Source organism: Agaribacterium sp. ZY112, assembly GCF_041346925.1.
In the GTDB taxonomy this organism is placed as follows: domain Bacteria; phylum Pseudomonadota; class Gammaproteobacteria; order Pseudomonadales; family Cellvibrionaceae; genus Agaribacterium.
The window spans coordinates 3,652,672-4,114,044 of the sequence record NZ_CP166840.1 but is presented as its reverse complement, the minus strand read 5'-3'; the positions used below and the strand labels follow the sequence as shown (position 1 = coordinate 4,114,044).

The following is a 461,373-nucleotide window of genomic DNA, read 5'->3' as shown; positions in this document are numbered from 1 at the left end:
TTTTTATGTACGTTGCCTATCGTGCGCCTCATTTACCCCTGCAGGCGCCGGAAGAGCTTGTGCAGAAGTATTTAAAACGTTATAGCGATTTGCAAAAAGTAGCAGATGCTCGACATGCCGGTTTGGTTGAACAAGGGCTTTATCCTAAAGATGCGCCCGCGCGTAATGTTAATTGGATGTGGACAAAACAGAGCAAAGAAAAGGTTGAGCAGTATCGCCTTAAAGCAGCCTTACATGGCGCGATGATGGAAAAGCTGGATGATAACGTTGGCAAGTTAGTTAAAGAATTAAAAGACTCAGGTGAATACGACAATACCATCATTGTTTATGTTTCTGACAATGGTGGTGCGGCTCATATTGGCGATCTAATGAATGTGCCTTATGCAGGCGTTAAAGCCTTGCTGTGGGAAGGCGGTGCGAGAACTCATGGTATTGTCAGTTGGCCCAAGCGTATTAAGGCGGGCAGTATTAGTGATGATATTATTTGGGTCGGGGACTTAATGCCTACATTCTTAGAGGTATCTAACACAGAGTTTCCAAAAGAATTTCGTGGCAGTAAACCGCGGCCGATGGATGGACGCAGTGTATTGCCTGCCTTAGAAGGGGAAAAACAAGCGCCACCGGAAGCCTTATACTGGAATGACAAAGGGCAGCAAAGCCTTATTTATGAGGGGCGTTGGAAGTTGCTGATAGAGCCAGGCTGGTATCTACAGACACTCGCAAAAGAGGGTATTGCTTATGAACTTTATGACCTGAGTGTGGACCCTGGTGAGGTGAATAACTTGGCAGAGAAAAAGCCTAAGCTATTGAAAAAGCTCTTAGCGATCACTGAAGAGATGCGAATAGAGAGTAAGGTTGTTGATTACTCTGAAATTATTAAGTTAAAACCGCGCGACCCATACTAGTGGGCTAATGCAGCCTTTGTGGCCGCATGGCGGTCACAGAGGTTTAGCATGAATCAAGACAATACCAGTAGCTCCAGCTCTCATTCCACGCCCCATCTTAAATTAGGCGAGCTAAGCCTCTTTTGTGGAAAAATGGGCGCGGGCAAGTCAACAAAAGCGAAACAGCTCAGCGCAGATACCGGTGCGGTACTATTCGTTGAAGATGAGTGGCTGGCCAGTCTCTTTCCTGAACAAGTTCGTACTCTGCAAGACTATATAAAGTACTCCCGCAGAATCAAACCTATCGTTAAACAACACGTGCAATCCATATTACTTGCGGGCACAAGCGTGGTAATGGATTTTCCTGCTAACACTGTTGCTCAGCGTACGTGGCTCTTTAGTATATTCTCAGAGATAGGCGCCTTGCATCGTCTTTATTATCTAGATGTCGACGATAGTACCTGCCTTCGTCATATCGAAAAACGCCGTATAGAGCAACCACAGAGAGCCGCAACCGATACTGCTGAAATGTTTGAGGCGATGGCGAAGTATTTTGTAGCGCCTAAACCCGAAGAGGGCTTTAAGCTTGTTTACCTTGCCAACAAGCAGCAGGTCTGCCTTTAAGATCTACTAGGTACTGGGCGGGTTAGCTTTTGCTCTGCTCAATATGTTTGATCCTCTGGATGATGTCTTCGGCTTCGGCTGTGATTAATGAATACGATTTAATATCTCCATTTCTTTGGGCTCGCATAGCTAATTCTAATTTTCTTTCGTAAAGCTTGTGTAGCTTTTTAACCGGGTTGGTTTTAAAAAGTGAAAACATAACAAGGTCCAATTATAAGTGGCTAATGTCTTTACGTGGCCTTCGGGTTTTTAGTTTTTATTTTTTTAGCTCGTTTGGGATGATCTAAAATTTAGGAATTTACGTAGACATTCATACATGTAGCTATAAGGTGTGAGGTGTCTATTGGCTCGTTTAAATCATGACAGCATTGAAAGCATGCCCCAGCGTTATTTAACGAGGTTAATGAACAGTTTGCCTGGTTTTAAAAGCGCTAATCTTATTGGTTCTATCGACTCAGATGGTTTAACTAATGTGGCTATGTTCAGCTCTGTCGTACATTTGGGGGCATCACCGCCGCTTATTGGTTTTATTACCCGCCCTGGTAGTGTCGAGAGACATACCCTAGAGAATATTCGGCAAACTCAAAGCTTTACGATTAATCATGTCAGTGAGGTGTTTTGGCTACAAGCCCATCAAACATCAGCACGCTATTCAAAGACCGAAAGTGAGTTCAGCTTGTGTGGTTTATCCCCTTCATTTATTGACGGTGTGCAGGCTCCCTTCGTGGAAGAGAGTCAGTTGAAATATGCCTTGACGCTAAAACAGATTATACCGATTCCGTTAAATGGCACTCAGCTAGTCATTGGTGAAGTTACTGATGTGCTTTGTTCTCCGTCTGCAATTAAAAAAGATGGTTATATTGATATTGAGTCGCTAGGTTCTGTGAGTGTTTCGGGGCTAGACAGTTACCACATTAGTAAGAGGCTCTCTCGCCTTAGTTATGCCAAACCAGATCGTAAACTGCGTAAAATACCACTCAATGGCTTGGAGCTAGATGCGTATGAATAAAGCTGTTGAGCAGCCTGTGTTGCGTATATTCTATGACGGTTTATGCCCTATCTGTAGTTTGGAAATGAACAAGCTCAAACAGTGTGATCAGCAGAAACGTATTCATGTTGTTGATTTACATACGCCCGATTTCGAACAACTATATCCCCACATCGACCTTACTGAGGCGCTATCGATATTGCACGGTGAGTATAAAGGCTCTGTGATTTTAGGCTTAGACGTCACTCATCGCGCATGGACTCTTGTTGGTAAGGCCTTTTATGTTGCGCCACTACAATGGCCGGTATTTAAGCCGTTTGCTGGGTTTATTTATAGGCGTTTTGCTCGATATCGAAAGCCTATTTCCAATTTCTTGTACCGGCGTTTAGGAGTTGGTCATGATGCTTCCTTAGCATGTCAACGTGGGCGCTGTTATGAAAAATGAAGTGGCCATTGTTATTGGGGCAGGTAGTGAGATTGCCAAGGCTTTAGTGCTTAAGCTGCATAAACAGATGTTGGTGGTCGCGCTAAGTCGTGACCTTAGTTATTATTGTCAAGCTCAGTTAGAGCATGTCCATAAGGTTGAGATTAGTACTTACTCGGAGTCTAATATTGCGCATGCGGCTGAGCTAATAAATATAAAGATACAGGGCTATTCACGTATCAATATCTTTGTGTGCAATGGCCTTTTACATAATGAACGTTGTTTCCCGGAAAAACGTATAGAAGATTTTAGTGCAGATTCCTTTTCTGAAATTATGTCGGCTAACGCATTAACAGCTATGTTGTGGCTTAAGTACTTAACACCTTTGATGGCATCTAAGATTAGTTGTAAAGTTGTTGTTTTTAGCGCTAGGGTTGGAAGTATTGGCGATAATCAATTAGGCGGGTGGTATAGCTATAGAGCTTCAAAAGCTGCACTTAACATGCTGCTGAAGTGTGTGTCGATTGAATTTAGCCGACGAGCTAAAAATATTAAGTTAATTTCTTTTCATCCCGGTACAACCGATAGCCCTTTGTCTAAGCCGTTTCAAAAAAATGTGGCTAAAGACAAGCTCTTTACTAGTGACTTTGTTGCAGGTCGATTAATCGACATTATTGAACAAGCAGAGTTAGATGGTGAACTTAGCTATCTCGACTGGCAAGGTAACAGCATTGTGTGGTGATTTTATTAGGCTAAGTAAGATTTTTTTCTTTCGTCGTATTTTCGTAATGCGAATACTTTATAAGAAGCTTTCAGCTAATCTAGTGCTGGAGGTTCAGTTTGAGGTTGTTCAAGTTTCGCTCCCTATCTAACATTGAGTTTGTTCTCGATATTATCTACAACCAGCGTTTGTATTGCGCGACCTACGATAAATTGAATGATCCTTTTGAGGGACTTTTCCTTTCCAATTTGTTGGACCTATCTAAGCAACCTTCGGGTTCTCGCCTATTACCCAGTGGTACAGGTGTTTACCGCTTATTAGCTAGTGCCAAACATTTAAACAATGGCATACTAGAAAAATCACGTATTTGCAGCCTGAGCCGCTCTATGGCGGATGTGCGGCTTTGGTCTTATTACGGTGACGGTCATACGGGTATTGCGATTGAGATTGAAGTCGATAGAGATGAGGCCTCTATCAATAAAGTTGAGTACGGTGAAAACCTACCTGAGTTTAATTTAGATTCGGACAGTGCTTACGATGTTTGCTCTTTGTTAAAGAGTAAAACCATGCACTGGAGCCATGAGCAAGAGTATCGTGTGATCACTTCTCAAAAGTATTTTTGTATTAAAGAAAAGGTTAAAGCAATCTATCTAGGTAGTCGCGTGAGTAATTTTCATGCCGATATTCTTAAAAAAGCCGTGGCAGGTCGTATTCCTATTTATCACACTGTGATCAACCCCAGTTCGGTAGAGGTAGAAGTCGAGAGAAATCGTGTGGACTGTGAAAGTTGAAAAGAGCGAGAGAAAATAGGCTACCAAAGTGAGTTTATCTAGTGCTTAACTTCTTAGGGGTAGCCTGAATCGGCCAAGGTTTAATAGGGCTTACCTTAAAGTAAGCCCTATTTATTATCACACTATGATCTGGAGTGACTATTTTCTAGGTTTGTGTGCTTGTCGTTATCTTGATCATCGTCAGCTAGGCCAAGTTTGTCGAGTAAGCGCAGCCAAAGGTTTTGGATTCGATAGCCTATACGGTAGCCCGCTAAATAGGCGCAGGGCACCATAAATAAAGTAACAAACGATGAGAATAAAACACCAAAGGCCAAAGACAGTACCATCGGGATTAAGAACTGTGATTGGGTACTGGTTTCAAACATAATGGGCACTAGGCCTACAAAGGTTGTTAGTGAGGTTAAGACAATAGGGCGAAAGCGATTAGTGCCTGCATGCAAGGCGGCATCAAAGGCATCCATACCTCGCTCACGTAATTGATTTATACGCTCCATTAAAACTAAATTGTCGTTAACCACAACTCCGGCACAGGCAAGAAAACCAAAAAAGGACATCATGCTGATGTTGTGGCCAATAAGTAGGTGGCCAAAGATCGAACCCATAAAGCCAAAGGGTACGGCAAGAACCACTAAAAAGGGCTCGAATATCGACTTATAAGCAATCGCAAATAACGCGTAAGCCACAATAAAGGCCAGTAGAAAATTGCTTTGAAAGGTTGCACCAAATTCGGCTTGGGCACGGGTATTACCATCAGCACCTAGGTCTAGCCCTGGGAATTGCTGTTGCCATTGCGCATCGTATTCAGCCTTCATTGTATCGACAATGTCAGTGGCGTCATAACCTTCTGCAACATCGGCTGTAATTGTGATATTGCGTACACGGTCAGTGCGGCGAATGGTACTGGCGCTGGGTACAAGGTGGATTTCTGCCACGGCTTCCAGTGGGATCTCAGTACCTCCATTCACTCGTATGCGCATATCATCTAGAGTATCTAAGCTTCGGCGTTGCTCTTTAGGTAGACGCAGCATGACTCGAACATCTTCTTTTGCCCGAGGGATGCGCTGTATTTCTTCACCAAAAAAAGCTTGGCGAATTTGTAGAGCAATATCTTGAGTGGTAATGCCCAATGTCTGAGCATAATCTTTTGTGCGTATTTCGATTTCCGTGCGGCCAGAGTCTAAGTTACTGCGTACATTCTCAACTCCCTCGTAGGCGCTTAGTGTTTTTACAACACCTTGCACAGCTTGCATCTGGTCACGTAAATAGGGTGAATCCATACTTAAATTGAGCTGGATATCCGGTGCGCCACCGCCAAAAGAAGAAATTAACGAAAAGCTTTGTGCTTCTGGAATGGGACCTATCAGCTCTTTAAGTTTATTTCGTACTTCGTCAGAAGGCACATTGCGCAGTTCTGAGGGGGTAAGACCGATAAAGAAGTGAATATTATGATCCCATAAATTGCTGCTAGAGATGCGTACAAAGGGCTTACCTTCATTCTTGGCGAGCAGGCCTTCATCATTTCTTAAGGTTTCTATTTGCTCACGAATATGTTCGGCGGTATCAAGGGTGTATTGATATGGCGAGCCTTCTGGGTATTTTACATTGAGTAATAGAAAAGGCTGTTCTGGTTGAGGAAAAAATGAGGTCTTTACCCAGCCTGCCAGTAACATCGAGACTGAGATCGCAAAGATCATTACAAAAGCCAAGACGGTACTGCCTTTGTTTTTTAGGCTTAGCTCTAATAGATTTTTGTAGGTGCCTGTAGAAAAAGATTCCATCGCTCCTGAAAACTTTTCTCTGGTTTTTTCCAGTAGCTTGAAGGCTTTAATTTTGCTTGGCTTTTCCGGTTTCATATGTGCCAAGTGAGCCGGAAGAATAAACAAAGATTCAACCAATGAGAATAACAAGCAAAAGGTCACAACATAGAAAATAGAAATGGTGAAGGGCAGGGCCTCTTTAGGAACATCGAGCATGGGTAAAAAGAAGATGATGGTGCTCGCTACCGCTAAAACAACGGGTGACAATACATTTTTAGTGCCTTGTATGGCAGAGTCAGTCCCTTTTAGGCCGTGATGCTGTTTAGTGTAAATGCTTTCCCCCACAATAATGGCATCATCAACAACGATACCTAGCACCATTAAAAAGGCGAACATCGACAACATATTGATGCTGACGTCGATATACGGCAACAGCCATAGGGCCCCAGAAAAAGCAGTGACGATACCAACAACAACCCACATGGCAAGTTTGGGTCTTAAGAACAGCATCAAAATAAGGAATACCAAGATCAGGCCGCTTATTGCGTTGTCTTTTAGCAATTTGGCGCGGCTGTCGAAGAGTTCTTTAAAGGCTAGGCTTTGTTCTATCTTTAGGCCTTCGGGTAATTCTTTGGCAAGGTCCTTAATAAACTGTTCAGCATTGGCATGGCCTTCAAACAGCTTGGGATCATCACTAATGCGTACAACAAAGTTCAGGCCAAAGTCTTCTTCAAAATAAAACTCGGCATCAATTTCGGCCAAGCCATCTTTAATGGTCGCAATATCACCTAAAAGTAATTGTGTGCCATCGCTATAACTGCGCACAACAATGTTATAGAAGTCGTCACCGTTGTATGCTTGTGCACGGGTTTGAATTTGTATGTCGCCATGTTCACTGCGAATGTTACCTGCAGGCACATTGAGCGATGATGATCGTACAGCTTGGGCTATTTCACTAAAGGTGAGCTTGTATTTTCTTAACGTGGCTTCGGAGACTTCGAGTGCTACTTCATCAGGAATAAGCCCCTGAACATCTACCTGCGAAATACCTTCGAGCATAGGTAGTTCATCACGAACCTTATAAGCGATCTTTTTGTACTCTTGAGCTGAAGCTTTACCGTGAATATTGAAAAAGAAAAATTCGTTACGTACAAACACCTCGCTGATAACCGGCCTTTCAGCGTTGGGCGGGAAGGTGTTAATCGCATCGACTCGGGTTTTGACATTGTTGAGTACTTCGCTCATGTCATAACCATCGATCACTTCAACCGTGACTCTACCGCTACTTTGACGTGATTCAGAAGTGATTTTGAAAATACCTGGAATACCGGCTATTGCTTCTTCAATACGAATAACAATTTGCTGTTCGACTTCACTTGGCGAGGCGCCTAGGTATGCCATATTCACATTAACGAACTGCGGTTCAGCAGTGGGAAAAACCTGTTTCTTGATATTCCCCCAGCCTATATACCCGCCAATTAAAAGGGTGAGCATGAGGATGTTGGCGGCAATGGGGTTTTTAGCAAACCAAGTGACTATCGCGTTCATGACTCACTACCTACGCCGTTCTCGACTTCGGTTTGGGCGTTAATAATGGTTTCTGAATCCGTTGCTGCGCCATCATCAGCAATACTGCTTTCTTGTAATATGGGTTCTATTTCAAGGCCTGGGCTAACCACTGCGTGTTTTTCTATTAATACACGTTCATCTGGGCTTAGATTTGAATGAAGCCAGACTTTACCGTCTTTTTTGTTGAGTACGGTAACGGGCGTTAATTCAATTTCATTATTCTCATTTAGGGTGTAAAGGTGCTTGCGATTAACTAAACTCTCTTTCGGTAGCACTAAGACATTATCGAGCTGCTTGCCGGCAATTCTCGCTTCTACAAATAATCCGGGTAATAGAGGCGCACTGTGCTTATCTGAAAACGGTTCTTCAACTTCTGCAATAGCAAAATACATACGCGTGCGTACATCTACAGAGGCCTCTGTGCGTTTAATGTGGCCTAGCCATTGATGTTCTTTGCCTGCAATAACGCCGCTAAGTACGACTTCGGGGGCGGAACTAAATTGGCTGCTGGAAATAGGAAGATCTAATAAGGCCATTTGTCGATCAGACAAGGGCAGGCGCACTTCAACCGTCGCTGTATCGTAAACGCTCGCGATTTTGGTGCCGATGCTAATAAACTGCCCTACGTTGACTAAGGTATCTTTAATTCGAGCGTTAAAAGGCAGGCGTATTTGTGTGCGCTCAATATTGAGCTCGGCAATACTTAACTCGGCCTTGGCTGAAGCAAGCTGGGCTTCAGCTTCAGCTAATTGAGGTTTACGTAAAAACAGGTTGTTGGCGTCTTCTTTACCTAAGTCTCGCCACTCATTTTTTGCCTGACGAGAGCGACCACGCTCTTCAGCCAAGGAGCGCTCACTTTGCTTCACGCGTGAGCGCGCACTGATCAACGCGGCTTGATGATCTCTGTCATCTATTTGAATCAGCAGTTCACCTTGTTCAACAAACATGCCATCAACAAAGTGCGGGGTGACAGCGACGATTTTCCCTGAGACTTGCGCAACAATGTCTATCTCTCGCTTAGCTGTCACCGAGCCTTGAGTTTCCACCGATAAAGTAGCTGTTTGTGTCTGGGCAAGTTGGACTTCTGCTTTAAGCTTGGGGGCTTCAGCAAGCTGGTCGGGGTCGGCTTTAGGCTCTTCTTTGGTCGCCATGATTAAAAAGGTTAAAGTCAGACCGCCTAATAGAATGCCTACAGGCAGCAATAGTTGCTTGTTCATCTCACAGCTTCCCTTCTGGTGCATCAGAATCGCCAGTTCATTCTGACAATTAGAGTATTTTTATCAGGTGGGATTCTAAGACGAATAGCCAGAGATACCCAGCCCCTTTTTGTAACAAAGTTTTTACAAAGCTTTGTTTGCGGTCAGATACTCAAGGATTGATTTATAAGCAAGGAGGGGCGTAAAGCCTGAGTCATGCTAAAACTAGTCACGGCCTTTCATTCCTTAAACGATGGACCTACCCGCTGACGAATGGTCGCGCTTGTACACGCTGCCTGTGGTTTGAGTGAGGGGCGGTTTAAAAGTTTTCCGGTACCATGCGGCAAGGGTAGTTCGTTTCTTTGTACTGGCCTACTTTACGTTTAGGCAAGCTTACCTCTTCCTGTGGCAGCTCTTCATAAGGGATGTGCTCAAGCAGGTGTTTGATGATGTTTAGGCGAGCCTGTTTTTTATTGTCGGAATTAGCCACAAACCAAGGCGCCCAAGAGGTGTCACTGGCTTTGAACATCGCATCGCGAGCGCGGCTGTAGTCATCCCAGCGGTCAAAAGACTGTAAGTCCATCGGTGATAGTTTCCAGGTCTTACGGCCATCATCAATCCGATCGCGTAAGCGACGTTCTTGTTCGTCGGGGCTGACTTCGAGCCAGTATTTAAGCAAAATAATGCCCGACTTAGTTACACTGCGCTCAAATTGGGGCACGGAATCTAAAAAGCTTTCACTCTCTTCTTCGCTACAGAAGCCCATTACCCGCTCAACCCCTGCACGGTTGTACCAGCTCCTATCAAAGATAACGACTTCTCCTGCTGCAGGGAAGTGTTTGATATAGCGCTGCATATACATTTGGCTTTTTTCACGCTCATTCGGCGCAGGTAGTGCAACGACGCGAAACACTCGCGGGCTGACTCGCTCGGTAAGTGCTTTAATGGTGCCGCCTTTACCTGCGCCATCTCTGCCCTCAAATACGATAATGACTTTGAGGCCTTTATGCTTCACCCACTGTTGAAGTTTAACGAGCTCAATATGCAGTCTGTGCAAGGCTTTGTTGTAGTCGCTAGTAGAGAGTGACTTAGCTTTACTTTTAGATGGCGCCCTTGTTTTTTTCTTACGCTCGCTCATAACAGCTTCCTTGGCCAAGGCTTAGGTGTTTGATATTTACATAGATGAGCGAGTGAGTAAATGCATGATGGCGGGTGTTAATTCCTTAATGGGTGCCCTTTAACTTTCTGTTGATGCTCTCATCTTTTTAACCGTGCAATATTGGCTTTTAAATGCGCTAGAGCTGCAAAAACGATCGACTTGCTCGTGTGTTACAAGGGCATTGTAGTTGTACTTGGGATCTTGCCAGCCGTATTGCATACAAACGGTATTGGCAGCGATATCTTGGCTGACTAAGGCTTGGGCTTGAACTGAGCCTAGAGCAGTTTCAATAAGTAGGCTATCGCCAGAGTTTATGCTTAAACTACGTGCTAAATCACAGTGCAGTTCGGCAATGGGTTTATTGGCGCTTTTATTTAAGCTGGCTATTTGTTTATGTTGGCTGTGGCAGTGGGCGCTATGCTTGGCTGAGCTTAGTGAAATGGGGTAGCGCGTTGTTTTCTCATGCGGTGTTAAGTCAAAGCGTGGGCAGGCAGTATTGGCGGCCTTAAACAAGGCTTCACTGTAAAGCTCGATTTTTCCGGTTGCAGTTGCAAAGCCCTGATCTTTGTAGCTTTGATAATGGCTGTGTAGTTGTCGGTTAATGCCTTGAGGTTTGGCTCTTAAGTCATACAAGCTCAAACCGGTTGTTTCAAGGTGAGCATCTATTGCCTGTTCAATATCGCCATTAAAAAAGTCGTGTTTAAGGCCGAGTGCTTTTGCCAAAGCAAAAACAATGGCTGTATCGGATTTGGACTCTCCTTGCGGCGGTACCAGCTGTGGTCGAAGCTGAATATGGGATTCCGATTGTTGGTCTGTTTGAAAACCAACACTTAAGCCCTCTCGCTCCCATGCGCTGCAGGCCGGCAAGATGAGGTCGGCGTGTTTTGCACTGTCATTGAGAAACAAATCAATATGTACGTAGTACTCCAGAGCTGAGAGCAAGGCCTTGGTGCGACCTAAATCTGCTTTGGTGGCAATCGGGTTACCACCAAAGGCGATGAGGGCGCGAGTACGGTAGGGTTTGGCTGTTAATACACTTTGGTATAAATCATTAGAATTAACCCAGCCTTTATCCGCAGGTGTTGCTAAGCCCTGGGCTTTCATCTTTGGCTGTTGGCCTAGAGCTTTGCTTAATTGCTCTTTACCTAATAAATTAAAACCCATTAGGTCTTTGGTTTTGGCCTTGCTGAAATAAACGTTGCCCCCTTTTTTATCTATACACCCCTTAAGGCTGTAGAGGCAGGCGAGTGCTCGCGTGGTTTGTGTGGCGTTCTGATGTTGGGCTGTGCCTGTCCAGCTAAAATAGCTGAGCTTTTGGCTGCGTCCTATTAATTGGGCGAGCTCTCTGATCTGCGATTCGCTTAAACCGCTTGCAAGGCTGACTTGCTCAAGAGTAAAGCGGCGGCACTCTTCGTAGTAGTGCGAAAATGCGGGGCGACAAAAGACTCTTTGGCCGTCCTTCATTGTCAGTGTGAACTCACCAAACAGAGCCAGAGACTTAGCGTTATTGTGGAGGTTTTTGTTATCGCTGCTGTTATTGCTGTGATGAACTAAGCAGTCTTTCTCTTCATCCCATGCGAGATAATCTTGTTGTTCAGATTGGCTATTACTGCTGGAGATTGGGGCTTGATCTGGGCTTAGTTGCTGGGCGCGAAGAAATTCACCGTTGTCCTCTCTCACTAAGAAACAGCCATTTGTCCAGCATTTTACAAAGTCGCTATCGAAGCTGTTTTGCTCAATCAGCTCTGCGGCTAAGGTATTGGCTAAAAGGCCGTCGCTGCCTGGTTTTAAGTCTAACCAAAGGTCGGCCGTTTTAGCGAGACCCGCTTTGCGGGGGTCGATAACCACCAAGTTTGCCCCGCGCTTTTGAGCCTGTTTAATCAGGCTGGCTTGCGCTATCCAATTCGACGCCGGGTTAAAGCCCCAAAGCAAAATGCAGTCGCTATTGCTGTAGTCAGGCATACCAAGACCTTTGCCGTGGGTATAGCTCAGCGAAAAGTCTTTATGCCAATTGCAGTTTTCTGTGGCAAAGAGTTTGTTGGGCGAACCAAAACTATGGGCAAGGCGGTGTATCCACATAAAGCTATCGGATATCGCTGTAGCACTGGGGGTTGTGATGCCCCAACAGACGGCCTCAGGGCCTGACTCTGTTTTGATGCTTTGCAGTTTTTCTTGGATCTCTGTCAGTGCTTGCTGCCACGAGATGGTTTGCCACTGTGGCTCAGCGGCATCTTTGCTATTGATACGCTTAAGTGGTTTGAGCAAACGCTCAGGATGATAAACCAGCTCCGGGGCGGCTTTACCTTTAAGGCAAAAAGCTTGGCCTGTAGGGTGAGTCGGGTCTTTATTTACTTTGATTAAGCGACCATCGTCGACGGTAGCAATACAGCCGCATTTTGAGATGCAAAGCGCGCAATAACTGTGGATCTGTTTGGGCATGGCTGTTTTTTAGAGCAAAGCTTGTTAGGCTAGAGCCTATGTGGGTTTCAGTGCTCTTATTGTCGCTCTTTGGGGCGTTAAGCGCTTGACCTTAAGCAAGCTGTATAGCTTTTAGGCCTTATTGTTGTTTTACATTAAGTCTATTGTCGTGGCTTTGAAAGCTTGAAAGTGCGTCTTGAAGTAAGATTGTTAGCGGGGGCTTAAATAGCACCCTGTCTTTAAGCCATTTAAAATGGCTGCCTAAGAAATACCTAAGCGACTTACATTCGCCAAATCCTAAGGAGTAATTATGTATAAGAAGCTGTTGTTGAGTTTAGTATTCAGCATCGCCAGTGTTAGCGCTCTTGCTGAAACTGTTTGGATTGATGTTCGCAGTGCAGGGGAGTTCAATAGTGGTCATATCGAAGGCGCTTTAAATATTGTGTATAGCGATATTGTCGCTGGTGTTCGAGAGCAGGGTATCGATAAAGATGACCAGATTATGCTCTATTGTCGCAGCGGCCGCCGCTCAGGCATTGCTACGGATGCTTTACTGCAAGCAGGCTGGACTGGCGCAGTCAATCGTGGAGGCTATGCAGCCCTGATTGAAGCAGGGTATAAGAGCGTACTCGTCGACCCTCAGTAAGTTTGGTTTTATATTCTATTGAAAAACGAGCCTTGTATTGCTCATTTCTTATGTTGTTTGTTTACAGGGAAGAATCATGCTGAGTCATACTCGCAGCCGAGGCACCTTTGTCGCCTTTACTTTTTTATTGTGTTTTTTATCTACCTCTTCTTGTTTTGCTGAGGGTGCGAAGGCTAGTGCAAAAGGCGGAAATAGCGATGTTGATAAGGCCGCGACTCTAGAGCAGCCTAAAGAGTTAAGTGACGCTGAGCTAGAAAAGCAAAAAGCAGAGCTCGAAAAACAAAAGGTAGAAGAAGCAAAACAGCAGTCTTATCGCGATTATTACAAGGCTATTCATGTCCAGTTAAAGAAGATTGATGCGCTTAATGCGCGGATGAAGAACGAAAGCGGCCTTGCCAAAGAGTTGAGTCGTGTGCGTTTATTGCGTGTTAATAAAAATCTCTCTACGCAAGTAACGGCTTGGTTAAACAAAGTGCCAAAGGAGCAGCGAGCGCAGTTTCGAGTTGAACTCGATGGCGATGAATTGGTGAGCTTTAGTGCCCGTGTTTTGGGGCAAGCGTTAAAAGAACGTAATCGCTTGATCTTCGAAGAAGTCCGTCAGCATAAAGATGGCTTAGATCCGGCTAAACAAGCTGTTGCGGATGCGACGGTGCAGCAGCTGTGGGTCGACTTAGATAATAATCAGCAACACTACCTTCAGGCTTTGAACCTAACCGAGCAATTTACTATTGATGTCGATGATCAGAGGGAAGGGTTTAAGCGGGATTTAAATGAGCAAGCTGAAACCTTATCTGCGGGCCTAAGTTTGTCGCTTGATAAAAGCCAAGCACTTGGCATGAGCTTAGCTGTTGTTGCAGATGATAAAGACATTGGCCGCGATCGAGCTATTATCGATAACCGAATTACCATGTTTTCAAAGCAGTTGACGGCCATTATCAATCTATTGAATGAAATGGGCATTGATACAAGCTACTACGATCAGCAAATTATTCTTGCTACGGGGCAAGTCAGCTCGGATATTCTTGATGCCAAAGTGGCTGTTGGTATCGTCGATAGAATGCTTGATAGTGCTTGGCAAAGCCTTGCCAGTAATGCTCCTGTTGTATTCTTTAAGTGTTTAATTGTATTGGTTATTATTTTTGTTGCTTACAAGCTCTCGCGTTTGGTTCGAAAGCTAATGACCAAAGCGATGAACTCTTCTCGTGTACCCCTGTCATCGTTACTGCAGCGTATGATTATTTCCAGCGCAGCTAACCTTATTGTCTTTATGGGCTTATTAATTGCTCTGTCTCAGGTTGGCGTATCACTGGGGCCTGTCTTAGCTGGTCTGGGGGTTGCCGGTTTTATTATTGGCTTTGCGCTTCAGGATTCTATGTCTAACTTCGCGTCGGGGATTTTGATCTTACTGTATAGACCCTTTGATAAAGGCGATGTGATTGAAGCGGGTGGTGTACTGGGTGTTGTGAAAAAAATGAGTTTGGTTAATACCACGATACATTCGCTGGATAATCAAACCTTTATCATTCCTAATAACACCATTTGGCAGGGAACCATAAAAAACCTGACGGAGCAGCGTATTCGTCGAGTTGATATGGTTTTTGGTATTTCCTACAGTGATGATATCGCTAAAACTGAAAAGATCTTAAATGAAATCTTAGAGGCAGATGAGCGTGTGCTGAGCGAACCGGAAGCCTTTGTTCGAGTACATGAACTTGGCGATTCGTCGGTTAATTTTGTGGTTAGGCCTTGGGTGAAAACAGAAGACTATTGGGAGGTGCACTGGGCGGTCACTCGAGCTGTTAAAATGCGCTTTGATGAGCAGGGTATTACGATTCCGTTTCCACAAATGGACGTGCATCACCACGGTGTTAATGCCTTGCCTGTGGCCGCTAAGCCTCCTGTAAATACTGGACCTGAATCATAAAGCCTTTAATAGCGGATGATTGAGCGCCTTGGCACCTTTTACTTCTTTTGGCTTGCTATGGTTAATAGGCTAAACGTGAACAGGTTCTGCTATGAGTGAAGTGCTACTAACAAAATGTGACTACTGGGTTAGGGTCGAATATGGCGGTGATAACACTTTTCCAGCCCTTGTTGGTCTTTTTGATAAGTTGAGCCATTTCTGTGAAGCGCACCGCTGTTATTCCGTACTTGGCCTTAGTCGCAGTACGGCCCCTCTGAGCTCTTCAATGGCTTTTAAAATTGATGGTATTTTTAGGCACTTTAAAATAGATGAGCGCTATCACTTTGCTTGGGTTGAATATAGGGAGTCTTCAATGGGCAGTATTCGTTATGCTGCTGAATATTTGAAAGGTAAGGGGGTGTGCTGTGAGGTGTTTACAGATGAACGCTGTGCTGGTGTGTGGCTAAAGCAGCAATTACAGTCTTAGCCGTTTCTGCTCGTCAATCCTAGGATTCTTTATGCTTTATCAAGGTGGTTGCCATTGTGGTGCTGTGCGTTTTGAAATTGAAGCGCCAGATTGTGTTGAAGTGGAAGACTGTAATTGCTCCATCTGCAAAAAGACGGGCTTTTTACATTTAATCTTACCCAAGACTAAATTTAAGCTTTTACAAGGTGAGCAAGATCTAAGTCTTTATGGCTTTAATTCCGGTGTGGCTAAACACTATTTCTGTAAGCACTGTGGGGTAAAATCTTTTTATATTCCACGCTCCAACCCCGATGGGGTGGATGTTAATCTTCGCTGTCTAGATCAGGCGCCAGAGATGGTAAGTATTCAGCGTTTTGATGGTGAAAATTGGGAGGCTAATGCGGCGTCACTGGCTCACAAATCAAAACTGAGTTAGTTTGTTATTTAAAAGTTAGCCTCAGAATAATGCCACGTCTTTTAGGGATTCTCGTGCTAACACAATGCTAAAAGATACATGATGAATGTGTTTTATCTTGATTGGCTGCGGTGCTGCTATGATTCATCTTATTACTTTAGCTTTCCTCTGTTTTTCTATCTCTCAATATCCTAATTCTTTGACGCTTTCGTTTTTTATTGATTTTTACCTGCGACACTTGTCACACAAAGTTCTTGATCTTGTGCGACGTTTGTCGCACTATGTCGTCCTTACTGTAAATGGAAGACACTTATGGCCCAGCCCACTTCGCCAGAATTGGCTTTGTTAAAAAGCTTGTGGAAGTCTCAACCTCAAACTGCTCGAGCCTTGCATGAGGCTGTTGGTGAGCCGCTTCAGTGGAGTTATTCCACTACACGTAAAGTGCTAGAGCGCATGGGTGATAAAGGCTTGGTAAGCATAGCCCGCGATGGCAATAAAAAAATCTACATTGCAAAAGTAGAGAAGCTCAAAACACTAGCCGCTTATGCTCGCGATTTTGCCTCTCGAGTACTAGAACTCGAGAGCCCAATGCCCGCCGCTTTATTTGGTGCTAGCCAATTGGTTGATGAAGACGAATTAGCTGAGCTGGAAAGTTTATTGCAGCAAAAGCCGGAGGCTGAAGATGAATGAAGTTGCTGCAGCTTTATTGGCAAGTTTGGGTTTAAGTTGCCTTTTTTATGCTTTATTACGTTACAGTTCTTTTCGATTTGATGAGTCCAGAGCGTTAATACTGTCACTTATCTGTTTAAGTTTACTGCCACTGTTACCTCTGGCTTTATTTTCTGAAGAGCTGCAGCATGCTCTTGATCTCAGTTGGTGGCAGGCCGCTTTGCACGAGAGTCATGCGGCCGAAACTGGGGCTTACGTCAGCTCTAACTCTGTACAAACAACAAGTACTTGGTATTTATATTTAGAAAAAGCTAAGGCGACAGTGGCCTTTTGGTTGAGCACATTTTTAGAAAAAAGTGCTATGCCTATGGTTATTACGGCTTTGATTCTGGCTCTTTGGGGGCTGGGGCGCTTTGTTTATAGTCACTTAAGCATGCAAGCTTGGTTGAGATCGTTACCTTTAGCAGATAAACAGTTGTTTTTAGAAAAACAAAAGCAGCTTCTAAGAAAGCATAAAGTGTGTGTATTGCAAAGTAATAAAGCCACTGCGCCTTTTGTCTATGGTCGAAGCCAAGCTAAGTTGGTGCTTCCAAATTTTATTTATAAGTTAAGTCGAGAGCAGCAGCTACTACTTATCGATCATGAGCTTGTGCATATTCAGCGTAAAGACCATCAGCAGCTTTGGTACTTACGACTGCTTGTTTCTCTGCTTAGTTACAACCCAATACTGCGTTTATTTGAGCGAGCCTTTATGGAGGCGATAGAACTTAGCTGTGATCGGGGCGTATTGAACCGACACCAACAGAAGCAACATACTTACTCTTTAGCACTATTAGAGTGTTTGAAATTGAGTTCTGAGCCTCTACACAGAGCGGTTTATGCCGGGTTTTCTGATCGTAAACGGGGGCGAGCGTTTAATAAGAAACGTTTTTTACATATTAATGATGCGCCTCGACATGGCCATAAACTTGGGCGGATAGTATTTGTTATTACGGCCTTGTCTATGTCTCTATTTGCCAATATCGGTTTAGCTTCCAATACAACGGCACTGCCTAACCTACAAGCTTGGCAGCCTCCGATTAAGAAGCAGCCCATACAAGCATATAGGGTTAGCTCTCAATTTGGTGTCAAACAAAAAATCAGAAATGCTAAACCACATCGAGGCATTGATCTAGCAGCTAAGACCGGTACTGCGATAGTGAGTGCTAATGCAGGCATTGTACGTATTGCTGATGATAGTAGCCTGCATAAGAGTCTAGGTTTAGCTGTGTTGGTCGAGCATGAGCAAGGTTTTAGTAGCTTGTATTCACATATGGACAGTATCGCAGTTGATGCTGGGCAGCTGGTTTTGGCGGGTGAGCAGCTTGGCACGGTCGGCAGTAGCGGAAAAAGTACAGGACCTCATTTACATTTTGAGCTTCGTCGTGGCGAACAGGCTCTTGATCCCAACACTTATATTGATTTTTAACACCCTGTCTTTGTGTTTTTTAATAGTTATTAACACTATAAAAGGAGTGTCCTGTCTTGAACTTTATTCGTTTAGTTTTAAGTAAAACTTACGTTGTTGGTCTATTACTGACTTCAAACATATATGCAAAAGACCACAATCTTGGTCAAAGCAGCATTATTCACACTCAGACCCTAGAGCTTGCATCTACTCAAGGTAAGCATGTCTATAGCCTGCATATTCACCTGCCAAAAGACTATAACTACAGTAAGAGCGATTATCCTATTGTTATCCTAAGTGATGCAGATTTCTCCTTTCCTTTAATCAGTGGTGTTTCTACATTAATGGGGGCTCGAGATACCCTGCCTTTTATTGCTGTTGCCATCTCTTATTCTAAGGGAGATTCAGCACAACTTAGCCGCACTCGTGATTACACACCTACTTATGCTCCTAATGAGCGAGGTGCTCACTCATTAGAGGCGCAAAAGTATTCGGGCCAAGCATCGGCCTATATGGATTATATTGAAAAAGATGTGCTGCCTTATTTACTTAAACACTATCGAATTGATTTGACGAATAAGATCTATGCAGGGCACTCTTTTGGCGGCCTACTAGGCTTGAGTATTCTATTTGAACGGCCTGAGTTGTTTGATCAATATATTATTGGCAGCCCTTCTTTGTGGTATGACAACGCTGCTATTTTTAATCTGGAAAAAAATTACGCAAAAAACAATAAAGATTTAGCTGCAAATGTCCTTATGTATATAGGCGCTAATGAGAATAAAAACCGGCATAAGAACATGGTTGATGATGTATATAAACTGCACAGTACATTGCTTGCTAGAGCATATCCAAGTTTAGAACTGCAGAGCTTTGAATTGCAGGGCGCCTCGCATTTTAGCGCTTTTCCGTTTTTGCTTGTTGATGCCTTACCTCGGGTTTTAAAGAAAGCCAGAAAGGCTTCTATTGAAACACTTGCAGTTAAAGAGATTCACTAGTGGCTAAGACGGTTATTTTATTATTTTACTTATTATTGACGCCGCTGTTTACTCACTTGTTACAAGCGGCCGAACAAAAAACTGGGCTACAGTTGGCTCAAGAGCCAGTGCAAGAGGCGAGAAAAACACCCAATGTGATTTTGATCATGGCCGATTATATGGGCTATGCCGATATTGAGCCCTATGGTGCTAAAGATATTCAAACGCCATCACTGAACCGTTTAGAGCGAGAAAGTTTGTTATTTGAGGGGCACCACACTTCTGCTCCTATGTGCATTCCCGCTCGGCTATCCTTTTCTGAACTTGGCCTATAACAGTGGTGTACCCCCCGTATCAATCGCCAGACTTAAGTAAAGGCAGTGGCATACAGATTGGGATATGCACGAAGCTAGTCGTAAAGGTTATGCGGCGATGGTGGAAGTGCCTAGTTGATGATCACAATCAGTTTTTATTTGATATCAATAAGGATTTAGGGGAGAGGCATAACCTCTTTGCTTTATATCCTCAACGAGCTAAAAAAATGAAACAACTGCTTGAAAAAAGGGATCTGTAAATGAACTCGCTGTTTAAAGCCTCGAGCCTGTTATTCGATCAGACTAGCAACCGCTCACTATGTTTGGGATTCTTAACGCTGTTCTTTCTGCATCTTAATAAGGTGGATGCGGGTGAAATTGCATTGACCTTTGATGATGCGCCAAAGCCCGATAGCACGTTAATGACGGGGCAAGAACGAACCGACTTATTGATTAACAACTTAGCTTCGGTAGGTGTTAATGAGGTTTGGTTTTTAGTGACAACTCAAAATATAAATGAACAAAGCAGGGGGCGGCTTAAGCGCTATAGTGATGCTGGGCATAAGCTTGCTAATCACAGCCATAGCCATCGTTCTGCTAATAAGACCGCGGTGTCTACATTTTTAGACGATGTACAACACGCTAAAAGCATCTTAAGTGACTTTGATTCTGTTCAGCCTTTTTTTCGGTTTCCTTTTTTACACTACGGTAACGATGCCGAGTCTATTACTGCTTTGCAGAGTGGTTTGCAAGCGATGGGCTACCAAAATGCTTATGTCACTGTAGATAACTATGACTGGTATATCGATTCGTTGTTAAATAAAGCCAAGGAACAGGGGCGGCAGATAGATTGGCAGGCAGCAGAGCGGTTATATGTTGACGTGCTTTGGCAGGCTATTCGGTTTTATGACAAGCTTGCTATCGATACACTCGGTCGCTCACCTAGGCATGTTTTGTTGTTGCACGAAAATGATAGTGCAGCTCTCTTTATTCCTGCTCTAGTTAAACGTATAGAGGCCGAAGGTTGGCAAATTATTTCGCCAACAAAAGCCTATCAAGACCCAATAGCAGACTCTGGCTTGGTGACCCACCTTCCCAGTGTGCTGTTTCATAAGCAGGGGCGTGTGGCAGCCTTAGCTCGTGAAGCAGGCCGTTCAATTGATGAGCTTAGAGCGGGCAATGAAAACATGGAAGCGCTGAATGCTTTGTTCGATAAATACAGGGTACTCAAGCCTTCGGTATCAATGATAACCTCGTCCGAAGCTATTAATGTTGTAGATAAACCTTAGGTTGGGAATGTAGAAAGTGATGAATAAATACGTATTGTTGTTTCGTGCTATTAATGTTGGCGGCAAGAATCTGATGCCAATGAAAGAGCTTAAGGACTTGTTAGAGTCTATGGATTATCAATCTGTGGCTAGTTATATTCAAAGTGGGAATGTTGTTTTTCAGGCACAAAAGAAACCTAAGCTGGATGAGTTAAAGCTCAAGCTAGAACAGCACTTTGGTTTTAGTCCGCAGCTGATCTTGTTGAGTGAGGCTGAATTCAATGCTGTTGCAGAGGCTAACCCTTATCAACAGTGTGAGCCCAAAACCGCACACATTTATTTTTGTAAAGATCGACCTAAGCTAGATGAAGAGAACTTAGAGTCTGTAAAAAAAGAGAGCGAGGCCTATACCGTGGGCGAGAAAGCCTTTTATTTGCATGCTCCTGAAGGCATTGGTCGCTCTAAACTGGTTGCCAATATCGACAAGCTACTTGCTGTTGCTGCAACGGGGCGCAATTTGAACACCGTGCTAAAGTTACAGGCTTTATGTACTAAGGGTTGAGTAGAATCCAGTCTTCTACAGCCGTTGGTGAGACTCCCAAGAAGTCTTCAATGTCTTGTTCTTCTCTTAATATCATTAAACCTTTGTTTAATGCCTTGGTTAAATTGTCGGCGTAGGGTTTTTGGGCGTTAACTAAAAAATGACGGCTGCCAGGTAGCGCCACTTTAATACCTTGAACAGGCAGTACGGGCACGCCCTCGACATTGGTTTCTAGGTTCTCTTGTTCTGCGAACTTATAAAGGGTGTAGTCAGCTCGCCCAGCTAAAAGCATTTCATGAGCTCGGTTGTGTTGCGCCGTATAAACGATGTTGTCGGTAATACTTTTTAGAGCCTGTTTGTCGTGATGCCAAAACTCAACCGTAATCGCCCGGTAGTTCTTGTAGTCTTGTTCTGGTGTTTCGCTTGCTAGTATCGGATGGCCTTTGAGTGCATAAAGCCCTTTTACAAAGCGCCCCTCACGAACAACAGCATCGCTGATATAGACAAGTTCGGGGTTGCTATCACTTAACCAAGCACTTTCGCTTAGTAGGTCGACCTTACCTTCTTCAACCATACGAATGGCGCGTGCATGGCTTGGCGGGGCAATAAACTTAAAACGGGTGTCTATACCAGCAGCTTTTAACGCTCGGCATGCGATCAGGCTCTCATAAAAGCCTCGAGTTAAATCATGTTGCTCGGGTAACTTATAGCGATCACAGCTTTGCTTGCCAACTTGTTCGGCCCAGATCTCAGGCATTCCTCGAGCAGCAACGACTAACTCTTTAGGAATGTCTGCATTATTGCTTTGAGCTTGGCTCGCAAGTGCAGCGAAGCTAAAAAACGCCTTAAATAGAAAAAGCGATAGAAAAAAAGATGGGACTCTTGTTGTCATTTTAATCAGTGTGACTATCGGTTTATTGGCATCCATTATAGTGCATGCCTTATTTATCAGTATATGCAATGGCCGCAAGCTTCTTGCTTTACGTAGCTTAAGATCACAAAAAACAATAAAACACAGCGCAGTTAATCACTGTGTTGCTGCGATCTGCTTAAGGAATTGTTTATGAAACGTCGATTTCTAATACTTACATCTATTATTGCAGCCGCTTTGTTTGTGAGCGCATGTGGAGGCACGGCGCAAAAGGAGGAAGCTCCTGCTGCCGACATGGGTTCCAGCCCAGAGTCACAATTCAGTCCAACTCCCGATCACTCGCCTTCTCTTGATCCCAGTCCTGCGCCTAGCTCTGAACTTAGGCGTGAGCCCAGATCTTCTGTATCAGAAGCTGTTAATGTGGTGTTTATTGGAGGCTCCATTACGGAAGGCGCCGCCGCAACGCCGCTTGACCAAGCGTGGTCTTACCTCGTTGCAGATTGGCTAGAACAGTATTATCAACAGGGCATCAATTCACGAAATATCGCTGTCAGTGGTACGAACTCGCAATACGCTACCTTTCGTGTTGAGCGTGACTTAGTTGGCTTTATTCCTGATCTGGTGTTTATTGAATTTGCAGTGAATGATCCTATGGATAGGGTCTTTGTGGTCAAGCATATGGATGCCTTAGTTTATAAATTACGGGCCATAAACCCCGACGTTGTGCTGGTTTCGGTTGCTACAACCGCTAGCTGGTTTGGCGCTTCTGTGCGCAATGGTCAAGAGCCCTATAATGTTGAGTTCTCTCGTGAGGCAGCCGAGCAAAACAACCTTATTTACATTGATGTAGGTTCCGCCCTTTGGCAGCAGGTACTTTCAGAGTCGCTAGCGATCACAAGCTATCTTCCAGATGGTGTGCACCCTAATAATCAAGGCCATAGGCTCTATGCTGACGCGGTCATTTCGGCTTTAGAGCCCCAGCTTATTGGTGCGAAGGGTTTGGGGCAGACAACGACGACGTTGATGGCATCGGGTCTAGAGCATGCAACTATTCAGGCCGCTTCAACGGTCAGTGACCATAGCTGTGTTCATCAAACTATCGGACTTGTGTGCGAGCTTGGTCAGAGCTTTCAGTTTGACTTTAGCGGTTCAGTTATTGGTTTGGAGTTGATGAAGATCAGCGATGGCGGGCAAATGACATGCTCGGTGGATGACGGAGGGCAGACGCGGGTTGCCTTTTGGGATCGCTTTGCTCAAAGCTATGATCGCCTTGCTGCGACCATGCTGTTTGATGAACTTGCCGAAGGTCAGCACCGTTTAAGTTGCCAAGTTAATTCGACCGTATTACGAGAAGGCTCAGCCGAATCTTCCGGTCATAAAGCGGTCATAGTCGGTTTGATGGTGGCTGAGTAAGTTGTTGGCTGTTTTACCACCCAATAGCACTGTACAAATACGCCTACAGGCTTATCATGGCGCCCTAATACTGCTTGCGCCTTAAGCTATGTGTACACATCTGCCCTGTTGTGTTTTTGGTCTAAGCTCATAGTCCTTATATGGCTATGGTCTTATTTATAGCGATGGTATAAATCGTTCTTGGTAGAGCAGCCCTCTTATTATTTATCGGATTATCCATGAAAAAGACTTATTCTTTAGTCCACCCTAAGATCAAAGCTGCGCGTATCGTTGATAGCATTAAGCACGATATTAAAAAATTTCAAAGTAATGCTCGTAAACAAGATTTGCCTTCAGGTGCTAGCTACTGGTCATTTGATTGTAAGTTTGGTTATAGCGAAGAGGCCGCTGCGGCCGTACACCCCGGTGAGCTAAAAAAATGCATTGATGAAGCAGCCTCTGCCAATTCTGAAGCTATTTATATTGAAGTCGTGAGTAAGCCGGTATTTGCCAATCAGGAGGACGAGCAGTACTAAGAAGGCTAGCTAGTCGTTCTCTCTGTCCAATATGTGTAGTTATAGCTTAAAGTCTGCAAGCTTCTGAGTTAGAGCTTTACGCTGATACCAGTCGTTAAAAACGAGCTCTAAGCCGTTTATGCGTATACGACCAAAATGGTGATCTCGATAAGAATCGAGTAGGCGTAAGAAGGACTTGGGCTTGCTGATAGGCCTGCGCATACGAATCACGGTGCTGTGATAGGTGTTAATGGTGTAGCGTGAATCAATACTATTTAGCAGCTTAGAGTGCTTGAAGTTTTGACGCAGTAAGCGTCTTACTCTTTCTATTTCATCTCCCAAGGGAAAGCCTTGCAGCATAATGCAAGAAGGCGAGGCTGTAATTCCTCTAAATTCGATATCAAAAGGGGCTACTTGAGTAAGGCAGTCTCGTACTTTTTCGATGTAGCACGCGCTGTTTATTTGCTTTATGTGGAAACCAGCTATACAGCTAATGATCGACATTACTGTGAGGTGTAAATCACTCTCTGGATAGTAATATTGTTCGGGTTCTAGCTGCTGAGCCTGTTTATGAAACTGTAATACTCGCTTGCTAACTTGACTGTTTTTAAGCTTTACGAGGCAGGTGATACCTCGGCGGGAATCGCTACTATCATCAATGTTTGTATCGAGTTCAAATTCATTGGCCTCAAAACCAGAGCGTGCTGTTTGCCAAAGCTCTGAGTATTTATTTTGCAATTGTGTATCGCTAGTACTCATCGTTTATCACTGTCTGTTGCTTTTTTAGTTGAAGCTACCGAACGGGTGGATTTGACCGCTGGTACTGATGCGAAACATTCTTTTGCCAATTTACACAGAGCAGGGTTAGACTTAGTCACGCTCTTACTAACTATCAGGATACAGGATTTGATATGAAAGATACCCACGCGAGATTTAGCCATATCACCATCAGTTTACATTGGTTATTGGCCTTGGGCATGATTGTGATGTTGCCTTTTGGTATCTATATTGAGTCATTGGAGGGAGGCCCTGAGAAGTGGGGCTATATTGCTCAGCATAAAAGCTTTGGTGTATTGATTCTGGCTTTTGCGTTATTGCGTTTTACTTGGCGTATGAAAAATGGCTTTCCTAAAGCCCTTACTGAAGCTAAAGCATGGGAGAAACCACTAGCGAGCTTAACGCATTGGGTTTTATTACTAGGCACCTTGTTTATGCCTATCTCCGGTATTTTGATGTCTATAGGCGGTGGCCATCCTGTTGCACTGTTTGGTTGGGAGCTGATTGCTAGTGGCGACAAGAACGAAACGTTAGGTCAGTTGGGGCATGCTGTCCATGGTTTGGGTAGTAAGGTACTTATTCTGTTTATCCTTTTGCATATCGCGGGCGCTTTTAAACATCAGTTTCTCGATAAAGATGGCACCATTATGCGTATGCTTGGTAAGAAAATAGATATGTAGTTTGGTTTATTGCTTGGGTTCTATTGCATTTATAAGTTTGCTTTATTAATTGTTTTTACAAGAGGTGCCCAACAGCGTGTTGTTGGGCACCTTTAGATTAGAGTTCAGCAAATGGTCCAAAAATCTCGTAGTGAATATTCTGCTCTTTTACCCCTAAATCACTCAGGCTATCTTTAGCAAATTTCATAAAGCCTAGGGGGCCGCATAGATAATATATGCTGTCGCTAAGCGGTCGTTGGATGTCATTAAAGTTCATTAAGCCCGTGTGTACATGTGAATTTTGTATGCTGCTTTCCCAGTACCAAGTATGGTGCTCCCATTTATGCTTAAGGCAAATTGTTTTCACTCTATCTTGAAAGCTGTGTTGTTTTTCATTGTCACATGCGTGTAAAAACGTGACTGACTCGGAATGATTTTGTTTGTGTAGGTGCTCTAGCATCGCCATCATGGGGGTGATGCCAACCCCTGCAGAGATTAATACAATAGGCTTATGTGTTTCTTGTAGAAAGAAATCTCCAGTGGGTGGTGTCAGCTTAACATGGCTTCCAACATGTATGCTGTCATGTAAATAATTTGAAACAATTCCTTCGTTGGGCTCGCTTTCACGCTTAACTGAAATCCGGTAGCTACTTTGATTGGCTGCATCTGATAGAGAGTATTGTCGAACCTCTGTGTAATCACTTGTTTGTGGTTTGAGTTCGATGCCTATGTATTGACCAGGGCGATAATCAGCAATAGGGCCCTTGTCTACAGGAGCCAAATAAAAACTGGTGACGAGCTTTGACTCGATCTCTTTTTCTAATACGACAAAGTCTCTAGTGCCTTTCCAGCCGCCTGTTTTATTTTCACTGCTAGAGTAGATCTGTTCTTCTCGGTTGATGAAAATATCCGCTAGTTGTAAATAAGCTTTTAGCCACGCTTTTTCTGTCTCTTTACTAAAGGCATCTCCTAAGAAATGCCTAAGGGTTTCTATAATGTGATAACCAACAACCTTGTAGTGTTCAGGAGCTACATTTAGGCTTGTATGTTTATGAGCGGTACGTTCAACGTCATTAGATAGTTTGTCTAAATTTTCTAGGTTTTTTGCGTAGGCCACAACTATGTTAAATAGAGCAAACTGCTGTCTACCCGAGGCCTGATTGCTTAAGTTAAAAATATTTTTTAGTTCAGCGTTTTTCTCAAACATTGATTTATAAAAATATTCGCTTACAGCTACGCCAGCTTCTTCAAGTAGGGGGACTGTATTTTTGACTCGTGTTATTTCGTCTTTACTTAATTCCATATTTCACCTATCTAAGTGTGATTATTGAACTTCAATGCCAAGCCCATATTGCGCTGTGCAGCGCATGGCATAGGCAATTTTGATGCTTGTTGCAAAAAGCAAAATGGATATATGTGCCGCTATTTGAACGCTTATTGGTAGTGCGCTGGCGTAGCCGTAGCTAAGTGAAATAGCTATGGCTATGAGAACGAGAGATCCATAGAGCAGCTTGTTGCCCCAAAAAAGAATGCGTCGATATGTTTGCTCGCTAAAGTCTCTGTATGTAGAAGCTTGGGGGCTTAAGCTTGTTGCTTTGGCTGTTTTCATAAGTGCTCCTTAGTTTCTTGTAATCACTGAAGTGTGTTGGGCTGAGTAGCCATCACCTCTATCTATTACTAGTGCTAGAGCAATCGTTAGACCAGCTTTTAAAAATTGATATATATCAATAAGTTATTATGCTTTGACAACGTTTGAAGTCATTATGACTCCATCTTTTTGTGTCATAATGACTTTTTGTGGTTTGAAGAACTCTTTTGGAGGGTTTGGTTTTGATTTCTGCCGATACACTTATAGATCTTTCTTTAGGTTTGGCTAAAAGTATCAACAGTGTTGATCGTTTTGATCAAATGTTGAGCCATGTTCGCAAGGTGATTCCTTGTGATGCTATTGCTCTACTTCAGTTTTATGGTGATTACTTGTCTCCTATTGCCATGCAGGGCTTATCCAAAGAAAGCCTTGGTCGGCGTTTTATACTTGAGCAGAACCCGCGCTTACAACAAATTGTGACTTCTAGAAAGGCAGTCCGCTTCCCTCCTGATTGTCCCTTACCGGATCCTTATGACGGGTTGTTAATTGCAAGGGAGGGCGCTTTACCAGTGCATTCATGCATGGGCTTACCTTTATATTTTGAGAATAAGCTTGTGGGTGCTTTGACTCTTGATAGCTTAGAGCCTGCCGAATTTGAAGCTATTTCTGAGAAAACCTTGGAGTTAATTGCGTCACTTGCCGCAACCAATCTTTATACCGCCCTTACTTTGGATGTTCTTGAGCACAGCGTTAATCACTCTAAGCAGGTTCTAGAAGCTGTTGTAGGGCAGGGAGGGCAGCAGAGGCATGAAATCATTGGTCTTAGTCCAGAAATTAAAACGCTGAAAAAAGAAATAGCCCTCGTCGCGCCTTCAGATTTTCCTGTATTAATAAGTGGTGAAAGTGGTTCTGGAAAAGAGCTCATTGCCCAAAATATCCACGGCTTATCGCACCGAAGTCAAGAGCCGATGGTGTATATCAACTGCGCAGCGTTACCCGAAAACTTAATTGAGAGTGAGCTCTTTGGTCATACTAAGGGGGCTTTTACTGGGGCCGATAAAGAAAGGGCTGGCAAGTTTCAAGTTGCTGATGGCGGAACCTTGTTTTTGGATGAGATTGGTGAGCTACCGCTAGCCGCCCAAAGTAAGCTGTTGCGTGTGCTGCAAAGTGGGGAAGTTCAAGCCTTGGGGCAAGATCAAATAGTGCACGTTGATGTAAGAGTTATTGCGGCTACAAATCGTGATTTACAAAACGAAATAAGAGCCAATAAGTTTCGTGCGGATTTATACCATCGCTTAAATGTATACCCTGTCCATGCACCTCCTTTGCGTAAGCGTTTACAGGATGCCCCGTTAATTGCTGGTTATTTTATTGAGTTGATCAAAAGGAAACTAGGCATAGGACAGGTTAAGCTTTCCGCTGGGGTTGAGAATTATATTCGCCACTATGAGTGGCCGGGTAATGTTCGTGAGTTAGAGCATTTTATTAGCCGCTCATCGTTAAAGGCAAAAGCTCGGGCTAAAAATAGTGCAATGGTTGTGGTTGATTTAATAGATTGTGACTTAGCTGCTGTCGATAGCTCATCATTACGTTTTGAAGAGGGCTCAAATAGCACATTCATCTCGGGTATGGGGGCTGCTACTAGTGCGATTGATTTAAGTACTGAATCACTTGGTCTACGTGGCGCCATAGATGAGTTTCAACGTGGTTTGATACTTCGAGCCTTGGAGCAGGAGCGGGGTAGCTGGAGCCGCGCAGCAAAACGCTTAAAAGTGGATAGAGCAAATCTGTCTAGGTTGGCAAAACGCCTAGGCATCTCAATAGAGAAGCGTTTAGCTTGTACTAGGCCTTCGAAGTGATTGCTACTGAGCAGGGCGGAATTAATGCATATCTGAAGGTTTAATATACTGCGACTTTATTTTGTAGATGATATTTCTACTCACTGCTCGATTCTCAACAGCTCTGTTTATGTGTCAATAGCAGAGCTATTTAATAGGCATAGCTAGTTCAAATTCTCTTAGCTTTCTTACGCGGGTGCTGGCTATAGCTTCCTGCCATTACTTGTTTTTTTTATTCGGCTTTATAGCGCTTTCTTGCTCTTAAGTTCTTACAAAATCGCCTAACTGAGTCGATAGAAACCCCACTTTCCTAGTATGTGTACGAAGTCTGTGTCCGCTTTTTTATGCTTACGACTTTAGTATTGTTTTGCCTTTTTTCTAATGGAATTGCTTCACATTTTACAAGCTTGCTTGGCTTTAAATACAGCCAGTGTGACTTGTGTGTTATTAAAAATTTTCACGATAGTTAAGGTAACGCCCGAATCGCTAGTCGTTTTACTTACCGGGTTTGTCGTTGAATTCACTTTAGCTGACATGGTTTGTTTAGTGCGATTAATTTAATTTAATCTGTCATTGGGAGAATGTCAGTATGACTTCGTTGCGTGCGATACCGCTTTTAATGCTGTTGCTTGTTTTATCTATAGGGACACAAGCAGCAACTGTAAAATTGGGAGCCTCTGTTTTAAGTGGAGACCAATGTAATTTAACCAGTCAGTGCCAAGCTCATTTTGGGCCTGCTGCGACCGACTGTAAAAATTCACAAAGTTCCGTCAGTGTGTGTATGTGTTCAAGCGACACATGTAACTCTTTAGTTCCTGTAATTCCTTCTGAAGTGGTTGTGCCTGGTCTTATTCAGGCTGAAAACGCTAATCGCTTTAACGATAGCGATACGAAAAATGCAGGCAATGTTTACCGCGATGATGCGCTTGACGTTGAGGCTAGCAAAGATAGCCGTGGTGCTTATAACGTTGGTTGGATCGAGCCTGGCGAATGGCTTGAATACGATATTAATGTTAAGCAAGCTGGTAAATACCGCGTCGATTTTCGTGTGTCTTCAAAATTAGGCGGCGGTCAATTTGATCTTGGTGTTAATAACTCAGTAGCTGCGAGTAACTTAAGTGTTGCAGCAACAGGTGGTTGGCAGTCTTGGCAAACCATTGGCACTGAACTTAAGAGCTTACAGCAAGGTAAACAGCGTTTACGCGTACTTGTAAAACAAGGTGGTTTTAATCTTAATTGGATTGAATTAGTTCGTACAGGTGATATTGAGCCGGCACCGGTATTTGATCAATGTGATACCACTAACCAATGTCGTACTACTTGGTTAGATGCAACCGATTGTAAAAACAGCCGTTCTGATAAGAGCGTGTGTATGTGTGGAGATGTGCCATGTGATAGCGTTATTGTTACTCCTCCTACTCCACTGCCAAGTATAAAGCCGAGTGTAGCGCCTAGCCCTTCACCTTTACCTAGCGTTGCACCGAGCCAAGCCCCAGTACTTGATCAATGTAATACCACTAACCAGTGTCGTACTACTTGGTTTAATGCGACCGACTGTAAAAATAGTCAATCAGCACAAAGTGTGTGTATGTGTGGCACAAGCCGTTGTGACAGCGAACCTACGCCAGAGCCAAGTGCTATACCTAGTGTGTTGCCAAGTGCTGCGCCTAGTATTCAGCCGAGCCCTGCACCTACAACGCCTCCTTCAGGTGAACTTAGTTGTGCACCAATTGAAGCGGTCAGCTTTGATAAATACAAAGGTATTGCAGGTTTTAGTGATGCAGCAACAGATAACAAAGCTGGTAAGTCTGCTTTGCAAATTGCCGCACGTAATGCCATTGCAGCTGCTCAAAAGACCTATAACGGCGCCGATGCTGAGGTGATCTTTAAAGTTAATGCCATGCAAGAAATTGATGGCGAGCCGACTTACACCGTAAAAGTAAATGGTAAAGCGATTGGTTCTGCTACAAATAGCCGTATTCACGGAACAGGTATTGCAGATTACACCATTCAAACTCACACCATTAATGACGCTCAGGTGAGCTTAACTAAAGGTGATTTAATTCAAGTTGAATTTAATAACCATACTAATGGTTTGGTACCTGAAGGCAGCTTAACGGCTACAGCGCGTGGTCGTTGGCACAGCCTTGAAATTTGTAGTTCAACAGACACAACGCCTCCGGTAAGCCAAGGTGATTGTGAGGTGAGTGGTACTCAGGCTCAGTGGCATCGTGTAGCAGTAACCTGTAAAGGTTTAGCTGCTTCAGAGCGCAATGACTCAACCTTCACCAATAATCGTTTTGATGTAAGCTTCAGCCAAGGAGCGACGACGATAACCGTTCCTGGCCACTTTGCCGCTGACGGCAATGCTGCCGATACCAGTGCTGTTGAAGGTGATCACTGGCGTGCGTATTTTGCGCCCCCAACAACTGGAACATGGAACTATAAAGTTTCTTTCCGTCAGGGTAATAACATTGCCGTTAATAGCGATAAAAATGCAGGTACTCCTGTGCAAGGTATCGATGGTAATGCTGGTAGCTTTAGCGTAGGTACTGCCTTGGTTGATGCGCGTGATATGCGTGAGCGAGGACTATTGCGTCATAATAAAGGCGAGCGTTATTTGCGTTTTGCAGGCGATAATAGCATCTTTATTGAAGCGGGTATGGATAGCCCTGAGAACATCTTTGGTTATTCTGAATTCGATAACACCACTAAGTACGATAACGTAGGTAGCTGTAAAGGTATTTTGCATGACTTTAGCGCTCACCAGAACGATTGGCAAAGTGGCGACCCGAGTTGGAAAAACGGTAAAGGTAAGAGCCTTATTGGTGTGCTTAACTACATTGCCAACCGTGGTGTAAATGCCTTTTATGTTATGGCGATGACGGTGAATGGCGATGGCTGTGATGCTCACCCTTGGGTAAATTACAGCGGTAACCGAAAAGCCTTTGATGTAAGTAAGTTGGATCAGTGGGAGCGTGTCTTTAGCCATGCAACACGCAAAGGTTTATTGATTCACTTTATGACTCAAGAAACTGAGAATGATCAGCTATTAAACGGCGGCGCCCTCGGTTTTGAGCGTAAATTGTATTATCGAGAAATGATTTCACGCTTTGCTCATCATCCAGCGTTACAGTGGAACCTTGGTGAAGAAAATACCAATACAGCGGCCCAGCAAAAATCCTTTGCCGACTTCATTCGCGCTAACGATGCCTATGGCCACCCGATTTTCTTGCATACCTTCCCTGGTCAGCATGCAAACTACGAAAAAGTGCTTGGGCATAACACCATCGATGGCCCTACTATCCAGTTTGGCGGTATCCCAGAAAGCGCAACAGGCAGTAATGGCGTATATGGTAAAACCGTAGATTGGTTAACTAAGTCAGCGAATGCGGGTAACCAGTGGGTGGTGACCATGACAGAAGCTTCTGGTGGCGACGCGCCTTTCCCTAATACCGATGTCAGCACTCGTCAGCGTGTTTATTGGATGTGGGCAAACGTTATGGCCGGCGGTGGCGGTTTTGAGTGGTATTTGAAGAACAACGGTACTCACGCTTACGACTTATCAGTGGAGAACCTACGTGAATTTGATAATCACTGGAAGCAGTCTGGTTACTTGGCTCGTTTCTTCAGCGACATCGTACAAGATGAGCTGGGTATTAACTTAGCTGCAATGGAGCGCGACAACGGTTTAACGTCTAACGGTAATGACTGGGTACTTTCTGCACCGGGCGAAGCCTATATTGTATTCTTGCGTAAAGGCGGCAATACCAAAATCAACCTAAGTGGTAGTGGTACTTATAAAACCACGTGGTTTAACCCGCGTACTGGTGAAAAGAGCTTGGGTAATACCCTAACGGCTCCGGGTAATGTCAACGTAGGTAATCCACCTAGTCAAACTGGCCAGGATTGGGTTGTGGTGATCTCTAACGAAGCGCAAGCCAGTTTGCACCCTGATATTGTTCGTACCATTAGCATCGATGAGGCTGATATTATTCAAGTGCCTAGTTCAGCTTGGGCAAGCAGTTACTCTGTTGGTGATGCTTGTTACTGTACTTCGAATGTAGATGGCTCGGTTGCCTCCATGATGGTTAATAGTGCTTTGGGTACAAAAACAGTTGAAGCGATATGTGATGAACTAGGTGCAGGTCCAGGTGCTTCAGGCCGCCCTATGTATAACGATGCTCAGTGTGGTAATGGCCCTGCTAATACCAACACCAACGAAGATTACTGTCCTGGTCGTGTTGATATTGGTAAGGCGGGTTGTGGTCACATTGGTCCTGAGTGGAAAAAGCCTGCATCGCAGCCTAGCCCAAATCCGGGTGGAACCTATGTTGAAAAAGACGGCCTGGTTATTATGGAAGCCGAGAACACAGCTTCGTCTTTAGATAAGTGGGTTAAAAAGACCAGTGTGAACGGTTATACCGGTTCTGGGTATTTGGAATTCACGGGTAATTCGGTTGTATCTGGCCCAGCAACCTCTCCGTTGACTTATAAGTTTAAAGTTAACCAAGGTGGCTTGTATCATTTACATATGTTTATCGCTAAAGAGAACGTGGTCGTTAATGGTGTTAACCGCACAGATGTAGCTAATGACGGTTATGTTCGCCTAGATGGTGATTATTCTGCAGGTCCAAATGCGGGTAATAGCCACGGTAATCACGCGCCACTATCTGCATTACAGAAGAACACCAAGTTCTACGGTGGTAAGCCTAATCAGTTCGAGTGGGCATCAGGTAATCGTTTAGATTTAGGTGGTCATGACAACAAGCGTGTTGCGATTTACAATTTGAAAGCTGGTGAAACCTATACCTTCACACTTTCGGGGCGTTCACAATTATTTAAAGTTGACCGCATTGTATTTCGCCATAGTTCAGTAGGTGTGGGCGCGGCGCAAACAACCAGTAAGCCTGAAACCTTGTAGGTTTTATTGCTGAGTATCTATACGGGCCCTTAGGGGCCCGTTTTTGTATGTGATGTATTATGATTGCTAACGCTAATACATCTAGGCGCCAAGACATCGCTTAAGTAGCCTTGGGCTATTTAAGATAGAGTAAGGTGAGAAGTTTTAAAGCGCTTTGATTTCTTTATAGCGAAAGCATGAAACGATATGGTCGTTAACCATGCCAACTGCTTGCATATAGGCATAACAGGTTGTTGGTCCGACAAACTTAAAGCCCTTCTTTTTTAAGGCTTTGCTCATGGCTTCGGACTCAGCTGTGGAGGCGGGTACTTCACTTTCATTTTGCCAGCTATTGATAATGGGCTTACCGCCTACAAATGACCAAATGTAGGTATCGAAACTGCCGTACTCTTTTTGAATGTCTAAAAAGCATTTAGCATTTGTAACTGTCGCATTGATCTTTAATTTATGTCGGACAATGCCAGTATCAGCTAATAAGCTTTCAATTTTCTTGGGCGTGTAAGCGGCTATTTTTTTGGCATTAAACTGATCAAAGGCTTTTAGGTAGCCCTGTCGCTTTTGCAATATAGTAGCCCAGCTTAAGCCCGATTGAGCCCCTTCAAGGATCAGCATCTCAAACAATAATCGGTCATCGTGAACGGGCACGCCCCATTCCTTATCATGGTGATGGGTTTCAAGTGGGTTCGATACAGCCCAAGCGCAGCGTTTCATAGGAGCTTCCTTAATGTGGCTAAATATATTAATAAGCTTGGATTACATAAGGCGCAGGCTTAGTCGCTTAATTTTTACAGAAAGCTGAAAACGCCTTGTCACTATTTTCAAAACCTTCTTTTTGAGCAAGCTCCCAAGGTCTTTCACATTGCTGGGTACTGATGCACCAAGCGTAACCAGCAGAGCCAATACAGCCGTGCTCATCTTTATCTGACCCGGCTAGTTGGCTTTGTTCATCTTTAGTCGAGCAGCCTATAAATAGGCTGCTTAAGGCTATTACAAAAAACATAGTTTTGATCACTATGAAGTCCTTTTTTATGTGGGCGCATTGGCATGTAAGCTTAGTGAGTTAAGCTTACAGTGCTATGAAAAACTCGTAGTTGTTAGCTTATGTTTCAAATTTACGCCCAAATCTTAACTCATCTGCGTCAGGGATCTCAAAGCGGGGTTCCATAAAATTAAACATATCATCGTTGACATCAAAAGAGTAAACAGAGGGGTCTTTTTCTGTATTGCGTTTATTAACACGTTCTCGGCGGCATTCGGTATTAGCGTTGAGGTAGTGTAGCTCGGCGTTTAAACCCAAGCCCTTTGCTTTGTCGCTAAAGAGAAGGCGCTGTTCTTTAGTGGTAAAACCAAGGTCTAAAATAACCTTGCCACCAAGAGCCAAGATTTGTTCGCTGACTTCCCAGATTTGGTTATAGCAACGGTTTACACGTTCTATCATCCATGTGTATTCGATTTCTTTGATATCTTTTGAAAATAAAGTTTGCATCCAAGGGTCGATAGAGAAACGCACGGCGCCGATTTCTTTTGCGAGAGCAACGGAGTGGGTGGTTTTACCTGCGCCAGTTGGGCCGCATACTAAAATTAGCCTTGCCATAAGATGTATTCCAACTTAAGTATTTCTGGTAAAAATATTCATTGAAAGGTGTGAGGTCTAATTTTCTTCTTATCATCCGAATCTTAGTTTTTTATCAAGAGATTAACTAACTTTTGAACTAGAGGATTGAGGGTGATAATGGTGGGTAAGGCAAAAGAAAAAGCAAACATCCAAGCTTTAAGCCAGATGGAAAGTATGCCCTCGACTAAACCTACATTAAATATACTGATAACTAAGGACATAAAGCAAGACATCAGCAGTGCCATAAAAAAAGAATAAGTAAAACCAGCATATTTGGTAGCAATAAACTTCATAATTATTCCTGTACGTATAGGTCTCTACGCTTAGCCTTATTTTTTAAGGAAGAGAGAGTCTGAATTAGAGCGCCCCTGATTTATACTTAACATTTAGGCTTGTTTACTTCCTGAGCTGCACTTTTTAAGTGCGCTCTTTAAGCTTGTATGTGAAGCTATGAGTCTAAATAGCGCTTTTGCTCTACGTCTAGCGAGGGGCAATATCTCTATAGTCGTAACAGGACGCTTATTTATTACCCCAAAGTTTGGCCACGGCGCGATCGCTGCCTAAACCACCAACAATAAGGCAGCAAAGTCCTGCGGCACTAAATACCAAACCCGGTAATAGGGCGCCAGGGCGGGCCGACATAAGGCCAACTACAAAGATAGAGGTGGCAAGAATGGAAAATAAAACGCCTACGGCTATTAAAATGCTTCGATGCGATGGTTTATAGCTGTATGAGCCTTGCCCGTTTTCGAATAGATTTAGTACAGGGGCGCAAAGTTTACGCAGAGCTTCTTTCACGTTAATTCCTACAATTTATTGCTATTTATTTCAAAGCTGGGTTACTGATTTTATAGAGTACGTGCTCTCTTAAGCTATGGCCTTTGGCTATGATGGGGTGCTCAAAATTGCAGTTTTCATTGTGCATGGCCAAACGCTCCATCACGGCTCGAGAGCGCTTGTTCGCTACTGATGTGAAAGAGTATACCTGTTCAAGCTTGAGCACATCAAAGGCATAGTTTAATGCCGCTTTAGCTCCTTCGGTGGCGTAACCTTGCCCCCAAGCCGTGCGGGCTAAGCGCCAGCCAATTTCTACGCACGGCGTTACTGGCAGCTTATACTGGGGGCTGTTTAGGCCAATAAAACCTATAAACTGAGCATCGCTTAGCCGCTCTACCGCCCAAAAGCCCCAGCCTTGTTGTGCTATTAAATCGCGAAAATAATGAGCCATTGCGGTGCTTTGCTCGGCATTTTGCACACTGGGGTAGTAGGCCATAACGTCAGGGTCGGCGTTGATCTTGGCTAGAGGTTCAAGGTCACTGTCTTGCCATTGGCGCAAGAGTAGGCGTTTTGTTTTTAGTTCGGTAGTCAATGCCGTCTCAATAGTTATCGATGGTTTTGCTGTGTCTTAAATGGGCTTAGCGTTTATGGCCCTTGTGTGATTTGATGCTTTTGGCCTTTTTAATGATTTTCGCTAGGTCTTTAGCTTGGCTGCGTTTTTGAGCAAGCGTTGCGGTTGCCTGTGCGTTTTCACGCAATAGTTTGTGGTAGCTGTTTAAGCGACGGCTTTCTAATTCGCCGTTTTCTAAGGCAGTCCTTACTGCACAGCCAGGTTCACTCATATGCTGGCAGTTTTTAAATTGGCAACGGCGAGCTAGTTGTTCAATATCAGCAAAAACATGTGTTATTGCCTGTTCAATATCGGCAACTTTTAATTCACGCATACCCGGCACATCGATCATCAGGCCACCAGATGGTAGTTTCACTAAGCTTCGATAAGTTGTGGTGTGGCGGCCTTTTTTATCTTGTTCACGAATGTCTCCTGTTGCTACTAACTGTTCATCTGCAAGTGCGTTTAGCAGTGTGGATTTACCTACACCCGATGAGCCAACCAAGGCAATGCTGCTGTTTTTAGATATCCAAGCACGGACATTATTCAGAGTACTGTGATCAAAGGCATTAACGGTTTCAACCGCTATATCGTGTTGTACGCTACGTGCTCGTTTGATATAGCTATCTAAGTTGTCAGTTAAATCAGTCTTAGTTAATACAATGACGGCTTCAGCCCCTGCCTCTGAGCACAAGCTTAAATAGCGTTCGAGTCGGCTTTCTTTAAACTCTTCGTTACAAGAGCTCACAATAAAAAGTGTGTCTATATTTGCTGCGATAGGCTGAATGTCAGTGTTACTGCCTGCACCCACGCGTTTAAATAAGCTCTTGCGCTCGAGTACTTTTTCGATTCGAGTTTGGGCTTCATCTATGAGCACCCAGTCGCCCACGGTGGGTCTATCAAGTGCTGCTGCATCTCTTAGTGTTGGCGCCAGTTCAAGTTGAAGCTCAGCGTTTTCGGTTATTACCGTAGTTATACTGCGTTGGACGGAGCTCACACGCGCTAGCCGGTCGAGTGAGAGGCCTTCTTCTACGACTTGTTGTACAAAAAAGGGCACAAGGCCTAATGTTTGTAGTGTCTTGCTCATAGGAACTGCTCGATACTCATTGGTAGAATCGCTGTGTGGATCTTAAGTGTTTTTATATAAATACGCTAACTTGATTAGTGGCAGAATCACTTAAAGTGGTGGCGTTTTTAAGGGCGTTTAAAGGGCATTACTGTCTCATGGTTTGGCGATTGGGATGGTGTTTGATTTTCAGCATGGTCGCGGATATTTAGGCAGATCTCTTCAGGGGCGCTATAAAATATGCCCCTATAGGCTTCGCTTCGGCATCTCGACAGTGTGCTCTTTGGCTCTAGCTTCCTGCTTCGCCCTATCTCCTGCCTCCATGCAGTCGTGCATCGTCTACTGAGTTACATCTGTGTAACGACCTAGCTCAGAAACCCTTCATTGTTCTACTTAAACCCCCACTTCTAATTTTCTAACTCGAACTTCAAATATGGCGTGGGTAGTGTTAAGCATGGCCGTCTGCCCAGGGAGCGGTAGCTGAGCTCCCATGTCGCTACAGGGATGTAGCTAATTAGGGGAATACAGGAGCTTGTCGAGATGGGGTTATGGCAGCCTGATTAACACTACCCATTCCATATCTCAAACACATTTAAATTGCTCGAGCCTAAGTCCTTAAAGCTGTTCAAGCACAGCGGCAATAATTTATGGGGCCGCAATGGATTAAAGGGGCCTTTTAATAAATGTTGTATCGATAAAACTTAGGCCGCTATAGTCACATATTGATTTGGCAAAGTGTTCAGCTTCTTTTTTACCTCTATGGTCATTGGTGAAACACTTGAGCTCAATGAATTCAACTGCGGCTTGGCCGAGTATGCTTGTCGAGCGTGTTAAGCCAACTTTGTAAGCGCCTGTTCTATTCGTGCTTTGCAACCGAAGCCTAAGCTCAATAGCAAGAATGTCTGCATAGGCATGGCGTACTTCTTTTTTTCCATAGAAATGCTTGCGCAGCTGAATGCATGCTTGTTGGTCATTATCAAAATACATACGCGTACTGGCAAATGCGGTGAGAACAGAAAAGAAAACGCAGATTGCCATCACTGTATACGCAGCCAGATCACTTTCCTTGTTGCTATAGTCGATGACATCGAGCTGAACCAGTAGGATTAGTAAAGCCGGTATGGCAAACAAAATACTTAAGACAAGGCTTTTTCGGTAATAAATATCCATCGCGCTATTTGGGCTATTGATGATTGGCTTGATGCGCTTGAACTTTGGGTTCTACATTCTAGGTTTTAGGTATGTGTATTTAGATGATTGAGCATATTTTTTTGCTGCTCTTTGACACTTATAAGCCCTAGATCATAAGGCTTGTTGGCCGTGATCTAGGGCTTGTATGACTGTATCAACTCGTACTTTGTTTAAGCTAAAAGTTTACTCTTCTGCGGCTAAGTCACAGCTCCAGCCCCAGCCTTTTTGTTTTTGCACAAACTCTTCTGTTTTGCTTTCACAGTAACCTGCTTCTGATTCAGAACGCCACAAGGTTTGAGCTTCACCTTCTTTTTTGTATCGAACTTCGCAGGGAACACTGTTGTCTTGGTCTGTATAGACAAGAGAAATAACGCGTTCTTGCTCTCCATATGTACATATGTAGGTTTGGTCTGCGTATGCGGTACTAGCGAAGGTTGCAAGGATGGCCAGTGATAGTAGCTTCATATAGTGTCCTTAACGTTTTATATCTATTATTTAGAAGAGGGTGATTGTGGTTGTATGATACCTTAATCGTGTATTGCTTTTTGAGATCTAGAGCTATTTGTCGTGTGTGTTTTTTGCCCTTTTAATTCCCAAATACTTATACCATCTATGCAGCTTTTGATGCACTGAGTGACTTCTAAGCCGCATTGTTGAGCATAGCCTGTGATTTGGCCGTGGCGCTTATATGCCTTAAAGCGAAAGTAGTGGCCAGAGCAGCACTCATCTAACTCAATACAGGCTTTGGCTAGCAGCGAGTGTGCTTGATGGTAGTCGGCTATTAAGATGCGTTGAGCGTGTAAAGCCATACGCTGTAAGAGCATGCAGGCTTGATTGGGTTTTAACTCATGTATGCATAAGGTGCAGGTGGCGATATCGTATGTGTCGATCTCTGTAAGCAGGGCGTCACCATTAATAAAGCTTAGATTGTTTACATGGTGTTTTTGTTGTTGCTCTTGGGCAAATAAGATCATGTCTTTATCTAGATCTATACCACAGCCTCTGTGGATTTTGTGGGCGGTTTTGAATAAGAGATCTCCTGTGCCACAGCCAATATCCAATACGCTGCAGCGCTCAGTAAAAAGGCAAGCTAGCTCCTCACGTAGAGGGGCTAGCGCTTTATCTGCAGCATGGGCTTTGAGCCAGGTTTTAAATGACATCGCGGTGCTGCTTAATAGGCTCCTTGCGAATAGGTGAGTTCGTAACTGTGTGAGTAAACCTCAAAAATAAGCCCAAAAGGGTCTTCGACATAACACATCTTATAAGGCTTCTCGCCTGGGTAGTATTCACGAATAGGCATACGCTGTTTACCACCATGAGCAACAATCTTTGCTACTAAGCCTTCAATATCAGGGTCTTGTACGCAAAAGTGAAAGGTACTTGTTTTCCAGTACTCAAAGTCTGTGGGGGTTTCGTTATTCTTAAACTCAAACATCTCAACCCCAATTTTATCCCCTGTCGACATGTGCGCAATTTTAAAAGAGCCCCAGCCAGAGCCAAATACATCGATACACATTTGGCCTATTGCTGTATCGGACTCTTCCGTAATCGTGGTGGGCTCCATAATGTGATACCAGCCCATTACATCGCTGTAGAACTTGGCGGCTTTTTCTACATCTGGAACAGAAATACCGATATGTGAAAAGGTTCTAGGGTAAGTGCTCATAATGATCCTTCATGCTTGTACTTTGGGTTTAAGTGGGGGGCTGCTTAGCAGCTGTAATAGCTTATTCCATCGTGCTTATTTTGTATTATTTTTTTGGGGCTTTGCCCAGAGAAATACTTAACCTCATTAATAAAGTGAGATTGATCGAAATAACCATGAGCTAAGGCAAGCTGGCTGTGTTCGGTTTGTTTTAATAGCTGCGTTGACCTATAGAGGGATCTTAGGCATGACTGAAAACGTGCGCTGCGTTGAAAGTACTTCGCGCTGACGCCGGTGTGGAGTTTAAAGTGTCTTTGGAGACTGCGTTCACTGAGGCTGCAGTCGGAAATAAGCGCTTTAAAACTTAGGTGGTTATGGTAGTAGATACGATCGATAAGTGTGGTGAGCCGATCATGACAAGGCCGTGATTTAAGCTTTTGTAATAGAAACTTATCAAGTACTGCACTTAAATCGGCTTGTGTTTTTGCGCAGCTTAAACTGTTAAATACACTGTTGGGGATGATATGGCTGGCATCAATAAGTTTGTCACTAAATTCGCTTAGTGGGATGCCAAATAAGCGATAAAAACCAGCAGAACGAAAGCGTATTGAGAGTAGTTTTACCTTACCTTTAGTTTTGACTGAGAAATGCCGCTTTCGAGGGCACAGAATAAGGCCTTGGCCAGAGCCTATTTGGTATGCATAAGGAAGAACGGTTTCAATGCTGTCACCCAAGTTGAACAGACACTCAAGCCCTGTACCTGTATATAGATCGGGTATTGCAGTACCGGCGGCTAAGTTCCAACTCCAGTATTGAGCAATATAAGGAGCTAGAAGCGGGTGTGGCTGTTGGATGATGCTAAGCATGGCTTACCTTCGGTCTAGCTTGCAAATAAGCTATCACCACTAGTATTTCCTAAACAGGGGTGCGGATCAAATCGTACAACACCAATATTGGCTTTGCCCTGAGCTGCTGTGGTGACAAGAGCCACACCTTGGTGGCCAAAACCTGCACACAGTTCAATAGCGCTTATGCCTTCCTCTATAAGTAGCTCTACTTGTTCGCAAGCTTCTTGGTAGTTTTTTACGGCCAGTGTTTTGACTTCAACTTCAGGTGTTTTTACCCAAGAGCAGTGCGTTACCGGGCTGGTCTTGGGGGCGATAAAGATAAAAGCGGCTCTAAACATGGGCTTAACTAGCTCCTAAGTGTGATTGTGAAGCGCTACTGTAGCCAGTGTTTAATGTTTAAAATTGTAAAAAAACGCCAATATCCTATGAATTGTTATTTAGTACGGGGTTGGAAAGCCTTACGCGGGCCTTTTATGCTTATTAAGACCTTCGCTGACTAAAGCTTCAATGGTTTCACTTAGCTCAATTGGCGACTTATAGTATTGAATAGACTGCTGTAAGGCCAAGGTTCTGAGCTCTTGTTGAGTCTGTGTTAAAGAGTTTTTAATCTCTTGGTAGGAAAATTGTTTGTCGCTGGCGAAGTAAATATGATCAGCCGATACTCTGTTTCTTTTTATCGAGCCTGCGAGCTTTTTCTCACAACGACACTTGGCACAGCTACTTACAAGGCCACAGCTACTTTGAGTAAACGCCACGACTTTGGTCCTAGCTCTTGAAAGCTGTTGGCGAAAGTTGCTTTTACTGATGTCTAGTATCGCGCTGGCTTCACTGTGCTCCATGTCATAAATGTCCCCTAGTATATAGGCCATTCTGTGCGCTGGTTTTAAACATAGGAGCATGGCCATGGTGCAGGATATACGTAGCTCATTGAGTAAAATGGGATAGCTGGGTTTGTTTTTAAGTTCGCTCTGTTCTTGTAAGTCACTTTCTAGATCTTGTTTATAAAGATCGAAGTTCAAACCAAGGTCTTTGTTAAGTACTTTCTTTTCGGTTAGCAGGTAGTTGGCGGCTAGGCGGTGTACCCACGTAGTAAACTGGCTTTCGAAGCGAAATGAAGAAAGTCGAGTAATAACCTTAATAAGAATTTCTTGTGTCGCGTCTTTGGCGTCTTCAGGGTTAACCAGCATTCGTAAGGCAAGGTAATAAACCTTATCTTGAATAGCGGCTGTGACTCCTTCCAATGCGGTTTTATTGCCTGTTATTGCTTGCTTAACTAGCTGTTCGATTTCCACATGCTTACCTACTGTTTGATATGTGTATCTAGATGCATGCACCTTAATATAAAGGTGCATGCAAATACGTATCTGAGAGCTTATATCGGTGTGCTCAGTTGTTTTCTAATAAGCTGCTGCCATAAGGGTTATCTAGCACGAGTCGCCAACTATTGTCCTCTTGTTGGCGAAGCACTGCTACAGACAAGCCACTTTGCTCAATATCCGTGCCATCGGGAGTTTGGCCTTTCATTATCCAAGGGGCGATATGTAAAGCAATGCCGTTGGCAATATGCACTTCGTGGCCTTTGGGGTAGGCAAACTGCGGCTTGATCTGAAATGCAGCTTCAAACTTGTGTTGAACTTCTGTTGTATCGGATGTTGCGGATCTTGGTTCAAACATAACGGCTGCACCTTCTTCATAGTTTGCCATTACTTGATCGATGTGTTGTTGGTGAAACGCCGATGTCATGTTATTGATGCAGTCGATTACTTTGTTTTGCTCGTTGTCCATTGTTTTTCCTTTACTGAAAGTAACAGAGCCTGAATAAGGCTCTTGCTAGCGTTAAAGTCGGTACGTCTTAAAAAGTGGACGTACTTATACTTAGACGGCAAAGCGAAAACATGTGTGACAACAAATCTTCTATTTTTTACTAAATTGAAATAGCTAGAGTTAGCTTAGTCTTGAGTGATGGCTTTAATCACTTTAGCGGGGTTGCCTGCGATCACAAAGTTATTGCTAAAACTCTTGGTGACCACTGAGCCGGAGGCCACCACAACATTGTCGCCAAGTGTGACGCCTGGGTTAATGACGGCATGACCACCTATCCAACAGTTATTGCCGATGCTAATAGGCTTGGCAAATTCTAAGCCGCTAAGTCGTGAAAGGGGCTCAGTAGGGTGAGTTGCAGTGTAAATACCCACTTGTGGTCCGAGCTTACAATGATTGCCAAAGGTGACCTTGGCAACATCCAGTATGACGCAGCCAAAATTGGCATAAAAGTGCTCACCAAGCTCAATATTAAAGCCATAGTCGCAGTTGAATGTCTGCTCTACATATAGGTTTTGGCCACATCTGCCCAATAGCTGATTGAGGAGTTCTATACGCTCTTCTTGTTTATTTGCGGAGCTAAGGTTAAAACGTTCACACAATAGTCGAGCGTTTAGCCTTAATGCGGAGAGCTCGGCATCACTTGGGTCGTATAACTGGCCGGCCAGCATTTTTTCTTTTTCCGACATAAAGCCTCTCTCCTTGTGCTGCTTACTCACTTTGGTTTGTGTATTGCCCATAGTTTACTGTTAACAGGGGCCACTGCTGCAACCACTGTTTTTGAGATATACGCTCATTAAAACAAGCGATGGACCTTACCGGATTATAAGTAACACTTAATTCAAATAAAGCATCTAGGGAAAAAGCGCTAATAAATTCGAAGCTTCCGTCTTCTAATAACCTTACAGCAACGGCAGTTTCTTGCTCTGGCCAAAATGACATGGCATCAATCACATCTCTGTAGGGGCGGTCACCATTGTTAATATGCATCAAAGCTTGATTTTTAACTTGCCAGCGTACGGATGTTAATTGTTTTGTTAGTCTCGTTTCGATGTCTTTATTGTGTTCATTGGTTGTGTCGGGGCAGAAATAAACAACATCAATGTCGTTAAGTTTAGAGGCCTGCGATTTTTTATGTGTCGCATCCCAGGCAAGATTCCTAAGAAAGCCCGCAGCTATATAGGCTTGTGGTAGCTGCAATGATCTTACTAGCTCCAGTGCAGACATGCGGATTTTATCTTGTTTTAGCAGAAATGACAGGCGATCTTGGCTTGTTATTGATGTTTTCATCAGTTTTTTCTTAAGTGTGTTTTTCCATGTGGGGAGCTCTTAATGTGTTTTTATAATGTAAGTGTGCTTTGCCTTTGAATGATGCTTTTAAACAAGGGGGAAGCCTAACACCTAGCTATGAACACTAAAAGATAGCAGCGACGTCGTTATTAATGCCTTGTGAGCAGGTCTTATTACAGCGACTTAAAAATAAAATAATTTCGTCATTAATCTTTTGCACGATTGTCACGTAAAGATGCTTAGCTAGGCGCGTTTGCTTACCTACTTGCAGGGTTAAACAGCTTAACCCTGTCTTCATTAAAAGTATTAAAGGACATATCATGAAGAAACTTCTGTTGGCCATGGCCGCAGCGGCGCTTCCTTGTATCGCGCATGCAGATTTTAAAATAATGGGGGTGATAGATGGCCCTCTTCCAGGTGGTGTTCCCAAAGCCGTAGAGCTACTTGCTGAAGTAGATATTACGGACTTAAGCATTTACGGTTTAGGGTCTGCAAATAACGGGGGCGGAAGTGATGGGCAAGAGTTTACTTTCCCCGCTGTTGCCGTGCCTGCAGGAGAGTATATCTATGTCGCTTCTGAAGACCTAGGTTTTGAAACGTTTTTTGATGGTCCTGCTGACTTCACCAGCGGTGCAGTGTCGATCAATGGTGATGACGCCATTGAGTTGTTTCGTGATGGCTCGGTTGTTGATGTATTTGGTGACATTCATGTTGATGGCACAGGGCAAGCTTGGGATCACCTCGATGGCTGGGCTAAGAGAGATATCAATGCGCCTGCAAGCACTGTTTTTGATGTTTCTGCTTGGACTTTTAGCGGCGTCAATGCCTTAGATAATGAAAGCTCAAACATGCTTGCTGCTCAGGCATTCCCCTTAGGCGAAGAGCCTCCAACACCCACAGTGGGCTCTGGTTCATCTCCTAGCCCCTCACCTTTATCATCTCCTTCCCCCTCAGCACAGCCGGTGCCTATAACGATCACCGAACTTCATTATGATAATGAAGGGGCTGATGAAGGTGAGGGTGTTGAGCTTTCTGGTCTAGCGGGTACAGACCTTACGGGCTGGTCTTTGGTTCTCTATAACGGAAACAATAATAGCGTTTACGACACGCTTACTCTTGCCGCCGAGCTTAAGTCTATTGAAGGCTGTGAAGAAGGGCTTTTATATGTGCCTATCAGCGGTATTCAAAATGGTGCGCCGGATGCTATTGCCCTTGTCGACAACAATGCAGAGGTAGTGGAGTTTATAAGTTACGAGGGTAGCTTGATTGCTGAAAATGGCCCTGCAGTGGGCATGCAGTCAGTTGATATTGGCCAAGTTGAAGATAATTCGACTGCCGTAGGTCACTCTTTGCAAAAAGTAGAGGGGCTATGGCAAGCCCCAGCTGCCAATACATTTGAGAGTTGTATCAGCGGTGAAGTAAACTTGGTGAAAATTCATGACATACAAGGCGATGGTGCTCAGGTTGCTATTAGCCAGCCTGTTAAGGTGTCGGCCATTGTAACGGCGGTATTTCAAGCAGAAAACCAAGCGGATGGTTTTTTTATTCAAGAAGAAGACAGTGATATTGACAATAACCCGGCAAGCTCGGAAGGTATTTTTGTTTATTGTGATCAGTGTCCCGTCGAGGTTGCGGTAGGTGATTTAGTTGACGTGCAAGGCATGCCTGTCGAATTTTATGGCATGAGTCAAATTCGGGCAACGGAACAAAGCGATATCAAGGTGCTTGCATCAGGCCAAACATTGCCTTCGTATGAACTAATTGATTTACCTATTGTTGGTGATATTGACGAGTTTTATGAAACGAAAGAGGGTATGTTAGTTCAGTTCAGTGATCAGCTTTCAGTTGCAGAATATTACCAGCTCGGTCAATTCGGTCAGCTTGTACTTTCAGAGGGTGGCCGTCCTCGCCAGTTTACCGACCAACATCTTCCTGATGCCCAAGCTTATAGTGCACACGTAGAGGCTTTAGCTGCACGTACCATTATTTTGGATGATATTTATGACGGCAACAATGTTGCCTTAAGTGCGGAAACTCCAGTTTATTACCCCCTACCAGGCTTATCTACTGAGAGCTATATTCGTGGCGGTGATACCGTAAATGAACTTACCGGTGTTTTACAGTACTCTTTTTCTGCATGGCGCATCAGGCCATCTAGTGCTTACGGCATTAATTTTATAGCAAGTAACCCTCGTAAATCACAGCCAGATGACGTGGGTGGTAGTTTAAAAGTTGCGAGTTTTAATGTGCTCAACTATTTCACAACGATCAATGATACGGGCACAGGGTGTGGTGCAAGTGGCACATTAGAATGTCGAGGTGCGCATTCAGCTAGTGAACTACTCCGTCAAACACAAAAAATTGTTTCGGCAGTGTGTGCGATCGATGCTGACATTGTGGGGCTGATGGAAATAGAAAACCCAGCGCCTAATACCGATATAAGCCCTGTCGCCGAACTTGCTAATGCCATTAGTGTTGAGTGTGGCCCTTATGTTGCAGTTGAAACAGCGACAGTTGGTACGGATGCAATTACGGTGGCGTTTATTTATAAGCCCTCTACCGTTAATACTGCTGGCGAAACTGCAATTTTAGATAGCTTGGCTTTTACCAACCCCAAAAATGCGAGTACGCCTAAAAATAGACCTGCAATAGCTCAAAGCTTTGAAGATTTAAGTTCGGGTACTGTATTTACCGTGGCTGTAAACCACTTAAAGTCGAAAGGTTCAAGTTGTGGTGAGGGGGATGATAGCCCTGAAACTGGGCAGGCTAATTGTAACCAAACCCGTACGATGGCTGCTGAGTTAGAAGCACAGTGGTTGGCCTCAAAACCAACGGGCGTCGACAGTGATATGACCCTTGTTATTGGGGATTTAAACGCTTATCGAAATGAGGGTCCTATACAGGCATTTAAAAATGCTGGTTATACAGACCTAGTTGATACCTTCGTGGGTGCAGATGCTTATGGTTATGTGTTTAGTGCCCAGCTAGGTTATCTCGACCATGGTTTAGCTAATGAGGCCTTATTGCCTTTTGTTACAGGTGTAACAGATTGGCATATAAATGCGGATGAAATAAACCTTCTTGATTACAATGATACCGTCCTTGATGAAGAAGAGCGCTGGTTTGAAGAAAAGCCTGCTGCTACAGAATTATTTTCTGCGGACCCATATCGATCTTCGGATCACGATCCTTTAATAATCGGTTTGGAATTTACAAACTCTAGTTCCATTGATTCTATTTTAGAGCTTTATCATGCTGGTATTAATAATAACTCTATACGCGGAGCCGGTCGTGTTGATTTTTGGCAGCAAGTAAATCAATACTTTTTTTCTTATACCCTGAATAAAGTGAAATATTCAATTGAGCATAAAAAAGACCTGCGTGCTTGTCGTTTGTTGAAACGAGCTTACAGAAAGTCGGATGGCAAGTATTACGATATGATTGAAGGGCCTGCTGTTGCGGATATAAATAAAGCCTTGGCTGACCTTATGCTGGCGCGATCGTGTTCTAATTGATTGGCTCTAATATAATACGAAAGAGGGCTCTTTGAGCCCTCATGTTTTCTCACGCTAGACTAGTTTTATTTATTTCCTTTCACACCGTCTTGTTTGGCCATCATCAAAACAGATTGAGTATTTCTTGTTTCCATTGCCAGTGTGATTGCCGATACCAATAATCACTATGTCGTTGTTCATTCTTGTATAGACAACAGTAAGATTGGTGTGTGGTTGTGTTCTATGGTGCGCATTACGCCCATTCCAGATTGTTTCTAGATTGCCATCGCTGCCATGTAATACCGTATCGAAAAAAGGTTCTTCGCTACTCCAGTCGTATATGTTTAGTGATCCAGAAAGTTGCCATTTGGCAGAAAGGCTGTTGTTCTTAATTGGAAGCTTGCCTGGCTTTAATCGAGGGCCTGTATTGTCTTTTCTTGCTCTACAGTATGCGCACATTTGCGCCATTTTTTCTGTTCGTTGGTTTTTATAATAACCAACGGATTGCTCGCTGCAATCTGGAGTTCCGCATATAGCCATTTTCTGCCTCTGAGTGATGCTTGTGGTTATGCTGCCCTTCTCTAGCCAGCTCTGAGCTAGAGTTCTCAGCCTTTCTATGTGTAAACAAATATGTCAGGGGCTGGTAAGTAAGCCCGTTATTTGTAACGACAGTCTAGTTCGAGGGGTGGGGAATTAGGTGCCAACATCCTGAGCCTATTTTTATGCTTTGTGATTTGTGGCTTCATATTCTTATTGCTGCCAGCCACTGCTCTACTTTATTTTTTATAGGTGATATGGAACTTATTGTCATCTTTGCTTACCAAATAGTCTCTTGATTTGTTGTACATACATTTTGATGCTTGCCTTTTAATACTTGGTGGCAGGCTTTAGAGATAGAGTAGGGATATTTATCATGATGAAGCAAGCTTGTACTTTAATCATTACGCTTTCCTTAGTCGCTTGTGGCGGTAGCAGTGAAGAGCCGTCAGCGGAGCTCGATGGTTTTGAAGGGGTTAGAAAGGCGGCGAAAGCTCAACTAAGGGGAAGTTCTGCGCCAGCAGTATCGATCGCTATTCACCATAACGGTGAGCTTGTTTTTGCTGAAGCATTCGGAGCTAAACAGAAGGGGGGGAAGGAGCCGGTTGATAAGGACACGCTGTTTCAATTAGGTTCAACGACTAAGATGTTTACCGCATTGGCCCTATTAAGGCAGGTTGATTCGGGCAAAATGGCACTGACAGATGCCGTTCCTTCTGTATTACCTGAGATGCTTATTGCTGATGATCAGCAAGAAAATTGGCAGAAAATGACAGTTCATGATTTGTTAAGTCATCAGGCAGGCTTGGCTGAGTTTGATGGTTCTCTTCATGAAAATAATCGTTTGCTTAGTTTTACAAAAGACAGTTATCCGATGCTTTATGGGCCGATGAATCCACCTGGCTTATTCTTTAATTACAGTAATAGCCACTGGAGCTACCTTGGCGCACTATTAGAGCAAGACTTAGGAGCTAGTTTTGAATCACTAATTAAAGAGCAAGCTTTCTTACCGTTAACAATGCCTCGCACGACAGTCAGTCGTTCTGAGCTACTTAATGATGGTAATTATGCCCTTGGTTCTGGGGTGATAATCGAGGGTGATGAGTTGGTTTACGGTAGTGCCAATAATCTAAATCATATACCTAGTTCGGAACTGGGTATACCTGCCGGTCAATTTACTTGGTCGACACCATCTGAAGTATTGAAGATGGCTGAATTTTTATTGTTTGGTAATCAAGATATATTAAGTGAATCATTGCGCCAAGAAATGATCAGTCCTCAAATCGGGCTCGATATTGGTCTACCCATCAGTTACGGATACGGGCTTTTTATTAGTGACGGTTTTAATGATAGTGAAGGAAATTGGTATGCCACACCTCGTTTGGATCATGGGGGGAATACACCAGCTTACAGTAGTATGTTTTGGCTTTTACCTGAAGAAAATGTTGCTGTAAGTATCTTATCAAGTGGCGCGCAAACAGATTTCACTGCAACAATGATGGCGGCGTTACGCTCTGTAATACAGCTACCACCGGCTCAGCAGGTTCCGGTTGATGCGGTAGATACTTCTTTATATGAAAATCACGTTGGTCGATACACAGGAATATTTGGCCCTGTTGAGGTGTCTTTAAGTGAGGGCGATTTATATGTCTCAATCCCAGATTACGATAAACAAGGAATAACATATCAAAGTCGGCTTGTGCCTTTAGCTGCGTCTTATTTTAGGATTGTATTCAATGAGGGGCGTGATAAAAATTACGATGTTACATTTATACCTGAAGTTGAAGGTGGCGAGTCAAGTTATATTAGGCATCGTGAATTTGTCTTGCTTCGTGAAGAGTAGATACTGTGTAACGCTTTTTGTAGTGACATATTACTATGTCCTTCTATAGTCAAATTTTCTGCTTAAACTTATGTAAGTGTTTTGGGTAAAGCCACGTGTCATTACATTAAACAATAAATGCGTCGATAAAATAACTATTTCTGGTTTTAAGTATTTTGAATGGCTTTACTTTGTACGCAGGATGATTTTGGCGCCTGTATTCGTTGTTTGGTGGGCGCATAATGGCTAAAAATACAACGCTATTTCATTGAATAATATATTGCTTACCCGCACGCTGTATGAAGGTATAATGCCTATATCAGAGCGAGGGGCTCGGATCGGTCAAGGCCATAATAGTTGTGTGATGGGCTGGCTGCTGAATGTGTTAATGCCAAGTGATTTCTGTGATCGCAAGGAAAGAGAGATTATGCTTAATATAGATTATGACGCTGTTATACCGTATTTAACTATGATTGTTGAAACGGGCGGTATTGTAATAATTAGTGATATACATGGTTCAACAAACGGACCAAATATCGCCAGTAAACTTGTTGAAGATATCAGTGGTAATAGTTCACGCTACCTTCTTCTTGAAGTGCCAGGTGAAAACACCAATCAATCAACAGACTCATGTCTTAATGCCTATTATAACTATTCAATGAATGCTGCAGACGTTTCATTTAATAGAGGTTCATTTGATGATTTGATTACTAAGGCTATTGATAATGGCTGGCAGATTAGAGCGTCAGATTGTGCTCGCTATATTAGTGGCTTTGGCAGTAATGCCGTTTATAGGCAGGATTTTATTGCACGGCAGATTAAGCTGGCTCATCAAGCATCAACAGGTGTCATTGCAATAAATGGCTCTTTACATGTTTCGGGGCAAAGAAAGTTACATTATTCCAATTTCGACAGAAGGCGGTTGCAGCGTTCTGGCTTGACGCATTTTTCTTCATTAAGCTATTTGCTTTCGGGGATCGATGGGCGTATTGACGGCCGTATTAGAAATTTTAATGTGCGTCTTCCTAGGAATCAGAGAAGTGTGAATAAGCGTATTGAAGTACACACAATTATGTCTGGTCTTGTACAGCCTAATGTTGCTTACGAAGGCGGCCGTAATGGTTTGTAAATATTAGTAACTAAATAAAAGCTGCTATAAGCGGGTGTCGTCTTAGCCCGCTTACACTTTGTGTTGAAACTAAGCTTCGCGTTAGTTCTGTAAAGTGTTTTTGTTTTCTCTATTTTTTATTAATACCATTGTTTTTCAATATATTCATTTTTCAATGGCTATGTTCGGTTTATCTACTTCCTCATTGTTCGTGTCAGAAAGAAAACGCTTATTTGAATCTTTAGTTCCTTAGTGGGCTTGTTTCTCTGTATGTGACATAAGCTGATTCTCAATTTGTTTCTATTGAAATAATTATCATTTCTATTTGCCTTCTTGCGAACCTCTGTATCCATCGTGGCAGCTTGTTGCGGCCGGCTCTAGGCCTAAGATTAAAGTATGGTTTGTATTAAGTGAGGTATTGGTCAGTCTTATTTTCACATCACTGTCAAAATTCTTATCTAGGCTGTCTGCTCCTTAGATAATTAGGCTGCACGAGCAATGGCACACGTTGTGACGATTTCCTTAAGCAGTATATTGATACTGGTATTGAATGCTGGCGTTTTGGCCGGGACGGAAAGTTCAGTTAAAGGCCCATTGTCACATAAGGATTATGAGCGTTATCTAGCGAATTTGCGTCAGTCTGATGAGGTATTGCCTCAAGCTCCCAATTCACACCCCGTTGCCGCTATGTATAACCGTGAGGCAGTGATTCCCCCCCAGTGTTATACAAAAACGGAAGGTAAAAATAACCCGTGTTATGTTTGTCATCAGAATGAAATAAAAGGCCGTGAGAACGTCATGAATGATGGCGCCTTGCAAATTGCCTATAGCTTTAGTGATGAGGGCTTGAGTAACCATTGGAAAAACTTATTTGAAGATAAACGCTCACAGGTGGAGCAAATATCGGATGAGGAAATTCACCAGTGGATTGATACTGATAATTACAGTGCTTTGGCTGCTCGTTTAAAAGAAGTGGGTTTTAAAGGTTGGATTCCAGACTTGCACAATTTGCATTTAGGGGCAGAGGCTTTTGATAAATTTGGTTTTGCAAAAGATGGCAGTCACTGGGTCGCATTTAATTACAAACCCATGCCGAGCACTTTTTGGCCGACTAATGGTTCTACAGATGATGTCATGATCCGTTTGCCGGAAGTCTATCGACAAACGGTAGATGGAGAGTACTCCTTAGATGTTTACCGGGCTAACTTATCCATTCTTGAGGCCAATATTAAGGGGCTTAAATCGATTAGCAGCTTGCCTATTAACGAGAAAAATATTGGCAAAGATTTAAATCAAGATGGAGAGATAGGTGAGATTACAAGCATTGACGATATCAGCCACTATGTGGGTGCTGCCGAACCTTATTTTATTGATACGCACCTTTATCCTGAAGGCACCGAGTTTCTTCATACCGTGCGTTATGTTGGTATCGATGAGAATCAACAAATTACAGTCTCTAAACGTATGAAAGAAGTGCGTTATATGAAAAAGTGGCGAGCTTACCAAAAAGGTGTTTATGCAAGACAGTATGAGTTAGAAAGCTATGAAAAGGCGGCGGGCCATTTACCAGGGTATCAAAACCTAGGTGACTATGGTTTAGATAACGGCAATGGCTGGTCTATTCAAGGTTTTATTGAGTCTCATAATGGAGAATTACGTGCAAATACCTATGAGGAAAACTTCTTTTGTATGGGCTGCCATACATCCATCGGTTCTACCATAGATAAAACCTTTAGCTTTGCTCGTAAGGTTGATGGTGGGATTGGTTGGTCTTATATCGATTTAAAGAAAATGCATGATGCACCCAATATGGGTGAAAAAGATGGAGAGATTCTTACTTACTTCCAGCGTGCAGGTGGCGGGGATGAGCTTCGTAGTAATAGTGAGATGTTAGAGCGTTGGTTTAACGCTGATGGTTCGGTAAATAAAGACAAAGTGCGTGCTGCCCCCAATCTTTATAGCTTAATTGTTCCATCTGTAGAAAGAGCTTTGGAGCTTAATAAGGCTTACAAGGTAATTGTTGAAAATCAAGACTTTATTTATGGGCGAGATGCAACAGTGACAAGCCCTAAAAATGTGTACCAAACTATTGATAACAAAAATTCACCTACATTACCCATAGAATCTTTTTACTCTTGGGATATTCGCTTGGATTGGCAAGCAGGGGCCAATAGAAAAGTCGTAAAAGAAAAAAATCCGTAGCAGCAGTAAAACTAATTATTACAGCAAAACGAAGCGGCATTTATGTGTTTAGTTGGCCATCACTATTTCTGAGAGGATCTCGCTTACACGACCTAATACTAAGTTAGGCAGAGTTGTGTTGCTCTCATTTTTATCCTTGTGATGCTCTAGGCAGATCGCAAGGACCTTGCATCATGCTTGTTATTTATATATTCAAACTTGGGGAAATCAACAATGAGAACATGTTTATTACGTATGTTTGTCGGTGCAGCTACTGTTGCTGTGTCTCAGTTATCATTTGCGGGTACCGATATTTATTTTAATCCACTTACTCAGTCGTCTTCGGTTGCCAGCCCTAATCATATTAATGAGCTTAATGGCCCCTGGCGCGCACCTGCCGGTATCAGCCAAGAAAACCTGACAAGCATGGCCGAAATTGAAGCCGATGCTAATCAGTCTGTGGTTCGTGCTCCAGGAGCATCAACCTCAGCTTCTATGTGGGATATGGTCGCTTTTGATCCAACAGGCGAATATATCTTTATTCCTCACGAGTCGCCTTTTGGTGCCGGTGTGAGTCGTTATAGTGTATTTGAGGATAGCAATGTTGTGCTTTTTTCTGGTGATGGCTCTGGTGTTCGTGGTGAGCCAGGTACGTGGGATAATGACTACGGTGCTTTTGATCCCGCGCGTTTTACCCCTATGGGTACAGTCATTACCGGTGAAGAGTGGTCCGGTGAAGGTCGTGTGATTGAAATTCTTAACCCTATGGCGGAGCCTAAGGATATTGAAGTTCGAGAGTTAGATAGTTTTGCCAACGTCAGTCACGAAGGCATTATGTTTTCTAAGGCATATGCCAATGTTGTTTATTATGTTGATGAATATAATTCGGGTTCTATTTATAAGCTTGTATTAAAGGATCAAAACGACCTTAGTAAAGGCGGCCAAACTTTTGTGCTTTCGGTTAATGACTTTAATGGTGAAGCGGATGCGATGTGGAACGACGATGTTAACCTTAACCAGCCGCGAACCGGTAGAGCAACGTGGGTAGCTATCACTGATAAAAATGGTAAGCCCAGCACTAAGGTTAGCCCCTTTAAAAACGGTATCTCTGCAGATCCTCGCTCAAATCCAGATACTTTTGGTGGTCGTATTGCTGCGGATGAAGTTAATGCTACCCCTTTTGGCCGACCTGAAGATGTAGAAGTAGGGCTATTAGCAAACGGGCGTGAAGTACTTTATGTTGCTGTTACCTCAGAAAAATCGGTATATACCATTGAAATGCGCGGTAAAAACAGAGCTAAAGTGCGCATTCTTGCTAGCGAAGATCATACCCCTAAAAATAAAGATTTTCCTGCAACCACCGGTGTATTAAATTCGCCGGACAACCTTGCTCAAGATGCATTGGGTAATATTTATATTATCGAAGATGCGCCAAACAGCTCCGATGTTGGTGGTGATATTTGGTTTGTTCGTGATGTAAATAGCGACGGTGTGGCTGAGTCTTTAGATCACTTTTTAAGTATTCAAGTGGATGGTGCAGAAGCGACGGGCATGATCTTTAACCCAGAGCTTCCAACAGAGTTTGTAGTAGCTGTACAGCACCCCGATTCAACTAACTTAGATAATGTTGAAAATGGTTTTGGTGATGCTCTATGGCGCTTTGATGTGAGTGGTGTTGTACCTCCAGTATGTCAGAAGTACAAAAAGAGATACTGGTGGAGTCGTGTTCGTACTTGCTCACATAACTACGATAGTAATTTTGTACGTCGTTTAGCTTATTCAGCTAAATAATGCCAAGGGCGAGGATACAGTATGCTATTCTCGCCCTTTATTTGAGGGTAAAGAGCTGTGGGCTATTAGGTTGTCTACATAGCTTTACGATTCTATCGCGATCTCTTCAAATATTTCTTTGGCCGCATTTAGGGCGTTAATCATAGATGGAAGGCCGCCATAAAGTGACATCTGTAAAATAACCTCAGAGATTTCTCTTTGTGTAACACCTTGTTTTAAAGCTGAGCGTATATTCACTTTAAGCTGAGGTAATGTTTGCGCGCCTTGGGCTGTCAATGCCGCAATAGTAGCTATGTAGCGAGTCTTGATATCTAAACCTTCACGAGAATAAATACGACCGTATGCCATTTCAATGACGGTCTCTGAAAAACCGGGTAGCAGCTTGTCATATCTTTCTGCAAGAACTGTTTCCATAGCCGGGTCTATATCTTGTAGCAGTTCTCGTGCTTTTGTTAGTGCATCGTCCATAATTTAGCCGTTTCTCTTAAGTGTGAAAAAGTGTGTGTTATAGGCTCATAAGTGCAACTGTCGTTTAACCGGCCAGTTTACGAAATAGCGATTTTAAGATTGGCTATGGCTATCCGAACACAGCTAAAGCTCTAGCAAAATTAAAACCTGGCCCATGTAATTCCCTTATATATGAGTCAATAGCTATTCAGTAATGATACAAAGGGCAGGCTAGTCCGAACTAGCACGCCACTTTGAACCATTTTATCCTAATTTTTCTAGGTCTATTTGGTAGGACTTATTGCTCAATCTTTGAAAGCAGATCAGGGTTGACCACTAGATTTCTTACTCCATGAGCGTGATCTTCTTCGAAGATGTTAGCCTCACACCATTTACCAACGGTGTCTATATTCACTTTGGCAACCTTTGGTCGAACGCTCCACGTAACTTGAAATGGAGAGCCTTTTTCGTTGTAACCTGGGCCTGTAGTCGAACCGGCATACTGTACAGGGCTGCCTGTATTGCTGGGAATATTTAAGGCTTGGTATAGGCCATTTTGTTGCCCGTATTTAGTTAGTTGGGTGAAATCTAAAGCGTTTTTGTCATTCACCAGAACATAAACTTGTGTTTCTACACGCAACTGGGGATTCTTGATGGCATCATTTAAACAAGAGCCTAGTGTCGGCCCTGGTTTAATTTGAGCGCTGGAGTGTACGTAGTGCACCTCTATCGTATCACCGGAGCTTAAACTTCCATGATCACTTGGGCAAATATCATTTTTACTGGGTGTTAATTCCGAAGCGCTTAGCGTGCCTGAATACACATAGCCACTTTGGAATCCGTGGCCATCACCATTACCTGCATAGGTGCTAAATTCACCACCTTGATGTTCGGCATTTTTATGGAAGTGGATATTACACAGATTCATCTCTGTATAAGTTGGCGCAGTACCAAAAAGGCGAGTGTTCTCACCTGAGATCGAATCAATATTGCGTGGTGCTTGAGGACCAAAGCCTTTACCTTTGGTGTTGGCTGCGAGTTTGGCCCTTTGTTCTGAGATAATTTTATCTGAAACTGCTTTATGATTATGTTCTTTAGCTGTTGAGCTAAGAGGCAATAGCATTGCCACGGTTAATGCAAGTAATGCTTGTTTTTTCATGTGGGTACTTCCTTGGTAGTGGTTGATAAATATTTGCAGTAGGTATTCCCCTTGTTATGATTTATAGGCGGGGAAATTAAAGTTAAAAGTGCTTAATATAAAGCCTACCTAGCGTATCGCTACCAATAATATCGGTCTGATCTTGCTATTTATTCTCTATTTGGTTTGTATGTGAACCTGGTACTTATGTTCTTTTTTACTACTTAACTCATGAGTTTTTCGCAATTATAACACTTCTATATTCTGTGGGGCGTAATGCCATTTCCTTTCAATAGAAAGCCTAAATCTTTGATCTCTGTTATTAGTTTGTCTTCACTGAAAATGCAGATCTCAGGTATGTCTGAGATTCGTTTTAATATAGGTTTTAACCATGTTAAACAAACGAAAGTAGGAATGTCTAAGACATACTAGTGTTACTTACAGAGGCCTCACGGGTTTAAGTACTCTTGCAATTTCAAGTATGTTTCCGAGGTATCTATAGCTCAATTTTTAACATAAGGTGAGTGATAAATAGCCTTGGTGCCGATTCCACAGCCGAACCCCAAGATAACATATGATCAGGTAGGAAGGCTTGCGCTTCGGCTAATTTTGCCCCAGATCGCATCTGATCTTTTTATGCCCATATTCTATGGTGTTGGTCTGTATTCTTTTATTTCACTCTTTTTTTGGCATAGCGACAAGCCAAGAGTTGATGATGTCTTCCGTTTGTTTTATCGATCTATAAGTCTTTTTTAATATCTGCCCCTTGGATATATCAAACATAATAAAGCTGTCATCTCTCCAACTCCAGTAACCTCTGCATGGGTACTCTACATCTAAGTTATGTATGTTGTGCAAGCGGTAGCCTTCTAGTTGCCTATGAGAGCAAGTAAGTGAGGCTAGGTAGCCTTTTTTATCTTTAAAGAAAAAGACAGGGAAGTGCGACATAAGGTAGGCAGGCTTGCTCGTGCTCATTTTCACCGAGGGGCATACCTCAAGATGGTATTCGGGGTAGTCAATGCTTAACTCTTTGTTTTCACACTGCCTAAAAGGCCTTTCTGTATGGGCAATTGGTCTTTTAAAGCTAAGCATCGCGGTAAATCTATCTGCAGTGCCAAATTGTCGCTTATAGTTCTGGTGGCCACTTTCGTGATGCGCTATTGGGTGAATATGGCCGTCGACTATAAAAAAGTTCAGGTGAATGCTCAGAAGTTCACATCGTTGATTAAACTGAGCTGTGTGACGCTGTAGATGGACCCAGCCAGGAATGTGTAAATCGAAGCCCGCTGCTGTTCTATATATGCTTAATTGGTCGTGAGTTTGTTGCTCCGCCTGATTGTGGCAATAGCTGTTAGCAAATTCTTTGTTGGCTCTATCGTTACCGCTTTTATTGGATGTTAAGCTTTTAAGCCCATATGTTTGCTGGAATAACAGTGCAAGCATGAGAATAGATAAAGTTAATAAGGCCGTTTTTAACATGCTAAGTGAGTATGCTCTTAAGTAGGTGCTAGGGCGCCATTAGGATGCCATTGGTGCAGGTGTATTCTAATGCCTTTCTAGGTGCTCTTTTAATAGCTGTCTTAATACGAGCGTCACAAGCAGAAAAATTGGCATGCTCTTTATGTGAAGCCGGTGATCATCATATTTATAGGGCAATTGCAGTGCCAGCGCTACAGCGAAAGATCTATTAAGCTTATTTTTACACCTGATTCACTTATTGTTTCTACTTGTTTTCAACTTGTACAGTTTGTTTGTTTTTTTCCTTCAAAGGGCTTGTTTTGTGTGTTTATTGTACATTTGGCGCTATTGACGTAGAAATGACATAGCGATGACGTTACTGTGATGCGAGCGTTTGCCTATGATTCACCCCGTGGATTGAGAGCGTAATAGCTACAAGCGGGTTATTTGTATGAATGAGTCTGGTGTAATGAGTAAAGAAGGTTTAAGCAAGCGCATTGTCGAGCAGCGGGTAAAGCAAGGGTTTTCTCAGGAAGCCTTAGCTGACTTGAGTGGTCTGAGTTTACGGACGATCCAGCGAGTAGAAAAGGGAGAGTCAATTCCTCGAGGACGAACACTGAAGAAGTTGGCGCATGTCTTAAATTTGAGTGCAGAAGAGCTTATCGACTTGGATTTGAGCGATGATCCAAATATGCTGGTACTACTCAACCTTTCTCAACTAAGTTGCCTACTTTTCCCTCTTCTTGGTCTTATTGCCCCTTTGCTTATCTGGATCGTTCAGCGAAATCGCACGCAGTATGTCAATGACTTAGGTGTTTGCGTTTTGAACTTTCAGTTACTCTGGAACTTGCTTGTATTTGCCGTTTATGGTGTTTGTCTAATGGCCATTCTTGTGAGTAATGCTGTTTCCACAGTTACTTTCCATTTCTTTGTTGCCTCAATGGCCGTCTTATACCTGTATGTACTGACTATAGCGGTTTACAACAGCGTATTAAGTCATCAGCGGAAACGGTGCTGGTATAAGCCAGTGATTCCTCTACTGCGCTAGTCATTTAATAGCGACGTCACACTCTGAAAAACAACGCACTCCCTGTAAAGCATCAGGGGCATTACTGCTGCGCCTAAATTTTGTCATTAGTTGGGATTTAGGGGCTAAAAGAGGTCTTATGGAACAGATTTTATTGGTTGTACATGTCTTAACAGGTGGCATAAGTATCTTTGCTGGCTTTTCTGCATTGATAGCAAATAAGGGGGCGTTTATTCATCGCTATGCTGGACGAGTTTTTAATATATCAATACTGATAACAGGAGTTTCAATCATAGCTTTGGGGGTAAATGGCAAGGACCTTGGCGATATGCTCGGAGGGCTCAGCCTGATTTATTTTACGGCTACGGCTTACAGGGCAATTCAACTTCAAACGCGTTCTTTGGGTGCAATAGATTTTGTGCTTTTTCTGTGTGTGTTGTGGGTTTGTTTAGCCAATGTCTATCTAAGCTTTCATGTCCATGAGTGGTCACTTGAATACCCCGCTCTTCAATACATTGTCGTGGCTTTCATCCATCTAATTGCGGCTGTAGGTGATGCTTTTTTGTTGCTTAAGCAGCGTGTTAGTAGGCAACAGCGCCTACTGAGACACAGTTGGAGAATGTGCCTAGTGTTGTTTATGGCTAGTGGCTCCTTCTTTCTTGGCCAAATGAAGCTATTTCCTCAGCAGCTAACTGAACAAGGCTTTTGGTTTTTCTTTATTCCTCCACTACTTACCCTTGTGTATATGGGCTATTGGCTAGTTCGTTTAAGCCTTGCCCTTATTAGAAAAGAGCCTGAGAAAAGACAGCGAGGGCAAGCTAATACTGAATAATACAGGAGCTCTTCTTGCGTACATTCGTTATTTAATCAAATTATCTCGTATCAACTTTGAACAGCTGAAAATAAGGACATTTATATGATGAACATTCATTACTTAAACAGGCAGTCTCTTCCTTCATGGAGATTGATTCAATGTGTTCGAGTTATTTTATATGTGTGCTTAGCTTTGAGTTTTCAGATAGAAGCAGCCGCTGATACTGGAGCTGGGGTTTCAAGGGCTGATACAAAGGTCGATGATACTGATGTGGCTAGTGTTAGCTTATATAAGGCGGTATCTTTTTATGAGAACAAGCAGCTTGAGTTAGCAAAACAGCAGTTTAAGGCGGCGCTTGGTACAACAACGCAAGAAGAAGCTTTGGTGTATCTAGGACGAATCGCTTACGATCAGGGCGACCCGAAAACGGCTAGTACATACTTGCTCAAGGCTATAGCGATAGGGCCTAGTTCATCTGATGAATACTATTGGCTGGCGAGAGCCTATGCTAGTCAGGCCAGAAACTCAGGTTCGCTGCGAGGATTGATCTTAGCTAAGAAAATTAAAAAATACGCCAAACTTGCAGTCGAGACCGACCCTAATAGCGTACATGCTCTTCGATTACTTATTGACTTTAAGCTTTATGCACCGAGCTTTATTGGTGGCTCTACCAAGGAGGCTCAAGAAGATATAGACCAGCTTCATAAGCTGTCTTCACTTGATGCGAGTATTAAGCAGTTAGAGCTATTTAGTAGGAAGAAACAGTCACAAAAGGCCTTAGCAAGCGCGCGTAGCTTAATACTAAAACACCCAGAATCTGCCGAAGCCCATCATGTTGCAGGGCTAAGTTTTCGGGGAAATGGCTTGCTGGATGAAGCCCTGCAATGTTTTGAACAGGGTCTTTCTATTCAAGAGACACCCGCTAACGCTTATTACATTGATAGGCTTAAGTTTCGTTATGCTGAAACGGCATTATTGAATAATACAGAGACGGATAAAGCGATATCTGTTTTAACGAGTTTACTTTCTGCCAGTACAAATCATGCTGGATTTGAGCAAGCGTGGCCAACTTGGACGCTAGCGAAGCTTTATCTTTATAAGGGGCAGGGGGATCGATACATCAAGCTTAGAGATAGTTTAAGTGAAGATACTTTAAAGAAGGATAAGGTTCTCAGTAAAGATATAGAAAGATACAACGACCTTTACAGGGACCTTAATAGTTAGGGCGTGCTTTAAAGTAAAAGCGAGCTCTAATAACACATTGTAGAGAAACTCAAGCGGTTAGAGCTTGGTTGCATTCTCAGTATGATTGCTTAAAGCTCAGTTTAAGCAAGCTTAGAGTAGGTAGGCCTAGGGACTGACGGCTATATAGTAAGTTGTAAAACTTCGACCTGCCAGCTCGGTTTTATCAACTTTAGTCGCTAGTTTATTCAACGCCTTATACTCCGGCCTAGTCTCGAGCAGATGAAATAACACTTCTTGATGGCCTAGCTCCTTAGCCCACAGCATAAGTGTTTTAAAAATACGAATACCAAAACCCCAAAATCGCTGCGAGATAACAATCGCTAATTCAAAACCTTTGGTATCAGGTTGGATACCACACCATCCCGCTAGTGAGCCACCTATATAAACGGCTCGAATACGACAGCCAGTACTCGCATCAGTATTGATCTTATCTGCCATCCACGCTAAAAGGCTGCGTTCATCAAAATAAGCATGATCTATCAGGTGTGTTCGCAAAGAATCCTCATTAACGACACTCAAGAGGTCTTTTGGTACGACTTGGGAAAAAGGTAAAAATTCTATATTGTTCATAGCTCGCCCTTAAGTGCTTCAGTTATGGTGAGGATTAAGGCGTGGGAGAGAATGCAGAGCATTGCCAAATATGAGTCATGTGTATATGGCTAATCACTGTTTCTGTTTTTTCCAGTCGTCAGTTAATAAACCAGAATAACCCCAGTTTTCCTCTTCTATCTCTTGAATTACCACATGAGTATGCTCAGGCTTTTTACCTAGCACTCTACTCAATGAGTCAGTGATATCCTTAACTACCTCGGCCTTTTGCTCTCTGCTGGCTCCTGCCGTGATTTGAACGTTTACGTATGGCATTTAAACCTCTAAGTTTTAGATTAATTATGGGGGTAGCGGTGCTTGCTAACACGTCATTTCAGATAAAGCATAAAATGCTATTGAATAAAGTCGATAGTGAGCAACTTTTGTTTCCTAATCAAGGTTTTTTTGTTTCACTTTTGGGATTCTGGCTATTGCTCACAATTAGATGGCTTGTTTTACTTCCGATGATTAACTTTGAATAATCTCCCCAAAGCCATGATAGGTTTTTGTTGTCTCAGACGCTGTAGTTGTTTTTGCTCTCCAGAGGGATCTTGTGGTGTTATTTGATAGCATCAGCAGCTACAGCACTCATGGAGGCGGGAAGGGTAACAATAATAATCCGCTTGATTGCTAACAGGTTGTCGATTCCCCATGGGCACTGCTGGATAACAGTCATTAAAAACCCCACTACGAATAATGATATTAAGTAAATGGAAATAATTCGTTTGATATACTCAAATACAAAACCTTTTAAATAAAAACGATAAAAGTTTGCATAGACAAAAATAGCTATAAAAATAACTGATAGAGAAGCTAAAATGGCGGTGTTTAGAAGGGGGAGCTTTTCTCCAAGTTGCCATGTTTCTTCGGTGTATGCCATTGGGATGGCAAGTAAAGATGCCCCGACAAAGATTTGAATTATATCCCTGAAATTTAGCTCTACCTTCAGTGGCTTAACTACTCGTTGAATAATCTTACCTGAGCTATCTACAATTGGAATTACAGAGTGTAGATAGCCGGCACGACCTATTCGAGTTATTTCAACATTTTCTGCGCTGATCTCTTCTGGTTTTTTCTTCATCATCTAGAATTATCTCGTAGGGGAAATAATGTTATTTGATTGGCGGTCTTAGCCGAACAAAGTGGTGCGTTGATAAAATGGAAACTTATCTGGTTTTGGTGTCATTTTATGCTGATTTACTAACAAAACAGGGGCGTTACTCAAGCAATGCGTTTCGTAGTTCTTCAACGTCCTTATCTTTAAGGCCTAGACCTTTGTGTAAATAGTTTTCCATTGATCCGTAAGTTTTGTGAATCTCATCAAGTGAAGCCTCAATGTATGAGGCTTCAAGTATGTAAAAAGCATTAATATTAGTCATATCTACTTTGCTTGGTGGAATGCCTTGCTTTTCTGCGGCCATATTTTGTAGTTCTGAGATGCGTTTTTCGACTTCTTCTTTTCTGTAAGTATTTGAAAGTAGGTAGTCATTGCGAATCGTCTCCCAGGGTACCCCTAATGCAGCGAGAAGAATCGCGGTAGCTGTTCCAGTCCTGTGAACCCCATGTGAACAGTGAAACACCAATGGGTGATTTTCGGGATCAGAAGCCACTCTTATTAAGTTTGCATACTGCTCTCTAGCGGCATCGCCTACGAGAAGGCGATGTACTTCAGTGTTTAGTTCAACAGGAACGTTTGAAAAATCAGCTGTTTGTCTAGCTTCCAAAACAACTTTTGCCAAGTTGTTTTCTGCCTCCCCAGAAATAGGGAAGAATAGTTCATTCACCCCTTCTGGAAGTCGATCTTGGCCTCTTGCGTTGATCTCGTCGTTGGTCAAAAAGTTAACAACGGTTGTTATCTCAAGCGAATCTAGTTTAGTTAAGTCTTTATCGCTCAGGCGAGGTAATTCCCCCGATCGATATAGTATATTCCACTTGACCGATTGATTATCTATGGTTTTATAACCACCTATATCACGAAAATTAGCCTGCCCCTCAAGCTCTATGTGTCTTAGCTTTTGCACTTCTTGTTGTGAGTAATCACTAGCGAGAAGGGGGGATGTAAAAATACCAAAAGCTAGCACGCTACATATCAAATGCCATTGACGACAATTCATTCTGTTCCTCCGCTTCATTTAGATTCCTTCTGTTTCATATCTTTGTATATAGATTATGTCCACATAAAAAGTGACGTCCAGGGGGCTTGAATGTCCGTTAGTTGCCAACTACAGCAATGCTCGATATGTAAATCAAGAAAACACCAAATATAAAAGAACCAAAACCCGCAGGCCTAAATGTGCTTTTAAATTTATGAGCGGACCAAACAGCAAATTTCCTATGCTTAACGGGACCTATGATCGTAAGGCCAAAGCCTACACAAATAAGTAAGTAACCAATACTTAGTATTAACTGAGGGTATAAGGTGGTTTGACTGTAAAGTATGAATGCAAGCCCTGCGATTAACCGGCTAACAACCTCAAACCAATGGAAATATGGTTTCCTACTGAAATCTACGATCCCATTTGACCAATAATTTGGATTTATAATCATGATGATACTTAGACCTATCATTAGTAAACCAAACGCGGTAATGAAATACATCTAAATCTCCTAGGCAGCCAATACTAAGTTTAGCCGCGCCGATAACGGGTGGGGTGTACCCCTAGAGCCAACTGGAAGCATTTGTTATGCGTACTATTTGTATAACTATTGAGCCAATTTTGAAACAAATGGAATGTTTCTGTACTTACCATTCCACGAAAGTCCATAACCCACCAGTAAATCATCATCCTCCATTTCATAAGCAAAATATTGATCCACAGCTATTGCAGCACGACCTGGCTTTACAAACAAGGTTGCAATTGAAACAGATTTGGCATCATGTTCTTGCTTTATAAACTCAACAATTCGCTTCATTGTACTACCTGATTCAATGGCATCATCAATTAAGATGACATGCTTTCCTTTTGTTGGAATAGTTTCATGGTAAACGATTGGAGAAAGATTGTTTCTGTCGCCCGGCGTGTGTGGGCATGATATGTAATCCATCCAAATATCAAATTTAAGCTCTCGAACTAAATCTGCTGTAAACAGTACACCACCGGGAACTACTGTGATTACTAAAACATCTTCATCTTGATATTTGTCGTTGAGTTTTTTTGCAACAATTTTAGTTCCTTTTTTGATTTTTTCAGTACTCAGAACTTCTTTACCAATAACGCTCATTTTAATACCTCTAACAAGTTACACTTCAATGTGATGTTAAGTTGTATGCAAGGAGGGGTGTATCAATTTTGACTACCTGAAGAGCAAGAGGTTCTGATTTTTGAATATAAATGTTCATCATAGTATTGATGGTTTTTATATGACGCCTTTTTCAGAATGCCCTCAAGGGTGAAATTGTTTTTCTCTAAGACCTTTATAGATGCGCTATTTTCGGAAACTACCGAAACAAATAATCGTATGATGTTCGTCGATTGGAATATAAGGTTAGTAAAATCCTCTACGGCCATCGTAGCAAGGCCTTTATTCCAATATCTCTTACCAACCCAGTAACCTAATTCCGCACTGCAACTATATTCGAATTCACCTCTCTTGGCTGAAATGCAACCAATAAACACACCATTATGCTCTATGGCCCTTATATACTCAGAGTTCTTACTATGATCTATCCACCGCTGCGCATCGCTTTTTGAATAAGGTTGTGGGATAGCATTCGTCACGAATTTAGTAACGTCATCATTATTTAAGTATGTAATTAATAATTCAGCATCCAAATCTTGAAATTTTCTAAGCCTAATCATGTCGATGATAATTCTCTCTTCGAGCTCTTGTTGGAAATAAGGGCGTGTGGCTCATCAGCATTATGTTTCCTATATTAGTATCCGGCTCCTGTTGCCAAATCTAGGTTAGTACTAAAGCTCAATGAGAGTCGGTTGTTAGATTCTCTTGGCTCGTTCTGTGATCGCTAAATACTTTTGATCATCGGTCAAAGATGGCGCTTGCAATATAGAACTTAACCAAGTGCACTGAATGCCATTAAGGAAATCTTCAAAATGACTCATTGCCATAAGTGACTGCATATTAAACTCGCTTTCACCGCCTCCTGCGCTAAGCCCTTGGCCAACTACCTCTCCTGCGACGAAGGAATAACCGTCACTAGTCTCTAAAACAAGTAATGCACCTATTTCGGTGTTCTGTCTGCGTGTTGTACCGATGAGATAACATGTTTCTTTGGTTTAGAGTCCATCATCGAGATGTCGGTTAGTCGCTTTTTTGGGGTTTTGCTAAAAAAATGAACGGTATTACCAGCGGCCCCAAAAAACAAAACGCTATATCCCATAGAACGCCAAGCTTTACATTTCTTTTCCTTGCAATATAAATACTTAAAAAGCCGCTGACCAACCAAAGTATTACTAATGCTATATACACCGAATTCATCTTATGACCTCCTGAATCTCATTTATGCTACGTTCTCTGTATTCTAGTCTTCTGCCAATGTAGTGAATGTCTAACTCGCCTTTGGCCGGTGTTAACTCTCTTATTGCTATGGTCCCATATGTAAACTGTAACTGCCATGGATGCCCCCTCGATTATTAATTTACGTAGAAGGGTATAAGTATTCGGGCTCTATTTAACGTTACAGATGCTTATGACCTCACTTTGAATTTTAGGTTTGTCAGGCGTTGATCTAGGCAGCTTTGTAGTTGATTATTTATGGCAGTCTTTTTCCCATCAACTCAAGTAATGGAAAAGTTACTCGCCGTTATGGGCTTGTTTGGTAATACCTGATTGCACAAGGTGTTTAATGATTTCGGCCTCCAGCTCCTTACCAAACAGACTTTTATGTTCGGTTTTATAGATCGTCTCTCCAGTAGAGGCGTCGATCTCTAAGATAACGGGTGATGGAAAACCTATCTTTTCTCTCATACCCTTTATTTCTCTCACAACAGTAAAAGCACTTGTAATACCAAGCTTATACTCCTCTATTATCGCCCAATTCTTAATCGACTCCGCTTCATGTATTGGATCCTTAGAAACGCCAATATCTAAACAAATACGAATGAATAAAGGTTTTACTTCTTGCCAATGCATATCTGGGCTTGCAAGAGCCTCAATAATTGCGTCACTTTCAACTCCCTTGAGAAGTAATTCTTCAGCCCATGATGATAAGCGTTTTCCATCAAGAAAACCCTTTTCGGCAGCCTTAAAAATTGAACTGAGCTTTAATCTTTGAGTGATAGGTGGAGACATAGGCCATGCCTAACGCCTTGCACCGAGGTGCGAGGAACGAGCGTCCGGCGCCACAGGTGCAAACTGCTGTAATTTGATAGATGCTTTCTTCATGTCAAATTTAACCCTCCATCTGAAAGTACGACTTCACCAGTTAGGTATGAACTGCTAATTAACATACCTGCGACATAGGCAATTTCCTCTGGCTCCGCACCCCGTTTCATTGGTGCTTTGGTCTTCCAAAGCTCACGGGCTGCAGTCCAGTCTTTGCTCATGGGCGTATGAACTAAACCTGGAGCAATAGCGTTGACCCTAATGTCAGGCCCCAGATTCAAAGCTAAGAGCTTTGTCATATGGTTGAGCGCGGCCTTAGTTACAGAATAAGGAATCGATGCTCCCTTAGGGCGTACACCAGCATGGGAGCTGATGTTAAGAATGCAGCTAGTAGCATCTTCGGAAGAGGACTTTTTCAACAAAGGCTCCGCTTCAGAGATCAGTGTCCAAGGAGAAATAACATTAACCTCATGGAGCATTCGCCATACTTCAGGGGTAGCAGCCTTCAGATTTGAATGGTCTATCACCTCCGTTAACGCTGCATTATTAACCAGCACATCCAGACGCCCGTATTTGGATGCAATTTTTTCAATTAGCGCCTTAGATTCAGTCTGATTTGATAGATCTGCTTGGAAATAAGAAGCGCCTTCATTCTGTGATGCTAGGCGCTGGCCAACTTCTACGGATGAGCGTGAATGGAAAGCGACGGAAAAACCTTCCGAAGCAAGCCTGTTGGCGATAGCTTTTCCAATTCCCGATGTCGAGCCTGTAACTAATGCAACTCTGTTTTTCATTTATCTAAGTCTTGTGTGTACTTTGGGTTGACGGCATCAAACGTAGTGTACTTGATAACCTTGTTGAGTTGTTACTCTGACTCGTAGGTCTTACTGAACCAAAAGTACATAATCATGCTACCTATCAGGTTAAACAGAACAAGGAATACTGTGCAAAGTAAAATGGTGGTGGTATTTAGCTTCCATCCCTTCTGAAAATAAGTCGACAACTGGAAAGATTAAGACTGTAACGCCAATACCAATGAAAGCTATCTCTAGTGCAAGGTGAGCAGCACCAAAAGATTGAAAAATGCTTTCGAGAGGAAGGAAAACCACTGCGAAGGCAAGGGCCCAGAAAGTAACAATGGAAGCGTTCCATAGTCTTATCGTATTTTCATATGACATTTTGAAATCGCACGATTGAAATTGCAAAACGTAGCCTAGCTGTTCCGGTCCATAGCTTTGTTACATATTTTTTCACGAATATAATTAGTGCACATAGCATTGAAAACCAGCATCAGATTGCTGTGTATATTTATTATCTGCAACCTCGTAAACAACTGTTCTGGATTGACACTTTGCGCCCATCCCTTCTGGGTCAGGCACATGATCAATAACAGTAAGGGCAAATAACTGTTTTCCTTCCCCTACTTCCCAATACACTCCAATTTTAGGTTTTTCAGTTTTCGAAATATAAGCCAATGGGATACTCTCTGTACCCGTTAAAAGATGGACTTGCTTATACACTTTACCATTGACTTCATTAACAACAAGTTCGGATGAAGGGTGATTTTCTGCTATGTCGATGTAACTAAGGAGCTTAGGTGAACCTGCATTAGAACCCTTTAATGCAAATCCCCCGTTCACTCTATATAGATCGTTACCTCTCAAGGTTAATTCTGCTTTCATCCAGACTTTTGAGCGGTCAGGTTGTAGGTCAAAATTTCCATTCTCTCTTACATTAGTACGTTTAAGCTGAGTATTAACCACCATCTCCCGAGCATATGTCGGAAAAACCAATTTCTCAGTGATTATGAAATAGCGGCTTTCAATACTACTGTCTATTTTTTGAGTAAATCGAATTTCCCATTGCTCGTCTTCATTCATGTATTTGAAAGACTCATTCATGGATATATTTAACACTTGGGCAGCATCAAGCGATTCCAAAAATATGGCGTTCCCATCAATTAATTCAGAAGCGTCGAACTCCACGGTAGAAACCCACTCTGAGGTCTGCCTAATTGGCAAAATTGAATCTGAATAGCCAGTTAACGGAAAAATTAATACAAAAATAAGAGCTAATCTATTCATCGAAATCTCTTTGATATGTAACGCTTTTGTAAACGGCGAGCGACGCAGGAGCGAGTCCAGCGGAACACCGAAGGTGTGTAGCGATGTTTGACAAACTTGTTACATGTTGGCGCCATTTACTAGCTCCCAAACTCCTTCCATAATAATTCCTGAAGCATTATCTGGATGTATATCTTTTTCTCCGATTTGTTCAGCGCAGGAGAGACGGATAGCTGAATTTTCAGACCACAAACCGTAGCTATTACGAATACCCATACCCCAGGAGAAGTGAAACATCACCAAGTCTTCTCTCTTTGTTTCCTTCAATGTTTTGACGCTGTCTTCATCTAGTTCATTGGCGATGGTCTGAATTGCTCCTTTACACGTAGTCGGGATAGATTCGCTACTATCATTGGCTTTTGTTTCTTCGCTACTCTCTTTAACTTGCGTTGCGCAAGAAAGAATAAAAATTGAAATGGAGGCTATCAGTAATACCTTCACGTTATCTCCCTAAAAAGTTAACGCCATTCTCAAAAAGCACATAAACCGATTTTATTAATTTCCAGATATCTGCAAATCACAAGGAATCACTCACCTGATCATGTGGCACCTAAGCATTATTGTGTTTTCGCTCACAAAAAAGCACTCAAAAACGGGCTTAGCTTGTTCTGCTTAACACAAAACCACACTGTAAATTGACCGTGTAGTTACTTTTAAATATGGTCAGCTCGTTGCGGTGAGTGTCAATGTTGGAAATCAAGTCATGTGTAATGACTTTATAAATCCCCTCTGGATACTGTTGTTATCGCTGTACGTCACTACGGCATGGAGTAGTCACAAGAAAAACACACAATCTTTTTTATTGAGCTAATTCTGAGTCAATAGGCTTAGAGAATCTATTGATCAGATTCATAAAAAAACAAGACATGCCACAGATAAAAAACAGTAAAAACAACAATAAAAACAAAGGGTTTATATAATGTACTCTAATATTTTTTCTTACATGACAAAGCGAGCGCGAGAAAATCGAACCACGGATGCTCTTAGCTCCTCCCTGTCAAACAAAAAGTGGCTGATGCTAAGCCCCTTACTTAGTGCATTTTTTCTTACGACACAGACTTATGCGCAAATCCCTGAAGGACCAGCTTTCGTACGTGACACTCATTTAATAGAAAATGGAGAATTCACTAGGCCATTCCAGCCAACAGTACACACTTCTCGTGATGGGCGGGTCGGCCTTAGAACGACGGGCAGCAGTCTTAGCTTTCTTTTGTTTGCACCGGAAAGGTTAGATACTCCGTTTACGGTGTCTGAGCCAGGCTTGGACAACGTTGTCTCAGACTTCCATAGTGAAAACACAAGACGGTTCCGTCCTCCAGGCATTGGCGGTTTTCGTCATATTGGCTTGTGTGAGGCCCCACCAAATGCGTCTACGCCCAGCAACCCGCGAGTCTGTAATGGTGTCGACGACTGCTATGATTTAACCATTATAGCGGCGGGACGAGAAGGTGCAGGGGAGGTTAGGTTTGTCGGTATAGATATTACCGTGCGAGTAGAAAACCCCAAAACACCTCAAGCCAAAATTGCTGAAATCACCAATGAGGCACCGATTAAAGGTACAAAATTCTTATTTAAAGATTTCTTTGAGACTACCACACCTGACGATGGCCGAATTATTATTGGGCGCACGGCTGGGACCCGAATTGATTGGGTCGATGATCAAGGTAATGCGCGTAACACGAATACCGACTCCGTTTATCTTGTCAACGACAACCCGGACAGATTCCAGGCCTGTGATGTTCGCCAGTTTAATAAAGTCTACCCACTCGCCAACGCACCCTATGACTCGACGATAAACAATCGCTATGGGTTTGCCATGCACCCATTTCGCGATGCCTCTGGTCGAGTCATCGCCGACGATACAAGTTTTGGCTCATACCCTTGGGTTGACCGTGATGCTGACAATATTTCAGTCACTACAGTGCGCGGTCAGTTATTCAATCCTAATAATGGCACTGCACCTTACCCAACACGGTGTCCTGAAGAGGTCGTTACTACCTATGGCAGCTGCTTAGCAGACAATAAGTCAGACATTAATTCGGCAAGATTACAAGGCCGTATCATGATGGGCTTATGGACCCAGGGCAAGATGGTCCAGATGGATAATGTGATCAATAACATGGATTTTGGTTTAGGCACCGAAGAGCGCAGACATCGAGATCTTAAGCTTTATGAGTCCTCATCTGAGCACGATGGCTGGGTTCGAGTCAGTGGTGGCCGCAATGGCAGCACAGAAGGCGGGCCAAGGCCGAGAGGATCAAGCAACATTAACTTTCTAGATACACTTGAGCATCGCTTCAATATGTTCCCAAATATGAAGCCGGTAACACCATCTGACGTACCTTGGATTATCAGCAAAGGGGCGGTTACGGACGAGTTTGTATTCGATGATTACAATAATCCGGATAGCTTCATCAACTCAAATATGGTGCCTGCGAGTCATTTCAATGGCAGCGGTAATAACGGTAATGGAGGCGGTTTTTTTGAAGTACGCAGCTCTAGACGACATGCTGTAGCCAATAATGCCACTGCGCTACCTAATCGATGGTCAATACCAAAATTGGGTGCAATCAAAAACGGACGCGTGGAGCGCGTAGCAAACGGTGGCATCATAGGACGAGGCCTATGGCTCAACACCGATACCACCGTTGAATACGACATACCCCGTAACACACGAAATGTGAATAACACGCCGTGGTACGTTGGACTATTTTTTGATCGTCGTTATGAAGGCGGCCGAGGTAACACAAGCAGGTTGATCACCTTTAGCGACGGCTCATCTTTACGGGTACGTGGCGACGGTGGCTTGCAGTTCCTTAATCCACAGGGGCGTGTCATTCAGCAAATGAACATTTCTGGGCCAGTCCAAAATCGCGCCCGAAATAATGGCAGAGGTTGGGCTCATGTGGGTTTAAATATTTCCCGTGGAAACCGCTCTATGACCGTTTATTACAATGGTTTCTACTTAGGTCGAGTCGATGCAAACGAGCCTATATTCCGCATGACTGAAGGCAAATTATATCTTGGCGCAACACCTGATGCACCGAATGATGGCTTTAAAGGCTGGATCGATAACTTTAAGGTTATTGCTCAAAACGTTAATCAGGAAGTCGCGTGTAACCAAGCTAACGGCACATTAATAGGCGTGCCCGATACTGGTGGATGGAACCGACTTGCAAAATCCTACAGTGCTGGCCATTTCACTATTCGCCGGCTTGTTCAAGCGGCCGGAGAGCCAACAAATGAATTCTACGCCTGTTATCACGATTACCGAGATGACTATAGAGCGCATATGGCCAACATTCCAAGGAATCACCGCAGCGTCCGCGATGCGATCAATTTCCCAGAAGGCCCGCTTGTTTATGGCGCACCACGCCCAGACTCGTCTAATAATGCGTTTTGCTTAAGTTGCCATTCACGTGAAGGGCGATTGGGTATGAACATTAGCGCGCTCACACGAAACCCCAACCTCAACACTGAAGATGATCCTCGTCGACAACCAACCCAGCCCGATGCAAAAGTGTATGGTTTTATTCCTGCCAACTGGTTAGGACAAGACAAACCGGCTCAAGACATGGATGCTGGACGCGACGGAGAGGACATCGACCAGTGGTTGTTTCCTCATGCATCAGCAAACCCTGGAACTGATGGCAGTAGTTCTTCGACCTACAAGATCGCAGACGACAGCACCATCTGGAAATGGAACGGCTCTGTCTTCGAACGCTTTGGCCCAAACAATGGCAGATTGGTGCGCATCGACGTGGGTGAAAATGACAAACCTTGGGGCATCAATGCAACCGGTAACATCTATGAATGGAACGGTAGCCGCTGGCTGCAGCGTGATTCCGGCGGCCAGGATATTGCTGTGGGCCGCGACAGTGTATTTTTGACCAAGACCGATGGCACGATCTGGGAGTGGAATGGTAGCCAATTTATTCGTTTTGGTCCGACCAACAGCCGTCTGGTTCGGATCGATGTTGGCGTAAGCCGACCTTGGGGTATTAACGCCAATGGCAATGTTTATAGATGGGACGGTACGCGCTGGCAGCCTCGCGGCTCAGATGGTCAGGACCTTGGTATTGGCGGAGGGAAAATATTCTTGACCAAGACCGACGGCACGATTTGGAGCTGGAATGGTAATCAATTTGTACGCTTTGGCCCGACTAACGGTCGCCTATCTGTCATCGATGTGGGTGAAGACGGGTCGCCTTGGGGCATCAATATCAACGGTACCGCCTATTCATGGAACGGTAGCCGTTGGGTAAATCAAGGAGGCAACGCCGAAGAGATTGGCAGATAAAGGACTAACTATCAGGGGCCGTGTAAAGTAAAAAGAAACAAACCTTACACGGCCCCTGCTACAGCCTACCATTTTTTTGTAGGCTTAATTAAATACTAATGCCATAGTAGGAAGAAGCACCGCTCCACTACCACAGAAGGTACCCACTAGCATTAGCATCAATAACTTTACTTGTTATGCACTTTCGAAGGCAAAATTATCAGGGGCCTGCGCAAGTGATCTGCTACCACTTTCGTGGACACAGATCAGTAGTTTAATTTGTGCTATTAAAGCATAAATTAAACTACGCAGTGGAGGTCGGGTTGACTACCTTGTTATGCAGGTAGCCCGTTGCGAAGATAGTCCCTAGTATTACAATCGAGGGAATTAGCACTTTAATACCATTCAGCTGAAGGTACTGAGGATATTCCAATAGGGTTAGCACGAAATTGGCGCAGAAATACGCGACATATATGGCTGCCATGCTTGAGCAGAAATAAAGCCATTTCACTTGGGTTGCAGAACAAATGCAAGATACAACGATCACGATTGGGATAGCTAACGAGGGATAAATTGTCATCAGATTCCAAAACTGCATCCCAAGCCAACTTTGATCGGTATCGTTAATCCAGAGGGCTAACCATTCCGGCAGGGCAATAGCGGATGCGAAACCAGCAGAGTGGCTAGTGATTGGGTATAGAAATGCGCAAGCAAGAATCGCCAACCCAATTTCTTTCTTATTCTTTATCATTACTTCTTTCCTTGAGGTGCATGGCTGCATAACGCCCCGCTCAGCTGCGGCTGGTACGGAGCGTGTTTTGTGTTATTGTTTGAGCGCCAGCGAGTAACACAAAAGGCGCGTAGTACCAGACGTCAGACTGGAGCGGGGCGTTATGTGCCTTGTAAATATTTTGTAAATTCAGACTTTAATGTTTGAGTATCTCGTCCGTATTCAGAATAAATTGCTTGCTCAAACTTCTTCCCCGCCAATAATTCTCGGACTAGCTCTTCAAATTTCTGTGGATTTAAATCATGCAGGTAATGCACAAACAATGCTCCAACTTTGTATAAAATCCAGTTTACCGTACCATTGCTAACGGCATCAGTTGGATCTTTGGTAGTGAACCAAAAGTCTAGACTCCCAGATAAATACGACTGCCTTTCTTTAACACTCATAAAATGTTGAATGCTTCGACCTTTCGTGAACTTAGAACCGCCATTAGCAACGAATTCGGCAATCCCTTCTCTGAACCAAAGAGGAATGCCTTCGATATGCGCTCTCTCACCTAGATGCGTATAAAATAGATAGTGAGTTAACTCATGTTTAGTTAATTTAGCAAGTGAGCCCCTGTTAAACGCTCCAGGAGAAAGAAATAGCTTGCCCCAATAAACTGCCCCTCTAACGTTTTTAGAAAGATAGACATACTCATTAAAAACATCTTGAGATGAGCATATATAGATACTTATTGGTGCGTTAAATTGCGCCCCAAGAGCTATTTCAACGGCTTTTTGACTTTCATCCAAGATGTTATTTAGAGTAATAGCGTTCTGTTCCGCTCCTTGTTCGTATTTTATACGCGCGTCACCCTTAAACGTTAAAAATTGATCTGTTGACTTATATTTAGCGTAAATGGCCTTTATCAATAAAGGCTGTGTAACTACTAACCCAACAAGGCACATAGTTAGAATTAGCCCTCCCCACATTAGATATTTTTTATACTTCACTTGCTAATTCCTATAAATTCCGCTCTGCACAAAACCAACCAGCGCAGTGGAGGTCCCAAGCAGCTTTAGCTGCTTAACCTTGAGCGGCTTGTTACCTGCTTACCACTCAATCTGAATTGTGGTGCCTACTTTTACCAAATCCATGAATTCGTCCATTTCGGAGTTGGTGAGTGCGATGCACCCATCAGTCCAGTTATAGCGCTGAGTTATGGGTGATAGCCAGCCTAACCAATTGCGCTGGCCATGAACCATGATAAAGCCACCTGGAGATACGCCACGTGCTCTAGCTTGGGTTTTATCATCTTCATTTGGGTAAGAGATATGTATTGACCGATAAAAAGAGGAGTCTTCTTTTTTGTAATCAAGCGTATAAGTACCCTCTGGAGTTTTTTCATCTCCCTCTTGGGTTTTGTGGCCTTTGGGGTTTTCACCAAATGCCACATCATACTCTTTGACGAGAGTGCCTCCTGAATAGAGATACATCTTTCGTTCAGATTTATCGACCTGTACGAGGTCGACCTCGCCCCATACGAAGCTTGATATTAATAGCGATAGTGTAAGAAGTACTTCATGACAGGTAACGCTGTTATAACCGGCCGGAACGGGTGTGCTATTAAAGCACACTTTAAACGACGCAATGGAGGTCCAGCCAGCTTGCTGGCGGTGGTTGATAACTTTGTTACGCAGCTGGCCACGAGCGCCAGCCCCTAGCTTGAAATATGAGTGATACCAAACCAAAGACAATGCCAATTGGTGAAGATACTAGACTGACAGAACCAACTACGATGGCCGGTATTTTGTACTGAGGATTTTTACTTTTTACGCCACTACCAACAATGAGAAGCGTTACACTCCATATGGCGAAAAAACAAATCACTAAAACTGCCTTGATACTGCTAGGGAAACCATTGTTAATTACGTACATGAAGAGTAGTGCAACTGATGAAACGCCTAGAAGAATTCCGTTAGCTTGAAGTGATATCCCTGCTATCTTGAGATTATTCAAAATTAGTCCTTGATGCATAACAGTTAATTAATAGGACGATGTCCTTGTAATTCTCCCTCTAATCTACCCTCTACATATAAAAAATTCCATTACTATCAATGCCTTAGCTTGATGCACCTCGTTGGTTCTAACTTTGCCCCAGTTGACTCTTTCCTCATAATTCGGAGTGTGCTTGTAAAAATATAATAAAATCAAATGCTTAGATGGCTGGTTTTTAGAAAAGTAAGACACTTTCCTAGTAACTCCGAATAAATTAGCAGGTATATACCTGCCAAAATCTGTTGACATAGATCAATAAGAAATCAATACTTTCAGAAATAACTGAAACTTGGTGTGTTTTATGAGCACAGAGGTAAAGCAGTTGAGCGCTCAGGCTCAGGTGTTTGTGATGCATTTTGGTGAGATGGGAAGTCGTTGGGGCTTTAACCGCACGGTAGGCCAGATGCTGGCCCTAATTGTGGTGCACCCCAAGCCGATTAGTGCCGATGAGCTGTCACAATTATTGGGTGTTAGCCGTGGTAATGTCAGCATGGGAATTAAAGAGTTACAAAGCTGGCGTTTAATTAAAACGGAAAAGCAGGCGGGTGATCGCAAAGACTATTATTCACCGGTTGGTGATATTTGGCAGATGGCGCGACACGTGGTTGATGAGCGCAGTCGCCGCGAGTTAGAACCCACTTTAAGCTTATTGCGCTCGCAATTATTAGAAAGTTGCACAGATGAGAGCGATCTGCATGCTCAAGCTAAGATGGCTGAAATCTATGAGTTGCTTGAACTTGCTAACGATTGGACGAAAGCGGTAAGCGGTTTAAGCCAAAAACAGCTGCAAAGTTTAATGAAGATGGGCTCCGGGCTTGGCAAGCTGGTGGAGTTCAAAGACAAAATGCTCGGTCAGAGCGATAGTAAATAAGGGATATTTATGGACGCCTTGGAATTATCCAGAATTCAGTTTGCCCTCAATATTAGTTTTCATATTCTTTTCCCCAGTATCACCATCGCTCTGTGTTGGATTTTATTTTATTTCAAACTGCGTTTTAACTTAAGTGGTGACGAAGTATGGATGCGTGCTTATCGCTTTTGGGTCAAGATATTTGCATTGAGTTTTGCCTTGGGCGTGGTCACCGGCATTACTATGTCCTTCCAGTTTGGTACCAACTGGCCGGGTTTTATGGAGAAGGTCGGTAACATCGCAGGCCCCTTGTTGGGGTATGAAGTATTAACCGCTTTTTTCTTAGAGGCTACTTTTCTTGGCATTATGTTATTTGGCTCTAAGCGTGTGCCTAATAGTGTCCATACGGTTGCGACTTTAATTGTGGCTCTGGGTACAACGGCTTCAGCTTTTTGGATTCTCGCGCTTAACTCTTGGATGCAAACACCAGCAGGGCATGAAATACGTGATGGTGTTGTTTATGCAGTAGATTGGTTTGAGGTGATTTTTAACCCGTCGTTTTCTCACCGCTTTACCCACATGTTGATTGCTTCAGGTCTAACGGCTTCATTTTTTGTTGCCGGTTTGTCGGCTTATCGTTTGTTAAAAGGTGATCTTAAGCGTGCGCCTAAGCTGGCCCTTACAACGGCTATTGTGCTTGCTTCAGTGCTTACGCCTTTGCAGATCTATGTCGGTGACTCTCATGGCTTGAATACTTTCGAGCATCAGCCCGCTAAAATCGCGGCGATTGAGGCTGTGTGGCATACGGAAGAGGGCGCACCACTGTTGTTGTTTGCTCTGCCAAATGAAGAAACCAAAACGAATGATTATGCGATTGAGATCCCCAAGCTTGCCAGTTTGATTTTAACTCATGACAGTGAGGGTACGATTCGTGGCCTAAATGAATTTGAAGGCGTACATCCACCTGTTGCCGCATCGTTTTGGGCTTTTCGTATTATGGTGGGTGTGGGTATGTTAATGCTCGCTCTGGCCTGGGTGGGTTTATATTTTGTCATTCGTAAACGAGAGCTGCCCAAGTGGTTATTGCGTTCTTATGTTGCTGCAACCTTTAGTGGTTGGTTGGGTGTTTTGGCCGGTTGGTATGTCAGTGAAATAGGTCGCCAGCCTTGGCTAGTTACAGGTATTTTGAAAACCAAAGACGCAGTCACCGATGTGCCCAGCGGGCATATCGGTATATCTCTAGCGGCTTATGCATGTGTATATGTTGTGCTGATGTTTGCGTATTTACACACACTTCGCCTGATGTCTTTAAAAGCGGTTAACGTCGAAGAATACGAACAAAAAGAACCCGGCAATAGCCTTGCCATAAACACTGAAGATAAGGAGTAAAAATGGACGCTTACAGTTTACCGATTATTTTTGTTGGGCTTATGGGCTTGGCGATTTTGGTTTATGCGATTCTTGATGGTTACGATTTGGGTACGGGAATATTGTTACCTTTGGGCGAGGGGCACGAGAAAGAGCGAGATCGTATGATCGCGTCTATTGGCCCGTTTTGGGATGCCAATGAAACGTGGTTGGTTTTGGCTGTGGGATTATTGTTAATTGCGTTTCCTGAAGCGCATAGCCAAGTATTACACCACTTTTATTTGCCGGTAACGGTGATGCTCATTGCGTTAATTATGCGTGGTGTGGCGTTTGATTTTCGCGCAAAGGCAGCAGTGGCTCATCAAGCTTTATGGGATAAGTGCTTTAAGTTTGGTTCTTTAGTTACCGCATTGAGTCAAGGTTACATGTTAGGTTTGTATATCGTAGGTTTTAATTACGATTTAAAGTCTATTCTGTTTGCTGTCTTAAGTGCTTTGGGTGTCTGCGCCGCATATTGTTATATCGGCGCCAGTTGGTTGGTGTATAAAACCGAAGGCGAGTTGCAAATTCGCGCTAAAGGCTGGGCTTTATTTGCAGGGCGCTTAAGCTTTTTAGGGGTTGTACTTGTTTCATTAACGAATCCTTTGGTGAATAGTGCGGTGTTCGATCGCTGGTTCGATCTGCCTCAGGTACTTTATATGGCACCAGTACCTTTGGTTTGCCTCGCCTTGTTTTACTTTAATGAAAGGCAATTATTTGGTCAGCAAGTATTGCAAGACCGCTACTGCTATCGGCCACTGTTAGTTTGTGCAGCTATCTTTTTATTGTGTTTTTCCGGTATTGGCTACAGTTTCTTTCCCTATATCGTGCCAGGTGAATTAACTATTTGGCAGGCTGCCAGTGCACCGGAGTCTTTGCGATTTATCCTTTATGGGGCCTTAGTCGTTGTTCCGTGTATCTTGGCCTATACCATTTATGCGTATTGGGTATTTAGGGGCAAAGCTAGCGACTTGCATTATTATTAAACGTATAAACGCGGCTCTATCGTGTTTTCTTTATAGGGCACGTCTTAAAAATATAATCTTTAGGGGAATAAATTGGCGGCGAAGAATAATACTTAGCTGGTAGGTTCCTAGATAGATATAGGCACTAGTGAGATGATTTCGAGGTGTCTTAGAGGATATTCAGCGCATATGTGAGTCCATCTTTTTTAAGCACCAATTTTAAAGATGTCTTCTAGGCCCTTAGAGACATCAATACGAATGTAAGAGCGCTATGGCGACCTAAAAAGCACATGTGGTATTTTCTTATTACTTGTTTTTGAGGGTGTCGCTGGGAGCTTCATTAAATTGTTTTTTATAGTGGGCTGCAAAATGGCCCATATGCGAAAACCCATAACTTAACGCGATATCAATGATGCTGGAGTTGTGCTGCGATTCTAATAGTGCCGCATGCACAGCATCCAGTTTAAGTGTTCTGACAAATTGCATAGGTGTGCATTGGCGATGTTTTCTAAATGCAGATCGAATGGCTCGTTCAGAGACCCCAGCAGAATTTGCTAGGTCACCAACGCTAATTGGTTTATCCAGATTGCTTCGAGTCCATTCCTCGGCCCTAAAAACCTGCCACTCTCCCGCTTGAGCACTGAGGCTTTTCAGTTCTGTGCTGTAATTATTGGGCTGGTGTTCTAATAATAAAGTAAAAAAACTCTTTTCAATGTGCTTGACCGCCAGAGAGGATTTTTTCCGAAGAGCTCCGTGATGGTTTATTTCCCCAATAAAAAGCCGCAACATGCTAAGTAGACTGTGCCCAAATGCGGAATTGAGCTCTATGCTGACGGAAAATACTAAAGGTAGGCTTAAGGGGCGATGCAGTAAGTGTTCTAGTTCCTTCTCCAGCGCATGACGGGGGATTCTAAGGTTACACAGCTCGGTGCGTTGGGGCAGGTAGATGCTGTGTTCCTGTTTTGCACTGTATAAACTGGCTTTCCCTTCTGCAATATCAAATGCTTTTCCGTTCATCGTGAACCTAAAGTGCCCGGCCAGTGGGATCGCAAGCGTAAAAAAGTCTTCTAAATAACCTCCATCCATTTCAAAGCCACCGGCCACATGCCCTTGACCGATCATCAAAGTAGGAAATTCTGCTACGGATAGGCTGTATTCAAAAGGGCCGCTGTGAGTGCGCTTTACGCCTTGATAGGGGCGCCACGTGTTGGCCATAGTCTCGGTTGCAAGTTCGAAATCGGTAGTGCTCATCACATGCCCGTATTTCAATTCAAAATCTTTTTTACGCAATCTATAGGCCTTGTTTGGCAGCTGTTTCGCTCTTATTCATGGTACTTGGCTATCGTGATGGCAAGCAAGTCCGAAAACGGAAGCGTGGTGTTTTGTTGTGCCGAAACCGGATTGCTGCCTGCTGGTTAAATAAATATGCTCCTTGGGTAATTAACACACCCATCCTGCTAACGGGTATTAGGGACATAATTCCTCTTAGCATTTTTCTCTCGATACATCATTAATCCTAAAAAGTAAGGAGACCGTATTGTGTTCAGCCAATATAGAGGTTTTATTCACAGGTTTGTAAGCTTGGGGGCGCTGCTCTTCGCCGCTACTAGCGTAAGTGCCAAGCCTATTGTTCAAGATGCGGAATTTTATATTTTGAAAGCTCAGCATGGCGATTCTTGGGCTAAGCAAGATGACGAGCTAAACCAAAAGCTTGCCGCTCTGAAAGAGAAATTTGGCACGCCACCCAATATCGTTCATATCATGTGGGACGATACTCCCATGGGCGAAGTGGGTATCCCCGAGCTTCAGAAGTTGCGAGGTTTCAGCACGCCGAATATCAATCAGCTGGCAGCTGAAGGTATGAACTTCTTACGTATGTATACGGAGCCTTCTTGTACACAAAGCCGTGCGGCCGTTCTTACAGGCAGGCATCCAATTCGCAACGGTATGACCCAAGTCGGTTTTCCCTATGAATATGGCGGCTTGCGCAAGGATGAAGTCACAATGGCAGAAGTGCTGGGTAAAGCCGGCTATGCGACGGCATTCTATGGCAAGGCGCATTTGGGGGATATAGAACAAAGTTACATGAATAAGCAGGGCTTTGATGAAGCGGTATGGGAACCTTACAACCAATTCCCCGTTATCTATGGTCCGCAGGCAGAAATCGCTGGTGGCGTTTTACCTACCTCTACTAATCCTGAAATATACCCTGAAGACCCTTACGACATGGATAAGGGCTGGCGGACCTTGGGCCATGTTGCTGTGATGGAAGGGAAAAAAGGTGGGCCCGTGCGTGAGCTGGTTCAACCGGGAGACTTACCGGGGTGGTATAAAAATATGGAAGACAATAAAACGCGTACATTGTCTTTTATTGATAAAAATATTGAAGAGAAAAAACCATTTTATATTGCTTACTGGCCCGAGCTAATTGCTTTTGTTCCGTTCCCAGAGCGAAAAACCTTATCGGGTGGTTTTTTGCAGGAGGGGTTGGCGCGATTTGATCCTTTTGTTGGCCAACTGATGACTCACTTAAAAGCGAACGGCATTGCTGAAAATACGCTGGTGATTTTGATGGCAGATAATGGCCCCATGACTCATAACGGCCCACCGGGCATGGTAGAAACCTTATACCGAGGAGGTAAGGGTGATTACTTAGAAGGTGGTATTCGAGTGCCGGCGATGGCGTGGTGGCCGGGTATGATTGAAGCGGGGCAGACGCCGGGGGATATTATTCATGAAACCGATTTGTTTACGACCTTTGCACATATTGCCGGAGCGCAAAAATACATTCCCCGAGACCGAATTATCGATGGCATCGATCAAACGTCACTTTTATTGAATGGTGATAGTTTTAGCCGCCGTGACTATGTGCACATTTATACTGGTGAAACTTACGCGGCTACCGTTAAAGGTCGCTTTAAGCGCCGTTGGGTGGGTGACCTTCCAGGCTTGAGTGGAGCGTCGTTCTATGATCTGTATAACGACACCCGTGAGGTTCAACCTAAAATGTTGCCAGGCTTCACTACCAAAGGCATGTTTAATTCTATGCGTGCACGTCATGAAATATGGATGGAAAAATATCCAAATAAAAAGATGGCTTATGGTTTACCGTTTACCAATATCGAGAACGCAAGACCAGAAACAATAAAAGCATCTCAGCCTAGATTCGACAAAAACGAAGTGCCGTTTGATATCGAAAAAGTGCTGAAGAAAACTGGAGACTACGGAATTATTGAGGCTGACTGGGGGATCTAGATAAAAGCACTGTTGACATGGCATCACTGATAAACCCTGACATTTATGTCGGGGTTTATTATTTTGGGAACATGAGAGCGGCGCTTTATACTGTTTGTTGACTTGCTTTCGCTTACTGAAGATACGACTGTATTTGCGAAATATGAGACGTGAGTCAGTTAGCGTTTGTGCGTATTGGGGCTTAGGCTTAAGGAAAGCGACTTGAATTATTAAAACTGCAGGCGCTTATCCTCTTGTATTTGTTTTATAAGGTGCTGCTTAAAAAGTTTAATTTTTAGGGAGTTCCTTAAGTCCGGGTGGGAAATAAGCCACCAGCGGCTGGCTTCTAGCTCCACATCGATATCTAAATGTATTAACTCAGCCCTCTTTTGGTCTGCCGGTAACAAGGCCACTGCTAAACCCGCCTCAGCAATATAAGACATAGTATTTAAGTTATTTGCCCGTGTTTGTATGTTTTCATTTGCCTGTTGTTCTAGCCAGCGAAAGGCCGGTAATAGATTTAAATCGCCTTGGGAGCCAATAAAGGGGTGCTTGAGTAAGTCGCTTAATGTAGTAGGCCGCCCATGCTTTTTGATAAACGCTTTGGAGACCATAAAGCGCCAGGGTACCTCACAGAGTTTATGGGCAATGCTGTAATCGGGAGCGTGTTTATTGGCTCTAATAGCAATGTCGGCTTCTCTTCTATCTAAATTAAAATGATGGTCGCCAACCAATATTTCGGTTTTTATCTCTGGGTAGAGTTTATAAAAGCCTGTTAGATACTCAGGCAGAAAACACTCGGCAATATTAGCCGGTGTGGTGATGCGGATAGTGCCGCTAGGGCGCATATCAGAACCATCAACGCTGCGCTCCAGCTTAGCCATAGCCAGTTCAACACCCTGAGCGTGTTGTAATATCTCTCGGCCAAAATCCGTCAGCTCATAGCTGTTGTTGTGTCGGCTAAAGACTTGCTTTCCGAGCTGCTCTTCGAACTGTTTTAAACGTCGGAATATCGTTGAGTGGTTGATGTCGAGCGCTCTTGCCGCAGGCGCAAGCTTGCCGTACTTGGCTACCGCTAAAAAACTACTTAGGTTGCTCCAGTCCATAACTTGGCTCTGTCCCCGATCGGTTTATTGCGTTTTCGCAATACGGTTTTGCATAAATTACTAATGTGTATTGCTAGCATGCGATGTGATACTGAGCTTAACCACTCATGCTTAGGAGAGCAATATGTATCAATTCCCCAATCAATTTAACAAACCTGATCTTGCCTGCTTGCTATTGCGCTTGGCTTTGGGCTTGGTGTTACTCGCCCATAGCGTCTATTTAAAGTTGTTTGTTTTTGGCCTTGCCGGCACAGCTCAATTTTTTACGAGCATAGGCCTGCCTTATTTACTGGCCTATTTTGTGTTTTTCTTAGAGCTTATCGCTGGGCTTATGTTGTTAGTGGGTTATCACAGCCGCCTTGTCGCACTTATGGTTTTGCCTGTTTTGCTCGGCGCGACATGGGCACACTGGGGCAGTGGTTGGCTTTTTACCAATACCGGCGGTGGTTGGGAGTATCCGCTGTTTTTGCTGTTTACTAGCCTTGCGGTGGTTTTTCTCGGTGGTGGTCGCTACGCTCTGAAGCCATCAACTTAAATCTTTGTAAGAGCCTGCGATACTGACGCTTATCAAGTACATCTGTTAGTCTTGGTTCTTTGCTGGTGTTGGTATTGCTGTTAGAGCTGGTGCTTAGGCCGCCAGCTCTTGCCGTCGAAGTGAAGACAGCTAAAGAAAGTCAAAGAAAGGCAAATAAAGATAATTAACGAAGATTAAAGGGTGCAGGGGCATGGAATCCAAGGTTCTATTAATAACGGGCGCTAGCCGTGGCATAGGTGCCGAAGTGGCAATATTGGCCGCGCAGCAAGGCTGGGATGTGGCGCTAACGTATCGTGTTGATCAAAGCGAAGCTGAAAAAGTACAAAGTAAAATCCAAGCTTTCGGGCAGCGCGCTTTTATATACCAAGCGGATGTTTCTGATGAGCTCGATATAACTCGTGTATTTAAACAACTCGATAAGGACCTTGGCCGTTTAGATGCACTAGTCAACAACGCCGGCATTATCACCAAGATTTCGCCTTTTATTAGCATGTCGGCCGAACGTATTAGAGATGTATTTAACATCAATGTTGTTGGCAGTTTTCTTTGCGCACAAGAGGCTGTAAAGCGTATGGCTCTTAGTGCCGATGGGTATGGTGGCAGCATCGTTAATATGTCTTCGGCCGCCGCGCGTATAGGTTCACCCAATGAGTTTATTGATTACGCGGCAACAAAAGGTGCGATAGATACAATGACCTTGGGGCTTGCTAAAGAAGTGGGCAGCGATGGTATTCGGGTCAATGCCGTAAGGCCGGGTTTAATTGCTACCGACATGCATGCTGATGCTGGTGATGCCGAGCGGGCTGAACGGCTTAAGCAATTTGTACCTATGCAAAGGGTAGGTGAACCCAGTGAAGTAGCCAAAGCCATTATGTGGTTAATTTCCGATGAAGCTTCTTATGTAAATGGGGCTTTGTTGGATGTGACTGGTGGGCGTTAAGTAGAGGAAGCTCGTTCTTGGGGCTCACGTTATTCTGTGTGGGGCATTACCGACTTAGTTTCCGAGCTTGGCTGATTGTTTTACTGCGCTTCAGGTGGGTGCTCGCACTTGAGAACTCTCGTGAAGGGAGATATTCTATGCGTATTGCTATGCGCATAGGTGGAATTGTATGCAAACTTTATATGACCCAAACGCCCCCAAAAAGGCGACAAACCTTAGTATAAACAGTGACTTACTGGCGAAAAGCCGAAAACTGAACGTTAATTTATCGGCGATGCTTGAGCAAGCATTAAAGCAAAAGTTAGCTGATGAACGTGCTGAAACCTGGAAGCGTGAAAACGTGGCCGCTATTAAGGCGTATAACAGTTTTGTTGAAGAAAACGGGCTTTTCAGTGATGAGTACAGATCGTTTTAATGACCCAGTTCGACGTATATAGAAATCCGAGTCGAACAAGCAAGAAGTACATGCCATACCTGCTCGATATTCAAAATCCTTTTCTAAGTGACCTCGCGACGAGGCTTGTTATTCCTCTGGGCCTAAAGTCGGCTTTTAAAAACGAAGCTATGGATAGACTCACTCCAGAGGTTACTTATGAGGGGGAGCAATTTCTAATTCTTACGCCTCAAATGGCTTCAGTTCCAACTTTAATCTTAAAAGATCCTATTGGATCTTTATCGCATTTTAGGGCTGAGATTATCAATTCTCTTGATTTTGCTGTGTCGGGTATTTAACGCCGAAATCCGCGACGGCTAGGCTGTTCAAGCCACGAAGTGGCTGTGCTGGATTACCTTGTTAGGTCATTTAAACTTTTGAATTGGTACTACCTCCAGCCCAGTGTGAACCATAAAACTGGAAGAGCCAGACGGATTTAATTTTCCCATTCTGTTCGGCACGGGCATATCGATAGATTACTTGACCATCTCCAAAGCTATATTGATTCCAGTTTTCAGACACTCTTACGAGCTCACCGAGCTTTTTGAAAAAATGTACTTTTACCTCGGATTCAAAGCCTAGAATTTCATTAAAATGATGAAAATATAAACCTCTAATAGTCCGTTCAATAATTTTATCATGTGCTTTGCTATCCCACTGGCCCCGATATGCCGGCCCTAGAGACATACCCTCGGAGTTAACTAGTTTAATCTTCTCCATACCCTCGAGAATTGTTTTCTTGAGTTTCTTATTGTGGCCTAAAGTACGGAGGACCCGATCGTCAAATAATTTTCCTCCTTGCTCGCCATAAAAGCTAACATGACAGCCTAAATATACTAGAAACTTCTCATCAAGCCCTGACGCATCGTTATTACACTCTTTGCATGCTGGAACAGTAATCAAATTACTTGGTCTAGGTTTCACAAAAATACCTTTGGGGGGCACATGATCTCGAGTACAACCTAGTCGCACGCCACAAATTGCACAGAGTTCATTCATAAGTTATTCCAGGGCCTAACAGCTTACTTATTCGCATGGCTAGATATGGAAACCTTACTATATTTAGCCGTTATTACCTAAAACCAAGCCTTAATCCCTACTCCTACATATAGGCATCGGCCTAAACCGATTTGATAGCGATTTATAGGATGAAATCAATTTGATGTGTTGAAAGAGGAGACAACGGAGCGCCGACAGCAGGTGACTGAATTAACATTCGCCTAGCAATAGGCTGTCTAGGTTGTAACTACAGCTTGTGCCTAGGTTTCGGAGAATACTTTGGCTTGCTATGGAATCTAGGTCTGAGCCGCCGAACTTAAGCTAAATACTAAGTCTTTCCTTTAACTCTTGAGCCTGGCGGCGGGACATTTCTAATTCGATCTTATTTTTACCTAGCTTTAGTTCTAGCTTAATCGCGCCACCTTCGATGGTTTCTATATTCTCAATTGCATCGATTTTACATATTACTTGCCTGTTGATGCGAATAAAATCTTGTTCCGGCAGGCGGCTTTCCAAGTGTTTAAGCGAGCGTTTAAGCATGGCTTTATGCTGTACACCCTTTTGGTAAAAATAAAGTCGTGAGTAATTGCCGATGGACTCAATAAATTGAATATCGCCCAGTCGAATTAAATAACAAGCATCCCCATCTTTTACAAAGATTTTGTCTTCTGGTTCTAGCCTTTTTTCTGCGTTGTTACTTTGGCTTTGCTGTTGTTCTGCCGCGAGTTGAGAGGCAATTCTATCTAGGGCTTCATTGAGCCGCTGTTGTTCTATTGGTTTGACGAGATAGTCGCAGGCGCCGACATCGAAGGCTTTTAATGCAAACTCTGTGTAAGCTGTGGTGAAAATAAGCTTGGGTGGGCTTAGCAGGCGCTCCAGCAGTTCAAAGCCGCCACCCTTGGGCATATTAATATCTAGCAGCAAACAGTCGGGTTCGAGCTCACGAATAAGCTTTTCTGCCGTATCTATATCGCCTGCCTCACCGACAATATCTATGTCGTGCCTATCTTTTAATAAGTAGCGAAGTTCGTCCCTGGCTAAGCTTTCATCGTCAATAATAAGTACTTTCATATATTCTTAGTGAGCAATTCGTTTTAAAGGGTGTTTTATGCTGGCGCAGATCCAGTTTGTTTGTGCTTGTTCTAACTTGAACTCAGTATGCTCAACAAAGGCCAGTTTAAGACGCTGTTGAATATTTGCTAAGCCTATGCCACCAAAATTGCTGTTGTCAGAGCCATTAGCGCATTGAGAGCCTTCAGCGCATAAAGAGCCATTAGCGTATCGAGAGCCATCGGAGTATTGAGTGTATTCAATTGCCGTAGTGGGTTTAAGAGGGGGGAGGCTCCCGCTATTCCACACTTCTAGTGCTAGCTGTTGCTCTTGTTTATATAATTTAATGCGCAGTTCCAAACACTCTTGCTCTGCTTCAAGCCCATGCTTAATCGCGTTTTCAATTAAACTCTGCAAGCTCAGGGGTAATACACATTTATTTAGCAGTGTTTCATTAACTTGCCACTCGCACTGAATTCTGTCTCCCCAGCGTATTGTCTGCAGAGCGAGGTAGGCTTTAGCGTTAGCGATTTCATCTTCAACACTTACAAAGTGATTGTCACTTTGATAAAGCGAAAAGCGCAATAGTTGAGCAAGGCTGCCAACCATGGCTCTAGCGGCATCTTGGTCTTTTATAATCATGCTGCGCAGGGAGTTTAAGCTGTTAAATAAAAAGTGGGGGTTGAGCTGCTGTTTTAATACAGTGAGCTTGCTCTGGTTGAGCTCACTCTCAAGTTGGTTTTGCCTTTTTAGGTAAACAATCTTGTTTAGTGCTAGGAGGTAGACGCTGTAGCACAAGGCCCAAACCAGCAGTACGCCGTATTTCATAAAGTTAATAAATAGTAGGGCTTGGCGGCTATGATTGTTCGCTTCAGGGCTGCTTAGTGCGCCCCATAGAAATTCAAAGTACAACAGGGCTGGCATAGCCAGCAGGGCAAGCATTGCGACTTTTGCGCCTATTGCTAAGCCCTTTTTCTGGCTCTCGAGCTTCTGGCTTTGGGCTGCTGAGTTTTTGGTATCCGAGTTTAGTACCGACTTATGTAAATAAGGCCTGAGTATAAAGTGGCTTACCAGAAAGCCCCCCACGCTTAAACTTAGGGCCCAGCTTATCAGTTTGGGTAAAGTGATAGCGACGGATGAGGATACCAGTATCAGTAAAGTCCACTGTAAGGCGACAAAGCTCCAGCCAAGCACTTGGGCGCCGTAGTAGCGCCAGGAGCTAGCAATGGAGTTTTGTTTGCTCTGCTTTTTTATTAGAAAAAACCACAGCAGCGCACCCCAGTAGAAGATAAATAAAAAGCCGTAGAGTTCAGGGGGCGCGCTAAGATCTAGCAGATAGCGGCTGCGTAGTAGAAGTTCCCCAGCAATAAGGCTGCTGCTTAATACCAGGGGGGCAATAAATAACGCTGCGAATTTATATAAGCGGCTGCCTAAGGCTTGTCGGCGGCCAATAGCCGCGCCAACTCTTGTACTAAAGGTTGCGAGTAGAAGCAGGCCGAGGGTTCGCAAACTGTTGCGAGCTAGTTCTATCTGGAATTGCCCGCTACTTTGTTCAAATGAGCTAAAAAACACTTGTAAATAGAGCAAACAAAAGGCGAATAGGCAAAGCTCGCTAAGGCGGGTGCTTATATGTGTTGCCCAAGCTTTTTTGCTTTGCCTGTCTTGCTTCTGCATTTCTACTTTTGCCCGCTCTTGCCTAGTATTGTCTCTTTATCCTGATTTAAGCTTATCACAGGCTTTGGCTTGCTTTGTTGCCTGCTTGACGCTGTAAGAGACTCTGGCGACCGCTGCCCACGGAAATATGCTGCTTATCTGCTGTATTTGCCGCTGCTGTACTTTTTCCTTTGTCTGCTCTGCGCGCTTATACAATAGCCGGTATAGGTACTGGTGTTTAAACGGGGAGCTAGGCAAAAGCAAATGACTCAGAATCAGATTGAGGGACAGGACGAGGTGCAAGGCTCTTTGGCGTTCCAGAGTGAGCGCTATCACTATATGGACAATATCCGCGCCTTAGCCATGCTCGGTGGGGTGCTGTTCCACTGCGCTTTGTCTTATGGCGTATTGGTGCAGGAGCTCTGGCCTGTGGTTGACCCAAAGCGCTCGTGGTGGGTTGATGCTTTCTTGTGGTTTAGTCACTGCTTCCGTATGCCTTTGTTTTTTATTGTTGCAGGTTTTTTTGCTCATCTGCTTATGCAGCGCTATGGCCCCAAACGTTTTCTAAGCAATCGATTAAAACGTCTGGCTTTGCCTTTTATTGTGTTTTGGCCGCTTGTGGCATTTATGACGATTGTCGCTATAGGCTGTATTGCTTATTTTACGAGTTTAAGTAGCCCTTTATTGGACATGATTCGTTTATCTATACAAGGGAAAGAGGCGGCCCCTGCTCAGCAGGGTATATCGACCATGCACTTTTGGTTTTTATATTATTTAGTGATTTTTAGTGTGCTCGCTTTCCTCTTTCACCTTGCTCTACTTAAGTTACAAGCCCTTACGGCAAGGAGCACACTAGCAAGTGCCTTTGTGGCAGGCAGTAAAAAGGCTTTAGCCAATGACCGTGTGCAGTTGCTTATTCTGCTTATTGTTTTCCCCCTGTTGTTGGCTTTATTTCGTATTAAGCAGGTAGTGCCCTTTCAGCCGCCTTATGGATTGACTATTGAGTTGTGGGCCATTGGTTATTTTGGCGCTTTTTATGCTTTGGGCTGGGTACTCTACGCTCAAAAGACGCTGCTTTATTTATTTGAAAGGCCGGCTTGCTTACTTGTAGTTGCGGCCTTGATTTTGTATTTTCCGTTTTTCTCTTTGTTGCCCGAGCCCTATTTATTTGAAACAAGCCTTAAGTCTGGTTTCTCAACAGTAACAATAACGTGGCAGCAGTTTATTCTGGTCTTGTGTAGTGCGCTTATCGCTTGTTATATGTCTTACGCTTGTTTGGTACTGGCTAAACGTTTTTTAGATACAAGTAACAGTTTAATGCGCTATTGGTCTGATGCCTCATATTGGATATACCTTGTGCATATTCCTTTGTTGTATCCAATTAATGCATATTTGGCGGGGTTTGATATACCGCTTATTCTAAAGCTAGTTGTGAGCGTGACAATGGTAATGGTGTTTAGCTTGGGCTTCTATGCACTTATGGTTCGGCGTAGTTTTATTGGGGCTTTGCTTAATGGCAAACGCTAAATGAGAAACGCTAAATAGAAAGCGGGTTTGGTTGGAAGAAGGAGTGCTGATGATCATATTAGTAACTGGGCTAGTCGTTTTGTTTATCGGGCTGTATCTGGCGATTAATCAAAATTATATGGCCTATCTAAAAGAGTATGAGTTTGAACAGTGGGCCCGTATACGAGGGTCTAAACAGGGTTTTATGGTGTTTATGGATCACATAGCTCTGTTGAACTGGCTATTACGTGGTGACTACGAGCAATGCAGTAATAAAGAAACGCATGTCTTGGGGGGGCTTGCTCATAAACGTGCTTACTGGGCTAAGCATTTGATTATGACCGGTGTGATCCTGATCTTTTTAGGCTTTTTATTAAGTTTGGTTTTTCTAGTTTAGGCCGTTGATAAGACGCTTTTGGCCCACTATTAATGCTGGATTTTAACAGTAGGTGTTCTTGGTACTGGCCTGACATGTGTGATCTAAGGTGTTAGCCTTACTTTAGCTATATAGTAAGCAACAATACCGCCTGTCAGGGCTCCTGCGAAGTGTGCAATCCAGCTAATGTGAGGGGATAGGCGTAATAGAGAAAGAAACAGACCTCCATAAAAAATAAGTGCGAATAGCCCGATTGTAATGGACATTTTTGATCGTTTATAAATACCATAAACAATCAAAAATGATAAGTATGAAAATACTAGTCCAGATGCACCAATAACAATGCCTTTATTGCTAAATAGCCAGATTAAAAAACCACCGCCAAGTGCAGAGAAAATTGTTGTAAACCAAAAGGTTCTTCGTCCATATAGGCGAACACAACTGCCGAGCACCAAGAAAGGCAGTGTGTTCGATGCTAGGTGAACTAAATTACTGTGTAGAAAAGGGGCAAATACAATTCCAATTAAGCCTGAACTTGTCCTTGCTTGAATGCCTAAGTGGTTAAGGTTTATAGGTAGTAAAAAATTACATATAAATATAGCCCACATTACAGCAAGTAATATCAGTGGTTCCCAGCGTTTAATCCTATGCAGTTTTATTGGCATGAACGCTAATGTGTAGAGTATGGATTTTCATCTAACAAATAGGCAATAAGTTTAGCTTTATTAGGGTTTGAATCTAACCAGGTTTTTGTTTGTTTGATTTTTTCATAATCATCGTTGCCAAACTGACCTTGATATATCGTACTTAATACGGTTTTTGCTTCTTGAGAACGTAGTTCTTTCTGCCAGTGGGAAGTAAAGACATCAGTCAAACTATGGCTTAAGCTCTTTTCTTTGAGTAGCTCCCATTCACCACTATCTAGCCAAACACCATTTGCCGAAGCGCTGAAATCGAGACGATGTGTTGAGTCATGAGAAATTTTATATTTTGTCATCAAGCTACCACTTACAGGGCAAAGCAGGGCTTTATTACTCTCTTCTATGTTGATCGTAGTTGAGGCATTGTTCTGTTTTGTTTTACCGCCTAATTCGAGCCAGCGTAAGTAATCACTAATATAGAGCCAATTACCTTTACAGTTAGTGCATTGATGCACTAATAAACTGCCATCTAAGTAATTTGGTTTTAGAGTTCCATTTTTACAGCTAGTGCAATTCATGTTTATTGTCCTTTTAACTTTTTTGCGTATTCGATAAGTTCTTTTGCCGCTTGTTCTTTGATCTTTACCTTATCATTACTATCTAAGCTGTACTTTTCTGCGAGTACTTCAAAGTCTTCACCGCTTAGTGAGATAGTTAGGCGAGGCCGTAAGGGCTTGCTTTTAACGTATAGGCCTAATATTTTTCGGATCTGATCTGACGGTGCAAGCGAGTTGTCAAGCGCATGTTTTTTTATCTGGGTTTGAGTTTCAAGGCCTATGTCAAACGCAATTTGTGTCGCTTTAACGGCTTGCTGTTCTTTTTCCCAGCGTTTTCTATCTGTCATTCTAGTTCTTTCCTATACAAGGAAACCCGCACAGTATAACTGAGCGGGTTATTGGGGCGCCTTGAATATGATTCGCTTACATGTAAGCTGTCATATTATGATTTCGCTTTTAAGCGAGCTAATACTGCAGCCCCGGTGTTCTCTTCAACAATACCGGCTTCTTGCAGCTTTTGTTTAAGGCCTGCATCGCTGTTTTCTTCAGCCAGTTCAGCGCCAGCAACTAATTTGTCACTGGTTTCTTGTTGGCGTTTACGTATGCGCTCAAGTGAGTCTTTGGCGGAGTTTAATTGGCTGTTATTCGCGGCAATGTTTTCAGATATAGCGATGGTGGCCTTCTGAACACTGTCGGTTGTTTTAACCATAGCGAGCTGGCGCTCGTGCTCAGCAATGGTTTTTTCACCGTTGCGAATTTGAGTTTTGAGTGAATCAATTTGCTTCACTAGCTCGTCTTTACGTTCGCTGAGCTGTTTTAATTCATTCTCAAGTTTGGCAATTTTCTCTGCTACTTCTAAGGCAAGAGCCTCGTTACCTTTATTAAGAGCCTCGGTCGCATAAACTTCGTGTTTAGCAATCTCAGACGTAAGGGCTTCAAGTTCACGCTTAACTTGCATGTCTTGCGCCATTACAGTTGTAAGGCTTTCCTTGGCTTGGCCTATGTGATTACGTGCGTCGACAATTTCTTGCTCGTAAATACGCATTGCATTTGCATCTATGACAGCCTCACCGGCTTCACGAGCACCGCCACGCAGGGCGGTTAACAATTTCTTTAATATGTTCATAGTTCGTCCTTTATCGTGGTTTGCTGTTATTTCAGTAAGTCTTCAACGGCTTCAAGGGCCGCAATTGAGTTGTCACTGAGGGTGACAATCTCAAGCATGACGTTGTCAAACAGTGAGTGGATGGAAAGTGAGCCAAACAGTGCATAATAGTCATCAATCTTGGCATAGGCCGATAGAGGCATGGGCACATTCAGTTGTAAACAGCGCTCATTAAGCTCAGTCATCGCTTCAGGTTTAACTTCATTCTCCTTAAACAGGTAGGCAATACATAAGATTTGAGTCTCTGTCACTGTGACATAGATAGGGATCTCTTCCTGCCCTGATACCGTAATCTGTAGTACTGCTTGTTCACCTGGTATAAGTAAACAGTTAAAGCTGTAACCCTGAAAGTTAGCGTCTGCTAGCTTCAGGGTTAGTTCTTGTAATTGCTTGTGCATCTAAAACTCCTTGTTGCGACATATTATGTCTTGGCTCGATATTAGAGTATAGACATAATATGTCAACACTTTCTGGAGGATTTCTGCGTATTTACTAGCGACCAATAAGCAGATTACTTCTCAAGTGAGTAAGTTTGAAAAAGTAATTGACATAATATGTCTTTGGCGACATATTATGTCCTGTGTGTCGAGTAGAGGCTGAATTACATGCCGCTTTTTAGGTCTTCTAGCGCTTGATGGAGACCAATGACAAGCAGAGCGTGTAAACTCTACGCTCACTAATAGTGCCAAGTAAAAAGCTTGGCATAAGAAGGAGCTGACTTTTGGTGGTGCTTTTAATGTTTGAGCAAACAATCGATATTGCTTTCTCTTTCCCGGTAGCTATTTATACCGTATTCCTTGGGGTCATGGTGGTGTTGTGGCTGGTGACCTTACTAGGTGTTCTTGATCTTGACTTCCTAGATTTTGATGTTGATTTAGACGGTGATGTTGATATCGATTTAAACATGGACAGCCCGACAGCAGAAGCCGTAGCTGGTTTTTTGATTAGCTGGGGCTTAGTTGGCGTGCCTATTACGATTATGCTCACTGTGCTCGCGTTAAGTGCTTGGATCGTCTGTTACTACATCGTCTATTTCTTATTTGGCTTTATTCCTTCTGGTGTCTTGCAGTATGTGGCGGGCCTTCCAGCTTTGGTCTTTTCGTTTTTTATTGCAGTAAAAGTCACGGCTGTTTTAATTAAACCTTTAAAGCCTTTGTTCAAAAAAGTAGGCCGTACCATTGAAAAAACGGTGTTGGGTCAAGTGGCAACGGTTCGTTCTTCAAAAGTGACAAGCAGCTTTGGTGAGGCTGTTATTAATGATCTTGGTGCTGATTTGTTATTGAAAATATGGACAGATCAACCCAATTCTCTAAGTAAAGGTGACAAAGTAGTGCCGATTGAATACGACAGTGTCAAAGGTACTTATTTGGTCGTTCCCGAATCCGAATTTAAAAACTAATTTAGTTAACACATGGAGTATTGCTATGCCTGATCTATCAGCATTTGCAGGAGTATTTGTCGCTATTGGTGGCATTGTCGGTTTGATTTTTGTACTGGCTATTTTCTTTAAAGCGTTTTATACCAAGATTCCTCAGGGTACAGCGCTTATAGTCAATGACTTAGGGCCAACCCCCAAGGTCAGTTTTACCGGTGCCTTTGTGATCCCCGTGATTCATAAAAAAGAAGAGATGCGTATCTCCTTAATTACGATGGAGGTAGATCGACGAGGCTCTGATGGGCTTATTTGTAAAGATAATATTCGCGCTGACATTAATGTCGCTTTCTATTTGCGAGTGAATGAAACTCGCGAAGATGTATTGCGCGTAGCTAAAGCCATTGGTGTTGATCGTGCTTCGGATAAAGTAGCGGTAAATGAGTTATTTAATGCCAAGTTCTCTGAGGCCTTAAAAACTGTGGGTAAACAGATGGACTTTACTGATCTATTTGAGAACCGTATTGTCTTTCGTGAAAAGATTATTGAAGTCATTGGTGATGATCTTAATGGTTACGCACTGGAAGATGTGGCCATCGATTACCTTGAGCAAACGCCTAAGGCGAGCTTGGACGAGTCTAACATTATGGATTCTGAAGGGATTCGTAAGATTACTGCATTGACGGCAGAGCAAAACGTGGTGACCAACGAGCTTGAACGTAACGAAGAGCTTGCGATTAAGAAAAAGAATGTCGAAACCAAAGAAGCCATGCTTTCGTTGGAGCTGCAAGAAAAAGACGCAGTAGCTAGACAGCAGCGTGAAGTATTAAGCGTGCAAGCACGAGAAGAAGCCGAGACTAAGCGTGTTCAAGAAGAGGAACGCCAAAAAGCTGAGCAAGCTCGCTTGATCGCTGAGCAAGAGATCTCTGTTCAGAATGAAAATGTGCAGCGTGAAATTGAAGTAGCCGAGCAGAACCGTCAGCGAGCTGTAGCTATTGAGGTTGAAAAAGTTCAGCGCGCCAAAGATCTGGAAGTAGTTGCTCGTGAGCGTGAGGTCGATATTCAAACGATCGAAAAAGACAAGGCCATTGAGAACGAAAAGCGCGAGATCGCCAATGTTATTCGTGAACGTGTAGCGGTAGAAAAAACTGTCGCTCAGGAAGAAGAAAAAATCAAAGAGGTACGTGTTGTCTCTGAGGCCGATCGTAACAAGCAGGCGACTATTATATCCGCTCAAGCTGCAGCTGAAGAGGAGTTGGTGAAAGAGGTTAAAGCATCAGAAGCCGATGCGACTAAAGCGACCTTTAAAGCGAAGGAAATCAATACCATTGCTCAAGCGGAGCTCGAAGCGGCTGCTAAACAAGCAGAAGCAGAGAAGAGAATTGCTGAGGGACAGCAGGCTTCAAATGCTGCCCCAGGTCTTGCCGATGCGCAAGTTCAAGAAGCCAAAGCGGATGCCCTGGAGAAAGAGGGTATAGCTGAAGCTAAAGTGATCGCAGAAAAAATGTTGGCTGAAGCTAAAGGTCAAGAAGCCAAAGCGGTTGCTGCTGAGAAAGAAGGGCTTGCCGAAGCTCGTGTGTTGGAAGAAAAACTGGGTGCTGAAGCTGCTGGTGAAGAGCAAATGGGCTTGGCCCTTGCGAAAGCTGAGAGAGAAAAAGGCATGGCATCAGCTGATGTCATTAAAGCCAAGTTTATTAATGAAGCCCAAGGTTTGGTTGAGAAATTTGGTGCCTTGAATGCAATGAATGAGCAAAGTCGTTCACATGAAGAATTCCGTATGGAGTTAGAGAAGAACTTCGAAGAGGCAATGGCGACTATTTCCGCAAATAAAGATATTGCCAATGATCAAGCACAGGTAATGGCTGAAGCGCTTAAGCAAGCCAATATCGATATTGTGGGTGGTGATGGAGACTTCTTAAAGTCCATCACTAAGTCTTTATCTGCTGGTAAATCTGTTGAAGCATTTATGCAAGAAACGCCGGCTATTCAAGACATGATTGGTAATCTGTTTGGTAAAAATGCCGGTAAAGTGATAGAAGCTGTGACTAATAAATCGTCTGACGCATAGTTCAGCCTCTAGCTTGTTGTAGGCCCTTGTTCGGGGGCTTGCAACAAGCCAGTTAATCTTTTCCCCTATAGACAACCCCATAAGGAAGCGTATCAGTGGTTGATCAGGCCCAGAGTGAACAAGAATTAAATGTCGTAGATCAAGCGGTAGCCGAAGGCGGTGCTTATGAACTCATTCGCTCACGTTTAGTCGAACAAGGTAAAACCTTACAAACTGAGACAAAGCGGCTTAACGAGGCTAGGCTGGAAGAGTTTGGCTCGACAGATATGTCCATTTTAGGGCGGGTACGTATTAGGACAGAGAACAATTGTATTGCTCGTGACATTGCTCGTGTAGGTCAATTTTTAGTCTTTGGTTATAACGTCTTTATTGGCTTGAAAAAAGAAACGAAGGTTGAAGATGTCTTTTCCTTATACCAATTGGTTGAAACCGATGGTAACTACGATGTAGAAGCTGTATCGCTATCGGGGTCGTTTTTAGCTCATGCTCAGTTTGTAAAAGAGTTTCGTGAGCTTTACTCCTATTATAAACATGCACGTTTGTTGCAGATTAGTGTGCAGAACCAGAAATTACTCGCGTCATTTCAGGTCGGTGAAAAAGTCAGTGATATCAAGGTGTTCAGATGGTCCATTTCGGCGGATCAAAGTCAAGTAGACTACATCGATAATCGAGGTGAGCGTGATATTGCACTGCCTGCAAGGCATGACTTTGAATGGCTAGAGGTTACCCGTGACTATAGTGTGCATGGTCGCTACCCTCATTTTAATATCCTCGATAAGGTTTTTGTTGAAACCGTTGGTGGTGATTTAACTATCAAGGTTGAAGATAATACTGAAGATGGTTTGGGAATTTATCGTGAGGACGTTGAGGATAAAACACAGTCCCTTGATGATGCTGACATTTATTATGCTGAACTCGGCGATCTAATTCTACTTAAGATCAAACCCTATCGCGAGACGTTGTATCGGCACTTTATATTTAACTGTGCTACTCAAGATGTAGTTCGTGTAGATGCTATTGGTGAATCCTGCGTGCAGCTACCCGAAAGTCACGGTCTTATTTTTCCCGGTGGTTATTACTTGGCTTCAGGTGAGCTGAAAATATTTGATGACTTAGTTCCTGGGTTACGATTTAAGCGTACGATAAAGTCTCCAAACGGCGAAGATGTTCTATTTATATTTTACGAGCCGGTTGCTGGGAGTACGGTTTTATCAAACTACAATTTGATTACCAAGGAGCTACAAAACCCTATTTCTTGTCATGGTCAAAGTGTTTTTGATGATGGCAGGGCGGTTATATTTAACGCCGAAGGTGATGAGCCTACTCGTATTCATCCAATGCAAATTTGGAATACCCCTTTTTTCTCGGAAGAGTTTGCGAGTAAACAGCCAGCCAGCCAGTCATTTTATGGACGTATTGGTAATTCTGAGTTAGTTCGCGGAATATCAGACTTATACAGCATATGTCGAGCTATTGTGGACCAGCAGCCTAGTTCTTATCTTTATACGGAGTTACAAAAAAATACTCGGCGTATTTTTGATGCCTACCATTGGATTGAAAGTGACAATACTCACGACATCGGGGCGGTTCTGAGAGAGGTTGTTGAAACGTCAGAATTGATTTTAGATGAATTTGAAAAGGTTGAGAGTATTCGTCAAGCTTCGATTGCTGCGCTTAAAGAAGCCGCTAGTGATCAGAGAAATTTATTATCGACTGTCCACCCTGATCGATGGACCAAACCCGCTGAATTTGTTGATGCTTTGGCTTCGTTACGCCGCCAATTTGGCCGCTTGCTTAGCTTGAAAGATCTACGTTATGTCGACTTGGATAAAATATCGGTCTTAGAAATCGAAGTGACCGAGGTGCAGGAGAAACTCGGTCAAGATGTGGTTCAATTTCTATCCCGAGATGAGGCGTTGTTACCTTATACAGAGCAAATAAAAGAGCTCGAAGAAAAGTTACAGAAGGTCGAGTCAATTGTTGAAATTGAACCATTGCTGGAATCAATTAAAGCAATTGCTGAGGGCTTGGATTTATTGTCGGAAATGATGGCTACCTTGTCGATTCGGGATGCAACATTAAGAACTCAAATTATTGATGCTATATCAGAGGTATACGCTTCATTAAATCAGTTGCGAGCAAAGGCAAATAACAAAGAGCAAGAGCTTGGTCAGGGCGAGGCTGTTGCCCAATTCTCTGCTCAGTTTCGTCTTTTCTCCCAGAGTATTACCAATGCCTTGGGTAGTGCGACAACACCAGAAAAATGTGATGAGCAGTTGTCTAGACTGCTGATGCAGTTAGAAGAGCTCGAAGCCGAGTTCAGTCGCTATGATGAGTTTTTAGAAAATATTGTTACTAAACGAGAAGAGGTGTATGAGAGCTTCGAAGGGCGAAAGCAACAGCTGTTAGATGAACAGCAGCGCCGAGCTCAATCTGTGGCTGATGCGGCTGATCGTATTATTGATAATATCCAGAAACGTTTGAATAAGTTTTCAAGCATTGATGACCTAAATACTTACTTTTCATCCGATGCCTTGGTGCTAAAAAGTCGGGATTTAGTACAGCAGCTACATGAGCTAGATAGCTCTGTTAAAGCTGATGATCTTGATGCTCGTTTAAAGGGAGCTAAAGATCAAGCTGTACGTGCTATACGTGATAAAAGTGATATCTATGAGGATGGCGGTAACGTTATCAAGCTTGGGCCTAAGCATAAATTTAACGTAAATACCCAAGAGTTAGATTTAACGATTATTCCACGTGACGGTGCTTTATGTTTTCATCTTATAGGTACTGACTTTTATGCAAATGTAACGGATAGCGCCTTGAGTGAGCTGGCGGGTTACTGGGGGCAAAACCTTGCTTCTGAAAATGAAGATACGTATCGAGCGGAGTATCTTGCTTATAGTTTGTATCAAGATGCTCAGCTAGCTAAGTCGGGTTTAAGTATAGATGTACTTAGTCAAGCCTTAGAAAACGAGGCTGAATTACTGAAATTAGTTCGCGATTATGCCGCTCCGCGCTACAAAGAAGGTTATGAGAAAGGTGTGCATGACCACGATGCGGCTCGCATCCTTCACCAATTACTACCTATTTTATCGAGTTGTGATCTACTTCGTTATACACCTACAGCGCGAGGTTTGGCCAGTGTATTTTGGGCAAATACACAGACTTATGATATTCAAAGTGGTTGGCCGAGCCGCGCTAAATCTGCCTTGCAAATGCAAGCGGTTTTTGGGAGTAGTAAGGCTTTACGGCTACTTAGTCATGAGTGTGCAGAGAATCTAACGCGTTTTTGTAGCGACCATGCTCTCGATCATAGTGATAGTTGTATAGCACAAGCATCAGAATATTTGGTTTATGAATTAGCACGCGATCATGTTGAATTTATTTGTAGTAAATATGCTCAATTACTTTCTAAAAAGCTCAAACAGAGTATGGAGCTCAGTAGTTCTTGGCGTGCATTTCAATCGGCATTAAAAGAGATAGAAGGGCAGGTCGGTCGTCGCTGGTTGCTGACTGAAAGCTGGTTATTAGCTCTGTGTGATGGTCTGAGTGACGAAGAGAGCAGTGCACTTAAGCATTATATCCCAGAAGCCATTAGCCTGATTAATGCCGAAGGTAGACTGAGCCGACGCAATACTGAAGTTGAGCTCGAGTTTAGCGTAGAGGGCTTATTAGGCCAGCATAAAAACGTAAGTAAACAAGCTTTAAAGGTTTCAGTTGATCGCTTTTTGAGTCGCTTATATGACCATCAGTATAGAGTTATCCCTGAATACAATCGCTTTCTCGATGTACGTCAGCAAGTTATTGATAAGCAGCGCGCACAGTTGCGTTTAGACGAGTTTAAACCTAAGCCCCTTAGTTCTTTCGTGCGTAACAAACTCATTAACGAGAGCTATTTGCCTATTATCGGTGACAACCTAGCTAAGCAAATGGGCACTGTTGGCGATAAAAAGCGCAGTGATTTGATGGGCTTGCTGATGATGATATCACCACCTGGTTACGGTAAAACAACTTTGATGGAGTACGTTGCCAGCCGCTTGGGCTTGATCTTTATGAAGATCAATTGTCCTTCGCTTGGTCATGAAGTTGATTCATTAGATCCATCACAAGCTCCTAATGCGACTGCGAAACAAGAGCTAAATAAACTTAATTTAGCCTTGGAAATGGGCAGTAATGTCATGCTCTATTTGGATGATATTCAGCATACTAACCCTGAATTTTTACAGAAGTTTATTTCTTTGTGTGATGGCACACGCCGAATTGAAGGTGTATGGCAAGGAGAAACTAAAACTTACGACATGCGTGGCCGCAAGTTTTGTGTGGTAATGGCGGGTAACCCTTACACCGAATCAGGTGAGTTATTTAAAATTCCCGACATGTTAGCTAATAGAGCAGATATTTATAATTTAGGTGATGTTCTTGGTGGTAAAGAGGATATATTTGCATTAAGTTATGTTGAAAATTGCTTAACTTCTAACCCTGTCTTGGCGCCAATGGCTACTCGTGAACTGAGTGACTTGTATAAACTTGCTGATAAGGCGAATGGGTTGCAGGTTGCTAATACTGACCTTAGTCACAGCTACTCTGGAGCGGAGGTGAATGAAATTGTCTCAGTTTTAAACAAGCTGTTTAAAGTACGAGATGTTATTTTAAAGGTGAATGCTCAATACATTAAATCAGCTGCGCAGGGCGATGACTATCGAACAGAGCCTCCATTCAAGTTACAGGGTAGTTATCGTAATATGAATAAAATGGCCGAAAAGATCTCCGCTGTAATGAATGATGATGAGTTGCAACAGGTGATCGCCGACCATTATTTAGGTGAAGCTCAACTACTAACAACCGGAGCGGAGGAGAACTTATTAAAACTTAAGGAATTACGTCAAGTTTTAACTGAGAGTGAATCGGAGCGTTGGTTAAGTATCAAGGCCGAATTTAATAAAACGCGGGCTATGGGCGGTCAGGGAGCGGACTCTGGTACTAAGGTCGCTAATCAGTTGGCACAGCTAACTGCGCATACGGCTGAGTTGAAGGATATTTTTATTACAGAGCCGAGTCAAATCTCTGATGCTGAAAAACAAATTGTTACGCAGTTAGCTAATATTAACTCAAGCTTAGAGCATAATAATCAGCCTGCGCAGCAGTTAGAAAAGCTGCAGAGTACGATTGAAAGATTAGTGGCGTCATTGGCTCAGGTTGAGTGTAATGTAGAGGTAGTGAATGAGCCTGTTCCAGGTATTGATCTATTATTGAAAACACTTGCGGATACTATTGAAGGTTCTATTTACCCCTTAGTTCGAGCAATGGAAGGTAAGCTTGATATCGATTTACGTACCCACTCTAAATTAGAGAATATCTTTGAGCGATTACGAGCAATGGATACAGAAGGCTCCACCCGTAAGGTGCAACATAACCCCTTATCTGGAGAGAAAGAATAATCTATGTTCAGAGTCGTTGATAGTTGACGTTTGCGTTAACTTAAGCTTTGAAAATCTGAGTAGTTGTTTTAGCTAGCCCTCGGCTTGCAATAGTAAAGTTTAACAGCAAGGCCTGTTTTGACACGCTTGGCCGAATTCATATACTAACCGCGACACTTTTTAAAATTAAGAAGGTGAGCTGTAAAATAAGCCTTATCCCATTCCGGCAAGAAGAAGGATAAGTAATGGCCTATATACAACTCACCTATGAAGAAAGAGTAACGCTTTCAGCCCTAAAGCTGTAAGGGCTCTCGATAAGAGATATTGCTGGGGTTCTTGGTCGGCACTACTCGACCCTCTATCGTGAATTCGCACGCAACACTGCTTTATTATCGACGGGGCATATCGGCCCTCTAAGGCGCAGCGACGAACAAGAGCAAGAAGGCGTCGCTCAAGGAGAAATCGACATTACTCCAGCGCCTATATGATGCTTGTTCGTAAGCTATTAAAGATGGATTACTCCCCAGAACAGGTCGTTGGTCATATCCGTCGATTCAAACTGAAAGATAGGGTGATTAGCCACGAAACAATTTACCGCTATATTTGGCAAGATAAAGCTCAGGGTGGTGACTTGTGGACTTACCTTAGGCAAGCGTCAAAACATAGAAGAAAGCGCTATAAAGCCTACGATAGTCGAGGCCGACTTGCCAATAAACGACACATCTCTGAGCGCTCAGCTAGTGTGGAAACGCGTAAATATAGGGGGCACTGGGAGATAGACACCGTTCACGGAAGAGGAAGTAATCACTGCATCGTTACATTATTGGAGCGAAAAACTGGCTATTTAATGATTGGTAAATTAACAGACAGGTCAACTAAGTTGCTAAATAAAAAGACCATCAAGCCATCAATAGAGATCCAGCATCGTTTTAAACCATTACAGCCGATAACGGAACTGAGTTTCATCAATATAAGAAGATGAAGAGCGCCACACTGTTAAATTTTACTTTGCTAATCCATACCACTCATGGGAACGAGGCAGTAACGAACATGTTAATGGACTGATTAGACAATATCTACCCAAGGGCGAGAGCATAGCCACACTTACTCAGCAGCAGTGTGACCGTATAGCGACAAAAATTAATCAGAGGCCCAGAAAGAGATTTAACTTCAAAACACCAGAGGAGATGTATTTTGATATGTAACTATTTTTGTCGCGGTTCAAAGTTGATACTAAGCATTTACCACGCACATGTTTCGCGAAGTGGTTTAATTGCATTTTGCAAACCTGAGATATCAAAGACCGCCGTAACAGGGCTTTCGTTATACGGAGTTACCTGAGCAACCAATTTATTTTCGCTTAGCATTTCTTTGAGAAATGGAATTGGCTTGTTATGGAAAGTAGCCTTACTATTTGTAGACATGCCCCAATAGGAAGTTACGGCTTTCTTTGAACCAACACGCGTTAAAACTTGTGCTTCTCGCCCAAGGTAGTCGTTCCAGCCGATATAGACCTCTGTCTTGTTGCTTTTGCAACGTGCTATAAGGTAAACCGGCTGGCGCCATTTACTTTGACCTGAATCAGCATCTAAAGAGAGTGTTACGGTCTTAGAGTCATCCACCGGATTTACATCTACACTAACGCTCCATTTTCCCTTACCTTGAACTTGAGTTGGAACAGTTTGCTTTCCAGCTAAACCACTAGCTTGGGCTAGTGCGTCGTAGCACTCTAGCCTTGCCAAGTCACTATCAATAGTAGCGCATTTAGCCACTTGTTTATTATCAACAGCAAACGTATTAGCTGAAATTAATAACGTTACCAATAGAGTAATTCTTGATTTCACTCGATTTCTCCTTGTAGTGCTTAACGCTCAAATTGATTTACTTGTTAGGCATTTTGTTTCGGTTCACCGACAAGATCACCTTTCATCTCCAATATTGCTTTGCGCTTTTCATCCCGCAAGGTTGGTATGACATACATCATTCCAAGTATTTCGTTGAGAGTAGAGAGAATTAACTTTAGATGCTTAGACTGCCAGCCATCATAAGACTCTTCATGTACCTTATCGCTTGTAAGCTGCTGAATGGTTAGCAATGTATCGAAATACTCCCCCTCAACATCTTGCCTCTTTTGTTTCAAAGACTTGATTCGCTCATCGTAATTTTCGCCCTCAGCACCCTCGATTATGGCAAGCTCATAAATTAGCTTTCTTGCGCACACTGATGCGCCGGTTAGATAATTACTTTTTAGGCAGCCTTCTGCTTCGCTAAAAAGCTCTCTCAACGTCTTGGGGATTCGCGTATCGAGGGTAAAAAACGATGTAGGAACAGTATAGAAAAACTTTGAATCAATATCATCGCCCACCTCTTCATTAAATCTATAGCTACTACTGAATTTATGGATGAGTTCAATTTCTTCAAAAGATAGGTTCATTGACTTCTTGTCACATGAAGTGCATCGGGCAAAGTAGACATAGCACTTTTTGGAGTTAGACCAGTCAAACTCTAGGCTTCTATCAAGGTAATATGAGACATTATTTCGATTACAAAAAGGACAATTAAATACATGCGTATCAATAAAGTATTTTGAATCGAGATGCGATTGATCGCTCATTATAAGCTTCCTACGATTGTTTATGACTAACGCCGCGTTCACCGGTTTATCCGGTGAAACGCTTTGTTAACCGAACTCACTACCTTGACATATTTTTTATGTTTTACTGTATTTATATCTGTATCGCTCTTCGACTAAAAATGGAGATGTTGACCCCCCCCAAAAGCTTTTTTTAATATCAGGCTTGCCCCCAAACCAAGATTTTACTTTGCTAAAAAGATGAACCGTGGGACCAAAAGGACTCAATACAGTAACATGAAAATAATCAACTCCATCATATCTTTCAAGCTGATGAAAACTAAGCTGCACAGTTACATTATAATCAGAACTTCTTATGGCCACCGCAAGCTCTCTAAGAATTTTAGCGTGATTCGTTCGCAACTCTCTATTTGCCCATGTGTTTAACATAGTATTCATTTGCTGCCAACCTACACTACTTAAGGTGTTATATTTATCCTTATATTTTTTTCCGTGCTTTGCTTTAAGCCCCTTTTCGGTATTCCAATTACTCCCATACAATATGCCCATACCCATTTTCCTCCTTATGTTAAAAACAGTTCCCATGAATATTTTTCAAATTGATTGTAAGTTAATACGTAATAAAAGGTTAACGCCAAAATCAGCGGCCGAGCCGCAGGCGAGGTCCGGTGCAGCTTTGCTGCACGAACTGGATTTTCTTGTTATGCAAAATCATACTTTTTCTTTTAGATAGTTTATAAATGATGAGCATGACACAAGAAAGAATTTCGCATCAGATACACTCACACTTGGCTCCTCAAGCATTGCATGACGAATGCCTCCTTCATCACTGGTATATCCGTAGATTGAAGAAAACCCAGCTTTTAAAGCTTGATGAATATTACTATTTCTCGATAGTTGATTAAGAGCATCACCTAATGTTGCTTTCGGATTTCCTGTGAGCTCTTTAGCCATACTCTCAACGGCAGAAATTGATTCTTTGATCGAGTTTCTATAATCGGGATTCTCTTTTCTAGAGAGATGCTCAATTGCACTTTGAAGATGAGACCGAACACCAGCATATGGCCCTTCAGCGATAGCACTCTCTATGGCTTCTATTTCTTGCTCTTCCGTAACGGGAACAAAAGCAGAATCGATAAATCGGTAACCAGCTAATTCTGACTCTAATATCCGGTTTACCTGCTGGATGAGCCTTCCATTTTTTTCGGATTTTAGTATATGCTCGAGAAAATCGTAAATCTCATACCATTCACAAGAAAAGTAGTATTTACGTATTTCACCTAAAATCTCCCCCCCATGATTTGGTCGAGTATCCATAGGCAATTTAAAATAAAAATGCCACAACTTACTACTAAAATCTTCTATTCCTGCTTTCCCGTACGACGCATACAAAAACTCATCCTCCGACCAAAAAAACACATCAAGTACGTTCCAAAGCGAATTACGTAACTCGACATTTATATCATTTAACTGAAGGCCGGTTTTTACCTTGTTTTTCCCTATCCTTTCACTAAATTTCATGCTTATCCTTATGCTGCATAACGCTTTGCTAAGCGGCAATAAAATAGTTGGCTAAAATTAGCGAGGAACGAGCAAAAGCCAACTGTTTTTTGTCCGTTTAAGCAACTTGTTATGCAAATTTTCTAGTTGTCATTTCGAACCTCCCATTTGAAAATTATATCATTTTCAAATATTTCAACTAATTGAATGAGAACATAAAATGTTGTATTAGCTGGCTTAACTATAGCCACCATACCTTTATTCATTCTGGCAAAGTGACTGGGGAACCTAAATATCATCGGATCACTAATATCACCAAAATTTCTTGCGCCCGAAGCGACTCTTACAGCCCCGTTGTTACTTGAAAGATCAACACATCCATGAGCAGGTTGAAGTGTTGCCCATTTTATGTTGATTATTCTCTCGTCTTTCTCACTGAATTGAACTTCAAGTTCAGTACCACTATGCACTACAGGTATTCTTCTTTTTCCACAGCCATGAACTTTATGGATGTCTCCAAATTCAAATGTTTCTTCTTCAACAGCGGCTCTTAATTTTCGATTGAAAAAACTAACATTTATATTGTTTTCCAATAGCTTACGATAACCTTGGGAATAGATCGTTCCATTTGGGTCTAAAACTCCGATTACCACTTCATTAACACCTGAATCTATCAATAATTGGGCGCAGGACTTAATCTCTTGACCTTCATGTAATTCGACACAAGGTTCTAACGTTGTAAAAACTGTTGCCCCTTGAATTTCGTCATCGGTTAGCTTTCTTAAGGCGACACGTTCTGCGTGAACACTTCTAGTTTCACCTCGATGTCCTGTAGCCAAGACTTCGCCACTTTTTGCAACAACAACACCGACTCGTGGATATTCATCGCACTTAAGATGTTCTTCAATGGCTAGTTTCATTAAGTCTGATTTGGAATACTTGCTCGACATGATTACCTATTTGTACCTTTCCAGTTTAAGTACTTACAAAGCCCTTCTAAATCGGGGAATAATGTTCGGCTGTTTATCCCGTATCGATCAAGAGATTTCAATATGTCCTCTTTTGATTTCTGAGAGATCGTAAGCTCAGTTATGCTTTTCTTTATTTTGGTGTTTTTTTCGAGAGCTACAAACCTACTATTGGAATTAGCGTAGCGATGAAGCGTAAACCAGCCATGCTGAGCAATAATGCGCTCATTATTCAATCTGGGTTGTAAAACACTGGTTTTTCCAAGCCTAAATGGATCTTTGCTGTAAATATCTTTATCTAAGAATGCATCAGAATTGAGTGCGTATACATAGGCGTCGCCTTCTTCGTTACCTGAGCAAGCAAACCACAGAGCTATTAAAGGGTTCGAACTCCAATCTAACAATCTTGTTTTGAGCCCAAAATGTTGTGCTAGAACTAGAAGGTCAACATTACTATCACTATTCCCTTCCAAGAAGGTGGAGCCAATAAGCTTCAGATGATTAAGCTGTTCTTTTTCTTGATTGGTTGTGTCATTTTTTGGGTCATTTCTGGCAATACTTGGGAGTAAATTCCCTTTCACATCCTGCCCACGAAACAAATATGTGGAGTTGGAATCTGAAAAGTCTAAAAATTCAATTCGCTCAATAAATTGAGTTAAACTAAGAATGTAATCATCCTGATTTATCGTTCTAACTTTTCTCATAGTTCATCCGATTTGCATAACAGCTTATTTATTGGCATGGCTAGATATAGGAAGGTAGCTATATCTAACTACTTATACCTAAAACCATACCTTAACTCCTATATCTAGGCACCCCTCTAAGCTCGTTTGTTAACGATTTAACGGCTGAAATCAATTGGAGTGTTGAACTAGGCGACACTAAGGGGCAGCGGTTGGGCTGAATGAGCTTTCGTTTGGCTGGTAATGGTTTCCAGACGACTCTCTAATTGTATATACGGTGTGCGCCCAGATTTCGGAGCTCTATTTAGCTAGGGTTTCAGGCTATGAATTTAGGTTAAAGGCTAAGCCTTTCTTTTAACTCTTGAGCTTGGCTGCGAGACATTTCTAATTCCAATTTATCCTTGCCTAGCTTTAGCTCTAGCTTAATCGCGCCACCTTCGATGGCTTCTTTGTTTTCAATTGCATCGAGTTTACATATTGCTTGCCTGTTGATACGAATAAAATCTTGTTCGGGAAGGCGGCTTTCAAGGTGCTTACGCGAGCGTTTAAGCATGGCTTTATGCTGTGAGCTCTTTTGCTCAAAATAAAGTCGTGAATAAGCTTCTCTGCTATATCTATGTCGCCAGCCTCACCGACAATATCTATGTGCGCTTCTTGCTTTTTGTACTTGAGATTTAAGGGTGGAATAGCTGAGGCCTTGTTCTTTTGCATAGTGCTTTTGTGATTGGCCATTTAGGTCGATAGCTCGCACAAGCTCGGCACTGCGTTGGGGGAGGGGGCTTAAAAATGGTTCAATGCATCGTGAAAGTTTGGTTTTGATTTGTTCAATCTGTTTATCCGCATCGTTCTCAGGGTGCTCGGCCAGCCAAGGTTCTGCCTTCTCTATGGTTTGTTGGTGGCCTTGTTTTCGGTAAAAGTCGATAAGGCTGTGTTTAGCAATTTGAAAAAGCCAGGCTTTGATATTGTCTTTGCTTTGCAACTGTGAGAGTTTTTGGTGGCTTTTGAGCATAATTTCTTGCAGTAAGTCATCGACATCGCTGGGGTTGTGTAGTCTAGAGTGCAAAAATGCTTTGAGGCTGCTGCGGTATGCTTGCCAAATGTCTTCAAGTTTCATCTTGTGTTTCCGTGAATTTGAGCCGCTTTAGTATTACTCATCATGCTTAAACTTGTTTATACATTTCCTAGTGTAAGCGTTGCTTTTCTTGATTTGACTAGCGCTTTGAACCTTTGGTCAAACTTTATGATGATGTACTATAAAGCACTCTTGTGTTGGTACCGATAAGGCGCCAATATGCTTAATGTTTTGTCAATGTGTCGGCGGTATACAAGCATGCGTTTTGTTTTTTCATTTTTGGTGTTAACTACGCTGGTTGCTTGTAGCTCAAGCACTTCTAAGCCGCTGCCAAGCGATGAGGGCTCTATTCTTAAGGGTAAGAGCTTTACCTATAGCCGTTATAAAGAGCTGCCTGACTTCCCTGTTTCAACTGCTGCAAACTTCCGCTCAGGTATCTTAGATATAGCTAGTGCAGTTACCAGTGGCAATAAAATGCTTAAGAACGCGGCTATAGAAGACCCTGCAGTAACGATTGCCAAGAGTTTAAGCGCGCGTATTGAAAAGCGCTTTGGCATGCACTTACAAGCTAATGACTCTTTATATATCCGCTCCAAAAAGACCAATAATGTCATCAAAAAATACAACGATGTTGATTACGTACTCGATGTTCGTACTTTAAATTGGTCTGCTTCTTATATTCCAAATGATTGGGACAATTACCGTGTTACCTATTCGGTTCAGGCTCGTTTAATAAATGTGGATACAGGTTTGGTCGTTTCTGAAGAGGTGTGTACTCATACGCCAGACTATGCAGACTCAAACCAAGCGCCCACTTATCAGGCCCTTGAACATGGCACAGCCTTAAGTGATGAAATCGACAAAAGTGTCGCCTTCTGTGTCGACCATATCAGTAAGCTAGCCTTGTTTCATGCTCAGCAAAATAAGTCTGAGCTGTTAAAAACCCTACAGTAGCGATTTGCCTGCTTTCTAAGTGTTTAGATAAAGGCTGCCTTTATGTTTTAAATTCTTCTCCTTTTACCTGTTAAGACGGTTTTGCTATTTATTAAAGCCCTTGTGCTCATTTTCTGGAGCAATAAGCATACTGTTCTACACTCAAGAGCATTGCCGCACGTGGTCTTCGTGCGGATCTTTATTAGTCTAATTAGGATGCTTGGCTATGAGTGCTTTTCAACAGGTTTTTCGCCCTCTTTTACTCTCTTCCGTGATTGCTCTGGCTGCTTGCAGTAGCAGTGATGGTGACGATGATACTACGACAACAGCAACAGGTGATGGCGGGGACGCAGCAGGTACCAGCACTACCTTTACAATTGCCGTAGAGGCTCCGGATTCTTTATTAGACCCGCAAACAGCCAGTATTTGGCAGAAAATAAGTAACTTTGTGCTACCAAGCGCTTACGCTTTAGATGGTAGTGACCTAGCCCCTGAAAACTTTGCTGTGACGATTGTCGATACCGCCGGTAATGTGGTCGAGGTGGTTGAGGTTCCTGCTGAGAATATCTTCCAAAATCCAGATGGCACGTGGTCTATTCAGCTACCTGGTGACCCTCGTCTTGATTGTGTTATCGCTGTGGATGTTAATGGCAGCCCACAAGTGGTGGTGGGCTCTCCTCTGCCATCTGAAACCTTGCAAGCTCCCACGTTGAGTGAAGATATTGATGTTGATATCGCATCTACCGTTGCCTTTCAGAGTTTCATTGAATCGCTAGAAGATGATGGTGCCGGCGCGGGTGTTTCCTTTGCTGATATCGATATCGACGTTGATGACACGGATGAACTGGCCGCGGTAGAGCAGTTGGTGCTTGCTGTTGAGGCTGCTGTTGAAGAGCTATTAGAAGAGGGGGCGGTTGATGCGAGTGATTTTACCTCGCTTGAGACTTTTTTCACTGAGGTTGAAAGCTTAGTCGAAGAAGTTATTGAGCAGGAAATCGCTAATTTGGAATCCTCCGTAACTGATACCTTGGCAGATAACTTAAACGGCGGTGGCGGCCTTTATTGGTGGTGGACAGACCTTGAAGACGATGAAATTGAAATCGAACGTGGTGTGGTTGATGCCAGCGGTGAGACGATTTTCTATTATGATCTTGAACAGCAAGATTGGGTGCAAGAGGGCAGCAGTGACGATTTGGATGATTTGATTTTAACCGCAGATGGTTGGCAAAACTCAGCCGATACCTTCGTGATTGCAAATATTGCAGATGACGGCAGCATTACCTTGCAGGACTCGTTACTTGCGAGTGTGCAAGAAACGGTTTCTAGCCGCCAGAGTATTAATTTAGCTGAACGCAGCATTATGGATTTTGCATCCACTAATGTGGATTTTAGTGAGCTGAGTTTTTTGTTTGATCAAACGGCGAGTTTTTCTGATGGTGCTCGAGCTTACCGCATTGAGGTGGTGCAAGCAGAGGAGCGTTATAGCTTGTGGTTTGAGCCGGGAGATGCCAATGGCGGTTGTCCTTGGTCAGATGAAACCGCGCAAGCACTGGGCGGTAACTGTGAGGCCGCACATGTGATTGATAGTGGTGAAGATGTTTTCCCTGTTGCAAGCTTAGATGCCTTATTAAGTGAGTCCGCTGCAGACAGGACAGCTGCAGTGCCACAGATCAAAGGTCTGTCAGTTGCATGGACAGATGAAGGAACCGTGCTTGCAGAGCTTGTAGATAATGCCAATAAAGATGTGAATTATTATCTACAAAGTTGGGACAACAGTGCTGGTGAGAGTTCGTACGAGCTACTTGCTTCTGCCAATTGGGAATCGCGAACTCCTACGGGCTTGCCATCGGGTGAAACCCTAGTTGTACTTGTTCTACCTGATTCAATTATGGATGCAGGTGATAAAGACGATGATGAACGTGTCCTTGTCTATGGTGTTCATGGCGGTTTTGTGCGCCCAGGCACTTATGACGAAGCTGGGGCTACAGAAGATGGCATCACCGTTTATAACCAGCAAGCGAATACAGATCTACTGGCCGCACTCGACTTCATGAATCTTTCTGTACTCGAAGTTACAGGGGAAAACGCCTGTAGCTTTACAGGAGAGTGGGATGATGAGGCTTATGATGGCTTAGGCGGACCGGTATCACGTTATACCATGGCGACATGGACGAGAGTAGTCGAGCTTTGTAGTGAGCGTTTACAGTATAGCGGCAGTGGTTTTACTGAAACCCTACTTGCTGATAAGAGTTTTACTGAAGGCGGAGAGACTTGGGCCTTTAATACCAATGGTTCAGGCAATACGGATGTCGATTTTTCATGGGCGGTAAGTGAGGGCATACTTACTATTACCTATAATAATGTGGCGGTTGAAGGTGATAGTGAAACCTCTTACAACATCAATGCAACGGAGAAGTTCGCCCTTGTTTCAGAAGCCGAAGGCGTATTGGAATTCAGAGCTTTTTTCCAGAATGAACTTTGGCAAGCAAGTTCGCCAGGTCCTGTACTTGATGCTGCTTATGGCGATATATGGGATGGCGGCTTTGAAGAGCTGACAGGGCAACAAGAGAGTGGGCAATAAGGCGCGGATATATGTTTTAACGCCGATTAAGGCTTAAATAGATCTTATTTAAAAGCCCTGTTAGGTCGATGCCTAACTGGGCTTTTTGTATATTTGAGGCCTTGGCTTGCGCAAAGAGATTTTAGTTACTGGTGGATATGCAAGTGAGTAAAGACTTACCACCACGCTTCAAACTGAGCTCCAATGGTTAGCGCGTTTGAATCCCCCATCGCAATATTTTCTATATCGTTGTTTTGTTGATACACCAGTGTTTCTACATTCATATCGGCGTAAGTGACAAAAAAGCGAATAACAGGTCTGTCCCAATATCCGCTGCCTGCATGTAGGCTTTGTGCAAGCGTGACTTTATAGCCACTGTTGGTTCCGTCTAGGTTAGATTCTGTGGCTTCAAAGCTGGCGTACTCATAACCGGTTTCTAATTCGGTTGAGGTGCGGTGATTCCAAGCGTAGCTATTGCGGATAATAAATGCGTTCCACTGGCTGTCGATCTCTTTAGTATTGTTGCGTTCTCTTGCGTCTTCATCAAAATGGGAGCCTTCAAAAGACCAAATATAACTTATGCGGTAATCTTCGGTGATATGCCTTAAACCTTGCAAGAACATACCTAGCTGAGAGCTGGGATTGGGTTCCCAAGTGCGAGTAATGGATCCGGCCGTATTGTGGCTATAGCGTACAAAAAACTCGTCGTAATTGATGTAGTCGCCCTTGCGTAGTTTGGCGGCAAGTTGATAGGCATTGGGGTTTGCTTTACGAACATCTACCGTATCGTCACTTACAGCAGGTCCCATAAAGGTGCCTAGGTTTAAATATAAACCTAGCTCCACTTCTTTGGGCAGGGCTATTTTTCTAAGTGAGCTACTTAATGCAACCATGTCACCGTTTTCTAAATCGGTCTCGTTATAGAGATTACGTGTTACACCTACACTAAGCAGGCCGGCTTTTACATCGATGTCGTCAATACCAAACCCCAAACCATCGCTGGACATGGTTTGCATGTCGTTAAGCAGTGTTTCTACACGGCCATAATAGCGTTTGCCAGCCCAAACACGGGCATCAGAGTTGCCTGAAAGAACACCTGTAGCTTGGGTATAGAGCTCATCTAAAGCCAGTTGGTCACCATAAATAATATTTGCGTTAATGCCCCAAGACATATCGTGATCATGTTTAAAGCCTTGATCAAAATGCAGTTCCATCCAGTTAGCTTCGTTACCCATGCGTCCGCCCGAACTATTTGAATAGCGGTTACCAGCAAGACGGAAAATATTCATGCCGTTGGCAGCCCAGTTATACGCCGCTGTATTCATCACCGGGTCGTTACTTATGCCGATACCACCTTTAGCGTAACCGTGAAACTGGAAACCTTCTTCGATGACTGGGCCTGCAAGGGCGCTAGAGCAGAAAGATACCGCGACACCTAGTGTGAATAACTTGAAAGGTAATAGGCTTTTACGGATTGGGAATTTCAACATCAATACTTGCCTTTAATAGGCCCTGTTAGAAACAGTGAACGTATATAAGCAATGGCGCTTATACAAACAGTCGAGCTTGGTTTGAATTCAGCTCTTTTATGTCGCCAAACATAGCATAAAGCCTAGCGCTATCCTATTGTTGGCGGCTCGCTCTAGAGTGTTTTTAAAGCTAGTTTTGATGCACTTTAAAAGTGGCGCTTGATAAGTGTGAGTTTGACTGTTTTTAGGCGAGAGTTAAAAAACAATCCAAGCGGGTGGATTGTTGTGTACGACGTTTAATGCGGCATCAACAACTGCAGCATCGTAAATATTAGCTTTACCTTGTTGAATCACATTCAAGGCACTTTCTACCGATTTTGCTGGCCGGTAGGGGCGGTGCCCACACATGGCTTGTATGGTATCCGCAACGGCAATAATACGGGCCTCCAAAACAATAGCCTCACCACTTAAGCCGTGAGGATAGCCCGAACCATCTAAACGTTCGTGATGCTGTAAAACCATTTCGGTAATAGGCCAAGGCATATCAATATGGCTAATAATTTCAGCGCCGACTTTAGAGTGGGTTTTTATTAAGGCAAATTCTTCTGGGTTGAGGCGGCCGGGGCGGCATAATAACTCAGAGGGAATATAGAGCTTACCTATATCGTGCAGTAACGAGCCTATGCGCAAGCCCTCAACGGTTTCTTCATCGAGCCCCATCTCTTTGGCGATAGCTACTGCCAGTTCTGAGACCTGTTCTTGGTGGCCCGCTGTATAAGGGTCTCTAAGTTCCATCGCTTGAGAGAGTGCGGCTACGGTTTCGACAAAGGTCCGTTTTACTTTTTGGGTTAAGCGTTTAGTTTCTTCAATAGCATGGCGCTTTTCGGTAATGTCTTCGATCACGCCAATAAAATAATCAGGGCTTTGGTCTGGACGTTTTACTAATGACACAGTTAAATTGGCCCACATAATCTCGCCATTTTTTCTAATATAGCGTTTTTCCATACTGAAATTATCAGCTTCTCCGGCAAGTAGACTATTTTTATGGTTAGCTGTTTCCTCTATGTCATCGGGGTGGCTGACATCTTTAAAACTCATGCCTTTGATTTCTTCTTTGCTATAACCCCATATCTCTTCCAGCTTTTTATTCGCCCGAATAAAGCAGCCATTTTTATCACCGTGGCAAATGCCAACGGCTGCATATTCAAAGGTGTGCTCGAATAACAGTTCGTGTTGCTCTAATTCTTTTTGTGCCTCATGTTTTTCTATATGCAAGGAAATGGTTCGAGCTAATTCTTTTATTAGGCAGCGCTCTTCATCTAAAAACGAAACATCTTTATCTAAGTACACGCTAATGTAGCCCCGTTCTTTACCTAAGGGGCTGATGCTTTGAATAAGGTGTTTGTATGATGCTTTGCCTTTAGTTAATTGGTCTTTATCGGATTGGTAATTACTCGATGTGTAGCTCTGCTGATCAAACTCTATCTTCACACCAGTAGCTTGAGCTTGAGTAAACGCTAAGGGGATACGCTGGGCAAGTTCGTGAAGTACAGCAAGGCCGTTGTCAGCAAGGCGCTCGAGTGTTGCTGAGGCGTCATAGAGGCATTCTAGCTCTTTTACTCGCTCATCTAGGTCGGTGATAATTTGTGGTGCGGCAAGGGGGTGGCCGTCGTCGACGGTGTTAACGATCATGCCTACAACTTTGAGTGCACCGTCACCACAGATATCTGCGGCTGTTTTATGAACAATAAAGTCACTGCTCTTTTCTGGACTAACGATGCGCATACCAAAATGCCCACTATCGCCATCCTTATTGAGGTTTTCTTCATGCTTGCTCAGAGTGGCAATTTTAGAGTGCGGCAATAGGCGCACAATGGTATTGACGTTCTCTAGCGTGCGGGGGACTTTAAATAAGTTTAAAAACGCACGATTGACAACCAAGAACTCACCTTGGCGTTCTTTGCAAAAAAAAGGCATGTTGATGGCATCGGCAAAGCCTTGTAGCTCTGCCAGCCTCCTAGATGCGTTTTTATTAAAGGCCTGCTCTACCTTGTACATTGAAATGGCTGGTGTCCTTGCGCTTGTGCAAATCGCTTTCTTCTCTTGGTTCGCTATCTAGCTTAGTGGCGAGGGGCAGCACTGCGCCTTGGTCGTTTTACATTCTTTGTTATAGCTAAGCTTAGTCCATTATTCTATGGCTGGACCTAGAGGTTTTAGGTATATAGATAGATGCAAGCGCTACCTGTTTTGACCTTGAATAGCCGAAAGCTGCATAGCTCGTGTTGTCGTTTAAATCGTTAAGTATGCACGTTTTTGGCCTAAGTCTAAGGCTCGGGATTGGCGTGTTTTACGGTATACTGTGTTTCAAAACAGGTGAGGCCCAGCATGAGCGATGACATTAACTATAAGAGTAACCCCTTAAATGGCGTAGGTCTTAAGCAGCTTGTGAATGATTTGGTTGATCACTATGGCTATGAGATCCTCTATGCCTATTTGAACCTTAACTGCTTTAAAACCAATGCCAGTGTTGAGTCGGCCGTTAAGTTTTTAAAGCGCACGGAATGGGCCCGAGAGAAGGTCGAGGCTTTTTATCTCTACCAATATAAAAGCATGCCCAAGGCCTCAGATGAACAGTTTCAGTTGCCACCGCGCAGCCGTATTATGCCCGAAGGCGATGTACCCGGTGAGCCTGCGGAATTGAGCTTGGAAGATGCTGAGCGCTTACGAGAAAAGCGTGAGCGTAAAGCGGCAGCTCACGATGCCAATCGCAGCCGAAGCTTGAGTAATCGCCGAGCTGATAGAGATAGTCATTACAGCCGCCCTCGTAAAGATAAAGGTGCCGCTAGTGCGGCCGATGATGACCCTTGGAAAAACTGGCGCTAATGTCGAGCTAAGGGACTCATAAGCTCTTTTTCATTACTTGTATCACTCGCCATATTGAAGACCTTAGGCCCTTTTTTCTGCTTTTTTTATCCGCTTTATTTGCATTACTGTTGCTACTAAAGTTTGACCTTTCTTGTTTTTATTTGAGTCTTTGTTGTTGTTCATAATTACGTCTTTTTAAGTTGAAAAATAAGTCCTTCATAGTTCTTTTCCACGAACTTAGGCCTTTATTTACCCCACAAAAGCGTCATTTTTCACAAAATAAATACAAAGTATTTGTCATTGTCCGCCGGTCGTCCTAGGCTGTGTTCGCCTGCTAATTCGTCCTAACTGTTGGCCTAGCTCATGCGTTGTTTATCTTGAGCTAATGGAGCTGTATTTAGCCCCTATTAAATTCAGCTGCCCTAAAACAAAAATAATGCAAATAAGCTCAGGAGAACGCCTGTGAGTCTATCAAAATCGTGTTTGGCGCGGTCTTTACTCGCCGCCTGCATATCGAGTTCGTTAATGCCCGTTGCACATGCGGCAAAATCCACTGCTTGGGAAGGTAACTTCCATAATTACCGAGTAGAAGCGGAATATTATTGGAACCAAGAGGATACCGATGCAAAGTCTGATGACTTTAACGCGGGTGATCCTTGGAGTTACAAATTTAAGTGTGATGGTTCCCCGTGGGATCTAAATACTTACTGGGATAAAGACGGTAATTCAGTTACCGAGCAATATGAATTTCCATTTATGCGCTTAAATTCTAAATGGGATGAGAGCGAAGCGATTGTTCGTGATAACACCCCAGCAGCACAAAGCTTTCCTTTATCAGACCTTGATAATAGTGCCGGCTGGACTTTTAAATCTGAGCTCAGTGATGAATTTAACTCAAACACTTTTGATGAATTTAAGTCGGACGGCTCTGCCAATGGTAAGTGGTTGGCAAATAACCACACTTGGGGCGGCCGTGAACCTGCGCCTTTTTTACCTAAAAATGTCCGCCAAGAAAGCGGTCGTTTAAAGCTTAGCCTTAAGCAAGAAGTTGAATCACAAGTCTTTGGTTTCTTAGGTGCTAACTATTTTGATGGTTGGAGTGCAGCAACCGCCATGAACGTAAATCCTATACGTTATGGTTATTTTGAGGTTCGCTCAAAAGTCGGTGTTGGATCTTCTGCATTTTGGCTTTATGCACAAACTTTAGAAGACACTCGTTACATTCCCGGTGAGCGCGGTTTTAGTCAAGGTTTGGTTGACCACGACTTAGAAATTGATGTCTACGAGCAAGGCGGTCGTCGTCCTGAGTGGGCCCAGTACTACAATATGAATACTTGGGTATTTGAATACCAAGGTGATGATCACCGTATCTTTAGCAAGAATGCTTCTGGCGATAGCTGTGGTAGTGCGGGCTGGCAAGGTGGTGATGATTTATTACCTCACGCCAATGGTCTGCAAAATGGTGGTCACTGGAATGCCGGTATCGATTTTGCTGCAGACTTCCATGTTTATGGTTTGTATTGGGGGCCGGACGAAATTCGCTGGTATGTTGATGGTAAGTTAGTGCGTTCAATGGCCAACCGTTATCACCACACGCCTTTATATGTTTTGCTTGATACTGAAACCATGCCGGACTGGTTTGGTTTACCAACACCTGCAGAGCTTGAGCATGATCACGAAGTTGATTACATTCGTGTATGGACAACCGATGAGCTAGAAAATTATGACGGCCAAGGTTGGAGAGCCATTCAGCCAGACGGTAATCCTCGTTATAGCATGCGTGTGGCAGCAAAAGATGGTGACGGCTTCCAAGGCGCTTCAGCAATGAACCAGCCTCTAGACTTCCTGTATCAGAACAGCCGTCCTTTAGATACGCCTGAAAGTTATGTTGGCGCTGCAAGCTCTGGCCCATCTGCTTATGTTCCAGCGACTAGCATCAGTTTTGATAGCAGCAAAGTTCAGGTGCTTTCTGAGCGTCGTCTAAGCCCTTATCGCGCGCCTGAAGATGATGTTCGTTATTTCTATGCTCACAATGGCCACGTTATTGATGCGAATTTTGAGCCTGCGAACGCGACTGATAAAAACATTGTGTGGACTTCCAGTGATAGCAGCATTGCTACAGTTACAAAGTCGGGCATGATTATGCCTACTCAAGTGATTGATCCTGAAACCGGCAGTTTGACTCAAATTGGCAGTGGTACAGTAATACTAACAGGTACCCACCCCGACTTGCCTGGGCAAGTGTTTGAGCTAGAAGTAGAGCTAATTGAAGTAGGCCAAGAAATTAGCTTGGCGATGACTTCTTTCTCATCAACCGGTCGTGATGAGGTTGTATCTGAAGGCTATGACGCTGCAGCATGGGGGTGGGGCACTAAAGGTTTCCCTGCCGCTGTAACTGATAATACTCGTGGTGAGTTTGGTGTTTATAGCAATATCGACTTTGGTGAAGGCGGAACCTTTGCGTTTATGCTTCGCGCAGGAACTACGGTTACTGAAGGCACGGGTGTAAAAGTCTTTATTGATGATGAAGAAGTGCTATCTGAAGGCCTTAACCGTATTTCAGGTGACTGGGATTCACACTATGAAAACTGGATGCAAACCACCTTTAGCATCCCTGCAGGTATTCACGATGTGAAAATCATGAGTGCCGGCGATGCTGCTTGGCAGTGGTTTGGTCACAGCGCACAGTTCTTGAAGTTGTTGGATGTTAGTGGTGGAACTCAGCCATTGCCTTCTCCATCAGCAACGCCTTCTACAGAGCCTTCTCCACTTGTATCTGAAGTCCCTGTGCCTTCCCCTTCACCATCACCTGCAGAGCCATCTCCGTCACCCTCAGTGACGCCATCTACAGAGCCATCGCCGTTGCCATCGGTGACTCCATCTGTAGAGCCGTCTGATACACCAACACCAGGCGTCTCGCCGCTGCCTTATTACAGTGTTGTTGAGCTTGAAGACTTTGTTAATACCGGTCGAGCTGGCGCAGCTGTTGGCGGCGATACCATTAACGGCTTTAATATCTACGGCCCTGGTATTAACTGGAATACATCAGGTGACTACGCTGAATACACGGTGACTTTTGCTGATAGCGGTGTTTTTAGTCTTACTCTTGATGTTGCTTCACCAATGACTGGTGACTTAGGTGTTGCTATTAGCCTTAATGGTGTTGAGGTCGCCTCATCTTCTATTGAGCCAACCGGTGATTGGGATCTATTTGATTCACAGGTCATCAGCTCTGGTATTAGCATTGCTGCAGGAACCTATACCTTGCGAGTGCAAAGTGAAGGTTCTTCGGTATGGCAGTGGAATGCAGATAAGCTGACGTTTAACTATGTCTCGCCTTCAGAGCCTAGCCCTGTATTGCCTTCCCCAATTGGAAGCAGTGTTCCAAGCCCTACGCCATCACCTATAGCAAGCTCTAACCCTGGCGAGCCTATTGTGATTGAAGGCGAAGACTTTGCTGAAACGGGTGGTACCCAAGATGGCTTTACAACACGTACTTTTTGGGGAACAACGACTTTTGCTGATCACATCTTAACGGGTGGTTGGGCAGACTACACGGTGACGTTCCCTGCTGATGGTATCTATGATCTAAGTTTTATTGCGTCTACCAAAGAAAGTGCTGATAGTGCCGCTAAGATATATATCGACGGTGTTGCTGTAGCCCAAACAGACATCACAGGTAATAACCTGAATGTATTTACTGAGCGCGATATAACCAGTGGTTTAGCGATTAGCGCTGGTGAGCACACTGTTCGTGTAGAAGCGGTAGGTTCTTCGCTTAAGTGGCACTGGTTCTTCGATAAGATGACCTTTACCGCGCAGTAAGTAGAAAATTCAATTCCGGCTAGCCGGATGAATGTCCTAGTGATGGCCCGCAAGCTTGCTTGCGGGCTTTTTTTGTTTTTGTAATCTATAAAGGCTCTTGTTGCTTCAACACAGTAGGCACTACGTTTTTAACGTGGTACTTTATTCAAAATAGTAGAGTGCGCATCGAACTATGTCAGCGAATAAGCCTACAAATACTAGCTATAAACACTCTAGTCATAAAAAGCTCAATCCTAAAAAGCTCCCCCCTAAAAAGTTACATAATAGTAAGTGGACAGCGCTAAAGCCTTTGAAAAAAGAAAAACATTTCTTAGTGACTGAAGTCGAGTTTGATGAGGAGGGGGCTGTTATTCACTGCCTTATCGAGGCTGTAATATCTAATCGTTCCTATGCCATTGATTGGACCGATCTAAAAAATGAAACTAAATGGCGCCAAGGCTGGAACTAAAAGTGGCTTGTTCTGATCACGGTTTTAAACTTAAATTGGCTGCGCTAAAAGGGCTTGCAAGGGGATTAATATACCGGCTTAAGTTTAGGTGGATGATGACATGCTTATTATTCGTTGCTGTCTAATTTTTTTATTCGCCTCAATATAAAGAGCGGCACTCGATGTTCGTGCGTAAAAAAAGAAATATCTCTTAGTATTAAGGGTAAGTGCTCTTTAGCCGCTTAATGCTTTGATCCAGTATTCATATATTGCCTTATCTCTCCTATCTTCTCGTCTTATAAAACCTTAAGTTCACTAACAGCATAATTTATGCCTGCATTTAGTGCGTTATTTTTGGTTTGTCACCAAAATCAACCACAAATGCCGTAAGAATGTGCGTCATCAAGCGAGTTGTCGGCATGTAAGGGCTGGCATAGTAATTGTATTAGTAATATCAGCACACAGAGGATCAAACGCTTGAGCGGTTGATATCTGTCTAAATAGCCCACTAGGGTTCCGGTTGTTTTCTTTTGAAGTAAACAATGACTGGTCCGAGAGTGGACGACCTAGAAAACCACATCGTTACTTTAGTAACTGTTGTGGACTGCTCTGCAGAAGGTTACACGGCGGGACAAAAGCCCGGGAGGAGTCAACGTTTTGATCTCTCCTGTGCGCCCTTAATTTAACGCCTAAGACCTTTGGAGTGTCTACAATGAAAAAGTTAAAAGCACTATTTTCTGCACTTACCTTGGCTGCTGCACTCGTTCCCGGCGTTGTGCAAGCCAAAGAAAAATCAAGTTTTGATATTTGTTGGTCCATTTATGTAGGTTGGATGCCGTGGGATTATGGCGCCAGTTCGGGCATTGTAAAAAAATGGGCAGATAAATACGATATCGACATCAATGTTGTGCAAATCAACGATTATGTTGAGTCCATCAATCAATACAGTGCTGGTCAGTTTGATGCTTGCACCATGACTAATATGGATGCCTTAACAATTCCCGCTGCCAGCGGTGTTGATTCAACCGCTTTAATCGTGGGTGATTTTTCTAATGGTAATGATGGTGTTGTTTTAAAAGGCGCATCCAAACTTAGCGATATCAAAGGTCAAAAAGTTAATCTTGTCGAACTTTCTGTATCGCACTATTTACTTGCCCGTGGGTTAGAGTCGGTTGGCTTGTCTGAAAAAGATATCAGCGTGGTTAATACCTCTGATGCAGACATGGTTGCAGCTTACGGCACTGCGGATGTCAGCGCTGTCACAACTTGGAATCCACTACTTTCAGAAATCGAAGCAATGCCAAATAGTAACAAGGTATTTGATTCAAGTAATATTCCTGGGGAAATTATTGATCTACTGGTTGTGAATACCGATGTCCTAGCTGACAACCCTAAACTGGGTAAAGCCCTTGTTGGCGCTTGGTATGAAATCATGGCGACTATGCAGGTTAAAGACAGTGCACGCGTACAAATGGCTGAGGCTTCAGGCACTAACTTAGCGGGATTTGATGCGCAATTGGCCACAACCAAGATGTTTTTTGATGCAGCAGATGCGGTTAAATTCACTAAAAGCCCTGAGCTTGTTAAAACCATGCAATATGTGGCTGAGTTCTCCTTTAAACACGGTATCTTAGGTGACGGTGCTGATGATGCGTCGTTTATTGGTATTGAAACCCCAGCTGGTGTGTATGGCGATAAAAACAATATTAAGCTTCGTTTTAATCCTAGCTATATGCAAATGAAGGCAGAAGGCAAACTTTAAGTGTTTTAAAGACTTAGAACCCAGTCGTTAAAGGCTCGGGTTCTTGCTTTGCTTGTTCTCGCAATCACTACATCTTAGGGTTCGTTATGAAGCGACTAATCAACTTAGCCCCCAGTAGGCCTTTTTCGGTTCTTTTGGCTATTTTGCCTTTTGCCGTATTGGTGGTTTTATACATTGCGGCGTCTGATGCGCGTTTAGCTGAAAATGCAAATGACAAGTTACTGCCTTCAATTGCCCAGTTTAGTGCCGCAATCGAGCGCATGGCGTTTGAGCCTAGTAAACGCACGGGCGAATATTTGTTGTGGGTCGATACCGCTGCAAGTTTGTGGCGTTTATTTCAGGGGGTGATGATCAGTGCATTGATGGGGCTTATCTTTGGTGCTTGTATGGGTTTATTCCCCTACGCACGTTCAGCTATGTCGCCTTTATTTGTGGCAATATCGTTAATCCCCCCGATGGCTATCCTGCCTATTCTATTTATTGTTTTTGGTTTAGGTGAAGTATCGAAAGTTGTACTGATTGTGATTGGTATTGCGCCTTTTATTATTCGTGATATGCAAGCCCGAGTGCTTGAACTTCCAAAAGAGCAGTTGATCAAAGCTCAAACACTAGGTGCCAATAGTTGGCAGATCTTAGTACGAGTGGTATTGCCGCAAATCATGCCGCGTTTAATTGCGTTAGTGAGTTTGTCTTTAGGTGCTGCTTGGCTTTTTTTGATTGCCGGTGAAGCCATTGCGGCTCAAGAGGGCTTGGGTTATCGCATCTTTTTGGTTCGTCGATATATGGCAATGGATGTCATTTTACCTTATGTCGCTTGGATCACGTTTCTTGCTTTTATTACGGACTATGCACTTAAACAGTTGTCACGTAAGAGCTTTCCTTGGTTTCACGCTTTGCAAGGAGCTAAGTCATGACAGGTACTAATCCAATACCGTTTATTCAAGCGAAAAATGTTTGGAAATCGTATGGCGATAATCAAGTTCTCGAGCAGCTTTGTGTTTCGGTAGAACAAGGTGATTTTATTACCATGGTTGGCGCCTCTGGCTGTGGCAAAAGCACCTTTTTAAATATGCTGCTAGGGATGGTAAAAGCAACTAAAGGGGAGCTATTAATTGATGGTAAACCTATTGACAGTGAACCTGGGCCAGATCGTGGCATTGTCTTTCAGAGGTATTCGGTATTTCCACATTTAACGGTTCTACAAAACGTAGAGATTGCAGCCGAGTTAGTATCAAAAAGAGTGAGTTCTAGGCTGCTCGGGCGGGTGTTTTCTAAAGAAAAAGCCGCCATCAAAAACGAGGCTCTTAAACTGATTGAATCAGTTGGTTTAACTCATGCGGTAAAAAAATACCCCCATGAATTATCGGGGGGCATGCAGCAGCGCTTGGCTATCGCGCAAGCTTTGATGAAAGCCCCCAAGGTGTTGTTATTAGATGAACCCTTTGGAGCGTTAGATCCTGGTATTCGAGCAGATATGCATAAGCTGATAAAGCGTATCTGGCAAGAAAAGAAACTCACTATTTTTATGGTGACCCACGATATTAAAGAGGGGTTTGAGCTAGGTAGTCGCTTATGGGTATTTGATAAACTGCGTTTTGATGAACAAGCGCCAACGGCCTACGGCGCTCAAATTACCTATGACCTACCACTTAAACACCCCGAGAGCCGAGAGGCTATTTCTGAAATTAATATCAAGCTTCAAACTGTTAAGGAAGAGTAATGACAGTGGATACTCAAATTTTATATTCCGATGTATTACCTGGTGGTAAACACTGGTCTATGCGCATGCGTCGCGGTACCCGTTTACGTTTAATTGATCAGCAGGGTGGGGCTAATGTTGGTATGCTATTTTACAACCCTGAAAATTTATTAGAACGCTACAACGCGCCAGATACTTTAAAATGTCAGCACACCTTTAAATTGACTCAAGGCCACTGTTTGTATTCTGACATGGGCAGAGTCTTTGCCTCTATTGTTGAAGATACAATGGGCTGGCATGAAACGGTGTGTGGTAATACTCATCCTGAAACAGTTGCCAAAAAGTGGGGTGGATTAACACCAGATGATTTTAATTACCAAGCTAAACGTAATAATTGGCATTTAAGTGGCTATAACAGTTTTTTAGTCGAGCTTGCTAAATATGGTCTTGGTAAAGCTGATATGGCGGCCAACTTAAACTTATTTAGCCAAGTCGAAAGTGATGACGCAGGTCAATTACGTTTTACAACTGAGGCGTCAAAGGCCGGTGACTTTATTGAATTGCGCTTTGAAATGGACACCTTGGTGGTTTTACATACATGCCCGCATCCATTAAACCCTGCAGAAGAATACCCTTTTAAATCAGTTGAATTTCAAATTCGACGCTCACCTTTGGTGGCTGCCGATGATGAGTGCATGAATTCATGCCCAGAGAATCAACGTGGTTTTAAGAACAATGAATTATACCATCTTGGTTTAGCACCACTGGCTAATAATGAACACTCTTGCTGTGGAGGCCTCCAATGACAGAATTAAGCTCTAGCCAACTTAAGCCTGAGGCTGCGTTATTACATGATGTGGTGGCAGCAGGCGATTACTGGATGAAGATTATTAAAAAAGGCCAAACCCTACGTATTTTGGATATGGAGGGCAACCAAGCTGCCGATACTTTATTCTACAGTGCCGAGGACCCTAGTGAGCGTTACAGTGCTATGGATACGATACGTGAACAAGGCAATGTGTTTTTAAGCACAGGTACTGTGCTACGGACAAATGAAAATAGAGCCATGCTAGAAATTGTGGCAGACACCTGCGGCCGACATGACACTCTTGGTGGTGCCTGTGCAACTGAATCGAACACCGTGCGCTATGCGCTAGAAAAAAAGTCTATGCATGCTTGTCGAGATAGTTGGATGTTAGCCGTGGCCGAGAATCCTGAGTTCGGTTTAACTAAACGTGATATCACCCACAATATTAATTTTTTTATGAATGTACCTGTGACCAAAGAGGGTGGCTTAAGTTTTGTCGATGGCATTAGTGATGCGGGTAAATACGTCGAGTTAAAAGCATTGATGGATGTTGTGGTGCTTATGTCTAACTGCCCTCAGTTAAATAACCCGTGCAATGCATATAATCCGAGCCCTGTTGCAATGATAGTGTGGGACGCATAAGCCTACTTTAAAACACATATAAATGGCAGCGTGGCTGTCCGAGTTAGACGACTAACTCCGAAAAAATTGACGCGGGACGACCCGCCTGAATGTGAAGGTTTATCATGTTCAACAAAGTATTGATCGCCAATCGTGGTGCTATTGCTTGTCGTATTATTCGCACCTTAAAGCAACTGGGTATAGAGTCGGTTGCTGTATATGCTGAAGCAGATCGTGACTCATTGCATGTCTCGCAAGCAGATCAGGCGTTTAGCTTGGGTGAAGGTGCCGCTAAAGATACCTATCTAAATCAAGAGAAATTACTCGCCATTATTCAGCAAGCCGAAGTTGATGCTGTTCATCCCGGTTATGGTTTTTTGAGTGAGAATCCAGATTTTTCTGCATTGTTAGCAGCCAATAACGTAACTTTTGTAGGGCCATCGGCAGAGCAGATGTTGGCCTTTGGTTTAAAACATCGAGCACGAGAACTGGCTGAACAAGCAGGTGTGCCGCTAGTGCCTGGCACAGACTTATTGCTCGACGTTGAGCAGGCTTTGGCCGCAGCGGATCTTATTGGTTATCCTGTTATGCTAAAAAGCACCGCAGGTGGCGGTGGTATTGGTATGCAAGTTTGCTTAAGTGCACAAGAGCTCAGTAGTGCTTTTGGCAAAGTAAAACACCTAGGTGAACAAAACTTTTCTAACGATGGTGTTTTTTTGGAAAAGTTTATTGCCCGAGCCCGTCATATCGAGGTTCAGGTTATAGGGAATGGTGCCGGTGAGGTTGTCGCTCTTGGTGAGCGGGATTGTTCTTGCCAGCGCCGAAATCAAAAAGTCGTAGAGGAAACGCCAGCGCCGAACTTGCCACAGCATGTACGTGAGCATATGCACACTACGGCAGAGCAATTGATGAGTTCAGTCAATTATCTAACTGCTGGAACAGTGGAATATATTTACGACTTTGAGCAAGAGCAGTTTTACTTTTTAGAGGTAAATACTCGTTTACAGGTAGAGCACGGTGTTACCGAAGAGGTCTTTAATGTAGATCTTGTTAAGTGGATGTTAGCAACTGCCAAGCAGCCTGGTTTGGATTTAAATGAGTTGCGAGTATTAAGGCCCCAAGGGCATGCTATTCAGGTTCGAGTCTACGCAGAAGACCCTGTAAAAAACTTCCAGCCTTCGGCGGGTTTATTAACTCAAGTTGAATTCCCTAAGACACCGCATGGTATTAAGGGCGAGCAGGCAGGGCCTCTTCGTGTTGATACATGGGTGCAGGCAGGTATTGAAGTATCGCCATTTTTTGATCCCATGCTCGCCAAAATCATTGTGCATCAGCAGACACGTGAACAAGCAATAAGCGCTATAAATAGCGCCTTAGATAACAGTATTGTTTATGGCATTCGCACGAATTTAAATTACCTTAAAAATATTTTAAATTGGTCCTTATTCAAAGCCGGGCAAGCCAGCACTAAAAGCTTAGAGACATTGGCACACAATGAGAACTTAATCGAGGTTCTATCTCCGGGCACGATGACCAGTGTGCAAGATCACCCTGCGCGTTCAGGTTATTGGCACGTGGGCATTCCCCCTTCGGGTGCCTTTGACAATTTCGCTTTTGATATTGGTAACCGCATGCTGGGTAACGACCCTTTGCATGCTGGTTTAGAATTCACCATTCAAGGTGCGGTGCTTAAATTCCATCAAATGTGCAAGGTGGTATTGGTTGGTGCTTCTATGAGCGCCAGCTTAGATAATAAGCCGGTATGCTTTTATCAGGTGTTAACCATTCAAGCGGGGCAAGTCTTAGCTGTAGCGAAGTTGACTGGAGCTGGAGCGCGAGCTTACCTATGTGTGCAAGGCGGCATTGATTGCCCTGAGTATTTGGACAGTCGCAGTACGTTTACCTTAGGCCAATTTGGTGGCCACTGTGGCCGCGCTTTACGTGCAGGTGACATGTTGCAGGTGGCCGATAGCCAAGATATGGCCATTAACTTAGCGGAACTTGCCCCAGAGCATCAACCGCGATTAAGTCATCACTGGCAGCTGCAAGTAATATATGGCCCTCATGGTGCGCCAGACTTTTTTACTACTAATGACATTCGGCAACTGTTTGATGTCGAGTGGGAGGTGCATTACAACTCTAGTCGCACCGGTATTCGTTTAAATGGCCCTAAACCCGAGTGGGCGCGCAGTGATGGTGGTGAAGCCGGCTTGCACCCGTCTAATATTCACGACAATGCCTATGCATTTGGTGCCGTTGATTTTACCGGTGATATGCCAGTGATATTGGGGCCGGATGGTCCGAGCTTAGGAGGCTTTGTTTGTCCAATAACCGTTATTGATGCGGATTTGTGGAAGCTGGGCCAGCTTAAAGCAGGGGATACCATAAGCTTTGTGCCACTTGAGCAATCTCAGGCTGTTGAGCAGGCGTATTATCGGCAAGATTTTTTATCTGCCCTTAACACCCGAAAAAATATAAACGACTTAGCGCCTGCGCCATCACCCTCGGCGCAGTCCGTGAGTGAGCTGTTAGCCAAGCCCTTAGTTTTGGCGACAACAAAGGCTGAGTTTGATGTGGTTTATCGCCCTCAAGGCGATCGCTTTTTATTGGTTGAATATGGTGAGCAAGAACTGGATTTAAAGCTTCGTTTTCGTTCTCAAGCTCTATTAGAAGCGCTTAAGCAGCATGTTGCTAGCCATCAATTAACAGGTATCGAAGAGTTAACCCCCGGTATTCGTTCCCTGCAAATTCACTACGATTCAAAACTGTTATCCCAACAAGATTTACTTAGCTTATTACAGCGCTTGGAAAACAACTTACTTGATGTAAACGATATGGAGTTTGATTCACGCATCGTTTATTTACCTTTAAGTTGGGATGACCCAGCCTGTCAGGAGGCCATTAACAAATACTCACAATCAGTACGACCCAATGCACCGTGGGCTCCTTCAAATATTGATTTTATCCGTCGCATTAATGGTTTGAGTAGCGTTGATGAAGTGCAAAAGATTGTTTTTGATGCAAGCTATTTAGTGATGGGTTTAGGCGATGTTTATCTCGGCGCACCTGTCGCAACGCCAATGGATCCAAGCCACCGCTTGGTCACCACTAAATACAACCCTGCAAGAACATGGACGGCCGAGAACTCGGTTGGCATTGGTGGGGCCTATATGTGTGTGTATGGCATGGAGGGCCCTGGCGGTTATCAGTTTGTTGGCCGAACGTTACAGATGTGGAATCGCTACCAAAAAACGCAAGAGTTTGAAAAACCTTGGTTATTGCGCTTCTTTGATCAGATTCGTTTTTATCCCGTTAGCAATGAGCACTTGCAACAAATACGTCGAGATTTTCCCAACGGACGTTATTCACTCAAGATCGAAAAAACAAAGTTGAATATGCAGGCCTACCAAGCTTTATTGGATAAAAAGGCAGAGCAAATCGAAACGTTTACCCAGACTCGGCAACAGGCGTTTCAGCAGGAACTTGAGCACTGGAAAAGCACTGGTCAATTTACCTATGAGCAAGAAGTTGATGCTGCAGATCAAAGTACGGACCTAGTTTTAGCGGATAAGGAGTTCTTACTTGAAAGCCCTGCAGCGGGAAGTGTATGGCAAATTCTAGTGAAAGAAGGCGACAGCTTTGATGCCAGTGGTGTCTTAATGGTTTTGGAATCGATGAAAATGGAACTTGAGATTCCCAGCTTAGAGGCCGGAACGGTTAGCCAATTATTGGTCAAACCAGGGCAGCAAATTAATGCTGGGCAGGCACTCATGGTTTTGACTGTTAAAGACTGAACACGGGTGAGAAAAATATAACGACATGGGCCCAAGCTTACTAGGGCCAATAATCGTAATCAAGATCGAGGTTAGCATGTACCAAAACTTAACTATTACCCATCTACGTCAGCAATATTTAAATAAAACGCTAAGCCCCAAACAGTTATTTTCTGAACTATTAGAGAAAGCCGCTTTATTACAACAGGATAATGTGTGGATTAGCTTGTTTACTGAGCAGCAAGTCGATACCTATCTAAACCAGCTAGAGACCTTAGATATTAATGCATGCCCCTTATGGGGTATTCCTTTTGCGGTTAAAGATAATATCGACGTGGCCGGTGTAGAAACCACCGCAGCTTGTGCCGAGTTTGCTTATATGCCAGAACAAAATGCCGCGGTTGTGCAAGTTTTGGTAGATGCAGGCGCAATACCTATTGGTAAAACCAATCTAGATCAGTTTGCCACCGGCTTGGTGGGCACCCGCTCACCCTATGGTGCTACAGCTAACGCCTTTAAATCTGAGTATCTTTCTGGTGGCTCTAGTTCGGGTTCCGCTGTTGCTGTTGCTAAAGGTGTGGTGAGCTTTTCACTTGGGACCGATACCGCAGGATCGGGGCGTGTGCCCGCAGCGTTTAATAATTTGGTCGGCCTTAAACCAAGCAAAGGCTTGTTATCGACCCAAGGAGTGGTTCCCGCTTGTCGCAGCCTTGATTGTGTAAGTATTTTTGCAACGACCATTGACGATGCCAATAGCGTTTTTGATGTGGCTGCCCGCTACGATGAGCGCGACTGTTATAGCCGTGCTAATCCTGCTGAAAATACAGGCTGGGAAACGCCTTTTGTAAATGCTGGAAAAAGTCATTTTAGTTTTGCTGTACCCAAGGCCGAACAATTACAGTTCTTTGGCTGTTCTGAATCTGAGCAAGCGTTTAGCCAAGCCTTAACAGCCTTAACAGATTTAGGTGGCGAAGCGGTTGAAATTGATTTTGAGCCCTTTCTGGATGCTGCGATATTGTTGTACGAGGGGCCTTGGGTGGCAGAGCGCTATGCAGCAACAAAAGCGCTTTTAGATAGTCAACCAGAGGCTTTTTTAGAGGTGACTCGCAACATTATCACAGGTGGTAAAGACAAATTAGCGGTAGATGCCTTTTCTGCTGCTTATAAGTTGCAAGCATTGAAAAAAATAGCCGATAAGATTATGGCTCAAGTCGATTTTATGGTGACCCCAACAGCGGGCCGTCATTTCACCATTGATGACGTTCAGAAAAATCCTATTGAGTTGAATAGTCAACTTGGTTATTACACCAATTATATGAATTTATTAGATTATGCTGCTCTTGCTGTTCCAACCGGGTTTAAGCCCAGTGGCTTGCCGTTTGGCATTAGTCTAGTTGGCTTTGCATTTAGCGATAAAAAGCTCCTGAGCATTGCGCATTTGCTTGAACAAACGCTTAAATTACCTTTGGGGGCCACAGGCTGGAAAGCAGCGGAAGCGACTTCTAAGAAAGCCCCTTCTGAAGGCTGGATGGATGTGGTTGTCTGTGGCGCGCACTTATCAGGCATGCCTTTAAATAAGCAATTAATCGAACGCGGAGCCTATTTAGTTAAGACCACCAAAAGTGCAGCACACTATCGAATGTACAGCGTAGCCGGTGAGGTAGAGCGGCCAGCTATGATACGCGAAGAGAATAACGGCGTAGCTATACCGGTAGAGCTATGGCGTTTACCCATTAGTCGCTTTGGCAGTTTTGTTTTAGGCATTGCAGCGCCTTTAGGTATCGGGCGTGTAGAGCTTGAGGACGGCCTTTGGTACCCAGGGTTTATTGCCGAAGGGCGTTCAAAAGACATAGGGCAAGACATTACGAGTTTTAAGGGCTGGCGTTCCTATGTGGCCAGTAAAAATTGAGTGCAGCGTTGTTGTTATTAACGCTGTTTATTTGCTTTGTTGAGTAACAAAAAAGTTAATTCGGGCTTGTAGATAAGTTATTTCGAAGCATCGATAGGGCCTGTATACAAGCTATGGAGGCAAGCCTAAAGGGACTTAGGTTAGGCTTTGTATTACTGTTATTTTGTTCGATTCATCAGCTTCTAGATGAGAAAAGTATTTATGAGTCGAACTTGGCGGTGATGGTCGACAAAGCTAAGTCTTGGTTAACGTCTGATCGAAAGGTAGACGATGTTATTGAACTGATGAACATCGTTAAAGAGAAGCATACCTATGTTAACCGTATCGAATCGATTCTTAACTGTTTAGCCGAGCATAAAACCCATTCGCAGGAAAAACGAGTTCATTACGACAAGTTTACGTTTCATGCTAAGTCACTAAGATACAGGTTCAAGCAATTTAAGCGTCGTTATTTGGGGCGTAAATAGCCCTTGTTGTTGCTAAGAGCATAGATAATTAAAGCAGACCGCACCCATCCATAGCTGCGGTTTACCTTGTTGTCATATTAATTGAGCGTTTAGTTTCCTTTATTCATCTAATAAGGTGATGTCTTTCTACTTAGACAGCGCTTTATCTACGTGGGTAATACTGTCGAACGCCACCCAATAATATCGTCAATAAGCAGAAGCCAAAGGCAGAGACCATTAGCCAGTTGTGCTCGTTTGTATTGTTTTCTTGCTTCTCTATTTTTTCAAGCTTTTGACCTTGAACTTGTTGGGTGTTATTGGTGTTTTCTTTGGCTTGGCTTTGTGCTTGATTAGCTGCTACTTGAAGCATATCTAAACCAAAACCTGCGGCACTGTTGTTTACGTAGTCTTTAAAACTTTTATTATCAGTAAAAACATCGTATTTATTGGCCAGCTCAATATAGCGCTCCGTCATTTTCTGTAAGGTTTCTGCATCTGCTTGCCAGTAGTCTTTACGAACGGCTTCTAACATACGCTCAAGCAGCTGTGCTTGCGCGGTGGGGTGTACCTGCTCAAACCATTCGTTGATCTCCATGTCGTAGCTGTCTTCGACATAGACTTCAAAAAACTGCTGCCATTGTTCATCGTGAACGTATTCGGGAGCCATGACCTCCCAGCCCCAAAAGTTATTCATGCGATCTAAAATGGCTGTTGCACCGGCATAACCTTCGTTTTGCATTTGTTCTATCCAGCGTGGGTGAAAGTAGCGTGCACGCAATTCTTTTGATAAAAATCGTTCCATAGTCTCACTTTTTTCACTGCCTGCTTTACGTAAGTTAGAAACAAACATCTCGGGTGTGGCGCCATCAAGCTCACGCACCGCCAAAGCAATACCTCCAAAATATTGGAAGGGGTCATCATTAGTCAATAAGGCGTAAAGATTACTTGAGCGAGAAAAAATGACAGCGTCGGTACCAGAGAGTACGTGCTGATATAAACCTGTTTCGGCAACATTTTCACTCCAGCGTTTTGCATCTTTACCAAAACCAAAACCCATGCGCCGCATATAAAGATCGGCCAACTTACTGTCTTCTTCCCAGCTATCAGAGGCTAAGCTCGCCCCGGCTAAACCGGTACCGTAGTTGCCGCTTTCATTAGAGAAAATACGAACACTTGAAAGGTAGTCGATATCTTCTTTTGGCAAGCCTTGCTCGGCCAGAGAGGCTTTTAGCGCTAAGGTATTTTTATACACCGAGTTGGCTTCTTCTTTTAATTGTGCAACTTGGTCAATCGCTTTAGCCATCCACAACATCACATTTGGAAACGCGTCGCGGTAAAGCCCTGTTACCGTAATGGCTACATCCACACGTGGGCGCTTTAATTCACTGTAAGGAATAATCTCAGTGCCGCGAACTTGGCCTGAAGCATCCCATTTAGGTCTTAAGCCCAATGTTCGTAATATTTGTGCCTCGAGGACACCGTGATGGCGCATGGTCTCTAAAGACCAAAGTGAGAAAGCTAATTTGTCTGGGTACTTACCGTGGCGTTTGTAATAGTCGGCGATATTCTCTTCAGCCAGTTTAGAGCCCACCTCATAAGCGGCTTTTGTTGGAACACGCGCAGGGTCAAAGCCAATAAGGTTTTTACCTGTGGGCACGGCTTTGGGGTTGCGGATAGGGTCGTTGCCGTGGCCAGGTTCAATAAATTCACCGTTTAATGCACGCAATAAATTAGGCATTTCCTGTGTGGCTTGAAAGTTATCATAATATTCGCGTGCGAGAGCGAGCTCTGCTTGTAAGCTTGTATCGGCAATATGAGCATCTTGTAGATAGTGTTTAAGGCTTTGATAACCGGGCAGGGCGGCAAGCTTAATAGCGCCGTTATCATCCATTTTTTCACTGTCTGCCAGTGCCCAGCCTTGTTTTTGTTCTGCTTCAGCGGCTTTGCTTTTAAAGTCATCGCCTAGCATTTGGCTAATAGTGGTGAATAGGTGAGCATCGCTGGGTACTTCACCAAAGCTGTGTAGGCCCAAAGGTTGGCTTTGTGAGGCCAAGCTTTGAAGGTAGTCTTGCAGTTGGGGAACTAAGTTGTCAAAGTCGTTTAGAACTTGCTCCTGAGTAAGGCCTAAATCAGAAAATATCTTATGCTCTTTGGCAAGTTTTAGTGCTTGGTCTCGGCTCGCCTCTTTAACTCCGCCTTCATCTAGCTGCATATAATCGGCTAATAATATTTGTAGCTCGGCCAGTTCACGGTAGACGCCAGCCTCGGCAAAGCCCGGTGTTAAATGGCTGATCATGGTAGCGCGACCGCGGCGTTTGGCCTGCATTGCTTCACCGACGTTGTCGATAATATAGGGGTAAATGACGGGGATATTGCCCACGGCTAAATTACTGGCATCGTAAGCCCATAAACCGCGTTCTTTACCGGGTAACCATTCTTGAGAACCGTGGGTGCCTAGGTGCAAAATTGCATCGGCGCCCCATGTTTCTTTAACGTAAAGGTAAGCTGCCAGATAGAAGTGATTTATTGCTGTGGTGGTACTGTGATAAAGCTCTGCTTGCTCTTCGGGGCCGTCACCACGACCGGGCTGCGGCAGCATAATTAAATTGCCACTTTGCATGCGTGGAATAACAAAGGCGAGTTGCCCCTCGTTTTTAACTAGCATGCCGCTGTCTTTGGCTTCGCCCCAACGTTCAACAATAGCGGTTTGTATCGAGCTGGGTAATTGTTTAAACCAAGCTTGGTAGGTGGATAGGGGGAGAAAATCAGCAAGACCCTCTTCAACAAGAGGTGAGGCATCTTCGGCTCGGTACATGGGGCGTAATAGCTTGCCTGCACTGTCTATATACCACTGCTGTTTTTGTGGTTCGACCTGATAGTTATTGTTAGCCAGAGCCTCTACGATGCGTTCTAAAGAAACCGGTACATTTAAGAATGCAGCGCCGATGTTTTTTTCACCCGGAGGGTAGTTCCACATCATTAACGCTAGCTTTTTATCGTTATTTTTAATGTGCTTTAAACGAGCATGATTCACGGCTCTTTCTGCCAGAGCGTGTAATTGTTCTTTAATTGCTTCTTTATGGCCATCTTTACCATTGGCCGCAAGAATCACAGGGTCGATCACACCGCTGGATTCAGGCATGACTAAAAAGAACGGGGTCATGGTCGCTGCAACGCCTGCATGGTCATCGAGGAACTGTTGTTTATCACCACCAAAATAGTTAATGGCTTGAATGACTGGCACGTTTAGTTGGCTAAACTCTTGTAAACGTTTATCAATATAGTGAATAACGCGATAGTTGATAACGAGGTCTACCCAAGTTTTATTTTCATTTTGCAGCAGTTCGGTATAGGTCTGACGCTCATCCACTCCTTCGTAATAAAAAGCAATGGCTGAAGCTCCTTGTTGTTCAATGCTGTTTAATAAGGTATCAACTACTTGGGTGTCTTCTAGTTCGATTGTGGAGCGGTGGATACCGACAGCGACAGTTGCTTGCGAATGTGTTGATGTTGTTTGCTGTTGCAGCCACTGTTGCACCGCTTGGCTATCTTCGCTGACTAGCTTGGGAAGGCGAGGATGGTAAAACCCAATTTTTGGTAGAATAAAAGGTGGTTCTACCTTTTGCTTGTGTAAGCTGAATAGGCTAGCCGCTGTATAAGCCATCAAATTGTCAAAGTTTGTTTGGCCTCCGTTAGTATAATAAGCACTTATGTTCTTGGCCTGTTCGCGTGTTACCCCCAGTTGCGAAGGTGCTTGAGGCAGCTCTCTTAAGGCAATCGTCTTAGCCTGAGTGTTTTTAAAAATGGCCAGGGCTGGTGCAAATACTTTTTGGCTGTTGCTGGCATCCATACCATCAAGCAGAATTAGGTCCCAGTCTGTTGCCAGTTGAGCCCAGTCTTGTTCAGTTAAGCCTCGGCTACCCTGAACAGCAAAACCTAGGTTGGCGGTTTGAGCTGCCTGACTTAGCATTTGGCTGCGTAATGAATTGCTGTGCCCCAGGCTCACGAGTAAAACATTAACACGGTACTGGTCACTCGGCTTTTTTAGCTCCGTGGCTGCCGCTGTGGTGATGCTGCTCCAGCTTTGCAAGCTAAGAAGCGTGAGTATAAATAATAATCTAGGTATCAATTTCATAGTTATCAATCTGAGGGTTAATAGCTTATATAGCCGGTGTTTGATCTTGGCTTGGTGTTTTTCGTTTTTGGCTTAACCTTGCTTATTTTTCCGTGTGTCGTGTTTCTTTTACTTTGTTAGAAAAAAGCATAGAGGCGATTAATGTGGGCTGATGTTTAAACTGAATAAACAGCACCGCAGTGATATGCACTGCGATAAAGGCAAATAGAGTTTCGGCAAGTAACTCGTGGCTTTTTTGTAGCCAGGCTTCTCCCCAGAAACGTTCTGTCTCTTGGGCCCAGCCACTTAAAGCGCATAGTAATAAAAGCAACCAAAGGTTTAACTTCATCAAGCTGGCAAGAGCTGAAGTGTCATGAGCTTGATTTGCCTGAGCAGGTCTTGTGTGAGCCAGCCTTGGAGCTAATGGCTTTGTGTAGAGTCGAGATAGCTGCGAACGTAGGTCTTTAAGTTTGAAAACTAACAAACTTAAGCGAGCGGATGGGGGGCCAAGCAGTCCCCATAGCAGGCGAAACAACACCAAGGCTGCTATGGCGTAGCCAACTAACTCGTGGCTTAGGTCGCCGCCATCAACAATAAAAAAAGCAGCAACAAACAATAAGGCAATAAACCAGTGGCACAGGCGTACAAACAAGTCATGTGTCGGTGTTGTTTTAGTGTCTAACATTGTTGGCTGTCACTGCGAGTATTGATGGGTGCTATTTACTCTTTTTCTTAACGATATCGCCGTTAACTGGGTTGAAATAAACTTCGATACGTTTTTCCTCTTTGCTTTCACTATCGGTTTCCCAGCCGTAAATCTCGTAGCAGTTCCCATCTATTAAGAATCGTTTAATGCTAAAGCCGTAGTCATTAACGATCTTTTTTTGCATATCCAATTTACTAAGCCATGTGTCTGGCTCTGCTTCTGGGCAATCTGCGCCAGCAAAGGCAAACGAGCTAGTCAGGCTTAAGGCAAGTAGGGTAGTTAGCTTTTTCATGTGATGTCTCTTTTAAGTCTTAATCAACAATGCTGTTGCTAATAGTAATGAGAACAGTTAGCATTTGCAAATGAAATTGACGCGTAAAGCAACATTATAGGTTGCGGCGTTTAGCTTATTTAGCTTGCGGGATAACGATTTTGTTTGGCTTGAAACTAAGGGATGGTGGGGCTTGGGCTCTGTCTACTTGTATATTGTTAAGTGCTTTAGAGGTAGCGGCTGAGTCTTCAGCAGGCACAGAAGAGCGTGTTAAAAAAGACCTGGATCAGCTTGAAGAGGTGGTGATTACCGGTACGCGTACCGAAAAACTGTTAAGTGAATCCCCTGTTTCTGTTGAAGTTATTTCTGGTTCAGATATTCAGGCTGTAAGTAGCACCGGTACTCTTGAACAGGCTTTGCAGTACATTCCAGGTGTTTATATGCAGCGTTCCGAAAAGGAAGGGTTCAATATTTTAATGCGCGGTTTTGATGGTGATCGTGTGTTGGTCTTGGTTGATGGGCAACGATTATTGGCGCCCACTGGGTCGTCAGTCGATTTTGCTCAAATTTCATCTTTAGATATCGAACGTATTGAAGTTGTACGTGGTGCTGCATCGGCTTTATATGGTAGTGAGGCTATTGGTGGTGTGATTAATATCATCACAAAGAAAAACAAACAAAATCAGTTTTTCCTAGCGCAAACCTTTGCTCGTTATACCGATAATGAAATTGATGATTTCGATTCTCAAACACGCGTTGGTGCCACCATAAATTATAAAGCGTGGGCCCTAGATGCGGTTTATCAGAGTATTGAGGCGCCGGCTTTTGACCCGGACTTAACTGACAATAGCCAACTTGGTGCTGATCAAGATAAGACCATTGCTAGTGCAAAATTAAGTTATAACAGTGACCTTCTCAGTGCAGCGTACAAATATCAAGATTTTCAAGAGTCAAAATACCGAGTGACGGGCGCTTTTCCAGGTGGGTCTGATAATTATTATACATCGGATGTAGAAAAAAACGCTCATAGCTTTATTGCTGACTTTGATCAAGTAGAGCTTAAAGCCCAAGCCATACAGCACGATGAAATAAGCGGTCAGCGTGGTTCTTTACGACAGGCTGACATCTCTCTAGTTGAGCTAGATGCACAATACGCATGGCAGCTAGATGCTGTTGAGTGGTTAAGTGGTTTGCACTATTACCAAGACGGTCTTTCACAAATAAAGCTGGGTGAAGCCACACCCGAGGTGGATGATGAAGAGCAAGGCGGTGTTGAAGCCTTTTTACAAGCCGATTGGCAAGCGAGTGAGAAGTGGGAGTGGGTCGTCGGTGGTCGTATACAAAATGACGAAGGCTATGGGGCTCACACCGCATTGCGCGGTAATGTAAAGTTTGATCAAGATCTAAGCGAAGACACCCGCTTTGTATGGCGAACAAGTTTGGGCGAAGGCTATCGTGTTCCGAACATTAAAGAGCAATATTATTTATTTGATCACAGTAATTTAGGTTACATCATTATCGGTAATGAAGATCTTGTTCCGGAAGAATCCGTATCATTTAATACCGAGATTGAACTTAATCAAGAGCTAGATAATAGCGCGACACTGACAACTACGCTCTCTACTCACTACTCAGATGCCCGTAACTTTATTGATACGGTTTATTCTCCGGAGCTGAGTGAAGAAATGAACTTAGATGTCTATCAATACCAGAATTTTGCTAAAACACGAATCTCTGGCGTGGATGCCGATGTAGCTTATAGCAAGGGCAGTAGTAGTTATCGGCTCAGTTATAACTACCTTGATGCACGTGATGCCATAACGGAGCAGCGTTTAGAAAGCCGCCCTTACCACCAAGTAAAAGCCAATTATAAAACCAAGCTGACTAAAACTGGTTTGGAGTTGCTTCTTTATGCTGTGTATCAAGCCGATGAAGCTCACGACCCTAGTTTGGTAGCTGTAAATAATGGTTATACGACCTTTAATTTAAGCCTTGCTCAAGATATTGCTGCAGGATTCCGTTGGCAGCTCGGCTTAGATAACCTCACCAACGAACATCGAGCCTATAAGTTTAAGCACGGTCAAGAGTTCGATCCTCGCCCTGAAGCAGGGCGATATGTGTCAGCAACAATTGAATACTTACTTAAATAACTCTTTTAAATAATTTAATGCTTATTAAAAAATATTATCAGGAGAATACTATGAATTTACTTAGCAAGATTTCTTCAGCTTTTGCCTTGGCGGCATTTATGTCAGCTTGTGGTGGCGACTCAGATGAACATAAACCGGTCGTTGAGACGAGCCCTAGCCCTGAAGCTAGCCCTAGCCCAAATGCTGAGTTATTTGAGGTCAGTGATATTGATACAGGCACTCGATCTTTACCTAAAACAGTGTATTACGACCTAGATAGTGCCAGTATCGTTGAGCTTAGCGAAGAAGAGGCAGAAACAAATGCCGATTGGGATATTGCTTTTAACCGTACCAAAGTTTACTTAAATCGCTTTGCTGATACGCCAGTTAGTATTTATTTTACGGCTAATACGGGAGATTTTTATGACGCAGAAGGCAAGCCTGTTGTGGAGCGTTTTAACAATGCCACAGCAGAAACAGAGTTGGATGCGTTCTTGGCTTTAGACCCTACTATCCCTGCTGACGATGAGTTTTCTACCGATAGTGCCGAAGCGGTTATTAGTTCTTGGTACAGCTATGATGTATCGACGCATACCGTCAGTGCCGATGCAGAAAGTTTCTTTTTAGTTCGTTCAGATGCTGGTCTTGCGCGATTTAGTGTAAGCGAGCTTGTGCAAAATAGCATGGGTATGGACTCCATTCGTTTCTCGGTTCAATTACAGGCTAGTGACGTAGAGATGTTTGACGATGCATTTGACATTGATGTTAATGCTAGTGCATGTGATAGCGCCGTATATGTTGATTTGCACCTGGGTATGACAGTTACAGCAGATGATGGCTGGGACATAAGTATTCCTTGTAGTGATAACTTGCTTAATTTTGACATTAATATTGCAGACGATCGTACTGCCACAAATGACCCAAGTTATGCCGATGTAGAAGGTATCCCTACAGCCAATATTGGCTTTATGACTTGGTTGCCCAATATTGAGATCACCAGTGCTTACGCAACTCAGGGCGATGCTAACGCACCTTATGGTTGGGGTAACTATGGCGTTAATGACGGCCATCTTCTTTGGTCTAACTTTGCAACCTATATCGTTAAAACTGATGCCGCGAACTACAAGTTTCAAATTACAGCGTATTACGATGCTGAAGGCAATTCCGGTACCTACAGCTTTCGTTATATCGAGCTACCTGCTTCTGAATAAGAGAGTCAATATCTTATAGGAGCTTGTTACAAGCAAAGCCAATGACCTTTTTTGATGTTGTCTTTGCTTTAACTTATTAGTTTTACGATTTCAATCACGCACATAAGAAGAGGGATTTTGTATGCGCACGATAAAGAAAAGACGGCTGCAAAAAGGCAGTCGACGCCGGCAGAATCAAAGTGTAATTAAAGATAAATAGCGTTATTGGTTTTAAGTATGCCCTTGTGTATTGCACTTTATTGCTGCTAGGTCTTGATCTTATGCAGCAAGTCAATGTTGGTCTTACTCCCTAGTGTCTAGTTAATAATTGGTAAGAAAATGATCCGTAATTTAGAAGAATTAATGTACCAGATGTCCGATTTTTTTATGGCGCCGGTACTTATACTGTTATGTTTGTTGTTTGTTTATAGCTTGTTTGCTATGGGTGGTTTTGCTGCTCAAGCTTATCAGCGCCGACAAAGCCGCTCCGCATTTAAAAACTGTATAGACACAAATAATCTGAACACCCTAAGGCCTATTCGCGGTTATCCATTGTTTACCTTTCTTAAAGCCCAGCCTAGCAGCACAAAAGACGAGCTAGACGTAGCAGCCTTTGAAGAGTTAGAGACCGTGCGTACTGTTAGCCGTATCGCTCCTATGTTAGGGCTAATTGCGACTATGGTGCCGATGGGGCCCGCACTTAAGTCGTTAGCCAACGGCAATGTTCAGGGTATTAGTGAAAATTTAATTGTAGCCTTCTCGGCGGTTATTTTTGGCTTAGTGATAGCCTCTATTACCTTTTGGATCGCCAGTGTAAAAAAGCGTTGGTTAGCTACAGAATTAATCGCATTGGCGCGTGTATCGGCTGCTGAATCACAAAGCAATGATCCCCAAAAAAATGACACGCAAGGAGCAAACTTAAGTGAAGCTGCTTGATGAAGATGAAGCAATTAACCCTGCACTGTCGGTAGTGAACCTTGTGGATGTATTTTTGGTATTGGTTGCAGCCTTGCTTATTGCTATTGCTCAAAACCCGATGAATCCATTCCTTGACGAAAATGTCACGGTGATTAAAAACCCTGGCCAAGAAGACATGGAGCTGATTATCAAAAACGGTGAGACCATAGAAAGTTATAAAAGTAGTGGCGAAATTGGTAATGGTGAGGGGGTTAAAGCTGGTGTTGCTTATCGTATGGGCGATGGCTCCATTGTTTATGTTCCTGAAGATAAACAATCACAATAATAGTGAATACCATGACGTGTGTAAAACAAACGCTAGTAGGCTTGCTGTGTCTATTAGCTAGTAGCCTTTTATTGGCTGAAACGAGTAATGTGCTATTTGTTAGCGGCTCTCATAGTAATAAAGCTAAAATGGCTTTGTTAAAAGAGCAAGCCCAAAAGCAAGGTGTGATGATTCGCTCACGCTCTGCTCATGAACTAGATAACAAGGAAGATGCCTTGGTTGCTTTTAAGGCCGCTGACCTGATTGTGTTTTCTGGGGTTAGCAAGCGGGACTCAAAAGCTAGCTTCGAAAAGTTTGAACCTGTTTTACAGAATACGAGTAAGGCACAAGGCTTAAGCGCAGCATCGGTTGCGATCTCGTGGTTAGACAACCCTAAGCTGAAAAGCAAGGTTAGCCTCGAGCAGGGCCTGCGCATGAACGCCTATTTTGATAATGGTGGCGCAGAGAATATGGCCAATCTTGCCAGATATATGCACGCCGATGTTATTCACGGTCTTAATACCACTATTGCCGAGCCTATTGTTCTTCCTGCAATGGGTATTTATCACCCTAAGGCTCAGCAAGTCTTTACGAACTTAGAGTCTTATTTAAGTTGGGAGCAGAAATATCGTAATAATCAGGCCAAGATCGACTCGCTTACAAAAGGTCGTGTGGCTTTATTGTTTCAGCGTGCGGCGATTGAATCAGAAGCGACGGAGTTAATAGATCAAGCTATTGCTCGCTTTGAAGATCAAGGCCTTAAGGTGCTGCCTTTTTACTTTGAATTAAGCCCTCGTGCAAAAGATTACCGTGACTTATTACGTAAAGATGGAGATGTCTATGCTGATCTTATCGTAAATTTTCGCTCTATACATTGGGCCAGTAAGCGTAAATCTGAATTTGAATCCATAGCAATACCTGTTATTCAAGCACTAACGTATTATGGCGGTAATCAGCAGCACTGGGAGAAAAGTTCTCAGGGTATTGCGCCAGGTTCAACTCCCTTCCAATTAGCTTTACCTGAATCGACTGGTGTGGTGAATCCGATTATTGTTGCAGCAACCGATAAAACCACAGGCCGAATTGAAGTAATTGACTACCAGCTAGAGCATTTGGTGAGATCAAGTAAAAACATCCTGAACTTAAAATACAAAAGCAATAAGAAGAAACAACTGGCAGTAATGGTTTGGGGGGATAGGGATGTAGGTGCTTCGTTCTTAAATGTGCCAGAAAGTTTACGTTCTATTTCGGAAAACCTTAATAACAACGGTTATGGTGTTAACAAAGTCGAGGCCGATTACTTTACAGACAAAATTGACCGTATATTAAGCCCTTTTTATCGCAGTTATGAGCTGGACTCTTTAATAGACGATGACCTTGCCGAATTAATGCCAGTGAGTGAATACTTAATCTGGTTTGATACTTTACCTGCGCATGTAAAAGAACCCATTAATAACTTCTGGGGTCAAGCTAAAGACAACTTTATGGTGGTGGAGCGCGATGGCACTTCTTATTTTGTGATACCGCGTATTCGCAATGGTAATATGTTGGTGATGCGCCAACCACCGCGTGCAGAAAATGAAGAAGACGATAAGCGTTATTACCACAAAGCTACGGTGCCGATGAACCACTATTATTTAGCGGCTTATTATTATACTCGTAAGTTCTGGGGCAGTGATGCAATTGTGCATTTAGGTACCCACGGATCGCATGAATATTTACCGGGTAAAGAGCGTGGTTTATCTCTGTACGACCAAAGTAACTTAGCCACTTGGGATACCCCAGTTATCTATCCCTTTATTGTTGATGACGTAGGCGAAGCCATGCAGACAAAGCGCCGTGGTAGCGCCACCGTTATTGCCCACATGACACCTCCTTTTGCTGCAGCAGGCTTGCACGGCGGTATCGCCGATATGCATGAATTAATGCATCAATATAAATCCTTAGATGAAGGTGGTGTTAAAATAAAAACCGCTAAGCTCATTGTAGAAAGCTGCCAAGAGCAGAATATTTGCAGCGATATGGGTTGGCAAGAGGAGGCTATTTATGCCGACTATCCTTTATTTTTAGAAGAGCTGCATAGCTACTTAGAAGAGCTTGCTGTACAGAACCAACCCTTAGGACTACATACTTTTGGTGAATTACCCGAACAAGAGCTATTAATCGCGACTTTAGTGCAAATGTTGGGTTCTGATTTTTACAGTTTGGCCGCGGAGTATGAGCACGAGCTGGGTAATGATCATGAGCACAGCCATGAGCGTGCCGATAGACATGAGCACAGCCATCATCACCAAGAAGAGCAAGTTACTAGCAACGTCCATCATGATATTGAAAAAGGTATAGAGCTAGAGCATAGCGTTGGTTACCAGCTGGTTAAACACTATGTGCTGGAAGCTCAACCGCTTGATGAATTAGAGCAGCCCCTGCGAGAATACTTGGAAAAAGGGCGTGAATTCTATGCAAACTTTCAAGCCATCCGTGAACAGCAGTATTTAATTAATACACTTGCAGGAAAATACATTCCTGTTAAAACTGGTGGAGACCCAATTCGTCATCCAGAGTCACTACCGACCGGTTACAATCTCTATGGTTTTGATCCATCACGTGTGCCGACCAAAGCCGCGTGGCAACAAGGTAAAGAATTAACCGAAGGTGTTATTAATGATTATTACCAAAAGCATGGTCGTTACCCGGCTAAGCTGGCCTTTTCTTTGTGGTCGATGGAAACCATGCGCCACTACGGTGTATTAGAGTCTCAAGCACTGTATGCCATGGGAGTACGCCCCAAGTGGCGTCAAGATGGGCGTGTGATCGGTACAGAAATTATACCTGCATCAGAATTAAAACGCCCACGGGTAGATGTGGTGTTATCGGCAACAGGCTTGTACCGCGACGCCTTTCCCAACGTAATGCAATGGATGGCCAAAGCAATAGAAGAGTTAAGCCAATTAAAAGAAGAGGGCAACTCGATTTGGCAGCACAGCCAAGCAACCCAAGCCGCATTAATAGCGCAGGGTTTAGAAGAAGATGAAGCCGTTTACCTTTCTTCTGTGCGCATTTTTTCTAATGAATCTGGTAATTATGGTTCGGGCTTAGGTGAGTCGACCATTGCATCTGACACATGGGGCGGTGATAGCAAACTGGCCGACTTATATTTGTCTCGTATGGGGTATGTCTATGGTGCCGATGTCAACCGTTGGGGGCAGAGTGCGCCAGAAAACGTAGACCTATATGCACAAAACTTATCGGGCACCGATATTGCTATGTTCTCTCGTTCATCCAATGTGTATGGCATGCTTTCATCTGATGACCCTTTCCAATATTTTGGTGGTTTAGCACTTGCTATTCGTAATATCGATGGCGTATCACCCGAGATGTTTATTGGCAACTTGCGTGATGCCCAGCGCCCTAAAATGGAAAACGCAGCAACCTTTTTAGCCAAAGAGTTACGCAGCCGTAATTTACATGAACGCTGGGTCGCGGAAATGAAAAAAGAAGGTTATAGCGGCGCCGTTACCATGGCCAGTAACATTAGTAACTTTTTTGGTTGGCAAGTCATGGACCCAAACCTAGTGCGTGAAGACCAGTGGCAAAGCTTGTTTGAAGTCTACGTAGAAGATAGTTTAGAGCAGGGATTAAATGAATGGTTTGAAGAAGTCGACCCTAAAGCTCAAGCCGCCATTATTGAGAGAATGTTAGAGGCCAGCCGCAAAGAATATTGGCAGGCAGATGCCCAAACTTTAGAAATCCTAATAAAGCGCTACGAGTATTTAGTTAATAACTACGACTTAGTGGTCGATAACAATAAACTGCGTGACTACATTGGCGAACAATCTAAAGGTTTTGGCTTAAACCTTAGCTTACCTGCGCCCGAACTTGCAGCGCAAGTGACGGACCAAATAAAAGCTACAGAAGCTGCTGAAAAAGTACAGGGCCAGAAGCTAGAGCAGCAGGAGCCAAGCACCAAAACCCCTATGCCGTGGTTATTAATAGGCGCAGGGCTAGGTTGCGTGCTTATCTTTATTTTGGGTTTTTTATATCAGTATCGTGAAGCCTTGTTAAAGCCGCGAGTGGGTAGTTAGGGGTGACGATCAAGGTTTTAAAAAGCGTTATCTAGTTGGTACATAAGAGTAGGCAACAATACGTGAACAGGAGGCCTGTTTGGGGCGAAACCGATTATGTTAAAGCCTATATAGCCGATACACCGTCCAATGACGATTTGAAATCACTAATTGGCCGAGGCGTGAATACATCATTTACAAGCTTAACGTGCTTAACTCTGTCGCAGCGAAAGGTTCGTGCTGCATTACGTAAATGATCCCAGGCAATGACATACCAAATGGGGTAGCTGAGTAGTAGGTAATGAGGCTCAATAATGCGCTTGGTTCTATCCCCGTTTAAGGTCTGGTAGTTAATCTCTATTGGAGTGTGCATTAAAAATGCTTGGTGGATATTTTCAACTATGTTTTTTTTCGGTGAAGTAAACTCTTCGAGCATAAACTGAGATGCAGAACCGCTAATCAGTATGCGTGCTTTTAAGCTGCTTACTTTATGTTTCATCGTAGGGGAAAATGATGCCATTAGCTTATGACGAACAGACGTAAGATGCGCCATAAAAATTGCCGAGTTCATTTGCTCTGCAACGGCTAAACTAATTAATAGGTCAACAGCCTCTGAATAGTTTAGGTTGATTCGACCCACTCCCCAGTGCCGATCTAGACGCACGCCACCACCACGCCCGGCATCCGTTTCGATCGGCAGACCTTGGTCTTTTAGTAGCTGAATATCTCGGTTAAGTGTTCGTACGCTAACTCCTACTTCTTTCGCTAAGCCCCCAATCGTGGTGGGGCCATCTGATTTTAATCTGGCAGTTAGAATGTCTAATCGTTCAATACGAGATGTGGTCGAGCTTCGTTTCATATTATTAATATGTCACTAAATGGCATAGTTATTCATATTATGCCGTTGTTGATGCTGTCTAGCCAAGATAGATCAACCTAGTTAATTCAATACTATTAGGATATACGATGAAACCAGTTACAGTACTAGCACCAATCAAATTAGCCAAAGGTAAAACAGAACCCGACTTATTAGCAGCGTCCGATGTATTTCAAAATGACTTTGTTGCCCATGAAGCGGGCGTGCTCAGACGCGAGCTTGTGCGTAAAGACGATGGGAGCTACCTTGATATCGTGCAGTTTCGTAGTGCTGAAGACGCAAAAGATGTAATGGCAAGGGAAATGGAATCTGAAGTTTGCCATAGGTTTTTTGCGGTAATGGATTTGGAAGGTGCGGAGGATACCGGGTTTGAATTAATGCCATCTCTTGCAACTTACTCTTAACTTACAGAACATAGGTTGCCAGCTTAATTTTACCTTTCTAAAAACCGGCCTAGTCTTTGGTTGCTATTTAACTGAAGCTTGGCCGTTTGTATAAGTAGTATATGAGCATTAAGAGGCTTACTTTATTGGCTATTTGCTTGCTGTGATCTCAGTGAATTCTCTTGTTAGGAACCTTTGGAAGTCGAGCTGCAACTTGTCCGCAGCTTGGTTGTATTGCTGAATCAATTTTTTAGCTTTAGGTGATTGCTTAGAGAAACCTACGTATATTTCTCGAGGTGCTTCGGGTAAATGCAGGGTTCGAATTTGATCCGCTACCCCCATTTGTGATGCGTAATAATGCAGATCAACATCGTTGAGGCCATAGTAGGCGTCGACTCTACCCATCAACAGCTTTTGTATGCTTCGCTCCATCCTCTTGGAGCCTGCCAGGCAATCACTCTTAAATAGGTGTTTGTTGTTTTGTATAAATTGGGTGGGTGGTGCGCCACAGTGGGAGCCTATTGTTAGGCCTTTTATGTCGTCTCCAGACTGGATTTTGGTCAGAGGGGAGTCTTTGTGAACAAAGAGCGAAGATTGTACTTGATAATATGGCTGCTCTGATAAGTGATAAATTTGCCTCCACTTTGGGGTATCAAATATCATAGCTGTACCATCAAGCGGCCTGCTTGTTGTATTTTCACCTTTACGTATATATTCAAGCAGCCTAGGCAATGGCAGTGGGCCAACCCACTCTACTTCGTAGCCCATCTCCTCAGCTATGCGCTCAAAATAAGCTATGCCGGCACCTTTGGCGCGTTTATCAACTGAGGATTGGTATTGAAACGGCTTAAGATGTATGTAACCCATGATGATTTTTTCTGCGCTTAAAGCGTTTGAGCACTTTAGAAGCACTAGGCTAAGAAATAGGTGGCTGATAACAGCAAATAAGCGGGTTCTAGCTTTATGATTTGCCATCGTAAAAGGCAACATTCTCAATACCTTGTGTTTATATGCGATAGAGTAAGTGCTACTTGTTTGAACGCTATTTCTGCCAAGTATAGACCTGTGTAGAAAAGAGTAGGGCGTGCACTTGGTTTGTGACAATGAGGGCGGGCTATTATCTATGGTTGTACCGCATATTTACATAGCCGGAGGGGAATTGGGGCAAGATAAAACTTGCCCCAATTGGTGCTAGCCTGAACGCTTGGAGTCTTGGCTAAGGTTGATAGGAGTATTACTGGTGTTTTCTTTACGCGCACTGCTTGAGATTGTTTTGGAATGGCCTTCACTCTACTTCTTTATTATGCAGTTCTAATGCATGGCGTACCGCTATCAATGGCTAGATGATTGTGGTTTTATCTTTTTATCTGTGCAGGGCTCGCTGCGTTTACCCGCTGAGACCTTTAGGGAAACAAGTTTGGATATCTGCTCTTTAACTGTGTTAAATAATATCCCTTCTACCTTGTCTCTCAAGTTATACTTATTTAATGCATAATCCTTTAGTTCCTTCTGTTCTTCAGGCCTTACGCGAGTTAGCGACACCGGTGAAAATAACGGGCATTGTTGAGTTGCTAAAAGAGCCTCTTTCGAACTTCTTTGTCGATGAGCCGGAGGAGACTCGCCTATTTAAAACTAACTTTTTGATCATGAATGCCTTGTTTCAATTGCAAGGCAGTTTTTATCAAAAAGATGCCTTGTATCTCGATCTTAATCCCTTAGATATTCGTTTATACCCCTTAATTAAGAGGGAAGGGCAGGCGGTGGCTCATAAAAACGACTTGCTTCTGAAGGAATATTACGGTGATTGGAGCCACTTTGAGCAAATTAGCAAAGAGGGTGTCGAAGAGCTGTTAGATCAATTCTGGTCATATTTTAATAACGTTGATCAGCGCACTGAGGCATTGGCTGTTTTAGGCTGCAAGCCAGAGAGTTCGTGGGGCGAGATACGGCAGGCCTATCGTCGCCTCGCTCAACTTAATCACCCTGACCTAGGTGGCAGCGAGCAACGGTTTCTGGAGATTAGAGAGGCCTATGAGGTGCTAAGGTCTTTGTATGCGGGGAAGCCGCAAGGTTGTTAACAGAGCCGTCTTAGCTCTTTATTCTTCGCTTATTAAGGCCTTAAGTAAGAAAAGTGAAAGTCTGTGATGCTCTTAGGATGCTTACATAATGAGTCATAAACCCAGTAAAACCAAAACCAGTTTCTTTCGTCGTATCTACGTGGCTTACTTAATCGATTCTGGCATTAGTACTGTGCCTGCGATTATTGATACGACGGGTATGCCTAAACGAACCGCGCAAGATACGATTACTGCTTTGCATGAGTTGGAAATACAGGTGGAATTTGTCGGTGCTACTAAGAATGGCTGTTATCAGCTGACTGATTGGGGCGCTGTCAATAAGCGTTGGGTTGAGGCTAAATTAAGTAAGATTATAGAGGTGCTTGAATACCCTGAGTTACCTGATCAGGACAAAATGCGCTAAAAAGAAAAAGTGTCACATGCGATTTGATAGTTAAGTTTTGGGGGGCGAGTAGAGTGCTGCTGTGCCTCAGAATATGAGCATAGATTTTCTGGTTGAAAGCGTGTTAAAAATTCTTCCCTGCTTCGTCCGATATGAGAAAAATAGCCTTTATTGTCATTAAACTTATTGGGTGCTCGGATGGTCGGCCTCTTTCAAGGGGGCTGCTCTTTTCAACCCCGTATATAAAAGCAGCTTAAGCTTAGGAGTCTCTTATTATGCCGGAACCAGATCCTGCCAAAGTGATGCCCTTTTGTTCAGCCAAAGAATTGGCTCAGTGGCTTAAAGTAAATCATGCTAGTGAGTCTGAACTTTGGATTAAGGTTTTTAAAAAAGGTTCGGGGCTTGCCAGTGTGACGTGGGACGATATTGTTGTTGAAGCGCTGCGCTGGGGTTGGATAGACGGCATTAAAAAATCCATTGATGGGCAAGCTTATCTACAGCGTATTAGCCCGCGAAAAGCGAGAAGTAATTGGTCAAAAAGGAATAGAGATCATGCTGAGCGCTTAATGACAGAGGGGCGCATGATGGAGGTGGGGCTTGTACACGTTCGCGCTGCTCAGGGAGATGGCCGTTGGCAGCGTGCTTATTCAGCCAGTGACATACTTGTGCCGGAAGATTTCTTAATGGCATTAGAAGGGCAGCCTAGGCTTAAACAATTTTTTGAAACTCTGACTAAAACCCAGCGCTATGTTATTGCTTTAGGTTTAACTAGCGCAAAGAAATCCGAAACGAGGCAGCGGCGATTTGATACGTTTATGGCGCAGCTAGCCCGTGAAGAAAAGCCGAAATAGTTGCGCTGGCTATAAACGTATTTGGGGTTTTTTAGTCTAAGCACACTTTTTATTAATAGTCATTACCATGAAATATATCTTTGCTCTTGCGTGTTTGTTTCCTTTCTTTGCTTGGGCCGAAGTGAGTACATGCTTTGGAACAACCTCTAGTGGCCGTTTATTAAATGGTGTAAAGCTGCCTGCAGAAGGAAATAACTATATTGCTTATAGTACTTTGGCAAGGTGGGCAGGGCGAACATATGTTCACTCTGCAGTTAGGGATGTAATCGTTTCAGCGTATCGGGACTTAGAAACAGAGCAGCCTACTAAAGTCTATAAATACGCTGAAACGGGCTTCGAAAGCGGTGGTCGATTTAGGCCTCATAAGACCCATAAAAATGGTCTTTCCGTCGATTTTATGACTCCGGTAACAGACAAGGGGGGCGCTCTGTGCATTTACCTACCAGTCCGCTTACCAAGTTGGGTTATAACATTGAGTTTGACTCGGATGATCAGTATAAGGGGATGTATATTGATTACGAGGCTTTAGCTGCGCATGTTGTTGCTTTGCACAAGCAAGCTAAGCTGCGAGGCTATGACCTGTGGCGTGTCATCTTTGATCCAAAGCTGCAAGTCAATTTATATAAGACCAAATACGGGAGCTATCTCAAAGAAAATGTAGAATTTTCTAAAAAACGTTCTTGGGTTCGGCACGATGAGCATTATCATGTCGACTTTTCTGTGCCGTGTGAATCACAGAATTAATATCCGAGCATCAAGATTGCAACATAACTTAAGGAAAAAGTATGTCTGTCATTGAGGGATTTGACAAAGTTGTTGAAAAGCTAAAACCCCACTCGCTGAAAACCATAAAAATAACAGCCTCGATAGAAGCGCCTAAACATAGCTGGAGTAGTAAGTTTGCGGGTCTGCCTTATTGGCCACTCGGCAAAGCATACCCCAGAACAAATGAAGGTGAAGAACTCTTGCTTTTGGCTCAAATTAATTTTGAAGAGTTGCCTACGCTTGAGGGGTATCCGACAACAGGCATAGTGCAGTTTTTCATAGCAGATGACGACATGTATGGTTTGAGTTTTGATCGTCCAATCGAGGATTTGCTTGCCAACCCTGATACTTATCAAGTGATTTATCACCCAGAAGTCATTAAGGATGAAAGCCTGCTCGATGATAATCTTCCCCTTGCTGATGGTGATTCCTACCTTCCTGTTGCTCGAGAGTATTCGTTGTTGTTTGCTGTGGCTGAGGAGCTTGCGTCGCCTACCGATTATAGGTTCGAGAAAATAGCGGGGGATGTTTTTGAGCTTGATGATGAGGTTGCAGAGTATGTGTTCGATAAGTTGTGTACTACAGGCTCTAAAGTTGGGGGCTATGCCTATTTTACGCAGAGTGACCCTCGTCAAGGTCAAGCGGAAGACTGGCTGCTGCTTTTCCAAATGGACAGTTCTAATGTCGAAGAGATCGACATCATGTGGGGGGATGCGGGTGTGTGTAACTTCTTTATAGAACCTGCAAAGCTTTTGTGCTGTGATTTTTCAAGGGTGTGGTACAACTGGGATTGTAGTTAGACTGCAGCGACTTTAAATCGAGTGGCATATATTGCGCTTAGGCGGCAGTAATGGCTGTTGTTGCTAGGTCTTTGTTACTGGGGCTTTGTTACTGGCATTCCATGCGGTGATTTTTAGCGCTAAGCTACTATCGTGACAATGAGTGGTGGGCCCTGTTTGCTCATGAAGTATCGGCTTCTGAGTCTAATCTCCTTGGGTATCTGGTGGCTGTTTAAAGTGTATTGGTGCTTGTTGGCTGTTTGAAACAAGGCTGCTTCCATGACCGAGCGTTAAGCTCAAGTGTTGTTTATAAGTAGAGTGTTTTGATGAGAGTATATCGTTGCTTAGCTTTCATGTTTGGCCTTGTTCTTAGCCTAGCGCTTTCGGCTAACACTTGTGGCGTAGAACTTAAAGACTTACTTGGTTCAAGTTCGGTTTCAGTTGAGCACAGTGGCGATGGCCCTAGTTTGCATGTTTATCCGGTTGATAAATATTTAGACAGCACCTATGTTGTTGGCGAGTCCATACATGTCACCGCAAGGTTTGATGCCGGTAATGGCAATGTTGTCAGCAAGTCTGCTAATGGAGTTAAATTTAGCTTGCTGCGCGTCAACGATCAGTGGGATGTCTTTTCTGAAATCGTTATTCACGATCGAGCTGCGATTGGTAAGCAGCGTGGTGTTGCTAAAGCTTCTATCCCTCTCTCGGGTGTGATTCCTTCGCCTGAATTGCCTTCTGAACAGTTTTACCTGTTGTATGCCGAATACACGGCTTCCAATGGTGAAGAAACCAAGATATCTGGCATTGCCCCCATATTTATTGTCAAGGAAACGGCCTTGGTCGATGGCTGGACTAAGACCATTACTTCCTCTATAAGACCTGATAAAACCAGCAGTGATGATGCTAATGTACCGTTCTTTAGAATTGATTCACCCGAAAAATACACTAATGAACTGTATGTTATTGATGAACCGATACGTATTACATCGCATTTTGATGTCGGCGAGGGTAATTTTGTAAGTAGCCACTACAGTGGAATTAAATACTATTTACGCCATGTGGATTCTAACTGGCATATTATTTCTGATACGGTCGTTTTTGATAAGCGTGTTATTGGCAAGCAAGCTGGTGTTTCTAGTGTGCTTATACCGTTGGATAAACTTTCGCCCTCGACTGAGTTGCCAGAAGGTGAGCTTTATTTTATCTATGCGCAACTTGTTTCGTCCGACGGTGTGAAATTTGATATTCCTGGCATTACTCCTATTACGGTGCTCAAGGAGAGGGCTTCTGAAGATGACCCGTTGGCGAGGGGCGAAAGCACAATGAGAAGCGGACTTAGTGCTCCCCCGTCTAAAGTCATCATAATTGCTTCTGGCAGCCTAACCACGGAAGCATTTTTTTATGAGACGCGCTCAAAGAGCCGCCGATGTGAAGATATAAGCAGTTACAGTTCGCCTAAGTTGTACTCTCGCACCAGTATCGAGTTGTTACTTATTTGTCAGGCATTTAGGGCTGTTGATACTAATGTCGCTTTTAAATTTATAAGCGCGCCAAATTATTCAAGAGCCTTAGAGCTTGTCAAAAATGGCAGTGCGCATTTGATGGCTGAAAGTACATGGGAAGAAGATATTGATGAGCAGTATTTTTATTCTACAGAGCCTATTATTCGTAAAGGTGAGTACTTTAAAGGAATCTATACCACAGAAGAAAATCTAGAGAAAATGGAAATAAATAGCGTTGAAGACCTTCGAGCTTATACGGCGCTGACACCAACAAACTGGTCGATAGATGTGGAGACCCTGATATCAATGGGGGTGACTAATCGGCATGCGATGCAGGTTCCCCAAGCAGTATTAAAAATGATTCACAGCGGGCGCGGCGATTATACGCTGAGCGATTTTACTAAGCAGCATCGCATGGCAATTACTGATGGGGAGGAGAATCTCTACCCTGTTGCGGGTGTTAAAGTTCGCCTGCCTTCTGAGCGCCGTTTTATTGTTTCGAAAAAGTCTGACCCAGAAGGAGAGATATTTTCTATGTTGGAGCAGGGAGTCAAAAAGCTTCGCAAAGACGGCTCAATCGAGCGGGCTCTACATGAAAGTGGCTTTATTAACTCGGATATTGAAGGCTGGAAAGTTATCAATGAGTAGCTTACTTTGGCTGGCGCTCTTAGAGCCAGTTGGCTAGTAGGGATTGATTGGGGCGACAGGCTATAAAGAGCAGTAAAGAAACTTAGTCACAGCCTAATACACAACGCAAGTACAGGTCACAAGGTACAGGCCGCTCATCACAGCTAAATAAGCTTTATTCAGTTGAGGGCTTTTCTTTCTTAGTTATTGATTTATATGAAACTCCGTTTTAGCTGTCTTGAGCGCTAAGTTGAAGGAATAATCGCCCTAGATCCCTCTAGCAGCAGGTGCTTGGCAAGCTCTTTAGTGTTGATGTGTCAAAATATATGAAATATCATATATATGGTTTTTCGTATGTATGGTGCTTCTATGGCAAGGTCTAAACAAAAAGTCTTGTTTATCTGTATAGGTAATTCGGCTCGATCACAGATGGCCGAGCTGCTATTGCGCCATGCCGCTGGTGATGTATTTGATGTGTATAGCGCTGGTATCAAGCCTGTTGCCGTGCACCCTAAAACGATAGAAGTGTTAACGGCCTTTACTGGTGATGAGGCGGAACTGCGCTCAAAAGACATCTCAGAGTTTGAAGGCTGGCAGTTTGACTATGTTATTTCACTGTGTGATCAAGCTCGCCAAGAGTGTCGTGCACTTCCATGCTTGGGCAAAAAACTAGAGTGGTCCTTTGAAGACCCTCAATATCGCAGCGGTCCGAAACCATTTGAAGTAACACTTAATGAGATCAGCAATCGTATCTCTATGTTTGTTTCGGTAGAGACCAAGCAGCAAGTGCCGTCACAGCCGTTAAACCCCGTTGTTTTTTTTAAAAACCTGACAGATGAAGTGCGTCTTCGCAGCCTTATGCTTATTCACTATGAGGGTGAACTTTGCGTTTGTGAAATGATGGTGGCTCTGGAAGAGATTCAACCTAAGATCTCTCGTCACTTAGCTCTGTTAAAAAAGAACGGTTTATTAGTTGATCGCAGGCAGGGGCAGTGGATGTTTTATAGCATCAACCCTCAACTTCCTGCTTGGGCTAGGGCTGTTATCTCAGAGGCGTCTGAAAACAACCTGGCTTTTATTGAACACAGCTTACGTAATTTAAACGCCATGGGCGACAGACCTCAAAGGCAGTGTGTCAGTTGTTTGTAAAGAAATAGAAGTAGATTAATCGTTTGGTAGCACTATAGGTCGTATTATGGGTATTTTTGAGCGGTATTTATCAGTCTGGGTTGGACTTTGTATTATAGCCGGAGTATTGCTTGGCAATCTCTTCCCACAGCAGTTCTCTCTAGTTGCCTCCTTGGAATGGGCGCATGTAAATTTGGTGGTGGCTGTGCTTATCTGGGTCATGATTTACCCAATGATGGTACAGATAGATTTTAGTGCGATTAAAGATGTAGGAAAAAAACCAAAAGGCCTGATACTGACCTTGGTGATCAATTGGTTAATTAAACCTTTTAGCATGGCGGCTTTAGGCTGGTTGTTTTTTAAGGTTTTCTTTGCCGATTTGGTTGACCCTCAAAGTGCCAATGAATATATCGCCGGTATGATCTTGCTTGGTGTGGCTCCGTGTACCGCTATGGTTTTTGTATGGAGCCAATTAACCAAGGGCGACCCTAACTACACTCTGGTTCAGGTGTCTGTTAATGACATCATTATGATTTTTGCTTTTGCACCTATTGCAGGATTTTTATTAGGTGTTAGCGATATTACCGTGCCTTGGCAAACTTTGTTGTTATCGGTTGTTCTCTACGTATTGCTGCCTCTTGTTGCCGGTGTGTTAACACGTAGAAAACTGGAAGCAAAGGCAGATGGTTTGCGTTTGGCCTCTTTTTTACAGCGTCTAAAGCCTTGGTCGGTGTTGGGGTTGTTAGGCACTGTCATCTTATTATTTGGCTTTCAAGCCCAGACCATTTTGCAGAAGCCTTTAGCCATCGTGTTGATTGCCATTCCTTTACTTATTCAAACCTACGGTATTTTTATCATTGCTTATGGCAGCGCTAAGCTTATGAAATTACCACACAACGTGGCTGGCCCTGCTTGTTTAATCGGTACATCTAATTTCTTTGAGTTAGCTGTTGCCGTGGCGATCTCTTTGTTTGGATTGCATTCAGGTGCAGCATTAGCAACGGTGGTTGGCGTACTTGTTGAAGTTCCGGTTATGTTGACTTTGGTATATATGGTTAACCGAACACGACACTGGTTTTAAATATCTTGATGTTAAACGCTTATATCAGATTATTTCTGCCCCTAATTAAAATCATTTTGCTTGGACCTTGAAGAATGACAACTCACCCCTTTGATGTTTTAAGCTTAGCGAATAAGGCTAAGTTTATATTTACTGCTTGCCCTGGTACAAAAGGTTGTAGCCTAACGGAGGCTTTTGACACTCTAGTTGAGGCTGGGGCCGATGCTGTGATTACTCTTTTAGCTGACAAAGAGCTGCAAGCATTATCGCTGACGTCATTTTCTAATGAGGCCTCTAAGTACAGCTTTAACTGGTATCAACTACCCATAGATGATGATGCCGAACCCGATGAACGTTTTGCGCTGGCTTGGCAGAAAAATAAAAGCGAACTGCTAAGGCTGGTTCAAGATAATAAAACCATTGTCATTCACTGTCGTGGTGGCACAGGGCGCACAGGTTTGGTGGCGGCCATGTTATTGCTTGAATCTGGCCAAACGTGGCCTGAAGTAAAGTCGCAAATCCAATCTATTCGAGCCAAGGCATTAACTTTGCCGGCCCACCTTCGTTATTTAAATAAGCACTATTCGATCTGAGGACATTATGAGTATTAAAGTTGGAATTAACGGTTTTGGCCGTATGGGGCGCTTAACGATGCGAGCGGCCTTTGATTGGGCCGATATTGAAATCGTTCAAATTAATGACCCAGCAGGTAGCGCAGCAACCTTGGCCCACCTTCTTACCTTTGATTCCGTGCATGGCAAGTGGCATCACGAAGCTGAGAGTGAAGGCGAAACCATGCTTATTGGTGAGCAGCGTATTCAATGCACACAAAATACACATATTACCGAAACAGATTGGTCGGCCTGTGATGTGGTTGTTGAAGCTAGCGGTAAAATGAAAACCAAAGCCCTATTGCAGGCCTACCTTGATCAAGGTGTTAAGCGTGTTGTGGTTACTGCACCTGTGAAAGAGCAGGGTGTATTAAATGTGGTTATGGGTGTGAATCATCAGCTGTATAAGCCAAGTGAGCATCAGATCGTTACAGCGGCATCATGCACAACTAACTGTTTGGCGCCTGTGGTAAAAGTTATTCACGAAAAACTGGGCATTGTGCATGGCAGCATGACCACCATTCACGATATTACCAATACCCAAACGATTATCGATGCGCCCCATAGTGACTTAAGGCGTGCACGAGCCTGTGGCACTAGCCTGATTCCTACGACGACAGGTTCAGCAACAGCGATCACTCATATTTTTCCTGAGCTTGTAGGTAAGTTAAATGGTCATGCTGTGCGTGTTCCTTTAACAAATGCGTCACTCACCGACTGTGTTTTTGAAGTGAGCCGAGCTACAACGGCTGAAGAAGTAAATGCCTTTTTACAGCATGCTGCCAATACAGAGCTGCAAGGTATTTTAGGTTTTGAACAGCGGCCTTTAGTTTCGGTGGACTATAGAACAGACCCTCGGTCGAGTATTATTGATGCATTATCGACCATGGTGGTTAATGGCACACAAGTAAAATTATATGCTTGGTACGATAACGAGTGGGGCTATTCTAATCGCACAGCAGAGTTACTGCGCTTAGTTGGAAAGATGGATCAAGAGTAAGAATTCATGGCATGGCTTGCGCAACTTCCACCCAATATTCGCCAATACATGGTGGTTACGGGAAATTATTGGGCCTTTACCTTAACCGATGGCGCTCTGCGAATGCTGGTGGTGCTGTATTTTTATGGTTTGGGTTATAGCCCTTTACATATTGCCATGCTGTTTGTTTTTTATGAGGTCTTTGGTGTAATAACTAACTTAGTTGGTGGTTGGTTGGGGGCTCGTTTGGGCCTTAATCGCACCATGAACATCGGTTTATTTTTACAGATAGTGGCCTTGGGCATGCTCCTTGTACCAACGAGCCTGCTTAGTGTCGCTTGGGTGATGGCCGCACAGGCTTTATCGGGCATTGCCAAAGATCTTAATAAAATGAGCGCTAAGAGTTCGATAAAACTGCTGGTGCCTGCAGATGCCCAAGGCCAACTCTATAAATGGGTGGCACTGTTAACCGGCTCTAAGAATGCACTTAAAGGCGCTGGCTTCTTTTTAGGGGGCGTATTATTGAGCCTTGCTGGTTTTAAAGGCGCCATACTGAGCATGCTTATCGCTTTGGTTTTTGTCTGGCTGTTTAGTCTTTGGGCGTTAAAGAAAGATTTGGGCAAGGCCAAAAACAAAGCGAAATTCACAGAACTGTTTTCTAAAAGCTCTGCCATTAATTACCTGTCTGCGGCACGACTCTTTTTATTTGGCGCTCGTGATATTTGGTTTGTTATTGCTTTACCGGTTTATCTTGCTAGTGAGTTCGCTTGGGATCATTGGACGGTCTCAGGTTTTCTAGCGACGTGGGTGATCGCTTATGGGCTTGTGCAAGGCTTTGCCCCCAAGCTTACAGGGAGTCGCTCTGCAAAGCTTCCCGATGGTCGACATGCTTTTGGCTGGGCTATTTTACTTAGTTGTATTCCCGCCTTAATTGCGCTTGCGCTTTATTTTCAATGGCACAGCCAAGAAGCCTTAATAGGCGGATTACTCATCTTTGGTGTTTTATTCGCTATTAACTCCTCACTTCACAGTTACCTCATTGTTAGTTATGCCAGCGAAGAAGGTGTTTCTTTAGATGTGGGTTTTTATTATATGGCCAATGCGATGGGGCGGCTAACGGGCACTGTGTTATCAGGCTGGTTGTATCAGGCTTATGGGCTTGGTATTTGTTTGTGGGCTTCATCGGCATTTATTTTAACCGCGGCGTTGTTGTCTCTGGGCCTGCCTAAGCATCAGCCGCAGGCAAGTTAGTTATTCTGTGGGGCTCTTAATCTTGAGTGCTAAAGCCTGAGAGCTTGCTTTAGTGATTGCGTTTTTATTCTGTGACAATGCAAGTTTTGTTATGGGGTGCCCCCTCTATCGATGGCGGGGTAATAGCACCTAACGGCCTGCCGGATTTCTTTTAATACCGTGATATAGATTAATTGTTCCTTATATAGAGATGGCAATAATAAGCGATATTTGGAGCGAGTTTAACCAATTTAGGTATGCCAGCCTTTCAGCCTAAACCTCTATTATTTAGAAGCCCGCTTTATGAAGCCTGTTGTCGTCTGAATAGGTCGATTTTATTTATGTACTATGCTGAAATCAGCAAGTTTATACCTGAATTTGGATTGCGGGAGCTGGTAGTTAGCGTCTTTTAAAGCATAGATGCCATGTGGTCGATGTGTTTGAACTACATGTTTTTCAACTTAAGTTGCCCAGAGGTCTCGATATAGAGATGGATGAGATATATGCGCTTATTATTAGGTGTTAGTCAATAAATGGAGTTTTTATGAGTAGAGCCATATTGTTCTTTTCTTTATTTTTTTCAAGTTTATCTTATAGCGTGAGTTTTGATTGTGAAAAAGCAAGGGCAGATATTGAAAGTGAAATTTGTGCTGTAGAAAAACTATCGAACTTAGATGATGAGCTTGCAGGTATATATAATAAGTTGCGCTCTAATAGCCCCGATGTGATGAAGGATGATGTGCTGGCTAAGCAGCGGAAATGGCTGGAAACACGTAATAATAATTGCAAAGAGGCGGATGAGTCGTGTCTGGAAAAAAGTTATAGGAGCCAAATTGATTATTTCAATCGATTGAATGACCTTGTTTCTGCAAGCAAGCGAATAGCTAGATCTTTTAAGCCGGGTACGATGACAATTGGCCGTGATGGTGATGTCGGTGTTAATAACTCTGGCCAAAGACTTACTCTAGAAGACTTTAAAGACAGTGACTTGTTCTCTTCTCTATCTATGGCGGATGGGGAAGAGCTTATTAACTGGTGGAATGAGTCTAATTATATTTCGGTGATAAATTCTGACTTAAACGAAGACTATTTAGTTGATTCCGTTGTTTATCAAACTGTAGGTTCAGAAGGTTGTTCAAAGCCATTTGTGTTAATTCGCCATCCTGATATGTCTGTAAAGTTAGCGAATACACCTCAGTCCTGGAAGGAAGACGGTGCTTTCTGTGGTTCCTCCCTGACTGTTTTTAAACTAGGAAATAATCGGTTGTTAGGTCATATTGATCGTTTTGGAACTGGTGGAGGGCGCCTGTACGTGTATGCCGATATAAATGATACATTTAGCATGTCTTGCAGTACGTTGTTTAGTGTTAAAACTAAATATAAAAAGAATAGATACATTTCCTATCATGATGCGTTTCAGTGGGTTCTCCGTAATCAGGCTGATATTGAAACGGCTATAAATAATGAAACCCAGTCAGAGTTATCTATCGAGGTGTTATCTATGTTAGCAAAGCAAGAGTTGAATGAGATTTTTCTTTTGGATGTAAATGGTGATGGCAGTAAAGAAGAGTTGAAGTTTGTAAAAGGCAAGTTGAGTATTAAAAACTCAAAAAATGACTTTATTCCTATTGATGATTTTTGGAAGCTTCGACTTGTAGATAAAAAGCATACAGGTACTTCTTACAATGTTTTAAATCGATATAACGCTAGCTATCTATTATTTCGTGGTGAGGATAATAAGCTATATATGATACATTGGAGCAATGCTGAGTTTGGTTGGCGGCAAAGCCAGTCTCAGCTTATGTTTTTATATCGCCTAGGTGGCAATAGCCCTGAGTACTTAGATTCTCTAAGGTTAGAGCCAGACAATACTTATTTTATGAAGCATATGTTTTGTGATTAGCTCAATTTCTACATCTTCGGTCTTCAGTGGCTTGCTGCTACGGCTATTCCTGTATTGGATTTGTCGCGCTTGTCGTTGCCGAGATGGACACCATCTCGGCGTTTAACGCGGTAACTTTGGTAAGCATCTACCGAAGCTCATTGAAATCACTTTTGGATATTGATGGACTTAGCTGCCTCGCGAGTAAGGGGGCCTTGTTCTTGCATATTCATCACTACCTACCCTTAGCTGTTATAGCTAAGGGTAGGTAGTTACACAATTTTATCTACAGGCTTAAGTGAAACTCCTTGAATATAACACTCGCATAGCGACTATAAAAATGGGTTAAAGATTAACTGCTCTCCCTAGCGATTTTGTGATACTCCATTTTTGTCGGCCAGAGCCATCATCCTTGGTCCATAAATCCACCTTCGTGCCCTCGGGATTAACGCTTAGGTACTTCCGGTTACCTGAGACTCCGCCTTTAATCTTTATATGCTCTCCTGAAATAATCCATCTTTGACGACCAGAGCCATCATCTTCAGTCCACAAATCAACAATCGTCCCATCTCCATTCGTACTTAAGTATTTTCGATTGCCATCAACTCCACCCACGACAATAATATTATATGAGACCCCATCGGAGGTTTTCTCTAGCCCCCACATCTGACGCCCCTGGCAATCATTAATAGTCCATAAATCAACAAATTTACCATGTCCTGGAACACTCAGATACTCTCTTCCGAATGTACCACCTTTAACTTTTATATTTTTCACAAACGGATGATAAAGAGTGGAACATCGGAATTTAGTGCCATAATGGCACCCATTTGAGCCCACTATGTCTAATGGGTTGCTGCTGCCACCCATGGGGCGAGAATGTAAATTTCCAATACACTCGCTCTTATTTCTGCCGTTACAGGCTTTAGTTTCTCCCGAGCATCGATAAGGGGGGGCCTTGCTTGCGTGAAAGCGGCACCCAGGTTGAGTTTCACAGTTTGAACGAGTGGTGAACATGTGGCACCATGTAGGCTGCGCTTTACAGATATAGTCACCTGCCGTAGAGGAGAAAGAAATCGTACTCAAAAATGAAAAAACTATTACCACTTGAAATAACTTATACATGCTCATTTCCTTGAATATAAAATTCGACAAACAACACAGTCCTATCTAGAGAACTCATCCCCACCGGTCAAAAATGGAAATCTCTCCGTAATTTCGCTTTTTTCCTTCCCTCTTAAAATAAACTCATTTTTAATGGATTCATAAAGTTCCAATCTGTGAGTGGGGTTTTTAATTTCATCCAGCCAAAATTGAACTTCACTAGGGCGAGAAAAGATGAAACGTTTTGCAGTACTCATAGCAATACGATCTTTATACTCACCTGGGGACCGGCTATATATTTCCGTTTTAAACTCATCTAGACTCAAGCTGTTAAATGCATTATCAATAACAAAAAAAACATCCGAGTCCTTCACAATTCCCTGCTGGTTAGTCGCGTAGCGAAAAGCCTCAATTGCATTATGGTCTGACCAGCGCTTTAAAGCCTCTCCCTTTAATCGACTAGAAACCTCAGCCTCACTCGCATAATAATCTGATAATTCTAATGCTTTTTCATAGTCTGATTCAGCAATCTTTTCAGCCGCGATCCTTAACAGCCCGCCTCTAACTTGATCGCTTCTCTCTAATGTAATCTGGTCGATAGTTTGTGCAAATCCTTGATCGCTATCCAATGCAGATTTCACCGCAATTAATTTCAAATCAAACAAATTAAGAGAAGAAAATTCAACTGAGTTCTCTATGTCGCTAGAGTTAATCCAATCGATTGCCTGTTGAAGATGATGACTTGCCAATCTTTTTGATACCTCCTCTCCCAACTCTATTTTTTTGTATCCAGAGGCTTTAAAAAACAAATTTATTATCTCCGAAATACTTTCAGTCTGGACTTCTTCAATACCTTGATTTTTACTCGTTGAACCTGATCTTAAACACTGCTCATGCCTGACGCTACGTAGTTCAGTTTTTCCCCTTTCTTTAACCGATGGGAAAGGAGAAGCGGCAGGTGCCGCTACTGGATTTTGATTGGCCTTCAGCCTCTCCCAGTACATACCAAAATAAAAGCCTAAAGCGCAAAGGAGGAGTGGAAAGCCAAGTGCAAGACAGTAAATATATCTAGGAGGCATACGGATACACATAGATACAAAAAAACAATTATCATGTATCCAAGAACTATAAACAAGAGATAAAAGACGACATGCTTTTAAGGTAAATAATTGGCCATGACAATCAAGATATTCAATCTCCATGAGAGCTGTTACAGAGTCCTAAAATAACGCGTGAAATGTGTAAACTTGGTGTTCGTATTGATCAGAATATGTGTTGTTATAATCATGAGGGGCAATAGTTTAAGGGTTGCTACGACTCGGGTGTATCGTGCAGTAACGTATAAAAATTGGACTATCCAAGGCAAGCCCTTCTTTGAGAGTGTCTCACACCTACAGTGAAAAATCAGATACGTAACCTATATCCGCATTCATGATGAAAGATGGAAGTACCTTGCTGTGATTATGGGCCGGTGCAGTAGCAGAGTTGTATCCTGAGTTCTTGGTGATGAAATAGACGCGGCTTTAACAGTTGCGACAGTCCTGTGGGCCATTCGAAACAGAGGGCAGTACCTAGGCTTGATTTTCAACTCTACTTGGCCATCAATGACATCGACAGCACGAAAACTAAAGCAAGGTCACCATAGATAAGCGACATCTACTAACGCTTTCACAAAGCGATTTTTAATGAGCTTTACCAAGTGAATTTTCGCAAAAAATTATATGGTTCTCTAGGTAAGATTCAAGAAAGTCTGGTTGAATGGATACTACAACAATGTTCGAACCGTCAGGGAAATATGCGCTACAGAAGAACGCCAATGGAAACTTTACTTGATGGTAAAACATCTGGTCGGAGAAGAATTTAGCTCAGATCTAAACTGACAAACACTTAATTAAGTCGAGTAACTGTCAGATTAAGTCTGAGCTACTATCTGTCATTACAATACCAATTATTCTGTTATGCTTTACTCCTAAATATAGCCATAGCGTGGGTTATTTGGTTTTAATTATTTCTTATATAGGCGCAAAACTACTTGAGGTCTTTGACCATCAAATTCATGCTTACTTGGGGCTTATAAGTGGGCATAGTATCAAGCATGTCTTGCCAGCAATTGGCCTTTACTACTTGATTTCAACATATAAAAAGAGAGTGGCTATCTAAGCCTGCATGTCTATCGTTGCGGATTATCACCTGTACTGCTTAGGCATCTTTGTTTTTTCTTGCGTGTGGCTCAAAGTGCTTATAACGCCAGCGTCGAAGCGCAAGTACTAAGGTATTTCCTTTTTTATGGCTCAGGGGTAACGATGCTTCTGCTTGCATGGTCGTGCTCATATCGACGGCAAGTTTGTCCATTTTTTCTTGTATGCTTTGCTGGGCTTTGTCCGAGAGTAGGGCGTTCATAACGATGAGCTTTTCGTCGCTGGCGGCAAAGCGTGTATTAAAGAATTCATCTACAACGACATCTAAAAAGTATTTCTGAATTGGCCCCATTGGGTTCCAGCGGAAGTTGGTTGCGATTTTCAGCTTAATACGGTTACCCGGCAGTAAGTCGATGAGCTTGAGTCTATCGAGCTTGGCGAGCTTTTGTATGCAGGTGGCTTGGCTTAATTCATAGTGCTCAATAAGGTCTTGAAAGCAAAAACCGTTAATCACACTGACGGCAACCAACAGTAGCTCAAGGTCTGCTGCTATTTCACGCTCTTGCTCTTCGGTCAGGTGGGCAAGTTTCTTTTCGCAGCTTTTACTGGCCTCTGCAAGGTCGATCCAGTCCCAATCTAACAAAGCGCAGATGGCGGCGATACGCTCAAGGGTGAATTGTTTGTTGGCAAACATGCGCTTGACCGAGGCTTCACTTAACTCGAGTTTTTCAGCAATGTGGCGGTAGGTGATATGTTTGCGCCTTAGTTCTTGCTTGAGTGTATCGATCAATTGCTGAGTTTGGGCCATTATCTTACTTAAATAGGTTGCTGAGCTTAGTAAAGAAGAGCTCATAATAGTAAAAAGGTATTATTTGGTAATACCTTTGTGCTCGTATAGAGGCACATTTTAGAGGAGGGTTGTGCTAAACACTACCTTTGTCGATACTTCAGCCTCTCGTACTCAACTGGAGTGAGCGCAATGAAAGCACTTACACGCACTGTCGGGGCGCTGCCCTTTTTGGCTGCTGTCTTCTTAAACGCCTTTGTCGATCTCGGTCACAAGATTACGGTTCAGAACACCATCTTTAAGCTCTACAGCGAGCAAGATCAAATTGTAGCGACGTCAGTGTTGAATGCGCTGATCTTGTTGCCCTTTATATTATTGTTGAGCCCTGCGGGTTTTTTGTCTGACCGCTTTGCGCGTGTGCGTATTATGAGAGGAGCCGCTTGGGTGGCTGTGGCTTTATGTACGTTGGTCTGGTTGAGTTATGTGAATGGTTGGTTTTGGTTATCTTTTATTGCCACTTTTTTACTGGCCGCTCAATCGGCTATTTATTCCCCTGCTAAGTTTTCGTTTATCAAAGAGTTGTTTGGTAAGCAGCGTTTGGCACAAGGCAACAGTATGGTTGCTTCGCTTTCTATTTTGGCGATTCTCACCGGCACCTTTGTATTTTCTATCTTTTTTGAACGTTATTACGACAACAGCTTAAGCAGCGAAGCCGATGTTATTCAGTCTGTTGCGCCTATTGGCCTCATACTAACCGTTACAGCGGTGCTTGAGCTAATTTTCATGTATCGCCTACCTCTAGAGCCTGAACACGTACTGCCAGCGAATACGACTAAGAAATTTGCTTGGAAAGCTTTTATTTGTGGCCGTTTATTTGCTCGTGATTTACAGCCTCTTGTGGATCAAAAAGCCGTGCGATTATGTGTTGTTGGTTTGGCGACATTCTGGGGTATTGGTCAGGTGATGCTGGCTGCGTTCCCCGCCTATTTTAAAAGTGTCACTGCGATTGATAACACCATTGTTATTCAAGGTATTTTAGCCTGCTCAGGCCTTGGCATTGCGCTGGGGGCTTTTTTAGCCGGTAAGCTGTCTAAAAATAAAATTGAGCTGGGCCTGCTACCTCTTGCGGCTCTAGGCATTGCTATTGGTTTATTAATATTGCCAACGATTAGCAGTGTTACTTTGGCCGCGATCGATTTTTTCCTTATTGGTGTCTGTGGTGGCTTGTTTATCGTGCCGCTTAATTCACTTATCCAGTTTCTCGCTAAAAAAGGGCAGTTAGGCCTTACCTTGGCCGCAAATAACTGGGTTCAAAACATCAGTATGTTTGGCTTTTTGGCGCTTACCGCAGTGTTTGCTTGGTTAGATATATCCAGTAGAAGTCTGTTGTTTGTGATTGCTGCGGTGGCTGTTATTGGTTTTGCGTATACCTTGTACCAGCTTCCACAGAGCTTTTTACGTTTGATGCTGATGTCGATATTACGTAACCGTTATCGTGTGGTTGTGCAGGGCTTTAAAAACTTACCGGCTGAAGGCGGCGCTTTACTATTAGGTAACCACGTTAGTTGGATTGATTGGGCCATCATTCAAATGGCTTCTCCGCGCCCTGTGCGTTTTGTAATGATTCGTCATATTTATCAAACGTGGTATTTAAAGTGGTTTTTTGATCTAGCTGGCTGCATTCCTATTGAACCAGGTGCGCGAAGCCGTAAAGCACTTGATACCGTGCGCGAATGTCTTGAAGCCGGTGATTTGGTTTGCCTTTTCCCGGAGGGAACAATTAGTCGTACCGGGCAACTCGCTGAATTTAAAAAGGGCTACGAGCGAGCTTGTTTAGGTTTGAGTGAGTCGGTTCCTATTATTCCTTTTTATATGCACGGTTTGTGGGGTAGCCAGTTCTCTCGCTCAACCTCATTGCTTAAGCAGCGTCCAACAGCGGGTGTGCGCCGTAAAATTGTTGTGGCGTTTGGTGAGCCTATCTCAAATCAAACTGATGCAACCGAGTTAAAGCAACGTGTATTCGATTTATCTATTTGCTCGTGGCAAGAAGACGTTAATGAATGTGAGAACTTAGGCCGTCGCTGGGTTCAAGCCGCTAAGCAACAAGGTCGCGCTTTTTGCATGGCTGACAGTACCGGGGTGGAACTCAGCGCGGCTAAAGCCCTAATAGCCAGTACGAGCTTAAAATACGCATTAGCTGACAAACTAGCCGGAAACAATATTGGCCTCTTATTACCTTCCAGTGCCGGTGGCGCACTTGCCAATATGGCTGTATTACAGGCAGGTAAAACCGTTGTTAATTTAAATTACAGTGTGGGTACTGATGCCTTGATGGCTGCAATGCAAAGTGCAGACATACAAACAGTGCTGAGCTCACGTAAATTTATTACTAAGTTAAAAGCCAAGGGTTTTGATCTTGAAGTGGCCTTGGCTGGTGTGCAAGTGATTGAGCTTGAGCAGCTTAAGGAAGATATGGCTTTTAGCCATAAACTTAAAGCCTTTCTTGCGTGCCAGTTATTACCCACGTCACTGCTTAAGCACCTTGTGGCTTCTAATGTGAGCAATGATTCAAGTGCCTGTATTTTATTCTCAAGTGGCAGTGAGGGGACACCAAAGGGCATTTGTTTGAGCCATCTAAATGTGCAAGCCAATGTGCAGCAAACCCTACAAGTGCTAAACCCAGAGCAGGGTGATGTGATGCTGGGTAATTTACCTTTATTTCATGCCTTTGGTTTAACGGTGACACAGTTCTTACCGCTACTTCATGGTGTCCCCGTTGTGTTCCACCCAGACCCTACCGATGCCGTTGGCTGTGCAAAATTAATTACGCGTTACCAAGCTAGCTTGATGTTTGGCACGTCCACATTCTTTAGGCTTTATACCAAAAATAGAAATGTACATCCTCTTATGTTGCAAAGCTTACGCTTGGTGGTTAGTGGTGCTGAGAAGCTGAATCCACAAATTCAGCAGGCTTTTGTTGAGAAGTTCGGCAAGCCTATTTATGAGGGTTATGGTGCAACAGAAGCAACACCAGTGGTAAGCGTAAACTTGCCTGATCAATTAGATATGCAAACTTACAGTGTGCAACTGGGGCAGAAGAAAGGCAGTGTAGGTATGCCGCTTCCTGGTACCAGTATTCGTATTGTCGACCCCGATACCTTTGAGCCTTTGCCAAATGGCGAAGCCGGTATGATTTTAATTGGCGGTGTTCAGATAATGCTGGGGTATCTTAATGATCCAGAGCGCACAGATAAGGTGATTTATAGCAAAGAGGGTGAGCGTTGGTATATCACAGGAGATAAAGGCAAGATCGATGCGGATGGCTTTTTGAGCATATTAGATCGCTACTCTCGCTTTGCAAAAATTGGTGGTGAGATGATTGGCCTCGGTCGAGTCGAGCAGGTGATTTATGAGTTATATACAGATGCTCTTAAACAAGAGAAGTCGCCTCTTGATGAGAAGGCCGGTGAGCAGGCAAGTGATCAAGTAAGTGATCAAGAGATACAAAGTTCTGAGCTTGAACTTGTTTTGGTGAGCCTGCCGGATGACAAGCGTGGTGAAAAGCTGGTTCTGCTAAGTAATTACGTGCCTGATGGCGTATTAAATAGTCAGAGTTTTGCCGATAAGGGTTTGAGTAACTTGTCTTTACCTAGTTGCGTGTATGAACTTGATACGATTCCTAAGCTGGCTAGCGGTAAAGTTGACTTTGCCAATGCGAAAAAACTGGCTCAGTCACTCGCTTCGTCATAAAGCGCAGCAGCATATACGAGATACATAGTTCATAAATATGAGCGCGACATAAATGCAATATATAGAGCGAAATAGTAAGTGCCTAAGTTAATTGTCCAATTACTTGGCCTTCTAATAATCATCTTTTGGAGCGCCTTAAGCCACGCGTCATGTGTGATTTTATTGCACGGTTTGGCGCGTAGTGATTCGTCTATGGATGTATTAGAAACCCGCTTAAGCGAGCCGGGTTATCAAACCGTTAATGTAGCTTATCCTTCTCGTGATTTTGATATTGCTACGCTAGCTAAGTTGGCTGTTAAACCTGCCTTAGCACAATGTGCCAGCGAAGGCAGTGTGAATTTTGTGACTCACTCCCTAGGTGGCATCCTTGTTCGTCAGTATTTATCTGAGCAGAATATAGAAAACTTAAAATATGTTGTCATGCTTGGCCCACCGAATCAGGGCAGTGAAGTTGTTGATAAGCTTCAGCATTTTCCTGGCTTTCATTTTATTAATGGTGATGCCGGCATGCAGCTTGGCACTGCGGAAGTGAGTGTGCCAAATCAGCTCGATGCAGCACGCTTTAATGTCGGAGTGATTGCCGGAAATAAAAGTATTAACCTCATTTTATCTAGCTTAATCCCAGGTGTGGATGACGGTAAGGTTTCGGTAGAGCACACCAAACTTGAGGGGATGAATGATCACTTAGTGATGCCTGTTACTCATACCTTTATGATGAAGAATAAAGCGGTAATAGAGCAGGTTTTGCACTATTTAAAGCATGGTCAGTTCGATACCACATCCCGTGATCGCTAAGGTCTTTAAGCGCTTGGTTTATCTAACTTTAAGATACAAAACCTAGTTCACGAGAGGGCAAGTTTTAAAAATACGATGCGTGCTATGATCGCACGCGCTTTGATCACTAACAGGATGCTATGTGAATCGACTTGTAAATGTACGTGCGAGTGCGGTGTATCTGCCTCAGCAATGTGTAAGTTCAGAAACTTTAGATCGTCAGCAAGGGCTTGCTATAGGCAGTTCACTGTCTAAATCGGGAGTTGCTGTTCGTTATTATGCCGGCCAAGAAACGCAGTCTCAGATGGCAAAAAAAGCGATAGATAAAGCGCTTAGCGATGCCGGTCTTGAGCTAGATGATATCGATTGCTTAATCGCTGCTTCTGGCACTATGGAGCAGTCCATCCCCTGTAATGCAGCAAAGATTCTTGCTCAATACGGCGCCAATGTCTCAACCTGCGCCTTTGATATTAATATGACTTGTTTGAGTGCTTTACAGGCCCTGGATTTAGCGGCGTCTATGATTGCTGCGAAACAGTATAAAACGATATTAATTGTTTCGAGTGAGGTCGCTTCTGTTGGTCTTGCCAGTGACGACGTCGCTGTTAAAGCGCTCTTTGGTGATGGTTCTGCGGCTTTTATTGTCGGCGCTTGCCCTACCTTAGACAGCCTCGAGTTAGAAGCTCCAAGCTTAGATCTTGCTAAAGTAGAGAGTCGCGAAGTTGATACTGCGTCTACAAAGAGTGCGCAGCATAGCTGTCGGGCAAAGAATAAAACGCCAAATATTCAGATAGTGAATTCACATTTTCGAACCTACCCTGCGGGGGTGGATTTGTGTGAAATTCGTGGGGGCGGAAGTTTATACCACCCCAGTAAAATTGAAGGCGATTATCGTGCTTATGGTGTCTTTAGCATGCAGGGCAAAGAGCTGTATCGCCAAACCGCGAGTGTGATTGACCAATTTCTATGTGAATTGTTAAGCCCTGTTGACTTACAGCTAAATCATATCGACTGGGTTGTGCCTCATCAGGCCAGTGGCAAGGGCCTTAAAAGGTTATTTAAGCGTTTAGGCATTGCTACAGACAAGGTGGTTAATTTATTGGCATCTAGAGGTAACCAAATCTCGGTGTCTATCCCAGCGGCCTTACATGAGTTATTAAGATCCTACCCTGTGAAACCTGGGCATCGTATTTTACTTATTGGCTCATCGGCAGGTTTGAGTCTAGGCGCCATGGTGCTTGTTTATGAGCCTTGAGTTATTAAAGGTTGGTCATTGCTTTCATCCTGAGGCCATTGTTACCCGTGGCGCTTCTTTACGTTCGCAGAAATTCCCCGCAATAGTGGCTTTACTTAAACACCCAACTAAGGGTTATATGTTGTTTGATACGGGGTATGCCAAGCGTTTTATGTCGGCTACTCAGCCCTTTCCTCAGCGCTTGTATCGCTGGTGTACGCCTATGCATCTATGTGAGTCTGAAAACTTACATGCTCAGCTTCATCAGCGAGGTATTGCGGCAGAAGATATTCGTTATATTTTTATATCACACTTTCATGCAGATCATATTGCGGGTTTAAAAGATTTTCCTGCAGCTACCTTTATTTGCTCTGAAGAAGCCTTAAGTTCTATTCAGCGCTTGGGGCGTTTTAGAGGCTTAATAAAAGGATATTTGCCTAGCTTGCTGCCAGAAGATATATGCCAGCGACTTGTACTAATTGAACAATGTAAGCCGTGCTTATTGCATACACGTTTCTCACCCTTTAAATATGCCTATGATTTGTTTGCTGATGGCGCTTTGCTAGCTGTGGCGCTTCCGGGGCATGCCTATGGGCACTTTGGTTTATTGCATATTGATCAGGGGACTTTCCTTGTTGGTGATGCGTGCTGGACCAATCAAGCGCTGACATCGGCAAGTCGACCCCACCCTATTGCGCATTTATTGCTTAGCGATACCAAGCAGTATTACCAGACCATCGATAAGCTGAGCCAGCTCTATAAAAAAAATACAGATGTAAGTATCGTGCCGGCACACTGTCACGATACTTATATATGTCATAGCGCTACGTCTTATAGCAACATGGGGCAAGGCAACTTAGATCAAGGCAACTTGGATCAAGGAAATTCGGGGCTTGTAACAGACGATGATGTTTAGCAGCTTCAGTTTTATTAAAGGTTATATAAACGGCAAACTTGGTAAGCGAATGAGCCGAGAGCAGCTGCTTGCAAAGCAGTCGCGCCTGTTTAAAGTCCTAAAAAAAGAGGTATTGAAAAAGACTGAGTTTTATAAGGCGTTGGCTTGTGATGAGAATAGCGCTTTAGAGTCTTTCCCTGTGCTCGATAAAAAAGCCCTATTGCAGAATTTTAAGGCGATTAATACGCTTGGTTTAACACGAGTTCAATGCGAGCAGCATGCGGAAAAGGCAGAGCGCAGCCGCGACTTTTCCAAACCTTTGCGGGGAGTCTCAGTCGGGCTTTCTTCTGGCACCAGCGGGCAGCGGGGTATTTTTTTAACAAAGCCTAACGAGCAGGCCGAGTGGGCGGGTTATATCATTGCAAAGAATTTACCATTTAGGCTGAAGCCTCAGCGCGTAGCTTTGCTGTTAAGGTCAAATAATGGCCTTTATGAGGCATCACGCGGTTTATTTGTTCGCTATCGCTTTTTTGATTTGCTCGCCCCTTTTGAAGACATTGTTCAAGCCTTAGAGGCTTACCAGCCTGATGTGCTTATTGCACCTGCTCAGTTGTTAGGGCAAATCGCTGAGCGAAAGATCACGATAAGCCCCTCAAAAATCATTTCTGTCGCAGAAGTCTTAGAAGAAGATGTTCGCGAGTGCATTGAGCAAGAGTACAAGCTTCGTGTTGATGAGATTTACCAGTGTACAGAAGGGTACATTGCATCGACATGCAGCCATGGACATCTTCACTTAAATGAAGATATTTTAGTTATAGAAAAATCATGGCTAGATAAAGACTCTGGTCGTTTTATGCCTATTGTGACGGATTTACGCCGCTCAAGCCTGCCAATAGTACGATTTAAATTAGATGATATTTTGCAGTTGGATCATAAGCCCTGTGCTTGTGGTTCTTCCATGTTGCGCTTAGCAAAAATAGAGGGGCGTAATGATGATTCGCTTTGGTTGTTGTCGGCAGACGGTTGGCAGCGCTTATTCCCCGATGTCATACGTCGCGCGATAATGATGTGCAGCAAAAACTATAACGACTACAGAATTGAGCAGTGGCAGGCTTGTTGGCATGTGGCCGTTGATTGTGACGACTTTGATAGCGCCCAAGCCTCTATTCGCCAAGCTATCGAAGAGCTTGCCGCCTCGTATTCTTGTGAACCGCCAAAGATAGTGTTTAAGCAAGGTATTCATCAATCTATGATGCAAAAGTGCCGACGCTTGGCATGTAAAGAGCGCCCTCAAGAAGAGGCAAAAAATGCATGTGAGTTTTGCCTTGAAACAGATATTACTTAGACATATAAGTAAATAAATATAAGGTTTGAAGTGATGACCAACATCTTAGTGACAGGGGCGTCTGGATTTGTAGGGCGCAATATTATGCAGCGCTTTTCTGGGCGAGATGATCTAAATCTCTTGGGTGTGGCCAGAAGGCCAATGCCTTTTAACAACTACCAACAGCTTGATCTTAGTCGTGGCTTAAATGTTGATTTTAGTCCTGATGTTGTCATCCACGCGGCTGCTCATGTGTCTCCTTGGGGAAGCCCAAAGCAATATCAAGATAAAAACATTAAAGCCACTCAACATGTAATTGATTTTTGCCAACAACATGGCTCTCCTAGGCTGATCTATTTATCGAGCAGCTCCGTTTTTTACCGCGACGAGGCGCAGTTTGCTTTAACAGAGCAAAGCCCAATTGGCCCTGATTTTATTAATGACTATTCAGCAACTAAATATGCCGGTGAGCAACTGCTTGAATGTTATCAAGGTGATCGTGTCATTCTTAGGCCAAGGGCCATCTTTGGCCCAGGCGATACCGTGCTTTTCCCGCGTATATTAAGAGCGGCTAAAAAAGGTATGCTGCCTATTATTGAATCGCAAGAACAGGCGGTAGTAGGGGACTTAATCTATATCGATGTTCTGGCTGATTACATTATTAAAGCCGCGTTAGACTCAACTATTGTTGGTAGCTACAACCTGACTAATGCAGAGCCTATCGAGTTTCAGGCTTTGTTGCTTGATGTGCTCAAACGTTTAGATATCGCTTTGCCTAAGCGGCGTATTAAGGCGGCAACCGCTATGCGTTTAGCATCGCTAGTTGAGTCTGTATATAAAGCCTTGGCGATAAAAAAAGAGCCACCTTTAACCCGTTATGGCGTCAGTGTGATGGTGCACAGTAAAACCTTTGATGTGAGCCGGATGCTAAAAGACTTTGGCCCGCCATCCGTGTCAATTAGTGAAGGTGTCGATCGATTTATAGAATGGCAAAAAAACCATGTTTAATGTTCTTATTCTAGTCTTTTACTGTTTGGTTTTGGTGTTTAAGTCTTGGGGCTCTCGAGTGTATAAGTCCCAGTTTAAAGCAACGCGCTTTACGGGGAGCTACACGGATGTTGCTATCCTTCAGCCTATTTTAAGTGGCGATAGCAGCTTAGAAAAAACTTTGCTGGCAAATTTAAAGGCCTTGCCTGAGGTAAGCTTTTATTGGCTCATAGACAGAAATGATGTGGAAGCCCAAGAGCTTGCAAAAAGACTGATTGTTCTGTGTCCCAAGGCCCGTGTTCAGCTTATGTTGTTTGATCAGGCACCAGAGGGGGTTAACCCTAAGGTGTTTAAGCTAGAAGCCGCCTTTGATGTATGTACTCAAGACTATGTACTTGTATTGGATGATGATACGGTTCTGCCTGAATTGAGCCTTTCTATATTATTGGGCGCATTGGCTTCGGCTAGCCTATCAACCGGCTTGCCTTCTTATACCAAAGGCGGCAATCTCGCTTCTCGTTTTTTGGCTAACTTTGTGAACAACAATGCTGAGCTAACTTATTTATCGCTCTTGCCTTGGATAAAACCGGTTACGATTAACGGCATGTGTTACGCCTTAAAATACGATACCTTGGCGCGCTTAGGTGGTTTTAAGGCGATTAGGCAGCATTTAACAGATGATTTAGCCATGGCCGAACTTATCTTAAATAGTGGCGGCACTATTGCGCAGACACCTTATCGACAGGTGATAGAAACCCAGCTTAATACAGTGAGTGATTATTCTCGGCAGATGCACCGCTGGTATCTTTTTGCTCATATACTGTTTTTTAAGCAGCAGCCTCTTGTACGTTTTTTTATGCTCTTGCTCTATGCGCTTCCGCCGTTATTGCTATTTTTAGCGGTGCTCGGTTTTATTCTTGCTCCGAGTTATCTTGCCGTATCTGCTTTGAGTTTGATGCTGATAGTTAGGCATTTTATTCTAGTTTGTCACAGCAATAAGCGTTTGAATTGGGGGGCAGGTGATATTTTGGTCTCTTTTTTGTCTGAGTTAGTACAGCCTTTGCATTCACTTCATGCCAGTGTAAAGCGCGATATACGCTGGCGTAGTCGCCGCTATCGAGTCTATGCCAATGATCGTTTTAGCGACATAGATTCATGAGCTTAGGCATCGTTTTTATTACCGGGCAGAGCAACCCTAAGTCGTGCTCCTTGAGCCCTTTGCAAGTCTCTTTTGCTCAGCCTCTAGTAAGGGCTGGGGGCAAACTGCATAAGACTAACTTCCCTTATGATAAGCAGATGGAGGCGTTTTCTCCCGTTAATATCATCAAGGCCAGCTACCATAACTATGGCGCTTTTCGCTCTTCTAAACGGGCTTGTTTTGCTGAACGTTACTCAGGGTATGTCGATGCTTTGTTTGTTGAGTATTCACAAGTCTTATTTCTAGCGGGAAGTTGCGGGCTTGAATTGCTTAATAATTTAAGCTTCTCTAAAGATCTTCAATCACGAATGTCGGTTTTAGCTTATGGCCCCGTGACTCGTAAACCGAGGTGTGCCTCTGCTGTGCAATTCCCTGTAACAATTGTCAAAGGCCGTTATGACTTGATCTCGCGCTTAAGTCACCACAAAGCCGATTATATAGTGGGCTGTGGCCACTTAAGTTATTTGGCTAATTCTGCCTTTCAAGCGTTTGCTTTAGCTCATGTAGAGGCCTTGTTGAGGGATATGAAAAAGGGGCATGCATGAGCGATCTAGGGCTGCAGCGTATTGACTTATTTGCACCGCCATTTCGAGGTCATCTTCATCCTATTCTTGCCATGGGGCGAGAACTCAAAGCCGCAGGTTATAGCGTATGTGTTTTTTCTACGGCATCCGCTCAAGCTGATATAGAAAGCTCTGGGCTTGAGGCTTTTATCTTTTCAGGGATTGACGATTCGGCACTGCTGCGTGTGGTTAATCCTTCAGGCCAGATTGGTCGTTCACCTAGGAAGTTAAAGCAGCAATTTGAAGCCGTATTGGTTTTTTTTCGTTTGCTTAATGACGAGTTACAGTCGATCTATCAAGACCGTCATGTTGATCTAATTATTGCCGATTTTACCTTAGCTCCTGTGGTTTTATATGCTAACAAGCATCATTTACGCTGTTGGACAAGCCTGCCATCGCCGTGTGTTCTTGAGTGCAAGGATGGGCCGCCTGCTTATTTTGGCGGTTTACAGCCTAAAAAAGGCAAGCACTATCAGCTTTATTATTACTTGGCACGTAAGTTAGTTCAGCTGTTTAAACAAAGTCTTTTTTACTTAAACCGAAAAACCATAAAACAAATGGGCTTGGAAAGTGTTTATCGTGAAGATGGCAGTGAGAGAATATACTCGCATGAGAAAATCCTGTGTTTAGCAGACCCTCGTTTAGAGTTTGCCACGCAGTGGCCTAAAGCCGCAGAGTTTATTGGCCCACAATTATATAGCCCCAATACGGCTGTTGAATCTTTACAGAATTTAACTGCACCAAGCTTTATTCAAGGTAAGCGCCATGTGCTTGTCACCTTGGGGACTCACCTAGATTGGCACAAGCAAGCACTATGGCAGGCCTTACAGTCTGTATGCCCGCATTTTGATGATGTGGTTTTTCATTTTAGTAATGGTGGTGCTGAATTAAATAAGCCCCGTTCTACAGAGCGCTGCATGCGTTACCAATATATAAACTATAAACAACATATAAATAGCTACGACCTTGTGCTTCATCATGGTGGCGCGGGCATCATGTACCACTGCTTACAGGCCGGTATTCCCGCGATTATCTATCCCGTGGATTATGATCAGTTTGACCATGCCGCAAGGTTGGCGTTCTATGGTTACGGCCTATGGCTTAAAGATCTAAAAAACTTAAAGGCAGTACTTGAAGAGGCTCTTAAAAAAGAGAGCGTAAGCCAGCCTGCTTTGCATCTGTCGTCATTGCCTACGCTGCTTGAACTCATTCAAAAGGTGAAGGGGGAGCCTGAGTCTCCTTAAGTGGTAGAGACTCAGCTTAATACCGGGTGTGTTATTTACTGATGCAGCGTGTTAGCCAGTAATCGATACTGCAATACCTTCCTGCACCGCTAAATAAGAGGGCCAAAAGCATAATAAAATAGGTGGCGGCAAACTCGATGCCGTTTTTCAATACCGTAAAGTTACCTGCTTCAGTGAGCCAGTTGTAGTTTCCGTGTTCATTTAAAATAGACACAGCGGCTTGTTTTCTTACAAGTGCAGATTCAATAAGGTCGTTACGCCATTCCCACGGTACAGTCAGTTCGGCCTCAGGCAATACATGCCAGCCAAAAGACCAATGAGCCGTTACCGCAGCCACAAGCATTGTAAACATTAATGGTATGGTTACTATTCTGACGCTTAGGCCAAGTAGTAATAAAACGCCGCCTCCAAGTTCAGTGAAGCCGGCAACCCATGCCATTAGCTCTGGAAAAGGGATGTTTAAGCTCGCAAACCAATAACCAACGTTTTCAATGTTGTTTAACTTACTCTGCCCAGCCATTATAAAAATAGGTGCAAGGTAAATCCTCAACAGAAGGGGAGCTATAAAGTCGCCTTTACTTAAGTGTGTGACTGCTGTTTGGTAATGATTGTTGAGCGTGCTCATTATTTATTCCTTATGCCGTTTTTAAGTGTTCAAATGGGAATTTCTTTCTCTTTAAATTCGACTGAAGATTGTCAAAACCGCCTATGTGAATATCATCAACAAAGATTTGTGGCACTGTTCTTCGGTTACTAAGCTTAACCATTTGCGCAAATGCCACTGGATTGTTGCTTACTTCAATGGTGCGGAATTTAAATCCCTGCTTTCTTAATAACTGTTTTGCCGCTTTGCAGTAAGGGCAATAGTCTTTTTGATAGATAGTGAGCTGTTTCATAAGAGCTCTTAGCTTTCTGTTTAAGATGAATAAAGTATACAATTGGCCCCTCTAATTCTTTGTGCCCGTAATACTGGAAACTATGTCTGAAAATCCTAATATCTATCTAAGCGATCCAGACCCTTTAAGCGTGCTGCTGACTCGTCTAGACCTTAAGGCTGAGGTTTATGTTAATGGCGATTTTTGTGGCACGTGGGCCGTTGATACCGGGGGCAGCAGGCGTATACCCTTTCACTTGATTGGCTCAGGTAGTGCTTGGTTACACTTTGAAGGGCAAGAGTCTCAAGAATTGAGATCGCACGATTTAGTTGTTTTCCCAAAAGATTCTCACCACGTTATCTCCAACTCAAAAACGGCACCGTTACCCGAAAATGTGAACACGGCTATGAGCAATGATGGTGATGTCACCAACATGGTTTGTGGCTTTTTTGAATTTCGTAACCCCGTACTCTTCCCCTTATTAGAAACCTTGCCTGATGTTCTGGTGTTGAAGTCTAAGCTTGATCAGGGAAATAACCCTATCGAGCTTTTAATTAGCCTAATGCTGAATGAATTACAGGCAGAGCGACCTGGTTTTTATACGGCTATTGATCAGATGGCTTTTTTAGTTTTTGTCGAAGTGCTGCGCCAGCAAATGGATGCCGGTGAGATTGATAAGGGCTTATTAGGTGCTTTGTTTGATAGCCGTCTAGGTAAGGCTTTAAATGCTATACATCAGCGACCTGAATCATCTTGGACGCTCGAAACACTGGCAGAAGAAGCTCTTATGAGCCGATCAACGTTTGCTGATGCCTTTAGTAAAAAGGTGGGGCTTACACCTATGAAATACCTCACTCAGTGGCGAATGACTCAAGCGAGACACTTGTTGCAAACAACACAATTGTCGGTTGCTCAAATTGCTGAGAAGAGTGGTTACGACTCCGAAGCTGCCTTTCGTAAAGCTTATCGTAATACCTTGGGTGAAACGCCTGGCAGTGTGCGTACAGGCTAGAATAAAGTTCGCTTCTATAAGTTCCTTTAATTGAAAGCATCATTTACAACCATGATGCTTTCAATCAATGCTTGTGTGGCCTATTAAAGTTCGCTGGATTCTACATTTTCAATGGCAGGCCATTCTTTGTTTGCTTGTGAAATATGAGTTGGAACGTCTTTTTTCCATGCTTCGTAAACGCTTACGTTTTTGTTTACAAATAGTTTGCCATCAACAACTTCAAACGCTTTCCCATCAATTTCAAACTTTTTACCAAAGGTGGTGCCGTAGGCACAAAAGCCGCCGTATTGTGGAGCGTACTTTGTTGGGTTTGCGCTAAATAAGTCACGGTTTTTAGCGCTGCTAAAACGGTAAATTGCATCATTGTATGTGGCTGTATATTCTGCCGAGCCTAGTACAGGTTTATTTTCGGTAAAATAAGCCACCGCATCATGGCCTGCTAAAATCACGTCGTTACTGTCTGTCTCAGTATCCGCTCCTGCACTTGCAAGGCTGCTAAAGCTAAAAGCACAGGCGGCAATAAAGGTAGGCAGAGACTTGCTAAAAAGGCTTGTGAATGACATAAGATTTTCCTAGGTGTTGTTGTTAAGTTCGGAGCGTAGTTTAGGTAACGAGGCATTTTGGCGATATGTTCAAAAGTCAGCTTGTTGTATCTAAAAGTCCGTACTGCACTGAATACGCCTATAGCCCCTTGTTTTCGCAGGGCCCAGTTAGCTGGGATAGCCTAGGCCTTAGCTGAACAGTGGGCTGGTGTTTGTGTTTAAATGTATATGCATGTATATTGCGGGTGTCGATTATAAGGAGACCGCCTGTGAATACTGATCTGTGCTTTAACTTAGCGCTTCGAAAGTCCAGTCGCTTAATTACTCAGTTCTATGAAGAGCGTTTGAGTGAAGCGGGTTTAAAGGTGGGGCAGTTTTCAATATTAAGAGCCGTGTATTTTTCTAAGCAGACCACCAACAAAGAGCTGCAAGCGATTTTAGTGTTAGATCAGACAACCTTAAGCAGAAACTTAAAACCCTTATTGCGGGACAAGTTCTTACAACAGCAGCAAGCCCCAGAAGACGCTAGGTTAAAGCTGATCAGCTTAACCGCCAGTGGTAAAAAGCTATATGCTCAAGCCGATCCTATTTGGCGCGATGCACAAAAGCAGCTATTAAAGAAAATTGGCAGCGAAGACGCGAGTAACATCTTAAGAGTTGCAGATGCATTAGCTCACGCTCTAGGGGAGGGCTAGTTTTTTTGTGTAAAATATGTATATGCATGTTTTGTGCGCATACATGTTGTTGGCAGGGAGACAAGAGTCTATATAAGCCTACAGGGCGGCTATGTAAGAGAAACAATGTAAACGTTTGGATTTAACAGGTGTGGAGCTTAGACAGATGCATAAGATGATAACCTTGTATATCAATCCCTTAACAGTTAATAGCATCAAGACGATATTGCTCTGTAATGCGTTGGAAATTGATGTTTCTTATCAATATATACAGCTACATAAAGGGGAGCAGCACAAAAAACAATTTAAACAGATAAACCCTGAAGCACAGGTGCCTGTGCTTGTTGATGGTGACTTTGTATTAAGCGAATCTAATGCCATCTTGCAGTATCTGGCCGCCAAGCATAAGTCTTCGCTTTGGCCTCAGTGTGAACAAGAGCAAGCTAAAGTATTAAGTCTACTTTTTTGGCAAGCAAATTACTTTGCTGCTGCGATAAGCCCTTACGCGCATAGGCGCTTGGTGCTTCCTCATTGGGGGCTGCCCGCAGGAGAGATTAGCAGTGACATGCAAGCACGCTCTCATCAGGCTTTAACCGCTTTAGAGCGTATGCTGGCTCAAGCTGATTTCTTACTTGGCAAGCAGCTAACTATTGCCGATATCAGTGTTGTCAGCTTTTTTATCTTTGCCGAACAAGCCGGGCTGCCACTAGAGGCGTACAAATCAATTCAGGACTGGCTGGATAAATTAAGCACTTCATTTTGGTTCGACCATAGCCAGAGATTATTACAAAATATCTTGTTGACTCAGGCTGAGGTTTTTTGATTCCTTTTTTAACATCAAAATCATGCATATGCATGTACTTATTCATTAGGAGTGAATATGGCTACTATTAGCTCGGATATACGCAAAAACCATGTTGCTGCTTTACCTTGTTGGGCAGAGGGTGGTGAGTTTAAAACCACTCAGGTTAATGGGCTTAACTTACGTTACTTAGATGTCGGGCAGGGGCAGCCCCTCGTTCTATTACATACCATTCGCTCTCAGTTAGATTACTTTCAGAAGCTTATCCCAGAGCTTGCTAAGCATTACCGGGTTTATGCGTTAGACCTTCCTGCTCACGGCCATTCTGATATACCGGATTTAGCTTATGACAAGCCGATGTTTGTTGGTTTTGTCACAGGTTTTATTCGTTCGCTGGGCTTAGAAAATGTGAGTTTAATGGGCGAGTCTATTGGTGCCTCTATTTCATTAAGCATTGCCGCAGAGAAAAAGGTGACGGTGAAGCAGGTAATTGCTTTGAACCCAGCTGAATATGAACACAGCAATGGCTTAGATCGTAGCTCTATGCTTGGCAAACTGTTGTTTAGCTGCATTACGCTCCCTATGTTGGGATACATGATTGCGAATGGGGAAAACCCGATTATTTTACGGAAAGTTTTTGAAGGTGGATTTAATGATAAAAGCCAATTACCTAGGCACTTTATTACAGAGATGTCTAAACAAGGTAAGCGGCAAGGTTATGCTAAGGCTTTTCGTTCTATTTTCTTAAACTGGCAAACTTGGACAAATAAACTTGAGCTTTATGCAGACATAGAAGCCCCAGTGCGGCTTATATACAGTGACAATGATTGGTCTTTACGTAGTGAGAGAGAGGCGAATCGTCAACGAATACCCAGCGCTGAGCTAGTCATCCTGCCTGATTGTGGCCATTTTTCTGCGCTTGAAAATCCTCGGGATATCCTCTCCGCTATTCTTTAGTTCTGAGGTCAACGTAGATTTAAGGTCGTATTGTATTATGCTCTTTAAATCTACGTAATAAGTCGTTTCTTATTATTTTAACAGCGGATAGGAAGGAGATTGTTTACTGTGTGTGGTTTAAGGCTTGCCGCATACCGGTATGCAGTAGATCCCCCGTATATTTCCAGCTTTCATGGTTCTTCTCCAAGTCTTTGGCCCAGCGCATTATGTGTTTAAATCGATCTACAGGTAGTTTGCTGTATGGCATTTGGCTTAACGCCGAAGCTAGGTCAATATCAGCGAGGCTAAATTTTTCACCCACAACATAGCATTTATTAGCTAAATGTGAATCTAGCACTTGTCCATGCTTACTTAGCATGAACTCTGCTTGCTGTAAGCGTGTGGTATTTGGATCAGTACCCATTAGCTGAGTAATTACGTTTTCTTCAAAATAAATAGGAGCAGGCTGACGAAAGTGTTCGGCCGCCCAGCTCATCCATTGCAATATTTGATAGCGTTTAGTCCCATCTTTTGGCAAGAGATGAGTCCCTCCATAGGTATCACAGAGATAGATGTTAATTGCCATAGCCTCAGTCAAGATAAGGGGCTGTTGTTTGGCTTTTCTATCAATAATCACTGGTAGCATGCTGTTAGGGTTTAAAGCTAAAAATGAGTCACTTTTATTTTCCTTCTGTAGTAAGTCGATGGGTTTGTAAACTACGTCTAAACCAAGCTCTTTAATGACACTTGTTGTACGTCGGCAGCTTCCTGATCGATTATCAACGTAGTATTCAATGCTCATAAGGTGTTTTCCTTTTAATTGCTCTTTGTTTTAAATTCGGTTTATAAGATCAAGGCTACTAGTCGTAGCCCTAATTAAGCTTCACTCATAGATGATATAAGTAACTTTTAAGTATTGGTCATTGTGCTTGCTTGCGTATTTCGTTAACTTGTACTCAGTATATGGGGCGTAAATCTGCTTTAAAGTATGTATTTGTGCGTATGCTTTTCGCATATTTGCGCCCGGTGTTTGGTGGGATGGGCATAGCTCTAATGAGCGTGGATGAGCTAATAGGAATATTTGTGGATCAAATCAATTGGAATGATTTAAGAGTATTTTTGGCTATTGCTGATGAGGGGGGCTTAAAAAAAGCTGCCCGCCGTCTAGATTTACATCATTCGTCGTGCGCAAGACGTATTACCGTACTTGAGGCATCATTAAGCACAACGCTATTTGAGCGGCGATCTAGTGGCTACTGGCTGACAGAAGCTGGGCGCGCACTTTATCTGTCGGCTGCTCGTATTCGAGACGAGTTTATCAGTATTGAGCGTGAGGTTTTAGGTAAGGATAAACGTATAGAAGGCAAGCTCTGTTTAACTTTACCTAATGGCTTGGCTTGTCACTTATTGATGCCTGACTTACGATCATTTATGGATACGCATAATCGTATTGATTTAAAAATTAATATGTCTTATGAATATCGTGACTTATCAAGTCGAGAAGCAGACATTGCTATTCGTCATATCACTGATCCTCCTGACTCTTTTATTGGTAAGCGTGTTGCGCGCTTATATAACTGCGCTTACGCAAGTACAGAGTATTTGCAAGTACACAATGTGGAGACTGATCCAGAGGCATGCTTTTGGCTTGGTTGGGGGGATAAATCTAAGCACCTGCAATGGCCATGTAAGAATTTTTATCCTGATATTCCGGTTAGAGCTGACATGTATTCTGATGTCCTTCAGTTAGAAGCGATAAAATCTCACGCGGGTATTGCTTCTTTACCTTGTTATATGGCAGACGGCATTGAAGGTATAGAGCGATTGCCAAATGTTGAACCAGTTGCGGGGGATTGGATTTGGGTATTAGCACATAAAGATATGGCTAATAATGAGAAGGTAAGGAGAATGATCGATTTTCTTGCTCAGAGCTTTAGACGCTATGAGTTGAAAATAAAAGGTTCATCGTAGCAAGATAATAGGTTTGTAATGAAGTCGCTGTAAAAATTCCTAGTCTTATTTCTATAAAGAGTTAGGCTGGGCTGTTCTTTAGTAATAAAGCTAAATGATAATTTTTTGTTAAAAACCAGGAGGGTATTTATATGATGACTGAAGGAGAGCAGGTAATTGCCATTTCCTTATTCTTAAATCTAGTGCTAAGTAAAATTAAAGAGGTTAAAGCGCAAGAAACTCAGTGTCTTAGGGTGGGGAATAATATTTTATGGGTCGCATGTAATAATGATGATAATTCACGATTGCTTAAAAGTTGGCTTGATAAGGAGGGGCTGACCTCAGTACATCTTATCTTAGATAAAATACAAAGTGTTGATTTGACCCAGCTAAACCAGAATAGCATTATTCGTGACCGAAACCCTGAGAGAGACAGACCGACTAATTTTAGATCACTATCTACAATATCAACACTAGCAGGTATTGTTGATGATGAATTAGCCGTTATGAGTGACTTTAGAGATATAGATGATAACCCTGGAACTCTTATTGAGCATAAAATCAAGCGCTATACTGGTAAGGTTCCCTTAGCTAACATAGTTTTTATAACGGGTAACCCACCCGTTGAGACAGGCATTTCTCAAGTTCATGCAGAGCAAAAACTTATATATGCATACTCAATTGGATCTCAACACGGTACACCTGGCCAGGTCTATTTAGGTGGCTGTAAACCTCCGTGTGGTTCATGTTTAAAGCCAGTTGTCTATGCCGTATCTCGCTTGGGGATAAAATATGCTTCTACTGACAAGATAAAAAGGCCAAGATGGAGTGCCCGTCAAGATAATTCTGGCACGATGGCCATTGATGCATTTGCGTTTGACAAGTTCTGGAATGTAAACAAAGACTATTGGAACGAGTATGTTTCTATACTTGCAGACAAGTCGACGTAGTATTCTGGTCTATAAAGCGCCTTGTATTCCTTGATCAAGAGAATTTATAGGCAGCGTCATGTCGGTATTTTCATGGTTTCGATTGTTGATTAATGGCGTTCAGTTAGTTGTTATTTGAGGCTTTTTATTAAGGTTCTGTCTTCTAAATTAAGTACTTATTTATGTGCATCAATAGAATTTTTATTTTAGTAGCTTGCCTATTAGTGATTTCTGCTTGCGGGGGCGGCTCTTCTTCATCTAAAGAGAAGCTAGATACGGTTAGCATTAGCAGCTCGGTTTCTCTTGGGGGCAGCATAACACCGGCCTCTGCAGAGCTAGCCGCTGGTGAATCTGTGCAGTTTTCTTTAAGCAGCGAGCAGGGTTACACGCTAGATACTGTTAGTGGGTGTAATGGTCGCTTGGCTGGCATGATTTATACCGTTCAAGCGCAAGATTCAAATTGTTCCATCGTCGCCAGCTTTGTTAAAAATACCTATCTTGTTGATAGTACTGTTTCTGCTGGGGGCAATATAGACAAACCATTATCCGAGCTTGCTTATGGGGATGGTTTGGAGTTGGTATTAAGCCCTCATACAGATCACCGTATCGCGAATGTCTCTGGCTGCAAGGGGCACTTATCTGAGCAGCTGTATTCTATTTCTGCAGTTATTCAAGATTGCACGGTGGATGTGCTGTTTTCTTCGTTGTTTCCAGAACCAGAACCACCGCTTACGCGTGTTCGTATCCCGCTGGTGTTTCACATTCTAGATGCTGGTTTTACGGATGTTAGCGATGAAGAAATAATCTCTCAGGTGCAAGCGACTAACCTGCATTTTAGGCAGCAGAATATTGATGAGTTAGATAGCCTACTAAATTCAGACAAACCTTTTGTTGCTGACATGGGCATTCAGTTTTATTTGGCCGATCGCGACCCTCAAGGCGAGCCTCATAATGGCATTATTCGGTTAGACACCGATACCTCCGCTTTTGATTTAGACTATAAATTTGCGCAACAGGCCTTTGGTGGCAGTGAGCCTTGGCCAAATGATCAATATATTAATATCTGGGTGGGCGATTTTCGCACTCGTCATGGAAAGCTTGGCCTAGCTGGTAAAGCTTATATACCCAGTCTGGCTCCTGATGCCTATATTGGGGTCTCAGTCGAAGAGAGTTTAATCGGTATTATCGATCCTCAAGAAGCGGATTTTGCACAAGGCAAAACACTTACTCATGAGTTAGCACATTTTTTGGGTTTAATTGGCCACACCCATGGCACTATTTCTGATGAAAATAATCACGCCCATTTAAGTTGTGATGCTAATGGCCTTAGCGAGTGCAAGAATTCGGATCTCGACAATAACTTTATGAATGTACTGGTAAAAGATGAAGGCATGAAAATGTTTTCTTTGAGCCAGCAGCGTGTCATGCGTGAGTGGTTAGAAAGTGGGCCTCTTTCGGCTTTGTATCAAAATAACTTACAGCGCTAGTTGAAGGCCTTGTTTGGCCTGTCCTATTTTGCTTACTTATATGGCTTAAACACCCTTGCTGGGTACTGAGTATTTTCAATACTACAAGGACACTTTATGATCGGTTACGTCACCATAGGCACCAATCAATTTATAGACGCTTTAACATTCTACGATGAATTATTAAAACTTGTTGGAGCAAAGCGCTTGTGGTCTACAGACTCGATGGCTGCGTGGGGGCTCTCGCGAGAGCTTCCAGCACTTTGCATTAGCAAGCCCTTTAACGGTGAGCCTGCAGCAGTAGGCAATGGCTCTATGATCGCGTTAAAAGTAGAGTCTAAAGAGCAAGTAAGCTTATTACATGCTAAGGCTCTTGAGCTTGGAGGCACTTGTGAAGGTAAGCCTGGGCCTAGAGGCAGCGGTGGTTTTTATGGCGCTTATTTTCGTGATTTAGATGGCAATAAATTAAATGCCTACCTGCCTGCAAGCAGCCCCTAGTTTTTTAGCTCAGCACTAAAATAAAAAAGTAATGTGCAACATGGGTAAGCGTAGATACCGTGTTTAAGGGGGGCGAGCATCAGCCTGCACTTATGTGCAGGCTGATGCTGTCTTTAGAACGGTGCAAATTCATCACGTTTATCTTGAGGCACGGTCCAGCGCTGATGTGCATGTGTTTCTTCACGGATAACGCTATGGCTTGGGATTTCACCATTATCACCGTATAACCACAAAACTAGATTCGTGCGTGAGCCGCTAGTTATAGGTTGGGCGGCATGAGGAATATTACCTCTATGAATCATGGCTGTGCCGGGCTCAAAAGAGAGCCTATTTACCGCACCTGTCACGGGGTTGTAAAAATCGACTTCCGAGCCTGTAAACTCTTCCTCGGGTAGATTCAAGTTAATATTAAGTGTTGCCGCCGACGCATCCGTATGAAGCTGAAGAGATGTGTCTACGCCTGCTTGATACTGAATCGAAAAACCAAAGGTTTGGCTGTCATAGCCCATGAGTTCAGGAAACAAGAAGCGAGCAATTGGTCTCATATACTTATCTAGTAGCTCGCGATAGAAGCTCTGAAAACTTGGCGCTGCAAGATAGCCTTCTGAGCGGCTGTCGAGCATCACACCTAGGCGGTTTAACGCAATGCCATAGGGTGGGCGCAAAGGAATCTGCGCATCGGCGACACTATCTAGATAAGCGCGTAATTCGTTTAGGCGCTCTGGGTTAAAGAGTTGTAGCTGATAAACACCAGGAGAAACCTTACGCAGAAGATTGGCTAACAAGAACTCTTTACTTGGATCTTGCCAGGCTTGTGTGATCGCCTCTTTTAAGTCTGCATCGAGTAAACCATCGCTAGCTGGTAGCAGGTTTTCTTTTGTTACTGCTTCCCATTCGTGCCAAGCTTCACTGAGTAGTTTGCGATTAGTATTCCAAAATTGCTGTACTGATGGAGCACGCTGAAGCATGGCTTCGCGTGATGGTCGTTCTAAGTTGCGCGCACGTTCTAATTGGCTAACTGACATATCCCGCTCCTCTTTGTTGCTATTACCATTGAATAAGCGTCAATATATTTGAGTTGGCTTTGTTGATAAAGGTGCTTATTAAGTAAACACTTTCAACAAAAAGGATATAAATCATGGGGGTGAAATAATACTTATGGGTCACTTTCTCATATTGGGATGTACAAACCCTTACTGTAGTAATACATAACGTCGCCGTAACTTAGTAAAATAAATTACGGCTTAGTTTATTTATTTTAAGGTGTCGCGAGGAGCGAGAAAGCGTATTGGTGCTCCAGAGCTGAGCATATGACTTTCATAATTAACCCAGTCAATACGGTCACCGTTTTCATTAAACAGCTTTATTACGTCACGTTTATTGGAGAGTCTTATCGGCTCTAATCCTACGACAACTACGCCTTCTCCTGGCGCCAATATACACTTAGCGGCATCAACGACTGAGCCGATAACAATGTGTGCGCCAGAGTTATCAGATAGTTTCCAAGCCGAAACATCAATACGCTTAGTGCTGTAGTTTGTAATCGCTACCCACTCTTTATTTTCATCCACACCTTCGGGGTTGGGCATGGCTGCAGAAATGAAGACGTCCTCGCTATCATCGAGAATAGTAATGCGTTGACTACCAGCACTGAGAATATCCTCTGGGCGTGCAACTTCAAAACGCTCAGGCAGGCTGTAATCTTCGCCGTAACCACGTTCTTGGGCTGTCGCCGGATCGGCGATAAGTGGATTAGCATGGTATATGGCACTATCAAATTTAAGGCCGGTTAATTGCTCTACTTCGCTAATTGTTACTTGATAGTTCTGGTTGTTGTAACGAGTATGGCCACGCTTATCGGCAAGCGCCTCTTGATCTTGGTACATGACAAAAGCACGGACATCTAACTCATCTGAATCTTTGTTGATAAAACAAACTACTTTAAAAAAGCCTGCAGGTATCAATGCTAAGTCGTGACCGGATGGTCGAATAGTACGATCGTTATCGCCATAAAATGGCCCGGTAAAGGTTGTTATTAAACCGTCTTTATCAAGGTCTAAATCTTTAACCCATTCTTCGAGGTCATGAAGCCACTCATCCTGGTTTAAGTTAGCATGCTGAAGGCTGGAGTTAGTGTAATAATAGGTTTCACGGGTAGCGTATTGGGCATCACCATGAGTATTTCCCCATCCAGCAGTAGCGCTTCTAACCATGTGTCCTCGATCCCAATCATTATTACGATAATAGGTATTATCAAGCTGATTGTTGGCGCCTACACGTCCATCCGTTCGCCATTTTCCTCGAGAAACGCTTTTTAATTTGTTTTGGTCTAGATTAAAGGCCGCTATAACAAGAGAGCGTTTTTCTCTTGCTGCATTCATTACTAAGGAATAATTTGGGTAGTCGTAGACTCTGCCTTCTTCAAGTAATTCTGTTTCCAGTTCGACACTGTAAGTTGGCATTGGAAGAGTAATACCATTTAAATGATTCGGGTTGTATCCAGTCATAAGAATATCCCTGCATATTATGCTGTAGGTTATAAGGCCTTGTTTAAATTAGGTTTCCTTATTACGGTCTGAAAACCGATTCAATATTATTCTCTTAACCATTACAGATTGATTATTGCTAAGCTCTTACTTTCATTTAAAGCACGAGAGCCTTAAGAAAAGGGCTCGGTGTATGAAACTGCAGTTTGGTCGATTTACGCGTTTGGCAGGAATGGGAGGGGCGAAATACAAGACGTTACGGTTTTTTGAACGTAGGAATTACTTAATGTTGGATATAACGTATTTTATTTATATGTTCTTTTGCAGGCGCTACATTGTGTGGTGCGCTAGTAAGGGGAGAGCATACAGAAAACAGTTGTACTGAAGGTGCTGAACTTGTTTATGTATCTACCCAAAGGCAGATAGGATTGAGCTAATCTATAGCCTTGCTTTACTTTTGATAGCCTAATTGTTCCATGAGGCAAGGGCACTATAAGTTGCGCTAAGCCGTTGGTGATTAACTTGTCCCTAGCTGCGAATAAGGGCGTCACTGGCTTCGGGATATTTAAGAATTTAGAGACACTGCTCTTCAATTTTCTCTAAGAGCTCTATGGCTTTGTCATTGCCGACTTCAGTAAAATATTCGAACAGTACGTTCACCTGGGTGCCAATAAAGAGCAGGTTGTCTTGTTCTAGCTTCATTTGCTGTTGTTTTTTACCTGCAAAATAATCTTGCCAGAGGGCTCGGCCACTGCCGTTACTCAGCTCGGTGTTTAGCAGGGTGACCAGCTCATCTGCGTCTTGATCGCAATGGATATTGCAAAACGAGACGTAGCGGTCAGGTTTCGCTTGGGCTGTCATTGTCTATCTCCTTAAATTAAATGGATTGGTTGGGCCATTGCTTAACAGCTAAGACCTCTAATGCTGTTAGTTGATAAAAGTACCCAATGCCATGATTTATGTCTGTCAGCTAGCTGACAAAACCTTCACAAATGTTAGAAAGGCGCTCAGGTTGTAATAATTTAATCTTTTTCCGACTTAGGCGTTTTATGAGTCCCTGTTTAATTAGCTGGTTAAATTCGGTTGATAAGGTCTGTCTAGATGTTCCAAGCTGTTGTGCTAGCTCTTGCATGTTGTAGGGTAAGTCAATCGATTCGCTTTGTTGATGCTTGGAGCTTAATAGTAGGGCCCTACTTAATCGTTGACTGACACTGCGAAAACTTAAGTCTTCAATTACGTTGATGGTGTTGTGTAGCAGGTGGCCGAGTTCTTGAATGACTTGTAGTGCGATCATAGGCTCTAAGCTCAGTAGCCGCTTAAATTGTGCTAAGGGCCAGCGTTCTATCAGTAAATCAGACTCCGCAGACACCCAAGCCCGACTGTGGCTAACATAAATGTCTTCAGTTTTAAGGTAGGCGAGCGTCAGTTCTTTTTGGTCGTGTTGTAGGTGAATACGGGCTCGCCCCTGGAGGATGACAAAAAAATGCTCTCTGTCCATACCTGGGCGGAGGATCACTTCGTTCGTAGTAAATGTATGCTTGCGCCCGCCAGTTAAGTGTTTTGTCCAATCGAGTTGTGTCATTGGGGTCTCGCTTTTTTGAATCTTAGAGCCTGTTACAATTGCAAGGATTGTTCCTTTTGTTATTTGGTGCTTATGCTGAATTTAGATCGTTGTGCTAGTGACAGCTAGCCAACAAGTCGGCCTATTACGGTGGGAAAGTTGTGTCCTGCCTGATTTAAGCGCGAGTGGTAAATTATATCGAGTTTAGGTAATGCGTAAGACAGACAAAAAACTAGAAAAACAGCTGATTAAAGTGCTAAACGAGGCTTGCAATGACGCTCTTGCTCAGTTTCAGGGTTTTAAGTGGTTAACACATAGTGTCCGTTACTCTGACTTCCCCGCTAGCCTGTCTATTATTTGTGTGTTCGATACTGACGAGAACTTAGAGCTGCTATATCGAGTGGGTGGTAATGCAGAATTTCTAGACTTGATTGCGCAGAAACTTGGCCTGTTACCGTTTACATTACAAGATGTTGATCGCCACGTATTATTCGATACGGAAGAAACGTGTCACAGGGAGAACAACGGTCGGTGGAGTGAGCGTCTGCGCTAAGCTAAGTATTCATTCTAGAATGAATACTTACGAAACCTGAGTGGTGATTATCAGAATACTTCTGTACCTAGCGTCTTTATAATGCCCGATCTAGCTGGAGCAACAGCACTATAGGGTGGTTTCATCGGTGGAGCGTATACTGATTGCTTGATGATTCAGATAAGTATTTCCTCTCTATTAGGAAGCTAAGCTCACTACCCAAATTTATTCTGCCTGTACAAAACTAGGCAAGTTCTGTTTGTTTTTCGTATCCCATCAATCCAATTAAACATACTGCCCCGCACACCAGCCACTGGCCCATGCCCATTGGAAGTTAAAACCACCTAGCCAGCCGGTAACGTCTAAAACTTCGCCAATAAAATACAAACCGTCGACGTTTTTAGCCTCAAAGGTTTTTGAGCTGACTTCGTTGGTATCAATGCCGCCTAGGGTGACTTCTGCAGTGCGCCAGCCTTCTGTGCCGGAAGGTTTGAAGCACCAGTTTTTAAGAGCATGGCAAACGCGCTGTATTTTTTCATCGTTCATATCGCAAGGGCGAAGTTCGGCGTCTTCTTGTAACCATTGCTGAATAAAGCTTTTGGCAAGGTCGAGTTCATCTAGTTTGCTCAATAGGTTTTTAAGCTCGCCTTTTTGGCCTTGTTGACGCCATGTTTTAAGTTGTTCTTCTAGGTCAAGGCCTGGTAGTAAGTCGATACGCAGCTCATCACCAGAGCGCCAGTAGGAGCTTATTTGTAAAACAGCGGGGCCGCTTATGCCTCTGTGCGTAAAGAGCAATTTATCGTTAAAGCTTTGATTGTTGCATTCGATAAGCGCTTGTAGGGAGACGCCCGCTAGAGCTTTACAGCTGTCTAAGTTTTTATCGCTAATGGTAAAAGGCACCAGCCCTGCTTGCAGTTCACTGACCTGCAAACCAAATTGGCGAGCAAGTTCATAACCAAAGCCTGTTGCACCCATGGTAGGTATGCTTAAGCCTCCTGTTGCGACAACTAAGGATGTACAGCTGAAGGGGCCTTGTGAGCTTTGTAGTTCATAAAGCTCGTTCTTTTCTACTTTGCTTATTTCGCAGTGGGTTTGTATTTCGGCACCGGCTTGTTCACATTCATTAAGTAGAATGGTAAGAATGTCGGAGGCTTTGTTATCACAGAAAAGCTGGCCTTGTGTTTTCTCGTGGTAGGCGAGGCCGTGTTTATCGACCAGTGCAATAAAATCCCATTGAGTAAAGCGGCTAAGCGCACTTTTACAAAAGTGCTTATTGGCACTGAGGTAGTTGGTAGGCTCAATATAATAATTCGTGAAATTACAGCGGCCACCACCGCTCATTAAAATCTTTTTGCCGACTTTGTTGCTGTGATCAAGTACAAGGGTGGATTTGCCTCTTGCCGCCGCCGTTGCCGCGCACATTAGCCCTGCGGCTCCGCCGCCAATAATAATGCAGTCGTAATGCTTCATGGTTGTATGTTTACTCTAGGGCTTAAAAGGGCCAAAACTGTTGAGGTAGTCGGTTTTGTTGAATCAAGGAGGCAAGATCCATGGTGACGGCGACACCGGCATGCACCAAAAAACCACCCCAGATAGAGAACGAACGCAGGGCGAGTATGCCTAAGAAAAAACCAAAAAAGATGGCGCCAGTGGCTTCTAACCAGAGCTTGGGGAAGTGAATCATTAAATAGGGTACACACATGACCCAAATAGCGCCTGCACCGATGGCAGGCCTTAAGCTTTGTAAAATAAATCCTCGGAAGAAAAACTCAAGTGCGGCAAATTGGCAAAGGTAAAGGATTTCCCAAGCGATAAGGTCAAACCAACTGCGCCCGGCATCATCATAAAAAGGGTAGTGCTGTAAAAAGTCTGAACGGAAGCTGACTAAGAAAATAAAGAATAAGATGGGGCTAAGTAAAAGCGCATAACCAAGCCAGTGTTTATGGGTGTCGCCCCAGCCTATGGCCATATCAGACATACGCATCTTAAGTACGTAGCGAATGAGTAAAAAGGGCAAGAGCACGTAGCCAATCAGGTGCCAAGAGGTCCACCATGTGTAGCTAAATAAGCGAGCAAAGCCGCTAGCTTGGATTTGACTAAGCCAATAGTTAGAAGCTTCACCTTGCAGTTCACTGAGCATGGCTAATGCAGCGATAAAGCTTGAGGAATATTTAAGGTAGTGAATGAGAATCAAGCAGACACAGGTACAAGCAAGCACTTGAAGTAAACGCATGCTGCAGTGTTCGCGTTTTAGGGTGTAAGAGGGCGCTTCGCTATCGATTTGTTTAAAGCTGCGCATAATATTACGCGGATCGAGCTGAATTAAGAGAGGGCTGCTCATGAGATAAGACTCTTGTAAATCAGGGCGATGCCCATTGCAATGGTGACCAGTTCAAATACGCGTTTAATGACTCGGTTGCCATAAGTGACGGCCCAGTGAGCGCCTATATAGCCGCCAAGTATGGAGCCGAGTATCAGCATCGGTAGCCAATCCCACTTTACTTCCGTGAGTAAGGCTAAGGTGAGAGCGCCACTGCCATTCCAAAATAACCCGACCAAGATCATGGTGTAAGCTGTGGCGCGCTTGAAATCAAAACCGTACCAACTAATTAGCCAGATAGTAACAAATAAACCCGTGCCCGAAGTTAACGAACCGTTAAAAAAGCCTAAGGCAAAAAGCCCCAAGGCTCCTAATATTTGGCCTGAGGTGTCGCGGTGTTTGGCTTGATAATCTTGGCCAAGCTTTTTTTTGTAGATGGAATAAACACCTAAACCGATGGTTAATACACCTAAAGCGCTTTGAGCAATAACAGCGGGAATGCTAAGAATGGTATTGGCCCCGAGTACAACGCCGGGTAGGCCTGCACCTAGCATCGTTAATGCAAAAGGCCAGCCGACGTTACCGCTGCGTGCGTGTTTGAGAGTTGCACCAGCACCGAGGGCGACCGTGGCTATTTTGTGGGTGGCCAGCGCTAGAGAAAAGGGCAGGCCGAGGAAGATCAAGGCTGGTAATTGCAAGAGGCCTGCACCACCTCCGGCCATGGCCGATAGGGCGTTACTGACAAGGGCGACGACTAAGAGTATTGCGTGTTCGAAAAAATCCATAAACCTGCCTTATATTCGAGCGCGCAGTGTACACCGACTTGGGCAGAATATTTAGGCTTCTGGACTAACGCGATTACGGCCCGAGTTTTTCGCCGTATAAAGATTACTGTCGGCAATACCCAAGAGCTCGGTCATATCGTGGCTTTGTGAGGAGCAAGATATTCCTGCGCTCATGGTGACTAAACGGTTGGGAGTGTTAGGCAGGAGGCTAGCTTGACAGATACTTTTACGCACTTTGTCAGCAAGGCTTATGGCTTCATGCAAGTTGGTATTAGGTAGAATGACTAAGAATTCCTCCCCTCCCCAGCGGCCCACTTTATCGGTATCTCTAAAGCTGCTGGTTAGTAGCTTTGCAAAAGCCTGAAGGGCTTTATCGCCTTCGCTGTGGCCGAAGCTGTCGTTAATTTTCTTAAAATAATCGATGTCGCATAAGATAAGAGCAAAGTCACTGTTTGAGCGCTTAACGCGTTTGCACTCGAACTCGAGGCGTAGGCTCATATCCCGACGGTTAGCTAAACCGGTTAGCTCATCGGTTGAAGCGATATGGTGTAGTTCGTGGTTAAGGTGATTGACGGCTATGGCGTTTAATTCACGCTCACGAGCTTGAAAGAAGGTAAAAGCTGAGGCGAGCAATAAGGCACCTGTGCCACCAATTTTTACATAAAAAGCATAGGTCGCGAAGTAAAATGGGTTGCTGGTAAAAAGTATGTATACAACGCAGAAGACGAGAAGAGTATTGATGCACGCGGCGATCTTTACCCGCAATAGGTTGTATAGCACTGAGGGAAAAACGGCGACCCACATCAAGCCACTGTTGTCGGTTGCCCCATGAGCTGCAAGAAATAAGCAAAGCAGGGCGCCCGTGGTAACAAGGTAATAACAGAAAAAATCGAGTTTTTTGAATTGGCGGTAAGCTGCATAAGCCAGCATTTTGGCTGCGGCAAAACCAAGTAAGCTAAAGCCAAGGCTTATGGGGCCGGTAATAAAATTCTTAAGGGCAAAAACCAGTAGCAGTGCGCATACGGTTATGCACATAGCCCGACTCAGCGTATCACGTCGACGGCGATCAGCTTGCGCTAGTTCACTCTGACTATCGATAGTGTGGTTTATGTGCATAAGTAATTAGGCAGCATCCAATGCTAAGTTTAACGCCATTATAAGACATGTGTCACAAAACTGCCTCTACCTTTGTGGGCGGATACGTGCTTGTTTGCAGGCGGCGAATGAATTTTAAGGTTTGAAAAGCATCAAACCAGTGTTGGAAGTGTCGCGCAAAGCTAGATGGGCTGTCGTTTTGCTTAGAGCGTTGAGCTAAAAACGATTCTATACCCGCTTCTTTTAATGCGGTTTGACTGCTCTTTTCTAACGTATGGATAGCGTTTATCCCTTCGGCAAAAAGGGCGTTATGTAGGCTTAATACTTTTTTTAACTCTATAAAAATCTTTGGGTTGTACCAAGTAAAGGCTTCTCCTAAGCGCTGTTGTTCGCATATTTGTGCTACTGCCGGGCCTGTACCAAAGGGTACGCGTTCTGAGAGCCTAGCTTCAATATTGATGCATATATCTTCGGCATAGGCGATGCCTTGCAGCTTGGCGAGTTTGTTTAATAAATAGAAGTCTTCTGCGGCTGAGCGCTTAGGAAACCCGCGCACTTGGGCGTAAGCTTGATAATTAAAAGCGAGGGCGCTGCCAAGGCTGTGGTAGGCGTAAAGTGAGCCTGCCCGTTCAAGCTGAATACGCCACTTGTGCAAACCGTATTCATACAGCCGTGTTGCCTTGGCAACATCCGCTTCACCACCTATATGTTTGAAATTAAAAGTCCAGGCACTTGCGCTTTGTTGTTCTGTTCGGTTTTTAGTCAGAGAAAAATAGTTATCTGGCAGCTGCGCATCAGCATCAGAGCTGTATATCCAAGGGCTGAGCACGCTGCCTTGGTCAATTAAGGCGGTGGCGCAGTCAGCACCTATTTTTCTCGCCAAACCAACACCTTGCTTGGGGGGCAGGGCTCGCTCTGCACAGCGTTCTATCAATAATATCTGTAATGATTGAAAGCTTAAGAGGCTTACGTGCTCTTGGCAGCCAATAAGCTGTGCTTGCGCCAGTAATGCTTTTTTAAATACTTGGTTCTGTTCTACAAATTGTCTTGGGCTTTGTTGGTGTTCATTTAATACCAAGATCAACAGTAAGGCTTCTGCTTGTGGGTGCTGGCTTAGCCGCTCCACAAAGTGTAGGTGTTCATGGCAAGCTGGGATAACAACAACATGTTCTCGCACTGTTATTGGCAGTGCGAGGCAGAGTTTGTGCTCTGTCTCGGCGTAGTTCTTTAAGTACTGCCTCAGTGCTTTACTCATTTTTAGTGAAGCGCTGCTTGAATAGGCAAGGCGGCACAGATCTCGGCTTCGACATCCAATAACTCATCTAAACGAGCATCGACAACACTGTCTTCAAAGTACGTGCGAGCTAGATCGATAAATAAACTTTCGTGGCGGGCTTCACTTTCGGTAATCGCTTTGTAAAAGCCTTTTAATTCGCCTTCGGGAAGGGCATCGGCAATTAAACCAAAGCGTTCACAGCCGCGAGCTTCAATGATACCTGCAATAATCAGGCGGTCGAGCATGTAGAGCTCCGAGCCTTGGCGCATATGTTTACGTAACTTATTTACATAAGCATCTTTGGTATCTGGTGCGAGAATCAGTCCGCGTTTATTCATTAATTTGAGTACATCGCGAAAATGCACCATTTCTTCGAGGCTTAAATCGACCATGGCCATCACCAGTTCTTGTCTATCGGGGTAGTGGCTGAGCATAGACACGGCCATGCCAGAGGCTTTTTTCTCGGCGGCGGCGTGGTCAACTAGAAAAGTGTCGAAGTCATTCATTACGGCGTCGACCCAAGCTTTGGGGCTGTTATAGCGGAGTTTAAACATAGTTTTATTGGCTAGATTGAGGTGCTTGTTGGGCTGGCGTGTCTTATGGGGGGCATCGCTGAGCTTGGCTATTTGTATGAAGCCTGTACGATGCACGTTTGTTCACAGCCGACCTTGATATATAATCCGCCGCGATTATACCAGCCACTGGAAATAAACAGGAAAACAGCATGATCATCAAACCTAAAGTTCGCGGTTTTATTTGCACTAACGCCCACCCTGAGGGCTGTGCCGCTAACGTGCAGGAGCAGATCGACTACATCAAGGCTCAAGGGATTGAAGGTGAAGGCCCTAAAAACGTATTGGTGATCGGTGCATCTACAGGTTACGGATTGGCCTCGCGTATTACCGCAGCCTTTGGTTATGGTGCCAAAACACTGGGTTTGTTCTTTGAAAAACCTGCTACTGAGCGCAAAACGGGTTCTGCTGGTTTTTATAACAGCGCAGCATTTGAAGCTAAAGCTGCTGAAGCTGGTTTGTATGCCAAAAGCATCAATGGTGATGCGTTTAGCAACGAAGCTAAGCAAAAAACCATCGACATTATTAAAGAAGATTTAGGCAAAGTAGATTTGGTTATCTACAGCTTGGCGTCTCCTCGTCGCACAGACCCTAATACTGGCGAGACTTATAGCTCGGTATTAAAGCCAATTGGCCAAAGCTACACGGCTAAAAACCTAAATACGGATACCCTAAAAATCGCTGATATGACAGTAGAGCCTGCCAGTGATGAAGAAATCGCTAACACTGTTAAGGTTATGGGCGGTGAAGATTGGGAGATGTGGATAGACGCGCTTAAAGAAGCTGACGTACTTGCCGAAGGTGCTAAAACCGTAAGTTACACCTACTTAGGTGAAAAGCTGACTTGGCCCATCTACGGTCATGCAACCATTGGTAAGGCAAAAGAAGATTTGGATCGTGCCGCCGCTGCCATCACTGAAAGTTTAACAGCCCTAGGTGGTCAGGCGAACGTCTGTGTGCTTAAAGCCCTAGTGACTCAAGCGAGTTCGGCTATTCCCATTATGCCTTTGTACATTTCTACTTTGTATAAAGTGATGAAAGAGAACGGTACTCACGAAGGTTGTATCGAGCAGCTTTATCGCTTGTATACCGAATGCTTATTTAATGACAGCCCGCGCTTAGATGACGCTAATCGCATGCGTGTTGATAACCTTGAGTTAGCTGCGGACGTGCAAGCTAAAGTTGAAGAGATTTGGCCTGCAGTGACAGAGGAGAACCTCTACGACACAACAGACTACAAAGGTTATAACAGTGAATTCTTGAAGCTCTTTGGTTTTGGTGTTGATGGCGTAGACTACGAGGCAGACTTAAGCCCTCAGGTTGATGTTAAGTTCTAAGGCTTGAAACTCCGCCTGTATTAAAGCGCGTAGGCTAAAAGCCACGCGCTTTTTTTATGCCTATGGTTTATTGAAAATAGGCCCAAGTTTTTTTAAGCCCGTCAGCATTTGGCGCTTTTGTCCAAAAGTGAGAGCTGCTTCATTTTTCAATTAAAGGCGATAGCTATAAATGCACACTAACAATATAATGATATGCTATAACGTATCATTTTCGTGTCGCCACTTTCTGTTGGTGCATCATTTTATTTGGGAGTAAACGTGAATAAGCAAGTTACCCAAGCGCTTATGCTTGGCAGTGTGGCCATTTCTTTTTTCAATTGTGGCTTTGTTAATGCTCAATCAAACGATAAAACAGAGCAGGGCATTGAGACGGTTACCGTTATTGGCATGCGCCAAGCATATCAAGGTGATTTTGCGGAGCTGGAGATTCCTCAGGCTGAATTGAAAATTGATTCTCAAGTATTGCAAGACGCAGGCGCCCTTGATCTGGTTCAAGCGCTAGACCTTTCTGCATCCGTTGCTCGGCAGAATAACTTTGGTGGTTTATGGAATAGCTTTGCCATTCGTGGGTTTGTTGGTGATGAAAATTTACCAAGTAATTATCTTGTTAATGGTTTTAATGCCGGGCGTGGTTTTGGTGGAGCGCGTGACCTTTCTGGTATTGAGTCTGTTGAGGTATTAAAAGGCCCTCGAGCAGCACTTTTTGGACGAGGAGAGCCTGGTGGTACGATCAATCTTGTAACTAAGCGCCCGACCTTTGAGCGCGAAGGGGAAATTCGTCTTTCGGCGGGTAGCTTTGATACTTACCGCACCGATCTGGATTGGACTTCACCACTGACGGATGATGTGGCTGTACGAATTGTTGGTTTTTATGAAGATGCAGGTAGTTTTCGCGATACCATCGAGTCCACCAAGCAGGGCTTGAGCCCTTCCTTGACTTGGCGAGTGAATCAGCAAAGCCAGCTGACTTATGAGTTGGAATACAGTCACCAAGAAACCCCCTTTGATCGTGGTGTGGTCGCCGTGGGTCTCGAGGGCGAAGAAAAGAAACTCGGTGTCATTCCTCAAAGCCGTTTTCTTGGCGAACCTGATGATGGGCCAATGAAGGCAGATGTGCTTGGTCATCAGTTAGAGTTTCAGCATGACTTTAATGACAACTGGAGTGCCTTACTTGGTTTTAATTCCCGTGATACTTCTTTAGAGGGGAATGCAACCGAAAATGGTTTTTATGGCAGTCGACAGTTTCTTCAGTTAGACGGTGAGCATCTTACACGCTTTCGCCGATACCGAGATTACGATGCTAGGTATCAGGTGTTAAGAGCCGAAATAAGTGGGCTTTTTTCAACGGCCGCTATTCAGCACCGTCTTATCATTGGTGTAGATGCCGATAAATTCGAAAACGACCAAGTGTTTTTACGTGCACGTGGAGAGAAGATTGATGACAGTAAGCCCGTTGAGGACGAGCTCGATCGCTTAGCTGAAACAAATCAGGTTATTAATATTTTTGACCCTGTATACGGCGCTTATCCTTTACCTGTGCCTCAGCCTAATACGGATCGTTTAGAAACTCAGGAGTCTCTTGGTTTTTATATTCAAGATCAAATGAGTTTGACCAATAAATTAGATGTACGAATAGGTGCTCGTTTTGATGATTATCAGCAAGAGCTCGACAATCGACGCTCTGGTGAAGTCGATCAATACTCTGAGACACGTGTTAGCCCTCAGTTTGGTGTGGTTTATAAAGCAACAGATGCGATCTCTGTCTATTCAGCCTACGGTGAAAATTTTCGCCCTTTATCTGGGGCAACAAGCTCTAATAATTTAGAGCCTAACCAGTCTACGTCTACAGAAATCGGTATTAAGTTTGCGTTAAATGATGGGGCTCTTCAGGGCACGGTTGCGGTGTTTGATGTTCAGCAGTCGAATATATCAACCGTAGATGCTGATTTTAATGCAACTGCAATAGGCGAAGCCGAGAGTCAGGGCTTAGAAGTTGATATTAATGGCCAGTTAACAAATACGCTTAATCTTTGGCTCTCTTATGCCTATACCGATGCTAAAACAAAAAATGCTTTTTACGATGCAAACTTTGGTGTTGAGGTTCCCGCTGGAGCCGAGCTATTAAATATTCCTGAAAATCAATTGAGCCTTCAGCTTGTTAAGCAAACCCAGCTTATAGGTAAAGATTTAGATCTTATTGCAGGGGTTATTTATGTTGATGATAGGAACGGTTTCTTTAGTGATCAAGATTTTAGATTGCCAAGTTATACCACCACTCGAATAGCAGCAAACTACAGACTATCTGAGCTCTTAGAATTGAGCGCTGAAGTGAATAACGTATTTGATGAAACCTATTACACCAACTCGTTTGCTGATGTCTGGGTGCAGCCTGGTGCGCCTCGTAATGTACTGCTCTCAGCGAGGTTTAGTTTTTAAATGACAATGTTAAAAGCGGAATCGATTTTTCTTTCTCGTTCTAACAAACCCGTTTTGAATGGCATTAGCTTTAGTGTCAATAATGGTGAGGTTTACGCCTTGCTCGGTGGTAATGGTGCGGGAAAATCAAGCACCTTATTGAGCTTTTTGGGTTTTCTTAAACCCGCTCAAGGCCGTGTTCTGGTGAAGGGAAAGGACGTTGCTGCTGATATTTCAGCAGCGCGTAAGGCCATAGCTTACTTGCCTGAGTCGGCAACACTGTATGAGCATTTAAGCGCGTATGAAAATCTACGTTACTTTTTAAAGTTGGCTGGTATTGAGCCGAAGCAAGCGTTAATTGAAGAAACTCTGGAAAGGGTGTCACTAAAGCGTGAGGCTCGATCGAATCTCTTACGAGATTATTCTAAGGGCATGCGACAGAAAGTTGCCATCGCCTTGGCGATGTTGCGCGATACCGATATTTTGTTATTGGATGAGCCAACCTCGGGGTTGGACCCAAGCGCAATTGATGAGTTTCATCGAATCGTTCGCAGCCTTGCTAATAATGGTAAGGCTGTTCTTATGGTGACTCATGATGTCTATGGCGCATGTCAGGTAGCGGACAGGATCGGCTTACTTAGGGATGGAAGCTTGGTAGCTGAGTTTAGTGCTGATGACAATAAACGTATTGATACTGAAACAGTACACAGTGCTTTTTCAGCTAGCGCTCAGCTCCTTTCCAACTCGGAGGTGCTGTAGTTACTATGAGGCAGATATTACTTATTGCAGCAGGAGAGTGGCGATATTGGCTTCGCTCCTATTTTGCATTGGCTGGTGTTTTGGTTTTTTTACTGCTTATTGTTACGAGTAGTATTTTAACGGCCTTTCGTATAGATGCTGAAACGCATACCAGAGTGGAACAGCAGCAGGAGTCCGAGCAGACCTTTTTAGAGCAGCCCGATCGCCATCCTCACCGTATGGTGCATTATGGACACTATATTTTTAGAGCACCGGCGCCGCTAGCCATATTTGATCCTGGGCTCGACTCTGTCACTGGGCAATCTATCTTTCTTGAAGGTCATAGGCAAAATACCACCATGTTTGCTGAGTCATCAGTTAGTGCTGATTTTGGTGGGTTATCTGCAGTGAGTCCTGCATTAATTTATCAACTCTTTGCGCCACTCATTATTATCTTGTTAGGCCATGCCGCACTTGTTCGTGAGCGAGAATCTGCGGCGCTTAGCCCATTATTATCGCTTGGTGTAAGTGGCCCAAGGTTGATACTAGGTAAGGTGTTAGCGCTTTTTAGTTTTATTTTAATTCTACTGCTACCGCTGCTTGTAAGCGGCGCGTTGACCTTGGTGCGTGGTGAAGATCCTAGATCTGTATTGTTATTGTTCACTGTTTATTTAGTGTATCTGTTGTTGTGGGGACTTATGACGCTTTGGCTCTCTACAATTTCAGCTAAGCGTTCGACAGCATTGGCTGTATTGGCTGGGCTTTGGTTTATGTGGTCCTTGGTTTTGCCTTCCATTGCCGTCAATATTGCTTCAAGCACGCTACCTCTTGCCGGCAAGATTGAAACAGATTTAGCAATGCTAAATGAGAAGAGAAAGCTCGGTGATGGTCACAATGCAAATGACCCAGCATTTAAACAGCTCCGTGCTGATCTATTAGAAAAATATGGTGTGCAGCAGGTTGAAAAATTACCTATTAATTTTAGGGGGCTTGTGGCGATGGAGGCGGAACAGAAGCTTACGAATATGCTTAATGAATATGCTCAAGCGCGCATGGAGCGAGAAAGTGAGCAGGAAAAATTAATCGGAAATTACGCTTGGTTAACACCAATGCTAGCTATCTCCTTTGTTTCTCGTGCAATTGCTGGCACAGATCTCGAGCATTACCATCGCTTTCAAAAGGAAGCAGAAGCACTTCGTTTTTCTTTTGTTCAAGGGCTCAATCAGGCGCATATGCAAGAGCTGTCGTATCAAGATGATATCAACCGTAATAAAGATCAGGCTTCTTGGTTGCGCGCTCGGGTCGATGCTTCTAGTTGGCAGGTGTTGGATCGTTACCAGTTTAAAACGGCGGTTTTTACTGAGCGCTTTAGTCATATTAAGGCGCCTATGCAGGTTTTATTAATTTGGTTATTTCTGATGCTAATGGTTCTGCTTTACAGTGCGAGGAGTTTGAAACCATGACATCCTTGTTTAATGAAATACGCTTCGCAGCAAAGGACAGAACGCTTTGCTTGTGGATGGTTATTGTTATCAGCCTATCTACTGTGGCCCTTGGCTTTGGACTGGCAGAAGTGCAGAGCCAGAATGCGACGATTGCAGCCTTAATTGAGTCGGATAGGGAAGACCGCTTAGCAGAATCAGCAAAGCTGAAGGACTGGGGCAGCGCAGCCTATTATAACTTTCATTTAACGTATGATGAGCCTTCAACGCTTGCTTTTATGGCCTTGGGCGGGCGTGATATACATCCCTGGAAGCACCGTATTAGGATGCTTGCTCTAGAGGGGCAAATTTATGAGCGAGACGTTGGTAATCCGAGCGTAGCCTTAATTGGTCGCTTTGATTTTTCTTTTCTAGCATCATTTGTTTTACCCCTCGTATTAATCATTGTGCTCTATGACTTAAGGGCTGGCGAACAAAGGGCCGGGCGTTTTAATTTATTAGAAGCTACCGCAATACGGCCGGTAGTCTTATGGGGCTTGCGTGTATGGGTGCGTGCAACGGCGGTTTTTTTATGTCTGATCATTCCTTTGTTTGTTGGCGGTTTAGTGGCCGGCGCCAGTTTGACGTCTTTGCTTACAGTGGCTGCGGTTGTATTTCTCTATAGTGCATTCTGGAGTTTCTTGTGCTTTAAATTGTCGGCTTGGCGGCAATCGGCTCCCATTATTTTAATGGCGCTTACTGCAATTTGGTTGCTTACGGCCGTTGCGATCCCCGCAGCAGCACGTCTTGCTGTAGACCGATTGGTGCCTATTCCAGATGGAGCTGACATTCTGATGCTGCAAAGAGAGTCTGTTAACGATGCTTGGGATTTACCCCGAGAAGCGACGATGGATAAATTTTTTCAACGCTATCCTGAATACGTAAGTTATGAGCCGGTAAGCAGCTCGTTTGAGTGGCAGTGGTATTACGCGTTTCAGCAGGTTGGTGATCAAGAAGCAGAGTCGCTTAGTAAAGCGTATCGGCAGGGTAGAGTGCAGCGTGACAACATAGCAGCATGGCTTTCCTTACTTGCGCCGCCGTCGTTACTTGAGCGTACACTTCAGTCTTTAGCTGGGACAGATATGAAGGCAAGCAATACTTATGAACAGCAGGTTCGCGATTACCATGCTCAGCTTCGCGCCTTCTATTACCCCAAGTTTTTCTTTCACGAGACTTTTGATAAAAACAGCTTACAGAAATTACCGGTTTTTGGGGGAAGTCCGTTGGGCCTAGACTAGCTTGAGTTGTTGTAGATAGAGCACGTCATTATTGTATTCGCTGTAATCAAGAGTGTTAGTGCTCTTAATAGTGCTATGTCGGTGGAGTTATTTAGCTTAAAATTTTAAATCTAATGTGATTTATTTTGTGGGTGACTAAGTGAAAAGTTCGATTTCTTTGAAGTCTATATTGGTTCTGTTTGGTTTTTCTGCCAGTGTTTGGGTGCTGGCAGATGATTCAGCGCTTATTGTGGAAAGTGTTGATAAAAAGGCGTGTAGCTTAGTCCTTGAGCAAGCGTGTATTACCAAAAAGCATGATGCTGAAAAGAAATGTTTGCCTTGGCATAAAAAAGAAGCTTCATCTAAGGGAGCCAATACGGTGTTGATTGGTGAAACGACAGTGACAACGCACCGTCGCCCAATGTATGACGGAACGTCAAAAAAAGTGAAAGAGACAACTATAAGCGCTTCTTATTATCTCTGTCCCGTAGAGGCGGCTAGTGTTGATTCGAGCCAGAGTGTGAATCAACAAGTTAAGCCTGCTCAAGACCTTTCTATTGAACAGCGTTTAACTCAATTAAACGAGCTACACGAAAAAGGCTTAATCAGCGATAGCGAATATAAAGATAAGCGAGCCTCGATTTTGAATGAGCTATAAGCTCAGCTATGCGATAAGCGGCGCTGCTAGGGGCCTTTCAGGCCATAGTGATTAAGTGAAAGCTAGGTTTTGATTGGCTTATATAGTGAGTTTTAAGCCGGTGTTTATTAGCGTCGCGCTTATTGAGGCTGACTCTCTTGTTGAACCTTGTCTATAGTATTTATTGCTATATCTAAAAGTAGGCTCTAGCTAAAACCTACTAAGAGCTAGAGTGCTCCGCTTATCGTTGTTATAGCCGTGATCAAGCGCTGATTCTGTGTTTTTCAGTGTGAGGGCACCATTATAGGCTTGTATATGCTGCTTGTTGCAGTGTTAACATGCCCGTTAATGGTGCTGTTTTTTGTTGAGCTGGCTGTACATTGTGTATTCATTATGTGTATTTACGCGTCATTCGTAATATAATGTTACCTTTCTCTACTTATCGTTGTTTCCGAAGGACATTCAATGCTGAATAAGCCCTGCCTTAGCTGTCAAAAACCTCTTAACGGGGGTGTGTATCGTAAACCCAATATGTGCCCTTGGTGTGGCGAGTTACAGGATGGAAGCCAAAGTGCTGCGCAGCGCAAGTCTAATTCTGTTACAAGGTCTAAAATCGTTGCTGATCAGCCTATCATGGCTTCGGTTCAAGAACCGGCTAAGCAGAACGCTAAGCCTGCAGCCAAGCTTGCCCCGGCGGATCAATACAAAAAGATCAAGTTATCAAAGGGTGAGTCGAGTGATTTTGAAGTGGCGAGTCAGTTAGGTAGTGTTAAGGCTAACTGTTTGTTTTCCCTAGAAAAGTTAATGGCCAAATCCCCTCAGAATACCCGCCAGACTGTACTTAAATCGGCACAGAAGAGCGTTTTACTTTCTCTTCGTAAAGAGGCCCATAAACTGGGAGCCAATGCTGTGATTAAGACCGAAGTTAAATTCAAAGAACTTAGCCACAAGGGTGAACCTAAAGTACAGTGCATCGCCTTTGGCGAAGCGGTGATGGCTAACGGGCTTTAGCCCAATTGCTTGGGGGCAATTGGCTTTGCTCCTAAGTTTTCCCCGCATTCCTTATACCAAGCTTTAGGCTTCTCTTCTAACGCTGTGCTTTTGTTTATGTGCATTTGTTGATGTACATCGGCGTATCCATTTTGCTCGCTTTCTTAGCAATCTCGCACCCGTTGTCGCACGCTTAGGTGTACTGATCGCTTATTACATTGCCCCTCTTGTACTTTAAGGCTAGGCTAGCCCAGATTTATTTGTGGTTCTGCTTTGCTGTTGGCAGATCAATGCTTAGGGATCAAGCTTGGAGGCTTAAATGACCCAATTGTTTAACGTATTTCGATCACCCTCGCTATTTCTGTTTTGTATCGCTCTGATATCGGGCCTTAGCTCGTCAACAATGGCTGGAGTAAATAGTGTGAATGATTGGGAAACAACGGAAGTTATTAGTCGTAATAAGTTGGCGCCTCGGGCAACGACCTACGCTTATCCAAGTGTTGAGCATGCATTGAGCTTAGATCGTGAAAAGGCCAGCATGCTTAATTTGAATGGCATGTGGAAGTTTCACTATCAGGCAGACAGTGCTTCCATGTCAGATGATTTTGCTCAAAATAATTTTAGCCTCGACAGTTGGACAGAAATCCCTGTGCCTTCCAACGTAGAGCTGCACGGCTATGGCATTCCGTATTACACGAATGTACCAATGCCGTTTTATTCCACACCTGAATCTGCACTGCCAGATACCAGCCCTAAAATTAGTCGTGCTAATCCTGTTTCCTCTTATGTTCGCTTTTTTGACGTTCCAGAGGCTTGGAATAATAAGCGTCTGATCTTACATTTTGGTGGTGTCTCATCTGCTTTTTATTTGTGGCTCAATGGTGAAAAAGTGGGCTATAGCCAAGGCAGCCGCTTACCTGCCGAGTTCGATGTGACGGATCTAGTTAAAAAGAAAAACAATCGTTTAGCCGTACAAGTGCTGCGCTGGAGTGATGGTAGTTACTTGGAAGGCCAAGACATGTGGGATCTAAGTGGCATACATCGAGAGGTGTTATTGCTTGCCGAGCCTAAGGTAGCGATTAACGACTATTTTGTTAAAACAAAGCTAAGTGATGCTTATCAAAAAGCGAATATTCAAGTACGCCCTCATTTTTCTAATCTAGAGCATCAGGACTTAAAAGGCTGGGTTTTAAGCGCAGGCTTATACGATGCGCAAGGCCAGCTTCTAAAGGACAGCTCGCAAAGTATTGATGCGACAACGGTAACGCAAGCTTATCCCCAGCGTGAAAATATTCAGTTTGATTTAATTAATCTAGAGCTTAAACAGCCGCGCTTATGGTCTGCAGAATCTCCCTACCTATATCGTTTAGTGCTTAGCCTGCATGATCAAGAAGGGGCTTTGGTTGATGCAAGAAGTGCTCGTGTTGGTGTGCGTGAGGTAAAGATTGATGCACAAACGGCGCAGCTAAAAATAAATAGCCAGCCAATTAAGATTAAAGGTGTCAATCGGCACGACCATAGCGCGGTAAACGGCAAGGCATTAACTAGAGAAGAAATGCTTAACGATGTTCTATTAATGAAGCGCTTTAATATCAATTCCGTGCGCACAGCTCACTATCCTAATGACCCTTATTTTTACGATCTGTGTGATGAATACGGTATTTACGTTATGGATGAGGCCAATGTAGAGAGCCACTTATTTGGCGGGCAGTTCTCAAATAGCGTGCAGTGGATTTCACCTATCGTTGATAGGGTGGCGCGTATGGTTGAGCGAGATAAAAACCATGCCTCTATTATTTCTTGGTCGCTGGGTAATGAATCCGGTATGGGGCCTGCCCATGCAGCGGCAGCGGGTTGGGTGAAAGATAAAGACAATACACGCTTTGTGCATTATGAAGGGGCTCAAGGGCTGGTCGATCACGATGATTTTATCGAGCCACCTAAGCATTGGTACTGGGTGCCGGAGACCTTAGAAAAGCTTGGGCGCTCAACCCCTATGGCCAACCCTGATGACCCTTTTTACGTAGATGTGATCAGCCGTATGTATCCAAGTGTTGAATATTTAAAAGGACTTGCAGATTCAGAGACGATTAAGCGTCCAATTTTAATGTGTGAATATGAGCATGCCATGGGCAATTCGATGGGGGGCTTAGATGATTTTTGGCAGCTTATCCGCCAGCGAGATAATTTAATTGGCGGTTATATCTGGGATTGGATGGATCAGGGCCTAGAAACCAAAAATGATAAAGGCGAAACGTATTTGGCTTACGGCGGCGATTTTGGTGATGAGCCAAATTCGAGGGCTTTTTGTCAAAATGGTATTGTTGATGCCTATGGCAAAGCAACACCTGAGCTGTGGGAAGCCAAGTATGTCTTCCAGCCTTTTCAATTAGATGCGTTGAATTTGAAAAAAGGCAAACTACAGCTTAAAAACAGAGATGCTTTTACCAATTTAAATCACTATGAATGGCGTTGGCAGCTCAGTGAAGACGGTGTAGTGATTGAACAAGACATGCTTAAAAATGTAGACGTTGCTCCTAGAGCAGGGCAGAAATTGCGCATTCCTTTCACTAAACCCAAACTTAAACCCGGTGCCGAATATATCCTAAGAGTGTCTGCTCATTTAAAAACGGCAACGCTTTGGGCCGAGGCTGGACACGAGGTGGGTAAGCAGCAGTTTATTCTTCCCTTTGCTAAACCAATGAAAGCACAAAAAAGCCCAGCTCAATTTGATGTCGTTAAAAGCGATGAGTTACTGACTGTCAGTTCGGGGCCGCATGCTATCGCTTTTAATTTAAAAACGGGTTGGTTAAGTGCGTTTAGTCAGTCTGGTGAAAATCAAATGGCGTCTCCTCTTGTGCCTAATTTTTGGCGAGCACAAACGGATAATGACAAAGGCGCTTGGCGTACGCATGAAACTTTGGCTTATTGGAAGGATCTGGCTGCAAATTTGAATCTGAGTGAGCTTAGTGAGGCTGAGGTTTTTGATAGCTATGTTGAGTTAAAAGCCTCTTATCAGCATGAAGAGTCAACAAGCCTTGCCATTGTTTATCGCTTTTACGGTGATGGCGAGTTACAAGTTAGCATGAACTTGAAGGCCGACCCTAGTTTACCAAGCATGCCTCGGCTAGGAATGAGTTTAGGACTTAATTCTGATTTTGATTCCATGTCGTTTTACGGTCGTGGCCCTTGGGAGAACTATTCCGATCGTAAGCTCGCCGCTGACTTAGCTGTGTACTCAGCCAAAGTTGAAGACTTTGTTTATCACTACATGGTGCCTCAAGAGAATGGCAACCATACTGATGTACGCTGGTTAAGCCTAAGCAGTGATGCCGGTGCATCCTTTAAAGTGCGCGCGCATCAGTCTCTAAATGTCAGCGTTTGGCCTTGGTCTCAAGCGAATCTTGATGAGGCTTTACACCCTTATGATTTAGTTGAGCAGGGTTTCTTTACCGTGAATATTGACTTGGCCCAAGCTGGCGTAGGCGGCCAGGATTCCTGGACAAGTTTAGGAGCCCCTTTAGCTAAGTATCGAGTACCTGCAGGCGATTATGAGTACAGCTTTAGCTTGAATTTAGAATAAGACATGTATCGGCGCTGCTTGCTAAAACCCATTGGCGAGCAGCGCTTTTTTAATTTTGCTTAGCCTTTTAGCCAGAGCAGAAATGTCGCCAAGCTTGGGTTCTTCTGCTGCATCAAGCATCGCTTGCCAGTCTTCAATTTCTTGGTTTGCAAACTCAAGCAGTTTTTTAGGGCAGCCTTTACAGGGACCACGACATAAACTCGCAGAACTTTTATCAAGAGGCAATTGGGCGCGAGCTTGATCCAGCAGGGTTTGCATCGCAATCGATGGTTTAGCTTTGGGTAGGTTTTGATCTTTGGCCATTGCCCTTTGTAAGGTATGCATCAACCGGTCCCTTTGTAATATATCAACTACTTGGCTTTTGACCTCGTTGAATATCACTTGTTTCAAGCTCTCCGTTCTATTGGCATATGCGCTTTGTTTATAAGGAACGGTAACTTAAGTCGGGGCTCTGTCTTCCTAAGTTTGTTGTGACAAACTAGAATGCGCGCCCGTTTTGACTGGGCTTGTGTTTGCGTGTGTCTTCTGAGCTGGCTGGACTTGGTTTATCTAGGTCTCATATTGTCAGGCCCTAGCTAGTATCAAGACTACGGTGTAAGTAATAACAAACCTCACCGTCTTTGTGCATGCATTAAAGAGCGGGATACGTCATTTTCCGTCGAGGGAGACAGCTGGGGAGCTATTTTGTTCCACACTGAATTCAAGTTGAAGCGATGGTGCTTCTAAGAATGCAGTTCCAGCCAAATAAATAAAAATATAGGTGGGTGCAGCAATGAGTGCTGAACAAGGAGTCTCGGTAGAGCTCCTCAAATTACTGTATATGTTTTCAATGAGCTTAGGCCTATGGACCTGCTTAAGTGTATTGCTGAATAGGCGGTGCCCGTCAGAGGCAAAAATTGTACTGCTGCTATTTATCGCTTTATTGTTGGTGATTCCCTTAAATAGCTATTTGTCCTTGGCTTTTGGTGAAACGCCTCATTTATTGTTTTCGCTGGCAAGTACATCGACTTGGTTTTATGGGCCGCTTATATGGACCCTCTTAGGTCATGTGGTACACAGCAAGCAGAGTTATAAGCGGCTACTTATCCATGTGCTGCCCTTTACCTCGGTGACCGCGCTGCATTATTTCAGATTACAGTGGCTCGATTTTACGATTTATCAGAGCGCCTTGATGCTTCAGGTGGCAGTGTATTTGGGGGCATCTATTTTCACCCTGTACCGTTATCGCGCCAAGATTTCAGTGCTGGGTAAAGAGTTTCGTAACTCAAGCTACTTTTGGATGCTCTACCTCGTTGCAGGGCTTGCTGCCATTGTTATATATGATTTGACGATGGTGCTGCTGCTTCACTCTGGGGTGGCAATTAGCTACTACTGGGTTGCAGCGACTGTCTCGGCGTTTTCGGTTTATATAAGCACCATTTCTTTGTGCTTATTGATACAGCCAGACGTATTTGCGCCGGTTGATGCTTCAGGCTCTGCTGATGAATTTGAGTCTGAGCAGGCTTTAAGACGCAGTCACTCTAGCGACTCAGAGTCTGGGCAAGGTACAAGTGTAAAGAGCCAGCCAGACCTGGCCTTAGAAAAGCTACAGAATACGGTGTTGGTCAGCGATACAGATTCGAATACCAAGCAAACAAAGGCTAAAAACTTAGAGTTAAGTACCGATGCCGCAAGAGAGTTAGCACTGGAGTTAGACCGCCTGATGCTTGAGCAAAAACTGTATTTGGACCCGGATCTTAGCTTATCGAGTTTGGCTGAAAAGCTTGGCGTGACCAAGCATCAGTTATCTGAATTATTGAATAGTCATCTTAATACCAGCTTTTACGACATGCTCAATTCACACCGTTTTGAGCAAGCAGTTAGCTTGATGGATAACAAACCTAAACAGCATAGCGTGACAGATATAGCGTATTTGTCAGGCTTTAATAATCGCAATAGTTTTTATCGTGTGTTTAAGAAAAAGACCGGCCTGACACCGGGAGAGTACCAAAAACAACGTCAGAACTCGGAAAAACAATATTGATCAACAAGCCATAAAGGTAAGAGGTGAGTGGTTATGAAATTTCATACTCGGTTTATAAATAAGCAGTTGTTCTCTTTGATACTGGGCATCTTGATATTCAGTTTGTGCTTGGAGGCAAGAAGCCAAGAGCTTGAAACTATTGAGGTGGATGAGTTCGACACGTTTTTATTGGCGCCTTCATTCAAGCTACCTGAGCAGCGCAAAATTTATATTGATGAACCTGAGGTTGAGTTTGCTGAATCTTGGATGTTGGAGTTTCAATCAAAGACGACACGTCATTACCGTCGAGTCATCATGAAAAAATATGGGCAAACCTTAGTCGATTTTTTAGCGCTGGCTTTGAAAAAACACAACTGGGATGTACTTGATGCGCCTAGTAGTGATGCGCTGCTTTTAAAGCCTCGGCTTGTTGAGCTAGATATTTATTCCCCTGAGCAGTCTGCAACGAGACAGACTCTTATATTGACCAAAGTAGGGGCCGTTAAAGTCGATTTGGCCTTCCTGAGCCCCGATGGTCAAACGATTATGCAAGTGATGGATCATGAGGACACCCCCGATGTCATTGGCAGCGTGTTTTCGAATAGAAGTAATAACTTAATTTATTTTGGCATGCTGATGGAAAATTGGTCGGCAATGGCTGCAGCGTATTTGGAAACCTTGATGCAAGAGGTAGAGAAGCAGCGCGCTAAGCAATAATACAGTTTTAAAGAGTGCATATGCCTTATGCCTAGGCTCGGCTTAGCACTCTTCACCCATACACTTCCTGTCGTGTGTTTTGCGAAGTTCCGAATCTTTTGGGCTTCGCTTTTTTTATGTCTGTTGTTTTTAGCTTATATACGGCTCTTGATATTTGCTGAGAGAGCATGGTTTTTATTTTGAGCTTTTTATTTCAGGCTTTAGTTTCAGTGTTTTTTATTAAAACAATGCTTAGGGTTTGAACTTAGCTTCTGTTTTTTTAAGCCTAAAGTCTATTTGTTTCACAAAAGTGATAAAGCGCTGGTTAATCGTTAGCTGGGATTTCGCTTAGTCGCTATACTCCGCTGCTGTGCTATTCGCACTTACAATAAAAATAACTATCAGGCTTGTACCTGGGTCAAGGAAAGATCATGAATGTCCGTCTTAAAGCGTTTAGCTACGCGACTGAACTTGCTGCAGCTTCTTTTTTGCTTGCTGTCGCGTCTCTTAGTAATGCTGCTAATGCCAATACCTTACGACTTGAAGCTGAAAACTTTGTCGCCAGTGGAGGTACTTACGCCGACGGCCAGCCTAGCCCTGTTAGCACTTACGCCATAGGTGGCGGCAGTGCCATTAACTATGTCAATCGCGGTGACTATGTTGAGTATGAGCTGCAAGTGACAGCGGCAGGAGCCTACGCGCTTGACTACTTTGTTGGTACATCAATTCCTTCTGGTGCAGCTGTTGAGTTTCAGCTACTAACTAATGGCTCTTGGTTATCCCAAGGTAGCACCATCGTGCCAACAGGCTCATGGGATCGTTTTGTATCTTTAGAGGCGGCTTATAGCGTTGATCTAGAGCAGGGCGTGAATCGCGTTCGTTTAATAGGTTCTGGCAGCCATAATTGGCAGTGGAATATGGATGCATTTGAGTTAAGCCTTATTACTGGCGCTTCACCGAGCCCCTCACTTAGCCCTTCTCCCAGTCCTCTACTTAGCCCAAGCCCATCAGTCAGCCCTATAGTAAGTCCAAGCCCTTCTCCTGTTGTGAGTCCTTCCCCTGCGGTCAGTCCAAGTCCGTTAGTCAGTCCTTCTGTTAATCCAAGCCCTGAGACGAGGCAGCTCATTAAGGTTGAGGCTGAAGATTTTGAAAGTGTGGGAGGCAGCTATGTCGATGGTCAAGTTGAGCCTATAGGTACTTATAGCCTAGGCAATTTGATGGCAATTAATTACGTCAATCGAGGTGATTACGCCGACTATGAGATTGATGTTATTCAGGCCGGTGAGTTTGAGCTTAGTTACCATATTGGCAGTGCCATTGTTTCTGGATCTGCTGTTGAGTTTTTAGTTTACGAACAAGGTCGATGGTTATCCCAAGGCCAAACCACGGTACCGGCTCCAGGCTGGGATAATTTTGTTGAGCTGGCGGCAAGCCATAAAGCCGAGCTGCCTGTAGGTAGAGCTCATATTCGAGTTCGAGGTGCTGGCACTCATGATTGGCAGTGGAATTTAGAGTCTTTTACTCTTCTGTCGCCTTTGCATGAGCAGGATGACGATCGTGACGGCATTGTTAACAGCCATGATCAGTGTGCAAACACAGCGTCAGGAGAAACGGTAGATACGCAAGGTTGCAGCGACTCTCAGCGCGATAGTGATCATGACGGTGTGAGTGATCTGCATGACGACTGTGCGAATACTACCATCGGTGATGCGGTTAATGCGCAAGGTTGTTCAGATGAGCAATTAGATGGTGATGATGATCTAGATGGCGTGCGTAATAGTATCGATCTGTGTGCATTAACCCCCAGTGGAGAGGCAGCAGATGCAAGCGGCTGTTCGGCGTCTCAGCGAGATACAGATGACGATGGTATCAGTGACGCGCTTGATCGCTGCCCTAGTACCTTGCCTGAACATAAACTATCAGTCGACTCGGAGGGGTGTTATATAGACCCCGCTGACACGACCTTGCTCTATGCCATTAATTCAGGTGGTCAAGCTTATTTAGCGGCAGATGGCATAGCTTATCAAGCAGATGAGTACTTTTCAGGAGGATCTACGTTTTCTAGTGCACGCTCAATTGTGGGCAGTGCCGATGATCCGCTGTTCCAAACCGAGCGCTACGATAATTTCAGCTATAGCCTGCCAGTGAGTGCCAATACGAGCTATACGATCAAACTGCAATTTGCTGAGATTTATTGGCAACACGAAGGTGAGCGTATTTTTAGTGTTGATATTGAAGGTGAGGCAGTTGCTCAAGCTCTGGATCTTGTTGCGGCTACCGGTGCACGTGATGTTGCTTATAGCCTGACTCATCATGTCGATGTGGTGGATGGCAGTTTGGATATCGTATTTAGTAATTCTGTGAATGTTGCCAAGCTTTCAGCTTTTACGGTGACTATACGCGATGGAGATATCGGCCAACCCGTCACCGACAGTGATGCAGACGGCGTTAGCGATAGCTTAGACTTATGCGCACACTCACCCAGTGCTGAGTTGGTAGACTCAGATGGCTGCAGTGCTAGCCAGTTAGCGGGTGCTTGCTACAAGCCAAATTCGAGCTCTGTGCTTGCGGCCGACGCTGAGCTGATGAATATAGCGCCTGAGACCCATTTTGCCTGGACCGAAGGCCCAGCTGCTGATGTGGATGGTAACTTGTTCTTCACTGATATTCCCAATAGCCGCATTCATCGCTATGGAACGGATGGTCAATTAACGACCTTTATGTCGAATACGGCGCGTGCCAATGGTCTGTTTTTTAATCGCTCTGGTCAGTTGTTGTTGGCCCAAGGTGATTTAGCTCGTATTGCCGCAGTGACTCCTTCGTCTGTCACGGCTCAAGATCCCGATGGTGATTTAAGCTCTGTTGTATCGAGCTATAATGGCAGCCGTTTTAATGAGCCTAATGATATGTGGTTAGCACCAAATGGTGATATGTATTTTACCGACCCCTGTTATAACAATTGCGGTTTGCCACAGGGCAGCGAGCAAGTCTACTTGCTTAAGCACGGGCAAAATATGGCGATTCGTTTAACAAATAACTTGGTCAATCCAAACGGTATTATTGGTACTGCTGATGGCAAGGTTTTATTCATTAGTGATGCCAACGGTGACAAGAAAGTCTATAAATATCACATTGGTGATGACGGTTTATTAAGCCAGCGTAGTGTCTTTGCCAATATTGGCGGTGATGGAATGACCATCGATTGTGAAAACAATGTCTATATTACTGCGCGTGACGCTTCGTCGGCCCACTATGTATCTGTACGTGCGCCTAATGGAGTCGAACTTGAGCGTATTAATCTAAGTGAAACACCTTCTAACATCACCTTTGCTGGCAGTGACTTAGACACTCTGTTTATTACTGCGTCTACGAGTGTTTACTCGATCAAGGCTCGAGTTCGAGGTCTGCGTACTCAGTAATTTAGCTTAATAGCGTTGTTTAAGCGCAGGGCTTGTTTGCAATGAGTAGGCCTTCGCGTTTAAAGCTACGTTTGTTTGTGTTTTTGCTTAACAGGGAAAGGGCGTTGCTTGGTTTTACATAATCGCTCGTTCTTTTATAAGCCCTTCAAATCAGTCCATTTTTCGGTCGGTTTTTACGCCTTGGCCAATAAGGCTATGGAACAGCTCGATGGATAAAGCTTGCATGGCAGAAATTTGATTTAAATATGCTTTCTTATATCAGTACAGCGTTAAGCTTAGTAAATTGATATTCGTAGCCTTTAAAGCATCGAGCTATGCCCATCGTTCAACGTAGTGAGGGATTTCACATGAATAAAATATTAGTCGTTTCATTTTTTGGAGAAGATCAACCAGGTCTTGTTCAGGACCTTGCCGAAATCACTCACGAGCTTCAAGGTAAGTGGTTACAAAGTAAGTTATCTCATCTAGAGGGGCAGCTAGCAGGGGTGCTCAAAATAGAACTACCTGAAGAGCAGGCCGATAGTTTAATTGGTAAGTTTCAGCGCAAACCAGAGATTGATATAAAAGTCAGTGAGCCTCAAGGTTCGACGCCCGTTCCTGAACACTGTGAAGATATTAAAATCAGCGCGAAAGATAGACCGGGGTTAGTTAATGATATTACTTGTTTTTTAAATAAGCAGGGAGTCAAAGTACTTAACTTTGAGTGTCAACGTATGGCTGCTATAGGTGCCGCGGGCAATTTGTTTTCGGCCTTGGTTGCTATTGAGTTACCCGAAGGGAAAAGCAGTGAAGACCTTGTTGCGCAATTGACTATGTTGGATGCTGAAATAGTAGCTAGTGTGGCATAAAAGGTTCAATTACTGGCTCTGCTAAGTAAGAAATGTAGAACAAGTTACGACAAAAACGCCGCAGTGATTGCTGATCACTGCGGCGTTTTTGTATGCTATGTCGATTCAATTTTCTGAGCCAGGCAATCGAGCTTGGCTATATCTAAAAGCCACCTGGAACAGACCTTATGAAATACAACAAGCTTGGCCACAGTGACTTAAATGTCAGTGAAATTTGCTTGGGCACCATGACCTTTGGTGAGCAGAATAGCCAAGAGCAATCCTCTGAGTTGATGACTCTTGCCTTTGATTCGGGAGTGAACTTCTTTGATGTTGCCGAGATGTATCCTATCCCGCCTAAGCCTGAAACTCAGGGCGCATCTGAGACTCATATTGGGCACTGGCTTAAAGCCACAGGTCATCGCGATAAGCTTGTGCTTGCCACGAAGGTAACAGGGCGCGGTGATAGAAACCCGGGCTTGGATCATGTACGCAACGGCCCCCGCGTTAATGCGAAGCACATTGTGCAAGCGTGTGAAGATAGCCTGCGCCGTTTACAAACCGATGTCATCGACTTGTATCAGGTGCACTGGCCTGAGCGCGGCTGTAATTTCTTTGGCCAACTTGAATATACGCACGATGACGACTTTGGTTTCAGTATTGAAGAGACCGTCAAGGCTTTGAGCCAATTGGTCGATAGCGGAAAGGTTCGATATATCGGCATTAGCAACGAAACGCCTTGGGGAACCTGTGAGTATTTGCGAATAGCACGCGAAGAAAATTTGCAGCGTATCGTGTCTGTTCAGAATCCTTATAACTTATTAAACCGCTCCTTAGATGTAGGTTTAAGTGAAGTGTGCTTGCGTGAAGATGTGGCTGTACTTGCTTATAGCCCCTTGGCCTTTGGCACCTTGTCAGGTAAATACTTAAATGGACAGCTACCCGAAGGTTCGCGTTTAAGCATCTCCCAGCGTTTTGGTCGTTATAACAAAGTGAATTGTGAAGAAGCCATTGGCGCTTATGTGGCGTTGGCTAAGGATCAAGATTTAGACCCCGCTCAAATGGCGCTGGCGTGGGTGAATCAGCGCTTACCAATTAAGAGTAATATTATCGGCGCTACAAAAGTTGAGCAGTTGCGCAGTAATTTGGCCAGTGTCGATGTCCAACTGAGCACGGAAGTACTGGCAGCCATTGATGAAATCCATCAGCGTTACCCGAATCCTGCGCCTTAAGGCTTATAAATGCTCTGTTTTAAGGCGGCTTAAGCCTGTGTTTCACGTCCTTGGCCATATTCGCTGTTAAAAGCGGGGTTTTAGGTTGAGTGTGGGCGCAGGCGTCAGTACTATAGGCCCCCTTTTTTTGCATTTTACGATTTAAAGCCGGAGTTAAAGCATGTTTCGAGGCAGTTTGGTTGCGTTAGTTACACCTATGAAAGCGGATACATCGCTGGATTGGGATGCGCTCGATAAACTGGTCGAATGGCACTTAGAGCAAGGTACCCACGGTATTGTTGCAATGGGTACCACCGGCGAGTCAGCCACTTTAGATCGCGATGAGCACTTAGCTGTGATTCGTCGTGTCATTGATATCGTCAATGCGCGGGTACCGGTCATCGCGGGCACCGGTGCCAATTCCACCTCTGAGGCTTTAGATCTTACTGCTGCGGCAAAAAATGCCGGTGCGGATGGCGCTTTATTAGTTACTCCGTATTACAACAAGCCGACTCAGGAAGGTTTGTTTTTGCATCATCAATACATCGCCGAGCGTGTTGCCTTACCTCAATTGCTCTACAACGTGCCGGGGCGTACCGCTTGTGACATGTTGCCCGAGACCATCAGTCGTTTAGCCAAACTTGATAATATTGTTGGCGTTAAAGAAGCGACAGGGGACTTAGAGCGTTTGGCTCAAATTAAAGCCTCAGTTGGCGATGATTTCTGCTTATTAAGTGGCGATGATGAAACCGGCTTGGACTTTATCTTGGCAGGTGGTGACGGAGTCATTTCTGTAAGTACCAATGTAGCTCCTGCATTAATGTCACGTATTTGTGAGCTTGCCTTGGCAGGTAAAGCCGAAGAGGCAAAAGCCCTAGATCTTAAACTGCAAAGCGTGCATAAAAACCTGTTTTTAGAGTCGAACCCAATGCCTGTTAAGTGGGCTGTTAGCCAGCTCGGTTTTGGCAGTGATGCTTTGCGCCTTCCTTTAACGACGTTCTCGGCTGAATATCAGCCTGTACTTCGTGCCGCTATGCAAGAAAACGGGTTGATTTGATGAGTTCTCGTGTCATTCTAGCGCTTAGCTGTGTTGCGCTTGTTGCTTTAAGCGGCTGTGGCATGCTTAAAGATAAAAACAGCTCTTTGCGCAATCGTGGTAAAGATTATTTAAGCACCGACGTAACTAAAGAAATGGTTGTGCCGGAAGGCATGCAGGCGCCAGCGATTGCACCTTTGTATCCGATTCCTGATGTTGATGTCACCGATGAATTTGGTGATCGTTACGAAGTCGAAGAGTTTCAAGTGCCTCGTCCTTATACTGTCAACACAGATGAGTTGGCCTTTGGTATTAAGATGCAGAAGCTTGAAGATGAGCGCTGGATTTATATCAGTGCGCCGACCTCGCAGGTTTGGCCACGAACGCAAAACTTCTTAAACAGCGCCGATGCCAAAGTGGTTGCCAGTAATGCTCGTGCGGGTTTAATCGAAACAGACTGGTTGCAATACAAAGATGAGGCGGATCAGATGATGCGCTTCCGCATTTCCCTAGAAAAAGGTATACACCCAGAAACAACTGAAATTCATATTCTTCAGTATCAAATTCCGATGGGCTCGGAGTTGCCTGACCCCTCATATTGGCCTGAAAAAAGCTCTGACCCAGAGCGCGAAGAATGGATGCTGCGTGAGTTAGCTAAGCATCTTGGTAAGACCATTGATACTGCCAGCGCCTCACTACTAGGGCAAAACGTTGGTGGTGAAGTTAAGGCGTATTTCTTAAAAAATCAGCCGGAACCGACCATGGCTTTGCGCCTGTCGCCAACTCGAGCATGGGCATCACTGACACATGCAACAAACAAAGGCGGCTTTGTGCGTTGGGATCAGGATAAAAAGCGTCGCTTGATTTATACCGGTTATTACGTCGACCAAGAGAAAGAGATTGGTTGGTTTAAAACCATGATGACCTTGGGTATTAATGACAAGTTACCGACTAAGAGCCGTTACGATTTAGACGAGCTTACTCAGCACCTCAGTGGTGCTCAAGATGTACGTATGACCTTTGCCGATGTTGACGGTGTTGCTTATGCCGATGCCCTCAAAAAAGCCAACAAAGGCTATTTGCTCTTGATGCGCCAAGTGGGCGATGAGATTCACGTTGTCTTACGTGATGAGCGCGGTCGCAAGGTTGATCAAAACCAAAGCAAACCTTTGTTGCGCCTACTGCGCAAAAACCTCATTTAACGTTTTGGCTGAGGCTTCTTTACGTTTTGCTTCTTTAGGTAGTGGCAGTAGTGGTAACGCTACGCTGGTTGCCTGGCAAGATACTGCAATCTTAATTGATTGTGGCTTTAGCGCCAAAGAAGCTCTGGCTAGAATGGCTAGGCTCGGCTTCGATAGCGCGAAACTAAAAGCTATCTTTGTTACTCATGAGCACGGCGATCACAGCAAAGGGGTCGCCCCCCTTGCTCGCAAGTTAAATATCCCTGTTTATATGAGTGCGGGCACTGAAGCGGCAATGGACTTTGGTCGTTTACCGGTTTTGCACCGTATTCAAGCTGACGAGCGGGTCGATATTGATGGCTTAGAGGTTTTACCTGTCACCGTGGCCCACGATGCGCGTGAGCCTTTGCAGTACGTGATGACATACCAGTCTTTACGTTTGGGGGTGCTTACCGATCTTGGCTCTCTGACGCCCGCTGTCTATAAAGCTTATGATGCTTTACATGGCTTGTTGCTAGAGGCTAATCACGATTTACGTATGCTCGCTTATGGCCCGTATCCGCCTTCTCTACAGGAGCGTGTTCGCGCACCTTGGGGGCATTTAAACAACCAGCAGTGTGCTCAGCTATTGCGGGAAACAGATTTAAGCCAGTTGCAGCACCTTGTTATTGGTCATATTAGTCGTAAGAACAACCACCTTGATTGTGTTAAAGAGGCTGTGGCCGCAGAGGTCGCAGAGCTGCCTTCGGTTCGTTACGCCTGCCAAGATGAAGGCGTGCCATGGTTGGAGCTTCGTACTGCGCCTTAAGTCCTTCGTGAAGCAGCCTGTATCGTCATGGCTGTTACCTCTTTTCCCATCTTCTGTAAATCCTTAATGCTATTTTTTCTGCTTGTTATTGCAAGGACTTGGTGCGTAATTAGGGCTTGACTCGAGAGCCTTTTCCACATCTGCATTTGCAGCGCACTAAAGTTGATCGCTATATGACCGTTTTGTTAAATGTTAATGCTTGTTTTTTGTAAGTTGTTGATTTTAAAGAGTAAAATCTATTTGTATAAAATCGCAACAGTTTAACCAAAGGGGTGTAACCATGCGGAACACAGCCATCTGTCTATACCTTTTTCACATACTTATCCACAGAAGGTGTGCATAACTTATGGTGTTGGTAAGTGTCGGGATTGTAAACAATCTGCCTCGAGATTAATCATCTATGTTGTTTACTGAGCAGCTTGTTTAGCCCTTGTTCAGTAGCGCTTTTTATCTTGGCTTGAAGCGGTCTTGAATATGCTTTTTAGCACAAGGCTTAAGCCTGCCTATACTTAGAGTGCCACGCACCTAAGGAGCCTAATGTGCACGATAGAAGAAAGTTCGAACGTCTAAGTTCAAATATTCGGGTCGAATTACGTCACCCAAGCTTTGGCTTTATATTTGGGTCAACGACCGATATCAGTGACGGTGGCGCAAGAGTGTTTGTTGAAAGCGCACCGATGCCCCCTATAGGCACAGAGGTTGAGGTTAGATTTACCAAGGCAGTGGGCTCTATTAATAATGAGCCTGTGGCGATGCGTGTAATGCATGCGACTAAAAATACGCTTGGTCTTATGTTTCTTCCGCGCTAAAAGGTTGGGGGCGTTTGCTTGCCGCTATACTCAGATCAATGACCTTAACGGCTTTAAGCTTTCGCTTGCTAGCGTTTAATTGCAGTGCTCGGGTAGATACAGCTGCTCTATTTGCGTAAGCGTGCTTACGGTCTCACAGGCCAGCTCGCTATTGCCTCTTAGGTCAACAAAGCGCAACTTGCTTAGCTCTGATAACGGGCTGGCATCGCTAATGTGGTTATTCGCTAAACCAAGTTTCTCAATGTTGGTAAATACAGATAAGGCTTGAATGTGTTGAATCTTTCCTGAAGGGCAGAACAGGCTGTCTAGCTCTTCGGCTTTGCGAACCTCAAACTCCTTAATGCTGTCTTTTAAACAAGTGCTGAGTGCGGCATCACGTTTATCAAAGTCATTAAATAGTGGGGCAGGGCTGTAGACGACATTGTCATTTACAGACCATTCATAGTTTGAGCAAGCGCTTAAGATGAAGGCTGCGGCTAAGTATTTAATGTGGTGAAAAGGGGCGTGAGGCATGGTTTAAGCTCGCTTAGAAGTGGGTGTATTCTAAACGAGCTTGGCTTTATCAGAAATAGGCGATACGAGAATCGCTGAGTTCGATATGGTTTGTGTTTTTCTTAAGTTCAGCGGCTGCTTCTAGGTTTGACTTATCGAGTAACCATACTTCAACACGTTGATTCTTGGTTCGGCCTTGTGCCTCTTGAGAGGCTACCGGTTTCACCGCCCCAAAGCCTGCTACTGCCAGTGAGCTAACCCCTTTTTTATGCAGTGCACTTTTAATGGTATTCGCTCGTAACTTTGACAGTAAGACTGCGCGCTCTTGAGTTTGTTTCATATCACCAAAGCCGACTAACTGGATACTTTTATCTTTATTTTCAGGTTTTTGTATAAACTCAACAAGACGCTGGATATCACGCTTGGCTCGGTTATCCAGTTTGGCGCTGCCAGAGTCAAAGCGGAAGTTAATGGATAGGCGATCACCTAGTTCGGCCAAGTCTCGATATACTTGGGGCCCCTGTTGTTCTTTATCCATACTAATGAGCGGGTTCAGGCTAACAAAACCTATGTCATCAACACGTAACTGACTGTTTTGTTGTTGGGTAAATTCAATAAAATCACGAGCCCGGGGGTTAAGTGGCTTCTCAGGGAAATAGAGATAAAGGCGTCGTGATAAAGGGTAGTCTTCGGTAGCGACTTGTAGGTGCGCAGGGGTGAGAGCTGCGCTACCAGAGTCTGATACAGCAAGAGCTTTGGCATTACGAACGGAAGCTAAGCCAACAAAACCAATACCACCAGTATCCATGGCAACTAAATCACTCAGTTCGTCATTGCTTTCAAAACGGCGAGCCTCACTTGATAGTTTTAAGCCTGTTTTTTTAAGTACTAGGCTCTTAAATGTATCCCAAGTACCTGAATTCTTGTCTCGGGCGTAGAGGCTGACCTCTTGATTAGGGCCACCTAGTTGTGCCCAGTTTGTAATGTTTCCTGAGAACAGTTCAGCAATTTGTTTGATGGATAGTGTATTTACATTATTGCTTGGATGGATAATCACAGCGAGCCCATCAATGGCTACAACATTTTCAGAAGAAAAACTGCGCATGTCGCCTACGTTTTCAAGTGCTTTGACTTCCTTATCTTTGATTTGTCGTGACGACATGGCGATATCGGCTTGTTGGCTCATTAAACTCTTAAAGCCAGTACTTGAGCCATGAGCGGCAATATGAATAGCGTAATTTTGCCCCTTAAAGTTGCCCTCTACGGCGTATTCGTTTTTTGTATCGAGCTCACGTTGTTGGATGTTATCCATACCCAGTGCAGCTAGATAATCTTTGGCCCAGCTTGGTACTAAGCGTGCTCCAACAGTATTAGATCCGTGTATACGAATCAGCACATTACTTTCGTAATCTTCTATGGGCATGGTTTCAGAGGCGTTAACAACTGTAATAAAACAAAGGTAAACTAGGGTAGGGCTAAGGTATCGTGACAACTTAAACATCGATCTCAATCTGGTGCGTTTTGGTTGCCAGCCAAGCTAATTATTAAATGTTACAAAAATGTTACAGGTTGTGCTTTTAATCGCTGGCTGATTTATTTTTGAGCGTAATGCATGGTTGTTGCCAGTTTATAAGTATTAATGTCTTTTTGTTGAGCTTATGACTTTTCTAAATGCTTGTAATTAATATGAAGTGGTGTCGTTTTTTAAATGAGTGAGAATGCGGTTTTTTTATACAGTCAAAACCCAGAGCAGCAGTTAGAGCTTGAGCAACTTGCGTTAAAACTTGAACTGAATGTTTTAAATGAAGAACCAAGTGATCAGACCGTATTAGAGTTGAATGAGACTGAATTGAGCCTGACTTGGCTTGAGGGGAAAAAACGTCTTAATTTAATGTTGGATTTTGTTGGCGGAGCGGCGGCTCATCGACGTTTATATGGTGGTGGTAAAAGTCAGGCCATTGCTAAGGCCTGTGGGATTAGTGCGGCTTATAAACCCTCGATCTTAGATGCAACCGCAGGCCAAGGCGGTGATGCTTTTGTCTTGGCAAGCTTGGGTGCACAAGTACTTATGTTGGAGCGGACAGCGGTTGCTTACGCTTTACTTGAAAATGCCTTAGAGCGAGCTGCCGCTGCCGGTGATGAGGAGCTGGCGCCTGTGATTGAACGTATGAGCTTGTTAAGAGAAAGTGCCTTGGATTATTTACCTAAGGCCGAGGCTGTGGATATTGTCTATCTTGACCCAATGTTTCCCGAGCGTAAAAAGTCAGCTCAGGTTAAAAAGAATATGCGTGTATTTCACTCAGTGATTGGTGCAGACAGCGATGCTGATGATTTATTGGTACCGGCATTGGCCGTCGCTCGATACCGAGTGGTGGTAAAGCGCCCGAAGGGAGCTCCTTTTTTAGCAGACACTAAGCCGACTTACCAGTTAGACGGGAAATCGACTCGTTATGATATTTATGTCAATAAAGCACTGCCGAGTAACAAATAGGCTCTGATAGTTAATTCACTGCCTTGAGTGGGGCATGGCTATCGATTGCGTAACGAGCTACCTTTTCTTGTTGCTCTGTATCGACATCAACAACGAGTAGATGCTGACCTCGGGCTAAGGCATCTTTGTAGTCATCGAGCTTGTGATTAAGTCTTGTTACCCCTAATAAACTGCCTTCCCAAGTGCAAAAGCCCATAATGCCTAGTGCAAGAAAGCTGATGACTAGCCAGCTTATTGGGTTGCTGATGGTAAATAGAAAGCCTGATAACAGAATTAATGAGGCAAGCCCCGCGCCAAGGGCCGCTCCTCGTGCACCATAGTAGAGGATGTCGCGCCTAGCCCATTCAGAGAAAGGCGGTAGGTCGTGCTCACTTAATGCGTGCTGATCATTGCTAAGTATATGAATGTTGTTGCGGGGTATGCCGTTATTTTCTAAGTCGTGTTCAGCGGCATCGAGTTCGTTAATATCATCCGTGAGGTATTTTAGTTGTGACATACACCACCTCGTGACTTATTTTTTGGAAGGCTTTTTAGCTTTCGTTTTTTTACTTCATTTTGTATCGGTTCTAGACTCTTTATTTATACCTTGAGTTTAGCTAGTTGCTACGCGCTTACTGCTTTTAGTATTAGAGTATTTGTTTCTAACACCAAGGTGCCTGAGAAGAAAAAACTAAAACGGGCTTTACTTCGTATACTTAGCTTATTAACGGCGTGTATGCCTGTTGGCTCTTATTGTGTTAGTTGGCGCTAAAAACTATCTGGGAGAGTTGTTATGTATCGTTTGATCTATAAGAGTAAAAGCCAAAAGCCTATCGATTGGGCTTGTGTCGAAGATATTATGCACTCGAGTGAAAAGCACAACCAAATAAATGAGATTACGGGGGTGCTATTAGCTTCTGAAACTCATTTTTTACAAGTGATAGAGGGGCACTACGAGCACGTCAACCAAACCTATTGTCGTATTATTAATGATAATAGGCATGGGGGTTTTCAGTTAATTGCTTTTCATCCGGTCGATGCGCGCTTGTTTGAATCATGGTCTATGAAAGGGATTGGTGTATTTAACTTCAACCAACAGACCGCTTTGGCGCTTAGTCAAAAATACGGTGAAGAAGAAGGCGGCTTGCGCTTTCCTCTAGAGGAGTGGCAAGCTCTAGCTTTGATTCAAGATGTGCACATATATCTTAAAGCTCCCGACTGGAAGCAATAAGTCTGTTGTGCCCCCCATTGAGACCCCTATGGTAAAGCTTGTTGATAGCCCAACTGATCAGGTTAAGTTTTATAAACCCAGTGAGCAGCCTCTAGTCTATGCTGCGTGTTGCCCATTATGTGGCAAGGCTAATGACTGTATGCATGTAAAGCAGAAGGCCTCTTCATGCTGGTGCAGCGAGCCTAATTTTACTTTTCCTGAGGCCTTACTTAAAACTCTTCCCGATGACGCTAAAAGTAAAGTCTGTATCTGCCGTAACTGTGTTGAAGCATTTATACAGACATAAGCTTGTTGATGATATGAGCAAGCTTGTAGTGCTAAATAAGATTGATACTTATTCTCTTGATTGAGCGCAAGCTTGTGATTGGGCAAGTAGGTGATGCTGTGCCTTCATCTTGGCTTCTAAACAGCTGTTTACCAGCGCTATTGCGAGCCTTGTGTTTATTTTTTTCTTGTACAGGGTTCTATCTATGTATGGTGTGTTGCTGCTACTGCATCTTATTGCAGCGTGTATTTGGACGGGCGGCCATATCGTCTTGTCTGTTGTTGTTTTACCGGCTGTATTAAAAAATCGCTCGGCTAAGCAGTTGCTTGATTTTGAGTCTGTTTATGAAAAAATCGGCATGCCTGCTTTGGTGGTCCAGGTCATAACGGGCTTGTTGCTAGCCCACCGTATGTTGCCCGATGTCAGTATGTGGTTTGATATGTCTATTCCTGTCGCTCACGGCATTGCCGCAAAGCTCAGTTTATTGTGCTTAACCTTATTATTTGCGGTTGATGCGCGCTTTCGTGTTATTCCAAAGTTGTCACAAGAAGGTGTCGAGCATCGTTACTTGGTTGATATGGCCTGGCATATTGTGCCGGTGACGATATTCTCAGTATTATTTGTTGTAGCTGGCGTCTCGTTTAGAGCCGGTTGGCTTTTATAAGAGGTGGCTTAACGTGCTTAACTCCATTCATCACGCTGCGATTATTTGCTCGGATTATCAGCGCTCCAAACACTTTTACAGTGTGGTGCTTGGCTTAAAAGTGATCGCTGAAAACTACCGTGAGCAGCGAGAGTCCTATAAATTAGACTTGGCTTTGCCTGATGGCGGTCAAATTGAGCTCTTCTCTTTTCCTAATCGGCCAGCAAGGCCGAGCTATCCAGAGGCTCAAGGGCTTAGGCATCTTGCCTTTTCTGTGACTGATATCGATCAGGCAAAGGCGCATTTACAAGCACAGGGCATTGAGCTTGAAGCGATTCGTATCGATGAATACACCGGCAAACGTTACACTTTTTTTAGCGATCCGGATGGCCTTCCGCTAGAGTTATATGAACAAGCCCGTGGGAATAGCTAAAGGTTCTGACTTCTATGAAATGCCTCTATTGTAATGCGCCTGTATTTGGTCGAGACGGGATTACGATTGCAGGTAAGGGGCCTGCTCATCAGAAGTGTTATCAGGCGGATCAAGCACTTAAGCGTACGTTTCAGCACTTAAAAATTTCTGAGTTGAACGATCAAGAGTTAGTAGAGCTAAAAGATCTTATTCTTGCTGAAGAGAATGATAGAAAACGCAGTGACGATGATGACGGTATTGAACTTTTTTAGCGATTATTGACCGTATTTAACATTCCCCCCGCACTATTCGCCTTCACTGAGGTCTATGCTTTGACAAGTCAAGAAGGCTTGTTATGGCTGCTTTGGGCTGTGTTTTAAATGATCGTTTTGGGGAATGAATGTCAGACTTGCTTTTGTCGGCGCTATTAATTGCGCTACTTGGTTTAGGCGCGTGCGCTCAACATACTCGTACAGGGCAGATGGTGTCTGCATCAACAGAGCTATCTAGCTTACAGTTTCCAGATGAATTACAGGGTAATATAGAAGTTCGTTATGTCTCCGGTGCTCAAGAGGATAATCCTCTATGGCATTCAGAAGTGAATAATCAGCAGTTTTCGGATGCTTTAAAACGTTCACTCGCTGCAGTAAAGCTTGGTTCTGAAGAAGCTAATTACGAACTTGATATTGAACTTTTACGTATTGATTACCCAGTGCTTGGTTTTAATACCACAGTGAGCACCCATATCCATTATCGTTTGTTAAATAAGCAAACCGAAGAAACGTACTTTGAGCAGAAAGTGGTTAGCCCTTATACCGTGACTCAAGATGAGGCCTTTCTTGCAGCCGAGCGTTTACGCTTAGCAACAGAAGGCTCGGCTAAAACCAATATTAAGGTTTTTTTGCGTCGTTTAGCTCAGAAAACAGCATAAGAAGATTTTACTTTGCTTGAGTGAGCTTGAGCTGTATTACGTTGAGGGTAGAATGGAGGCCAGCCTAAGTTTAGGCTTCTTGCCATACGGCTTTTATTTCTATTGACGCTCTCGCTCTAAGGTTACTTATGCTGTTAAACAGCTTGCTAGTTCTTTTTGCCCTGTCGCTCGCGGCGTATCTTGCGTTTTCTCCTCGCTTGGCGACATCGTCTAACTGGAAAGCAACGGTTACGCCCCTAGCTTCGATTATGGGCAGTGGTTTTTTGGTGAGCGCGCCTCTGTTGGCAGGCATTGTTGGTAACCTAGCCGTTGTGTGTATGGCGGCTCTGTTGTTATTGGCCTTTGCGGTTGGCAGTGCCATTCGTTTTAATATTCGGCACTTTGAGCCAATAGAAAACAAAAAACAGGGCTTGGCTCAGGAGCTGGCCTTTGTCTCTCGTATCGTGCTTGCTGTCGCCTATTTTATTTCCGTTACTTATTATTTGCAGCTACTGGCGAGCTTTTCTTTAAACGCTTTTTCTATACACAGCGATTTACTCGCCAATATCATTACCACCGTGTTGTTAATGATCATTGGTGTTGTTGGCATTTGGCGCGGTTTAGATGCCTTAGAAAAAGTTGAAAGTTATGCCATTAGTTTGAATTTAGGTGTGATAGGGGCTTTATTACTGGGGCTTATTATTTACAACGGCCAGCTCTATTTAAATGGTCAGTGGCATCTGGCTCAACTCGATTCGCATATCGATTTTCAAGACTTACGTGTATTGCTTGGTTTGTTGATCGTGGTTCAGGGCTTTGAAACCTCTCGTTACTTGGGCAGCGCTCACCCTCCAGAGCAACGTATTCGTACCATGCGTACAGCGCAACTATTATCTGCCGCTATTTATCTTGTGTTTATTGCGCTGGCGACCGTACTGTTTGATGTTGGTTTGGGATCGGATGTTACCGCCATTATTACGATGACCGCACCCGTAGCTTTAGTATTACCACTTATGTTGTCGATTGCCGCAATTGGCAGCCAGTTTAGTGCCGCCGTGGCCGATAATTCTGGTGCTGGTGGTTTGTTAGAAGAGCTTACTCACAAGCGTTTATCACTTCGCTCTGCTTATGCATTGATCTTGTTGGTAGCGATTGCTCTGACTTGGGAGACAAACGTTAATGGCATCATTAGTTACGCTTCGCGTGCTTTTGCATTGTTTTATAGTTTGCAGTGTTTGGTTGCCTTAAGTGTCGCTTGGCAAGATAAAAGCTTGGCCTTACGTCTACCTCGGATGCTGTTTTTTGGCGCATTAGCGATTATCTGTTCGCTGGTGTTTTTCTTAGGTCTACCTTCTGAATAACGTGCGTGTATATATTCAGAGCTTACCTGGAGCATACCAATGAATGGCCGTGTTAAGCCGCTTATCGGTTTAGGCTCCTGGCAAGCAAGAATCTCAGTTTATATTGAAAACCGCCCAGCTATGCAGGAATATCAGTTGCTTGAGGGGCTTAGACCTTTACAAAAAGGTGAGATTAAGCTGATTTCAGATGCTTGTGGCAATGGTTGGCGAAAGGTTTTTAATGTTTATGCCAAGTTAGTGTTTGAGCTTGAAGCGCCTCGTTGGCCTTTTCAAAAACAGGCAAATACGTGGCAGGATTTTCGTGATCAGTTTTTATTGCAAGAAGATGCAGCGCTCAATCTACTGTTTTCTGTGCCAAGCTTTGAAACCGCAAGCTCAACGATTCATATTGTCAGTGGCCGAACTTACGGCAATAAATTATTAGCAGAGTTGCCAGAGCTGGCCAAAAGCACACACTGGCTTAATTCGGAGTTTGCTATTAGCAAGGCTTATAATTTTATTATTTGCCCTTATTTCGATTATCGGCAGCTCTCAAATAGTAAAATTTCCCAACTGGTCGAGCTGATCAATGAGCTAGGTAATCCTAAATAAAAAGCCCGTAGGAGCTATACCAACGGGCTTTTTTGTAAGCTCTATAAAAGACTCTATTAAAGGAATTTTATATTAAATAATTCCTTCAAACTTGAGAGTACTAAGGTAGGAAGTGCGGCGATCATTAAGCTCATTAGTAGGTGCTTGGCCGATAGCGCCACAGTACCAAAGAGTATGCCGCCTAGTGGTGAGTAGATCACCGCTAAGGTCGTTCCTGTTGTGGCTAGCATCACGCTAAACAATAACTTATTTTTAAACGGGTTGAGCCTAAAGATGCTTTTAAAGCTACGTGCGTCTAATAAGTGAATGCTTAAGATAAACATCAAGGTTATAAATGCTAGGGTTTGCGCATAGGCGGTACTGGCACCACGGCTTAATGCTAGGTCGAATAGCGCGTAGACGATGGCTCCGTGAGTTAATCCGCGCACTAATATACGTGCAGCGAGGCCGTCGGCAAAAAAGCTTTCGTTTCGCTTGCGTGGTTTTCTGCTCATGATGTCATCTTCTTGTTTCTCCCAGCCCAAACATAAACTTGGCAAGGCGTCGTTAAACAAGTTGATCCACAAAATCATAATGGTGGTTAAAGGCACAAGAGGGTTGTCGCCCATAAGTAAAAACGCGAATAATACGCAGCTGACTTCTGAGACGTTGGCAGTAAGCGCCGCTCGTAGATATTTACGCAAGTTATCGTAAATACGACGCCCTTGGCGTACTGCTGAGACAATGGTTGAAAAGTTATCATCAAGTAGTACTAAATCGGCGGAGTCTTTAGCCACTTGTGTACCGGCTATGCCCATTGCCACGCCGATGTCGGCATTGCGTAATGCGGGGGCATCGTTAACACCATCGCCGGTCATTGCTACGACTTCATTATTGGCTTGTAAGGCTTTAACAATACGTTGTTTGTGCTCGGGCGAGACTCGAGCAAAGACGCTGGTTTTAGGCGCGAGATCGATTAACTGCCTGTCACTGCACTCTTCTAATTCGGGGCCTGTCATCACCAGCTCGTCATCGCTGCGACGTATGCCGAGCTCTTCTGCGATCGCTTTTGCGGTGGCGGCATGGTCTCCGGTAATCATCACTGTGCGTATGCCTGCATCGGCACACTGGGCAACAGAGTCGACAACTTCAGGGCGAGGCGGGTCAATGATGCCGTGCATCGCTAAAAAGGTAAGGTCTTTTTCATGCTCTTCTTGCCCTTTGTTGACATCGGCTTCGTCAATTTCAACAAAAGCCAAAGCTAGGGTACGTAAGGCGCGTTCACCAAATTGCTCAACACCTGCGGCAATTTCTTGTTGATAGTGCTCATTGAGCTCATGGGTATCGCCGTGCCAATAGACATGGGTGCTGCGCTTTAACAGTACATCGGGCGCGCCCTTGGCAATCAGCCAGTGACGACCTAGCGGGCCACGAACAATGGCACTGGCCATTTTGCGTTTGGAATCAAAAGGGAAACTTTTGAGTAGGGCAAAGCCTTCTTTAAACAATTCTTCACGGTAAATGCCAGCCTTAGCTGCGGCGACCACTAAGGAGCCTTCGGTTGGATTGCCTTGCACACTGTAGCGACCGTCTTTTTCTTGCAAGATCGCATCATTACAAATAGAAGAGATGATTAAGCCATATTTAAGCTCGTCGGTGTTCTCAAGATCGAGCTCTTTTTTGTTTTCGTCTAAGAAGCGCCCTTTGGGCTCAAAGCCTTGGCCGGTCACATCAAAACTACGGCCTGCGCTCCAATAAGAAACAACCTGCATTTGGTTTTGAGTTAGGGTGCCGGTTTTATCGGAACAAATAACCGTGGTCGAGCCCAGTGTTTCCACAGAGGCTAGTTGGCGTACACGGGCATTGTCCAAGGCCATTTGTTTGGCGCCCATGGTTAGGACAATGGTCACTACGGTTGGTAAACCTTCTGGAATCGCCGCCACACTTAAGGATATACCGGTGCCGAGCATTTCTAACCAGTCTGCACCATTATATAAACCAATACCAATTACACAGGCAACAGCAGCAACGGCGGCAGCAATTAAAGCCTGAGATAGCGTATGCAGGCGGCGCTGCATTGGAGTCTGCACGTTTTCAGCGGTTTGCATTAAGTTGGCAATGTGGCCCACTTCGGTATTCATGCCAGTATTCACGACGATGCCAATGCCGTTACCTGCCGTCACCATTGTGCTCATAAAGGCCATGTTCACTCTATCGCCGATGCCGAGCTCAGGGGCGTGCAGTTGCTCTTCGTTTTTCTCAACGGGTTCTGACTCACCAGTAAGCGCAGACTCGTCGATGGTCAGTTGGTTAGTGCTGAGGACACGCAAATCTGCGCCAACAACATCACCGGTATTGAGTTTGACTAAATCACCCGGCACAAGATCTTTAACAGGAATTTTTTGCCAATTACTATTACGCAGCGTAAGCGCATTAGGAGCGCCCATTTCTTTTAAGGCGTTAAGTGACTTTTGGGCACTGAGCTCTTGTAAGAAGGTAATGGTGGCATTGGCGACAACGATGACAAGAATGGCTATGGCATCAATCATGTGCCCACCCACACCTGAAAGTACGCCACCGATGGCCAGTACAATCAACATGGGGTTTTTAAGTTGTTCTATAAAGAGGGCGAGGGCGGAACTGCCTTCTGCTTCACTGAGCTCATTGGGCCCATATTGTGAAAGGCGTTGATTGGCCTCCTCACTGGTTAAACCTTGCTCTTTGTTGCTGTTAAGTTCGGACAGTACATCATCTTCGGCTTTACGAAACCACTTCATTTAGCTCTCCTTGTGCCAGATTCAATAGCATTAAAGCTTACTCTTGTTATGTGAACTTAACACTAAGGAGCTGGCATTATTTCGTCTTTTACGGCAGCGATATCTTTGATTGTTTTTTTTAAATCAAGTTTTACACGATGGCCGCTTGTTATTTATTCGAGGTCATGTAACTGATACGGATCAAATCGTTTAAGCTTGGGCCTTAGCAAAGTAGTGGCAAACAAGCTGATAAAAGCGATTTACGTATTGAGGTTTATCGGTTTGGTAGTTGTGAAGAAGATAAAAAGGCCAGCTTGGGCCTCGGTATTGAGGCAGCAGTTGGTAAAAACCGTGTTCTGCTAATAAGGGTTTACTGACAATGTCGGGTAATAGTACAAAGCCCATATGTTGTTTGGCCATTTCAATCACTGCCGACAGTGTACTGGCTCGATAGCTGTGTTTAGCTGCTAGTGTGTGCACAAGTTCATTGTTGCTTTGCTGATAAATACAGGCGCCTTTTTGCTGTTGCCAGAGGGCGGTGATCCAGCGATGTTGCTCTATATCGGCAAGTGTTTGTACTTGACCATGGCGCTGAATATATTCGGCACTGGCGCAGAACATATCGCTGCTACTGCCAATGGGCATGGCTCGATAACAACTGTCTTTTAGTTCTCCGGCATTGATAGCGATATCCAGTTTGTCTTTAACAAGATCCAAGCGTTGGTCTGAAACGACTAAGCGCGGTTCTATGCCTGGGAATTCTTGGCAGAGCTGGCGCAAGGCCGGTACCGCAATGTCGCGCTCTAGAGCATGAGGAACAGTGAGGGAGAACTCACCCTTAGGGCTGCTTTCAGCATTGCTCAAAGCAACAAAGGTTAGGTCGACTTGCTCTTGTAATAGTTCGCAGCGCTCAAGCAATTTTTTTCCAAATGCGGTGACCGCCAAACCACGGGTATTACGGCTTAATAGCTGGGCATCAAGTACCTGCTCGAGCTTGCTGACTTGTTGACTGATGGCCGATTTACTCATTGAGAGCTGTTTGGCCGCTTGAGTGAAAGAGCCTTGTTTGACTACTTCGGCAAACATCAGCATTGACGGCAGTAACTTGGTTTTATTCATAAGCTTCTCTGAGTGCTTGTTCAGATCTTTACTGTGGCTTGTCTGCTTGAGCAAGAGCAGTAAGCAATGCCGTTTACCATAGTCTTATTGTTTAAAAATGTGAACAGTGATTCCTTAAGGTGGTGATTGTTTAGGTTTTCATGGGAGAATAGACTGGCTCTGCGATCGAGGCCAAAGGCCTTGTGAGCTAGGCCTGAAGCTTGACCTTTAGTTAAAACCTTAAGCTTGTATAGACATCCACATAACCAAAAAGGAAGACGTGATGAGTGCGTATATTGTTGTAGATATGACCCCAATTGATCCTGAAAAACTTAAAGAGTATGGCGCCGCTGCAGCACCTACGGTGGCAAAATTTAAAGGTGAATTTGTTTTTAAAGCGCCGATAGAGGTACTTGCTGGCAGCGCCGAGCATACCAACAAAGTGCTCATTCAGTTCCCCGATAAAAGCAGTGCCCAAGCCTGGTATCGCTCTGATGAATATCAGGCGCTGATCCCATTGCGCAATGAAGCCATGCACAGTCACTTTCATTTGCTTGCTTAATGTATAGGGCTTTTACTCTATGCTTGGTGGGCCGCAATCAAAGTAAGTTGATGGCTTTTTTGTGATGAGCAAAAAGTCGCGGTGTTGATGTTCAAGCTTGCCGGCCTTCATCTCATCTATAAAGGTAAAAGAATTAGCGCTGGATATGTTTGTTAATAATGCAGAGGCGGCTTGTTTTAGCCGCTTTGAGCAGGTCACTAACGAAGAGTTGGCTCGCTTGCAGGTCTTAAATGCTGAGGCCCCTTTTTGCTAACATAAGTACTGATGCCAAGCTTAAAAAACGTAAGGCTTGTGTGATTAATCTGTCGTCTTATTTTTCAAAGCGTATGCTGCTTGGTCTGCTTTTGATTCGATCTCTTGTTCGGGCGATCAGCTCTCTTCACCATTGATTAAACTAATCATTTGCCAATCGGCTTTGCTTTTAACGCCCTTGCTAACGGTTGAAAAGTGCACTCGCGAATCGGTGTCTATGGCGCACAGAGGCATAGCGCGAGAGCCGTATTTTTCTTGATATTGCTCTTGGCCAAAATTCTCTGAAAGTTTAGTACTTTTAATCGATGCGCCTTTGGCAACAGCGCTTGCCAATTTTGCATAGCTGGCGTGCTCCGAAAACAAGCCTAATTTCTGCGCGTAAGACTCCGACACTTGATGGCTTTTACGCGCTTCTTTTTCATTATTGCTTAAGCCAAGCACGGCGCCTTTACCGAGTAGGTCTTCAAAGTGATAACTGACAAGCGGGTTCAGTTGGCGGTAGGGAGAAAGCACTAAAACACGGCCTATGCTTGAAAGATCTAAAGTGCGCGTGGCATGTTCAGAAATAGGGTTACCGTAATAGCAGGGGATATTAGCCATACGTGTTTCTCGTATAGCTTCCCAGTTGGTATCGGCAATCAGTACCTGTTGCTTGTTATTGATTAACTCTTGGGCAAGCATGCGGGCGAACTTGGATGCACCAAAAATTAAAATACCTCGTGGAGCAGGGGCGCGTTGCTTTAATAGTTTTGCAAGTGGGGCAGAAGTTAAACTTTGCAGCACAACCGTGCTAATAATCACTAAAAAGACCATCGGCACTAACAGCCCCGAATTGGTAAAGCCGTGGTTTTCAAGCTTAAGGGCAAAAAGAGCAGAAACCGCCGCTGCAACAATACCTCTTGGCGCTATCCAGCTTAATAAAGCCAGTTCCCTCCACGCTAAACCGGTGCCTATGCTAGAGCAGATAACAGAAAGTGGCCGTGCAACAAAAATAATGGCCAGAAGCACATAAACCGTGCCCCATCCGAGTTGCGTAATGGCTTGAATATCTAAGCGTGCGGCCAGCAAAATAAACAGTGCGGAAATGAGCAAAACGCTTAAGGTCTCTTTGAATTCGAGAATATCTTCTACATCGACATTACGCATATTGGCTAACCAGATACCCATAATGGTGACACTTAAAAGCCCTGATTCGTGAGCCAAGCTATCGGACCACGCAAAGATGCCAAGCATTAAGGTCAGCACTGCGGTGTTTCTTAGATAGTGGGGTATCCAGTTATGTCGCAATAAAAGCCCTAGGCCAAAACCTGCTGCGGCGCCTAAACCTATACCCACAGCGAGCACGGAACCAAAAGTGATGAGGGTGTGAGAAAGGGCATGCTGGCTGGCAATGATGTATTCGTAAACCAGTACCGCTAATAAGGCGCCAATAGGGTCAATAACAATACCTTCCCAACGCAAGATATTAGCAAGCTTGGCGCTGGGGCGAACCGTGCGCAGCATCGGCATAATCACCGTGGGGCCGGTCACCGTAATGATGGCACCAAAAAGAAAAGCTATTGGCCAATCTAGGCCGAGGGCGTAATGGGCACTGGGCGTGGCCACGGCCCAAGTTATTAGTACACCAATGCTGCATAAGTTGCGTACCATTGAGCCATGACCGGCAATATCTTCAAACTTGAGGGTCAGCGCGCCTTCAAATAATATAATCGCCACACTTAGAGATATTAAGGGGAAGAGTAAGTTCCCAAATAACTCATCAGGTGCAAGCACTCCGCTTATTGGGCCTAGGGCAAGCCCCGCCAGTAATAAGGGCAGTATTGCAGGCAGTTTAATTCTATGGGCGAGTAGTTGGCAGGCGACAGACACCAAACCAACCAATACCAATAGTGCCATAGGGTCATTTATAATCGATGTCATTATCGGCTTCTTGTTTTTGCTTGAGTGAGGCTTCAGTTTCCCTTAAGTGTATGCATTTATTAGCTAACTGACATATTAAAGTCCGTGCGAGCTTGGTATATTACTTAGACTATGAATCTTCCCCCCTTTTAATTACACAGTTAACAGAACAGTAGACAGGATGTTTGTACGTAATCTTTTCAGTGTATTGCTGATTTCCCTTTGTTTTTCTTCCCCCGTTTGGGCTCAGCAGCAAGTCCCCAATTTTGTTAGTGATGCAGTAGCTAAAGACCAACATGTGGCGCCGCCGGCACGGCTTTGGGATTGGCTGCAATTAACCAGTGGCGAATGGTTGAAAGGCGACTTTAAGGTTCTCTATAGTGATGAAATGGAGTTTGATAGTGACGAACTCGGTTTGTTAACTATCGAACTTGAAGATATTGCTTATATGCAAAGCGGGCGGCCACAAGCGATTCGTGTGACATCACAAAAAGAAAAGGTGGTTGGCCTCATCGTGCTCGATGGCGGTAAGTTAGAGGTCACTAGTAATGGCCAAACCCGAAGCTTCACGCGCGATGACATTATCGCGATGGTGTCAGCTCAGCCTGAAAAGAGGAACTATTGGAAGGTACGTTTATCGTTAGGTGCCAATATACGGGCGGGTAACTCACCGAATACTGAATACAACGGTAAGTTTAATGCTCAGCGACGCACAACCTTATCTCGCCTCTCGTTTGACTATCTAGGTACTTATAGCAGCGTGGATGGTGTCGAGACGGCTAATAATCAGCGTGTGAATTCTAGTTTCGATATTTTTGCGACAGACAGTATGTTCTATCGGCCTTTCTTTATGGATGTCTTAAGCGATCCATTTCAGAACTTGGATGCTCGGGGCACTCTGGGCGCCGGTATCGGTTGGACGGCGATTAACAACGGTGAGACTGAGCTTGATATTGTTGGTGGTCCTGGTTTGCAGTTCACTGAATACAGTGAAGTGGAAGAGGGGGAAAATAAGAAAGAATCGAGCCTCGGTTTAATACTGACTACGGATTTTAGTACTGAGCTGACTAGTGAATTAGATTTTGATTACCTCTACCATATTCAAGTCAATGATGATGCTTCAGGCGGTTATACCCATCATATGGTAACTACTTTAGAGTATGAACTTAACGACGCTATTGATTTGGAGGTCTCATATGTTTGGGATTATACCCAATACCCTAAAGCCAACGAGGCCGGCGAAGTACCTGAAAATGATGATTATCGTTTGATGTTTAGTATCGGTTACGAATTTAACTAATCGCGCTTTGCGCACAATGGTCGAAGACCATTAACTTTATGCAATAAGGAAACTGCTATGCAAGATATTGAAGTTCAAATGCAAGATTTATACAGCAAGCTTGCTGTACTTGGAGCCGAATACGGCGGCAAGCTGCTAATGGCCATTGTTGTTCTGGTTGTTGGCTTATGGGTGATTGGCCGTTTAAGTAAGCTGGTACGCCGCAGTTCAGTTAAAGGTTTACCTGATGAAACCTTAGCTAAGTTTTTAGCTAATATTTTTGAAGTCGTACTCAAGGTCTTGTTGATCATCAGTGTTGCTTCTATGGTGGGCATTGAAACCACCTCGTTTGTTGCTATTTTAGGTGCGGCAGGTTTAGCGGTTGGTTTGGCTTTACAAGGAAGCCTCAGCAACTTTGCCGGTGGTGTGATGATCTTGATTTTTCGCCCATTTAAAGTCGGTGACTATGTACAAGTACAAGGGCTCGAAGGCAGCGTTACCGATATAGGTATCTTTGTGACAACCTTGTTAACCTTCGACCGTCGCACCTTGATCGTACCAAACGGCCCTTTGGCCAATGGCAATATCGTAAACTATTCAGCCAGCGCCACTCGTGCAGTAGAAATCAGCATTGGCATTAGCTACTCCGACAATATTGCAGAGGGCAAAGCAGCAATGGAAGCGGTACTTGCTAACGATAGCCGTATCTTACAGGATGAGCCCAATGTGGTAGCTGTTGTAGACCTTGGCACCAGCTCGGTAGATTTCCTTGTGCGTGCCTTTGTTAAAACAGACGATTACTGGGCTGTGTTATTTGATATGCGCCCTGCACTTAAGGCTGCAGTAGAAGCCGCAAATTGCACCATCCCATTCCCTCAGCGCGATGTACACCTTTATCAAGACGCATCGTAGTTAGTTTAGTTTTTAATGCCAAAGCCCACCGTTATAGGTGGGCTTTTTTATTGTCTGAGCTAAGTCGGTTTGATATGTCAGCTGACCTTAGCGTTCAACTTTTCTATTTCATTCGCCAGTACCTGATCAAAGCAGCGATCATTGGCAGCCTCTTTATTTGTTAGCCGGTTGTGTTTATTGGCTTGGCGTTTAATAAAGTTTTTCTTGGCTTGTCTATTTAGTCGTCCAACTCGCATCGCTAACTCCGTCTATTTTGGGTTTACTATTTATGGCCTTGCTATAAGTAGGCTTGTGTCGAGTTTTTAGAGTGCCATGCTGTTATTAGGTTTCGCGACAGCCTTGGCGGCATATGACATTGGCGGTTTAGGTTAAGCCTTAGGCTACTTAAGTTAAATGCCAGTGGTGGCGGGGCATCGCTAGTAAGCGCTTGAGTCTTGTTTAGCTTATTTACACAGACCCAGATAAGAGCCCTGTGCTATTCTTAACGCCGCTTTAGCTGTTGTGCCGTATGCTTAATTATTCAGGTCGTTTTATGTCCGTTAAATCTCAGATCTCAGTTGCCTTGTCGACAGGGCTTACTTTAGCGCTGTGTTCCAGCAGTCTATGGGCCAATTCGGGTGATTACGATTTAGCAACCAATGACCGTAATAAAACAACCAAAAAAATGGCCAGAGACAAAGGCAGTGATGGCGCTTGGATGGCTGTGCCTATCCCTTTTGCTAACCCTACTTTAGGTGCAGGTTTACAGGCTGCGGTTTTGTATCTACATGAGCAGAAAGAGCCTGGAACACCCAATGCGACATCCGGTATTGGTGGCATGTATGCAGATAGTAAAAGTTATTTTCTTGGCGTATTTCACGACGACTACTGGAAGTCGGATCGTTTTCGTTTTTCTTTTTTAGCTGGTACTGGCAAGCTTAATTTAAATTACTATGGACCTGGCGACATACCATTGTTAGAAAAGCACCCGCTAGGTTATGGTATTCAAGTTAATGGCTTGTACACCAAGTTATTAACACGCCTTCCTTATACTGAAAGTTGGTACGGGGGTTTTGAGTATGCAGGTAGCCAATCAACGGTGTCGTTTGATTTGGGGCAGATAATTGATCGCCTGCCTGTGATTGATGCCGATGTTCGCACTTCTGGTTTGGGGCCTGTACTAAGTTTTGATAGCCGTGATGATAATTATTATCCCTCTAATGGTCAGATTTTTAATGCTAAATACAGCATTAATGACGAAGGCTTAGGCAGTGATTTTAATTTTCGAATGCTTAAGTCGGACTACCGTAAATATTTTACCTTGATCCCTAAAAACGTGTTGGCGCTTAAAGCACAAATTAAAGCTGCGGATGGTGAAATTCCTTTTTTTATCGAGCCTACTTTAAGTATGCGCGGTTTTGATGTGGCTCGCTATCGGGATAACGTGACGGCATCTATGCATGCTGAATGGCGTTATAAATTTCATGATCGCTGGGGCGCTGTTGCTTTTGCTGAAACTGGTGCTGTTGCTGACAATGTTGATGAGTTGAGCGATGGCACTCATATCAGCAGTGCAGGTGTTGGTATTCGCTGGCAGGCAACGAAAGCTAAGAAAATTAATTTAGGTATCGATATTGCGGTGAGTACGGATGATCAAGCGGTATATATCCGTGCTGGTGAGGCGTTCTGATATTCAAGCTAATTTAACATAAGTGCTTTGATTCAGATAAAAAGGTGCTCTTGGCACCTTTTTATGACACTCATAAACTTTGCTGTTATTTAACTGCAAAGTTTACAAATGGGAAACAAGGTAGAAAACCATTTTTAGCGCAGTTTAATAGGCCGATTTGTACACCTTTAATTTCGTCAGTCATATTAAAGATACCTAACTGGGCACCTGAAGATTTAGATATATTAGCTACTGACCAGTCAAAGCTTGTGTGGCCGATACTATAGTTAACCACACCAATATTTGCCCCTTTAACGTTATTGGTAATATTGACAGTAGCAATATTCGCCCCTGTTGCCTGGCCTTTATTCCAGTTCCACAAACCAAAGGCTGCACCCGTCATACTTTCATTGACGTGATTAGCTCCGGCAGGCACACCGATTACGCTAAATAGAGGGAATTGTACGCCTTTAAAGTTATCCACTTCGCTGATAGCGAGTAAATGCAAGTCCACACCTGTGACATTACTGGTTTTACCGTAGAGTGCTGGAAAGCGAACGCCCTTAACATCTTGGCTATTTGGTGCATTAAAGTCATCGATCGTAGAAAACTGAACGGGAACTTCTTCTGCAAAACTACTATAGGCAAAAACAAAGCTTGAGGCTGCGAGAGCGAGAGCACTAGCGAGCTTTTTCATACTTACTCCAGGAAACGTTTTTTACAGGATTGTTGCTTGTTGCTTGTTGAAATTGAAGTTTACCTCAACACCTTGCTAACACAAGCACGTTACGTGAGCTTAGGTCTAAGCTCAACATACTTAGAGGTTTGTGTGACCTGGTTCACTGAGTTTGTTCGCTAAATAGCATGGAGCGCATACGTTATTTTTTGCTGGAGAAGAGTTGCATTTAGTTATGATCATAATTGTCACTCGTTGTAAGCTCTTGGCAGCCATTCACTCACAGCCGGAACAAAGGTTAAAACTAAGATAGCGATGATCATCGATAAAAAGAAGGGCAGCATATAAGGCGCCACCTTGGCGATACGGCTTTTGCCTACACCGCAGCCGACAAATAGGCAGGTACCTACCGGTGGTGTACACAAACCGATGCACAAATTACTGATCATAATAATGCCAAAATGAATGTCGCTAATGCCAAATTGGCGCATAACAGGCAGTAAGATCGGGGTAAAAATCAGAATCGCTGGGGTGATATCCATAAAGATACCCACTAATAAAAGCAGTAGATTAATGGCCAGTAAGACTAAGTATTTGTTTTCACTTAAGGCCAAGATACTTTCGCTAAGTTGCTGAGGAATATTGGCTGAAGAGAGCATCCAAGCCATGCCACTGCTGGCACCGATAAGAAGCATTACCACGGCGGTGGTGGCACCTGTTTTTAAAAAGATAGAAGGCAGTTGCGTAAGCCTGACACTTTTATAAATAAATACACTGACAACTAAAGCGTATAGCACGGCAACGGCTGCGGCTTCTGTTGCCGTATAAATACCGGATAAAATGCCCCCTAGAATAATGACCACAAGCAATAAGCTTAAGAACGCACGCTTAAAAGCAAGGCCTACTTGTTGAAGTGGTGCTGGAGCTTCAGCTGGGAATTTAAGTTTTAAAGAAGCAAGAAAGCAGACTAAGCACAAGCTAAGACCAATTAAGATACCTGGGAAAATACCTGCTAAAAATAAATCAGCAATAGAGACACCGCCTGCTGCGACGGCAAACACAATCATCACATTACTCGGTGGAATAATGACGCCGGTGGTTGCGGCAGTGGCGGTTAAAGCAATATTAAAATCACGGGGATAACCGCGTTGGTTCATTTGCGGAATCATAAAGCTACCAACCGAAGATACGGCTGCGGTAGCGGAGCCGGAGACAGAGCCAAACATCATGCAGGTGAGCGCATTGGCGTAAGCTAGGCCGCCAGGAAAACGCCCGACTAAGCTTGCGGCAAAATCCATAAGTCGATGAGCCATTCCTCCTTGCCCCATGAGATAACCGGCAAGAATAAAAAAGGGAATAGCTAACAGGGCAAAGCTATCTAAACCGTTGGCAAATTTAGAGGCCAGTACATAGCTTGCATCGGAGCCTGTGGCGATTAATGAAAGTAAGGTTGCTAAGGCTAAGGCTACAGCTATAGGCGTATTTAAAAGCATTAACAGCAAAAAAGCGCAGCCAAATAATATGCTGAGTTCTTGCATCATACGCTTTTACTCTTGGTTTTATCGTGGTGCTTGGAACTCTTGTATTGCTGTTTGATAAGGCACAGCTGTTCAAGACTAAAGCTGCAAATAAAAAAACCCGATAGTGGCAACGCGGCATAGAACCACGCTTTAGATATGGGTAGGGCTATAAGCTCTTGTTGCATCGCAAGGGCGTTGCTTACTAATTTTGCACCACCATAAATAAAGACACTGCCAGCAAAGACAATAATAAGTGCGCTGACAAGCATGTCACTGACGGCTTTGGCTGTGCTCTCAAGTTGTTGTGTAAATAAGTCGATACCTAAGTGCTTGTGTTGACGAAAGGCGACACTTGCACCAAGCAGTGCTAGCCAAACCAGTAAAAAGCGGGCTAATTCTTCGGTCCATGCACTTTGGGCTCCCAGTACAAAACGGCTAAATACGCCCCAGCTGACATCCATTAACAGTAGGGCAACCAAGCTAATAACAAGGTATTCGAGTACGGTCGCGAGCTGCTGATTCATCTTTGAAAGTAAGGGGATATGAGCGTGTTTGTTTGTCTTAGACATTAGGGGTGAGCCTTAATGTCGTTGGCCAGTTCAGCCAGGCGTGTACCTTCTATGCTTTGGTAGATGGCTTGAACTTGTTTAATAAAAGGGGCTTTATCGGGCTGATAAATGCTGACACCTTGTTCTTGAGCATGGGTCAGCGCTTGCTCACTTGCTTGTTGCCACAAGTCTCGCTGATATAAAGACGCATCGTGAGCAGCCTGCCTTAGCCATGTTTGTTCTTGTTTGCTTAAGCTTTGCCAAATGTCTTGGCTGATAATAATAAGGTCTGGGATACTGGTGTGCTCGTCTAAGCTATAGATTCCAGCTACTTCATAGTGGCGGTTTGAAACGTAAGACGGGGCGTTGTTTTCTGCTCCATCAACTGTACCTTGAGCAAGTGCCGTATAAAGTTCGCCCCAAGCGATCGGTGTGGCTTTAGCACCAAGCTGTTCGACGACATCAATGGCCATTCGGCTATTCATAACTCGTATTTTTAGGCCAATTAAATCATCGGGGCTGAGGATTGCTTTATCTTTGCTGTAAAAACTGCGGCTGCCTGAATCAAAATACGCTAAGCCCTGTAATTTTTTAGCACTTAGTGAATTTAATAGCTGCTCACCTAATTCTGAGTCGAGCACTTGCCAGTAGTGTTTGCGGTCGCGAAATAAATACGGCAGCCCAAATACTTTCATATCGTCTACAAAAGACTCAAGTGCGGCAGCAGAGGTTTTAGTCATAGTCAACACACCTTGCTGTAATTGCTCGATGCTTTGAATCTCACTGCCTAATACGCCACTAGGGTAGATGTCCATGCTTAAGCGGCCTTGTGAATAGTGCTGTAGGCGCGCTTTCATATGTTCTAAACCTTGGTGAACTGGGTGCGTCACAGGTAGACCATGGCCCATTTTTAGGCTGCGTACTTGCTGTTCACCCTGTGTCTGCGAGCCTTGTAGATCGCGCAAGACAAAGGCGTAAACAAGCAGGCTAATAAGCAAACCACAAAGTAAGCCAAGTGCAAAAAATGAGCTGTGTTTATTGAGCATGGAGCGACCTGTTGTTATAGCTTTAGTTATAGGTGTGGCTGTAGCTATTATGTGCTGCGTTGTATTTCCTATTAAATATTAACGCAATTCGTTAACAGCAATGCCGTCCATATCATTGAAGGTCTTATTTTCGCCACCCATGCCCCAGCAGAAGCTGTAATTTTGGGTGCCGCTTCCTGAGTGAATAGACCACATAGGTGAAACAACCGCTTGGCCATTAGCAACACAAATATGGCGAGTTTCATCACCGGGCCCCATTAGGTGAAAAACCGTCGCATCTGGTTTTACATTAAAGTACATATAAACTTCGGTGCGGCGCTCGTGAGTATGAGCTGGCATGGTATTCCAAACACTGCCTTGCTCTAAGGCGGTAAAGCCCATCACCAGTTGACAGCTTTGAATACCGTCTTCGTGAATGTACTGATAAATAGTACGTTTGTTTGCTGTTGCTTGGGCACCGAGCTCTACTTTGTTGGCATCGTCTAATGTGGCTAGCGTGGTTGGATAGCTTGCATGAGCGGGGTAGCTTAATAAATACAACTGAGCAGGCTTATTGCTATCGCTGCTGCTAAAGCGAATATCCTTTGCGCCTTTGCCAATATACAAACACTCGAGTTTATCGAGTGTATAAAGAGTGCCGTCTACCCTTATTTGGCCTTGGCCACCAATATTAAATACACCGAGTTCGCGGCGCTCACAGAAAAAATCTGCGGCAAGTTCAGTACCTGCTTCTAATACAAGCTCTGCTTCTGTTGGAACTGCCGAACCTACAATACTGCGTTCTACTTCGCAGTAAGTTAAGGCAATTTCGCCTTTAGCAAAAAGCTGATCAAGCAAAAACGTAGAGCGTAGTTCTTGTGTGTTCATGCGTGAATAAGCATCTTTACCTGCGGTGTATCTAACTTGCATTCTATTGTCCTAGTTAAATTAAAGCCTGTGCCTTAATTAGTCGCTTGTTGAAGAATCTGGGTAATAAGGGTTGGTTTCAGAGAACTGCTTTAAATAGTTAAGCCACTGCTCTTTATTGGTGATTTGTTCGGCTTTTTGCCAGCCATAACCTGCAAAGTATTCGAAGCGACCATGCTCGTCTGTCTGGCTTAATAATAAGGCCTGCGGATCGTTAACATCACTTGTGAGCGCTTGAGTTAATGCCTTGGCCTTAGGCTTTTCTGAACTGTTGTTTTTGCCAAGAACAATGCCCGTACCTAGGCCGCTGCCATCGAGTTCTTCCCATGTTGCAAGCCAGTTATTGTCTTTGCCGATTTTGACCTCAGCTTTGCCGTAGTGAGTACTGAGCCCTGTGACAAGGGCTAGGTTGGAGGCAGGTTTTCCATCAATTAAAAACTGGGACTGAACACGGAATAAACGTACACCGGGACGTAAGCTGATGGTCTTTTGTTCTTGATAAAGCTTGCCGTTTATTTCGCGCTGATAATGTAAAACAAAACTCAGTTGCTGTTGCCCAATTTGTAAATCTGACCAGTGAGTCCAGGTTTCTAGCGGTTCTGCTTTGCCCTTAAGCCATAAGGCACTGGCACCACAGCCCAAGGATGCGCCTACGTGGTAGTTATCTAAGCCTTCACCGTGGTCTTGGTGATAACTTAAACCTTGCTCTAAGGCTTGTTGATACCACTTGTTAATAATTGGGTAGTTCACTCGCTTGAGCCAGCAGTCGGTGCCTGCGTTTTCAGCCCCTTGGCGAAGGGCAGGGCCATAAGCTCGAAAGGCGACTAAGTCATTTTCCCAAGCAAAGTCATCCGAGCGTTCAGGGACGTGACGCGCAAATAAAACCGAGTTGCTGTCAGTCGATACAGAAGGCGTCGATGTCGAGGCCTTAGCTGTCTTACTCGTATTCTGTGTACACGCACTTAGCGTGCAGACAAGACTTAACGCGGCTGCGCTCATTACCGTTTTTAACTTACTGTTCAGCGCGTGTTTTTTGCTGTGTAGGAGTGGGCTTGTGCTTTTGTTGCTGTTATTGCTCATCTGTTTAGGCCTCTGTATGGCGCCACACTACTCGAAAACGCTGCGACTAGTGCGGCACGGAATGCTGGTAAATGGCTTGATAAGCCATCGTTAATTAACAGGGCGTTGCTGGGCATAAGTACGTTTGAGCGTTGACTTAAAGTTCGTAGTATTTATGCTAACAAGCCTCAAAAAGTTCGGTCAATTGCAATAAAATCTATAAAAATTGCAGTATGTGGTCTTTTTTTGTGATTTAGCTGGGCTGCTGAAGTGTTTTTTCATCTGGTTTGGCGATAAATAATAAAGATAAACGCTACTTATAAACGAGAATATTTATGAACGATAGCGTAGAAGCCGCCAATCAAGGCCTTGAGTTAAAACACAGAGCAAGCGAGCCTAAAGCGCACTTTAATGTGCTTTTGGCCTTGTCTCGTTATGATCATCGCACGCATAAGGGGATTGCTCAGTTCGCTGCAACGCATAATTGGCATCTGAATTGTGACATGACCATGAGTGGTCGAGCCCCTAAACACTGGCAGGGCGATGGCATTATCAGTTTGTTAACCGAAGAAGATGAGGCTTGTGCGCGCTGGGTTGAGCAGGCCGGCACGCCTTTTGTCGATTTGTCCGTGATCCGTGAGGACATTCCAGCGGCTCGTGTTTCCGCTGATCACCGCGCCATTGGTCGCACCGCCGCTGAATACTTTTTAGTAAAAGGCTTTCGTCATTTTGCTTTTTTCTCGACCAGTTTTGATCGTGTGGCGCAATTGCGTCGAGATAGTTTTTTCGAGCAGATTCACGCCCACAGCTACAGCATAAGTGATTGGTCTAGCCACTTAGGTCAAGCCGATAGCCCCGATTATGACCTGCGTCTACGGCAGTTATTAAACACACAGCACTTTCCCTTGGCTCTGTTTTGTACGCGAGACAGCGATGCGAGCATGGCTTTAAACGCCTGTTTGCAGGCAGATATCGGTGTGCCGGAGCAGGTGGCGATATTGGGGGTGGATAACAACGAGCTGATTACAAACGCCTTAAGAGTGCCGCTTTCGAGTGTTAATCATGATGTAGAAGGCCTAGGTTATGCAGGAGCCAGCCTCTTACACCAGCTTATGTCGGGTGAGCAGGTCGCAAGTACTAGCCCTCGCTTAATTCAACCTAACGGTGTGACAAGTCGGCGTAGCACCGACTGTTTGGCTGTTGCTCAACCTTTGGTGCGCCAAGCTTTGGCGCATATAAATGAGCATTTTCGTAGCCCAACTTACAGCGTGGCCAAAACGGCTGAGTTCTGTGGTGTATCGCGGCGCTACCTTGATAAGCTGTTTCAGCAAGAGTTGGATTCGACTATGCACTTAAGTGTCAGTAACTTGCGTTTGCGAGAAGCTCAAAACGCCTTATTGAATAGCTGTATCTCGATTGAGCAAGTTAGTCAGAACTGCGGTTTTAGCCGCGTGCAGTATTTTAATACTTGGTTCAAACAGCAGCTTAATGTGACACCGCTTACCTTTCGTAAGCAGGGGCGAGCAGGCCGGTGAGCTTTAGTTAAGGCTAGGCTGTATCGATTTCCCTTTGTTCTTGATAGTGTAATTTTTTGTCTATTATTTGCAATTGTAGGTCTATGGTGGCGTTGTTATCATGGCTTTTAATTAAGGCTTAGCGCTGCTTGTTTACACTGCGGTTGAGCCCATAACTTTACAATGAGAGTGAGCGTTGATGTCTACGCCAGCACCGAAAGCCGTTCAAACTGGGGCACAGCTTGAAGCATCACAGGCGGTATCAACTAAGAGAGATTTGCGCATCGATGCGCTGCGTTTTATTGGTTTGGCCCTAATCATACTGGCCCATGTCTATCCGGATACCTTAGTATTTAATCTGCGCAATTTTGATGTGCCGCTTATGGTGCTTGTGTCTGGAATGAGTTTTGCGCTCAGTTATCGTTTAGAAGCTTATGGCACTTATGTGTGGAAGCGCATTAAACGCTTGCTGGTGCCAGTGTGGCTTTTTCTGAGTGGGTATTTTTTATATCGGGCTGTGTTAAGCCCTAGCGCCGCGGATTTTGATCGCGCCTTGATCATCCCTCACTTTTTGTTACAGCATGGCAATGGCGTGGGCTATGTTTGGATTATTCGGGTGTTTTTATTGGTGGCCTTGGTGGCGCCATTTATTTATAAACTGCATAAAAGCGTTGCTTCAGATAAGCGTTTCTTTTTGATTGTCGGCTTGGCATTTGCTGCTTATGAGTTACTACGCTACTTTACTCGGCCCTACCTGTACTCTGGTGTAAGTGGTGATATAGCAGACTATCTCTATTACCTTATTCCTTATGCTTTGCTATTTGCCATCGGTTTACGTTTCCCTTCCCTAAATGCGGCAGGCAGATGGTGTTTGTTTCTATGTGGTTTTATTATTTTTGTTGTTGTCGGTGGCTTGCTTTCTTTTCAGGCCGGAGAATACGTTGCCACACAAGCCTATAAATACCCGCCTTCCTTTTATTATTTCTCTTATGCGCTGTGGGTATGTTGCCTATTGTGGCCACTGCTGCCGAACTTGCTGACGCTTATCGAGCGCTGCAAACTTAGGCCTTTATTGATCTTTGTTGCGAGTAATTCAATCTGGATTTACCTGTGGCATATTTGTTATTTATTTTTACCTGTTTATGAGTTCAACACCTTTGTGCGCTGGGCACTGGTATTTAGTTTGTCGACCTGCACCATGCTTATTCAATATGCATTGGTTCAGAAGCTTATTGCTATGAGTAGTAATAAGACCTACAGGCACTATTTGCGAGTCTTATTTACGGGTTAGCGGCTTGTGGATATGGTTTTTCTTTTTAAGATGCGGTTGTTTTAGGTTTGATTATGATGCGTAAATCTTTAGTTTTATTGGCTCTTTGCTTGAGCTTTGTGTTGCCTAGCCAAGCAGAGCCCTTAAGTGTTTTTGACGATTGGGTGCAGCAAGAAGAGAATATTGAATCGACCTTGCGCCTTGCTGCTGAATATCAGCTAGAAAGCTACGGGGATCCTCTGCCTGTCAAAAGCTGGTTAGTTGGAACTTTTTTTAGTGGCATGATCGAGGCTTATCACGCGACAGGGGATAAGTGGTATATCAAACAAAGCCGCCGCTGGGCTGATGCGTCTGAGTGGGGTTTGCACAATGCGGCTAATGCCGATGACTTGTGCCCAGCGCAGACCTACCTCGATTTGCATTTTATAAAGAAAAATAAAAAAGCACTCGCAGCATTAAATGAAACCGTAAGGCCACTGTTGGACAAAAAAGTCTATTTAGCTGGTGAGCTAAGTGAATACCAAAAACAAGACCTAGACGCGACAGGTAGAAATATTTGGAGCTGGGCCGATTCGCTTTATATGGCGCCGCCTGTGTATGCGCGCTTAGGGCAAGCAACTGGTGATCAAGCATATTTTGATCGTTTGCACGACATGTACTGGGATGCGGTTGATTTTTTATACGATGAGAAAGAACATTTGTTCTATCGCGATGAGCGCTATCTTCCTCAGAATAACGACAATAAAAAAGTATTTTGGTCGCGTGGTAATGGTTGGGTATTTGCGGGCCTTGCGCGCATGATTGACTATATTCCGGAAAAGGATCCCGAGCGCCCTCGCTACATTAAACTCTTCCAAGAAATGGCGTATCGCTTGGTCAAAGAGCAGCAAACAGATGGTTTGTGGCGCTCTGATTTGGGCGACGTTGAACGCTACCCAACGAAAGAAACCAGCGGCAGTGCATTTTTTGTGTACGGTTTTGCCAAAGGGGTGAATGAAGGCTGGTTACCCAAACGTTATTTCGACCACGCCATTGTCAAAGGCTGGAGTGGTTTGGTAGCTACGGTCACACCTGAAGGGCGCTTAACTCATGTACAGCTGGTAGCGGGATCGCCGAGCGAGGTGAGGCCTTGGGACAGTGTTGATTACGCTGTTGGTGGTTTATTGCTTGCCGGTGCCGAGGTTTTAGAGTTCTCCCGTGATGCACAAGTAAGCAATCCTAAAGCCGGTGAACTCAAACCCAAAGTGATTACTGATGAGGGGTCTTACACTTGGTATACCGACGAGCGCGCTATCTTTGCGGGCCAGACTTTATATGTGAGTTACGTCAAGCGTGATGGTACAAGCTCTGTCAGTTCCTTTGGTCTTGATTACGGTACGGCCGCAGTCAATGCCAAACATGAAATGCCTTTAAGTTCTTGGAAGGAAGTGGATGATCACGACAACGCCTCGTTGTTGGCTTTGCCTGATGGCAAGGTATTAGCGACCTACGCCATGCACGGCACGGACGGCAATTTCTACCAGCGCACGATAGAGCCGCGCCGTTGGGATACGCCGATTATTTCTGACGAGTCAAAACACTATCGTGTGAAAACGCGCTTTGGCATGACCTATCAAAATTTAGTGATGCTCTCGGCGGAAAACAAGCGTATTTATAATTTCTTTCGTGGTATCGATTTTAACCCGACCTTTGTTTATTCCGATGATGCGGGCAAAACATGGAGTGAGGCCTATAAATTATTTGAGTCGGGCAGCAATAGTAGTCACAGGCCTTATGTAAAATACAGTTCCAACGGTGTTGATCGTATCGATTTTATTTTCACAGATGGCCACCCTCGCGATGTGAAAGATAACCATGTTTATCACGCCTATTTAAAAGGTGGTGTTTTCTACGATAGCCAAGACAAGGTTTTATCTAGCTTGGATGAGGTAAAGAAAAAACCGATTATTGTTAGCACAAGCTCTCAGGTTTTTGATGGCTCAACTGAAAATGGTCGCGCGTGGGTGTGGGATCTTGAATATGATGCTAAAGGCCAGCCTCGCGCTGGGTTTATCTCTTCGCCCAGCGGCGATATTGGTTCGGATATGCGTTATTGGCAGGGCAATTTAATTGATGGTCAGTGGCAGACTGAGCAGATCGCCTATGCCGGCTCCAATATTTATAAAGAGGAGCAGCATTTTGCGGGCGGTTTGACCTTGGCGCCGAACGATGAAAACCGTGTGGTAATTTCTGCCAATGTAAACCCTGAAAGTGGTGAGCCACTTGCCAATGGACTCTATCAGCTATTTCGTGGCGATAAAATAAAAGGACAGTGGCAGTGGCAGCAGCTGACTTTTGATCCTGCGCGCAACCAATTACACCCCTTCTTGGTAAGGACAAACGGACAGAGTGAGCAGGATGTATTGGTTTGGAAGCGCGGCGATTATATTTGGTTTGGTGATTTTTATACGGACATTGTGATGAGCGAAGGTATCGGAGCGCCTCAATGAAAAAAACGCTAGGGATATACAATAGCGCCTTGTTAGCGTGCAGTGCCTTGATGTTGGCTGCGTGTCAGCCGGCGAGTGATAAGCGTACTACAGCGACGGATGGCCATGTTCAAAAAAACTTAAGCAGTACGCGCTTTTTAAGTGATGCAGGCTGGTGCTGGTTTCAGGATCCTAGAGCCGTGATTCACAACGAGCAATTAATTGTTGGTGGTATCAGTGGTACAAATGGTGATATTCGTATAGGTGTTTACGATTTAAAAGAAAAGCGCTTATTAGGTCAGCGTGTATTAGACGCGGGGTTTGAGCGTGATGATCACAACGCCCCAGTGTTTTACTTGCGCCCCGATGGTCGTCTACTGGCGATGTGGGCGGAGCACGGTAAAGAAAGCCGCCACTACTACCGCCTTTCTGAAGTAAATGATTTTCTAAGTTGGGGAGAGCGTCAAATACTTCAGCACAGTTACGAAAAACCCGCAGATCGTTATTGGGGCGGGGTGACCTATATGAATTTATTTACTACAAATCACGGAGCTAAGTTATATAACTTCTTCCGAGTGGGGATGGATTTAAATCCGTATTATGTTGAGTCTTCCGATCACGGTGACACTTGGGCGCCGATGCAGCACTTCCTCAAAGATGACATTGAGGGTACGCACCGTCCTTATAACCGCTATCTGCAGATTGATGCATCGCATATAGGCGTGGCCTTTACGGATGCTCACCCTCGTCAGTACGGCAACAGTATTTATTATGCCGAGTTTGATGGTGAGTTCTTTTATGGTGCTAACAGCGAATTAGTTCACGATATTAAAGACGGCCCATTAAGTACAAATCAGGCGGATAAAATTTATTCAGGCAGTGAGACCTTTGCAAAACCAGAGGGTTATAGCAGTGTGCCCAACAGTGCTTGGACGATTGACCTAGAGCGCGATACTAATTTGCACCCTCACCTTGCTTACAGTGTGTATTTAAATAATGACGATAACCGTTTTAGAAGAGCCTATTGGGATGGTCAGGCTTGGCAAGATAGGGAAATTGCTTATGCGGGCCCCGGCCTTTACGAATTAGAGGCAAGTTATACCGGTCTCATGGCTTTGGATCCTAGCGAGCCGGAAAAGATGACTATTTCTACCAGTGTTGATCCTCATACAGGGATAGCGACCAGTGGTAAGCATGAACTGTATTACGCGAGTGTTCCCAATAAAGATGCGCCTATTGAGTGGCAGGCGCTCACTCAAAACTCTAGGTACAGTAATATTCGGCCGACGATCGTTGAAGGGGATGGTTATAAAGTTCTGCTGTGGATGGCAGGAGAGTTTCATCACTTTGAAGACTACAGCACGGATATTGTTGGGCTGATATTAAAAGAGCCTAAATAAAGACTGCGTATGCCTGCATTAATACTATGTCTTATCTTTGAATTAGTGGAGTTTTAAAAGCCCTAATAAGGTGCCTTAATGGCGCTTGTAATGAGTCGCTATTGCGGCTTTGCATCATTTGTTTCTATCAGATTTCGGCGCTAGCCCTACGAAGAGGAATGATCTATTCTGTGTGGCGCGCCGTAATGTCACAGGCATAGCCCTTAATATTTCTAACTGTTGATAGAGCAAATACATGCTCAAGTGTCTTGTTGCCGGGAGTGCCTGGCTTATTCTCGTAATGGTATCTTTAGAGTGCTTATCTGATGATGCCGGTCATTCTCCTCATAAAGCTGGTTACGCTCAGCGTGGCAGCTTCTCAGGCCCGGGGTCGGTTGATGCCGAACTGGAAGAGGAGGATAGGTTCTCTATTCCTCATTTAAAGTTTGAAAGCATGGATAAGGCCTTGGAGCCTTGGTTTGCTATGAAAGCTCATCTTTATCAAGACAGTGGTTTTAAGTTTGGCGTGTATTACAACGCGCTTTATCAGCATGCTTCTGCGACATTGCCTACGGATGACAGCTCAGGAATCGCTTATAAAGATGAAGCTGCATCGGGGATTTTCCGCATTAATGGCGCCTTGGATCTTGTTGGGCGCGATAGCAGTAATGTTGGAACCTTGTATTTTAATGTCGATAATCGTCATACCTTAGGCTCAGATATTGCCCCAGCGGGTATAGCTAATGAAGTTGGTTATGTTGGTCATACCGGTGTTTTGTTCTCAGATAGTGGCACAGTGTTAGTTGATTTAAATTACCAACAGCGCATAAATGGCGGCCGAGGTGGTTTTATCGTTGGACGCTTTGACCCCAACGACTATGTTTTTGTATCTGGTTACGCGAACCCCTGGACGGCTTTTCAGAATGTAGCAACCTTACTTAACCCTGCGGTTGCTTTACCTGATTCGAGTTGGGGGCTTGGTGCAGGTCATTGGTTAAATGATCATGTTTATATACTCGGAACCATTAATGATGCCAATGGCACCGTTAGTGATAATCTTGAGTTTTTTGAAGGCGGTGCTGAATTTTGGAAGGCCGTTGAATTTGGATGGGCGCCCTCAAGTAAAGAGCGTTTTCAGCGTCAATTTAATATCAGTATGTGGCAAGTTGATGCGCGTGAAGATATCAGTGCAAACAGCAGTGAGGGTATTGCCATTTCTGCTAATTGGTTGCTAGCTAACAATCTAATGCCTATTTTTCGAGCGGGTTGGTCTCAAGGTTCTGCTCCTATATATAACAAAACAATAACGGCAGGTTTAACGTATAAGCTTGTTGAGCGTAGTGATGACTTTGGTGTCGCTCTGAACTGGGGGCAACCAGCGCTAAAAGGCCTTGAAGATCAACTAACGGCTGAGGTTTTTTATAAGTATCAATTGGCTCAAAATATTGCTCTTACGCCGAGCTTGCAACTATTACAGAATCCAGCTTTAAATCCTGATGAGAACAGTGTCGTCATTGCGGCACTTAGATTTAGGTTGTCATTATAAAACTCCGGTATTGGAAACCATGAGGAAAAAACTATGAACTTGAGCGTTATTACCCGTGTATTTGGGGTTGCGGCAATGGTCTTAAGCGTTTTTACATACGCTCAGGACAAGGCTGAGTTACCTGAGCAAACTTTGTTTAAAAACGTAAACGTATTTAATGGTGTGGATAAGCAACTTTATAAAAACTATTTTGTTTTAGTTGAAAAAAATAGGATCAAAGCTGTTTCTCCTGAACCTATCGCCGCTAATGCAAAGGCTGTGGTTGTGGATGGCTCGGGTCGTACCTTAATGCCCGGCCTAATCGATGCTCATGTCCATTTAAATCTTCAGTATTTAAATAATCCTGCGGCTATTGATGGTGTTAGCAATATGACCTGGGAGGAGATTGGTGCGATGGCATATGACGCCGCTCAGGAGTTCTTGTATTCAGGTTTTACGACCGTGCGTGACCTCTGTGGTATGCATGATGGTATGCGTAAGCATATCGAAAGCGGTACTTTAATCGGGCCTCGTATGTATCTTGCCGGTGCATGTATTTCTCAGACCTCCGGTCACGGAGACTGGCGTACCAATGCACAGGTACTGGGAGATGACGGCAATAAAGTGGGGCAGGTTCAGGCTTTAGGTATCACAACATTAGCTGATGGTGCTGATGAGGTTTTAAAAGCCTGTCGTAACAACTTAGCTGGCGGAGCGGATTTTTGTAAAATGATGGCCGGAGGGGGTGTTACCTCGATGCGTGACCCCTTGCACTCGATTCAAGGCACGATGGATGAGTTAAAGGCTATGGTTACGGCAACCTCTCAGTGGGATACCGTTGGGGCCGTACACGCGTACCACGATGATTCCGTTGAGCGAGCGCTTAAAGCCGGCATGATGTCGATTGAACACGGTAACTTGATGGTAAAAAAATCCACCTTTAAGCTCGTTAAAAAGAAAGGCGCTTTTGTGGTTCCTGCGATGGCAGGTTTTTCTGAGCAGCTGTTAAAACATCCTCAATATGGTAATCCGGACTTACCTTTACGCGGTAAGGTTATGCAAATTATTGAGAACTATGACAACTGGTTAAAACTTGCTAACGAAACCAATATCAATATTGGTTATGGCACCGATGTTGTTGTGAGTAGTAAATTAGCGTCACGCGGTATTCGAGACTTTCAGATGGGGCAGTTTTCGGAAGGTTTTGGTAACTACAAAACCCTTGTGGCATTAACCTCTGCTAATGGCAGATTGATGGCTCTTACAGGAAAGAACAACCCTTACCCTGCGAAACTTGGTGTGATTGAACAGGGCGCTTATGCTGATATTATTTTGGTTGATGGTAACCCTCTTGAAGATATCAGCGTACTTGGTGCGAGTTTTGATATGTGGGCCGCACCTCGAGCATCGCGTGAAATTAAAAGCATTCCTTTTGTAATGAAAGATGGGCAAGTCTTTTTGAATAAGCTGTAAAGGGCTAGGTGTTTATAAATGGAGAGTTTTGATGAAAAAGATTAATGTGTATTTATCTGTTATGGCTTCTGCGTTTGCATTGCATACCGCTGATGTTTTTGCATCTAAATTAAAGACGGAAATGTATGGACCTTCGGCTATGGCCTCCTCTGAGCCGTTTGAGATGCGTCAACGCCCAACGGAGAAGGCTGAATTCTCTGCCTATATTGATTATTTAGTTGATGTGGCTGATCCACGCTCCACAGAGCAGCTTAAAGAAGACGACGTTATTAAAAAGCGTTTTAAGAAAACCATGATCGTTGATAGTTTATGGGTTGGCGGTCCTGGATTTCCCGCAGGCTTTTCTGCTGAGCTTTATGATAAAGCCATGACTCACTCGATTGAAAATAACTACAACGTGGTTTCAGCAACCATCACTAATGCTGGTAAGCCAGATACTCCAGCTGTTGTCAGACAGCGTATGATAGATACGAATAAGCACTGGGCCGACCAACCAGAAAAGTATTTACAAGTTAGAACCGTGGATGATTTTTATAAAGCGAAGAAGCAGGGGAGACTCGGTGTTTTTCACAATTTCCAAGGAATGATGCCTCTGAGTCAAAGTGGCGATGAGCAAGAGGCTTTAGCTAACTTAAGTGAATTTTATGAGCTGGGTATGCGCCAACTTATGTTCACTTACAATATTGATACACCGTACTCTGATGGCGGTGTGTCAAATTCAGATGGTACGGATCAGGGCGTTCATAAGGCAGGCTTTGCTGTAATCAAAGAAGCTAACCGTTTAGGAATTGCTTTGGACTGCTCCCACTCATCAAATCAAACGTGTATTGAGGCCGCTACTGCTAGTGATAAGCCTATTATGCTGTCTCATTCTAATGCAGATATTTTTCAGCCTATAGACAGAAATGCATCGGCTCAAGCTATTCAGGCTGTAGCTGCTAGCGGTGGTGTGATTTGCGTGAATTTCATCGGTGGTTTTTTAAACCCTCAAGGTGATGCGTCGCCGTTTCAAATTGCCAAACATGTTGAGTACATCCGCAATTTAACTGGGCCGGAGCATGTCTGTGCCGGCTCGGACTATGTCTGGAACTATGCGGATACCTTGCTTTGGATTTTGAATAACCCTAAGGATTTCCCTGTTGAAATGGGCTATGCCACACCGAGTCATATGGGTAAACCGAGCGAAATGTGGGGTGTTGCTAGGGTTTTGAAAGAGACGTACAACTGGTCAGATGAAGAGATTGCCGGTTTTCTTGGGGAGAATTTAGTGCGCTTTTACAATACTGTGTGGGTTGATTAGTCTTGTTAGCTTTTGTATTGGTTAAAAGGCTCATTTATGACACTGTTGTTCCACAAGTCTAGATAACATGAAGTTGGTGGAAGCAGATGAGACCATCAGCGGCATGTGGCTACACGGATGTGGCCAAGTAGAGGAATGCAGGACGATTATATGGACATAATCGGTAGAGCGGCTCAGGAGATTAAGCCGAGCAATTCCTAAGATTCTGCTGTTGAGGCTCCATGGATGGATACTCGCCGTGTCTCAGCTGTTTTTACCAAGTTAATGTCTAACACAGCATTAAACGTTGCTAGCTGCTCAATGACATAGATATATCGATGTATGCATTTAAAACTATGGGACAGCAATGTCATTTATGAGCCTTTTTTGTGATTCTTCCGTGATGAATTGAAATTCTGCACAAACTATAGTGACTATAAATGGCGAGCTTATGGGAACTTACGATGCAATCATTAAAACAATTGAGCACTGTTGCTGCTCTGGGACTTATTCTAAGTGCCTGTGGTGGCGGTGGGTCCTCCTCTAGCCCCGCGGTTGAGGCGAGTGCATCGCCTAGCCCTGAAACAAGCCCTTCACCTGAGGCCTCACCTAGTCCATCTCCACTTTCTTCACCTAGTCCATCACCAAGCCCTCTCACGGGCAATGAACTTAATGCTCAGCTATCTAAGCCGTACATTGAAGGTTTGCGCTACCAAACGGAAACCCAGCAAGGCACGAGCTCAAGTACGGGCGAGTATTTTCATTTAGACGGTGAACAGGTTGCGTTTTTTATTGGTGATGCTGAGATAGCCAATATGCCTGTCGGTGATTCTTCGTATTTATTTGAGCTTGCAGGTTCATATATGCTCAGTGATACCACACTTATTAATTTTGCTCGTTTACTGTATTCATTGGATGAAGATGCAGAGGCAAGTAATGGTATTCAGATTGCTGAGCAAGCACATACTCAAGCCCAAGGTTTGAACATCGATTTTGCTTCTGCGAGCTTTGATACGGATGTTGCTAATCTCGTTGCCAATAGCGGCAGCCTTACAAGTACCTTATTAAGTGCGGATGAGGTCAGAGCGTTATTAGTCGATGAGCTAGATCACGATAGGTCTTGTGAGCGAGATGGTGCCAATGTAGGTGCGGTCGCCGATTTCACAACCTTTGCTCACGGAGTAGAAGGTCGGGCGCGTATTTTGAATAACTGTACCTTAGAGGTGACTAATTTCAATTATGACGGCCAAGGGTTAGGAGATGTGCGTTTCTACGACTTAGATTCTAGACAAAGCTTGGGTGACAATTTGTTTGGACAAGTATGGGATAACGCGACTGTGTTAGTGACTTTGACTCCGTCGGAGATCGCAATGCTTGAAAACTTAAGTGTGTGGTGTATCCCCATTGGGGCAAGCTTTGGCAATGCCAGTTTTGATTTTTAAGCCGCATGCATGGCTGGTTCTTGCTTGCTGAGTAGGTTGAAGTGATCGCGTAGGCGAACGCACAGTTCAATATATTGAATGGCTTCGCCTCGCCCCACTTCATATGTTTCGGCATGGGCTACTTTATTGCGTAGTTGACGTAACTCACTAAACAGCTTGGCCATTTTTGTATCAATGGCGCCTTGTTCAATCAGGGTGTCTTCAAGCACTTTGTAGCGATTATTGACATCGAGGTTAACGTTGAGCCCTAGGCTATGTAATAGGTTCTCGGCAGCGTCATCGACTAAAGCCCAGGCTTTAATCACGGCCGTGTTAGGCATGTTTTCAACAAGAGAAACAAGCTTCGCTTTTGTATCTTGCTTGAGTTCAGGGAAGGCACCTTCGGCTTGCTCATTAGCCACTTTTAGCTCGCGGCCGAACTCAAGCTCAAGCTCTTTATATTTAAGCTTTCGTGCAAGAGGTAGCAAGTGGGATACAGGCTTCCTTAAGCAGATTAAGGTAAATACATAGACTGCTGGCCAGACAAGTTTGTCGATAAGTTCAATAATAAAGGGCAGCGTTTGCATAGGTGCAGCTCATTGTTCAATAAGTTGGAGAAAGGCGGCCTAGGCTCTTTGTGCTACAGGCTCATATTATAGAGCCGTTGTTGGCGATATCCTTTCGCAAGCTTTTTAGTGTACGTTTTTTTCGTTGACCTGTCGAAAGCTTGCGTTCAAGTGCATGGGAGCTGGGGCTTTAAGGGTGTTATAGTGAGCTGCTAATCTCAAGCTGGGCGTGTTTGTCCGCTTATTTGAGCTGACAAAGGTACGCACATGATATCTAAAACTTACCGATTTTTTGTTTTTCAGCTTATTGGTTGGCTGCTTTTTGCTCTTATACATGCTGCGGGCCATATTATTAGTGTTGGTTTTACGCCTTATTTGGTCTGGGAGTTGCTAATTAAAACAAGCCTAGGCCTTGTTATTACTACTTTTCTGAGTCGTTTCTTTCAACGCATATCTCTCCGGCCACTTTGGCAGCAAGCGGTGGCAGGTTTAGTGGCCTGTTATATTGCTGCTTTGGCTTTTATCTTTTCTAAAAACTTAATTGCTGAATATTTATATTGGTCAACTTGGGCGACTCAGCCGTTGCTTGCTTATACCCAGCATATGCTGTGGGCTTTTTTAATTATGTTGTGCTGGAGCTTTATTTACTTCTCTGCGTATTTATATCAGCAATTGCAAGATCAAAAAAACAAAGCTCTAGAACTCACTAATATTGCTCATCAAGCCCAGCTTAAAATGCTCCGTTATCAATTAAATCCTCACTTTCTTTTTAATACCTTAAATGCCATTTCAACGCTTATTCTTTTAAAACGTAATGAAAATGCAAATGATATGACGCAAAAGCTCAGTGATTTTTTGCGTTTGTCACTCGATAGTGATCCGATACAGTTGGTCGCTCTGCGTCAAGAGTTGCATGCCTTACGTTTGTATTTGGATATTGAGCAGGTTCGATTTTCTGATCGTTTAAAGGTTGTGTGGGCTGTTGATGAATCCTGCCTAGAGGCGTTAGTGCCAAGTTTGATTTTACAACCTCTTGTAGAAAACTCGATTAAACACGCTATTGCCCTTAGTGAGACAGGAGGGACTTTACGCATTAGTGCTACTACGGACTTAAGCACATTATGTTTAATTGTGGCAGATGATGGCCCTGGCGCAGAGGTCGAAGAGGGGATGCTTAAAAACAATAAAGGTGTTGGGGTTCTTAATGTGCGAGATAGGCTGGCGGCGCTTTATTCCGATAAATATGAGTTTTCAATGTCTTCTGATTCTGGCTTGAGTACACGCATTCGAATTCCTTTGGAGTTGCAAACATGAAGACCAGTAAGCAAATTCGCTGTTTAATTGTCGATGATGAGCCTTTGGCTCGTCAGGGGCTTGCGCTTAGGTTAAAAGAATTCTCTGATATTCATGTTGTGGCTGAGGCGGCTAATGGTCGCTGTGCTGTAGAGCTTGTCCGCGGACACCGTCCGGACTTGATTTTTTTAGACATAAGTATGCCAGGAATGAACGGCTTTGAATTGGTTCGTGAGCTCAAGGCGTGTGGTCAACTACCTGTGGTTGTTTTTGTTACTGCGTTTAATGAATATGCAATTGAAGCTTTTGAAGCCAATGCGCTTGATTATTTATTAAAGCCAGTTTCTATTCCCCGCTTACAAAAATGTATAGCTAAATTACGTTTGAACTTTGCTCAGAGTGCGTTGTTGTTTTCTGAATCTAATTTTGTTAAGGACCTGTCTTCTTTAGATCTCAGTTCTTTAGACTCAGCCGTAAATGGGCTTAGAGGTTTAAGGCCTGAAGATGCAAGCTTATGTATTCGTGATGGTTCGGAAACTCAGCGTGTAAAAATAGAGGATATAGATTTTGTCGATGCCGCTGGCGACTACATGTGTATTCATGTAGGAGGACAAACTTATATTTTACGTAGCACAATGAAGGCATTGGTTGAGCAACTTCCTGCTTGTGACTTTATTCGTATTCATCGCTCTACGGTAGTTAATATCAAGCGTATACAGTCTTGGCTTAGTGATGCCTCGGGTGAGTTGAGTTTGGTTTTAGAGTCGGGTGAAAAATTAAAAGTAAGTCGTAGCTATCGTAGTCAGTTAAAAGCACTACTTTCTTGATGTTTAATTGTATGGTCATTTAGTGCGTTTTATTTTTAATCTATAAGGGATTTATATTACGCACCTGTCGGCTTTTTTTACATTGTCTTCTGAGTGTTTAGGTTGGATTTATTTTTATCTATAATAGAAAATATTTATTCTGCTGTTTTTTTAGAATAAATGTCGCTAAACACATCCTCTGACTTTTTATCTTTCTAAGTCCTAGGTATGCTGAGAGTCGGATATAATAAAAAATGTATAAAAATATAATGATTCTATGTCTCCAATCCCTTTGATTCGCATGCGCTATGCTGATGCATTTGCGAAAGAATTAGACCGTATAGGCGCGCCTACTGAGCAACTATTAAACAGGGTGGGTTTGTCTGAAGAGTTATTGCTTCAACGTGATGCATTTATCCCCTTTAATCAGTTATCTATCTTAACCGGCTTGGCTGCACGTCATACCGGTATGATGGATCTTGGTTTGCAAGCTGGTTTTACTCCTTTACAGGAGCACAGCGATTTTGGACGGCATTTGATTTTTGCTCCTACCCTCTTGCAAGCTTACCAGCGTTTGTTGTTAACGGCACCGACCGAACTCACCAATGCTAATTTCTCGATAGAGCCTGATCCAGAAGGCTACTGGTTTTGTATGGGGCGTATTGATGGTGCGGAGCTAGAGGTTCAGCAGGTAGAGTTGTATCGTTTAGCTGTGATTGCTCAAATGGTGCGCTGGGTCGCTGGTGAGCAATGGCATCCACGCAAGATTCGAATGCAGTCACAGCAACTAGAAGGTGCGGATAATATTTCACTTATTCAGCAAGGTGAGCTGCAGCTTGGGCAGTATCAACCAGCATTATTGGTACCCCATGTTTATCTAGCTCGGCAGATGATCATTAAAAAGCCTGCCAAAGCTACAGATCCGGTATTGGATTTACCTAGCTTTGATTTTGCAGAGAGCTTACAAGAGGTGCTTAAACCTTTTTCTCCTACCAGTTTTCCATCCATGCAACAGTTAGCTATATCGATGGGGATTGATGAGAGAGAGCTTGAGCGAGCGATGCATAAATCTGGACTTAATTACAAACGCTTGTTAGAGCAGCGCCGTATTGAATGTGCACGTAGTTTGTTGGAAAAGCAACAGATGAGTGTTGCTCAGATAGCTAATGAGTTAGGTTATAGCAGCAGTATTAGTTTTAGTCGTGCATTTAAGCGAGCGGTAGGGCAGGCTCCGGCTGCTTTTCAAAAGCATGCTTTGGTGGAGATCGTTTAGTTATCTCTTTGTTGATTGTTTTCAGTTTATGTTCAGCCTATGTTGCGCATAGAGTGGCACTGATCTAAGAATAGCGTTGCATAAGTGCTTGGCATTGGTTTAGAGAGATCTCTTTTGCCCAATCAATTGAACTTCGAAGTTGCTCTTGTTGAACGTGACGTGCATGCTTAGACCACTGCTCAGGCGGACCATCAAAACCAAGTTCATAGGCCTCGTGCACGACTGCACAAAAGACCGCAAAATCAGGGTCGTTTTCATAAATCCCTAGCTCTTCGCGTAAAGATAGCAGTACGGCGGCACCACTAAAATAAAACAAGCTCTCATTGAGCATTGCTTGTGCAGTGGCGTGCGCTTTTTGTTTTAAGTGCTCTGTTGTTGAAGGTTCATGTGTCAACGACGCCGGTGTTGAAGGCGCCGTTTTTGATGTTTTTTGCATGATTTTTTACGAACACGTTTAGCGCAAAGCTTTGAAGTTTTTAATGTAAGACTTTTTTGGGCATTAAGCGTGAGGTGACTTCGGCTTCTAGGCTTAGTTCAAGTTGTTCAACGCTATCTTGTTGTCGTCGCCCAATTTGTTTGATCATATCCTGAAGGGTTAATACGCTTAAGTTTAAATCTAGAAGGCACTCCGCTAATTTTTCAATGTCGCGGGTAGAAGTCATTACTAATACATCGTCGTTGCTATAGTCCATTGCGCTAACTCCGGGTGGGCATGGTTACTGCCGTTGTAGTGTATGAATTGTTTGCTTATTTTTATGTTTCTACTGCTATCTCTTTCTACGCATTCTGCTACGGCTCTATATTTAAGTTTTGATAAGCCGTTTTAAAACTGATCTAGTTTGGGGCTAGCTTGCCCAGCTAGCCCCGTAAACTTAAGTGTTGCTTACCACTGTAAGGCGCCACCAGTTTGATATTCAATAACTCGTGTTTCAAAGAAATTCTTCTCTTTACGCAAGTCCATAATTTCACTCATCCAAGGGAATGGGTTCTCTGCACCAGGGTAGGCAGGTGCAAGACCAAGCTGAGACAAGCGGCGGTTGGCAATAAAGTGAAGGTACTCTTCCATCATTGAGGCGTTCATACCTAATACGCCACGAGGCATGGTGTCACGCGCGTAGTTGATTTCAAGTTCGGTGCCTTCTAGCACCATTTGGCGAACTTCCGCTTGGAACTCTTCGGTCCATAAGTGTGGATTCTCAAGTTTGATCTGATTGATAACATCAATACCAAAATTAAGGTGCATGCTTTCGTCACGTAAAATGTATTGGAACTGCTCGGCAACACCGGTCATTTTATTTCGGCGTCCCATAGATAAAATTTGGGTAAAGCCACAGTAGAAGAAAATACCTTCGGTAATGACGTAAAAACCAATTAAGTTGCGCAGTAACTCTTGGTCTGTTTCTGGTGTGCCCGTTTCAAAGGTAGGGCTACTGATGTCAGACGTGTGAGCAATACTCCAGGCTGCTTTTTGGGCAACGGAAGGTACTTCACGATACATGTTAAAAACTTCAGCTTCGTCCATAGCCAAACTTTCTACACAGTACTGGTAAGCATGTGTGTGAATCGCTTCTTCAAATGCTTGGCGTAATAGATATTGGCGAGCTTCTGGGTTGGTGATGTGGCGATAGATAGCCAGCACTAAGTTGTTGGCAACCAGAGAGTCTGCGGTAGAGAAGTAGCCTAGTGAGCGCATAACGATGGTGCGTTCATCTTCTGTTAAGCCGTCTGCGCTTTTCCATAAGGCAACGTCGGCAGTCATATTTACTTCTTGTGGCATCCAGTGGTTGGCGCAGCCATCGAGGTATTTTTGCCAAGCCCACTCGTACTTAAACGGCACGAGTTGGTTAAGGTCGGCACGGCAGTTGATCATGGCTTTATCATCAACTTGTACGCGTGCAGCACCCATTTCAAGCTCTTCTAAGCCGGGGGCAACATCAATAGATGCAATGGCTGCTTTGGCTTTTTCAACTTCGTCGCCGGCACTTTCAGCGGAAGGTGGAGCGTTAAACTCTACTTTTGCTTCTTCTTTTTTGGCAGCAGTAGAAGCAGGAGCTGCTGGCGCTGGCTCTGCTTGTGTCTTTTTAGTTTGTGTCAGTGCTTCTTCACGCACTGGGGCGGAACTGCTTTCTGCAGTGTCGTTTTCAAAGTCATCCCAGCTTAACATCTCTCTAACCTCGTTTCGCTTTGCTTGTTGGGCCTTTAGCGCTGATCGTGTACAGACTAAGGCAGCCGTAAATAAGCAATAAAGTGAGTTGGTTTGTTTATTCTTCCCGAATTAATCAAGCCAACTTTTAGTATTTGTCGTATTTTTCTTTGGGAGCTTAGGTTGAGCATCGTAAAAGGGCTTGCTCGACCTAAGCTGTTTTTGCGCTGGACTCTTATTGACAGGCCTCGCAATCAGGGTCATCCAAAGAACAGGCTTGTGGTACTGCAGCAGGTACTGGTACTTCAGCGCTTGCTTCTGGTGCCGAAGCGGCCATGCCGCCATTGCCTGCACCTGCACTTACGGCGTTGAGTGAGCCTGTGTCAATGGTGCTTTTTTCAGTTGTTGTTGCTGCAAGTGCACGCAAGTAGTAAGTGGTTTTTAAACCGCTGTACCAAGCCATACGGTAGGTGATATCAAGCTTCTTACCGTTAGCACCAGAGATATATAGGTTCAAGCTTTGAGCTTGATCTATCCACTTCTGGCGACGACTGGCCGCTTCAACAATCCAGCGAGGCTCAACTTCAAACGCAGTGCTGTACATCGCTTTAAGGTCGTCTGGAATACGATCGATTTTAGACAGTGAGCCTTCGTAGTATTTCAGGTCGTTTACCATGACCTGATCCCACAAACCGCGCTCTTTTAAGTCGTGAATTAAGTAGGGGTTCACAACAGTGAATTCGCCACTTAAGTTCGACTTAACGTAAAGGTTTTGATACGTCGGTTCGATGGATTGACTAACACCGGTGATATTGGCAATGGTTGCTGTTGGAGCAATTGCCATGACGTTGGAGTTACGCATGCCTTGTTTCTTAACTTGCTCACGTACGCTATCCCAATCGAGGGTGCTGCTTTGGTCAATCTTTATAAACTCTTCACCGCGATTTTGCTTAAGCAGCTCGATGCTGTCTAAAGGCAAAATACCTTTGCTCCAAAGAGAGCCTTCAAAACTCGAATAAGCACCACGCTCAGCAGCAAGGTCGCTAGACGCTTTAATGGCGTGGTAGCTGATAAGCTCCATAGAGCGGTCGGCAAATTCTACGGCGTCATTACTGCTATAAGATAAACGCATTTTGTAAAGCGCATCTTGGAAACCCATTAATCCAAGGCCAACAGGGCGGTGGCGCATGTTTGAGTTTCTGGCGGTATCAACGCTGTAGTAGTTGATGTCGATAACGTTATCGAGCATGCGCACTGCAGTTTTAATGGTTGCTTCTAACTTAACTTGATCAAGTTTGCCGTCAACAATGTGCTGAGCCAGGTTGACTGAGCCTAAGTTACATACAGCGATTTCTTCACCCGGGCTAGTGTTAAGGGTGATTTCTGTACATAAGTTAGAGCTGTGTACGACACCTGCGTGTTGTTGAGGGCTACGCAAGTTACATGCATCTTTAAATGTGATCCAAGGATGACCGGTTTCAAATAGCATGCCGAGCATCTTGCGCCACAAATCGATGGCTTTGATCGTTTTGGTTAATTTGATTTCACCGGCTGCAGCTTGCTTTTCATACGCTTCATAACGTTCTTCAAACGCTTTACCAAAAAGGTCGTGAAGATCGGGTGTGTCAGCTGGTGAGAATAGGGTCCAGTCACCGTCGGTAAATACACGCTTCATAAATAGGTCTGGAACCCAGTTAGCGGTATTCATATCGTGGGTGCGGCGACGATCATCACCGGTATTTTTTCTAAGCTCTAAAAATTCTTCGATATCCATGTGCCAAGTTTCAAGGTAGGCACAGACGGCCCCTTTACGCTTACCACCTTGGTTAACGGCTACGGCAGTGTCATTGGCAACTTTTAAGAAAGGCACAACACCCTGGCTTTTACCATTGGTGCCTTTAATGCGAGAACCTAAAGAGCGCACAGGCGTCCAATCGTTACCCAAACCACCAGCAAACTTACTAAGCATGGCATTGTCTTGCATGGCGCCATAGATGCCGTGAAGGTCGTCAGGCACAGAGGTTAGGTAGCACGAGCTAAGTTGTGGGCGCAACGTGCCCGCATTAAATAAGGTCGGTGTAGAGCTCATGTAGTCGAAGCTTGAAAGCAAGCGGTAGAACTCAATGGCTCGGCCGTTGCGGTCTTCTTCTTCTGTTGACAGGCCCATTGCCACACGCATAAAGAATACCTGAGGTAACTCAATGCGGTTGTCATCGTGATGGATGAAGTAGCGATCGTATAAGGTTTGTAAACCAAGGTAGCCAAACTGTAGATCGCGTTCAGGCAAAATGGCTTCGCCCAGAGCTTTTAAATCAAAGTTCAGTAGTTCTGGGTCGACTAAATCTTCTTTTACACCAAAGTTCAAAAATGCTTCTAAGGCTTTTGGATAGTAGTCGCTCATCTCGGCTTGTGTTGCTTCTTCAGCAACATCGAGGTAGCTCAACGCTTCAGCACGTAGTTTATCTAACAGTAGGCGTGCGGTGGCAAAGCTGTAATTGGGCTCTTGTTCTACCAAGGTACGGGCCGAGATAACCAGTGAGGTGTTGACGTCATCTAAGCTGACACCGTCATACAGGTTACGCAGGGCTTCTTTAAGAATGGCTTCTGCTTGAACGTCATCCAGGTCAGAGCAGGCTTCAGCAACAACGGTCAGAATACGTTCGCCATCAAGCTTTTGCAGTTTGCCGTCGCGAGTGGTGACGTTAATCTGTGGGATTTCTAAGCTTAGGCCGTGACTTGATTGTGCCGGCTTGCTTGATACGTCTTCATCGTCACGAGCTCGCGCACGTTCGTCACGGTAGAGAACGTAAGAGCGCGCAATTTTTTGCTCACCTGAGCGCATCAAGACCAGTTCAACTTGGTCTTGAATCTCTTCAATGTGGATGGTGCCACCTGAAGGCATACGGCGCTTAAAGGTTGCTTCAATTTGGCCGGTGAGATTTTCAACGGTTTCATGAATACGTGACGATGCTGCAGCGGTGCCGCCTTCAACAGCGAGGAAGGCTTTGGTCATTGCTACCGCGATTTTGTCGCTGGTATAAGGAACAACTTTACCGTTGCGTTTAATAACGCGAATTTGGCCGGGCGCGGTAGCGGCGATGGCGGAACTTCCTGTGTCCAAGGCAGAGGCCTCCGGGCTTAAAGGTGTGCTGGCGGAGGAGCCTGTGTCAGTCGTCTGCATATTCCTAACTCTTGATACGTTTGTAGTTGATATATGTGTGTGCTTAATCAGCTCAGGTGCCATGAACGAGGTGCGGGAGCTGATGTTTTATATTCTGCTTATTTGGGTCTAAGGACCTGAGCCCAATACAAGTGCGGTGTTGAAGGTACGGGTGCTTATAAGTTGTGCACATTGCATGTGCATAAGCTCATTTAGAGTGCATCCTGCATATAGGTCTTCTTGAGGCCTAAACACCATATATTGGGGCTTTTTGAAGCTTGGGCACAAGATAATGCGCTTGGACGCCTATTGCAAGCAGAAGAATTGCTGGAAAAGCTGTGGATAAAGTGTTGGTTAATTGTGTCTGCAGTGACTACTAACCTTTGAGCCCTGATTACTTCTGAGGCTGGAAAAGTGGCTTGTTTAGAAACTGAACTAGATGAAGTTTTTATGTAGAGAAGGGTTTTTTATGAAAAAAAATCTTAGAAAAACAGTGGCTTTATTTGTCTGTGTTGATCTAATTAGGAGGAGGTTAAAAAGGCGGCGCACCATTCATCTTTTGGTGCGCCTGGCAAGATTAATATTTGAAAAAGAGCGTGTTTAGACTACGCGCTGTGCTCAGCTAAAAACAACATAAGCGCTTTTTGTGCGTGCAGGCGATTCTCTGCTTCATCCCAGACAACACTGATTTTTTCATCTTCAATGAGCTCGGCGCTAATTTCTTCACCGCGATGAGCCGGTAAGCAGTGCATAAGTAAGGCATCGCTATGGGCGTGGCTCATTAATTCATGATCGACCATGTAGCCTTTAAAGGCTTCTTCGCGTTGCTTCTGCTCATCCTCTTGGCCCATGCTGGCCCAAACATCAGTGCTAACCCAGTCGGCGTCGCGTATTGCCTCAATGGGGTTGTGAACCAACTTAATACGCTCTTTATTGGCCTCAAGTAGCTCTGTGTTTGGCTCAAAGCCTTTGGGGCAGGCGATATTGAGCTGGAAGTCCCATTGGCGTGCGGCATTGATGTAAGAGTGGCACATGTTATTACCATCGCCAATCCAGGCAACAGTTTTACCACTTGGTTGGCCGCGATGTTCAACATAGGTTTGTACGTCGGCAAGCAGCTGGCAAGGGTGGTAGTCATCCGTTAATGCATTGATGATTGGGACCTTGGAGTATTCGGCAAAGCGTTCTACGGTACTGTGAGCGAAGGTGCGAATCATGATCATGTCGACCATGCGCGATAATACGCGTGCACTGTCTTCAATAGGTTCTCCGCGCCCGAGCTGGGTGTCGCGTGGGCTTAAGAAGAGGGCAGCACCGCCGAGCTGAGTCATGCCCGCTTCAAAGCTTACGCGAGTGCGGGTTGAGCTTTTCTCAAAGATCATGCCCAGTACGCGATTTTTAAACTGCTCATTGATTTCGTCATGGTGCAGGCTTTTCTTGAGCTCAATTGCGTTGGCAATAACTTCTTTTAGCTCTGCTGGGTTTAGGTCCAGCAGAGTGAGGAAATGTCTTGGTTTCATTGAACGCTCCTTCAGACGCTTTTATTCAGCGCTTGGTGAACCAAAGAGACAATGGCGCCTGTTAAGCGCAGCGCTTCGTCATCGGTCAAAATAAAAGGGGGGAGTAGACGTAGTACGTTACCGCTGGTGACGTTGATTAAGTAACCTTCTTCTTTTGCTTTTTCAACAAGCTTACTGCAGTCGCAGTCAAGCTCAATACCTATCATTAGGCCTTTACCACGAACATCGAGCACACCACTTAGATTGCTTAACTGCTCTTTAAAGTCGAATAGCAGTTTGTCGCCTAGCTCATTGACGCGCTTGAGCATGGTTTCGGTATTGATCTCTTTAACGACGGCCAAAGCGGTGCGGCTTGCTAATGGGTTGCCGCCAAACGTTGAGCCGTGGTTACCAGGCTGCAATACGCTTGCAGCAGCGCCTCGCGCCAAACATGCGCCAATAGGAACGCCGTTACCAAGCCCTTTAGCGGTGGTGACAACGTCTGGATAAATGTTGTTCTGTTGGTAGGCAAAAAAGCTACCACAGCGGCCATTACCAGTCTGGATTTCATCGAGGATAAGCAGCCAGCCTTTGTTATCACAAAGTTCGCGTAACTTATTAAGGTAGTCGTTTGCGGGTACGCGCACGCCACCTTCGCCTTGTACTGGCTCGACCATAATGGCAACAGTATTATCCGTTGCGGCGGCTTCGATCGCAGCAAGGTTGTCATATTCCACGTGCTTAAAACCGCTTACTAGTGGTGCAAAGCCTGCTTGAACCTTACTATTTCCGGTCGCACTTAAAGTGGCCATGGTGCGGCCGTGAAAGCTGCGATCGGCCACAATGATTTCGGGCGATGTTAAGCCTTTATCTTGGCCGTATTTGCGCGCAATTTTAATGGCAGCTTCATTGGCTTCTGCTCCGGAATTGGAGAAGAAGACTTTATCCATGCCACTGGCGTTGATAAGCGCGTCGCCGAGCTTCTGCTGAGGTTCGATGTTGTAGAGGTTGGAGCAATGAATCAGGGTGTTGGCCTGATCGCAGAGCGCTTCGGTTACAGCCGGGTGGCTATAACCAAGCCCGCATACAGCAATACCTGCAATAGCATCGAGGTAGCGGCGGCCGTCAGCATCCACAAGATAGGGGCCTTCACCCTTTACTATTGTGGTTGACCTAGTTCCATAGGTATTCATCAGCGCTGACTCCGTCATAAAACATTACCCCCTAAAAGCAAAAAAGGCAGCTGGATGGCTGCCTGTTCAAAAAAGGGATAATACAAAGTTTCTTTGTGCAGTGACAAGCCTTTCGGGGCTTTATTGCTTCATTTATGCGCTAAATTCGCGGAACGTAGGGTTTTATTGATTATTTTATCGCGCAATTTATCGTGTGTGACTCTGTCATCGATGTTATGTGTGAGGCTAAGTATTTAATAAGATTTACCTTTTGCTAAATACTTGAGTAAAATAGTCGGGTACTTGGGCTTAGGTGTCCTCTCTCTTGGTATTGGCTCTAGCTTGAATTTATATAGAGCCTTATGACTTCTTATATAGTTACTTTTCTTACATACAGTTACTTTCAAAAGGTGCAACGATGTCCACTTTGGAAACCATCAAAAAGCAAATTGCAGATAACGATATTCTTCTTTATATGAAGGGTTCACCCAACGCACCTCAGTGTGGTTTTTCTCAGCGAGCTTCGCAATCGATTATGGCCTGTGGTCAACGTTTTGCTTACGTTGATATTTTATCTAATCAAGATATTCGTACAGAGCTACCTAAGTTTGCTAACTGGCCGACGTTTCCTCAGTTATGGGTAAAAGGTGAGTTAGTCGGTGGCTGTGACATTATTACTGAGATGTATGAAAACGGTGAGTTAAAGACCTTGATTGACTCTGCTGCGCCGGCTGAAGAGCAAAGCTAGCTTTAGAAAGCGGTATTTTTCCAATATAAAACCTCCCTAGTGGAGGTTTTTTTGTGTTAAATCAAAAATATTAAATGCGATAGTGATAGGTGTTGATAATCATTATCATTGCGTATACGATGGCGGCCTAAAAATTTAGGTCGCTTGTCTTTGAGATGTAGCCGAGTTGTTACTCCAAGAAAGCAGTCCTGTTATTTGACCTTAGGTTCTTTGGGGGAACTATGAAAAAAACTGCACTGGCTATCGCTTTAAGTGCTGTAGCAATGAACGCTGCCGCAGATGCATCAGTAGAAGAGTTGATTAAGCGTTTGGATGCGCAAGAAAAAGAAATTGCTGAGCTTAAGAAAGCTCAAGCTCAAACTGATCAAAAAGTTGAAGCAACTGCTGATGCGCTTGATTCAGGAGATGCAGGTTCTTCTGACAAGAGCTTGGATTGGGCTCGCAAGACCAAGATTGGTGGTTACGGCGAGATCCACTACAACAATTTTAATGGCAAAGACGATCAGATCGACGCGCATCGTTTTGTTTTGTTTGTTGGTCATGAGTTTAATGAAAAAGTTCGTTTCTTCTCTGAGCTTGAGCTTGAGCACGGTTTGTCTGGCGACGGTAAGCCTGGTGAAGTTGAGCTTGAGCAGGCTTACATCGAGTGGGATTACGCTGAGAAGCATCGTTTGGTTGCCGGTCAATTCCTAATCCCTGTTGGTATCCTTAACGAAACTCACGAGCCTGAAACTTTCTACGGCACTGAGCGTAATCTTGTTGAGAAAAACATCATTCCTACCACTTGGTGGGAAGCGGGGGCCATGCTTCGTGGTGATATTACTGCAGGTTTGAGCTACGACGTGGCTTTCACTAGCGGTTTAGATAGCTCTGACGAAGACGGCGAATTGGGTTCAATTCGCAGCGGTCGTCAAAAAGTTGCTAAAGCCAATGCCAATGACTTCGCTTACACCGGTCGCTTGAAGTACACCGGCGTAACAGGTCTTGAGTTGGCTGCGACTGCTCAATACCAAGAAAACTTAACTCAGGGCACGATTTCTGATGCGAGTGCTACCTTGGTTGAAGCGCACGCTATCTACAATATCGCTGATTTCAGTATTCGCGCGTTGGCCGCTCAGTGGAATATCGATGGTGAGCAAGCCAAAGATCAAGGTATGGATGTACAGAATGGTTGGTATATCGAGCCATCTTACAAAGTGACCGAGCAGCTTGGTTTCTTCGTTCGTTATAACGAGTGGAATAATGTTGCTGGTTTTGATCAAAGCGATGCAGAGCAAGTACTCGATTACGGTGCCAACTACTGGTTAACACCTCGTGTTGTATTTAAGGCTGATTGGTCTGATAACCAAAATGCAGATAAGGGCGATAGCTTCAACCTAGGTGTGGGTTGGTCGTTCTAAGATGTTTTGGTGCTATTGGCGCCAGCTTATGCTTTGTTTGCCACTCGCTCTTATTACGTTTGGTAAACAAAGTTTTGCTGAAGAAGATCGTTTACAGGCGTACTTGGCTTCTTTGTCGGCAGAGCCAGCAGAGCAAGAAGCTTTGTGGTTAAATAAAGCTGATAAAAGTGAGCTTCTTCAGCGCTTTGATTACCGCCTCGGCAGGGCCCGTTTGCGTTATTGGCAGCAAGGCCAAATACGTACCTGGATACTCGATGAGGTGGGCAAAGAGAGGCCTATCACCATGGCGATCTCTGTTGAACAAGGGCATATTCGAGGCATCGAAGTGCTGGAGTACCGCGAGAGTCGTGGTTCTGAAATTCGTTACCCTTTCTTTCGAAAGCAGTTTTTAGGTGCTAGCTTAAGTGAGGATACTAAGCTCGATCGCCGTATCGATGGCATCACCGGCGCCACCTTGAGTGTGCGAGCAATGAAAAAAGTTGCTAAAGTTGCGCTCTACTTGGATAAAAAGACGAGCTCTCAAGAGCAGTAATGAGAAAGAAACATTTCCGCCGACTCGCGCGGCGCTGGCATAAGCGTGCAGGTTTGATGTCTGCCGTTGTTGTTCTGCTGTTAAGTATTACCGGTATCTTACTTAATCACACTGATGCTTTACGCTTAGCGAAGTTTAAAGTCAGTTCACCTTGGCTCTTATCCCTTTATGGCCAGGAAGTTCCAGAGTTTCGCTCTTACAGTTTGGCTCCTGACGGTAAGGTGTTGTTGGTTTCCGCCTTATCAACTCATGTTTATGTCGAGGCGAAACCGCTGTATCAATGTTCGCAGACCTTGGTTGCTCTCAGCGCTTTTAAAGGCAGTTTGGCCGTAGCTTGTCGTCAAAGTTTGGCTTTATTTGATGCGCAATTAAATCTGGTTGATGTCAGTGATATCTATAGTGGCTTGCCTGCACCTATTGAAAGCATGGGGCGTTGTGATCAGCATTTTTGTATTGTGAGTGCTGCCGGCCAGTACGCATTAAATAGCGATACTATGCAGTGGCAGCCATCGCAGGCTAACCTGTCTCTGACTCCTGTTCAGGCAACACCCGCGTGGGTAAAAAAGCAGGTTATGGCAAGTTATGGTGCTAGTGAACTCAGCTGGGAGCGTGTCGTACTTGATCTGCACGCAGGTCGCTTCTTAGGCTCGATAGGTCCTTTTATTATGGATTTAATCGCACTGCTATTTATCTTGGCGGCAGTGAGCGGGGTCTATATGTGGTTGGGGCAAAATAAGAAGGCTGCCAAAAAGCGCTGATGACTAAAAAAGGTTAAGTTATCAATATAAGGCCTTTTTAGAGGTAAAGTGCCTGACTTTGCCCTATAAGAATAAAAGCGATAAGTGTAATCAACGTTGTGTAGACATAATGTTACTATGCTCTCGCCAACCTGCCGATCAAAGATAGAGCCCCGCCCGTATGACAATTCGTATTCCAGGTTATCGTTTGCATAAAACCCTTGGTCGAGGAGGGATGGCAACGGTGTATCTGGCGACTCAAGATGTTCTTGGGCGTAAAGTGGCGTTAAAAGTCATGCATGAAAATGCTGCACGTGAAGAAAATTTCAATGAGCGCTTTTTGCGAGAAGCGCAAATCGCTAGCCAGTTGGTTCACCCTAATATCGTTACCGTGCATGAGGTTGGGGAGCATGAAGGTTTATTCTTTCTGTCGATGGAGTATATCGATGGTTCAGACTTGGCCTCTTTGCAAGATTCTTTGACTTTAGGCCAGAAAGTACAAGCAATAAAGGATATCGCCAAGGCTTTAGATTATGCCGGTTCGCGAGGCTATGTTCATCGAGATATCAAACCTGAAAACATCATGTTTAGAAAGGTCGATGGATCTGCCGTACTCACAGACTTTGGTATTGCCCGTGCCGAGCGCAGCGACCTTGCTATGACTCAGCTCGGTACGGCTGTAGGGACTCCCCATTATATGAGCCCTGAGCAGGCGAAAGGGCGTACAGTGGATACTCGCAGCGACCTCTATAGTCTCGGTATTGTCTTTTTTCGAATGTTAACAGGGCAGGTTCCTTTTGATGGGGAGTCTGCAGTGGAAATTGGCATTAAGCATATTACGTCGACTGTACCTGAGCTACCCGACGACTTACAGGCTTTGCAAAAAGTATTGGACCATTTGCTAGCCAAAGAGGCTGATAAACGCTATCAGTGTGGTCAGCAGCTGATTGACGGTTTAGAGTCAATCAATGTGAAAAAACTACAGAAGGTGCTTGTTGAGCGTGCGGCGGCTTCGACTGCAATAAATACGGCTGCTGTACCTAGTGATACGGGCTATGCTCAGAGTCTTGATGGTACTAATGAATCTGTTAATAGGTCTGGTCTTTCTTCTGCGCAGGCCCGTGATGACTCGGAATTAAGCGGTAGTGTCAGTCAGCGTTTTACCGTTGAGTTTGAAAATAATGCCTTAAAAGACTTACCTCCAGAATCACCATGGCCTCTGTTTTTTGCTTCGGTATTTGTAGTCTGCTCTTTGCTCTTTTTTATTTATATGGCTCGCCCCGCTTTACTGGAGCCTTATATCTTGCTGTTAGAGAGCTATGTTACGCAGGCTTGGGGCGGCCTCTTATCGATGCTTTACAAAGAATAACCAGCTTAGTTGCAATAATTACGGCCTTTCATGTTACCTAGGCTGGCTGTGTTGGTCTTACTAAAAAGTCTTAAATTACACCGTCGAGTTTGATCTTCGCTGGCTATACTGCAAAAGAAGCCAGAGGAAGCCCTTTCGTGACGGACGTTTATCGCATTCCCACCCAAAAAGTTGAGCTCGGTATGTTTGTTTCTGAGCAAACGCCTAATTTACAGGCCACCGGGCTGAATAGCCGAGGCTTGATAAGTCGCGCTGAAACATTAAAAAAGTTGAAGGCATCGGGTATCGCTGAAATCTACATTGATATCTCGATGGGCAAAGGTTCGAGTTTTGCCGTACCAGTATTGACGAACAGGGCAGATCTAAAGTTAAAAGCACCCTTAGAAAAAGAGCGAAAGCGCGCAACTAAGGTTTATAACGAGGCGCGTTCTTTAGTGGGCAACCTCGTTAAAGACGTCAAAATGGGCAAAGCAATTGAGGTTGGCCCTGTGGAAGAGTTAGCCGATGAAATGTGTGATTCGGTACTGACTAATGCTAACGCCTTGTTATGTTTGAGTCAGATTAGAGAGAAGGATCAGTATTTACTTGAGCACAGTATCAATGTTGGCATATTGATGGGGGTGTTTTGTCGATATTTGGGTTATGAGCGTAATGACTTACACCAGCTGGTGACGGGCGCATTACTGCATGATATTGGTAAGGTTAGGGTGCCTTATAACATTCTTAATAAAAGCGGCAAGCTGACAGATGAAGAATGGCAGTTGATGCGGAATCATGTGCTTTATGGTGAGGAGGTGCTCACTAAGTCGGAAGGCATTAGTGATATCGCCCTTTCTATTTGTGCACAGCACCACGAGAAAGTCTCCGGTGGTGGCTATCCTCGCAGCCTTGAAGGTGAGCAAATAACGACGGCAGGGCGTCTTGCATCGATTGTTGATATTTATGATGCCATTACGGCAGAGCGTTGTTATCACAAAGGTAAAAGCCCCTTTGAGACGATGCGTATTTTAAGTGAGCTTGCAGGGGAAAGCTTAGATAAAACACTGGTTTATCAGTTTATTCGCTGTATGAGTGTTTACCCTGTGGGGACTTTGGTCGAATTGAGCAATGGTTGTTTGGCGGTCGTGATTCAGCCTAGTGACAAGCGTCCAGACCAGCCGATGGTCAAAAGTTTTTTTAATCTTCGTATGCGTCAGTTTGAAAGTGAAAAAGTGCTCGATCTTAGTAGTCGCTCATGTGCTTTAAAGATCGTTAAAGCACATGATGCCGATGCGCTAAACATAAGGGTCAGGGATTATATTTAAAGTCGATTGCCCGCCCCCTTTATGTTAGGGCTGGTTTAGCGCCAATGCTTCTGCCACGCATTCATAACTTTCTCCGGATACCATAACTTACCGTAACTGCCGTTATAGCGAGCTAGAGCTTCGGCCCAATGGCCATCGGCCCTGTCATAGTAATATCGTAATATGGTGCAGCCATAGCGCAAGTTGGTTGCTGGATCGGTTAGGTTGTCCTGCTGACGGCCAATTTCTTTTTTCCAAAATGGCATGACTTGCATTAAACCTTGGGCGCCAACACTGCTAATGGCGTAGCGATTGAAGTGGCTTTCAACTTCAATCACAGCGAGTACAAATTCGGGTGGCACTTCGGCGCGTGTGGCTTCTGCGTGGATTTGTTTCAGTAGGTTGATACGCTCATCGGCATCTTTTACGTACTTTTCAAGAACGGTGCCCTTTTGCATTAACCACACTTCGGCATCAAAGCGATCTTCGAAGCTCTCTGCACTATTGGCGGCTTCTATAAGTAGCTTTTTAAGCTCCGCATCCACTTCCTTTGCTTGAGCGGCGTTTACAGCAAGGCCACCTACTGTAAGGCAATAAAGCAATACAGTGAGGTGAGCCAGTTGGTTAAATGCACGTTTCATTAGGCGAGAATTCGTTGCTTCAGCTCGGCGACAAGCCCTTCAACAGCTAGAGCACTGTTGTCACTATCGCGGCGCGCACGATATTCAATTTCACCTTTAACCAAGCCTTTTTCACCGACAACGATTCGGTGAGGTAGCCCCATTAATTCGACATCGGCAAGCATCACACCTAGGCGCGCTTTGTTTTCATCCATATAAAGAACATCGATGCCTGCTTGTGTGAGTTCTTCATAAAGGTTTTCACAGTACTGGGCTAGCGCTTCACTTTTATGCTTGTTAATAGGAACGATGGCTAACTGGAAGGGGGCAATATTTGTTGGCCAGATGATGCCGTTATCGTCGTGGTTTTGCTCAATCGCAGAGGCAACTACTCGTGTTACACCAATACCGTAACAGCCCATGGTCATGGCGCTGTCTCGGCCAGTAGGGTCTTGTACTTTGGCGCCCATGGCTTCGCTGTATTTTGTTCCTAGTTGGAATATATGCCCAACTTCAATGCCACGTTTGATCTCAAGAGTGCCTTGACCGCAAGGGCTGGGATCACCAACAACAACGTCGCGAAGATCGGCAATTTCAAGCTCGGTTTGCCAGCTGCCATTGATAAGGTGGAAGCCTGTCTTATTGGCACCACACACAAAGTTGCCGAGAGCGGCGGCACTGCGATCCACGATGCAGCGAATAGTTAAACCAATCGGACCTAGAGAGCCAACGTCGGCGCCAATTTCTTTGCTGATTCGTTCTTCAGGAGCAAACTGTAATGGTTCGGCTAGCCCTTGAATCTTTTCAGCTTTGATATCGTTAAGAGCGTGATCGCCTCGAAGCACAAGGGCAATTAATGCCTGCTCACCGCTTTCTTCATCGGCTTCACCAAGCACAATTAAGGTTTTAACGCAGTTTTGTGCCTCGACGTTTAATAGCGATGCGACCTCTTCAATACTTTTTGCATTGGGAGTAGCGACTTCTTCTGCTGCTTCGCCATTGCTCTCTTGTTTTTCAGGGGCAAGAGCTTCGGCAAGTTCTACGTTGGCGGCAAAATCACTGCCATTGCTAATGGCGATGGCATCTTCGCCGCTGCCCGCTAGTACATGGAATTCGTGTGAGCTCGAACCACCAATGGAGCCGGTGTCGGCCAGTACTGGACGAAAATCGAGGCCTATGCGAGTAAAAATAGCGCCGTAGGTTTGATACATACGATCATAGGTGTTTTGTAAGCAGTCTTGATCTAAATGAAAGCTATAAGCGTCTTTCATTATAAATTCGCGAGAACGCATAACACCAAAACGGGGGCGGACTTCGTCGCGGAATTTTGTTTGTACTTGATAAAAGCTGGCTGGCAGTTGCTTGTAGCTGCTCAGTTGGCCCCGAGCAAGTTCGGTGATGACTTCTTCGTGGGTTGGGCCAAGGCAAAAGTCACGGCCGTGTCTGTCATTAATGCGAAGCAGTTCTGGCCCATATTGCTGCCAGCGGCCACTTTCTTGCCAGAGCTCTGATGGTTGTACAACGGGCATCATGACTTCTTGTGAGCCACTTTTATCCATCTCGTCACGGATGATGTTTTCAACCTTACGTAATACACGTAGACCTAAAGGCAGCCAAGTATATAAACCTGAAGCCAATTTGCGGATCATGCCCGCGCGCAGCATAAGCTGGTGGCTGACAACTTCGGCATCAGAAGGTGTCTCTTTGGTGGTCGCGATAAGAAAGTTACTAGCGCGCATGGGGCTCCTCGGGCTTTGAACTAATATTAATTATGCAAATATTTACTCAGTGGCTATTGTCACTATGAGTTTTGGTCGCGTATTGTAATCGCGGACAGCAATAAGGAATAGCATATGTTTGAACTCCATTCACAATTAGCTGCAGATACCGTTGCGATAGGCCAGTTTCGCCTCTCTTTGGTTTTGTTGCACAAGGATGCTAACTTTCCTTGGGTTATCTTGGTGCCCAAGCGTGAGGCCATTCGTGAAATTTATCACCTAGATGAGGCAGACCAGGCTCAACTAATGCGAGAAAGTTCGCACTTAAGTGAGGTGCTTACCTCTATTTATGCGCCGGATAAAATTAATGTCGCCTCGTTGGGGAATATGGTACCGCAGTTGCATTTACATCATGTTGCTCGTTACGAAAGTGATGTGGCATGGCCTGGCGCTGTATGGGGCAACTTTATGCCTAAAAAATACAGTGAAGAAGAGCTTGAAAAGGTAGTGAGTCGTTTACGTTCATCTTTGAGTGGTGAGGATTTTGAAGCTGCAAGTAATGTTGAAGTAAGCTCTGTTTCTAGTGCGGGTTTTACGCCTTAGCCTATAGCAGCGGGCATGATTAGGCTCTTGTGTTCTTTTTAGCGCTTTGGGGGGAGGCGATTTTCCTATTATCTAAAACCTTTTATATAGGTCATTACCAAGCTCTATTCGCTCATGTAGCATAGCCTTATTCTTTGAGGTAAATCCAAGCATGGAAGTTGAGGTGCAGTAATGAATGATATCTCTCGGCGGCATTTACTTTTGGGCACATTACTTGTGTCATCGTCAAATGCCGCGCCATTGACTTCGGGGCCTGCTGGCTCTGAATTAGCTCAATCTAGCTCCACCTCTAATGACGTACTGCCTAACCTTGGCCATGTTTTTCGAGGGGTTTTTGCTTCAGGTATTGAAATCACTCACAACTATGAGGTCTTACGTTTTGAAACGGGGCTTTATCGTTGTGTTTCTCCGCTGCCTCACACTACCGATTCTAATTCTCCTGGTAGTGACTCGGGTAAATGGCAGCGTATTTCGAATATCGATCTGCTCACATTTTCTAGTGTTTCATCGATGGCTGATGCCTCTTGGTTGCTTGAGGGGGATGTCGTTAATACGCAGGATCGAAATGGTTTAGGTTTGGGGGGCGGGGGAAAATACCTTATTACTGCTGATGGTGTTGCTAACGGCTTTGATAAGCTTCAGCTGCAAAATGATTTAGTCGCGGTATTACAGCCTGATAGTGATGGCTTTGTTAACTCGTTACAGTTTGGTGCAGTTGATGACTGTAGTTCTACTTATTATTTTGGTGTAGAGCCTAGTGGCACTGATTCAACCGCAGCCTTAAAAGCTATGTTTGAATCTGGCAACTACAAACGTTGTCGTTTGGGGCGCTCTAGAGGCGGCTCCGGTGTTTATTTGGTCGCTGATACACTTACGCCCACTCCTATGTTTATTGATGGTGCTAAGTGCATTATTCATGGTGATTGGGTAGATCAATCCAAATCCATTGTTGTGTGTAAAAAACAAAATGGGCAGATTTGGAGTTCTTTTACCTTGCGTGGTTCTTCTTATATGCCTCAGGCGGGCATTGAGTTCAAAAAACCCGATAATCAGGCTATGACGCTGCAAAATGTAGCTGCACAGAACTGCCGTTATGGTGCTTATTTGGCTGAGGGTGAGTGTGTTAATCGCTTAAGGATAATCAATTGCAACTTCCATGGTTTATTTGGAGGCATTCATTTTGATTCTTTTGCTAGAACCAATGCTTACGACCAGTCTGCGCCTATTTTTATCGAAGATACCATTATTAATGGTTGTGGTTTGCCGCAAAAATCTAATTGGTGGAATGAAAATACTGCGCGATATAAAGGGGTTAAGGTTATTAAGTCTTCAGATCCTCGTTATGGGCGCAGCTTGTATTTAAGGGGCTTTAACAATGTATTGTGGCGGGGAGGGCAGATATCAGATCACAGTGAGAACCGCTTGCTTAATCACATCTGCTGTGAGCGAGTAAATGCAATAACCTTTACTGATCCCGACTTAGAGATTGTTCGTACGCCAGTTGATATGCATGGTAAAGATATTGTTGACGCCAATACCGAAGAGCTTCTGGATGCTTTTGATGAGGAAGATGTTTTTTCAGGCTGTGTTTCGGTTTTTAGTGACTGTACCCTCGTTAAATTCTCCGTGCCTCATACATGGGCCTTAAAAAATCAGGTTTTCCTTCGTCTTGTGAACTCGGCTCAAGGCAGCGAGATAAATCTGCCGCATGCAGATAATATTGAGTGTAAGTATTTATTTGATGCTCTACCTGTAGCTGCGGATCGACGTGCTGCTGTAAAAGTAAATAACCTTAGTCGCTGTAGTACTCGATCCTTTAAGCACATTCATGCTTCCTCCATGATTTCTACATTGCACTTGGGAAGCTTGACTGGGGCTTGTATAAAGCCTAGTGCTAACTCGGATGGGCGAGCCTTTTCTCACTTTGATCAAGGTACTTTGGCGCATGGTAAGGCTGATAATGAGCGTTTTTATGCCTTGGTTAATGCGCAGTATGCCCCTTTTGAGGACCCCCTAGCGGTACAAACTGAAGGGCCTAAAAGAGTCCCCTGTTCTGTCACTTACCCAAGTTTAGGTATTAAAAAGGTATTGCTGAAGTGTTTGCTTATAAAGCGTAGTTTTACTGGCAGTATTGTTGCTGTTTTGTCTTTTTATGATTCTGCCGATCGGTATTTAAGCCATGTGGAGCGGCAGTTGATACCTGATACTTATATAAGCGAGGGTGAGGTTTCGGATATATATCTACAGGCGGAACAGCCTAGAAAGAGCTCATATTTTAAGCTTGGGTTTGTGTGCCGAGAGCAGAACAAAGCCGTTGATGCTGAGCTTTCTATGATTCCGGTTAATGGTGAGTTGGTTGCTGCAACCGTCTTTGATATATCGGAATCCAGCTCCCTTGTGATGGGCGTGCAGCGCTCACTTATCTATTAGTACTGACTTGTTTTAAACTGAAGCTGTCTGGTTAAGGGGCGTGTGGTTTTGGCCCTTATAAACGTATTGGGGGGCAAGGGCTTGTTGCGAGGAGTTGCTTTCGTGTTTTCGAAGGCTAGCCGCTAAGAGTGGCTAACCTTCAAGAAAAGCTTATTCAGCCATTTCTTTGAGTTTCTTAAGCGGGCGAAGCTTAACTTGAATGCTGGCAGGCTTGGCAGCAAAAGTAGTTTCTTCACCGGTAAAGGGGTTGATGCCCTTGCGTGCTTTACGTGCAGGTTTCTTAACCGTCACAACTTTGAATAGACCAGGCATAACAAACTCGCCACAGGCGCGCTTTTTGATGTGGCCTTCCATAATATCGCTAAGCTCTTCCAATACAGCAGACACTTGCTTTTTGGTGAGTTCAGTGTTTTCAGAAATTTGAGTCAAAATTTGAGTCTTTGAATAGCGCTCACGAATCGCTTTGATCTTTTTTTCTGCTGGTGCAGCTTTTTTTGCTGGTGCTTTTTTTACTGGAGCTTTTTTACGAGCGGCCATGAGTTCCCCTTTAGAGTAACTGGTTGTACTTGTGATGGTTTGTATAAATGAGGGAGCTTCTGCCTCCCTGTTGCAACCTTAAATAAAGCATTGTTGCAATATTCAGTCCTTATTGTTGGTCTTCTGTAAGTCTACTGCAGTGAGTAGGTATGGAGACCTCAGTGCCTTGTAGGCCACATAGAAAACTAGGCCTAAACATAGAGGAATTGAGGGGCAGAGGCAATATCTCTTTGTCTAAAAAGCCCTAATTTACGGTTTTTTTTTCTTTGATGGGCTTGAAACTACTTATTACAGGTCTTGGTGCCTACTTGGCTTGTGTTTGTCTATATCCTGGCGTGAATCTCTCTTAGTTGGCACTGCTAAGCTTGCTGGTAATGCTAGCACTGTAGGCTTGTTCTTCATCGATTCTCTTGCGTCTCATACTTTGTCTATGCGCTGTGCTGGTTTATAATGCCGCGCCTTTTAATAGTCTGTTTCCGTAGTCGGTGACTCGCACCTTTAGGAATCCGTCTATTTACGAAGATCAACCTCGTTTTAAGCTAGTGTGTTATGCCTATATACGAATATGAATGTAAGTCTTGTGGTCATGTACTCGAAGCCTTACAAAAAATGAGCGATAAGCCTTTGGTGGAATGTCCCAAATGCGCTTTGCCTGAGCTCAATAAGAAAGTCTCTGCCGCTGCTTTTCGCTTGAAAGGTGGTGGTTGGTATGAGACGGATTTTAAATCGGGCAAGAAAAAGAATTTAGCTGGTGATGCTGGTAGTTCCAGCAATAGCAGTAAATCGGCGTAAGTCAGACGCCACCGAGCAAATAATTTACATAATTGGAATTCAACATGCGCAGTGTTTACGGCGGAACTCTTAATAAAAGCAATTTAGATCAGGAAGTCACTTTGTGCGGCTGGGTTGATCGTCGCCGTGATCACGGTGGTGTTATCTTTATCGACTTGCGTGATCGCGAAGGTATTGTTCAGGTGGTTTTTGACCCCGATGCAGCTGAAAACTTTGCTAAGGCGGACTCAGTTCGCTCTGAATATGTATTACAGGTTAAAGGTAAGGTGCGCGCGCGCTCTGAAGCCACGGTTAACCCGAATATGGCCACCGGTGAAGTTGAAGTCTATGGTTTAGACCTTGAAGTGCTGAACAGCGCTGAAACCGTACCTTTTCAACTAGACGGCCACACCAATGTGGGTGAAGAGGTGCGATTAAAGTATCGCTACTTGGACCTTCGTCGTCAGGCTATGCAAGAGAACTTGCGTTTGCGTTCCAAGGTCACTAACGAAATTCGTAACTATCTTGATGATAACGGTTTCTTGGATATTGAAACCCCGATTTTGACTCGTGCTACCCCAGAAGGTGCGCGTGATTACTTAGTGCCTTCGCGTACTCATGAAGGTCAGTTCTTTGCCTTGCCTCAGTCGCCGCAGTTATTTAAGCAGTTGTTAATGGTCAGTGGTTTTGACCGTTATTACCAGATTGCTAAATGTTTCCGTGACGAAGATTTGCGCGCGGATCGTCAGCCAGAATTTACTCAGATCGATATTGAAACTTCGTTTATGGACGAAGAGCAGATCATGAGTGTGACTGAAGGCATGATTCGTAAGCTATTCAGCGAAATCAAAGGCGTTGAGTTGGGTGAATTCCCGCGCATGCCTTATGCCGAAGCGATGGAGAAATACGGTTCAGATAAGCCTGATATGCGTATTCCGCTTGAGATGGTTGAAGTTAAAGACCTGTTGAAAGACGTTGAATTTAAAGTTTTTGCCGCCCCTGCGAACGATCCAAAATGTCGTGTTACTGCGATGCGTGTACCCAACGGTGCATCTATTGCGCGTAAGAAAGTGGACTCTTACACCAAGTTTGTTAGCGAGTACGGTGCTAAAGGTTTGGCTTACATTAAGATCAATGACATTACAGATCTTGAGAACGGCTTGCAGAGCCCTATCGTTAAGTTTTTGCCACTTGATGTTGTTAAAGCTTTATTAGAGCGTGTTGGGGCAGAAACGGGCGACTTGGTATTCTTTGGTGCCGATACTCACAAAGTCGTTAGCGATGCCTTAGGCGCTTTGCGTTGTAAGTTGGGTGAAGACTTAGATCTTTACACTTGTGAGTGGTCTCCGCTTTGGGTTGTGGACTTCCCAATGTTTGAAGAGCTTGACGGTGGCGCTTTAACCGCACTTCATCACCCATTTACAGCACCTTCGTGTTCACCTGAAGAGCTGGCAGCAGAGCCGGCTACAGCACTTAGCCGCGCTTATGACATGGTGCTTAACGGTACTGAGTTAGGTGGTGGTTCAGTTCGTATTCATGACCAAGCCATGCAAGAGACCGTATTTGGCATTCTGGGCATTGAAAAAGAAGAGCAGGAAGAGAAATTTGGTTTCCTACTGGATGCACTTAAATACGGTGCGCCACCACACGGCGGTTTGGCTTTTGGCCTTGATCGTTTGATTATGTTGATGACTGGCTCTGACAGTATTCGCGATGTGATTGCCTTCCCTAAAACGCAAACAGCGGCTTGTGTTATGACGGATGCGCCGGGCGCGGTAGATACTAAGCAGTTAAATGAATTGAACATTCGTTTAAAAGCAAAGGCGAAACCTGAAGAGAAAAAAGAAGCGTAAGCCTTCTATTTATTGCGTCTTACAGGAAAAGGCCTGCAGTGGAAGCTGCAGGCCTTTTTTGTTTGTAGGATCCTTAAATACCCATATTGGAGAGTGTGACTAATACTCGATTGACGCTGTCGGTGAGTTCAGGGTGCTCCGTTTCAAAACGTTGCAGCATTTTAGGCAAGTCTCTCAGGTCATGGTCTTCAGGTATGTTGCTGGGGTGCTCAAGCTCATGGTTCAGTTCATCGATAAGGTGATCGATTTTATGCTGTACGTGCTGCTCAGCGGCTTGCAGGCAGCTAAGCTCTTCTTGTAGCTCTTTGAGATCTTGCCCTAGTTGGTTAATAGGCATTGCTGGCCTCCCCCTTATGCAGATAGCTTAAGTTTAGACTAGAGTTTTTGGCTTTGGGCTTGTGATTAAGGCAGGGGCGCTGGGCGTGTCGTTTAACTTAGGCGGGTTGGTATAATAGCTGGTCTTCAGTGCTGCTGCGGGCACTGGCTTTAACTAGTTTTTTTGCTTCACATGCACACGAGCCGCATACTGTCGCTACACCAAGGCTTTCACGAACTGCGCGAAAGCTGCCATCGCCTTCATCGGCGGCTTGCTTGATTTGGCTGTCTGTAATGGCTTTGCAAAGGCAAACGTACATATATTAATAGCTGCTTGTGTTTGTAAACGTCTTTTAAGCCAACGATTTTGTTTGGCTTTTAACTTAAATCAATCGTTGTTACAAATGTTAATAGGAATGATTCTTGGTAAGCTTAGCTTTTGATTGCTTATTAGTCAATATTAATTCTCATTTAGATTGTCTGAGTGATGTAAATCAAGCCTTTGTTAACCTGTTTTTAATCCTCCAGTTAGAGTCGGGTTTGGTTTAAACGGAATAGGAGGAGCAATGGATAATATTTTTTCTGCCCTGCCGGGCTATCAGGCAGATGAGCAGTTTGTCAGCTTGTTAAAAACGCAAACCGTACATATTGAGCGTATCGTTTCTTTGGGGCACTGTTCGGAGCCCGGCTTTTGGTATGAGCAGGAGCATAATGAATGGGTGATATTACTAAGCGGTAGTGCGGTACTTGAATTTGATGGTGGTAGTAAGCAGAATTTAATAGCGGGTTCTTATATGTTGATTCCTGCAGGTCGTCGGCATCGAGTGCATGCAACAGCGAAAGGTGAGCAGAGTGTATGGCTTGCCGTGCACTATTAGTTGTGAACTCGTGATATTGGCTGCTAGTGATTCACGCCTTATTTAGGTGCTTGTTTAAAGTGAGATTGGCGCAAGTCAAAGAGGGTTTGTAAGGCTTGGGTGTCGAGCTTGGGTTCGCAAACAGTTAGGGTGTGTTGTACGCATTCCAGTGTCGATAAAGCATGTTTGACTGAGCTTGCACGGGCATAGCGTCCCTTTATTCCTTCCAGTTTGTACTGCGGCAACTGATGTAGCCACTGGTTCAGTTGCCACATTTTATAGGCTTTTCTCCACGTTGCATCAATCACAATCAAGCGATGGCCTTGAGCGGTAGAAGGGATGTGAGATATGGGCTCCGCTACTTCAGATGGGTAGAGTACGGCCCACGGTTGTGCTTGCGCTGGCTTTAGTTGTTCTTTTCTTAGTTCTTCTCTGAGCTCGGCGAAGTCGTGAGCTTGCTCGCCAAGCCAAAGCCTAACTTGTTGTGGAAAGCTTAATTTAAGTAAAAAAGCGGTGTTTTTTGCGGCTTTACTCTCCTGTGGGTGCTGTAAGATCTCAATTTGAGTAAGGCAGTGTTGAGGCTTAACAGCACTGCAAACACAAGTGCGCATAGGGAGTTGACACTGTTCGCAGTAGCTGCGTTTTTTCATTTTAGGTAAATCTTCAAAAACGTGGCAGCATAACAGCGCTTAATGTCTTGGAAAAGTGTTTGAGGCGGCGCAAAAGCTCGACGATAGAATAGGCGCCAAACTTGTTAAAGTAGGCCTCGATGTGTATGGTTACGCCCTCAAATTTGGTGGGTTCTACGTAGCTTCTATGCAGCCGCTAGATCAGCAACTGTGTGTTACTTTATTTGTTCTATAACTCACTGATTTAATTGGTTTATTTCTGCCTCAGTACAGCCAGCGGGTGCTGGGGTGTCGGTTTTACCGTTGTTTGTGTAAAACCCAACTAAGCTGGATGCATCGGCAGGTGCAAGTCATAACCGGAGGATATCCACACATGCGAGTAATTTTGTTGGGCGCGCCAGGCGCAGGTAAAGGTACACAGGCAAAGTTCATTATGGACGAGTTTGGTGTTCCTCAAATTTCGACTGGTGACATGCTGCGAGCTGCGGTTAAAGCAGGCAGCCCTCTGGGTTTAAAAGTAAAAGATATTATGACCACCGGCGGTCTTGTAAGCGATGAGATTATTATCGACTTAGTTAAGGAGCGCATTACACAAGAAGACTGTAAAAATGGTTTCTTGTTTGATGGTTTTCCTCGCACTATTCCTCAGGCCGAAGCGCTGCAAGCGTCTGGTGTCGAGATTGAGCATATTCTTGATATTAATGTTGAAGACGAAGAAATTGTTCAGCGTTTAAGTGGACGTCGTGTGCATGAAAGCTCAGGTCGCGTTTACCATGTTGTTTACAACCCTCCTAAGATTGAAGGTCAAGACGATGAAACAGGTGAGCCACTTGTTCAGCGTGAAGATGATAAAGAAGAAACCGTGCGCAAGCGTTTAGCCGTTTATCATGAACAAACTGAACCTTTGGTTGAGTTTTACAGCAAGCTAGCTGAAGACGGTGAGTCTGCCTGTAAATACAGTCGTGTAGAAGGTGTTGGCGCACTTGACGACATCAAACAGGCTGTTTTTAACGCATTACGTGCTTAATTAGTTGACGATACGATGGAGCAGAACCTACTCGCTATTGATAGCTCTTCTGAGGGCTGTTCTATCGCATTAAACATTGCAGGCCAGTGTTTTACACTGGTCAGCGAAGAGCCGCGCACTCATGCGCGCAGCTTGTTGCCGATGATCGACAAGCTACTGCAAGAACAACAATGCCCACTTTCAAAGCTCGATGCCATTGCCTTGGTGCACGGTCCTGGGTCATTTACCGGTATTCGTATCGCCTTAAGTGTTGCTCAGGGTTTGGCATATGGCGCCAAGCTACCCTTGATCGGTCTTAGCTCCTTGCGTTGTTTGGCTGAACGAGCCATTCGCCACATATTACCTCAAGCTCCGGTGTCTTTCGTTTGCGCTATAGATGCCCGTATGCAAGAAGTGTATTGGGCGGTATATGACTACGACGGCGAGGCATTAACTCAGAGCTCCGCTGAAGCAGTTTCGAGTTATGAGCAGTTTAATCAAGCTGTTGCCGCTCTTGCCAAGCCTGTAGTTGGTATTGGCTCGGCTTTTGCTCTGCCTGAAATAGAGTTAGGGTGTTTTGAGTCTTCTTATGCTGAGCTTGAACCGAGCGCAGAAGCGCTTATTCAGGCTCTCGAGTGTGAGCCTGACTTTAATGCTTTAACATCTACTGTTATGGAGCTCGAGCCATTATATTTACGCAACGAAGTGGCTTGGCAAAAGCGCCAGCGCATTCGTACTAAAGCTCCTAACTTTTAAATTTAAGTTTATACCTACGCATTAAACCCAACTAAGAGTTTTGAATATGGATATTGTGCATGCGCTTGTTCTTGCATTAATTCAAGGTGTCACGGAGTTTCTTCCTATCTCAAGTTCGGGGCATTTGATATTGCCCAAAGAGGTACTTGGTTGGCCCGATCAGGGCTTGGCTTTTGATGTTGCTGTGCACGTTGGTACGTTAGCTGCGGTTGTTTTGTATTTTCGTCGTGACTTAGCTGCCATTATTGTTGGTGGCCTAAAAAGTTGTACCGGTGATTTTAGCGATAGTAATGCCAAACTTGCTTGGATGATTGTATTTGCGACGATTCCGGCTGGTTTAGCGGGTTTATTGTTTAACGACTTTATCGAGGCTCATCTTCGCTCTACTGCTGTCATTGCAAGTACCACCATTGTTTTTGGTTTATTGCTTGCTTTTGCAGATAAAACAGCTGCTTTTAATAAAGATTTACTGAGCTTGGGTATTAAAGCCGCGTTAATTATCGGTTGTGCGCAGGCTTTAGCTTTAATTCCTGGGACATCCCGTTCAGGCATTACCATTACAGCAGCCTTATTACTTGGCTTTAACCGTGAGTCAGCAGCTAAGTTTTCGTTTTTAATGTCAGTGCCTATTATTGTTTTGTCCGGAGGCTTTAAAGGCTTAGAGCTTTTAGAAGGGCACAGTGTCGACTGGCTTGCGATTGGCGTTGGCGTGTTGGTATCTGCGGTGAGTGCGTATTTATGTATTCACTACTTTTTAAGCTTTATTAATCGCCTCGGAATGATGCCATTTGTATGGTATCGCTTAGCTCTGGGAGCGGCTTTATTGTTAATGCTCGCCTTGGCTTAAGCTGGCTCTTTGTAGATTTGTCATACATATAAAAAGGAAGGCAGAGTGAAAACAGATATCGATGGCTTGTTAAGCTTTATTAATGCATCTCCAAGTCCTTATCATGCTACTCATAATTTAGCGGCGTTATTTGATTCAGCTGGTTTTCAACGCTTAGATGAAAAGCAAGCTTGGACGCTTGAGCAGGGAGGGCGTTATTTTTATACCCGTTCAGATGCAAGCTTTGTCGCTTTTACTGTTGGCCAGCAGTTGGTCTCTAATGGAATAAGGTTATTGGGTGCCCACACGGATAGCCCTTGTTTAAAAGTAAAACCAAGCCCTGAGCTTAATCAGCGTGGTTACAGTCGCCTTGGTGTTGAGGTTTATGGCGGCGCCTTATTAAATCCGTGGTTTGATCGTGATTTAAGTTTGGCTGGCAGAGTTAGTGGTTTAGACCAGCATGGGCAACTTGTATCGGTATTAATCAATTTCGAAAAAGCAATTGCAACGATTCCTAGTCTCGCAATTCATTTAAATCGCGAAGCTAATAGCAACAAAAGCGTTAATGCACAAAAAGAAATGAATGCCTTGTTGTGCAATTTACGTAAAGATTTTAGCTTTCGAGATTTACTACTGGCTCAAGTCACGGCTGAGCATCCAGAATGCGGCATGACAGAGGTGCTTGATTTTAACCTTAGCTTTTACGATGTGCAGGCTCCTGCGTGTATTGGTTTACATGAGGAGTTTATTGCCAGTGCCCGCTTAGACAATTTACTGAGCTGCTGGTTGGGAGCGGATGCCTTACTTAATTCTGATGGCAATCAGAGTGTGATTTTGATGTGTAATGATCACGAAGAAATTGGTTCTCGCACCGAAAGTGGCGCGCAGGGCACTTTGCTGAATGACTTACTTGCTCGTTTGTTGCCAGACTCGAGTGAGCGTCAACAAGCACTGCGCAACTCTTTGATGTTTAGTATCGATAACAGTCACGGTGTTCACCCTAATTACGCAGATCGACACGATGAGAAGCACGGGCCTGTCATTAATCAGGGGCCTGTTATTAAGTTTGACGCTGACCAAAGTTATGCCACAAGCAGTGATACTGCCGCCTTTGTGCGTTGCTTGGCGGCTCAGGAGCCGAAGCTTAAGTTACAGAGCTTTGTGACACGCGCAGATATGCGTTGTGGCTCGACAATTGGCCCTTTAACCGCGGCTAACACAGGTATCAAAACCGTTGATATTGGCAATGCACAATTTGCAATGCACAGCTGTCGCGAGCTTGCGGGCGTAGAGGATGCACATATCATGCGAGAGCTGCTTAATCGCTTTTTGCTCTGTGAGTCTATCCCTTTTTAGCCATATTTAACTCCTTTTTATACTCCGCCTCTTCGCTTATGCGCCCTGAATTAAGGGCGCAAATAACGCTTTGGTGATTTCGCTTTTTTAAAGCCAGTCGGCAACAACAAAACCGAGTGAGTAGCGTTCGGAGCGGTGATCATAATTCAGCATGGTCTCACCGTAGCCATTAAAATACATCATATACGCTTTAACCTTTTCGCCCATTGGTATCGACCAAGTTAGCTCCACCGCGCCTTTGTTATCGGTTCTTAAATTGTTTCTTAACATCATGGCGACAGTATGCTGGCCAAAGGCTTTAGCACTAATGAATTCAAAATTGCCCATATATTGCTCAATATCTGGGTTATTGTCTTTCTCTTCATCCTCCGGGACGCGAATCCAGGGTTTGATACTGAACATGTAGTCTTTCCAGTCGGTAGCGGCTTCGACATAAAAACGGTTCCAGCTTCGAGAAACGGGGTCACTGCGTCCGTTACTTTGATGAACAAATCCGCCGCGGACTCTACTTAGGCGAGTGTTGCCAAGCTGATATTGTTCGGGCTTCCACTCTAGCCAAACTTCTGGTTCGTGGTTGATGTCGCGAAAAGGCGCACTTATATCGCTGTTATAGGCCTGCCAAAAGGAGCGGTTTGTATAAGCAGCAAATAAGCTAACAGGTTTATCGGCTATGTCTGTCCATAGTGGGAATTTAACACTGACTTGAAATTGTATTTCAATGTCTTGCAGGGGGCTGTTTTCAAGTTCGTCATGTCGCTTAAGATTGTGGTTTTTGTTGTAAGACAGCGGCATTACGTAGTTGGGTTTATGAGCTGTTAGTGAGTAAGGGTCGTAGAGGCTGCGCTGCTCATCGGCTTGGCGAAACTCGTTTGCTGTTGCATTTGGCCCGCTCAATGCCTCATTTTCTTTACATATCTGGTGGATTTTGTCTGTTGTTAAATGACTCCGCTGTTGAACAAACTCGAGCACGCAACTTTCGTAGCTTTGTTTGGTTTGTTCGGAGCTTATATCGGCTAGGCAGAAAAAACTATGTCCGAATAGAAGGGCTGCAATAAGTACTTTCATGGTGTTGGGCTTGTTGGAATGCAAATCGTAAGCCTACCACTGGAGTACTTAAATTCGCTAGCGCGTCATTTTCTTCACAAAAACAACAACAAATAAAGCAAGTGTAAAGCTACCAATAAAAGCTTCTAATGCTGCAAACAGTCTTGTTATTCCAATGGGGCTTAAATCGCCATAGCCTAATGTGGTAAACGTGACAACACTAAAATAAAGCACCTGTAAAAAATGGCTAAGGTTTTGCCTTAGGCTGGCCTTGCCATCGATTTGTATAAGTTCGTCGCCGGCACTGACTCCGGCAATAAAGTAGAGTAGTGAAAACGTAAGAATAATAACAAAAGAGAATAGTACGACTCGGACGGGTTCTTCACCATAGCCGCAAAAAAGATCTACAAGTTTGGATAGTGCTCGTTTAAGGCTAAATTTTGGTAATTGAAGACGGCGCATCACCATTTCTTTTTGGAAAAACAACCCAGCGTTTTCAAATAAGCCTTGGCTTTCCATGATTCTACGCAAATTGCGATAGACTTCTTCGGCTTGTTCAAGCAGATCATTTTGTTCGCAAGAACCATTTTGATGCTGTTGTGCAAGGTGCTCTTGTTTGACGGCCTGCGACCAATTGACATTGTCGAGCTTAGCTCCTTCTAAATTGATGCCTAGAAGGTTGGTATCGCATAGGGATGAGCGATTTAGATTTGCGTGGTTTAAGTCGGCTTTCATCAACGAAGAGCCGTCTAATCTGAGGTTGAATAAGTGAGAATAGCTAAGGTTGGCACGATAAAGATCTGCATGTTTTAGTTCGTAGCCCAGCGCACTCCCATGGTGCACTAAATCGATGCCTTGTAAATTCGCCTTACGTAAGCAAAAGCCTATCATAGGCTTTCCGCTTCGAGCTCTTTGTTCTAATTTTTTGATCAGTTGTTGGTCGTGTTTGTCTTCACTTGTGTCGTGCCAGAAGCACTTCTCGCCTTTGTATATAGGCTCATCACAGTATTCTGAGTTAGGACCTCGATACTGGCAGTGCTTTAATTCTGAAGGCATGGTAAGTCTCTGGTGTGGCTCTATATCCAGAGTTTAGCCAAAAAGCGATCCATCATTGAGTTTGTTTTTTGCCCTAAAAAAAGACGCTACATTCTGTTTGTGTTACTTTTGGTGCCATTATTTCACTTTTATGAAGGAATTTGGTTTTAAATGTTACAACCTAGTGCTACCCTTGCACCGATTTTGGGCTGCAGGCTCGGAACGTAAGGGCACTAGGGGTGTAGCCTAGGCTTTAGAAATTATTACAAAGGAAGAGACAATGAAAAAGTTAGCATTAGCGACCGCCACTCTAGCAGCGATGGCTGGCACTAGCGCATTTGCCGCAGATACTTACCGTGCAGAAGTAGGTGTTGGATACGATCAAATTAGTCCTGATGGCGGTGACGATATTGGTAATTACAACATCTATGGCGATTTTTACTTTAAAGAAGTAGACACTAGCAAAGGGCCTTTAGCTGAAGCAGCTTTTTTAGATAAGGCTTCTAATGTTGGTCTAACTTATGCTGACTCTGATGTTGACGGTTCTAAAGCAGCAATTACTCTTGACACTCGCATCGTACTAGGTGAAAAGTGGATCATTGAGGCGGCATATACCGACCATGATGAAACCTCTATCTATAATATCGCCGGTGGTTTATACATCACTGATAACGTAGATTTAGTAGTAAACTATGCAGACCGTGATACTGCTAGTGATTTGGGTGTAAAAGCTCATGGTGTTCACAGTGTAGGTTCTGCTGATGCAGCTATCGCTTGGACTGGTGGTTATACAGAAACTTCTTATGATGCTGATATTGACAATGTTGGTGTACTTGCTGGAGATTTCACTTATTACTTTAATAAGATGCTTGGCCTAGGTGTTAATGCTGCTTTTGCTAGTGATGGTGATGACAACACAAATACATATGGCATTCATGCCGATTGGTTTGTAGTTAATAACGTTGAATTATCAGCTAAGTACTCAATGACTTCGAGTGATTTTGCTGATACAAGCATGTTAGGTGTTGCAGCGTTAGTTCGTTTCTAAACCGAGCAGTGTTAGAGCCGAGCGTATGTTTCAAAGCACACGCTCGGTTTTCCTTTTTGTAATACTTTTCCTTTCCTCTCGTTCTAATCCGCATAATGTAAGCGTGTTAACGTGCTTGCGTCTTTATGTGCAAAGTCTTTCCCGTAAATAAATAGCGACGTCGTTTGTTCGTAACTTAAGCTATTGCCATCCAAAATGAGTTTGTGCTCAAAAGCTTTGGTTTGAGCTTTTTCTTTCATAAAGGGGCTTTGAGCAATAGTAAAGTCATTGGCTTTTGCATCGGCACGTACTTTAAAAATAAGCTTGCCGGCATCACTTTGTAAACGCCCACCTGCTAAGAGAGTGACTCCTCTAGGGATGCTTAAGGAGTGCATAATCAAGCCGGTTTTTGCTTCGTAAATCCAGTGGCCAATTTGTTCATGAAACACCTCCCCATTACTGTTTTTACGAACAGTATGTAGGTAGCGTAATGACACAAGCTCTTGCTCTTCGGCGTTATCAGCAGGCCCCGATGGTGTGAAAATCAGTTCATCGCTATAACTATTTTGGTCTTCGCCATCGGGTTCTGGTGCAATATCGAGGCCTCGTGAACCGTTCCAAGTGCCAATTAGTCCAGCTAAAGGACCGTAGTCCACCCCGTTAATGACTGTGCTCATTTTGTCTTCCTTATCAAATTTGTCGTTTGTGCCTATGCTACCATGCGCGCCTTAAATCAAGATATATAACTAGGTGTGCTGATGAATCCTGATCTCGCGTTGCATTTTTCTCGTGTTACAGAAGAGGCGGCGCTTGCTGCTTATAAATGGTTGGGCCGAGGTGATAAAAATACGGCCGATGCTGCCGCTGTCGAGGTAATGCGTTTATTGTTAAATCAAGCGCAAATGAGCGGTGAGATTGTCATCGGTGAGGGGGAAATTGATGAGGCGCCAATGTTATATATCGGTGAAAAACTCGGCCTCGGTGGTGAGCCTGTCGATATCGCAGTAGACCCTATCGATGGCACTCGGATGACGGCGATGGGGCAGGGTGGGGCTGTTGCTGTGTTGGCTGCTGCTGAGCAAGGCGGGCTACTTAAAGCGCCTGACATGTATATGGAAAAGCTTTGTGTTGGTCCTGCAGGCAAAGGTGTTATTGATTTACAGCGCCCTGTTGTTGAAAACGTGAAGCTTGTTGCCAAAGCGATGAATAAAAAGTTGGAAGACATGACCTTGGTCACTCTGGCAAAGCCTCGTCACGAGGCTTTAATTAGTGAGCTTCATCACTTGGGGGTGAGGGTTTTTGCTCTACCGGATGGTGATGTTGCCGCTTCGTTATTGTGTTGTTTTGAGGACAGTGATGTCGATCTGATGTATTGCATGGGCGGGGCGCCGGAGGGGGTTATCTCTGCAGCAGCAATGCGAGCTTTAGGTGGTGATATGCAGGCTAGGCTTGTGCCCCGTACTGAAGCTAAGGGTGGTGCAGAGGAGAATGTTCGACTTGAAAATCAGGAGCGTGAACGTTGTTCGGCTATGGGGGTTTTAATCGATCATGTTTTACCGCTAGAAGCTTTAGTTGCTACAGACCAAGTTGTTTTTAGTATGAGTGGAATCACTAAAGGTGAATTAGTAGATGGAGTGCAGAGAAATGGTGATATGGCAACGACCGAAACCGTGGTTGTTAGCGGTGCTTCTGGCACTGTGCGTCAAATTAAAAGCCGTCATCACTTAGAGCGTAAAAGTGAGGACATTCAGTCCCTAGTTCGTTAATTTCTCCTCCTTATTTCATAAGCCATAAGCTCTTGAAGGGCGAGCTTTTGTTTGAGCTGAGAACTTTGCCTCCTGCTATTCTTTAGCAGGGAGGCGCTTATGGCTCAAGTTGTGCTGGTTGTTGATGTTGGTACTCATGCTGTTCGAGCAGCACTAATGAGTCGTACTGGCTGTCAGCAGCAAGTATCGAGAGAGCTTTTTTTCTCTTCTTATATCGACTCTCATGTTGAGCAAGATGCAAACATGTTGTGGCAGGCTCTTCAAGCTTGCTTGGTCGATATTTCAAAATATGCCGCAGACTGTGAGAACATGGTACTTGTGTGTCAGCGTTCTTCTGTTCTCTGCTGGTCAAAGCCAGATGGCTGTGATGACTCCTATGCGGCTTTAAGTCCTGTTTTAAGTTGGATGGATAGGCGCACGCAAGCTTCTCTTTTAGCCTTGGATGCTGAGCAAAAAGCTTATATTCACTCAGCTACGGGCCTACAGATTTCCCCCTACTATGGTGCAAGCAAAATAGCTTATTTGCAGGCGCAGACTTCTTACGGAAATGCTTCTTGCCAATACGGTCCACTTGCTGCTTGGCTTACTTCTCGTCTATGTCGCCTATGTCAAGCGGTTTGTGATGAGAGTAATGCTGCAAGAACTCTACTTTGGAAGCCGAAAATACGTAATTGGGATGAGCGGCTCAGCGCTATTTTCAAACTTGATAAGAGTATTTTACCTAAACCTGTCCCGGTTAGTTATAAGTATGGCAGTGTTGATCTTAAGGGGCGGCCGCTTACTTTATCGGCGGTTACTGGTGATCAAAATGCAGCCTACTATGCACTTATTTGTGCTGCCCGTAATAGTCAGCTTGCAGCGCCTTTATTGCTCAATATCGGAACAGGGGCGTTTATTATAGGGGGCTCTTCTCAGCACTTGGCATCCTCATCATTGCTTAAAACCATGTATTTTAGCGATGCTTCTTGCTGTCGATTTGCAGATGAGGCTTGTATTAATGGAGCGGGAGCAGCCATTACAAGCTTTCTAAGTAATGAAAAGCTTGTAAATGGTGAAGATGAGTTCTTTGAGCTTGCACAGAGTTTTATGCTATCTGAGCCTTTGGATTGTGTGTGTTTAAACAAGGTCGGAGGTCTAGGTAGCCCGTGGTGGCAAGCTAAGCGACAGAGAAATAGTGGACTTGAGCTAGAATTCGTCGATTTAGCAAGTAAAGATGAATATGCCGGTGGTGCTGAGGGCTTACCTCATCGTGCACGAGCCTTGTTGGAGAGTGTTGCTTTCTTAATACTCGAAAATTTGCAGTTTTTTCCTGGGCATTCAGATGTTTATATCAGTGGTGGTTTGGCCCGCTGTCAGTATCTTGTGGAGGTGATAGCAACACTTTCAAAACAAAAGATTTATTGTCTCCATGTTTATGAATTGGGGCTAATGGGGGGCGCTGCTTTGGCTGGGCTTGACTATACTTTTGACGATTATCCAAGTAGCTGTATTGCAGCGAATACAGGTGCTAGACCTGCATTAAAAGATAGGCAGGCCCGTTGGCGAGATTGGATGCCTGATTACGGCTAAGTGTATTTAAACTCATTTTTGAAGCTTAAGAGGTGTCGATGAAGTTTGTTGCTCATCGTGGTTTGGCGCAGTATTACCCAGAAAACACCTTGCTTGCTTTACGTAAGGCCTTAGAGCTTGGGGTTTATGCTGTTGAGTGCGATGTGCAGTGCAGTGCCGAGGGAGACCTGTTTTTATTACACGATTTGGGCTTGGGGCGCACATCAGAATGTCATATGGAGCTGACATCACTTAGCTCTTCACAAGCACGTCGTATAAGTGTGCATGAACCTAAGCGCTTTGGTGAATCGTTTAAACCTACTCTCTTAAATGACTTGTTCCAAGTTTTTGATTTATTGGCAAACTTCCCTGAACAATATTTATTTCTTGAAGTTAAGAAAGAGGTGTTTGCTTCGCAGTCTCATACTCGGCTTATTAAGCGCTTAGAAGATCAGCTAAAGCATAGTTTTTCTGGTTTTAATATTACTCAGCTGATTGTTATCTGTTACGACTTTGATTTCTTGGTTGAGCTGAAATCTTGTATGCCAAAGCTAAAAGTAGGTTGGGTATTAACAGCTTTTGATGCTGAGAGTCAGGTTTTGGCTGAACGCTTAGGCCCTGATTTTTTAATATGTAATGAGCGCAAGCTAGGTGCTGAATTATGGGCGGGGAGTTGGCAGTGGCTGATTTACGATATATGCGACCTGCATAAGGCCAAACGGTTGCAGCAGATGGGAGTGAATTTTATTGAGAGTTGGGATGTGAAGACACTTATGAGTCAGTGGCGAGCACATGAGTTCTGAGCAGCATTACGATGTTGTCATTATTGGCGCAGGTATACTTGGTTCAGGTATTGCTCAAGCTTGTGCGCTTCAAGGTTGGTCTACCTTAGTTTTAGAAAAAGCTGCAGAGCCTGCTACTGGCGCATCGAGTAAAAGCTCGAAGTTAATTCATGGCGGCCTGCGGTATTTAGAGAGTCTGCAGTTTAAGCTTGTTTACACCTGCTTAAGGGAGAGGCGCTTATTGTGTGCTTTAGCGCCTAGGCTTGTGCGTTTAAAGCAATTTAGTCTTCCTGTTTATAAAAGCTCGTCTCGCTCTGTTGTTTGGGTGGCCTTGGGGCTTTTTCTTTATTGGGCTCTTGCAGGTTTTCGTCGTGATGCTGGTTTTAGTGTGTGCCTATTCAGAGCTGCTCGGCGTAAAGCTGAAACGCTGGGTTTAAAAACGGAAGGCCTGCGGGCTTTGTTTTTTTATTATGATGCGCAAGCAGATGACAGGGCCTTGACCAAGGCGGTCTTGAAGTCTGCGCAGAAGTTGAATGCGCAAGTGCGTTTTTCAGAACAAATCAAAGCAGTAACAAAGCTAAAGCATGGCTTTAGGCTTAATTTGCAAAGTGGTTCTAGTGTTATTACGCGCTCATTGGTGAATGCGGCGGGCCCTTGGGTTCAGGATGTACACGCCTTATTAAATTTGACCACACAAGAGTTACCGGTCTCTTTGGTAAAAGGTAGTCATCTATTGATTAATGAGAATAAGTGTAAGGCTTATTATTATCTTGAGGCTCCGCAAGATAAGCGGCCGTTTTTTGTTTTGCCTTGGAAGGGGAAGTTACTGCTTGGTACAACAGAGTCATTGAGTGCTACTGCTGATGTGTCTTGTACGTCCGATGAACGTTTATATTTATTGGGTGCGCATAATTATTATTTTCCGAACTCCCAAGTATTAGAAAAAGATGTCGTTGCTTCTTTTTCTGGTGTCAGAGTACTGCCTATTAATAGGGGGGCTTCAAATACAAACCATACTTTAAATAGTAGAAGTAGAGATAGTTTTTTGTGGGTTGATTCAGATTTAGCTGGTTATTGGGCAGTTTGTGGCGGCAAGCTCACAGAGTACCGTGCAATTGCTGAGTTGATCCTGCCTGAAATTGCAGCGTCTTTAAAAAAGGGCTCTAGGCTAAAGAGCACCCGAAGGTTGTTGATCGATTAATACTTTTAAGTTTTACCCCTAAGCCCATGGCGGTTATGCATATAACCGCCATGGGCTTAGGGGTAAATTGAACGCTTAGTTAAGCAGAGTTTTAAGGAAGCGGCCTGTATGTGACTTTTTCACTTTACAAATGGCTTCAGGGCTACCTTGAGCGATAATCTCTCCGCCGCCACTGCCTCCCTCGGGACCTAAATCAATAATCCAGTCGGCAGTTTTAATGACATCGAGATTATGCTCAATAACAACAATGGTGTTACCGTGGTCGCGCAGTCTATGCAATACGATAAGTAATTGTTGGATATCATGAAAGTGTAAACCTGTCGTGGGTTCGTCAAGAATGTAAAGTGTTTTACCTGTGTCTCGCTTGCTGAGTTCTTTGGCTAGCTTAACTCGCTGCGCTTCACCACCGCTGAGTGTGGTTGCTGCTTGGCCAAGGCGAATATAGCTTAAGCCAACATCCATTAATGTTTGTAATTTCTTGGCAATAGCTGGAATAGCATCAAAGAACTCACGGGCGTCTTCAATCGTTAGCTCAAGTATTTCATGAATGTTTTTGTTTTTGTACTTAATCTCTAGCGTTTCTCTGTTATAGCGCTTGCCTTTACACACATCGCAGGGCACGTAGACATCAGGTAAGAAATGCATTTCTACCTTAACCACGCCGTCTCCCTGACAGGCTTCGCAGCGCCCGCCTTTAACGTTAAAACTAAAACGTCCGGGTTTATAACCACGAGAACGGGCCTCTTGGGTGCCTGCGAATAATTCACGTACTGGGGTAAATATACCTGTGTAAGTAGCAGGATTGGATCTGGGAGTTCTGCCGATGGGGCTCTGATCTATATCGACACATTTATCTAGATGCTCAAAGCCTTTAACGCTTTTATGTTCGGCGGGTGTTAAGGTCGTGGCTTTATTGAGTACTGTTGCTGCTAGTGGGTAAAGAGTTTGGTTGATTAGCGTGCTTTTACCGGAACCACTAACACCGGTAACACAAGTCATCACACTTAGTGGGATTTCTAAATCAACGTTTTGTAAGTTATTGCCATTCGCCCCTTTAAGTTCAAGCATGCAACCAGGATCAAAGCTCGTGCGCTCCTTTGGTACCTCAATCTTTTTACGGCCAGTTAAGTAGTCTGCTGTTAAGGAGTTGTGATTTTCGCTAATATCTTTGTAACTGCCTTCCGCTATTACTTGGCCTCCATGCACTCCGGCTCCCGGCCCTATATCGAGAATATAATCAGCGCTGCGAATGGCATCTTCATCGTGCTCAACAACAATAACGGTATTACCTAAGTCGCGAAGATGAACAAGCGTTTTTAAGAGGCGCTCGTTGTCGCGCTGATGAAGCCCAATAGAGGGCTCATCAAGAATATACATAACACCAACAAGGCCAGCACCGATTTGGCTGGCTAAACGTATGCGCTGGGCTTCACCGCCGCTGAGTGTTTCTGCACTGCGATTCAAGGTTAAATAGTTGAGTCCGACGTCCACAAGAAAGCGTAAACGATCTTGCAGCTCCTTAATGATTTTCTCGGCAATCTCTTGCTTTGCGCCACTAAATTTTAGCTTACTGAAGTATGTAAATGCCTCACCAATTGGAAAGGCTGTGATATCGGGTAGGTTTTGTTTATCAATAAAGACATGGCGAGCTTCTTTGCGCAAGCGGGCGCCTTTACAGCTTGGGCATTTATTGGTTGAAAGAAATTTAGCCAGCTCTTCTCTGACGGAGTTGCTTTCAGTATCGCGAAAGCGTCGTTCAAAGTTGGGGATAACTCCTTCGAATGCGTGGCTGCGCTCGTAAATATTGCCGCGATCATTAACGTAGTGGAAGTCAATTACGTCGTCATCTGAACCATAGAGCACGGCGTCTCTATGCTCTTCTTTAAGATCTTGCCAGGGGGTTTCAATATCAAAACCGTAATGCGTACCAAGTGACTTCAGCATGTGAAAATAATATAGATTGCGTCTATCCCAGCCTCGAATAGCGCCATCGGCTAAAGATGATTCAGGAAATTGAACGATCTTTTCTTCGGTGAAGTGTTGTTTTACACCAAGGCCGTCACAGCTTGAGCAAGCACCTGCGGGGTTGTTGAATGAGAATAAGCGCGGTTCCAGTTCGGTTAGGGCATAGTCACACTTCGGGCAGCTATGACGAGCAGAGAAGAGCTGGTCTTCTTGCTTTGCATCCATATCGGCAGCGATGACAATGCCATCGCTAAGAGCGACTGCGGTCTCGAGGCTTTCAGCTAGGCGTACGCTGATGTCTTCACGTATCTTAAAGCGATCGACAACCACATCTATACTGTGTTTTTTACGTTTATCTAGCTCGGGCACGTCATCAAGGTCAACCACTAAGCCGTCAATACGGGCGCGAATAAAGCCGTCTCTACGCAGGTTTTCTAGTACGTGTATATGCTCACCTTTACGCTCTCGAATAACAGGGGCTAGCAGCATTAACTTACTGCCATCGGGTTGGGCCATTATTTGGTCAACCATTTGCGAGATTGTCTGTGCAGCAAGAGGCTCGTTATGTACGGGACAGCGCGGCTCACCAACACGGGCAAATAGCAGACGCAGATAGTCGTAAATTTCAGTAATAGTGCCAACAGTAGAGCGTGGGTTATGCGAGGTGCTTTTTTGTTCAATGGAAATGGCTGGGCTCAAGCCCTCAATGTGATCGACGTCTGGTTTTTCCATCATCGATAAAAATTGGCGAGCGTAGGTCGAGAGAGACTCGACATAGCGACGCTGGCCTTCAGCATAGAGGGTATCAAAAGCCAGTGAGCTTTTCCCGGAGCCGCTGAGGCCGGTAATTACAATAAGTTTGTCTCTTGGGATACTTACATTGATGTTTTTTAGGTTGTGCGTACGCGCACCTTCAACAATGATCTTTTCCACTCTTTAGCCCTTGTGCAGATTTAGTCGCGATTATGCGCCGACTAGGCGCAACAAAACACTGGAAGTATATCCAGTGTTTTGTTGGCTGTCATCTGAAAGTGCTTTAAATGAGTTCGTGCTCAGGCATATTTCGTGCCCAATTACTCGCTTCTAGGCGATTGCGAACGCCAATTTTCTTATAGACGTTATACAGATGGCTTTTGACCGTGTGTTCACTAACTGAAAGTGCTGTGGCAATGTCGGCATTGGTGGCGCCGTCATTTATAAGCTTCAGTATCTGGCGTTCACGTTTGGTCAGCTTTACATCAGGTTGGGTATTTAATGCCGGCGTTTTGCGGTTCTTATCTAAGAAGTGGTGCAATAAACGGCGTGGGACCCAGTAATCGCCCTCGAGCAAGCTACGCAGCCCACGGAGCAGCTGGTCTTGGTCTGAGTCGATGTAAAACAGGCCGCTGATACAAGGCCAATCGAGTAAATTCTCGTGCTCACTGCCATATTCGGCATTGAGCAGAGCGGCACTAGATCCACTTGGGTGTTCGTTTACGTCGCGTGCGATGCCGTTGAGGCTGTTAAAGTCCTCACCTTGGCAGTCAATCAGCAACAGGGATACATTTGCGGGCACGTCACTGAATTCGCGGAACACCGCGCAATCCAAATCGAGCTCGTGTGCGATCAATTTAGCTAAAAGTCCGGTTTGCAAGCTGTTGTTGACCGAGTACAGCGCGACATTAGAGGCCGGCTTATGGGATATCGCTTCGGGTGCAATCACAGTAAAACCTTGGGAAATACTTCCAATTGTGTATTTTCTTGTTATTTGCATGGTCTCATTGGGCCGTGCTTTTTATTAGGACTCTAGTGTAACCGAGCTAGATCTAAAGTGCTATATATGGCGACAAACTTGGGCGCTGATTAACGTTTTTTAGCACTTTGTGACATCTGTTGGTCTGTTTGGGCGCGATTATCTTTATCTGATCGCTATTTGGGCTACTTGCTATCATTTGGCCTAAGTTGGCTTGGTTGCTACAATTCACGCCTTTTCCCGACTCGACTCGAGGGCTTCACTTAGTGACGCAAGAAGTACGCGCCGTCGGCGCTTTAGCCATGCTCTATGTTATTCGTATGCTTGGTTTGTTTATGATTTTACCGGTACTGTTTGTCTATGGTGAGCACTATCAAAGTGCGACACCGGCCTTGCTTGGCTTTGCCCTTGGTGTTTATGGTTTAAGTCAGGCCTTGTTACAGATCCCCTTGGGCTTGCTTTCGGACTTAATTGGTCGCAAACCTGTTCTTATTATTGGTTTGGCTTTGTTTGCTTTAGGCAGTTTGATAGCGGCCTACTCGGATTCGATATGGGGGCTTGTCCTAGGCCGAGCCCTTCAGGGTAGTGGTGCTATAGCAAGCACGGTTATGGCTTTGGTTGCTGACGTCACTTCAGATGAAAACCGTTCTAAGGCCATGGCTGCGATAGGCGCTTCTATTGGCATGAGCTTTTTATTGGCTATGGTTCTCGGGCCTGTTGTTGCAGGGGTGGGAGGGCTGTACGCCATTTTCCTTCTGTCAGCGGTGTTAAGTGGGCTTGGTGTGCTGCTTGTATTGTTTGTCATCCCTAATGTAAGGGCCACCAGTAGTCGGGATTCAAAGGCGATACCTTCGTTATTAAAGAAGAGCTTATTTCGAGTTGATTTACTGCGCCTAAATTTCGGTATCTTTACCTTGCATGCAGTGATGACCGCTATGTTTGTTGCCGTGCCGGTGATGATTATTAATGTACTTGATTTACAGGTTGAACAGCACTGGAAACTTTATTTACCTCTAATGCTGGGCAGCTTTATTGTGGCGGTTTATATCATGATGAGGGCGGAGCGTGCAGGATATGCTAAGCCTGCATTGTTGGCGGCAGTTCTGCTGATGTCTTTTAGTCTTTTAGGTTTAGGCTTCGGGGCATCTTTAGCGCTCATTTTTATCTTGGCGCTGTTTGTCTTCTTTGTAGCTTTTAACCTGCTTGAAGCCATGTTACCTTCTCTGGCCAGCAAGTTGAGCCCTGCTGGTGGGCGCGGTACTGCAATGGGCTTGTATAGTAGCAGTCAATTTTTGGGCGCATTTTGTGGTGGTAGTTTGGGTGGTGTGGTAATGGCCGCTGCAGGCTCGGAGTATGTTTTTACTCTTTGTGCCTTGATGTGTCTCCTGTGGTTGCTAGTGGCATGGGCTATGCCTATACCTAAGTCGTCTCAAAATATGACCTACAGTGTAAATGCTCAAGTGCTTGATTTAGATTTGCAGGCTTTTGTAGGGGTGGAAGATACGGTGTACATCTCAGAAGAGTCTAAGTTATATCTTAAAGTGGATATGACTATTTTAGATAGCGCTGCGCTGGAGTCGGAGTTGGCTCCTTACGCAGTCGAATAGAATTTTACAGTTATAGAAAGATAAGTTAATTAGGTAGGTAAAGTATGGCGTCTCGTGGAGTAAACAAAGTGATCTTGGTTGGTAATTGTGGCCAAGACCCTGAAACCAAGTTTACGGCGAATGGAGCGGCAGTCACAAACTTAAGTGTTGCAACTTCTGAAACTTGGAAGGATAAGCAGACTGGGCAAAATCAGGAGCGTACTGAGTGGCATCGAGTGGTGTTTTTCAATCGTCTTGCTGAAATTGTTGGCGAGTACGTTCGTAAGGGTAGTAAGTTGTATATCGAAGGAAGTTTACGTACTCGTAAGTGGCAGGACCAAGGTGGTCAAGATCGCTATACAACTGAAATTGTTGCTAGTGAAATGCAAATGCTTGATAGCCGTGGTGAGCAGGGTGGTGCTTATGGCGGCGCGGCAATGGGGGGAATGGCTCCGCAACAAGCTGCGCCTCAGCAGCCCTTTGCGCAGCAGCCTCAACAGGCCGCACCACAACAGGCATATGCGCAGGCGCCTCAGCAAGCAGCTTCTCAGCCAAGGCAAGCGCCTCAACAAGCTCCTCAGGCTGCACCTGCTCCTCAAGCACCTCCTGCTATGGATGCATTTGATGATGATATTCCATTTTAGAGCTCACCTGAGCTTGGGTGTGTAAAGTAATTAAGCCTCTGTTTTTCAGGGGCTTTTTTATTTCTAGAATGCCTGCTTTATGGTTATTGCTCTGTGTTTCTTTCTTCGTTCGGCGACCGCTCTTGTGGTGTTGAATAGATGCGTTGGCGCCAGTGTTCAAGTTGTTCGGTGCTTGTCTGAATGTTCTTGTGTGTTAAAAAGTCGACCAAGATTTTTGGTACATGCTTGCTGAAGTTGATGTTTGTTTCTCTGTCGAATGTGAGTGTGCTACCGGGCGCTTTGTCAACGATGGCAGCCATGTCTTGCACTAGAGGAGGGAATTTCTTTATTGAACTGGCTCTAGCGGGTAGGCGGCCAATTGGAAGGTTGAATGTTGTCTGGAAGTTGTCGCTAGTGAGAAAAATCAGGAGCTTTTCTAGCTCTGGTGTTAGTTGAGTGTAGGATGGCACAACAAAGACGTTGACCATGCCGACCACATATTGAGCGTGGCCTTTTTCTACTTCGGGGAACGGTGCGACACGTACATCATTATGAATTCTACTTGGTAGATGCCTTTGGGGAAGCCCTTCAATAAGGGACATGGCGGAAAAGCCATGCAGTACCCTTGGGAAAGCCTGCCATAAGCTATAAGCGTCGGTGTTGTGGTTAAAGCAATCTCCTTCCACGAGAGTTTGCAGGTGGCTAAGTGCCTGTTTTACACGTGGGTCATAATACGAAATTTTACCTGAGGTTAGCTCTTTGTAGAATGCTATGCCGCCTACTCTTAATAGAAGATAGTCAAACCAAGGGTACATAACCCAGATGTCGCTTTTTGTTCCAAGGCTGAATAAATCTATGCCTTGGCTGCGAAGTTCTTTGCAGTTCTGAAGGACCTCATCCCATGTGCTTGGCGGTGTGATGTTTAGGTTTTTCATTTTTTGTTGTCGATAGTACATAGCCCATAAATAAAAGGTGATTGGTATGGCGTAGCGGGATGAGTTGCGCTGCACAGAGTCTAATACGGCCTTAGGAAAGAGCTTGTCGAGTTTTTGCTCTTGCCAAATATCGTCTAGTTTATGAAGTTGCTTCTTTTCACTTAAGGCGGTAATACGTTCGCCTCCATACCAAAAAAACACATTGGGGCCGTGGCCTTGCTCAAGCCATTGTTCGACTTGTGAGGCGTAATTACTGCTGTCCCTAAAGGAGATAAGCTCTACAGTAATGTTTTCATGGAGTTGGGAGAATGCTTCAAGCGAACGATTTATTTGGGCGCGGTGATCACCGTTTAAGATTTGGCTTGCGATTGTGACGTGTTTTTTTGAGGTATCGCTAAAAGCAGGCTGGTTAAATAGGGTAAGTACTGCTGCTAGAATACACACGCCCAGCTTTTGCCTTTGAGCTATGAGCGGTTTTAGGCCTTGTTTAAGCTTACTTTCCATTGTACTTATCGTGCTTCCCGTGCACTTATTATTCGAGTAAGTTTAACCTAAGTATATTGTCGTGTAACGCATCATTGTTCTGATGCGAGAGGCTGCATGCTTGTCGTACTTTTCTGATATTCTGTCATCGATTTGTTTTTGCTCTAAAGCCTGTGTGGCGGGCTGCGTTTTTCTTATAGGTGAGGCTGTTGTGAGTTACAAAATCATTCTTTTACATGCGGGTGGCTTGTTGGCTACTGATTTTAGTGCTCAAGCTCAGGAGTTGGGGTGGCGGCTTCAATCTATTGATTGCTCACAGAGCGCGATGCCCGATTTAGATAAAGAGCATATCAGTGTTATTTATGATTTGGTGGATAGCCCGCTTGCAGAGCCTTCCGTTTATGATCGGTTAATGAGCGAGGTGTATTCACTGGCGGCAGAGAGACAGGTGCCTCTTGTGCAGCTGAGCTCTTATAAATTGGCGCAAGAGCCCGTTGAGGGGGATTTTGATGAGAGTTATTTGGCTAATGCTTTTGTTGGCTCTTATTGGTCTGAGCGTGAGTCTAGAGCCTTAGATTTAAAGAGGTATGTTTGTCTTCGTGCTAGTTGGATTTTAAATGATGGGCAGGCTGCTCTGTTTTCCTCTCTTGTTTCTCGAATCATTGCTTCTGACCCCTCTTTGTGTGTTAGTGATCATCGTTATGGTGGGCCTATATCGACGGCTTTTATAGCGTCGGTTTTAGTTTCCCTGCAGCAGCAAATTGTATGTGGAGCTGAAAATTGGGGCTTGTTTCATTTGCACAGTGCGGATGTGTGCTCTGAAGCTGAATTTTGTGATCAGTTGGTGCGTCAGCTGAGTAAGGAGTTGGATAGGGAGTTTGATCTGCCTGCTGTAGCCGGTGCTGACGATATGCGTGCTCTTTATCAGGCAGACGCCAATGTTTTGGGGCGCCGCATTACCGATTGTTTTGGTATTCAGCTGCCTACATGGCGAAGAGGGTTTGGTAGTTTGCTGCGGGCGTGGTTGCATGAGAATGGCTACGCCAAAACCATAGAGGGTTAGATCAATATGGGCTTGATACAGCTAAGTCTCATATTTTAATAACAAAAAGGCGCCAATTGGCGCCTTTTTGTTATTCCATCTTAAGTTTTTAATTAAGTGGAAGTTGCTTCTTAAGCTTTAAATTTTTTCATCAATAGGGTGGCGTTGGTGCCGCCAAAGCCAAAACTGTTGCTCATTGCAACATTGATTTCTTGTTCACGCTTTTCTGTCACGATGTTACAGTCTGTTGCAGCTTCATCAAGATTTTCTACGTTAGCTGATGCGGCAATAAAATTATTTTCCATCATCAGTAAGGTGTAGATGGCCTCTTGAACACCAGTGGCGCCAAGGCTGTGGCCTGTTAAGCTCTTAGTTGATGCGATTGGTGGAACCTTGTCACCAAAAACTTCTTTAACTGCACCAAGTTCTTTAGTGTCCCCCACTGGGGTGCTTGTGCCGTGACTGTTGATGTAGTCAATTGGGGCGTCTAGGTCTTGCATGGCCATGCGCATGCAGCGTGCAGCGCCTTCGCCGCTAGGGGCAACCATGTCATAACCGTCAGAGGTGGCACCATAACCGATGATTTCGCCATAGATTTTAGCGCCGCGAGCAAGTGCGTGGTCTAGCGATTCAACCACTACACAGCCACCGCCGCCAGCGATAACAAAACCATCACGGTCTGCATCATAAGGGCGAGATGCTTTCTCGGGGGTGTCGTTGTACTTGGTAGATAGGGCGCCCATGGCATCAAATAGGCCTGTCAAGGTCCAGTGCTCCTCTTCACCGCCACCAGCAAATACGACATCCTGTTTGCCTAGTTGGATAAGCTCCATTGCGTGGCCGATACAGTGGGCGCTTGTGGCACAAGCTGAGCTGATGCTGTAGTTCACGCCTTTAATCTTAAATGGAGTGGCTAGGCATGCAGAGGCAGTGCTGCCCATGGTTTGTGTTACGCGATAAGGTCCTGCACGTTTGACGCCTCGGCTTCTCATGATATCAGCACTTTCAACAACGCTTGCCGTTGATGCGCCGCCTGAGCCCATGACAATACCGGTGCGCTCATTGCTGACTTGTTCTTCCGTCAGGTTTGAATCTTCAATTGCTTGCTTCATTGAGATATAGGCGAAGGCAGCTGCGTCGCCCATAAAACGCTGGACTTTGCGGTCAATGTGCTCGCTAAAATCGATGTCGATTGAGCCGGCAACATGGCTGCGGAATTTTTGCTCTACGTAGTCAGGGTTTATTTTAATACCTGACTTACCCTCTTTAAGAGAGTTAAGTACGGTGTCTTTATCGTTGCCGATGCATGAAACAATGCCCATACCGGTAATTACTACGCGTTTCATATTTTGCCTCTATTGTTCTTGCTTGCTCGCTTTTGGGGAGCCGCTAGCACTGCTATAGTGCAGTGCTTGTCGTCATTATCAGACTCTTAAAATGAGTCGGTGTTCCCGAATAAACCTACTCGTAGGTCTTTTGCGAAATAAATTTCTTTACCATCTACGGCAACACGGCCGTCGGCGATGCCCATAACGAGTTTGCGTTCAATAACGCGCTTTAAGTGAATATGGTAGGTTACTTTCTTGGCGGTTGGTAACACTTGACCGGTAAATTTAAGGTCGCCAGTACCTAGAGCGCGGCCGCGGCCAGGGTTGCCCTTCCAAGCAAGGAAAAAGCCGACAAGCTGCCACATGGCGTCTAGGCCTAAGCAACCCGGCATGACAGGGTCGCCAGGGAAATGACAGTCAAAAAACCATAGATCTGGATTGATATCTAATTCGGCAATAATCTCCCCCTTGCCGTATTCACCGCCGGTTTTGCTAATATGAGTAATGGCATCAACCATCAGCATATTGGGCATTGGTAATTGTGCGTTACCAGGGCCAAAAAGCTCACCGCGGCCGCATTGCAGCAATTCTTCACGGTTGTACGAAGATTGGGGTTCGAAGTTTTCAATCATGGGAAGGAGTCTATGAATTTTTAGTTTTGTTAGGCGCATAGCCGTTCGATGCGACATTCTAACCGCTTATTGGCTTATGTCCAGTGACCTAGCTTGTTGTCCTAATTGTGAAACACGGGTTTTTTAAAGTGTCTGTGGTATATTCCGTGCATCTAAAAATTTGCGCAGTTCTTATCTTTTCTTAAAGGAGTTTTAAAATGATCAAAAAGTGCCTATTCCCGGTTGCTGGATATGGAACCCGATTCTTACCGGCGACGAAGTCTATGCCGAAAGAAATGCTGCCTATTGTGAATAAGCCACTGGTTCAATATGGTGTGGAAGAGGCTATTGAGGCTGGTTTGACTGAAATCGGTTTGGTTACTGGTCGTGGTAAGCGAGCTATTGCGGACCATTTTGATGTGAGTTATGAGCTTGAGCATCAAATTGCAGGTAGCTCAAAGGAGGAATATTTAAACTCTATTCGTGATGTGATCTCAAAAGGTTCTTTTTCTTTTACGCGCCAGCCTTCTATGGCGGGACTTGGAGATGCAATCCTACAGGGACGACGCCTGATTGGTAATGAGCCTTTTGGTGTGGTCTTGTCTGATGACCTATGTGTTGCAGAAGATGGCGATGGTGTTTTGGCGCAAATGGTCCGTCTTTATAAACAGTTCCGTTGCAGTATTGTTGCTGTGCAAGAAGTGCCGCAAGATGAGATTTCTAAGTTTGGGGTGATCGCTGGAGAGCAGATGAAAGAGGGGCTTTACCAAGTGACAGATATGGTCGAGAAACCAGAGCCTGAGAATGCCCCAAGTAATTTGGCAATTATCGGCCGTTATATTTTAACGCCCGATATTTTTGAGCTTATTGAAAATACGCCTCCGGGTAAAAATGACGAGATTCAGCTAACTGATGCGTTGTTGCAGCAAGCTAAAGATGGCTGTGTGTTGGCTTATAAGTTTAAGGGGCGTCGTTTTGACTGTGGTGCGGTAAGTGGTTTTGTTGAAGCGACAAACTATGTTTATGAGAATGTTTACGGTAAGTAGTTATTGTTTCTGATGTGTTTGTTGAAAGGCCCTTTGGGGCCTTTTTTTGTGCCTATTTGTTGTGTTTCATATAGAGCGCTTTGGCTTGCTCAAATGAGTTTTTGTTTAATACGTGCCAGTTTTTTGTTTTGGGGCTGTTTAATCCCACGTGAAGTAGGAGCTCTTGCAGTTCGCCATCTTTGCGCAGTTGTGCAAGCCCCTTATTGATTGCGTCTAGTAGTTGTTGTCCCTTGTTGGTTTTGCGCGAGACGACAAAATGGCGTGAGCCAGGTAGTTTTACCTTGACGCCGGCTATGGGTTTCATTTTAACGCCAATTTGTTCGATCTCTAGGCTCTTAGTGCTGGTGAAGTTCATAAGCATAAAGTCAGCTCGACCCGCTTGAAGCATAAGGAATGGGGAGTCATGCCGCGTGGCGCTATAGATTTGTGCGGTTATTGCGCTCAGGGCTTGCCAGTCTGAGTGCCAGCCTCGGATGGTGACACCTCTATAGGGGCTAATGTCTAGCTGGTCGGGGTTCTCTTTTTGCAGTGGGTGCTGGGGGATTGTATAGAGGCCTTTTTCGAATTCGCCCCATCTGTAAACGGCCTGACTTTTAAGTACGAGCTCAGGCTGAGTGTCGAAGCTCCAGATGCTTTCTGCGCTGATGTCAGCCTCGCCAAGCTCTACCATGCGAAGGGCGCGACTGTAATTGGGGGAGGGAATGAGCTTGAGTTGATTTTTGTAGTTACTGCTCTTGAGGGCAAGGCAAATGAGAGCAGCTTCGATGGCGCCTCTCGAAAAGTAGCGGCTTCCCAATAAGCGCTTGTCTACGCATTCTTTATTGCCTTTAAGGTCTTTATATTCTTCGCTGATGATGCCGGGCGCTGCAACCGTTATGACCTGTTTGTTGCTCTGCTCACCGAAGCAAAAATGGCTTAGTAGTAGGCAGCTTAGAATGGTTAATGGGGGGCGCATAGTTGAAGCTGAGCTGAAAGTGTATTGTTAAGTATAGCGCCAGAAGTTGCTTTTAGAGAATATCAGTTGTTGGGCGGCAAAATCAAAGAAGCCCGCATGAGCGGGCTTTAATAAAACAAAGCATCAACGGCTTTAAGCGTTGGCTTCTAAAAAGCGTTTGATGAGGGTTTTAGTTGAGCTATCCCAGTCTGTGGGTACATCGGTTGTGTCTATTGCCGTTGCAACGTGAGTGCCGAGTAGTTTCCCTAGTTCTACGCCCCATTGGTCAAAAGAGTTAATGTTCCAAAGCACTCCTAGAGTAAACACCTTTTGTTCGTAGGCGGCGATAAGAGCCCCAAGGGTTTCGGGATTTAGCTCTTCCATTGCGATGGTGCTTGATGGACGATTACCAGGGTGAACTTTGTGTTCAGCTAGCGCGTTGATTTCGTCGGCAGCAACACCTTGTGCCTCTAGCTCCGCTTTGCTTGCGGCGAGGTCTCGTCCTTCCATGAGCGCTTGGCTTTGAGCAATGCAGTTTGCAATTAAATATTTCTGCTGGTGCTTGATGTCATGCTTGGCGCGTAGGGGGGCAATAAAGTCGATAGGGGTTAATACATTGCCTTGATGCAGTAGTTGGTGGAAGCTGTGCTGGCCGTTGGTGCCCTCGGTTCCCCAAACAATAGAACCGGTTTGGTAGCCTAGGCGCTGGCCTTCTTTATTTACGCTTTTGCCATTACTCTCCATCTCGAGTTGCTGTAAATACGATGGTAGTAATTGTAAGTGGTTTGCATAAGGTAGTACGGCTTGGTTGTCTGCGCCTAGAACGTTACTGTACCAAAACATCAATAAACCCATTAAGGCGGGGATGTTTTTCTCAAGAGGGGCTTCTGCAAAGTGATTGTCTAAGCGTGCGGCACCTGCACGCAACTTATTAAAATTATCCATGCCTACTGCAAAAGCGATAGGCATACCAATCGCAGACCAAAGGCTGTAACGTCCGCCAACCCAGTCCCACATTGGATATACGTTGTCTGCATCCATACCAAATTCAATGGCTTTTTCTACTTTAGAAGAGATAGCAACAAAGTGTTTGGCTAGGGAGTCTTCAGGGCAGCCTTGGCTTAGCATCCAGCGGCGAGCGGTTAGCGCGTTCTCAAGAGTTTCAAGGGTTGAGAATGACTTAGACGCGACAAGCCATAGAGTGCTGCCAGCGTTTAGTTTTTCAAATAGGTCATTGATCTCTGCGCCATCGACATTCGCAACAAAGTGAACATTGACGTGGCCGGTGTGGTAAGCGCTGAGCGCTTTAGTGACCATGCGTGGGCCTAGGTCGGAGCCGCCAATACCGATGTTGACCACATCTGTGATTTCTTGTCCGTCAAAGCCTTTCCATTCGCCGTTGTGGACACGGCTGATTAGGCCTGACATTTTGTCTAGTGCAGCAGCAACTTCTTTCTGGTTGTCGTTTTGAGCTTCTCCCTCAAAGCGTAGGTCGCTATGAAGAGCTGGGCGATCTTCGGTATTGTTGATGTGATCGCCACGAAACAGCCTTTTGATCGCGCCCTTTAGGTCCGCTTTTTCAGCAAGGCCAAGCAATAGTTTGAGGGTGTCCTCGTCAACGTGGTTTTTGCTGTAGTCGTACTCAAGCCCTGCAGCAGCAGTACTGTAGCGGGCGGCGCGATTGCTGTCTTTATCGAAGGCTTGTTTTAGAGTGCGTTGCTTCCAAGTATCAGCGTGGGCTTGAAGTTCGGCCCAGTTGTCGTAGAGGTCTGAGATCTGTACTGGCATGTTCTTGCTTTCCTGCAGGTTCTAAAAAAGGAGGGGCCCTACTAGTGCGCGCGTTCCACTGCAAACTTAGCCAGTTCGATAAGGCTCTGGCGCCAGTCTGAATCAGGAAGGCTGGCTAGATGTTTGATGGCTTCTTGCGCGTGCGTTTTGGCCGCTTCGCGAGTGTAGTCGAGTCCGCCACTGCTTTTGACGAGCTCGATAATGCGTTCAAGCTTACTGATATCGGCATCGGTAATTGCTTGGCAAATCAAATTTTTGTCATCAATATTGCTATTTTGTATCGCGAATATGACAGGCAGAGTGGTTTTACCTTCTGCTAAATCGTCGCCCACATTTTTTCCGAGCGCTTCGCTGTCGCCTTCGTAGTCTAGAAGATCATCCATTAATTGAAAGGCTAGGCCTAAATGATAGCCGTATTGTTTTAGTGCGTGTTTGTGTTCATTGTCACCGGCAATGCTGGCGCCACACTCGCATGCTGCTTCAAATAGGGCGGCTGTCTTTTTGTAGATGACGTTTCGGTATTGCTCTTCTGTTAGTTCGGGCTTGCGAGCATTGGCTAACTGTTGAACTTCGCCTTCCGCGATAACATTGGTGGTGTTGGATAAGATTTGCATAATATCCATGCTGCCAACAGCAACCATCATCTGAAATGCACGGCTATATAGAAAGTCGCCAACCAAGACACTTGGCGCATTGCCCCATTTGGCATTGGCTGTAGGCATGCCACGGCGTAATTCGCTGACATCAACAACGTCATCGTGAAGTAAGGTGGCACTGTGGATAAACTCGATGACCGCAGCGAGCTCAAAGTGGTCTTCGCCTTGATAGTTCAGGGCTTTAGCACACATAAGAACAAGTATTGGGCGCAAGCGTTTACCGCCAGCACTAATTAAATGATGGCCTATATCTTCAACGAGGGGTTCTTCGGAGTAGAGGCGCTTTAATATGGTTTGGTTGACGCGCTCCAGTTCTGGCTGCACGGCTTCCAGGAAGGGCAACATAGATAGCCTTATTTATGGGGACCCAAAATGAGGCTTGGATGCTAGGGTTCAAGGCCTTTAAAGTCAAGAAAATGACTGTACTTAAGCGAAGTAAGGCCGCTTGTGTCGCGTTAAGCTCTTGGCTTGGGTGGGTATTTGCTGCCTAGGGCTACTTTGGGGTTGGGTGGGTTGATTGTCTTTTGTTTATTCACTTGCGCAAGGCTTGGGGGTTTAGTAGAATGCGCGCCCCTCGCCCTAGTTGGGTCGAGTTTAACAACGACGCTAGTGAGCTTGTTGCTCGAAAATGATTTTAGAATCTACTTCGTGTCGTCCATACGCGCTATGCATTGGAGCATAAAATGTACGCAGTATTTATAAGTGGTGGTAAACAGCACCGCGTAGAGGAAGGTGAAGTCCTTCGTCTAGAAAAAATTGAAACTGAAACTGGTGCAACCATCGATTTCGATCAGGTTTTACTAGTTGGCGCTGGAGAAGATGTAAAAATCGGTGCTCCAGTTGTTGAAGGCGCTAAGGTTCAGGCTGAGGTTGTGAGCCATGGTCGTGCTGACAAGGTAACTATTATCAAGTTCCGTCGTCGTAAGCACAGCATGAAGCGTCAAGGTCACCGTCAGTGGTATACCGAAGTTAAAATCACTGGTATTAAAGGTTAATAGGGGATAGATCATGGCACATAAGAAAGCTGGTGGTAGTACCCGGAACGGTCGCGACTCGGAAAGTAAACGCTTAGGCGTTAAGCGTTTCGGCGGCCAAGAAGTTCCTGCTGGTAGTATCCTTGTTCGTCAGCGTGGCACTAAGTTTCATGCTGGTGAGAACGTTGGTATTGGTAAAGACCATACCTTGTTTGCTAAAGCAGACGGCGTTGTGAAGTTTGAAGAAAAAGGTTTGGGTAAGCGCAAATACGTAAGTATTGTTGCTGCTTAAGTCGAGACTCTGCTCTCTTCTAAAAAAGCCCCTCTGCTTCGGTTGAGGGGCTTTTTTTGTGCCTGAAATGGGCTGTGGTGCTGTTGTATATGGCTTTGGACTAGAGCTTGTGGCCTGTATAGGGGTTGGTGTGTCTAAGCGTATGCTTGGTATTATATGCTTGGATATGCGCGCCCAAAACGAATGTTTCTAGGCTTAAATTAGCGAATAATGTTTTGCGGGCTGTGAAAAGCACAGTATTTATATAAGGTAGTTAGCTTGGGCTGGCTATATGGGCCTGCATGTTGTGGGCGAGGTTGATTGATGAAATTTGTAGACGAGGCGCCCATCACTGTGCGTGCTGGTAAGGGTGGAAATGGTACGTGTAGTTTTCGTCGTGAGAAATACATTGCTAAGGGTGGCCCAGATGGTGGTGATGGTGGTGATGGTGGTAGCGTCTATTTTGAGGCAGATGAAAACCTTAATACCTTGATCGATTATCGCTTTCAGCGCTCCTATTCTGCTGAGAATGGTAAGGGGGGGCGCAGCCGTGATTGTACTGGGGCTAAAGGTGCTGACTTGGTTTTAAAGGTGCCGGTGGGTACTTCTGCTATTGACTTGGAGACAGGTGAGACTGCAGTTGATCTGACCAAGCATGGTGAGCGCGTGCTTGTTGCTCAGGGTGGTTTCCACGGTTTGGGTAATGCTCGCTTTAAGTCGTCGGTTAATCGAGCGCCTCGTCAAACCAGTGAGGGTACGGAAGGGCAGGTGCGTGAGCTTAAGCTTGAGCTTAAATTATTGGCTGATGCGGGTATGCTCGGTTTGCCTAACGCGGGTAAGTCGACTTTTATTCGTTCAGTAACGTCGGCTATGCCTAAAGTCGCTGATTACCCTTTTACCACCTTGGTGCCGAGCCTTGGTGTGGTGAAGGTGCAAAAACACCGTAGTTTTACGGTGGCGGATATTCCTGGTTTGATTGAAGGGGCTGCGGATGGCGCGGGCCTTGGTATTCGTTTTCTCAAGCATTTAACTCGTTGCCGAGTTTTGTTGCATCTTGTTGATATTAATCCTGTGGATGGTTCGTCCCCAGTTGAAAATGCCTTGGCAATTACGCGAGAGATTGAGGAGTTTAGTCCTACCTTGGCTGAGCGTGAGCGCTGGTTGGTGTTGAATAAAAGCGATTTGATGCCAGAGCAGGAGCTGCAGGCCGTTGTTGCAGAGGTTGTGGCTGCGCTTGATTGGACTGGGCCTGTATATACGGTTTCTGCGCTTGCTAAGCTGGGTACGCAAGAGTTGTGTGCAGATTTGCTGGCTTATCTTGAGCAGCGCTGGCTTGAGGAGCGTGAAAATGAAGAGTTGGCTGAGTTGGAGCGGGAGACTCAGCAGCGCATGCAAGAAGAAGCTCGTGCTCGAATAGAGGCTTTGCGTGCGCGTCGTAAGCAGGATCACGATGCGGGTGATGATGAGGACGACGATGATGACGATTATGATGTTGAGGTGGTGTATACCTCGTAATTATTTGTTGTTCTAGGCTTGGAGTTTTGGTAGTAAATGACACGACGTGATCAGATTAAGCAGAGTCGCCGTTGGGTGGTGAAAATTGGTAGTGCGCTTCTAACCAATGATGGTAAAGGGCTTGATGTTGAGGCTATTACTGGTTGGGTTGAGCAAGTTGCGGCTTTAGCCAAGCGCGGTTATGAGGTTGTTTTAGTGAGCTCTGGAGCGGTTGCGGCAGGTATGACCCGTCTGGGGTGGTCGCAGCGGCCTAAGGCTATTCATGAGCAGCAGGCTTGTGCTGCTGTTGGGCAGAGTTTGCTTGTGCAAACTTATGAGCAAGCTTTTGCTTGCCACAATTTGAAGATTGCTCAAATTTTATTGGACCATGATGATCTTGGTGATAGGCAGCGTTATTTAAATGCGCGCTCTACTATACGTACACTTTGCTCTATGGGGGTGGTGCCCATTATCAATGAGAATGACACTGTTGTGACTGATGAGATTCGTTTTGGTGATAACGATACCTTGGGGGCTCTGGTCGCGAATTTACTTGAGGTCGATACCTTGTGTATTTTGACGGATCAAGATGCCATGTATGACTCAGATCCTAGGCAAAATGCTTTAGCTCAGGTTATTGATGAGCGCTCTGCCCATGATCCTGAGTTAGATCAGATGGCTGGCGCTGGAATTGTTTCTGGTGTCGGACGTGGTGGTATGGTGAGTAAGGTGAGGGCGGCTCGTTTGGCGGCGCGCTCGGGCGCCAATACGGTGATTGTTGGTGGTCGAATTAATAATGCTGTATTAAGGCTGGCAGAGGGTGAGAGTATTGGTACTTTGTTATATAGCACTCAGGAGCCTTTGACAGCGCGCAAGCGTTGGTTGGCGGGGCAGTTGCAAAGTCGTGGCGTTTTGATTCTTGATGAGGGCGCAGCTAAGGCCTTGAAGGAAGAGGGAGGGAGTTTGTTGCCGGTCGGTGTTAAGACGGTTGTGGGCTACTTTACTCGTGGTGAGGTCGTGGTGTGTCGCGATGTCAAAGGTAATGAGTTGGCTCGCGGTTTGGTTAATTACAGTAGTGATGATGCTAGAAAGATAGTCGGTTGTGACAGCGAGGCGATTGAAAAAACGCTTGGCTATTATGATTTTGATGAGTTGATTCATCGCGATAACTTGGTCTTGAATTAATATGCCTCTGTTTAAAGAACATCTCTATCAGTTGGGTACATATAAGCCGCCGTTGGATGGTCGTGATCCTGAGCGCTTCACCTTACTGGACTTTAATGAGCGTACTGTGCCGGTTAGTAAGTTGATTGCGCAAGATGTGGCTGATTGGGTTCTAAGTGGGCGCATGCAAATGTACCCAAGTTACGGCGATATTTGTGAGTTAATTGCGGCCTATAGTGATGTTGATGTCGCTCAGGTCATGATAACCAATGGTTCTGATCAGGGTATAGACCTAGTGTTTCGCAGTTGCTGCGAGGCGGGCGCTGAGGTGATTATTCCTGGGCCTAGTTTTCCTATGTATTTGCAGTCAGCTTCAATTGAAGCTGCGCTTATTCATGAGCCGCAATACACGCGTGAGCACGGCTATCCGCTTGATGCTGTACTTGCCTTGGTTAATGAGCGAACGCGTGTGATTGTTGTCAGTAATCCAAATAACCCAAGTGCGACCAGTGTTGCGAGAGAGCAGATTGAGTGCTTGGCTCAGGCGGCTCCTCATGCCGCTATTTTGGTGGATGAGTGTTATTTTGAGTATTGCCGTATTTCTGTTGTTGATCTTGTTGAGCGTTATCCTAATATCATTGTTACTCGTACTTTTTCAAAAACTTGGGGTTTACCTTCCTTGCGCCTTGGTTATGTGGTGAGCGCTAAGGAAAATATTGAGCAGCTGCTTAAGGTTCGTGGCCCTTATGATGTTAATCAGTTAGCTGTTGAGGCTCTGCGCTCTGCGCTTAAGCACAAGCAGAGTGTTGATGATTATATTGAAGAGGTGATGCACAAGAGCAAGCCTGCTTTTGAGTTATTTTTGGCTGAGTTCGCTTTGGATTATTGGCCTAGCTCGGCGAATTTTGTGTGGGTCTTTTTTGATGAGCCTGAATATCTTGAGTCTCAATTGAGGGCAGCTGGAATTTTGGTAAGGCCTAAGGCTGATGGTGCTGGTCGTTTGGGTTTGCGGATTACCTTGGGGACAGTGCAGCAGACGGAGCAGTTGATCGAGGTATTGCGGCGAGCGCTGGCTTAGTTTTCTCTGTGCGCCATGCATAAAAAAACCGGCTAAGCCGGTTTTTTTATATTAAACCTTTGGCTGTAAGGCCTGGGTTCAATTAAGCTGCTAGAGCTTTGATCTGGGCGTTCAAGCGGCTCTTATGGCGAGCTGCTTTATTCTTGTGGTAGACGCCTTTGTCTGCCACGCGATCCAGAACTGGAACAGCTGCAGCGTAAGCTGCTTTGGCTGTTTCCGCGTCGCCTGCTTCAATGGCTGCTGTTACTTTTTTCAAGTAGGTGCGAACCATAGAGCGCAAGCTTGCGTTGTGCTTGCGAGCGTTGTCGTTTTGACGAGCGCGCTTTCGTGCTTGAGGTGAGTTTGCCACCGCGTAGCTCCTGTAAATTACAATGTTGATACTGGTTGCGCGAGAGTTAAGCCTGTACTTTAAGGCCCTTGTCGGTGCGCAAGGTCGCGGTATTATCCGTATTTGGTTGAGCTTGTCAATCCTTGTTCATATTTATCTGCTATAACTGCTTGTTTATTTAGTTTAGTAAGGAAAGCGGGCTTTTTATGAGCGGCTTGAGTGTTAGTTGCTTGACTTGCCTTATAGGCTTTCACAGAATCGTCGTAATAACCATCTAATACGGACATTAGCCCATATGTATCCTTTTATTGTTGCCGACATTGGTGGCACCAACGCTCGCTTTGCTTTGGTGACAGCAAAAACAGACTCTGGTTTTCAACTGGAGCATATCAGTATCTATAAGGGGGCTGATTACCCCGACTTCGATGATGTTATTACAGCCTACTTTCAGGAGTTGGGTGATATTCAACCATTTGCGGCATGTATTGCGATCGCAGGGCCTATTAATGGTGATGTGATCCGTATGACAAATCTACCTTGGTCTTTTTCTCAGCAGGCGATTAAAGAGCGTTTTGACTTACAGGCTGTTCTAGCAATTAATGATTTTACTGCGATGGCCATGGCAAGCTCTATTGTTCGTGGGCCCGAATTACAGTCAGTGCTCAATGGCCGTCGTGACGAGGTTGGTAATAAGGCCATTTGTGGCCCTGGTACCGGCCTTGGAGTAGCGGGTCTGTTAAGTAACAATGATAAGTGGCTGCCGATATCCTCAGAGGGAGGGCACACCACGTTGGGGCCGGCAACGATTGAAGAGGCCGAGTTGTTACAGGTTTTATTGAGGCAGCATGCTTATGTTTCCGCTGAAGCCTGTCTGTCTGGCCCAGGCTTGCAAAATTTATATAAAGCTTTTGCTGTTATTGAAGGGCGTGATACCGAGCATTTAACGGCACAAGATATTAGTCAGCGTGGCTTAAGTGGTACGGATGAGTTATGTCGTAAAGCTTTGGATCAGTTTTGTGCCTTTATGGGTACGGTCGCTAGTAATTTGGCACTTGCCTATGGAGCCAAGGGGGGCGTTTATTTGTGTGGAGGCATCATTCCACGGTTTGTAGATTATCTGCGCCAGTCTGATTTTAAAGAGCGTTTTTTAAATAAGGGGCCAATGAGCCATTACGTTGCTGATATTCCCGTTGATGTGATGGTGCATAAACAGCCCGCCTTTCTAGGTGCCGCTGCATGGTTAGAGCAGAGTTTTAGAGAGTATCGTGTTTAAGCTGAGCAGTTTAAAGCTGGTTGATTGTTGGTCTAACAATCTTGCTTGCTAAGTGCTTGTATTGAATTCAAGCCTTTAAATGGGAAAGCTATGAGCCAGCACTCCGCTTTATTGGTGCTTTTGATCGCCAATGTATTAATGGCCTGTGCTGGTGTCTTTTCTAAGCTTATTCCTGCTGATGCGGTGACGATCACCCAGCTGCGTTGCATGTTGGCGCTGTGCTGTTTGCTGCCTTTTGTTTTGATCTTAGGTGGCCGTTTAAAGCTTGCCTCTAAAGCTGAGGTGGCAGGTGTGCTTGTGCTCGGCGTATTAATGGGTGGGCATTGGGCTAGTTATTTTCAGGCAATGCAGTTGAGTACCGTTGCTGTAGGTACCTTGTCTGTATTTACCTTTCCTATATTGACGGTATTGCTAGAGCCTCTCTTTAGTCGTAAGTCATTCTCTTTGCGTGATGCTGCTCTAGCTTTTGTTGCGGTGCTCGGAGTCGCTATTTTAGTGTTTGATGAGCTTGTATTGCTGCTGAGTTTAGAGGCTGAGCCAAGCTCTTATGCTTTAGGGGTCTTGTGGGGGGGGATATCTGCATTCATGCTCAGTGTTAGAAACCTCATTCAGAAGTACTGCTTTTCAACGATAGCATCACCCACTTTGATGTTTTATCAGGTGCTTGTTATTTCGCTTATGTATCTGCCATTTATGGACCTTGATAGGGTCGCTTCTTTAGAACTTGGCGATTGGTGGAATGTTTTTTTACTTGCTTTGTTTGTTACCAGCGTTGGTCATACCTTGTTTGTGCGCAGTTTTAAGTATTTACCTGCTAAAAGCGTATCGATGATTAGTTGTGTTCAACCGCTTATTGTTGCCTATATAGCGTGGTTAGTTCTCAATGAGCAGCCAAGTGCTCAGGTTTATATTGGTGGCGCTCTTATTTTACTCGTTGCCTTTTATGAAAGCTGGCTGCAAGCTAGGCGCCGGCTTTAGTATTGTTTTTCTTTTGAATTCTCTCCTTTGGTGCGACTTGTTTTTGCTTGTTGCAAGCCATATATGCATAGCTATAAGTGCTTTGGAACTAAGTTTTATTGTTGTGAGTCCAAGCCTTGGTTTAGAAATTAGGAGAGAAACCGCATGCAACGAACTTTTATTGCTTTAGTCTTTATCTTATCTGCATCTTTTGTATCAGCAGCGCTGCCAGCACAACTGGCGGATGGCAAGCAGCTCCCGACGCTTGCACCGATGTTGAAGACTGTAAATCCCGCAGTGGTTAATATTTCAACATTTAGCACTCGCAAGCAAGCCTATAACCCGTTGATGAATGACCCTTTCTTTCGTCACTTCTTTGGTGAGCAGGCTCAGCCCCAACCGCAAAATCAGCGCCCTCAACGTCGTCAGCAAAGTGCGGGTTCAGGTGTCATTGTTGATGCCAAAGAGGGCGTGGTAATGACTAATTACCATGTGATTAAAGATGCTGATGAAATACAAATCTCATTGGTTGATGGGCGAACTTATGAAGCAGAGCTAGCGGGTTCTGATCCGGATCTGGATATTGCAATTCTGAAAATTGATGCAGCAAATTTAGTGGATGTAAAGCTAAGTGATTCCGATGTCTTAGAGGTGGGAGATTTTGTTGTTGCCATTGGTAATCCCTTTGGTCTTGGGCAAACGGTGACGACGGGTATTGTTTCGGCATTAGGACGTTCAGGCTTGGGCATTGAAGGTTACGAAAGCTTTATTCAGACGGACGCTTCTATTAATCCTGGTAATAGCGGTGGTGCACTGGTTAATCTGCGCGGAGAGTTGGTTGGTATTAATACCGCAATTATTTCTCCTGCTGGCGGTAATGTTGGTATTGGTTTTGCTATTCCTGTGAATATGGCCAAAGCGAGCATGGAGCAAATACTCGAAAGCGGCGAAGTTAGGCGCGGTGTTATTGGTGTGGGTATTCAGGATGTATCACCTGATTTACAAAAAGCGTTTGAGCTAAAAAATGGCCAGCAGGGGGTACTGATAACTGGCGTGTTTGATGATACGCCAGCAGATAAGGCGGGCCTTAAGCCTGGTGATGTCATTATTTCTGTTGATGGGGATTTGACCAAGTCATCATCCCAGCTTCGCAGCCAAATTGGTGTTAAAAAAATTGGGGATAGCTTAAAAATTAAGGTTATCCGTGATGGAAAAGAAAAAAGCTTCAAGGTGAAGGTGGGAGAGCCTGATTCAGATATGGCTTTTGCTGGTAAGGCTAACCCTTTGTTTGATGGTGTCATGCTTGAAGACTCCAAAGATGGCAGTGCTGTTGTTGTCATAAAGTTGGCCCCAAACTCGGCAATGGCTTTTGCAGGAGTGCGCCCAGGTGATTTGATCGCTGGTGTTAATCGTAAGCCGGTAAATTCGGTCGCTCAGCTTAAGTCTTTAGTTGCGGCTGGGGATGAGCAAATCTTGTTGAGGGTTTTGAGAAATGGTCGAAGCTTTTTTGTTGTTTTGAAATGATGTAGCGGTGCTTTATTTGAGTGCAGCTATTTAATTTAGCTGCGCTTGACCCTATAAAATATAGGGTCAAGCGTATTTTATAGGCTAATAAAATTTCCGCTCTTTGTGTATACACTGTAAACTTCGCATCTCAATTTTTTTGAAATGGAGTTTTAAATGTATCAGGTTCAAGTAAAGCGTTTAGCCGCATTTATTTTTGCTTCTGGCATAGCTGCTGTAAGTGTTCAAGCTGAAGAGCGTGCTCAGGGTCTTACATTGACACCAATGCTTGGTTTTAGTGGTTATGACATGGTTGATGCTAATGTTAAAGAGGCCGCACACTACGCTTTAGGTGTGGGTTATCAACTTTCTTCACCATTGTCAGTTGAGCTGGCTTACCAGAAGTCACCAACAGAAACCGGTTATGGTACGGATCTAGATGTTGAGCAGCTGCGTGCAGACTTGATGTACGATTTTATGCATAGCTCTAAATTGCGCCCATATCTAGTAGCGGGTCTGGGGCAGCAGTCTTATAAAAATGATGATTTTGCTGATGAACATAACGACTTTGGTAATCTTGGTGCGGGTGTCAAGTTTGACGTGCATCCTAAGGTTGCATTGCGTGGTGATGTTCGTGCTAATCATGATTTCAATGAAAGCCACAATAGCTACACGGCTAACTTGGGCGTGCAGTTCTTTTTTGGTAAAACTTCAAGCCCTAAACCTATGGCGGTTGCCGCTGTTGCGCCAGCTGATGCTGATAAAGATGGTGTAAAAGATGAGTTTGACCAGTGTGCTAATACACCAGCAGGAACCAAAGTCGATGTAAATGGCTGTGCTTTGGCTGTGGATTCCGATGGCGATGGTGTTGTTGATACCGCTGATAAGTGCCCTGATACAAAAGCGGGTGCTAAGGTTGATGCCGATGGTTGTTATCTTATGATCACTGAAGATAAAGAGGCGACTCTGCACGTGAAGTTTGCTCACGATTCAGATGAGATTGTTGAAGGGCACGATAGTTTGCAAAAAGTCGCTGACTTTATGCGTTCTTATCCTACTGCTGACATCACTATTGCAGGCCACTCTGATAGTCGCGGTGATGCTGCTTATAATCAAAAGCTATCTCAGAAGCGTGCTGATGCTGTTCGTACGATTTTGATCAATGACTTTGGGGTAGATGGCACGCGTGTGACTTCTGTTGGTTACGGTGAAGAGCAGCCTATCGCAAGCAACGACACCGAAGAAGGGCGCAAGCAAAACCGTCGTGTAACCGCGTCTGTTAAAGCTCAGGTTGAAACGATCAAGCAGTAATTCTTGTTGCTATCTCTTTGTGGCGCTCTTAAGGGGCGCCATTTCTCTTCTCTTTGCTCTTCTTATAGCACCTCTTTTTTATTGGCTTCGCTCTTGTGTGTACTAGCTTAGTGTCTTGATGTTAGTCAATGTTTGTTGTGCTGCTTAGGCATAGCATGAACTATCGATAGAGTAATTGAGAGTAGATGGGAGGGGTTATGTATATCGATTGGGTCATTACTTTAAGCTTGATTATTGTGCTGCTGACTTGCGTATTTTTGGTTTATGGTGTGTGGTACGGTTTGCGTAAAATTAATGAGGTGCCAGCCGATTTTGATCCTACGCAAAAATCGAAAACTGGCTCTTAAGTCGCTGTTGCTGGTTTTGTTTTAAGTCTTGTGCAGGTGATGTGTTCTCTCATGTCGCCTAGTGTCTAGCTCTGTAGCTTTCTTCTGTGTTTCGTCCTTACTACTTTTTGGCTGCTTATGGCGCTCTGCGCTGATTGCATGTGCTGCTTCTGGTTGTTTTTTTCAATTTTCCGTATTTTCTTCCTTATTTAGCCCCTACGGTTTACTCGCTTTGTTGGGCCCAATGCCGTACGCGTTATTAGCTGTCCTATACTGAGGTACAACATGTTTTAGTTATTTGGTGTTTGTATTGAGGTTTAGCGCTCTACTTCTGTTCGCCTTCTTTTGCTCATGTGTAGTGTCTGCGGAGCAGGGTAAGCCTTTGCGCTTAGTTTTTGCCGAGTTTGCTCCGTATCAGTACGAGCAAGATGGTAGGCCTGCTGGCATAGGTGTAAAAGCGGTACAGCGTGTTTTGGAGCGGGATTTAGGGTTCTCCTTGGAGCTTCGTATGGTCCCGAATTATGGTCGTGCGTTGGCTGAAGTGAGCTCGGGTGGGGCTGATGGTTTTTTCTTGGCTTCGCAAAATCTTGAGCGTGACAAAGTGGCTGTTTTCTCTGAACCGCTTATGGTCAACCGCTGGAGTTGGTTTTTCAATGTCGATGCGTTCTTAGAGCCTAATTCCGCTCAATTTTTGGCTACAGCAAGGGTTGCTACCTTGCTGCATACTAATACTCATCGCTGGCTTAACGAGCAGGGCTATCGTCATATTATGCCTGTAATGAAGTCGTCGCTATTACCTCGTTTGTTGGATCAGGAGCGTATAGATGCAGTTTTTTTAGCTGAAGTTGTATTTGCTCAAGAGGCTGCGGCTACGGGCTTCGAGGTAGAAGACTTTACGCAGGTTGTTGCGATGGCTAAGCCGTTTGGGATATATATTTCAAATCACTACTTGGAGGAAAATAAGGGCTTTATGACGACGCTTAATGAGGCTATTAAGCGTGATAAACGTTTGTTGTCCCAGTGATTTGATGTTGTGCTTGTTTTATTTTTCTGTTGAGGGGGCGTACGGAGCAGTTTGATACCTTACATCCTGTAAGCACCGCTCTTTTTCGTCCGTGAAATCGCTCAGTACTTACACCCTGTAAGCAAAAAGGCCCCGCATTTTCATGCGGGGCCTTTCGGATTTAGCTAGAAAGTGAGTTGGGGTTTATTTTTTAGCCGCTTCTTGCTTTTCTTTCTCTGCAGCAATCACTGTCTCAGCAACCGAGTTAGGACAAGGCATGTAGTGAGAGAATTCCATAGAGAACTGACCGCGACCAGAAGTGATGGTGCGCAAGTGACCGATGTAACCAAACATTTCTGCAAGAGGTACGTCGGCTTTAATGCGAACACCAGTAGCGCCAGCTTCTTGGTCTTTAATCATGCCGCGACGACGGTTCAAGTCACCGATAACGTCACCAACGTGGTCGTCTGGAGTGAACACGTCAACTTTCATGATTGGCTCAATCAACTGAGGGCCAGCTTTAGGCATTGATTGGCGGTAAGCGCCTTTAGCAGCGATTTCAAACGCAACGGCACTTGAATCCACGGCGTGGAAGCCACCGTCGAATAGTTCAACGTGAACGTCCAACATTGGGAATTTGGCCAAAGGACCTTCTTCCATCATGCCTTTGAAGCCTTTCTCAATAGCAGGGAAGAATTCTTTAGGAACGTTACCACCAACAACGGTCGATTCGAAGGTGAAACCTTCGCCTGGCTCGTTAGGGCTGATGCGGTAGTCGATTTTACCAAACTGACCAGAACCACCAGACTGCTTCTTGTGCGTGTAGCTGTCTTCGATTTTCTGAGTAATGGTTTCGCGATAAGCAACCTGAGGCTGACCTACTTCAAGTTCAACACCGTAAGTACGCTTAAGGATGTCGACTTTAATGTCTAGGTGAAGCTCACCCATACCTTTAAGGATGGTTTCACCTGAGTCTTCGTCGGTTTCAACAACAAAGGTAGGATCTTCGGCAACCATTTTACCAATGGCGATACCCATTTTTTCAGCGCCGCCTTTATCTTTAGGGGCAACGGCAATCGAGATTACTGGCTCAGGGAAGACCATAGGCTCAAGAGTACATTCGTGCTTAGGATCACAAAGAGTGTGACCAGTTTGAACGTTCTTCATACCTACGATGGCGATAATGTCACCAGCTTGAGCTGTGCTTAGTTCGGTGCGCTCATCGGCGTGCATCTCAACCATACGGCCGATACGCTCTGTTTTACCAGTGAAGCTGTTAAGGATGGTGTCACCCTTGTTCAGAACACCTGAGTAGATGCGGATAAAGGTCAAGGCGCCAAAACGGTCATCCATGATCTTAAATGCCAATGCGCGGAAAGGCTCGTCGGCGCTAACGATGGCTTTATCGCCAGTTGGGTTACCTTCTGGGTCGGTAAGATCTTGAGCGTCGACTTCGGTAGGTGAAGGCAAGTAATCAATAACGGCGTCCAGCATTAACTGAATACCTTTGTTCTTAAATGCTGAACCACAGTAAGTCGGGAAGAAAGCCATGGTGCGAGTACCAGCACGGATACAACGCTTGATGTCTTCCATAGAAGGTACTTCGCCTTCCATGTAGGCCATCATAAGGTCGTCATCTTGCTCAACAGCCGTTTCAATTAACTGCTCGTGGTACATGTCAACGTCGTCAACCATGTCAGCAGGAACGTCTTGAACTTCGTAGTTCTCAGGAAGGCCTGAGTCATCCCATACGTAAGCTTTCTTGGTAAGTACGTCTACAACACCAACGAAGTCATCTTCAGTACCGATTGGTAAAGTCATGACTAACGGGTTAGCTGCCAATACGTTTTTAACTTGGTCTACAACTCGGTAGAAGTCAGCACCAAGACGGTCCAACTTGTTTACGAAGATAAGACGAGCAACTTCGCTTTCGTTTGCATAGCGCCAGTTGGTTTCTGACTGAGGCTCAACACCACCAGAACCACAGAAAACACCAACACCACCATCAAGTACTTTCAAAGAGCGGTAAACTTCAACAGTAAAGTCAACGTGTCCTGGGGTATCGATGATGTTTAAGCGGTGGTCATTCCAGAAACAAGTAGTCGCAGCAGACTGAATGGTAATACCGCGCTCTGCTTCCTGTTCCATGAAGTCAGTAGTTGACTCACCGTCGTGTACTTCACCAGTTTTGTGGATTTTACCGGTGAGCTTAAGGATACGCTCGGTAGATGTGGTCTTACCCGCGTCAACGTGGGCAAAGATACCAATGTTGCGGTATTTGGATAGATCAGCCATTACGATTCTCTAATATTCAATAGGGGGTGGTTCAAAGGGTCAAAATTTGCGCGGGATTATACAGTAAATGATAGGGAAGTTGGCAAATATCAATGCGTGAGTTAAAAAAAACATTCAAGTCGACCTTCAAAGCCAATAAAACCGGCTTTTTGCACGAGTTTTGCACAGCTAAAATACAGATAAATGTATACACTTTAAGGGTTAGAGGGCCTTGAGTTGTTTATTCGGATTTATACGTGAAATCAAAAAATGTGATTTTGTTCTTGCTTTGCCTGATGCTAGGGGCTTTGCCTGTTGCTGCCGAACAGCAAAAAGTGGTGTTGGCGGCACAAATTGCTGGTGGTGCTCATCGCTTAGAGCTTTTGCGTGAAGTACAGAATTTTAAGCTGCAAAATCCTGAGATTGATCTAGAGCTTAAAATGTTTCGCGGTAATACCTATAGCGAGAAAGTGGAGCACTGGTTACACGGTGGAGCAGGGCCGGATATTATTTATTGGTATGGTGGACAACGTGTACGCCAATATGCAGAGCAAGGCCTGATTCAAAATATTGATTCTTTTTGGAAATCCCAGAATTTTGATGATGTTTTTACTGTAGTGGCATCGGATGCAGTAAAGGTTGATGCTAAGGCTTATGCGATTCCAACCGTGGTGCACTTTTGGGCTCTCTATTATTCCCCTAACACTTTTATTCGTCACAAGGTTTCAATTCCCACTACTTGGTCAGAACTGCTCGAGTCATGCCGTACTTTCCGTGCTAAAGGTGTCGATCTATTTGCTTTTGGTGCCGGTACTCAGTGGACGACCCATGCTTGGTTTGATTATTTAACCCTTCGTTTACACGGTTTAGATTTTTATCGCCAATTGACTCAAGGTGAGTTGCCTTATACTGATAAGCGTGTCTTAGAGACTCTTAGTTATTGGCGTGAGCTGCTAGATAATAATTGTTTTACTAAAAATGCTAGAAAGTACGATTTAGATAGTGCTTTACCTCGAATGTTTCACGGGCTATCAGCAACTATGTTGACCTTTGGGCGCCTTGAAACAAGTGTTCCTTCACCAATATTAGAGGAGCTGGATGTGATGCCTTTCCCTGTTATTAATCGGGAATTACCCAGCTACACGGTTTCGCCCATAGATGTATATATGGTGCCTAGCTATGCGAAGTTAAATTCCGGGGTGGAGAAAGTATTGGCGTTTTTAGGCTCAAAAGAGTACCAAGCGGCAGAAAACAAACTTGCAGCTCGTAACCCAGCCAGAAAGGATGTTGAGGGTGCATCGAGTGAACTAAGCCGTAAAGTAAGTAAGATGATTAAAGCGTCGCCCGGTGGAGTACAGTACTTTGATAGAGAGGTTCCTATAGAGCTTGGCTCTAAAACGCCTGCTATCTTTGTATCATTTATGGAACACCGGGATATTGAACGATGTGCAAGAGAGCTCGAGGCTGCCAGAGCGACAGCCGTTAAATCGGGGGCTTATCAATAAATGCTAGCTTGGGTGTGGGGTAGGGCTTAGTTATTTGCAATACCCACGTCTAGCTTATTAAACCAATCTAAAAAACGTTTAACGTCATCGCCTCGGAACATGCGCCCGTGCTGTGGGCACATTAGCTCAATATCCAGCTTACTTACGCTTTCAATCCATTCATTCTTTGCTTTGTTAGATGGCATCCAGCGTTGGTGAAAGTAGCGCATATGGGCTGTATGAGCGTCGAAGTCTTCTACTTCCATTGCTGCTCCTGGTCCTTCAAGGGCGGCACCTACATCACCACTCATAAGGATTTTAGCTTCTGCATCATAGACATGAAAATTAGCTGAAGAATGGAGGTAGTGGGCCGGTATAAATTCGATGCTGGTGTTGCCTATGGTGACTTTACTGCCTTCGTCTGGAATTGCGTCGTAGCTAATGGTATCCATGCCGAAATGACGAATAAAACCTTCCCATAAACCTGATGCATGTAAGGTAGCGCCCTTTAAGGTTCTATCCCAAAGTCCAAGAGAGGAAATAATGTCGGGGTCTTGGTGAGAGGCAAAAATATGTGTAATTTGATCTACTGGAACGTGCTTAACGATAGCTGCGAGCATGGCAGCAAAGAGCTCGATACCACCAGGGTCCATAAGTAGAGCTTTATCGCCACTTTTTATCATGTATTGATTGGTGTCGATAATGCCGTCGGGTTTATCTGGATCTCGACCAAAAACAAACCACTGATGTCGTCCGTCTCGGTATATTTCCTTACTGAGCATAATTGGCCCTTTTCAATGTGTATTTCAGTGAATATGAGCAAAACACTGCTGGGATTTTTCAATGTGATTACGAATGCTTTCGGTCGCTTCTGCCACCTTAGAGGCAATGACTTGCAGTGACACTGCATGGTCCTCACCTACTTGAGTTGCTTCAACTCTAGACATAGCGCTTAGCACTAAACCAGCACGCAGTTCACGCGCAAGGTCATCAAGTTGTGTTTTTAATTTCCACACTTGAGAGTTGAATGCTTGTAGCGCTTTATCTCTTTGTTGTTTGGCTTCGTTAAGAGCGGGGGTGAGTGTGTTTGAGTATTGAGCTTCACCGGCTTTTTTAATTGCTGTTTCGAAGTGGTCGATTGCATGAAGTGTTCGAGTGGAGTCAGCAGCTTCACGGCTTATGTCGACGGCGAGCTTATTAACGTGTTCAGCGGTTTTGATCGTAAGTTTGGCCAGTTCGTCAATGAAGTCGGTCAAGGCTCTAAAGCCTCGAGCGCTATCACCTGCGCGAAGAGCTAGGGCTTTAGCGTTACCTGCAGTGAGTGATATGTCGCGAGCGACACGTGTCGCTTGATGTAATTCTGCGGCAACGATAGATGCTGCTACAAAGTGTTCTGTGCCAAAGTTATTGTCTTTTTGTTGCATGCTTCCTGCACTCAATACGCTATTTGAGAGGGGCTGAATTCTTATTGTGCTTAAACAGTAATAGCACAATTTGACAGGCTTTGATGGGGAGAGGCGGTTTGAGTGGGTTTCAGCTGCTAAGAGCCCTGATAAAGGGCTCTGTATGGGGGGTTATTTTATACTACGGAGTAACTGTTTTTCGGCATCGAGAGCATGTGCTTGTAAGTGTTTGCTTGGAGAGTTCTGGGCCTCCCTAATGAGCTCAAGATATTGAGGGTTGCCGCTTCTTGATAAAACTTGAAGCATTCGGGCTGCTGGACGAACTTGCCGAGCGTTTCTTCGAACAAAGGGCCATTCTGCAGCGATTGTTTGAGCGCATAGGCTGCGAACTTGCTCCGTTTCTTGGTGATGGTTAATTAGGTAGATCATACTGGGGTCTTTGGTGCTTAAGTATGGGGCTTTAAGCATTAATATTTGAAAGTCGATTATGCGAATATTCTGAATGTCTGCAATTTGATCTAAGGCTTCGTACCAGCTTTTAAACATATTAAGCATACTTTGAGCATGCTCCGCGTAAAACTCAGCCTTGCTATTCCCGGCTTGTTTTAGCGCTTCAAGCACCGGGATGTAGTTTGAGTTTGCTGAGGCCGAGAGCGCTTTGGCGAACCAGGATGCTTCATCAACATTTGTTGTGATACCTGATTTAATTTCAGTTGTGAGTAGTTGAATCCGAGATGCAATTGCTTTGTGAATGTCGGAGTTTTTAACCCCTAGGTAGAAAACGCGTTGAGCTGCGATTTTTCTATCCCTAGAATTTTCGGATGACAGGGCCTTTGTTAGTTCATCAAGGCTAAGTGGAATAAGAGTGTAATCGCCTAGCTCGCTCTTTTTTTTGCTTACTACTCTGGCGGTGTATAAATCTTGCCAGGCTACTTCTTGTGAGTATTCCCAGCTAGATTGAGTCATCCAGGTAAGCACACCGATGTTTGTACTGAAGCTCGTGTACGTTTTGTTTATCTCCTCTAGTAGAGGCAAAGACTCTATTCTGCTTTTTATCTTTTTGATGCTTTTTTTAGCTTGTGATCTAACTTTTCTGGAGTCGGACTGGCGGGCTTTTTCTAATAGTGTTAAGTGTTGAGGGTTGGACGATGCACTGAGCGCTTTTATTAGCGATAGAGTGTAATCGCTCTCGGCCTTAGTTATATTGCTTTGCTGAAGTAATTTTTGCAGTTGCTCTGCACACTTCGCCATTATTTGAGCTTGATTCTCTCCTATATCGTAAAGTATCGAAACCATTTTACGCTTTTCATCCAAGTTGCTGTTATTCAAAGCGTCGATAAAACCTGATTCGGGAGAGGCGAGTGTGGGTAAAGACGAGAACGCTAAAATAAAGCTGGCGGCAAGGATACGCTTTAACGTCTGGGCGGGCTGAGACACAATAGATTTCATGGTAAGCACTCGTAGGTGGCTGAGTTATTCAATCCTATTAGGCTAGGGTCATAGTTTTTGATAATAAACCAGGGGTAACGCATAGTACACATGTATTAGGTAGACTCATGGGGAGTTAATATAAGTAGCTTCTAGAGTATTGAGATGAAAACGGAGTAAGATTACCTGTCTTACTTGGGGGGTATATGAAAATAACGAATATAAAAGCCTACGCATTTTGGGCCGGCATGCGGAACGTGTGTTTGGTTAAAATAGAAACAGATACTGGCCTTTGGGGGTGGGGAGAGAGCGGCCTTTCAGGGCGGGAGCTGGCTGTTAAAGGTGCCGTTGAGCACTTTAGCCATTTTCTAATAGGTAAAGATGCGAGCAATATTGCGGCTTTATGGCAGGAAATGTATCGCGGAGCTTATTTCGAGGGTGGCCGGGTACTCAGTGCCGCGATCTCTGCGATTGATATTGCGCTTTATGATGTGAATGCGAAAAAACTGGGTTTGCCAGTTTATCGCTTGCTGGGTGGCAAGCAGCGAGACCGGATTCCCCTGTTCGCAACATCTATTAAGGCTATGGGGCCTGAGTTGATCGAAGACGTATTGCGATTAAAAGATGAGGGCTGGCGAGCGATTCGCTTAACAACAGGGGAGCATGGCAGCCCTACTGAAGCAACGGAGTTTGAGCCAAGGGTATCGATTGCTAATGCTGCTAAGTGGGTGCTTAAAGCGCGCGAGGCTTTAGGGGCTGAGGTTTGTTTGGGGATTGATTACCACCACCGTTTGTCACCTGCTGAGGCCGCATCGTTTATACAGCGCTTGCCAACAGGTACTCTCGATTATATCGAAGAGCCGATTCGTGACCAGAGCCCAGAAGCATATAAAGCGTTGAGATCGATGGTCGATGTGCCTTTTGCTATAGGTGAAGAATTTTCTAATAAGTGGGACTTTGCTCCCTATGTTCAGCAAAATATAACTCAGTTTGGGCGAATCGATGTGTGTAACGCAGGTGGTTTTACAGAGTCGATGAAAATCGCGGCAATGTGTGAAACGCATTATATCGATATGATGCCCCACAACCCCTTAAGCCCAATTTGTACTGCCGCATCTATGCATTTCTGTGCAGCGGTACCCAATATGGCTGAACTTGAGTATTTACCTTATAGCAGTGATACCGGTGACTTCGATCGTTATTTTGTTAATCAGCCTAAGCTAGAAAATAATGCTTTGCTTGTCAGTGATGAGCCTGGTTTGGGCATCGATGTAAATGAAAATCTTATAAAAGATTTACCGTTTAAATATTGGGAAGCACCTCGTCTCTATAAAGAAGATGGTTCTTATACAAACTGGTAGCTGAACTGGTAAGAAAAGTAAAAAACAAAAAAATACAAATATAACAATAGTAAATATACGAGAATTCTCATGACAACAGCAGGATTACGACCCACACGTTATCGCTTTGCCATTCTAAGTATGGTCTTTGTGAGTGTTATTATTAACTATATGGATCGCATGACAATGTCTGTTGTTATGCCCATTTTAAAAGATGGAGAGACGGGAATAGGCCTGAGTGATATCGAGGCTGGTTACATTCTTGGGGTGCTCGGTATTGCTTATACTCTAGCGCAAGTTCCCGGTGGCTTTTTGATCGATCTTGTGAAGATGCGCATTCTTTACCCGATTTTAATTGTATTGTGGTCTATCGCATCAATAGGGCAAGGACTTGTAAATTCAGTTGCTGCGTTAGCTGGTTGCCGTATTGCGATTGGTATTTTTGAGGCTCCTTCCTTCCCCTGTAATAATAAAATTGTGAGCACTTGGTTTCCTGAAAAAGAGCGTGCTAGTGCTATTGCTGTTTATACCTCAGGCCAATATTTGGGCTTGGCTTTGTTAATGCCTTTCTTGGCTATTATGTTGGAACTGATGGGCTGGCGAGGCTTGTTTGTTGTTACCGGTACTATTGGTATAGCTTGGGGGATATTTATGTATCTAGCCTATAGAGAGCCTAGCGAACATAAAAAGGTCAATGAAGCTGAGTTGCAACATATACAGCAAGATGAAACCATTGTAAGCAATATGGATCAGAAGAGTAACTCTTCATTTACTAAACGTAATTTTGCAGCGGTTTTTTCTAAGCCTCGTCTTTGGGGCTTGTTTATTGGCCAGTTTGGTTTAGGTGGGGCATTGGCTTTTTATTTTTCTTGGTTTCCTACCTATTTAAAGGATGCTCGGGGGCTTTCATTTTTAGAGTCTGGTCTCTATGGAGCACTACCATTTATCTCCGCATTTTTTGGTGTTCTTATTTCGGGGCTGGTCTCAGATAAATTGGCCAAGCGGGGGTATTCAAAAGAGTTTTCACGTAAAGCACCTGTGATTCTAGGCTTGGCTTTAATTAGTAGTATTATTGCTGCTAATTTTACTGATAATAACAATGTAATCATCGCTGTATTATCCGTGGCTTCATTTGGTGTTGGTTTAGCTTCTATTGCTTGGGTATTTGTATCGCTAATCGCGCCTAAGAAACTATTGGGTTTGGTCGGGGGCTGTTTTAATTTAGCTGGTGGTCTAGGTGGTGCTGCGGTTCCGATCTGCATCGGCTATATACTGGACGCCAATAATCAAGACTTCACTTATGTGTTTGTACTCGTTGCAGCTTTTGCTTTATTAAGTATGCTTTCTTACTGGTTTCTTATGGGAAGCTTAAGTAAGCTAGATGGTGATGAAGCCTGAGTTTTTAGCTGTTGTACATAAGTAATGTGCAACAGCTAATTTATTGATATCTAGTTTAATCATGCGCTTTGTCACTTAATTATCTATGTATCCTAAACTTATATATTTGGCTTCTAGGTATTCCTCTAAACCCTCTTGCCTGCCTTCTCGGCCAGGCTCGCTTTTTTACCCCTCCAAAAGGCGTAACTTTAGTTGATATAGAGCTGTCGTTGATGCCAAGCATACCCAGCTCCAAGTTTTCGGCTATACGCCAATAGCGCTTTTGATTGCTGCTGAATACGTATCCAGCTAAACCTTGTGGGCTGTTATTGGATTCTTGAATGACGATAGCCTCATTATAGAAGGTTTGTATCGCTATAACGGGGCCAAAGATTTCTTGCTTGCTGATTTCCATGTCGGGTCTTACTTGGTCAAGTACTGTTATAGGGTAGAAAAGATCATTTGGGTTTATATCGTGACTTTGAAAACGTAATTGAGCGCCGCTTTTTAAAGCGTTGATCAGATCATCTATGAATTCGTTGGCAATGCTTACATGAAGATAAAAGCGATTAGCGCTAATGCATGTTTACCCTGTGTTGCGAAGTTTACAGCTAAGTGCTGAGCTTACGGCGAGTTGAATGTCAGCATGGTCAAAGACAATAAAGGGGGCATTAAGAAGCTGTTTTTGAACTCCATGTAGGTAAGACTGAGTACGCCCATCAATTGCTTGCTCAGTATCAAGCGGGCTTGCATCAGCGACTGTTGCTATCGTTTCACCTGTGCTTGGGTTTTGTACACTAAATTGAGTCTTATTTTGTGCTTGACGCCATTGCCCTGCGATAAAGAGCAAAGTTTTTTTTGGGGGGCATATCTATTGGCTGAATACTGTAGTTAATCTGCCATTGCAGTCTAAATAGACAAAACGCTCAGTGTTCTTTTTAAGGCGCTGTTTCTACAAGAACCATCATTAAGCCATTTTCTTGCCACATACTGACTTTCAAACCTTTTTCAATTAGTTTGATAGGGGGCTGTTCTACGTTAGGTATGGTACCAAAACTACTGTCTGTATAGGGTACTTGATAAAGTGTGGCGATGCCTTGGGTATTGGTTTTATAGCGAAATTGTGAAGCTTCAACACCTTTGATAGAGCAGTAACGACCTCCAAGTAGTTGCAATTTAGGGCTTGAGTCCTTAACAAAGGTACTTTCACTAGGCTTAAAACTCAACAGAGAGAAGTATTGACTGGCTTCAGAAAAGTTAGCCGTTTTAATATCTAAGGGTTTTAGTTTTAGGTGATTGGCTATCACCTCGTTAGCGATGGCTTTGTAAATAGTTGAGTTACTGTTGTTGAGGTTCGGAAGCGCGAGTACTAAAAGCAAGGTGAAACATGCTGCAATCATACCTTTTACCCAGGGACTCACAATAAATAAGGTGATGGATGAAAATGCATTAGATTTTGTTTCGTCGTGGCTTGGGTTTTTAGCGTAGCCCATTTTAGTTGGCGTTTTGACTGTGTGTGGTATTAGCGCATGCTTTGAGTTTTTCGGATTTTGTTTGCCTTTATCAAGCAAACAGTGCAGCTCACAGAGCTGTTGTGAGTTAAGGCTATATTCTGTACTGTGCTCTTTGATAGATTGGCGTAAATTTTGGTCGGTTGTGTTTTTTTTCATCGTTATGCCTGCCTTACAAACGTTAAACGGCAGTGTTTTCGTAGTCTATGCATGCGCGAAAGAAATGTACCTCGAGCTAAGCCGAGTTGCTCACAGGCTTCGTCGGTTGTGTAACCAAGTACGGCCCAATGATAGAGTATATCTCTATCCTCGAGGGCTAGCTCTGGCCAGATTTTTTCTAGCTCTTGCCGGTTTATAATTAGTTCTTCTAAGTCTATTGGGGAAATGTCGTAATCACTGTGTTCTTCATAGCTTTGCTGTGCGAAGCGTTGTTTATGCCTGTACTCATCAATAAAACGATTGCGTATACAGCTGCGAAGAAAAGGTTGTTGACCATTACCTGCAGGCACCTTTCCAGCGTTGAGCCACTGCTCCAAGCTGTGTTGCACAAGATCATAAGCATCTGCCGGTTCTTGGCATAAAACCATAGCGTATTGATAAAGTGCTTGTAATTCAGCGTCTGTCATCTTGTTTAGCTAGTTCTTGTTCCAAGGTGTTTGGCTTCTGGAGCTGTTGTGATCCAGTCATGCTGTTTCATCTGGCGTGTCAATGCTACGTAACTCAATAGTAAAGTCATGTTGTTGCAGTTGAAATTTACTGTACCTATCTTTTTTACTTTGCTGGTTGTTATTGCCGCCTCTATAGTTATAAATTTTTATATGCAATAGTTTATGCTTTTGTTGAATTATCTTCAGTGTTTCTAGCGTGAGGGCACTGAAATAGTCAAGTGATGAGAAATCCAGCTCAATAGTTGTTTTCTTTTCTATGTTTGTTTGTTCGTCATGCTTATAATCTAGCCCTGAATAATAGAGTTGAGTAATAGCGTATTCTATTGCTGTTATACTGGCGAGCTCTGCCCAGTTGTAATAGTTAGCTTTAGGTCCTTTGTGCTGCTGTGCAATAAACCAGCTTAATTGGTTTCCGTAAAGGTTGAGGTCCCAATGTTTGGAGGGGTAGTGCAAGCTATAGCAGTGAAATAACGCAGTACAGTCTTCAGTTGTTAATTGTTCGCAGAGGCTGGGGAAATTATTACGTAAAGTTTGGCTTCGTGCTCCAAGTGCGTTTCTTTGGTAAATGCTATTTCTATAAGGCTTTTGAGTTAGAGTGTTTTTTGATGAGGTCATAAGTTCATTTAAACACTGATCTAACTGTTTTTTATAGTCTTGATTGGCTTTTGATAATGCATCGACTTTAAGCGTATTAAGCATTAGCTAGGTCCGGCAGTTTTGGTTTTGGGGAGGTAAGTAGGCGTTGCTGTTGCTCCGCACCGTGTATTAATTGCTGAGCTTTTTTCTGTTCTTCAAGTAGTGTAGAAAGGCTTGGGAGATTTTGGTCCCACTCAACTAAGAGGGGCGGTATCGTTTTAGTTTGTGGGTTTGATGCTTGGTTATATAAATAGTCTTTGGCCAGCTGCCAAGTACCATCATCGATAGCACTGCAGTGGCTATCAATAAATAAGCCGTCTTGAGTACTAAAACCACCTAGATGTAGTTCTCCAATAAGCTCTATAGGGAAATTGATAAGCAGTGCGCGTAAATCGCAGCCAAGGTTAAATGCGTTGATATAAATATTGCTCAAATCCAGTAATAAACGGCTGCCACTTCGTCTACATAGTTCAACTAAAAATGTTTGTTCATCCATTTCCATGTTGGGGTAGTTAAGGTAACGGCTAACGTTTTCTATTAAGATCTGCCGGCCTAAGCGATTTTGAATATGATCGACTCTATCGGTCATATTTATAAGAGTTTGTTCGTTAAATGGTACAGGTAATAAATCGTGGTAATACTGCTCTTCATGGGCACTAAAGCAGGCATGACAAGAGATTAACCCAGGGTTGAGCTCCTTAACCGTTATACTCAATCTAGTTAAATAATCATCGCTAAGCTCTTGGCTACCACCTAAGTTAAGGCTGACACTGTGAAAGCTCAGAGCATAATGTTCTGCAACTGCATCCAATAAAGCTCGGTTAAGGCCCGATCCTAAAAAGTTACAAATATGGACCTCTAACCAGTCAACTGGTGGTCGAGTTGCCAGTAGTTCTTGTATATGTGGAATACGCAGGCCGAAGCCTGCTCCTTGGATCTGAAAAGGCATTATTAAAATCTACTTTTCTTTTTTAGCAGGTTTTATTTTAGCGATTGATCCGCCAGTAATTTTTTCGCAGGTTCCTTCTGGTACGTAGACCCACTCATGGTCGGCATTATCAATTCGAGCTTGTCCTGCACAGTTATGACTTCCATCTAGGGCTCCGCAGTCATTTTTTCCTGCTTTTGCAATTCCAGCGCATTTTTCCCACGCTGCTGGGCTGTCTGGTACAGCAAGGCTAGATTGGCTGCTAAGCCCTAAGGCTGCGCCTAAGGCGAGGGATGCTGATAAAAGTTGTTTGTTCATGCTGTATTCCATCTCATTTTTTGATGTTGTGGCTGTGATATAAAAGCCTGTACTTATAGAACGAATGAGCTCGTTTTTTGATTGCAGTAAATACAAATATTTTTCTAGTTTTGACTCATAGGTAAAAAGAGGCTGGGCTAAACTTTAAGTAGCTTGTTGTAACGTCAAACCGTTTTGTTTGAGGACTTTCTATGCGTATTGCCTTACCTAAAGAGCGTAAGTGTCATGAGTATCGCGTCGCTTTAACTCCAGTCGCTGTTAGTCAGTTGACTAAGATGGGACACTTCGTTTCTATTGAGTGTGCTGCGGGTGAAAAGGCAGGCTTTAATGATGATTTGTACGTAGCCGCTGGTGCTAAAATTGTTCAAGACTGGCAAGTCCTATGGGCTGAAGCCGATTTAATTATCAAAGTGAAAGAGCCTCTACCAGATGAGGCCTTAGTTCTTCACTCATCGCAAGCCCTGTTTTCTTACTTGCACCTTGCTGTGAGCAAAACCTTGGCTGAGCAGCTTCTAAGTAGTGGTGCAACATGTATTGCTTATGAAACGATCAAGAACGAGTTTGGAGCTTTGCCTTTATTGGTGCCTATGAGTGAGGTTGCAGGGCGTATGGCGATACAAGCTGCTGGATATTGCTTGCAGGTGGCCCATGGTGGAAGTGGGGTGCTGTTGGGAGGGCTTACCGGGGTGGCTCCTGCTCATGTTGTTGTTTTGGGGGCTGGAGTTGTTGGGGAGAATGCCGCTCGGATGGCGCTTGGGCAGGGGGCTCAAGTAACGATCATAGATAAGTCCTTAGCTCGTTTACGTGAGCTTGATAAACTGTGGCAGGGACGTGCTCGTACTCTCTACTCAAGCTTAGATAGTATTGCTAGTGAAGTTAAAACCGCCGATGTTGTTATTGGTGCTGCACTTATTCCAGGTGCTGAAGCGCCTAAGTTGCTCAATAGAGCGATGCTTAAAAGCATGCGAAAAGGCTCCGTGTTGGTGGATGTCGCAATCGATCAAGGTGGCTGCTTTGAAACGAGTCGACCTACAACGCTTGAGCAGCCTACTTATATAGTGGATGGCATAGTTCATTATTGTGTGAGTAATATCCCTGGAGCTGTGGCCCGCTCTTCTACTCAGGCTTTATGTAATGCGAGCCTGCCTTATGTATTGGACTTGGTCCAAGGGCTTTCTCGCAATGTTTTACGTCAAAGTGCTCTGGCTTCTGGTGTTAATATTTGTCAGGGGGAATGTACAGAACAGGAAGTTGCAAAGGCTCTGTCAATTGAATATCACGCCTTGTAAACCGCAGTATTATAAGCCTCATGATTGTATGAGCTTGTCCTAAATAGTACCCTGCTAGATTGTGTCTAAAGCTTTGTCGTAAGCCTTTTCGGGCTTTAAAGCCATATAAAGCCTTAATGCAGTCGCTCCTTCCGATGATATAACTACATAGCAGTAAACGTGTATGACTTCGAATTCAATATATTTAACTGTTGCCATCTCAACTTTTGGAGGGCGTGTTTCAGGTGCATTGGACGTTGTAGAGCAGTTGACTGGGCATATGGCGTGGATCGAGGTTGTTCTTGTCCATCAAGTCCCTTCTGAATTTGTACTAGAGCAGAGTGCACTGCAAGCGGTTCAGCTTTTAAAAGATAAAGCAGACGTTCACTATGTCTTATCGCAAGAGCAAGGCTTAACTAAAAGTCGTAATCTAGCTATTTCTTATGCTAGTGGCGCTTACGTGTGGCTAATGGATGACGATATTGAGTTTGTTCAAGGTGCTTTTCTTGAATTAAAGCTGCGTTTAGAGCAAAGTGCAGCGGCGTGTTTGAGCTTTCAGTCACTAAAAGCAGGCGGTGGTTTAAGAGCCTTGTATGCCAAGGATAGGGCCGAGCTAAATGCCAGAGATCGTTTACGGGTAGCAAGCTTTGAACTTATTTTGGATCGGCGCTTTATTATTGATCATCATGTCTTGTTAAGAGAGGACATGGGGGTGGGTAGCAACACCGGCATTAATATGGGAGAAGAAGCGGTATTGCTCAGTGATGTGGTTCGTGCCAAAGGCTTGGTCGAGCAGCATCGTTTAGCTGTTGTTGTACACCCAGATGAGTCTACAGGAACGAATTACAATGCCCTTAATGTGTATTCTAAAGGTGTCGTACTGCAGCGCTGTTTTTCAGGTGCTGAGAAGCTTAAATATTTTTTGAAAGATCTATTGAAGCTGCTAAAAGATAGAGATGGAAATATAGGTACCTTCTCTAAGCGGGTTTCTTTAAGCTTGGCCTTAACCCGGGGCTGCTTTGGAAAAATTTGAAAATAGTTGCATGGCTGCTGGATAGTCATTGTATGAGTTTTGGGCGACTATCTTATTGTAGAGCAACGCTGGAGTCTTTATTTAGCTTTCTGAGCCCTCTCTCTGCTTTAGCTAGGCGAAATAGTACAGAGAGGCCTAACTTTTCTTTGATAACTCTACGCTTACTGAGGCCCCAAGTTTTGAGCTGTTTGTGCACTTCTTGGTTAACCGTAAGTCGGCATTGTTCGTCTTCGATTTTTAGCGCTTCACGAACAAGCTGTAATAAAGTGCGAACTTGCAGTTTTATATATTGTTTTTCTTGAAATTTGGTTCGAACAAAGTGGGCACAGCGGTCGATACTGTTTAGCCAATCGAGATAAGCACCACTGCTGTACTTGCTGCCACTTGCGCCAGTTTTACGCAAGCGGTAATGGTAGGTGGTTTGATCTAAGAGGATGAACTTGCTGGCATTAGAAAATACTTCTGCACAAAATACTAAGTCCTCAGCCATTCTAACACCAATAGGAAAGCGGGTATTGGCAATGCATGCTCGCTTAAATATCTTGCCCCAAGGGTGGCCGCGAACCAGCTCTTGAGCCAGTAAACAGCCTAGTACCTCTTCTCCTCTTAAGAGTTGGCTACTTTTACAGTTATAGCCTGCGGCAACGGATTTCTTATCGTTAAATAGAGTGTTGTTGCCTTTTACAATATCTGCATCGTAGTGCGTCGCAGTATCATAAAGTTTTTGCAATGCATCTACAGGAAGGGTGTCGTCAGGGTCGATAAAACAAATGTAGGAGCCTTGAGCTGCATCTAGGCCTGTGTTGCGAGCAGCTGCGGCGCCCTGATTATGAGAATGCTTAATAATACGAGCATTGTTCAGCTGGCTTAACTGTTCTTGGCAGCGAGTTGGCGTATTATCCGTTGAACAGTCGTCAATAATGAGGATTTCAAGGCGCTGCTTGAATGTGCATAAAGCCAGAGATGCTAAGCATTCATCGACATACTCTTCGACATTGTATGCGGGAATAATCACCGATAAATCATAGGCTGCAGGAATGTTCACATAGATACCTAGGTTAAATTACGCGAATTAATAGAGGCTGGTTTCGCCTGGTGGGCGGGTTTTAAAGCGTCTGTGTACCCAGAGGTATTGTTCGGTATTTTTGCGAACTTCTTGCTCTACAAATTGGTTGATAAGTTTGGCATCTTCTTTTTCATCTTGCCCCAGCTTTCCTGAAAGGCTATTGCCTATTTCGATCGTGTAGTGATTGGTTTTGCTATCACGGCGAGTCACCCAGGTTAATACTTCTGCTCTGCCGGCAGATGCGAGTTGAGCAGGGGCTTTCACGGTGGCTGTATCAATGCCAAAAAAGGGGGCGAATACAGAGCGTCGAAGGCCATAATCTTGATCCGGAGCATAGTTGATGATGGCGCCATTACGCAGAGCTTTAATAATACCGCGCACATCGCCGTTGGGTACAACAGTGCTGCCTGCATTGCGTCTTACTCTTCCCGCCGCTTGCGCCCACTCGTAGACAGCGTTGTTGTGTGGGCGATAAAAGCCGGAGATAGGAAACTCCAAGTTGACCATAGAGGCACCTATTTCAATGGTTGTAAAGTGAACGCCGAGAAATAGAACACCTTTGTTACTTTTGCGCGCTTGTTCGATGAATTCCATGCCTTTAATGGTATAGCGTTTACGGAATCGCCAGTTGGGCCAAAACCAAGCGCAACCACTTTCAAAAATACCAATAGCGGTTTCTTCAAGCGTGCGTCGAACCAACAGCTGCTGCTGTTGGGCATTGAATTCTGGGTAACAAAGTTCAATATTTCGTTGTGCTATTCGCTTTCGAGAGCTGTTACCACGGGCTAGCATTCGGCCAATTTGTTTTCCCATCCAGATTTGAGTACTCAATGGGAATAGCTGGCAAAAACTCCACCACAGGGCCAGACCTAACCAAGAGGGGAGGTAACGAGGGTGCAGTAAATGAGGGCGGAAAGTATCTGGAGTCATGATGTTCTTAGTTAGCAAGCTGCAAAGAGCGATAAAGTGAAATAAGTTTTTCGGCTTCTTGTTCTATTTTGTAGCGTTTAAGAATGCGCTCCCGCCCAAGTTGGCCCATTTTTTCAAGTTGCTCACTATCGTTTAGCAATAATTTGAGCTTGGCGTTAACTTGCTCTTGGTCTCCAACGGGGACAACCCAGCCCTGTTTGCCTTGCTCTATGATTTCCGGCCAAGCTCCGGCTTCTGTGGCGAGAACAGCCGCACCACTGGACATAGCTTCAAGAATAGTCAGGCCAAAGCCTTCTGTAGTACTTAATGCTGCAACAATATGGCTTTGGCGAAACAATTTAGGGATTTCATCAAAATTAAGCTCACCGGTAAATTGTATTTGTTCACTTAAGCCTGCGTCTGCAACCTGTTGTTTAAGTTGATCAGCAAAGCTTTTGTTTTCAGGAGAGATTGCGCCAACAATAAGAGCTTTTGCATTTGGATATTGTGGCAACACATCGATGCATGCTTTTATAAAAATATCGCTACCTTTTTGGGCTCGAACACGGCCAAACATAGCCACTTGTATGTGCTCTTTAGAGCGATCTTTAGATGGGTGGTAGGTGTCACTATCGATTCCGTGCGGGATGAGTTGAGTGGGTTTGTGTTCAAGATACGCAGCTGCGGCAGCGCAGGTAGAGATCACACAATCCATTTTACTCATCAACCACCGGCTAAAACGGCTGTGATATCGCTGGGCCGTTGAGGTAAATAGTATGCGTAGCCTTATGCGAAAAATATGTTTTAGGATAAGAGCCTGAATCATTTCGTCATTGCGCCTAGCGTGGAACACACGATAGCGGCCTTTATCAAGTGGCTGACGGCAAAGCTTAATGAGTTCTACAAATCCTAAGCCTAAGTCACGATCTTCCTCAGAAAGGTGAGCTTTACCCAGCACACAAACCGGGGCAAGGCTCTTTTGTATCTTTAAGGTTTGAAGCATTGTTGATGTGACGCCAGAAAAACGTTTATTGCTATTACCGAGTATAATCTCGCAGTTTTCGGGCTTCAGTGGTGCTGTCATTATGCTAATCTTGCGCCTTTGTTTTTATGCTGGCTTGCGCCTGCGTTTATTACACGAGACGTGGTGCGTACCATTATTTCGTTAAATGATATAAAGATCTAATTATGCCAGAAAAAAAGCGACTAAGAATTTTACACGTTCTTCTTTCTCGAGGTTTTGCCGGTTCTGAGCGTTCGACGGCCGAGTCTTGTAATCAACAGTGCCTTGAGCATGATGTTGCCGTGGTGGTGCGCAAAGATCATCGCAAAGCCGGAGCGAGTGTTGTCGATCAGCTAGATAGTCGTGTGGAAGTATATGAAATTCACGCTTTTTTCTTTGCCTTGTGGCAACTGAAATCCGTATTGGCTAAGTTTAAACCGGATCTCATTCACACTCATTTAAGGCGCTCTACTCGTTTAGTGGCTAAAGCTAAGCCTAGAGCCGCTACGTGTTCAACCTTACATATTGAAGTCAATGGCCCGTATTTCTTGCATATGGATGGCTTGATATGCAATGCGCGGTGGCAGGTCGCCAAAGTGCCATCAGAATACGGCGGCATGATTCACAAGGCGTCAAATTCCCTACAGCCACATCGGCGTATTAGTAAGCAACAGCGACAAAAACTTCGCTCAGAGTTGGGCATAGAAGATAGTCACTATTTGATTGGGGCAGTCGGGCGCTATCACACAAGTAAAGCATGGGATACCTTGATCAAGGCGATGAAAAGGGTAGATTGTGAGCAAGCGCGTTTATTGTTTTTTGGTGGCGGCTCTTTAGAGGGGGGGTTGAAAGGTTTAGCGTCGAGCGATAAGCGTATTCAGTTTATTGGTTTTCGCCCTGATATTAAGGATTTGTATCAGTGTTTTGATTTATTTGTTTGTCCTTCTCGGTACGAGCCATTACCGCGAGTTATGCTCGAGGCTTATGATGCCGGTTTGCCGATTATTGCGTCTGACACTGGTGGCTGTAAGGAGCTTATTGATGATTACGGTGGTTGGAGTTTTAGCACTGATAACGTGTCAGAGTTAGAAGCTTGTTTGCAGAGTTGCTGTGATGATAGGCCTAGCGCAGAGCGGCCAGACCTAAGTGCTCACTATGTAGAAAATGCGAATGCGGCTATCGTTGATTTTTATTGTCGTCTTATCGACAAGAAGCATGCTCAGTACTAGTTAATTCGTGCTGTGATCCTTGCGTTTACAGCCCCCGCTTCTTGAATTTTATGTTTGTTTTTCTAGTTGTTTGATACCAGCTGGGGTTTCAATAATTTTCTCATTGACGGTTTTATTGCGAATGATGCGATTAGCTTTCCAGTCTGCGTCATTTACATAACCACGGGCATGATCTAAATGAACACACACGGCGCTGTAGCGTATTTGCTTGGCTTTAATTCCGGCATTTTTTAAACGCCAGCCAAATTCAGCATCAAGGCCACCGTATTTCATGCGCTCGTCAAAACCGTTAACTTTAAAGGCATCACTTTTAAAGCAGCTTGCATTGTGTCCATTCCATGTGCGATTGGTTGGGGTCAAGCTGTTATAGATACGCTGGCGAATAGGGCCGGCTGTTAATTTCATAAATTTAAGGCTGGGTTTGACGTCGTTGTCTATTAGCCATGCCTTATTGAAACATCGCCCAGCTTTAATATCGTCAATGCTAATGGCTTTGCTTGTTGACATGGGTAGTTTGAAATAACCGCCAGACAAGAAGTGCCCAGGCTCTGCATATTGGCGATGTACGCTTAAAAAGTCAGAGCGTGGAATGCAGTCGCCATCGGTCATGACTATGTAGTCACCACGTGCTGCGACCAGTGCTTTATTGAGGATGCGGCACTTTTCGAAGCCTTGATCCTCATGCCAAATATGTTGTGTGTCGATGCCGCTTTGCTCGCGAAACGTATCAATTATCTGACGTGTTTCGTCCCCCGATCCGTCATCAGCGATAACAATTTCATAGTTGGTATCATCTTGAAAGGCGTAGCCCCAAAGTACCTTGTTTAGCCACTCGGGGGAGTTATAAGTGGTAAAAACAACACTGATTTTGAGTTTCTGAGGCAAGTATTTGGACAAGGGATATACCTAATGCTGATTGGGGCTTAGCCTTTGGGGGCGAAGTTGAAGTTAAAGTGCTGCTCTAAGCGCAGCCATTGTTCACGATTAAAGTCGCGGCGAATATTACTTTTTTTCAAGGCTACGCGCTGAGAAAAAGCGATGGGCTGTGGTTTGGGTAGTGGTTGAGCGCTGCGGCGCACTTTACTGCCTTGGCGAAAGCTCATGGCTTTAAACCATAGGTCATCAGCCTTGGGGGTTAATTCGCTAAATAGCTCGACGTCGTTAAATTCTTCGCTTAAGCAATGGGCGGGATACAGCACGCCGCCGTAACCCAGCGCAAGGGTGTCGTCGTGACTTTGCCCTTCGACTTCGCTGCTCCACTGTTTGTAGGGTAGAAGCTCGCCGTCTGCGTTATAGCGCACACGTCTCGCCTGATGGGCAATGATTTCTGTAGGGTGTTGTTTGTGTTCATCAAGTAAACGCTGTAACCAGTCTTCAGCATACATAAGGTCGTCATCACAAGTGACGATGGTCGCTTCTGGATAGAGCTCTCGGGTGCGAACAAGTTTTAGGTGGGAGCTATCCCAGCTAGCATAGGCAATTTCAAAACGCTCGGATTCAAACTGTTTTAAACTCTTAGGGATCTGACTCTTGGCTGATTCGTGCAAACATAAAACAACTTTAGCGGGGCGAGTGCTTTGTGACAGCAAGCTGCGTAATACAAGAGGAATAGTTCCAAAACGAGATGGAATAGAGGTCAGTGAAATAATAACCTCGTTATCGTCTTCTTTGTGATCGGCCAAAAGCGAGCTAATGGGCAGGCGTTTTAATTGCCATGAGCGCCATAAGGAGCTGGGATATTCTTTTAACTTCATAAAAGCGTGCTCTGAAATTTTGCCGCATTCTACTTGAGAAATGCGGCATCCAAAACCGTTGAGCTTGACGTGCCGCCCAAGAGCTGGAACACTTTGCATCAAACCACTGAGTATTTATCCACTATGTCGCTAGTTTTGGGGGTAGACCCCGGGTCCCGAAAAACGGGTTTTGGCTTGGTCGATTCAAGTGCCGCAAAGCCAGTTTATGTTGCTAGTGGTGTTATTCGTATTCCTACCGAACTTAGTTTGCCTGAACGCCTGCACTATATCTATGCCAACCTGCTGGAAGTCATCGATAAATATCGTCCTGAGCAATGCGCTGTGGAAGATGTATTTATGGCAAAAAATGCTCGCTCGGCGCTTAAACTTGGGCAGGCGCGGGGGGCGGCAATTGTAGCGGCTTCGTGCCGTGGTTTAGCGGTAAGTGAGTATGAGGCTCGCAAAGTAAAGCAAAGTATTGTGGGTACGGGGGCGGCCGACAAAACGCAAGTGCAACACATGGTGACGAGCTTGTTAAAACTCTCGGCAACACCGCAAGAAGACGCTGCGGATGCCTTGGCAGTGGCTTTATGTCATATCAATAGTGAGCGTTTGAGTGCTCAAATATCACCTCAAGTACGTTATCGACGAGGAAGACTTTCAACATGATTGGCCGTATTCGTGGCGTTTTGTTAGAAAAACAAGCGCCTTTACTTTTAGTTGATGTGGCGGGCGTGGGCTATGAACTGCTTGCGCCAATGACCACGTTTTTCTCTTTGCCTGAACTTGGGGCAGAAGTGGTCTTGCAAACGCATTTTGCTGTCAGTGAAACCAACCAGCAGCTTTACGCTTTTCTCACTAAGGAAGACCGAGAGCTTTTTCGCTTGTTAATCAAGGTAAATGGCGTTGGGCCGAAAATGGCACTTGCGATTATGGCCATGGAAAACAGTGAATTTGTGCGCTGTGTGATGGAAGACCAAGTGGCGAGCTTGGTTAAAATACCTGGGGTAGGTAAGAAAACCGCTGAGCGCTTAATTATTGAAATGCGCGATAAGCTTAAAGATTGGTCGTATCAGGGAGCTGAACTCACGACAACCGAGCAACCCCAAATAAACACTAATCTTGCCGTTAGTGAGGCTGAAAGCGCCTTGGTCGCCTTGGGCTATAAGCCTGTTGAGGCTAGTAAAGCCGTATCCAAGGCGAATGTGCAAGAGGGTGCGGATGCAGAAACCTTGATTCGTTTAGCGCTTAAATCCATGCTTCCTGGCTAATAAAAAAACCTAAGAAAACATCATGATTGAAGAAGATCGTTTAATTGGCGCCACGAGCCTACCCAGAGAGGAGCAGCTGGATAGGGCGGTAAGGCCTAAGACACTGGCCGACTACATTGGTCAGCCTGCAGTTAAAGAACAAATGGAGATCTTTATTGAGGCGGCTCGCAAGCGCGAAGAGGCTCTGGATCACACCTTGATTTTTGGTCCCCCTGGCTTAGGTAAAACCACACTTGCCAATATCATCGCAACAGAGATGGGGGTTGATCTTAAGTGCACATCGGGGCCGGTATTAGAAAAGGCCGGCGATTTAGCGGCAATGTTGACCAACCTCGAGGCGGGTGATGTTATTTTTATTGATGAGATTCACCGTTTAAGCCCCGTGGTAGAAGAGGTGCTGTATCCGGCGATGGAGGATTTTCAGCTCGATATTATGATTGGAGAAGGGCCTGCAGCGCGATCTATTAAACTCGACTTGCCGCCTTTTACTTTGGTTGGCGCCACTACTCGAGCGGGGTTGCTGACATCCCCGTTACGCGACCGCTTTGGAATCGTACAGCGTTTGGAGTTTTATAATCAGGCCGATCTTAGTCAAATTGTAAGTCGTTCATCAAGGCTCAGCGGGGTTGAAATTGACGAGGCGGGCGCTCAAGAGGTGGCTAAGCGCTCACGGGGTACGCCACGTATTGCCAATCGTTTGTTACGCAGGGTTCGCGACTATGCAGAAGTCAAAGCCGATGGTGTTATTGGAATGAATGTGGCCGATAAAGCACTGAATATGCTCAATGTTGATAGCTTTGGTTTTGATCACATGGATAGGCGTTTGTTGCTTGCTATTATAGAAAAGTTTGCTGGTGGTCCCGTTGGTGTAGATAGTTTAGCTGCAGCAATTAGTGAGGAGAGAGACACGATTGAAGATGTACTTGAACCTTATTTAATTCAGCAAGGTTTTATCATGAGGACGCCTCGAGGTCGTATGGCCACAGACCTGTGTTATAAACACTTTTCAATCACCCCACCGAAAACCATTCAGCAGCAAGACCTTCCCGGATTGTAGTTATGCAAGTAAAGGAATTTTCTAGCCCCATGCGTGTCTACATTGAAGATACGGATGCCGGTGGTGTGGTTTATTACGTAAATTATTTAAAATTTATGGAGCGGGCGCGAACCGAGTTATTTCGCTCTATTGGTGTTGATAAACCTGCCTTGCTGACTGATGAGCTTTGTTTGGTGATCAGCTCGGCCTCAGTTGATTACAAATGCAGTGCTCGCTTGGATGATCTGCTGAATGTGAGCGCTGTCCCAGTTAAGCTAGGTCGAAGCTTTGTCGTGTTTGAACAGCAAGTGACACGAGATAACGAATCTGGCAGTCTTGTTGAGTTACTCGCCAAAGGTGCTGTTAAAGTTGTGTGTGTGAAGCGCAGCACATTTAAACCATCGCCTTTTCCTGTTGATGTTTGGCGGGCATTAAAAGATCTAACGGAGTTCTAGTTTAATGAGTCAAGACCCTTTATCTATCTGGCACCTTATCAGCGGCGCCAGTGTGCTTGTACAGTTGGTCATGTTTATTCTGTTGATGGCCTCAGTATTAAGCTGGGCGATTATTGTGCAGCAAGGAGCCTATCAGCGTCGTGCTAAAGCCGTGTTTCGAGCATTTGAGACGCACTTCTGGTCGGGTTTAGATCTGACTCAATTATATAGAGCTGGCAATGGAAATGATCGTATCGACGGAGCCGAAGCGATTTTTCGGGCCGGTTTTAAAGAGTTTTCTCGCTTGCGCCAGCAGGGCAGTACAGATGCGGACGCGATTATGGAGGGGACTCAGCGAGCCATGCGTGTTGCCCTGAGCCGAGAGGAAGAAAAGCTGGAAAACAACTTGCCGTTTTTAGCGAGTGTTGCCTCTGTAAGCCCTTATATCGGTCTATTTGGTACGGTCTGGGGCATTATGAATTCATTTAGAGGCTTGGCCTCTCAGCATCAAGCAACTTTGGCGACGGTGGCCCCTGGTATCTCCGAGGCCCTAGTTGCAACAGCGATGGGTTTGTTTGCGGCTATTCCTGCCGTTTTGGCTTATAACCGCTTTGCGGCAAACGCTGACACAATGGTTGGGGCTTATCAGACTTTCTCGGAAGAGTTTTCGGCTATCTTGCATCGTCAAGTGCACAGTAAATAAGGTTTGAGCATGGCGGCTAAGAAAAAACATAAGCCTATGGCTGAAATTAATGTCGTGCCTTACATCGACGTTATGCTGGTTTTGTTAATTATTTTTATGGTGACAGCGCCTTTATTGATGCAGGGCGTTAAAGTTGAGTTGCCTCAAGCGCCATCTAAGCCTTTGGATAAAAAAGAGGCCGAGCCGTTAATCGTTTCGATCAAACCCGATGGAACCTTGTTTTTAAATACTGGTCGTGAGCAGAAGCAAGCCAAACCACTTAAAGAGATCACTCAAACAGTGGCCAAAGTGCTACGTAATAAACCCGATACTCCTATTTTGGTGTGGGGGGATCAAAAGGTGGAATATGGCAAAGTGGTGGCTTTGATGACGGACTTACAAAACGCTGGTGCAAGCTCCGTTGGTTTGGTGACGGAGCCATAGTGGTGCTAGTTGTTAGTAACATGGGTGTTAGATCTGGGCGCCTTAACGTATCAATGGCCGTCGCATAAATGAGCAGGTCGATTTTATTATCTAAGCCGTTTTTGATTAGCTTGCTCGTGCACCTACTGGTATTTGCTGTGGCTATGTTTGCTTGGCAGGGTAGTAATGAGCCTAAGCGCATTAAGCCTCCTCGTTATATCGAAGCTAAGCTTGTCAAGCTTAAGCAAGAGACGAAAAAACTTAAAAAGAAAAAGCAAAATAAAAAGATAGATCTAACCAAACGCAAGAAACCACCGGCGCCAAAGAAGGCCAAGGCGAAACCTGCGCCTAAAGCCACACCCAAAAAAGACCTTAAGAAAGAAAAACAAGAACGCTTGGAGCAAGAAAAGCGCAAGCGTGAAGAGCAGCGAAAACGCGAGCAGCAACAGCGCATGCTCGAGTTAGAGCAAGCCTTAAAAGACGAAGAGCAGGCCGTGGCAGAGCAAGAGCTGGAGAGTGAGGCTCAGAGTTATATTGATGCGATTAGTCAGCGAATTGAGCAAAATTGGAGTCGCCCGCCTTCTGCTCGTAACGGCATGCGCTGTGAGTTGTTGATACAGTTAGTGCCCACGGGGCGTGTGGTTTCTGTGTCGGTTGAAGACTCCAGTGGCAACGCAGCCTTTGATCGCTCTGCCGAGCAGGCCGTGATTAAAGCTGAGCAGTTTCCCGAAATTAAAACGATGTCGCCCGCCGTATTTGAAAAATATTATCGAGAGCTACGTTTAGTATTTACCCCTCAGGACTTAAGACAGTGAAGAGCTTATACACATTGTTCGCCGCATTGGCATTGTTGGTTAGCCAGCAAGTCTTTGCACAAATCACCATTGAAATTACTCAAGGTATGGATGATCCAATGCCGATTGCAGTTGTGCCTATGGGCGGCTTAAAGCCTGCAGCAGGTGAGAGTATTCACAATATCGTTAGTAATGATTTGCGTAGCAGTGGTTTTTTCCATTCTATTCCCACAGCCGATATGCTGGCCTTCCCCAATAAGCTGGATGATATCTATTTTAGAGATTGGCGCTTATTAGGTGCGGCTTATTTGGTGATTGGCAATGTTTATAAAGATGCCGAGCAGTACACCTTGAACTATCAGCTGTTTGATGTGCTGACTCAAAAGCAGGTGTTTGCAAAGAGTGTCAGTGGCACACCTGCTCAAGTGCGGGATATGGCGCATGAGGTCAGTGATCATGTCTATGAGGCCATTACTAACATTCGTGGTATTTTTTCTACCAAGATGATTTATGTAGAAGATATGGGGGTGGATGCTCCAGATCGTTATCGTTTAATGAGGGCCGATATTGATGGGGCTCGCGATAGTATTCTTTTTAGTTCTTCCGAGCCTTTGATGAGCCCTGCGTGGTCGCCTGATATGACGCAGATAGCTTACGTTAGCTTTGAAACCTCACGCCCTGCTATTTTTCGTCACAATCTAATCACCGGTAAGCGCGAACAGCTAACCAATTTTAAAGGCTTAAACGGGGCTCCGGCTTGGTCTCCAGATGGTCAGTCCTTAGCTTTTGTGCTTTCTAAAGACGGAAATCCTGAGCTTTATACTTTGGAGCTGGCCTCTAAAAAATTAACAAGAGTGACACACAGCCGTGCTATTGATACGGAGCCAAATTGGGCTCCAAGTGGAAAATCGCTGATATTTACCTCAAATAGGGGGGGAAGTCCCCAAATATATCAAATAGGGCTTGCCAGCGGCCGCGTAGAACGCTTAACCTTCGATGGTGATTACAATGCGCGTGGAAGGGTGAGCCCCGATGGGCGCAGTATCGTGATGGTACACCGTGAAAACGGCGTCTTTCACATCGCATGGCAAGATATCGCAAGCGGCACTATGCGAGTACTGACCGAAACATGGTTGGATGAGTCGCCTACGATAGCTCCAAACGGAGCCATGCTCTTGTATGCGACTCAGCACAATAAAAAGGGGATACTGGCAGCAGTATCCATGGATGCCGGTCTGAAGTTTAGGCTGCCATCTAAAAAAGGGGATGTGAGGGAACCTGCGTGGTCGCCATTTCCAACTAAACCTTAGGTTTAAAATAATTACATAGTTTCAAGTGGTTTCAACAAAAGTTTCGACTTGCTTAAGTTAAAAATCGGGAGTTTTTCTAAATGCTTAAATCAATTAAGAACGTTGTGACAGCGGCTTCTCTTGCTGCTCTAGTATCGGCTTGTGCCTCAACCCAAGAAGCTGAAGACGCTGCTGCAAAAGCCGCTGCTGACGCTGATGCTGCAAAAGCTGCCGAAGCTGCCGCCGCTCAAGCTGCCGCTGCTGAAGCTGCTGAGAAAGAAAAGTGTGCAAATGCTGACGGCGTTTTCTACTTTGATTTTGACCAAAGCTTGTTGCGTGCTGAAAGCCGTGCAGCCCTATTGGTTCAAGCTGAGTGCTTGAAAAAATACGGTAGCAGTGTTCGTTTAGAGGGCCATGCAGATGAGCGTGGTAGCCGTGAGTACAACATGGCGCTAGGTGAGCGTCGTGCCAATGCTGTTCGTGATTTCTTAGTATTAAACGGTGTTGCAGCCTCTGATCTTGAGACAGTTAGCTATGGCGAAGAGCGTCCTGCTCAAGCTGGTAGCAGCGAAGCATCATGGGCGGCAAATCGTCGCGTAGAGCTTAAGTAATTACTTAGTTCTATGATGACGAGTAAGTCGTTAGTAGCCGCAGCCCTTTGGTCTGCGGCTTCTTTCGTTTCAGCTCAGGTTGAAATTGTTGATAGGCCGATTACTGAATCAACTGTTGAGCAGGGTGAGCAAGAAGCTTCGAATGTACCTGCTGATATTCAGCCAGCAAATAATGTTGCCGAACTGTTTTATCAAATTCAGGTTTTGCAGCAGGAAATGTTGGAGTTGCGTGGTCAGGTTGAAGAGCAGTCTCACCTAATTAAGCAGCTTAAGCAGCAGCGCTTAGATGATTACGTTGATTTGGATCGCCGTATTGCAGCACTGGGTACTGGTGCGGCAGCAGCTACAGCTTCTTCTAGTACTGCATCAACTACGCGTAGCTCGACTACGTCGCCTGACGCAGCTAGTGCTCAAGCGGCAACGAATGCCGATGCAGCGAGTGAAATGGCACATTACAAAAGTGCCACCAAGCTCATCTTGGTCGATAAAAACTACGATGCAGGTGTTGAGCGTTTGCAAGAGCACTTAGCGCTTTACCCTAAGGGGCGTTTTGCTGGTAATGCCATGTACTGGTTGGGAGAAGTGCAGCTTGCTAAAGCAGAGTTGCCTGAGTCTCAGCAGTGGTTTGAGCGTTTATTGGCTGAATTTCCAGAGCATTCTAAGGCCAATGATGCTAAGTATAAGTTAGCGACCGTTTACTTTCAGCAGGGGCAAGCAGATCAGGCTAAGCCTTTGTTGGATGAGGTTGCGGCTAGTAATAGCAGTGCTGCAAAATTGGCTCAAAGCTATTTGCGAAAGAACTTCTAAACATCTTCAGTGGCGCGAGATTGCAGTTAGCTTTCTCGCGCTTTTTCGCGTTTGCCGTTAGAATCGCGCTTTTTTCAATGAGTAAGCGACGAGCAAGCCATGTCTGAACGCAATCTGCGTATTACTGAAATCTTCTTATCGCTGCAAGGCGAAGCACTGGCAGCGGGCTTGCCGACGACCTTCGTACGCCTAACAGGTTGCCCTTTGCGTTGTCATTACTGTGATTCAGCCTATGCCTTTCATGGTGGCGAACGCCTTAGTTTTGATGACATTCTCGCCCAAGTTGAGCAAAACGGTGCTCGGCAAGTGTGTGTTACAGGAGGGGAGCCTTTGGCTCAGCCCGGCTGTTTGACCTTGTTGAAAGAGCTGTGTGATCTGGGTTATGAGGTGTCGCTCGAGACAAGTGGGGCGATGGATGTCAAAGCGGTTGATTCTCGTGTCAGTATCGTTATGGATCTTAAAACACCAGACTCCGGTGAGTTGCAGCGCAACATGTGGTCTAACATCGATAGGCTTGGTAAGCATGATCAGCTGAAGTTTGTTATATGCAGTAAGCTGGACTTTGACTGGTGTGAGCTTAAGGTTCGTGAGCTCGACCTATGTGAGCAAGTTGCCGCCGTTTGGGTTTCACCTAGCTTTGAGCAGGTCGACCCCGCTGATCTAGCCCAGTGGGTTATCGACAGTAAGTTAAATCTGCGTTTTCAATTGCAGTTACACAAATTGTTGTGGGGCGATAAGCCTGGAGTTTGATATGAGTAGTCTTAAGCGGGCTGTGGTTCTGAGTTCAGGTGGTTTAGATTCCACTACGGTGATTGCTATGGCTCAGCGCGATGGTTATGAGTGTTTCAGTTTGAGTTTTGATTATGGTCAGCGCCATCAGTCAGAGCTGATCGCTGCCGAGCGAGTGTCTGCGTCGATGAATGTGGTTGAGCATAAGGTCGTTAGTCTAGATCTTAGGGCTATTGGCGGCTCAGCGTTAACGGATGCTGCTATTGATGTACCCGATCACGATGATAAAAACAGCGGTATTCCCGTTACTTATGTGCCCGCAAGAAATACCGTCTTTTTATCTATTGCCCTTGGCTGGGCAGAGGTCTTGGGCGCTGATGCGATTTATATTGGGGTTAATGCCGTCGATTACAGCGGTTACCCAGATTGCCGCCCTGAGTATCTTGAGGCCTATGCAAAAATGGCTGCACTAGCAACGAAGGCTGGGGTAGAAGGGCAGCCAATAGAGCTTAAGGCGCCCTTGCTGAACCTTTCTAAAGCAGAGATAGTAAAACAGGGCTTGGCACTCGGTGTTGATTACAGCTTAACAGTGAGCTGTTATCAGGCGACGGATCAAGGCGAGGCTTGCGGTAAATGCGATAGTTGCCACCTCCGAGCTGAGGGCTTCGCTGTGGCAGGAGTAGCCGATCCGACGCGTTATTGTACAGCTTAAAAAAAACGTCATAAAAAAGTAAATAAAGGCCTTGAGTTTTTAAATCAAATCATTACTATATGCGCCTCTTTGGGGCCTAGCCTCAAACAAAGAATTTAGGGTCGTTAGCTCAGTTGGTAGAGCAGTTGGCTTTTAACCAATTGGTCGCTGGTTCGAATCCAGCACGACCCACCACTTTCCTTAATAAGCCTCGGTTTATTGGGCCTCACTTAAGCAAGAGGTTAAAGCGCTTTGGGTCGTTAGCTCAGTTGGTAGAGCAGTTGGCTTTTAACCAATTGGTCGCTGGTTCGAATCCAGCACGACCCACCATTATTAAAAAAGGCTGCCTTATGGGCGGCCTTTTTTGTTTCCGCTATAATGCCCGCCTTTTTAGCTAAGATCACAATGACCATGACTGAAACCGCCAGTATTTCTGAAGAACTTCGCAATCAAGTAAAAACCTTGTTGGATGAGGCTTTAGAGCAGAAGCATGAGCGTCCAGCGAATGCCGAGGCTTTAAAGTCAGAGATCAAGGCGATGCTTAAGCGAGAGAACGCTGTACTGGTTGCGCATTATTATTGTGATCCTGAAATTCAGGCTTTGGCCGAAGAAAGTGGCGGTTGTGTTGCTGACTCTTTAGAGATGGCTCGTTTTGGTCACGACCATGAAGCGCAGACCTTAATAGTTGCTGGTGTTAAGTTTATGGGGGAGACCTCTAAGATTCTTTCCCCGGAAAAACGTGTGCTTATGCCCACCTTAGAGGCAACTTGCTCTTTGGATCTTGGCTGCCCCGAACAAGAGTTCTCTGATTTCTGTGATGAGCACTCAGATAGAACCGTTGTGGTTTACGCAAATACTTCGGCTGCGGTAAAGGCCCGTGCAGACTGGGTGGTGACCTCCAGTATTGCCCTTAAAGTGGTGGATTACCTTGATAAAAAGGGGGAGAAAATCCTCTGGGCTCCCGACAAGCATCTTGGTTCCTATGTCGCAAAGCAGACCGGCGCAGATGTACTGCTCTGGGATGGCGCTTGTATTGTGCATGAAGAGTTTAAGGCTCAGGGGCTGTTGGAGCTTAAAGCGCAATACCCTGAAGCTGCGATTTTGGTTCATCCGGAATCGCCGGAATCTGTGGTTGAACTCGCGGATTCGGTGGGTTCCACCTCTCAGCTTATTGCTGCGACAAGCAAACTGCCTCACCCTCAATTTATTGTCGCGACTGATCAGGGTATTTTCTACAAAATGCAGCAGGCCTGCCCTGATAAAGAGCTTATTATTGCACCTACCGGAGGCAGTGGCGCAAGTTGTCGCAGTTGTGCTAATTGCCCGTGGATGGCAATGAATGAGCTTGAAAATCTAGCCAAGGTATTTGAAAGCTCCAATAACGAGATTCACGTTGAGCCTAAGTTGGCTAAAAAAGCCTTATTGCCTTTACAGCGTATGCTTGATTTTAAGGCCTAAAATGTAAGGCTCTCTTAAAGCGTTGTTATGGGGCGAGTACTTGGGTGGGGTGTTTTTATAATAAAACCCTACAGATTAGGATAAATATTTCTAGTCATCGGCTTTAATTTGGTTTTTGTTGTTTTTTCATCCTAATAAAGTCTATTTGTTAGGATGAATCTTGATGTTCTTTGTGCTCGGCCTTAAACTAAGTGCAATTCTTAAATAAATTGAGTTGTCGAGCATTTTCGTGAACCGTTTTGTGCAAAACATAAGCTTCGTATTAGCCTGTTCAGGCTGCAAGGTTTTGCGCGTTCACATATGGCAGCTTCCCTCTAAGATGGGTGTCGAGTTACTGGGCCTTCCTCCCCGTTGTTTGGCTCGACTTAGTTAGCCTAACTCTCTATCAGCGCTGGTGTTTAAGCAAGGCGATTGATTTGAGTTGGGCCAATATACTTTCACTGTTTCTACCCGGAACATAAACCACATTGTTAAACCGCCACAAGCGGTTGATTAGAAAAGGATACATATCATGTCTAAAGATAAGTTGGTTATCTTTGATACGACATTGCGTGATGGTGAGCAAAGCCCTGGCGCATCAATGACTCGTGATGAAAAAGTTCGCATAGCTAAGATGTTAGAGAAAATGCGTGTTGATGTCATTGAGGCGGGTTTTGCCATCGCAAGCCCAGGTGACTTTGAGTCGGTCAAGGCTGTTGCGGATACTGTACGAGAAAGCACTGTATGTAGTTTGGCGCGAGCTGTTGATGCGGACATTGATCGTGCCGCTGAAGCGCTCAAAGGTGCCGAGCGTTCACGTATTCACACTTTTATTGCTACTTCTCCTATCCATATGAAATACAAGTTGCGTATGGAGCCTGATGCGGTTTTGCAGCGTGCTATTCACGCAGTTAAGCGCGCACGATCTTATACCTCTGATGTTGAGTTCTCATTAGAAGATGGCTCGCGTTCTGACTTTGATTTTATGTGTCGCATAACCGAAGCGGCCATTAATGCAGGTGCTAGTACGATTAATGTGCCCGATACGGTTGGTTATGGTGAGCCCGGTGAGTACGGGGCTATGTTTAAGCGTTTGATTGAAAACGTAGCTAATTCGGATAAAGCTATTTTTTCAACTCATTGCCATAACGATTTGGGTTTGGCGGTTGCCAATTCATTATCAGCTGTGATGAACGGTGTTCGCCAGATCGAGTGTACTATTAATGGCTTGGGGGAGCGTGCCGGTAATGCCGCGCTTGAAGAGGTGGTGATGGCAGTGCGCACACGTAAAGATGTTTTTCCCGTTGAGACCGATATCATTACTGAGCATATTGTACCTACTTCGCGTTTGGTTTCATCGGTTACTGGTTTTCCTGTGCAGCCAAACAAGGCCATTGTTGGGGCGAATGCCTTTGCCCATGAAAGTGGTATTCATCAAGATGGTGTTTTAAAGCATCGCGAAACGTATGAAATCATGAAGGCTGAAGATGTTGGTTGGAATACCAATAAAATCGTCTTAGGTAAGCATAGCGGTCGTGCTGCGGTAAAAGCTCGTTTTGATGATTTGGGCATTAGTTTTGAGTCACAAGATGCATTGAATTTAGCTTTTGCACGCTTTAAAGAGTTGGCAGATAAAAAACACGAAATCTTTGATGAAGATTTACAGACCTTGGTCAGCTCATCGTCTCAAAAGGACGTGACCGAGAAGTTTTTGATTGTGGATATGGAAGTGAATTCTAAAACAGGCCAAAAGCCTGTGGCGAGATTAACTTTGCAAGTTGACGGTAAAAGCGTTGAAGCACAGTCTGAAGGTAGTGGCCCTGTCGATGCGGCATTTAAGGCGGTTGAAAGTGTAGCTAATAGTGATGCAGATTTACAGTTGTATTCTGTTAACTCGATTACTAAAGGTACTGAGAGTCAGGGGGAGGTGACGGTGCGCTTAGAAAAAGGTGGCCAGATTGTTAACGGTGTAGGTTCTGATACCGATATCGTGGTCGCCTCAGTAAAGGCTTACTTGATGGCGTTGAACTTGTTGAATGCCAGATCTGGTAAGAGCCATCCCCAGCACGACGGTGTGTAGCTTACGGTTAATAGCCTTTAAAAGAGGGCTTGGCCCTCTTTTATCTTATTGCTCTGATTGCACTCTTTACAAGATTAAGCCTTTATAAGGCTTAGTTTTGGTGCAATGCTCAGACTTCCTGCCTATAGCTTTGTTTATTTTTTGTTTTCTTATTAAGCGTTGTGGCTGAAAACCACTCGTATATCCTCTCTATTAGCTTTTTTTAGTCTTAGTTAGCTTCTTGGCACAAGCTTCGCAATCACTCTGAAGATTATTCCTTTGGAGGCATTGTTTGTGCTTGAAACGCTATTTGGTAAATATAGAAATATTGTTATTTCTATTGCGCTATTTCTGATTCTCGATGCGTCGGTTCTGACGCTTAACTTTTATATTAGTTTTGAAATCGCTGGTGACGCCGTTGACGTTAACCTCGCCGGACGTCAGCGTATGCTGAGTCAGCGCATGGTGAAAAGCTTGCATGATATTAACTATGCGGAAGATCAGTCAGAGGAGCGTCAACGAGCACTCGATGAGCTGGCTCTAACGCAGAATTTATTTCAAACAACCTTGGGGGCCTTTGATCGCGGTGGCGAGGCTCTAGGTGCAGGCGGAGATAAAGTTCAGCTAGAGGCCGTCAATACTGACCCAGCTCTTGCCGCGGTCTCAAGGGCTAAACAATTATGGGCGCCTTATAGTACTTTGATTGATGGCGTTCTGAGCTCCTCGAATGACTATGAACTTGAGCGGGCATTAAGTTCAGCACTTGCCTACGGTCGTAAACACAATTTGCAGCTATTAACCTTAATGAATGATCTGACGGTGGAGCTTGAGCATGTGGCTACCTCCAAAGCGACACGTTTACGCTGGATTCAAACAGTGGGTATTAGTCTTGCGATTATCAACTTTTTAATTATTTTGGTTCACTTTTTAGGTCAGCTTAAAGAGTCTGATAGGCGGGTTGAGCGAGCCAGAAAAGAAACAACAGAAATATTAGAAACGGTTGGTGAAGGTTTATTTTTATTAGATAAGAACTGCCTTATTAGCTCCCAATATTCTAAGGTACTTGAGTCTATGTTTGTGCGTAAGGATCTCGCAGGTTTAAGCCTTGAGCAATTACTAGGTAAGGTTGTAAGCGATAAAGACCTTAAAACGGCTCAGCGTTTTATTGCTTTACTGTTTCGCGAAGAGATTAAAAGTAACTTGGTTGGCGACCTAAATCCGCTTAAAGAAATTGAAGTGAATATTGCCGATAATGATGGCCGCTTCTTGACCAAGTATTTTAGTTTTACTTTTGAACGTGTTTATGAGGCTGGTCAGATTAAAGATATTTTGGTGACGGTTGATGATATTAGTGAGCGAATTCGCTTAGAGAAAGAGCTTGCTGTCAGCCGTGCGCAAAATGAGCAGCAATTGGAGGTGCTTACCAATATATTGCATGCTAATCCTTCAATGCTTAAAAGTTATCTTAAACAGCTCGCACTTTCTTTGGACAAGGTTAACGATATTTTACGTGAGCCTTCAAAATCGAGTTCATCATTAAAGAAAAAATTACACAGTATTTTTATTGAAATTCATAAGGTGAAGGGGGAGGCCTCTGCGCTTAACTTGGATAGCTTTGAGAGTTTGAGTCACCAGTTTGAAAAATCAATACAAGTGGTTCTAGAGCAGGCCAATATTGAGGGGGATGATTTCTTACCTTTAGTTGTCAAGCTGGAAGAGCTTGTGAAGCACTGTGAGTTTGTTGAATCCTTAACGACTAAGCTTGCTCAGTTTTCTGATACTGCAGCAGTGGCACCGGTAGAGTTGAGGGACTGGAGCCACCTTTATGATTTGACTGATAAAGTGGCTTCTCGCACGGGAAAACAAGCACGTTTGGTGATGAGTGGGCTTTCCGAGCTAGGAGCTGACTCTCCTATGGCAGAGCTTATTAATAACTTGGCGGTGCAGGGTATACGCAACGCTATTGTGCACGGCATTGAAGAGGGTGAGGAGCGAGAACAAGTCGATAAAGCTGCTTTAGGGCGCGTTGAGTTACGTTTATTGCAGAGTAATACTGGTGAGCTTGAGTTTGTCATTAAGGATGATGGGCATGGTATTGATGTGGAGAGGATTCGAGCTCAGGCTATAAAAAGTGGCCGCTGGACAGAAGATCAATTGGAGTCTTGGTCGGCAAAACAGCTTACCTCTCTTATTTTTGAGCCCGGCTTTAGTACGGAAGACTCACATCAGCTAGATGCCGGTGCAGGTGTGGGTTTGGATCTTATTAAGCAGCAGGTTAATGCAATGCGAGGTCGTATCCGCATTGCCAGCCGCAGAGGTTTGGGTACAAAAATATCTGTTTTTCTTCCGGCTATTAACTCACTTAAGCATGCAGCTTAGATCGAAAGAGAAAGGATTATGAGTTCAATGAAATTATTGGTGGTCGATGATAGTAATATCATTCGTCGAAAAATTGAAAGAAGTGCTGATACAAGTTGCTTTGATGTGGTTGGTTTAGCTTGCAATGGTGTGGAGGCGTTAACGATGTTGCAGTCGACGCAAGCAAGTGTGGTGACGATGGATTTAACCATGCCTGAAATGGATGGTGTTGAATGTGTTGAGCGCATGGTGAAGTTAAAACCTGATACACGTATTTTAGTTGTGTCGGCGTTAAGTGATGTAGAAACAGGTATTCTTGCTTTAGAGAAAGGCGCGAGAGGTTTTTTATGTAAACCTTTTAGCGAGCAGCAATTAAATGAAGCCTTAAGCGAATTAGTGGAGGGCTTAGATGTCTGAAGAAACCATTAAGGTATTTATTGACGGTGTAGTAAATTATTTTCGTCATACCTCAGATAAAGAAGTTTCTATTGGTACGCCGTATTTGGCGGATAATGAGTCTCCAACTAGTTTTGATTATACCGGTATTATTGGTATCAGCGGCCCATATAAGGGCACAGTGTATTTCACCGCACCTAAAATTTTATTAAGGCACTTGTTGTTAAGTTTAGGTGAGCCGGATACCAGTAATGAAAATATCTTAGATGTGGCAGGAGAGGTTGCCAATACCATCAGTGGTAATGCTCGCAGTGTATTTGGTCACGACTTTATGATCAGTGTGCCAGTTGTGGTTGAGGGTGGAGGCTCTAAGGTGCGCCTGCCTAAGGCCTTGCGATCTTATGTTATTCCTATTTATTGGAAAGCCTACAGTGCCGCAGTTGTTGTGTGTCTGGAGACCGGTTAAGGCGCTTTTGGGGGCGGGGTGGTTCTCGGCCCCGTTCTGATGCCTATTACAGCTGTTTTGATTCTTGTTACAATGCCAGCATGAATGAACTGACTCGCATGAATTATCTCGATGCCATGGGTATCGCTAGTTTTGTTCCTAGGCGCTTATTAACCAACGGCACTAGGCCAAGGCTTTGCGTCCTGCCGCTTGCTGATTCGCCTGATTCAGAATCTGGGCATCATGCTGAGTCCTCTGCCGCATCCGCTGCTCAAATTGCCGCGGGCTTGAATGGTGAGATTGGGGCCGGGAGTGCTACAAACTCTGAGGAGAGTTTACGGCCTCTAAGTAATGGTTTAAATAGCGTACTTGAGAACTTTGGTGATTTGAGTCCGCGTATCAATAGCACCAATAGCAAGCCTAAAACCAGCGTCACACAAGAGCTTGCAGCATTTAAACCTATGCCTTCTATGCAGCAGCAGGGGCCTCAAGCTTCTAGCACAGTACCCTCTGTCTCTCAGTTGCCTGCTGCTCAGCAGGTGCACTCTACCGATAAGCAGGTCGAGCTTGATACTGCGCTTTCTCAGCTTACTGAGGCTTCGACAGCTTTTTCTCGGGCTGATACTCAAGCGAGTGATGCGCTTAATACGGCTTCAGAAAAAACTGTGGCTGATAACAGCCAAGCTGAACCCGCATCTTTTCAATTGGCTTTATACACTCTTAGCCAGTCTTACCAAATTTTAGACTCACAACAAGAGGGCGATGCCTTACCAACACACGCCTTGCTTAGTAAGATTCTGGCTGCTCGATTTTCTATTGCGCATTTACCATCGATGGAGTTACAGCGATGGCCCATTCCAGGAAGCCCAAGCCAGTTTCAAAGTTGGCAGGCGGCTTCCGACATGATGTTTGATTTTTTTGACAGTCGTTTTCAAAAGCATCAGCCTAAGGGGTTTATTTTATGGGGGGAGGATGCAGCCAAGTTGATCTTAGGCTCATCAGTACCCTATTCAGAGCTTTGTTTTGCTGTGCATCAAAGTGATGTTTATGGATTGCCTGCGCTTGTTTTGCCTTCGTTAAGAGCTTTTCTTTATGAGCCAGAACTTAAAAAGAAGCTTTGGTCTTCATTAGCGCTTTTACCTCGTTAATATGAGTTCACTTGTATCTGGTGTTGCAGGCGGTGAGTATGAACTTGTTGATTTAACTATTGATGATTTTGAGTCTATCTCTGCCATAGAGCTAGGTGCATCCAAGCATCCTTGGCCAGAGTCAGCGCTTAGACGTATTCTAAATAATGATCAACTATGTTTAGGTTTGTGTTGTGCGGGTGAGCTTATTGCTTATGCCGTATTTCATATTGTTCTCGATGAGGCCGAGTTGTTAATTATTTCAGTTAAAAAGGATAAACAGGGGCTGGGCCTGGGGAGTTTATTTTTAAACCAAGTGTGTAAGCTTTTATTAACGCAAGGTCTTATCAGGTTGATGTTGGAGGTGAGAGCCTCTAATAAAGCGGCGATTAAACTCTATAGCAGTCTTGGCTTTAGCTTAGATGGACGACGTAAAGGCTATTATAAAAAAACAGAGCAAAAAAAAGAGCGAGAAGACGCTCTTTTATATTCACTTTCTTTGGCTGCTTTTAACTAGCTACAGTCTAAAAGTGCCAGCTTGCTTGTAGTCCCAAGGAGCTGTAGTCCAAGAAAATATCAGGCCGGCCTTCACTCGGTTCTCCCGGTTGTTTATCTCGGGCAAGCCCTTCTCCGTGGCGCCATTCTAGATCAACACTCAAACGCTTTTCTAAGGCAAAAAGGCCAATGTGGGCGCCATAATAATAACCGTTTTGTGGCACGATATTGTCAACACTGGCCGCTCCAATAAAGGCGCCGGTGTGCCAGCGTGGGCTAAAACGCCATTGATAATCTAAAGCTCGAAATCCCGTTACTTGCATGTCGTCAATTTTTTCAAAGTCGACGCCAGCCCCTAGCCAATGTTTCTGAGCATAATCGATATTATTTTTCAGGTTCAAGGCGAAAAAAGGGGCTGTACTTTTGTGATCGTCGTTTTCTAGTGCTGGATCGTCAGCTCTATAGACAACGCTGCTTTGTCCCGCGCCAAGTGTGACTTTAAATTCTGCGCCAAGGCTTAGTGTGCTCAAAAAGCACAAACTGGCTGTGATTATTACTCTTACCATCGGATGCCTCCACTAATTCGTCCGAAGCTATCGCCAAATACAGTCTGGCCACTGCTTAAACCCAGGTTAAGAATCAGCTCACCATAAGCCTGGTTGAGTTCGAAACCATATTCATAGCCGTCTTTATAATTGGCTATGTTTTTACAGCTTTCTGTTGAACATTGGTTGGCGACTTGTCGCCAGTTAAATCCAAGCTCTGTGCCTTGTAGGAAATCCCAGTGCATCGTTAGGCTATCGGTTGCTGCGCCAACAGCGTGGCCAGGCTTGCGATGCTCGGCTCCCCAGTGGCCAAGTATGGCTCCCCATTGCGTTAAGCCATCACCATAGTTGCCGTTTACATACCAAGCAGTTTGCCATTCTGCGTGTTCCCAATTTAAAGAAAGGTGATCACCAATTTGTGGCAAGTTCAGCCCAAACAATAATGAGGTATTACCTAGCAGGCCATTTTGGCCTTCCGAAGTATCTTCTCCTGCGTATTCCATGCTTAGACCTACAGGGATAATGTGCTCAAAGCTGTAAGCAACGGTAATGGAGCTTAATTGATTACCAAAATCGAGACCTTGATCGCCGCTGTTATCTTGCTGGGCAGGCCGAAAAAATGCTTTCATTAAGTTTTTAAAACTGTCGTCTCGATCAGCGCCGCCGTATTGCATTAAGCGGTTAATACCTAGATTGAAGTTAGTAAAGGGGCTAAAACCTAAGTGCAAACCAAAGAGTCGAGGGTTGCCTTCTAGGCGCTCGCTACCGTCTTGGCTTTTGATTTTGTCTGATTTAGACATTCGCTTCATAAACACTTCGTAGCTAAAACCTAAGCTACTTATTGGTCTTACGTTGCTAAAGGTTATACCCGGCATGGCGGCAGCTTGAGTGCTTATTAGCATTGCGCTGTCTTGCATTGGGCTCCACCAGTGAGCGCGATAACCTATATCTGCTTGTAGCCAGTCGGTACCGACGGATAAAAAGGTGCCCTCGGCAAATTCATCACGCTCTCCGTCACGCTCACCTGCGATACCACCAATATTAACAGCGATATTATCGTTGACGGCCCAGTAAGCGTTTGCAGAGACTTGGTAGCGGCTTTTGATACCAAGACCACGCTGATTCGCCAGAGCAGTGTCGAAATTTTGCGGATTACTAAGGCCTACGCTGATATGAGTGAAACTGGCAGTGTTGCTGTAGCGCTCTAAGTAATGGCGTATTTTAGACACTTCGGTTGGGTGCTTTCGCTCGGCCTTAGCCATGGCTGTGTGTACCAGCTTTACAGGGATGGGCTTTTTGACTTGAGGCATGCCAGCAAGAAGAAAAAGCTCATCGACGCGGCGTTCAATTTCTGGGCTTAAATGCATCGGCAGATAAAGGGAGCCTGCTTGGGCAAGGCCTGTCAGGCACAATAAAAGTAGCGTGCACAAGCTGCGAGAAATAGTCATCAGTGCTGTCCTTGTAGACTTCTATGTTGGCAGTTTAAAGTTCTAATACGACGGGGCAGTGGTCCGAGCCCATAATATTGTTATAAATGTCGGCGTCTTTGATTTGATCACCTAAACTCTGAGAGGTTAAAAAGTAGTCAATTCTCCAACCTACGTTACGCGCACGAGCTTGAGCGCGATAACTCCACCAAGAATACTTAATTTCATCACTGCGAGCATGACGGAAGCTGTCGATAAAACCTGCTTTGATGTAATTGTCGATACCGTCGATTTCTGTTTGTGTATAGCCTGCGGCTTTGTTGTAGTTTTCTTTTGGGCGCTTTAGGTCAATCGCCTTATGGGCCACATTTAAGTCGCCGCAGACAATAACAGGCTTTTGGGTCTCGAGCTCTTGTAAATAGGCTAAGAATGCTTGGTCCCAGTCTTTACGATATTCTAAACGCTTTAGTTCTGATCCAGAGTTAGGTGTATAAACCGTAACAAGGTGGTAATCTGGGTATTCGGCACAAATTACTCGGCCTTCTGTGTCATGCTCGGCTATGCCCATGCCATAAGAGACTGAAATAGGCTCTTTTTTACTGATAATAGCAGTACCGCTATAGCCTTTACGTTCGGCACTATTGGTGTAAATAAACCAGCCTTCAAGCCCTTTTAGTGCTTCAAAGGTTTGTTCATCTTGAGCCTTGGTTTCTTGAAGGCACAGCACATCTGCAGCCATCGTCTCAAAGCTTTGCATAAATTCTTTTTTCATTACGGCACGAATGCCGTTAACATTCCACGAAATCAGGCGCATGGTCTGTTTTTCTCCCAATAAAATCGTCGCATAGCCTACCTTAAGTGGGCGCAATGGCCAACGGCGATATCAAGAGAGTCGTGTTATGAATATCGATACAGGCCTAATGCCCGTATTTACCGCTCTTGCGGCTAGCCTTTGTAGCTTATTACTTATGTTCATACTTATGCTGTGCATTTTACGTCGCCAGCGCTTGCATGGCGAAGCTCGTTTGGACGAATTGAGGCAGGTTGTGGGCGGGCTTGAACAAAGCTTGGCAGCTGAGTCGCTGTTAAAAGTTCAAGCAGAGGCTCAACTCAGCGCGTTAAGCTCTCAGCTGCAAAGTGCGCAAAGTACTGTTAACGACTGCCAAAAGGGCTTGGAGCTTGAGCGTCATCTACGTCAGCAGGCTGAAAAGAAGCTGGGTGTGAGTGAGGCAACCTCAGTAGAGCGGGAGCACAGTTTTAATCAGCAGCTAAAACAGTTCGAAGAGCAGAAGCAGGCCTTAAGTAAAGAGTTCGAATTATTGGCGGCTAAGATCTTTGAGCAGCGCGGCAAGGACTTTGAGCAGCGTAATCGCAGCCAAATAGACTCCGTACTGCAGCCCTTTAAAGAGCAAATTGAAGGTTTTCAAAAGCGGGTGAATGAAGTTCACAGTGAAAACCTGCAAGGAAATAGCAAGTTAGAGGCCCAGATTAAGAGTGTGTTAGATGTGGGCTTGAGAATGAGTGATGAGGCGCAAACGCTTGCATCGGCCTTAAAAGGAGATAAAAAAGCTCAAGGTTGTTGGTCAGAAGTACAGGCTGAACTGCTACTGGAAATGAGTGGTCTGAGTGAAGGGCGCGAATTTGAACGAGAGGCTAATTATAAAACCGAAGAGGGGCGAGACCAGCGTCCCGACTTTGTCGTTAATTTGCCTAATGACAAGCACATTATTATTGATAGTAAAATTTCTCTTGTGGCTTACTTAGATGCGACCGCAGCACAGACCGAAGAAGAGCGTGCTTTGTGTTTAAAGCGTCATGTCGAGGCGATTCGTAAGCATGTTAAAGACTTGAGTGATAAAAATTATACCCAGCTCAAGGGGATTAACAGCCCTGAGTATGTCTTTATGTTTATCGGAAACGAAGCTGCGTATTTAGCAGCGGCTGATTATGAGCCTTCTTTGTTTCAAGAGGCGTACCGCAAGGGCATTGCTATTGTTACCCCTAATACATTACTGTCTAGTTTACGTATTGTTGCTCATCTTTGGTCCATTGATAAACAAAATAGCAATACCCGTCAATTGGCCGAGCAAGCATCCAAGGTGTATGACAAATTGAGAGTGTTTGCAGAGAAAATGCAAAAACTAGGTGTTCAACTAAGTACCGCTCAAAAAACTTATGAAGAAAGCTGGAATACCTTAAAAGATGGCCGTGGCAGCTTAGCTAAGCAGGTGGATAAGTTTGTTGATATGGGCGTTGCGGTTAAAGAGAAGTTGCCGCAGGCTTTAAGTGATAATGATGAGGTGAAGGAGTGAGCAGCAAGTAGGTTCTGCTCTCTCCTTGTTTGTACTATAGAGCACTTTATTGTTCTTTTTGTATGGTTCCGATTGAGGGGGTAAACTGGTCTTCTTCTGAATTTCGCATTAATGAAAGACTTTTGTTGAGGCTTTTCCTTAACTTTTTGTTAAGCTCGAAACTTTTAGTGTTAATTAGCAAGGTGCGGTAGCGACTGTTTTTACTTTGTGCCAATGAGCGGCTCATCCAAATCGCGGCAGCGATGTACAAGTCTTGGCTTCTGTTGGGTCTTATGCTCCAACCGATGTCGGCTAGCACTGCTAGAGCAGGTGCAGCGTACCATGGTAAGCCATTTGTTGTGAGAATGGTGTCAATACTAGCTTGATCCGTACTTTGTTTTACTAGTCCTTTACTGTTGTTGGGAATCTCGTCTAGAGACAGTCCTGAACCAAGAAGTGCTGTATATTCCCATAGCACTTCCGCTGCTTCATCAAAGACCTTTGGGGGATATTCGTTAGGAAATGTTGTAAGGTCAACACCTGCTGCTTTTACTTCGGCGGGGTCTCTGCTTCTTAGGGACTCTATCACTGCGGCAACTCTTAATTGTGCTAGTGAGTATTGCGATGGCTCAGCGATTGACCTGGCTTCGTATTGGTTTTCAGAGTGCCCTTTTATTCTTTTTTTTGCTTTTTTTAAGTGTTTGGTGAGGCTTTTCTGAGAGGTCTCTTTGGCTTTGATAAGTGCTTGCTCTACGAAATCTGCATATTTAGGGTTGCCAGATTCCGCAATATAGCGAGCCATATAGGCCAAAATTGAAAGCTGGCTTTCGTCTGAAGTATCTATGTAGGTCCATAATCTATCTGCCGCAGCTTGAAGGTACGGATCGTTATAATCGCCATCTCTGATTAATATTGTTGTGCTTTCTTTGGCTTGAAAGGGGCCCCCATAGCGTAGGGCAAGCTCAATACGGCTTAACCCTAAATAGCCTGTCATTTCTGACATGGTTGAGCGTGAGTTTTGATAGTCTTCGTCAGTGAATAAGCTTGATGAACAGGTGTTTTTACTCTGGTTATCAAAGTTTAAAACAAGGTGGTATTCCTTCTTTTCAGTCAATGTTTTCGAAGAGTAGGTAAAGCACTCATTAACATATACCCCATCACGAGTATAAATGAGGCCTTTTATTTGATAGTTTTTCCCTGCCTTTAGGTAAGTGCTAGTGTATGGCTTTTGCCACTTTTTCTTGTTTTTTAGGGCGATTTCTTTGATTAGTCCTGGCAGTTTGTTGCTATTTTTTAAGAATGCTTCTTCGGGCATATCATCTAGGCCTGAATACACCCATATCTGTTGCTTGATCTTTAGTGAGCTAAGCCAGTTGTTTGCAACAAGAGCGCCATGAATATTTAGCTTAACCATGTTGCCAGATTCATCTTGGGGCGTAGCTAGAGAGAGGGAGGAGGCTATTAATAAGAATGTAGCTATTAAGTATGTGCGCATTGTTGATTGGGGGCCTTTGTTTTTTGTGACTAATGTAAATCACCCTATTGGATCAATCTGTGCGTGGTTTGTATAGGTTTAGGTCAAAATCTAATGTTATCTCTAGATTCTGTTTTTTAAGTAAGGCTTGTTTTTTCTCCTCCGAACAGCTCCAGTAGTACGGAGTCATGGTGAGCAAGTCTAAGGCTTGCTCACCATTTACACTTATTTTATAACCGATTTGCTTTTGCTCAAGTAGTTCAAAAGTATCGTTTAAGGCTAGTCCCATTCCTTTATGCTCTTGCACGGTGTTATAGACTTGCGCGGCTAATTGTTTTAAATGCAAAGGGCCTGGGCCTGCCGTTAGAAGAAGGCCGTTGGTTTTTAATATACGTGCGCACTCTTGTTCATCCAAGGGTGAAAAAACACTAAGAGCGATATCAAAGTCATTGTCAAAATAGGGTAGGGAATAGGCACTGGCAACGCTAATATGGGCGTTTGGTAATTGTTTGGCGCTTAATCGAGCCCCGCTTTTAGCGATATCTATGCCGTGCAAGCTGGCGTCAGTAAATGTATTTTGCAGTTGTTCTAAATAATATGCTTCACCACAGCCAATATCGATAATGCGATTGATCTTCTCACTACGGTGTTTTTTTAATAATTCTTGTTGTGCACCTGCAAAGTTTTGGTAGAAGCCACTTTGTAAAAAGCGGCGGCGACTTTGCATCATCGCTGGGCTGTCGCCAGGGCTTTTACTTTTTTTATTTTGTACAGGCAACAGGTTTACGTAGCCTTCTTTGGCAATGTCAAAGCAGTGATTGTTATCACAGCGAAAGCTTCTGTCTTGTAGGCTTAAAGTCTGTTGGCAGAGGGGGCAGCGGTAATTCATAAGTAAGTATGCAGCTTAGGTGCTTAAACGGCGTTTGTTTTAAATGATACGCGAGTAGCGGGGTTTCGTATCGCTGCTTTTTTTAATGTAGTTATCAAATAGTTTGCATACGCTACGCGCTAGTAAACGGCCTCGATCGAGTATCTTTAGCTCTTTTGTGTTGAACTCGATCAGGCCATCCTTAGCTAGCTCTGTAAGTGGAGCACAGGCGTCTTCGAAGTAGGTACTAAATTCAATGTTGTATTTGTCTTTAAGTTCAGAGAAATTTAAGTAGTTATTGCACAGTAAACTGCTGATAACGTCACGTCGAATGACATCGTCTTGGTTTAAGTCATAGCCGCGCTCTATAGGAAGTGTATCCTGATCTAGGGCTTGGTAATATTGCTCGAGCTTCTTAACGTTTTGGCTGTAGTGTTCGGCCAGTGAGCTGATCGCGCTTAAACCAAAGGCATGCAATACACCATTGTTGTGAGTGGCATAACCTTGGAAATTGCGTTGCATGCTGCCGTTTTGCTGCGCGATGCTTAATTCATCGTCCTCTTTGGCAAAATGATCCATGCCGATATAGCGATAGCCATTAGCGCAAAGTTTAGAAATACTGTTATGTAGAATGTCGAGCTTTTCTTGAGGTTCTGGTAGCTCATTAGCATTGATTTGTTTTTGTGTTTTAAACAGGTGTGGCATATGAGCGTAGTTAAACAAGCTTAAGCGATCGGGGTCGAGTTCAATAATGTCGTTTAAGGTCTGCTGAAAGCTTTCTCTGCTTTGCAGGGGCAGGCCGTAGATAAGATCAACTGAAACGCTGTTGAATGCTAACTCGCGCGCTTCTTTCATTAAACTACTTACTTCTTCTTTGCTGTTAAAGCGATTAACTGCTTTTTGAACTTGTGGGTCGAAATCTTGTATGCCTAGGCTTAAGCGGTTAAAACCGAGTTTTTTTAAATTGTGTAGGCGCTGCTTGTTCATTCCTTGGGGGTGGATTTCGATGGAGCACTCAAAATTGTCATCTGCAAAGCTAAAAGCGCTGCGTAGCTCCTGCATAATGTCGCCAAGTTGCTCATCACTGAGATACGTCGGTGTGCCACCACCAAAATGTATTTGCTCGACAAGTGACTCTTTATTTATGTGTTGGGCTTTGAGCTGTATTTCTTTCTTTAAATATTCAAGGTAGGTATCCGCGTGGCTGTGGTTGGCGGTAATGATTTTGCTGCAACCACAGTAATAACAAACGGTATCACAGAAGGGGATGTGCAGGTATAGAGATATGCGCTGGCTACGGTCTTGAATGCGTTCTACGGCATGTTGCCAGTCTGTTTGTTTGTAATTACTTTCAAATTGCGGAGCTGTTGGGTAGGAGGTATAGCGTGGCCCAGTCAGGTCGTACTTTCTAATTAACTCGATATCCCAGTACATTTCGGTCGCTGAGTTGTGTTCGCTCATCTCTTTTGCCCCTATTTACCCTTAGCGTTCGGCTTTTGCCTGTTATTGCGCCATCTCAATTACGCAGGCGGCGATACCATTCACATTGCGCAGGCGGCGATACTATCAGTTTTTATTGGTTTTGCAGTCTTTGTTCTATTTTAAGTGCGTGAGTTTGATAAGGCTCAGGGCTTTAGGGGCTTTCTTGTTCTTATGTTTTTGTTTATGGCATAAGAAAACACCTATTCATAGATCGATGTTCTTGAAGTTGTGGCTGTTTTTGCCGATGCCTCTTAGCAGACCATTTTAGCAAGCACTAAGCAATCAAGGAGAACCTTATGTCTAGCCCCTCACTGCATACTTCCGTTCAGGCACATCGTTTACAACAAAGTTATTATCAGCTTAAGACAGAAAGAGCAGCTGAGCACAGTGGTGAGCAAGAGCAGCCGAATAAGGCGGAAAGTGCTGACACGGCTAAACCTGTGGCTTATGAAGTGCCTAAGGCGGAGAAAGGTCTTGCTGGGCGAACCGATGCTGCCAATACGATATTGGGGTTTATTGCAGGGCGTTTGCACTTGGATCAGGCCGAGGGTGCAACTAAAGAGCAGTTAGAGTCTCGTCTGCAGGCAGGTTTAGATGGTTTTGTTGAAGGCTTTTCTCAGGCTTATGAGCAGTTAAGTGCTTTGGCTATGCTGTATCCAGAGGTGGAAGACGCGATTGAAAAGACGTATAGCGATGTGCTTAATGGCATTGATGGCCTTGCTGAAGAGCTCGGTGTTGAGTCTCCTGTGATGGAGTCTTATAGAACTGATCAGCAGGAGCGTAGGCAGTTATTTAATGCTTCGCAGGCGGCTTCGAGTTCATCAGTTACTAAAGCTTCGTCTGTGGATGTAGCAAAGAGCGCTGCTGAACAACAAGCTCTGAGCGAGGCAGATAACCTTAGGTCTTTAATCGATGCTTCAAGTTATGATTATCGCGCCCATGAAACCCGTAGCTTTAATTTCCAGTTGAAAACGGCTGACGGTGATAGCGTCACTATTCGGGCTGCTTATTCAGCGAGCTCGGTTTTGGAGGGGCAGCGAGTACAGCACGCCACCGGTTCTGATTCTGAGCTTCAGGCTTCTTTTTATGCAAGCGCTGGTTTCTACCTTGATATAGAAGGGGAGCTCGATGAATCCGAGCTTGCTGCAATAGAGGATTTGCTAACTCAGGTAAGAGAGGTCAGTGGTTTGTTTTTTAGTGGTGATATTCAAAGTGCTTTTGAGCACGCCACAGAACTGGGTTTTAACAGTGATGAAATCAGTCGTTTTTCTCTGCAATTACGTTACGAGCGCTCAGAGCAATATCAAGCCTCTTATGCGGCTCAGCCGGCTCGTGCGGCAGCCACAGGTGAGAGTTTTGATAAGCAGGATCAGCAATTGATGAGCTTGGCACGTTTTGTTCAAGCCTTAGAGGATATGAGGCAGCGCGCAGATGAGTCAGGCCTTTTGTCTTTACCGGGAGTGGCTCGTGGGCAAACTGAAGGCAAAGACAGTATTGATAAAGTACCTAATGCTGTTGAGACAATGTCTAAGCTTTTAGATAGCTTACAGAGCTTAGCGGGTTCTTAAAGTTCTATTATCTCTTGTGGGCTAAGTAAGCTGCTTTCGTAACGCAATTAGGCTCGCCGTTACCGCAACATTAAGGGATTCAACGCCACGAGCCATATCTATGCGCAGGCGCTCATCACAGAGTGCTTGTACTTCTTTGCCAATTCCCTCACTTTCGTTGCCAAGCACAAAAATACGTGTGTGTTGATCATCTATGGCGCTAAAACTGGTGGTGGCCTTAAGGTCCAAGCCAGCAATGCGGGCGCCTTCTTGCTGGGCTTGACTCAGAGCTTGCGTGAGTGAGTCACAGCGTAGAATGGGGCAGCGAAATAAGCTGCCGGCAGACGCTTTGATGACTAAGGCGTCGAGTTTTGCGCAACCTTTGCGGGGTAGTATTAGGGCTTTGATGGGGGATGCACACACACTGCGAATAATCATGCCTAGGTTTTGAGGGTTGGTGATGCGATCTAAGGCGATGTATTCGCCGCCTGCCTCGAGGGTGTTTGCATCAAATTCAGCTAGGCCTTCGGTGCGTATATCCAGAGCCACACCTTGATCTTGTTTTGCATTTTTGCTGATGCGAGAGAGCGCGCCCTTATCGTGGTAAAGCACGTCCGCACCTTGTTCGCGTGCAAGATGTTCTATGTCATCTAGTACCTTTGCTTTTTTATTGCTAGAAGCAAAGTGCAGTCTCTCTGCTTTAACCCCAGGCATGCATAAAGCTTCATAAACGGTATTGCGGCCATAGATGGTGAGTAAACGTGAAAAAAGTTTTTTTTTCTTAAGGTAGTTGTCGGAATCACTCATGCTTGGCTCTATATTGTTGGCTGGCGCCGGCATTATACGGCAAAGCGTCTGAGTGGGCGCGTGGCATTCGTTTTACTTTGTCTAGTAAATGATCAGCCTTGGCCTTAAAGCCCTTCTGCGCCTCTCTAATCGCGTCTGCGTGATTTTAGTATGAAATTTAAGCGTCTTCTTGCTTAGGTTTGTAGTTGCTTTTGTGCTATTATCGCGCGCTTTATTTGTTCGCTTTAATACGGGCAGATTTCGGACTCGACAAGCGCCGCTTACAATAAGGAAGATCCTAGTTTCATGGGTGATATAGCTAAAGAAATTCTACCGATTACGATCGAAGACGAACTGAAGCAAAGCTACCTCGATTACGCGATGAGCGTTATTGTTGGTCGAGCCTTGCCGGATGTTCGCGACGGTCTTAAACCTGTACACCGCCGCGTGCTATTTGCGATGGGCGAGCTGAAAAACGACTACAACAAGGCCTTTAAAAAATCGGCACGTGTTGTTGGTGACGTGATCGGTAAATACCACCCGCATGGTGACAGTGCCGTGTATGACACCATTGTACGTATGGCCCAGCCGTTCTCTTTGCGTTATATGCTGGTTGATGGTCAAGGTAATTTTGGTTCGGTTGATGGTGATAGCGCAGCAGCCATGCGTTATACCGAAATCCGTATGGCCAAAATCTCCCATGAGATATTGGCTGACTTAGATAAAGAAACCGTCGATTTTGTGCCTAACTATGATGGCACAGAACAAATTCCTGAAGTGATGCCTTCACGTGTTCCGAACCTATTGGTTAACGGTAGTTCGGGTATTGCAGTGGGGATGGCAACGAATATCCCTCCGCATAATTTACGTGAAGTGGTCAAAGGCTGTATCAAGTTAATCGATGAGCCCGAAAGTAGCATCGAAGAGCTAATGGACTTAATTCCAGGGCCTGACTTTCCTACCGGTGCGATCATTAATGGCCGAGCAGGTATCTTAAAAGCCTATCGCACTGGCCGTGGCCGCATTTACATTCGCGCTCAAGCTGAGGTGATTGTGAATGAAAAGACCAAACGTGAAAGCATTATTGTTCATGAGATTCCGTATCAGCTAAACAAAGCCCGCTTGATTGAGCGTATCGCTGAGCTTGTGAAAGAGAAAAAGCTCGAAGGTATCAGCGAAATTCGTGACGAAAGTGATAAAGACGGTTTGCGTGTTGTTATTGAAATTCGTCGTGGTGACAGTGGTGAGGTTGTTTTAAATAATCTCTATGCACAGACCCAATTGCAGAGCGTTTTTGGTATTAATATTGTTGCCTTGGTTGAAGGGCAGCCTAAAGTCTTAAATTTAAAAGAGTTGCTTGAACACTTCATTAAGCATCGCCGTGAAGTGGTTACTCGCCGTACTGTGTATTTGTTACGCAAGGCGCGTGAGCGTGGTCACGTACTTGAAGGCTTGGCAGTTGCTATTGCTAATATTGATCAAGTCATTGAGTTAATTAAAAGCTCTGCCTCTCCTGCTGAAGCCAAAGAAGCCTTATTGGCTCGCGGTTGGGATGTTGGTTTGATCGGCCAATACCTAGAGCGTGCGGGCTCCGATGCATGTCGTCCGGATGGCTTGCCTGCTGAGTTGGGTGTACGTGATGGTAAGTACTACTTAAGCCCTGCCCAGGTAGCTGCGATTCTTGAGCTTCGTTTACACCGTTTAACCGGTATGGAACACGATAAACTGGTTTCTGAATACGAAGAGCGTCTTGCACAAATCGTTGAGTACTTAGAAATCCTTGGTAACAGCAGCCGCTTGATGGAAGTGATTCGTGAAGAGCTGGATGCTATTCAGGCAGAATACGGTGATGATCGACGTACCGATATTCAAGAAAGCATGATGGATCTTAACGAAGAAGATCTGATCACCGAAGAAGAGCGTGTTGTGACCATCTCCCATGGTGGTTATGCCAAGAGCCAGCCTTTAGATGCATACCAAGCCCAGCGCCGTGGCGGTATGGGTAAATCGGCTACTTCAGTTAAAGATGAAGACTTTGTAGAGCATTTGGTGATCGCCAATACTCATGACCACATTCTATGTTTTACCAATATCGGTAAAGTGTTCTGGTTAAAGACTTATCAAATTCCTGTTGCAGGTCGTCAGAGCCGAGGTCGACCTATCGTTAATATGTTGCAGTTTGAAGAGGGTGAGCGCATTACTTCTATCTTGCCTGTTAAAGAATTCGATGAAGATCACTACATCGTCATGGCAACCTCTAACGGCACGGTTAAGAAAACAGCATTGACTGAATACTCGCGTCCTCGCTCTGTTGGTTTACGCGCTATTAACCTAGATGAAGGCGACCACCTAGTTGGCACCGCCATTACCGATGGCAATAAAGATATTTTGCTATTGAGCTCAGATGGTAAAGCCGCGCGCTTTGAAGAGAAAGCGGCGCGTGCAATGGGCCGAGTAAGCCGCGGTGTTCGTGGTATTAAGTTAAAAGAAGAGCAAACCGTAATAGGCATGATCATTCCAGATGAGGGTGGCAAGGTCTTGACCGTGAGTGAAAATGGCTTTGGTAAGCGTACCGAGGTGAGTGAATTCCCAACCAAAGGTCGTGGTTCGCAAGGTGTGATTGCTATGCAGTGCACCGAGCGTAATGGTAGTTTGGTTGGCGCAACTCAAGTCTTTGATGGTGAGGAAATCATGTTGATTTCTGATCAAGGTACTTTGGTGCGTACCCGCGTGGATGAAATCGGTATTTTGGGTCGTAATACTCAGGGTGTACGTTTGATTCGCGTAAAAGACGGTGAGCACATTGTGGGTGTTGAGCGTATTGAAGAAGGCCTAGGTGCCGACGACGATGCAGAAGAGTCAAACGCAGTAGATGGTGCAGCTGAAGCGACCAGCTCAGATACGCCTGCTGCAGATGAGGGCGGTGAAGCTTAATGGCTGATAACAAGCAACTTAGCGAGGCCGAAGCTCTCGGCCTGCTTCGCGATAAAATTGATGCGATCGATACTAAAATCGGAGAATTAATTAGCGACAGAGCGCGCTGTGCGCTGGATGTTGCCAAAGTTAAAAACGCTAATGGCGATGCCGCTTCTGGCAAAGGGCCAAAATTTTATCGGCCTGAACGTGAAGCACAAGTGCTTCGCAAGGCAATGGAGCGCAATCAAGGCCCTTTAAAAGACGAAGAGTTTGCTCGTCTGTTTCGTGAAATTATGAGCGCCTGTTTGGCGCTTGAAGAAGTGATTCATGTTGCTTATTTAGGGCCTGAAGGCACCTTTACTCAAGAAGCCGCTATCAAACATTTTGGTCACAGTGCCGATGTGTTACCGATGACGGCAATTGATGAAGTGTTTCGCGAGGTAGAGTCTGGTGCGGCCCACTATGGTGTGGTGCCGGTTGAAAACAGTACCGGCGGTGTCGTCACTCATACTCTTGATAGCTTTATTGAAAGTGGCGTTAAGATTTGTGGTGAAGTAGTGTTGCGCATTCACCAAAACTTATTGGTTAGTGATGCCACAAATACGAAAAACATTACTCGTATTTATTCCCATGCTCAAAGCTTAAGCCAGTGTCGTAAATGGCTTGACGCAAATTACCCTAAAGCCGAGCGCATCGCGATTAGCTCTAACAGTGAAGCGGCAAAACGTATTAAAGGCGAGTGGAACTCTGCTGCGATTGCCGGGGAGATGGCTGCCGAGCTTTACGATGTGCACGTATTAAATAAAAACATCGAAGATCAGCCCGATAACAGCACACGCTTTTTAATTATCGGTTCAGAAGAAGTTGGTCCAAGTGGCGATGATAAAACCTCTATTGTTGTCTCGACCAAAAATAAGCCTGGCGCCTTACATGATTTATTAGAACCGTTTCACAAGCACGGGGTTGATTTGACGCGTGTTGAAACGCGTCCGTCACGCTCTGGTGTGTGGAACTATGTGTTCTTTATCGACTTTGAAGGCCATAAAGACGATGAGTTGTCTAAAAAAGTGTTGGCCGATGTGCTTGAGCGTGTCAGTGAGCTTAAAGTGCTGGGTTCTTACCCGCGTGGTGTACTGTAAAGCATGACAGTAACTCGTAAACTCGTTGTTATTGGTCTTGGCCTGATTGGTGGTAGCCTTGCGATTGCGGCGCGTAAGCGTGGAGTCTGTGAGCAGGTTATAGGTATTGCTCGGCGCCAAGAGACGTGTCGAAGTGCCGTTAAGTTGGGTGTGGTTGATGAAGCGTGCACTGAGCTTAAAAGCCTTAAAGGTAAGCTAGGTGCAGGCGATGTGATTTTTATCTCGGTGCCCACCTTAAGTGTTCGTTCTATTCTTGAGCAGTTGCGTGATCTTGTAGATGATCAGGTGACGATCACTGATGGCGCCAGCGTTAAGGGCTCTGTGCGTGATGATGCTCTGGCTGTTTACGGGCAATTGCCTTCTCAGTTGGTTCTTGGTCACCCAATTGCCGGATCTGAAAAAAGTGGGGTAGAAGCTTCTAACCCTGAGCTTTATGTCAATCATCGAGTTATCTTAACGCCAAGCCCTGAAACCGATGCTGATCATTTACAGCGTGTTACCAAACTTTGGCAAGATGTAGGCGCAGATGTATTAGAAATGGATGTGGATTTGCATGATGAGGTATTGGCGACAACCAGCCATCTCCCCCATGCCATCGCTTATTCCTTAGTTGATACGCTGGCGCACGATAGCCAAAATGAAAATATTTTCCGTTATGCCGCTGGCGGTTTTCGCGATTTCACCCGTATAGCATCGAGTGATGCGACTATGTGGCGCGATATTATGCTAGCAAATAAACAAGCGGTGCTCAGTGCCATCGACTTGTTCCTCGACAACATGGGGCGTTTGCGCCAGTTGGTCGAAAATGAAGATGCCACTGAATTGACCGGCGTGTTCACGCGAGCCAAAGCTGCGCGAGACCGCTTTACCTTAATGTTAAGTCATCAAGCCTATAGTAAATCCATGAGTAATCCAGAAAGTCCAAACGTTACCTATATTGCCAAGCCTGGCGGCGCCGCTCGCGGTGAAATTCGTGTGCCTGGCGACAAAAGCATCTCCCACCGTTCCATTATGCTTGGCTCTTTAGCCGAGGGTACGACTCATGTACAAGGTTTCTTGGAAGGTGAAGACGCATTGGCAACCTTACAAACATTCCGCGATATGGGCGTTGTTATTGAAGGCCCTGAAAACGGTAAGGTCACCGTACATGGTGTTGGTCTTCACGGTTTGAAGAAGCCTGCCGGTTCTTTGTATGTTGGCAATAGCGGTACCTCTATGCGCTTGTTGAGCGGCATCTTATCGGGGCAGGCTTTTGACAGCGAATTAACCGGTGACGAGAGTTTGGCCAAACGCCCAATGAATCGTGTTGCCAACCCCTTGCGTGAGATGGGTGCAACAATAGACACCGCCGAAAATGGCCGTCCGCCTATGCATATTCATGCTAATGAAGGTGGCCTGAAAGGCATTCACTACGATATGCCGATGGCTTCCGCTCAGGTTAAAAGTTGTGTGCTTTTAGCCGGTCTATATGCCCAAGGCGAAACTTCCGTCAGTGAGCCTGCTCCTACTCGCGACCATACAGAGCGTATGCTGCGTGGTTTTGGCTACGATGTTAAGCGTGACGGCAATGTTATCAGCCTTAAAAGTGGCGGCAAATTAAGTGCCTGCGATATTGATATCCCTGCTGACGTGAGCTCTGCGGCCTTTTTCTTGGTTGCTGGTTCCATCACGCCAGGTGCTGATTTAACTCTGACCCATGTCGGTATTAACCCAACGCGCGATGGTGTGATCACCATACTTAAAATGATGGGTGCTGATATTGAATTGATGAATGAGCGTGAAATTGGCGGTGAACCGGTTGCCGATATTCGTGTTCGTTACGCTAAGTTAAAAGGCATTCAAGTTCCTGAAGACCAAGTGCCTTTGGCCATTGATGAGTTCCCTGTGCTTTGTATTGCTGCCGCGTGTGCCGAAGGTAAGACAGTGGTTACTGGCGCTGAAGAGCTTCGTGTTAAAGAAACGGATCGTATTCAAGCCATGGCTGATGGCCTTGTAACCTTGGGTGTTAAGTGTGAAACCACTGAAGACGGTATTATTGTTGAAGGTGGCCCAATTGGTGGTGGTGAAGTTGAAAGTTTTGGCGATCACCGTATTGCGATGAGCTTTACCATTGCGTCTTTAGCAGCAACTGACACGATCACTGTTCGTAACTGTGCAAATGTTGCAACCTCTTTCCCTAACTTTCCAGATTTAGCTAGCCATATTGGTGTTAATCTGGAAGTAATTGGCGAATAAAATAAAGCCTTAACACTGCTTTTTTAAAAGGCCTGCTTTGCAGGCCTTTTGTTTTTTTGGGGGGGCTTATTATTGTTTTCTGTTTGGGCTTTTATTGGCAGTTTTGTGCTAGCTAAATACGCAAAAAGTAAATTTGCCTTTTTAAGCTAGAAATTCTTAGTTTTCATTGCTAGGTTTTAAAGGCAGCATTGCTGTATGGGTCTGGAAGACCTTTTTTTATATTAAGCTTAAGGAAAAGCTATGACTTCTAAATCTTTTTTTACCCGTTTCTGTCTACTTTTTATTCTTGCCTCGGCTTCGATTACCGCGCCTCTTTGTGTGCACGCTGGTAAAGACGCCTCCGCAGCTATTGTTAAAGGCAAGGTTAATATCAATGTTGCCAGTGCTCAAATATTGGCCGATATGCTTGATGGTGTTGGTATGAGTAAGGCACAAGCCATTGTTGACTACCGTTCTAAGCATGGTCAGTTTAAACGTATCGAGCAATTAGCCGAGGTAAAAGGTATTGGCCCTGCAACCATCGAAAAGAACAAGGCTAAGTTAACCCTGTAGAGACAAAGTGCTACAATCGTTTTCAGTCTGGGCTCAGCTTATTGCTTGAGCCTTTCTTAATCACGCTAAGACGGAAGCGACCTTGAGCGACGCCAAAATTCTCGTAGCCCTTGACTACGAAAACCAAGAGCAGTGCCTAAACTTTGTTAAGCACTTAGACCCATCTTTATGTCGTTTAAAAATCGGCAAAGAAATGTTCACCTACTTTGGTCCATCTATCGTTGAGCAGGTGCAAAACTTAGGTTTTGATGTTTTCCTCGATCTGAAATTTCATGATATCCCTAATACTGTTGCCAAAGCCTGTAAGGCGGCGGCTAGTTTGGGGGTCTGGATGGTTAATGTGCACGCCTCTGGTGGTGCGCGCATGATGGAAGCGGCAGCTGAGGCTCTGGCTCACAGCGATGTAAAGCCTCATCTGATTGCTGTTACCGTGTTGACCAGTATGGCTGCCGGCGAGCTATTAGATTTGGGCCTAGAAGCGGATTCAGAAGGGCAGGTCTTGCGTTTGGCGAACTTGGCCAAGCAAAGTGGTATTGGTGGTGTTGTAAGCAGTGCTCACGAAGTAGCGGCTATTAAAACCCTGTGTGGTTCAGATTTTTTATGTGTAACACCCGGTATTCGTCCAGCTTTTGCAGAGCAGGGTGATCAGCGCCGTATTATGACGCCAGCAGAGGCGATTGCTATAGGTAGTGACTACTTGGTTATTGGCCGACCAATTACTCAGGCAGATGACCCTATTGCCGCGCTAAAAGCAATTCACCAAGAGATGGGACTAAGCTGATGACACTCGTATGTATCGACGGTCCAAGTGGTGCAGGTAAAGGTACGGTTGCGCGCTTGGTTGCTGAAAAACTGGGTTATCAATTGTTAGACAGCGGCGCCATCTATCGTATAGCGGCCTTAGCCGCATTGAGAAACGGCGTGGCTTTGGATGATGAGCCTGCCTTAGCTACCTTAGCTAAAAAACTTAAAATTACTTTTCTTGCTGGCAAGGAAAGTACACGTACTTTGTTAGCAGGCGAGGATGTTAGCCTTGCTATACGTGAAGAGCAAACTGGAATGGCCGCATCCAAAATTGCCAGCATCGCTCAGGTTCGTTCAGCCCTACTTGAGCGTCAGCGTGCTTTTGCCAGCCCAGCAGGTTTAGTGGCCGATGGCCGAGATATGGGTACGGTTGTTTTTCCAAATGCGCCTTATAAGTTTTTTCTTACTGCCTCTGCTGAAGAGCGTGCACGTCGCCGTGTATTACAGCTTGAGCGCAGTGGCGTTACTGATATCGATAAGCAGAAAATCCTTGCTGATATACAAGAGCGTGATGATCGAGATATGAATCGAGCCAGCGCCCCATTAAAGCCGGCCTCTGATGCGGAACTGATTGATAGTACCGAGCTCTCAATTGAGCAAGTAGTAGAAAAAGTCTTTGCTGTTATAGGCTAAAATAGCGCTTGGTTATTTGCCTCTGAGTGACGTCAATGGCAACTGAATGCTGCCATATTGGTTAAAAATTAGATTCATTGTTTAGAGAAGCGGAAGGGAAGATGGCGAAGTTGCTGCGTCTGTTTAAAAACATAAGCTATATCTTACTTGCCTTGGCGTTACTGTTTGCTGGGGCTTGGTTTGCTAGCGAAAACCCTCAGCATATTAGTTTAGTGCTGTTTGGCATCCCTCTGCCCACGCTTTCAATTGGTTTGTATTTTTGTGCGAGTTTTGCTTTAGGCGTACTGGTTACTTTTTGTATTAATTTTGTTGTTTACCAACGGCGCATATTGGCTCTACGGGCAGAGATTCGCAGTCTTAAAAAGGTTGTGCAAAAAAATAGCAATCATGAGCAGGCGAAAAATAAGGCACTAAATAGGTTTGAGCCTGCCAAAGAAGACAAAAGTCGTTTTGAGCAACAAACAGAGCAGAGCAGCAGTTCTTAAATGGACGCTCTTTTTAGCTTTGTTGTTTTAGTGCTCTTAATTGCTGTTATTTGGCTGCTTATTGATGAGTCACTTCGTCAGCGCCTCTATCGTTTGGCTAGAAATAAAGTCAGCCCCAAGCTCGCCAATCAATACCAGCTTGCCTTTCAGGATATTTTTAAGGATAAGCACGATCAAAGTGTTGAAACTTTACTTGAAGCTTTAGAGCCTAGTACCCAATCTTTAGATCTGTATTTAAATTTAGCTTCCCTATTGCGAGAAAAAGGTGAGTTTGCTCAGTCTTTGAGAATCCACGAGCAGTTATGTAGCTCTGCTCAATTATCAGAGTTCGAATCTCAACGTGTGCATTTAGAACTCGCTTGTGATTACTGGAGTGCCGGGCTGCTTGGTCGTGCCGAGTCTGAATTGAATGCGTTATTGGAGCGAGGCAAGTTAACTTCAGCCATTCGGCAACAAGCCTTAAGTGCCTTACTCGATATTAAGCAGGATTTTTCCGAGTGGTTAGCTGCAATAGATATAGCTGATCAGTTAACCGCTGCGAAATTTGCTCAAGAACCTGATCGTTGGCGGCTAATGCAGGCTCAGTTTTGTTGCGAGCTCGCTTTAGAAGCGCAAGCGGCAAAAGACTGGCCTTTGATGCGCCAGCGTTTAAGTGATGCTTTGCGCTACGATCCTGAGTGTGCGCGTGCTCGTTTTATTGAAGTATTCCAGCATATCGATGAGGCCGATACGCGCTCAGCGATCATTGCGCTTGACGATGCCGTGAAGCGTCGCCCTGAGCTTGCGGTGTTAAGCTTGGATTTATATGTTCAGTGCTTGCATGATCCTGAGGCATTTAATCAAAAATTAATGAGCTTGGTTGAGGCTAAGCTCAGTGTCAGTTTGTTGTTAGAGGCAACGCACTTACTGCAAAAGCAGGGTGGCAGTGATGCTCAACTTGTACGTTTGTGGCAGCACGCTGTGGTTGAACTTAACGCCTTAACAGCTTGGAGGCCAATACTTGAATTGGCACTTGATGAGCATAGACTTGAGTTGAATCACCTTGTCAGTGCATCAATGCAGGCTTTAAAGTCGGATGCCTACTGGTTGTGTGAAAACTGTGGTCACAAGACTCAAGAGCATCACTGGCGCTGCACGACATGTCGCCACTGGGATAGCTTAAAGCCGTCTTGCTAGGAGCCTATATTACAGTCACTTAGGTTGATAATTAAACGCTGTATTTGAATTTCTTGAGGGATCAAGTTCTGTTCGGTGTATAGCCTTTCTCGCGGTATACTTAGATAAATTTGAGTTGTTTGGCCTTTGAAAAACATGAATAAAATACATTTCTTTTTTAGCTTTTTATTGCTGAGCCTAAGTACTCAAACGCTGGCTTTGGATATCTTTAAAGATGAGGCTGGCCGAACTAAATGGCAGCATGTAGCTAATTTCAGTGGCTCGGTACTTATCGTTCTTCTCTCTATTACGCTGATAAGCTTATTGGTTAGTCGATTTAATATTCGTGCCCGTAATCGCGAGTTGCGTGAAATAAAGCAGGGTTTAGAAGAGACTGTTGAGCGCCGTACCGAGAAGCTGCGTTTGAGTAATCAAGCTTTAGAGGGAGAGATTGCTGAGCATAAAGCGACATCGCAATTACTACAAAGCTCTGAGAATTATTTGCACTCCATCTTAGAGTCCATGCCATCGATGTTGATTGGTCTGGATGCTCAGCTGAATATCATTACCTGGAATCATATGGCTGAGTCGATTTCAGGTCTTAAGCCCGAAGAAGTTGAAGGTAAGAACTTATTTGAGGTTTATCCAACGATCACGGTGACTGAGGCTCAAGTTAAAGCTGTTCGGGAAAGTGGCCAGCCTCAAAGTATTAAGCACAGTCAGCGTGGTCAGTATTATTTTGATATCACTATATATCCTTTGGGGGATGCCTCTGCGGGTGTGGTTGTCGTAGTCGACAATGTCACTCAGCGTAGCTTAGCTGAAAACATGCTGATTCAGCGAGATAAAATGGCCTCTATGGGTGAGCTTGCAGCCACCATGGCGCATGATATCAATGGCCCTTTGCAGGGTATTTTACGTGATGTTCAACAGGTTACAGATGAGCTGGGCTTGAAGCATCCGCAATTAGTCAGCTTGTTAGAAGACGCCGTTGTTCGAGGCAAGCAAGCTTCCGCTATTGTTAATAATTTGTTGGATTTTTCTAACTCTCAAGGAGCGGAAAAGCACGAAGCGGATGTGTGTCAGATATTGGATCACTGCGTTGAACTTGCTGCTGATGTTCTTGCTGAGCCACAAGGTGTTCGCTTCCGGGATATCAATTTACTTAAAGATTATGCGCAAGATAGGCCAAAGTTACAGTGTTATGCGGCTGAGCTACAGCAGGTGTTTTTAAGCTTATTCCGTCATGCCATGATTGCCATTAATCATAAGAAAAGTCGAGTGGCAGATTATCAGCCTGAGTTACGCCTAGAGGTGCTGCATGCCTATGATGCGCTTTGGATAAAGGTCCAGCACAACGGTGAGGGTTTAAGCGCTCAAGAGCAAATCGATGTGTTTGAGCCTTTTGCTCAACACACCAGTCCTGCTCAGCCAAAGCCGATTCTGCATGAAAATCGCCTTTCTTTTTCGTATTTTATTGTAACTGAGCATCACGATGGCGAGTTAGCGGTGACCTCAGATCCAGATGTTGGCACTACCTTTCATATACAATTTCGCTTGATTTAGCTTTATTTATTGATTTAGTCATTCACTCTTGTCGATAAGCTTTACAGCACTTAAGTAAAAGGGGCCTTAGATCTGTCAATCTAAGGCCCCTTTTATTTTTTGTGTGTACTAGGTCACGTATTTTTCTGCTTCATTTCTCTATTGTATTTTTATTGTCGGTTTTTTTAACGTCAATGTCATAAAAATAAATGCTCATTTTTTATGGCTCTGTAAGTGGTTGTTTTTAAAGGGAAGTTTTGGGGCTTAATGTTGGCATGGCGCCTGCTTTAGCACCGTTTAGTGGGCTGCTTTTTTATTAGGCTCACATGGATGTTAATTGTGATTCAACTAGGTCAGTGCCATGCATATTAAAATTAAGAAAAGATTACTGACGTTAATGCTTATTGCCTTCACTTCACCGGTGATTGCTTCGGGCACCGAAGCTTCTTCGTCATTTATGACTTCAGAGCCCTTATACCTAAGCTTGTTTGGTTTAGTTTTACTTACTTTAGGGTTGCTCAAGGCAAGAGCTTCCGACCGCTCTTAATTTTTATTTAAGCTTTGTATTAGGCATCTTTACCTGCTTAATCTTCAGGGCATTGTTTATTAAATGTCTGAACGATACGGAGCGTGAGTGGGCGTTCCCACGATGATTTGCCCGTATTCCACGTTAGCTCACCATCCCCTTTATAGATCTCTGATTTGATGTCTTTATGTGTCACGCGGGCGCCATCATAAAGCGCAGCTGTTACTGTCTTTTGTTACAAATAACTAGTTGTTGTCTGTGCTTTTTTTAATCCAATCGTGGATAGGTCGCGTACAATGCCTTTTATATTCTTTCTGAGATCTTGTTGTGATGACATCAAAGCTAATTGCTGCAGTAAAATTTAAGCGTCAGTGTTTAGTCTTCTTATTCTTTTTAATCGGCGTCAACTCTGTTTGGGCTGAAGGTGGCAGCTTATCGGTATTTATTGAGGCTGAGCAGGGCGCCTCGATGTCGTCTGTGGAGTTACAGCTTCTCTCTCGTGATGGGGAATTGCGAAGCTTGGCGTTCAAGGATGCAAATAAAGAAGCTAATAAGCTGCGTTTTGACAACCTTGCTGAAGGTCTTTATGAGCTTAGCTTGTTGGATGCAGGGCTTAAGGTCGCTGTTGAGCCTTCTGTGCGTGTTCGCAATAATAAGGTCAGTCAATTAACGATGTTTCTGCCTGCTTTTGCAGAGGAAGAACTCTTGGTGTTGGCAGGACGTGCGCGCTCTAACAATTCATTTTCAGCCCCGTCTTCAGCGAGTTTGGATAGGGAGGAACTGCGCAGTGCTGCCGGTAGTGGTGGTGAAGTCTTGCGGGCGCTTGATGGTTTACCCGGGCTTGTATCTACAGGTGACTTTGCCAGTTTCAGTGTGCGTGGTCGTGGTCCTGACGATAATCTCATTTTGGTTGATGGTGTACCGTTTCCGAGTGTGACTCACTTCCAAGAAAGTGTTGGGGAGCAAGAGGAATTGGATGGCGGGCGCTATTCCATTTTTGCACCTAATTTAATTGGCAGCGCTGATTTTCAACCCGGTGGTTGGTCTTCTCAGTATTCTGGGCGTTCGGGGTCTTTGTTAAATCTAAATGTGGCTACAGGTAATACAGAGTCGCCTTCGTTTAGTGTCCGCTTAGATTTAGCAGGGCCCGAATTTACTTATGATGGCCCCAGTTATATTGATGATGATACTAGCGTACTCTTTTCAGCAAGAAGTCTCGACTTTGGACGTTTTTTTGAAACGATTGGTATTGAGGACATTGGCTCACCCGAGTTGACGGATATTATTTTTAAAACGTCAACGCAGTTAAGTGATGGTTTGTTTGATGTTTTATTAATTCATACGCCTGAAACTTATGAGCGCAATATTGATAATGTACTGGCGCTTAATGACGATGATGAGATTGATGATGTATTGCTGGTTGACTCGAGCCAAGACAACGACCTCGCTTCTGTTCGCTGGTTAAAAGAGTTTGATCTCTTTAGTTTGGATCAGCGAGTGTTTTATCGACAGACAGCAAAACGTTCTGCTATTGGTGAGGCTTATCCTGATCTGGCGTCTTCGCAGCCGCCAACAGCGTCTAATGTTCCGGTAAAGCCTGGTTTACTTGTTCAGGATGAGAATCAAACAGAATACGGTTGGTTTACTGGCTTAGTGACTGACAATCGTCTTGGGGCTTTTCAGGCGGGTTTTCAGCTGAGTCGTTTAGATGTTGATTATCGCAGCGAGCTAAAAGAAGACTGGGTTCGTTATGTCTATGATCAAAATGACTATCGGCCTGATCCTTCTCAAAAGTACCTGCTGCTTGAGCCTGAATTTATTAATAATGAGCTAGAGCAGAGTGTTAACCAGCTGGCTCTTTATGCCGATCAGTTGTTTGATTTTGGTGCGCTTAGTTTACGAGCTGGCGCACGCTATGATTATGATGAATGGGTTGCCCAGTCTTTGTTGTCACCGCGTTTTGCTGCTGATTGGGCTTTGAGCTCTGGCATTAATCTCAGTGCGAGTTTTGGCCGTTATTATCAAATACCCGATTTATTGGTTCGTGCGCGTTCCCCAGCTAATGCTGAGCTTGAAAGCGAGCAAACCGATCAGCTTAGCTTTGGGCTGTCTAAATCTTTCATGGGCGGATGGAATGTATTGAGTGAGCTTTATTACCAGCAGCTCAGTAACTTAATTACTTCTCCTGATAGAGCAACTGGTATTAGCAGTAATGAGGGTGAGGGCTATTCACAGGGCCTGGATCTTGTCTTAAATCGTTACTTCTCTGAGCGTTGGTCTATGAATGTTAGTTATTCATTCAACCAGAGTGAAATTGATTCAAAAGATGGCTTTGGTCGTGTCAATGCTGACTACCAGCGTCCGCATGCTCTGGGTTTGGGCGGCGTTTTTGAATTAACACAGCGATGGAAGTTTTCTGCTCGCTATAAGTTAATGAGCGGTCGCCCCGATAGCAGTTATATTGTCAATGACAATGTGCTTGGTGATGGCCAGCCTTTACGCTACTCAAAAGAGATTGTAGGACGTAATGACGAGCGTTTTGATATGTACAGCTCGTTAAACTTCCGTGTTGATTATCAGCGTTCTTTGGGGCCAAGCAATGTGGTGGCGTTTTTGGATGTCATTAACGCTCTGGGCTCTGAAAATACCAACCAAAGTAGCTTTAATGAGCGTACGGGTGAGCTTAACACCTCATCGGGAAGGGCGTTTCCGTTAATTGGTTTGCGTTTTGATTTTTAATAGTTCTTCTCGATTCTTGTAAACTCCCATAAAATGCAGGCCATCGCATACATTGTTAATTTGAATGGAGAGTCGTTTTGGACAATGAAGAAGTAGTAAGAGTAAGTTTGGTTGAGCAGGCTCACGGCTTTTTTAGTGATGGTACGTGGGTGGATTTGCTGGTTCCATTTTTGATCAATGTAGCCATTGCTTTGGCTATTTATATTGTTGGCTTTTGGCTGGCTCGTAAAATTGTCAATCTTGCTGATAAGGCGATGTCGCTGAAAAAAATGGATGATGCACTTCAGCATTTCCTATTGGCGATTTTAGCGACGCTTTTGAAGTTTGTGGTTGTGTTGGTAGCGCTCGACGTATTGGGCATTCCGACAACATCCTTACTTGCGCTTTTAGGTGCTGCAGGTCTTGCAATCGGCTTGGCTTTAAAAGATTCACTTTCAAACTTTGCTTCTGGGGTTATGCTAATAGGCTTTAAGCCTTTTGGGATTGGCGACTTTGTCGAAGCGGGTGGTCAAGCGGGAATTATTGAGAAAATTACGGTCTTTAATACCGTCATGCGCTCAGGTGATAACAAAGAGATTATTATCCCTAATGCACAAATTTATAGCGGAACAATCGTGAACTATAGCGCCAAGCCTACTCGCCGTGTTGATTTGGTAATGGGTATTGGTTATGGCGACGATATGAAAAAAGCTAGACAGCTTATGCTTGATGTTATCAATGCCAATGAGCGGGTATTAAAAAGTCCCGAGCCTGTTGTTGCTGTTGATGAGCTGGCCGATAGTAGTGTTAATTTTGTTGTTCGCCCTTGGTGTAAAAGTGCCGATTACTGGTTGGTGAAATGGGAGCTGACTGAAGCAATTAAAGAAAGCTTCGACGCTAATGGCATTACCATACCGTACCCTCAGCAAGATGTGCATATGCATCAGGTAGAGGCTAAAAGCGCTTAATTTAAGGTGCTTTGATGCTTTTTAAAAGGCTAGAGAGCTCAGTGCATTGAGCTCTCTTATGCTTTGTTTATTTAGCTTTCCAATAGCTGACTCGTTCATTTAAGTCTGGGCGAGCTCGTTCACTCGGCGTATCTTTCGCGCTACCAATATAAATAAAACCTGCAATACGCTCATGTTCCTCGAGCCCAAGCTCGGCGTTGATTTGTTGATCAAAGGCATACCATTCCGTTATCCATTGTGAGTAAAAGCCTAAGGCTTTGGCCGCAAGTAAGATGTTCTGGCATGCGGCGCCAGCGCTTAATTCTTGCTCCCAAACAGGAACTTTGTGCTCAGGGTTTGGTTTGGAGCTGACCGCAATAACGACTGGTGCACGTAAAAAGCGCAAGGCTTCAAATTCGAGCAGTTTCTCGGAGGCCTTGGGCTCTCTCTCTGCAAAGCGTTGACGCAGTATGTTGCCGAAGTCTGCTCGGGCCTGACCTTGAAACACCCAAAAGCGCCAAGGGCCGATTTTCCCATGGTCGGGCACACGATGGGCCGCTTTCAATATGTCTTGAATTTGCTCATCGCTTGGTCCAGGTGCGCACATATTGTTCGCTAATACGGAGCGGCGTGTGTGCAGGGCTTCTAACAGGGGGGAGTTGCTCATGCTTATCTCGTCAATCAAATAAACTAATGTTGGAGCGCAGGCTAGCGCACAAGTATAATCCGCGCAATTCTCAGATTCAGAACCTTATCGAGGTAGTCTAATGACGGTTCGTACCCGTATCGCTCCTTCGCCAACTGGCGATCCACATGTAGGCACGGCCTATATTGCCCTTTTTAACTTGTGTTTTGCTCGTCAGCACGGTGGTCAATTTATTCTTCGTATTGAAGATACGGACCAAAGTCGCTCAACACCTGAGTCTGAGCAGGCTATTTTGGATAGTTTGCGTTGGTTGGGCTTAGATTGGGATGAGGGGCCTGATGTTGGTGGTGATCATGGGCCGTATCGTCAAAGCGAGCGCAAGCACGTATATGGTGAATACGTTCAGCAGTTATTGGATGCGGGTTTTGCTTTTAAGTGTTATCGCACGGGTGAAGAGTTAGACGCGCTTAGGGCCGAGCGAAAAGAGGCTGGAATTCATACCGCGCTTAAAGCCTCGGATCTAAAGCTGGATGAGGCTGAATACGCTAAGCGTGAAGCCGAAGGTTTGCCATTTGTTGTGAGAATGGTTGTGCCGGAGGAAGAGGGCACTTGCGATGTAGAAGATATGTTGCGCGGCACAATGGCGCTGGACTGGACCCTTGTTGATGCGCAGATTCTGCTCAAAAGTGATGGTATGCCGACTTACCATCTAGCTAATGTTGTGGATGATCATTTGATGGGCATCACCCATGTGATTCGAGGTGAGGAGTGGATTAATTCAGCACCTAAGCACTTGTTATTGTATAAATACTTTGGCTGGCAGGCCCCTACGTTTTGTCATTTGCCGTTGTTGCGCAACCCTGATAAAAGTAAGCTGAGTAAGCGTAAAAACCCAACGGGTATTCTTTATTATCAGCGCGCGGGATACCTACCCGAGGCTGTTTGTAACTATCTTGGTCGTATGGGCTGGTCTATGCCTAATGGCGAAGAAAAGTTTAGCTTAGCGCAAATGCAAGAAGCTTTTGATATTCAGCGTGTCAGCTTGGGCGGCCCGATTTTTGATATTGAAAAAATGAGTTGGCTCAATGGGCTTTGGATTCGTGAAGATTTAAATACAGAACAGCTGGCTGATCGTTTGGGAGAGTGGTTATTAAATCGCGATAACTTGCTTAAGGTTTTGCCCCAAGTGCAGCCGCGTATGGAAACCCTAAGTGACTTTGTGCCTGCTGCTGCATTTCTAGCGAGCGGAATGTTGGATCTTAATGAGCAAAGTTTTGCTGAAAATAAGCTTGAGCCTGAAGAACAAAAGAAAATTTTGCAATTTGTCTTATGGCGTTTAGAGGCTTTGCGTACTTGGCAGCGCGATCAGATTTTCACCGAGCTAAAAAGTCTTGCCGATGCGATGGGCTTTAAAATGAAGGATTTTCTAGCGCCTGTATTTATCGCCATTGCAGGTTCTACGTCTTCGTTTTCTGTTATGGATGGTGCCGCCTTGCTTGGGCCTGATTTGAGCCGAGCAAGGCTACGTCATGCAGTGAATGTATTAGGGGGGGCAGGTAAGAAGGTGATGAAGCGTTATGAAAAAGAGTACGCGGCCTTGTCTTAAACTTTTGTATTAAACTCCAAAAAGCCCGCGTTTGCGGGCTTTTTTGTGCCTGCTGTTTAAGCTAGGCTGTGTTCTGTGGTTAAGACGCGATTTCGACCCTGCTGTTTGGCTCTTAATAAGGCAAGATCGGTTTGTTTTAGGGTGAACTCTAAATTGTGTTGAGGGAAGTATTCAGAGACACCAAAGCTTGCGCTGAGGATGATGCTTTTACCTTCTGCGTCAAACTTTTTAGAGTTAAGTGATTCGCGCATGCGCTCAGCTTGTTTTACCGCAGCCTCTCGCTCTGAGTCAGGCATTAAAATTAGGAATTCTTCACCGCCCCAGCGGGCAACCGTATCTTCTTCGCGAACTAGGCTTTTGAGTGTGAGTGAAAATGCACGCAATACTTCATCGCCGATGTCATGACCAAACTCATCGTTAATAGATTTAAAGCGGTCGACATCGATAAGAATAACGCTAAAGGGAATGTAGTATTCCTTATGTATGGCGACACAGTGTTGTAAGCGGTTGGTCATTTCTCGTCGGTTAACGAGGTTGGTCAAGTAGTCGGTGCGAGCGCATTCCTGTAAAACTTCTTCCATACGTCGGCGTTCGCTGACTTCTTGTTCTAATTTGTCGTGGCTGGTTTTAAGTTCTGCTGTACGGCTCTGAACTTGGCGCTCCAGCTCGTCGCGTGTTTTGCTCATATGATCGAGCAGGTAATTAAAGGCTGTTGTAAGGTGGTCTAGTTCGTCGCCCTTGTTGCGTACAGCATTGTTTTTAAGGGGAGCTAAGTCAGCGCAGCGTGTATAAAGGTTTTGAATGCGTGCGAGCATATTGCGCGATAAAACGTGGGCGCAGGCATAAGCAAAAATAATGGATAGAACAAGTGAGGCGATACCTTGGGTTCTCAGTGCCGTTAGCTTTGCATCAAAGGTGTCGGCGTGCATATCGATGCCCACCAAATAAGCGTGCTCGCTACCGTGGATCGGGGCGTAACCAGACATAAAACTGCCCCAACGGTCACTGGTGACTTCATTGTCTACGCTGACCACATCAAAGCCTGACATTAATTCAGGAATGTACTCATCGTATAGTTCTTCTAAATCTGCTGGCTCTTCTAGGTCTGAGTCAACAATAAAGCGGGCGCTGTTTTGGTCTTTGCGCATAATATAGATAAAGGCAATATCAGGGTTGGCTTCAGCGAGATCGCGCACTTCTTTTTGGTAAAAGCGGTATTCTGGGCTGTTGGTGTCTTTGCGAGTGACGATATTGTCGAGTTTGTTACCATCAAAGCTTTGCGCAAGCAAGGCCGCGCTGTGCTTGAGACGTGACTGTAAGCTTTCTGTAAGTTCGTCAATGGCGCTTGTATAGAAAAAAGAACCAATAGAGCCGCTAACAAGTAGGATGGCTAAAAAGTGACTTAAAAATAATTTTGTACGAATGCTGAATGTCATTGTTAAATCTGTGCTGGCGCCGTTATACGTGCTGCATCAACTCCTTCCCTAGAATTGCTGTTAGGCTGAAAAACACTAAAGTGTGAAGTTGAGCCTACCTGATCTCAACTGGCCTGTGTAGTCTTATTATTTAGATATAAGTGCTTTATTGATCCCTGCCTTTGACGTGCCTGTTTCGCGCTATTAGTGTATGCATTGCTTGCCCTTGCGTTAACAAAAAATACAGTAATAGTAGGTTTGGGTGTTGACAGCACTAGGTGGCGTCCATAGAATGCGCAGCCTCTTTCGGGGCCTTAGCTCAGCTGGGAGAGCGCAACACTGGCAGTGTTGAGGTCAGCGGTTCGATCCCGCTAGGCTCCACCAAACAAACAAAAAAGCCCGCATCGCAAGATGCGGGCTTTTTTGTTTGTCCGCTAGATTCTCTAGCGGTATCGCTCTTAGCCTCGGTTCAAAAAATTGCCTGGAGCAATTTTAAACGCCTGAATGGGCGGCCCCGTAGGGGCGAGGCGCAGGACGCGCCGAGTAATCCCGCGGACATATCCCCAAGCTCCCTCCGTAGTTAAATCGCAGGATGCGCAAGGGCGGCCACCGCTCCGTCAGCTAGTTTGGGAGCAAATTTGCACGACCCAGGCGCCCGCAGGGTGAGGCGCATGGATGTAGGTAGTAGAGCAATGCAGGACGCCTATGTGGATATAGGTGGTAGGGCTTTGCACGCCTGCAGGGCGTAGGTGTTAGGGGCGAGTCTGGAACAATCAATCGAGGAGCATAAAGCCGAGCAATTGCCTAATGCATCCCGCGGACATGCCTCCAAATACCCTACGTGCTTAAATCGCAGGATACGCAAGAGCGATTTACCCCTCCAGATTCCCCCTCTTTTACCCCGATTTCCCCTTACTTACCGCCAAAATACAGCCAGGCATTGCCCATGTCTGGCCTTTCTGCTATATTCCCGCGCGCTAAAACGGCTGTGGCAGGGTGCTTTGATCAGGACCAATCCTAAGCAGCTATAACTAACTAACCCGTAGCCTGATCCTGCGGCAGATCAATCACTTCTTCAGTGTTTTGGTCGAATTATAGGTATATTCCATATGAGCGAATCTTTCGCGGAACTCTTTGAAGAAAGTTTGAAAACAGTCGACATGGTGCCTGGCTCCATCGTAACTGGCGTTGTTATTGATATCGACAACGACTGGGTGACTGTTCACGCTGGCCTTAAATCTGAGGGTGTTATCCCTGCAGAGCAGTTCAAAAATGAACTGGGTGAGCTAGAACTTGCTATCGGCGACGAAGTTCAAGTTGCCTTGGAAACTGTTGAAGACGGTTTCGGTGAAACCCGCCTTTCTCGTGAGAAAGCTAAGCGTGCAGAGGCATGGAAAGTGCTTGAAGCCGCTCACGAAGCTGAAGAAGTGGTTACTGGTGTTATTAACGGTAAGGTTAAGGGTGGTTTCACTGTTGACGTTGCTGGTATTCGTGCCTTCTTGCCGGGTTCATTGGTTGATGTTCGCCCATTGCGCGAAACCACTCACCTTGAAGGCAAAGAGCTAGAATTTAAAGTTATCAAGCTAGACGCTAAGCGCAACAACGTTGTTGTTAGCCGCCGTGCGGTTATGGAAGCTGCTAACTCAGAAGAGCGCGAAGCTCTATTGGCCAACTTGCAAGAAGGTCAGTCTGTTAAGGGTATCGTTAAGAACCTTACTGACTACGGTGCCTTCGTTGACTTGGGTGGCGTAGACGGTCTATTGCACATCACTGATATGGCTTGGAAGCGTATTAAGCATCCTAGCGAAATCGTTAATGTTGGTGATGAAATCGACGTTAAAGTGCTTAAGTTTGACCGTGAGCGCAACCGCGTATCACTTGGTCTTAAGCAATTGGGTGAAGATCCTTGGGCGGCGATCAAAGATCGTTATCCTGAAGGTGCTAAGACCATGGCTAAGGTTACTAACCTTACCGACTACGGCTGCTTCGCAGAGATCGAAGAAGGCGTTGAAGGTCTTGTGCACGTAAGTGAAATGGATTGGACCAACAAAAACATTCACCCATCTAAGGTTGTTAACCTAGGTGATGAAGTTGAAGTAATGATCCTTGATATCGACGAAGAGCGTCGTCGTATCTCTCTAGGTATTAAGCAGTGTCACGCTAACCCTTGGGATTCATTCTCTAGCCAGTTCAACAAAGGCGACAAGATCAGCGGTAAGATCAAGTCAATCACTGACTTCGGTATCTTCATTGGTCTTGACGGCGGCATCGACGGCCTTGTTCACTTGAGCGACATTAGCTGGAACGAAGCTGGCGAAGAAGCTGTTCGCAACTTCAAGAAAGGTGATGAGCTAGAAACTGTTGTTCTTGCTATCGACCCTGAGCGTGAGCGCATTAGTCTTGGTATCAAGCAGTTGATCGACGATCCTTTCAATAACTACGTTAGCGAAAACGACAAGGGCACTAAAGTGACTGGTACCGTTGTGTCTGTAGACGCAAAAGAAGCTACTATTAAGTTGGCTGACGATGTAGAGGCGACCTTGAAAGCCTCTGAAATTAGCCGTGATAAGGTAGAAGATGCCCGCAACGTGCTGAAAGAAGGTGATGAAGTTGAAGCTAAGATCACTTCTGTTGATCGCAAAAACCGCGTAATTTTGTTGTCTGTTAAGTCGAAAGATACTGATGACGAAAAAGCGGCGATTAAAGAGCATAGCGCTAAGTCTGCAGAAGCTGCACAGCCTGCAACTATTGGTGACTTGATTAAAGCTCAGATCGAAAGCCAAAAGTAAGTCGTTGTACTTATTTGTGAGCTAGCTTATTGGTTTTAGCTTACGGTTTAAAAAGGCAGCCCCTGCAATGGGGTTGCCTTTTTTTGTTTTTGCTAGTGTTGTTTTTAAGTCTAAAGTCTTAATGTTGTTTTTGGAGTGGAAAAAACCTTGAATAACAAGGGTTTAGGCGACTAAACTGGTTTTGTTGCTATTGCTTAGTTTGTATAAAGTTATAAAACACGGAGTTGAATATGACTAAATCTGAATTGATAGAGTGTATTGCAGATCAGCAGGATCAGTTAAGCCCTAAAGATATTGAGCTTGGAGTAAAGCTTATACTCGAAGAGATGTCGATTGCCCTTGAGTGTGGTGAGCGTATCGAGGTTCGTGGTTTTGGTAGTTTTTCTCTCCACTACCGTAATTCTCGCATGGGGCGTAACCCTAAAACGGGGGAGCCGGTAAAGCTTGAAGGTAAATACGTGCCTCACTTTAAGCCAGGCAAAGAGTTGCGCGATAGGGTGAATGAGGCCATGGTTTAGGTTTTATTTGCTTTTTGTGGTTTCAATTTGTTCGGTTTTTCTGTCGATCTTAAAACCCTCTTTTAAGGTGTAATAAATAGCTGCTTAACACCGACAGCGGACACTTTTTTTGCTACACTGCCGCCCTTTAAAGTGCTGGCTCGAGTTTTGCTCGTCAAGGCTGGTAAAAAAATACTCGATATGGACGCTTAATGAGCTTTATTCAGCCTGTTATCCTTTCTGGTGGTAGTGGTACGCGCTTGTGGCCTAAATCTCGAAAGGCCTACCCTAAACAATTACATACCCTTTATGGTGAGCATACCATGCTTCAGCATACGGCTTTACGTGTACTTGGTCAGCAGTCTCCTTTGGTTGTTTGTAATGACAGTCAGCGTTTTATGGTGGCTGAACAGTTGGCTGAGCTAGAGCTTGGTGATGCGCAAATCGTCTTAGAACCCGTTGGTCGTAACACGGCGCCCGCTATTGCGGTCGCGGCTTTGCAAGCAATTAAAGCAAATGAAGATGCCGTACTTGTGGTTTTGCCGGCAGATCATCTCATTAAGAATCTCGATGCTTTTCATCAGGCCCTTGATCTTGCTATTGCAAAAGCAGAGCGTGGCAGTTTGGTTGCTTTTGGTATTGTGCCAAATAAACCCGAAACAGGTTATGGCTATATACATGCTAACGGCGCTGAATCAGAAGGTGCTGCAATTAATAAGTTTGTTGAAAAACCAGACCTGAAAACAGCCCAGGCTTATGTTGAAAGTGGTGAATATTTCTGGAATAGCGGAATGTTTGTGTTCAAAGCTCAAACTTTTATTGAAGAGCTTAACGAATATGAGCCGGCAATGGTTGAATTGGCAAATACTGCGTTAAGTAAGGCTCAAGAAGATCTTGATTTTTGTCGTTTAGATCAAGACGCATTTTCACAATGTAATGATATAAGCATTGATTACGCCGTTATGGAGCGCACCGGTAAAGCATGGATGGTGCCCCTCGATGCCCAGTGGAGCGACCTTGGTAGCTGGCAAAGCCTTTATGATGCTTTAGATAAAGATAAGCAAGGCAATGTGTGTAAAGGTGATGTGATTACCTATGGTTGTTCGAATTCAATGCTGCATGCCGAACACAAGCTGGTAACGGCCATTGGCTTGAACAATATTGCTGTTATTGATACTGATGACAGTTTGCTGGTGTGTGATTTAGCAGATAGCCAGAATGTAAAACACATAGTCGATAAGCTAAAAAAAGAACAGCGTAGCGAGAGTGAGCTGCACCGTAAGGTGTATCGACCTTGGGGTAATTACGACAGTATAGGTGGCGGCGACCGTTATCAGGTTAAATGTATCGAAGTATTGCCAGGTGCGAGTTTGAGCTTGCAGATGCATCACCATAGAGCCGAACACTGGATCGTAGTAAGTGGCACTGCAATGGTTCAGCGAGGCGAAGAAGAGCACTTGCTTAGCGAAAACCAAAGTATTTACATACCTTTAGGCGAAAAACATCGTTTAACAAACCCTGGGAAAATACCTCTGCAACTTATAGAGGTGCAAAGTGGTAGTTATCTTGGGGAAGACGATATCGTCCGCTATGAAGATAGATTTGGTCGAGCATAAAGTTTGCTCGCCTAAATAAAAATGGTGCTCGGCTATAAGCCGTGAATGAATAAAGATAAAACTCGCGGTTATTGAGTAGTACCGAGGGTTAATAGAGAGAAAACAGGGTAGAGCATGGAAAAGGCCTTAGCGTTATTAGCCATATCCTTCACAATTAGCTTCGTTGTTATTAAGTTGCTTAAACCCTTGGCGTATTGGGCTGAGTTGGTAGATAAGCCTGGTGGTCGTAAAAATCACAAGGGGGTTATCCCGCTTATTGGTGGTTTGGCGATTTATGCTGCGGTGTCTATTAGTACTTTCTTTTTTATCGAGCAGCCGCTATTTATTCGGCTTTTCTTGCTTGCTGGTGGCCTTATCGTATTTATGGGTATGGTGGACGACCGCTACGAGCTCAGCGCACGCTTTCGCCTTGTAGGGCAGTTACTCGTTTGTGGTATTTTTGTCTACGGCCTCGATATTAAAATCACCAATTTCGGCAACATCTTTGGTGTGGGCGATTTAACGGTTGGTTGGCTTGGTTACCCTCTTACCGTACTTTCTTTAATGGGAGTTATGAACGCCTTTAATATGATGGATGGCATGGATGGTTTAGTTGGTTCAATCTGCATGGTTGTTTTTGCTGGTTTAGCTTACCTCTTTGCACAAAGTGCCGATGTAGTTCCCCAGTTTCTTTGCTTGACCTTTGTTGGTGCTATTGCAGCCTTCCTTATTTTCAATATTTGGGGTGAGCCTGGTGGTAATAAATTAAAGAAAATCTTTATGGGTGATGCAGGCTCAATGTTCTTGGGTTTGAGTATTGGCGTTTTGGTAATTTACGGTTCGCAAGAGCCTGTTGCCGCATTCGAGCCTGTAACTGCACTGTGGTTAGTGCTGCTACCTATGACGGATATGTTTACCATTATGTACCGCAGGATTAAACGCGGTAGATCGCCAATGGACCCAGATAGGACGCATATTCATCATATTTTGTTGAGGGCAGGCTTTGGGAAAAATTTGACATTGGGTGTGATTGCGTTTTCACAGCTTGCTTTCATTTTTTTAGGCGCGGGTGTGGTGATGAGTGCTCCTGAAAGCGTCTCTTTTGTGTTGGTAGTCATGGTTGTTGCGGGGTATCAGTTATTGATGAGGCGTAGTTGGAAGTTTATTCGTTGGGGGCGGCGATTTTTTTTAAGTTCCTGTAAAAGTTAGTATTTTCGATTGTGAGTGAAACAGACTGTGCTGCCCAAGCTTGCTTGGGTTTTGTGTTTATGGGGGGGGGGAATGCTTAAGAAAGAGGAACAGATTGCAGATGTCTCTAGTAATAACAGTGAAGTTGCGAGTCGTAAGCAGGATGTCTCGTTTGAGCGGCTTCCTGAGATGATAGACCTTGGGGTTTATTGGGGACAGCTTTGGCAGGCGCGCTACTTTATTACCGGGATGGTGTTGATATTTGCAATAGTGGGCGGTGGGTGGGCTCTAAGTCTACCAAATATGTACACTAGTAAAGGCGTGTATGCAGCTTCGCAGAAACAGGATGATACAGCGATGCTCGGGGGGCAATTAGGTGGTATTGCTGCAATGGCTGGCATTAATCTTGGTGGTGGCGAGAAGAATGATATTGATCAAGCTTTAGTGTTGGCAGCTAGTTGGCCGTTCATTGATGAGGTTATTAATAAGCATGAGTTGGCGCCACTAATTATGGGGGTCAAAAGATGGGATCAGGGAAGTGGTAGATTCACTTGGGACGAGAGTGTATATGATAGTTCTTCTGGAGCATGGGTGGCGTCAATAGATGAGAGGCCTACTAGCTTTGAGATCTATAAGGAGTTTTTAGAATTGGTTGGGTTCAGTGTGAATTCGAAAACAGGAATGGTAACTATTTCTGCTACTCATTACTCTGCAGATGTTGCTGAGCGCTGGGTTCACATCTTGGCGGGAGAGATTAATGAGCACTTTCAATCTAGGGATATTCTGGATGCACAGAAAAACATTGCTTATTTAAATAATAAAATTACAGAAACCAGCATTGCAAATATGCAATCTATATTTTATGGCATGGTTGAAAATCAGATGAAAACACTCATGCTTGCTGAGGTTGGTGATGAGTATCTCTTAAGAGAGGTCGTCCCACCAAGGGCTGCAGAGTTGAAATCAAAGCCCATGCGAGCGGTAATTGTTCTGGTTTTTACAGTAATTGGTGGTTTTCTTACTTGTTTTTTAGTAATCCTTCGAGAGATGTATAGGTCGTCGAAGGGGTAGGTGAGCGGTGAAAGTTAAGCTGAAGACTGGAGAACGTTTCGAGTGTCTAGAAAATACGGTTCTGGAGGCGGCATTGGGCGCCGGGCTGCGGCTCCCGTTTAGTTGCAGGCGTGGGGAGTGTGATTCATGTGAGTGTACACTTATTGAGGGAAGCGTGTCTCAAAATGGAGTTGTTATATGTGCAGGTGAAAGGATCAAAACTTGCGAAGCTCGGCCGGAAGGTGACTGCGTAATTGATGCTGAGCACTTACCTCAATTAACTAACGTTAAAAGAATTGTTACGCCTGCGAAAGTCTCTCAGATTGAAATCGTCGAAGATACCGCCGTGTTGAGGCTTAGAACGCCTCCCGCTATTTTCGTTAGTTTTCTTGAGGGGCAGTATCTCGACCTACTCTTTTCCGGTATTAGGCGTAGTTATTCAATAGCAAGCACCTCAGGTAGCGATCTAATTGAACTGCACATCAAGCGTGTGGCTGGCGGTGCAATGAGTGGCAATGTTTTTGATGTGTTTGCAGAAAATACATTAGTAAGATTGGAGCTTCCAATTGGAAGCTTTTTTGTTCGTGAATCGGATAAGCCGCTGATTTTTCTTGCGACCGGTACAGGCTTTTCCTCCGTACAGTCCATGGTGTCCCGGTTATTGGATCAAAAAACTAATAGGGAGGTCCATGTTTACTGGGGGAATAGGTATCAAAAAGATTTTTATACTGATTTGCCGCGGGAATGGGCGGGTAGGCATAAGAATGTAATCTATTGCCCCGTTACATCTCGTGAAAAAGTGGGCTCCTCATGTAGATATGTGCAGGAAGCTGCGCTCAAAGATATAGGGGCCTTTAATAACTACGATGTTTATGCGTGCGGCTCTTTAAATATGATTGAATCTGCCAAAAAGTTAATGATTGAAAATGGCCTGCAAGCTAATAATTTTTATTCGGATGCTTTTGTGGCTACAACGAACTAGGGAAAAGAGATGAAGGCTGTGATTCTTGCTGGCGGCTTAGGGACTCGCTTAAGTGAAGAAACTTCGGTTAAGCCGAAGCCTATGGTTGAGGTGGGTGGCAAACCTATCCTCTGGCATATTATGAAGCAATATTCTGCTCACGGCGTTAATGAGTTTGTGATCTGTTGTGGGTATAAAGGATATGTAATTAAAGAGTATTTTGCTAATTACTTCCTGCATATGTCAGATGTGACTTTTGATATGTCTACCAACGAAATGCATGTGCATCACAAACGGGCTGAGCCTTGGAAAGTGACCTTGGTCGATACGGGTGACCATTCAATGACCGGCGGGCGTCTACTTCGTGTTAAAGAGCATGTGGCTAGTGATGAGGCGTTTTGTTTTACCTACGGTGATGGTGTTGGTGATGTTGACATCACCAAGTTAATTGCTTTTCATAAGACCCACGGGAAAAAAGCTACTTTGACGGCTGCATTCCCTCCTGGGCGATTTGGTGCGCTGGACATCCAGGATCGGCAAGTAATGAGCTTTAAGGAAAAGCCCAAAGGCGACGGTGCAATGATTAATGCAGGCTTCTTCGTTCTTTCTCCAAGCGTTATCGATCATGTTGATGATGATGAGAGTGTTTGGGAGCAGGAGCCGCTGAATGCACTTTCTGCTGAAGGTGAGCTGATGGCCTTTGAGCACAAGGGTTTTTGGCAGCCAATGGATACTTTGCGTGACAAAATGTATTTAGAAAAACTGTGGCAGCAAGGTGAAGCACCTTGGAAAACTTGGAGCTAAATATGATTGATCCGAATTTTTGGAGTGGCAAGAAAGTACTCCTAACCGGACACACAGGGTTTAAAGGTAGTTGGCTTGCGCTGTGGCTCGATAGTATGGGGGCAAAGGTTAAAGGGCTGGCTCTGGAGCCTCCCAGTAGTCCCAGTATGTTTGAAGAGCTAAAGATAGCTGAAAACATAGAGTCAGAGATTTGTGATATTCGAGATTTCGAAGCTGTTTTAAGCTCCGTAGAGAGTTTTAGTCCAGCAATCGTAATTCATATGGCGGCCCAGCCATTGGTGCGCCTTTCATATTCTCAGCCCATTGAGACCTATCATACGAATGTAATGGGGACGGTTCATGTTCTCGAAGCTATTCGTAAGGTAGGGGGCGTGAAAGCTGTTATTAATGTAACGAGCGATAAGTGTTACGAAAACAAGGAGTGGCCTTGGGGCTATCGTGAAGATGAGCCGAAAGGTGGCTATGACCCTTATAGTAATAGTAAAGGTTGTGCGGAGTTAGTAGCGGACTCATACAGAAACTCGTTCTTCAATAAGAATAAGTATAAAGACCACGGTTGTGCTTTGGCATCGGTACGTGCTGGCAACGTTATTGGTGGTGGAGATTGGGCTGATGACCGCCTTATTCCGGATATCCTGAGCTCGTTTGAAGCGGGCAAAAGTGTGCATATCCGCAGCCCTCATTCAATACGCCCTTGGCAGCATGTTTTGGAGCCTTTGTCTGGTTACTTATTGACCGCGCAGCTTTTGTTCGAGCAGGGCCCTTGTTTTGCGGAAGGTTGGAATTTTGGTCCAAATGACACTGATGCCAAGCCTGTTAACTGGATTGTCGATCGCTTGACGAGTCTTTGGGGAGAGGGGGCGAATTGGCAACTCGATGGTGACAATCATCCTCATGAAGCAGGATACTTAAAATTGGACTGCTCCAAGGCAAAAATGCGAATGGAATGGCAGCCTCGATGGAATTTAGACGAAACGCTCGAGCGAATCGTCGCGTGGCATAAGGCGTGGTTGGCTAAAGAAGATATGAAGGCCTACACACTAGAAGAAATTAAGCAATATATTGCATCTGCATATTAAGAGAAAACGATGAACAAAGATGAAATCAGGAATCAGATCGCTGATCTGGTAGCCAAATATTCTGAGCTGGAAGATGCTCCTAAATTATTTGTTGGTGGAGAATCACCAGTTCCGCCTTCAGGTAAAGTCGTTGGTTGTAAAGAGCGTCAATTGATGGTTGAAGCATCTTTAGATGCGTGGCTAACCACGGGGCGTTTTAATGATGAGTTTCAAAAGCGCTTGGCTGATTATTTTGGTGTAGAGTACTTGCTAACAACTGTTTCGGGGTCCGCTGCCAATCTTCTTGCAATAGCAGCGTTGACCTCACCAAAGCTCGGTGATCGCCAGTTAAAAACAGGTGATGAAATGATTACCGTTGCTGCCGGTTTCCCGACGACTGTCAATCCGGCTATTCAGTACGGTCTTGTGCCGGTTTTTGTTGATGTAGATATTCCAACCTACAACATTGATCCGGCTCTTATTGAAGCTGCGATCAGTGATAAAACTCGTGTGATCATGATTGCACATACCTTAGGTAACCCTTTTGATTTAACCGAAGTGCGTCGTATTGCGGATAAATATAAGCTTTGGTTAATTGAAGATTGTTGCGACGCCCTAGGCTCTACTTACAACGGTCAAAAAGTTGGTACTTTTGGTGATATTGCTACAGTGAGTTTTTATCCTGCTCACCACATTACGATGGGTGAGGGGGGGGCAGTATTTACCAATTCTAAGGAGTTAAATACTCTCGTTGAATCTTTCCGCGATTGGGGGCGTGATTGTTATTGCGCGCCGGGTTGTGACGACACTTGTGGCAAGCGTTTTGATCAGCAGTTAGGCTCACTGCCGCAGGGTTATGATCATAAGTACACTTACTCTCATGTTGGTTACAACATGAAGATTTCAGATATGCAAGCGGCCTGTGGTTTGGCTCAGATGGATCGCGTCGAAACACTGGTTCAGAAGCGTAAAGACAACTTTAAGATCCTAAAAGGACTGTTACAAACATGCAGTGAGTTTTTAGAGCTACCCGAGGCGACCCTCAACTCAGATCCTTCATGGTTTGGTTTTCCTATCACCTTGAAAGAAAGCTCAGGTGTTAATCGTGTTGACCTCCTGAAATTCCTTGATGGAGCTAAAATTGGGACTCGCCTTCTGTTTGCAGGGAACCTGACACGTCAGCCTTATTTTGAAGGGGTTAACTACCGAGTAAGTGGTGAGTTGACCAATACTGATCGAGTAATGAATCAAACATTCTGGATTGGTATTTACCCTGGCCTGCAGCAGGAGCAATTACAGTATGTGGCTGCGAAATTTGAAGAGTTCTTCGGTTTGAGCTTTTAATCTTGAAAATTCTAATTAGCGGGGCCTCTGGCTTCTTGGGGCAGCGGCTGTGTCGATCTTTGAGTGTTTCAAATCAGCTCGCTGTTATTTGTCATGAAAAAACGGTGTTTAACTTCCCTTGTGAGAGTATCAACCTCTCGGATGACTTAGAGCGGGATATTCAAAAATTTAATCCTGATTTCAGTTTACATTTAGCTGCTAGCTATAGTGAAGACGACGTTCAAGAAACGCTGGGTTGTAACACTGTACTCCCAGCTCGGATGCTCAAGGCTATATCAAAGCTTGATACCCCGAATAGAAATTTTATCTGTATTGGTAGTTATTGGCAGCATGGTTGCGGAACTAGTATGCAGGGGGCGATCGATCTTTATTCTGCAAGTAAGTTGGCCTTTAGTGGTCTTTTGGAGTACTACGCGTCTAGATACGCTATCAATTCTATAGAGCTAGTCTTATATGGGGTTTATTCAGAGGATGATCACAGAGGAAAGCTAATTAACCTAATACTTGAATCTGCTAAAAGTGGGAGGCTGTTAGAATTGTCTCCTGGAGAGCAAATGCTGAATTTAGTGCACGTAAAAGATGTTATTTCGGGGGTTGAGTTAGCAATTCAGGCTGTTTTGGATAGTGAAAGCGGAGGGGTTAGCCGTTACCGATTGTCTTCTGGAAATGAGTACTCTGTTAAAGACTTAATCTCTTTGGTTGAAAGTTGTAGTGGTCTACTTCCGAATGTTCAACTTGGTGCAAAAAGCTATAGAAGTGTTGAAGTTTTCGAGCCTGTATATATGTATCCGATACTCCCTGGTTGGAGGCCGACTGTTAACTTGGAGTCTTTTATTTGTAACGTTTTAGAAGCTTGAGTGGTGAGTGGTTTATGATTGAGAGCAAGTTAATATCTATTTGTATTCCTACTCGTGATAGGGTTTCAGAACTCGAAGAAAACTTAAGGACTATATCAACTATTTCACGTCGAGCCGAAGAGTCAGGCTTTTCAATAGAGGTGTGTATAAGTGATAACTCTACCTCTAATGATGTTGAAAGTTTAGTTTCACGTTGGGCTGAATTTCCTTTGTTTGAGTTACATTACTTTACACATGGTGAGGATGTTGGCGCCGCTAGGAACTTTATTAGCGCGTTGAGAATGGCTTGTGGCGACTATGTGTTATTACTTGGCGATGACGATTACTTGCATGAGGACTTTTTTGATAATTTAAGCCGAGCATTTGAAGATAAAGATATAACGCTAGCTTTTTTTGATCGGGTTTCTATATCGTTAGAGGGTGAGGTCGTATCGATAGATCAATTTTCAAGCGAAAGTGCTGTTATGTCAGGAGAGCAGGATCTGTTGAAATATATTGATAGGTCGCATGTGCTTGGCGCATTAGGAGCCTTTATTTCCTCTGTCGTTTATAGGGGGGAGGCGCTCAGAAAGGCTTTGGAATCAATTGAATCAATCAACTACAGCTCTCCTTATGCCCATGTGGAGGTAGTGGCTTGGCTGGTTTTACGTGAAAGGTTCGTATATGTGAATAGTGCTTTAGTGTATGCGACTTGTGATAATGACTCATTTCTTTCTAAGGGATATTTGAAGAGGATTGCGATCGACCTAGAGTTTATTAATTGCTGGAGAGATCAAGGAGCGTCTGCCGAGATCCTTGACTCCTTGCAACGCCTCTTACTTCGGGAGCGATCTTGGTTGATGTTCGTGAAAGCAAAAGCTTGCTGTGGGCGGAAAGCCGTTCAGGATTTTTTTTCTACTTCAGATGCTTTTTCGGCGTACCATTTTGTTCAATATATCCCTTATCTAGCATGCTTAGTGGCTCTATTTTTATTTAGATTGAAAAAAAAAATAGTGAGGCTGTTTTGTGCGGTTCGGCCTTCTGAGCGAATACTAATTGTTCAAAATTATCCTGCTCCATATCGGGTCGCGTTATTTAATAAGTTGTTTAAAAAGATCGATTTTGATGTTGCTTATTTAAATCCCTCCCCAAGTGAAAGATTGTGGGATAAAGTCAAAGATGATATTCGCTACCCATACTTGCAACTCGGTGTTGAGCAGAATTGGCTGTTAAATCAAGCCCTAGTATCAACTAAGTTGATTGGTATGCTAGGTGGTTATCGAAAGCTATTAGTGTTTACTGATCCGCCAAACTTTTTCAGCTGTGCTGTGGTGTCGATCGCGGCGCGGATGAAAGGTGTAACTCGGTTATCTTGGGTTAGTCTTTGGGATGGGTATCAAGTCAATACGTCAAGTTGGGTAACGACTTTACTGGCGAGGCTCTACGTCTATGTTGGACTTCGAGCGATTTTGAGTGGTTCTACAAAAGCAATTGGATACTGTCGTTCTAGTGATGAGTTAGCAAGGAGCTATGGTGTTGCTTGTGAATCAAGTTCTCAGTATTTTCCTTTGGCTGAAGTCTATGGTGATGCAAAAAGTAAATCAGGAAGGAAAGAAGGTCCTGTTCGGCTCTTGGTCATAAGCTATCTTTCGCCTCGAAAACAGGTGGAGCAAGCAATTCGATGTGTGAATTCGAATGATGAATTTGAGTTGTGTATTGCTGGGGTGGGGGGGGAAGAGTATGTTCAGTCGTTAATGAGGTTGGGGGCGGGGAATGAGCGTATTTGTTTTAAGGGCTATGTCAATCCTAGTCAAAAATCCGAGCTATTTGAATGGGCCGACTTTCTTCTTTTTACCACGTCGCGTGATAGCTGGGGGTATGTTGTTAACGAGGCCTTTTACAATGGCGTTCCCGTTGTAGGCTCTGATAAGGCGATGGCGGTAAAAGACTTGGTTAGTGAGGCGCGTAATGGGTTTGTATTTGGCTCAGAAGAGCAATTGGCTGAGACGCTAAAGGTGATTGCTCGTGAGATTTCAATGCAAGATGATTTCTTAGAGCGAATGTCTAAATATGCAATGGGTACGATCGTTGACTTTAATGCTGGTGTAGAGAGTAGATTTGAAAAGCTGCTTGCAGATTAATGATTGTTAGCTTACTTCTTCGAAACAGTGCCGTCGCTATTGGGGTGAAGTCTTTAGGCTTAGCTTTTGTCTTCTATTTGGCGCATGCCTTTCAGGATGAACAGCGTCTTGGCAGTATGCTTCTTGTTTGGGGGTATGTTGTTTTTTTCCAGGGGGCAGTATTTACGCCTTTAGCTCATTATTGCGTTACTACATCGTCTCAAATGCCTGTTAAAAGCGTTACTTCCTTAGCTCTTGTTTGTTTGCTTTTGTCGGTGTTTTTTTTAGATGGAAGGCCGTTTTATTTACTAGGAGCCTTCATGTTGCTAAATCTAGTTTCAGATTACGGCATGATAGTTGATAGGAAATATATTCAGCTTAGCTATTTGACAGGGTTGAAAAACCTATTTGGATTGATGGCGATATACCTCGGGTTGGGGATCGAGCTTGTTTTTTTAAGCTTTGCTCTAGGGGAGGCTACGAAGACACTATTTTCATTGCCTTATTTCTTTCGCCCTGCGGTAGGTGTAAAGCTGAAGTTAAGTGGGTTTGTTAGGTATAGTGCATTTCTCTTTTGTGTCGGTAGTTATTATGTTGTTATAAGGACTATGCTCGCGTGCATTGATGTTGGTTATGTAGTTCAATTTGAGTTGTTTCTTCGATTGGCGGAAGTGGTACTGGTTGGTGTTACTAGTGGGGTGATGCCAATTTTTCTGACCGCAATTCGTGAGGGGGGCAAGTCTAAGAATGTGGTAGTTTTCTTTTCTCTGGGGGGGGCTACCTTGCTTTCTTTAGTTGTGCTTTTATCGTCCTTGATATTTGGGGGAGAGAGCTTTGCTCAGGAATTCTATAACTTAAATCTAAATGGTCATTTCAACTTGGTTCTCGCAATTGTTTTGATTCTTTCTGTTTTCATGGTCTTCGCTTCATATATTCGTAAAGAGGTGGCTGCAAGTGCTCAGATCGGTTGGCAATACTTGATCCCTCCTTCACTTGTTTTTACCTTTTTTTACGTTTTGGTTTCTTATTGGCACACGCCACCACTTATCTCTGCTTTCTTGGCATTGCTCATAGTGATCAGTTGTGAGTGTGCTCTAAGTTTGAGAGCGCTTTATGCCGTGCGCAGTAAATGTCAGAGGGTGGAGTAATTGCGTTTATTTCTACTAACGATTGTGACACTAGTACTTTTCAATGATTTTATCAGTGTCGGTCCCTTGGCATCTGCTTTAACCTTATTTGATCATGTTGTTGTAAGCGGTCTCAGTTTGGTCGCAATCTTGGGAGTTAAACATGTTTGGGCTCTAGATGCTGTCGAGAGAGTAGGGGTGAGGCCGTTTATCCTATGCTTAGGATTGGTAATGTCTCTCGCTCTAATTCGTAGTGCCTTCGCTGGAAATCAGGGGGTAGTGGCTACAGCAGTTGGTTTCTTATATTTCTTTAAGTTTTTTTTGTTGTTTTTAGCGGGAATAGCTCTTGGCGGGCTAGTTAAACAGCTTATGTGCCCTGAGCCATTAATGAGAATCTATTTTACCTTTCTATGCTGGGTAATGTTGATAGCTTGCTTGGTGAATCTGGCTTTTCCAGGGATTTGGCATGAATTGGTTACTCCCCAGTCTATTGATGGGCGTTTTCGGCTGATGGGACCTTTTACTAATGCAGGCAGGACAAGTTGGTTGGCGGTGGTTTGTATTATGTTTGTACTAGTTTGTGGCAATGCTTCGGCAAAGCTTATAGCTCTTCCCTTTTTTACGGTGTTTTTGTATTTGACTTACGTGAAAAAATCTTTTTTTGCGCTGTTGCTTTGCTCGGCAATTTACCAGAGAAAGCTTCTTGCTAGTTTTGTGGAATCGTGGAGTGGACGTGCTGTAATATTTGTAATTGCACTTGTATTTTTATCAGGTTTGAGTTTTTTGTTTAAGGATCTATTTGTTCGTATGGGGGCCGAGTATAGCGGCGATTCATTGACTCTTAATAATTCAAGGTTTATGTTGGCTTTAGGGGCCGTGGCTATACTGCTTGAATCCAGCTGGAATCTAATTTTGGGAGCTGGGCTGGCGACGTGGGGCGGGTATGCCTCTAGTATATTTTACAGCGAATATTATATAGCGTTAGGTGTGTCAAACAACTGGGGGTTCATTGAAGGTGCATCTACTTATACTGGAGATTTTTATATTCCTCATGTCCTTGCCGAGGTCGGAATACTTGGGACCGTAATAATGGCCTTAGTGGCAATACTGATGATTCGTATTTTTTTGCGGATATTGGCGCGTAGCACAGGTTCTGAATATAGGATGGTGCTATTTTTTTTCTTGTTGCTAATTCATGTTCTTGTGGAAAGTGTTGGTATATGCGCTGTAGAAATTAGTCAGATCGCAATTGTTACTGCTTTTTTACCCGGGCTATATATAGGCAATTATTTACGGAGGTGTTAGATGAATTATTTATTAGGGCCTTTAACTGTTAACCAGCTAGAGCATTTCGAATTATGCTGGGATAATACTGATCTAACAACATTAACAACATTAAATGCCGAGATATTACTTACTTCATATAAAGATGAACGTTTTTGTCAGGCGGTAAGTGGAAAGGGAGCGAAAATTTCAGTTGATGGTCAGTGGATTATGTTTGCCCTCAATAGGAAATATGGGAAGCTGAATATCGCGAAAAATTCGGGAAGTGACTTGATCTACTCCGTCGCAGAGCAATGTCATAGTGACGGTAAAAAATTGTTACTGCTTGGTGGGGCGATTGATACTAATAATTCAGCCGTAAAAAAGCTTAGGGAACATGTTGGTGGTAATGAATCAATTTTTGGTTATTCCCCCCCGTTTAGTAAGTATCCTTTTTCTCTTGAGTTTAGTGGAGCGATTGAGGAAAAAGTTAGGCAGATTCGGCCTCATGTAATAATTACCGCTTTTGGTGTTCCTAAACAAGAATATTGGTCGCTAGAGAACGGTGGCCTCTTAGAGGAATGCGGTGTTAGATATGTATTATTCTTCGGCGGCGCCATAGATATGGTGGCTGGAAAGTATAAAAGGGCCCCGGGTATTTTGACGAAACTTGGTCTAGAGGGGATTTACCGTCTAATTCTTCAGCCTTCAAGGATTCGTAGATACTATAAATTATTAAAACTCATTCCAATGATCGTGTTTAATCGTTTGTAGGGAGAAAAAGTGGAAAGAAATTTATCAAAGGTTCTAGTGGTTGGGCGAAATGGTGTAGTAGCGAAACACTTACTTCGAATGAGAGATGACTTTTTGTCGACTTCAACACAAGACGGAGCTGATTATCGTTTTGAATTGGCTAATCCTCGGGACTTTGACTATTCAGAGTTTGGGGTAGGGGATACCGTGATCTTTACTGCAGCTATATCTTCCCCTGATCGCTGCTCACGAGAATATGACTTTGCATATCGAATAAATGTTGTTGGTACTAAATATGCAATCTCTCGTTTCCTTGAGAGGGGAGTTAAGGTTCTCTTTTTCTCAAGTGATGTAGTATATGGTGAATCGGAGAGTGTTGTTGACGAAGAGTCAACAACAAATCCCTTCGGAGAATATGCTGCAATGAAAGAGGAAGTGGAAAGACAGTTTGCGGGTAACCCTTTGTTTAAGATACTCCGTCTGTCCTATGTGATATCTTCTCTGGATTCGTTTGTTCAGTATGTTGTCTCATGCATTAAATCAGGTGAAGAGGCTGAAGTATTTTATCCGTTGTCACGTAAAGTGATCGATGTTGAAGATGTGGTTGAAGCTACTATACGTATAGTAGAAGACTGGGATGCTTATAAATACCCAGTTTTAAACTTATGTGGGGAGGTCGATGTGCAGCGGGAAGAAATAGCCCAGCTGATTGATTCCTCGTCTCAATCTGCTGAACGACTAAAGTATCGATGCGTTGACTTGCCCGAAGGGTTTTGGGATTCTCGGCCGAAGATAATTAATGTTGAATCTAGGCACCTCTCTAGCTTACTTGGCAGGAAGCCTAGATCAATTGAATATACATGTAAAAATATAATGTTGGAGTACTCATGACGAAGGCTTTGATAACTGGTGTTACAGGACAGGTTGGGTCCCTTCTTGCGGACTATTTAATTGAGAATACAGATTATAATATTGTTGGAATGATGCGCTGGCAGGAGCCATTAGATAATTTATATCAGTTGACTCCTCGGATTAATAAACAGGATCGAATGTCATTATATTATGCGGATTTAACTGACTTCGCGTCCTTAAATAAGATGATCTGTGATGTTCGGCCTGATTTTATTTTCCACTTGGGGGCTCAATCTTTTCCTAAGACTTCGTTTGATGTCCCGATTGAAACTCTGCAGACAAATATAATTGGTACGGGAAACCTCCTTGAGGCTGTTCGTCAAAATAGGACGGACGGTTATGAGCCTGTGGTGCATGTGTGTTCCTCAAGTGAAGTCTATGGTAAAGCTCCCGTTGGTGTAGCACTTTCAGAAGACACGAAGTTTCATGGGGCAAGCCCTTATAGTATTAGTAAGATTGGAACTGATTACTTGGGGCAATTCTACGGGGAGGCCTACGGAATAAAGACCTTTGTTACAAGAATGGGCAGCCATAGTGGCCCACGGCGCAGTGATGTATTTTTTGAAAGCACCGTGGCGAAGCAAATTGCTTTAATTGAGGCGGGGTTACAGGATCCCGTAATTAAAGTAGGGAATTTGACCAGCGTGCGCACCTATCAGGATGCGAGAGATGCTGTAAGGGCATACTATCTCTTGTCATTGAAATCTCGCTCCGGGGAGGTTCCATGCGGTGAGGCATTTAATATAGCTGGAGAGGAGGTGTATGAATTACCAAAAGTAATTGAATTGCTTCTTAGTATGAGTAATAGAGATGATATTAAGGTTGAATCAGATCAATCTCGAATGCGTCCTATTGATGCAGACTATCAAATGTTTGATAACTCCAAGATTCGATCAGTTATCGACTGGGTGCCAGAAATTTCGACAAGAAAAATGTTTGAGGACTTGCTGAATCACTGGCGCAGTTTTATCGGAGAGGGAAAGGTTCCTCTTGATCGATAACTATATTAGGGGATTTAAATGAAAGTGCGTTCTCGAGCACCACTGAGGTTGGGCCTGGCGGGTGGTGGTACAGATGTATCTCCTTATAGTGATACATTTGGTGGTTGTGTACTCAATGCAACAATAAATATGTATGCTCATTGCACAATTGAGTGTGGAGAGCATCTAGAGGGGGTTGAGTTTGAAGCTAAAGATATTAATGAGAAAGAAGCTTTTTCATTGAGTGCTCCTATGCCGCTAGATCAAGGTCTTCTACTGCATCGAGCGGTTTATACTCGAGTGGTTAACGAGTTTTTAGGGGGGCGCTCGATTCCAATTCGGGTTGTGACCTACTGTGATGCCCCTCCTGGTAGCGGGCTTGGATCCTCGTCAACCATGGTTGTTGCGATGCTAGAGGCCTTTAAAACGGCCTTTTCCCTCCCCCTTGGCGAGTACGATATAGCTCAGTTAGCATTCGATATTGAGAGGGTTGATTGCTCTTTATCCGGCGGAAAGCAAGATCAATATGCTGCAACTTTTGGGGGAGTTAATTTTATGGAGTTTTGTGAGGGGAGTCGTGTAATCGTAAACCCATTACGTATCCGTCGTTATATTATGAGTGAGATTGAAGAATCTTTAGTTTTGTTTTTTACCGGAGCCTCCCGGGATTCTGCAAATATTATTTCGGATCAAATGAAATCAATTTCGAGTAAAGAGGGGGCGTCATTAGATGCAATGCATGCGGTTAAGGCGTCAGCGATCAAAATTAAGGAGCATTTACTGAAAGGTGAGATAACTGAGCTTATCAATGCATTTAAACTGTCTTGGGAGGCGAAAAAGAGAACCTCTAAGTCAATTTCAAACAGTACTATAGATAAAGTTGAGCAAGATGTATTTCGTGTCGGAGCGCTGTCTTTAAAAGTGTCAGGTGCTGGCGGAGGAGGTTTTATGATGATTTTCTGCAACCCTGAAGACAAACCAGCGATTGAGGCTGAATTACTCAAAAGTCAGGGGCAAGTACATCGTGTTCAATTTACAAGTGAAGGGTGTACCTCATGGACAATTTAAGTTTTATTGATAACTATCTTGAAAACAGTATGTCGGTAAAGAGCAGACTGAAAAGCGATGGGTCGCTAATTTCAGTTGTTTCCGCGGTCAGCGACTTAATTGTAGATGTGTATAAAAATGGTGGGCGTGTACTAATTGCCGGAAATGGGGGTAGTGCAGCTGATGCACAGCATATCGCTGCAGAGTTTGTAAGTCGATTTTACTTTGATCGTCCTGGGTTACCTTCAATAGCGTTGAGCACAGATACGTCTATGTTGACAGCAATTGGCAATGATTATGGCTTTGACAAACTCTTTTCTCGTCAAGTTCAGGCTCAAGGAAATGAGGGTGATGTATTTATTGGGATTAGTACTTCAGGAAACTCTAAGAATATTCTCGAGGCTGTAAAGACGTGTAAAGAATTGGGAGTTACAAGTGTGGCTCTTTGTGGAGAGGGAGGTAGATTGGCTGAAATGTGTGATTATTCAATCTCTATTCCTTCAAAAGTCACTCCTCATATTCAAGAGTGTCATATATGTGTAGGTCATATCATATGCGCTATAGTGGAAGAAAAGATCTTTGGTAATGATTAAAGAAGCAATAGTTCTGGTTGGCGGTAAAGGAACGCGTCTAAAAAGCGTTTCGGGGGACACTCCTAAACCTCTGGTGGCGGTAGGGGGTACTCCTTTTTTACATTATATTCTTTCTCAGTTGTCGGGTGCCGGTTTTAATAGGATTGTCCTTGCTGCAGGTTATCGTGCAGAAGATTTCATGGGTTTTCTTGAGGATTATCAATACTTGGGGGCGGAAATCATAGTGTCTGTTGAAAAACAACCATTAGGGACTGGCGGGGCAATTCGGCTTGCTTCAGATTATTTAAGTGGAGACTCTTTTTTGGTTGTAAATGGCGATACCTATAGTGATGTAAATTTATTTGAGTTTTTGAACTATGGAGTTAGTCATTTACCTTCGTTAAGTTTGGTTGGAGTTTATGTCGATGACGCTTCTCGATATGGTTCGCTTACTCTGGGGGAGGGGGATCGAGTAATTAGTATGGGAGAAAAATCATTACGTGGTCCAGCATTTATAAATAGTGGCTTATATTATGTTTCGAAGATGTTGATTTCTGGTTGGGGAAAGGGGGAATCATTTTCTTTTGAGAAAGATGTTTTAGAGAGTTGTGATACAAAGATCTACTGTTATAAATCTAAAGGTTATTTCATCGATATCGGTGTGCCTGAAGATTATTACAAAGCAAATAATAAGTTTTCATAGAGGTTGAGTGTGAAAGTGCTGTTTCTTGATCGCGACGGTGTCGTGAATGAAGAGGTTAATTATTTATATCGAACAGAGGACTTTCGATTTGCTAGAAATGCTCTTATTGGAATAAAGGCATTTGTGGCCCTTGGTTATCAGATTGCTATAGTGACAAATCAAGCTGGGATCGCAAGAGGATATTATACTGAAGAAGACTACCGTAAATTAACAGAGTTTTATTTAAAAAAACTTGAGGCACATGGTGTTCCAATATTAACAGTTGCTCATTGTCCGCATCACCCTGAAGGGGTGGTAGAGAAATATAGCTATGAGTGTGATTGTAGGAAACCAAAGCCCGGAATGATTGATGATATTGTTAATGAATGGAACGTTAATAAGGCTGAATCTATAATGGTCGGAGATAAGCTGAGTGATATCGAAGCAGGGCTTAGAGCTGGTATTGAGAATTGTTTCTTGGTTGAAACCGGTCATGATCTTCCACATAATCTAGCCCAAGAAATACGAGTGTGTAATGACTTGATAGAAGTGTCTGAGTTATGTAGATAAAACCATGTAGAGCGAGACTTTAGGAAAACTGTGTAACTGCCTATCATACTAGCCATAACAGCTAAGGATAGGCAGCAATGAACAAGCAAGAACTAGAAGCCTTCTCACCCAAAGCAGCTAAATCCATTAAGCTAGGAAGTGACATGGCCGTTTTCTGCAGATGCTTATGAAGGTTACCATCGAGATAGCCCTGGATGATCACCTCGGCGACGACAAGCGCGATAAAGCCAACACAAATGGTAACTCTGTAAGCGTCAATCCAACCCCACCCTAGGCAACCATTAGCAATACATTTAGGCTTCAAGTTTTTAACAAGGAGCCCATCATGCCCAAAAAATCTCGCTACGATTGGCAGGCACTATTCAAAGAGTTTGAGGTCAGCGGCCTAAATCAAACTGCATTTTGCAAAGAGCACGAACTCAACCCCAAATACTTCAATCTGAAATACGGCTGTAACTCTCCCCTAAACTAGCACAGCTCAAACGTAGAATTTTCTTTAGACTACCCCAAAGAGGATTTGCCTATGAGCAAACGAATGACTGAAAGCCAAATTGTTGCGGTTTTAAAAGAAGCGGAAGCCGGCATGCCGATCAAAGAGGTGTGCCGAAAACATAACATCGGCAACTCAACGTTTTATAAATGGCGTGAAAAATATGGCGGTATGGAAGCCTCTGATGTTAGGCGACTAAAGGAACTGGAAGACGAAAATAGGCGCTTAAAACAAATGTATGCGGAGTTGAGCCTTAAATCTCAGCTGCAGGAAGAAATCATAAAAAAGCTGTAGTGCCTGTTGCTGAGCGTAAAGCCTGGGCTAAGGAGCTTCAGGCTGATCATGAGGTAAGTATCGTCATGAGTTGTGAGATAACAGGCGTTAGCCGAACTGCGTATTATTATGAGCCAAAGCTAGTTGATGATAGTGAGATCATCGACGCTTTAGATAAGCTTATTGAAAAGCATCCACGCTGGGGATTCCCCAAGTGCTTCAAGCGACTACGGGCGTTGCGTAAAGGCTGGAACCATAAGCGTGTTTATCGCGTTTATACCGAAATGAAGCTCAACATCAGGCGGAAATCTAAAAAACGCTTACCGCCTAGAAATCCAGAGCCACTGGCCGTTCCGGTAGAAAGCGGGTCATCTTGGTCAATGGATTTTATGAGCGACAGCCTGCAAAACAAAGTTCGTTTTCGCACTTTCAATGTTATTGACGATTTTAATCGAGAAATACTTGGTATCGATATTGGCACTGGTATGCCAGCAGCAAGAGTTACTCGGTATCTTGACCAGCTTGCAGCCTGGCATGGCTACCCAGAAAAGGTTCGTGTTGATAACGGGCCTGAATATACGTCAAGTGAATTCACCGAGTGGGCAGATCGGAACAATGTGAGGATCGACTACATCAAGCCCGGATGTCCTTACCAAAATGCTTACATTGAGCGCTTTAACCGAACCTATCGTGACGAGGTGTTAGACCTTTACATCTTCACCAATTTAAACGAAGTGATTGAGATGACCGACGACTGGATAAAGCTATATAACACGGAGCGACCTCACGACTCACTGAATGATATGACGCCAATTGAGTACAAATTAGCAGCCTAATTTTTTACGCGAGGGCTGTGTTAAGAAAGAGGTATTTACACAGTTGAAATATAAGCTCTTTATTGCAGGCTTGGTACAGTATGTCGATGGCTTTCGCATGCCGACTACTTTTTGGTGTTCTTTGAGTGGCTTACCTGAAATAGTCAGCCCTTGTTCCAGAATAAAGTGAGTATCGCCAAGGCTTAAGGTGTTGCCTTCAAGAGCCGTAGAGCTGTGGGTCCATAAGTCTCGCAGCTGCTTTAGTACGTGCTCTCGCTTTGCTTTATCAGCGAAAGAAAGCTCTGTTCAAGTTGAGCGATGTACTGATAACGCGTCGAGCGTGCAGCTATGCTTGTAATCAATGGTGCAAGCTTCTTTCTGAGCAGGCCACGGTACTGGCTTGTTGAATCTCTTTTAAACTCAGGGGCTGCGTTTGCGCTTTTTAAAAGTCGAGTATGAGCTGTTGTTGCAGTTTGTCGGTAATTATTGATTAAGAGTGGCCGTAAAAAAGTCTTATCGGCCATTTTGACCTTTGGTTTCGAGGCACAGCTGTAGCCACTGCTCTCCCGCAACTTTGGCTTGTGCGTAGCGGTGTTTGATGATGTTAAAGCTTCGGCTCATGCTGCGCTTGTTGGGTTTAAGTACTTTGAGCACGCCGAGCTTTATTTCATCGGCAATGGCTATTTCAGATAGGCAGCCAAGCCCAAGCCCTGACTTTACGGCGTTTTTAATGGCCTCGTTATGGGTCAGTTCGGCGCGAATAGTTAGTTTTGCTAGCAGGCCTGCCATGGCTTTGTCGAAGGTTTGTCTATGGGCTGAACCGGGCTCTCGAAGAATCCAGCTACTGTTTAAGATATCTTTGTCTTTTAAAATGCCTTTATCTGCTAAAGGGTGTTGTGGCGAGCAAAAAATCAGCATGTTATCTGGCTGCCAGTGTTGGAGTTCGAGTTCCTTGTGTTTAAATTCAGCTTCAATGAGGCCAATATCGACCTCGAAATTTAAAACTTTTTCGACAATTTCAGGTGAGCTGCCTACAACAATATCAACCTTCACCTCGGGGTAAAGCTGGCTGTATTTGGCTAAATAGTTGAAAGCAAGGTAGTTACCAATAGTCAGGCTTGCACCAACGCGCAGTTCTTGTTTGTTTTCATGTTGGCTGAGTTCGTTTTCAAATGCTTGTGCTTGCAGCAAAAGTTGTTCGGCTTTAGGGCGTAAAGTGCTGCCTAAAGTATTAAGGCGTACTCGCTTGGCACTTCTGTCAAAAAGCTGGATTTTATAACGAGCTTCAAATTCTTTAAGGGCTGTACTGCAGGCACTTTGCGAAAGGTTGAGCTCTTGCGCAGCTAAGCCAATATTTTGGTGTCTGGCAACGGCAAGAAAGACTTGTAGCTGGCGTAAGGTGTATTTCATGCGTCTATTTTATAGATGGTTTTGTTCAGTATATTCGGTTTTATAAATAAATCTATTCGGCGTATAATCGCGTCAATTTCTACTAGTAATGTCTTTTACGCATTTCCTATATAGGTCTCATCTATGGACGAAGCTCGCCGTACTCACCTCAAGCAGCTTGAGGCTGAGTCTATACACATTATCCGCGAAGTGGCTGCGGAGTTTGATAACCCCGTTATGCTCTATTCGGTGGGTAAAGATTCCGCCGTTATGCTGCATTTGGCTCGTAAAGCCTTTGCTCCTGGGGTACCTCCTTTCCCTTTGATGCACGTTGATACCACGTGGAAGTTCAAAGAGATGATCCAGTTCCGTGATGAAATGGCCAAAGAGGCTGGTATGGAATTGTTGGTGCACACGAATCAAGAGGGCAAAGCGGCCAATATCAACCCTTTTGACCACGGTTCAGCCAAATATACCGATATTATGAAGACGGTGGCCTTGAAGCAGGCGTTGGATAAATACGGTTTTGATGCCGCCTTTGGTGGCGCCCGTCGCGACGAAGAGAAAAGCCGTGCGAAAGAGCGCGTGTATAGCTTCCGTGATAAACATCACCGTTGGGACCCTAAAAATCAGCGCCCTGAGTTGTGGAATATCTATAACTCACGTGTGAACAAGGGTGAATCTATCCGTGTTTTCCCTTTGTCTAACTGGACTGAGCTGGATATCTGGCAGTACATCTATCTAGAAAGCATCAAAATTGTGCCTCTATACCTAAGTGCACCACGCCCTGTGGTTGAGCGTGACGGCATGTTGATTATGGTTGACGACGAGCGCCTGCCTTTGGAAGAGGGGGAAGTGCCTGAAGAGAAGTGGGTGCGCTTCCGTACTTTGGGCTGTTATCCGTTGACCGGTGCTGTTGAGTCTAAAGCTCAGACTTTACCCGATGTGATTCAAGAGATGCTGTTAACAACGACCTCTGAGCGTTCAGGGCGTGCGATTGATCATGATTCGGCGGGCTCCATGGAGAAGAAGAAGCGCGAAGGCTATTTCTAAAAACCGATGCTTAGCTAGTTTACTTGCCAGCGCGGTCGCTTTTGGCCGCTCAAAATGCTCATTTACTGCATGTAAACTCCGCTTTTTCGCGGCCAAAACGCGACCACGCTGGCGGCGACACTTACGCTAATCATTCGATTTTTTGTCGAGAGGTTGAAGTAAAAAGAATTGTGAGATTGGATATGAGTTTCCGGTCTCAGCACTAAACGAGAGAAACGTATGTCTCATCAAAGTGATTTGATTGCTGAAGATATTCAGCAATATTTGAAGCAGCATGAAGAAAAAGATTTGCTGCGTTTTATTACCTGTGGTTCGGTAGATGACGGTAAATCTACCTTGATTGGCCGTTTGTTACATGACACCAAAATGATCTATGAAGATCAGTTGGCAGCGATCTCTAAAGATTCTAAAGCGCATGGCACCACCGGTGAAAAAGTCGATTTGGCTTTATTGGTTGATGGTTTGCAAAGTGAGCGTGAGCAGGGCATCACCATTGATGTGGCTTACCGCTATTTTTCTACCGATAAACGTAAGTTTATTATTGCCGATACCCCAGGGCACGAGCAGTACACGCGTAACATGGCAACCGGTGGCTCAACGGCACAGTTGGCGATTTTGTTAATTGATGCCCGCTATGGTGTGCAAACTCAAACGCGTCGTCACAGCTTTATTTGTTCTTTATTGGGTATTAAGAACTTTGTGATCGCTGTGAATAAAATGGATTTGATCGACTTCGCAGAAGATAAATACGAAGCCATTAAAGCCGATTACATCGAGTTTGCTAAAAGCCTGCCTTCACAGCCTGAGTTTAAGTTTATTCCTATCTCGGCCTTGGATGGCGACAACGTGGCCGAGCTGAGTGACGAGTCTCCTTGGTATAAAGAGCAGCCACTACTGGATATTTTAGAGACGGTTGAGCTAGGTGCTGAGGCCAGTTTTGAAGCTCCGCGCTTCCCGGTTCAATATGTGAACCGCCCTAATTTGAACTTCCGTGGTTTCTGCGGAACCGTCGCTTCAGGTGTGTTTAAGCCAGGCCAAGAAGTGATGGCACTGCCTTCACATAAAAAGTCGACTGTAAAACAAGTGGTGACTTACGAAGGCGATATCGACGCCGCTTATCCTGGTGATGCGGTCACCCTAACGTTGAACGATGAGATCGACATCAGTCGTGGTGACATGATTGTTGCGGCCAATGACACGGTTAAGCCTGTTAACGCGATGATGATCGACGTTGTGTGGATGCATGAAGATGCGCTGACAGTTGGTAAGAATTATTACGTTAAGGTCGGTTCCGCAGAAGTGAACGGTACCGTGACCTCTATCGAGTATCAGGTAGATGTCAACACCTTGGAGAAAAGTCAGGTTGAGAATGTTCCATTAAATGGTATTGCGCGTTGTAAGTTAGAGCTTACCGAAGCGGTGACCGTCGATGCTTATCAAGACAATCGCCATACTGGTAATCTAATTTTTATTGATCGTCTTAGCAACGTGACCGTTGGCGCTGCTATGGTGGCCGAGCCTTTAACAGATGAAGATGTTGCTTGGCACAACATGGATGTGAATAAAGAAGCGCGTGCAAGCCGCAATGGCCAAAAGCCCGCGGTTATTTGGTTTACCGGCTTAAGTGGATCAGGTAAGTCAACTTCCGCAAGTGCTTTAGAAAAAGCCTTGTTCTCTATGGGCTTTAATACTTACCTGCTAGATGGTGACAACGTTCGCCAAGGTCTTAGTAAGGATTTGGGTTTTGATGAGGCTGGCCGCGTAGAAAATATTCGCCGTGTTGGCGAGGTCGCTAAATTAATGGTCGATGCGGGCATGCTGGTATTTACCTCCTTTATCTCGCCATTTAAAGATGATCGTCGCATTGTTCGTAACATGTTGGAGGACGGAGAGTTTATCGAGGTTCATGTAAACACGGCACTTGAAACCTGTGAGCAGCGCGACCCTAAAGGCTTGTATAAAAAGGCGCGTTCAGGGGTTATCACGAATTTCACGGGTATTGATTCACCTTATGAAGAGCCTGAGAACGCTGAAATTACTATTGATACAGACGCTATGAGTGTTGATGAGGTGGTTGCTCATCTATTGCGTAAACTACGTGAATTAAACGTTATTTCTTAGTTGCCTATTTATAAGTAGAACTGACTTATTAAAGCCCGCCCATTACGCGGGCTTTTTTGTAGCCTAAAGGAAGTAGATGAAGATGTTACAAGCTGTAATGAATGCGGTTGCTCAAGCGGGCAGTTCGATACTGGATGTATATAACAGTGACGACTTTGGCATTGAAATTAAAGAAGACAATAGCCCTTTGACTAAGGCCGATCAGCTTGCTCACGATATATTGGTGAAGGCCTTAAGTGAGCTGAAAGTCGGTCCAATATTGTCTGAAGAAGATGCCGATATAAGTTGGGCTGAGCGTCAAAGCTGGAAACAATACTGGTTGGTTGACCCGCTCGACGGTACAAAAGAATTTATTAAGCGCAGTGGTGAATTTACTGTAAATGTTGCCCTTGTTCGTGATGGTGAGCCTGTACTTGGGGTCGTCTACGCCCCAGTTATGGATCTTTGGTATGTTGGTGAACAAGGTAAAGGGGCTTGGAAGCAACAGGGCGCGGGCGAGCGTAAATGTATCAAGCCTGCGGCTATTCCCGAGCAGGGAAAAACGTGGCGTATTGTTGGTAGTCGCTCTCATAGTAGCGACGATTTTGAACGTTTTATGGCTGTTTTCCCGAATGCAGATTTATTGAGTGTTGGTTCATCATTAAAACTCTGCATGGTAGCAGACGGTAGTGCGGATCTTTATCCTCGGCTGATTCCTACCTGTGAATGGGATACAGCTGCAGCGCAAGCGATTGTGGAAGCAGCAGGTGCAAAGGTACTTAATTGGGAAACCAAAGAGCCTTTGCGTTACAACACTAAAGAGACCTTGCTAAATCCTTATTTTGTTGTTTGTTCGGAGCCGTCTAAGGTTTGGCTCAACTTGTCATTTTAAGCGTTTGTTATATTAAAAAGCCGAGCTAGGCTCGGCTTTACTAACTTAGTTGTATTGATTTTCTATCCAGTCTTGGTAGCTGCCATCCATAACTTTACTCCACCATTCTTGGTTGTCTAAGTACCATTGCAGTGTTTTTCTAATACCCGTTTCAAAACTTTCACTTGGTTTATAGCCTAATTCGTTTTCAGCTTTGGTTGGATCAATAGCGTAGCGTCTATCGTGTCCGGGGCGATCCTTTACATAGGTAATTAAACTAGCGCAGTTATTGTTTATGGCTGCCTTAGCCTCTGGGAAGCGGTGAGCCAAGTCTGTATTGTTGCTAAAAGCTTCATCCATAAGTTTGCAGACTAAATTGACGATATCAATATTAGCCCACTCGTTAATACCGCCAATGTTATAGCATTCACCTAGTCGACCTTTTTGTATGACAAGGTCGATACCTCGAGCGTGATCTTCCACATAAAGCCAGTCACGAATTTGTTGGCCATCACCATAAATAGGTAGGGCTTTATTAAATAAGATGTTGGTAATAACTAGGGGGATCAGTTTTTCAGGAAAGTGAAAAGGCCCGTAGTTATTTGAGCAGTTAGATGTTGTGACTTTTAAGCCATAGGTGTGGTGGTAGGCACGAACCAAATGATCGCTAGCGGCTTTGCTTGCAGAATAAGGTGAGTTGGGTGCATAGGCGGTGCTTTCATTAAAAGCTGGGTCATCAGTATTTAAGCTGCCGTAAACTTCATCGGTGCTAACATGGTGAAAGCGGTGTTCTGGTTTTAACCCTTCATCAAGCCATATTTTTTTAGCGACTTTAAGTAAGGCGTGAGTGCCAATGATGTTGGTTTCTAAAAAGGCATCGGGGCCTGTAATTGAGCGATCAACATGGCTTTCTGCGGCAAAGTGCACAATGGTATCAATGTCGTGTTCACGCATTAGTTTTTCAACTAACTCATCATCACAAATATTACCGTGCACGAATTTTAGATTTTTATTATCGCGAACGTGATCAAGATTGCTCATATTGCCAGCATAGGTGAGAGCATCTAGGGCGATGATGTTATCGTTGCTATATTGTTTCAGCCAATAGTGAACAAAATTAGCTCCGATAAATCCGGCAGCACCGGTAACTAGGAGTTTTTTAGGCATTTTAGGAGGCCTCTTAAGATTCTTTGTGTTGTTGCTTGCTTAGCTCTGTGAGCATGGCGTTTAGTTGGCTTTGCCAGTGTTGGTTTTCTAGCTGAGGGTGCTTTGCAAGTATTTCACTTTTATCGAGCACACTGAATGCTGGTCGCTTAGCTGGTACGGGATAATCTTTGGTTGTTATAGCTTTAATCTTACATTTTTTATCCAGTAGTTTTAGCTCTAGTGCTTTGCTTTGTATCATTTCGGCAAAATCATACCAACTAGCAACACCTGCATCACTCCAATGATAGAGGCCTTCAGTTTTATCTGCGATACAAGCCCAGCAGCTTTGTGCAAGGCCGTGAGCCCAAGTAGGGGTGCCAATTTGATCTGCGACTATATTTAGTTGCTCGCGCTCATTCATAAAACGCAGCATGCTTTTAACAAAATTATTACCATAGCTGGAATAAAGCCAGGCTGTGCGGATAATGGCCCAAGGGGCTTTGCAGTATTGCTCTAGAGCCTGCTCGCCTGCGTATTTACTGGCGCCATAAACTGATAGAGGTTTTGCAATATCTTTACTTGTTAATGGTTTGGTGCTTAGGCCATCAAAAACAAAATCGGTGCTAATGTGTAACAGATAAATGTCGGTTCCGCAGGCCTTTGCTAAATTGGCAACCCCGTCGCGGTTTACAGCATAGGCTTTATCGCGCTCTTCTTCTGCTTTATCGACAGCGGTATAGGCTGCAGTATTAATAATGGCATTAGGCTTGTGTTGTTTAAGGTAATTATTAACCGCTACCTCGTCACAAATGTTGAGCTCAGTTGATGTAGCATAAATTAAGTCAATTGAGTTGGGCGCGCTGCGGGCCAGCTCCCATGCAAGCTGGCCGCCTGCACCGGTAATAAGCACTTTCATCTTATGTCTCTATGTTGTTAGGCCTTAAGAGAAGCAGTCAGCTTCAGAAAGGGGGCGGGCCTTGGCGTCTTTGTTCGAGAGTAGTGGTGCTTTCCCGTCTACGAGGGGCCAATCAATATTTAATTGTTTATCGTTCCATAATAAAGAGCGGTCGTGCTCAGGCGCGTAATAATTAGTACATTTATAAACAAATTCCGCTTCATTGCTTATGACATAAAAACCATGAGCAAAACCTTCGGGAATCCAGAGCTGGCGCTTATTTTCGGCACTGAGTTCTACCCCTACCCACTTACCAAAAGTTGCAGAGCTGCGGCGCATATCGACGGCAACGTCAAATACATAGCCTTTTATAACCCTTACTAATTTACCTTGTGGTTGTTGAATCTGGTAGTGCAGACCCCTGAGTATGCCTTGCTTGCTCAGGCTGTGGTTTTCTTGTACAAATTCAGTATCAGAACAGTATTGTTTAAATTCGTTAGCGCGGAATGTTTCCATAAAAAAACCGCGTTCATCACCCAAGACGGTGGGCTCGAGTATTTTGACGTCTGCTATCGCTGTATCAATAAATTTCATTTAAGGTGGGTTGTATTTGTGAATTTAATAGACGGTTGTTTCAAGAAGGCGTAGCAGGTATTCACCATAGCCACTTTTCTTTAAGGGAATGGCAAGTTCACGTAATTGCTCTGCTGTGATAAATCCGGAGCGGTATGCAACTTCTTCTGGGCAATTTACTTTTAAGCCTTGGCGTTTTTCTATAGTGGCAATAAATTGTGCGGCTTCTAGTAAATGATCGTGAGTACCGGTATCTAGCCAAGCTGTACCGCGACCCATAATGTCTACATGGAGTTTTTCGTTTTGTAGATAGTGCTCGATAACATCGGTTATTTCCAACTCGCCACGCTCTGAAGGCTGCACTTGTTTGGCAACATTACAAACACTGCGATCAAAGAAGTAGATGCCTGGTACGGCATAATTGCTTTTAGGTTGTAGGGGCTTCTCTTCGATAGATAAAGCCTTACCTTCGGCGTTGAACTCAATCACGCCATAGGCCTCTGGCTCCGCTACGTGATAAGCAAAGACGGTGGCGGAATCCAGTCTTTTATTGGCTGTTTGCAGTATGTTTGCTAAGTCGTGACCGTAGAAAAGATTATCGCCCAGTACCAAGGCGGCGGGGCTGCCATGCAAAAAGGTTTCACCGATAATAAAAGCTTGGGCTAGCCCTTCAGGTTTGGCTTGCTCAGCATAGCTCAGTGTGACTCCCCATTGCTGGCCACTGCCAAGCAAGGCTTTAAAACGAGGCAGTTCAAGCGGGGTGCTGATGATAAGAATCTCAGTAATCCCAGCCTGCATCAGGGTCGCAAGAGGGTAGTAAATCATCGGTTTGTCGTAAACCGGCATAAGCTGTTTGCTTACAACTTGGGTAAGAGGGTAGAGGCGTGTGCCGCTACCTCCAGCTAAGATGATGCCTTTACGAGTCATTGTTTAGCCTTATATACCTAAGAGTACCCTTTGGGCGGGTCGGAATCCTTATTGTAACGTTATTGGTTGCAAAAGGAGATGCTGGCCTGAATATAAGAGGCGCTAAAAAGGCTAATTGTGCTTGTTGTATTAAATAATGCGTTAAATATGTGTAAAATTTCCAACTAAACCACTTTTTATGAATTATGGACATGCTATGAAGATTGCGGTCGCCGGAACCGGTTATGTAGGCCTTTCAAATGCAGTGTTGCTTGCGCAGCACAATGAAGTTGTTGCTTTAGACATTATCGAAGCTAAGGTTGCCCTGATCAATGATGGTAAATCGACTGTTGAAGACAGAGAGCTTGAAGATTATTTAGCCAATAAAAAACTTAACCTAGTGGCGACGGTAGATAAAGAGCAAGCTTATAAGGACGCTGATTATGTTGTTATTGCGACACCCACCGATTATGACCCCGAGACGGATTATTTTAATACTCGTTCGGTAGAGGCGGTGATTAAAGATGTAGTGGCTGTGAACTCAAGTGCCGTGATGGTGATTAAGTCGACTATTCCTGTGGGTTTTACTGCTCGAATTGGTGAAGACTTAGGTACTGAGAATGTCTTGTTCTCTCCTGAATTTTTGCGAGAAGGTCGAGCATTGTATGACAACCTTCACCCTTCTCGTGTGGTGGTGGGCGAGCAAAGTGAGCGTGCTAAGGTGTTCGCTTCATTATTGGTGCAGGGCGCTGAAAAACCGGCGGATGATATTCCGGTATTGTTTACTGAGTCTACTGAAGCGGAAGCAATTAAGCTGTTTTCAAATACCTACCTAGCTATGCGGGTTGCTTATTTTAATGAGCTGGATACTTACGCCGAGAGTCACGGCTTAAATACCAAGCAAATCATTGAAGGTGTTGGTTTAGACCCGCGTATTGGTGCTCATTACAATAACCCAAGTTTTGGTTATGGTGGTTATTGCTTGCCTAAGGATACACGTCAGTTATTGGCCAACTATAACGATGTACCTAATAACCTGATTCGCGCCATCGTTGATGCCAATACCACACGTAAAGATTTTGTGGCTGACTCTATCATTGCACGTGGGCCTAAGCGTGTTGGCGTGTATCGCTTAATTATGAAATCCGGTTCTGATAACTTTCGCGCCTCATCAATTCAGGGGGTTATGAAGCGAATTAAGGCCAAGGGTATCGAGGTTGTAATTTACGAGCCTGTCTTGACCGAAGAGCAATTTTTCAACTCTAAGGTGATTAATGACCTTGAAGAGTTTAAGAGCAGCTGTGATGTGATTGTAGCCAACCGCATGATGGATGATATCCGTGATGTTGCAGATAAAGTTTATACTCGTGACTTATTCGGATCTGATTAATAAGTAGCTGGCAAACTTGTTTATAGCTAAAAGCGTTACGAGCTGGTGTTCGTAGCGCTTTTTTTATATATGTCGTTTTGAGTCCTTGCAAGAGCTACAGTGGGCTATTGGCGCGTCTTTAAAGAGGGGCTTTGAGATTGTTGTGCTAAAGCGACAGGGTAAATCGAAGGCAAAGAAAAAGCCGCTTACTTGCGAAAGCGGCTTATCTTGAAAGCTTGCCTCTAGGTCCACATCCTTGTTTCTCTGTCGGCGCTTCCTTCGAGCTTCCTGCTCGACTACCCATCCTTGGGCATCCACGTTGGCTCCTTGCCTCGGTGTACTTCCTTGTTTGCATCCTTGCGAGACAAATTATGCTTAAAAACGAGTCCTGCCGCTACAAGCCTTTGTCACTATAGTTTGTAGGAAATTGACCATAGCGCTCGCGAGATTTTTACAGTATGGGGTCTTTTTTAAGCCACATTACCGGTAGTGCGGACTCGTTTAGAGCCTTTAACCACGGTGCGTTTGGCTGCTGCTCGCCTTTCAAGCTCGTTATCCACCCCGTTTTTAATGGCAATTAACAGCCCTGCTACTAAGAAGGCACCAGGTGGCAGTACGGCGACTAAAAAGCCTTTGTAGTCACTACCAAATATATTGAGCTCCCAAGAAGCGGCGCTTGCGCCAAAGAGTAGGTGCATGTCGGCAAAGAGCGTGCCTGCGCCAAGTAGCTCTCGTATTGCGCCAATAGCCAGTAATACCGCTAAAAAGCCCAAGCCCATCATTAAACCGTCAAAGGCTGACGGCAGGACGCCATTCTTACAGGCGTAGGCATCTGCGCGACCAAGAATGGCGCAGTTGGTGACGATCAGAGGAATAAATATACCCAGAATGGTATAGAGCTCGTAAGTAAAGGCCTGCATTAATAATTCTGTGCCGGTTGTGAATGATGCGATGATCATGACAAAGGCAGGTAATTTAATGGCATCTGTTACGGCGTTGCGAATGAGCGATACGGCAATGTTGGATCCCACCAATACCAGCATAGTGGCTAGACCTAAACCCAAGGCATTGACCACTGAGCCGGTAACGGCAAGTAAAGGGCACAAGCCGAGTAGCTGTACAAGGGCTGGGTTATTTTTCCACAGGCCGTTAACGCTGAGTTCTTTGTAGTCGCTCATTGGTGTTGGCCCTCGTTAGACTCTGCCTCTAGGGTATTTAGGCTGTCGAGTATTTCTTGTTTGTGTTTGTGGTAAAACTCGAGCACTTCTTTTGTTTGTTTAACGATGGCGCGTGGTGTAATAGTCGCACCTGTAAACTGATCAAAATCACCGCCGTCCTTCTTAACGAACCAGCGCTCAAGCGCAGGTTTGAACAATGACTTGCCGTTAAAGCTAAGTATCCAATCGCTCTTTTTAAGGTCGGCTTTATCACCAAGTCCAGGTGTTTCTTTATGGGAGACAACTCGCACACCGGAAATACTACCGTCGCTATTCACGCCGACTAACAACTTGATATCGCCGCTATAACCATCGGGTGCGACGGCAGGGAAGATAAAGGCAACCGCATTACCAGCTTTCGTGGCAATGTGAACTTTGCTTTCATTCTTAAGGTGAAGTTCGGCTTGTTGCGCCGCTGGGATCTGCCATGTGCTATTAAGTAAGTCGTTGTCAAAACGATCGGCACTGACTATTTCAAGTAGGGCTTTTTCGGCGGCGCGCTTTTCTTGCTCTGCAATACGATCTGCGGTGCTACTGTGTATCCACGCAAGCGTGCCTGCCGTTGCCAGGGCAAAAAGTGCCAAAATAAAACTGTTTTTACTGATTGAGCGGGCTAGCATTATTTGATTCTCCCACTGTTAGCTTTTTTGTGGCCGTAGGTGCGGGGCAGGGTGTAATAATCAATAAATGGCGCTGCAAAATTCATAAGTAAAACAGCAAACGCAACGGCATCGGGGTAAATCCCCCAGCTGCGAATAACAAAGACTAAGATGCCCACGCCGGCACCGTATATCAGGCGACCTTTGGTGCTGACTGCAGAGGTAACTGGGTCGGTGACAATAAAAAAGGCCCCGAACATGGTGGCGCCACTTAGCAGATGAAACACTGGTGAACCAAGACTGTCGCTGCTGCCACCGTCATAAAAGACAATGGATAGCGCCAGTAAGGCCAGCAGCATGGCTGTTGGTGCTTGCCAAGTGAATACACGCTTGTAGAGCAGGAATAAGCCACCTGCTAAAAACGTAATATTGATCCATTCCCAGCCGGCGCCTGCAATAACAGCGGAGCTGAATACAGCATCGCTTTGATAAAGCTGGTCAATGGTTTGACCTTGATTTTGTTTGAGTACATCTAAAGGTGTTGCGGCTGTCCAGGCATCAACCAGTGTTGAATTGTGACCGTTACCAAAGACCAAGTTTAAAGATTGACTCAAGCTCGGCAGGCTTATGCCGTCGGCGAGGGCGCTGCTTGCTAGTGTCCAGCGTGTCATCTCTACAGGGAAGCTAATCAGTAAAACAACATAAGCCACCATCGCAGGGTTAAATGGGTTAAAACCTAAACCGCCGTATAGTTGTTTGGCGACTACAATCGCAAAAAAGCAGCCAACGGCTAATAACCACCACGGTGCATAGGGTGGAAGGGCAATCGCTAATAAAAAAGCGGTGACCAGCGCACTGCAGTCGCGCAGATAAAAAACGACTTTGCGTGCGCGTAGTTTTAAAAAGGCAGCTTCAAAGCCGAGGCAAAAAGCCGCGCAGAGTATTAAGTTAATAAGACTGCCAAAACCAAAATTTAGGCTCAGTGCAATAATGCCGGGCACGCACGCAAGCAGTACCAACTGCATCACCTTATTGCTGGTGCCGGGGCGGGTGGTATGTGGGGAGCTGGCTTTAATAAAACTCATTATTGTTTCTCTGCTTGCGCAAGTTTCGCTTCAAGTTTTTCCACACCTGCGCGAAATGCATCGATATTATCGTCGTTATCGGCTTCCGCTTTTGCTAAGCGTGTACGTGCTTTTTCTAAGCGTTTTTTGAGTGAGTCGAGTTGGGCTTTAGCCTTGTCGTCGTCACTCATAGCTGCGAGCTCTTTTGCTCGAGCTTGTGCTTTTAGAATTGCGTTGTCAGCAGCACTGGCTTCAGCGTTAAGGGCTTCTTCACTGACATTGTCTTGTGCTGCGAGCGTGTTTAATTCGTTTTTGTTTGCGGCCAGTTTTTCTTCGAGCTTACTTACACCTTGTTTTAAGGCATCGGCGGTAGGACTATTTTCGGCTTCCGCCTCTGCCGCTTTTTGCTTGGCGGTGGCGATGCGCTTTTCTAAGGTTGCAATGGTTTTTTCTAATTTGTCTTTGCCGCTGAGTGCGATTTTTTCTTTAATCTTGGCTGCACCAGAATCGCTAGTCGAGCTTGTGCTGGCCTCACTGTCGTCGAGGCGTTTTTGTGCATCTTGAACTTTAGCTTCAGCTTCTTTGATACGAGCAGCTAGTGCATCAAGTCGGCTCTGCTCAAGATCTTCTTGTTTGGCATCATCGAGCGCCTTTTGTGCACGCTCTAATCTGCTTTTGGCGCTGCTCAATGCGCGTTCTAATTTTGCGCGTGCTTTAGCAGGATCGATAGCTGCTTTGTTATTAGGTGCTTTGTCACTAGATGTCGATGCGGGCACAGCAATTGGGCCTTCATCTACTCGCTTTTGCGCATCTTGAACTTTGGCTTCGGCTTCTTTAATACGTGCACTAAGAGCATCAAGTCGGCTTTGTTCTAGGCCTTCTTGTTTGGCGTCATCAAGTGCTTTTACTGAGCGTTCTAAGCGACTTTTGGCGCTGCTCAGTGCGCGTTCTAGTTTTGCTTTGGCTTTTACCGGATCAATATCCGCTTTTGCGGTGGCGCTTGCTGTCGCTTTAGCTGCCGGAGCGCTGGTTTCACCTGATGCTAATTTTGCTTTAGCCGCTTCGGCGGCTTTTTTACGAGCAAGGCGTTTGGCTTCCTTTTCGGCCTCGGCTTTTTCTAAGCGAGCTTGGCGGAATTCAAAACGCTTGCGGCTGTATTCAGCCTTTTGTTTTTCTTGTTCTATTTGGCGCATCGCGCCTTTACTGGCTCGGTAATACTGAACCAGTGGGATATTTGATGGGCAAACAAACGAGCAGGCGCCGCACTCAATACAATCAAATAAATTGTGAGATTCAAGTCGTTCAAAATCTTCGCTGCGCGAGTGCCAATAAAGCTGCTGAGGCAGCAGTGATGCGGGGCAGGCTTCGGCACACATACCACAGCGAATACACGCTTGCTGATCTTCACCCTCGGGCATCTCTTCAAGGCTTGGTACTAAGATGCAGTTGGTGGTCTTGATAAGAGGCACTGCCGCGCTCTGCATTGCAAAACCCATCATTGGGCCACCAAAGATAAGGCGCGCGCAGTTCTCTTGTTGCCACTGGTGTTGCTCAAGAATGTGCTGGGTTGGGGTGCCTATGCGCGCCCAGATATTTTGTTGCACAGCGAGGCTTTCGCCGACAACGGTGGTGACTCGTTCGATCAGGGGCTCACCGTGTTCAATCGCTCTGTAGACCGCGCGTGCCGTGCCGACGTTTTGCAGCACGATGCCAATTTCAGCGGGAATTGAGCCACTGGGTACTTCTTTACCTGTCAGAATTTGAATAAGCTGCTTTTCGCCACCTGATGGGTATTTAGTTGGAAAGCTAACAACGTCAATCGCGGTGTTTTTTGCGGCTTCATTTACTGCTTTAAACGCTTCGGGCTTATTATCTTCAATGCCGATAATCAGGTTTTGGGGTTCACCTAATATGTGCGCCAGTATGCGCATGCCGGCCACGATTTCGTCGGCCTTTTCGCGCATAAGCATGTCATCGGAGGTGATATAGGGTTCACATTCGGTGCCATTTAGGATCAGCGTATCAATGTGCTGGCCGCCACGCGGTTGCATTTTTACGGAGGTAGGAAAACCCGCGCCGCCCATGCCGGCAATACCTGCGTTGCGAATAAAATCTACAAGCTCGTTTTTATCGCGCTCTTGCCAGTTATCGAGGCCTTGTAGCTCAATACTTGTATCGTTGCCATCACAATCAATAACAATACACTCGGCTAGCAAGCCCGACGCGTGAGGAATGGGGCGTTCTTCAATAGCGCTCACGGTTCCAGAGCTGGAAGCATGCACGTTGCTGCTGACAAAGCCTTTGGCTTTGGCTATGCACTGCCCTTTTAATACTTGATCGCCTACCTCTACACAGATTTCAGCAGGGGCGCCGATGTGTTGATTGAGAGGGATGATCAATTGTTTAGGCAGGGCGATATGCGCAATGGCGCTGCCATTAGTTTGTTCTTTGTTTTCAGGTGGGTGCACGCCACCGGGAATATCCCAGATCTTTCTCATGCGGCGGCTCCTTCTTCTGACTTCACTTCACCTTGAACGTCTGTTGCAATCAGCTGTTTTTCATCGGGCAGCTGCCAGCGCCACGCGCTGAGGCCTTCGGTAACCGGAACCATGTCTATGCAATCAACTGGGCACGGTTCGACACACAAATCGCAGCCCGTGCACTCAGATGCAATGACGGTGTGCATTTGTTTTGCGGCACCGAGGATCGCGTCAACAGGGCAGGCTTGTATGCACTTGGTGCAGCCGATGCATTCGTCTTCGCGAATAACGGCAACTTTGCGCACTTCGCTTTCTTCGCCGTGCTCTTCATCGAGTTCTGGAGCTGGCACGTCCAGTAAGTTGGCAATGGCCTGAATAGTGGTGTGACCACCCGGAGGGCACTTGTTGATGTCGTCACCGTCGGCAATCGCTTGTGCATAAGGGCGACAGCCTGGGTAGCCGCACTGGCCACATTGTGTTTGAGGCAATATCTCGTCGATTTGTTCAACGATGGGGTCGCCTTCAACTTTGTATTTTACGGCGGCAAAACCCAGTACCGCACCAAAGACAGCGGCAAGTACACCTAGCGCGATTAACGCGTCAAGGATGGGAAAGTCATTTAAAAAAGTCATTACACCAGCCCCGCAAAGCCCATAAAGGCTAGAGACATTAAGCCTGCGGTAATCATGCCGATAGCGGCACCTTTAAACGCGTCGGGCACATCGGCAACGGCTAGGCGTTCGCGCATAGCTGAAAATAAGATGAGAGCGAGTGAAAAACCTAAGGCGCCGCCAAAACCGTAAAGGGCACTTTGGAAGAAGCCGTGATTTTTAGCGGTATTCTGTAGGGCGACACCAAGTACAGCGCAGTTGGTGGTTATCAGCGGAAGAAACACGCCGAGTACTCGATAGAGCAGGGGGCTGGTTTTTTCGATAAACATTTTTGCAAATTGAACCACAGCAGCAATCACCAAGATGAAGCTGATGGTTTTAAGGTAGGTGAGCTCTAATGGCTCAAGCACCCATGCGTAAATCATGTAGCTGCACACAGAGGCGAGTGTCAGTACAAAGGTGGTGGCGCTGGCCATGCCGATCGCGGTTTCCAGTTTGTTGGAGACACCCATAAATGGGCACAGTCCTAAAAACTGAACCAGTACAAAGTTGTTTACCAGCACAGTGCTAATAAGTACTACTGCAAATTCTGTCATTTCTCACCAAGTTACTTGGTCACTCAATTAATGTGTTTTTCTTTTTCGGCTGAAGCATTGGTATTCATTTTCGGACACGTCGTGTACCCATCCTTGGGGGCTAACTTCGGCACCCATGCCTCAGATTGTCCTTAAATAAACACCAATACTTCAGCCTAACACTGTGCCAGCTATAAAATTTGGCACGGAGTAAAGGCGGTAGTAGACAGCAGTGTGCTAGACAATCTGAGGCATGGATGCCGAAGTTAGCCTACATGGAGGTATGCACGGCGTGTCTGGCACACTGCTGTCTACTACTGACTGAGTTGCGAAGCGCAATCCAGTCAATGAATTACATTACCCTCATGCCCGGCTGCGCGCCGTCATGAGGTTCAAGAATATAAAGCTCGTCTTTACCTGGGCCCGCCGCTAAGACCATGCCTTCGCTCATACCAAACTTCATCTTGCGTGGTTTGAGGTTGGCAACCATAACGGTGTGCTTACCAATTAAGTCTTCAGGTTGATAAGCGCTTTTTATCCCTGCAAAAACATTGCGTGTTTCGCCACCTAGGTCGAGAGTCAGGCGCAATAACTTATTTGCGCCTTCAACGTGCTCGGCATTGGCAATAAGGGCCACGCGTAAGTCGACTTTGGCAAAATCATCAAATTCTATTTCGTCGGCGACAGGCTCTTTCTCCAGCCAGCCGTTATCAGTAGCTTGTGCTGGGTTAGCGCTTGCTTGAGCTTCAGCCGCGGCTTCTTTACTCGCCTCAACCATCGCTTCAACTTTTTTACCTTCAACACGAACCATGAGAGGTTTGAATTTATTGATGTCATGTTTTGTTAAAAACTCGAGTGTATCGCCCCAGTCGAGATTACTGTTTAAAAAGGTCTCGGCAGCTTCAGCGGTAACGGGCAGTACCGGCTTTAAATACATCATTAAAGCGCGGAAGCAGTTAATGCCCATGCTGCATACATCGAGCACTTTTTGTTCCATGCCTTCTTGCTTGGCAAGGCTCCAAGGCGCTTGTTCTGCGATATATTCATTAGCTTTATCAGCTAGGGCCATAATTTCGCGCATGGCTTTATTAAATTCGCGCTCTTCGTAAAGCTTGGCAATAAGCGTATGGCTATCAGTGAAATGTTTCCAGAGCTCTGGATCATCAATCGTTGCCGTTAGCTGACCACCTGATTTTTGTATGAACTTTGCTGTACGGCTGGCGATGTTAACGACTTTACCAACAAGATCTGAATTCACTCGTTGAACAAAATCTTCAAGGTTTAAATCGATGTCATCGACACTGTTACCTAATTTACTGGCGTAGTAATAACGCAGGTATTCAGGCTGTAAATGCTCTAGGTAGGTGCGCGCGTTAATAAACGTACCGCGCGACTTCGACATTTTTTTACCGTCAACGGTTAAGAAACCGTGCACACATACTTTTGTGGGCGTACGGAAACCTGCATTGCTTAACATCGCTGGCCAGAAGAGGGCGTGGAAGTTAACAATATCTTTGCCGATAAAATGGTAGAGCTCAGCTTCGCTGTCGGCTTTCCAGTATTGGTCGAAATCAAGACCTTCGCGTTCACAGAAGTTCTTAAAGCTGGCCATATAACCGATGGGTGCATCGAGCCAAACGTAAAAATACTTGCCGGGTTCGCCAGGGATCTCAAAACCAAAATAAGGCGCGTCGCGGCTGATGTCCCACTCTTGCAGGCCGCTATCTAACCACTCGGCTAGTTTATTGGCGACTTCATCTTGCAAGTGACCGGCGCGGGTCCACTCTTTTAAGTAGTTCTCAAAATCCGGCAGTTTGAAAAATAAGTGTTTGCTCTCTTTGGCGATTGGCGTAGCACCACTGACAACGGAGACTGGGTTGATTAAATCAAGAGGGCTGTAGGTTGCACCACAGGCTTCACAGTTATCGCCGTACTGATCTTCCGTTTTACATTTAGGGCAATTGCCTTTGATATAGCGATCAGCCAAAAACATACCTTTTTCTGGGTCAAAGGCTTGGGTGATGTTGCGTTCGGCGATATGCCCGTTGGCTTTGACTCGCTCGTAGATCAAGCTCGAAAGCTCGCGGTTTTCTTCGCTGTGAGTGCTGTGATAATTATCAAAGTCGATATGGAAGTCTTCAAAATCAGCCAAGTGTTCTTGTTTAATATTGGCGATTTGTTCTTCTGCAGTAATGCCATTTTTTTCAGCGCTGAGCATGATGGCGGTGCCATGGGCATCGTCGGCACAGACGTAATAACAGCTGTGACCGCGTTGTTTCTGGAATCGAACCCAAATATCGGTTTGGATTGTCTCGACCATGTGGCCAAGGTGAATACTTCCGTTGGCGTAAGGCAGGGCGCTGGTAACGAGAATGTTACGTTTGTTAGTCATATCTGCAGGTTTCGCTCTAGCGTTGATCTAGTTGGTAAGAACTCAATTAAGCGGCCGCTTTTTAAGCTCGCTTATAAAACGGTTACTGCTAAAAGTAACTGTTTGAATTTCAAGTGAAAAAATCGCGCGCAACTATAGCAGCTTTGCCCTTTTATTACACGGTCTGCAGGCCGCGTTTGTGCTTGCTGTAGCGGCAATTTTAAGGACTTTATTTTGCCGCTTTGCCTTGTTGAAACAAAGCGGCAAATTTTTATATGCTTAATCGGTAATTTGGGTAACGATGGGCGATATGATCGAAATACCCGTTTAGTAAGGCTTTGTGCCATTTTCGAGTCATTTGAAAGTGTGTGTGAAGGCCAAACGCTTCGGATAGCGCTTGGTAAGCCGAGGCCGGCCTTGTTATGCTTGCCGCCGATTTAGATCTCTCTAGGAACACATATGAGCTCGCTTGCCATAATTGACGCTGTTTTAGCAGACCTTGTTTTTCCAGATACTGATACGCCCTTGTTGGCCTTATTGGTCGATGCCCCAGAACTAAAAGATGATTGTTTAAGCTTAGATTTTTGCGTGCCTGTTACGGCAGTGGCGGAGCAGTTGGCGAAGGCGATACAAGCGTCTGCCTCGACAAAAGACTTGCAGCTTAGTGCGATTGAGATTGGTCACCGTATTCCTGCAGCTGCAGCGGTGATTCAAAGTGCTAGTGTCAGCGGCGTCAAAAATATTATTGCCGTGGCCTCAGGTAAGGGTGGGGTTGGTAAAAGCACCACATCGGTCAATTTGGCTCTGGCTTTGGCTGCTGAGGGTGCAAATGTGGGTCTGCTTGATGCCGATATTTACGGCCCGAGTCAACCGCAGTTGCTGGGCGTGGCGAATGCACGCCCAGAGCTTAGCGACGGTAAAAACATTGCGCCTATTAAGGCTCAGGGCCTACAAATGATCAGCATGGGCAACCTGGTAACGGAAAAAACGCCGATGATCTGGCGTGGCCCCATGGTCAGTGGTGCCTTGATGCAGCTGCTGGGGCAGAGTCGTTGGTCCGATGTGGACTACCTCATTATTGATATGCCTCCAGGTACGGGTGATATCGCCTTAACTCTTGCGCAAAAAGTGCCGGTTAGCGGCTCGGTTGTGGTGAGCACGCCGCAAGATATTGCCTTGCTGGATGCCAAAAAAGGCATTGAGATGTTCCGTAAGGTCGACATTCCTGTCTTGGGGGTGGTGGAAAATATGGCGGTGCATCAGTGTTCAAACTGTGGGCACGAAGAGCATATCTTTGGCGAGGGTGGCGCTAAGCGTTTAGCTGAGCAATACGGCGTTCAAGCTTTGGGGGCCTTGCCTTTGTCTTTGAGTATTAGGGAGCAGAGTGACAAGGGTGAGCCTATTGTCGTAAGTGCGCCACAAAGCAGTGAGACGCAAGCGTATATAAAGATTGCTCGAAAAGTGGCTGTGGCTTTAGCTGAGCAGGGTGATGACAGCGGTCCAGATATCATTGTGAGTGAGGCGTAAACGCCAACGCTTAAAAAACTGAGTGAATAATTGCGCTTTGTGAGGCTTGGCCTTAACATCGCGCCAGCAATTGAATTGAGGAAGAGCAATGAGCATTAAATCCGATAAGTGGATTCGCCGCATGGCTGAAAACGAAGGCATGATTGAGCCTTTTGCGCCGGAACAAGTGCGCTATGCCGAAGACGGTCAGCGTATCGTCAGTTATGGCACATCAAGTTACGGGTATGACGTACGCTGTTCTGATGAGTTTAAGATTTTCACCAATGTACACAGCGCTGTGGTTGATCCAAAAGCGTTTGATGATGACAGCTTTGTTGATATCAAAAGCGACGTTTGTATTATTCCTCCTAACTCGTTTGCACTGGCACGTACGGTTGAGTACTTCCGTATTCCGCGTTCAACCTTGACAGTTTGTCTGGGTAAATCGACTTACGCGCGCTGCGGTATCATTGTTAATGTCACGCCGCTTGAGCCAGAGTGGGAAGGGCACGTGACTCTAGAATTCTCAAATACAACGCCGTTACCGGCAAAAATTTATGCCAATGAAGGTGTGGCGCAGATGTTGTTCTATGAGAGTGACGAGGTCTGTGAAACGTCTTACCGAGATCGCGGCGGTAAGTATCAAGGTCAAACTGGTGTGACCTTGCCAAAAACTTAAGTTTTTGTTTTTGTAATAAAAAGCCTCTATTTGAGCACGGCTGTTCTAAGTGCGTGTTTGTATTCCTTTCGCTCACGTGCCGTTTGAGCTTGCAGGCGTTTACCTAGGCTCGCCGTAAACTCATCTATGGGGCTCATCGACTGCATCCTTGCAGTCGATGGTCTCGCTAAACGCCAGCAAGCCCATGACTCATAGCTTCGCAAGTAAGTGGATTAGCTCTTGTTCCTTCGCAAAATATGAAACTTGTTGAATTTCCATTGCAAAACTATGGGGCCGCAGTGTCTATTTGAGGGTTTTATTTTCTGTGCCTTTGCACAATGCCCATCATTTTATAAATCAGTTGCGCGGCGGCAAATTCATAAGCGTGAAAGCCTTTAATTGGTGCGAATTCCATAAGATCAAAACCAATGATCTGCCTTTGTTTTACCACACTTTTAAATAAATTTAAGGTTTGATACCAGCCAAGGCCTCCGGGGACGGGGGTACCTGTGCTAGGAAAAACACTGGGGTCCATGCCATCAATGTCGAGGGTGAAAAACACCTTTTCTGGGAAGTCCTCTGGTAGCTCTATGCTTTGAATATTGTTGGGCACGAGTTCGTTGGCGTCGTGATAGACAACATTAAAATCGTCGCGAGCCTGCATTTCTTCTTCACAGTAAGCGCGTATGCCTAATTGCACTAAGGGGATGTTGTGCTCAACCACACGTTTCATGACTGATGCGTGGCTTAATAGGTTGTCTTCGTAGGCGTGTCTTAGATCGGCGTGGGCATCGATTTGCACCACACCAAAGTCGCGGTGACCGGCATCAATATAAGCTTGAATAACAGCGCCAGTGACGCTGTGCTCTCCGCCAATGACGACGGGGAATTGGCCGCGTTTTAATATTGCGAGCGTAGCTTGGCGAATGTTCTCGAGGCTTTGTTCTTCGCTGTCTGAGCAGTCGACTACAGGTGCTGTGTAAATGCCTAAGTCGCAGGGGCGGCTGTGGTTGTCCCACATTTCTAGTTGCCAGCTGGCTTTTAAAATCTCACTTGGGCCAAAGCGGGTGCCGCCGCCATAGCTGACTGAGGCTTCGTGAGGGGCAGGAAGCACCTGAAAAAAAGCGTGTTCAGGGGCTCCTTGCTCAATCTCTGATCCAAGAAAGTGAGGGTAGGCCGTTTCAAATTCTTCGTTGCTCATCTTAGTGTTTCTCAGTAGCTGCTAGCTCAGCCTATTTTTAAAATCGTCGTAGCCGAACTCGCGCACGATCGTTAATTGATCGCTTTCGGAATTCCACAAAGCGATAGATGGAAGTTTAATGCCGTTAAAGGTTGTGGTTTTTACCATGGTGTAATGGCTTTGGTCGTCAAACATTAAGCGTTGGCCTATCTCTAAAGGCTGGTCAAAACTGTAGTCGCCAATAACATCCCCAGCTAAACATGTTGTACTACCTAATCTATAGCTAAAGGCTTTTTTACCTTGCTCCCCGGCATTTAATAGCTCTGCTCTGTAGGGCATTTCTAAGGTGTCGGGCATATGGCAAGTTGCACTGCAGTCGACGATTGCTAAGGGGCGGCCATTATGGGGTAAATCAAGCACCTCACAAACTAATACGCCGCTGTGAATGGCTACGGCCTCACCTGGTTCAAGGTAAACCTGAACTTGATATTTTTCGCTGAAGTCTTTGATGCGTTGAATCAGTTTGTCGATGTCATAATCCGGCGCGGTAATCCAGTGACCCCCACCAAAATTTACCCACTCCATCTGTGGAAGTATGTCGCTGAAGTTAAGTTCTATGCTATCTAGGGTGCGTTCAAGTGGCTCAAACAGTTGTTCACATAAACTGTGAAAATGCAGGCCGCTAATACCGCTTAAGTCTTGCTTATCAAATTGAGCGCGGGGTATGCCCAAACGAGAGCAGGCCGCGCACGGATCGTAAAGTTCTACATCGCCTTCGCTGTGTTCGGGGTTAATGCGCAGGCCGAAATTTGGCTTAAAACCTTGCTCTGCCTTTTGCTTTAATAGCGGCTGAAAACGCTGCCACTGAGCAAAACTATTAAAAATTACATGTTCGCTTAGCTCGCAGATTTGGTTGAGGTCCTCAGCTTTATATGCTGCTGAATAGGTGTGAATTTCCCCTCCGTAGTATTCCTCACCTAACAGTGCTTCATGTAAACCGCTTGCGCAAACACCGCTTAGGTATTTTTTATACAGAGGTGCAAGAGACCAACAAGAAAAAGCTTTAAGTGCAGCCAATACTTTTGCGCCGCTCTCATCTTGTACGCGCTTGAGCAGCTTTAAATTATTTTCGATAACAACTTCATCGATAACAAAGCAGGGCGAGGGTACGCGGCTTGCATCAAAGTTCTTAAAGGTAAGTGAGTTAATCATTGCTGTCTTTTACTGTGGGTCTATAAAGGGGGGCGCGAGATGGCTTGTGCCTTCTGTTCTTCGGGGCTCGCTGGCGCATGGTCGCTACACGGATGTAGCTTATTAGGACAATGCAGGGGCAATTGTCGAATGCGGCAGCGAAGCCTACATGGAGGTATCTACTGCGTGCCTCGAAAAACAGAAGGGGCTAACCAACCTTAAAGCCTCGACGAGTTTGCTTAGAGGTTAGAGCTTTAACTTAAATTAAATCAAAACCTGGGTCTTCAATCACCTTCCAAGACAGGCCATAAAGATTCATATCGTGCATAAATGGATCGGGGTCCATCTGCTCGATATTAAATACACCGGCTTCTTTCCATTTACCTTCGAGCATCATTTTGGCGCCGATCATGGCCGGTACACCTGTCGTATAGCTAATGGCCTGGCTTTGCACCTCTTTGTAACAATCTTGATGGTCACAAATATTGTAGAGGTAGGCTGTTTTTTCTTTGCCATCTTTAATGCCGCGAGCGTGTACGCCAATGCATGTTTTACCTACTGTGCGCGGGCCAAGCGTGCTTGGGTCTGGTAGTAGTTCTTTTAAAAATTGAATAGGCACAATTTTCTGGCCTTGAAACTCGATTGCTTCAATACCTGTCATGCCAACGTTGCCCAGCACCTCTAGATGCTTAAGGTAACTATCGCCAAAACTCATCCAGAATTGTGCTTTTTTAATGCTAGGCAGGTGCTTGGTCAGCGATTCAAGCTCTTCGTGATACATGCGATAAATATTGAAACTGCCGACGTCTTCAGGGCAAGTGAACTCTTGCTTGAGGCTCATAGCTGGGCTTTCAATAAATCGACCATCTTCCCAGTGGCGGCACTCGGCGGTGACTTCTCGGATATTGATTTCTGGGTTGAAGTTAGTCGCAAACGGGTAGCCGTGATCGCCGCCGTTAACATCAATGATGTCGAGGTAGTGAATCTCGTCAAAGTAGTGTTTGTTCAAATAGGCGGTAAAAACATTGGTCGCGCCGGGGTCAAAACCAGAACCCAATAAGGCCATTAAACCTGCTTTTTTGAACTTTTCTTGATAGGCCCACTGCCACTTGTATTCAAATTTTGCAGTGTCGAGCGGTTCGTAGTTGGCGGTATCAAGGTAGTTTACGCCGGCTTCAAGACAGGCATCCATAATGGTGAGGTCTTGATAGGGTAGGGCGACATTAATAACCAGTTCTGGTTTGTGTTTGTTGAATAACTCAACAAGCTCGGGAACGTTGTCGGCATCTACTTGTGCCGTTTCGATGTTGCGATTTAATTGCATCGCGATTTTTTTGCATTTGTCTTCGTTGCGACTGGCCAATACGATTTCATCAAATACGTCTATGAGTTGTGCGCATTTGTGAGTAACAACGCCGCCGACACCGCCGGCTCCAATAATGACTACTTTAGCCATGATTTGTCCTCATTAGGAAAAGGTTAACGATAACTTGTTTATTTGAATTAAAACGGTCTTTATTCTTCGCGTTCAAAATAGGTATACCCTTCAAGGCTGGTTCTAAACGCTTTAATCATTGTTTGTCGTTGCGCCACGCTAATGCGGCCATCTTTTACAGCCGCTTCTGCGTGTGAACGAAATTGCTCATAAAGCTCTTTGGGGTTGTATTCAACGTAGCTTAATACGTCACCAATGCTGTCGCCGTGAATTTCTTCAACCAGTTCATATGAGCCGTCTTGTTCTAGGCGCACGCTTACAACGTTGGTATCGCCAAATAAATTGTGCAGATCACCCAGTGTTTCTTGATAGGCGCCTACTAAGAATACCCCCATATAATATTCTTCGTTCTCGCGAATATCGTGAAGCTGTAAGGTTTTATGCTCGCCTTCGGCATTTGCGAAATGGTCTATTTTACCATCGCTATCACAGGTGATATCGGCAATGACGGCAGGGTTAAGTGGTTGTTCGTCTAGACGGTGAATGGGCATAACAGGAAATACCTGCTCAATGGCCCATGAGTCTGGTAGGCTTTGGAAGAGGCTAAAGTTGCCGTAATAAATATCGGCCAAACTTTCGTTAAGGTTTTGTAGCTCTTGCGGTACGCGCTTTAATTTTGGCAGGAGTTTTTTCGCGCGCTGCAATATTTCCAAATAAATATTTTCTACCAGTGCAAGCTCGCGAACACCGACTTGGCCTTGGCGAAACATGTGGCGCACTTCTTCGCGATAATGAACGGCATCGTTGCAGCTTTCTTGTAGGTTTTTTTCACTGAAGTTTTGCAGTGCCAGCCAAATGTTGTGGCAGATCTCAGAGCTGTCTTCAGGCAGCTGTTCTGGCAATTTTTGCGAGCGAAAATGGCTGACATCAAGCACATTAAATAAAAGCACGGATGAGTAGGCTACCGTTGCTCTGCCAGATTCAGTGATAATGCTTGGGTGTTCGATTTCAAAAGGATCGAGTGCTTCACTGACGCTTTCAATGATATCAACACAGTATTCTTCAAGGCTGTAGTTGCGGCTGTGAGTTTCGTTTGTGCACGCGCCGGTATAGTCGACGGCTAAACCGCCGCCGAGGTCTAAATAACCTAATGGTGCGCCTTCCTTGCTGAGTTCAACGTAGTAGCGACAAGCTTCTTGTACGCCTGCTCGTATGTTTCGAATGTTGGGTATTTGTGAGCCAATATGAAAGTGCATAAGCTGCAAACAATGCAGCATGTTATTGCTTTTAAGCTTGTCTATTACTTCAACTAACTGCACCGTACTCAAGCCAAATAAAGAGCGGTCACCGCTGTCTTCATACCAGTGGCCTTCGACTTTGGCAGAGAGCTTAACTCTTAGGCCTATCATCGGCTCAATATTTAAATTGCGGCTTTGTTCAATGATGGTGTCAATTTCTGAAGGGGTTTCAACGACAAAAAAGCAGCGCATACCAAGCTTTACTGCATGTAGCCCCAGCTGAACAAATTCACTGTCTTTATAGCCGTTACAGATGATGCAGGCTTCACGATCGCGTAAATGGCTCATGGCGATGATGAGTTCGGCTTTGCTTCCGGCTTCAAAGCCGTGGTGGTACTGTCGGCCAAATTTTGCGATTTCTTCAATAACGTGGCACTGCTGGTTCACCTTGATCGGGAAGACACCACGGTATTCGCCCTTATAGCTAAAGCGCTCAATAGCCTTTTTAAAGCCGTCGTTGATTTGGCTAATACGTTGATCAAGAATGTTTTCTATGCGCAGTAAAACGGGCATCGCGTGATCGCGCTGCTCAAGGCCTTGCACGATATTCAGCAGGGGGACTTGCTCGCCACTATTGCGTGCGCGTACGCAAATTTGACCTGCAGTGTTAACGGAGAAGTAATCACTGCCCCAATCTGGCACGCCATAAAGGGCGGCAGAGTCGTTTACTGACCAGCTTTGAGGGCGGGGGAGGCTGTCTGTCACTATGAGCTCCAGTCGGACTACTGTTGCGTAAAAAAGTCTAAGTTTGAGGCGCGAGCCTTAGTTTGCGCAAGCAAGATATGCGGCTTTAACAAGCCGCGCACTATTGCAGAAAGTGTCGATTTTGAAAAGTAGATTTTTAGCTGATTTATGGGCTTGGGCGCGCAAACGAAAGCTGGCTTGGCGCTACTGCTGTTTCATGGTCTTTACTGTTGATGAGACTGTTATTTTCAGTGTTGGCGTGGCTGTTTAAGTTGCCCTATTACCGGTGCCGTAGCTAAAATCGAGCTTGTACTTATGGGCTGGCTCTTAATACCGTCTTTGTGGCTTTGCTTCGGATTTATTTCCTCGGCAATCGCTTTAGTATTGGTTGTAAGTTCAAAGTCCCAGCCCCATGCAGTAATGCTGGATGGGGCTGCCCTGTAATCAGCTATGAATAGGGCTTATTTACCGTCTTCAGCGACGTGTAATTCTTCGTAGTTATGTCTGCGAACCAGTTCTAGGCAGGCTTCACTTTCATCTTTGCTGTAATTCCAAGCACACAAAACATGACCTGCAATTTGCAGGCTGCTTTCTAGGAGTTCTGGCACTACTTTTGTTGCACCGGCAGCTAGCAAGGCTGCGCTGTGTTCGTCGTTACGAGCGCGAACAATAACGGGCAGGTCTGGCCATTCGCTACGAATAGACTCGAGTGATTTAAGCACGGCTTTAGGGTTATCCATTGTCAGGATGGCGGCTCTAGCATGGCCAATCCCGGCGCGCTTTAATAATTCTTTATTGCTTGCGTCACCGTGGTAGACCGGCTCGTCAAAATATTTATGGTGGGCCGCTACGTTCTCTGGGTCCGTATCCAGTGCCACAAAGGGAATGCTTTGAGTGTTAAGAATGTTGGCAACGGCGTGGCCAACACGGCCAAAGCCGGCAATGATGACATGATCGTGCTCATCTTCTTTATGGCATTCAGTTGGGTCATTAGGGCTTGCGTGCTCAATGTGCCGGCCGAGTTTAGTCGCGATAAACGCCAATACTGGAGTCAGAGCCATGCTTAGGCCTGCGACAACAATCATAAACTGGCCGGTTTCAGGGTCGATAATATTGTAGTTTTGTGAGGCTTGGCCAATCACTAAAAAGGCAAATTCACCCGCTTCCGATAGCAGTAGGCCGGTGCGCAAGGCGGGGCCTGTTTTACAGCGAAAGAGCAAGGCGGCGACAAACCCCATCAGGGCTTTTATTGCTATTAGACCAACTACGGATAAAAAGACCCAGAAGCTTTTGTCTATCGCAAGTAGGAAGTCGATATTCATGCCGACGCCGGTAAAGAACAGCCCTAAGAACAGGCCTTTAAACGGTTCGATGTCTGTCTCGATTTGGTGCTTAAATTCTGTTTCGGCAAGCAATAAGCCTGCGAGAAAGGCTCCTAGTGCCATGGATAGGCCGCTGACACCAGTAAGAGTGGCAGTAAATAAAACAGCCAATAAGGTAGCAGCCATAAACACTTCAACGGCATGTGTTTTGGCCGCTAAGCGAAGTAGGTAGCGAAGCAAGTAGCGACCAATGACGATGATGCCGGCAATAGCGACTACCGCTTTTAGGAGAGCGCTTAAAACAATGTTGGTGACACTGCGATCACTGTCAGTGCCAAAAATAGTCACCAATATTAATAGTGGAACAACCATTAAATCTTGAAAGAGCAGAACAGAAAAAACGGTTCGGCCATGAGGGCTCGAAATTTCTCCACTTTCAGTAAGTAGCTGCATAACCACCGCGGTGGAGCTTAGCGCAAGACAGCTGCCCAGAATAATAGAGGCCTCAATGCTGTTATCCCAATACCAGGCAAAAAAGGCTATCACGGTTGCGCAGAGTAAGAAGTGGGTCGTACCTAAGCCAAAGATTTGTTTAGAGAATGCGGCTAAACGCTCGAAGCTTAACTCTAAACCTATGGTAAATAGCAGGAAGATGACACCGAGCTCAGCGACGTGTTGCACGGCTTCGACATCGTCAACTAAAGCGATAGCGTGAGGCCCAGTAACAGCACCAACGGCTAAAAAGCCAATAATCGGGCTTATTTTAAAGCGTTTACACAAAGGTACAACAATGACCACGGTTAATAAAAACGCGAGGGTTTCAAATAGGTAGGGCACGGCGACACTGTGGCCTTCGCTCATAACTATGTTTCCTTACTGTTGCTGGAGGACAGTTTAAATATTTAAGCTTATCGCTTTTATATTAGTTTTTGTTTGTTAACTTGTGTCTATTGGTTGATTGTATTACTGCTTGAGCTTGGCCGTCATCCAGCTGAATACTTATGTTTGTATCTGTTTTAAGCTGTTTGATGCTGCGGACTATCTTGTTGTCCTTGTCTCGAACAATGCTATAACCTCGACTTAGGGTTGCAAGTGGGCTGACAAGATCAAGCTCTGCGGCGAGTTTGGCTATACTTTGTTGCTTGTGCTGTAAGGCGCGTTCAGCGGCTAGGTTTAAGCGTTTGTTGAGTTGTATGAGCTTTTGTTTTTTGTAGGGCAGGCCGTGGCCAGGATTGTGACTAATAAGCAGGCGCTGGTTTTGTATTAGTTGCTGCTTTAATTTTTCTAGGCTTGAGCTTATTGCTTGCGTCAGTGAGTTTTCAGCTCTATCGCAGCGTTGCTGCCACTGCTCTATTTTCTCGCCAGGGTGTTTGAGTTGCTTACTTAGTTGCTGTAGCTGATCTTGTTGGCGAGCACAAAAGCGCAACCAGGCACTGCGCAAGCGTATGCTTAAGTGTTGTAAGCGTATTCGGTCTTGTGAGCTGTCGCGGCTAATGAGCTCGGCTGCTGCAGAAGGAGTGGGGGCGCGAACGTCAGCGACAAAATCACAAATACTAAAATCAATTTCATGCCCAACTGCGCTAACAATAGGCGTTTGGCATGCAAAGATAGCGCGCGCGAGTTGTTCGTCATTAAATGCCCATAGATCCTCTAGTGAGCCACCGCCACGGCCAATTAAAATGGTATCAATATTGTCCAGTTGTTCAGCAATTCGAAGCGCATAAAGCAAGTCACTAGGTGCCTGTGCGCCCTGAACTGAAGCGGGGATGAGGATGACTTCAAGGCCTGGGTCACGCCGTTTTAATACCGTTAATATATCCTGCAGTGCAGCTCCTGTAGCCGAGCTGATTACGGCAATGCGCTGACTGTGTTCGGGCAGCGGCTTTTTCCACTCGGGCGCGAATAGCCCTTCGTCGTGTAGACGTTGCTTTAACTGCTCAAATTGCTGTTGTAATAAGCCCTCACCTGCAAGCCGGAGGCTGTCGGCAATGAGTTGGTAGTCGCCGCGAGGTTCATAAAGGCTGATTTTTCCGCGAATAATCACTTGATCACCAGCTTTTGGCTGGTGGCGCACAAGGCCGTTGCGACCTCTAAACATAGCACAGCGTATTTGTGCTTGTTGGTCTTTTAGGGTGAAGTACCAATGCCCGGAACTTGGGCGGCTAAAGTTGCTTATTTCACCACAGACCCAGATTTGCCCAAGTTCACCTTCTAGCAGTTGTTTAGCTCGGTGATTGAGTTCTGCGACACTAATGGCTGCTTGTGCTTTGCTGCTGTACTGCATAGTTTGTTCTGTGTAATCAACGGGCTTGTTTTATAATTGGCGCAGACAGTAGCGTGAATGTTTTTCAAGAGCAATCTTAAGCCCTTATTTATTCAGCTAGAACTCTGATGTGGGGCCGTCTTGCGGCATTTACCAATACGCTTAAATTTTGTTATAATTTCCCGTTAAACTCCACTTATATATTGGTACGCGCATCTATGTTGAGAATCGCTCAAGAAGCACTCACCTTTGACGACGTTCTACTGGTACCCGGTTATTCCGAAGTTACCGCAAAAGACGTTAGCCTTAAGACCCAATTGACCCGCAAAATCAGTCTGAATATTCCTTTGCTGTCGGCGGCAATGGATACCGTGACGGAATCTCGTCTAGCTATCTCTCTAGCTCAGGAAGGTGGTATCGGTATTATTCATAAAAGTATGAGCATCGAACAGCAGGCCGAGCAAGTTCGCATGGTCAAGAAGTTTGAGGCTGGAGTAGTTCGTGACCCAATCACCATAGATCAGAGCGCTAGCATTCATGAGCTTCTCGCTTTGACTCGCAAGCACAATATCAGTGGTGTACCTGTACTTAATGGCAGCGATTTAGTAGGTATTGTTACCGGTCGTGATTTACGCTTTGAAACCAACCTGAGCGCTAGTGTTGCTAGCATCATGACTGCTAAAGACAAATTGGTGACAGTGAAAGAGGGCGCTTCTGCAGATGAAGTTCGCGCTATTTTACATAAGCACCGCATTGAAAAAGTCTTAGTGGTGAATGATGACTTTGATTTGACCGGTCTGATTACTGTTAAAGATATTGATAAAGCAGAGCGTTACCCCAATGCATGTAAAGACCCAGAAGGTCGTTTGCGTGTTGGTGCCTCCGTAGGTACAAGCCCGGATACAGATGACCGTGTAGCGGCTTTAATTGCAGCAGGTGTAGACGTCTTGGTTGTGGATACAGCCCATGGTCATAGTAAAAACGTGATTGACCGCGTGCGTTTAATTAAAGAAGCCTATCCAGATATTCAGGTCATTGGCGGCAATATTGCAACCGGTGCTGCAGCACTTGCTTTAGTTGAAGCTGGTGCCGATGGTGTCAAAGTGGGCATAGGCCCAGGCTCTATCTGTACCACTCGTATCGTAACGGGTGTTGGTGTACCACAGATTTCTGCAATTGCGAACGTGGTTGAAGCCTTAAAAGGTACCGATGTTCCTGTTATTGCTGATGGTGGCATTCGCTTCTCGGGGGATTTGAGTAAAGCGGTTGTTGCAGGAGCCAGTGCAGTAATGATGGGGTCTATGTTTGCCGGTACTGAAGAAGCACCGGGCGAGGTCGAACTTTATCAAGGCCGTACTTATAAAGCGTATCGAGGTATGGGCTCGTTAGGTGCTATGGCGCAGACACAAGGTAGCTCAGATCGCTATTTTCAAGATGCGAGTCAGGGTGCTGAAAAGTTAGTTCCTGAAGGTATTGAGGGGCGTATTCCTTATAAAGGACCACTATCTGCCATTGTTCACCAATTAATGGGGGGCTTGCGTTCCTCAATGGGCTACACCGGTTGCGTTAGCGTTGAGCAAATGCGTACCGTGCCAGAGTTTGTGCGAGTGACCTCAGCAGGTATGAGTGAAAGTCACGTACACGATGTAAGCATTACTAAAGAAGCGCCCAACTACCCAGTTAGCGGTCGCTAATTCATTTGTTAGAACTCTAAAAGCCCTTTTACTCAGTTGTGTAGAAGGGCTTTTTTATTGGAAAAAAGCCATGAGCCAAGATATTCACAGCCAGAAAGTCCTGATTCTTGATTTCGGATCTCAGTACACCCAGTTAATTGCACGCCGAGTACGTGAAGTAGGTGTCTACAGTGAGGTTCGCGCCTTTGATATGAGCGATGAAGACATTCGCGCTTTTAATCCTAAAGGTATTATTCTCGCAGGTAGCCCTGAATCAACAACCGATGAGGGCAGCCCACGTGCGCCGGAGTTGGTTTTTGACTTGGGGGTGCCGGTACTGGGTATTTGCTACGGCATGCAAACAATGACCATGCAAAAAGGCGGCTTGGTTGAAGGCTCGGATGTGCATGAGTTTGGTCATGCGCAAATTAAAATTGAGTGTGAGACGCCTTTATTTAAAGACATTCGCGATCATGTTGGCAGTGATGGTGAGTCCCTGTTAGATGTATGGATGAGCCACGGCGATAAAGTCACGCAATTACCGGAAGGTTTTGAATTGATGGCCAGCACGCAGAGCTGCCCTATTGCCGGTATTCGTCATAAAGAAAAGCCATGGTACGGCCTGCAGTTTCACCCAGAGGTGACTCATACCTTGCAAGGCACTCGTATTTTTGAGCACTTTGTGTTGGATATTTGTGCCTGTGACGCTTTATGGACGCCTGCTAATATTATTGAAGATGCTATTGCTCGTGTGCGTGCAACGGTTGGCAGCGATAAAGTATTGCTTGGCTTGAGTGGTGGGGTAGATAGCTCAGTGGTTGCTGCAATGCTGCATAAAGCTATTGGTGATCAGCTAACCTGCGTGTTTGTTGATAACGGTTTATTGCGCCTTAATGAAGGCGATCAAGTTATGGATATGTTTGCTAAGAACATGGGCGTAAAAGTCATTCGTTCTGATGCAGAAGAATTATTCCTTGGTCGCTTAAAAGGTGAGGTTGACCCTGAGAAGAAACGCAAAATTATTGGTAATACTTTTATTGAAGTATTTGATAAAGAGGCTGCTGAGTTACAAGACGTTAAATGGTTGGCCCAAGGTACGATTTATCCAGATGTGATTGAATCTGCTGCTGCTAAGACCGGTAAGGCTCACGTCATTAAATCTCACCATAATGTCGGTGGTTTACCTGATGATATGGCTTTTGAGTTAGTTGAGCCTTTGCGTGAATTGTTTAAAGATGAAGTACGTAAAATAGGTTTGGAGTTGGGTTTACCTTACGACATGGTTTACCGCCATCCGTTTCCTGGGCCTGGTTTGGGGGTGCGTATCCTTGGTGAAGTGAAAAAAGAATACGCGGACATTTTACGTGAAGCCGATGCTATTTTCTTGGAAGAGCTACATGAAGCGGGTTGGTACCACAAAACAAGCCAAGCGTTTGCCGTATTTTTGCCCGTTAAATCTGTTGGTGTGGTTGGTGATGCTCGTCGTTATGAATGGGTTATTGCTATCCGCGCTGTAGAAACAGTTGATTTCATGACTGCGCGATGGGCTCATTTACCTTATGAGTTATTAGAGAAGGTAAGTAGCCGTATCATCAATGAAATCAGTGGCGTGTCACGAGTATCTTACGATATCTCGTCTAAACCACCGGCAACCATTGAATGGGAATAAGGGCCTTTAATTAAGCTTGATTCTTTAGTTTAAAAGCACTGCATTGGCAGTGCTTTTTTTTTGCTTCTCTTGTTATTGTTAGCGTTATTATTACTTTGAAATGCAACGATACCTCAAGTGATAAGAACCTAGCTTGTGAGTCACTATGAAAAAATTAAACATTGTTTTATTGGATAGAGCTACGTTTAGCCGTAGCGTTGCTATTCCTGAGCCTTCTTTCCCTCATAACTTTACAAGTTACGATTACTGCACAATCCAAGAGCGGGTTTCACGTTTAAAAGGCGTGCAGGCTGTCCTAACAAATAAAGTGCCTATTGATGAGGCGCTGCTGAGCCAATGCCCAGAGTTAGAATATGTGGGGGTAGCGGCAACTGGCTATAACATTATCGATTTAGATGCTTGCCGAGCACACGGTGTTGCCGTTACAAATGTTAAAGCCTATAGCACTGATGGTGTGGCCGAGCATGTTTTTATGTTTATCTTAGCTCTGCGCAAGCAGCTCAAGGCCTACCAGCAAAGTTTAGTGGCGGGTACTTGGTCCAAGGCTAAGCAGTTTACTTATTTTCATGAACCGATAGAAAACCTAAAAGGTACACGTCTTGGGCTTATTGGCACAGGCGCTATTGCTCAAGCAGTGGCAAAGTTGGCAAGTGCTTTTGGAATGGATGTGTTGTGGCATAGCCCTTCTGGTCGTCAAGAGCTTAATGGACACTTGTGTTTACCTTTAGTGGAGCTATTACAGCAATCAGATATTGTTTCTTTGCACTGTCCTTTAACGGCTAAGACTGAAAACTTAATTGATCATGCGGCCTTGGCTTTGATGAAGCCTTCGGCGCTACTGATTAATACTGCACGAGGCCCAGTTGTTGATAGCCTTGCTTTGGCTGATGCGCTGCGTAACGGAACAATAGCAGGAGCGGGCATCGATGTATTACCGATAGAACCACCGGCGGAAGAGGAGCCCTTATTGGCGTGTTTGGATTTACCTAATCTGTTGATGACAGCGCATACGGCTTGGGCGAGTAAACAAAGCCAAGAAGCCTTGCTTGCGCAGTTGATGCAGAATCTTGAGTTGTATGTTGCAGGTGAGGCGCTTGATAACTTGGCCGTTTAATTACATAAATTAACGAATAAAGAATGCTAACTTAAAGCCTTGTTGAGGCTTAAGTTAGCATTGTGGGCAGGCTGTTTATTGCTTTGGTTGTCATGCTGTTTTAGAGCGAAAACTTACTAATTTGCTCGTTGAGCTCATTACTTTCTTGGCTTAGGTGCTCGGCAGAACCACTAACTAATTTGGCATTGTCGGCTACTTGTTCTGAGAGGGAATAAATAGCACTTACAATTTTGCTGACATCGGCAACCACTGCACTTTGCTCTTCTGCTGCTGTTGCGATTTGATGATTCATGTCGTTGATAGTGCTTACTGAAACCTGAATGGACTCTAGAGAATTTTTTACATGAGAGCTGGTTTCAATGGTTTCCTGCACAGAATCGATAGAGGTATTCATTGAAAGGTGGGCTTCATCAGCCGCTTTTTGTAACTGGCTAATAATGGCCTCAATTTCTTCAGTTGAGGTTTGTGTTTTTTGAGCTAGAGAGCGAACCTCATCGGCAACCACAGCAAAGCCTCGACCTTGTTCACCTGCGCGAGCGGCTTCAATAGCAGCATTTAGAGCTAGCAAGTTGGTTTGTTCGGCGATAGAGCGAATGACTTCCATAACAGAGCCAATATTTTCGCTGCTATCTTTAAGTACTTGAATTTTGGAGGCGGTTGCTTCGATTTGGCCTGTTAGTTTTTGAATTGTCTCTTGAGAGCTGTTCATTACTTTAGAGCTTTGCTCTGTTGCTGTGCTGGCTTCACGTGTTTTTTCTGCGGTTGAACTTGCAGAGCGTGCCACTTCTTCAGCTGTTGAAGACATTTCATTTAGGGCTGTTGCGACTTGTTCCGTTTCATGTAGTTGCTGGTCGGTATTATTGACTGTACTGGCACTTGCGGCACTGATTTCGGCAACATTTTCACCCACTTTACCGGTCACATGAATCACGCGGCCTATGATGCTGCCAATCTGTTGCATCACATCGTTAAAGTTAGAGGAGAGCTCACCTATTTCATCTTGGCTTTTGATCTCTAGCCTGTGGCTTAAATCTCCGCCACCTTGAGCTATTTGATATAAGGAGTTGGAGACTTGTTTTACAGGGCTAACAACAAGCTTGCGTGTCAATACGTAAGCTGCGGCGAGTATGCAAGCAGTTAATAAGCCAACCGTTAATACACTGAGTTGTATCTGGGTACTGAGTACATTTTCAAGCTGCTGCTTACTAAACGTGATGTCGTAATACCCAATCAACTTTTTATTTCTGATGATCTCAGTCCCGGTTGCGCTTACCTTATCCGAATAGTCTTTTTCATCTTGGCTGACGCTTGCGAGCTCTTTTCCTCGATGATCAGTGATGTCAATATTGATGATTAGGTCCGTATTTACTAAAGACTGGGCAATAGCTTCTACTTGCTGTGAGTCATAAGCAAAGACAGGCTCTAATAAAGAGGAGTTAATCAGCTCAATTTGTGCTTGAGTGTCTCTCTCGAACTTCACTTGTTCTTTGCTACTTATCAGCTGGTAGTTGATAAGTAGAACAATGGAGGACACCAAAGCGATTGTCGCAGTGAGTGCCGCAATGTATTTGGTAGAGAGTGATCTAGTAACCATATTTCTTCTTTTATTTGCAGATAAATAGGGTAAGCATCCGCTGCTCATATGTTGTTGCAAAAATGAGCCAGCTCTTGAGTGAGTTTAGACCGGGAAAACGAGCTTCGCACATAAAGTCAAGTTTAGTTGAATATTTACAGGCTTCCAGAATATGACCGAGGATTCTTATTTCATTTAGGTATAGGGCATGTGATCAATGCAGCTCGCTTGAGTTCATCTATAGTTTTAGCTGTAGATAAAATAGCTTAGGGATGTGCAATGAAAGCTTGGTTTCTTAATCTTTCACTTGGTAAAAAACAAGTCTTTACCCTCTTATTGACCGGCTTACTACCGATGTTGGTGGTTGGTGTTATTTCCTTGCAGTCTGCAAAGTCTGAAGTAGAGCAGCAGGCTCTTAATCAGTTAGCTGCCGTCAGGGATATTAAGTCTCAGGCTGTGCAGCGTTACTTTAAGACTGTTGAACAGCAGATATTAACGATGGCATCGGAGCGTACAACGGTTGAGGCCATGCGTGCTTTTACAGAGGCTTTTGATGAGGTCGTAAACGATGAGCCAGCTTTAGGTACTGCCCAGCTTGAAAAGCTCAACGATTATTATAAAAAACAGTTTGGAGAAAAATACAGTGAAGATAATGAGGGGCGTAAAGCGAATGTAACTAGCTTAATTGAGTCTCTTGATGAGCAAGCTTTGTTGATGCAATCTCTTTATATTAGTGATAACAACTATGAACTTGGTAGCAAGCATAAGTTGGATTTTGCCAATGGCGAGTCTTCTTATCACAGTATTCATAAGCTCTATCATCCAAGCATTCGTAATTTTTTAGAGGCCTTTGGCTATTACGATATCTTTATGGTCGATATAGAAAGTGGCGATATTGTTTATTCTGTTTTTAAAGAGCTTGATTATGCTACCTCGCTGCTTGATGGGCCTTATCGAGATACAAATTTTGCCGATGCGTTTAACAATGCAGCTAGGTTGGATAAAGGTGAATTTTCCCTTGTCGACTTTGCATCTTATACGCCTTCTTATGAAGCACCAGCGAGTTTTATCGCTACGCCTATTTTTGATAATAGTGAACGTATAGGGGTATTAGTATTCCAGATGCCGCTAGAGCCTGTAGATGCAATTATGGATCAGCGTTCAGGCATGGGGGAAAGTGGTGAAAGTTACCTTGTTGGCCCCGATTTTTTAATGCGCTCAGATTCACACATTTCTCCTGAAACCCACTCTGTTGCAGCGTCATTTAGAAAACCAGAGCTGGGCAGTGTGGATACCTTTGCAGCTCATTCTGCTCTTGATGGAAATATAGGTGCACAAATTATTACCGATTATAACGGTAATACCGTTCTGTCTGCTTATGCACCACTGGATTTACCGGGGTTTCGTTGGGCGGCTTTATCTGAGGTTGATGTCAGTGAAGCGTATGCAGGAGTGACCGCGCTAAGAAATACTGTGTTATTCATTGTGATTTTAACCTCCGTTGTTATCGTGTTCTTTGCGTTTGTTATTAGTAAAGTAATTTCTGGGCCGGTTTTAAATTTAGCTTCTGTTATTCAAAAAGTGCAAAAAGAGGGTGATTTTAGCTTGTCGGTTAATAACCCCTGGAAGGATGAGGTTGGGCAGACTAGCCGAGCCTTTAATACTTTATTGGAGAACTTGAGCTCTGCAATTAACTCAACCAACTTTGTTTTGTCAGAAATAGGAAAAGGTAATTTTGAAGAGCAGGTAGCGGGTCATTACCCAGGGCAACTTGGTTTGTTGAGCGCAGGGGTCAATAGCGCTAATACCGAAATTGCCCAGGCTAATATTGAGCAGAAAAAACAGGCTGGGTTGGCTGCAGATAAAGCAACTGAAGCGGAACAAGCTGCCGATCAGGCTGAAGAGCGTGCTAAAGAGACACTGGTTATTAAACAAGCTCTGGATGTTAGTGCGACCGCTGTGATGATTGCTGATGAAGAGTTTAATGTTATTTATTGCAATGATGCGCTTGATTCAATGATGTTCGACCTTGAGTCTACGATTCAAAAGGAGTTGCCTCATTTTAATGCCTCAAAAATCTTGGGTAATAGTATTGATCAGTTTCATAAGCAGCCAGAACATCAGCGTCGTATATTAAGTGGCTTAACCGAGACGTATAAAACAGAAGTTAAATTAAGTGGTTTAACCTTTGCTTTAGCCGCTACGCCAATTAAAGACCTAGCGGGTAGCTTCTTAGGGGCCGTGGTTGAGTGGCAGGATTTAACTGCAGCTTTACGTAAAGAGGAAATTGAAAAAGAGCTGGCGGAAGAAAATGCGCGTATACGCCAAGCCTTAGATTCCTCTTCAACTAGCACGATGATTGCTGATGATCACTTTAATATTATTTATACCAACGCATCTTTAACCAATATGATGAAGGTTGCTGAGGATGATCTAAAAGAGCACCTAGGTAAGTTTGATAGTGCTGCGCTTGTTGGGGCGAATATGGATGTGTTCCATAAAGATCCAGCTCATCAGCGGGCGATTCTAGAGCAGTTGAAGACGACTTATAGCAACCAAGTTCAGGCGGGAAAAAGGCATTTTTCTTTGACGGCTAACCCTATTGTTTCAGATGGTGAGCGCATAGGCACGGTGGTAGAGTGGGTAGATAGGACCGAAGAAGTGGCTGTTGAGAAAGAGGTTGATGAACTGATAGATGCGGCAGCAAAAGGAGATTTCTCTAGTAGTTTGGTCACGGAAAACAAGAGTGGATTTTATCTTCGGGTTAGTGAGGGGTTAAATCGCTTGTTAAGCACAACTAACGTTGCGCTTGAAGATATTATGGCTGTGTTATCGAGCTTGGCCCAAGGTGATTTGTCTAAAAAAATTGAACGAGATTATGAGGGGGAATTTGCACAGCTAAAAAGTGATGCTAATTCTACTGTGGATCGTTTGAGAGATATTATTGCTGATATCGGTGAGGGCACTTCAAATATTGCACGTTCCTCTTCAGAGATATCCAGTGGTACCAATGATTTAAGCCAGAGAACCGAAGAGCAAGCGTCTTCACTTGAGGAAACGTCTTCAACGATGGAGGAGATCACTCGAATCGTTCAGAATAGTGCTGAAAGCGCCCAAGGGGCTAATAATGCCGCTCAGAATTCCGTTGAAATAGCGCGGGAAGGTAATGAGCGTGTGCAGCATACGATTAAGGCGATGAAAGGCATTACCGAAGCCAGTGAGAAGATTGCCAATATCATTGGTGTTATTGATGAAATTGCCTTTCAAACTAATTTGCTGGCTCTTAACGCCGCCGTTGAAGCTGCGCGAGCCGGAGAGCAGGGGCGTGGTTTTGCCGTTGTCGCAACAGAGGTGCGTCAGCTTGCTCAGCGCTCGGCTTCTGCAGCCAAAGAAATTAAAGAGCTTATCAATGACTCTGTCGACAAAGTAGAGCAGGGCTCGGGCTTAGTTCATTCAAGTGGTGCTTCATTAAGTCGAATTGTTGGTGAAATTGAATCGGTGGGTTCAATGATGCAATCGATTTTAGACAGTGCTAATGAGCAGGTGACGGGTATACAGCAAGTCGGTTCTGCGATTGCTCAAATGGACCAGATTACCCAGCAAAATGCGGCTTTGGTTGAGCAGGCTAGTTCTGCTAGTGAGAATATGGCAGATGAAGCTGGGCGTTTAGATAAGCTGGTTAGTTTCTTTCGTTCAAAGTAGTATTTAAGAGGCTTGTAGAGATAAAAGGCCATGCGCTTGTTAAGTACATGGCCTTTTTGTTGTCTTAATATAAGCGGTAAAGTGGCTCAACACCGTCGAGACCAGAAATCGGCTCAACTAAGTTTTTCAAAAGTCCATCTCGCAAATCATAGATGCAACCATGAATGGTGAGTTCTTGGCCAGCTGCCCACGCTTCTTGTACGTAGATAGAATGGCTTACATTGGTAACTTGTTGTTGCACATTAAGTTCACAAAGGCGGTTTATGCGATCTTCTTCGCTTTCAATGCTTGCTAACTCATCTTGCTTTTGCGCGTAGAGCCTACGAATGTTTGCAATCCAGTGATCAGCAGGGCCGTGTCGACAGCCTTCAGTTGCTGCTTTAACGCCGCCACAGTTGTAGTGGCCGGTGACGATAATGTGTTTAACTTTTAACGCCGCAATTGCGTAATAAATAACACTTTGGCAGTTTAGGTCTGTTTGTAATACGCAGTTAGCGATATTGCGATGTACAAACACTTCTCCAGGCACAAGCCCCATTAACTGGTTGGCAGGAACACGACTGTCAGCACAGCCAATCCAAAGGTACTCTGGATTCTGTTGTTCAGCTAAGCGACTAAAAAACTCAGGGTCTTCAGCTTTAATCTTTTCTGCCCATTCTTGGTTGTTCTTAAATAATTTATCGATTTCTTGCATAAGAGCTCCCGAGATAAACGCTAATATATATGGCGAAATAAGCCTGAAAGACAAGAGTCTAAATTAAATAACCTTATTAAATACAAGGCTTTACTTGACTTTCACGGTGAGGGCGAGAGTATAGCGAAGCACGCCTGACGCGTAAAATAACTTCTGAACTAACTTCTAACCAGCCTCTGTACTAGGAGTAACTATGGCAACTTTATATTGGCATGACTATGAAAGCTGGGGGGCAAATCCGGCAATCGATAGGCCTAGCCAATTTGCCGGTGTACGCACAGATAAAGAACTCAATATTATTGGTGAGCCTTTGGTGCTTTTTTGTAAGCCACCGGAAGATATATTACCACACCCAGAGGCCTGTCTAGTTACTGGTATTAGCCCGCAAAAGGCTCAAGAGCATGGGCTTAATGAGGCAGAATTTATTTCTGCTATTCATCGAGAGTTAGCTTTGCCCGGCACGGTTGGTGTGGGCTACAACAGCTTACGCTTTGATGATGAAATGACGCGCTACACCTTGTTTCGTAACTTTTATGACCCCTATGAGCGTGAGTGGCGTAATGGCAATAGCCGTTGGGATATTATTGATATGATGCGTCTGGTCTATGCCTTGCGGCCCGAGGGTTTTGAATGGCCTAAAGTTGATGGAAAACCGAGCTTTAAACTGGAGCTACTAACAGCCGCCAACGGCATTACACACAGCGCAGCTCATGATGCCTTTTCTGATGTTGAAGCAACCATTGCCTTGGCTCGCTTAGTGAAAGACAAGCAGCCGAATTTGTATGATTATTTGTTCGAGCATCGTACTAAGCGTGCGGTTAGTAACATGATTGATATTCGTGCGCGTAAGCCGCTCTTGCATATTAGTTCTATGTTCTCGACAGAGCGAGGTTGTGCAGGATTGATTGTACCGCTAGCTGCTCACCCTAAAAACAATAACGCCGTTATATGTTATGACTTAAGCGTCGACCCAACGTCTTTAGACGTGCTTGATGCAGAAGCTATACGTGAACGTATCTTTAGTAAACAAGAGGATTTACCTGAAGGTGTTCAGCGCTTGCCGATTAAATTGGTGCATTTAAATAAGTGCCCAGTATTGCTGCCTACTCGCATGTTGAACGAGTCTCACGCCGAGCGCTTGGGTATTGATAGGCATACCTGCGAAGCACATTGGCAGCGTATATTGCCGATGGAGCTTGAGTATAAATTACGCCAAGTGTTTGCAGATTCAGATTTCGAGGGGCGAGAAGACCCTGAGCAGCAGTTATATGAGGGTTTTATAAGTGATGTGGATAAAACCCTGTCTCGTTTGTTGAGAGACAAGGGAGCAGATGCCTTTGATGGCCGCTCTTGGCACTTTGAAGATACGCGCTTGAATGGCTTCGTAAACCGCTATCAGGCAAGGAACCACCCTGAAACCTTAAGCCCTGAGCAGCGTTTAGCTTGGTTGAAATTTGTGAAGCATAGACTGCAAGAGGGGGAGCCTGGCTTACTGAGTTTAAGTGCTTTGGAATTACGTGTTTCTGAATTAATGCTTGAGCGAGAGGGGGACCCGCGTGCGCAACACATACTTTCTGAACTTAGTGCTTGGGCGGATCTTAAAAGACAAAGCTATTTTTCTTAGTCGAGTGTTTTCTTGTTCAGCCCTAGTAAAGACCTATCGGGTCAAATGATGCTTTTAGTTGACTATTAGC

410 protein-coding genes, 3 tRNA genes, 3 pseudogenes and 1 riboswitch (1 of these 417 only partly in view) are annotated in these 461,373 nt (G+C 44.5%); of the genes and pseudogenes, 245 read left to right on the top strand and 171 right to left on the bottom strand.

Translation table 11 applies throughout. From position 1 onward, the window contains the following. Positions 1 to 905: the 3' portion of a sulfatase-like hydrolase/transferase gene (locus AB1S55_RS17925; RefSeq protein WP_370979561.1), read on the top strand. 808 nt of this gene lie to the left of the window's left edge; the window shows 905 of its 1,713 coding nt (coding positions 809–1,713); its start codon lies beyond the left edge, outside the window; the stop codon is at positions 903 to 905. A gap of 48 nt (positions 906 to 953) precedes the next feature. After that, entirely contained in the window at positions 954 to 1,508 is a 555-nt protein-coding gene (locus AB1S55_RS17920) for an AAA family ATPase (protein ID WP_370979560.1), read from the top strand. A 22-nt stretch (positions 1,509 to 1,530) separates the two neighbouring features. Here the strand turns inward: AB1S55_RS17920 and AB1S55_RS17915 are convergent, their stop codons facing one another. Then, a complete protein-coding gene (locus tag AB1S55_RS17915) occupies positions 1,531 to 1,707 on the bottom strand; it encodes a DUF6435 family protein (protein ID WP_370979559.1) in 177 nt (58 codons plus the stop codon). Positions 1,708 to 1,911: 204 nt separating this feature from the next. Between AB1S55_RS17915 and AB1S55_RS17910 the strand changes: the two genes are divergently transcribed. From AB1S55_RS17910 to AB1S55_RS17895, 4 genes are all read left to right on the top strand, one after another. Then, the gene (locus AB1S55_RS17910; protein WP_370979558.1) at positions 1,912 to 2,517 is read left to right on the top strand and encodes a flavin reductase family protein; all 606 of its coding nucleotides are present in this window, start codon (positions 1,912 to 1,914) and stop codon (positions 2,515 to 2,517) included. Next, on the top strand, positions 2,510 to 2,941 hold the full coding sequence (locus AB1S55_RS17905) for a thiol-disulfide oxidoreductase DCC family protein (RefSeq protein ID WP_370979557.1): 432 nt from the start codon (positions 2,510 to 2,512) through the stop codon (positions 2,939 to 2,941). The genes AB1S55_RS17910 and AB1S55_RS17905 overlap by 8 nt, the downstream gene beginning before the upstream one ends. Further along, on the top strand, positions 2,931 to 3,662 hold the full coding sequence (locus tag AB1S55_RS17900; protein WP_370979556.1) for an SDR family NAD(P)-dependent oxidoreductase: 732 nt from the start codon (positions 2,931 to 2,933) through the stop codon (positions 3,660 to 3,662). The genes AB1S55_RS17905 and AB1S55_RS17900 overlap by 11 nt, the downstream gene beginning before the upstream one ends. Before the next feature lie 98 nt (positions 3,663 to 3,760). Further along, positions 3,761 to 4,432 carry a DUF2971 domain-containing protein gene (locus tag AB1S55_RS17895; protein WP_370979555.1) on the top strand — a complete coding sequence of 224 codons (672 nt, stop codon included), beginning with the start codon at positions 3,761 to 3,763 and terminating at the stop codon, positions 4,430 to 4,432. Positions 4,433 to 4,554: 122 nt separating this feature from the next. Here the strand turns inward: AB1S55_RS17895 and AB1S55_RS17890 are convergent, their stop codons facing one another. The 4 genes from AB1S55_RS17890 to AB1S55_RS17875 form a co-directional block, all read right to left on the bottom strand. After that, the gene (locus AB1S55_RS17890) at positions 4,555 to 7,737 is read right to left on the bottom strand and encodes an efflux RND transporter permease subunit (protein WP_370979554.1); all 3,183 of its coding nucleotides are present in this window, start codon (positions 7,735 to 7,737) and stop codon (positions 4,555 to 4,557) included. Continuing rightward, positions 7,734 to 8,975 carry an efflux RND transporter periplasmic adaptor subunit gene (locus AB1S55_RS17885; RefSeq protein ID WP_370979553.1) on the bottom strand — a complete coding sequence of 414 codons (1,242 nt, stop codon included), beginning with the start codon at positions 8,973 to 8,975 and terminating at the stop codon, positions 7,734 to 7,736. Before AB1S55_RS17885 ends, AB1S55_RS17890 begins: the two co-directional genes overlap by 4 nt. A 298-nt stretch (positions 8,976 to 9,273) precedes the next feature. After that, positions 9,274 to 10,092: a polyphosphate kinase 2 gene (gene ppk2 / locus AB1S55_RS17880; RefSeq protein WP_370979551.1), complete on the bottom strand. Its 819-nt coding sequence runs from the start codon at positions 10,090 to 10,092 to the stop codon at positions 9,274 to 9,276. A gap of 99 nt (positions 10,093 to 10,191) precedes the next feature. Further along, positions 10,192 to 12,552, bottom strand: coding sequence for a molybdopterin-dependent oxidoreductase (locus AB1S55_RS17875; protein WP_370979550.1), 2,361 nt, complete (start codon positions 12,550 to 12,552; stop codon positions 10,192 to 10,194). A gap of 289 nt (positions 12,553 to 12,841) precedes the next feature. On the opposite strand from AB1S55_RS17875, the gene AB1S55_RS17870 reads away from it, so the two are divergent. The 10 genes from AB1S55_RS17870 to AB1S55_RS17825 all read left to right on the top strand — a co-directional run bounded on the left by AB1S55_RS17870 (position 12,842) and on the right by AB1S55_RS17825 (position 21,198). Then, a complete protein-coding gene (locus AB1S55_RS17870; protein ID WP_370979549.1) occupies positions 12,842 to 13,177 on the top strand; it encodes a rhodanese-like domain-containing protein in 336 nt (111 codons plus the stop codon). Positions 13,178 to 13,253: 76 nt separating this feature from the next. Next, positions 13,254 to 15,101, top strand: coding sequence for a mechanosensitive ion channel family protein (locus tag AB1S55_RS17865; protein WP_370979548.1), 1,848 nt, complete (start codon positions 13,254 to 13,256; stop codon positions 15,099 to 15,101). Between the two features lie 91 nt (positions 15,102 to 15,192). Further along, on the top strand, positions 15,193 to 15,567 hold the full coding sequence (locus AB1S55_RS17860) for a hypothetical protein (protein ID WP_370979547.1): 375 nt from the start codon (positions 15,193 to 15,195) through the stop codon (positions 15,565 to 15,567). Between the two features lie 31 nt (positions 15,568 to 15,598). Continuing rightward, a complete protein-coding gene (locus AB1S55_RS17855; protein ID WP_370979546.1) occupies positions 15,599 to 15,982 on the top strand; it encodes a GFA family protein in 384 nt (127 codons plus the stop codon). 291 nt (positions 15,983 to 16,273) lie between these two features. Continuing rightward, on the top strand, positions 16,274 to 16,651 hold the full coding sequence (locus AB1S55_RS17850) for a BlaI/MecI/CopY family transcriptional regulator (RefSeq protein WP_370979545.1): 378 nt from the start codon (positions 16,274 to 16,276) through the stop codon (positions 16,649 to 16,651). After that, a complete protein-coding gene (locus tag AB1S55_RS17845) occupies positions 16,644 to 18,098 on the top strand; it encodes a M23/M56 family metallopeptidase (RefSeq protein WP_370979544.1) in 1,455 nt (484 codons plus the stop codon). Before AB1S55_RS17850 ends, AB1S55_RS17845 begins: the two co-directional genes overlap by 8 nt. A gap of 56 nt (positions 18,099 to 18,154) precedes the next feature. Next, entirely contained in the window at positions 18,155 to 19,075 is a 921-nt protein-coding gene (locus AB1S55_RS17840; protein WP_370979543.1) for an alpha/beta hydrolase, read from the top strand. Further along, positions 19,075 to 19,389, top strand: coding sequence for a sulfatase-like hydrolase/transferase (locus AB1S55_RS17835; RefSeq protein WP_370979542.1), 315 nt, complete (start codon positions 19,075 to 19,077; stop codon positions 19,387 to 19,389). Before AB1S55_RS17840 ends, AB1S55_RS17835 begins: the two co-directional genes overlap by 1 nt. A 239-nt stretch (positions 19,390 to 19,628) precedes the next feature. Continuing rightward, positions 19,629 to 20,657, top strand: a complete 1,029-nt coding sequence (locus tag AB1S55_RS17830; protein ID WP_370979541.1) for a polysaccharide deacetylase family protein — start codon at positions 19,629 to 19,631, stop codon at positions 20,655 to 20,657. Between the two features lie 19 nt (positions 20,658 to 20,676). Continuing rightward, positions 20,677 to 21,198: a DUF1697 domain-containing protein gene (locus tag AB1S55_RS17825; RefSeq protein WP_370979540.1), complete on the top strand. Its 522-nt coding sequence runs from the start codon at positions 20,677 to 20,679 to the stop codon at positions 21,196 to 21,198. Here the strand turns inward: AB1S55_RS17825 and AB1S55_RS17820 are convergent. Beyond that, entirely contained in the window at positions 21,188 to 22,105 is a 918-nt protein-coding gene (locus AB1S55_RS17820; RefSeq protein WP_370979539.1) for a hypothetical protein, read from the bottom strand. The two genes, AB1S55_RS17825 and AB1S55_RS17820, sit on opposite strands and share 11 nt — an antisense overlap. 135 nt (positions 22,106 to 22,240) lie before the next feature. On the opposite strand from AB1S55_RS17820, the gene AB1S55_RS17815 reads away from it, so the two are divergent. Further along, positions 22,241 to 23,461, top strand: coding sequence for an SGNH/GDSL hydrolase family protein (locus AB1S55_RS17815; protein ID WP_370979538.1), 1,221 nt, complete (start codon positions 22,241 to 22,243; stop codon positions 23,459 to 23,461). 218 nt (positions 23,462 to 23,679) lie between these two features. Then, complete coding sequence (locus AB1S55_RS17810) at positions 23,680 to 23,976, top strand: DUF6172 family protein (RefSeq protein WP_370979537.1); 297 nt, start codon at positions 23,680 to 23,682, stop codon at positions 23,974 to 23,976. Positions 23,977 to 24,015: 39 nt separating this feature from the next. Here AB1S55_RS17810 and AB1S55_RS17805 read toward each other — a convergent pair whose 3' ends face one another. Next, positions 24,016 to 24,714: a hypothetical protein gene (locus AB1S55_RS17805; RefSeq protein WP_370979536.1), complete on the bottom strand. Its 699-nt coding sequence runs from the start codon at positions 24,712 to 24,714 to the stop codon at positions 24,016 to 24,018. A gap of 152 nt (positions 24,715 to 24,866) precedes the next feature. Here AB1S55_RS17805 and AB1S55_RS17800 point away from each other — a divergent pair, with 152 nt between their 5' ends. Then, entirely contained in the window at positions 24,867 to 25,412 is a 546-nt protein-coding gene (locus AB1S55_RS17800) for a cytochrome b (protein ID WP_370979535.1), read from the top strand. 97 nt (positions 25,413 to 25,509) lie between these two features. Here the strand turns inward: AB1S55_RS17800 and hmpA are convergent, their stop codons facing one another. Continuing rightward, on the bottom strand, positions 25,510 to 26,694 hold the full coding sequence (hmpA, locus tag AB1S55_RS17795; RefSeq protein ID WP_370979534.1) for an NO-inducible flavohemoprotein: 1,185 nt from the start codon (positions 26,692 to 26,694) through the stop codon (positions 25,510 to 25,512). A 21-nt stretch (positions 26,695 to 26,715) separates the two neighbouring features. After that, positions 26,716 to 27,000 (bottom strand): hypothetical protein, encoded by a 285-nt coding sequence (locus AB1S55_RS17790; RefSeq protein WP_370979533.1) that lies wholly within the window; start codon positions 26,998 to 27,000, stop codon positions 26,716 to 26,718. A 221-nt stretch (positions 27,001 to 27,221) separates the two neighbouring features. Here AB1S55_RS17790 and norR point away from each other — a divergent pair, with 221 nt between their 5' ends. Together norR and AB1S55_RS17780 are read left to right on the top strand one after the other, a co-directional pair. Continuing rightward, a complete protein-coding gene (gene norR, locus AB1S55_RS17785) occupies positions 27,222 to 28,838 on the top strand; it encodes a nitric oxide reductase transcriptional regulator NorR (protein ID WP_370979532.1) in 1,617 nt (538 codons plus the stop codon). A 568-nt stretch (positions 28,839 to 29,406) separates the two neighbouring features. Next, positions 29,407 to 33,741 (top strand): carbohydrate-binding protein, encoded by a 4,335-nt coding sequence (locus tag AB1S55_RS17780; RefSeq protein ID WP_370979531.1) that lies wholly within the window; start codon positions 29,407 to 29,409, stop codon positions 33,739 to 33,741. Between the two features lie 144 nt (positions 33,742 to 33,885). On the opposite strand, the gene AB1S55_RS17775 is transcribed toward AB1S55_RS17780, so the two are convergent. The 17 genes from AB1S55_RS17775 to AB1S55_RS17695 form a co-directional block, all read right to left on the bottom strand. Next, positions 33,886 to 34,452, bottom strand: coding sequence for a DNA-3-methyladenine glycosylase I (locus AB1S55_RS17775; RefSeq protein ID WP_370979530.1), 567 nt, complete (start codon positions 34,450 to 34,452; stop codon positions 33,886 to 33,888). A 67-nt stretch (positions 34,453 to 34,519) separates the two neighbouring features. Then, positions 34,520 to 34,741: a hypothetical protein gene (locus AB1S55_RS17770; RefSeq protein WP_370979529.1), complete on the bottom strand. Its 222-nt coding sequence runs from the start codon at positions 34,739 to 34,741 to the stop codon at positions 34,520 to 34,522. 99 nt (positions 34,742 to 34,840) lie between these two features. Further along, positions 34,841 to 35,335, bottom strand: coding sequence for an AAA family ATPase (locus AB1S55_RS17765; protein WP_370979528.1), 495 nt, complete (start codon positions 35,333 to 35,335; stop codon positions 34,841 to 34,843). 83 nt (positions 35,336 to 35,418) lie between these two features. Further along, entirely contained in the window at positions 35,419 to 35,649 is a 231-nt protein-coding gene (locus AB1S55_RS17760; RefSeq protein ID WP_370979527.1) for a DUF2798 domain-containing protein, read from the bottom strand. A gap of 226 nt (positions 35,650 to 35,875) precedes the next feature. Then, a complete protein-coding gene (locus AB1S55_RS17755) occupies positions 35,876 to 36,154 on the bottom strand; it encodes a hypothetical protein (RefSeq protein WP_370979526.1) in 279 nt (92 codons plus the stop codon). A 25-nt stretch (positions 36,155 to 36,179) separates the two neighbouring features. Continuing rightward, on the bottom strand, positions 36,180 to 36,725 hold the full coding sequence (locus AB1S55_RS17750) for a GNAT family N-acetyltransferase (protein WP_370979525.1): 546 nt from the start codon (positions 36,723 to 36,725) through the stop codon (positions 36,180 to 36,182). Positions 36,726 to 36,771: 46 nt separating this feature from the next. Then, a complete protein-coding gene (rsgA, locus tag AB1S55_RS17745; RefSeq protein ID WP_370979524.1) occupies positions 36,772 to 37,830 on the bottom strand; it encodes a ribosome small subunit-dependent GTPase A in 1,059 nt (352 codons plus the stop codon). A 642-nt stretch (positions 37,831 to 38,472) separates the two neighbouring features. Next, the gene (locus tag AB1S55_RS17740; protein ID WP_370979523.1) at positions 38,473 to 38,979 is read right to left on the bottom strand and encodes a hypothetical protein; all 507 of its coding nucleotides are present in this window, start codon (positions 38,977 to 38,979) and stop codon (positions 38,473 to 38,475) included. Between the two features lie 204 nt (positions 38,980 to 39,183). Continuing rightward, a complete protein-coding gene (locus AB1S55_RS17735) occupies positions 39,184 to 39,465 on the bottom strand; it encodes a hypothetical protein (protein ID WP_370979522.1) in 282 nt (93 codons plus the stop codon). A gap of 62 nt (positions 39,466 to 39,527) precedes the next feature. Next, on the bottom strand, positions 39,528 to 40,160 hold the full coding sequence (locus tag AB1S55_RS17730) for a class I SAM-dependent methyltransferase (protein ID WP_370979521.1): 633 nt from the start codon (positions 40,158 to 40,160) through the stop codon (positions 39,528 to 39,530). An 11-nt stretch (positions 40,161 to 40,171) separates the two neighbouring features. Beyond that, positions 40,172 to 40,666 carry a lactoylglutathione lyase family protein gene (locus AB1S55_RS17725; RefSeq protein ID WP_370979520.1) on the bottom strand — a complete coding sequence of 165 codons (495 nt, stop codon included), beginning with the start codon at positions 40,664 to 40,666 and terminating at the stop codon, positions 40,172 to 40,174. A gap of 44 nt (positions 40,667 to 40,710) precedes the next feature. Then, positions 40,711 to 41,511, bottom strand: a complete 801-nt coding sequence (locus tag AB1S55_RS17720; protein ID WP_370979519.1) for a DUF6597 domain-containing transcriptional factor — start codon at positions 41,509 to 41,511, stop codon at positions 40,711 to 40,713. Between the two features lie 14 nt (positions 41,512 to 41,525). Beyond that, positions 41,526 to 41,831: a DUF6506 family protein gene (locus tag AB1S55_RS17715; protein ID WP_370979518.1), complete on the bottom strand. Its 306-nt coding sequence runs from the start codon at positions 41,829 to 41,831 to the stop codon at positions 41,526 to 41,528. Between the two features lie 120 nt (positions 41,832 to 41,951). Beyond that, entirely contained in the window at positions 41,952 to 42,785 is an 834-nt protein-coding gene (locus tag AB1S55_RS17710; protein WP_370979517.1) for an RNA polymerase sigma factor, read from the bottom strand. A 94-nt stretch (positions 42,786 to 42,879) separates the two neighbouring features. Further along, the gene (locus AB1S55_RS17705; RefSeq protein WP_370979516.1) at positions 42,880 to 43,278 is read right to left on the bottom strand and encodes a hypothetical protein; all 399 of its coding nucleotides are present in this window, start codon (positions 43,276 to 43,278) and stop codon (positions 42,880 to 42,882) included. Positions 43,279 to 43,442: 164 nt separating this feature from the next. Continuing rightward, positions 43,443 to 44,003: a sugar O-acetyltransferase gene (locus tag AB1S55_RS17700; RefSeq protein ID WP_370979515.1), complete on the bottom strand. Its 561-nt coding sequence runs from the start codon at positions 44,001 to 44,003 to the stop codon at positions 43,443 to 43,445. Between the two features lie 22 nt (positions 44,004 to 44,025). Further along, the gene (locus AB1S55_RS17695; RefSeq protein WP_370979514.1) at positions 44,026 to 44,604 is read right to left on the bottom strand and encodes a nucleotidyltransferase family protein; all 579 of its coding nucleotides are present in this window, start codon (positions 44,602 to 44,604) and stop codon (positions 44,026 to 44,028) included. Between the two features lie 320 nt (positions 44,605 to 44,924). Here AB1S55_RS17695 and AB1S55_RS17690 point away from each other — a divergent pair, with 320 nt between their 5' ends. Further along, positions 44,925 to 48,119 carry an ExeM/NucH family extracellular endonuclease gene (locus AB1S55_RS17690; RefSeq protein WP_370979513.1) on the top strand — a complete coding sequence of 1,065 codons (3,195 nt, stop codon included), beginning with the start codon at positions 44,925 to 44,927 and terminating at the stop codon, positions 48,117 to 48,119. Positions 48,120 to 48,188: 69 nt separating this feature from the next. Here the strand turns inward: AB1S55_RS17690 and AB1S55_RS17685 are convergent, their stop codons facing one another. Next, entirely contained in the window at positions 48,189 to 48,638 is a 450-nt protein-coding gene (locus tag AB1S55_RS17685; protein ID WP_370979512.1) for a hypothetical protein, read from the bottom strand. 373 nt (positions 48,639 to 49,011) lie between these two features. Between AB1S55_RS17685 and AB1S55_RS17680 the strand changes: the two genes are divergently transcribed. The 4 genes from AB1S55_RS17680 to AB1S55_RS17665 all read left to right on the top strand — a co-directional run bounded on the left by AB1S55_RS17680 (position 49,012) and on the right by AB1S55_RS17665 (position 55,537). Next, complete coding sequence (locus tag AB1S55_RS17680) at positions 49,012 to 50,478, top strand: serine hydrolase domain-containing protein (protein WP_370979511.1); 1,467 nt, start codon at positions 49,012 to 49,014, stop codon at positions 50,476 to 50,478. Positions 50,479 to 50,884: 406 nt separating this feature from the next. Then, complete coding sequence (locus tag AB1S55_RS17675) at positions 50,885 to 51,586, top strand: hypothetical protein (RefSeq protein WP_370979510.1); 702 nt, start codon at positions 50,885 to 50,887, stop codon at positions 51,584 to 51,586. Between the two features lie 489 nt (positions 51,587 to 52,075). Beyond that, entirely contained in the window at positions 52,076 to 53,767 is a 1,692-nt protein-coding gene (locus AB1S55_RS17670) for a hypothetical protein (RefSeq protein ID WP_370979509.1), read from the top strand. Positions 53,768 to 53,980: 213 nt separating this feature from the next. Further along, positions 53,981 to 55,537 carry an alkaline phosphatase PhoX gene (locus AB1S55_RS17665; protein ID WP_370979507.1) on the top strand — a complete coding sequence of 519 codons (1,557 nt, stop codon included), beginning with the start codon at positions 53,981 to 53,983 and terminating at the stop codon, positions 55,535 to 55,537. 84 nt (positions 55,538 to 55,621) lie between these two features. Here the strand turns inward: AB1S55_RS17665 and AB1S55_RS17660 are convergent, their stop codons facing one another. From AB1S55_RS17660 to AB1S55_RS17650, 3 genes are all read right to left on the bottom strand, one after another. Next, complete coding sequence (locus AB1S55_RS17660; RefSeq protein ID WP_370979506.1) at positions 55,622 to 56,005, bottom strand: carboxymuconolactone decarboxylase family protein; 384 nt, start codon at positions 56,003 to 56,005, stop codon at positions 55,622 to 55,624. A gap of 277 nt (positions 56,006 to 56,282) precedes the next feature. Next, on the bottom strand, positions 56,283 to 57,143 hold the full coding sequence (locus AB1S55_RS17655) for a delta-class carbonic anhydrase (protein ID WP_370979505.1): 861 nt from the start codon (positions 57,141 to 57,143) through the stop codon (positions 56,283 to 56,285). 654 nt (positions 57,144 to 57,797) lie between these two features. Then, on the bottom strand, positions 57,798 to 58,601 hold the full coding sequence (locus tag AB1S55_RS17650; RefSeq protein WP_370979504.1) for a hypothetical protein: 804 nt from the start codon (positions 58,599 to 58,601) through the stop codon (positions 57,798 to 57,800). Between the two features lie 430 nt (positions 58,602 to 59,031). Here AB1S55_RS17650 and AB1S55_RS17645 point away from each other — a divergent pair, with 430 nt between their 5' ends. The 3 genes from AB1S55_RS17645 (at position 59,032) to AB1S55_RS17635 (ending at position 61,645) form a co-directional block, all read left to right on the top strand. Continuing rightward, the gene (locus AB1S55_RS17645) at positions 59,032 to 59,628 is read left to right on the top strand and encodes a helix-turn-helix domain-containing protein (RefSeq protein ID WP_370979503.1); all 597 of its coding nucleotides are present in this window, start codon (positions 59,032 to 59,034) and stop codon (positions 59,626 to 59,628) included. 118 nt (positions 59,629 to 59,746) lie between these two features. Continuing rightward, positions 59,747 to 60,439, top strand: coding sequence for a hypothetical protein (locus AB1S55_RS17640; RefSeq protein ID WP_370979502.1), 693 nt, complete (start codon positions 59,747 to 59,749; stop codon positions 60,437 to 60,439). An 84-nt stretch (positions 60,440 to 60,523) separates the two neighbouring features. After that, positions 60,524 to 61,645 (top strand): tetratricopeptide repeat protein, encoded by a 1,122-nt coding sequence (locus AB1S55_RS17635; protein WP_370979501.1) that lies wholly within the window; start codon positions 60,524 to 60,526, stop codon positions 61,643 to 61,645. A gap of 126 nt (positions 61,646 to 61,771) precedes the next feature. Here AB1S55_RS17635 and AB1S55_RS17630 read toward each other — a convergent pair whose 3' ends face one another. The 11 genes from AB1S55_RS17630 to AB1S55_RS17580 all read right to left on the bottom strand — a co-directional run bounded on the left by AB1S55_RS17630 (position 61,772) and on the right by AB1S55_RS17580 (position 70,101). Beyond that, on the bottom strand, positions 61,772 to 62,236 hold the full coding sequence (locus AB1S55_RS17630) for an N-acetyltransferase (RefSeq protein ID WP_370979500.1): 465 nt from the start codon (positions 62,234 to 62,236) through the stop codon (positions 61,772 to 61,774). 93 nt (positions 62,237 to 62,329) lie between these two features. After that, positions 62,330 to 62,530 carry a 4-oxalocrotonate tautomerase family protein gene (locus AB1S55_RS17625; protein ID WP_370979499.1) on the bottom strand — a complete coding sequence of 67 codons (201 nt, stop codon included), beginning with the start codon at positions 62,528 to 62,530 and terminating at the stop codon, positions 62,330 to 62,332. A gap of 283 nt (positions 62,531 to 62,813) precedes the next feature. Next, positions 62,814 to 63,338 (bottom strand): DUF2391 family protein, encoded by a 525-nt coding sequence (locus AB1S55_RS17620; RefSeq protein ID WP_370979498.1) that lies wholly within the window; start codon positions 63,336 to 63,338, stop codon positions 62,814 to 62,816. Positions 63,339 to 63,471: 133 nt separating this feature from the next. Further along, positions 63,472 to 64,368 (bottom strand): tyrosine-protein phosphatase, encoded by an 897-nt coding sequence (locus AB1S55_RS17615; protein WP_370979497.1) that lies wholly within the window; start codon positions 64,366 to 64,368, stop codon positions 63,472 to 63,474. Positions 64,369 to 64,957: 589 nt separating this feature from the next. Next, on the bottom strand, positions 64,958 to 65,476 hold the full coding sequence (locus AB1S55_RS17610; protein WP_370979496.1) for a phosphoribosyltransferase: 519 nt from the start codon (positions 65,474 to 65,476) through the stop codon (positions 64,958 to 64,960). A gap of 62 nt (positions 65,477 to 65,538) precedes the next feature. Then, positions 65,539 to 66,054 carry a GNAT family N-acetyltransferase gene (locus AB1S55_RS17605; RefSeq protein WP_370979495.1) on the bottom strand — a complete coding sequence of 172 codons (516 nt, stop codon included), beginning with the start codon at positions 66,052 to 66,054 and terminating at the stop codon, positions 65,539 to 65,541. A 135-nt stretch (positions 66,055 to 66,189) separates the two neighbouring features. After that, positions 66,190 to 66,333, bottom strand: a complete 144-nt coding sequence (locus tag AB1S55_RS17600) for a hypothetical protein (RefSeq protein WP_370979494.1) — start codon at positions 66,331 to 66,333, stop codon at positions 66,190 to 66,192. A gap of 673 nt (positions 66,334 to 67,006) precedes the next feature. Next, a complete protein-coding gene (locus tag AB1S55_RS17595; protein ID WP_370979493.1) occupies positions 67,007 to 67,504 on the bottom strand; it encodes a hypothetical protein in 498 nt (165 codons plus the stop codon). Positions 67,505 to 67,593: 89 nt separating this feature from the next. Next, positions 67,594 to 68,331: an SDR family NAD(P)-dependent oxidoreductase gene (locus AB1S55_RS17590; RefSeq protein ID WP_370979492.1), complete on the bottom strand. Its 738-nt coding sequence runs from the start codon at positions 68,329 to 68,331 to the stop codon at positions 67,594 to 67,596. Positions 68,332 to 68,799: 468 nt separating this feature from the next. Then, positions 68,800 to 69,621 carry a hypothetical protein gene (locus tag AB1S55_RS17585; RefSeq protein WP_370979491.1) on the bottom strand — a complete coding sequence of 274 codons (822 nt, stop codon included), beginning with the start codon at positions 69,619 to 69,621 and terminating at the stop codon, positions 68,800 to 68,802. Between the two features lie 99 nt (positions 69,622 to 69,720). Beyond that, positions 69,721 to 70,101, bottom strand: a complete 381-nt coding sequence (locus tag AB1S55_RS17580) for a DUF6794 domain-containing protein (protein WP_370979490.1) — start codon at positions 70,099 to 70,101, stop codon at positions 69,721 to 69,723. Positions 70,102 to 70,579: 478 nt separating this feature from the next. Between AB1S55_RS17580 and AB1S55_RS17575 the strand changes: the two genes are divergently transcribed. Continuing rightward, on the top strand, positions 70,580 to 73,960 hold the full coding sequence (locus tag AB1S55_RS17575; RefSeq protein WP_370979489.1) for a tectonin domain-containing protein: 3,381 nt from the start codon (positions 70,580 to 70,582) through the stop codon (positions 73,958 to 73,960). Positions 73,961 to 74,243: 283 nt separating this feature from the next. On the opposite strand, the gene AB1S55_RS17570 is transcribed toward AB1S55_RS17575, so the two are convergent. The 3 genes from AB1S55_RS17570 to AB1S55_RS17560 form a co-directional block, all read right to left on the bottom strand. Beyond that, a complete protein-coding gene (locus AB1S55_RS17570; protein ID WP_370979488.1) occupies positions 74,244 to 74,690 on the bottom strand; it encodes a hypothetical protein in 447 nt (148 codons plus the stop codon). 140 nt (positions 74,691 to 74,830) lie between these two features. Then, a complete protein-coding gene (locus AB1S55_RS17565; RefSeq protein WP_370979487.1) occupies positions 74,831 to 75,664 on the bottom strand; it encodes a hypothetical protein in 834 nt (277 codons plus the stop codon). Positions 75,665 to 75,763: 99 nt separating this feature from the next. Then, positions 75,764 to 76,402 (bottom strand): murein L,D-transpeptidase family protein, encoded by a 639-nt coding sequence (locus AB1S55_RS17560; protein WP_370979485.1) that lies wholly within the window; start codon positions 76,400 to 76,402, stop codon positions 75,764 to 75,766. 608 nt (positions 76,403 to 77,010) lie between these two features. Between AB1S55_RS17560 and AB1S55_RS17555 the strand changes: the two genes are divergently transcribed. From AB1S55_RS17555 to AB1S55_RS17545, 3 genes are read left to right on the top strand one after another with little or no spacing between them, the layout of a single operon-like run. Continuing rightward, a complete protein-coding gene (locus tag AB1S55_RS17555) occupies positions 77,011 to 77,580 on the top strand; it encodes a GbsR/MarR family transcriptional regulator (protein ID WP_370979484.1) in 570 nt (189 codons plus the stop codon). Positions 77,581 to 77,589: 9 nt separating this feature from the next. Then, a complete protein-coding gene (locus tag AB1S55_RS17550; protein WP_370979483.1) occupies positions 77,590 to 78,948 on the top strand; it encodes a cytochrome ubiquinol oxidase subunit I in 1,359 nt (452 codons plus the stop codon). 2 nt (positions 78,949 to 78,950) lie between these two features. Next, a complete protein-coding gene (locus AB1S55_RS17545; protein ID WP_370979482.1) occupies positions 78,951 to 79,952 on the top strand; it encodes a cytochrome d ubiquinol oxidase subunit II in 1,002 nt (333 codons plus the stop codon). Between the two features lie 285 nt (positions 79,953 to 80,237). Here the strand turns inward: AB1S55_RS17545 and AB1S55_RS17540 are convergent, their stop codons facing one another. After that, positions 80,238 to 81,221: an AraC family transcriptional regulator gene (locus tag AB1S55_RS17540; protein ID WP_370979481.1), complete on the bottom strand. Its 984-nt coding sequence runs from the start codon at positions 81,219 to 81,221 to the stop codon at positions 80,238 to 80,240. Between the two features lie 249 nt (positions 81,222 to 81,470). On the opposite strand from AB1S55_RS17540, the gene AB1S55_RS17535 reads away from it, so the two are divergent. Continuing rightward, on the top strand, positions 81,471 to 83,186 hold the full coding sequence (locus tag AB1S55_RS17535) for a sulfatase-like hydrolase/transferase (protein ID WP_370979480.1): 1,716 nt from the start codon (positions 81,471 to 81,473) through the stop codon (positions 83,184 to 83,186). A gap of 209 nt (positions 83,187 to 83,395) precedes the next feature. Here the strand turns inward: AB1S55_RS17535 and AB1S55_RS17530 are convergent, their stop codons facing one another. Next, on the bottom strand, positions 83,396 to 84,271 hold the full coding sequence (locus AB1S55_RS17530) for a LysR family transcriptional regulator (RefSeq protein WP_370979479.1): 876 nt from the start codon (positions 84,269 to 84,271) through the stop codon (positions 83,396 to 83,398). A gap of 124 nt (positions 84,272 to 84,395) precedes the next feature. On the opposite strand from AB1S55_RS17530, the gene AB1S55_RS17525 reads away from it, so the two are divergent. From AB1S55_RS17525 to AB1S55_RS17510, 4 genes are all read left to right on the top strand, one after another. Then, entirely contained in the window at positions 84,396 to 84,806 is a 411-nt protein-coding gene (locus tag AB1S55_RS17525; RefSeq protein WP_370979478.1) for a DoxX family protein, read from the top strand. Positions 84,807 to 84,996: 190 nt separating this feature from the next. Continuing rightward, the gene (locus AB1S55_RS17520; protein WP_370979477.1) at positions 84,997 to 85,746 is read left to right on the top strand and encodes an SDR family oxidoreductase; all 750 of its coding nucleotides are present in this window, start codon (positions 84,997 to 84,999) and stop codon (positions 85,744 to 85,746) included. A gap of 169 nt (positions 85,747 to 85,915) precedes the next feature. Further along, a complete protein-coding gene (locus AB1S55_RS17515; RefSeq protein WP_370979476.1) occupies positions 85,916 to 86,161 on the top strand; it encodes a type II toxin-antitoxin system CcdA family antitoxin in 246 nt (81 codons plus the stop codon). Continuing rightward, entirely contained in the window at positions 86,161 to 86,478 is a 318-nt protein-coding gene (locus AB1S55_RS17510; RefSeq protein WP_370979475.1) for a CcdB family protein, read from the top strand. Before AB1S55_RS17515 ends, AB1S55_RS17510 begins: the two co-directional genes overlap by 1 nt. Before the next feature lie 70 nt (positions 86,479 to 86,548). On the opposite strand, the gene AB1S55_RS17505 is transcribed toward AB1S55_RS17510, so the two are convergent. From AB1S55_RS17505 to AB1S55_RS17495, 3 genes are all read right to left on the bottom strand, one after another. Further along, complete coding sequence (locus tag AB1S55_RS17505; RefSeq protein WP_370979474.1) at positions 86,549 to 87,178, bottom strand: HNH endonuclease; 630 nt, start codon at positions 87,176 to 87,178, stop codon at positions 86,549 to 86,551. 321 nt (positions 87,179 to 87,499) lie between these two features. Beyond that, the gene (locus tag AB1S55_RS17500) at positions 87,500 to 88,249 is read right to left on the bottom strand and encodes a LytR/AlgR family response regulator transcription factor (RefSeq protein WP_370979473.1); all 750 of its coding nucleotides are present in this window, start codon (positions 88,247 to 88,249) and stop codon (positions 87,500 to 87,502) included. Positions 88,250 to 88,255: 6 nt separating this feature from the next. After that, a complete protein-coding gene (locus tag AB1S55_RS17495) occupies positions 88,256 to 89,902 on the bottom strand; it encodes a sensor histidine kinase (protein ID WP_370979472.1) in 1,647 nt (548 codons plus the stop codon). 243 nt (positions 89,903 to 90,145) lie between these two features. Here AB1S55_RS17495 and AB1S55_RS17490 point away from each other — a divergent pair, with 243 nt between their 5' ends. Both AB1S55_RS17490 and AB1S55_RS17485 read left to right on the top strand, forming a co-directional pair. Beyond that, positions 90,146 to 91,408, top strand: coding sequence for an acyltransferase family protein (locus AB1S55_RS17490; RefSeq protein WP_370979471.1), 1,263 nt, complete (start codon positions 90,146 to 90,148; stop codon positions 91,406 to 91,408). A 49-nt stretch (positions 91,409 to 91,457) separates the two neighbouring features. After that, the gene (locus tag AB1S55_RS17485) at positions 91,458 to 91,784 is read left to right on the top strand and encodes a hypothetical protein (RefSeq protein WP_370979470.1); all 327 of its coding nucleotides are present in this window, start codon (positions 91,458 to 91,460) and stop codon (positions 91,782 to 91,784) included. Positions 91,785 to 91,867: 83 nt separating this feature from the next. Here AB1S55_RS17485 and AB1S55_RS17480 read toward each other — a convergent pair whose 3' ends face one another. The 5 genes from AB1S55_RS17480 to AB1S55_RS17460 all read right to left on the bottom strand — a co-directional run bounded on the left by AB1S55_RS17480 (position 91,868) and on the right by AB1S55_RS17460 (position 94,524). After that, positions 91,868 to 92,428, bottom strand: coding sequence for a rhomboid family intramembrane serine protease (locus AB1S55_RS17480; RefSeq protein WP_370979469.1), 561 nt, complete (start codon positions 92,426 to 92,428; stop codon positions 91,868 to 91,870). A gap of 5 nt (positions 92,429 to 92,433) precedes the next feature. After that, positions 92,434 to 92,982: a zf-TFIIB domain-containing protein gene (locus AB1S55_RS17475; RefSeq protein ID WP_370979468.1), complete on the bottom strand. Its 549-nt coding sequence runs from the start codon at positions 92,980 to 92,982 to the stop codon at positions 92,434 to 92,436. Positions 92,983 to 92,984: 2 nt separating this feature from the next. Then, the gene (locus AB1S55_RS17470) at positions 92,985 to 93,308 is read right to left on the bottom strand and encodes a hypothetical protein (protein ID WP_370979467.1); all 324 of its coding nucleotides are present in this window, start codon (positions 93,306 to 93,308) and stop codon (positions 92,985 to 92,987) included. Positions 93,309 to 93,403: 95 nt separating this feature from the next. Then, positions 93,404 to 94,087, bottom strand: coding sequence for a PspA/IM30 family protein (locus AB1S55_RS17465; RefSeq protein ID WP_370979466.1), 684 nt, complete (start codon positions 94,085 to 94,087; stop codon positions 93,404 to 93,406). A gap of 26 nt (positions 94,088 to 94,113) precedes the next feature. Next, a complete protein-coding gene (locus tag AB1S55_RS17460; RefSeq protein WP_370979465.1) occupies positions 94,114 to 94,524 on the bottom strand; it encodes a YjfI family protein in 411 nt (136 codons plus the stop codon). A 338-nt stretch (positions 94,525 to 94,862) separates the two neighbouring features. Between AB1S55_RS17460 and AB1S55_RS17455 the strand changes: the two genes are divergently transcribed. The 4 genes and pseudogenes from AB1S55_RS17455 (at position 94,863) to AB1S55_RS17440 (ending at position 104,191) form a co-directional block, all read left to right on the top strand. Further along, positions 94,863 to 95,525: a DUF1449 domain-containing protein gene (locus AB1S55_RS17455; RefSeq protein ID WP_370979464.1), complete on the top strand. Its 663-nt coding sequence runs from the start codon at positions 94,863 to 94,865 to the stop codon at positions 95,523 to 95,525. A gap of 25 nt (positions 95,526 to 95,550) precedes the next feature. Beyond that, complete coding sequence (locus AB1S55_RS17450; protein WP_370979463.1) at positions 95,551 to 97,566, top strand: hypothetical protein; 2,016 nt, start codon at positions 95,551 to 95,553, stop codon at positions 97,564 to 97,566. 95 nt (positions 97,567 to 97,661) lie between these two features. Beyond that, positions 97,662 to 103,007, top strand: a complete 5,346-nt coding sequence (locus AB1S55_RS17445) for a DNA repair ATPase (RefSeq protein ID WP_370979462.1) — start codon at positions 97,662 to 97,664, stop codon at positions 103,005 to 103,007. Positions 103,008 to 103,231: 224 nt separating this feature from the next. Beyond that, positions 103,232 to 104,191: pseudogene (locus tag AB1S55_RS17440) on the top strand (IS30 family transposase). 36 nt (positions 104,192 to 104,227) lie between these two features. Here the strand turns inward: AB1S55_RS17440 and AB1S55_RS17435 are convergent. From AB1S55_RS17435 to AB1S55_RS17400, 8 genes and pseudogenes are all read right to left on the bottom strand, one after another. Then, on the bottom strand, positions 104,228 to 104,830 hold the full coding sequence (locus AB1S55_RS17435) for a type VI secretion system-associated protein TagO (RefSeq protein WP_370979461.1): 603 nt from the start codon (positions 104,828 to 104,830) through the stop codon (positions 104,228 to 104,230). Positions 104,831 to 104,874: 44 nt separating this feature from the next. Beyond that, positions 104,875 to 105,600 carry a hypothetical protein gene (locus AB1S55_RS17430; RefSeq protein WP_370979460.1) on the bottom strand — a complete coding sequence of 242 codons (726 nt, stop codon included), beginning with the start codon at positions 105,598 to 105,600 and terminating at the stop codon, positions 104,875 to 104,877. Between the two features lie 96 nt (positions 105,601 to 105,696). Further along, complete coding sequence (locus AB1S55_RS17425; RefSeq protein WP_370979459.1) at positions 105,697 to 106,134, bottom strand: hypothetical protein; 438 nt, start codon at positions 106,132 to 106,134, stop codon at positions 105,697 to 105,699. 156 nt (positions 106,135 to 106,290) lie between these two features. Next, the gene (locus AB1S55_RS17420) at positions 106,291 to 107,100 is read right to left on the bottom strand and encodes an AbiJ-NTD4 domain-containing protein (protein ID WP_370979458.1); all 810 of its coding nucleotides are present in this window, start codon (positions 107,098 to 107,100) and stop codon (positions 106,291 to 106,293) included. Between the two features lie 122 nt (positions 107,101 to 107,222). Beyond that, a complete protein-coding gene (locus AB1S55_RS17415; protein WP_370979457.1) occupies positions 107,223 to 107,999 on the bottom strand; it encodes a deaminase in 777 nt (258 codons plus the stop codon). Positions 108,000 to 108,031: 32 nt separating this feature from the next. Further along, a complete protein-coding gene (locus AB1S55_RS17410) occupies positions 108,032 to 108,751 on the bottom strand; it encodes an FRG domain-containing protein (RefSeq protein WP_370979456.1) in 720 nt (239 codons plus the stop codon). Positions 108,752 to 109,064: 313 nt separating this feature from the next. After that, positions 109,065 to 109,316, bottom strand: a pseudogene (locus AB1S55_RS17405) (LytTR family transcriptional regulator DNA-binding domain-containing protein); the annotation flags it as partial. Positions 109,317 to 109,358: 42 nt separating this feature from the next. Further along, positions 109,359 to 109,844 carry a sigma-70 family RNA polymerase sigma factor gene (locus AB1S55_RS17400; protein ID WP_370979455.1) on the bottom strand — a complete coding sequence of 162 codons (486 nt, stop codon included), beginning with the start codon at positions 109,842 to 109,844 and terminating at the stop codon, positions 109,359 to 109,361. Positions 109,845 to 110,021: 177 nt separating this feature from the next. Between AB1S55_RS17400 and AB1S55_RS17395 the strand changes: the two genes are divergently transcribed. Beyond that, the gene (locus AB1S55_RS17395) at positions 110,022 to 110,756 is read left to right on the top strand and encodes a hypothetical protein (RefSeq protein WP_370979454.1); all 735 of its coding nucleotides are present in this window, start codon (positions 110,022 to 110,024) and stop codon (positions 110,754 to 110,756) included. A 205-nt stretch (positions 110,757 to 110,961) separates the two neighbouring features. After that, entirely contained in the window at positions 110,962 to 113,316 is a 2,355-nt protein-coding gene (locus tag AB1S55_RS17390; protein ID WP_370979453.1) for a hypothetical protein, read from the top strand. 155 nt (positions 113,317 to 113,471) lie between these two features. Here the strand turns inward: AB1S55_RS17390 and AB1S55_RS17385 are convergent, their stop codons facing one another. Further along, positions 113,472 to 114,785: a carbohydrate porin gene (locus AB1S55_RS17385; protein ID WP_370979452.1), complete on the bottom strand. Its 1,314-nt coding sequence runs from the start codon at positions 114,783 to 114,785 to the stop codon at positions 113,472 to 113,474. 234 nt (positions 114,786 to 115,019) lie between these two features. Then, positions 115,020 to 116,822 (bottom strand): HD domain-containing phosphohydrolase, encoded by a 1,803-nt coding sequence (locus AB1S55_RS17380; protein WP_370979451.1) that lies wholly within the window; start codon positions 116,820 to 116,822, stop codon positions 115,020 to 115,022. 327 nt (positions 116,823 to 117,149) lie between these two features. Here AB1S55_RS17380 and AB1S55_RS17375 point away from each other — a divergent pair, with 327 nt between their 5' ends. The 11 genes from AB1S55_RS17375 (at position 117,150) to AB1S55_RS17325 (ending at position 132,920) form a co-directional block, all read left to right on the top strand. Next, positions 117,150 to 117,647: a VF530 family DNA-binding protein gene (locus AB1S55_RS17375; protein ID WP_370979450.1), complete on the top strand. Its 498-nt coding sequence runs from the start codon at positions 117,150 to 117,152 to the stop codon at positions 117,645 to 117,647. A gap of 444 nt (positions 117,648 to 118,091) precedes the next feature. Further along, positions 118,092 to 121,454 carry a carbohydrate-binding protein gene (locus tag AB1S55_RS17370; RefSeq protein WP_370979449.1) on the top strand — a complete coding sequence of 1,121 codons (3,363 nt, stop codon included), beginning with the start codon at positions 118,092 to 118,094 and terminating at the stop codon, positions 121,452 to 121,454. Between the two features lie 172 nt (positions 121,455 to 121,626). Next, positions 121,627 to 121,902 carry a TIGR02450 family Trp-rich protein gene (locus AB1S55_RS17365; RefSeq protein WP_370979448.1) on the top strand — a complete coding sequence of 92 codons (276 nt, stop codon included), beginning with the start codon at positions 121,627 to 121,629 and terminating at the stop codon, positions 121,900 to 121,902. 476 nt (positions 121,903 to 122,378) lie between these two features. Further along, positions 122,379 to 122,529: riboswitch (guanidine-I (ykkC/yxkD leader) on the top strand. Positions 122,530 to 122,593: 64 nt separating this feature from the next. Beyond that, the gene (locus tag AB1S55_RS17360) at positions 122,594 to 123,643 is read left to right on the top strand and encodes a putative urea ABC transporter substrate-binding protein (protein WP_370979447.1); all 1,050 of its coding nucleotides are present in this window, start codon (positions 122,594 to 122,596) and stop codon (positions 123,641 to 123,643) included. A gap of 86 nt (positions 123,644 to 123,729) precedes the next feature. Next, positions 123,730 to 124,557, top strand: coding sequence for an ABC transporter permease (locus AB1S55_RS17355; protein WP_370979446.1), 828 nt, complete (start codon positions 123,730 to 123,732; stop codon positions 124,555 to 124,557). Then, positions 124,554 to 125,363 (top strand): ABC transporter ATP-binding protein, encoded by an 810-nt coding sequence (locus AB1S55_RS17350; RefSeq protein ID WP_370979445.1) that lies wholly within the window; start codon positions 124,554 to 124,556, stop codon positions 125,361 to 125,363. Before AB1S55_RS17355 ends, AB1S55_RS17350 begins: the two co-directional genes overlap by 4 nt. Further along, a complete protein-coding gene (locus AB1S55_RS17345; RefSeq protein WP_370979444.1) occupies positions 125,363 to 126,148 on the top strand; it encodes an urea amidolyase associated protein UAAP1 in 786 nt (261 codons plus the stop codon). Before AB1S55_RS17350 ends, AB1S55_RS17345 begins: the two co-directional genes overlap by 1 nt. Next, entirely contained in the window at positions 126,145 to 126,792 is a 648-nt protein-coding gene (locus AB1S55_RS17340) for an urea amidolyase associated protein UAAP2 (RefSeq protein WP_370979443.1), read from the top strand. Before AB1S55_RS17345 ends, AB1S55_RS17340 begins: the two co-directional genes overlap by 4 nt. 104 nt (positions 126,793 to 126,896) lie before the next feature. Then, positions 126,897 to 130,565: an urea carboxylase gene (gene uca / locus AB1S55_RS17335; protein ID WP_370979442.1), complete on the top strand. Its 3,669-nt coding sequence runs from the start codon at positions 126,897 to 126,899 to the stop codon at positions 130,563 to 130,565. 76 nt (positions 130,566 to 130,641) lie between these two features. Beyond that, on the top strand, positions 130,642 to 132,453 hold the full coding sequence (atzF, locus tag AB1S55_RS17330; RefSeq protein ID WP_370979441.1) for an allophanate hydrolase: 1,812 nt from the start codon (positions 130,642 to 130,644) through the stop codon (positions 132,451 to 132,453). Positions 132,454 to 132,566: 113 nt separating this feature from the next. Beyond that, the gene (locus AB1S55_RS17325; protein ID WP_370979440.1) at positions 132,567 to 132,920 is read left to right on the top strand and encodes a hypothetical protein; all 354 of its coding nucleotides are present in this window, start codon (positions 132,567 to 132,569) and stop codon (positions 132,918 to 132,920) included. 142 nt (positions 132,921 to 133,062) lie between these two features. Here the strand turns inward: AB1S55_RS17325 and cobN are convergent, their stop codons facing one another. From cobN to AB1S55_RS17310, 3 genes are all read right to left on the bottom strand, one after another. Further along, positions 133,063 to 137,034, bottom strand: coding sequence for a cobaltochelatase subunit CobN (gene cobN, locus AB1S55_RS17320; protein WP_370979439.1), 3,972 nt, complete (start codon positions 137,032 to 137,034; stop codon positions 133,063 to 133,065). Positions 137,035 to 137,116: 82 nt separating this feature from the next. Then, the gene (locus AB1S55_RS17315) at positions 137,117 to 137,698 is read right to left on the bottom strand and encodes a cytochrome b/b6 domain-containing protein (RefSeq protein WP_370979438.1); all 582 of its coding nucleotides are present in this window, start codon (positions 137,696 to 137,698) and stop codon (positions 137,117 to 137,119) included. A gap of 31 nt (positions 137,699 to 137,729) precedes the next feature. Next, the gene (locus AB1S55_RS17310) at positions 137,730 to 138,011 is read right to left on the bottom strand and encodes a PepSY domain-containing protein (RefSeq protein WP_370979437.1); all 282 of its coding nucleotides are present in this window, start codon (positions 138,009 to 138,011) and stop codon (positions 137,730 to 137,732) included. A gap of 140 nt (positions 138,012 to 138,151) precedes the next feature. Here AB1S55_RS17310 and AB1S55_RS17305 point away from each other — a divergent pair, with 140 nt between their 5' ends. The 5 genes from AB1S55_RS17305 (at position 138,152) to AB1S55_RS17285 (ending at position 146,613) form a co-directional block, all read left to right on the top strand. Further along, positions 138,152 to 140,140, top strand: a complete 1,989-nt coding sequence (locus tag AB1S55_RS17305) for a TonB-dependent receptor plug domain-containing protein (RefSeq protein ID WP_370979436.1) — start codon at positions 138,152 to 138,154, stop codon at positions 140,138 to 140,140. A 50-nt stretch (positions 140,141 to 140,190) separates the two neighbouring features. After that, entirely contained in the window at positions 140,191 to 141,330 is a 1,140-nt protein-coding gene (locus AB1S55_RS17300) for an HmuY family protein (RefSeq protein WP_370979435.1), read from the top strand. Between the two features lie 318 nt (positions 141,331 to 141,648). Next, on the top strand, positions 141,649 to 142,245 hold the full coding sequence (locus AB1S55_RS17295; protein ID WP_370979434.1) for a MotA/TolQ/ExbB proton channel family protein: 597 nt from the start codon (positions 141,649 to 141,651) through the stop codon (positions 142,243 to 142,245). Then, entirely contained in the window at positions 142,232 to 142,552 is a 321-nt protein-coding gene (locus tag AB1S55_RS17290) for a DUF2149 domain-containing protein (protein ID WP_370979433.1), read from the top strand. The genes AB1S55_RS17295 and AB1S55_RS17290 overlap by 14 nt, the downstream gene beginning before the upstream one ends. A gap of 11 nt (positions 142,553 to 142,563) precedes the next feature. Beyond that, entirely contained in the window at positions 142,564 to 146,613 is a 4,050-nt protein-coding gene (locus AB1S55_RS17285) for a cobaltochelatase subunit CobN (RefSeq protein ID WP_370979432.1), read from the top strand. 106 nt (positions 146,614 to 146,719) lie between these two features. Here AB1S55_RS17285 and AB1S55_RS17280 read toward each other — a convergent pair whose 3' ends face one another. Then, positions 146,720 to 147,451, bottom strand: coding sequence for a helix-turn-helix transcriptional regulator (locus tag AB1S55_RS17280; RefSeq protein ID WP_370979431.1), 732 nt, complete (start codon positions 147,449 to 147,451; stop codon positions 146,720 to 146,722). A 107-nt stretch (positions 147,452 to 147,558) separates the two neighbouring features. Here AB1S55_RS17280 and AB1S55_RS17275 point away from each other — a divergent pair, with 107 nt between their 5' ends. After that, complete coding sequence (locus tag AB1S55_RS17275; RefSeq protein ID WP_370979430.1) at positions 147,559 to 147,873, top strand: hypothetical protein; 315 nt, start codon at positions 147,559 to 147,561, stop codon at positions 147,871 to 147,873. Between the two features lie 129 nt (positions 147,874 to 148,002). Here the strand turns inward: AB1S55_RS17275 and AB1S55_RS17270 are convergent, their stop codons facing one another. Next, positions 148,003 to 148,842 carry a substrate-binding periplasmic protein gene (locus AB1S55_RS17270; RefSeq protein ID WP_370979429.1) on the bottom strand — a complete coding sequence of 280 codons (840 nt, stop codon included), beginning with the start codon at positions 148,840 to 148,842 and terminating at the stop codon, positions 148,003 to 148,005. 497 nt (positions 148,843 to 149,339) lie between these two features. On the opposite strand from AB1S55_RS17270, the gene AB1S55_RS17265 reads away from it, so the two are divergent. From AB1S55_RS17265 to AB1S55_RS17210, 12 genes are all read left to right on the top strand, one after another. Further along, positions 149,340 to 149,930, top strand: a complete 591-nt coding sequence (locus AB1S55_RS17265) for a DNA-J related domain-containing protein (protein ID WP_370979428.1) — start codon at positions 149,340 to 149,342, stop codon at positions 149,928 to 149,930. 88 nt (positions 149,931 to 150,018) lie between these two features. Continuing rightward, complete coding sequence (locus tag AB1S55_RS17260) at positions 150,019 to 150,333, top strand: helix-turn-helix domain-containing protein (protein WP_370979427.1); 315 nt, start codon at positions 150,019 to 150,021, stop codon at positions 150,331 to 150,333. Between the two features lie 254 nt (positions 150,334 to 150,587). Next, a complete protein-coding gene (locus AB1S55_RS17255; RefSeq protein WP_370979426.1) occupies positions 150,588 to 151,163 on the top strand; it encodes a YdeI family protein in 576 nt (191 codons plus the stop codon). Between the two features lie 429 nt (positions 151,164 to 151,592). Continuing rightward, on the top strand, positions 151,593 to 151,907 hold the full coding sequence (locus tag AB1S55_RS17250) for a hypothetical protein (protein ID WP_370979425.1): 315 nt from the start codon (positions 151,593 to 151,595) through the stop codon (positions 151,905 to 151,907). A gap of 41 nt (positions 151,908 to 151,948) precedes the next feature. Further along, positions 151,949 to 152,728 (top strand): YwqG family protein, encoded by a 780-nt coding sequence (locus AB1S55_RS17245; protein WP_370979424.1) that lies wholly within the window; start codon positions 151,949 to 151,951, stop codon positions 152,726 to 152,728. Between the two features lie 332 nt (positions 152,729 to 153,060). Further along, positions 153,061 to 154,857, top strand: coding sequence for a hypothetical protein (locus AB1S55_RS17240; RefSeq protein ID WP_370979423.1), 1,797 nt, complete (start codon positions 153,061 to 153,063; stop codon positions 154,855 to 154,857). Between the two features lie 348 nt (positions 154,858 to 155,205). Beyond that, complete coding sequence (locus tag AB1S55_RS17235) at positions 155,206 to 155,985, top strand: metalloregulator ArsR/SmtB family transcription factor (protein WP_370979422.1); 780 nt, start codon at positions 155,206 to 155,208, stop codon at positions 155,983 to 155,985. A 46-nt stretch (positions 155,986 to 156,031) separates the two neighbouring features. Continuing rightward, a complete protein-coding gene (gene arsB / locus AB1S55_RS17230) occupies positions 156,032 to 157,045 on the top strand; it encodes an ACR3 family arsenite efflux transporter (RefSeq protein WP_370979421.1) in 1,014 nt (337 codons plus the stop codon). Between the two features lie 74 nt (positions 157,046 to 157,119). Continuing rightward, positions 157,120 to 157,617, top strand: a complete 498-nt coding sequence (locus tag AB1S55_RS17225; protein ID WP_370979420.1) for a tyrosine-protein phosphatase — start codon at positions 157,120 to 157,122, stop codon at positions 157,615 to 157,617. 7 nt (positions 157,618 to 157,624) lie between these two features. Further along, positions 157,625 to 158,635, top strand: a complete 1,011-nt coding sequence (locus tag AB1S55_RS17220; RefSeq protein ID WP_370979419.1) for an ArsJ-associated glyceraldehyde-3-phosphate dehydrogenase — start codon at positions 157,625 to 157,627, stop codon at positions 158,633 to 158,635. 6 nt (positions 158,636 to 158,641) lie between these two features. Then, positions 158,642 to 159,865 carry an organoarsenical effux MFS transporter ArsJ gene (gene arsJ, locus AB1S55_RS17215; RefSeq protein WP_370979418.1) on the top strand — a complete coding sequence of 408 codons (1,224 nt, stop codon included), beginning with the start codon at positions 158,642 to 158,644 and terminating at the stop codon, positions 159,863 to 159,865. Positions 159,866 to 160,388: 523 nt separating this feature from the next. After that, positions 160,389 to 161,747, top strand: coding sequence for a lysozyme inhibitor LprI family protein (locus tag AB1S55_RS17210; protein ID WP_370979417.1), 1,359 nt, complete (start codon positions 160,389 to 160,391; stop codon positions 161,745 to 161,747). Positions 161,748 to 162,071: 324 nt separating this feature from the next. Here the strand turns inward: AB1S55_RS17210 and AB1S55_RS17205 are convergent, their stop codons facing one another. Beyond that, the gene (locus AB1S55_RS17205; protein ID WP_370979416.1) at positions 162,072 to 162,503 is read right to left on the bottom strand and encodes a hypothetical protein; all 432 of its coding nucleotides are present in this window, start codon (positions 162,501 to 162,503) and stop codon (positions 162,072 to 162,074) included. Positions 162,504 to 162,892: 389 nt separating this feature from the next. Beyond that, the gene (locus AB1S55_RS17200) at positions 162,893 to 164,032 is read right to left on the bottom strand and encodes a hypothetical protein (protein ID WP_370979415.1); all 1,140 of its coding nucleotides are present in this window, start codon (positions 164,030 to 164,032) and stop codon (positions 162,893 to 162,895) included. Between the two features lie 377 nt (positions 164,033 to 164,409). Between AB1S55_RS17200 and AB1S55_RS17195 the strand changes: the two are divergent. Beyond that, a pseudogene (locus tag AB1S55_RS17195) lies at positions 164,410 to 164,705 on the top strand (IS481 family transposase); the annotation flags it as partial. 324 nt (positions 164,706 to 165,029) lie between these two features. On the opposite strand, the gene AB1S55_RS17190 reads toward AB1S55_RS17195, so the two are convergent. Next, positions 165,030 to 165,776, bottom strand: a complete 747-nt coding sequence (locus AB1S55_RS17190; protein WP_370979414.1) for a helix-turn-helix domain-containing protein — start codon at positions 165,774 to 165,776, stop codon at positions 165,030 to 165,032. Positions 165,777 to 165,947: 171 nt separating this feature from the next. Between AB1S55_RS17190 and AB1S55_RS17185 the strand changes: the two genes are divergently transcribed. From AB1S55_RS17185 to AB1S55_RS17145, 9 genes are all read left to right on the top strand, one after another. Next, positions 165,948 to 169,505: an acyl-[ACP]--phospholipid O-acyltransferase gene (locus AB1S55_RS17185; RefSeq protein ID WP_370979413.1), complete on the top strand. Its 3,558-nt coding sequence runs from the start codon at positions 165,948 to 165,950 to the stop codon at positions 169,503 to 169,505. Positions 169,506 to 169,583: 78 nt separating this feature from the next. Further along, positions 169,584 to 170,300 (top strand): esterase/lipase family protein, encoded by a 717-nt coding sequence (locus tag AB1S55_RS17180; protein WP_370979412.1) that lies wholly within the window; start codon positions 169,584 to 169,586, stop codon positions 170,298 to 170,300. 121 nt (positions 170,301 to 170,421) lie between these two features. Further along, complete coding sequence (locus tag AB1S55_RS17175) at positions 170,422 to 171,534, top strand: 3-oxoacyl-[acyl-carrier-protein] synthase III C-terminal domain-containing protein (protein WP_370979411.1); 1,113 nt, start codon at positions 170,422 to 170,424, stop codon at positions 171,532 to 171,534. Further along, entirely contained in the window at positions 171,524 to 172,429 is a 906-nt protein-coding gene (locus tag AB1S55_RS17170; protein WP_370979410.1) for an MBL fold metallo-hydrolase, read from the top strand. Before AB1S55_RS17175 ends, AB1S55_RS17170 begins: the two co-directional genes overlap by 11 nt. Further along, positions 172,419 to 173,753: a F390 synthetase-related protein gene (locus AB1S55_RS17165; RefSeq protein ID WP_370979409.1), complete on the top strand. Its 1,335-nt coding sequence runs from the start codon at positions 172,419 to 172,421 to the stop codon at positions 173,751 to 173,753. Before AB1S55_RS17170 ends, AB1S55_RS17165 begins: the two co-directional genes overlap by 11 nt. Positions 173,754 to 173,786: 33 nt before the next feature. Further along, positions 173,787 to 174,740 carry an NAD-dependent epimerase/dehydratase family protein gene (locus tag AB1S55_RS17160; RefSeq protein WP_370979408.1) on the top strand — a complete coding sequence of 318 codons (954 nt, stop codon included), beginning with the start codon at positions 173,787 to 173,789 and terminating at the stop codon, positions 174,738 to 174,740. 58 nt (positions 174,741 to 174,798) lie between these two features. Beyond that, a complete protein-coding gene (locus AB1S55_RS17155; RefSeq protein WP_370979407.1) occupies positions 174,799 to 175,878 on the top strand; it encodes a glycosyltransferase family 2 protein in 1,080 nt (359 codons plus the stop codon). Beyond that, complete coding sequence (locus AB1S55_RS17150; RefSeq protein ID WP_370979406.1) at positions 175,875 to 176,462, top strand: hypothetical protein; 588 nt, start codon at positions 175,875 to 175,877, stop codon at positions 176,460 to 176,462. Before AB1S55_RS17155 ends, AB1S55_RS17150 begins: the two co-directional genes overlap by 4 nt. Next, positions 176,459 to 177,724, top strand: a complete 1,266-nt coding sequence (locus AB1S55_RS17145; protein ID WP_370979405.1) for a glycosyltransferase — start codon at positions 176,459 to 176,461, stop codon at positions 177,722 to 177,724. Before AB1S55_RS17150 ends, AB1S55_RS17145 begins: the two co-directional genes overlap by 4 nt. Positions 177,725 to 177,755: 31 nt before the next feature. On the opposite strand, the gene AB1S55_RS17140 is transcribed toward AB1S55_RS17145, so the two are convergent. Both AB1S55_RS17140 and grxC read right to left on the bottom strand, forming a co-directional pair. Then, entirely contained in the window at positions 177,756 to 178,349 is a 594-nt protein-coding gene (locus tag AB1S55_RS17140) for a DoxX family protein (RefSeq protein ID WP_370979404.1), read from the bottom strand. Positions 178,350 to 178,359: 10 nt separating this feature from the next. Beyond that, the gene (grxC, locus tag AB1S55_RS17135; protein WP_370979403.1) at positions 178,360 to 178,620 is read right to left on the bottom strand and encodes a glutaredoxin 3; all 261 of its coding nucleotides are present in this window, start codon (positions 178,618 to 178,620) and stop codon (positions 178,360 to 178,362) included. Between the two features lie 82 nt (positions 178,621 to 178,702). On the opposite strand from grxC, the gene AB1S55_RS17130 reads away from it, so the two are divergent. After that, positions 178,703 to 179,611 (top strand): cupin domain-containing protein, encoded by a 909-nt coding sequence (locus tag AB1S55_RS17130; protein WP_370979402.1) that lies wholly within the window; start codon positions 178,703 to 178,705, stop codon positions 179,609 to 179,611. A gap of 83 nt (positions 179,612 to 179,694) precedes the next feature. Here the strand turns inward: AB1S55_RS17130 and AB1S55_RS17125 are convergent, their stop codons facing one another. Next, entirely contained in the window at positions 179,695 to 180,174 is a 480-nt protein-coding gene (locus AB1S55_RS17125) for a YHS domain-containing (seleno)protein (protein WP_370979401.1), read from the bottom strand. Between the two features lie 248 nt (positions 180,175 to 180,422). Here AB1S55_RS17125 and AB1S55_RS17120 point away from each other — a divergent pair, with 248 nt between their 5' ends. From AB1S55_RS17120 to AB1S55_RS17110, 3 genes are all read left to right on the top strand, one after another. Next, the gene (locus tag AB1S55_RS17120) at positions 180,423 to 180,848 is read left to right on the top strand and encodes a MarR family winged helix-turn-helix transcriptional regulator (RefSeq protein ID WP_370979400.1); all 426 of its coding nucleotides are present in this window, start codon (positions 180,423 to 180,425) and stop codon (positions 180,846 to 180,848) included. A 145-nt stretch (positions 180,849 to 180,993) separates the two neighbouring features. Next, positions 180,994 to 181,650 carry a glutathione S-transferase family protein gene (locus AB1S55_RS17115; protein ID WP_370979399.1) on the top strand — a complete coding sequence of 219 codons (657 nt, stop codon included), beginning with the start codon at positions 180,994 to 180,996 and terminating at the stop codon, positions 181,648 to 181,650. Between the two features lie 57 nt (positions 181,651 to 181,707). Next, the gene (locus tag AB1S55_RS17110) at positions 181,708 to 182,586 is read left to right on the top strand and encodes an alpha/beta fold hydrolase (protein WP_370979398.1); all 879 of its coding nucleotides are present in this window, start codon (positions 181,708 to 181,710) and stop codon (positions 182,584 to 182,586) included. A 103-nt stretch (positions 182,587 to 182,689) separates the two neighbouring features. Here AB1S55_RS17110 and AB1S55_RS17105 read toward each other — a convergent pair whose 3' ends face one another. After that, the gene (locus tag AB1S55_RS17105) at positions 182,690 to 183,367 is read right to left on the bottom strand and encodes a glutathione S-transferase family protein (protein ID WP_370979397.1); all 678 of its coding nucleotides are present in this window, start codon (positions 183,365 to 183,367) and stop codon (positions 182,690 to 182,692) included. 281 nt (positions 183,368 to 183,648) lie between these two features. Between AB1S55_RS17105 and AB1S55_RS17100 the strand changes: the two genes are divergently transcribed. From AB1S55_RS17100 to AB1S55_RS17085, 4 genes are all read left to right on the top strand, one after another. Beyond that, on the top strand, positions 183,649 to 184,536 hold the full coding sequence (locus tag AB1S55_RS17100; protein ID WP_370979396.1) for a LysR family transcriptional regulator: 888 nt from the start codon (positions 183,649 to 183,651) through the stop codon (positions 184,534 to 184,536). Between the two features lie 131 nt (positions 184,537 to 184,667). Next, entirely contained in the window at positions 184,668 to 185,465 is a 798-nt protein-coding gene (locus AB1S55_RS17095; protein WP_370979395.1) for a hypothetical protein, read from the top strand. A 161-nt stretch (positions 185,466 to 185,626) separates the two neighbouring features. Next, complete coding sequence (locus AB1S55_RS17090; protein WP_370979394.1) at positions 185,627 to 186,931, top strand: M43 family zinc metalloprotease; 1,305 nt, start codon at positions 185,627 to 185,629, stop codon at positions 186,929 to 186,931. Between the two features lie 96 nt (positions 186,932 to 187,027). Next, a complete protein-coding gene (locus AB1S55_RS17085) occupies positions 187,028 to 187,408 on the top strand; it encodes a VOC family protein (RefSeq protein ID WP_370979393.1) in 381 nt (126 codons plus the stop codon). A gap of 113 nt (positions 187,409 to 187,521) precedes the next feature. Here the strand turns inward: AB1S55_RS17085 and AB1S55_RS17080 are convergent, their stop codons facing one another. From AB1S55_RS17080 to AB1S55_RS17065, 4 genes are all read right to left on the bottom strand, one after another. After that, the gene (locus AB1S55_RS17080) at positions 187,522 to 188,433 is read right to left on the bottom strand and encodes a hypothetical protein (protein ID WP_370979392.1); all 912 of its coding nucleotides are present in this window, start codon (positions 188,431 to 188,433) and stop codon (positions 187,522 to 187,524) included. Between the two features lie 228 nt (positions 188,434 to 188,661). After that, positions 188,662 to 189,915, bottom strand: coding sequence for a DNA/RNA non-specific endonuclease (locus AB1S55_RS17075; RefSeq protein WP_370979391.1), 1,254 nt, complete (start codon positions 189,913 to 189,915; stop codon positions 188,662 to 188,664). A 552-nt stretch (positions 189,916 to 190,467) separates the two neighbouring features. Then, on the bottom strand, positions 190,468 to 190,755 hold the full coding sequence (cowN, locus tag AB1S55_RS17070; RefSeq protein WP_370979390.1) for a N(2)-fixation sustaining protein CowN: 288 nt from the start codon (positions 190,753 to 190,755) through the stop codon (positions 190,468 to 190,470). Between the two features lie 109 nt (positions 190,756 to 190,864). Then, positions 190,865 to 191,476, bottom strand: a complete 612-nt coding sequence (locus AB1S55_RS17065) for a Crp/Fnr family transcriptional regulator (RefSeq protein ID WP_370979389.1) — start codon at positions 191,474 to 191,476, stop codon at positions 190,865 to 190,867. A gap of 190 nt (positions 191,477 to 191,666) precedes the next feature. On the opposite strand from AB1S55_RS17065, the gene AB1S55_RS17060 reads away from it, so the two are divergent. Then, positions 191,667 to 192,008 carry a Fis family transcriptional regulator gene (locus AB1S55_RS17060; protein ID WP_370979388.1) on the top strand — a complete coding sequence of 114 codons (342 nt, stop codon included), beginning with the start codon at positions 191,667 to 191,669 and terminating at the stop codon, positions 192,006 to 192,008. A 264-nt stretch (positions 192,009 to 192,272) separates the two neighbouring features. Here the strand turns inward: AB1S55_RS17060 and AB1S55_RS17055 are convergent, their stop codons facing one another. From AB1S55_RS17055 to AB1S55_RS17030, 6 genes are read right to left on the bottom strand one after another with little or no spacing between them, the layout of a single operon-like run. Further along, positions 192,273 to 193,457 (bottom strand): NAD(P)/FAD-dependent oxidoreductase, encoded by a 1,185-nt coding sequence (locus tag AB1S55_RS17055; RefSeq protein WP_370979387.1) that lies wholly within the window; start codon positions 193,455 to 193,457, stop codon positions 192,273 to 192,275. Positions 193,458 to 193,479: 22 nt separating this feature from the next. Then, complete coding sequence (locus tag AB1S55_RS17050) at positions 193,480 to 194,328, bottom strand: CPBP family intramembrane glutamic endopeptidase (protein WP_370979386.1); 849 nt, start codon at positions 194,326 to 194,328, stop codon at positions 193,480 to 193,482. Then, positions 194,325 to 195,092 (bottom strand): sulfite exporter TauE/SafE family protein, encoded by a 768-nt coding sequence (locus tag AB1S55_RS17045; RefSeq protein ID WP_370979385.1) that lies wholly within the window; start codon positions 195,090 to 195,092, stop codon positions 194,325 to 194,327. The genes AB1S55_RS17050 and AB1S55_RS17045 overlap by 4 nt, the downstream gene beginning before the upstream one ends. Positions 195,093 to 195,143: 51 nt before the next feature. Further along, positions 195,144 to 196,208, bottom strand: a complete 1,065-nt coding sequence (locus AB1S55_RS17040; RefSeq protein WP_370979384.1) for a GGDEF domain-containing protein — start codon at positions 196,206 to 196,208, stop codon at positions 195,144 to 195,146. A 52-nt stretch (positions 196,209 to 196,260) separates the two neighbouring features. Beyond that, positions 196,261 to 197,442, bottom strand: coding sequence for a hypothetical protein (locus tag AB1S55_RS17035; RefSeq protein ID WP_370979383.1), 1,182 nt, complete (start codon positions 197,440 to 197,442; stop codon positions 196,261 to 196,263). Positions 197,443 to 197,444: 2 nt separating this feature from the next. Continuing rightward, entirely contained in the window at positions 197,445 to 198,017 is a 573-nt protein-coding gene (locus AB1S55_RS17030; RefSeq protein WP_370979382.1) for a tRNA-(ms[2]io[6]A)-hydroxylase, read from the bottom strand. Positions 198,018 to 198,187: 170 nt separating this feature from the next. Between AB1S55_RS17030 and fabV the strand changes: the two genes are divergently transcribed. The 8 genes from fabV (at position 198,188) to AB1S55_RS16990 (ending at position 210,433) form a co-directional block, all read left to right on the top strand. After that, positions 198,188 to 199,372 (top strand): enoyl-ACP reductase FabV, encoded by a 1,185-nt coding sequence (fabV, locus tag AB1S55_RS17025; protein ID WP_370979381.1) that lies wholly within the window; start codon positions 198,188 to 198,190, stop codon positions 199,370 to 199,372. Positions 199,373 to 199,630: 258 nt separating this feature from the next. Beyond that, a complete protein-coding gene (locus AB1S55_RS17020) occupies positions 199,631 to 201,808 on the top strand; it encodes a TonB-dependent siderophore receptor (protein ID WP_370979380.1) in 2,178 nt (725 codons plus the stop codon). Beyond that, positions 201,809 to 202,546, top strand: a complete 738-nt coding sequence (locus AB1S55_RS17015; protein WP_370979379.1) for an ABC transporter ATP-binding protein — start codon at positions 201,809 to 201,811, stop codon at positions 202,544 to 202,546. A 5-nt stretch (positions 202,547 to 202,551) separates the two neighbouring features. Beyond that, a complete protein-coding gene (locus tag AB1S55_RS17010; RefSeq protein WP_370979378.1) occupies positions 202,552 to 203,988 on the top strand; it encodes a DUF3526 domain-containing protein in 1,437 nt (478 codons plus the stop codon). Beyond that, positions 203,985 to 205,244 (top strand): DUF3526 domain-containing protein, encoded by a 1,260-nt coding sequence (locus tag AB1S55_RS17005; RefSeq protein ID WP_370979377.1) that lies wholly within the window; start codon positions 203,985 to 203,987, stop codon positions 205,242 to 205,244. The genes AB1S55_RS17010 and AB1S55_RS17005 overlap by 4 nt, the downstream gene beginning before the upstream one ends. Before the next feature lie 139 nt (positions 205,245 to 205,383). Further along, positions 205,384 to 205,881 carry an SHOCT domain-containing protein gene (locus AB1S55_RS17000; RefSeq protein ID WP_370979376.1) on the top strand — a complete coding sequence of 166 codons (498 nt, stop codon included), beginning with the start codon at positions 205,384 to 205,386 and terminating at the stop codon, positions 205,879 to 205,881. 444 nt (positions 205,882 to 206,325) lie between these two features. Beyond that, positions 206,326 to 206,871: a heavy metal-binding domain-containing protein gene (locus tag AB1S55_RS16995; protein ID WP_370979375.1), complete on the top strand. Its 546-nt coding sequence runs from the start codon at positions 206,326 to 206,328 to the stop codon at positions 206,869 to 206,871. 298 nt (positions 206,872 to 207,169) lie between these two features. Further along, positions 207,170 to 210,433 (top strand): glycoside hydrolase family 2 TIM barrel-domain containing protein, encoded by a 3,264-nt coding sequence (locus AB1S55_RS16990; protein ID WP_370979374.1) that lies wholly within the window; start codon positions 207,170 to 207,172, stop codon positions 210,431 to 210,433. Positions 210,434 to 210,454: 21 nt separating this feature from the next. Here AB1S55_RS16990 and AB1S55_RS16985 read toward each other — a convergent pair whose 3' ends face one another. Next, positions 210,455 to 210,757 (bottom strand): hypothetical protein, encoded by a 303-nt coding sequence (locus tag AB1S55_RS16985; protein ID WP_370979373.1) that lies wholly within the window; start codon positions 210,755 to 210,757, stop codon positions 210,455 to 210,457. 448 nt (positions 210,758 to 211,205) lie between these two features. Here AB1S55_RS16985 and AB1S55_RS16980 point away from each other — a divergent pair, with 448 nt between their 5' ends. The 9 genes from AB1S55_RS16980 (at position 211,206) to AB1S55_RS16940 (ending at position 222,422) form a co-directional block, all read left to right on the top strand. Beyond that, entirely contained in the window at positions 211,206 to 212,456 is a 1,251-nt protein-coding gene (locus tag AB1S55_RS16980; RefSeq protein WP_370979372.1) for a helix-turn-helix domain-containing protein, read from the top strand. 33 nt (positions 212,457 to 212,489) lie between these two features. Beyond that, positions 212,490 to 213,152 carry a hypothetical protein gene (locus tag AB1S55_RS16975; RefSeq protein WP_370979371.1) on the top strand — a complete coding sequence of 221 codons (663 nt, stop codon included), beginning with the start codon at positions 212,490 to 212,492 and terminating at the stop codon, positions 213,150 to 213,152. A gap of 410 nt (positions 213,153 to 213,562) precedes the next feature. Beyond that, on the top strand, positions 213,563 to 216,550 hold the full coding sequence (locus AB1S55_RS16970) for an SMP-30/gluconolactonase/LRE family protein (RefSeq protein ID WP_370979370.1): 2,988 nt from the start codon (positions 213,563 to 213,565) through the stop codon (positions 216,548 to 216,550). A gap of 347 nt (positions 216,551 to 216,897) precedes the next feature. Continuing rightward, positions 216,898 to 217,398, top strand: coding sequence for a glycine cleavage system protein R (locus AB1S55_RS16965; RefSeq protein WP_370979369.1), 501 nt, complete (start codon positions 216,898 to 216,900; stop codon positions 217,396 to 217,398). 167 nt (positions 217,399 to 217,565) lie between these two features. Further along, complete coding sequence (locus tag AB1S55_RS16960; RefSeq protein ID WP_370979368.1) at positions 217,566 to 218,609, top strand: NADP(H)-dependent aldo-keto reductase; 1,044 nt, start codon at positions 217,566 to 217,568, stop codon at positions 218,607 to 218,609. A 160-nt stretch (positions 218,610 to 218,769) separates the two neighbouring features. Then, entirely contained in the window at positions 218,770 to 219,645 is an 876-nt protein-coding gene (gene dapA / locus AB1S55_RS16955) for a 4-hydroxy-tetrahydrodipicolinate synthase (protein WP_370979367.1), read from the top strand. After that, positions 219,645 to 220,826, top strand: coding sequence for an outer membrane protein assembly factor BamC (gene bamC / locus AB1S55_RS16950; protein ID WP_370979366.1), 1,182 nt, complete (start codon positions 219,645 to 219,647; stop codon positions 220,824 to 220,826). Before dapA ends, bamC begins: the two co-directional genes overlap by 1 nt. Continuing rightward, positions 220,753 to 221,613 (top strand): MBL fold metallo-hydrolase, encoded by an 861-nt coding sequence (locus AB1S55_RS16945; RefSeq protein WP_370981614.1) that lies wholly within the window; start codon positions 220,753 to 220,755, stop codon positions 221,611 to 221,613. The genes bamC and AB1S55_RS16945 overlap by 74 nt, the downstream gene beginning before the upstream one ends. Before the next feature lie 539 nt (positions 221,614 to 222,152). After that, positions 222,153 to 222,422, top strand: a complete 270-nt coding sequence (locus AB1S55_RS16940; protein ID WP_370979365.1) for a PilZ domain-containing protein — start codon at positions 222,153 to 222,155, stop codon at positions 222,420 to 222,422. A 75-nt stretch (positions 222,423 to 222,497) separates the two neighbouring features. Here AB1S55_RS16940 and AB1S55_RS16935 read toward each other — a convergent pair whose 3' ends face one another. Together AB1S55_RS16935 and AB1S55_RS16930 are read right to left on the bottom strand one after the other, a co-directional pair. Further along, positions 222,498 to 222,935 carry a leucine-rich repeat domain-containing protein gene (locus tag AB1S55_RS16935; protein ID WP_370979364.1) on the bottom strand — a complete coding sequence of 146 codons (438 nt, stop codon included), beginning with the start codon at positions 222,933 to 222,935 and terminating at the stop codon, positions 222,498 to 222,500. A 49-nt stretch (positions 222,936 to 222,984) separates the two neighbouring features. Next, positions 222,985 to 224,415 (bottom strand): substrate-binding domain-containing protein, encoded by a 1,431-nt coding sequence (locus tag AB1S55_RS16930; protein WP_370979363.1) that lies wholly within the window; start codon positions 224,413 to 224,415, stop codon positions 222,985 to 222,987. A gap of 207 nt (positions 224,416 to 224,622) precedes the next feature. Between AB1S55_RS16930 and AB1S55_RS16925 the strand changes: the two genes are divergently transcribed. Then, positions 224,623 to 225,405: a class I SAM-dependent methyltransferase gene (locus AB1S55_RS16925; protein ID WP_370979362.1), complete on the top strand. Its 783-nt coding sequence runs from the start codon at positions 224,623 to 224,625 to the stop codon at positions 225,403 to 225,405. Positions 225,406 to 225,415: 10 nt separating this feature from the next. Here AB1S55_RS16925 and AB1S55_RS16920 read toward each other — a convergent pair whose 3' ends face one another. Then, entirely contained in the window at positions 225,416 to 225,901 is a 486-nt protein-coding gene (locus tag AB1S55_RS16920; RefSeq protein WP_370979361.1) for a hypothetical protein, read from the bottom strand. 276 nt (positions 225,902 to 226,177) lie between these two features. Between AB1S55_RS16920 and AB1S55_RS16915 the strand changes: the two genes are divergently transcribed. From AB1S55_RS16915 to AB1S55_RS16880, 8 genes are all read left to right on the top strand, one after another. Further along, positions 226,178 to 226,615: a BLUF domain-containing protein gene (locus tag AB1S55_RS16915; protein ID WP_370979360.1), complete on the top strand. Its 438-nt coding sequence runs from the start codon at positions 226,178 to 226,180 to the stop codon at positions 226,613 to 226,615. Between the two features lie 28 nt (positions 226,616 to 226,643). After that, entirely contained in the window at positions 226,644 to 226,901 is a 258-nt protein-coding gene (locus AB1S55_RS16910) for a cysteine-rich CWC family protein (protein WP_370979359.1), read from the top strand. A 184-nt stretch (positions 226,902 to 227,085) separates the two neighbouring features. Continuing rightward, positions 227,086 to 227,544, top strand: coding sequence for a CopD family protein (locus tag AB1S55_RS16905; RefSeq protein WP_370979358.1), 459 nt, complete (start codon positions 227,086 to 227,088; stop codon positions 227,542 to 227,544). A 13-nt stretch (positions 227,545 to 227,557) separates the two neighbouring features. Further along, complete coding sequence (locus AB1S55_RS16900) at positions 227,558 to 227,956, top strand: VOC family protein (RefSeq protein WP_370979357.1); 399 nt, start codon at positions 227,558 to 227,560, stop codon at positions 227,954 to 227,956. Positions 227,957 to 227,970: 14 nt separating this feature from the next. Further along, the gene (locus AB1S55_RS16895; RefSeq protein ID WP_370979356.1) at positions 227,971 to 228,207 is read left to right on the top strand and encodes a DUF2175 domain-containing protein; all 237 of its coding nucleotides are present in this window, start codon (positions 227,971 to 227,973) and stop codon (positions 228,205 to 228,207) included. Positions 228,208 to 228,335: 128 nt separating this feature from the next. After that, positions 228,336 to 228,866, top strand: coding sequence for a hypothetical protein (locus tag AB1S55_RS16890; RefSeq protein ID WP_370979355.1), 531 nt, complete (start codon positions 228,336 to 228,338; stop codon positions 228,864 to 228,866). Between the two features lie 128 nt (positions 228,867 to 228,994). Then, on the top strand, positions 228,995 to 230,206 hold the full coding sequence (locus tag AB1S55_RS16885) for a hypothetical protein (protein ID WP_370979354.1): 1,212 nt from the start codon (positions 228,995 to 228,997) through the stop codon (positions 230,204 to 230,206). A 39-nt stretch (positions 230,207 to 230,245) separates the two neighbouring features. After that, positions 230,246 to 230,797 (top strand): hypothetical protein, encoded by a 552-nt coding sequence (locus tag AB1S55_RS16880; RefSeq protein WP_370979353.1) that lies wholly within the window; start codon positions 230,246 to 230,248, stop codon positions 230,795 to 230,797. 56 nt (positions 230,798 to 230,853) lie between these two features. Here the strand turns inward: AB1S55_RS16880 and AB1S55_RS16875 are convergent, their stop codons facing one another. Together AB1S55_RS16875 and AB1S55_RS16870 are read right to left on the bottom strand one after the other, a co-directional pair. Next, positions 230,854 to 233,553: a cation-translocating P-type ATPase gene (locus tag AB1S55_RS16875; RefSeq protein WP_370979352.1), complete on the bottom strand. Its 2,700-nt coding sequence runs from the start codon at positions 233,551 to 233,553 to the stop codon at positions 230,854 to 230,856. 189 nt (positions 233,554 to 233,742) lie between these two features. After that, positions 233,743 to 234,651, bottom strand: coding sequence for a LysR family transcriptional regulator (locus tag AB1S55_RS16870; protein WP_370979351.1), 909 nt, complete (start codon positions 234,649 to 234,651; stop codon positions 233,743 to 233,745). Between the two features lie 262 nt (positions 234,652 to 234,913). On the opposite strand from AB1S55_RS16870, the gene AB1S55_RS16865 reads away from it, so the two are divergent. After that, the gene (locus AB1S55_RS16865; RefSeq protein ID WP_370979350.1) at positions 234,914 to 235,192 is read left to right on the top strand and encodes a DUF1330 domain-containing protein; all 279 of its coding nucleotides are present in this window, start codon (positions 234,914 to 234,916) and stop codon (positions 235,190 to 235,192) included. Between the two features lie 369 nt (positions 235,193 to 235,561). Here AB1S55_RS16865 and AB1S55_RS16860 read toward each other — a convergent pair whose 3' ends face one another. Then, positions 235,562 to 237,364, bottom strand: coding sequence for a cation:proton antiporter (locus AB1S55_RS16860; protein WP_370979349.1), 1,803 nt, complete (start codon positions 237,362 to 237,364; stop codon positions 235,562 to 235,564). Positions 237,365 to 237,524: 160 nt separating this feature from the next. Here AB1S55_RS16860 and AB1S55_RS16855 point away from each other — a divergent pair, with 160 nt between their 5' ends. Next, positions 237,525 to 238,643 (top strand): DUF481 domain-containing protein, encoded by a 1,119-nt coding sequence (locus tag AB1S55_RS16855; RefSeq protein WP_370979348.1) that lies wholly within the window; start codon positions 237,525 to 237,527, stop codon positions 238,641 to 238,643. 57 nt (positions 238,644 to 238,700) lie between these two features. Further along, positions 238,701 to 239,534, top strand: coding sequence for a mechanosensitive ion channel family protein (locus tag AB1S55_RS16850; RefSeq protein WP_370979347.1), 834 nt, complete (start codon positions 238,701 to 238,703; stop codon positions 239,532 to 239,534). 77 nt (positions 239,535 to 239,611) lie between these two features. Here the strand turns inward: AB1S55_RS16850 and AB1S55_RS16845 are convergent, their stop codons facing one another. After that, positions 239,612 to 239,770 carry a hypothetical protein gene (locus tag AB1S55_RS16845; protein ID WP_370979346.1) on the bottom strand — a complete coding sequence of 53 codons (159 nt, stop codon included), beginning with the start codon at positions 239,768 to 239,770 and terminating at the stop codon, positions 239,612 to 239,614. 296 nt (positions 239,771 to 240,066) lie between these two features. Between AB1S55_RS16845 and AB1S55_RS16840 the strand changes: the two genes are divergently transcribed. Further along, the gene (locus AB1S55_RS16840; protein WP_370979345.1) at positions 240,067 to 241,203 is read left to right on the top strand and encodes a BamA/TamA family outer membrane protein; all 1,137 of its coding nucleotides are present in this window, start codon (positions 240,067 to 240,069) and stop codon (positions 241,201 to 241,203) included. Between the two features lie 85 nt (positions 241,204 to 241,288). On the opposite strand, the gene AB1S55_RS16835 is transcribed toward AB1S55_RS16840, so the two are convergent. The 6 genes from AB1S55_RS16835 to AB1S55_RS16810 form a co-directional block, all read right to left on the bottom strand. Continuing rightward, on the bottom strand, positions 241,289 to 241,879 hold the full coding sequence (locus tag AB1S55_RS16835) for a VC2662 family protein (protein ID WP_370979344.1): 591 nt from the start codon (positions 241,877 to 241,879) through the stop codon (positions 241,289 to 241,291). 227 nt (positions 241,880 to 242,106) lie between these two features. Then, positions 242,107 to 243,396, bottom strand: coding sequence for a TRAP transporter large permease (locus tag AB1S55_RS16830; RefSeq protein WP_370981613.1), 1,290 nt, complete (start codon positions 243,394 to 243,396; stop codon positions 242,107 to 242,109). Next, complete coding sequence (locus AB1S55_RS16825; protein ID WP_370979343.1) at positions 243,396 to 243,947, bottom strand: TRAP transporter small permease; 552 nt, start codon at positions 243,945 to 243,947, stop codon at positions 243,396 to 243,398. Before AB1S55_RS16825 ends, AB1S55_RS16830 begins: the two co-directional genes overlap by 1 nt. Further along, positions 243,947 to 244,972 carry a TRAP transporter substrate-binding protein gene (locus AB1S55_RS16820; protein WP_370979342.1) on the bottom strand — a complete coding sequence of 342 codons (1,026 nt, stop codon included), beginning with the start codon at positions 244,970 to 244,972 and terminating at the stop codon, positions 243,947 to 243,949. Before AB1S55_RS16820 ends, AB1S55_RS16825 begins: the two co-directional genes overlap by 1 nt. A gap of 78 nt (positions 244,973 to 245,050) precedes the next feature. Then, complete coding sequence (kduI, locus tag AB1S55_RS16815; protein WP_370979341.1) at positions 245,051 to 245,881, bottom strand: 5-dehydro-4-deoxy-D-glucuronate isomerase; 831 nt, start codon at positions 245,879 to 245,881, stop codon at positions 245,051 to 245,053. A 36-nt stretch (positions 245,882 to 245,917) separates the two neighbouring features. Continuing rightward, positions 245,918 to 246,958, bottom strand: a complete 1,041-nt coding sequence (locus tag AB1S55_RS16810; RefSeq protein ID WP_370979340.1) for a DUF4861 family protein — start codon at positions 246,956 to 246,958, stop codon at positions 245,918 to 245,920. 314 nt (positions 246,959 to 247,272) lie between these two features. Between AB1S55_RS16810 and AB1S55_RS16805 the strand changes: the two genes are divergently transcribed. The 8 genes from AB1S55_RS16805 (at position 247,273) to AB1S55_RS16770 (ending at position 259,287) form a co-directional block, all read left to right on the top strand. Next, positions 247,273 to 248,472, top strand: a complete 1,200-nt coding sequence (locus AB1S55_RS16805) for a substrate-binding domain-containing protein (protein WP_370979339.1) — start codon at positions 247,273 to 247,275, stop codon at positions 248,470 to 248,472. 178 nt (positions 248,473 to 248,650) lie between these two features. Continuing rightward, positions 248,651 to 249,742, top strand: a complete 1,092-nt coding sequence (locus AB1S55_RS16800) for an acyltransferase family protein (protein WP_370979338.1) — start codon at positions 248,651 to 248,653, stop codon at positions 249,740 to 249,742. A gap of 53 nt (positions 249,743 to 249,795) precedes the next feature. Continuing rightward, a complete protein-coding gene (locus tag AB1S55_RS16795) occupies positions 249,796 to 252,210 on the top strand; it encodes a glycoside hydrolase family 88 protein (RefSeq protein ID WP_370979337.1) in 2,415 nt (804 codons plus the stop codon). Then, the gene (locus AB1S55_RS16790) at positions 252,207 to 253,589 is read left to right on the top strand and encodes a BNR-4 repeat-containing protein (protein WP_370979336.1); all 1,383 of its coding nucleotides are present in this window, start codon (positions 252,207 to 252,209) and stop codon (positions 253,587 to 253,589) included. Before AB1S55_RS16795 ends, AB1S55_RS16790 begins: the two co-directional genes overlap by 4 nt. Positions 253,590 to 253,824: 235 nt before the next feature. Then, positions 253,825 to 255,114: a carbohydrate porin gene (locus AB1S55_RS16785; protein ID WP_370979335.1), complete on the top strand. Its 1,290-nt coding sequence runs from the start codon at positions 253,825 to 253,827 to the stop codon at positions 255,112 to 255,114. 33 nt (positions 255,115 to 255,147) lie between these two features. Further along, the gene (locus tag AB1S55_RS16780; RefSeq protein WP_370979334.1) at positions 255,148 to 256,566 is read left to right on the top strand and encodes an amidohydrolase family protein; all 1,419 of its coding nucleotides are present in this window, start codon (positions 255,148 to 255,150) and stop codon (positions 256,564 to 256,566) included. 31 nt (positions 256,567 to 256,597) lie between these two features. Then, entirely contained in the window at positions 256,598 to 257,866 is a 1,269-nt protein-coding gene (locus AB1S55_RS16775) for a dipeptidase (protein WP_370979333.1), read from the top strand. 443 nt (positions 257,867 to 258,309) lie between these two features. Continuing rightward, complete coding sequence (locus AB1S55_RS16770; protein WP_370979332.1) at positions 258,310 to 259,287, top strand: DM13 domain-containing protein; 978 nt, start codon at positions 258,310 to 258,312, stop codon at positions 259,285 to 259,287. Here the strand turns inward: AB1S55_RS16770 and AB1S55_RS16765 are convergent. Beyond that, positions 259,284 to 259,853, bottom strand: coding sequence for a DUF4145 domain-containing protein (locus AB1S55_RS16765; RefSeq protein WP_370979331.1), 570 nt, complete (start codon positions 259,851 to 259,853; stop codon positions 259,284 to 259,286). The genes AB1S55_RS16770 and AB1S55_RS16765 overlap by 4 nt on opposite strands. A gap of 246 nt (positions 259,854 to 260,099) precedes the next feature. Between AB1S55_RS16765 and AB1S55_RS16760 the strand changes: the two genes are divergently transcribed. The 3 genes from AB1S55_RS16760 (at position 260,100) to AB1S55_RS16750 (ending at position 263,204) form a co-directional block, all read left to right on the top strand. Next, positions 260,100 to 261,146 carry a sensor histidine kinase gene (locus tag AB1S55_RS16760; RefSeq protein ID WP_370979330.1) on the top strand — a complete coding sequence of 349 codons (1,047 nt, stop codon included), beginning with the start codon at positions 260,100 to 260,102 and terminating at the stop codon, positions 261,144 to 261,146. Further along, positions 261,143 to 261,952, top strand: a complete 810-nt coding sequence (locus tag AB1S55_RS16755; protein ID WP_370979329.1) for a LytR/AlgR family response regulator transcription factor — start codon at positions 261,143 to 261,145, stop codon at positions 261,950 to 261,952. Before AB1S55_RS16760 ends, AB1S55_RS16755 begins: the two co-directional genes overlap by 4 nt. A gap of 256 nt (positions 261,953 to 262,208) precedes the next feature. Beyond that, complete coding sequence (locus AB1S55_RS16750; protein WP_370979328.1) at positions 262,209 to 263,204, top strand: AraC family transcriptional regulator ligand-binding domain-containing protein; 996 nt, start codon at positions 262,209 to 262,211, stop codon at positions 263,202 to 263,204. A 64-nt stretch (positions 263,205 to 263,268) separates the two neighbouring features. On the opposite strand, the gene AB1S55_RS16745 is transcribed toward AB1S55_RS16750, so the two are convergent. The 6 genes from AB1S55_RS16745 to AB1S55_RS16720 form a co-directional block, all read right to left on the bottom strand. Further along, complete coding sequence (locus AB1S55_RS16745; protein ID WP_370979327.1) at positions 263,269 to 263,640, bottom strand: hypothetical protein; 372 nt, start codon at positions 263,638 to 263,640, stop codon at positions 263,269 to 263,271. A gap of 40 nt (positions 263,641 to 263,680) precedes the next feature. Beyond that, a complete protein-coding gene (locus AB1S55_RS16740) occupies positions 263,681 to 263,896 on the bottom strand; it encodes a hypothetical protein (protein ID WP_370979326.1) in 216 nt (71 codons plus the stop codon). A gap of 191 nt (positions 263,897 to 264,087) precedes the next feature. Continuing rightward, a complete protein-coding gene (locus tag AB1S55_RS16735) occupies positions 264,088 to 265,368 on the bottom strand; it encodes a ribonucleotide-diphosphate reductase subunit beta (RefSeq protein ID WP_370979325.1) in 1,281 nt (426 codons plus the stop codon). 214 nt (positions 265,369 to 265,582) lie between these two features. Next, positions 265,583 to 268,528, bottom strand: a complete 2,946-nt coding sequence (locus tag AB1S55_RS16730) for a ribonucleoside-diphosphate reductase subunit alpha (RefSeq protein WP_370979324.1) — start codon at positions 268,526 to 268,528, stop codon at positions 265,583 to 265,585. Positions 268,529 to 269,112: 584 nt separating this feature from the next. Next, on the bottom strand, positions 269,113 to 270,027 hold the full coding sequence (gene argF / locus AB1S55_RS16725; RefSeq protein WP_370979323.1) for an ornithine carbamoyltransferase: 915 nt from the start codon (positions 270,025 to 270,027) through the stop codon (positions 269,113 to 269,115). 11 nt (positions 270,028 to 270,038) lie between these two features. Continuing rightward, positions 270,039 to 271,217: an acetylornithine transaminase gene (locus tag AB1S55_RS16720; RefSeq protein WP_370979322.1), complete on the bottom strand. Its 1,179-nt coding sequence runs from the start codon at positions 271,215 to 271,217 to the stop codon at positions 270,039 to 270,041. A 379-nt stretch (positions 271,218 to 271,596) separates the two neighbouring features. On the opposite strand from AB1S55_RS16720, the gene grxD reads away from it, so the two are divergent. The 6 genes from grxD (at position 271,597) to AB1S55_RS16690 (ending at position 277,268) form a co-directional block, all read left to right on the top strand. Further along, positions 271,597 to 271,926, top strand: coding sequence for a Grx4 family monothiol glutaredoxin (gene grxD, locus AB1S55_RS16715; RefSeq protein ID WP_370979321.1), 330 nt, complete (start codon positions 271,597 to 271,599; stop codon positions 271,924 to 271,926). A gap of 221 nt (positions 271,927 to 272,147) precedes the next feature. Then, entirely contained in the window at positions 272,148 to 273,326 is a 1,179-nt protein-coding gene (locus tag AB1S55_RS16710) for a porin (protein WP_370979320.1), read from the top strand. Positions 273,327 to 273,354: 28 nt separating this feature from the next. Continuing rightward, on the top strand, positions 273,355 to 273,858 hold the full coding sequence (locus tag AB1S55_RS16705) for an FMN-binding protein (protein ID WP_370979319.1): 504 nt from the start codon (positions 273,355 to 273,357) through the stop codon (positions 273,856 to 273,858). Beyond that, complete coding sequence (locus AB1S55_RS16700; protein ID WP_370979318.1) at positions 273,858 to 274,616, top strand: PepSY domain-containing protein; 759 nt, start codon at positions 273,858 to 273,860, stop codon at positions 274,614 to 274,616. The genes AB1S55_RS16705 and AB1S55_RS16700 overlap by 1 nt, the downstream gene beginning before the upstream one ends. 160 nt (positions 274,617 to 274,776) lie before the next feature. After that, positions 274,777 to 275,964 (top strand): serine/threonine-protein kinase, encoded by a 1,188-nt coding sequence (locus AB1S55_RS16695; protein WP_370979317.1) that lies wholly within the window; start codon positions 274,777 to 274,779, stop codon positions 275,962 to 275,964. A 137-nt stretch (positions 275,965 to 276,101) separates the two neighbouring features. After that, a complete protein-coding gene (locus tag AB1S55_RS16690) occupies positions 276,102 to 277,268 on the top strand; it encodes an HD-GYP domain-containing protein (protein ID WP_370979316.1) in 1,167 nt (388 codons plus the stop codon). Positions 277,269 to 277,303: 35 nt separating this feature from the next. Here AB1S55_RS16690 and AB1S55_RS16685 read toward each other — a convergent pair whose 3' ends face one another. Next, complete coding sequence (locus AB1S55_RS16685) at positions 277,304 to 277,888, bottom strand: lytic transglycosylase domain-containing protein (protein WP_370979315.1); 585 nt, start codon at positions 277,886 to 277,888, stop codon at positions 277,304 to 277,306. Next, complete coding sequence (locus AB1S55_RS16680) at positions 277,888 to 279,606, bottom strand: proline--tRNA ligase (protein ID WP_370979314.1); 1,719 nt, start codon at positions 279,604 to 279,606, stop codon at positions 277,888 to 277,890. Before AB1S55_RS16680 ends, AB1S55_RS16685 begins: the two co-directional genes overlap by 1 nt. Positions 279,607 to 279,720: 114 nt before the next feature. Here AB1S55_RS16680 and AB1S55_RS16675 point away from each other — a divergent pair, with 114 nt between their 5' ends. Continuing rightward, the gene (locus AB1S55_RS16675) at positions 279,721 to 280,188 is read left to right on the top strand and encodes an HIT domain-containing protein (RefSeq protein ID WP_370979313.1); all 468 of its coding nucleotides are present in this window, start codon (positions 279,721 to 279,723) and stop codon (positions 280,186 to 280,188) included. Between the two features lie 171 nt (positions 280,189 to 280,359). After that, positions 280,360 to 282,618, top strand: a complete 2,259-nt coding sequence (locus AB1S55_RS16670; protein WP_370979312.1) for a hypothetical protein — start codon at positions 280,360 to 280,362, stop codon at positions 282,616 to 282,618. A 150-nt stretch (positions 282,619 to 282,768) separates the two neighbouring features. On the opposite strand, the gene AB1S55_RS16665 is transcribed toward AB1S55_RS16670, so the two are convergent. After that, positions 282,769 to 283,155: an HU family DNA-binding protein gene (locus AB1S55_RS16665; protein ID WP_370979311.1), complete on the bottom strand. Its 387-nt coding sequence runs from the start codon at positions 283,153 to 283,155 to the stop codon at positions 282,769 to 282,771. Between the two features lie 549 nt (positions 283,156 to 283,704). Here AB1S55_RS16665 and AB1S55_RS16660 point away from each other — a divergent pair. Next, on the top strand, positions 283,705 to 283,947 hold the full coding sequence (locus AB1S55_RS16660) for an FmdB family zinc ribbon protein (RefSeq protein WP_370979310.1): 243 nt from the start codon (positions 283,705 to 283,707) through the stop codon (positions 283,945 to 283,947). 44 nt (positions 283,948 to 283,991) lie between these two features. Beyond that, positions 283,992 to 285,779 carry an aspartate--tRNA ligase gene (gene aspS, locus AB1S55_RS16655; protein WP_370979309.1) on the top strand — a complete coding sequence of 596 codons (1,788 nt, stop codon included), beginning with the start codon at positions 283,992 to 283,994 and terminating at the stop codon, positions 285,777 to 285,779. Between the two features lie 73 nt (positions 285,780 to 285,852). On the opposite strand, the gene AB1S55_RS16650 is transcribed toward aspS, so the two are convergent. Together AB1S55_RS16650 and AB1S55_RS16645 are read right to left on the bottom strand one after the other, a co-directional pair. Then, the gene (locus AB1S55_RS16650; RefSeq protein ID WP_370979308.1) at positions 285,853 to 286,116 is read right to left on the bottom strand and encodes a DUF4404 family protein; all 264 of its coding nucleotides are present in this window, start codon (positions 286,114 to 286,116) and stop codon (positions 285,853 to 285,855) included. 97 nt (positions 286,117 to 286,213) lie between these two features. After that, a complete protein-coding gene (locus AB1S55_RS16645; RefSeq protein WP_370979307.1) occupies positions 286,214 to 286,414 on the bottom strand; it encodes a (2Fe-2S)-binding protein in 201 nt (66 codons plus the stop codon). A 246-nt stretch (positions 286,415 to 286,660) separates the two neighbouring features. On the opposite strand from AB1S55_RS16645, the gene AB1S55_RS16640 reads away from it, so the two are divergent. Then, positions 286,661 to 286,972 (top strand): cupin domain-containing protein, encoded by a 312-nt coding sequence (locus AB1S55_RS16640; protein ID WP_370979306.1) that lies wholly within the window; start codon positions 286,661 to 286,663, stop codon positions 286,970 to 286,972. 38 nt (positions 286,973 to 287,010) lie between these two features. Here the strand turns inward: AB1S55_RS16640 and AB1S55_RS16635 are convergent, their stop codons facing one another. Beyond that, positions 287,011 to 287,601 (bottom strand): tRNA-uridine aminocarboxypropyltransferase, encoded by a 591-nt coding sequence (locus AB1S55_RS16635; RefSeq protein WP_370979305.1) that lies wholly within the window; start codon positions 287,599 to 287,601, stop codon positions 287,011 to 287,013. Positions 287,602 to 287,953: 352 nt separating this feature from the next. Here AB1S55_RS16635 and adk point away from each other — a divergent pair, with 352 nt between their 5' ends. The 4 genes from adk to AB1S55_RS16615 are packed head-to-tail and all read left to right on the top strand — an operon-like array spanning position 287,954 to position 291,524. Further along, positions 287,954 to 288,607, top strand: a complete 654-nt coding sequence (adk, locus tag AB1S55_RS16630; protein ID WP_370979304.1) for an adenylate kinase — start codon at positions 287,954 to 287,956, stop codon at positions 288,605 to 288,607. Positions 288,608 to 288,622: 15 nt separating this feature from the next. Next, positions 288,623 to 289,342, top strand: coding sequence for a tRNA (adenosine(37)-N6)-threonylcarbamoyltransferase complex dimerization subunit type 1 TsaB (gene tsaB / locus AB1S55_RS16625; protein ID WP_370979303.1), 720 nt, complete (start codon positions 288,623 to 288,625; stop codon positions 289,340 to 289,342). A gap of 46 nt (positions 289,343 to 289,388) precedes the next feature. Next, positions 289,389 to 290,189, top strand: a complete 801-nt coding sequence (locus AB1S55_RS16620) for an undecaprenyl-diphosphate phosphatase (RefSeq protein ID WP_370979302.1) — start codon at positions 289,389 to 289,391, stop codon at positions 290,187 to 290,189. A 45-nt stretch (positions 290,190 to 290,234) separates the two neighbouring features. Next, positions 290,235 to 291,524: a M18 family aminopeptidase gene (locus AB1S55_RS16615; RefSeq protein WP_370979301.1), complete on the top strand. Its 1,290-nt coding sequence runs from the start codon at positions 290,235 to 290,237 to the stop codon at positions 291,522 to 291,524. A gap of 87 nt (positions 291,525 to 291,611) precedes the next feature. Here the strand turns inward: AB1S55_RS16615 and AB1S55_RS16610 are convergent, their stop codons facing one another. After that, positions 291,612 to 292,589, bottom strand: a complete 978-nt coding sequence (locus tag AB1S55_RS16610; protein ID WP_370979300.1) for a phospholipase A — start codon at positions 292,587 to 292,589, stop codon at positions 291,612 to 291,614. Positions 292,590 to 292,646: 57 nt separating this feature from the next. After that, positions 292,647 to 293,624 (bottom strand): ion channel, encoded by a 978-nt coding sequence (locus tag AB1S55_RS16605; protein ID WP_370979299.1) that lies wholly within the window; start codon positions 293,622 to 293,624, stop codon positions 292,647 to 292,649. A 259-nt stretch (positions 293,625 to 293,883) separates the two neighbouring features. Here AB1S55_RS16605 and AB1S55_RS16600 point away from each other — a divergent pair, with 259 nt between their 5' ends. Then, positions 293,884 to 294,651 carry a putative porin gene (locus AB1S55_RS16600; protein ID WP_370979298.1) on the top strand — a complete coding sequence of 256 codons (768 nt, stop codon included), beginning with the start codon at positions 293,884 to 293,886 and terminating at the stop codon, positions 294,649 to 294,651. Positions 294,652 to 294,734: 83 nt separating this feature from the next. On the opposite strand, the gene AB1S55_RS16595 is transcribed toward AB1S55_RS16600, so the two are convergent. Then, positions 294,735 to 295,307: a heme-binding beta-barrel domain-containing protein gene (locus tag AB1S55_RS16595; protein WP_370979297.1), complete on the bottom strand. Its 573-nt coding sequence runs from the start codon at positions 295,305 to 295,307 to the stop codon at positions 294,735 to 294,737. Between the two features lie 81 nt (positions 295,308 to 295,388). Between AB1S55_RS16595 and glpX the strand changes: the two genes are divergently transcribed. The 4 genes from glpX (at position 295,389) to AB1S55_RS16575 (ending at position 299,927) form a co-directional block, all read left to right on the top strand. Beyond that, positions 295,389 to 296,396 (top strand): class II fructose-bisphosphatase, encoded by a 1,008-nt coding sequence (gene glpX / locus AB1S55_RS16590; RefSeq protein ID WP_370979296.1) that lies wholly within the window; start codon positions 295,389 to 295,391, stop codon positions 296,394 to 296,396. Between the two features lie 99 nt (positions 296,397 to 296,495). Next, positions 296,496 to 297,965, top strand: a complete 1,470-nt coding sequence (locus tag AB1S55_RS16585; protein WP_370979295.1) for an FGGY family carbohydrate kinase — start codon at positions 296,496 to 296,498, stop codon at positions 297,963 to 297,965. Between the two features lie 38 nt (positions 297,966 to 298,003). Next, positions 298,004 to 298,747 carry a glycerophosphodiester phosphodiesterase family protein gene (locus AB1S55_RS16580; protein ID WP_370979294.1) on the top strand — a complete coding sequence of 248 codons (744 nt, stop codon included), beginning with the start codon at positions 298,004 to 298,006 and terminating at the stop codon, positions 298,745 to 298,747. Further along, positions 298,737 to 299,927, top strand: a complete 1,191-nt coding sequence (locus AB1S55_RS16575; protein ID WP_370979293.1) for an FAD-dependent oxidoreductase — start codon at positions 298,737 to 298,739, stop codon at positions 299,925 to 299,927. The genes AB1S55_RS16580 and AB1S55_RS16575 overlap by 11 nt, the downstream gene beginning before the upstream one ends. A 75-nt stretch (positions 299,928 to 300,002) precedes the next feature. Here the strand turns inward: AB1S55_RS16575 and uvrA are convergent, their stop codons facing one another. After that, positions 300,003 to 302,825: an excinuclease ABC subunit UvrA gene (gene uvrA / locus AB1S55_RS16570; protein ID WP_370979292.1), complete on the bottom strand. Its 2,823-nt coding sequence runs from the start codon at positions 302,823 to 302,825 to the stop codon at positions 300,003 to 300,005. Positions 302,826 to 302,928: 103 nt separating this feature from the next. Continuing rightward, positions 302,929 to 303,594, bottom strand: a complete 666-nt coding sequence (locus AB1S55_RS16565; RefSeq protein ID WP_370979291.1) for a LuxR C-terminal-related transcriptional regulator — start codon at positions 303,592 to 303,594, stop codon at positions 302,929 to 302,931. 296 nt (positions 303,595 to 303,890) lie between these two features. Here AB1S55_RS16565 and AB1S55_RS16560 point away from each other — a divergent pair, with 296 nt between their 5' ends. Next, a complete protein-coding gene (locus AB1S55_RS16560) occupies positions 303,891 to 305,231 on the top strand; it encodes an MFS transporter (protein ID WP_370979290.1) in 1,341 nt (446 codons plus the stop codon). 44 nt (positions 305,232 to 305,275) lie between these two features. After that, positions 305,276 to 305,854 (top strand): single-stranded DNA-binding protein, encoded by a 579-nt coding sequence (gene ssb, locus AB1S55_RS16555; protein WP_370979289.1) that lies wholly within the window; start codon positions 305,276 to 305,278, stop codon positions 305,852 to 305,854. 83 nt (positions 305,855 to 305,937) lie between these two features. Here the strand turns inward: ssb and AB1S55_RS16550 are convergent, their stop codons facing one another. After that, positions 305,938 to 307,272 (bottom strand): ABC transporter substrate-binding protein, encoded by a 1,335-nt coding sequence (locus AB1S55_RS16550; RefSeq protein ID WP_370979288.1) that lies wholly within the window; start codon positions 307,270 to 307,272, stop codon positions 305,938 to 305,940. Between the two features lie 190 nt (positions 307,273 to 307,462). On the opposite strand from AB1S55_RS16550, the gene AB1S55_RS16545 reads away from it, so the two are divergent. Continuing rightward, entirely contained in the window at positions 307,463 to 308,314 is an 852-nt protein-coding gene (locus AB1S55_RS16545) for a sugar nucleotide-binding protein (protein WP_370979287.1), read from the top strand. A gap of 110 nt (positions 308,315 to 308,424) precedes the next feature. Here AB1S55_RS16545 and fabB read toward each other — a convergent pair whose 3' ends face one another. Both fabB and fabA read right to left on the bottom strand, forming a co-directional pair. Next, positions 308,425 to 309,639 carry a beta-ketoacyl-ACP synthase I gene (gene fabB / locus AB1S55_RS16540; protein WP_370979286.1) on the bottom strand — a complete coding sequence of 405 codons (1,215 nt, stop codon included), beginning with the start codon at positions 309,637 to 309,639 and terminating at the stop codon, positions 308,425 to 308,427. A gap of 86 nt (positions 309,640 to 309,725) precedes the next feature. After that, a complete protein-coding gene (fabA, locus tag AB1S55_RS16535; RefSeq protein WP_370981612.1) occupies positions 309,726 to 310,253 on the bottom strand; it encodes a 3-hydroxyacyl-[acyl-carrier-protein] dehydratase FabA in 528 nt (175 codons plus the stop codon). A 197-nt stretch (positions 310,254 to 310,450) separates the two neighbouring features. On the opposite strand from fabA, the gene galU reads away from it, so the two are divergent. Further along, positions 310,451 to 311,278 (top strand): UTP--glucose-1-phosphate uridylyltransferase GalU, encoded by an 828-nt coding sequence (galU, locus tag AB1S55_RS16530; RefSeq protein WP_370979285.1) that lies wholly within the window; start codon positions 310,451 to 310,453, stop codon positions 311,276 to 311,278. Positions 311,279 to 311,330: 52 nt separating this feature from the next. On the opposite strand, the gene AB1S55_RS16525 is transcribed toward galU, so the two are convergent. From AB1S55_RS16525 to AB1S55_RS16515, 3 genes are all read right to left on the bottom strand, one after another. Continuing rightward, on the bottom strand, positions 311,331 to 312,233 hold the full coding sequence (locus AB1S55_RS16525; RefSeq protein ID WP_370979284.1) for a hypothetical protein: 903 nt from the start codon (positions 312,231 to 312,233) through the stop codon (positions 311,331 to 311,333). Positions 312,234 to 312,365: 132 nt separating this feature from the next. Next, positions 312,366 to 314,000, bottom strand: coding sequence for a glucose-6-phosphate isomerase (gene pgi / locus AB1S55_RS16520; RefSeq protein ID WP_370979283.1), 1,635 nt, complete (start codon positions 313,998 to 314,000; stop codon positions 312,366 to 312,368). 41 nt (positions 314,001 to 314,041) lie between these two features. Then, positions 314,042 to 315,001: a polyprenyl synthetase family protein gene (locus AB1S55_RS16515; protein ID WP_370979282.1), complete on the bottom strand. Its 960-nt coding sequence runs from the start codon at positions 314,999 to 315,001 to the stop codon at positions 314,042 to 314,044. A gap of 338 nt (positions 315,002 to 315,339) precedes the next feature. Here AB1S55_RS16515 and rplU point away from each other — a divergent pair, with 338 nt between their 5' ends. The 5 genes from rplU to AB1S55_RS16490 all read left to right on the top strand — a co-directional run bounded on the left by rplU (position 315,340) and on the right by AB1S55_RS16490 (position 319,637). Continuing rightward, positions 315,340 to 315,651 carry a 50S ribosomal protein L21 gene (gene rplU / locus AB1S55_RS16510; protein ID WP_370979281.1) on the top strand — a complete coding sequence of 104 codons (312 nt, stop codon included), beginning with the start codon at positions 315,340 to 315,342 and terminating at the stop codon, positions 315,649 to 315,651. Between the two features lie 13 nt (positions 315,652 to 315,664). After that, complete coding sequence (gene rpmA, locus AB1S55_RS16505; RefSeq protein WP_370979280.1) at positions 315,665 to 315,922, top strand: 50S ribosomal protein L27; 258 nt, start codon at positions 315,665 to 315,667, stop codon at positions 315,920 to 315,922. 303 nt (positions 315,923 to 316,225) lie between these two features. Beyond that, a complete protein-coding gene (cgtA, locus tag AB1S55_RS16500; RefSeq protein ID WP_370979279.1) occupies positions 316,226 to 317,416 on the top strand; it encodes an Obg family GTPase CgtA in 1,191 nt (396 codons plus the stop codon). A 36-nt stretch (positions 317,417 to 317,452) separates the two neighbouring features. Further along, complete coding sequence (gene proB, locus AB1S55_RS16495; protein WP_370979278.1) at positions 317,453 to 318,580, top strand: glutamate 5-kinase; 1,128 nt, start codon at positions 317,453 to 317,455, stop codon at positions 318,578 to 318,580. Position 318,581: 1 nt separating this feature from the next. Further along, entirely contained in the window at positions 318,582 to 319,637 is a 1,056-nt protein-coding gene (locus tag AB1S55_RS16490; protein WP_370979277.1) for a histidinol-phosphate transaminase, read from the top strand. A gap of 82 nt (positions 319,638 to 319,719) precedes the next feature. On the opposite strand, the gene rpsT is transcribed toward AB1S55_RS16490, so the two are convergent. Beyond that, complete coding sequence (gene rpsT, locus AB1S55_RS16485) at positions 319,720 to 319,986, bottom strand: 30S ribosomal protein S20 (protein WP_370979276.1); 267 nt, start codon at positions 319,984 to 319,986, stop codon at positions 319,720 to 319,722. Positions 319,987 to 320,078: 92 nt separating this feature from the next. Continuing rightward, the gene (locus AB1S55_RS16480) at positions 320,079 to 320,252 is read right to left on the bottom strand and encodes a hypothetical protein (RefSeq protein ID WP_370979275.1); all 174 of its coding nucleotides are present in this window, start codon (positions 320,250 to 320,252) and stop codon (positions 320,079 to 320,081) included. An 8-nt stretch (positions 320,253 to 320,260) separates the two neighbouring features. Here AB1S55_RS16480 and glk point away from each other — a divergent pair, with 8 nt between their 5' ends. The 6 genes from glk (at position 320,261) to AB1S55_RS16450 (ending at position 326,359) form a co-directional block, all read left to right on the top strand. Then, positions 320,261 to 321,238, top strand: a complete 978-nt coding sequence (glk, locus tag AB1S55_RS16475) for a glucokinase (RefSeq protein WP_370979274.1) — start codon at positions 320,261 to 320,263, stop codon at positions 321,236 to 321,238. Between the two features lie 90 nt (positions 321,239 to 321,328). Continuing rightward, the gene (locus tag AB1S55_RS16470) at positions 321,329 to 322,216 is read left to right on the top strand and encodes a DMT family transporter (protein WP_370979273.1); all 888 of its coding nucleotides are present in this window, start codon (positions 321,329 to 321,331) and stop codon (positions 322,214 to 322,216) included. A gap of 144 nt (positions 322,217 to 322,360) precedes the next feature. Beyond that, positions 322,361 to 323,719, top strand: a complete 1,359-nt coding sequence (locus tag AB1S55_RS16465) for a Do family serine endopeptidase (RefSeq protein WP_370979272.1) — start codon at positions 322,361 to 322,363, stop codon at positions 323,717 to 323,719. Between the two features lie 156 nt (positions 323,720 to 323,875). Continuing rightward, positions 323,876 to 325,009 carry an OmpA family protein gene (locus tag AB1S55_RS16460; RefSeq protein ID WP_370979271.1) on the top strand — a complete coding sequence of 378 codons (1,134 nt, stop codon included), beginning with the start codon at positions 323,876 to 323,878 and terminating at the stop codon, positions 325,007 to 325,009. A gap of 197 nt (positions 325,010 to 325,206) precedes the next feature. Next, positions 325,207 to 325,356 (top strand): hypothetical protein, encoded by a 150-nt coding sequence (locus AB1S55_RS16455; RefSeq protein WP_370979270.1) that lies wholly within the window; start codon positions 325,207 to 325,209, stop codon positions 325,354 to 325,356. A 337-nt stretch (positions 325,357 to 325,693) separates the two neighbouring features. After that, positions 325,694 to 326,359: a substrate-binding periplasmic protein gene (locus AB1S55_RS16450; protein WP_370979269.1), complete on the top strand. Its 666-nt coding sequence runs from the start codon at positions 325,694 to 325,696 to the stop codon at positions 326,357 to 326,359. A 183-nt stretch (positions 326,360 to 326,542) separates the two neighbouring features. Here the strand turns inward: AB1S55_RS16450 and fusA are convergent, their stop codons facing one another. Beyond that, positions 326,543 to 328,633 carry an elongation factor G gene (gene fusA / locus AB1S55_RS16445; protein WP_370979268.1) on the bottom strand — a complete coding sequence of 697 codons (2,091 nt, stop codon included), beginning with the start codon at positions 328,631 to 328,633 and terminating at the stop codon, positions 326,543 to 326,545. A 236-nt stretch (positions 328,634 to 328,869) separates the two neighbouring features. On the opposite strand from fusA, the gene AB1S55_RS16440 reads away from it, so the two are divergent. After that, entirely contained in the window at positions 328,870 to 330,117 is a 1,248-nt protein-coding gene (locus AB1S55_RS16440) for an ABC transporter substrate-binding protein (RefSeq protein WP_370979267.1), read from the top strand. A gap of 26 nt (positions 330,118 to 330,143) precedes the next feature. On the opposite strand, the gene AB1S55_RS16435 is transcribed toward AB1S55_RS16440, so the two are convergent. The 3 genes from AB1S55_RS16435 to AB1S55_RS16425 all read right to left on the bottom strand — a co-directional run bounded on the left by AB1S55_RS16435 (position 330,144) and on the right by AB1S55_RS16425 (position 332,948). Continuing rightward, positions 330,144 to 330,878 (bottom strand): MBL fold metallo-hydrolase, encoded by a 735-nt coding sequence (locus AB1S55_RS16435; RefSeq protein ID WP_370979266.1) that lies wholly within the window; start codon positions 330,876 to 330,878, stop codon positions 330,144 to 330,146. Positions 330,879 to 330,902: 24 nt separating this feature from the next. Further along, complete coding sequence (locus AB1S55_RS16430) at positions 330,903 to 331,520, bottom strand: chemotaxis protein (RefSeq protein WP_370979265.1); 618 nt, start codon at positions 331,518 to 331,520, stop codon at positions 330,903 to 330,905. A gap of 150 nt (positions 331,521 to 331,670) precedes the next feature. Then, a complete protein-coding gene (locus tag AB1S55_RS16425) occupies positions 331,671 to 332,948 on the bottom strand; it encodes a hypothetical protein (protein WP_370979264.1) in 1,278 nt (425 codons plus the stop codon). A gap of 185 nt (positions 332,949 to 333,133) precedes the next feature. Between AB1S55_RS16425 and AB1S55_RS16420 the strand changes: the two genes are divergently transcribed. Both AB1S55_RS16420 and AB1S55_RS16415 read left to right on the top strand, forming a co-directional pair. Further along, the gene (locus AB1S55_RS16420) at positions 333,134 to 334,288 is read left to right on the top strand and encodes a mandelate racemase/muconate lactonizing enzyme family protein (RefSeq protein WP_370979263.1); all 1,155 of its coding nucleotides are present in this window, start codon (positions 333,134 to 333,136) and stop codon (positions 334,286 to 334,288) included. 69 nt (positions 334,289 to 334,357) lie between these two features. Further along, complete coding sequence (locus AB1S55_RS16415) at positions 334,358 to 335,665, top strand: MFS transporter (RefSeq protein ID WP_370979262.1); 1,308 nt, start codon at positions 334,358 to 334,360, stop codon at positions 335,663 to 335,665. Between the two features lie 79 nt (positions 335,666 to 335,744). Here AB1S55_RS16415 and AB1S55_RS16410 read toward each other — a convergent pair whose 3' ends face one another. From AB1S55_RS16410 to AB1S55_RS16380, 7 genes are all read right to left on the bottom strand, one after another. Further along, complete coding sequence (locus tag AB1S55_RS16410; protein ID WP_370981611.1) at positions 335,745 to 336,164, bottom strand: aldehyde dehydrogenase family protein; 420 nt, start codon at positions 336,162 to 336,164, stop codon at positions 335,745 to 335,747. 66 nt (positions 336,165 to 336,230) lie between these two features. Beyond that, entirely contained in the window at positions 336,231 to 336,494 is a 264-nt protein-coding gene (locus AB1S55_RS16405) for a hypothetical protein (protein WP_370979261.1), read from the bottom strand. Positions 336,495 to 336,582: 88 nt separating this feature from the next. Continuing rightward, positions 336,583 to 337,314: a hypothetical protein gene (locus AB1S55_RS16400; protein WP_370979260.1), complete on the bottom strand. Its 732-nt coding sequence runs from the start codon at positions 337,312 to 337,314 to the stop codon at positions 336,583 to 336,585. A gap of 2 nt (positions 337,315 to 337,316) precedes the next feature. Continuing rightward, complete coding sequence (locus tag AB1S55_RS16395) at positions 337,317 to 337,781, bottom strand: RNA polymerase sigma factor (protein WP_370979259.1); 465 nt, start codon at positions 337,779 to 337,781, stop codon at positions 337,317 to 337,319. Between the two features lie 57 nt (positions 337,782 to 337,838). Beyond that, entirely contained in the window at positions 337,839 to 338,522 is a 684-nt protein-coding gene (locus AB1S55_RS16390) for a putative DNA-binding domain-containing protein (RefSeq protein ID WP_370979258.1), read from the bottom strand. Next, positions 338,515 to 339,408 carry a DUF692 domain-containing protein gene (locus tag AB1S55_RS16385; protein WP_370979257.1) on the bottom strand — a complete coding sequence of 298 codons (894 nt, stop codon included), beginning with the start codon at positions 339,406 to 339,408 and terminating at the stop codon, positions 338,515 to 338,517. Before AB1S55_RS16385 ends, AB1S55_RS16390 begins: the two co-directional genes overlap by 8 nt. 9 nt (positions 339,409 to 339,417) lie before the next feature. Next, entirely contained in the window at positions 339,418 to 339,705 is a 288-nt protein-coding gene (locus AB1S55_RS16380; RefSeq protein WP_370979256.1) for a DUF2282 domain-containing protein, read from the bottom strand. A 191-nt stretch (positions 339,706 to 339,896) separates the two neighbouring features. Between AB1S55_RS16380 and ald the strand changes: the two genes are divergently transcribed. Together ald and AB1S55_RS16370 are read left to right on the top strand one after the other, a co-directional pair. Continuing rightward, positions 339,897 to 340,994, top strand: coding sequence for an alanine dehydrogenase (gene ald, locus AB1S55_RS16375; RefSeq protein ID WP_370979255.1), 1,098 nt, complete (start codon positions 339,897 to 339,899; stop codon positions 340,992 to 340,994). A gap of 163 nt (positions 340,995 to 341,157) precedes the next feature. Continuing rightward, positions 341,158 to 342,006: a glycosyltransferase gene (locus AB1S55_RS16370; RefSeq protein ID WP_370979254.1), complete on the top strand. Its 849-nt coding sequence runs from the start codon at positions 341,158 to 341,160 to the stop codon at positions 342,004 to 342,006. A 52-nt stretch (positions 342,007 to 342,058) separates the two neighbouring features. Here the strand turns inward: AB1S55_RS16370 and AB1S55_RS16365 are convergent, their stop codons facing one another. From AB1S55_RS16365 to AB1S55_RS16355, 3 genes are read right to left on the bottom strand one after another with little or no spacing between them, the layout of a single operon-like run. After that, positions 342,059 to 343,051, bottom strand: a complete 993-nt coding sequence (locus tag AB1S55_RS16365; RefSeq protein WP_370979253.1) for a glycosyltransferase family 2 protein — start codon at positions 343,049 to 343,051, stop codon at positions 342,059 to 342,061. A 27-nt stretch (positions 343,052 to 343,078) separates the two neighbouring features. Continuing rightward, on the bottom strand, positions 343,079 to 344,002 hold the full coding sequence (lpxL, locus tag AB1S55_RS16360) for an LpxL/LpxP family Kdo(2)-lipid IV(A) lauroyl/palmitoleoyl acyltransferase (RefSeq protein WP_370979252.1): 924 nt from the start codon (positions 344,000 to 344,002) through the stop codon (positions 343,079 to 343,081). A gap of 7 nt (positions 344,003 to 344,009) precedes the next feature. After that, entirely contained in the window at positions 344,010 to 345,065 is a 1,056-nt protein-coding gene (locus tag AB1S55_RS16355) for a glycosyltransferase family 4 protein (RefSeq protein ID WP_370979251.1), read from the bottom strand. Positions 345,066 to 345,169: 104 nt separating this feature from the next. Here AB1S55_RS16355 and AB1S55_RS16350 point away from each other — a divergent pair, with 104 nt between their 5' ends. Then, on the top strand, positions 345,170 to 346,213 hold the full coding sequence (locus AB1S55_RS16350) for a glycosyltransferase (protein ID WP_370979250.1): 1,044 nt from the start codon (positions 345,170 to 345,172) through the stop codon (positions 346,211 to 346,213). 48 nt (positions 346,214 to 346,261) lie between these two features. Here AB1S55_RS16350 and AB1S55_RS16345 read toward each other — a convergent pair whose 3' ends face one another. Together AB1S55_RS16345 and AB1S55_RS16340 are read right to left on the bottom strand one after the other, a co-directional pair. Further along, complete coding sequence (locus tag AB1S55_RS16345; RefSeq protein WP_370979249.1) at positions 346,262 to 347,110, bottom strand: glycosyltransferase family 2 protein; 849 nt, start codon at positions 347,108 to 347,110, stop codon at positions 346,262 to 346,264. Between the two features lie 26 nt (positions 347,111 to 347,136). Further along, positions 347,137 to 347,967: a glycosyltransferase family 2 protein gene (locus AB1S55_RS16340; RefSeq protein ID WP_370979248.1), complete on the bottom strand. Its 831-nt coding sequence runs from the start codon at positions 347,965 to 347,967 to the stop codon at positions 347,137 to 347,139. 123 nt (positions 347,968 to 348,090) lie between these two features. Here AB1S55_RS16340 and ruvC point away from each other — a divergent pair, with 123 nt between their 5' ends. From ruvC to rimI, 21 genes are all read left to right on the top strand, one after another. Continuing rightward, positions 348,091 to 348,615 carry a crossover junction endodeoxyribonuclease RuvC gene (gene ruvC, locus AB1S55_RS16335; RefSeq protein ID WP_370979247.1) on the top strand — a complete coding sequence of 175 codons (525 nt, stop codon included), beginning with the start codon at positions 348,091 to 348,093 and terminating at the stop codon, positions 348,613 to 348,615. Further along, the gene (gene ruvA / locus AB1S55_RS16330) at positions 348,612 to 349,217 is read left to right on the top strand and encodes a Holliday junction branch migration protein RuvA (protein WP_370979246.1); all 606 of its coding nucleotides are present in this window, start codon (positions 348,612 to 348,614) and stop codon (positions 349,215 to 349,217) included. Before ruvC ends, ruvA begins: the two co-directional genes overlap by 4 nt. 22 nt (positions 349,218 to 349,239) lie before the next feature. After that, the gene (gene ruvB, locus AB1S55_RS16325) at positions 349,240 to 350,274 is read left to right on the top strand and encodes a Holliday junction branch migration DNA helicase RuvB (protein WP_370979245.1); all 1,035 of its coding nucleotides are present in this window, start codon (positions 349,240 to 349,242) and stop codon (positions 350,272 to 350,274) included. 2 nt (positions 350,275 to 350,276) lie between these two features. Further along, complete coding sequence (locus tag AB1S55_RS16320; protein ID WP_370979244.1) at positions 350,277 to 350,708, top strand: YbgC/FadM family acyl-CoA thioesterase; 432 nt, start codon at positions 350,277 to 350,279, stop codon at positions 350,706 to 350,708. A 4-nt stretch (positions 350,709 to 350,712) separates the two neighbouring features. Beyond that, the gene (gene tolQ, locus AB1S55_RS16315) at positions 350,713 to 351,390 is read left to right on the top strand and encodes a protein TolQ (protein ID WP_370979243.1); all 678 of its coding nucleotides are present in this window, start codon (positions 350,713 to 350,715) and stop codon (positions 351,388 to 351,390) included. A 9-nt stretch (positions 351,391 to 351,399) separates the two neighbouring features. Next, entirely contained in the window at positions 351,400 to 351,813 is a 414-nt protein-coding gene (gene tolR, locus AB1S55_RS16310) for a protein TolR (RefSeq protein WP_370979242.1), read from the top strand. A gap of 68 nt (positions 351,814 to 351,881) precedes the next feature. After that, positions 351,882 to 352,607 (top strand): cell envelope integrity protein TolA, encoded by a 726-nt coding sequence (tolA, locus tag AB1S55_RS16305; protein WP_370979241.1) that lies wholly within the window; start codon positions 351,882 to 351,884, stop codon positions 352,605 to 352,607. After that, positions 352,604 to 353,896, top strand: a complete 1,293-nt coding sequence (gene tolB / locus AB1S55_RS16300) for a Tol-Pal system beta propeller repeat protein TolB (protein WP_370979240.1) — start codon at positions 352,604 to 352,606, stop codon at positions 353,894 to 353,896. The genes tolA and tolB overlap by 4 nt, the downstream gene beginning before the upstream one ends. An 80-nt stretch (positions 353,897 to 353,976) precedes the next feature. Next, positions 353,977 to 354,486, top strand: coding sequence for a peptidoglycan-associated lipoprotein Pal (gene pal / locus AB1S55_RS16295; protein WP_370979239.1), 510 nt, complete (start codon positions 353,977 to 353,979; stop codon positions 354,484 to 354,486). A gap of 12 nt (positions 354,487 to 354,498) precedes the next feature. Beyond that, positions 354,499 to 355,293, top strand: a complete 795-nt coding sequence (locus AB1S55_RS16290) for a YbgF trimerization domain-containing protein (protein WP_370979238.1) — start codon at positions 354,499 to 354,501, stop codon at positions 355,291 to 355,293. Between the two features lie 99 nt (positions 355,294 to 355,392). After that, positions 355,393 to 356,043, top strand: a complete 651-nt coding sequence (gene queE, locus AB1S55_RS16285; protein WP_370979237.1) for a 7-carboxy-7-deazaguanine synthase QueE — start codon at positions 355,393 to 355,395, stop codon at positions 356,041 to 356,043. Position 356,044: 1 nt separating this feature from the next. Then, a complete protein-coding gene (gene queC / locus AB1S55_RS16280; RefSeq protein ID WP_370979236.1) occupies positions 356,045 to 356,734 on the top strand; it encodes a 7-cyano-7-deazaguanine synthase QueC in 690 nt (229 codons plus the stop codon). Positions 356,735 to 356,832: 98 nt separating this feature from the next. Further along, a tRNA-Lys gene (locus AB1S55_RS16275) sits at positions 356,833 to 356,908 on the top strand. Positions 356,909 to 356,967: 59 nt separating this feature from the next. Next, positions 356,968 to 357,043, top strand: a tRNA-Lys gene (locus AB1S55_RS16270). Positions 357,044 to 357,124: 81 nt separating this feature from the next. Beyond that, positions 357,125 to 358,171 (top strand): quinolinate synthase NadA, encoded by a 1,047-nt coding sequence (gene nadA / locus AB1S55_RS16265; protein WP_370979235.1) that lies wholly within the window; start codon positions 357,125 to 357,127, stop codon positions 358,169 to 358,171. 511 nt (positions 358,172 to 358,682) lie between these two features. Beyond that, positions 358,683 to 360,230 (top strand): 2-isopropylmalate synthase, encoded by a 1,548-nt coding sequence (locus tag AB1S55_RS16260; protein ID WP_370979234.1) that lies wholly within the window; start codon positions 358,683 to 358,685, stop codon positions 360,228 to 360,230. 273 nt (positions 360,231 to 360,503) lie between these two features. Beyond that, positions 360,504 to 362,588 (top strand): ATP-binding protein, encoded by a 2,085-nt coding sequence (locus AB1S55_RS16255; protein WP_370979233.1) that lies wholly within the window; start codon positions 360,504 to 360,506, stop codon positions 362,586 to 362,588. An 18-nt stretch (positions 362,589 to 362,606) separates the two neighbouring features. Further along, positions 362,607 to 362,984: a response regulator transcription factor gene (locus AB1S55_RS16250; protein ID WP_370979232.1), complete on the top strand. Its 378-nt coding sequence runs from the start codon at positions 362,607 to 362,609 to the stop codon at positions 362,982 to 362,984. Further along, positions 362,977 to 363,429, top strand: coding sequence for a chemotaxis protein CheX (locus AB1S55_RS16245; RefSeq protein WP_370979231.1), 453 nt, complete (start codon positions 362,977 to 362,979; stop codon positions 363,427 to 363,429). Before AB1S55_RS16250 ends, AB1S55_RS16245 begins: the two co-directional genes overlap by 8 nt. Before the next feature lie 80 nt (positions 363,430 to 363,509). Next, a complete protein-coding gene (locus AB1S55_RS16240) occupies positions 363,510 to 364,556 on the top strand; it encodes a hypothetical protein (protein WP_370979230.1) in 1,047 nt (348 codons plus the stop codon). 1 nt (position 364,557) lies between these two features. After that, the gene (gene rimI / locus AB1S55_RS16235; protein ID WP_370979229.1) at positions 364,558 to 365,052 is read left to right on the top strand and encodes a ribosomal protein S18-alanine N-acetyltransferase; all 495 of its coding nucleotides are present in this window, start codon (positions 364,558 to 364,560) and stop codon (positions 365,050 to 365,052) included. Positions 365,053 to 365,059: 7 nt separating this feature from the next. Here the strand turns inward: rimI and AB1S55_RS16230 are convergent, their stop codons facing one another. From AB1S55_RS16230 to AB1S55_RS16220, 3 genes are read right to left on the bottom strand one after another with little or no spacing between them, the layout of a single operon-like run. Next, on the bottom strand, positions 365,060 to 365,596 hold the full coding sequence (locus AB1S55_RS16230; RefSeq protein ID WP_370979228.1) for a hypothetical protein: 537 nt from the start codon (positions 365,594 to 365,596) through the stop codon (positions 365,060 to 365,062). Continuing rightward, the gene (locus AB1S55_RS16225) at positions 365,590 to 367,023 is read right to left on the bottom strand and encodes a capsule assembly Wzi family protein (protein WP_370979227.1); all 1,434 of its coding nucleotides are present in this window, start codon (positions 367,021 to 367,023) and stop codon (positions 365,590 to 365,592) included. Before AB1S55_RS16225 ends, AB1S55_RS16230 begins: the two co-directional genes overlap by 7 nt. Before the next feature lie 34 nt (positions 367,024 to 367,057). After that, a complete protein-coding gene (locus AB1S55_RS16220) occupies positions 367,058 to 367,816 on the bottom strand; it encodes an exodeoxyribonuclease III (RefSeq protein ID WP_370979226.1) in 759 nt (252 codons plus the stop codon). A gap of 85 nt (positions 367,817 to 367,901) precedes the next feature. Between AB1S55_RS16220 and rmuC the strand changes: the two genes are divergently transcribed. Continuing rightward, a complete protein-coding gene (gene rmuC, locus AB1S55_RS16215; protein WP_370979225.1) occupies positions 367,902 to 369,314 on the top strand; it encodes a DNA recombination protein RmuC in 1,413 nt (470 codons plus the stop codon). Positions 369,315 to 369,360: 46 nt separating this feature from the next. Here the strand turns inward: rmuC and AB1S55_RS16210 are convergent, their stop codons facing one another. The 3 genes from AB1S55_RS16210 to hemN are packed head-to-tail and all read right to left on the bottom strand — an operon-like array spanning position 369,361 to position 373,096. Beyond that, positions 369,361 to 370,788: a hypothetical protein gene (locus AB1S55_RS16210; protein WP_370979224.1), complete on the bottom strand. Its 1,428-nt coding sequence runs from the start codon at positions 370,786 to 370,788 to the stop codon at positions 369,361 to 369,363. A gap of 52 nt (positions 370,789 to 370,840) precedes the next feature. Continuing rightward, positions 370,841 to 371,656 carry a 23S rRNA (guanine(745)-N(1))-methyltransferase gene (gene rlmA, locus AB1S55_RS16205; RefSeq protein WP_370979223.1) on the bottom strand — a complete coding sequence of 272 codons (816 nt, stop codon included), beginning with the start codon at positions 371,654 to 371,656 and terminating at the stop codon, positions 370,841 to 370,843. 39 nt (positions 371,657 to 371,695) lie between these two features. Beyond that, the gene (gene hemN, locus AB1S55_RS16200; RefSeq protein ID WP_370979222.1) at positions 371,696 to 373,096 is read right to left on the bottom strand and encodes an oxygen-independent coproporphyrinogen III oxidase; all 1,401 of its coding nucleotides are present in this window, start codon (positions 373,094 to 373,096) and stop codon (positions 371,696 to 371,698) included. Between the two features lie 317 nt (positions 373,097 to 373,413). On the opposite strand from hemN, the gene AB1S55_RS16195 reads away from it, so the two are divergent. Next, complete coding sequence (locus AB1S55_RS16195) at positions 373,414 to 374,685, top strand: DUF5610 domain-containing protein (RefSeq protein ID WP_370979221.1); 1,272 nt, start codon at positions 373,414 to 373,416, stop codon at positions 374,683 to 374,685. 21 nt (positions 374,686 to 374,706) lie between these two features. On the opposite strand, the gene AB1S55_RS16190 is transcribed toward AB1S55_RS16195, so the two are convergent. Next, on the bottom strand, positions 374,707 to 375,471 hold the full coding sequence (locus AB1S55_RS16190) for a TrmH family RNA methyltransferase (RefSeq protein ID WP_370979220.1): 765 nt from the start codon (positions 375,469 to 375,471) through the stop codon (positions 374,707 to 374,709). A gap of 285 nt (positions 375,472 to 375,756) precedes the next feature. Here AB1S55_RS16190 and gyrA point away from each other — a divergent pair, with 285 nt between their 5' ends. The 11 genes from gyrA to AB1S55_RS16135 all read left to right on the top strand — a co-directional run bounded on the left by gyrA (position 375,757) and on the right by AB1S55_RS16135 (position 391,126). Continuing rightward, positions 375,757 to 378,384, top strand: coding sequence for a DNA gyrase subunit A (gene gyrA / locus AB1S55_RS16185; protein WP_370979219.1), 2,628 nt, complete (start codon positions 375,757 to 375,759; stop codon positions 378,382 to 378,384). Further along, positions 378,384 to 379,505: a prephenate dehydratase gene (gene pheA, locus AB1S55_RS16180; protein WP_370979218.1), complete on the top strand. Its 1,122-nt coding sequence runs from the start codon at positions 378,384 to 378,386 to the stop codon at positions 379,503 to 379,505. The genes gyrA and pheA overlap by 1 nt, the downstream gene beginning before the upstream one ends. A 3-nt stretch (positions 379,506 to 379,508) precedes the next feature. Next, a complete protein-coding gene (locus AB1S55_RS16175) occupies positions 379,509 to 381,740 on the top strand; it encodes a bifunctional prephenate dehydrogenase/3-phosphoshikimate 1-carboxyvinyltransferase (protein WP_370979217.1) in 2,232 nt (743 codons plus the stop codon). A gap of 240 nt (positions 381,741 to 381,980) precedes the next feature. Then, positions 381,981 to 382,292 carry a ComEA family DNA-binding protein gene (locus tag AB1S55_RS16170; protein WP_370979216.1) on the top strand — a complete coding sequence of 104 codons (312 nt, stop codon included), beginning with the start codon at positions 381,981 to 381,983 and terminating at the stop codon, positions 382,290 to 382,292. Between the two features lie 82 nt (positions 382,293 to 382,374). After that, a complete protein-coding gene (gene pyrF / locus AB1S55_RS16165; RefSeq protein ID WP_370979215.1) occupies positions 382,375 to 383,073 on the top strand; it encodes an orotidine-5'-phosphate decarboxylase in 699 nt (232 codons plus the stop codon). Further along, complete coding sequence (cmk, locus tag AB1S55_RS16160) at positions 383,073 to 383,729, top strand: (d)CMP kinase (protein WP_370979214.1); 657 nt, start codon at positions 383,073 to 383,075, stop codon at positions 383,727 to 383,729. Before pyrF ends, cmk begins: the two co-directional genes overlap by 1 nt. A gap of 101 nt (positions 383,730 to 383,830) precedes the next feature. Beyond that, on the top strand, positions 383,831 to 384,214 hold the full coding sequence (locus AB1S55_RS16155; protein ID WP_370979213.1) for a hypothetical protein: 384 nt from the start codon (positions 383,831 to 383,833) through the stop codon (positions 384,212 to 384,214). Beyond that, positions 384,215 to 385,390, top strand: a complete 1,176-nt coding sequence (locus AB1S55_RS16150; RefSeq protein ID WP_370979212.1) for a hypothetical protein — start codon at positions 384,215 to 384,217, stop codon at positions 385,388 to 385,390. It abuts the gene before it with no gap. 135 nt (positions 385,391 to 385,525) lie between these two features. Beyond that, positions 385,526 to 386,935, top strand: a complete 1,410-nt coding sequence (locus tag AB1S55_RS16145; protein ID WP_370979211.1) for a nitrogen regulation protein NR(II) — start codon at positions 385,526 to 385,528, stop codon at positions 386,933 to 386,935. 835 nt (positions 386,936 to 387,770) lie between these two features. Continuing rightward, a complete protein-coding gene (locus AB1S55_RS16140; RefSeq protein ID WP_370981610.1) occupies positions 387,771 to 390,179 on the top strand; it encodes a TonB-dependent receptor plug domain-containing protein in 2,409 nt (802 codons plus the stop codon). 77 nt (positions 390,180 to 390,256) lie between these two features. Next, positions 390,257 to 391,126 (top strand): mechanosensitive ion channel family protein, encoded by an 870-nt coding sequence (locus tag AB1S55_RS16135; protein ID WP_370979210.1) that lies wholly within the window; start codon positions 390,257 to 390,259, stop codon positions 391,124 to 391,126. Positions 391,127 to 391,193: 67 nt separating this feature from the next. On the opposite strand, the gene AB1S55_RS16130 is transcribed toward AB1S55_RS16135, so the two are convergent. Further along, the gene (locus tag AB1S55_RS16130; protein ID WP_370979209.1) at positions 391,194 to 391,772 is read right to left on the bottom strand and encodes a nitroreductase; all 579 of its coding nucleotides are present in this window, start codon (positions 391,770 to 391,772) and stop codon (positions 391,194 to 391,196) included. Positions 391,773 to 391,872: 100 nt separating this feature from the next. Between AB1S55_RS16130 and gltX the strand changes: the two genes are divergently transcribed. Next, positions 391,873 to 393,357 carry a glutamate--tRNA ligase gene (gene gltX / locus AB1S55_RS16125; RefSeq protein WP_370979208.1) on the top strand — a complete coding sequence of 495 codons (1,485 nt, stop codon included), beginning with the start codon at positions 391,873 to 391,875 and terminating at the stop codon, positions 393,355 to 393,357. A 56-nt stretch (positions 393,358 to 393,413) separates the two neighbouring features. On the opposite strand, the gene AB1S55_RS16120 is transcribed toward gltX, so the two are convergent. After that, positions 393,414 to 394,793 (bottom strand): diguanylate cyclase, encoded by a 1,380-nt coding sequence (locus AB1S55_RS16120; RefSeq protein ID WP_370979207.1) that lies wholly within the window; start codon positions 394,791 to 394,793, stop codon positions 393,414 to 393,416. Positions 394,794 to 395,080: 287 nt separating this feature from the next. On the opposite strand from AB1S55_RS16120, the gene AB1S55_RS16115 reads away from it, so the two are divergent. From AB1S55_RS16115 to AB1S55_RS16005, 23 genes are all read left to right on the top strand, one after another. After that, a tRNA-Ala gene (locus tag AB1S55_RS16115) sits at positions 395,081 to 395,156 on the top strand. 725 nt (positions 395,157 to 395,881) lie between these two features. Beyond that, positions 395,882 to 397,561: a 30S ribosomal protein S1 gene (rpsA, locus tag AB1S55_RS16110; protein ID WP_370979206.1), complete on the top strand. Its 1,680-nt coding sequence runs from the start codon at positions 395,882 to 395,884 to the stop codon at positions 397,559 to 397,561. Positions 397,562 to 397,791: 230 nt separating this feature from the next. Next, positions 397,792 to 398,079 carry an integration host factor subunit beta gene (ihfB, locus tag AB1S55_RS16105; protein WP_370979205.1) on the top strand — a complete coding sequence of 96 codons (288 nt, stop codon included), beginning with the start codon at positions 397,792 to 397,794 and terminating at the stop codon, positions 398,077 to 398,079. Positions 398,080 to 398,270: 191 nt separating this feature from the next. Continuing rightward, positions 398,271 to 399,674 (top strand): mannose-1-phosphate guanylyltransferase/mannose-6-phosphate isomerase, encoded by a 1,404-nt coding sequence (locus AB1S55_RS16100; RefSeq protein WP_370979204.1) that lies wholly within the window; start codon positions 398,271 to 398,273, stop codon positions 399,672 to 399,674. A gap of 114 nt (positions 399,675 to 399,788) precedes the next feature. Further along, entirely contained in the window at positions 399,789 to 400,862 is a 1,074-nt protein-coding gene (locus AB1S55_RS16095; RefSeq protein WP_370979203.1) for an MraY family glycosyltransferase, read from the top strand. A gap of 72 nt (positions 400,863 to 400,934) precedes the next feature. Beyond that, on the top strand, positions 400,935 to 401,912 hold the full coding sequence (locus tag AB1S55_RS16090) for a chain length determinant protein (protein WP_370979202.1): 978 nt from the start codon (positions 400,935 to 400,937) through the stop codon (positions 401,910 to 401,912). 7 nt (positions 401,913 to 401,919) lie between these two features. After that, on the top strand, positions 401,920 to 402,873 hold the full coding sequence (locus AB1S55_RS16085; protein ID WP_370979201.1) for an FAD-binding oxidoreductase: 954 nt from the start codon (positions 401,920 to 401,922) through the stop codon (positions 402,871 to 402,873). Between the two features lie 9 nt (positions 402,874 to 402,882). Next, complete coding sequence (gene rfbF / locus AB1S55_RS16080) at positions 402,883 to 403,656, top strand: glucose-1-phosphate cytidylyltransferase (protein WP_370979200.1); 774 nt, start codon at positions 402,883 to 402,885, stop codon at positions 403,654 to 403,656. 2 nt (positions 403,657 to 403,658) lie between these two features. Beyond that, a complete protein-coding gene (rfbG, locus tag AB1S55_RS16075) occupies positions 403,659 to 404,735 on the top strand; it encodes a CDP-glucose 4,6-dehydratase (protein ID WP_370979199.1) in 1,077 nt (358 codons plus the stop codon). Between the two features lie 9 nt (positions 404,736 to 404,744). Continuing rightward, positions 404,745 to 406,058, top strand: coding sequence for a lipopolysaccharide biosynthesis protein RfbH (rfbH, locus tag AB1S55_RS16070; protein ID WP_370979198.1), 1,314 nt, complete (start codon positions 404,745 to 404,747; stop codon positions 406,056 to 406,058). Positions 406,059 to 406,060: 2 nt separating this feature from the next. After that, positions 406,061 to 406,915, top strand: coding sequence for an NAD-dependent epimerase/dehydratase family protein (locus AB1S55_RS16065; RefSeq protein WP_370979197.1), 855 nt, complete (start codon positions 406,061 to 406,063; stop codon positions 406,913 to 406,915). 14 nt (positions 406,916 to 406,929) lie between these two features. Further along, entirely contained in the window at positions 406,930 to 409,035 is a 2,106-nt protein-coding gene (locus tag AB1S55_RS16060; protein ID WP_370979196.1) for a glycosyltransferase, read from the top strand. Beyond that, positions 409,035 to 410,162: a hypothetical protein gene (locus AB1S55_RS16055; protein ID WP_370979195.1), complete on the top strand. Its 1,128-nt coding sequence runs from the start codon at positions 409,035 to 409,037 to the stop codon at positions 410,160 to 410,162. The genes AB1S55_RS16060 and AB1S55_RS16055 overlap by 1 nt, the downstream gene beginning before the upstream one ends. Positions 410,163 to 410,372: 210 nt before the next feature. Continuing rightward, positions 410,373 to 411,446 carry a hypothetical protein gene (locus tag AB1S55_RS16050; RefSeq protein WP_370979194.1) on the top strand — a complete coding sequence of 358 codons (1,074 nt, stop codon included), beginning with the start codon at positions 410,373 to 410,375 and terminating at the stop codon, positions 411,444 to 411,446. After that, on the top strand, positions 411,447 to 412,178 hold the full coding sequence (locus AB1S55_RS16045) for a WecB/TagA/CpsF family glycosyltransferase (RefSeq protein ID WP_370979193.1): 732 nt from the start codon (positions 411,447 to 411,449) through the stop codon (positions 412,176 to 412,178). Positions 412,179 to 412,187: 9 nt separating this feature from the next. Further along, the gene (locus AB1S55_RS16040; protein ID WP_370979192.1) at positions 412,188 to 413,048 is read left to right on the top strand and encodes an NAD-dependent epimerase/dehydratase family protein; all 861 of its coding nucleotides are present in this window, start codon (positions 412,188 to 412,190) and stop codon (positions 413,046 to 413,048) included. Next, positions 413,045 to 414,070, top strand: a complete 1,026-nt coding sequence (locus AB1S55_RS16035) for a GDP-mannose 4,6-dehydratase (protein ID WP_370979191.1) — start codon at positions 413,045 to 413,047, stop codon at positions 414,068 to 414,070. Before AB1S55_RS16040 ends, AB1S55_RS16035 begins: the two co-directional genes overlap by 4 nt. 18 nt (positions 414,071 to 414,088) lie before the next feature. Then, a complete protein-coding gene (locus tag AB1S55_RS16030) occupies positions 414,089 to 415,117 on the top strand; it encodes a hypothetical protein (RefSeq protein ID WP_370979190.1) in 1,029 nt (342 codons plus the stop codon). Continuing rightward, on the top strand, positions 415,105 to 415,689 hold the full coding sequence (locus AB1S55_RS16025) for an SIS domain-containing protein (RefSeq protein WP_370979189.1): 585 nt from the start codon (positions 415,105 to 415,107) through the stop codon (positions 415,687 to 415,689). The genes AB1S55_RS16030 and AB1S55_RS16025 overlap by 13 nt, the downstream gene beginning before the upstream one ends. Beyond that, a complete protein-coding gene (locus tag AB1S55_RS16020) occupies positions 415,682 to 416,371 on the top strand; it encodes a sugar phosphate nucleotidyltransferase (protein WP_370979188.1) in 690 nt (229 codons plus the stop codon). Before AB1S55_RS16025 ends, AB1S55_RS16020 begins: the two co-directional genes overlap by 8 nt. Before the next feature lie 9 nt (positions 416,372 to 416,380). Next, positions 416,381 to 416,920, top strand: coding sequence for a D-glycero-alpha-D-manno-heptose-1,7-bisphosphate 7-phosphatase (locus tag AB1S55_RS16015; RefSeq protein WP_370979187.1), 540 nt, complete (start codon positions 416,381 to 416,383; stop codon positions 416,918 to 416,920). Positions 416,921 to 417,245: 325 nt separating this feature from the next. Further along, positions 417,246 to 417,392 (top strand): hypothetical protein, encoded by a 147-nt coding sequence (locus AB1S55_RS16010; protein WP_370979186.1) that lies wholly within the window; start codon positions 417,246 to 417,248, stop codon positions 417,390 to 417,392. Between the two features lie 51 nt (positions 417,393 to 417,443). Beyond that, positions 417,444 to 418,519, top strand: a protein-coding gene (locus tag AB1S55_RS16005; RefSeq protein ID WP_370979185.1) for an IS3 family transposase whose coding sequence is annotated in 2 segments (ribosomal slippage) — positions 417,444 to 417,693 and positions 417,693 to 418,519 — 1,077 coding nt in all. Because the reading frame shifts where the segments join, the coding sequence is not laid out codon by codon here. 492 nt (positions 418,520 to 419,011) lie between these two features. Here AB1S55_RS16005 and AB1S55_RS16000 read toward each other — a convergent pair. Further along, on the bottom strand, positions 419,012 to 419,908 hold the full coding sequence (locus AB1S55_RS16000) for a LysR substrate-binding domain-containing protein (protein WP_370979184.1): 897 nt from the start codon (positions 419,906 to 419,908) through the stop codon (positions 419,012 to 419,014). A 123-nt stretch (positions 419,909 to 420,031) separates the two neighbouring features. Here AB1S55_RS16000 and cysD point away from each other — a divergent pair, with 123 nt between their 5' ends. The 3 genes from cysD (at position 420,032) to cysQ (ending at position 423,932) form a co-directional block, all read left to right on the top strand. Beyond that, positions 420,032 to 420,940 (top strand): sulfate adenylyltransferase subunit CysD, encoded by a 909-nt coding sequence (gene cysD / locus AB1S55_RS15995; RefSeq protein ID WP_370979183.1) that lies wholly within the window; start codon positions 420,032 to 420,034, stop codon positions 420,938 to 420,940. 219 nt (positions 420,941 to 421,159) lie between these two features. Next, on the top strand, positions 421,160 to 423,061 hold the full coding sequence (gene cysN / locus AB1S55_RS15990) for a sulfate adenylyltransferase subunit CysN (RefSeq protein ID WP_370979182.1): 1,902 nt from the start codon (positions 421,160 to 421,162) through the stop codon (positions 423,059 to 423,061). A 76-nt stretch (positions 423,062 to 423,137) separates the two neighbouring features. Continuing rightward, entirely contained in the window at positions 423,138 to 423,932 is a 795-nt protein-coding gene (cysQ, locus tag AB1S55_RS15985; RefSeq protein WP_370979181.1) for a 3'(2'),5'-bisphosphate nucleotidase CysQ, read from the top strand. A gap of 45 nt (positions 423,933 to 423,977) precedes the next feature. Here cysQ and rfbB read toward each other — a convergent pair whose 3' ends face one another. From rfbB to rfbA, 4 genes are read right to left on the bottom strand one after another with little or no spacing between them, the layout of a single operon-like run. Continuing rightward, positions 423,978 to 425,078 (bottom strand): dTDP-glucose 4,6-dehydratase, encoded by a 1,101-nt coding sequence (gene rfbB, locus AB1S55_RS15980; RefSeq protein ID WP_370979180.1) that lies wholly within the window; start codon positions 425,076 to 425,078, stop codon positions 423,978 to 423,980. A gap of 13 nt (positions 425,079 to 425,091) precedes the next feature. Continuing rightward, the gene (gene rfbD / locus AB1S55_RS15975) at positions 425,092 to 425,973 is read right to left on the bottom strand and encodes a dTDP-4-dehydrorhamnose reductase (RefSeq protein ID WP_370979179.1); all 882 of its coding nucleotides are present in this window, start codon (positions 425,971 to 425,973) and stop codon (positions 425,092 to 425,094) included. 24 nt (positions 425,974 to 425,997) lie between these two features. Continuing rightward, positions 425,998 to 426,546: a dTDP-4-dehydrorhamnose 3,5-epimerase gene (gene rfbC, locus AB1S55_RS15970; protein ID WP_370979178.1), complete on the bottom strand. Its 549-nt coding sequence runs from the start codon at positions 426,544 to 426,546 to the stop codon at positions 425,998 to 426,000. Between the two features lie 24 nt (positions 426,547 to 426,570). Beyond that, positions 426,571 to 427,452, bottom strand: a complete 882-nt coding sequence (gene rfbA, locus AB1S55_RS15965; RefSeq protein WP_370979177.1) for a glucose-1-phosphate thymidylyltransferase RfbA — start codon at positions 427,450 to 427,452, stop codon at positions 426,571 to 426,573. A 196-nt stretch (positions 427,453 to 427,648) separates the two neighbouring features. Here rfbA and AB1S55_RS15960 point away from each other — a divergent pair, with 196 nt between their 5' ends. Further along, positions 427,649 to 428,821, top strand: a complete 1,173-nt coding sequence (locus AB1S55_RS15960; protein ID WP_370979176.1) for a nucleotide sugar dehydrogenase — start codon at positions 427,649 to 427,651, stop codon at positions 428,819 to 428,821. A gap of 449 nt (positions 428,822 to 429,270) precedes the next feature. Here AB1S55_RS15960 and AB1S55_RS15955 read toward each other — a convergent pair whose 3' ends face one another. The 7 genes from AB1S55_RS15955 to metG all read right to left on the bottom strand — a co-directional run bounded on the left by AB1S55_RS15955 (position 429,271) and on the right by metG (position 437,738). After that, the gene (locus AB1S55_RS15955) at positions 429,271 to 429,978 is read right to left on the bottom strand and encodes an electron transport complex subunit E (protein ID WP_370979175.1); all 708 of its coding nucleotides are present in this window, start codon (positions 429,976 to 429,978) and stop codon (positions 429,271 to 429,273) included. Continuing rightward, on the bottom strand, positions 429,975 to 430,637 hold the full coding sequence (gene rsxG, locus AB1S55_RS15950; protein ID WP_370979174.1) for an electron transport complex subunit RsxG: 663 nt from the start codon (positions 430,635 to 430,637) through the stop codon (positions 429,975 to 429,977). The genes AB1S55_RS15955 and rsxG overlap by 4 nt, the downstream gene beginning before the upstream one ends. After that, positions 430,637 to 431,701 carry an electron transport complex subunit RsxD gene (rsxD, locus tag AB1S55_RS15945; protein ID WP_370979173.1) on the bottom strand — a complete coding sequence of 355 codons (1,065 nt, stop codon included), beginning with the start codon at positions 431,699 to 431,701 and terminating at the stop codon, positions 430,637 to 430,639. The genes rsxG and rsxD overlap by 1 nt, the downstream gene beginning before the upstream one ends. Continuing rightward, positions 431,701 to 434,178 carry an electron transport complex subunit RsxC gene (gene rsxC, locus AB1S55_RS15940; RefSeq protein ID WP_370979172.1) on the bottom strand — a complete coding sequence of 826 codons (2,478 nt, stop codon included), beginning with the start codon at positions 434,176 to 434,178 and terminating at the stop codon, positions 431,701 to 431,703. Before rsxC ends, rsxD begins: the two co-directional genes overlap by 1 nt. Beyond that, entirely contained in the window at positions 434,175 to 434,792 is a 618-nt protein-coding gene (gene rsxB, locus AB1S55_RS15935; protein WP_370979171.1) for an electron transport complex subunit RsxB, read from the bottom strand. The genes rsxC and rsxB overlap by 4 nt, the downstream gene beginning before the upstream one ends. Further along, positions 434,792 to 435,367 (bottom strand): electron transport complex subunit RsxA, encoded by a 576-nt coding sequence (gene rsxA, locus AB1S55_RS15930; RefSeq protein WP_370979170.1) that lies wholly within the window; start codon positions 435,365 to 435,367, stop codon positions 434,792 to 434,794. The genes rsxB and rsxA overlap by 1 nt, the downstream gene beginning before the upstream one ends. Positions 435,368 to 435,698: 331 nt before the next feature. Further along, the gene (gene metG / locus AB1S55_RS15925) at positions 435,699 to 437,738 is read right to left on the bottom strand and encodes a methionine--tRNA ligase (protein ID WP_370979169.1); all 2,040 of its coding nucleotides are present in this window, start codon (positions 437,736 to 437,738) and stop codon (positions 435,699 to 435,701) included. 438 nt (positions 437,739 to 438,176) lie between these two features. Between metG and apbC the strand changes: the two genes are divergently transcribed. Then, positions 438,177 to 439,244, top strand: coding sequence for an iron-sulfur cluster carrier protein ApbC (gene apbC, locus AB1S55_RS15920; RefSeq protein WP_370979168.1), 1,068 nt, complete (start codon positions 438,177 to 438,179; stop codon positions 439,242 to 439,244). An 88-nt stretch (positions 439,245 to 439,332) separates the two neighbouring features. Next, positions 439,333 to 439,902, top strand: coding sequence for a dCTP deaminase (gene dcd, locus AB1S55_RS15915; RefSeq protein WP_370979167.1), 570 nt, complete (start codon positions 439,333 to 439,335; stop codon positions 439,900 to 439,902). A 295-nt stretch (positions 439,903 to 440,197) separates the two neighbouring features. Here the strand turns inward: dcd and speB are convergent, their stop codons facing one another. The 6 genes from speB to xseA all read right to left on the bottom strand — a co-directional run bounded on the left by speB (position 440,198) and on the right by xseA (position 449,275). Further along, entirely contained in the window at positions 440,198 to 441,082 is an 885-nt protein-coding gene (gene speB, locus AB1S55_RS15910; RefSeq protein WP_370979166.1) for an agmatinase, read from the bottom strand. A 21-nt stretch (positions 441,083 to 441,103) separates the two neighbouring features. Continuing rightward, positions 441,104 to 442,273, bottom strand: coding sequence for a carboxynorspermidine decarboxylase (nspC, locus tag AB1S55_RS15905; protein ID WP_370979165.1), 1,170 nt, complete (start codon positions 442,271 to 442,273; stop codon positions 441,104 to 441,106). Between the two features lie 238 nt (positions 442,274 to 442,511). Next, complete coding sequence (locus AB1S55_RS15900; RefSeq protein WP_370979164.1) at positions 442,512 to 443,708, bottom strand: saccharopine dehydrogenase family protein; 1,197 nt, start codon at positions 443,706 to 443,708, stop codon at positions 442,512 to 442,514. A gap of 59 nt (positions 443,709 to 443,767) precedes the next feature. Further along, the gene (gene speA / locus AB1S55_RS15895; RefSeq protein WP_370979163.1) at positions 443,768 to 445,690 is read right to left on the bottom strand and encodes a biosynthetic arginine decarboxylase; all 1,923 of its coding nucleotides are present in this window, start codon (positions 445,688 to 445,690) and stop codon (positions 443,768 to 443,770) included. 440 nt (positions 445,691 to 446,130) lie between these two features. Then, complete coding sequence (locus AB1S55_RS15890) at positions 446,131 to 447,852, bottom strand: monovalent cation:proton antiporter-2 (CPA2) family protein (RefSeq protein WP_370979162.1); 1,722 nt, start codon at positions 447,850 to 447,852, stop codon at positions 446,131 to 446,133. Positions 447,853 to 447,913: 61 nt separating this feature from the next. Then, positions 447,914 to 449,275: an exodeoxyribonuclease VII large subunit gene (xseA, locus tag AB1S55_RS15885; protein ID WP_370979161.1), complete on the bottom strand. Its 1,362-nt coding sequence runs from the start codon at positions 449,273 to 449,275 to the stop codon at positions 447,914 to 447,916. A 197-nt stretch (positions 449,276 to 449,472) separates the two neighbouring features. Here xseA and guaB point away from each other — a divergent pair, with 197 nt between their 5' ends. The 3 genes from guaB (at position 449,473) to AB1S55_RS15870 (ending at position 453,710) form a co-directional block, all read left to right on the top strand. Then, the gene (guaB, locus tag AB1S55_RS15880) at positions 449,473 to 450,948 is read left to right on the top strand and encodes an IMP dehydrogenase (RefSeq protein ID WP_370979160.1); all 1,476 of its coding nucleotides are present in this window, start codon (positions 449,473 to 449,475) and stop codon (positions 450,946 to 450,948) included. 70 nt (positions 450,949 to 451,018) lie between these two features. Continuing rightward, positions 451,019 to 452,596, top strand: a complete 1,578-nt coding sequence (gene guaA / locus AB1S55_RS15875) for a glutamine-hydrolyzing GMP synthase (protein ID WP_370979159.1) — start codon at positions 451,019 to 451,021, stop codon at positions 452,594 to 452,596. Between the two features lie 145 nt (positions 452,597 to 452,741). Then, positions 452,742 to 453,710, top strand: a complete 969-nt coding sequence (locus tag AB1S55_RS15870) for a D-2-hydroxyacid dehydrogenase (protein ID WP_370979158.1) — start codon at positions 452,742 to 452,744, stop codon at positions 453,708 to 453,710. A 100-nt stretch (positions 453,711 to 453,810) separates the two neighbouring features. Here AB1S55_RS15870 and AB1S55_RS15865 read toward each other — a convergent pair whose 3' ends face one another. Next, positions 453,811 to 455,304: a methyl-accepting chemotaxis protein gene (locus AB1S55_RS15865; protein WP_370979157.1), complete on the bottom strand. Its 1,494-nt coding sequence runs from the start codon at positions 455,302 to 455,304 to the stop codon at positions 453,811 to 453,813. A gap of 258 nt (positions 455,305 to 455,562) precedes the next feature. On the opposite strand from AB1S55_RS15865, the gene AB1S55_RS15860 reads away from it, so the two are divergent. Then, positions 455,563 to 458,985, top strand: a complete 3,423-nt coding sequence (locus AB1S55_RS15860) for a methyl-accepting chemotaxis protein (protein ID WP_370979156.1) — start codon at positions 455,563 to 455,565, stop codon at positions 458,983 to 458,985. Between the two features lie 64 nt (positions 458,986 to 459,049). On the opposite strand, the gene AB1S55_RS15855 is transcribed toward AB1S55_RS15860, so the two are convergent. Beyond that, complete coding sequence (locus AB1S55_RS15855) at positions 459,050 to 459,679, bottom strand: carbonic anhydrase (protein ID WP_370979154.1); 630 nt, start codon at positions 459,677 to 459,679, stop codon at positions 459,050 to 459,052. Positions 459,680 to 459,872: 193 nt separating this feature from the next. On the opposite strand from AB1S55_RS15855, the gene sbcB reads away from it, so the two are divergent. Continuing rightward, complete coding sequence (sbcB, locus tag AB1S55_RS15850; RefSeq protein ID WP_370979153.1) at positions 459,873 to 461,303, top strand: exodeoxyribonuclease I; 1,431 nt, start codon at positions 459,873 to 459,875, stop codon at positions 461,301 to 461,303. Positions 461,304 to 461,373 lie beyond the last annotated feature (70 nt).

What these genes read in the sequence shown, in the direction of transcription:
- queC (WP_370979236.1), top strand. Translation starts at nt 356,045, where the DNA reads ATGAGTAGTCTTAAGCGGGCTGTGGTTCTGAGTTCAGGTGGTTTAGAT.
- AB1S55_RS17430 (WP_370979460.1), bottom strand. Translation starts at nt 105,600, where the DNA reads ATGAGCGATCAATCGCATCTCGATTCAAAATACTTTATTGATACGCAT.
- AB1S55_RS16805 (WP_370979339.1), top strand. Translation starts at nt 247,273, where the DNA reads ATGAACGATAGCGTAGAAGCCGCCAATCAAGGCCTTGAGTTAAAACAC.
- AB1S55_RS17645 (WP_370979503.1), top strand. Translation starts at nt 59,032, where the DNA reads ATGAATGAGTCTGGTGTAATGAGTAAAGAAGGTTTAAGCAAGCGCATT.
- AB1S55_RS16870 (WP_370979351.1), bottom strand. Translation starts at nt 234,651, where the DNA reads ATGAATAAAACCAAGTTACTGCCGTCAATGCTGATGTTTGCCGAAGTA.
- AB1S55_RS17490 (WP_370979471.1), top strand. Translation starts at nt 90,146, where the DNA reads ATGACTCAGAATCAGATTGAGGGACAGGACGAGGTGCAAGGCTCTTTG.
- AB1S55_RS17765 (WP_370979528.1), bottom strand. Translation starts at nt 35,335, where the DNA reads ATGGCAAGGCTAATTTTAGTATGCGGCCCAACTGGCGCAGGTAAAACC.
- AB1S55_RS16515 (WP_370979282.1), bottom strand. Translation starts at nt 315,001, where the DNA reads ATGTTGCCCTTCCTGGAAGCCGTGCAGCCAGAACTGGAGCGCGTCAAC.
- rsxA (WP_370979170.1), bottom strand. Translation starts at nt 435,367, where the DNA reads ATGACAGAATTTGCAGTAGTACTTATTAGCACTGTGCTGGTAAACAAC.
- AB1S55_RS16730 (WP_370979324.1), bottom strand. Translation starts at nt 268,528, where the DNA reads ATGCAGACGACTGACACAGGCTCCTCCGCCAGCACACCTTTAAGCCCG.
- fusA (WP_370979268.1), bottom strand. Translation starts at nt 328,633, where the DNA reads ATGGCTGATCTATCCAAATACCGCAACATTGGTATCTTTGCCCACGTT.
- AB1S55_RS17830 (WP_370979541.1), top strand. Translation starts at nt 19,629, where the DNA reads ATGAACTCGCTGTTTAAAGCCTCGAGCCTGTTATTCGATCAGACTAGC.
- AB1S55_RS16970 (WP_370979370.1), top strand. Translation starts at nt 213,563, where the DNA reads ATGAATGTCCGTCTTAAAGCGTTTAGCTACGCGACTGAACTTGCTGCA.
- AB1S55_RS17660 (WP_370979506.1), bottom strand. Translation starts at nt 56,005, where the DNA reads ATGGACGATGCACTAACAAAAGCACGAGAACTGCTACAAGATATAGAC.
- AB1S55_RS17015 (WP_370979379.1), top strand. Translation starts at nt 201,809, where the DNA reads ATGACAATGTTAAAAGCGGAATCGATTTTTCTTTCTCGTTCTAACAAA.
- ruvC (WP_370979247.1), top strand. Translation starts at nt 348,091, where the DNA reads ATGTCGCTAGTTTTGGGGGTAGACCCCGGGTCCCGAAAAACGGGTTTT.
- guaB (WP_370979160.1), top strand. Translation starts at nt 449,473, where the DNA reads ATGTTGAGAATCGCTCAAGAAGCACTCACCTTTGACGACGTTCTACTG.
- AB1S55_RS16130 (WP_370979209.1), bottom strand. Translation starts at nt 391,772, where the DNA reads ATGAGCAACTCCCCCCTGTTAGAAGCCCTGCACACACGCCGCTCCGTA.
- AB1S55_RS16920 (WP_370979361.1), bottom strand. Translation starts at nt 225,901, where the DNA reads ATGTCACAACTAAAATACCTCACGGATGATATTAACGAACTCGATGCC.
- AB1S55_RS16765 (WP_370979331.1), bottom strand. Translation starts at nt 259,853, where the DNA reads ATGCAAACGCTGCCCTTTATTATTGAACTTATCGACAAACTTGTCTGG.
- AB1S55_RS17630 (WP_370979500.1), bottom strand. Translation starts at nt 62,236, where the DNA reads ATGAACAATATAGAATTTTTACCTTTTTCCCAAGTCGTACCAAAAGAC.
- AB1S55_RS17415 (WP_370979457.1), bottom strand. Translation starts at nt 107,999, where the DNA reads ATGAAACTAGCCATTGAAGAACATCTTAAGTGCGATGAATATCCACGA.
- AB1S55_RS17345 (WP_370979444.1), top strand. Translation starts at nt 125,363, where the DNA reads ATGACAGTGGATACTCAAATTTTATATTCCGATGTATTACCTGGTGGT.
- AB1S55_RS17665 (WP_370979507.1), top strand. Translation starts at nt 53,981, where the DNA reads ATGAGAACATGTTTATTACGTATGTTTGTCGGTGCAGCTACTGTTGCT.
- AB1S55_RS17080 (WP_370979392.1), bottom strand. Translation starts at nt 188,433, where the DNA reads ATGTCAGTTAGCCAATTAGAACGTGCGCGCAACTTAGAACGACCATCA.
- fabB (WP_370979286.1), bottom strand. Translation starts at nt 309,639, where the DNA reads ATGAAACGCGTAGTAATTACCGGTATGGGCATTGTTTCATGCATCGGC.
- AB1S55_RS17145 (WP_370979405.1), top strand. Translation starts at nt 176,459, where the DNA reads ATGAGCGATCTAGGGCTGCAGCGTATTGACTTATTTGCACCGCCATTT.
- cobN (WP_370979439.1), bottom strand. Translation starts at nt 137,034, where the DNA reads ATGAAATTGATACCTAGATTATTATTTATACTCACGCTTCTTAGCTTG.
- kduI (WP_370979341.1), bottom strand. Translation starts at nt 245,881, where the DNA reads ATGCAAGTTAGATACACCGCAGGTAAAGATGCTTATTCACGCATGAAC.
- AB1S55_RS17460 (WP_370979465.1), bottom strand. Translation starts at nt 94,524, where the DNA reads ATGCACAAGCAATTACAAGAACTAACCCTGAAGCTAGCAGACGCTAAC.
- AB1S55_RS17115 (WP_370979399.1), top strand. Translation starts at nt 180,994, where the DNA reads ATGCATAAGATGATAACCTTGTATATCAATCCCTTAACAGTTAATAGC.
- AB1S55_RS16735 (WP_370979325.1), bottom strand. Translation starts at nt 265,368, where the DNA reads ATGTTAAGCTGGGATGACTTTGAAAACGACACTGCAGAAAGCAGTTCC.
- proB (WP_370979278.1), top strand. Translation starts at nt 317,453, where the DNA reads ATGACACGACGTGATCAGATTAAGCAGAGTCGCCGTTGGGTGGTGAAA.
- AB1S55_RS16860 (WP_370979349.1), bottom strand. Translation starts at nt 237,364, where the DNA reads ATGACATCGATTATAAATGACCCTATGGCACTATTGGTATTGGTTGGT.
- AB1S55_RS16060 (WP_370979196.1), top strand. Translation starts at nt 406,930, where the DNA reads ATGATTGAGAGCAAGTTAATATCTATTTGTATTCCTACTCGTGATAGG.
- AB1S55_RS17870 (WP_370979549.1), top strand. Translation starts at nt 12,842, where the DNA reads ATGTATAAGAAGCTGTTGTTGAGTTTAGTATTCAGCATCGCCAGTGTT.
- AB1S55_RS17810 (WP_370979537.1), top strand. Translation starts at nt 23,680, where the DNA reads ATGAAAAAGACTTATTCTTTAGTCCACCCTAAGATCAAAGCTGCGCGT.
- AB1S55_RS17845 (WP_370979544.1), top strand. Translation starts at nt 16,644, where the DNA reads ATGAATGAAGTTGCTGCAGCTTTATTGGCAAGTTTGGGTTTAAGTTGC.
- AB1S55_RS16670 (WP_370979312.1), top strand. Translation starts at nt 280,360, where the DNA reads ATGAATGATATCTCTCGGCGGCATTTACTTTTGGGCACATTACTTGTG.
- AB1S55_RS17005 (WP_370979377.1), top strand. Translation starts at nt 203,985, where the DNA reads ATGACATCCTTGTTTAATGAAATACGCTTCGCAGCAAAGGACAGAACG.
- AB1S55_RS16795 (WP_370979337.1), top strand. Translation starts at nt 249,796, where the DNA reads ATGATGCGTAAATCTTTAGTTTTATTGGCTCTTTGCTTGAGCTTTGTG.
- AB1S55_RS17550 (WP_370979483.1), top strand. Translation starts at nt 77,590, where the DNA reads ATGGACGCCTTGGAATTATCCAGAATTCAGTTTGCCCTCAATATTAGT.
- pal (WP_370979239.1), top strand. Translation starts at nt 353,977, where the DNA reads ATGCTTAAATCAATTAAGAACGTTGTGACAGCGGCTTCTCTTGCTGCT.
- AB1S55_RS17685 (WP_370979512.1), bottom strand. Translation starts at nt 48,638, where the DNA reads ATGGCTATATGCGGAACTCCAGATTGCAGCGAGCAATCCGTTGGTTAT.
- AB1S55_RS16855 (WP_370979348.1), top strand. Translation starts at nt 237,525, where the DNA reads ATGTTTGTACGTAATCTTTTCAGTGTATTGCTGATTTCCCTTTGTTTT.
- guaA (WP_370979159.1), top strand. Translation starts at nt 451,019, where the DNA reads ATGAGCCAAGATATTCACAGCCAGAAAGTCCTGATTCTTGATTTCGGA.
- AB1S55_RS17450 (WP_370979463.1), top strand. Translation starts at nt 95,551, where the DNA reads ATGCCTGATCTATCAGCATTTGCAGGAGTATTTGTCGCTATTGGTGGC.
- rsxB (WP_370979171.1), bottom strand. Translation starts at nt 434,792, where the DNA reads ATGACTTTTTTAAATGACTTTCCCATCCTTGACGCGTTAATCGCGCTA.
- AB1S55_RS17295 (WP_370979434.1), top strand. Translation starts at nt 141,649, where the DNA reads ATGATCCGTAATTTAGAAGAATTAATGTACCAGATGTCCGATTTTTTT.
- AB1S55_RS16880 (WP_370979353.1), top strand. Translation starts at nt 230,246, where the DNA reads ATGAATGGCCGTGTTAAGCCGCTTATCGGTTTAGGCTCCTGGCAAGCA.
- rfbG (WP_370979199.1), top strand. Translation starts at nt 403,659, where the DNA reads ATGATTGATCCGAATTTTTGGAGTGGCAAGAAAGTACTCCTAACCGGA.
- AB1S55_RS17395 (WP_370979454.1), top strand. Translation starts at nt 110,022, where the DNA reads ATGCTTAATGTTTTGTCAATGTGTCGGCGGTATACAAGCATGCGTTTT.
- AB1S55_RS17730 (WP_370979521.1), bottom strand. Translation starts at nt 40,160, where the DNA reads ATGTCATTTAAAACCTGGCTCAAAGCCCATGCTGCAGATAAAGCGCTA.
- AB1S55_RS17705 (WP_370979516.1), bottom strand. Translation starts at nt 43,278, where the DNA reads ATGGACAACGAGCAAAACAAAGTAATCGACTGCATCAATAACATGACA.
- AB1S55_RS17740 (WP_370979523.1), bottom strand. Translation starts at nt 38,979, where the DNA reads ATGGATATTTATTACCGAAAAAGCCTTGTCTTAAGTATTTTGTTTGCC.
- AB1S55_RS17500 (WP_370979473.1), bottom strand. Translation starts at nt 88,249, where the DNA reads ATGAAAGTACTTATTATTGACGATGAAAGCTTAGCCAGGGACGAACTT.
- AB1S55_RS16645 (WP_370979307.1), bottom strand. Translation starts at nt 286,414, where the DNA reads ATGTACGTTTGCCTTTGCAAAGCCATTACAGACAGCCAAATCAAGCAA.
- AB1S55_RS17465 (WP_370979466.1), bottom strand. Translation starts at nt 94,087, where the DNA reads ATGAACATATTAAAGAAATTGTTAACCGCCCTGCGTGGCGGTGCTCGT.
- AB1S55_RS16660 (WP_370979310.1), top strand. Translation starts at nt 283,705, where the DNA reads ATGCCTATATACGAATATGAATGTAAGTCTTGTGGTCATGTACTCGAA.
- tolR (WP_370979242.1), top strand. Translation starts at nt 351,400, where the DNA reads ATGGCGGCTAAGAAAAAACATAAGCCTATGGCTGAAATTAATGTCGTG.
- AB1S55_RS17635 (WP_370979501.1), top strand. Translation starts at nt 60,524, where the DNA reads ATGATGAACATTCATTACTTAAACAGGCAGTCTCTTCCTTCATGGAGA.
- AB1S55_RS16915 (WP_370979360.1), top strand. Translation starts at nt 226,178, where the DNA reads ATGTATCGTTTGATCTATAAGAGTAAAAGCCAAAAGCCTATCGATTGG.
- AB1S55_RS16050 (WP_370979194.1), top strand. Translation starts at nt 410,373, where the DNA reads ATGTCTCTCGCTCTAATTCGTAGTGCCTTCGCTGGAAATCAGGGGGTA.
- queE (WP_370979237.1), top strand. Translation starts at nt 355,393, where the DNA reads ATGTCTGAACGCAATCTGCGTATTACTGAAATCTTCTTATCGCTGCAA.
- AB1S55_RS17340 (WP_370979443.1), top strand. Translation starts at nt 126,145, where the DNA reads ATGACAGAATTAAGCTCTAGCCAACTTAAGCCTGAGGCTGCGTTATTA.
- AB1S55_RS16685 (WP_370979315.1), bottom strand. Translation starts at nt 277,888, where the DNA reads ATGAAACGTGCATTTAACCAACTGGCTCACCTCACTGTATTGCTTTAT.
- hmpA (WP_370979534.1), bottom strand. Translation starts at nt 26,694, where the DNA reads ATGGAATTAAGTAAAGACGAAATAACACGAGTCAAAAATACAGTCCCC.
- AB1S55_RS16190 (WP_370979220.1), bottom strand. Translation starts at nt 375,471, where the DNA reads ATGAGTGATTCCGACAACTACCTTAAGAAAAAAAAACTTTTTTCACGT.
- rsgA (WP_370979524.1), bottom strand. Translation starts at nt 37,830, where the DNA reads ATGAGCAAGACACTACAAACATTAGGCCTTGTGCCCTTTTTTGTACAA.
- AB1S55_RS17140 (WP_370979404.1), bottom strand. Translation starts at nt 178,349, where the DNA reads ATGAGCACGCTCAACAATCATTACCAAACAGCAGTCACACACTTAAGT.
- AB1S55_RS16895 (WP_370979356.1), top strand. Translation starts at nt 227,971, where the DNA reads ATGAAATGCCTCTATTGTAATGCGCCTGTATTTGGTCGAGACGGGATT.
- AB1S55_RS16490 (WP_370979277.1), top strand. Translation starts at nt 318,582, where the DNA reads ATGCCTCTGTTTAAAGAACATCTCTATCAGTTGGGTACATATAAGCCG.
- AB1S55_RS16650 (WP_370979308.1), bottom strand. Translation starts at nt 286,116, where the DNA reads ATGCCTATTAACCAACTAGGGCAAGATCTCAAAGAGCTACAAGAAGAG.
- AB1S55_RS17715 (WP_370979518.1), bottom strand. Translation starts at nt 41,831, where the DNA reads ATGTTTAGAGCCGCTTTTATCTTTATCGCCCCCAAGACCAGCCCGGTA.
- AB1S55_RS17920 (WP_370979560.1), top strand. Translation starts at nt 954, where the DNA reads ATGAATCAAGACAATACCAGTAGCTCCAGCTCTCATTCCACGCCCCAT.
- AB1S55_RS16290 (WP_370979238.1), top strand. Translation starts at nt 354,499, where the DNA reads ATGATGACGAGTAAGTCGTTAGTAGCCGCAGCCCTTTGGTCTGCGGCT.
- AB1S55_RS17270 (WP_370979429.1), bottom strand. Translation starts at nt 148,842, where the DNA reads ATGTTGCCTTTTACGATGGCAAATCATAAAGCTAGAACCCGCTTATTT.
- AB1S55_RS16350 (WP_370979250.1), top strand. Translation starts at nt 345,170, where the DNA reads ATGCCAGAAAAAAAGCGACTAAGAATTTTACACGTTCTTCTTTCTCGA.
- AB1S55_RS16225 (WP_370979227.1), bottom strand. Translation starts at nt 367,023, where the DNA reads ATGACTATTTCTCGCAGCTTGTGCACGCTACTTTTATTGTGCCTGACA.
- AB1S55_RS16875 (WP_370979352.1), bottom strand. Translation starts at nt 233,553, where the DNA reads ATGAAGTGGTTTCGTAAAGCCGAAGATGATGTACTGTCCGAACTTAAC.
- cmk (WP_370979214.1), top strand. Translation starts at nt 383,073, where the DNA reads ATGACACTCGTATGTATCGACGGTCCAAGTGGTGCAGGTAAAGGTACG.
- AB1S55_RS16930 (WP_370979363.1), bottom strand. Translation starts at nt 224,415, where the DNA reads ATGTTTAAGTTGTCACGATACCTTAGCCCTACCCTAGTTTACCTTTGT.
- AB1S55_RS17545 (WP_370979482.1), top strand. Translation starts at nt 78,951, where the DNA reads ATGGACGCTTACAGTTTACCGATTATTTTTGTTGGGCTTATGGGCTTG.
- AB1S55_RS15865 (WP_370979157.1), bottom strand. Translation starts at nt 455,304, where the DNA reads ATGGTTACTAGATCACTCTCTACCAAATACATTGCGGCACTCACTGCG.
- AB1S55_RS16145 (WP_370979211.1), top strand. Translation starts at nt 385,526, where the DNA reads ATGAATAAAATACATTTCTTTTTTAGCTTTTTATTGCTGAGCCTAAGT.
- AB1S55_RS17890 (WP_370979554.1), bottom strand. Translation starts at nt 7,737, where the DNA reads ATGAACGCGATAGTCACTTGGTTTGCTAAAAACCCCATTGCCGCCAAC.
- AB1S55_RS17130 (WP_370979402.1), top strand. Translation starts at nt 178,703, where the DNA reads ATGTCTGAAAATCCTAATATCTATCTAAGCGATCCAGACCCTTTAAGC.
- AB1S55_RS17265 (WP_370979428.1), top strand. Translation starts at nt 149,340, where the DNA reads ATGCATAATCCTTTAGTTCCTTCTGTTCTTCAGGCCTTACGCGAGTTA.
- AB1S55_RS16465 (WP_370979272.1), top strand. Translation starts at nt 322,361, where the DNA reads ATGCAACGAACTTTTATTGCTTTAGTCTTTATCTTATCTGCATCTTTT.
- ihfB (WP_370979205.1), top strand. Translation starts at nt 397,792, where the DNA reads ATGACTAAATCTGAATTGATAGAGTGTATTGCAGATCAGCAGGATCAG.
- AB1S55_RS16800 (WP_370979338.1), top strand. Translation starts at nt 248,651, where the DNA reads ATGTCTACGCCAGCACCGAAAGCCGTTCAAACTGGGGCACAGCTTGAA.
- AB1S55_RS17255 (WP_370979426.1), top strand. Translation starts at nt 150,588, where the DNA reads ATGCCGGAACCAGATCCTGCCAAAGTGATGCCCTTTTGTTCAGCCAAA.
- cowN (WP_370979390.1), bottom strand. Translation starts at nt 190,755, where the DNA reads ATGACAGCCCAAGCGAAACCTGACCGCTACGTCTCGTTTTGCAATATC.
- AB1S55_RS17400 (WP_370979455.1), bottom strand. Translation starts at nt 109,844, where the DNA reads ATGAAACTTGAAGACATTTGGCAAGCATACCGCAGCAGCCTCAAAGCA.
- AB1S55_RS17040 (WP_370979384.1), bottom strand. Translation starts at nt 196,208, where the DNA reads ATGCACATAAACCACACTATCGATAGTCAGAGTGAACTAGCGCAAGCT.
- AB1S55_RS17525 (WP_370979478.1), top strand. Translation starts at nt 84,396, where the DNA reads ATGTATCAATTCCCCAATCAATTTAACAAACCTGATCTTGCCTGCTTG.
- AB1S55_RS17585 (WP_370979491.1), bottom strand. Translation starts at nt 69,621, where the DNA reads ATGAATAGATTAGCTCTTATTTTTGTATTAATTTTTCCGTTAACTGGC.
- AB1S55_RS16045 (WP_370979193.1), top strand. Translation starts at nt 411,447, where the DNA reads ATGAATTATTTATTAGGGCCTTTAACTGTTAACCAGCTAGAGCATTTC.
- AB1S55_RS16230 (WP_370979228.1), bottom strand. Translation starts at nt 365,596, where the DNA reads ATGGTAAGAGTAATAATCACAGCCAGTTTGTGCTTTTTGAGCACACTA.
- AB1S55_RS17780 (WP_370979531.1), top strand. Translation starts at nt 29,407, where the DNA reads ATGACTTCGTTGCGTGCGATACCGCTTTTAATGCTGTTGCTTGTTTTA.
- AB1S55_RS16175 (WP_370979217.1), top strand. Translation starts at nt 379,509, where the DNA reads ATGACAGTAACTCGTAAACTCGTTGTTATTGGTCTTGGCCTGATTGGT.
- AB1S55_RS17125 (WP_370979401.1), bottom strand. Translation starts at nt 180,174, where the DNA reads ATGTCATTCACAAGCCTTTTTAGCAAGTCTCTGCCTACCTTTATTGCC.
- AB1S55_RS17625 (WP_370979499.1), bottom strand. Translation starts at nt 62,530, where the DNA reads ATGCCATACGTAAACGTTCAAATCACGGCAGGAGCCAGCAGAGAGCAA.
- AB1S55_RS17150 (WP_370979406.1), top strand. Translation starts at nt 175,875, where the DNA reads ATGAGCTTAGGCATCGTTTTTATTACCGGGCAGAGCAACCCTAAGTCG.
- rfbD (WP_370979179.1), bottom strand. Translation starts at nt 425,973, where the DNA reads ATGAAAGTGCTTATTACCGGTGCAGGCGGCCAGCTTGCATGGGAGCTG.
- AB1S55_RS16905 (WP_370979358.1), top strand. Translation starts at nt 227,086, where the DNA reads ATGTATGGTGTGTTGCTGCTACTGCATCTTATTGCAGCGTGTATTTGG.
- AB1S55_RS17190 (WP_370979414.1), bottom strand. Translation starts at nt 165,776, where the DNA reads ATGGCCCAAACTCAGCAATTGATCGATACACTCAAGCAAGAACTAAGG.
- AB1S55_RS17480 (WP_370979469.1), bottom strand. Translation starts at nt 92,428, where the DNA reads ATGCCAATAAAACTGCATAGGATTAAACGCTGGGAACCACTGATATTA.
- AB1S55_RS17310 (WP_370979437.1), bottom strand. Translation starts at nt 138,011, where the DNA reads ATGAAAAAGCTAACTACCCTACTTGCCTTAAGCCTGACTAGCTCGTTT.
- nspC (WP_370979165.1), bottom strand. Translation starts at nt 442,273, where the DNA reads ATGATTAACTCACTTACCTTTAAGAACTTTGATGCAAGCCGCGTACCC.
- AB1S55_RS16785 (WP_370979335.1), top strand. Translation starts at nt 253,825, where the DNA reads ATGCTCAAGTGTCTTGTTGCCGGGAGTGCCTGGCTTATTCTCGTAATG.
- adk (WP_370979304.1), top strand. Translation starts at nt 287,954, where the DNA reads ATGCGAGTAATTTTGTTGGGCGCGCCAGGCGCAGGTAAAGGTACACAG.
- galU (WP_370979285.1), top strand. Translation starts at nt 310,451, where the DNA reads ATGATCAAAAAGTGCCTATTCCCGGTTGCTGGATATGGAACCCGATTC.
- AB1S55_RS17425 (WP_370979459.1), bottom strand. Translation starts at nt 106,134, where the DNA reads ATGGGTATGGGCATATTGTATGGGAGTAATTGGAATACCGAAAAGGGG.
- AB1S55_RS16945 (WP_370981614.1), top strand. Translation starts at nt 220,753, where the DNA reads ATGAGCGCGGTCGCAAGGTTGATCAAAACCAAAGCAAACCTTTGTTGC.
- AB1S55_RS16695 (WP_370979317.1), top strand. Translation starts at nt 274,777, where the DNA reads ATGACAATTCGTATTCCAGGTTATCGTTTGCATAAAACCCTTGGTCGA.
- cysQ (WP_370979181.1), top strand. Translation starts at nt 423,138, where the DNA reads ATGAAGATGTTACAAGCTGTAATGAATGCGGTTGCTCAAGCGGGCAGT.
- AB1S55_RS16245 (WP_370979231.1), top strand. Translation starts at nt 362,977, where the DNA reads ATGTCTGAAGAAACCATTAAGGTATTTATTGACGGTGTAGTAAATTAT.
- AB1S55_RS15900 (WP_370979164.1), bottom strand. Translation starts at nt 443,708, where the DNA reads ATGGCTAAAGTAGTCATTATTGGAGCCGGCGGTGTCGGCGGCGTTGTT.
- AB1S55_RS17375 (WP_370979450.1), top strand. Translation starts at nt 117,150, where the DNA reads ATGAGCGATGACATTAACTATAAGAGTAACCCCTTAAATGGCGTAGGT.
- AB1S55_RS17495 (WP_370979472.1), bottom strand. Translation starts at nt 89,902, where the DNA reads ATGCAGAAGCAAGACAGGCAAAGCAAAAAAGCTTGGGCAACACATATA.
- AB1S55_RS16845 (WP_370979346.1), bottom strand. Translation starts at nt 239,770, where the DNA reads ATGCGAGTTGGACGACTAAATAGACAAGCCAAGAAAAACTTTATTAAA.
- AB1S55_RS17090 (WP_370979394.1), top strand. Translation starts at nt 185,627, where the DNA reads ATGTGCATCAATAGAATTTTTATTTTAGTAGCTTGCCTATTAGTGATT.
- AB1S55_RS17735 (WP_370979522.1), bottom strand. Translation starts at nt 39,465, where the DNA reads ATGAAGCTACTATCACTGGCCATCCTTGCAACCTTCGCTAGTACCGCA.
- AB1S55_RS17595 (WP_370979493.1), bottom strand. Translation starts at nt 67,504, where the DNA reads ATGTCTCCACCTATCACTCAAAGATTAAAGCTCAGTTCAATTTTTAAG.
- AB1S55_RS17170 (WP_370979410.1), top strand. Translation starts at nt 171,524, where the DNA reads ATGAGCCTTGAGTTATTAAAGGTTGGTCATTGCTTTCATCCTGAGGCC.
- AB1S55_RS16035 (WP_370979191.1), top strand. Translation starts at nt 413,045, where the DNA reads ATGACGAAGGCTTTGATAACTGGTGTTACAGGACAGGTTGGGTCCCTT.
- ppk2 (WP_370979551.1), bottom strand. Translation starts at nt 10,092, where the DNA reads ATGAGCGAGCGTAAGAAAAAAACAAGGGCGCCATCTAAAAGTAAAGCT.
- AB1S55_RS17360 (WP_370979447.1), top strand. Translation starts at nt 122,594, where the DNA reads ATGAAAAAGTTAAAAGCACTATTTTCTGCACTTACCTTGGCTGCTGCA.
- AB1S55_RS16155 (WP_370979213.1), top strand. Translation starts at nt 383,831, where the DNA reads ATGGCGAAGTTGCTGCGTCTGTTTAAAAACATAAGCTATATCTTACTT.
- AB1S55_RS17610 (WP_370979496.1), bottom strand. Translation starts at nt 65,476, where the DNA reads ATGAGCGTTATTGGTAAAGAAGTTCTGAGTACTGAAAAAATCAAAAAA.
- AB1S55_RS16250 (WP_370979232.1), top strand. Translation starts at nt 362,607, where the DNA reads ATGAGTTCAATGAAATTATTGGTGGTCGATGATAGTAATATCATTCGT.
- AB1S55_RS17030 (WP_370979382.1), bottom strand. Translation starts at nt 198,017, where the DNA reads ATGTTTAAACTCCGCTATAACAGCCCCAAAGCTTGGGTCGACGCCGTA.
- AB1S55_RS16025 (WP_370979189.1), top strand. Translation starts at nt 415,105, where the DNA reads ATGGACAATTTAAGTTTTATTGATAACTATCTTGAAAACAGTATGTCG.
- nadA (WP_370979235.1), top strand. Translation starts at nt 357,125, where the DNA reads ATGACTGAAACCGCCAGTATTTCTGAAGAACTTCGCAATCAAGTAAAA.
- AB1S55_RS17055 (WP_370979387.1), bottom strand. Translation starts at nt 193,457, where the DNA reads ATGAAGCATTACGACTGCATTATTATTGGCGGCGGAGCCGCAGGGCTA.
- AB1S55_RS17650 (WP_370979504.1), bottom strand. Translation starts at nt 58,601, where the DNA reads ATGTTAAAAACGGCCTTATTAACTTTATCTATTCTCATGCTTGCACTG.
- AB1S55_RS17605 (WP_370979495.1), bottom strand. Translation starts at nt 66,054, where the DNA reads ATGATTAGGCTTAGAAAATTTCAAGATTTGGATGCTGAATTATTAATT.
- ald (WP_370979255.1), top strand. Translation starts at nt 339,897, where the DNA reads ATGCGTATTGCCTTACCTAAAGAGCGTAAGTGTCATGAGTATCGCGTC.
- AB1S55_RS16760 (WP_370979330.1), top strand. Translation starts at nt 260,100, where the DNA reads ATGATATCTAAAACTTACCGATTTTTTGTTTTTCAGCTTATTGGTTGG.
- AB1S55_RS17245 (WP_370979424.1), top strand. Translation starts at nt 151,949, where the DNA reads ATGTCTGTCATTGAGGGATTTGACAAAGTTGTTGAAAAGCTAAAACCC.
- AB1S55_RS16620 (WP_370979302.1), top strand. Translation starts at nt 289,389, where the DNA reads ATGGATATTGTGCATGCGCTTGTTCTTGCATTAATTCAAGGTGTCACG.
- AB1S55_RS16910 (WP_370979359.1), top strand. Translation starts at nt 226,644, where the DNA reads ATGGTAAAGCTTGTTGATAGCCCAACTGATCAGGTTAAGTTTTATAAA.
- AB1S55_RS17105 (WP_370979397.1), bottom strand. Translation starts at nt 183,367, where the DNA reads ATGAGCATTGAATACTACGTTGATAATCGATCAGGAAGCTGCCGACGT.
- atzF (WP_370979441.1), top strand. Translation starts at nt 130,642, where the DNA reads ATGTACCAAAACTTAACTATTACCCATCTACGTCAGCAATATTTAAAT.
- AB1S55_RS17210 (WP_370979417.1), top strand. Translation starts at nt 160,389, where the DNA reads ATGAGTAGAGCCATATTGTTCTTTTCTTTATTTTTTTCAAGTTTATCT.
- AB1S55_RS17235 (WP_370979422.1), top strand. Translation starts at nt 155,206, where the DNA reads ATGGCAAGGTCTAAACAAAAAGTCTTGTTTATCTGTATAGGTAATTCG.
- AB1S55_RS17325 (WP_370979440.1), top strand. Translation starts at nt 132,567, where the DNA reads ATGGAGGCAAGCCTAAAGGGACTTAGGTTAGGCTTTGTATTACTGTTA.
- AB1S55_RS16600 (WP_370979298.1), top strand. Translation starts at nt 293,884, where the DNA reads ATGAAAAAGTTAGCATTAGCGACCGCCACTCTAGCAGCGATGGCTGGC.
- AB1S55_RS17200 (WP_370979415.1), bottom strand. Translation starts at nt 164,032, where the DNA reads ATGGAGATTGAATATCTTGATTGTCATGGCCAATTATTTACCTTAAAA.
- cysN (WP_370979182.1), top strand. Translation starts at nt 421,160, where the DNA reads ATGTCTCATCAAAGTGATTTGATTGCTGAAGATATTCAGCAATATTTG.
- AB1S55_RS16395 (WP_370979259.1), bottom strand. Translation starts at nt 337,781, where the DNA reads ATGACAGACGCTGAATTACAAGCACTTTATCAATACGCTATGGTTTTA.
- AB1S55_RS16840 (WP_370979345.1), top strand. Translation starts at nt 240,067, where the DNA reads ATGTCCGTTAAATCTCAGATCTCAGTTGCCTTGTCGACAGGGCTTACT.
- AB1S55_RS17760 (WP_370979527.1), bottom strand. Translation starts at nt 35,649, where the DNA reads ATGAAGTTTATTGCTACCAAATATGCTGGTTTTACTTATTCTTTTTTT.
- pgi (WP_370979283.1), bottom strand. Translation starts at nt 314,000, where the DNA reads ATGCCAGTACAGATCTCAGACCTCTACGACAACTGGGCCGAACTTCAA.
- AB1S55_RS17035 (WP_370979383.1), bottom strand. Translation starts at nt 197,442, where the DNA reads ATGAGTAAAGCACTGAGGCAGTACTTAAAGAACTACGCCGAGACAGAG.
- AB1S55_RS16775 (WP_370979333.1), top strand. Translation starts at nt 256,598, where the DNA reads ATGAAAAAGATTAATGTGTATTTATCTGTTATGGCTTCTGCGTTTGCA.
- tolA (WP_370979241.1), top strand. Translation starts at nt 351,882, where the DNA reads ATGAGCAGGTCGATTTTATTATCTAAGCCGTTTTTGATTAGCTTGCTC.
- AB1S55_RS17820 (WP_370979539.1), bottom strand. Translation starts at nt 22,105, where the DNA reads ATGGATGCCAATAAACCGATAGTCACACTGATTAAAATGACAACAAGA.
- AB1S55_RS17085 (WP_370979393.1), top strand. Translation starts at nt 187,028, where the DNA reads ATGATCGGTTACGTCACCATAGGCACCAATCAATTTATAGACGCTTTA.
- AB1S55_RS17520 (WP_370979477.1), top strand. Translation starts at nt 84,997, where the DNA reads ATGGAATCCAAGGTTCTATTAATAACGGGCGCTAGCCGTGGCATAGGT.
- AB1S55_RS17680 (WP_370979511.1), top strand. Translation starts at nt 49,012, where the DNA reads ATGATGAAGCAAGCTTGTACTTTAATCATTACGCTTTCCTTAGTCGCT.
- AB1S55_RS17060 (WP_370979388.1), top strand. Translation starts at nt 191,667, where the DNA reads ATGCGTAAGACAGACAAAAAACTAGAAAAACAGCTGATTAAAGTGCTA.
- AB1S55_RS16830 (WP_370981613.1), bottom strand. Translation starts at nt 243,396, where the DNA reads ATGCAAGAACTCAGCATATTATTTGGCTGCGCTTTTTTGCTGTTAATG.
- AB1S55_RS17720 (WP_370979519.1), bottom strand. Translation starts at nt 41,511, where the DNA reads ATGCTTAGCATCATCCAACAGCCACACCCGCTTCTAGCTCCTTATATT.
- AB1S55_RS16885 (WP_370979354.1), top strand. Translation starts at nt 228,995, where the DNA reads ATGCTGTTAAACAGCTTGCTAGTTCTTTTTGCCCTGTCGCTCGCGGCG.
- AB1S55_RS16170 (WP_370979216.1), top strand. Translation starts at nt 381,981, where the DNA reads ATGACTTCTAAATCTTTTTTTACCCGTTTCTGTCTACTTTTTATTCTT.
- rpsA (WP_370979206.1), top strand. Translation starts at nt 395,882, where the DNA reads ATGAGCGAATCTTTCGCGGAACTCTTTGAAGAAAGTTTGAAAACAGTC.
- AB1S55_RS16000 (WP_370979184.1), bottom strand. Translation starts at nt 419,908, where the DNA reads ATGAAATACACCTTACGCCAGCTACAAGTCTTTCTTGCCGTTGCCAGA.
- glpX (WP_370979296.1), top strand. Translation starts at nt 295,389, where the DNA reads ATGAATCCTGATCTCGCGTTGCATTTTTCTCGTGTTACAGAAGAGGCG.
- AB1S55_RS17770 (WP_370979529.1), bottom strand. Translation starts at nt 34,741, where the DNA reads ATGTTTTTTGTAATAGCCTTAAGCAGCCTATTTATAGGCTGCTCGACT.
- AB1S55_RS16865 (WP_370979350.1), top strand. Translation starts at nt 234,914, where the DNA reads ATGAGTGCGTATATTGTTGTAGATATGACCCCAATTGATCCTGAAAAA.
- AB1S55_RS16635 (WP_370979305.1), bottom strand. Translation starts at nt 287,601, where the DNA reads ATGAAAAAACGCAGCTACTGCGAACAGTGTCAACTCCCTATGCGCACT.
- AB1S55_RS17380 (WP_370979451.1), bottom strand. Translation starts at nt 116,822, where the DNA reads ATGTACAAGGTAGAGCAGGCCTTTAATAAAAACGCATCTAGGAGGCTG.
- AB1S55_RS16210 (WP_370979224.1), bottom strand. Translation starts at nt 370,788, where the DNA reads ATGCGCACATACTTAATAGCTACATTCTTATTAATAGCCTCCTCCCTC.
- AB1S55_RS17875 (WP_370979550.1), bottom strand. Translation starts at nt 12,552, where the DNA reads ATGCCCAAACAGATCCACAGTTATTGCGCGCTTTGCATCTCAAAATGC.
- AB1S55_RS17455 (WP_370979464.1), top strand. Translation starts at nt 94,863, where the DNA reads ATGTTTGAGCAAACAATCGATATTGCTTTCTCTTTCCCGGTAGCTATT.
- AB1S55_RS16435 (WP_370979266.1), bottom strand. Translation starts at nt 330,878, where the DNA reads ATGCTCAGTAAGGAAATATACCGAGACGGACGACATCAGTGGTTTGTT.
- AB1S55_RS16850 (WP_370979347.1), top strand. Translation starts at nt 238,701, where the DNA reads ATGCAAGATATTGAAGTTCAAATGCAAGATTTATACAGCAAGCTTGCT.
- AB1S55_RS16525 (WP_370979284.1), bottom strand. Translation starts at nt 312,233, where the DNA reads ATGCGCCCCCCATTAACCATTCTAAGCTGCCTACTACTAAGCCATTTT.
- AB1S55_RS17315 (WP_370979438.1), bottom strand. Translation starts at nt 137,698, where the DNA reads ATGTTAGACACTAAAACAACACCGACACATGACTTGTTTGTACGCCTG.
- AB1S55_RS17615 (WP_370979497.1), bottom strand. Translation starts at nt 64,368, where the DNA reads ATGAATTGTCGTCAATGGCATTTGATATGTAGCGTGCTAGCTTTTGGT.
- AB1S55_RS17275 (WP_370979430.1), top strand. Translation starts at nt 147,559, where the DNA reads ATGAAACCAGTTACAGTACTAGCACCAATCAAATTAGCCAAAGGTAAA.
- AB1S55_RS16935 (WP_370979364.1), bottom strand. Translation starts at nt 222,935, where the DNA reads ATGCCTCACGCCCCTTTTCACCACATTAAATACTTAGCCGCAGCCTTC.
- AB1S55_RS17390 (WP_370979453.1), top strand. Translation starts at nt 110,962, where the DNA reads ATGAGTGCTTTTCAACAGGTTTTTCGCCCTCTTTTACTCTCTTCCGTG.
- AB1S55_RS16550 (WP_370979288.1), bottom strand. Translation starts at nt 307,272, where the DNA reads ATGGAAAGTAAGCTTAAACAAGGCCTAAAACCGCTCATAGCTCAAAGG.
- ruvA (WP_370979246.1), top strand. Translation starts at nt 348,612, where the DNA reads ATGATTGGCCGTATTCGTGGCGTTTTGTTAGAAAAACAAGCGCCTTTA.
- sbcB (WP_370979153.1), top strand. Translation starts at nt 459,873, where the DNA reads ATGGCAACTTTATATTGGCATGACTATGAAAGCTGGGGGGCAAATCCG.
- AB1S55_RS17725 (WP_370979520.1), bottom strand. Translation starts at nt 40,666, where the DNA reads ATGAGCACTTACCCTAGAACCTTTTCACATATCGGTATTTCTGTTCCA.
- AB1S55_RS16745 (WP_370979327.1), bottom strand. Translation starts at nt 263,640, where the DNA reads ATGCAAAAAACATCAAAAACGGCGCCTTCAACACCGGCGTCGTTGACA.
- AB1S55_RS17280 (WP_370979431.1), bottom strand. Translation starts at nt 147,451, where the DNA reads ATGAAACGAAGCTCGACCACATCTCGTATTGAACGATTAGACATTCTA.
- cgtA (WP_370979279.1), top strand. Translation starts at nt 316,226, where the DNA reads ATGAAATTTGTAGACGAGGCGCCCATCACTGTGCGTGCTGGTAAGGGT.
- AB1S55_RS16340 (WP_370979248.1), bottom strand. Translation starts at nt 347,967, where the DNA reads ATGAAGTTAAAAGAATATCCCAGCTCCTTATGGCGCTCATGGCAATTA.
- grxD (WP_370979321.1), top strand. Translation starts at nt 271,597, where the DNA reads ATGTCCACTTTGGAAACCATCAAAAAGCAAATTGCAGATAACGATATT.
- AB1S55_RS16960 (WP_370979368.1), top strand. Translation starts at nt 217,566, where the DNA reads ATGAAATACAACAAGCTTGGCCACAGTGACTTAAATGTCAGTGAAATT.
- dcd (WP_370979167.1), top strand. Translation starts at nt 439,333, where the DNA reads ATGAGCATTAAATCCGATAAGTGGATTCGCCGCATGGCTGAAAACGAA.
- AB1S55_RS16985 (WP_370979373.1), bottom strand. Translation starts at nt 210,757, where the DNA reads ATGCATACCTTACAAAGGGCAATGGCCAAAGATCAAAACCTACCCAAA.
- AB1S55_RS17095 (WP_370979395.1), top strand. Translation starts at nt 184,668, where the DNA reads ATGATGACTGAAGGAGAGCAGGTAATTGCCATTTCCTTATTCTTAAAT.
- AB1S55_RS17385 (WP_370979452.1), bottom strand. Translation starts at nt 114,785, where the DNA reads ATGTTGAAATTCCCAATCCGTAAAAGCCTATTACCTTTCAAGTTATTC.
- AB1S55_RS17865 (WP_370979548.1), top strand. Translation starts at nt 13,254, where the DNA reads ATGCTGAGTCATACTCGCAGCCGAGGCACCTTTGTCGCCTTTACTTTT.
- AB1S55_RS16825 (WP_370979343.1), bottom strand. Translation starts at nt 243,947, where the DNA reads ATGTCTAAGACAAACAAACACGCTCATATCCCCTTACTTTCAAAGATG.
- AB1S55_RS17530 (WP_370979479.1), bottom strand. Translation starts at nt 84,271, where the DNA reads ATGGACTGGAGCAACCTAAGTAGTTTTTTAGCGGTAGCCAAGTACGGC.
- AB1S55_RS16990 (WP_370979374.1), top strand. Translation starts at nt 207,170, where the DNA reads ATGACCCAATTGTTTAACGTATTTCGATCACCCTCGCTATTTCTGTTT.
- AB1S55_RS16030 (WP_370979190.1), top strand. Translation starts at nt 414,089, where the DNA reads ATGAAAGTGCGTTCTCGAGCACCACTGAGGTTGGGCCTGGCGGGTGGT.
- AB1S55_RS16380 (WP_370979256.1), bottom strand. Translation starts at nt 339,705, where the DNA reads ATGAACAAACAACTTTTATCAGCATCCCTCGCCTTAGGCGCAGCCTTA.
- AB1S55_RS17420 (WP_370979458.1), bottom strand. Translation starts at nt 107,100, where the DNA reads ATGAAATTTAGTGAAAGGATAGGGAAAAACAAGGTAAAAACCGGCCTT.
- AB1S55_RS17655 (WP_370979505.1), bottom strand. Translation starts at nt 57,143, where the DNA reads ATGAAAAAACAAGCATTACTTGCATTAACCGTGGCAATGCTATTGCCT.
- AB1S55_RS17775 (WP_370979530.1), bottom strand. Translation starts at nt 34,452, where the DNA reads ATGAAACGCTGCGCTTGGGCTGTATCGAACCCACTTGAAACCCATCAC.
- AB1S55_RS16640 (WP_370979306.1), top strand. Translation starts at nt 286,661, where the DNA reads ATGGATAATATTTTTTCTGCCCTGCCGGGCTATCAGGCAGATGAGCAG.
- AB1S55_RS16430 (WP_370979265.1), bottom strand. Translation starts at nt 331,520, where the DNA reads ATGCAACAAAAAGACAATAACTTTGGCACAGAACACTTTGTAGCAGCA.
- AB1S55_RS16605 (WP_370979299.1), bottom strand. Translation starts at nt 293,624, where the DNA reads ATGCCTTCAGAATTAAAGCACTGCCAGTATCGAGGTCCTAACTCAGAA.
- AB1S55_RS17700 (WP_370979515.1), bottom strand. Translation starts at nt 44,003, where the DNA reads ATGTCGGAAAAAGAAAAAATGCTGGCCGGCCAGTTATACGACCCAAGT.
- AB1S55_RS16455 (WP_370979270.1), top strand. Translation starts at nt 325,207, where the DNA reads ATGTATATCGATTGGGTCATTACTTTAAGCTTGATTATTGTGCTGCTG.
- AB1S55_RS16240 (WP_370979230.1), top strand. Translation starts at nt 363,510, where the DNA reads ATGAATGAACTGACTCGCATGAATTATCTCGATGCCATGGGTATCGCT.
- uca (WP_370979442.1), top strand. Translation starts at nt 126,897, where the DNA reads ATGTTCAACAAAGTATTGATCGCCAATCGTGGTGCTATTGCTTGTCGT.
- AB1S55_RS17165 (WP_370979409.1), top strand. Translation starts at nt 172,419, where the DNA reads ATGATGTTTAGCAGCTTCAGTTTTATTAAAGGTTATATAAACGGCAAA.
- fabA (WP_370981612.1), bottom strand. Translation starts at nt 310,253, where the DNA reads ATGATTGAAAACTTCGAACCCCAATCTTCGTACAACCGTGAAGAATTG.
- AB1S55_RS16575 (WP_370979293.1), top strand. Translation starts at nt 298,737, where the DNA reads ATGAGTTCTGAGCAGCATTACGATGTTGTCATTATTGGCGCAGGTATA.
- AB1S55_RS17065 (WP_370979389.1), bottom strand. Translation starts at nt 191,476, where the DNA reads ATGACACAACTCGATTGGACAAAACACTTAACTGGCGGGCGCAAGCAT.
- dapA (WP_370979367.1), top strand. Translation starts at nt 218,770, where the DNA reads ATGTTTCGAGGCAGTTTGGTTGCGTTAGTTACACCTATGAAAGCGGAT.
- AB1S55_RS17815 (WP_370979538.1), top strand. Translation starts at nt 22,241, where the DNA reads ATGAAACGTCGATTTCTAATACTTACATCTATTATTGCAGCCGCTTTG.
- AB1S55_RS16390 (WP_370979258.1), bottom strand. Translation starts at nt 338,522, where the DNA reads ATGCTTAATACGCTTAAAGTCGATGCATTATCAAAAGCCAATCAAGAC.
- AB1S55_RS17050 (WP_370979386.1), bottom strand. Translation starts at nt 194,328, where the DNA reads ATGAGCAGCCCTCTCTTAATTCAGCTCGATCCGCGTAATATTATGCGC.
- AB1S55_RS16975 (WP_370979371.1), top strand. Translation starts at nt 212,490, where the DNA reads ATGAAATTTCATACTCGGTTTATAAATAAGCAGTTGTTCTCTTTGATA.
- AB1S55_RS17905 (WP_370979557.1), top strand. Translation starts at nt 2,510, where the DNA reads ATGAATAAAGCTGTTGAGCAGCCTGTGTTGCGTATATTCTATGACGGT.
- AB1S55_RS16925 (WP_370979362.1), top strand. Translation starts at nt 224,623, where the DNA reads ATGAGTGAGAATGCGGTTTTTTTATACAGTCAAAACCCAGAGCAGCAG.
- rfbF (WP_370979200.1), top strand. Translation starts at nt 402,883, where the DNA reads ATGAAGGCTGTGATTCTTGCTGGCGGCTTAGGGACTCGCTTAAGTGAA.
- tsaB (WP_370979303.1), top strand. Translation starts at nt 288,623, where the DNA reads ATGGAGCAGAACCTACTCGCTATTGATAGCTCTTCTGAGGGCTGTTCT.
- AB1S55_RS17555 (WP_370979484.1), top strand. Translation starts at nt 77,011, where the DNA reads ATGAGCACAGAGGTAAAGCAGTTGAGCGCTCAGGCTCAGGTGTTTGTG.
- AB1S55_RS17640 (WP_370979502.1), top strand. Translation starts at nt 59,747, where the DNA reads ATGGAACAGATTTTATTGGTTGTACATGTCTTAACAGGTGGCATAAGT.
- AB1S55_RS16470 (WP_370979273.1), top strand. Translation starts at nt 321,329, where the DNA reads ATGAGCCAGCACTCCGCTTTATTGGTGCTTTTGATCGCCAATGTATTA.
- rsxD (WP_370979173.1), bottom strand. Translation starts at nt 431,701, where the DNA reads ATGAGTTTTATTAAAGCCAGCTCCCCACATACCACCCGCCCCGGCACC.
- grxC (WP_370979403.1), bottom strand. Translation starts at nt 178,620, where the DNA reads ATGAAACAGCTCACTATCTATCAAAAAGACTATTGCCCTTACTGCAAA.
- AB1S55_RS17075 (WP_370979391.1), bottom strand. Translation starts at nt 189,915, where the DNA reads ATGACTGGATACAACCCGAATCATTTAAATGGTATTACTCTTCCAATG.
- AB1S55_RS17225 (WP_370979420.1), top strand. Translation starts at nt 157,120, where the DNA reads ATGACAACTCACCCCTTTGATGTTTTAAGCTTAGCGAATAAGGCTAAG.
- AB1S55_RS17240 (WP_370979423.1), top strand. Translation starts at nt 153,061, where the DNA reads ATGTTTGGCCTTGTTCTTAGCCTAGCGCTTTCGGCTAACACTTGTGGC.
- AB1S55_RS15855 (WP_370979154.1), bottom strand. Translation starts at nt 459,679, where the DNA reads ATGCAAGAAATCGATAAATTATTTAAGAACAACCAAGAATGGGCAGAA.
- AB1S55_RS16610 (WP_370979300.1), bottom strand. Translation starts at nt 292,589, where the DNA reads ATGAAAGTACTTATTGCAGCCCTTCTATTCGGACATAGTTTTTTCTGC.
- AB1S55_RS17475 (WP_370979468.1), bottom strand. Translation starts at nt 92,982, where the DNA reads ATGAATTGCACTAGCTGTAAAAATGGAACTCTAAAACCAAATTACTTA.
- arsB (WP_370979421.1), top strand. Translation starts at nt 156,032, where the DNA reads ATGGGTATTTTTGAGCGGTATTTATCAGTCTGGGTTGGACTTTGTATT.
- AB1S55_RS15860 (WP_370979156.1), top strand. Translation starts at nt 455,563, where the DNA reads ATGAAAGCTTGGTTTCTTAATCTTTCACTTGGTAAAAAACAAGTCTTT.
- apbC (WP_370979168.1), top strand. Translation starts at nt 438,177, where the DNA reads ATGAGCTCGCTTGCCATAATTGACGCTGTTTTAGCAGACCTTGTTTTT.
- AB1S55_RS17855 (WP_370979546.1), top strand. Translation starts at nt 15,599, where the DNA reads ATGCTTTATCAAGGTGGTTGCCATTGTGGTGCTGTGCGTTTTGAAATT.
- rimI (WP_370979229.1), top strand. Translation starts at nt 364,558, where the DNA reads ATGAGTTCACTTGTATCTGGTGTTGCAGGCGGTGAGTATGAACTTGTT.
- AB1S55_RS16100 (WP_370979204.1), top strand. Translation starts at nt 398,271, where the DNA reads ATGAGCTTTATTCAGCCTGTTATCCTTTCTGGTGGTAGTGGTACGCGC.
- AB1S55_RS16755 (WP_370979329.1), top strand. Translation starts at nt 261,143, where the DNA reads ATGAAGACCAGTAAGCAAATTCGCTGTTTAATTGTCGATGATGAGCCT.
- argF (WP_370979323.1), bottom strand. Translation starts at nt 270,027, where the DNA reads ATGAAACCAAGACATTTCCTCACTCTGCTGGACCTAAACCCAGCAGAG.
- cysD (WP_370979183.1), top strand. Translation starts at nt 420,032, where the DNA reads ATGGACGAAGCTCGCCGTACTCACCTCAAGCAGCTTGAGGCTGAGTCT.
- AB1S55_RS17695 (WP_370979514.1), bottom strand. Translation starts at nt 44,604, where the DNA reads ATGAAAACATCAATAACAAGCCAAGATCGCCTGTCATTTCTGCTAAAA.
- AB1S55_RS16965 (WP_370979369.1), top strand. Translation starts at nt 216,898, where the DNA reads ATGAATAAAATATTAGTCGTTTCATTTTTTGGAGAAGATCAACCAGGT.
- AB1S55_RS17690 (WP_370979513.1), top strand. Translation starts at nt 44,925, where the DNA reads ATGAAGAAACTTCTGTTGGCCATGGCCGCAGCGGCGCTTCCTTGTATC.
- AB1S55_RS16150 (WP_370979212.1), top strand. Translation starts at nt 384,215, where the DNA reads ATGGACGCTCTTTTTAGCTTTGTTGTTTTAGTGCTCTTAATTGCTGTT.
- AB1S55_RS17825 (WP_370979540.1), top strand. Translation starts at nt 20,677, where the DNA reads ATGAATAAATACGTATTGTTGTTTCGTGCTATTAATGTTGGCGGCAAG.
- AB1S55_RS17045 (WP_370979385.1), bottom strand. Translation starts at nt 195,092, where the DNA reads ATGGATTTTTTCGAACACGCAATACTCTTAGTCGTCGCCCTTGTCAGT.
- AB1S55_RS17260 (WP_370979427.1), top strand. Translation starts at nt 150,019, where the DNA reads ATGAGTCATAAACCCAGTAAAACCAAAACCAGTTTCTTTCGTCGTATC.
- AB1S55_RS16980 (WP_370979372.1), top strand. Translation starts at nt 211,206, where the DNA reads ATGAGTGCTGAACAAGGAGTCTCGGTAGAGCTCCTCAAATTACTGTAT.
- AB1S55_RS16260 (WP_370979234.1), top strand. Translation starts at nt 358,683, where the DNA reads ATGTCTAAAGATAAGTTGGTTATCTTTGATACGACATTGCGTGATGGT.
- AB1S55_RS16820 (WP_370979342.1), bottom strand. Translation starts at nt 244,972, where the DNA reads ATGCTCAATAAACACAGCTCATTTTTTGCACTTGGCTTACTTTGTGGT.
- rfbB (WP_370979180.1), bottom strand. Translation starts at nt 425,078, where the DNA reads ATGCCTAAAAAACTCCTAGTTACCGGTGCTGCCGGATTTATCGGAGCT.
- AB1S55_RS17160 (WP_370979408.1), top strand. Translation starts at nt 173,787, where the DNA reads ATGACCAACATCTTAGTGACAGGGGCGTCTGGATTTGTAGGGCGCAAT.
- AB1S55_RS16120 (WP_370979207.1), bottom strand. Translation starts at nt 394,793, where the DNA reads ATGACATTCAGCATTCGTACAAAATTATTTTTAAGTCACTTTTTAGCC.
- AB1S55_RS17365 (WP_370979448.1), top strand. Translation starts at nt 121,627, where the DNA reads ATGTCAGCGAATAAGCCTACAAATACTAGCTATAAACACTCTAGTCAT.
- AB1S55_RS16835 (WP_370979344.1), bottom strand. Translation starts at nt 241,879, where the DNA reads ATGAAAAAGCTCGCTAGTGCTCTCGCTCTCGCAGCCTCAAGCTTTGTT.
- AB1S55_RS17900 (WP_370979556.1), top strand. Translation starts at nt 2,931, where the DNA reads ATGAAAAATGAAGTGGCCATTGTTATTGGGGCAGGTAGTGAGATTGCC.
- AB1S55_RS16810 (WP_370979340.1), bottom strand. Translation starts at nt 246,958, where the DNA reads ATGAGCAATAACAGCAACAAAAGCACAAGCCCACTCCTACACAGCAAA.
- AB1S55_RS16220 (WP_370979226.1), bottom strand. Translation starts at nt 367,816, where the DNA reads ATGCGCCTGATTTCGTGGAATGTTAACGGCATTCGTGCCGTAATGAAA.
- AB1S55_RS16665 (WP_370979311.1), bottom strand. Translation starts at nt 283,155, where the DNA reads ATGGCCGCTCGTAAAAAAGCTCCAGTAAAAAAAGCACCAGCAAAAAAA.
- AB1S55_RS15890 (WP_370979162.1), bottom strand. Translation starts at nt 447,852, where the DNA reads ATGAGCGAAGGCCACAGTGTCGCCGTGCCCTACCTATTTGAAACCCTC.
- pheA (WP_370979218.1), top strand. Translation starts at nt 378,384, where the DNA reads ATGGCTGATAACAAGCAACTTAGCGAGGCCGAAGCTCTCGGCCTGCTT.
- AB1S55_RS16740 (WP_370979326.1), bottom strand. Translation starts at nt 263,896, where the DNA reads ATGGACTATAGCAACGACGATGTATTAGTAATGACTTCTACCCGCGAC.
- AB1S55_RS16705 (WP_370979319.1), top strand. Translation starts at nt 273,355, where the DNA reads ATGCTTTGTTTGCCACTCGCTCTTATTACGTTTGGTAAACAAAGTTTT.
- AB1S55_RS16890 (WP_370979355.1), top strand. Translation starts at nt 228,336, where the DNA reads ATGTCAGACTTGCTTTTGTCGGCGCTATTAATTGCGCTACTTGGTTTA.
- AB1S55_RS17010 (WP_370979378.1), top strand. Translation starts at nt 202,552, where the DNA reads ATGAGGCAGATATTACTTATTGCAGCAGGAGAGTGGCGATATTGGCTT.
- AB1S55_RS16675 (WP_370979313.1), top strand. Translation starts at nt 279,721, where the DNA reads ATGTTTGAACTCCATTCACAATTAGCTGCAGATACCGTTGCGATAGGC.
- AB1S55_RS16700 (WP_370979318.1), top strand. Translation starts at nt 273,858, where the DNA reads ATGAGAAAGAAACATTTCCGCCGACTCGCGCGGCGCTGGCATAAGCGT.
- AB1S55_RS15960 (WP_370979176.1), top strand. Translation starts at nt 427,649, where the DNA reads ATGAAGATTGCGGTCGCCGGAACCGGTTATGTAGGCCTTTCAAATGCA.
- metG (WP_370979169.1), bottom strand. Translation starts at nt 437,738, where the DNA reads ATGACTAACAAACGTAACATTCTCGTTACCAGCGCCCTGCCTTACGCC.
- AB1S55_RS16095 (WP_370979203.1), top strand. Translation starts at nt 399,789, where the DNA reads ATGGAAAAGGCCTTAGCGTTATTAGCCATATCCTTCACAATTAGCTTC.
- AB1S55_RS16585 (WP_370979295.1), top strand. Translation starts at nt 296,496, where the DNA reads ATGGCTCAAGTTGTGCTGGTTGTTGATGTTGGTACTCATGCTGTTCGA.
- ssb (WP_370979289.1), top strand. Translation starts at nt 305,276, where the DNA reads ATGGCGTCTCGTGGAGTAAACAAAGTGATCTTGGTTGGTAATTGTGGC.
- AB1S55_RS16020 (WP_370979188.1), top strand. Translation starts at nt 415,682, where the DNA reads ATGATTAAAGAAGCAATAGTTCTGGTTGGCGGTAAAGGAACGCGTCTA.
- rfbA (WP_370979177.1), bottom strand. Translation starts at nt 427,452, where the DNA reads ATGACTCGTAAAGGCATCATCTTAGCTGGAGGTAGCGGCACACGCCTC.
- gltX (WP_370979208.1), top strand. Translation starts at nt 391,873, where the DNA reads ATGACGGTTCGTACCCGTATCGCTCCTTCGCCAACTGGCGATCCACAT.
- AB1S55_RS16355 (WP_370979251.1), bottom strand. Translation starts at nt 345,065, where the DNA reads ATGACAGCACCACTGAAGCCCGAAAACTGCGAGATTATACTCGGTAAT.
- hemN (WP_370979222.1), bottom strand. Translation starts at nt 373,096, where the DNA reads ATGAGCGAACACAACTCAGCGACCGAAATGTACTGGGATATCGAGTTA.
- AB1S55_RS17300 (WP_370979435.1), top strand. Translation starts at nt 140,191, where the DNA reads ATGAATTTACTTAGCAAGATTTCTTCAGCTTTTGCCTTGGCGGCATTT.
- glk (WP_370979274.1), top strand. Translation starts at nt 320,261, where the DNA reads ATGTATCCTTTTATTGTTGCCGACATTGGTGGCACCAACGCTCGCTTT.
- AB1S55_RS17410 (WP_370979456.1), bottom strand. Translation starts at nt 108,751, where the DNA reads ATGAGAAAAGTTAGAACGATAAATCAGGATGATTACATTCTTAGTTTA.
- AB1S55_RS17600 (WP_370979494.1), bottom strand. Translation starts at nt 66,333, where the DNA reads ATGCAGTCACTTATGGCAATGAGTCATTTTGAAGATTTCCTTAATGGC.
- AB1S55_RS17675 (WP_370979510.1), top strand. Translation starts at nt 50,885, where the DNA reads ATGCTTAATATAGATTATGACGCTGTTATACCGTATTTAACTATGATT.
- rlmA (WP_370979223.1), bottom strand. Translation starts at nt 371,656, where the DNA reads ATGAATTACCGCTGCCCCCTCTGCCAACAGACTTTAAGCCTACAAGAC.
- AB1S55_RS17850 (WP_370979545.1), top strand. Translation starts at nt 16,274, where the DNA reads ATGGCCCAGCCCACTTCGCCAGAATTGGCTTTGTTAAAAAGCTTGTGG.
- AB1S55_RS17485 (WP_370979470.1), top strand. Translation starts at nt 91,458, where the DNA reads ATGATCATATTAGTAACTGGGCTAGTCGTTTTGTTTATCGGGCTGTAT.
- gyrA (WP_370979219.1), top strand. Translation starts at nt 375,757, where the DNA reads ATGGGTGATATAGCTAAAGAAATTCTACCGATTACGATCGAAGACGAA.
- AB1S55_RS16680 (WP_370979314.1), bottom strand. Translation starts at nt 279,606, where the DNA reads ATGCGCGCTAGTAACTTTCTTATCGCGACCACCAAAGAGACACCTTCT.
- AB1S55_RS17510 (WP_370979475.1), top strand. Translation starts at nt 86,161, where the DNA reads ATGACCCAGTTCGACGTATATAGAAATCCGAGTCGAACAAGCAAGAAG.
- AB1S55_RS17620 (WP_370979498.1), bottom strand. Translation starts at nt 63,338, where the DNA reads ATGATGAAGAAAAAACCAGAAGAGATCAGCGCAGAAAATGTTGAAATA.
- AB1S55_RS17220 (WP_370979419.1), top strand. Translation starts at nt 157,625, where the DNA reads ATGAGTATTAAAGTTGGAATTAACGGTTTTGGCCGTATGGGGCGCTTA.
- AB1S55_RS17575 (WP_370979489.1), top strand. Translation starts at nt 70,580, where the DNA reads ATGTACTCTAATATTTTTTCTTACATGACAAAGCGAGCGCGAGAAAAT.
- AB1S55_RS16195 (WP_370979221.1), top strand. Translation starts at nt 373,414, where the DNA reads ATGTCTAGCCCCTCACTGCATACTTCCGTTCAGGCACATCGTTTACAA.
- rsxG (WP_370979174.1), bottom strand. Translation starts at nt 430,637, where the DNA reads ATGCTAGCCCGCTCAATCAGTAAAAACAGTTTTATTTTGGCACTTTTT.
- rplU (WP_370979281.1), top strand. Translation starts at nt 315,340, where the DNA reads ATGTACGCAGTATTTATAAGTGGTGGTAAACAGCACCGCGTAGAGGAA.
- rfbC (WP_370979178.1), bottom strand. Translation starts at nt 426,546, where the DNA reads ATGAAATTTATTGATACAGCGATAGCAGACGTCAAAATACTCGAGCCC.
- AB1S55_RS16580 (WP_370979294.1), top strand. Translation starts at nt 298,004, where the DNA reads ATGAAGTTTGTTGCTCATCGTGGTTTGGCGCAGTATTACCCAGAAAAC.
- xseA (WP_370979161.1), bottom strand. Translation starts at nt 449,275, where the DNA reads ATGCAGTACAGCAGCAAAGCACAAGCAGCCATTAGTGTCGCAGAACTC.
- AB1S55_RS16320 (WP_370979244.1), top strand. Translation starts at nt 350,277, where the DNA reads ATGCAAGTAAAGGAATTTTCTAGCCCCATGCGTGTCTACATTGAAGAT.
- AB1S55_RS16140 (WP_370981610.1), top strand. Translation starts at nt 387,771, where the DNA reads ATGACATCAAAGCTAATTGCTGCAGTAAAATTTAAGCGTCAGTGTTTA.
- AB1S55_RS16780 (WP_370979334.1), top strand. Translation starts at nt 255,148, where the DNA reads ATGAACTTGAGCGTTATTACCCGTGTATTTGGGGTTGCGGCAATGGTC.
- AB1S55_RS17805 (WP_370979536.1), bottom strand. Translation starts at nt 24,714, where the DNA reads ATGAGTACTAGCGATACACAATTGCAAAATAAATACTCAGAGCTTTGG.
- AB1S55_RS17355 (WP_370979446.1), top strand. Translation starts at nt 123,730, where the DNA reads ATGAAGCGACTAATCAACTTAGCCCCCAGTAGGCCTTTTTCGGTTCTT.
- AB1S55_RS16595 (WP_370979297.1), bottom strand. Translation starts at nt 295,307, where the DNA reads ATGAGCACAGTCATTAACGGGGTGGACTACGGTCCTTTAGCTGGACTA.
- AB1S55_RS17570 (WP_370979488.1), bottom strand. Translation starts at nt 74,690, where the DNA reads ATGATAAAGAATAAGAAAGAAATTGGGTTGGCGATTCTTGCTTGCGCA.
- bamC (WP_370979366.1), top strand. Translation starts at nt 219,645, where the DNA reads ATGAGTTCTCGTGTCATTCTAGCGCTTAGCTGTGTTGCGCTTGTTGCT.
- AB1S55_RS16010 (WP_370979186.1), top strand. Translation starts at nt 417,246, where the DNA reads ATGCCCAAAAAATCTCGCTACGATTGGCAGGCACTATTCAAAGAGTTT.
- AB1S55_RS16460 (WP_370979271.1), top strand. Translation starts at nt 323,876, where the DNA reads ATGTATCAGGTTCAAGTAAAGCGTTTAGCCGCATTTATTTTTGCTTCT.
- AB1S55_RS16770 (WP_370979332.1), top strand. Translation starts at nt 258,310, where the DNA reads ATGCAATCATTAAAACAATTGAGCACTGTTGCTGCTCTGGGACTTATT.
- rpmA (WP_370979280.1), top strand. Translation starts at nt 315,665, where the DNA reads ATGGCACATAAGAAAGCTGGTGGTAGTACCCGGAACGGTCGCGACTCG.
- AB1S55_RS16090 (WP_370979202.1), top strand. Translation starts at nt 400,935, where the DNA reads ATGCTTAAGAAAGAGGAACAGATTGCAGATGTCTCTAGTAATAACAGT.
- AB1S55_RS17110 (WP_370979398.1), top strand. Translation starts at nt 181,708, where the DNA reads ATGGCTACTATTAGCTCGGATATACGCAAAAACCATGTTGCTGCTTTA.
- AB1S55_RS17185 (WP_370979413.1), top strand. Translation starts at nt 165,948, where the DNA reads ATGAAAGCACTTACACGCACTGTCGGGGCGCTGCCCTTTTTGGCTGCT.
- tolQ (WP_370979243.1), top strand. Translation starts at nt 350,713, where the DNA reads ATGAGTCAAGACCCTTTATCTATCTGGCACCTTATCAGCGGCGCCAGT.
- AB1S55_RS16480 (WP_370979275.1), bottom strand. Translation starts at nt 320,252, where the DNA reads ATGTCCGTATTAGATGGTTATTACGACGATTCTGTGAAAGCCTATAAG.
- AB1S55_RS17860 (WP_370979547.1), top strand. Translation starts at nt 15,193, where the DNA reads ATGAGTGAAGTGCTACTAACAAAATGTGACTACTGGGTTAGGGTCGAA.
- AB1S55_RS16750 (WP_370979328.1), top strand. Translation starts at nt 262,209, where the DNA reads ATGTCTCCAATCCCTTTGATTCGCATGCGCTATGCTGATGCATTTGCG.
- aspS (WP_370979309.1), top strand. Translation starts at nt 283,992, where the DNA reads ATGCGCAGTGTTTACGGCGGAACTCTTAATAAAAGCAATTTAGATCAG.
- AB1S55_RS16370 (WP_370979254.1), top strand. Translation starts at nt 341,158, where the DNA reads ATGACTTCGAATTCAATATATTTAACTGTTGCCATCTCAACTTTTGGA.
- AB1S55_RS15955 (WP_370979175.1), bottom strand. Translation starts at nt 429,978, where the DNA reads ATGAGCGACTACAAAGAACTCAGCGTTAACGGCCTGTGGAAAAATAAC.
- AB1S55_RS17590 (WP_370979492.1), bottom strand. Translation starts at nt 68,331, where the DNA reads ATGAAAAACAGAGTTGCATTAGTTACAGGCTCGACATCGGGAATTGGA.
- AB1S55_RS16420 (WP_370979263.1), top strand. Translation starts at nt 333,134, where the DNA reads ATGAAAATAACGAATATAAAAGCCTACGCATTTTGGGCCGGCATGCGG.
- AB1S55_RS16710 (WP_370979320.1), top strand. Translation starts at nt 272,148, where the DNA reads ATGAAAAAAACTGCACTGGCTATCGCTTTAAGTGCTGTAGCAATGAAC.
- fabV (WP_370979381.1), top strand. Translation starts at nt 198,188, where the DNA reads ATGATCATCAAACCTAAAGTTCGCGGTTTTATTTGCACTAACGCCCAC.
- AB1S55_RS16385 (WP_370979257.1), bottom strand. Translation starts at nt 339,408, where the DNA reads ATGCCTTTTCAGATCCAAGGAGCAGGCTTCGGCCTGCGTATTCCACAT.
- AB1S55_RS16790 (WP_370979336.1), top strand. Translation starts at nt 252,207, where the DNA reads ATGAAAAAAACGCTAGGGATATACAATAGCGCCTTGTTAGCGTGCAGT.
- speB (WP_370979166.1), bottom strand. Translation starts at nt 441,082, where the DNA reads ATGAGCAACGAAGAATTTGAAACGGCCTACCCTCACTTTCTTGGATCA.
- AB1S55_RS15870 (WP_370979158.1), top strand. Translation starts at nt 452,742, where the DNA reads ATGAAAAAATTAAACATTGTTTTATTGGATAGAGCTACGTTTAGCCGT.
- AB1S55_RS16055 (WP_370979195.1), top strand. Translation starts at nt 409,035, where the DNA reads ATGATTGTTAGCTTACTTCTTCGAAACAGTGCCGTCGCTATTGGGGTG.
- lpxL (WP_370979252.1), bottom strand. Translation starts at nt 344,002, where the DNA reads ATGACTCCAGATACTTTCCGCCCTCATTTACTGCACCCTCGTTACCTC.
- AB1S55_RS17790 (WP_370979533.1), bottom strand. Translation starts at nt 27,000, where the DNA reads ATGAAAACAGCCAAAGCAACAAGCTTAAGCCCCCAAGCTTCTACATAC.
- AB1S55_RS17910 (WP_370979558.1), top strand. Translation starts at nt 1,912, where the DNA reads ATGAACAGTTTGCCTGGTTTTAAAAGCGCTAATCTTATTGGTTCTATC.
- AB1S55_RS17505 (WP_370979474.1), bottom strand. Translation starts at nt 87,178, where the DNA reads ATGAATGAACTCTGTGCAATTTGTGGCGTGCGACTAGGTTGTACTCGA.
- AB1S55_RS17915 (WP_370979559.1), bottom strand. Translation starts at nt 1,707, where the DNA reads ATGTTTTCACTTTTTAAAACCAACCCGGTTAAAAAGCTACACAAGCTT.
- AB1S55_RS17800 (WP_370979535.1), top strand. Translation starts at nt 24,867, where the DNA reads ATGAAAGATACCCACGCGAGATTTAGCCATATCACCATCAGTTTACAT.
- AB1S55_RS17515 (WP_370979476.1), top strand. Translation starts at nt 85,916, where the DNA reads ATGCAAACTTTATATGACCCAAACGCCCCCAAAAAGGCGACAAACCTT.
- rmuC (WP_370979225.1), top strand. Translation starts at nt 367,902, where the DNA reads ATGAATATCGATACAGGCCTAATGCCCGTATTTACCGCTCTTGCGGCT.
- rfbH (WP_370979198.1), top strand. Translation starts at nt 404,745, where the DNA reads ATGAACAAAGATGAAATCAGGAATCAGATCGCTGATCTGGTAGCCAAA.
- AB1S55_RS16995 (WP_370979375.1), top strand. Translation starts at nt 206,326, where the DNA reads ATGCTGAATAAGCCCTGCCTTAGCTGTCAAAAACCTCTTAACGGGGGT.
- AB1S55_RS16400 (WP_370979260.1), bottom strand. Translation starts at nt 337,314, where the DNA reads ATGAAAAAAAACACAACCGACCAAAATTTACGCCAATCTATCAAAGAG.
- rsxC (WP_370979172.1), bottom strand. Translation starts at nt 434,178, where the DNA reads ATGAGAAAGATCTGGGATATTCCCGGTGGCGTGCACCCACCTGAAAAC.
- AB1S55_RS16720 (WP_370979322.1), bottom strand. Translation starts at nt 271,217, where the DNA reads ATGACGGAGTCAGCGCTGATGAATACCTATGGAACTAGGTCAACCACA.
- arsJ (WP_370979418.1), top strand. Translation starts at nt 158,642, where the DNA reads ATGGCATGGCTTGCGCAACTTCCACCCAATATTCGCCAATACATGGTG.
- AB1S55_RS16425 (WP_370979264.1), bottom strand. Translation starts at nt 332,948, where the DNA reads ATGAAATCTATTGTGTCTCAGCCCGCCCAGACGTTAAAGCGTATCCTT.
- AB1S55_RS17470 (WP_370979467.1), bottom strand. Translation starts at nt 93,308, where the DNA reads ATGACAGATAGAAAACGCTGGGAAAAAGAACAGCAAGCCGTTAAAGCG.
- ruvB (WP_370979245.1), top strand. Translation starts at nt 349,240, where the DNA reads ATGATTGAAGAAGATCGTTTAATTGGCGCCACGAGCCTACCCAGAGAG.
- AB1S55_RS17885 (WP_370979553.1), bottom strand. Translation starts at nt 8,975, where the DNA reads ATGAACAAGCAACTATTGCTGCCTGTAGGCATTCTATTAGGCGGTCTG.
- AB1S55_RS16415 (WP_370979262.1), top strand. Translation starts at nt 334,358, where the DNA reads ATGACAACAGCAGGATTACGACCCACACGTTATCGCTTTGCCATTCTA.
- AB1S55_RS17350 (WP_370979445.1), top strand. Translation starts at nt 124,554, where the DNA reads ATGACAGGTACTAATCCAATACCGTTTATTCAAGCGAAAAATGTTTGG.
- AB1S55_RS17285 (WP_370979432.1), top strand. Translation starts at nt 142,564, where the DNA reads ATGACGTGTGTAAAACAAACGCTAGTAGGCTTGCTGTGTCTATTAGCT.